Annotated in this window: 423 protein-coding genes, 1 tRNA gene, 4 pseudogenes, 6 riboswitches and 3 other annotated features; of the genes and pseudogenes, 207 read left to right on the top strand and 221 right to left on the bottom strand. The window is 38.0% G+C overall.

Annotated features, from left to right (window positions below; genetic code table 11):
* Positions 1-23: 23 nt before the first annotated feature.
* Positions 24-962 (bottom strand): VanW family protein, encoded by a 939-nt coding sequence (locus AC1VNJ_RS14220; protein WP_482640931.1) that lies wholly within the window; start codon positions 960-962, stop codon positions 24-26.
* Positions 963-1,140: 178 nt separating this feature from the next.
* Between AC1VNJ_RS14220 and AC1VNJ_RS14215 the strand changes: the two genes are divergently transcribed.
* Positions 1,141-1,956: a hypothetical protein gene (locus AC1VNJ_RS14215; protein ID WP_033578922.1), complete on the top strand. Its 816-nt coding sequence runs from the start codon at positions 1,141-1,143 to the stop codon at positions 1,954-1,956.
* 298 nt (positions 1,957-2,254) lie between these two features.
* A complete protein-coding gene (locus tag AC1VNJ_RS14210; protein ID WP_328173385.1) occupies positions 2,255-4,321 on the top strand; it encodes an FUSC family protein in 2,067 nt (688 codons plus the stop codon).
* A 26-nt stretch (positions 4,322-4,347) separates the two neighbouring features.
* On the opposite strand, the gene AC1VNJ_RS14205 is transcribed toward AC1VNJ_RS14210, so the two are convergent.
* From AC1VNJ_RS14205 to AC1VNJ_RS14185, 5 genes are all read right to left on the bottom strand, one after another.
* A complete protein-coding gene (locus AC1VNJ_RS14205; RefSeq protein WP_028413425.1) occupies positions 4,348-4,641 on the bottom strand; it encodes a hypothetical protein in 294 nt (97 codons plus the stop codon).
* A gap of 64 nt (positions 4,642-4,705) precedes the next feature.
* The gene (locus tag AC1VNJ_RS14200) at positions 4,706-5,260 is read right to left on the bottom strand and encodes a DUF3231 family protein (RefSeq protein WP_165636002.1); all 555 of its coding nucleotides are present in this window, start codon (positions 5,258-5,260) and stop codon (positions 4,706-4,708) included.
* Between the two features lie 264 nt (positions 5,261-5,524).
* Positions 5,525-5,791 carry a hypothetical protein gene (locus tag AC1VNJ_RS14195; RefSeq protein ID WP_251440421.1) on the bottom strand — a complete coding sequence of 89 codons (267 nt, stop codon included), beginning with the start codon at positions 5,789-5,791 and terminating at the stop codon, positions 5,525-5,527.
* 111 nt (positions 5,792-5,902) lie between these two features.
* A complete protein-coding gene (locus tag AC1VNJ_RS14190; RefSeq protein WP_115653839.1) occupies positions 5,903-6,229 on the bottom strand; it encodes a YflT domain-containing protein in 327 nt (108 codons plus the stop codon).
* Positions 6,230-6,567: 338 nt separating this feature from the next.
* Positions 6,568-6,987 carry a hypothetical protein gene (locus AC1VNJ_RS14185; RefSeq protein WP_033578925.1) on the bottom strand — a complete coding sequence of 140 codons (420 nt, stop codon included), beginning with the start codon at positions 6,985-6,987 and terminating at the stop codon, positions 6,568-6,570.
* Positions 6,988-7,257: 270 nt separating this feature from the next.
* Between AC1VNJ_RS14185 and recQ the strand changes: the two genes are divergently transcribed.
* The 8 genes from recQ to AC1VNJ_RS14145 all read left to right on the top strand — a co-directional run bounded on the left by recQ (position 7,258) and on the right by AC1VNJ_RS14145 (position 19,361).
* On the top strand, positions 7,258-9,393 hold the full coding sequence (gene recQ, locus AC1VNJ_RS14180) for a DNA helicase RecQ (protein ID WP_482640930.1): 2,136 nt from the start codon (positions 7,258-7,260) through the stop codon (positions 9,391-9,393).
* A 108-nt stretch (positions 9,394-9,501) separates the two neighbouring features.
* Positions 9,502-10,884, top strand: coding sequence for a sigma-54 interaction domain-containing protein (locus tag AC1VNJ_RS14175; RefSeq protein WP_482640929.1), 1,383 nt, complete (start codon positions 9,502-9,504; stop codon positions 10,882-10,884).
* Between the two features lie 217 nt (positions 10,885-11,101).
* A complete protein-coding gene (gene speB, locus AC1VNJ_RS14170; protein ID WP_482640928.1) occupies positions 11,102-12,085 on the top strand; it encodes an agmatinase in 984 nt (327 codons plus the stop codon).
* An 82-nt stretch (positions 12,086-12,167) separates the two neighbouring features.
* A complete protein-coding gene (locus tag AC1VNJ_RS14165) occupies positions 12,168-13,616 on the top strand; it encodes an aldehyde dehydrogenase family protein (protein WP_482640927.1) in 1,449 nt (482 codons plus the stop codon).
* 20 nt (positions 13,617-13,636) lie between these two features.
* Positions 13,637-14,998 carry a purine-cytosine permease family protein gene (locus AC1VNJ_RS14160; protein ID WP_482640926.1) on the top strand — a complete coding sequence of 454 codons (1,362 nt, stop codon included), beginning with the start codon at positions 13,637-13,639 and terminating at the stop codon, positions 14,996-14,998.
* Positions 14,999-15,208: 210 nt separating this feature from the next.
* Entirely contained in the window at positions 15,209-17,821 is a 2,613-nt protein-coding gene (locus AC1VNJ_RS14155) for a helicase-related protein (RefSeq protein WP_482640925.1), read from the top strand.
* Positions 17,822-17,966: 145 nt separating this feature from the next.
* A complete protein-coding gene (locus AC1VNJ_RS14150) occupies positions 17,967-18,182 on the top strand; it encodes a hypothetical protein (protein WP_154988833.1) in 216 nt (71 codons plus the stop codon).
* A 258-nt stretch (positions 18,183-18,440) separates the two neighbouring features.
* The gene (locus AC1VNJ_RS14145; RefSeq protein WP_025752322.1) at positions 18,441-19,361 is read left to right on the top strand and encodes a 1,4-dihydroxy-2-naphthoate polyprenyltransferase; all 921 of its coding nucleotides are present in this window, start codon (positions 18,441-18,443) and stop codon (positions 19,359-19,361) included.
* A 41-nt stretch (positions 19,362-19,402) separates the two neighbouring features.
* Here the strand turns inward: AC1VNJ_RS14145 and AC1VNJ_RS14140 are convergent, their stop codons facing one another.
* Positions 19,403-20,578, bottom strand: a complete 1,176-nt coding sequence (locus AC1VNJ_RS14140) for an alanyl-tRNA editing protein (protein WP_328173392.1) — start codon at positions 20,576-20,578, stop codon at positions 19,403-19,405.
* A 110-nt stretch (positions 20,579-20,688) separates the two neighbouring features.
* Here AC1VNJ_RS14140 and AC1VNJ_RS14135 point away from each other — a divergent pair, with 110 nt between their 5' ends.
* The 4 genes from AC1VNJ_RS14135 to AC1VNJ_RS14120 all read left to right on the top strand — a co-directional run bounded on the left by AC1VNJ_RS14135 (position 20,689) and on the right by AC1VNJ_RS14120 (position 25,023).
* On the top strand, positions 20,689-22,836 hold the full coding sequence (locus AC1VNJ_RS14135; RefSeq protein WP_328173393.1) for a YhgE/Pip domain-containing protein: 2,148 nt from the start codon (positions 20,689-20,691) through the stop codon (positions 22,834-22,836).
* Positions 22,837-22,900: 64 nt separating this feature from the next.
* A complete protein-coding gene (locus AC1VNJ_RS14130; RefSeq protein ID WP_028413413.1) occupies positions 22,901-23,278 on the top strand; it encodes a PH domain-containing protein in 378 nt (125 codons plus the stop codon).
* A 219-nt stretch (positions 23,279-23,497) separates the two neighbouring features.
* Positions 23,498-24,697: an MFS transporter gene (locus tag AC1VNJ_RS14125; protein WP_047751009.1), complete on the top strand. Its 1,200-nt coding sequence runs from the start codon at positions 23,498-23,500 to the stop codon at positions 24,695-24,697.
* A gap of 119 nt (positions 24,698-24,816) precedes the next feature.
* Positions 24,817-25,023 (top strand): hypothetical protein, encoded by a 207-nt coding sequence (locus AC1VNJ_RS14120; RefSeq protein ID WP_482640932.1) that lies wholly within the window; start codon positions 24,817-24,819, stop codon positions 25,021-25,023.
* Between the two features lie 35 nt (positions 25,024-25,058).
* Here the strand turns inward: AC1VNJ_RS14120 and AC1VNJ_RS14115 are convergent, their stop codons facing one another.
* Entirely contained in the window at positions 25,059-25,931 is an 873-nt protein-coding gene (locus AC1VNJ_RS14115) for a selenium metabolism-associated LysR family transcriptional regulator (protein ID WP_047751008.1), read from the bottom strand.
* A gap of 344 nt (positions 25,932-26,275) precedes the next feature.
* On the opposite strand from AC1VNJ_RS14115, the gene AC1VNJ_RS14110 reads away from it, so the two are divergent.
* The 4 genes from AC1VNJ_RS14110 to AC1VNJ_RS14095 are packed head-to-tail and all read left to right on the top strand — an operon-like array spanning position 26,276 to position 30,037.
* Positions 26,276-26,665, top strand: coding sequence for a GntR family transcriptional regulator (locus AC1VNJ_RS14110; protein ID WP_013083081.1), 390 nt, complete (start codon positions 26,276-26,278; stop codon positions 26,663-26,665).
* Positions 26,658-27,557 (top strand): ABC transporter ATP-binding protein, encoded by a 900-nt coding sequence (locus AC1VNJ_RS14105; RefSeq protein ID WP_028413411.1) that lies wholly within the window; start codon positions 26,658-26,660, stop codon positions 27,555-27,557. The genes AC1VNJ_RS14110 and AC1VNJ_RS14105 overlap by 8 nt, the downstream gene beginning before the upstream one ends.
* Positions 27,532-29,541, top strand: a complete 2,010-nt coding sequence (locus AC1VNJ_RS14100; protein WP_034266003.1) for a DUF6449 domain-containing protein — start codon at positions 27,532-27,534, stop codon at positions 29,539-29,541. Before AC1VNJ_RS14105 ends, AC1VNJ_RS14100 begins: the two co-directional genes overlap by 26 nt.
* Before the next feature lie 16 nt (positions 29,542-29,557).
* Entirely contained in the window at positions 29,558-30,037 is a 480-nt protein-coding gene (locus tag AC1VNJ_RS14095) for an RNA polymerase sigma factor (protein WP_028413409.1), read from the top strand.
* Between the two features lie 48 nt (positions 30,038-30,085).
* Here AC1VNJ_RS14095 and AC1VNJ_RS14090 read toward each other — a convergent pair whose 3' ends face one another.
* Positions 30,086-30,664 (bottom strand): DedA family protein, encoded by a 579-nt coding sequence (locus tag AC1VNJ_RS14090; RefSeq protein ID WP_014460178.1) that lies wholly within the window; start codon positions 30,662-30,664, stop codon positions 30,086-30,088.
* A 164-nt stretch (positions 30,665-30,828) separates the two neighbouring features.
* On the opposite strand from AC1VNJ_RS14090, the gene AC1VNJ_RS14085 reads away from it, so the two are divergent.
* On the top strand, positions 30,829-32,037 hold the full coding sequence (locus tag AC1VNJ_RS14085; protein ID WP_047751006.1) for a DNA polymerase IV: 1,209 nt from the start codon (positions 30,829-30,831) through the stop codon (positions 32,035-32,037).
* Positions 32,038-32,193: 156 nt separating this feature from the next.
* Entirely contained in the window at positions 32,194-32,613 is a 420-nt protein-coding gene (locus AC1VNJ_RS14080; protein WP_016764045.1) for an organic hydroperoxide resistance protein, read from the top strand.
* A 63-nt stretch (positions 32,614-32,676) separates the two neighbouring features.
* Here the strand turns inward: AC1VNJ_RS14080 and AC1VNJ_RS14075 are convergent, their stop codons facing one another.
* Positions 32,677-33,126, bottom strand: coding sequence for a MarR family winged helix-turn-helix transcriptional regulator (locus AC1VNJ_RS14075; protein ID WP_014460175.1), 450 nt, complete (start codon positions 33,124-33,126; stop codon positions 32,677-32,679).
* A 144-nt stretch (positions 33,127-33,270) separates the two neighbouring features.
* On the opposite strand from AC1VNJ_RS14075, the gene AC1VNJ_RS14070 reads away from it, so the two are divergent.
* The 4 genes from AC1VNJ_RS14070 to AC1VNJ_RS14055 all read left to right on the top strand — a co-directional run bounded on the left by AC1VNJ_RS14070 (position 33,271) and on the right by AC1VNJ_RS14055 (position 35,443).
* Positions 33,271-33,480, top strand: a complete 210-nt coding sequence (locus AC1VNJ_RS14070) for a cold-inducible protein YdjO-related protein (protein WP_014460174.1) — start codon at positions 33,271-33,273, stop codon at positions 33,478-33,480.
* 290 nt (positions 33,481-33,770) lie between these two features.
* Positions 33,771-34,592: an MBL fold metallo-hydrolase gene (locus AC1VNJ_RS14065; protein WP_028413406.1), complete on the top strand. Its 822-nt coding sequence runs from the start codon at positions 33,771-33,773 to the stop codon at positions 34,590-34,592.
* Between the two features lie 165 nt (positions 34,593-34,757).
* Positions 34,758-34,964 (top strand): zinc ribbon domain-containing protein, encoded by a 207-nt coding sequence (locus AC1VNJ_RS14060; RefSeq protein WP_482640924.1) that lies wholly within the window; start codon positions 34,758-34,760, stop codon positions 34,962-34,964.
* Positions 34,965-34,966: 2 nt separating this feature from the next.
* On the top strand, positions 34,967-35,443 hold the full coding sequence (locus AC1VNJ_RS14055) for a GNAT family N-acetyltransferase (protein WP_257042828.1): 477 nt from the start codon (positions 34,967-34,969) through the stop codon (positions 35,441-35,443).
* 20 nt (positions 35,444-35,463) lie between these two features.
* Here the strand turns inward: AC1VNJ_RS14055 and AC1VNJ_RS14050 are convergent, their stop codons facing one another.
* Entirely contained in the window at positions 35,464-36,501 is a 1,038-nt protein-coding gene (locus AC1VNJ_RS14050) for a LysM peptidoglycan-binding and 3D domain-containing protein (RefSeq protein ID WP_482640923.1), read from the bottom strand.
* A gap of 301 nt (positions 36,502-36,802) precedes the next feature.
* On the opposite strand from AC1VNJ_RS14050, the gene AC1VNJ_RS14045 reads away from it, so the two are divergent.
* The 3 genes from AC1VNJ_RS14045 to AC1VNJ_RS14035 are packed head-to-tail and all read left to right on the top strand — an operon-like array spanning position 36,803 to position 40,655.
* Positions 36,803-39,337 carry an AAA domain-containing protein gene (locus AC1VNJ_RS14045; RefSeq protein ID WP_482640922.1) on the top strand — a complete coding sequence of 845 codons (2,535 nt, stop codon included), beginning with the start codon at positions 36,803-36,805 and terminating at the stop codon, positions 39,335-39,337.
* On the top strand, positions 39,331-40,038 hold the full coding sequence (locus AC1VNJ_RS14040; RefSeq protein ID WP_308012831.1) for a cobalamin B12-binding domain-containing protein: 708 nt from the start codon (positions 39,331-39,333) through the stop codon (positions 40,036-40,038). Before AC1VNJ_RS14045 ends, AC1VNJ_RS14040 begins: the two co-directional genes overlap by 7 nt.
* Positions 40,035-40,655, top strand: a complete 621-nt coding sequence (locus AC1VNJ_RS14035) for a hypothetical protein (RefSeq protein ID WP_033578942.1) — start codon at positions 40,035-40,037, stop codon at positions 40,653-40,655. Before AC1VNJ_RS14040 ends, AC1VNJ_RS14035 begins: the two co-directional genes overlap by 4 nt.
* On the opposite strand, the gene AC1VNJ_RS14030 is transcribed toward AC1VNJ_RS14035, so the two are convergent.
* Positions 40,652-44,212, bottom strand: a complete 3,561-nt coding sequence (locus AC1VNJ_RS14030) for a CheR family methyltransferase (protein ID WP_251440395.1) — start codon at positions 44,210-44,212, stop codon at positions 40,652-40,654. The two genes, AC1VNJ_RS14035 and AC1VNJ_RS14030, sit on opposite strands and share 4 nt — an antisense overlap.
* A 452-nt stretch (positions 44,213-44,664) precedes the next feature.
* Here AC1VNJ_RS14030 and proC point away from each other — a divergent pair, with 452 nt between their 5' ends.
* The 5 genes from proC (at position 44,665) to AC1VNJ_RS14005 (ending at position 49,035) form a co-directional block, all read left to right on the top strand.
* Entirely contained in the window at positions 44,665-45,507 is an 843-nt protein-coding gene (gene proC, locus AC1VNJ_RS14025; protein WP_028413399.1) for a pyrroline-5-carboxylate reductase, read from the top strand.
* An 87-nt stretch (positions 45,508-45,594) separates the two neighbouring features.
* Positions 45,595-46,701, top strand: coding sequence for a glutamate 5-kinase (gene proB, locus AC1VNJ_RS14020; protein ID WP_028413398.1), 1,107 nt, complete (start codon positions 45,595-45,597; stop codon positions 46,699-46,701).
* Between the two features lie 114 nt (positions 46,702-46,815).
* Positions 46,816-48,078, top strand: a complete 1,263-nt coding sequence (locus tag AC1VNJ_RS14015; protein WP_028413397.1) for a glutamate-5-semialdehyde dehydrogenase — start codon at positions 46,816-46,818, stop codon at positions 48,076-48,078.
* Positions 48,079-48,436: 358 nt separating this feature from the next.
* Complete coding sequence (locus AC1VNJ_RS14010; protein WP_013056990.1) at positions 48,437-48,634, top strand: cold-shock protein; 198 nt, start codon at positions 48,437-48,439, stop codon at positions 48,632-48,634.
* Between the two features lie 38 nt (positions 48,635-48,672).
* Positions 48,673-49,035 carry a VOC family protein gene (locus tag AC1VNJ_RS14005; protein ID WP_013056991.1) on the top strand — a complete coding sequence of 121 codons (363 nt, stop codon included), beginning with the start codon at positions 48,673-48,675 and terminating at the stop codon, positions 49,033-49,035.
* 22 nt (positions 49,036-49,057) lie between these two features.
* Here AC1VNJ_RS14005 and AC1VNJ_RS14000 read toward each other — a convergent pair whose 3' ends face one another.
* Positions 49,058-49,663: an RraA family protein gene (locus AC1VNJ_RS14000; RefSeq protein WP_154991362.1), complete on the bottom strand. Its 606-nt coding sequence runs from the start codon at positions 49,661-49,663 to the stop codon at positions 49,058-49,060.
* Positions 49,664-50,216: 553 nt separating this feature from the next.
* Between AC1VNJ_RS14000 and AC1VNJ_RS13995 the strand changes: the two genes are divergently transcribed.
* Together AC1VNJ_RS13995 and AC1VNJ_RS13990 are read left to right on the top strand one after the other, a co-directional pair.
* Positions 50,217-50,672, top strand: a complete 456-nt coding sequence (locus AC1VNJ_RS13995; RefSeq protein ID WP_033578944.1) for a hypothetical protein — start codon at positions 50,217-50,219, stop codon at positions 50,670-50,672.
* Positions 50,660-50,959, top strand: a complete 300-nt coding sequence (locus tag AC1VNJ_RS13990) for a YxcD family protein (RefSeq protein WP_014460159.1) — start codon at positions 50,660-50,662, stop codon at positions 50,957-50,959. The genes AC1VNJ_RS13995 and AC1VNJ_RS13990 overlap by 13 nt, the downstream gene beginning before the upstream one ends.
* Positions 50,960-51,004: 45 nt before the next feature.
* Here AC1VNJ_RS13990 and AC1VNJ_RS13985 read toward each other — a convergent pair whose 3' ends face one another.
* Positions 51,005-53,176, bottom strand: a complete 2,172-nt coding sequence (locus AC1VNJ_RS13985; RefSeq protein ID WP_482640921.1) for an MMPL family transporter — start codon at positions 53,174-53,176, stop codon at positions 51,005-51,007.
* Positions 53,177-53,383: 207 nt separating this feature from the next.
* Between AC1VNJ_RS13985 and AC1VNJ_RS13980 the strand changes: the two genes are divergently transcribed.
* The 3 genes from AC1VNJ_RS13980 (at position 53,384) to AC1VNJ_RS13970 (ending at position 55,614) form a co-directional block, all read left to right on the top strand.
* Positions 53,384-54,244, top strand: a complete 861-nt coding sequence (locus tag AC1VNJ_RS13980) for a dimethylarginine dimethylaminohydrolase family protein (RefSeq protein WP_034266049.1) — start codon at positions 53,384-53,386, stop codon at positions 54,242-54,244.
* 128 nt (positions 54,245-54,372) lie between these two features.
* Positions 54,373-54,576, top strand: coding sequence for an alpha/beta-type small acid-soluble spore protein (locus AC1VNJ_RS13975; protein WP_013056997.1), 204 nt, complete (start codon positions 54,373-54,375; stop codon positions 54,574-54,576).
* Between the two features lie 189 nt (positions 54,577-54,765).
* The gene (locus tag AC1VNJ_RS13970) at positions 54,766-55,614 is read left to right on the top strand and encodes a YihY/virulence factor BrkB family protein (RefSeq protein WP_033578946.1); all 849 of its coding nucleotides are present in this window, start codon (positions 54,766-54,768) and stop codon (positions 55,612-55,614) included.
* A 33-nt stretch (positions 55,615-55,647) separates the two neighbouring features.
* Here the strand turns inward: AC1VNJ_RS13970 and AC1VNJ_RS13965 are convergent, their stop codons facing one another.
* Positions 55,648-55,923 (bottom strand): hypothetical protein, encoded by a 276-nt coding sequence (locus tag AC1VNJ_RS13965; RefSeq protein ID WP_034266052.1) that lies wholly within the window; start codon positions 55,921-55,923, stop codon positions 55,648-55,650.
* Positions 55,924-56,123: 200 nt separating this feature from the next.
* Between AC1VNJ_RS13965 and AC1VNJ_RS13960 the strand changes: the two genes are divergently transcribed.
* Positions 56,124-57,056 carry an alpha/beta hydrolase gene (locus AC1VNJ_RS13960; RefSeq protein ID WP_155008119.1) on the top strand — a complete coding sequence of 311 codons (933 nt, stop codon included), beginning with the start codon at positions 56,124-56,126 and terminating at the stop codon, positions 57,054-57,056.
* A 194-nt stretch (positions 57,057-57,250) separates the two neighbouring features.
* The gene (locus AC1VNJ_RS13955) at positions 57,251-58,144 is read left to right on the top strand and encodes a helix-turn-helix domain-containing protein (RefSeq protein ID WP_028413387.1); all 894 of its coding nucleotides are present in this window, start codon (positions 57,251-57,253) and stop codon (positions 58,142-58,144) included.
* Between the two features lie 368 nt (positions 58,145-58,512).
* On the opposite strand, the gene AC1VNJ_RS13950 is transcribed toward AC1VNJ_RS13955, so the two are convergent.
* Positions 58,513-59,046, bottom strand: coding sequence for a PIN domain-containing protein (locus AC1VNJ_RS13950; protein ID WP_098626401.1), 534 nt, complete (start codon positions 59,044-59,046; stop codon positions 58,513-58,515).
* A 7-nt stretch (positions 59,047-59,053) separates the two neighbouring features.
* Positions 59,054-59,410, bottom strand: a complete 357-nt coding sequence (locus tag AC1VNJ_RS13945) for a hypothetical protein (RefSeq protein WP_098112592.1) — start codon at positions 59,408-59,410, stop codon at positions 59,054-59,056.
* 430 nt (positions 59,411-59,840) lie between these two features.
* Between AC1VNJ_RS13945 and AC1VNJ_RS13940 the strand changes: the two genes are divergently transcribed.
* Positions 59,841-60,818 carry a ring-cleaving dioxygenase gene (locus tag AC1VNJ_RS13940; RefSeq protein ID WP_034266069.1) on the top strand — a complete coding sequence of 326 codons (978 nt, stop codon included), beginning with the start codon at positions 59,841-59,843 and terminating at the stop codon, positions 60,816-60,818.
* A 69-nt stretch (positions 60,819-60,887) separates the two neighbouring features.
* Here the strand turns inward: AC1VNJ_RS13940 and AC1VNJ_RS13935 are convergent, their stop codons facing one another.
* Complete coding sequence (locus AC1VNJ_RS13935) at positions 60,888-61,394, bottom strand: PCYCGC motif-containing (lipo)protein (protein ID WP_482640920.1); 507 nt, start codon at positions 61,392-61,394, stop codon at positions 60,888-60,890.
* A gap of 234 nt (positions 61,395-61,628) precedes the next feature.
* Here AC1VNJ_RS13935 and AC1VNJ_RS13930 point away from each other — a divergent pair, with 234 nt between their 5' ends.
* The 4 genes from AC1VNJ_RS13930 (at position 61,629) to AC1VNJ_RS13915 (ending at position 64,889) form a co-directional block, all read left to right on the top strand.
* On the top strand, positions 61,629-62,483 hold the full coding sequence (locus tag AC1VNJ_RS13930) for an STAS domain-containing protein (protein ID WP_482640919.1): 855 nt from the start codon (positions 61,629-61,631) through the stop codon (positions 62,481-62,483).
* Positions 62,484-62,804: 321 nt separating this feature from the next.
* Positions 62,805-63,005, top strand: coding sequence for a DUF3311 domain-containing protein (locus AC1VNJ_RS13925; RefSeq protein ID WP_033578956.1), 201 nt, complete (start codon positions 62,805-62,807; stop codon positions 63,003-63,005).
* On the top strand, positions 63,002-64,495 hold the full coding sequence (locus tag AC1VNJ_RS13920) for a sodium:solute symporter family protein (RefSeq protein ID WP_482640918.1): 1,494 nt from the start codon (positions 63,002-63,004) through the stop codon (positions 64,493-64,495). The genes AC1VNJ_RS13925 and AC1VNJ_RS13920 overlap by 4 nt, the downstream gene beginning before the upstream one ends.
* A 226-nt stretch (positions 64,496-64,721) precedes the next feature.
* Positions 64,722-64,889 carry a Fur-regulated basic protein FbpA gene (locus tag AC1VNJ_RS13915; protein WP_080754423.1) on the top strand — a complete coding sequence of 56 codons (168 nt, stop codon included), beginning with the start codon at positions 64,722-64,724 and terminating at the stop codon, positions 64,887-64,889.
* Between the two features lie 235 nt (positions 64,890-65,124).
* Here the strand turns inward: AC1VNJ_RS13915 and AC1VNJ_RS13910 are convergent, their stop codons facing one another.
* Positions 65,125-65,718 (bottom strand): exonuclease domain-containing protein, encoded by a 594-nt coding sequence (locus AC1VNJ_RS13910; protein ID WP_028413378.1) that lies wholly within the window; start codon positions 65,716-65,718, stop codon positions 65,125-65,127.
* 233 nt (positions 65,719-65,951) lie between these two features.
* Between AC1VNJ_RS13910 and AC1VNJ_RS13905 the strand changes: the two genes are divergently transcribed.
* The 14 genes and pseudogenes from AC1VNJ_RS13905 (at position 65,952) to AC1VNJ_RS13840 (ending at position 80,149) form a co-directional block, all read left to right on the top strand.
* Positions 65,952-66,248, top strand: coding sequence for a hypothetical protein (locus tag AC1VNJ_RS13905; RefSeq protein ID WP_028413377.1), 297 nt, complete (start codon positions 65,952-65,954; stop codon positions 66,246-66,248).
* A gap of 381 nt (positions 66,249-66,629) precedes the next feature.
* The gene (locus AC1VNJ_RS13900; RefSeq protein ID WP_028413376.1) at positions 66,630-68,981 is read left to right on the top strand and encodes an immune inhibitor A domain-containing protein; all 2,352 of its coding nucleotides are present in this window, start codon (positions 66,630-66,632) and stop codon (positions 68,979-68,981) included.
* 221 nt (positions 68,982-69,202) lie between these two features.
* Entirely contained in the window at positions 69,203-70,582 is a 1,380-nt protein-coding gene (gene fumC / locus AC1VNJ_RS13895) for a class II fumarate hydratase (protein ID WP_034266080.1), read from the top strand.
* A 175-nt stretch (positions 70,583-70,757) separates the two neighbouring features.
* Positions 70,758-70,976, top strand: coding sequence for a hypothetical protein (locus tag AC1VNJ_RS13890; RefSeq protein WP_108674720.1), 219 nt, complete (start codon positions 70,758-70,760; stop codon positions 70,974-70,976).
* A 46-nt stretch (positions 70,977-71,022) separates the two neighbouring features.
* Positions 71,023-71,919, top strand: a complete 897-nt coding sequence (locus AC1VNJ_RS13885) for a GH25 family lysozyme (protein ID WP_482640917.1) — start codon at positions 71,023-71,025, stop codon at positions 71,917-71,919.
* A 61-nt stretch (positions 71,920-71,980) separates the two neighbouring features.
* Positions 71,981-72,247, top strand: a complete 267-nt coding sequence (locus AC1VNJ_RS13880; protein ID WP_028413373.1) for a hypothetical protein — start codon at positions 71,981-71,983, stop codon at positions 72,245-72,247.
* 136 nt (positions 72,248-72,383) lie between these two features.
* Positions 72,384-74,471: a PAS domain S-box protein gene (locus AC1VNJ_RS13875; RefSeq protein WP_028413372.1), complete on the top strand. Its 2,088-nt coding sequence runs from the start codon at positions 72,384-72,386 to the stop codon at positions 74,469-74,471.
* An 89-nt stretch (positions 74,472-74,560) separates the two neighbouring features.
* A complete protein-coding gene (locus AC1VNJ_RS13870; RefSeq protein WP_013083131.1) occupies positions 74,561-74,773 on the top strand; it encodes a hypothetical protein in 213 nt (70 codons plus the stop codon).
* A 260-nt stretch (positions 74,774-75,033) separates the two neighbouring features.
* Positions 75,034-75,165, top strand: a complete 132-nt coding sequence (locus tag AC1VNJ_RS13865; RefSeq protein ID WP_033578960.1) for a YjcZ family sporulation protein — start codon at positions 75,034-75,036, stop codon at positions 75,163-75,165.
* A 606-nt stretch (positions 75,166-75,771) separates the two neighbouring features.
* Positions 75,772-77,370, top strand: a pseudogene (locus AC1VNJ_RS13860) (M4 family metallopeptidase); the annotation flags it as partial.
* A gap of 307 nt (positions 77,371-77,677) precedes the next feature.
* Positions 77,678-78,418 (top strand): metallophosphoesterase family protein, encoded by a 741-nt coding sequence (locus AC1VNJ_RS13855; RefSeq protein ID WP_028413369.1) that lies wholly within the window; start codon positions 77,678-77,680, stop codon positions 78,416-78,418.
* Between the two features lie 276 nt (positions 78,419-78,694).
* Positions 78,695-79,363: a fructose-6-phosphate aldolase gene (fsa, locus tag AC1VNJ_RS13850; protein ID WP_251440620.1), complete on the top strand. Its 669-nt coding sequence runs from the start codon at positions 78,695-78,697 to the stop codon at positions 79,361-79,363.
* 164 nt (positions 79,364-79,527) lie between these two features.
* The gene (locus tag AC1VNJ_RS13845) at positions 79,528-79,746 is read left to right on the top strand and encodes a spore germination protein (RefSeq protein WP_028413367.1); all 219 of its coding nucleotides are present in this window, start codon (positions 79,528-79,530) and stop codon (positions 79,744-79,746) included.
* A 115-nt stretch (positions 79,747-79,861) separates the two neighbouring features.
* A complete protein-coding gene (locus AC1VNJ_RS13840) occupies positions 79,862-80,149 on the top strand; it encodes a hypothetical protein (RefSeq protein WP_028413366.1) in 288 nt (95 codons plus the stop codon).
* 29 nt (positions 80,150-80,178) lie between these two features.
* Here the strand turns inward: AC1VNJ_RS13840 and AC1VNJ_RS13835 are convergent, their stop codons facing one another.
* From AC1VNJ_RS13835 to AC1VNJ_RS13825, 3 genes are all read right to left on the bottom strand, one after another.
* The gene (locus tag AC1VNJ_RS13835) at positions 80,179-80,850 is read right to left on the bottom strand and encodes an NAD(P)H-dependent oxidoreductase (protein WP_047750986.1); all 672 of its coding nucleotides are present in this window, start codon (positions 80,848-80,850) and stop codon (positions 80,179-80,181) included.
* A 299-nt stretch (positions 80,851-81,149) separates the two neighbouring features.
* Positions 81,150-81,290 carry a small, acid-soluble spore protein L gene (gene sspL, locus AC1VNJ_RS13830; RefSeq protein WP_013057030.1) on the bottom strand — a complete coding sequence of 47 codons (141 nt, stop codon included), beginning with the start codon at positions 81,288-81,290 and terminating at the stop codon, positions 81,150-81,152.
* 175 nt (positions 81,291-81,465) lie between these two features.
* Positions 81,466-82,236 carry an SDR family NAD(P)-dependent oxidoreductase gene (locus AC1VNJ_RS13825; protein ID WP_028413364.1) on the bottom strand — a complete coding sequence of 257 codons (771 nt, stop codon included), beginning with the start codon at positions 82,234-82,236 and terminating at the stop codon, positions 81,466-81,468.
* Positions 82,237-82,595: 359 nt separating this feature from the next.
* Between AC1VNJ_RS13825 and AC1VNJ_RS13820 the strand changes: the two genes are divergently transcribed.
* From AC1VNJ_RS13820 to AC1VNJ_RS13810, 3 genes are all read left to right on the top strand, one after another.
* Positions 82,596-84,056 (top strand): sensor histidine kinase, encoded by a 1,461-nt coding sequence (locus AC1VNJ_RS13820; protein WP_328156951.1) that lies wholly within the window; start codon positions 82,596-82,598, stop codon positions 84,054-84,056.
* Positions 84,053-84,760 (top strand): response regulator, encoded by a 708-nt coding sequence (locus tag AC1VNJ_RS13815; protein ID WP_257042968.1) that lies wholly within the window; start codon positions 84,053-84,055, stop codon positions 84,758-84,760. The genes AC1VNJ_RS13820 and AC1VNJ_RS13815 overlap by 4 nt, the downstream gene beginning before the upstream one ends.
* Before the next feature lie 198 nt (positions 84,761-84,958).
* A complete protein-coding gene (locus tag AC1VNJ_RS13810) occupies positions 84,959-86,266 on the top strand; it encodes a CitMHS family transporter (protein ID WP_034266108.1) in 1,308 nt (435 codons plus the stop codon).
* Positions 86,267-86,307: 41 nt separating this feature from the next.
* Here AC1VNJ_RS13810 and AC1VNJ_RS13805 read toward each other — a convergent pair whose 3' ends face one another.
* Positions 86,308-86,907 (bottom strand): DedA family protein, encoded by a 600-nt coding sequence (locus AC1VNJ_RS13805; RefSeq protein WP_014460120.1) that lies wholly within the window; start codon positions 86,905-86,907, stop codon positions 86,308-86,310.
* Between the two features lie 337 nt (positions 86,908-87,244).
* On the opposite strand from AC1VNJ_RS13805, the gene AC1VNJ_RS13800 reads away from it, so the two are divergent.
* The 6 genes from AC1VNJ_RS13800 to AC1VNJ_RS13775 all read left to right on the top strand — a co-directional run bounded on the left by AC1VNJ_RS13800 (position 87,245) and on the right by AC1VNJ_RS13775 (position 93,388).
* A complete protein-coding gene (locus AC1VNJ_RS13800) occupies positions 87,245-88,525 on the top strand; it encodes a GntP family permease (RefSeq protein WP_482640916.1) in 1,281 nt (426 codons plus the stop codon).
* A gap of 19 nt (positions 88,526-88,544) precedes the next feature.
* Positions 88,545-89,321, top strand: coding sequence for a 3-hydroxybutyrate dehydrogenase (locus tag AC1VNJ_RS13795; RefSeq protein WP_028413363.1), 777 nt, complete (start codon positions 88,545-88,547; stop codon positions 89,319-89,321).
* 196 nt (positions 89,322-89,517) lie between these two features.
* Positions 89,518-90,978, top strand: coding sequence for an aminoacyl-histidine dipeptidase (locus AC1VNJ_RS13790; protein WP_482640915.1), 1,461 nt, complete (start codon positions 89,518-89,520; stop codon positions 90,976-90,978).
* Between the two features lie 244 nt (positions 90,979-91,222).
* Entirely contained in the window at positions 91,223-91,696 is a 474-nt protein-coding gene (locus AC1VNJ_RS13785; RefSeq protein ID WP_047750982.1) for a hypothetical protein, read from the top strand.
* A 176-nt stretch (positions 91,697-91,872) separates the two neighbouring features.
* Complete coding sequence (locus AC1VNJ_RS13780) at positions 91,873-92,448, top strand: GNAT family N-acetyltransferase (RefSeq protein ID WP_482640914.1); 576 nt, start codon at positions 91,873-91,875, stop codon at positions 92,446-92,448.
* A 253-nt stretch (positions 92,449-92,701) separates the two neighbouring features.
* A complete protein-coding gene (locus tag AC1VNJ_RS13775; protein ID WP_482640913.1) occupies positions 92,702-93,388 on the top strand; it encodes an O-methyltransferase in 687 nt (228 codons plus the stop codon).
* A gap of 200 nt (positions 93,389-93,588) precedes the next feature.
* Here the strand turns inward: AC1VNJ_RS13775 and AC1VNJ_RS13770 are convergent, their stop codons facing one another.
* The 6 genes from AC1VNJ_RS13770 to AC1VNJ_RS13745 all read right to left on the bottom strand — a co-directional run bounded on the left by AC1VNJ_RS13770 (position 93,589) and on the right by AC1VNJ_RS13745 (position 98,788).
* Positions 93,589-94,500 (bottom strand): LysR family transcriptional regulator, encoded by a 912-nt coding sequence (locus tag AC1VNJ_RS13770; protein ID WP_251440376.1) that lies wholly within the window; start codon positions 94,498-94,500, stop codon positions 93,589-93,591.
* 132 nt (positions 94,501-94,632) lie between these two features.
* Positions 94,633-94,818: a hypothetical protein gene (locus AC1VNJ_RS13765; RefSeq protein ID WP_482640912.1), complete on the bottom strand. Its 186-nt coding sequence runs from the start codon at positions 94,816-94,818 to the stop codon at positions 94,633-94,635.
* 155 nt (positions 94,819-94,973) lie between these two features.
* Positions 94,974-95,108: a hypothetical protein gene (locus AC1VNJ_RS13760; RefSeq protein ID WP_013057043.1), complete on the bottom strand. Its 135-nt coding sequence runs from the start codon at positions 95,106-95,108 to the stop codon at positions 94,974-94,976.
* Positions 95,109-95,246: 138 nt separating this feature from the next.
* Positions 95,247-96,509: a dicarboxylate/amino acid:cation symporter gene (locus AC1VNJ_RS13755; RefSeq protein WP_033578970.1), complete on the bottom strand. Its 1,263-nt coding sequence runs from the start codon at positions 96,507-96,509 to the stop codon at positions 95,247-95,249.
* Positions 96,510-96,559: 50 nt separating this feature from the next.
* On the bottom strand, positions 96,560-97,888 hold the full coding sequence (gene lysA / locus AC1VNJ_RS13750; RefSeq protein WP_014460106.1) for a diaminopimelate decarboxylase: 1,329 nt from the start codon (positions 97,886-97,888) through the stop codon (positions 96,560-96,562).
* A gap of 138 nt (positions 97,889-98,026) precedes the next feature.
* A riboswitch (Lysine riboswitch) is annotated at positions 98,027-98,209 on the bottom strand.
* 66 nt (positions 98,210-98,275) lie between these two features.
* Positions 98,276-98,788 carry a CBO0543 family protein gene (locus tag AC1VNJ_RS13745; RefSeq protein ID WP_028413355.1) on the bottom strand — a complete coding sequence of 171 codons (513 nt, stop codon included), beginning with the start codon at positions 98,786-98,788 and terminating at the stop codon, positions 98,276-98,278.
* Between the two features lie 338 nt (positions 98,789-99,126).
* Here AC1VNJ_RS13745 and AC1VNJ_RS13740 point away from each other — a divergent pair, with 338 nt between their 5' ends.
* The 42 genes from AC1VNJ_RS13740 to thrS all read left to right on the top strand — a co-directional run bounded on the left by AC1VNJ_RS13740 (position 99,127) and on the right by thrS (position 142,573).
* Positions 99,127-100,245 carry an NAD(P)/FAD-dependent oxidoreductase gene (locus AC1VNJ_RS13740; RefSeq protein WP_033578972.1) on the top strand — a complete coding sequence of 373 codons (1,119 nt, stop codon included), beginning with the start codon at positions 99,127-99,129 and terminating at the stop codon, positions 100,243-100,245.
* A gap of 73 nt (positions 100,246-100,318) precedes the next feature.
* Positions 100,319-100,633: a YckD family protein gene (locus AC1VNJ_RS13735; protein WP_028413353.1), complete on the top strand. Its 315-nt coding sequence runs from the start codon at positions 100,319-100,321 to the stop codon at positions 100,631-100,633.
* A gap of 161 nt (positions 100,634-100,794) precedes the next feature.
* Entirely contained in the window at positions 100,795-102,519 is a 1,725-nt protein-coding gene (locus AC1VNJ_RS13730; RefSeq protein ID WP_033578973.1) for a PAS domain-containing sensor histidine kinase, read from the top strand.
* Between the two features lie 86 nt (positions 102,520-102,605).
* Entirely contained in the window at positions 102,606-102,869 is a 264-nt protein-coding gene (locus AC1VNJ_RS13725; RefSeq protein WP_013057050.1) for a DUF1292 domain-containing protein, read from the top strand.
* Positions 102,870-103,022: 153 nt separating this feature from the next.
* Positions 103,023-104,267, top strand: coding sequence for an acyl-CoA dehydrogenase (locus AC1VNJ_RS13720; protein WP_098626425.1), 1,245 nt, complete (start codon positions 103,023-103,025; stop codon positions 104,265-104,267).
* Entirely contained in the window at positions 104,245-105,018 is a 774-nt protein-coding gene (locus tag AC1VNJ_RS13715) for an SDR family oxidoreductase (RefSeq protein ID WP_033578975.1), read from the top strand. The genes AC1VNJ_RS13720 and AC1VNJ_RS13715 overlap by 23 nt, the downstream gene beginning before the upstream one ends.
* Positions 105,019-105,037: 19 nt before the next feature.
* Positions 105,038-106,654, top strand: coding sequence for a long-chain-fatty-acid--CoA ligase (locus tag AC1VNJ_RS13710; protein ID WP_154991344.1), 1,617 nt, complete (start codon positions 105,038-105,040; stop codon positions 106,652-106,654).
* Between the two features lie 90 nt (positions 106,655-106,744).
* The gene (locus AC1VNJ_RS13705; protein WP_028413348.1) at positions 106,745-107,311 is read left to right on the top strand and encodes a TetR/AcrR family transcriptional regulator; all 567 of its coding nucleotides are present in this window, start codon (positions 106,745-106,747) and stop codon (positions 107,309-107,311) included.
* Between the two features lie 80 nt (positions 107,312-107,391).
* The gene (locus AC1VNJ_RS13700; protein WP_482640911.1) at positions 107,392-108,276 is read left to right on the top strand and encodes a 3-hydroxyacyl-CoA dehydrogenase family protein; all 885 of its coding nucleotides are present in this window, start codon (positions 107,392-107,394) and stop codon (positions 108,274-108,276) included.
* Positions 108,273-109,055, top strand: coding sequence for an enoyl-CoA hydratase (locus AC1VNJ_RS13695; RefSeq protein WP_028413346.1), 783 nt, complete (start codon positions 108,273-108,275; stop codon positions 109,053-109,055). Before AC1VNJ_RS13700 ends, AC1VNJ_RS13695 begins: the two co-directional genes overlap by 4 nt.
* Positions 109,056-109,069: 14 nt before the next feature.
* The gene (locus tag AC1VNJ_RS13690; RefSeq protein WP_033578978.1) at positions 109,070-109,471 is read left to right on the top strand and encodes an acyl-CoA thioesterase; all 402 of its coding nucleotides are present in this window, start codon (positions 109,070-109,072) and stop codon (positions 109,469-109,471) included.
* Between the two features lie 25 nt (positions 109,472-109,496).
* Positions 109,497-110,555 carry a phosphotransferase family protein gene (locus AC1VNJ_RS13685; protein ID WP_482640910.1) on the top strand — a complete coding sequence of 353 codons (1,059 nt, stop codon included), beginning with the start codon at positions 109,497-109,499 and terminating at the stop codon, positions 110,553-110,555.
* Entirely contained in the window at positions 110,552-111,295 is a 744-nt protein-coding gene (locus tag AC1VNJ_RS13680; protein WP_311264512.1) for a 2-phosphosulfolactate phosphatase, read from the top strand. The genes AC1VNJ_RS13685 and AC1VNJ_RS13680 overlap by 4 nt, the downstream gene beginning before the upstream one ends.
* Positions 111,283-113,061, top strand: a complete 1,779-nt coding sequence (locus AC1VNJ_RS13675) for an acyl-CoA dehydrogenase family protein (protein WP_325076844.1) — start codon at positions 111,283-111,285, stop codon at positions 113,059-113,061. Before AC1VNJ_RS13680 ends, AC1VNJ_RS13675 begins: the two co-directional genes overlap by 13 nt.
* 14 nt (positions 113,062-113,075) lie before the next feature.
* A complete protein-coding gene (locus tag AC1VNJ_RS13670) occupies positions 113,076-113,837 on the top strand; it encodes an SDR family NAD(P)-dependent oxidoreductase (protein ID WP_033579541.1) in 762 nt (253 codons plus the stop codon).
* Between the two features lie 29 nt (positions 113,838-113,866).
* A complete protein-coding gene (locus tag AC1VNJ_RS13665) occupies positions 113,867-114,640 on the top strand; it encodes an enoyl-CoA hydratase/isomerase family protein (RefSeq protein WP_028413341.1) in 774 nt (257 codons plus the stop codon).
* Positions 114,641-114,656: 16 nt separating this feature from the next.
* Positions 114,657-115,640 carry a quinone oxidoreductase family protein gene (locus AC1VNJ_RS13660; RefSeq protein WP_033578982.1) on the top strand — a complete coding sequence of 328 codons (984 nt, stop codon included), beginning with the start codon at positions 114,657-114,659 and terminating at the stop codon, positions 115,638-115,640.
* A gap of 193 nt (positions 115,641-115,833) precedes the next feature.
* Complete coding sequence (pdxS, locus tag AC1VNJ_RS13655; RefSeq protein WP_482640909.1) at positions 115,834-116,718, top strand: pyridoxal 5'-phosphate synthase lyase subunit PdxS; 885 nt, start codon at positions 115,834-115,836, stop codon at positions 116,716-116,718.
* Positions 116,719-116,755: 37 nt separating this feature from the next.
* The gene (locus tag AC1VNJ_RS13650) at positions 116,756-117,004 is read left to right on the top strand and encodes a ferredoxin (protein ID WP_013057065.1); all 249 of its coding nucleotides are present in this window, start codon (positions 116,756-116,758) and stop codon (positions 117,002-117,004) included.
* 214 nt (positions 117,005-117,218) lie between these two features.
* Positions 117,219-117,548, top strand: a complete 330-nt coding sequence (locus AC1VNJ_RS13645) for a DUF3870 domain-containing protein (RefSeq protein WP_013057066.1) — start codon at positions 117,219-117,221, stop codon at positions 117,546-117,548.
* 179 nt (positions 117,549-117,727) lie between these two features.
* Positions 117,728-118,384: a CoA transferase subunit A gene (locus AC1VNJ_RS13640; RefSeq protein WP_028413338.1), complete on the top strand. Its 657-nt coding sequence runs from the start codon at positions 117,728-117,730 to the stop codon at positions 118,382-118,384.
* A gap of 1 nt (position 118,385) precedes the next feature.
* Positions 118,386-119,048 (top strand): 3-oxoacid CoA-transferase subunit B, encoded by a 663-nt coding sequence (locus AC1VNJ_RS13635; protein WP_482640908.1) that lies wholly within the window; start codon positions 118,386-118,388, stop codon positions 119,046-119,048.
* Positions 119,048-120,229: a thiolase family protein gene (locus tag AC1VNJ_RS13630; protein WP_221817446.1), complete on the top strand. Its 1,182-nt coding sequence runs from the start codon at positions 119,048-119,050 to the stop codon at positions 120,227-120,229. Before AC1VNJ_RS13635 ends, AC1VNJ_RS13630 begins: the two co-directional genes overlap by 1 nt.
* Complete coding sequence (locus AC1VNJ_RS13625) at positions 120,217-121,602, top strand: aminotransferase family protein (RefSeq protein WP_154991339.1); 1,386 nt, start codon at positions 120,217-120,219, stop codon at positions 121,600-121,602. Before AC1VNJ_RS13630 ends, AC1VNJ_RS13625 begins: the two co-directional genes overlap by 13 nt.
* Positions 121,586-122,881, top strand: coding sequence for an aminotransferase class III-fold pyridoxal phosphate-dependent enzyme (locus AC1VNJ_RS13620; protein WP_482640907.1), 1,296 nt, complete (start codon positions 121,586-121,588; stop codon positions 122,879-122,881). The genes AC1VNJ_RS13625 and AC1VNJ_RS13620 overlap by 17 nt, the downstream gene beginning before the upstream one ends.
* Before the next feature lie 28 nt (positions 122,882-122,909).
* The gene (locus tag AC1VNJ_RS13615; protein ID WP_482640906.1) at positions 122,910-124,367 is read left to right on the top strand and encodes an aldehyde dehydrogenase family protein; all 1,458 of its coding nucleotides are present in this window, start codon (positions 122,910-122,912) and stop codon (positions 124,365-124,367) included.
* Between the two features lie 29 nt (positions 124,368-124,396).
* Complete coding sequence (locus tag AC1VNJ_RS13610; RefSeq protein WP_034266173.1) at positions 124,397-125,917, top strand: M81 family metallopeptidase; 1,521 nt, start codon at positions 124,397-124,399, stop codon at positions 125,915-125,917.
* Positions 125,905-126,384, top strand: a complete 480-nt coding sequence (locus AC1VNJ_RS13605; protein ID WP_028413331.1) for a GNAT family N-acetyltransferase — start codon at positions 125,905-125,907, stop codon at positions 126,382-126,384. Before AC1VNJ_RS13610 ends, AC1VNJ_RS13605 begins: the two co-directional genes overlap by 13 nt.
* Positions 126,385-126,426: 42 nt before the next feature.
* Positions 126,427-127,836, top strand: a complete 1,410-nt coding sequence (kamA, locus tag AC1VNJ_RS13600) for a lysine 2,3-aminomutase (RefSeq protein ID WP_482640905.1) — start codon at positions 126,427-126,429, stop codon at positions 127,834-127,836.
* Positions 127,837-127,838: 2 nt separating this feature from the next.
* A complete protein-coding gene (locus AC1VNJ_RS13595) occupies positions 127,839-128,117 on the top strand; it encodes a YokU family protein (protein WP_013057076.1) in 279 nt (92 codons plus the stop codon).
* 101 nt (positions 128,118-128,218) lie between these two features.
* Complete coding sequence (locus tag AC1VNJ_RS13590) at positions 128,219-129,700, top strand: amino acid permease (protein ID WP_482640904.1); 1,482 nt, start codon at positions 128,219-128,221, stop codon at positions 129,698-129,700.
* Between the two features lie 239 nt (positions 129,701-129,939).
* Entirely contained in the window at positions 129,940-130,686 is a 747-nt protein-coding gene (locus tag AC1VNJ_RS13585) for an MBL fold metallo-hydrolase (protein WP_328173415.1), read from the top strand.
* 30 nt (positions 130,687-130,716) lie between these two features.
* Entirely contained in the window at positions 130,717-130,974 is a 258-nt protein-coding gene (locus tag AC1VNJ_RS13580; protein WP_033578994.1) for a SunI/YnzG family protein, read from the top strand.
* A gap of 39 nt (positions 130,975-131,013) precedes the next feature.
* On the top strand, positions 131,014-131,475 hold the full coding sequence (locus AC1VNJ_RS13575) for a GNAT family N-acetyltransferase (RefSeq protein ID WP_033578995.1): 462 nt from the start codon (positions 131,014-131,016) through the stop codon (positions 131,473-131,475).
* A gap of 190 nt (positions 131,476-131,665) precedes the next feature.
* Positions 131,666-132,838, top strand: coding sequence for an iron-containing alcohol dehydrogenase (locus tag AC1VNJ_RS13570; RefSeq protein ID WP_034266185.1), 1,173 nt, complete (start codon positions 131,666-131,668; stop codon positions 132,836-132,838).
* 178 nt (positions 132,839-133,016) lie between these two features.
* Positions 133,017-134,222, top strand: coding sequence for an MFS transporter (locus AC1VNJ_RS13565; protein WP_482640903.1), 1,206 nt, complete (start codon positions 133,017-133,019; stop codon positions 134,220-134,222).
* Positions 134,223-134,365: 143 nt separating this feature from the next.
* Complete coding sequence (locus tag AC1VNJ_RS13560) at positions 134,366-135,214, top strand: AraC family transcriptional regulator (protein ID WP_328173418.1); 849 nt, start codon at positions 134,366-134,368, stop codon at positions 135,212-135,214.
* Between the two features lie 129 nt (positions 135,215-135,343).
* On the top strand, positions 135,344-135,928 hold the full coding sequence (locus AC1VNJ_RS13555) for an NAD(P)H-dependent oxidoreductase (protein ID WP_340843303.1): 585 nt from the start codon (positions 135,344-135,346) through the stop codon (positions 135,926-135,928).
* Positions 135,929-136,237: 309 nt separating this feature from the next.
* Entirely contained in the window at positions 136,238-137,500 is a 1,263-nt protein-coding gene (locus AC1VNJ_RS13550) for an ATP-grasp domain-containing protein (RefSeq protein ID WP_482640902.1), read from the top strand.
* A 200-nt stretch (positions 137,501-137,700) separates the two neighbouring features.
* The gene (locus AC1VNJ_RS13545) at positions 137,701-138,159 is read left to right on the top strand and encodes a cell wall hydrolase (RefSeq protein WP_033579000.1); all 459 of its coding nucleotides are present in this window, start codon (positions 137,701-137,703) and stop codon (positions 138,157-138,159) included.
* Positions 138,160-138,665: 506 nt separating this feature from the next.
* Complete coding sequence (locus AC1VNJ_RS13540; protein ID WP_482640901.1) at positions 138,666-140,408, top strand: sulfatase family protein; 1,743 nt, start codon at positions 138,666-138,668, stop codon at positions 140,406-140,408.
* Positions 140,409-140,807: 399 nt separating this feature from the next.
* Positions 140,808-141,034, top strand: a binding site (T-box leader).
* Positions 141,035-141,073: 39 nt separating this feature from the next.
* Positions 141,074-141,302 (top strand) — a binding site (T-box leader).
* A 53-nt stretch (positions 141,303-141,355) separates the two neighbouring features.
* The gene (gene thrS / locus AC1VNJ_RS13535; RefSeq protein ID WP_098999333.1) at positions 141,356-142,573 is read left to right on the top strand and encodes a threonine--tRNA ligase; all 1,218 of its coding nucleotides are present in this window, start codon (positions 141,356-141,358) and stop codon (positions 142,571-142,573) included.
* Positions 142,574-142,744: 171 nt separating this feature from the next.
* Here the strand turns inward: thrS and AC1VNJ_RS13530 are convergent, their stop codons facing one another.
* Positions 142,745-142,948: a hypothetical protein gene (locus AC1VNJ_RS13530; RefSeq protein ID WP_235918749.1), complete on the bottom strand. Its 204-nt coding sequence runs from the start codon at positions 142,946-142,948 to the stop codon at positions 142,745-142,747.
* A gap of 387 nt (positions 142,949-143,335) precedes the next feature.
* On the opposite strand from AC1VNJ_RS13530, the gene AC1VNJ_RS13525 reads away from it, so the two are divergent.
* Positions 143,336-144,736 carry an amino acid permease gene (locus AC1VNJ_RS13525; protein ID WP_048020877.1) on the top strand — a complete coding sequence of 467 codons (1,401 nt, stop codon included), beginning with the start codon at positions 143,336-143,338 and terminating at the stop codon, positions 144,734-144,736.
* A 66-nt stretch (positions 144,737-144,802) separates the two neighbouring features.
* Here the strand turns inward: AC1VNJ_RS13525 and AC1VNJ_RS13520 are convergent, their stop codons facing one another.
* Positions 144,803-146,011, bottom strand: a complete 1,209-nt coding sequence (locus tag AC1VNJ_RS13520) for an MFS transporter (protein ID WP_165636066.1) — start codon at positions 146,009-146,011, stop codon at positions 144,803-144,805.
* A 255-nt stretch (positions 146,012-146,266) separates the two neighbouring features.
* Here AC1VNJ_RS13520 and AC1VNJ_RS13515 point away from each other — a divergent pair, with 255 nt between their 5' ends.
* The 8 genes from AC1VNJ_RS13515 to AC1VNJ_RS13480 all read left to right on the top strand — a co-directional run bounded on the left by AC1VNJ_RS13515 (position 146,267) and on the right by AC1VNJ_RS13480 (position 153,933).
* On the top strand, positions 146,267-146,728 hold the full coding sequence (locus AC1VNJ_RS13515) for a MarR family winged helix-turn-helix transcriptional regulator (RefSeq protein WP_033579007.1): 462 nt from the start codon (positions 146,267-146,269) through the stop codon (positions 146,726-146,728).
* Positions 146,725-149,391, top strand: a complete 2,667-nt coding sequence (locus AC1VNJ_RS13510) for an MMPL family transporter (protein ID WP_482640900.1) — start codon at positions 146,725-146,727, stop codon at positions 149,389-149,391. Before AC1VNJ_RS13515 ends, AC1VNJ_RS13510 begins: the two co-directional genes overlap by 4 nt.
* 236 nt (positions 149,392-149,627) lie before the next feature.
* The gene (locus tag AC1VNJ_RS13505; protein ID WP_186807034.1) at positions 149,628-149,792 is read left to right on the top strand and encodes a hypothetical protein; all 165 of its coding nucleotides are present in this window, start codon (positions 149,628-149,630) and stop codon (positions 149,790-149,792) included.
* A 200-nt stretch (positions 149,793-149,992) separates the two neighbouring features.
* Complete coding sequence (locus AC1VNJ_RS13500; protein WP_034266230.1) at positions 149,993-151,012, top strand: STAS domain-containing protein; 1,020 nt, start codon at positions 149,993-149,995, stop codon at positions 151,010-151,012.
* Positions 151,013-151,200: 188 nt separating this feature from the next.
* Positions 151,201-151,629: an SRPBCC family protein gene (locus AC1VNJ_RS13495; protein ID WP_028413312.1), complete on the top strand. Its 429-nt coding sequence runs from the start codon at positions 151,201-151,203 to the stop codon at positions 151,627-151,629.
* Positions 151,630-151,965 (top strand): ArsR/SmtB family transcription factor, encoded by a 336-nt coding sequence (locus tag AC1VNJ_RS13490; RefSeq protein ID WP_034266233.1) that lies wholly within the window; start codon positions 151,630-151,632, stop codon positions 151,963-151,965.
* 184 nt (positions 151,966-152,149) lie between these two features.
* Positions 152,150-152,938, top strand: a complete 789-nt coding sequence (locus tag AC1VNJ_RS13485; RefSeq protein ID WP_482640899.1) for an MBL fold metallo-hydrolase — start codon at positions 152,150-152,152, stop codon at positions 152,936-152,938.
* A gap of 125 nt (positions 152,939-153,063) precedes the next feature.
* On the top strand, positions 153,064-153,933 hold the full coding sequence (locus AC1VNJ_RS13480; RefSeq protein ID WP_482640898.1) for a GNAT family N-acetyltransferase: 870 nt from the start codon (positions 153,064-153,066) through the stop codon (positions 153,931-153,933).
* Between the two features lie 165 nt (positions 153,934-154,098).
* On the opposite strand, the gene AC1VNJ_RS13475 is transcribed toward AC1VNJ_RS13480, so the two are convergent.
* Positions 154,099-154,902: an alpha/beta fold hydrolase gene (locus AC1VNJ_RS13475; RefSeq protein ID WP_230683506.1), complete on the bottom strand. Its 804-nt coding sequence runs from the start codon at positions 154,900-154,902 to the stop codon at positions 154,099-154,101.
* 334 nt (positions 154,903-155,236) lie between these two features.
* Between AC1VNJ_RS13475 and trhO the strand changes: the two genes are divergently transcribed.
* From trhO to AC1VNJ_RS13445, 6 genes are all read left to right on the top strand, one after another.
* Positions 155,237-156,205, top strand: coding sequence for an oxygen-dependent tRNA uridine(34) hydroxylase TrhO (gene trhO, locus AC1VNJ_RS13470; protein WP_033579013.1), 969 nt, complete (start codon positions 155,237-155,239; stop codon positions 156,203-156,205).
* 202 nt (positions 156,206-156,407) lie between these two features.
* Complete coding sequence (locus tag AC1VNJ_RS13465) at positions 156,408-157,265, top strand: SMP-30/gluconolactonase/LRE family protein (protein WP_047750939.1); 858 nt, start codon at positions 156,408-156,410, stop codon at positions 157,263-157,265.
* Positions 157,266-157,486: 221 nt separating this feature from the next.
* The gene (locus AC1VNJ_RS13460) at positions 157,487-157,849 is read left to right on the top strand and encodes a group I truncated hemoglobin (protein WP_025751868.1); all 363 of its coding nucleotides are present in this window, start codon (positions 157,487-157,489) and stop codon (positions 157,847-157,849) included.
* 140 nt (positions 157,850-157,989) lie between these two features.
* Positions 157,990-159,426, top strand: a complete 1,437-nt coding sequence (gene hpaB / locus AC1VNJ_RS13455; RefSeq protein WP_328173431.1) for a 4-hydroxyphenylacetate 3-monooxygenase, oxygenase component — start codon at positions 157,990-157,992, stop codon at positions 159,424-159,426.
* Between the two features lie 148 nt (positions 159,427-159,574).
* Positions 159,575-160,381 carry a DUF817 domain-containing protein gene (locus AC1VNJ_RS13450; RefSeq protein ID WP_328173432.1) on the top strand — a complete coding sequence of 269 codons (807 nt, stop codon included), beginning with the start codon at positions 159,575-159,577 and terminating at the stop codon, positions 160,379-160,381.
* A gap of 55 nt (positions 160,382-160,436) precedes the next feature.
* A complete protein-coding gene (locus tag AC1VNJ_RS13445; protein WP_482640897.1) occupies positions 160,437-160,997 on the top strand; it encodes a tubby C-terminal domain-like protein in 561 nt (186 codons plus the stop codon).
* Between the two features lie 30 nt (positions 160,998-161,027).
* On the opposite strand, the gene htpG is transcribed toward AC1VNJ_RS13445, so the two are convergent.
* Positions 161,028-162,905 carry a molecular chaperone HtpG gene (htpG, locus tag AC1VNJ_RS13440; protein WP_033579018.1) on the bottom strand — a complete coding sequence of 626 codons (1,878 nt, stop codon included), beginning with the start codon at positions 162,903-162,905 and terminating at the stop codon, positions 161,028-161,030.
* 210 nt (positions 162,906-163,115) lie between these two features.
* Positions 163,116-163,194, top strand: a riboswitch (ZMP/ZTP riboswitch).
* Between the two features lie 168 nt (positions 163,195-163,362).
* Between htpG and AC1VNJ_RS13435 the strand changes: the two genes are divergently transcribed.
* The 4 genes from AC1VNJ_RS13435 (at position 163,363) to AC1VNJ_RS13420 (ending at position 166,630) form a co-directional block, all read left to right on the top strand.
* Positions 163,363-164,562 (top strand): phosphoglycerate dehydrogenase, encoded by a 1,200-nt coding sequence (locus tag AC1VNJ_RS13435; protein ID WP_013057119.1) that lies wholly within the window; start codon positions 163,363-163,365, stop codon positions 164,560-164,562.
* 133 nt (positions 164,563-164,695) lie between these two features.
* Complete coding sequence (locus AC1VNJ_RS13430; RefSeq protein WP_182029676.1) at positions 164,696-165,148, top strand: hypothetical protein; 453 nt, start codon at positions 164,696-164,698, stop codon at positions 165,146-165,148.
* Positions 165,149-165,422: 274 nt separating this feature from the next.
* Complete coding sequence (locus AC1VNJ_RS13425; RefSeq protein ID WP_482640896.1) at positions 165,423-165,965, top strand: DUF6143 family protein; 543 nt, start codon at positions 165,423-165,425, stop codon at positions 165,963-165,965.
* Between the two features lie 515 nt (positions 165,966-166,480).
* Positions 166,481-166,630, top strand: coding sequence for a hypothetical protein (locus tag AC1VNJ_RS13420; RefSeq protein ID WP_167387320.1), 150 nt, complete (start codon positions 166,481-166,483; stop codon positions 166,628-166,630).
* Positions 166,631-166,747: 117 nt separating this feature from the next.
* On the opposite strand, the gene AC1VNJ_RS13415 is transcribed toward AC1VNJ_RS13420, so the two are convergent.
* Positions 166,748-166,819, bottom strand: a tRNA-Ala gene (locus tag AC1VNJ_RS13415).
* A gap of 106 nt (positions 166,820-166,925) precedes the next feature.
* Positions 166,926-167,474 carry an HD domain-containing protein gene (locus AC1VNJ_RS13410; RefSeq protein ID WP_482640895.1) on the bottom strand — a complete coding sequence of 183 codons (549 nt, stop codon included), beginning with the start codon at positions 167,472-167,474 and terminating at the stop codon, positions 166,926-166,928.
* A 241-nt stretch (positions 167,475-167,715) separates the two neighbouring features.
* Between AC1VNJ_RS13410 and AC1VNJ_RS13405 the strand changes: the two genes are divergently transcribed.
* Positions 167,716-169,017 (top strand): GH25 family lysozyme, encoded by a 1,302-nt coding sequence (locus tag AC1VNJ_RS13405; protein WP_033579022.1) that lies wholly within the window; start codon positions 167,716-167,718, stop codon positions 169,015-169,017.
* Between the two features lie 181 nt (positions 169,018-169,198).
* A complete protein-coding gene (locus AC1VNJ_RS13400; RefSeq protein WP_230624629.1) occupies positions 169,199-169,429 on the top strand; it encodes a hypothetical protein in 231 nt (76 codons plus the stop codon).
* A gap of 152 nt (positions 169,430-169,581) precedes the next feature.
* Here AC1VNJ_RS13400 and AC1VNJ_RS13395 read toward each other — a convergent pair.
* Positions 169,582-170,482 (bottom strand): annotated as a pseudogene (locus tag AC1VNJ_RS13395) (DMT family transporter).
* A gap of 136 nt (positions 170,483-170,618) precedes the next feature.
* On the opposite strand from AC1VNJ_RS13395, the gene pdxR reads away from it, so the two are divergent.
* The 5 genes from pdxR (at position 170,619) to AC1VNJ_RS13370 (ending at position 177,816) form a co-directional block, all read left to right on the top strand.
* Positions 170,619-172,052 carry a MocR-like pyridoxine biosynthesis transcription factor PdxR gene (gene pdxR / locus AC1VNJ_RS13390; protein ID WP_482640894.1) on the top strand — a complete coding sequence of 478 codons (1,434 nt, stop codon included), beginning with the start codon at positions 170,619-170,621 and terminating at the stop codon, positions 172,050-172,052.
* Between the two features lie 514 nt (positions 172,053-172,566).
* Entirely contained in the window at positions 172,567-173,199 is a 633-nt protein-coding gene (locus AC1VNJ_RS13385; RefSeq protein WP_482640893.1) for a hypothetical protein, read from the top strand.
* A gap of 134 nt (positions 173,200-173,333) precedes the next feature.
* Positions 173,334-174,179 (top strand): DUF2971 domain-containing protein, encoded by an 846-nt coding sequence (locus AC1VNJ_RS13380; protein ID WP_482640892.1) that lies wholly within the window; start codon positions 173,334-173,336, stop codon positions 174,177-174,179.
* Between the two features lie 145 nt (positions 174,180-174,324).
* Complete coding sequence (locus AC1VNJ_RS13375) at positions 174,325-175,524, top strand: phospholipase D-like domain-containing protein (RefSeq protein WP_482640891.1); 1,200 nt, start codon at positions 174,325-174,327, stop codon at positions 175,522-175,524.
* Positions 175,525-175,881: 357 nt separating this feature from the next.
* The gene (locus AC1VNJ_RS13370) at positions 175,882-177,816 is read left to right on the top strand and encodes an alkyl/aryl-sulfatase (RefSeq protein ID WP_154988748.1); all 1,935 of its coding nucleotides are present in this window, start codon (positions 175,882-175,884) and stop codon (positions 177,814-177,816) included.
* A gap of 9 nt (positions 177,817-177,825) precedes the next feature.
* On the opposite strand, the gene AC1VNJ_RS13365 is transcribed toward AC1VNJ_RS13370, so the two are convergent.
* Positions 177,826-177,981, bottom strand: coding sequence for a hypothetical protein (locus tag AC1VNJ_RS13365; protein ID WP_162871471.1), 156 nt, complete (start codon positions 177,979-177,981; stop codon positions 177,826-177,828).
* Between the two features lie 198 nt (positions 177,982-178,179).
* Here AC1VNJ_RS13365 and AC1VNJ_RS13360 point away from each other — a divergent pair, with 198 nt between their 5' ends.
* Positions 178,180-179,472, top strand: a complete 1,293-nt coding sequence (locus AC1VNJ_RS13360) for a Glu/Leu/Phe/Val family dehydrogenase (RefSeq protein ID WP_033579029.1) — start codon at positions 178,180-178,182, stop codon at positions 179,470-179,472.
* A gap of 238 nt (positions 179,473-179,710) precedes the next feature.
* Positions 179,711-180,271 carry a nitroreductase family protein gene (locus tag AC1VNJ_RS13355; RefSeq protein ID WP_221833301.1) on the top strand — a complete coding sequence of 187 codons (561 nt, stop codon included), beginning with the start codon at positions 179,711-179,713 and terminating at the stop codon, positions 180,269-180,271.
* Positions 180,272-180,570: 299 nt separating this feature from the next.
* On the opposite strand, the gene AC1VNJ_RS13350 is transcribed toward AC1VNJ_RS13355, so the two are convergent.
* From AC1VNJ_RS13350 to AC1VNJ_RS13340, 3 genes are all read right to left on the bottom strand, one after another.
* The gene (locus AC1VNJ_RS13350; protein WP_063247971.1) at positions 180,571-181,056 is read right to left on the bottom strand and encodes a hypothetical protein; all 486 of its coding nucleotides are present in this window, start codon (positions 181,054-181,056) and stop codon (positions 180,571-180,573) included.
* 21 nt (positions 181,057-181,077) lie between these two features.
* Entirely contained in the window at positions 181,078-181,491 is a 414-nt protein-coding gene (locus AC1VNJ_RS13345) for a thiol-disulfide oxidoreductase DCC family protein (RefSeq protein ID WP_325075415.1), read from the bottom strand.
* 237 nt (positions 181,492-181,728) lie between these two features.
* Positions 181,729-182,229: a hypothetical protein gene (locus tag AC1VNJ_RS13340; protein ID WP_430051020.1), complete on the bottom strand. Its 501-nt coding sequence runs from the start codon at positions 182,227-182,229 to the stop codon at positions 181,729-181,731.
* Between the two features lie 123 nt (positions 182,230-182,352).
* Between AC1VNJ_RS13340 and AC1VNJ_RS13335 the strand changes: the two genes are divergently transcribed.
* The 13 genes from AC1VNJ_RS13335 to AC1VNJ_RS13275 all read left to right on the top strand — a co-directional run bounded on the left by AC1VNJ_RS13335 (position 182,353) and on the right by AC1VNJ_RS13275 (position 190,204).
* Positions 182,353-183,171 (top strand): hypothetical protein, encoded by an 819-nt coding sequence (locus AC1VNJ_RS13335; protein ID WP_482640890.1) that lies wholly within the window; start codon positions 182,353-182,355, stop codon positions 183,169-183,171.
* A gap of 212 nt (positions 183,172-183,383) precedes the next feature.
* Positions 183,384-183,797 (top strand): hypothetical protein, encoded by a 414-nt coding sequence (locus AC1VNJ_RS13330; protein ID WP_482640889.1) that lies wholly within the window; start codon positions 183,384-183,386, stop codon positions 183,795-183,797.
* A 345-nt stretch (positions 183,798-184,142) separates the two neighbouring features.
* Positions 184,143-184,352 carry a hypothetical protein gene (locus AC1VNJ_RS13325; protein ID WP_430051026.1) on the top strand — a complete coding sequence of 70 codons (210 nt, stop codon included), beginning with the start codon at positions 184,143-184,145 and terminating at the stop codon, positions 184,350-184,352.
* Positions 184,353-184,446: 94 nt separating this feature from the next.
* Entirely contained in the window at positions 184,447-184,776 is a 330-nt protein-coding gene (locus tag AC1VNJ_RS13320; protein ID WP_098112639.1) for a hypothetical protein, read from the top strand.
* A 128-nt stretch (positions 184,777-184,904) separates the two neighbouring features.
* Positions 184,905-185,720: a protein-glutamine gamma-glutamyltransferase gene (locus tag AC1VNJ_RS13315; protein WP_033579040.1), complete on the top strand. Its 816-nt coding sequence runs from the start codon at positions 184,905-184,907 to the stop codon at positions 185,718-185,720.
* Between the two features lie 431 nt (positions 185,721-186,151).
* On the top strand, positions 186,152-186,625 hold the full coding sequence (locus AC1VNJ_RS13310; protein WP_033579041.1) for a DinB family protein: 474 nt from the start codon (positions 186,152-186,154) through the stop codon (positions 186,623-186,625).
* 133 nt (positions 186,626-186,758) lie between these two features.
* Entirely contained in the window at positions 186,759-186,974 is a 216-nt protein-coding gene (locus tag AC1VNJ_RS13305) for a DUF378 domain-containing protein (protein WP_013057146.1), read from the top strand.
* 133 nt (positions 186,975-187,107) lie between these two features.
* Positions 187,108-187,293 (top strand): hypothetical protein, encoded by a 186-nt coding sequence (locus tag AC1VNJ_RS13300; RefSeq protein WP_034266296.1) that lies wholly within the window; start codon positions 187,108-187,110, stop codon positions 187,291-187,293.
* A gap of 15 nt (positions 187,294-187,308) precedes the next feature.
* Complete coding sequence (locus tag AC1VNJ_RS13295) at positions 187,309-187,587, top strand: hypothetical protein (RefSeq protein WP_048020820.1); 279 nt, start codon at positions 187,309-187,311, stop codon at positions 187,585-187,587.
* Between the two features lie 100 nt (positions 187,588-187,687).
* Entirely contained in the window at positions 187,688-188,491 is an 804-nt protein-coding gene (locus tag AC1VNJ_RS13290; protein WP_048020818.1) for a cobalamin-binding protein, read from the top strand.
* 18 nt (positions 188,492-188,509) lie between these two features.
* Complete coding sequence (gene fabZ / locus AC1VNJ_RS13285; protein WP_033579045.1) at positions 188,510-188,935, top strand: 3-hydroxyacyl-ACP dehydratase FabZ; 426 nt, start codon at positions 188,510-188,512, stop codon at positions 188,933-188,935.
* A 196-nt stretch (positions 188,936-189,131) separates the two neighbouring features.
* Positions 189,132-189,407 (top strand): hypothetical protein, encoded by a 276-nt coding sequence (locus AC1VNJ_RS13280; protein WP_014459988.1) that lies wholly within the window; start codon positions 189,132-189,134, stop codon positions 189,405-189,407.
* 176 nt (positions 189,408-189,583) lie between these two features.
* Positions 189,584-190,204: an NUDIX hydrolase gene (locus tag AC1VNJ_RS13275; RefSeq protein WP_033579046.1), complete on the top strand. Its 621-nt coding sequence runs from the start codon at positions 189,584-189,586 to the stop codon at positions 190,202-190,204.
* Positions 190,205-190,238: 34 nt separating this feature from the next.
* Here AC1VNJ_RS13275 and AC1VNJ_RS13270 read toward each other — a convergent pair whose 3' ends face one another.
* Entirely contained in the window at positions 190,239-190,883 is a 645-nt protein-coding gene (locus tag AC1VNJ_RS13270; RefSeq protein ID WP_028413280.1) for an SDR family oxidoreductase, read from the bottom strand.
* Between the two features lie 411 nt (positions 190,884-191,294).
* On the opposite strand from AC1VNJ_RS13270, the gene AC1VNJ_RS13265 reads away from it, so the two are divergent.
* Complete coding sequence (locus AC1VNJ_RS13265) at positions 191,295-192,806, top strand: class I adenylate-forming enzyme family protein (protein ID WP_482640888.1); 1,512 nt, start codon at positions 191,295-191,297, stop codon at positions 192,804-192,806.
* A gap of 34 nt (positions 192,807-192,840) precedes the next feature.
* Here the strand turns inward: AC1VNJ_RS13265 and AC1VNJ_RS13260 are convergent, their stop codons facing one another.
* Positions 192,841-193,299 carry a MarR family winged helix-turn-helix transcriptional regulator gene (locus AC1VNJ_RS13260; protein WP_013057155.1) on the bottom strand — a complete coding sequence of 153 codons (459 nt, stop codon included), beginning with the start codon at positions 193,297-193,299 and terminating at the stop codon, positions 192,841-192,843.
* Between the two features lie 400 nt (positions 193,300-193,699).
* Here AC1VNJ_RS13260 and AC1VNJ_RS13255 point away from each other — a divergent pair, with 400 nt between their 5' ends.
* Positions 193,700-194,662, top strand: coding sequence for a VanW family protein (locus AC1VNJ_RS13255; RefSeq protein ID WP_033579048.1), 963 nt, complete (start codon positions 193,700-193,702; stop codon positions 194,660-194,662).
* 43 nt (positions 194,663-194,705) lie between these two features.
* Here AC1VNJ_RS13255 and mbcS read toward each other — a convergent pair whose 3' ends face one another.
* The 7 genes from mbcS to gad form a co-directional block, all read right to left on the bottom strand.
* The gene (gene mbcS, locus AC1VNJ_RS13250; protein ID WP_155008102.1) at positions 194,706-196,286 is read right to left on the bottom strand and encodes an acyl-CoA synthetase MbcS; all 1,581 of its coding nucleotides are present in this window, start codon (positions 196,284-196,286) and stop codon (positions 194,706-194,708) included.
* Positions 196,287-196,442: 156 nt separating this feature from the next.
* Positions 196,443-197,141 carry a hypothetical protein gene (locus tag AC1VNJ_RS13245; RefSeq protein WP_014459981.1) on the bottom strand — a complete coding sequence of 233 codons (699 nt, stop codon included), beginning with the start codon at positions 197,139-197,141 and terminating at the stop codon, positions 196,443-196,445.
* Positions 197,142-198,803: 1,662 nt separating this feature from the next.
* Entirely contained in the window at positions 198,804-199,151 is a 348-nt protein-coding gene (locus tag AC1VNJ_RS13240) for a hypothetical protein (RefSeq protein ID WP_406902043.1), read from the bottom strand.
* Positions 199,152-199,351: 200 nt separating this feature from the next.
* Positions 199,352-199,558 (bottom strand): hypothetical protein, encoded by a 207-nt coding sequence (locus AC1VNJ_RS13235; protein ID WP_482640887.1) that lies wholly within the window; start codon positions 199,556-199,558, stop codon positions 199,352-199,354.
* Positions 199,559-199,730: 172 nt separating this feature from the next.
* Positions 199,731-200,225 carry a cupin domain-containing protein gene (locus AC1VNJ_RS13230; RefSeq protein WP_048020802.1) on the bottom strand — a complete coding sequence of 165 codons (495 nt, stop codon included), beginning with the start codon at positions 200,223-200,225 and terminating at the stop codon, positions 199,731-199,733.
* A gap of 67 nt (positions 200,226-200,292) precedes the next feature.
* Positions 200,293-201,294 carry a hypothetical protein gene (locus AC1VNJ_RS13225; RefSeq protein ID WP_482640886.1) on the bottom strand — a complete coding sequence of 334 codons (1,002 nt, stop codon included), beginning with the start codon at positions 201,292-201,294 and terminating at the stop codon, positions 200,293-200,295.
* A gap of 214 nt (positions 201,295-201,508) precedes the next feature.
* Complete coding sequence (gene gad, locus AC1VNJ_RS13220) at positions 201,509-202,912, bottom strand: glutamate decarboxylase (protein WP_155017271.1); 1,404 nt, start codon at positions 202,910-202,912, stop codon at positions 201,509-201,511.
* A 239-nt stretch (positions 202,913-203,151) separates the two neighbouring features.
* Between gad and AC1VNJ_RS13215 the strand changes: the two genes are divergently transcribed.
* Complete coding sequence (locus AC1VNJ_RS13215; RefSeq protein WP_328172507.1) at positions 203,152-203,673, top strand: LURP-one-related family protein; 522 nt, start codon at positions 203,152-203,154, stop codon at positions 203,671-203,673.
* Positions 203,674-203,743: 70 nt separating this feature from the next.
* Here AC1VNJ_RS13215 and AC1VNJ_RS13210 read toward each other — a convergent pair whose 3' ends face one another.
* The 11 genes from AC1VNJ_RS13210 to AC1VNJ_RS13160 form a co-directional block, all read right to left on the bottom strand.
* A complete protein-coding gene (locus AC1VNJ_RS13210; protein ID WP_482640885.1) occupies positions 203,744-204,055 on the bottom strand; it encodes a hypothetical protein in 312 nt (103 codons plus the stop codon).
* Between the two features lie 112 nt (positions 204,056-204,167).
* Positions 204,168-206,129, bottom strand: a complete 1,962-nt coding sequence (locus tag AC1VNJ_RS13205; RefSeq protein WP_482640884.1) for a GTP-binding protein — start codon at positions 206,127-206,129, stop codon at positions 204,168-204,170.
* 116 nt (positions 206,130-206,245) lie between these two features.
* Complete coding sequence (locus tag AC1VNJ_RS13200; protein WP_034266339.1) at positions 206,246-206,437, bottom strand: hypothetical protein; 192 nt, start codon at positions 206,435-206,437, stop codon at positions 206,246-206,248.
* Positions 206,438-206,732: 295 nt separating this feature from the next.
* Positions 206,733-207,527 carry a formate/nitrite transporter family protein gene (locus AC1VNJ_RS13195; RefSeq protein WP_482640883.1) on the bottom strand — a complete coding sequence of 265 codons (795 nt, stop codon included), beginning with the start codon at positions 207,525-207,527 and terminating at the stop codon, positions 206,733-206,735.
* A gap of 191 nt (positions 207,528-207,718) precedes the next feature.
* Positions 207,719-208,063: a Na-translocating system protein MpsC family protein gene (locus tag AC1VNJ_RS13190; protein ID WP_034266345.1), complete on the bottom strand. Its 345-nt coding sequence runs from the start codon at positions 208,061-208,063 to the stop codon at positions 207,719-207,721.
* 396 nt (positions 208,064-208,459) lie between these two features.
* Positions 208,460-208,651, bottom strand: coding sequence for a hypothetical protein (locus AC1VNJ_RS13185; RefSeq protein WP_033579060.1), 192 nt, complete (start codon positions 208,649-208,651; stop codon positions 208,460-208,462).
* A 118-nt stretch (positions 208,652-208,769) separates the two neighbouring features.
* Positions 208,770-208,961 carry a hypothetical protein gene (locus AC1VNJ_RS13180; RefSeq protein WP_033579061.1) on the bottom strand — a complete coding sequence of 64 codons (192 nt, stop codon included), beginning with the start codon at positions 208,959-208,961 and terminating at the stop codon, positions 208,770-208,772.
* 101 nt (positions 208,962-209,062) lie between these two features.
* Positions 209,063-209,626, bottom strand: a complete 564-nt coding sequence (locus AC1VNJ_RS13175) for an MFS transporter (protein ID WP_033579062.1) — start codon at positions 209,624-209,626, stop codon at positions 209,063-209,065.
* Positions 209,623-211,059 (bottom strand): FAD-binding protein, encoded by a 1,437-nt coding sequence (locus tag AC1VNJ_RS13170; RefSeq protein ID WP_340843313.1) that lies wholly within the window; start codon positions 211,057-211,059, stop codon positions 209,623-209,625. The genes AC1VNJ_RS13175 and AC1VNJ_RS13170 overlap by 4 nt, the downstream gene beginning before the upstream one ends.
* A 197-nt stretch (positions 211,060-211,256) precedes the next feature.
* Positions 211,257-211,394 carry a hypothetical protein gene (locus AC1VNJ_RS13165; RefSeq protein WP_014459963.1) on the bottom strand — a complete coding sequence of 46 codons (138 nt, stop codon included), beginning with the start codon at positions 211,392-211,394 and terminating at the stop codon, positions 211,257-211,259.
* An 81-nt stretch (positions 211,395-211,475) separates the two neighbouring features.
* Positions 211,476-213,458, bottom strand: coding sequence for a methyl-accepting chemotaxis protein (locus tag AC1VNJ_RS13160; RefSeq protein ID WP_482640882.1), 1,983 nt, complete (start codon positions 213,456-213,458; stop codon positions 211,476-211,478).
* A 149-nt stretch (positions 213,459-213,607) separates the two neighbouring features.
* Between AC1VNJ_RS13160 and AC1VNJ_RS13155 the strand changes: the two genes are divergently transcribed.
* Positions 213,608-213,832, top strand: a complete 225-nt coding sequence (locus AC1VNJ_RS13155; protein ID WP_014459961.1) for a hypothetical protein — start codon at positions 213,608-213,610, stop codon at positions 213,830-213,832.
* A gap of 35 nt (positions 213,833-213,867) precedes the next feature.
* On the opposite strand, the gene AC1VNJ_RS13150 is transcribed toward AC1VNJ_RS13155, so the two are convergent.
* Positions 213,868-214,368, bottom strand: coding sequence for a metallophosphoesterase family protein (locus AC1VNJ_RS13150; RefSeq protein ID WP_033579065.1), 501 nt, complete (start codon positions 214,366-214,368; stop codon positions 213,868-213,870).
* A 156-nt stretch (positions 214,369-214,524) separates the two neighbouring features.
* Between AC1VNJ_RS13150 and AC1VNJ_RS13145 the strand changes: the two genes are divergently transcribed.
* Together AC1VNJ_RS13145 and AC1VNJ_RS13140 are read left to right on the top strand one after the other, a co-directional pair.
* Complete coding sequence (locus AC1VNJ_RS13145) at positions 214,525-214,824, top strand: hypothetical protein (protein ID WP_013083290.1); 300 nt, start codon at positions 214,525-214,527, stop codon at positions 214,822-214,824.
* A 147-nt stretch (positions 214,825-214,971) separates the two neighbouring features.
* On the top strand, positions 214,972-216,081 hold the full coding sequence (locus AC1VNJ_RS13140; protein WP_034266356.1) for a metallophosphoesterase: 1,110 nt from the start codon (positions 214,972-214,974) through the stop codon (positions 216,079-216,081).
* Between the two features lie 20 nt (positions 216,082-216,101).
* Here AC1VNJ_RS13140 and mug read toward each other — a convergent pair whose 3' ends face one another.
* The 11 genes from mug to pxpA form a co-directional block, all read right to left on the bottom strand.
* The gene (gene mug, locus AC1VNJ_RS13135; protein WP_034266359.1) at positions 216,102-216,614 is read right to left on the bottom strand and encodes a G/U mismatch-specific DNA glycosylase; all 513 of its coding nucleotides are present in this window, start codon (positions 216,612-216,614) and stop codon (positions 216,102-216,104) included.
* 68 nt (positions 216,615-216,682) lie between these two features.
* On the bottom strand, positions 216,683-218,020 hold the full coding sequence (locus AC1VNJ_RS13130) for a coiled-coil domain-containing protein (RefSeq protein WP_482640881.1): 1,338 nt from the start codon (positions 218,018-218,020) through the stop codon (positions 216,683-216,685).
* Positions 218,021-218,606: 586 nt separating this feature from the next.
* Complete coding sequence (locus AC1VNJ_RS13125; protein WP_033579069.1) at positions 218,607-219,416, bottom strand: uroporphyrinogen-III synthase; 810 nt, start codon at positions 219,414-219,416, stop codon at positions 218,607-218,609.
* 27 nt (positions 219,417-219,443) lie between these two features.
* On the bottom strand, positions 219,444-220,208 hold the full coding sequence (locus AC1VNJ_RS13120; RefSeq protein ID WP_033579070.1) for an IclR family transcriptional regulator: 765 nt from the start codon (positions 220,206-220,208) through the stop codon (positions 219,444-219,446).
* Between the two features lie 131 nt (positions 220,209-220,339).
* Complete coding sequence (gene accC, locus AC1VNJ_RS13115; protein ID WP_033579071.1) at positions 220,340-221,704, bottom strand: acetyl-CoA carboxylase biotin carboxylase subunit; 1,365 nt, start codon at positions 221,702-221,704, stop codon at positions 220,340-220,342.
* Positions 221,705-221,732: 28 nt separating this feature from the next.
* On the bottom strand, positions 221,733-222,194 hold the full coding sequence (gene accB, locus AC1VNJ_RS13110) for an acetyl-CoA carboxylase biotin carboxyl carrier protein (RefSeq protein ID WP_060745553.1): 462 nt from the start codon (positions 222,192-222,194) through the stop codon (positions 221,733-221,735).
* A gap of 22 nt (positions 222,195-222,216) precedes the next feature.
* Positions 222,217-223,212: a 5-oxoprolinase subunit C family protein gene (locus tag AC1VNJ_RS13105; protein WP_034266376.1), complete on the bottom strand. Its 996-nt coding sequence runs from the start codon at positions 223,210-223,212 to the stop codon at positions 222,217-222,219.
* Positions 223,209-223,964 (bottom strand): 5-oxoprolinase subunit PxpB, encoded by a 756-nt coding sequence (gene pxpB / locus AC1VNJ_RS13100; RefSeq protein ID WP_033579074.1) that lies wholly within the window; start codon positions 223,962-223,964, stop codon positions 223,209-223,211. The genes AC1VNJ_RS13105 and pxpB overlap by 4 nt, the downstream gene beginning before the upstream one ends.
* A 17-nt stretch (positions 223,965-223,981) precedes the next feature.
* Positions 223,982-224,773 carry a putative hydro-lyase gene (locus AC1VNJ_RS13095; protein WP_482640880.1) on the bottom strand — a complete coding sequence of 264 codons (792 nt, stop codon included), beginning with the start codon at positions 224,771-224,773 and terminating at the stop codon, positions 223,982-223,984.
* Positions 224,774-224,825: 52 nt separating this feature from the next.
* The gene (locus AC1VNJ_RS13090; protein WP_033579076.1) at positions 224,826-226,064 is read right to left on the bottom strand and encodes an NRAMP family divalent metal transporter; all 1,239 of its coding nucleotides are present in this window, start codon (positions 226,062-226,064) and stop codon (positions 224,826-224,828) included.
* Between the two features lie 24 nt (positions 226,065-226,088).
* On the bottom strand, positions 226,089-226,850 hold the full coding sequence (gene pxpA, locus AC1VNJ_RS13085; protein WP_028413248.1) for a 5-oxoprolinase subunit PxpA: 762 nt from the start codon (positions 226,848-226,850) through the stop codon (positions 226,089-226,091).
* Between the two features lie 393 nt (positions 226,851-227,243).
* On the opposite strand from pxpA, the gene AC1VNJ_RS13080 reads away from it, so the two are divergent.
* Positions 227,244-228,839: an alpha-amylase family glycosyl hydrolase gene (locus tag AC1VNJ_RS13080; protein WP_176344014.1), complete on the top strand. Its 1,596-nt coding sequence runs from the start codon at positions 227,244-227,246 to the stop codon at positions 228,837-228,839.
* Between the two features lie 390 nt (positions 228,840-229,229).
* On the opposite strand, the gene AC1VNJ_RS13075 is transcribed toward AC1VNJ_RS13080, so the two are convergent.
* The 7 genes and pseudogenes from AC1VNJ_RS13075 to AC1VNJ_RS13045 all read right to left on the bottom strand — a co-directional run bounded on the left by AC1VNJ_RS13075 (position 229,230) and on the right by AC1VNJ_RS13045 (position 236,015).
* Positions 229,230-230,798 carry a 2-isopropylmalate synthase gene (locus AC1VNJ_RS13075; RefSeq protein ID WP_482640879.1) on the bottom strand — a complete coding sequence of 523 codons (1,569 nt, stop codon included), beginning with the start codon at positions 230,796-230,798 and terminating at the stop codon, positions 229,230-229,232.
* A gap of 58 nt (positions 230,799-230,856) precedes the next feature.
* Positions 230,857-231,100 (bottom strand) — a binding site (T-box leader).
* A gap of 240 nt (positions 231,101-231,340) precedes the next feature.
* Positions 231,341-231,676, bottom strand: coding sequence for a hypothetical protein (locus AC1VNJ_RS13070; protein WP_430052882.1), 336 nt, complete (start codon positions 231,674-231,676; stop codon positions 231,341-231,343).
* Positions 231,676-231,852: pseudogene (locus AC1VNJ_RS13065) on the bottom strand (EndoU domain-containing protein); the annotation flags it as partial. The pseudogene AC1VNJ_RS13065 and the gene AC1VNJ_RS13070, both read right to left, overlap by 1 nt.
* Positions 231,853-232,272: 420 nt before the next feature.
* Positions 232,273-233,037 carry a phosphorylase family protein gene (locus AC1VNJ_RS13060; RefSeq protein ID WP_482640878.1) on the bottom strand — a complete coding sequence of 255 codons (765 nt, stop codon included), beginning with the start codon at positions 233,035-233,037 and terminating at the stop codon, positions 232,273-232,275.
* 445 nt (positions 233,038-233,482) lie between these two features.
* Entirely contained in the window at positions 233,483-234,028 is a 546-nt protein-coding gene (locus AC1VNJ_RS13055; protein WP_482640877.1) for a YxiF family protein, read from the bottom strand.
* A 108-nt stretch (positions 234,029-234,136) separates the two neighbouring features.
* Positions 234,137-234,595, bottom strand: coding sequence for a GNAT family N-acetyltransferase (locus AC1VNJ_RS13050; RefSeq protein WP_033579085.1), 459 nt, complete (start codon positions 234,593-234,595; stop codon positions 234,137-234,139).
* Positions 234,582-236,015: a class I adenylate-forming enzyme family protein gene (locus tag AC1VNJ_RS13045; RefSeq protein ID WP_328170868.1), complete on the bottom strand. Its 1,434-nt coding sequence runs from the start codon at positions 236,013-236,015 to the stop codon at positions 234,582-234,584. Before AC1VNJ_RS13045 ends, AC1VNJ_RS13050 begins: the two co-directional genes overlap by 14 nt.
* A gap of 153 nt (positions 236,016-236,168) precedes the next feature.
* On the opposite strand from AC1VNJ_RS13045, the gene AC1VNJ_RS13040 reads away from it, so the two are divergent.
* Both AC1VNJ_RS13040 and AC1VNJ_RS13035 read left to right on the top strand, forming a co-directional pair.
* Positions 236,169-236,726 carry a biotin transporter BioY gene (locus tag AC1VNJ_RS13040; protein WP_048019272.1) on the top strand — a complete coding sequence of 186 codons (558 nt, stop codon included), beginning with the start codon at positions 236,169-236,171 and terminating at the stop codon, positions 236,724-236,726.
* Positions 236,727-236,740: 14 nt separating this feature from the next.
* A complete protein-coding gene (locus tag AC1VNJ_RS13035) occupies positions 236,741-237,835 on the top strand; it encodes an acetyl-CoA C-acyltransferase (protein WP_028413204.1) in 1,095 nt (364 codons plus the stop codon).
* Positions 237,836-237,846: 11 nt separating this feature from the next.
* Here AC1VNJ_RS13035 and AC1VNJ_RS13030 read toward each other — a convergent pair whose 3' ends face one another.
* The 6 genes and pseudogenes from AC1VNJ_RS13030 to AC1VNJ_RS13005 form a co-directional block, all read right to left on the bottom strand.
* Positions 237,847-238,503 (bottom strand): MtnX-like HAD-IB family phosphatase, encoded by a 657-nt coding sequence (locus tag AC1VNJ_RS13030; protein ID WP_028413203.1) that lies wholly within the window; start codon positions 238,501-238,503, stop codon positions 237,847-237,849.
* Between the two features lie 17 nt (positions 238,504-238,520).
* Complete coding sequence (locus AC1VNJ_RS13025) at positions 238,521-241,727, bottom strand: DEAD/DEAH box helicase (RefSeq protein ID WP_328173452.1); 3,207 nt, start codon at positions 241,725-241,727, stop codon at positions 238,521-238,523.
* 132 nt (positions 241,728-241,859) lie between these two features.
* Positions 241,860-243,077 carry an MFS transporter gene (locus AC1VNJ_RS13020; RefSeq protein ID WP_482640876.1) on the bottom strand — a complete coding sequence of 406 codons (1,218 nt, stop codon included), beginning with the start codon at positions 243,075-243,077 and terminating at the stop codon, positions 241,860-241,862.
* Positions 243,077-243,616, bottom strand: coding sequence for an NADPH-dependent FMN reductase (locus tag AC1VNJ_RS13015; RefSeq protein ID WP_482640875.1), 540 nt, complete (start codon positions 243,614-243,616; stop codon positions 243,077-243,079). Before AC1VNJ_RS13015 ends, AC1VNJ_RS13020 begins: the two co-directional genes overlap by 1 nt.
* Before the next feature lie 139 nt (positions 243,617-243,755).
* Positions 243,756-244,394: a response regulator gene (locus tag AC1VNJ_RS13010; RefSeq protein WP_033579092.1), complete on the bottom strand. Its 639-nt coding sequence runs from the start codon at positions 244,392-244,394 to the stop codon at positions 243,756-243,758.
* 15 nt (positions 244,395-244,409) lie between these two features.
* Positions 244,410-245,529 (bottom strand): annotated as a pseudogene (locus tag AC1VNJ_RS13005) (GAF domain-containing sensor histidine kinase).
* 341 nt (positions 245,530-245,870) lie between these two features.
* Here AC1VNJ_RS13005 and AC1VNJ_RS13000 point away from each other — a divergent pair.
* Positions 245,871-246,209 (top strand): hypothetical protein, encoded by a 339-nt coding sequence (locus AC1VNJ_RS13000; protein ID WP_033579093.1) that lies wholly within the window; start codon positions 245,871-245,873, stop codon positions 246,207-246,209.
* A 95-nt stretch (positions 246,210-246,304) separates the two neighbouring features.
* Positions 246,305-246,589, top strand: a complete 285-nt coding sequence (locus tag AC1VNJ_RS12995; protein WP_028408390.1) for a hypothetical protein — start codon at positions 246,305-246,307, stop codon at positions 246,587-246,589.
* 44 nt (positions 246,590-246,633) lie between these two features.
* On the opposite strand, the gene AC1VNJ_RS12990 is transcribed toward AC1VNJ_RS12995, so the two are convergent.
* Positions 246,634-247,212: a helix-turn-helix domain-containing protein gene (locus AC1VNJ_RS12990; protein WP_049164793.1), complete on the bottom strand. Its 579-nt coding sequence runs from the start codon at positions 247,210-247,212 to the stop codon at positions 246,634-246,636.
* A gap of 79 nt (positions 247,213-247,291) precedes the next feature.
* Between AC1VNJ_RS12990 and AC1VNJ_RS12985 the strand changes: the two genes are divergently transcribed.
* The gene (locus tag AC1VNJ_RS12985; protein WP_049164797.1) at positions 247,292-248,269 is read left to right on the top strand and encodes a DMT family transporter; all 978 of its coding nucleotides are present in this window, start codon (positions 247,292-247,294) and stop codon (positions 248,267-248,269) included.
* Positions 248,270-248,315: 46 nt separating this feature from the next.
* Here the strand turns inward: AC1VNJ_RS12985 and AC1VNJ_RS12980 are convergent, their stop codons facing one another.
* The gene (locus AC1VNJ_RS12980; RefSeq protein WP_482640874.1) at positions 248,316-249,104 is read right to left on the bottom strand and encodes a DUF4240 domain-containing protein; all 789 of its coding nucleotides are present in this window, start codon (positions 249,102-249,104) and stop codon (positions 248,316-248,318) included.
* A 295-nt stretch (positions 249,105-249,399) separates the two neighbouring features.
* Here AC1VNJ_RS12980 and AC1VNJ_RS12975 point away from each other — a divergent pair, with 295 nt between their 5' ends.
* A complete protein-coding gene (locus tag AC1VNJ_RS12975) occupies positions 249,400-249,828 on the top strand; it encodes a GNAT family N-acetyltransferase (protein ID WP_217599111.1) in 429 nt (142 codons plus the stop codon).
* 67 nt (positions 249,829-249,895) lie between these two features.
* On the opposite strand, the gene ilvD is transcribed toward AC1VNJ_RS12975, so the two are convergent.
* Positions 249,896-251,572 (bottom strand): dihydroxy-acid dehydratase, encoded by a 1,677-nt coding sequence (ilvD, locus tag AC1VNJ_RS12970; RefSeq protein ID WP_013083330.1) that lies wholly within the window; start codon positions 251,570-251,572, stop codon positions 249,896-249,898.
* Between the two features lie 225 nt (positions 251,573-251,797).
* On the opposite strand from ilvD, the gene AC1VNJ_RS12965 reads away from it, so the two are divergent.
* Positions 251,798-252,742 carry a lysophospholipase gene (locus AC1VNJ_RS12965; RefSeq protein WP_482640873.1) on the top strand — a complete coding sequence of 315 codons (945 nt, stop codon included), beginning with the start codon at positions 251,798-251,800 and terminating at the stop codon, positions 252,740-252,742.
* Positions 252,743-252,760: 18 nt separating this feature from the next.
* On the opposite strand, the gene AC1VNJ_RS12960 is transcribed toward AC1VNJ_RS12965, so the two are convergent.
* The 7 genes from AC1VNJ_RS12960 to AC1VNJ_RS12930 form a co-directional block, all read right to left on the bottom strand.
* Positions 252,761-253,687, bottom strand: a complete 927-nt coding sequence (locus AC1VNJ_RS12960) for a manganese-dependent inorganic pyrophosphatase (protein WP_014459925.1) — start codon at positions 253,685-253,687, stop codon at positions 252,761-252,763.
* Positions 253,688-253,942: 255 nt separating this feature from the next.
* A complete protein-coding gene (locus AC1VNJ_RS12955; protein ID WP_034266457.1) occupies positions 253,943-254,401 on the bottom strand; it encodes a hypothetical protein in 459 nt (152 codons plus the stop codon).
* Positions 254,402-254,505: 104 nt separating this feature from the next.
* A complete protein-coding gene (locus AC1VNJ_RS12950; RefSeq protein WP_028413191.1) occupies positions 254,506-254,787 on the bottom strand; it encodes a hypothetical protein in 282 nt (93 codons plus the stop codon).
* Between the two features lie 137 nt (positions 254,788-254,924).
* On the bottom strand, positions 254,925-255,152 hold the full coding sequence (locus tag AC1VNJ_RS12945; protein ID WP_028413190.1) for a hypothetical protein: 228 nt from the start codon (positions 255,150-255,152) through the stop codon (positions 254,925-254,927).
* 235 nt (positions 255,153-255,387) lie between these two features.
* A complete protein-coding gene (locus AC1VNJ_RS12940) occupies positions 255,388-256,461 on the bottom strand; it encodes a branched-chain amino acid aminotransferase (protein ID WP_482640872.1) in 1,074 nt (357 codons plus the stop codon).
* 219 nt (positions 256,462-256,680) lie between these two features.
* Entirely contained in the window at positions 256,681-257,166 is a 486-nt protein-coding gene (locus AC1VNJ_RS12935) for a hypothetical protein (protein WP_482640871.1), read from the bottom strand.
* Positions 257,167-257,186: 20 nt separating this feature from the next.
* The gene (locus AC1VNJ_RS12930) at positions 257,187-257,774 is read right to left on the bottom strand and encodes a lysophospholipid acyltransferase family protein (protein ID WP_482640870.1); all 588 of its coding nucleotides are present in this window, start codon (positions 257,772-257,774) and stop codon (positions 257,187-257,189) included.
* 271 nt (positions 257,775-258,045) lie between these two features.
* Here AC1VNJ_RS12930 and AC1VNJ_RS12925 point away from each other — a divergent pair, with 271 nt between their 5' ends.
* From AC1VNJ_RS12925 to uraH, 3 genes are read left to right on the top strand one after another with little or no spacing between them, the layout of a single operon-like run.
* Positions 258,046-259,368: a nucleobase:cation symporter-2 family protein gene (locus tag AC1VNJ_RS12925; RefSeq protein ID WP_482640869.1), complete on the top strand. Its 1,323-nt coding sequence runs from the start codon at positions 258,046-258,048 to the stop codon at positions 259,366-259,368.
* Between the two features lie 11 nt (positions 259,369-259,379).
* Positions 259,380-259,907 (top strand): 2-oxo-4-hydroxy-4-carboxy-5-ureidoimidazoline decarboxylase, encoded by a 528-nt coding sequence (gene uraD / locus AC1VNJ_RS12920; protein WP_049164821.1) that lies wholly within the window; start codon positions 259,380-259,382, stop codon positions 259,905-259,907.
* A complete protein-coding gene (gene uraH, locus AC1VNJ_RS12915) occupies positions 259,904-260,260 on the top strand; it encodes a hydroxyisourate hydrolase (protein ID WP_482640868.1) in 357 nt (118 codons plus the stop codon). The genes uraD and uraH overlap by 4 nt, the downstream gene beginning before the upstream one ends.
* Before the next feature lie 35 nt (positions 260,261-260,295).
* On the opposite strand, the gene AC1VNJ_RS12910 is transcribed toward uraH, so the two are convergent.
* On the bottom strand, positions 260,296-260,796 hold the full coding sequence (locus tag AC1VNJ_RS12910; protein ID WP_048019258.1) for a GNAT family N-acetyltransferase: 501 nt from the start codon (positions 260,794-260,796) through the stop codon (positions 260,296-260,298).
* A gap of 416 nt (positions 260,797-261,212) precedes the next feature.
* Between AC1VNJ_RS12910 and AC1VNJ_RS12905 the strand changes: the two genes are divergently transcribed.
* The 3 genes from AC1VNJ_RS12905 to AC1VNJ_RS12895 all read left to right on the top strand — a co-directional run bounded on the left by AC1VNJ_RS12905 (position 261,213) and on the right by AC1VNJ_RS12895 (position 264,485).
* Positions 261,213-261,707 carry a hypothetical protein gene (locus AC1VNJ_RS12905; protein ID WP_063247910.1) on the top strand — a complete coding sequence of 165 codons (495 nt, stop codon included), beginning with the start codon at positions 261,213-261,215 and terminating at the stop codon, positions 261,705-261,707.
* A gap of 411 nt (positions 261,708-262,118) precedes the next feature.
* On the top strand, positions 262,119-263,048 hold the full coding sequence (locus AC1VNJ_RS12900) for a PD-(D/E)XK nuclease family protein (protein WP_217599113.1): 930 nt from the start codon (positions 262,119-262,121) through the stop codon (positions 263,046-263,048).
* Between the two features lie 156 nt (positions 263,049-263,204).
* Positions 263,205-264,485 carry an Nramp family divalent metal transporter gene (locus AC1VNJ_RS12895; RefSeq protein WP_029714919.1) on the top strand — a complete coding sequence of 427 codons (1,281 nt, stop codon included), beginning with the start codon at positions 263,205-263,207 and terminating at the stop codon, positions 264,483-264,485.
* Positions 264,486-264,578: 93 nt separating this feature from the next.
* Here AC1VNJ_RS12895 and AC1VNJ_RS12890 read toward each other — a convergent pair whose 3' ends face one another.
* From AC1VNJ_RS12890 to AC1VNJ_RS12880, 3 genes are all read right to left on the bottom strand, one after another.
* Positions 264,579-265,088, bottom strand: coding sequence for a hypothetical protein (locus AC1VNJ_RS12890; protein WP_217599114.1), 510 nt, complete (start codon positions 265,086-265,088; stop codon positions 264,579-264,581).
* A 255-nt stretch (positions 265,089-265,343) separates the two neighbouring features.
* Entirely contained in the window at positions 265,344-265,967 is a 624-nt protein-coding gene (locus tag AC1VNJ_RS12885) for a hypothetical protein (RefSeq protein WP_217599115.1), read from the bottom strand.
* 204 nt (positions 265,968-266,171) lie between these two features.
* Entirely contained in the window at positions 266,172-266,960 is a 789-nt protein-coding gene (locus AC1VNJ_RS12880; protein ID WP_033579103.1) for an HAD family hydrolase, read from the bottom strand.
* 198 nt (positions 266,961-267,158) lie between these two features.
* Here AC1VNJ_RS12880 and AC1VNJ_RS12875 point away from each other — a divergent pair, with 198 nt between their 5' ends.
* Positions 267,159-267,611 (top strand): MarR family winged helix-turn-helix transcriptional regulator, encoded by a 453-nt coding sequence (locus AC1VNJ_RS12875; protein WP_033579104.1) that lies wholly within the window; start codon positions 267,159-267,161, stop codon positions 267,609-267,611.
* A 36-nt stretch (positions 267,612-267,647) separates the two neighbouring features.
* Here AC1VNJ_RS12875 and AC1VNJ_RS12870 read toward each other — a convergent pair whose 3' ends face one another.
* The 9 genes from AC1VNJ_RS12870 to thiT form a co-directional block, all read right to left on the bottom strand.
* The gene (locus tag AC1VNJ_RS12870; RefSeq protein WP_013083346.1) at positions 267,648-268,082 is read right to left on the bottom strand and encodes a hypothetical protein; all 435 of its coding nucleotides are present in this window, start codon (positions 268,080-268,082) and stop codon (positions 267,648-267,650) included.
* 141 nt (positions 268,083-268,223) lie between these two features.
* The gene (locus tag AC1VNJ_RS12865) at positions 268,224-269,306 is read right to left on the bottom strand and encodes a tyrosine-type recombinase/integrase (RefSeq protein ID WP_482640867.1); all 1,083 of its coding nucleotides are present in this window, start codon (positions 269,304-269,306) and stop codon (positions 268,224-268,226) included.
* Between the two features lie 380 nt (positions 269,307-269,686).
* Positions 269,687-270,883, bottom strand: coding sequence for a TcaA NTF2-like domain-containing protein (locus AC1VNJ_RS12860; protein WP_047750877.1), 1,197 nt, complete (start codon positions 270,881-270,883; stop codon positions 269,687-269,689).
* A gap of 47 nt (positions 270,884-270,930) precedes the next feature.
* Positions 270,931-271,860 carry a TcaA NTF2-like domain-containing protein gene (locus AC1VNJ_RS12855; RefSeq protein WP_223546630.1) on the bottom strand — a complete coding sequence of 310 codons (930 nt, stop codon included), beginning with the start codon at positions 271,858-271,860 and terminating at the stop codon, positions 270,931-270,933.
* 142 nt (positions 271,861-272,002) lie between these two features.
* Positions 272,003-273,352, bottom strand: a complete 1,350-nt coding sequence (gene eat, locus AC1VNJ_RS12850) for an ethanolamine permease (protein WP_034266474.1) — start codon at positions 273,350-273,352, stop codon at positions 272,003-272,005.
* Positions 273,353-273,373: 21 nt separating this feature from the next.
* The gene (eutC, locus tag AC1VNJ_RS12845) at positions 273,374-274,087 is read right to left on the bottom strand and encodes an ethanolamine ammonia-lyase subunit EutC (protein ID WP_098626582.1); all 714 of its coding nucleotides are present in this window, start codon (positions 274,085-274,087) and stop codon (positions 273,374-273,376) included.
* Positions 274,088-274,101: 14 nt separating this feature from the next.
* The gene (locus tag AC1VNJ_RS12840; RefSeq protein ID WP_033579109.1) at positions 274,102-275,472 is read right to left on the bottom strand and encodes an ethanolamine ammonia-lyase subunit EutB; all 1,371 of its coding nucleotides are present in this window, start codon (positions 275,470-275,472) and stop codon (positions 274,102-274,104) included.
* A 26-nt stretch (positions 275,473-275,498) separates the two neighbouring features.
* A complete protein-coding gene (locus AC1VNJ_RS12835; protein WP_098626586.1) occupies positions 275,499-276,917 on the bottom strand; it encodes an ethanolamine ammonia-lyase reactivating factor EutA in 1,419 nt (472 codons plus the stop codon).
* Between the two features lie 156 nt (positions 276,918-277,073).
* Positions 277,074-277,682 carry an energy-coupled thiamine transporter ThiT gene (gene thiT, locus AC1VNJ_RS12830; protein WP_047751853.1) on the bottom strand — a complete coding sequence of 203 codons (609 nt, stop codon included), beginning with the start codon at positions 277,680-277,682 and terminating at the stop codon, positions 277,074-277,076.
* Between the two features lie 32 nt (positions 277,683-277,714).
* Positions 277,715-277,815: riboswitch (TPP riboswitch) on the bottom strand.
* 174 nt (positions 277,816-277,989) lie between these two features.
* Positions 277,990-278,174, top strand: a riboswitch (Lysine riboswitch).
* 102 nt (positions 278,175-278,276) lie between these two features.
* Between thiT and AC1VNJ_RS12825 the strand changes: the two genes are divergently transcribed.
* Positions 278,277-279,716, top strand: coding sequence for an amino acid permease (locus tag AC1VNJ_RS12825; RefSeq protein WP_047750873.1), 1,440 nt, complete (start codon positions 278,277-278,279; stop codon positions 279,714-279,716).
* 36 nt (positions 279,717-279,752) lie between these two features.
* Here the strand turns inward: AC1VNJ_RS12825 and AC1VNJ_RS12820 are convergent, their stop codons facing one another.
* From AC1VNJ_RS12820 to AC1VNJ_RS12800, 5 genes are all read right to left on the bottom strand, one after another.
* Positions 279,753-280,121, bottom strand: a complete 369-nt coding sequence (locus tag AC1VNJ_RS12820) for a hypothetical protein (protein WP_033579111.1) — start codon at positions 280,119-280,121, stop codon at positions 279,753-279,755.
* 103 nt (positions 280,122-280,224) lie between these two features.
* Positions 280,225-280,716, bottom strand: a complete 492-nt coding sequence (locus AC1VNJ_RS12815; protein ID WP_033579112.1) for a GNAT family N-acetyltransferase — start codon at positions 280,714-280,716, stop codon at positions 280,225-280,227.
* 94 nt (positions 280,717-280,810) lie between these two features.
* Positions 280,811-281,395: a cysteine hydrolase family protein gene (locus AC1VNJ_RS12810; RefSeq protein WP_033579113.1), complete on the bottom strand. Its 585-nt coding sequence runs from the start codon at positions 281,393-281,395 to the stop codon at positions 280,811-280,813.
* Between the two features lie 21 nt (positions 281,396-281,416).
* The gene (locus AC1VNJ_RS12805) at positions 281,417-281,725 is read right to left on the bottom strand and encodes a cupin domain-containing protein (RefSeq protein ID WP_013057236.1); all 309 of its coding nucleotides are present in this window, start codon (positions 281,723-281,725) and stop codon (positions 281,417-281,419) included.
* Positions 281,700-282,467: a YqcI/YcgG family protein gene (locus AC1VNJ_RS12800; RefSeq protein ID WP_033579114.1), complete on the bottom strand. Its 768-nt coding sequence runs from the start codon at positions 282,465-282,467 to the stop codon at positions 281,700-281,702. The genes AC1VNJ_RS12805 and AC1VNJ_RS12800 overlap by 26 nt, the downstream gene beginning before the upstream one ends.
* 152 nt (positions 282,468-282,619) lie before the next feature.
* On the opposite strand from AC1VNJ_RS12800, the gene AC1VNJ_RS12795 reads away from it, so the two are divergent.
* Complete coding sequence (locus tag AC1VNJ_RS12795; RefSeq protein WP_482640866.1) at positions 282,620-283,261, top strand: LysE family transporter; 642 nt, start codon at positions 282,620-282,622, stop codon at positions 283,259-283,261.
* Here the strand turns inward: AC1VNJ_RS12795 and AC1VNJ_RS12790 are convergent.
* The 4 genes from AC1VNJ_RS12790 to AC1VNJ_RS12775 all read right to left on the bottom strand — a co-directional run bounded on the left by AC1VNJ_RS12790 (position 283,247) and on the right by AC1VNJ_RS12775 (position 289,427).
* Positions 283,247-284,068, bottom strand: a complete 822-nt coding sequence (locus AC1VNJ_RS12790; RefSeq protein WP_048019242.1) for an alpha/beta fold hydrolase — start codon at positions 284,066-284,068, stop codon at positions 283,247-283,249. The two genes, AC1VNJ_RS12795 and AC1VNJ_RS12790, sit on opposite strands and share 15 nt — an antisense overlap.
* Before the next feature lie 212 nt (positions 284,069-284,280).
* Entirely contained in the window at positions 284,281-286,707 is a 2,427-nt protein-coding gene (gene parC, locus AC1VNJ_RS12785) for a DNA topoisomerase IV subunit A (protein ID WP_033579117.1), read from the bottom strand.
* Positions 286,704-288,680, bottom strand: coding sequence for a DNA topoisomerase IV subunit B (parE, locus tag AC1VNJ_RS12780; RefSeq protein ID WP_028413163.1), 1,977 nt, complete (start codon positions 288,678-288,680; stop codon positions 286,704-286,706). The genes parC and parE overlap by 4 nt, the downstream gene beginning before the upstream one ends.
* Before the next feature lie 333 nt (positions 288,681-289,013).
* The gene (locus AC1VNJ_RS12775) at positions 289,014-289,427 is read right to left on the bottom strand and encodes a CoA-binding protein (protein ID WP_048019240.1); all 414 of its coding nucleotides are present in this window, start codon (positions 289,425-289,427) and stop codon (positions 289,014-289,016) included.
* 205 nt (positions 289,428-289,632) lie between these two features.
* Between AC1VNJ_RS12775 and plsY the strand changes: the two genes are divergently transcribed.
* Together plsY and AC1VNJ_RS12765 are read left to right on the top strand one after the other, a co-directional pair.
* Positions 289,633-290,226 carry a glycerol-3-phosphate 1-O-acyltransferase PlsY gene (gene plsY, locus AC1VNJ_RS12770; protein WP_014459891.1) on the top strand — a complete coding sequence of 198 codons (594 nt, stop codon included), beginning with the start codon at positions 289,633-289,635 and terminating at the stop codon, positions 290,224-290,226.
* Between the two features lie 379 nt (positions 290,227-290,605).
* The gene (locus AC1VNJ_RS12765; RefSeq protein ID WP_013057245.1) at positions 290,606-290,896 is read left to right on the top strand and encodes a HesB/YadR/YfhF family protein; all 291 of its coding nucleotides are present in this window, start codon (positions 290,606-290,608) and stop codon (positions 290,894-290,896) included.
* Positions 290,897-290,937: 41 nt separating this feature from the next.
* Here the strand turns inward: AC1VNJ_RS12765 and AC1VNJ_RS12760 are convergent, their stop codons facing one another.
* The 3 genes from AC1VNJ_RS12760 to tlp all read right to left on the bottom strand — a co-directional run bounded on the left by AC1VNJ_RS12760 (position 290,938) and on the right by tlp (position 293,221).
* Positions 290,938-291,360, bottom strand: coding sequence for an acyl-CoA thioesterase (locus AC1VNJ_RS12760; protein WP_028408348.1), 423 nt, complete (start codon positions 291,358-291,360; stop codon positions 290,938-290,940).
* 78 nt (positions 291,361-291,438) lie between these two features.
* Positions 291,439-292,866 carry a phospholipase D family protein gene (locus AC1VNJ_RS12755; RefSeq protein WP_482640865.1) on the bottom strand — a complete coding sequence of 476 codons (1,428 nt, stop codon included), beginning with the start codon at positions 292,864-292,866 and terminating at the stop codon, positions 291,439-291,441.
* A gap of 112 nt (positions 292,867-292,978) precedes the next feature.
* The gene (gene tlp, locus AC1VNJ_RS12750) at positions 292,979-293,221 is read right to left on the bottom strand and encodes a small acid-soluble spore protein Tlp (RefSeq protein ID WP_013057249.1); all 243 of its coding nucleotides are present in this window, start codon (positions 293,219-293,221) and stop codon (positions 292,979-292,981) included.
* 172 nt (positions 293,222-293,393) lie between these two features.
* On the opposite strand from tlp, the gene AC1VNJ_RS12745 reads away from it, so the two are divergent.
* Positions 293,394-294,005, top strand: a complete 612-nt coding sequence (locus AC1VNJ_RS12745) for a hypothetical protein (RefSeq protein WP_034266493.1) — start codon at positions 293,394-293,396, stop codon at positions 294,003-294,005.
* Positions 294,006-294,036: 31 nt separating this feature from the next.
* Here AC1VNJ_RS12745 and AC1VNJ_RS12740 read toward each other — a convergent pair whose 3' ends face one another.
* The 4 genes from AC1VNJ_RS12740 to acnA form a co-directional block, all read right to left on the bottom strand.
* Positions 294,037-294,180 carry an acid-soluble spore protein N gene (locus AC1VNJ_RS12740; protein WP_014459885.1) on the bottom strand — a complete coding sequence of 48 codons (144 nt, stop codon included), beginning with the start codon at positions 294,178-294,180 and terminating at the stop codon, positions 294,037-294,039.
* Between the two features lie 44 nt (positions 294,181-294,224).
* Positions 294,225-294,368: an FbpB family small basic protein gene (locus AC1VNJ_RS12735; protein ID WP_014459884.1), complete on the bottom strand. Its 144-nt coding sequence runs from the start codon at positions 294,366-294,368 to the stop codon at positions 294,225-294,227.
* Between the two features lie 212 nt (positions 294,369-294,580).
* Positions 294,581-295,180 carry a TlpA disulfide reductase family protein gene (locus AC1VNJ_RS12730; RefSeq protein WP_049164862.1) on the bottom strand — a complete coding sequence of 200 codons (600 nt, stop codon included), beginning with the start codon at positions 295,178-295,180 and terminating at the stop codon, positions 294,581-294,583.
* Between the two features lie 195 nt (positions 295,181-295,375).
* Complete coding sequence (gene acnA / locus AC1VNJ_RS12725; protein WP_033579123.1) at positions 295,376-298,096, bottom strand: aconitate hydratase AcnA; 2,721 nt, start codon at positions 298,094-298,096, stop codon at positions 295,376-295,378.
* A 221-nt stretch (positions 298,097-298,317) separates the two neighbouring features.
* Here acnA and sspO point away from each other — a divergent pair, with 221 nt between their 5' ends.
* The 4 genes from sspO (at position 298,318) to ku (ending at position 300,397) form a co-directional block, all read left to right on the top strand.
* Entirely contained in the window at positions 298,318-298,467 is a 150-nt protein-coding gene (sspO, locus tag AC1VNJ_RS12720; RefSeq protein ID WP_013083371.1) for a small acid-soluble spore protein O, read from the top strand.
* A gap of 212 nt (positions 298,468-298,679) precedes the next feature.
* Positions 298,680-298,820, top strand: coding sequence for a small acid-soluble spore protein P (locus AC1VNJ_RS12715; protein ID WP_482640864.1), 141 nt, complete (start codon positions 298,680-298,682; stop codon positions 298,818-298,820).
* Between the two features lie 152 nt (positions 298,821-298,972).
* Positions 298,973-299,413: an Hsp20/alpha crystallin family protein gene (locus AC1VNJ_RS12710; protein WP_034266496.1), complete on the top strand. Its 441-nt coding sequence runs from the start codon at positions 298,973-298,975 to the stop codon at positions 299,411-299,413.
* Between the two features lie 150 nt (positions 299,414-299,563).
* Positions 299,564-300,397 (top strand): non-homologous end joining protein Ku, encoded by an 834-nt coding sequence (gene ku, locus AC1VNJ_RS12705; protein ID WP_482640863.1) that lies wholly within the window; start codon positions 299,564-299,566, stop codon positions 300,395-300,397.
* Between the two features lie 21 nt (positions 300,398-300,418).
* Here ku and AC1VNJ_RS12700 read toward each other — a convergent pair whose 3' ends face one another.
* The 9 genes from AC1VNJ_RS12700 to AC1VNJ_RS12660 form a co-directional block, all read right to left on the bottom strand.
* Complete coding sequence (locus AC1VNJ_RS12700) at positions 300,419-300,817, bottom strand: hypothetical protein (RefSeq protein ID WP_014459877.1); 399 nt, start codon at positions 300,815-300,817, stop codon at positions 300,419-300,421.
* A 187-nt stretch (positions 300,818-301,004) separates the two neighbouring features.
* A complete protein-coding gene (locus tag AC1VNJ_RS12695) occupies positions 301,005-302,717 on the bottom strand; it encodes a DUF2357 domain-containing protein (protein ID WP_482640862.1) in 1,713 nt (570 codons plus the stop codon).
* Complete coding sequence (locus AC1VNJ_RS12690) at positions 302,671-304,305, bottom strand: MrcB family domain-containing protein (protein WP_482640861.1); 1,635 nt, start codon at positions 304,303-304,305, stop codon at positions 302,671-302,673. Before AC1VNJ_RS12690 ends, AC1VNJ_RS12695 begins: the two co-directional genes overlap by 47 nt.
* 420 nt (positions 304,306-304,725) lie before the next feature.
* Positions 304,726-305,178 carry a hypothetical protein gene (locus tag AC1VNJ_RS12685; protein WP_372454456.1) on the bottom strand — a complete coding sequence of 151 codons (453 nt, stop codon included), beginning with the start codon at positions 305,176-305,178 and terminating at the stop codon, positions 304,726-304,728.
* A 71-nt stretch (positions 305,179-305,249) separates the two neighbouring features.
* On the bottom strand, positions 305,250-305,729 hold the full coding sequence (locus AC1VNJ_RS12680) for a (2Fe-2S)-binding protein (protein WP_155008075.1): 480 nt from the start codon (positions 305,727-305,729) through the stop codon (positions 305,250-305,252).
* 1 nt (position 305,730) lies between these two features.
* Complete coding sequence (locus tag AC1VNJ_RS12675) at positions 305,731-306,564, bottom strand: FAD binding domain-containing protein (RefSeq protein WP_155008074.1); 834 nt, start codon at positions 306,562-306,564, stop codon at positions 305,731-305,733.
* Positions 306,551-308,881, bottom strand: coding sequence for a xanthine dehydrogenase family protein molybdopterin-binding subunit (locus tag AC1VNJ_RS12670; protein WP_482640860.1), 2,331 nt, complete (start codon positions 308,879-308,881; stop codon positions 306,551-306,553). The genes AC1VNJ_RS12675 and AC1VNJ_RS12670 overlap by 14 nt, the downstream gene beginning before the upstream one ends.
* Positions 308,882-308,899: 18 nt before the next feature.
* Positions 308,900-309,544 carry an NTP transferase domain-containing protein gene (locus AC1VNJ_RS12665; protein WP_482640859.1) on the bottom strand — a complete coding sequence of 215 codons (645 nt, stop codon included), beginning with the start codon at positions 309,542-309,544 and terminating at the stop codon, positions 308,900-308,902.
* Positions 309,545-309,546: 2 nt separating this feature from the next.
* Complete coding sequence (locus tag AC1VNJ_RS12660) at positions 309,547-310,551, bottom strand: XdhC family protein (RefSeq protein WP_482640858.1); 1,005 nt, start codon at positions 310,549-310,551, stop codon at positions 309,547-309,549.
* A 184-nt stretch (positions 310,552-310,735) separates the two neighbouring features.
* Between AC1VNJ_RS12660 and AC1VNJ_RS12655 the strand changes: the two genes are divergently transcribed.
* Positions 310,736-310,966, top strand: a complete 231-nt coding sequence (locus AC1VNJ_RS12655) for a hypothetical protein (protein ID WP_033579133.1) — start codon at positions 310,736-310,738, stop codon at positions 310,964-310,966.
* Between the two features lie 12 nt (positions 310,967-310,978).
* Positions 310,979-311,212 (top strand): hypothetical protein, encoded by a 234-nt coding sequence (locus tag AC1VNJ_RS12650; RefSeq protein ID WP_013057270.1) that lies wholly within the window; start codon positions 310,979-310,981, stop codon positions 311,210-311,212.
* Positions 311,213-311,337: 125 nt separating this feature from the next.
* Here the strand turns inward: AC1VNJ_RS12650 and AC1VNJ_RS12645 are convergent, their stop codons facing one another.
* The gene (locus AC1VNJ_RS12645; RefSeq protein ID WP_033579134.1) at positions 311,338-311,577 is read right to left on the bottom strand and encodes a hypothetical protein; all 240 of its coding nucleotides are present in this window, start codon (positions 311,575-311,577) and stop codon (positions 311,338-311,340) included.
* 70 nt (positions 311,578-311,647) lie between these two features.
* Here AC1VNJ_RS12645 and AC1VNJ_RS12640 point away from each other — a divergent pair, with 70 nt between their 5' ends.
* The 5 genes from AC1VNJ_RS12640 to AC1VNJ_RS12620 all read left to right on the top strand — a co-directional run bounded on the left by AC1VNJ_RS12640 (position 311,648) and on the right by AC1VNJ_RS12620 (position 314,489).
* Complete coding sequence (locus tag AC1VNJ_RS12640; protein ID WP_155008072.1) at positions 311,648-312,121, top strand: Hsp20/alpha crystallin family protein; 474 nt, start codon at positions 311,648-311,650, stop codon at positions 312,119-312,121.
* 147 nt (positions 312,122-312,268) lie between these two features.
* Entirely contained in the window at positions 312,269-313,165 is an 897-nt protein-coding gene (locus tag AC1VNJ_RS12635) for a dynamitin family protein (RefSeq protein WP_482640857.1), read from the top strand.
* A gap of 92 nt (positions 313,166-313,257) precedes the next feature.
* On the top strand, positions 313,258-313,389 hold the full coding sequence (locus AC1VNJ_RS12630; protein ID WP_013057274.1) for a hypothetical protein: 132 nt from the start codon (positions 313,258-313,260) through the stop codon (positions 313,387-313,389).
* Between the two features lie 78 nt (positions 313,390-313,467).
* Complete coding sequence (locus tag AC1VNJ_RS12625; RefSeq protein ID WP_482640856.1) at positions 313,468-314,022, top strand: PadR family transcriptional regulator; 555 nt, start codon at positions 313,468-313,470, stop codon at positions 314,020-314,022.
* Positions 314,019-314,489 (top strand): DUF4188 domain-containing protein, encoded by a 471-nt coding sequence (locus AC1VNJ_RS12620; RefSeq protein WP_033579138.1) that lies wholly within the window; start codon positions 314,019-314,021, stop codon positions 314,487-314,489. Before AC1VNJ_RS12625 ends, AC1VNJ_RS12620 begins: the two co-directional genes overlap by 4 nt.
* Here AC1VNJ_RS12620 and AC1VNJ_RS12615 read toward each other — a convergent pair.
* The 4 genes from AC1VNJ_RS12615 to AC1VNJ_RS12600 all read right to left on the bottom strand — a co-directional run bounded on the left by AC1VNJ_RS12615 (position 314,486) and on the right by AC1VNJ_RS12600 (position 316,333).
* Positions 314,486-314,686, bottom strand: a complete 201-nt coding sequence (locus AC1VNJ_RS12615; RefSeq protein WP_482640855.1) for a hypothetical protein — start codon at positions 314,684-314,686, stop codon at positions 314,486-314,488. The genes AC1VNJ_RS12620 and AC1VNJ_RS12615 overlap by 4 nt on opposite strands.
* A 142-nt stretch (positions 314,687-314,828) precedes the next feature.
* Positions 314,829-315,524, bottom strand: a complete 696-nt coding sequence (locus tag AC1VNJ_RS12610) for a class I SAM-dependent methyltransferase (protein ID WP_482640854.1) — start codon at positions 315,522-315,524, stop codon at positions 314,829-314,831.
* Between the two features lie 67 nt (positions 315,525-315,591).
* Complete coding sequence (locus AC1VNJ_RS12605) at positions 315,592-315,933, bottom strand: DUF3147 family protein (RefSeq protein WP_325077895.1); 342 nt, start codon at positions 315,931-315,933, stop codon at positions 315,592-315,594.
* Positions 315,926-316,333 (bottom strand): MarR family winged helix-turn-helix transcriptional regulator, encoded by a 408-nt coding sequence (locus AC1VNJ_RS12600; protein WP_033579142.1) that lies wholly within the window; start codon positions 316,331-316,333, stop codon positions 315,926-315,928. The genes AC1VNJ_RS12605 and AC1VNJ_RS12600 overlap by 8 nt, the downstream gene beginning before the upstream one ends.
* Before the next feature lie 170 nt (positions 316,334-316,503).
* Between AC1VNJ_RS12600 and pssA the strand changes: the two genes are divergently transcribed.
* A complete protein-coding gene (gene pssA / locus AC1VNJ_RS12595) occupies positions 316,504-316,995 on the top strand; it encodes a CDP-diacylglycerol--serine O-phosphatidyltransferase (protein ID WP_196299084.1) in 492 nt (163 codons plus the stop codon).
* 32 nt (positions 316,996-317,027) lie between these two features.
* On the opposite strand, the gene AC1VNJ_RS12590 is transcribed toward pssA, so the two are convergent.
* Positions 317,028-317,255 carry a hypothetical protein gene (locus AC1VNJ_RS12590; protein ID WP_074680934.1) on the bottom strand — a complete coding sequence of 76 codons (228 nt, stop codon included), beginning with the start codon at positions 317,253-317,255 and terminating at the stop codon, positions 317,028-317,030.
* Positions 317,256-317,474: 219 nt separating this feature from the next.
* On the opposite strand from AC1VNJ_RS12590, the gene AC1VNJ_RS12585 reads away from it, so the two are divergent.
* From AC1VNJ_RS12585 to AC1VNJ_RS12575, 3 genes are all read left to right on the top strand, one after another.
* A complete protein-coding gene (locus tag AC1VNJ_RS12585) occupies positions 317,475-318,233 on the top strand; it encodes a TrmB family transcriptional regulator (protein WP_033579145.1) in 759 nt (252 codons plus the stop codon).
* A gap of 104 nt (positions 318,234-318,337) precedes the next feature.
* Positions 318,338-319,507: an MFS transporter gene (locus AC1VNJ_RS12580; protein WP_047750855.1), complete on the top strand. Its 1,170-nt coding sequence runs from the start codon at positions 318,338-318,340 to the stop codon at positions 319,505-319,507.
* A gap of 123 nt (positions 319,508-319,630) precedes the next feature.
* Positions 319,631-319,804, top strand: a complete 174-nt coding sequence (locus AC1VNJ_RS12575) for a hypothetical protein (protein ID WP_306460852.1) — start codon at positions 319,631-319,633, stop codon at positions 319,802-319,804.
* 48 nt (positions 319,805-319,852) lie between these two features.
* On the opposite strand, the gene AC1VNJ_RS12570 is transcribed toward AC1VNJ_RS12575, so the two are convergent.
* The 7 genes from AC1VNJ_RS12570 to AC1VNJ_RS12540 all read right to left on the bottom strand — a co-directional run bounded on the left by AC1VNJ_RS12570 (position 319,853) and on the right by AC1VNJ_RS12540 (position 323,791).
* Complete coding sequence (locus tag AC1VNJ_RS12570; protein ID WP_033579147.1) at positions 319,853-320,311, bottom strand: 2-thiouracil desulfurase family protein; 459 nt, start codon at positions 320,309-320,311, stop codon at positions 319,853-319,855.
* An 83-nt stretch (positions 320,312-320,394) separates the two neighbouring features.
* Complete coding sequence (locus tag AC1VNJ_RS12565; protein WP_034269226.1) at positions 320,395-320,835, bottom strand: Asp23/Gls24 family envelope stress response protein; 441 nt, start codon at positions 320,833-320,835, stop codon at positions 320,395-320,397.
* Positions 320,836-320,862: 27 nt separating this feature from the next.
* Positions 320,863-321,072, bottom strand: a complete 210-nt coding sequence (locus AC1VNJ_RS12560) for a DUF2273 domain-containing protein (RefSeq protein ID WP_033579149.1) — start codon at positions 321,070-321,072, stop codon at positions 320,863-320,865.
* A 15-nt stretch (positions 321,073-321,087) separates the two neighbouring features.
* Positions 321,088-321,630 carry an alkaline shock response membrane anchor protein AmaP gene (gene amaP, locus AC1VNJ_RS12555; protein ID WP_034269223.1) on the bottom strand — a complete coding sequence of 181 codons (543 nt, stop codon included), beginning with the start codon at positions 321,628-321,630 and terminating at the stop codon, positions 321,088-321,090.
* Between the two features lie 148 nt (positions 321,631-321,778).
* Entirely contained in the window at positions 321,779-322,609 is an 831-nt protein-coding gene (locus AC1VNJ_RS12550) for a YihY/virulence factor BrkB family protein (protein WP_033579151.1), read from the bottom strand.
* A gap of 281 nt (positions 322,610-322,890) precedes the next feature.
* Positions 322,891-323,253, bottom strand: a complete 363-nt coding sequence (locus AC1VNJ_RS12545) for a YidH family protein (protein WP_033579152.1) — start codon at positions 323,251-323,253, stop codon at positions 322,891-322,893.
* 178 nt (positions 323,254-323,431) lie between these two features.
* A complete protein-coding gene (locus AC1VNJ_RS12540; protein ID WP_261763992.1) occupies positions 323,432-323,791 on the bottom strand; it encodes an alanine:cation symporter family protein in 360 nt (119 codons plus the stop codon).
* Positions 323,792-324,114: 323 nt separating this feature from the next.
* Here AC1VNJ_RS12540 and AC1VNJ_RS12535 point away from each other — a divergent pair, with 323 nt between their 5' ends.
* The gene (locus AC1VNJ_RS12535; protein ID WP_033579550.1) at positions 324,115-325,314 is read left to right on the top strand and encodes a multidrug efflux MFS transporter; all 1,200 of its coding nucleotides are present in this window, start codon (positions 324,115-324,117) and stop codon (positions 325,312-325,314) included.
* Positions 325,315-325,346: 32 nt separating this feature from the next.
* On the opposite strand, the gene AC1VNJ_RS12530 is transcribed toward AC1VNJ_RS12535, so the two are convergent.
* The 4 genes from AC1VNJ_RS12530 to AC1VNJ_RS12515 all read right to left on the bottom strand — a co-directional run bounded on the left by AC1VNJ_RS12530 (position 325,347) and on the right by AC1VNJ_RS12515 (position 328,206).
* Complete coding sequence (locus tag AC1VNJ_RS12530; protein ID WP_016764349.1) at positions 325,347-325,646, bottom strand: TIGR04104 family putative zinc finger protein; 300 nt, start codon at positions 325,644-325,646, stop codon at positions 325,347-325,349.
* 153 nt (positions 325,647-325,799) lie between these two features.
* Positions 325,800-326,972: an MFS transporter gene (locus AC1VNJ_RS12525; protein ID WP_014459848.1), complete on the bottom strand. Its 1,173-nt coding sequence runs from the start codon at positions 326,970-326,972 to the stop codon at positions 325,800-325,802.
* Positions 326,942-327,388 carry a MerR family transcriptional regulator gene (locus AC1VNJ_RS12520; RefSeq protein ID WP_033579154.1) on the bottom strand — a complete coding sequence of 149 codons (447 nt, stop codon included), beginning with the start codon at positions 327,386-327,388 and terminating at the stop codon, positions 326,942-326,944. Before AC1VNJ_RS12520 ends, AC1VNJ_RS12525 begins: the two co-directional genes overlap by 31 nt.
* A 155-nt stretch (positions 327,389-327,543) precedes the next feature.
* Positions 327,544-328,206, bottom strand: a complete 663-nt coding sequence (locus AC1VNJ_RS12515) for a hypothetical protein (RefSeq protein WP_328132930.1) — start codon at positions 328,204-328,206, stop codon at positions 327,544-327,546.
* A 248-nt stretch (positions 328,207-328,454) separates the two neighbouring features.
* Between AC1VNJ_RS12515 and AC1VNJ_RS12510 the strand changes: the two genes are divergently transcribed.
* Positions 328,455-329,042, top strand: a complete 588-nt coding sequence (locus tag AC1VNJ_RS12510; RefSeq protein WP_013057294.1) for a beta-class carbonic anhydrase — start codon at positions 328,455-328,457, stop codon at positions 329,040-329,042.
* A gap of 16 nt (positions 329,043-329,058) precedes the next feature.
* On the top strand, positions 329,059-330,678 hold the full coding sequence (locus AC1VNJ_RS12505) for a SulP family inorganic anion transporter (RefSeq protein ID WP_108674749.1): 1,620 nt from the start codon (positions 329,059-329,061) through the stop codon (positions 330,676-330,678).
* 42 nt (positions 330,679-330,720) lie between these two features.
* Here AC1VNJ_RS12505 and AC1VNJ_RS12500 read toward each other — a convergent pair whose 3' ends face one another.
* Positions 330,721-331,404, bottom strand: a complete 684-nt coding sequence (locus AC1VNJ_RS12500; RefSeq protein WP_013057296.1) for a response regulator transcription factor — start codon at positions 331,402-331,404, stop codon at positions 330,721-330,723.
* Positions 331,382-332,872 carry a sensor histidine kinase gene (locus AC1VNJ_RS12495; RefSeq protein ID WP_033579158.1) on the bottom strand — a complete coding sequence of 497 codons (1,491 nt, stop codon included), beginning with the start codon at positions 332,870-332,872 and terminating at the stop codon, positions 331,382-331,384. The genes AC1VNJ_RS12500 and AC1VNJ_RS12495 overlap by 23 nt, the downstream gene beginning before the upstream one ends.
* Before the next feature lie 270 nt (positions 332,873-333,142).
* Here AC1VNJ_RS12495 and AC1VNJ_RS12490 point away from each other — a divergent pair, with 270 nt between their 5' ends.
* A complete protein-coding gene (locus tag AC1VNJ_RS12490) occupies positions 333,143-333,643 on the top strand; it encodes a GNAT family N-acetyltransferase (protein ID WP_033579159.1) in 501 nt (166 codons plus the stop codon).
* 42 nt (positions 333,644-333,685) lie between these two features.
* Here AC1VNJ_RS12490 and AC1VNJ_RS12485 read toward each other — a convergent pair whose 3' ends face one another.
* Together AC1VNJ_RS12485 and AC1VNJ_RS12480 are read right to left on the bottom strand one after the other, a co-directional pair.
* Positions 333,686-334,225 (bottom strand): SMI1/KNR4 family protein, encoded by a 540-nt coding sequence (locus AC1VNJ_RS12485; protein WP_482640853.1) that lies wholly within the window; start codon positions 334,223-334,225, stop codon positions 333,686-333,688.
* 155 nt (positions 334,226-334,380) lie between these two features.
* On the bottom strand, positions 334,381-335,973 hold the full coding sequence (locus AC1VNJ_RS12480) for an APC family permease (protein WP_013057301.1): 1,593 nt from the start codon (positions 335,971-335,973) through the stop codon (positions 334,381-334,383).
* A 248-nt stretch (positions 335,974-336,221) separates the two neighbouring features.
* Between AC1VNJ_RS12480 and AC1VNJ_RS12475 the strand changes: the two genes are divergently transcribed.
* Together AC1VNJ_RS12475 and spoIIP are read left to right on the top strand one after the other, a co-directional pair.
* Entirely contained in the window at positions 336,222-337,790 is a 1,569-nt protein-coding gene (locus AC1VNJ_RS12475) for an RQC-minor-2 family DNA-binding protein (protein WP_482640852.1), read from the top strand.
* 160 nt (positions 337,791-337,950) lie between these two features.
* A complete protein-coding gene (gene spoIIP / locus AC1VNJ_RS12470; protein ID WP_034269194.1) occupies positions 337,951-339,120 on the top strand; it encodes a stage II sporulation protein P in 1,170 nt (389 codons plus the stop codon).
* Between the two features lie 26 nt (positions 339,121-339,146).
* Here the strand turns inward: spoIIP and cobO are convergent, their stop codons facing one another.
* From cobO to AC1VNJ_RS12385, 17 genes are all read right to left on the bottom strand, one after another.
* Entirely contained in the window at positions 339,147-339,686 is a 540-nt protein-coding gene (gene cobO, locus AC1VNJ_RS12465) for a cob(I)yrinic acid a,c-diamide adenosyltransferase (protein ID WP_034269191.1), read from the bottom strand.
* Between the two features lie 31 nt (positions 339,687-339,717).
* Positions 339,718-340,287, bottom strand: coding sequence for a nitroreductase family protein (locus AC1VNJ_RS12460; RefSeq protein ID WP_033579163.1), 570 nt, complete (start codon positions 340,285-340,287; stop codon positions 339,718-339,720).
* Positions 340,288-340,307: 20 nt separating this feature from the next.
* On the bottom strand, positions 340,308-341,078 hold the full coding sequence (gene cobA, locus AC1VNJ_RS12455; protein WP_013057306.1) for a uroporphyrinogen-III C-methyltransferase: 771 nt from the start codon (positions 341,076-341,078) through the stop codon (positions 340,308-340,310).
* Positions 341,075-342,457 carry a cobyrinic acid a,c-diamide synthase CobB gene (locus AC1VNJ_RS12450; protein ID WP_033579165.1) on the bottom strand — a complete coding sequence of 461 codons (1,383 nt, stop codon included), beginning with the start codon at positions 342,455-342,457 and terminating at the stop codon, positions 341,075-341,077. The genes cobA and AC1VNJ_RS12450 overlap by 4 nt, the downstream gene beginning before the upstream one ends.
* Positions 342,458-342,470: 13 nt before the next feature.
* Positions 342,471-343,595: a cobalt-precorrin 5A hydrolase gene (locus AC1VNJ_RS12445; RefSeq protein ID WP_482640851.1), complete on the bottom strand. Its 1,125-nt coding sequence runs from the start codon at positions 343,593-343,595 to the stop codon at positions 342,471-342,473.
* Positions 343,592-344,368, bottom strand: coding sequence for a precorrin-4 C(11)-methyltransferase (cobM, locus tag AC1VNJ_RS12440; RefSeq protein ID WP_033579167.1), 777 nt, complete (start codon positions 344,366-344,368; stop codon positions 343,592-343,594). The genes AC1VNJ_RS12445 and cobM overlap by 4 nt, the downstream gene beginning before the upstream one ends.
* Positions 344,365-345,066, bottom strand: coding sequence for a precorrin-2 C(20)-methyltransferase (cobI, locus tag AC1VNJ_RS12435; RefSeq protein WP_476248067.1), 702 nt, complete (start codon positions 345,064-345,066; stop codon positions 344,365-344,367). Before cobI ends, cobM begins: the two co-directional genes overlap by 4 nt.
* A 2-nt stretch (positions 345,067-345,068) precedes the next feature.
* The gene (cbiE, locus tag AC1VNJ_RS12430) at positions 345,069-346,265 is read right to left on the bottom strand and encodes a precorrin-6y C5,15-methyltransferase (decarboxylating) subunit CbiE (protein WP_482640850.1); all 1,197 of its coding nucleotides are present in this window, start codon (positions 346,263-346,265) and stop codon (positions 345,069-345,071) included.
* The gene (locus tag AC1VNJ_RS12425; protein WP_028413119.1) at positions 346,255-347,358 is read right to left on the bottom strand and encodes a cobalt-precorrin-5B (C(1))-methyltransferase; all 1,104 of its coding nucleotides are present in this window, start codon (positions 347,356-347,358) and stop codon (positions 346,255-346,257) included. The genes cbiE and AC1VNJ_RS12425 overlap by 11 nt, the downstream gene beginning before the upstream one ends.
* 3 nt (positions 347,359-347,361) lie before the next feature.
* Positions 347,362-348,009 carry a precorrin-8X methylmutase gene (locus AC1VNJ_RS12420; protein WP_013083415.1) on the bottom strand — a complete coding sequence of 216 codons (648 nt, stop codon included), beginning with the start codon at positions 348,007-348,009 and terminating at the stop codon, positions 347,362-347,364.
* Between the two features lie 5 nt (positions 348,010-348,014).
* Complete coding sequence (gene cobK / locus AC1VNJ_RS12415) at positions 348,015-348,782, bottom strand: precorrin-6A reductase (RefSeq protein WP_028413118.1); 768 nt, start codon at positions 348,780-348,782, stop codon at positions 348,015-348,017.
* On the bottom strand, positions 348,779-349,690 hold the full coding sequence (locus AC1VNJ_RS12410) for a sirohydrochlorin chelatase (RefSeq protein WP_028413117.1): 912 nt from the start codon (positions 349,688-349,690) through the stop codon (positions 348,779-348,781). Before AC1VNJ_RS12410 ends, cobK begins: the two co-directional genes overlap by 4 nt.
* Before the next feature lie 18 nt (positions 349,691-349,708).
* Positions 349,709-351,331 carry a precorrin-3B C(17)-methyltransferase gene (cobJ, locus tag AC1VNJ_RS12405; protein ID WP_042992096.1) on the bottom strand — a complete coding sequence of 541 codons (1,623 nt, stop codon included), beginning with the start codon at positions 351,329-351,331 and terminating at the stop codon, positions 349,709-349,711.
* Positions 351,332-351,344: 13 nt separating this feature from the next.
* Positions 351,345-351,725: a (2Fe-2S) ferredoxin domain-containing protein gene (locus tag AC1VNJ_RS12400; protein WP_028413115.1), complete on the bottom strand. Its 381-nt coding sequence runs from the start codon at positions 351,723-351,725 to the stop codon at positions 351,345-351,347.
* 100 nt (positions 351,726-351,825) lie between these two features.
* Positions 351,826-352,005: riboswitch (cobalamin riboswitch) on the bottom strand.
* Between the two features lie 118 nt (positions 352,006-352,123).
* A riboswitch (cobalamin riboswitch) is annotated at positions 352,124-352,302 on the bottom strand.
* Between the two features lie 146 nt (positions 352,303-352,448).
* Positions 352,449-352,607, bottom strand: a complete 159-nt coding sequence (locus AC1VNJ_RS12395) for a hypothetical protein (RefSeq protein ID WP_014459832.1) — start codon at positions 352,605-352,607, stop codon at positions 352,449-352,451.
* A 352-nt stretch (positions 352,608-352,959) separates the two neighbouring features.
* Positions 352,960-353,997, bottom strand: a complete 1,038-nt coding sequence (locus tag AC1VNJ_RS12390; protein ID WP_028413114.1) for a M42 family metallopeptidase — start codon at positions 353,995-353,997, stop codon at positions 352,960-352,962.
* Between the two features lie 107 nt (positions 353,998-354,104).
* Positions 354,105-355,376 carry a cation:dicarboxylate symporter family transporter gene (locus AC1VNJ_RS12385; RefSeq protein ID WP_014459829.1) on the bottom strand — a complete coding sequence of 424 codons (1,272 nt, stop codon included), beginning with the start codon at positions 355,374-355,376 and terminating at the stop codon, positions 354,105-354,107.
* Between the two features lie 386 nt (positions 355,377-355,762).
* On the opposite strand from AC1VNJ_RS12385, the gene brnQ reads away from it, so the two are divergent.
* On the top strand, positions 355,763-357,118 hold the full coding sequence (brnQ, locus tag AC1VNJ_RS12380) for a branched-chain amino acid transport system II carrier protein (RefSeq protein WP_013057321.1): 1,356 nt from the start codon (positions 355,763-355,765) through the stop codon (positions 357,116-357,118).
* Positions 357,119-357,157: 39 nt separating this feature from the next.
* Here the strand turns inward: brnQ and AC1VNJ_RS12375 are convergent, their stop codons facing one another.
* The 4 genes from AC1VNJ_RS12375 to AC1VNJ_RS12360 all read right to left on the bottom strand — a co-directional run bounded on the left by AC1VNJ_RS12375 (position 357,158) and on the right by AC1VNJ_RS12360 (position 359,860).
* Positions 357,158-357,535 carry a hypothetical protein gene (locus AC1VNJ_RS12375; protein WP_028413113.1) on the bottom strand — a complete coding sequence of 126 codons (378 nt, stop codon included), beginning with the start codon at positions 357,533-357,535 and terminating at the stop codon, positions 357,158-357,160.
* 296 nt (positions 357,536-357,831) lie between these two features.
* Positions 357,832-358,029 (bottom strand): IDEAL domain-containing protein, encoded by a 198-nt coding sequence (locus AC1VNJ_RS12370; RefSeq protein WP_013057324.1) that lies wholly within the window; start codon positions 358,027-358,029, stop codon positions 357,832-357,834.
* Positions 358,030-358,163: 134 nt separating this feature from the next.
* A complete protein-coding gene (locus tag AC1VNJ_RS12365; protein WP_028413112.1) occupies positions 358,164-359,447 on the bottom strand; it encodes an ammonium transporter in 1,284 nt (427 codons plus the stop codon).
* Entirely contained in the window at positions 359,444-359,860 is a 417-nt protein-coding gene (locus tag AC1VNJ_RS12360; protein WP_028413111.1) for a hypothetical protein, read from the bottom strand. The genes AC1VNJ_RS12365 and AC1VNJ_RS12360 overlap by 4 nt, the downstream gene beginning before the upstream one ends.
* A 429-nt stretch (positions 359,861-360,289) precedes the next feature.
* On the opposite strand from AC1VNJ_RS12360, the gene AC1VNJ_RS12355 reads away from it, so the two are divergent.
* A complete protein-coding gene (locus tag AC1VNJ_RS12355; protein ID WP_013057327.1) occupies positions 360,290-360,742 on the top strand; it encodes a DUF1641 domain-containing protein in 453 nt (150 codons plus the stop codon).
* Positions 360,743-360,775: 33 nt separating this feature from the next.
* A complete protein-coding gene (locus AC1VNJ_RS12350; RefSeq protein ID WP_013057328.1) occupies positions 360,776-361,954 on the top strand; it encodes an NAD(P)/FAD-dependent oxidoreductase in 1,179 nt (392 codons plus the stop codon).
* Positions 361,955-362,001: 47 nt separating this feature from the next.
* Here AC1VNJ_RS12350 and AC1VNJ_RS12345 read toward each other — a convergent pair whose 3' ends face one another.
* The 4 genes from AC1VNJ_RS12345 to AC1VNJ_RS12330 form a co-directional block, all read right to left on the bottom strand.
* Positions 362,002-362,958 carry an AEC family transporter gene (locus AC1VNJ_RS12345; protein WP_028413110.1) on the bottom strand — a complete coding sequence of 319 codons (957 nt, stop codon included), beginning with the start codon at positions 362,956-362,958 and terminating at the stop codon, positions 362,002-362,004.
* A 12-nt stretch (positions 362,959-362,970) separates the two neighbouring features.
* Positions 362,971-364,674 (bottom strand): NAD-dependent malic enzyme, encoded by a 1,704-nt coding sequence (locus AC1VNJ_RS12340; RefSeq protein ID WP_482640849.1) that lies wholly within the window; start codon positions 364,672-364,674, stop codon positions 362,971-362,973.
* 238 nt (positions 364,675-364,912) lie between these two features.
* Positions 364,913-366,364, bottom strand: a complete 1,452-nt coding sequence (locus tag AC1VNJ_RS12335) for a M20 family metallopeptidase (RefSeq protein WP_482640848.1) — start codon at positions 366,362-366,364, stop codon at positions 364,913-364,915.
* Between the two features lie 23 nt (positions 366,365-366,387).
* Entirely contained in the window at positions 366,388-367,611 is a 1,224-nt protein-coding gene (locus AC1VNJ_RS12330; RefSeq protein ID WP_430052502.1) for an MFS transporter, read from the bottom strand.
* Between the two features lie 170 nt (positions 367,612-367,781).
* Here AC1VNJ_RS12330 and AC1VNJ_RS12325 point away from each other — a divergent pair, with 170 nt between their 5' ends.
* Complete coding sequence (locus AC1VNJ_RS12325; RefSeq protein WP_482640847.1) at positions 367,782-369,860, top strand: helix-turn-helix domain-containing protein; 2,079 nt, start codon at positions 367,782-367,784, stop codon at positions 369,858-369,860.
* 17 nt (positions 369,861-369,877) lie between these two features.
* Here AC1VNJ_RS12325 and AC1VNJ_RS12320 read toward each other — a convergent pair whose 3' ends face one another.
* The 4 genes from AC1VNJ_RS12320 to AC1VNJ_RS12305 are packed head-to-tail and all read right to left on the bottom strand — an operon-like array spanning position 369,878 to position 372,616.
* On the bottom strand, positions 369,878-370,348 hold the full coding sequence (locus AC1VNJ_RS12320) for a hypothetical protein (protein ID WP_482640846.1): 471 nt from the start codon (positions 370,346-370,348) through the stop codon (positions 369,878-369,880).
* Positions 370,349-370,369: 21 nt separating this feature from the next.
* Complete coding sequence (locus AC1VNJ_RS12315; protein ID WP_028413104.1) at positions 370,370-370,594, bottom strand: non-oxidative hydroxyarylic acid decarboxylases subunit D; 225 nt, start codon at positions 370,592-370,594, stop codon at positions 370,370-370,372.
* A 16-nt stretch (positions 370,595-370,610) separates the two neighbouring features.
* Complete coding sequence (locus AC1VNJ_RS12310) at positions 370,611-372,032, bottom strand: non-oxidative hydroxyarylic acid decarboxylases subunit C (RefSeq protein ID WP_028413103.1); 1,422 nt, start codon at positions 372,030-372,032, stop codon at positions 370,611-370,613.
* A gap of 2 nt (positions 372,033-372,034) precedes the next feature.
* On the bottom strand, positions 372,035-372,616 hold the full coding sequence (locus tag AC1VNJ_RS12305; RefSeq protein WP_028413102.1) for a non-oxidative hydroxyarylic acid decarboxylases subunit B: 582 nt from the start codon (positions 372,614-372,616) through the stop codon (positions 372,035-372,037).
* 113 nt (positions 372,617-372,729) lie between these two features.
* Here AC1VNJ_RS12305 and AC1VNJ_RS12300 point away from each other — a divergent pair, with 113 nt between their 5' ends.
* Positions 372,730-373,599, top strand: coding sequence for a LysR family transcriptional regulator (locus AC1VNJ_RS12300; RefSeq protein WP_028413101.1), 870 nt, complete (start codon positions 372,730-372,732; stop codon positions 373,597-373,599).
* Positions 373,600-373,667: 68 nt separating this feature from the next.
* On the opposite strand, the gene AC1VNJ_RS12295 is transcribed toward AC1VNJ_RS12300, so the two are convergent.
* The 4 genes from AC1VNJ_RS12295 to AC1VNJ_RS12280 form a co-directional block, all read right to left on the bottom strand.
* Entirely contained in the window at positions 373,668-374,624 is a 957-nt protein-coding gene (locus AC1VNJ_RS12295; RefSeq protein ID WP_025751675.1) for an AEC family transporter, read from the bottom strand.
* Between the two features lie 706 nt (positions 374,625-375,330).
* A complete protein-coding gene (locus AC1VNJ_RS12290; RefSeq protein ID WP_482640845.1) occupies positions 375,331-375,735 on the bottom strand; it encodes a YkvA family protein in 405 nt (134 codons plus the stop codon).
* A 99-nt stretch (positions 375,736-375,834) separates the two neighbouring features.
* Entirely contained in the window at positions 375,835-376,116 is a 282-nt protein-coding gene (locus tag AC1VNJ_RS12285) for a hypothetical protein (RefSeq protein ID WP_033579186.1), read from the bottom strand.
* A gap of 88 nt (positions 376,117-376,204) precedes the next feature.
* Positions 376,205-376,840, bottom strand: coding sequence for a DUF1796 family putative cysteine peptidase (locus AC1VNJ_RS12280; protein ID WP_033579187.1), 636 nt, complete (start codon positions 376,838-376,840; stop codon positions 376,205-376,207).
* 233 nt (positions 376,841-377,073) lie between these two features.
* On the opposite strand from AC1VNJ_RS12280, the gene AC1VNJ_RS12275 reads away from it, so the two are divergent.
* Entirely contained in the window at positions 377,074-378,078 is a 1,005-nt protein-coding gene (locus AC1VNJ_RS12275; RefSeq protein WP_028413099.1) for an LLM class flavin-dependent oxidoreductase, read from the top strand.
* 27 nt (positions 378,079-378,105) lie between these two features.
* Here AC1VNJ_RS12275 and AC1VNJ_RS12270 read toward each other — a convergent pair whose 3' ends face one another.
* The 14 genes from AC1VNJ_RS12270 to AC1VNJ_RS12205 form a co-directional block, all read right to left on the bottom strand.
* Entirely contained in the window at positions 378,106-379,425 is a 1,320-nt protein-coding gene (locus tag AC1VNJ_RS12270) for a (Fe-S)-binding protein (RefSeq protein ID WP_328141837.1), read from the bottom strand.
* The gene (gene glcD, locus AC1VNJ_RS12265) at positions 379,422-380,834 is read right to left on the bottom strand and encodes a glycolate oxidase subunit GlcD (RefSeq protein WP_482640844.1); all 1,413 of its coding nucleotides are present in this window, start codon (positions 380,832-380,834) and stop codon (positions 379,422-379,424) included. The genes AC1VNJ_RS12270 and glcD overlap by 4 nt, the downstream gene beginning before the upstream one ends.
* Positions 380,835-380,962: 128 nt before the next feature.
* On the bottom strand, positions 380,963-382,075 hold the full coding sequence (locus AC1VNJ_RS12260; RefSeq protein ID WP_482640843.1) for a CdaR family transcriptional regulator: 1,113 nt from the start codon (positions 382,073-382,075) through the stop codon (positions 380,963-380,965).
* A 71-nt stretch (positions 382,076-382,146) separates the two neighbouring features.
* Positions 382,147-382,719 carry a DJ-1/PfpI family protein gene (locus tag AC1VNJ_RS12255; protein ID WP_013057347.1) on the bottom strand — a complete coding sequence of 191 codons (573 nt, stop codon included), beginning with the start codon at positions 382,717-382,719 and terminating at the stop codon, positions 382,147-382,149.
* 118 nt (positions 382,720-382,837) lie between these two features.
* Complete coding sequence (locus AC1VNJ_RS12250; RefSeq protein ID WP_205689613.1) at positions 382,838-383,170, bottom strand: IDEAL domain-containing protein; 333 nt, start codon at positions 383,168-383,170, stop codon at positions 382,838-382,840.
* Positions 383,171-383,377: 207 nt separating this feature from the next.
* Positions 383,378-384,811, bottom strand: a complete 1,434-nt coding sequence (locus tag AC1VNJ_RS12245) for a GntP family permease (RefSeq protein WP_482640842.1) — start codon at positions 384,809-384,811, stop codon at positions 383,378-383,380.
* A 45-nt stretch (positions 384,812-384,856) separates the two neighbouring features.
* On the bottom strand, positions 384,857-386,047 hold the full coding sequence (locus AC1VNJ_RS12240; RefSeq protein ID WP_482640841.1) for an iron-containing alcohol dehydrogenase: 1,191 nt from the start codon (positions 386,045-386,047) through the stop codon (positions 384,857-384,859).
* Between the two features lie 245 nt (positions 386,048-386,292).
* Positions 386,293-387,441, bottom strand: coding sequence for an ABC transporter permease (locus AC1VNJ_RS12235; RefSeq protein WP_154991246.1), 1,149 nt, complete (start codon positions 387,439-387,441; stop codon positions 386,293-386,295).
* A 1-nt stretch (position 387,442) separates the two neighbouring features.
* Positions 387,443-388,549 carry an ABC transporter permease gene (locus tag AC1VNJ_RS12230; protein WP_033579193.1) on the bottom strand — a complete coding sequence of 369 codons (1,107 nt, stop codon included), beginning with the start codon at positions 388,547-388,549 and terminating at the stop codon, positions 387,443-387,445.
* A 19-nt stretch (positions 388,550-388,568) separates the two neighbouring features.
* Positions 388,569-389,507, bottom strand: a complete 939-nt coding sequence (locus AC1VNJ_RS12225; protein ID WP_028413090.1) for an ABC transporter ATP-binding protein — start codon at positions 389,505-389,507, stop codon at positions 388,569-388,571.
* A 101-nt stretch (positions 389,508-389,608) separates the two neighbouring features.
* Positions 389,609-390,727: a sensor histidine kinase gene (locus tag AC1VNJ_RS12220; RefSeq protein ID WP_482640840.1), complete on the bottom strand. Its 1,119-nt coding sequence runs from the start codon at positions 390,725-390,727 to the stop codon at positions 389,609-389,611.
* A 4-nt stretch (positions 390,728-390,731) separates the two neighbouring features.
* The gene (locus AC1VNJ_RS12215) at positions 390,732-391,370 is read right to left on the bottom strand and encodes a response regulator (RefSeq protein WP_028408271.1); all 639 of its coding nucleotides are present in this window, start codon (positions 391,368-391,370) and stop codon (positions 390,732-390,734) included.
* 167 nt (positions 391,371-391,537) lie between these two features.
* On the bottom strand, positions 391,538-392,773 hold the full coding sequence (locus AC1VNJ_RS12210) for a Zn-dependent hydrolase (RefSeq protein ID WP_033579195.1): 1,236 nt from the start codon (positions 392,771-392,773) through the stop codon (positions 391,538-391,540).
* Positions 392,774-393,072: 299 nt separating this feature from the next.
* Entirely contained in the window at positions 393,073-393,195 is a 123-nt protein-coding gene (locus AC1VNJ_RS12205) for a hypothetical protein (RefSeq protein ID WP_013057357.1), read from the bottom strand.
* Between the two features lie 292 nt (positions 393,196-393,487).
* Between AC1VNJ_RS12205 and AC1VNJ_RS12200 the strand changes: the two genes are divergently transcribed.
* On the top strand, positions 393,488-394,024 hold the full coding sequence (locus AC1VNJ_RS12200) for an IseA DL-endopeptidase inhibitor family protein (RefSeq protein ID WP_014459798.1): 537 nt from the start codon (positions 393,488-393,490) through the stop codon (positions 394,022-394,024).
* A gap of 154 nt (positions 394,025-394,178) precedes the next feature.
* Entirely contained in the window at positions 394,179-395,765 is a 1,587-nt protein-coding gene (locus AC1VNJ_RS12195) for an MptA/MptB family glycosyltransferase (RefSeq protein WP_482640839.1), read from the top strand.
* Positions 395,766-395,805: 40 nt separating this feature from the next.
* Here the strand turns inward: AC1VNJ_RS12195 and AC1VNJ_RS12190 are convergent, their stop codons facing one another.
* Positions 395,806-396,225: a GNAT family N-acetyltransferase gene (locus AC1VNJ_RS12190; RefSeq protein WP_243556703.1), complete on the bottom strand. Its 420-nt coding sequence runs from the start codon at positions 396,223-396,225 to the stop codon at positions 395,806-395,808.
* Positions 396,226-396,350: 125 nt separating this feature from the next.
* A complete protein-coding gene (locus AC1VNJ_RS12185; protein ID WP_034269118.1) occupies positions 396,351-396,548 on the bottom strand; it encodes a hypothetical protein in 198 nt (65 codons plus the stop codon).
* A gap of 92 nt (positions 396,549-396,640) precedes the next feature.
* Between AC1VNJ_RS12185 and AC1VNJ_RS12180 the strand changes: the two genes are divergently transcribed.
* Entirely contained in the window at positions 396,641-397,558 is a 918-nt protein-coding gene (locus AC1VNJ_RS12180) for an aminoglycoside phosphotransferase family protein (RefSeq protein ID WP_482640838.1), read from the top strand.
* A gap of 17 nt (positions 397,559-397,575) precedes the next feature.
* On the opposite strand, the gene AC1VNJ_RS12175 is transcribed toward AC1VNJ_RS12180, so the two are convergent.
* The 4 genes from AC1VNJ_RS12175 to AC1VNJ_RS12160 form a co-directional block, all read right to left on the bottom strand.
* Positions 397,576-398,571: an LLM class flavin-dependent oxidoreductase gene (locus tag AC1VNJ_RS12175; RefSeq protein WP_033579198.1), complete on the bottom strand. Its 996-nt coding sequence runs from the start codon at positions 398,569-398,571 to the stop codon at positions 397,576-397,578.
* Positions 398,572-398,585: 14 nt separating this feature from the next.
* Entirely contained in the window at positions 398,586-398,870 is a 285-nt protein-coding gene (locus AC1VNJ_RS12170) for a DUF3219 family protein (protein ID WP_063247850.1), read from the bottom strand.
* A 134-nt stretch (positions 398,871-399,004) separates the two neighbouring features.
* A complete protein-coding gene (gene uptA / locus AC1VNJ_RS12165) occupies positions 399,005-399,598 on the bottom strand; it encodes an undecaprenyl phosphate transporter UptA (protein WP_014459791.1) in 594 nt (197 codons plus the stop codon).
* Positions 399,599-399,692: 94 nt separating this feature from the next.
* Entirely contained in the window at positions 399,693-400,412 is a 720-nt protein-coding gene (locus AC1VNJ_RS12160; protein ID WP_482640837.1) for an endonuclease V, read from the bottom strand.
* Between the two features lie 268 nt (positions 400,413-400,680).
* Between AC1VNJ_RS12160 and AC1VNJ_RS12155 the strand changes: the two genes are divergently transcribed.
* A complete protein-coding gene (locus AC1VNJ_RS12155; RefSeq protein WP_045291777.1) occupies positions 400,681-401,556 on the top strand; it encodes a glycerophosphodiester phosphodiesterase in 876 nt (291 codons plus the stop codon).
* 34 nt (positions 401,557-401,590) lie between these two features.
* Here the strand turns inward: AC1VNJ_RS12155 and AC1VNJ_RS12150 are convergent, their stop codons facing one another.
* From AC1VNJ_RS12150 to AC1VNJ_RS12085, 14 genes are all read right to left on the bottom strand, one after another.
* Complete coding sequence (locus tag AC1VNJ_RS12150) at positions 401,591-402,103, bottom strand: hypothetical protein (protein WP_482640836.1); 513 nt, start codon at positions 402,101-402,103, stop codon at positions 401,591-401,593.
* Positions 402,104-402,130: 27 nt separating this feature from the next.
* A complete protein-coding gene (locus AC1VNJ_RS12145) occupies positions 402,131-402,625 on the bottom strand; it encodes a hypothetical protein (RefSeq protein ID WP_482640835.1) in 495 nt (164 codons plus the stop codon).
* 53 nt (positions 402,626-402,678) lie between these two features.
* A complete protein-coding gene (locus tag AC1VNJ_RS12140) occupies positions 402,679-403,209 on the bottom strand; it encodes an ankyrin repeat domain-containing protein (protein ID WP_482640834.1) in 531 nt (176 codons plus the stop codon).
* A gap of 107 nt (positions 403,210-403,316) precedes the next feature.
* Entirely contained in the window at positions 403,317-403,805 is a 489-nt protein-coding gene (locus AC1VNJ_RS12135; RefSeq protein WP_461673427.1) for an immunity protein YezG family protein, read from the bottom strand.
* A 170-nt stretch (positions 403,806-403,975) separates the two neighbouring features.
* Positions 403,976-404,392, bottom strand: coding sequence for a tetratricopeptide repeat protein (locus tag AC1VNJ_RS12130; RefSeq protein ID WP_116740460.1), 417 nt, complete (start codon positions 404,390-404,392; stop codon positions 403,976-403,978).
* 88 nt (positions 404,393-404,480) lie between these two features.
* Positions 404,481-404,849, bottom strand: coding sequence for a hypothetical protein (locus AC1VNJ_RS12125; RefSeq protein WP_482640833.1), 369 nt, complete (start codon positions 404,847-404,849; stop codon positions 404,481-404,483).
* Positions 404,836-405,393, bottom strand: coding sequence for an immunity protein Imm33 domain-containing protein (locus AC1VNJ_RS12120; protein ID WP_482640832.1), 558 nt, complete (start codon positions 405,391-405,393; stop codon positions 404,836-404,838). The genes AC1VNJ_RS12125 and AC1VNJ_RS12120 overlap by 14 nt, the downstream gene beginning before the upstream one ends.
* A gap of 138 nt (positions 405,394-405,531) precedes the next feature.
* Entirely contained in the window at positions 405,532-406,326 is a 795-nt protein-coding gene (imm47, locus tag AC1VNJ_RS12115; RefSeq protein ID WP_116740456.1) for an Imm47 family immunity protein, read from the bottom strand.
* A 30-nt stretch (positions 406,327-406,356) separates the two neighbouring features.
* Entirely contained in the window at positions 406,357-406,857 is a 501-nt protein-coding gene (locus tag AC1VNJ_RS12110; protein WP_216889691.1) for an ankyrin repeat domain-containing protein, read from the bottom strand.
* A 139-nt stretch (positions 406,858-406,996) separates the two neighbouring features.
* On the bottom strand, positions 406,997-407,374 hold the full coding sequence (cdiI, locus tag AC1VNJ_RS12105) for a ribonuclease toxin immunity protein CdiI (RefSeq protein ID WP_257043060.1): 378 nt from the start codon (positions 407,372-407,374) through the stop codon (positions 406,997-406,999).
* 113 nt (positions 407,375-407,487) lie between these two features.
* A complete protein-coding gene (locus AC1VNJ_RS12100) occupies positions 407,488-407,958 on the bottom strand; it encodes an SMI1/KNR4 family protein (RefSeq protein WP_033579207.1) in 471 nt (156 codons plus the stop codon).
* Positions 407,959-408,048: 90 nt separating this feature from the next.
* On the bottom strand, positions 408,049-408,528 hold the full coding sequence (locus tag AC1VNJ_RS12095; protein WP_154973008.1) for an antitoxin YezG family protein: 480 nt from the start codon (positions 408,526-408,528) through the stop codon (positions 408,049-408,051).
* 53 nt (positions 408,529-408,581) lie between these two features.
* Positions 408,582-409,037: an immunity protein YezG family protein gene (locus AC1VNJ_RS12090; protein WP_033579209.1), complete on the bottom strand. Its 456-nt coding sequence runs from the start codon at positions 409,035-409,037 to the stop codon at positions 408,582-408,584.
* 126 nt (positions 409,038-409,163) lie between these two features.
* On the bottom strand, positions 409,164-409,655 hold the full coding sequence (locus AC1VNJ_RS12085; protein WP_071277046.1) for an immunity protein YezG family protein: 492 nt from the start codon (positions 409,653-409,655) through the stop codon (positions 409,164-409,166).
* Between the last annotated feature and the right edge of the window lie 39 nt (positions 409,656-409,694).

The following is a 409,694-nucleotide window of genomic DNA, read 5'->3' as shown; positions in this document are numbered from 1 at the left end:
CTTACTCCTTGCTTTTTTATGTTTTAATCAGCAATGTCACTATGAACATGTGATTTAGGTTTTTTCTCTTTTGGCAAGGGTTCATTAGAAGCCCAAGGCACGCGGCGAGGCTTATATTCAATCGCATCAGTAGAGTACACGGCCACGCTTACGACTCCCCCGTGTACCTGCGCTCGAATCAACAAAGGATCACTGTACGTATTTTTAAAATGAAAGTCAGGTCCATACCAGCTGACGGTAGCGTCTCGCCCAGGAGGTACGTAGGAAACACTGCGGCTGTGTGAGTAGCGCTGCGTAATCATGACGCCAGCGTTATCGACGGCGTTAAATAAAGTAGAAGAAACTTGGCAAATTCCTCCTCCAACTCCTTCAGAATACTCTCCTTTTACAATGATTGGCGCACGCATATACCCTTTTGCTGCCGTTCTTTTTCCAACGGTTTGATTAAACGAGAAAACTTCCCCAGGAAATATGACGCTGCTGTCTAGTGATTCAGCCGCAAGAGAAATATTGTGAGAACGATTTTTATTATGAGGATTAAATACCGTATGATAATGACCGATTTGCTTAATGCGAATCGTTGCAAGCAGCTCCTTATCCACGCGAGGAGAAACAGGAAGCGTCGGGATTTCTAAGGTTGACGTACCGCCGTTAAAAAAATAAGTATAAAATTTCTCGGCAAAATCTTTATGATATAGTTTGACACCCGCTTGCTCAGGAACAATTTGTCCGCTTTTATCAATGCGGGCATTTATGGGCTCTCTATATGTTTTTTTATCCAATTTTTTTAGAAGAAGATTGTATCGATCATGATCAACCATGGGTACAGGAAGAAGAGGTACTGCTACTTTGTCCCGTTCAATCCGTTCAATTGGTTTACCGTCATGAGTAATAGATAGGTGGTCTTGTGTAGAAAGAGGTTGAATAAGCATTAAAAGTCCAACCATCCAAGTGAAATTCATATCATATACCTCGCTTTCACCTGTTAGTATGAATAAAATGAACCGTTTAATGTATAGGATTCACAAGCTCTTTTTTGTATTATTTTCCATGAGACGAGCGTGTAAAAATTTCTATTTATAATTGTATGTGTACTTTCGCATATTACATAGAGAAACTACAAGGTAATGAGGGTAGACAATGATAAAATTAATGATTTTAGTCTTTATGCTTATTAGTTTTTTTGTGCATCCCCAAAAGATGAAAGCAGAAGAAAACCTTACGTACTTTCCGGTAAGCGACACAGGAAAAGTATTAAAATGGAAACGTGTAGAAACCTTACTGCCGAAGGGGCAAAAATTTAAAGTGATCGATGTAGAAACCGGTTTTTACTTTTATGTGCAGCGAAGAGCAGGTTCTCACCACGCAGATGTTCAGCCGCTTACACGTCAAGATACGAAAGTAATGAAGCACTTATATAATGGAAAATGGAGCTGGAACCGAAGAGCTGTTCTTATTCCATTTAAAGGCCAAATGCTTGCAGCTTCCATGAATGGAATGCCTCATGGAGCCGGTGCGCTTGACAATGGGTTCCCCGGTCATTTTTGCATTCATTTTGCAGGAAGTACGACTCACAAGTCTCAAAATGTAGATCCAGGTCATCAGTTAATGGTATTAAAAGCAGGAGGAAAGCTTGATGAATATGCATTAAAAGCTGAGCCGGCAGAAGTCGTCAATATGTTTTTAACAGGATTAAAGCAAGATGACGATGCCTTAATGCAGCCGGTTTTGCGGGTGAAGCAAGAGCATAAGTTATGGGCAAAGCTGCATAGTATCTCCACCATTTATTATAAAACGGACTTATTTCATGCAAAAAAGTATAAAACAAAAGAGAAAATCTCCGTAGATTGCCTTATTTATTACGAAAATAAAGGGGCTCACAAGACAACGATGGTTTTTACTTTAAAAAGAAATCCGTTAACAAACGGGTGGGAAATTTCTTCTCTTACACTGTAATGAACCATTATTTTTTAAAAACACATCTGACAGAAAACAGATGTGTTTTTAAGCATTTGTTTAGCTCTTTAGCTGTTTGCAATGTTATAGTGAAAAACATACTTACATACGATAGAAAAGAATTAAAAAGGATATAAGTAATAATATTACTCTTTCTACAAAGAACTTTACAGCACGAAAGGAGAGGGTTTTTATTTTTTCATATTGGTTTAGCCGCTTAGTCGCTGCAGATCCTGGACGAAAAAGGTTCAAAACAGCTTCTAAAGCTACGATCAGTGTCATTACAGCTGTCGTTATTATGCTGATTGTATTAAAAGCAGCGGGAAGCTCTCAAATTACCGCTGCTATTTTATCGGGCGTAATCGGCCTGATGGGTATATTGGTTGTAAATGATGAAACAACAAAAGCAAAAAAAGTGACAACAGGATTAGTAGCACTTTCTAGCGCCGTTTCTCTTGGAATTGGCTCGTTTTTATCACGATATGGACAAGCAGAAAATGTTTTTCTCGTTCTGCTAGTGTTTTTGTCTTTTTATTTACAGAAATTTGGTATTCGCTATTTCTCTCTGTCGATGGTAGCCTTTATGTCGTTTTATTTTGCTTCTATTTTACACGTTACATTTTCTCAGCTGCCGTGGCTGTTAGCTGGCGTTGTAGTAGGAGCCTGCTGTGCATTTATCTATAATTTTGTCATCTTTAAAGACCGGCCTGCCAACGTGCTAAGGTCTTCAATGAAATCATTTCATATTCAAGTGAATTTGGTGCTTGATTTAATTATTGAGTTAATTCAAAAGAAAAGGATTGAACCGGCTCAAATTAAACAATACAACCGCAATATTAAAAAACTAGCGGAGTATGCCCGTGTAGCATCAGAAGAGCTTGGAAATACAGATCCTCACGACATATGGCCTGGCGTAACAGCTGAGCAAATGCGCCTTTATGTATTTGATACAGTGATGCTGCTGCAGACATATTCTCCGGCAATCCGAAAACTCAGTGAATTGAAAGCATTTAATCATTTTGATATTCAGCAGGTGCTGTTAAAGCTAGTGGAATCGATTCGCGAAGCAGAGGTATTAAATGAAAATCCTACTCATTCCTTAACAGATGCAGCTCAGCATTTGCAAGAGCTGCGCCAAAAATTAAGCGAACTCGAACCTCAAGACAAAAGGTATAAAGACTGGCTTTACTTAATCCGCCGTATCGAAACGATATCAAATCACGTGATTGATGAAGCCTATGAGCTGCAGCAAGCAATTGTGAAGCAAGAAAAACAGCCTCAAAAAGAAGCGGAAGAACAAGAAGACGAAGAGGATAATGATGAAGAAAAGGGATTAAAACCATCTACAAAAAAGTCTATTCAAGCAGTCATCACTGCTGTTGCGACCTTAATATTTGGTTCGTTTTTATCTCCATCGCACCAATATTGGGCGCTCTTAGCAGGCTATTTAGTGCTTCTCGGTACAGAAACGATAGGAAGTACGTTTGTAAAAGCCGTGCAGCGAAGCGTAGGCACGCTTTTAGGAGCAGCTGTCGGCTTTGTTGTTGCAAGCTACGTTTCCCCTGGAATACTTGAAGTAACGCTGCTTTTTATCTGTGTGTTTATGGCTTTTTATTTCTTTCCCATTACGTATTCGTTTATGAGTTTTTGGATTACGATGATGCTGGCCTTTATGTATGACATGCTTCTTGGCGGAATTTCAGAGAGCTTATTACTGGCTCGCGTGTTAGATACGGTCGTAGGAGTTGGAATTGGTTTAGCCGTATCTGCTCTTGTGTTTCCTAAAAGAACAAGAGATAAAATAACCGACACTTCAGTAGAATACGTAGCGGCTTTAAAAGAATTTGTTCACACCTATTTACATCGTTTTACGAAGCAGTACGCATTTGCCAATTTAGCTGATAAAGGAATGGAATTAGAAAAAAAGCTAAAACAGCTTCATGTCGATTCCGATCCTATTATCAAAGGTTTCGTTGGCCGTTCACGTCTTCAGCAATTTTTGACCGTTTTTACCGCCATTAATTATTACGCCAAGCATTTGGTAGCTTCTTCTACTAGAAACGAAGCTTTTTATAAGGAAGCAGAATTTCATGGCGTAGTAAAGGAAGTGGAAGAGAAAGTGGCAAGCAACTTCACTCAGCTTGAAAAAGCATTACGAGGAGAAAGAGGAACGTATGTATACACGCTTGAAGATGTAAGACAAAAGATTGAACAATCTTTAGATTATTTTGATACGTCCGTTCAATCAAGAAACTTACAGCATCTGCAGCTGCTGCATAACATCTATTACGTATGGAAAATCAATCAATCGGTTGTTCACTTAGCCAAAGATCTAGGAGCAGAAGAAATAAGTAGTGAAAGCTAAAAACCAGCGAATACTTCGCTGGTTTTTTAGTCTGATGAATAAGGAGACGTATCTTTTCTAATCGTTCTCCACGTTGTTTTAAGACCGGCATAGCTTCCAATTGCGGCGTATCCATAAAAATATCCCATAAACAATCCGGCAATAATATGATGAGGGTGACTGATCAATACTGAAAACAGCACGCCGACAGCTAAAGCGATAGTCGGAACAAATTGCTTTTTAGGATGAAAAAGCCATTTGATCAGCTGCGTCACGATTAATACGACAGGAACGCCAATGACTGCGTCCCAAAAGTTTGTATGAATTGTAGGGAAATCCATGTTTAAGCACCTCGTTAAATGTGTTGGATGTAAGGTTATCTATGCTGTTTTACCTAAGAACACTTCAATTAGAGTTATGAGGGGCTCCAGGTGGATAATAATAAGGCGGAATTTTGAGCCATCCTTTTTGCTGCATTAGAATTTTTATTTTTGATCCTAATATGACCTTTTCAGTGTGGAATTTCAACCACATTAATCCAATATCGGTTCTAATAGATTGTCCCATATTCGTGCTGCACATGACGATATTAGAGGCAATTTTTATAGATATTAAGTTAGCGATTTCAGAATCCGTGGCTTTTGCTCCTAATGGAATACTGTTAGGGTCAGATTTCGGTTTGGTAGCCGGTATTTCAGGAAGGGGAATTCCTTCTTTAATCATTAATTTTTTGAGTGTATCAATCTGAGATTCAGCCAGGTTTTTTGAGTCTTGAGCAAGCTTAAGCAGTTCACTGTTAGTTGTTGTATTAAGACAAGTTTCTAAGGCAGGTATTTCTTCTGCTAAAGCAGTGAAATACAGCCAACACCCCATAGTCTCACCGATATGTGGGCGAGGAGGCGTATCATCTGTAGAAGAGTTTTTTATATAATCAATTAGTGTCTCAATGACGTTAATCATAACTTTTCACCCTTTATATAGTTTATGCATTTTCATTATTACCTTCAGCAGAAAAGGATAAACACAGCTAAGAAATGTTACATATAAAATTGATTATGATGAGTGGAAGAAAAAGCATCCCATTCAGCAATTTATAATAGTGATGGTACAAACATCTAAAGGTATAAAAATTGTTGAAATGCTTAATAAATAGGTTGGTGCTAGAAGATAAAGTCAATAGAAAAAAATCTCCTTGCTCATCAAGGAGATTTTTTATCTTGAGTATTATACAGTTTTTCTCCGATACTCTCTCCATAACGAAGTTAGTTCTTCTGACCAATATTTATAATCAAATACCGTTATATTTTTGCTAGGCATAAAAACATTTAACAGCCAATTAACCCTTAATTTGTCTCTGACGCCTATCGTTTTATCATTTTTACAGCAGCCTTCATCACAAGGTTTATCGTGTATCTTGTAAGGAATATTTTTAACGACCAATCCGTCTTTTACACGCTTTGTGTACTCAATTCCTATAATCAAATATATCACTCCTCGCAGTAACTCTTATCTTCATAATCATATGTAGGGATGACTTCTTTAATGAAAGGGGAAAAAGGGCAGAAGACAAAAATAAAAAAGCCCTGCTGTAGGGCTTTTAGATTAAGCAACTTTTGATGCAACCACGATTACTTTGCCGTGATCTAATTCTTCTTCATAGCGTTCAGCTTCAGGCTGTGATAATCCTAATGAACGCATTTTGGCGCGAAGCTCGTCTCCTCGAGAGCGAAACACATTCGCAATTGAATCAAATACACCTTGTTCAGAAAGACCGATAGTGCTTGTGTTTGTTGCAGCTGTTAAATCCTCGGAGCGATCTTGATGGTGTGCAAGTAAATAAACTTCGTCTTTTGTAAATCCTTCACGCAAAAATTGTTCGATTGTATCTTTTGCCTGTACGCCATTTTCAACTACTTTTACATTTACCATTTCAAAAAACCTCCTTGTATGATAGACAACTTTCTCGAATACGTTGAGTAATGAAGAGAAGTTTAAATAACTTGTCCTCTTGCTTTGTGTATACACGTTATTGGAAGAGATAAAACCTATTTCATAAAATTGAGTTAAAAAGTCTAACATAGGAGAAGAGGAAACAGCGCGGTTATCTTTGAGGAGAATCTGGCGGACAATAAGCAGAAGAAGGCTTTAGCCAGCCTTTTTCCTGCATCTTTTTTTTTTGACCTTTTAAGGTACAGTACAAACTGCAAAAAGCCTAGATCTTAAACAGCTAAGATCCAGGCTTTTTGCATACATAAAAATAGAGAAATTTAAGATGAAAGACGTTCTTTTTGTTTTTCATAAACAGAAGTAGACTCGTTCCATGTATATCGACCATCTTGTAATTGAATGGTTGCGCTGAATGGACAGTCTATTGACGTTTCTGCGTCATCTAAACTACTTTCAAGTAAACGTTTTTTAAATCGAAGCAAATCTTCTTTTGAAGCAACTCGAAAAACCATTTCTAACGTAAGATCATCGTCCATCGCATTGTGTAATTGACTAATACTTTTGCGGAATTCTTTATTATATTGAAGCATAATTTTAATATCTGCTACGCAAGCAACACCAAACACATCTTTCACAACAGACTCAACCGTTAACTGAGTTGTGGAAGCATATGTTGAGATATTACGCTGTGGATTTTCTAAATAATAAATCGTTTCTACAGGATGTCTCGTGATAAGCACCTCTTTCCTATTCTTAAGTATACAGGAAAAAAGAATGGAATGGGGAAAGATTTTTAGGAAAGGAGTCCTGACATACATAAAAAGATTGTTTGTGATAGGAAAGAGAGTTATAAATTGATGGCTTTTCGCTTATCATTTTTGCTATATCCTTAAATCAACGAATTCTGTGCAACTTCCCCCAAGATTTGATAAAATAAAACTCTACGTCTTAATTTCTTCTAATGAATCCCTCAACTACTATTTCTACTTATTTTAAAGGAGGACGCTATTTTGCAGTTTGAACAGGCTTTAACACATTTACAGTCCTATTTTGGCTATGATTCGTTTCGAAAAGGACAGGAAGAGTCGATTCGTTATGTTTTAGAAGGGCACAATACCGCTTGTATTATGCCGACAGGAGGAGGGAAATCGCTTTGTTATCAGATTCCTTCATTGTTATTAGAAGGTACGACACTGGTGATTTCTCCGTTGATTTCTCTGATGAAAGACCAAGTGGATACGCTGAACGCAGCTGGTATCCCGGCTACGTATATTAACAGCTCGCTGACGCACACAGAGGTACAGCAGCGCTTAGAAGAAGTAGCGCTCGGGGAATATAAGCTACTTTATGTAGCGCCGGAACGACTGGAGTCTCCGCAGTTTTTAGAGCAGCTTCAAATGCTTCCTATCCCGCTCGTAGCGGTAGATGAAGCGCACTGTATTTCACAGTGGGGGCATGATTTCAGACCGAGTTATTTGCGTATCAATGAACTAATCAGCAAGCTGTCTAATGCGCCGATTGTGATGGGGCTGACGGCTACTGCTACGCCTCAAGTGCGTGAAGATATTTGCCGAGCTCTTCATATTAACGAAGAGTACACAGTGATGACTGGTTTTGAACGTGAAAATTTATCGTTTGCGGTTGTGAAAGGTCAGGATCGAATCAGCTATATCGACCAGTATATCCGTAAAAATGACCAAGAAGCAGGCATCATTTATGCCGCTACGCGTAAAGATGTTGAAGAACTTCACGCTAGATTGCAAAAATCAGGAGTTAACGTGTCAAAATATCATGCTGGTATGAACGCAAACAGCCGTGATGAAGAGCAGAACCGCTTTCTTCAAGATGATGTTCAGGTAATGATAGCCACGTCTGCGTTTGGGATGGGGATCGATAAATCCAATATTCGCTTTGTTCTTCACTATCAGCTTCCGAAAAATATGGAAAGCTATTATCAAGAAGCAGGACGTGCTGGTCGTGACGGACTTCCAAGTGAGTGTATCGTGCTTTATTCACCTCAAGATATTCGCGTGCAGCGCTTTTTGATTGAACAGTCAACGTCGAATCCTAAAAAGCAGATTCAAGATCTTGAAAAGCTGCAAAGTATGGTGAACTACTGTCATACAGAAGGATGCTTGCAGGCGTATATTCTTCATTATTTTGGAGAAAGTGAAGCGCATGAGTGCGGCCGCTGCAGCAACTGTACGGATGATCGCGTGGAAATAGACGTAACGGTCGATACGCAAAAAGTGTTATCTTGTATGATTCGTATGGGCGAACGTTTCGGTAAAATGATGATTGCTCAAGTGTTAACGGGTTCTCGAAATAAAAAAGTAGTTGATTTTGGTTTCGATAAACTGAAAACGTACGGCGTCATGAGCGACCGGTCGGCTAAAGAAGTGAGCGATTTTATCGAGTATTTGATTTCAGAGCAGTTTATTTTAGTAGGACAAGGGTCATTTCCTACTTTATCCGTAGCGGCCAAAGGAAAAGGCGTGCTTCTTGGTACGGAAAAAGTAATGAGAAAAGAACAAATGGAAGTGAAGCAAATTGTCCAAGATGACGAGCTGTTTGCTCATTTGCGCTCCGTTCGAAAGCAGCTAGCAGACGAAGCCGGCGTGCCTCCTTTTGTTATTTTCTCAGACGACACTCTTCATGATATGTGTTCAAAACTTCCGGTAACTCTTGAACAGTTCGCCACTGTAAAAGGAGTGGGAGAACAAAAACAAGAGCGATACGGAGAACGATTCACGACTGAAATCAAACAGTTTTGTGAAGAACATCCAGATCGAAAGCGAGAAGTTTCAGCGCCTGCTCCGAAAAAAGCAAGAGCTTCATCAAAAGAAGGATCTCACTTAATGACGTATGAGCTATTTCAGCAAGGAAAATCGTTAGATGAAATTGCTGAAGAACGTGAACTGAGCCGCATTACCATTGAAAACCATTTGTTTAAATGCGCGGAAGAAGAAAAAGAAATCGACTGGTCACCTTTTCTTTCGGATGAAGACGAACAGCTTATTTTACAAGCTGCTTCGTCAGTAGGCGATGAAAAATTAAAACCAATCAAAGAAGAATTACCTGAAAACATCACTTATTTTATGATAAAAGTAGCACTGTTTAAACAAAAAATGAAGCAGATATCTTGAACAAAAAGCTCCTATTAAAGGAGCTTTTTGTGTTGAGTAAGCGAGTTTACTGATAAAATAATAGGTGTAAATGTTAGAAAAATCAGATTGCATAAAAAGGAGGACTGAATGGAGATGATTGAACGAGAGCTTGAAGCTATTTTGCATGCTTCTCACGACAATATCGTGATCACTGATGAAAAAGGGTGTATTTTACGAGCAAGTCAAAACTGCCGTGATATATATGGATACGATGTGTCAGAGTTGGTCGGACAAACCGTATACGAACTGCAAAAACGCGGGATATTTTCACCTTCCGTTACGATTGAAGTGCTAAAGAAAAAGAAAGAAGTACAGCTGATGCAACAAACAGAAACGGGCAAAGTTGTAATGGCAACCGGTATTCCCGTGTATGATGAACATCAGTGTATGAAAAGAGTCATCAGCTTTTCGCATGATTTAACAGAGCTTCAGCGCTTAAAAGAAGATTATCAGCAGCTCGAAGTGAAAATGAAAACATATCAGCTAGAAGTGGAAGAGCTTCGTGAACAGCAGTCGAATGATATGGTCATACGAAGTGAATCGATGAAAAAGGTATGGTCGATTATTAATCGTGTGGCAGACAGCGATGCAACTGTTGTGCTGCTAGGTGAATCGGGTGTTGGTAAAACGGCTTTTGCCCGCGCTTTACACTATGGAAGTGAACGAAAAGAAGAGCCGTTTATTGAAATCAATTGCGGAGCCATTCCAGCTAGTTTGTTTGAATCTGAAATGTTTGGATACGAAGCAGGCTCTTTTACAGGTGCCAGTACAAAAGGGAAAATAGGAAAGTTTGAATTAGCTCATAACGGTACGCTTTTTTTAGATGAAATAGGAGAGCTGCCTCTTGATATGCAAGTGAAGCTGTTAAAAGTGCTACAAGAAAAAACAGTCACCAAAATTGGAAGTGAACGAGCCAAACACGTAAACTTCAGGCTGATTGTAGCCACAAATCAGCCGCTTGAAAAAATGGTCAAAAAAGGAACGTTTCGTGAAGATTTGTTTTATCGTTTACACGTTATTCCGATTACCATTCCGCCGCTTCGCGAGCGAAAAGAAGACATCGCGGCACTGCTTTATCACGTGTTACATAAACAAAATGAAAAATATAGCATGAAGAGATTTTTTCACGCAGAAGCATTAAATCTGCTTCTTGAACATCCGTGGCCCGGAAATGTGCGCGAACTTGAAAATACAGTTGAACGCCTTGTGTTAACAACGGATGAAAACAGCATCTCGCCTCAAGACCTCCCGTTTTATTCAGAAAATAGCATCAGTGAAAAAGAAGAATGGGAGCCTCTGGACACGTTAACCTCTCAAGGAATGACGCTTCAGCAAGCACTTGCAGAAGTAGAGAAAAACTGGCTAATTCGCGCTCATCGTCAGTGTCAAACAACGTATGAAATGGCAAATGCACTAGGAATCAGTCAGCCTACGGTCGTAAGACGTTTACGAAAGTACAATATAAAATAATGAAATTTTAATTCAAAATGAATTAGCTGATTCAATACTGAATCAGTTTTTTTGTTTTGATTCTATTATGAATTAAAAATCGTCCATAATTGCGCGGAATAAGGCGATAAAAATTGGCATGCATTTTGCATTAATAAAAAGTATCTAAATAAAAAGCGTCAGTATTTAAAATAATGATGCGGCGCTAATGAATGAAACCCACTAGGAGGAATAAATTATGCCAAAATATCAGCCGAAAAATTCATTTGAATCTCCGCGTTTTTGTGGACCTCGAACGTTTATGAGACTTCCGTATGTAGAACAAGTAAATTCAGAGATGGATTTTATTATCACAGGTATTCCATTTGATTCAGGTCAATCTTTTCGAACAGGAGCACGTTTTGGGCCGGAAGCTATTCGAGATTTCTCCATTTTGCTTCGTCCGTATAACCCAGAACAAAAGATTAATATTTTTGATTACATCTCAGGCGTGGACTACGGCGATTTATCAGTGGTTCCCGGGTATATTTTAGAAACGTATAAAAAAATTGAAGAAGGGCTAGCACCGGTTGTGAATGAAGGAATTATTCCTATCTCACTGGGGGGTGATCATTCGATGACCCTTGGTGAACTTCGTGCCATCGCGAAAAAGCACGGACCGGTAGCACTTATCCAGTTTGATGCTCATTCGGATACGTGGGATAGTTATTTTGAACAAAAATACAATCACGGTACGGTATTCAGACGAGCAATTGAAGAAGGGTTAATCGACGTGTCGCGCTCGATTCAAATTGGTATGCGAGGCGGTCTGTACGGCATTGAAGATTTAGAAGATGCAAAGAACTTAGGTCTAGCTCTGTATACGACAAATGAATATAAAAAGCTTGGCGTTGAAAGAATGCTAGACATTATTCATGAGCGTGTAGGGGAAGGACCCGTATTTTTATCGTTTGACATTGACTTTTTAGATCCAGTTTACGCGCCGGGAACAGGAACGCCTGAAGTCTCAGGTGCAAGTATTGACGATGCGCTTCAATTCGTTCGAGGCTTAACAAATATTGATTTTGTCGGTTTTGATTTAGTAGAAGTACTGCCAGCTTATGATCATGGCCAAATTACAGCAGCGGCGGCCGCTAATATCGTCTATGAATTTATTACCCTTATTGCGTTAAGAAAAAAAGCAAAAGAAGAAGAAGCGCTGTTAGTGAAAGCACGCGACTGAATATAAGCAAGACGGTAAAAGTGGGAAGGTACTAGTATCTTCCCATTTTTATATAAGAGTTCTCTATGAGGGGTGTTTGACTATGAACGGGCAAGTAAATGTAAAAATAGATAAGAAACAAGCAAAACCATGTAAAAGAGAAATAATCAACCCAGCGACCAATAAGATTATAGCGGAAGTGTTTGATTCGTCGCTTCAACAAGTAGAGGAAGCGGTAGGTAAAGCAAAACAGGCTTTTGAACAAAGTGAATGGAAGAAAAATAAATCACTGCGTGTAGAGGTGCTTACGAAACTAGCAGACTTATTAGAAAAAGAAGCGAGTATATTCGCTGAAACAGAAACATTAAATACTGGCAAACCGATAAAAGAAGCGCAGTTAGATATCGAAGATACAATTAATTGTTTAAGATATTACGCACATTTAATAGAAGAAAATCAGCCGTGGACAAAGAACATGTTCGACGACACAAGCAGTAAAATCATTCAAGAACCTATTGGCGTATGCGCGCTAATCGTTCCTTGGAATTTTCCTTTGCTGCTTGGCATGTGGAAGCTGGCTCCTGCATTAGCAGCTGGAAATACGGTGGTGTTTAAGCCGTCAGAATTAACGCCGCTTTCTTTTTTAAAGTTAGCTTCACTATATAAAAAAGCTGGTATACCAGAAGGCGTGTTTAATTTACTTACAGGAGACGGTGAAGTGGGAAGTGCCCTTGTTGAACACAATGACGTAGCCAAAGTCTCTTTTACAGGAGGATCAGAAACAGGCAAACGTATTTATCAGCAGTGTGCAAAAGAGATGAAAAGAGTTTCACTTGAACTGGGAGGGAAATCTCCGCTTCTTATTTTTGAAGATAGCGAAATTGATATTGCAGTAGACTGGACAATGTTTGGCTCATTTTTTAACCAAGGACAAGTGTGTGTAGCTTCATCGCGTATACTCGTACACGAATCTATTTATAACTCGTTTCTTTCTGCTCTTACGGAGGCTGTTGCTGCTATAAAAATTGGTAATCCGTTAAGAGAAGAAACGGAGATGGGTCCGGTTATTAGCAAGGAGCATCTGAATAAAATACAGAGTTTTATTAAGCTAGGTCAAGAAGAAGGTGCGAATTTATTAACAGGAGGAACGTTAATTGACTGCGAAGGTGGAAACTATATAACGCCAGCGGTGCTCGTTGACGTGGAGCAGCATATGAAAATCGTCCAAGAAGAAATATTTGGTCCCGTCATTACCGTTCAATCTTTTTCAAGTGAAGAAGAAGCCATAGCACTTGCCAACGGCACGAGATTTGGTTTAGCTGCAGGGGTTTTAACGAATGATTTAATGAAAGCAGAGCGAGTTGCTGAACATCTTCAAGCGGGAACGATTTGGATCAACGGCTACCATACGCCTCATATTGAAACGGCGTGGGGCGGTTTTAAAGAAAGCGGCATTGGCCGGGAGTTAGGCCCATCAGGATTAGCTGCTTTTACTGAAATAAAACATGTGAATACAAATTCCAAGCTAGCTCGAGCCAATTGGTATCAATAAAAGTGAAAGGTGGAAAGGAAATGACAACAAAAAGTGGTCTCGCCCATGATGATGTGCAGCCGATTGCAATGAATAAAAGAAGTATGGGCTTCTTCTCTACATTTTCCATGTGGATAGGAGCCAACGTGGTAGTAACGACCGTTTTTACCGGAATGCTGTTTGTACCCGATATGACCTTTTTAAAGGCATTATTTGTGATTGTGCTTGGCTCTTTAGTTGGTGCTATGCCGCTCGTGCTGATGGGGAATATTGGAACTCGAACCGGTCTTCCAACCATGGTTTTGATGAGACCTGCTTTTGGGCAAAGAGGAGCTATGCTTCCTGCTGCTGTTAATCTTATTACATTAATAGGATGGGCATGGATTCAAGCCTACATGGCAGGGCTAAGTTTAAATCATGCCGTCACCTTTTTGACCGGTTACAGCAATATCAATCTATTTACAATTCTTACTCAAGTACTAGTAGTAGCTATTTCTATATACGGACACAAAGGCATTGAAGCAACGGAAAAATTAGTAGCTACGCTTATGGTCATTTTAGCAACCGTTGTGTTTAGCTATTTGTTTATCGAATTTGATGCAGCAAAATTAATTCAAATGAAAGCAAGCGAAAATCCTGGTATTACAGGAATGTTAGCTTTTGATATTGTAGTAGCTACAGCTTTTACATGGATTCCTATTGTTTGCGATTATAATCGAAACTGTAAATCTGAAAAAACGGGCATTGCGGGAACGTATTTAGGCTATAACGTTGCGACTTTGATTGGGATGGGATTAGGCGCAACGGTTTCCGGCTTTTCAATTCTCGGAAATATGACGCAAACGTATGACCCAGTAAATTTAATTGGCGCATATAGTCCGCTGTTGGGATTAGTAGCAGCCATCGTCATTTTTTTATCGGTGTTGTCAACCAACGTAATGGTACTATATAGCGCAACAATGTCTTATTTGTCTATTTTTCCAAAGCAGCGCTTTTGGATACCGGCACTAACGATGGGAGTTGTCACAGTCCTAGGTTCTTTATTAAAAGAGTGGTTAATGACAAATTTTCAAAGCTTTTTGCTTATGATCGGCGTCTTATTTATTCCTATTATTGCGATTGTTCTTGTTGATTACTATATCATTGGCCGAAAACACTATGACATTTCAGCTATTTTAGATAAGGAAAATAAAATATATTGGTATACAAAAGGATTTAACCTTCATGTGTATCTATCATACGTAGTGGGGGCTATATTTGCCTATTATTTTACGTACGTTCACCCGCTAGCCACAGGAGCAACAATCTTAGCTTTTTTATTTACAGGTGTTTTACACGTATCGTTCACCAAGCTTTCACAGCTCTCCATCACTTACTCAAAGGGAATCGACAAAAATGCTTGATAGATATTTTAAAAAGACTGAATTATCTAAAATATATTAAAAGCTCCTGTTTAAAGGAGCTTTTTGTCTTGAAAATAGGTGAGAAATAAGCAAAAGCATGGGGAAGAGAAGTTCTTAATCCAGCTTCAAATAAAGTGGTAACAATGTATTTGATTCTATAAGGGGTCTTTTCTATAATAAATGTAGGAAAACTTTCCAAAGGAGAATTTTATGCTCGAATTAGAGGCTATTCAAGGCAGGGCCATTGAAAAAACTAAGCATACATTGCTACAGGATATAAAAAGCGTATTAGGTGAACAAGAAGAATGTCCGGATTTAGAGACGTATTTAACAGACAGGCACTCTTTTATTAAAAAAGCCTGGGGGACTGCGTGGAGAAAAATAGCTGTTTCTTCTGTATCTAAGAAAAACAGAAGATCGTATTTAACAGAAAGAGGCTTTGAGATAAAAGGATATAAACCTCAAGCTATCGATAAGTTATTTGCTAAAGAAACGAGAAAAGGTATAGAATTTGATGCTTTTTCTTGGTTAGAAAAGCAGTACGGAAAGGGCAATAAAGCAGAGTGGCTATCTCTATACGGAGAAGCAAGAGTTGAATTTGCCAAAAAAGAAGAAGAAAGAAAAGAGAAAGAAAGACAGCAAAGTATTAATGATCGAAAAGCCAGATATCAATTACAGTTAAATTTAGAAGCAGCTCCTATTTTGGAAGTAAACAAAGAGCTGTATTACCTACATATAAGAGAACAGCTTTCACATCAGCTATCAAAAGACATTGAAACAAACTCAAAGTATATTGAGAACTATGCGCCGCATACTGAGCTTGAAGATGAATTAATAGAAAACGGTGATTTAACACGTCATGATTATGAAACGGTTCATGACTTTTTTCAAGAGCTCACCGGGAACGTAAGCTCAGAATTAGACAGATATTCAACGGTTATCTTGTTTGAAACGTATGAAGATGTATACGAGGTATTTATCACCGATAAAATTTATGAAATCATTCCAACTATGATTATGGATGACCTTCCTGCTTCATTTAAAGAAGAGTATAAATCTTATACAAATGATTCGGTAACACGAATGGATATTATAAAAGCACTCAGAAGTGATTTATCGGATTTGGTCTATGAATATAAAAGAATGCTTGTAGAAGAAAAGCTTTCCGATGTACTGGAAGTTTCAGATCACAATTTAACAATCGAAGAACATCAAGAGAGATACACACAGCAGCTGGAAGAAAGACGATTACAACAAGAACGTGAACGTGAAGAAAAGAACAAGCTGATTGAAGAAGAACAGCGACAGTTAAATTATATTTTTGGTGCAGAATACGAAATGGATCCAAGAAAAGAAACGGAATACATTCTTCATCTCGGTGATACAAACACAGGAAAAACGTATACAGCATTAAAGTCCTTAAAGAAAGCTGCTTCGGGTAGCTACTTAGCGCCGCTTCGCCTGTTAGCTTTAGAAGTCTTTGAAAAGCTGAACAAAGACGGAGTTGCTTGTTCGTTAAAAACAGGTGAAGAAGAAAAGGTTGTTGAAGATGCTCAGCACATGGCCGGCACCGTAGAAATGTTTAGTGAATTAGAACATGGCGATGTAACCGTAATTGATGAAGCACAGATGATTCAAGACCGAGATCGGGGGTTTTCATGGTATAAAGCCATCACCCGAGCTAATGCCAAACAAGTTCATGTGATCGGAAGTTTAAGCATTCGAAGTATGTTAGAAGAGATGTTAGACGGTGTAATCTCAGAAATTCATGAGTACGAAAGAGATATACCTTTAAAAGTAGATCTTCGAAATTTCAAAATTGAACAAGTGAAACCCGCAGATGCTTTAATTGTTTTCTCGCGTAAAAAGGTGCTCCAGACAGCAGCTAAGCTAGAAAAAGATGGTCACAAAGTGAGCGTGATTTATGGAAGTATGCCGCCTGAAACAAGAAGAAAACAAATTGAGCAGTTCATTAATAGAGAAACAACTGTCATTGTGTCTACAGATGCGATCGGAATGGGGTTAAATCTTCCAATTAGACGAATTGTTCTTTTAGAAAACATGAAATTTGATGGGCAAAAACGGAGGTTGCTGACTTCTCAAGAGTTAAAGCAAATTGCAGGTCGTGCTGGAAGAAAGGGTCTCTATAATGTGGGAGAAGTTGCATTCGCTAAAGATGCAAAGCAAATGAGAGAACTGTTATTTTCAGCAGACGAGCAAATTAGCAAATTTTCAATTGCGCCTACTTCAGATATGCTAAGAAGATTTAAAGAATATCATCATGACCTCGGAACGTTTTTTGACATGTGGGCTAAATTTAAAAATCCAAAAGGTACACAAAAATCAAACTTGGCACAAGAACGTGAGCTTTATGAGGAAGTGAAAGACACGCTGATTGAGGCGAAAATGCCAATTGTTGATTTATACGGCTACTTGCAGCTGCCGTTTTCAGCAAAAGAAAGCTCTTTGAAAAAGCAGTGGGTGGCTAGCATGAATGCAATTGTTAACAGAGAAGAGTTACCTGAACCAAGGATAATAGAAGGTTCACTGGAAAAATTAGAGCTGTCTTATAAGGCGATTGGCCTGCATCTTTTATTTTTATATCGAATGGATAGAAGACCGGAAGCTATTTACTGGGAGCGTGTCCGAGAAGAGCTTACAGATAAAATCCATAACGTATTAAGAAAAGATATGAAAAAATTTAAAAGAACGTGCAGTGCTTGTTCTAAAGACCTTCCTTGGAATCATGATCATGCGATATGCGATTCGTGTTTTCATAAAAGGTTCCGCAGAAGACATGGGGACGACGATTTTAATTACTAAGATGTAGTGATAAAAAAAGAGGCTTGTATGAACGTATGTTAGTTAAAGGAAGATCCGACCGAGTTCGATTCTCGATTGAGAATCCAATTCGTTCGGCTTTTTTTATTGTGAAGGTAGCTTTCATGTGTTTCGTTCCTTCTAGCAGTTGATTGGAGGGCAAGGCAAAGACTACTGCGGGAGAAGCGGAACAGGTGAGACCCCGCAGGAGCGTAAGCGACGAGGAGGCTCAGCGGCCGCCCGCGGAAAGCGACGTCTTGCACGGAAATCAGCTGCGGGGTCACAAGCTGTTCAGCTCGTGTATCCCATTTGTGCTTCTTTAGATGGCATTGATGTAGTTATGTCTCAATCTCATTTTTCATAAAGGTTTTGTATCTTTTTCCTATGAATTTCCGTGTCAAAGCAGATTTTTGTAGAAAAAAGCCGGAAATGTATAAGCGGTCATCTTGTAAAAAGAGCAATAAATTATTATGATATAAGATGGAACTTATATTTTAAAGGATTCCGTGATTTTTTTGTTGGGCGGACGTGTATTGTCTTAGAGTAAGTTTGCTATCATTCATTATGTTAAAAGCAGCACTTTTAAATAGAGATACGGTTCGTAATAGAAGGGAAGAGGATGATGACAAGTCATAACAAAGAAAACAAAGCTGCAGTCGAGCAGTACAGTAAAGGGAAAATTTTGTGGCAATTAACCCGTCCTCATACGTTAACGGCATCGTTTGTACCCGTTTTGATTGGAACAGTTCTAGCTATGTTTTATGGCCATGTGAACGTTTGGATGTTCCTAGCGATGCTTTTTTCATGTTTGTGGATTCAAATTGCGACGAACTTATTTAACGAGTACTATGATTTTAAACGCGGGTTAGACACAGAAGACTCCGTAGGAATCGGAGGAGCCATCGTCAGACACGGAATGAAGCCGAAAACGGTATTAAATTTAGCACTGATTTCTTATGGAATTGCTCTTATTTTAGGCGTATATATATGTGCAAACAGCAGCTGGTGGCTTGCTTTAGTTGGATTAGTAGGTATGGCGATTGGTTATTTGTATACAGGCGGACCGCTTCCGATTGCGTATACGCCGTTTGGAGAGTTATTTTCAGGTCTGTGCATGGGCGCGATGTTCGTGTTGATTTCATTTTTTATTCAAACGAATACCGTAACGTCTGAAAGCATCTTTGTATCACTCCCTATTGCGATTTTAGTAGGCGCGATTAATTTGTCTAACAACATTCGTGATATAGAAGAAGATACAAAAGGCGGACGACGTACGCTAGCTATTTTATTAGGTTCTAAAAATGCAATTAGATTTTTAGCTGCTTTGTTTGGCATTGCGTATATTTGGACCGTTGCATTAGTTGTATTTTTCGATATTAGCCCTTGGATTTTCTTAGTGTTTCTTAGTGCACCTAAGCCAATTCAAGCCGTACAAGCATTTGTACGCGGAGAGCTTATTGCAATGAAAGCAACTGCTCAAACAAATACGTTTTTTGGATTTACTTTATCAATTGGGTTATTAATTGGCTATTTAGTAAGCTGATTGTGTTGAAAAAGCCTGTCTTTTTAAAGACAGGCTTTTTGTTATGCTCCAGTTATTTTTTCTTTTACTGCGCTAAGAAATGCGTTCATATTTTCAGAAGATGAAAAGCTGGCTTGAGCTTGTTTTGGTCCACCGCCGCCTTTTCCATCGTAAAGCGGAAGCAGCTCTTTATAAAGCTCTCCGCATTTTACCTCACTGCCGCTGTGAGCCAGTAAGACTTTTTGATCACTTGAAAAAGCAAAAAGAAGCGTTGTATCAGGCGTTTGAAGAAGCTGCTTTGTCAAAGCTTGCACATCTTTTAGTGTGCGATTTTCAAAGTGATGGTACAGAAATGATCCTTCTTTTTTGGCTTCTAATTCACTTGCTAAAAAAGCTGCATTTTCATTTTTTAATTCTTCTAGTTGTTTTTGCAGCTCTTTTTGTTCAGTCTCCAATTTTTTAATGCGTTCTATAACTAATTCACGGCTTGTACTGAATTTGTTGCTAAGTTCTGCTACGATTTCTTGAGACTGCTGATAATCAGCTAATGCACGCATACCGCATTTAAAAAAGAGGCGTGTATTGCCGCGCTGCTTTTCCGTTTTCGTAAGTTTAATAAGGCCAAGCTCTCCAATTTGGTTCACATGAGTACCGCAGCAGGCAGAAACATCAATGCCTTCAATTTCTACGATGCGTACCACTTCGTCTTCTAGCTCGGGCACTTTGCGAAGCGCAAGAGTATGTAAGTCTTCCTTTTTCACTTCGTACGTTTTAATGGGGCGGTTGCTGTAAATAGCATTGTTTACAACTTTTTCAATGTGTAATAGCTGCTCATGAGATAACTGAGGTACATTTAAATCGATAGAGACTGCTTCGCTTCCTAAGTGAAAGCTAACGGTGTGAATATCATATGTATCGATTAATAGAGCCGAAAGTAAGTGCTGTCCGCTATGCTGCTGCATATGATCAAAGCGGCGGTGCCAATCAATTTCACACGTGACGTTCGTTTGTGCAGGCAGTGTATCAACGAGATGATAGACTTCTCCATTTTCTTCGTAAACATCTTTTACGTCGATTCCGGCAATAGTACCGTAGTCAGAAGGCTGTCCGCCGCCTTCTGGATAAAAAACGGTTTGTTTTAACGTTAATGCGTAGCCAGTTGAAAGAGCGCGCGTCTCTGTCACTTCTGTTTCCCACGTTTTTATGTAGGGATTGCTATAATAAAGTCTTTCTGTCATGTTCATCATCCTTTCTACTAAAACCATATCTAACTTTTTCTATAGTATCAGAAATATGTTTCTTCGAACATGGATAAGCTAACTTGTAATAATAAAACTGGGTGGGACATATGAAAAATACTGTTTATATTTATACGCGTGACTTAAAAAGGATTTTTACCAATTGGGCGATGATTATCATTGTGCTGACGCTTATGATTCTGCCGTCTTTTTACGCATGGTTTAATATAAAAGCATCTTGGGATCCATACGGGCGGACTGAAGGTATTGCCATTGCAGTAACGAGCGAAGACGAAGGTTCTACGATAAGAGGGCAGCACGTAAACGTGGGAAAAGATATTATTGCAACGTTAAAGAAAAATAAAACGCTTGGATGGACGTTTGTCTCCAAAGAAAAAGCTGATCACGGAGTAAAGCACGGAGACTATTATGCAAGTATTGTTATTCCAAAAGATTTTTCACAAAAGCTTGGTACCGTTCTTCAAGATCGTTTGGAAAAGCCGGTCATTATTTACAAAGTAAACGAAAAAATAAACGCCGTAGCGCCTAAAATTACAAGCAAAGGAGCCAGCAGCTTAACACAACAGATTAGTGAAAAATTCGTCAAAACAGCGAATGGAGCCATTTTTTCTGTTTTTAACGAACTAGGTATTACCCTGCAGCGGGATTTACCTACCATTCAACAAGTTGAACAACGAATTTTTGAACTTGAAAATCGTCTTCCTGAAATCAAAAAAGTGATTAATGAAGCGAATGACACCACTCAAAAAGCTGGAGCTATTGTATCGAAAGCTCAGGCCGCTCTTCCTGAAGTAGAGAGATTAACAGCTGACGGCGCACAGATGACTCAGCAGCTAAACACTTTTTTAACTAAAAGCGATGAAGTGTTAAAAAACGCTGAGCCAACGATCAGCGAAACGCTGCACCGTGTTCAACAACGAGCTCTCGGAGTTCAAGAATTGAAGAATCAGCTGATGGAAAAAGATATAGCCCCGGCTGAAGTCAGCGCAGCAGCGGAACAGCTAAAAGTGCAGTTAACAAAACAAGTTGCTGACACAGGAGAGATCCTTACGCTTCTTACGGATTTAAATGCGGTGTCTCAAGGGAACGTTCTTTCACCGGTTATTAATCAAATAAAAAGTGTACATACGCTTTTACAGCAGCAGCTGTCGGATGTAAACGACTTGCAGCAGCAAACAAAAAATGGAGATGCACCAGATCCAAGTGTGCTTGAGAAATTCAGTTCTCGCACCGACCAAGCCGTTTCTAAATTAAATACGTTAACGAATTCGTATTCTTCTACGATTGTGCCGGCTATTGAACAAGCTATCAAAGAAGCGAAAGATAAAACAGCAAGCGCAAACGCACTGCTTGATGAAGCCAATAAAAGTATGCCGGATGTTTCGAACGTGCTGTCTAAAACAGCGAGTGGCATTTTGCTCGGACAGCAGGAGCTTGCGAAAATAACAAAAGACTTTCCGCGAATTGAACAAAACGTGCACAATATAGCGGATAAAATACGTGAATTTCAGCGAAAAGAAAACATTGAAGATATTATTAATTTGTTAAAAAACGATGTGCAAAAAGAAAGTGATTTTTTTGCTAAGCCGGTTCTTTTAAAAGAAGAAAGACTTTATCCTATTCCGAACTACGGGTCGGCTATGTCACCGTTTTATACAACGCTTTGCTTGTGGGTCGGGGCTTTGCTGTTAGTTTCAATTTTAAGCGTAGAAGTAGCGGATGAAGAGCGGTTCAAAAGCTATGAAGTCTATCTTGGAAGACTTTTAACGTTTTTGTCTATTGCTCTTGTGCAAGCTTTTATTGTGACGCTAGGCGATTTATTTTTAATCAAAACGTACGTCGTAGACAAAGTGCCTTTTATCTTTTTAGGCTTGCTGTGCAGCTTCGTGTTTATGACAATTGTCTATACGCTTGTAGCGATATTTGGCAATGCAGGAAAAGCGATGGCGATTGTTTTGCTTGTGCTTCAGCTTTCCGCTGCAGGCGGTACATTTCCGATTCAAGTCGTGCCTGCTTTTTTTCAAGCACTCAATCCGTTTTTACCATTTACCTACGCAATAAGCATGATGAGAGAAGTTGTGGGAGGCATGTTAGCGGATATTGTAAGAAAAGACGTTACGGTTCTACTTTGCATTTGGCTTGGCGTGCTGCTCGTTGGCATTTTTCTTCACAAGCCTCTTAGTAAAACGAGTGCAAAATTAACAAAAAAAGCGCGTGAAAGTAAATTAATTCATTAAAAAAACGTTTTGGGTTTCCAGACAGAACAAAATGCGGTAGTGTAGATAGAAAGGAGTGATAAGCATGGGTATATTAGATGGACTATTAGGAAATGCATCAGAAGCAGATATAAGAGGAACTGAAAAAGATTTACAAAACATTTTAATTGCCAACGAGCGAGTGGAACAAGCGTATAAAGTCATTCGCGATTTAATGGTGTTTACGACGAAACGTTTAATTATCGTTGATAAACAAGGAGTGACGGGAAAGAAAACAGATTATCATTCCATTCCTTATAAAACGATTACACATTTTAGCGTAGAAACGGCTGGAACGTTCGATTTAGATGCCGAATTAAATATTTGGGTATCTGGTTCTAGCGCGCCGATTTCAAAAGAATTTCGTAAAGATAAAAGCATTTACGACGTGCAAAAAGTATTAGCATCTTATGTATTGAATTAAAAAGTTGAGCCATGAAAAATTGGCTCGATTTTTTTTGTGTGTAAAGCAAGAAAGCATAACAGTCTTGCATACAGTCGTTTGAAAATACTCCGGTTGTTGTCCATTCCTATTTTCACTTTACTCATTACCGAAATGCATGAAAACGATTTACATAATGAATTATACAGAATAAAAAAACCGTGATATGCTTTTTTTAGAGAAAAAAGGAAGTGACCAACTGTGAGTTATACCGTAATTGGAACGTCGGCTTTTCGCAAAACAAATGTTGCGCTTTTTGCAGCAGGCTTCAACACATTTTCAATTTTATATTGTACACAGGCCATTTTACCTGAATTTTCTAGAGAATTTGGAATATCCCCGGCTTTTGCGAGTTTATCTCTTTCGTTAACGACCATCACGCTTGCGGTTAGTATGCTTTTTTTAGGTTCTTTATCGGAAGTGTGGGGACGAAAGAAACTGATGGGCCTATCGTTAATTTTTGCGTCATTGCTATGCATCATGACAGCATTTAGCTCTACCTTTGAAACGCTGTTAGTTTTTCGCGTTATTCAAGGAATCGTGTTAGCAGGACTGCCTTCTGTGGCCATGGCTTACTTAGGAGAAGAAATTGAACCCGGAAGTTTAGGAAAAGCGATGGGGATTTATATAAGCGGAAACGCCTTTGGAGGCGTAGCGGGAAGGCTTATGACAGGAGTGCTCACGGAGTATTTTAACTGGTCTGTAGCTCTTGATGTTGTAAGCGCAATCAGCTTATTGGCCACATTTGTTTTTTTTATGAACTTGCCTGATTCACAGAACTTTACTTCTCGGTCATTTGAACTTCGTCAGCTTACCGGCTCTCTTCGCAGTCATCTTCAAGATAAAGGGATGCTTTGTCTTTTTGCTATTGGTTTTGCACTGCTTGGAAGTAATGTAGCTTTATACAATTATATTGGATACGCTTTATCTGCTCCTCCGTATTCTTGGAATCATACTCTTGTAAGTTTTATTTTTGTCATTTTCTTTGTAGGAGTATTCAGCTCAGTCTGGATGGGGACGCTGGCGGATCGATACGGTCGGAAAAAGGTGCTGTTATGTACGATTGCTGTTACGCTTATAGGTTCAATCGTTACGCTGCATCCCGTTTTATGGATAAAAATTACCGGGCTTTTGCTGCTGACGTTTGGCTTTTTCGGAAGTCACTCCATCGCCAGCAGCTGGGTAGGAAGAAGAGCAACGCATGACAAAGCGCAGGCTTCGTCTTTATATTTATTTTTTTACTATGCAGGATCGAGCATTGGAGGGACTGCGGCCGGCTTATGCTGGAGCGCGTACGGCTGGAAAGGTGTGATTGCTCTAATTGGTGTGTTTCTTACAACAGCCTTTTTCTTAGCTGTTCGTTTATCAAAAATGCCGGCTCAGCAGACGCACGTTCACTAAGAAAATGTAAAGACATATAGCTATTGATTTAAAAAAGAGGCCGGTACAAAAGGATTTTAGCCCAAGTGAAAAACGAACCATTGATCAACATGTTTGATTAGTGGTTCGTTTTTTTTGTTATGATGAACATAGTTTCATCTGTTTCGTTCCTTCTAGCAACTGATTGGAGGGCAAGACGGAGACTCCTGCGGGAAAGCGGAACAGGTGAGACCCCGCAGGAGCGGAAGCGACGAGGAGGCTCAACGGACGCCCGCGGAAAGCGAAGTCTTGCACGGAAATCAACTGCGGTGTCGCAAGTAATTTATACTAGCTACTTTAGTCTTTAAATTGAAGTAATTTAGTTATGTCTTAATTTCATTCCCTAGTTTAAAAGCTGGATAAAAAGCTCCGCTACTTTTTTATGAGCGCTGTTAGCAGGATAGATATAAGAAAAACGGCGCTTAAAAGGAGCGGTGTTAACATTGAGAATCGACAGGTGCTTTTGTTCTACATCTTCTTTAATAGCACAAAGCGAGAGTACAGACATTCCTAAATCGTGAACAATCGCTTCTTTAATTCCTTGATTGCTGCTGATCGTTAGCATGCTTTTCATTTTTAAACCGTTGGACATTAGAACGTGATCTAAATATTCTCTTGTTCCAGAGCCTTTTTCACGCGCTACCCACCGCTGGTTTTGTAAATCATCAATTTCTACTCTTTTAAGCTGAGCCAAAGGGTGATCCACTGACGCAACGATGGCAAGTTCATCGTCCATAAAGGACTGAATATGTAAATCGGACTCTTCCGTGTGACCTTCAATAAGCCCTACATCCACTTTGAAATGACGAACAAGCTGAGCAATTTCTTTTGTATTACCGATCGTCACTTCTACATCAATATCAGGATATTGTTCACGAAGCTTTGCTAAAAAGGAAGGAAGAATATATTCGCCAATTGTAAAGCTGGCGCCAATCGTTAGCATTCCTTTGACACGGTGATGGTGTTCGTAAATATCTCGTTTCGTATGCTCATATATTTGAATCATTTGTTTAGCACGATCGTATAAAATTTCGCCGCTGGGTGTGATTTTTAACATTTTAGGTGAACGCAGGAACAGGGAAGTTTGAAATTCTTTTTCGAGATTTTTGATGTGTACGCTTACGCTTGGCTGTGAAATCATTAATTTTTCTGCAGCTTTTGTAAAGCTTTGCTCTTCTACAACAGAAACAAACGTCTTTAACGCATCATAGTACATAGAGTATGGCTCCTTTTATATTAAAAAAATTAATTATAAACATTATAAAACATTATTATGGTAATAACTAGAGGCACTTGGTTAAGAAAAGTAAAACAAGGTGCTGACTTAAAGGAGTATGTTAGCTTGCAACGAAGGCAGCCTGCGTAATTTGTTTACAGTTATTTTTATTTCATCTGTAAAGCTATTAAACACTTTTTTGTCATCTATTTGTAACAAAAGTAAAAAAAGTACTTGTTTTTTCCAGAAAACATACTATAATATTAACTGTAATGCGATAAGTAATACAGTTAATACACCTAGTACACACATCATGATTTTGGGTAGATGAAGGGAGGCAGACTATGTTCGATTTAGATATTCGTAGTCGTAAGCCGATATACGAGCAATTAGTAGATAAATTGAAAGAGCTTATTATTCATGAAGTCTTTAAGGCCGATCAAAAGCTTCCATCTGTTCGGCTGTTAGCAAAAGAATTAACGATTAATCCAAATACAATTCAAAAAGCGTATCGTGAACTAGAACATCAAAACTATATTTATTCAGTTCCAGGCAAAGGAAGTTTTGTAACGCCTCAAGTTGATACACTAAATAACGAGAAGGTGAAAAAGATGAAAGAAGAATTAGTAAAGCTGTTGGCAGAAGCTATGTATTTAGGAATGGACAAAGATGAAATTCTATCACTTATTTCACAGGCTGAAAAAGCAGTAAAAGGAGGAAGCGATAGTGATTGAACTGAAGGCGATAAAAAAAGAGTTTGAAGAAATGGAAGCTCTAAGAGACGTCACGCTTTCTATAAAAAAAGGATCTATTTACGGACTGCTTGGCTCCAACGGGGCAGGGAAAACAACGCTATTAAAAATCATTGCAGGTATTTACAAGCAGGATCACGGAAAGATTGCCATAGACGGCGAGGAAGTATTCGAAAACGTTGGTTTAAAAGAACGTATTATTTTTATGCCAGATTCTCTTTATTTTTTCCCTCAAACAACGATTAAGCAATTAGCGTCTTTTTATAGAAGCGTCTATCCGACTTGGAACGAAGAACGGTTCCAAAAATTAAAAGAAGCTTTCCCAATTCAATTACATAAAAAGGTACATAGAATGTCCAAGGGAATGCAGCGTCAAGTAGGATTTTGGTTAGCGCTGTCTGCTATGCCTGATGTACTTATCTTAGATGAGCCGCTCGACGGTTTAGATGCGGTAATGCGTCAAAAAATTAAAAACCTTCTTGTTCAAGACGTGGCAGAACGGGAAATGACGATTTTAATTTCGTCACATAACCTGCGAGAAGTGGAAGATCTGTGTGATCATGTAGGCATCTTACATCACGGTCAATTATTAATTGAAAAAGAGCTGGATGATTTAAAGTCTGATGTGCACAAAATTCAAGTTGCATTCGAAGGAGATGTGCCGCTAGCGCTTTATGACACGCTAGACATTTTATATCAAGAAAAACGAGGAAGCGTCTTGCTTTGTATTGTTCGAGGAAAAGAAAATCACTTAGTAAACAAAGTCCGATCGTATAAGCCTTTAATTTTTGACATCTTGCCACTTACGCTGGAAGAAATCTTTATTTATGAAATGGGGGATGTGGGTTATGCAATCGAAAACATCATCGTTTAACCGCGGCATGTGGATTCAATCCATGAGAAACGTGGGATGGATTGGGCTTGTATACTTGCTAGTACTGCTGTTCGCTTTACCTTTACAACTGATTTTTACTTTCACAGGAAAGGTAGAGCCTTATATAGAAAAACCAGATACGCTATTTAACGTATTGGATGGGCTGGAATTTGTGTTTATGTTTGTTGTACCAGTGTTACTTGGTATTTTTCTATTTAGATATATCCAAACGAAGATTGCGGCTGACTATATTCATAGTTTACCAATTAAGCGTTCTACGCTGTTTCATCAAAATATGCTTCTGGGCGCGTTGGTTTTAGTTGTTCCTATTTTAATTACGGGAGTCGTTACTTTTGCCGTTAAAGGAGTTTTAACCGTTGAGGATGTTTATACAACAGGAGATGTTCTAAGCTGGGTCGGTTACAGTATTTTAATTAACTTATTTGTGCTGACTGGAACTGTTTTAGCGGGAATGTTCACCGGAATGTCTGTCCTCCAAGGAATCTTTTTATATGTTCTATTTCTTCTACCCGGCGGAATCTCTTATTTAGCTATATCTAATGTAAAGTTTTACTGGTACGGTTATGCGTATGACTATTACGTGAACAAAAATGTTGACAGCCTTGTTCCGTTTTCACACGTAGCGCAAATGGTAGCTCATAAAAGCTTTTCTACTAGTGCATTTGTTTATATTGGACTCATTGTCTTATTTTACATCATTGCTTTAATCACCTACCAAAAAAGAAAAGTAGAAGCTGCTACGCAAACCATTTCAGTTAGCTGGTTAAAACCGGTATTCGTATACGGAGTAACCGCTTGTTCACTCATGTTAGGCGGATTTTACTTTATTAGCATGAAAGGTGAATTTTCATGGATGGTCGTGGGCTATATTATTGGTTCATTAATAGGTTATATCGTTGCTCAAATTATCTTAAATAAAACGTGGCGGATCTTTACGAAATGGAAAGGGTATCTAGGCTTTGTTATAGCCGCAGCTATTGTGGGCTTTATCATTCATTTAGATGTATTTGGCTACTCTACTAAAGTACCGGCAGCTTCAGAGATTGAAAGTGTATATTTCGATGAAGATATATATCCATTGACTGATAAACCTGAAAACTATGCAAATGGAATGAATGGCTATTATGAAGCTCCATATTACTATACAAGTAAAGAAACGATTCAGAGTGTTCGTCAGCTGCAAAAACAAATTACAGCATCTAAAGATAAGAAGCTGGATCCTGATAAACAAAGTGAAATAGAAAGCAGAAACGGTAAAATGGCTGTATTTGCTTATAAATTAAAAAATGGAAAACAAATGGTCCGAGAATACTTTATTCCATTTTCAGACTATAAAGCTTTTTATAAAGAAATTGCAGAAACAAAAGAATACAAAGAAAATTTCCATCCGCTTTTACGAACAAAAAACACGGATAAAATTAAAAGCGTGAGTTTTTCTGTTCAAGGAAAGTCAAATTCAATCAACATTACAAATCCAGATAAAGTACAAGAACTTATACACGTAGTCAAACAGTCGATGATGAATGAAACGTTTGATGAAATGTACAGCACAAAAGAAAGCTGGGCTTCAATTGAGTTTATGGATGGAAAAGGACAGTACGTACAAACTGCATCTTGGGATAAGTCTTATAGCGAAGTAGAAGCATGGCTGAAAAAAGAGGGTTTATATGAACGTGCTCGTCTCATGCCAAAGGACGTAGAAAAAACCGAAGTGTTTAAAAATTCTTCTCATCTTAAAAACGATTATCGTCTTCAAGAAGAGTTTACATCTCTAATGAAGGATGAGAAAGCAATTAAAGTAAAAAACAATCAGCAGGTAGAAACACTTCTTCAACATGCGAACTTACGAGACACGGGAGATTATCTTGTTGCTTTTTATTACAAAGACCAAGTAGATACTCCTCAGATTTATATGTTGAATGAAAATGAACTGCCAGCAGAACTAAAAGAAAAACTAAAATAACAAGGGAGAACTTATTATGTGCGGCGAGGAATTACAAGATTATTTAAATCAGGTGCTGGCTTATTTATTAAAAAATGGTGTGAATAGACAAGACGCTGAAGATATTACGCAAGAAGTAGCATTAAAATATTTAGAAAAACAAGAAATGGTCGATCCTGAAAAAATAAAAGCTTGGATGTTTCGCGTCGCATTAAATAAACGCTGTGATTTAGGAAGGCGTAAAATAGTGAAAGACCGCTATACGTCTTCTTACAAAGAAGAACCCGTTATGTATACGCCTATTCAGCAGGTCCTCAGAAATGAAGAAGCGGCTGAATGTCAGGCGATTTTAAATCAATTGAATCCTAAGTATCGCAATTTGCTTCTATTAAAATATGGATTAGGATTTAAATATGAAGAAATTGCCGAGTTATTAAATATGCAGATGACTACGTTAAAATCAGCTCTTTACCGCGCGCGCAAATACTTTGTGAAGGGATATAATGAAGTCATTTAATATAAATGAAACAGCAGCAGTTTGTGAAAAAGAACTTTTTTACACAAACTACTGCTGTTTTTTTCGTATTTTTCTTCTTTGAACGGCATAGATAATCAAACTGATCGCACAAAAAGCTAAAGTGATCTCAATCACATCAGTATAAGAAGATGTCGTATTAAAAAAGGAACCGAAAATAAATAAAGCCAGCGTCCAAATGAAACCAAAAGAAAATGAGACTTTAATGTAATGACGATGCTTCATTCCGCTTGCCCCGAGAAAAAAAGGCATTACATGTCGCATTCCTGGTAAAAAGTAGCTTGCGATGATGGCGTGAGATCCATATTCTTGAATCGTTCGCTCAACTTTCATAACATTCTTTTCCCATCGCGGGCGTTTTAATAGCGCAAGCGCCTGAGCTGAAAAAAGACTGGCTATCAAAAACTTGAGGTATAAGCTAAGCATCATGCCGCTGTAGGTAAGTATAAAAGCTGGAATATACTGAACGGATGGAGACGTAGCCTGGCTGCCTGCAAGCATAATATATACTGGGTCAGGAATAGGAGTAAGGTTGGCTCCGACTAAAATGATAAAAAAGAAATATCCGTAGCCTAATTGGTTAATGGCTCCGATAAGCTGATCAATCACGTTTTCTTCCTCCTTTCTTCATTAGAATACGAGAGAGTGACACACAGTGTTCGCTCAAAATAAAAATAAAGTATAGGTACGCACAACTTAGGAAAAAAGAGTTATAATAAATAAGAATGTACGTTCTTCTTTCGGGGATTAATTATACAGAAAGAGGTGATAGTATGAAAATGATGTACCCTAAAAACGGCAAAGTTATTCTTCATATTGATGCTAATGCTTTTTATGCATCTGTTGAAACCGCACATGATCATACGCTCAAAGATAAGCCTCTTGCTATTGCTGGCAATCCAAAAGAACGAAGAGGAATTGTTGTAACCTGTAACTATATTGCTCGTAAACGCGGAGTGTATGCGCCTATGCCTCTTTGGGAAGCGAAAAGAAAATGCCCCGAGCTGGTTGTTATAAAGCCTAATTTTCCATTATATCGCCAAGTGTCCAAAAACATGTTTGATTATTTAGTAACCATTTCACCTCTTTTAGAGCCCGCTTCAATTGATGAAGGCTATTTGGATATTACAAACTGTGCTGAATTAGGCTCTCCTCTTGACATAGCAAAGTCCATTCAGCAGCATTTAATACAGACGCTGCAAATTCCTGTGTCAATTGGAATCGCACCGAATAAATTTTTAGCCAAAACGGCAAGTGATATGCAAAAACCTTTAGGAATTACCGTTCTTCGAAAAAGAGATGTCCAAACAGTTCTTTGGCCAAAAGCCGTAGAGGAAATGCACGGAATCGGTAAGAAGACAGCTGAAAAGCTAAATGCGATTAAGGTGGTGACGATCGGTGATCTAGCAAATGCCGCTCCCGGTCTTCTTAAACAAACTCTCGGAGTAAAAGGAGAAGTTATGAGAGACCGAGCGTGGGGCCAAGATGATCGACAGGTGAACCCTGATCGCCAATCACAGTTTAAATCAATTGGAAACTCTACGACGCTATCTCAAAATGCAGTAGATGAACATGAAGTTCTGCCTATTTTAAATAAACTATCGCACTCAGTGAGTTCTCGTATGAAAGCGAAAAAAGTTGTAAGCAAAACGATTCAGTTAACGATACGATATAGTGATTTTAAAACCATTACTCGAAGCCAAACTATTTCTAAAGCAATTAGCGAGCCAAACGATCTTTTTCATTACAGTGCGGTATTATTTCAAAAGCATTGGAACGGAGAACCGATTCGTTTATTGGGCGTAGCTGCTCTTCAAGTGAGTCACCAGCTTCAAGAAGAAGAACAGTTGGATTTGTTTACATACGGAGAACAAGCAAAAAAAGAGCCTTTATACAAAGCGGTCGAAAGTTTGCGTGAAAAATATGGAGATAACATTATTCAAAGCGGTTTAAAAAAACAAAGAGGAAAAGAAGAGAGGTAACTCTCTTTTTTTGTATAAAATAATAGGTTTACACTCATTATAGAAGGGGAAGTACATTACTATCACGGTAATCAAAGTGATTACAAAATGAATTTGATTGCGACTTTTTTAATTGTCTGCAATGAAATTACATAAAATAATCTATGAGGTGATCTTATGTCAGACGCACTATTTACATCTAAAGCAACAGCGGTTGGAGGCCGAGATGGTCGAGTTAAATCAGATGATGGTATTATTGATTTAACCCTTGTAAATCCTTCTCCAAATAACAAAAAAGAAGGAACAAATCCCGAGCAGCTGTTTGCAGCAGGATATTCTGCTTGTTTTGACGGCGCTTTAAATTTAATCGCTAAAAAACAAAAAAAAGACATTGATTCGTCTATTACTGCAGAAGTAAGTCTACTAAAAGACCACACTGATGATGGCTTCAAAATTGGCGTGGTGTTAAACGCTCATATTAAAGGCGTTTCACAAGAAGTAGCTGAGAAGCTAGTAGAAGATGCACATCAATTCTGCCCGTATTCTAAAGCAACGCGCGGAAATGTTAACGTAACGTTAAATACAACGGTTGAGTAAATAAAAAAACGCTTGGATTTTTCTGAAATCCAGGCGTTTTTTTTATGTGCAATTTTATATGGTCTATTTTTGATTGTACGTATGCAGTGATTGCAGTAACTCCTGCAGCGTTTCTTTCAGCTTTTCTAATTCTCCCTGTGACTTATTTGTCATGCTAAAAACTTCTTCTGGAATATGACAAGCTTTATCACGTAATTTTTTTCCTTTTTCGGTTAAACTAATAAAAACAACGCGTTCATCTTCATGAGAACGCTCACGAATCACTAATTCTTGATCCTGCATTCTTTTTAGCATAGGAGTAAGGGTGCCTGAATCCAAATACAGAAGTTCGCCCATTTTTTTCACGCTGAGTGTTTCATGTTCCCATAAAACAAGAAGGGCTAAATACTGCGGATAGGTTACTCCTAATTTATCGAGCAGCGGCTTGTACACCTTTGTAATTTCTCGAGACGTGGCGTAAATTGAGAAACAAAGCTGATTTTCTAGCTGCAGCTGCTTATAAAGTTGTTCCATTCATGTTGCCTCCAGTCTATTGCTTTTTATTTAATTATACACAATTAAATAGTGGTGTCCAATAACGCTGGATGAAAAAGTGATCAAGCTGTAAATAAAAAATGGGAATTTTACATATACTAAGAAAAAAAGGGAGCTGTGCACATGTATTTTGCAAAAAAAGCCGTAGAAGAAGAAGTAGATCAAATGATGGATACGACTGTATATGCGTGTCAATCTGAATCATGTAATGGGTGGATGAGAGAAGATTTTGTTACGGTTGATTATAACTGTCCGATGTGCGGAACAGGAATGTCGCAGGAAGTACGCGAGCTGCCGAAAATTAAGTACGACCACCAATTTTATAATAAATAAAAAAGAAGCAGCTGCTTCTTTTTTATTTTTCACTAAAATTTCATTAAGGTGAGCTAGACTAAGAACCAACATATGATGAAGGTGAGGAATATCAGAATGAATCAAGGGAACTTTTTGAAAGGTTTATTTTGGGGAACCTTATTTAGTATTCCTATTTGGATTTCATTGTTTGGCTGGTTCCGCATTTTATCACATCTTGCATAGTTTCGTTTTATAAATCGTCATACGCGCCCTTATCTTTCTATTTCCGCTATAATAAGGGTGATAGAAAAAATAAGGAGCTGTTCTCTATGATTCAATACAAAACGGAGCAAATGACGGTTTTTGAAAGCGCGCTATTTCAAACAACATCTGCAGTGATTGAAACAAAAGACTGTGTGATTGTTGTTGATCCAACATGGCTTCCTCACGAAATTAATGAAATTAAACAGCATGTTCAAGAGATCTTAAATCATCGCAAGCTGTATGTATTTTTTACTCACGGAGATTTTGATCATGTCATTGGGTATGGCGCTTTCTTAGAATTAAATGCCACCTTTATCGGCAGCAAATTTTTAAAAAATCATCCGGACAAAGAAGAAAAAGTTCAAATGATTAAGCAGTTTGATCATGACTATTATATAAAAAGATCTCATGATATTATATTCCCGGAGCTGGATATTGTGGTAACCGAAAATGAACAGCACATTACCTTAGGTGAAACATCTATTACCTGTTATTTTGCAAAAGGTCATACAAACGATGGACTATTTATGATTGTCGATAATTCAATATGGATCGCAGGGGATTATTTATCGGACTTTGAATATCCGTACATATATGAAAGTGTAAACGATTACCGCGACACTCTTGCTACTGCGCGACACATTTTAGCTAAGCACCAAAATCTAACACTAGTTCCCGGACACGGAAAAACGACACATCACCGAGCTGAAATTCAAAGACGAGTGGAGATGGCCAGCTCTTATTTAGATGAACTGCAAGCTGCAGTGAAAGAAGACAGTAAAGAAGCGCTTGATAAGCTAAACGACAAATTGGCATTCCCATCTGATTTCACGGCACAATGTCATCAGAAAAACGTTGAAATTATGAAAAGAGAATTGCTGTTATAGAAATCGAGTGCACAGTCATCCCGTTGATATTAAAAGTAAGAAACCGCATCTTCTGTTGGAGATGCGGTTTCTTACTTTCCTTTATTTATCAATTTAATGAAACTTTTTCCTTTTATATCCGTTTATATAAATAAGAAGTTATTTTATTTGTAAAGGAGTATGGCAATGGGGAAAAACGGTTGTGTAAAATGCCGACATACAGAAGCAAAAACAAAAGAAATTGCTACAACGGGAACGGGGCTGTCTAGATACTTAGACGTTCAGCACAATCAATTTACTGTGGTATATTGCACGAGCTGCGGGTATTCAGAGCTATATAATAAATCATCTTCAAGAGGCAGCAATATTATTGACTTATTTTTTGGAGGATGAAAATGAGTATCGACCTTATTGAAATTGATAAAGACCGGCACGCTTCCTATTTAAACCTGCTATTAATAGGGGATGAAGACGAAAAAGTAGTGAAGTCGTATATAAATGAAGGTTCCTTATTTACCATTGTGTATGAAAAGAAGGAGATAGGAGTTGTGCAGTGCCTCACCGATGAAGAGGAGTCGGCAGTAGAAGTAAAGAATATCGGTTTAAAAGAAGCATACAGAGGAAAAGGAATCGGCAGCAAAGTCATTAAAAAGTTAGAAGTACTGTATGAACGTAACCAATATTCTAAAATGATTGTAGGAACAGCGGACTCCAGTCTTGAAAACATAGCATTTTATAAAAAGGCAGGCTTTTATCAAAGCGGTGTCAAAAAGAATTTCTTTTTGCAGTACGCTCCACCGATTTACGAGAATGGCCTGCAAGCTATCGATATGATTATGTTTGAAAAGAAATTAAAAAGCAGAAGCGACTAACACGCTTCTGCTTTTAATGATTAATCTAAAATTTGAAGTTTTACCGTTTTGCGTCCCCAATTTAAAGCTGAGCTTTGAGATGCCATAAATAAATCAACGCGAGTACCTTTAATGGCACCGCCAGTATCTCCAGCAATTGCTTCTCCGTAACCTTCTACGTATACGCGAGAACCTAATGGAATCACGCGAGGATCAACTGCAATTACTTTTCGATTAGGATTTGACCTTAGGTCGATGCCTGTAGCAGTGATTCCGCTGCAGCCCGCACAGTAAGCAGTATAAGCTGTTGCTTCAACCGTAATCTCTTTCGAAACCGACTTACTTTCTTGCTCTGGAGCAGGTGCCGGCGTTGAAGTCGACGGTGCTGAAGTTGACGGTGTTGAAGGAGCAGCAGGTGATGGCGTTGATGGTTTCGCCTGAGCTGCAGCTTGTCCGCCTACTTGTAGCACTTGATTAATGTAAATCGTATTAGACGATAAGTTATTCCACTGTTTTAATTGAGAAATTGAAATGCCGTGTCGCTGTGCTACGCTCCACATTGTATCTCCAGGCTGAACTTTATAACTTTTACTGTTGCTAGGAGCCGGGGATGCCTGCGTTTCGTTTGTTTTTTCTTGTACAGGTGCTGAAGGTGATGATGAAACTGTTCCTGTTCCGTTTATTTTTAATACTTGATTCACATAAATTAAATGACTAGATAAGTTATTCCACTCTTTTAGCTGCTGTACAGAAGTACCGTTGTTTTTAGCGATACGATAAAGCGTGTCACCTGATTTTACTGTATATGTATGATTTGAAGATGTTGTAGTTGGAGTTGAACTAGATGAAGAGTCAGTAGATGTAGATCCAATTTGTAATGTTTGGTTTGCATAAATTAGTGTGGAAGAAAGACCATTCCACTTTTTTAAGTCTTCAACTGTTACATTATGCTGCTGTGAGATGCTGAATAACGTTTCTCCAGCTTTTACTTTATGCGTGTCTGTGTCAGCCGATGCTGCGTCTGCAATTCCAATTGATACTAAAGCTGTGGCCCCTAATGTAAAAATGTGTTTTTTCATCTAATAATTCTCCTTTATTTCCAATAGTTGTCTCTTATTCTATCAGCAATATGTAACAAACTCATGACAAAATGGTAGGTTTTATATTACAAGTTTGTAACAATACGTCTAAAAATATAGAAAAAACGCAGTTTTTTTACGATTATGATGAAAAAAGTCTTAATTTGTCTGGAGAGATAGACTAGTAAAAAAGGTATTCTGCTTTTATAAAAATGAAGAAGAAAGAAGCTATGCTATATTCAAATGACATGATAGAATAGACAAGTTAGAAATGAACGGATAAAAAGGGAGTTAGACATCTATGGAAAAACGCGCTATCTCTTCATATTTAAAAGCATGGGTGCGCGCACTTTCAATTGAGATTAATTATATGAAGAAACACGGCGGAGAAAAGTATACGGTAGGAAAAGGAGAGTACTTAGGGCAGCAGGGAGATGCGTATCTTTACCGGTTTGAACGCACAGCCGATTTATACCTTTTTGATGGAGCTCAGGTACGCCTTGTCCACCAGCATAAAGAAAATAAAGGAGAAGTTATCGGAACGGAAGGATTTGATTTGTACCTTAAAATAGATGCGTTTATTGGACAAGAAGTAGACGAACTCGATATATATAACGAACCATGGGAATTATTGCAGGCGCTCATTGATAGACTGACGGAAGCAAAAGACTACAAGCAAAAAATAGTAAGAATCAAACGTCTTATGAGAGGCGATAGTCCTGTTCGTCATAAGGAGTATACGTCTAAGAACGCTCTTCATGAAGTGTTGCTGCGAGCGCGTTATAACCGTACTACTTATATTTGGGGGCCTCCTGGAACAGGGAAAACATATACGCTGTCCAAAATCGCGGCAAGCTATTACCGGAAATCAAAGCGGATCCTTTTATTATCTCACAGTAATGCAGCGGTGGACGGTTTGCTGCAAGAAACTGCACGTCAGTTAAAAAAGAAAGAAGCTTGGGAAAAAGGAAAACTCATTCGATACGGAGCAACAAAAAGCAGCGGCTTAGAAAATATAAAAGTAGAAGAAGTCATTGGAGAAGATGATCCGGATTTAGCTCAGGAGATGCGTGATTTGCAAGAAGAACGAGTTTACTTAAGCAGGTATCCCAATAGAGCTCACCAGCTTCAGCAAGTTAATAAAAAGCTAAACGCCCTTCGTAACAAGTGGATTGAAGCGGAGAAAAATGTTTTTGATCAAGCGTATATTGTAGGCACTACTTTATCAAAAGCGGCTATTGACCGATTACTTTATCAAAGTGAATTTGATATGGTTGTGGTAGACGAAATAAGCATGGCATATGCACCGCAAATTGCTTTTGCAGCTACGTTAGGAAAACGAATTGTCGTATGCGGCGATTTTAAACAGCTTCCCCCGGTATCTCAATCTTCTCATGCTGAAGTGAAGAAGTGGCTGCAGCGAGATTTATTTGAGCAGACGGGTCTTGTAGAGCAAGTAGAAAGCGGTGAGATCCACCCGCATCTTTTTATGTTGAAAAAGCAAAGAAGAATGCATAAAGATATCTCAGCTTTTACAAATCGCTATATTTACAGCAATCGAGTAGGGGATCATCCATCTGTCACAACAAGTCGAGAAGTAGTAGCAAGCAGCCGGCCGTTTGCTCATGAAGCAGCGCTTATGCTTAACATTGGTCAGTTGCATTCTTCCGCTATGCGAGATGTCGCTTCCGGTTCACGCTATAATGTGATAACGGCTGTTTTGGCGGTAAGTTTGATACTGCGGGCACGCAAAGCTTCTTCGGCTACTATTGGCTATGTGACCCCTTATAAGTCTCAAACTAAATTGATCAATGCATTTCTTCAAGATATTGAACCAGCCAGCGATATAATCGCAGCAACCGTACACAAATTTCAAGGCGCGGAACGAGATATCATGATTTTTGATACGGTCGATACAAAGCCGCAGTCAAAACCAGGTTTACTTTTAACAAATGAAAATAGCGACCGATTGGTAAATGTAGCGGTGACGCGTTCAAAAGGAAAATTTATGATGCTTTCAGACGAGTCGTTTGTCCAGCAGCGTGTACCAAAGGAGCGAGCGTTATGGAAGTTGGTCAACCACTTTAACGAAAATCAAAAAGTATACCAACCTCAGCAATTTTTAAAAGAAGTCATTCAGCATCGGAAATTGATTTGGTACCATCCATCGAACAGCAGTCAGTTAAAAAAAGATTTATATCAAGCTCGGCAGCAGATTTTATTGTGTATTCCTTATGCTTCGCTTGTTCCTCAAGAAATACGGGAGATGTTACATTCATTTAAAGGTGAAGTGACCGTTCTTACTCGTGAACCAAAAGAAGTTCGAATTGACGGTGCTCACGTCATTTCATCTGCTGTTCCGATGTCACTGCTTATCATCGATGAATCCACTATATGGATCAATATGCCTTACGGCGGAAAAAATGAAGCGTTTATGGCAGCTAGAATTGAGTCAAAGCTAGGCGCTAAACAGCTTATTCGGTCAATTGATTTTACAGAAGATAAAACAAGAAATCAAGAAACAAAAATGCATATAGAAACAAATAAACCACAATATTCTTTGAGTAATTACCTTCGCAGCTGGGATCGCTGTGAATCCTGTCAGCATATGCGAGAAGTAGAGATAACAAAAAAAGGAAAAGTAAGGTTTATTTGCTATTATTGCGGGAAAACAAGTGGGGCAACACGTTTATTAGTGGAAAAATATTTAAACTACGTACATGCTGTATGTAGAGCATGCAAGCAGCCGATGAACGTAGAGTATGATGAAAATAAAGGCGTCTACGCATGTTGTCCATCGTGCAAAAAAGAAGTTTTGCCTAGAGATCTATTGTAACTTTAGGAAAAGGGCGTGATCTTATCGTTTACTCTCGTAGTGTAGCGGCTTTAGCTGATTGTTTGCTAGAAGGAGACGTTCAAAAAAGCTGGCTGCTCATTGCTATATATATAGAAGAAGGCCATTCTTCAACTGACGTATATACGTTTCTGACAGAAGCGATGTATGAGATAGGGAAAAGGTGGCAAGAAAATAAAATTTCAGTCGCGGACGAGCATTTGGCTACTGCAACCTGTGACTATGTGTTAACTCGCTTTCAGCTATCACAGCATCAATTGCTTCAGCGTAATCGAGCACTTCTTTTTTGTATTGAAGGAGAAGAGCATTACTTAGGCATTAAAATGATTGCAGGACTTATGAGCGAACACGGATGGGAAGTTAAAAACTTAGGAGCAAACTTGCCGCTGCCGTTCGCTCTAAAAAGCATTGAAAGATGGGATCCTGATGTAGTATGTTTGTCCGTCTCACAAGTGCATTTGCTGCCTGATTTACAAAAATACATTGCTGAGATTGAAAGCATGTCGCAAAGTCCTCTTGTATTAGTGGGCAGCAGGCTTCTCAGCACGCATGATTTATCGGCTTCAGGATCTTCAAAAACTATATTCATTAATCATATTCAAGCTTTTAAAGACTGGCTTCTAATCAACAATAAAGAAAGTTCGACGCAAGATAAAATGTTAGTAATGGGGGAAGAAATATGATCAGTTTGCCGATTCAACACATTCCGGTTCCAATGTTTTTACTCAATAAAGACAACGAAATAATTGAATTTACACCAAGCGTCACGAAAAATTTCCCGCCTGTTCAGAACTTTTTAGATCTAGTTGATGAAGACAGCCAAGAAAAAGTAAAAAGAGCACTCCAGGGAAAGGAAGAAGTGCAAATCGAAGTAAATATGCGCACGTTTTCCAACCCGGTTGCTCTTTTTGATTTTCATTTTAAGCCTGAAGCGTACCATTCGCTGCATGCTGTTTTCTGCTATCCTATTCATGAGCATATGATGAGTGTTCAATCAACCCTTCAACAGTTTCGCTCTATACTTATGCAAGACTCACCACAAGTGAACCAAGGTTTTTCGGTCAGAGAAACAGATGTAGAAACGGCGAAAAAAATGCAGCTAGTTGATCTTCAGCGTCATTTTCGAGAAATGAAAACAAATGTGCTAACCATTCAAGACCTCCTAAGTATTATCCGCTCCGACGTAATTGAAGCAGGAAAAGGAGAGTATATTGAATTGGTCTCTACACATTTGTTTGACATTCAAGATTTAATTAATCAGGAGCTTGACTGCTTAAGACAGAAGAACAAAGTACATTAAGAAAGCGGCAATCGGATTTCTACCGTTGTTCCTTTGCCTTCTTCACTATCATACGAAATGCTTCCTTTATGATTACTAATGATTTTATGACTCACCATCAATCCTAATCCTGTTCCTTTTTCTTTTGTTGTATAGAAAGGCTCGCCAATTCGTGTTAATCGATCTTTCGGCATGCCTTTTCCTTCATCTATCACTTGGACGACTACTTGATTTGTATCTGGATCAAATTTAGATACCACTAGAATAGACCCGGGGTCATCCATCGCTTCAATAGAATTTTTCACCATGTTGATAAATACTTGTTTCATATCTTTTTCAATACAATGAACAACAGGTAATTTTTCTTCAAAATCCGTTGAAATAGTAATGTTTTTAAGAATGGCCTGTGTATGCAGCAGTGTACATACGTCTTGAAGAATTAAATTTATCTGCTTATTTTCATATTTTACGACTTCGGGTTTGGCTAGAATGAGCAGTTCGCTAATAATCAGCTCTAAGCGATTAAACTCGGACATCATGACATCCATATATTCTTTTTTATACGTTTCTTCTTGCATCATAAGCTGTAAAAAGCCCTTTAATGATGTAAGAGGGTTTCGTATTTCATGGGCAATGCCGGCAGCCAGCTGTCCAAGTGCTGACAGCATCTCTGAATTTTTGAGCATCATTTCCGACTGTTTGCGCTGTGAAATGTCTTCACTTAAACCAATGTAATGGATGATTTCATCTTGATCATTTTTAACAGGCATTAAGGCTAACTGTTCCCAAACGGTTTCTCCGTCTTCTTGAACGTAGGAAATTTCTCCGTTCCATTTTTCTCCTCTGTATACTTCATTCCAAATTTTAGGGAATCTTTTAACGCCTAGCTTTTTTGTATATAAGTCGTAGAGGTGCAGCCCAAATACTTCTTGCGGCGCATGCTTTTGCTCCATGAATTTTTGATTAATGTACTTAATTTTACCTTGATGATCGGTAATAAAAATGCCCGTAGGACTGTGAGCTACTGCAAATGATGTAATAGCCAATTCTTCATTTGATCGTTTAATTTCTGTAATATTAATAAACGTGATAACTACACCGTTAATTAAATTCTCATTCGTACGATAAGGCATCATTTTCATGCTATACCATTGGTTATCGTAGCTTTGAATTTCTTTTTGAAGGGTGTTATTTGTTCTTAAAACGTGCATTGCGTCCTCGATTAGATGGTCATATCTAAAGTTATGCGAAATATGAAAGAAAGGTCTTCCGATATCTTGATGAAGAACGTTGATCACTGTTTTCGTTTCCGGCGTAAATAATTTAATATTCAGCTGCTCGTCTAAAAAGATGGTAGCAATAGTTGTACTGATTAATAAATTATCAATATCGTTGTTTAAGTCCGTTAATTCTTCAATCTTTCGCTCGTACTGGTTGTTAACACTAATTAACTCTTCATTAACAGACTGCAATTCCTCATTTGTGGACTGCAGCTCTTCGTTGGAAGCAATCAGTTCTTCGTTCGTGGACTTTAGCTCCTCATTTGCTGTTTCTAGCTCTTCAATCGTCGTTTGCAAATGCTGCTGAGTGTAATGAAGCTCTTGCTCTAAATCTACTACAAGCTCACTAATAGAGCTTGTTTGATTAAGAAACATGGGCTCTTCCTTATCAATAATGGCACTATCTGTCTGTTCATCAAACATAAGTAAGTAAAGAGAGTGATTTGTTGGAAGGGCAGATATCGTAATATTAAAACGGCGCTGCACGTTGTTTATGACAAATTCAATGTGCTGACAGCATACGCTCATACCTTGCTCTTTTACGCGTTTAATAGCTGCTCCAATGGCTAAAGAGACGTGAACGGGAACCATTTTGAAAATGGTATAATTAATCTTCCCCACAGGAACGTTAATAAGCTGAGTCGCTTCTTTTGAACAAAATATCACTTCGTTGTATTCATTTAATACAAGACAAGGGCTCATAAAATGATCAATCATTGACTGATACATCTCATCCAATTTAAGCGAAGGAAGAGGCTTATAAAGTTGACTTGGCAGCGGTACGCTAGAAAAATCACCTTCATGCAAGCTGGATTTTGAAAGATTAAAAGCTCCTGTAATTTGTCGGCTGGGCTGCCCCGAACGTTTAAATATTTTCCACTTACTGTTGATAGGGCGGAACAAATCAGACAAATTTCCCGTTGTTTCACTAGGGCCTAAAAAAAGTACGCCTTCTTCTGTCAAAGAAAAATGAAAAAGAGACAGAATGCGCTGCTGCAGTTCAGCTTGGAAGTAAATCATCATATTTCGACAGCTGATTAAATCAACGTTTACAAAAGGCGAGTCTTTTCCTATATTATGCGGGGCAAAAACAATCATTTTACGGATTGTTTTTTTAACTTGATAACCACCGTGTTTTGTTTGCTCAAAATATTCATTAATCTGAGCTGCTGAGAAGGAATGAACTTCCGCTTCTTCATAAATGCCTTGACTCGCTCTTTTGATTGCATGACGATCGATGTCCGTAGCAAAGATTCGGACATCGAAATAACGGTTGATTGTTGATAAATAGTCATGAAGCAAAATAGCTAATGTATATGCTTCTTGACCAGTAGAACAACCTGCTACCCAGATGCGGATTTCATCTTCTTGGCTATGAATCTTTCTTTCAACTAATTGAGGGATGACTTGTTCTTCAATAATAGAGAATGCTTCTTTATCTCTAAGAAATTGCGTCACTCCAATCAGCAGGTCTCGCTGCAGTTCGACGATTTCTTCGGCTTCCTTACATAAATAGTCCCGGTACTCTTCCATCGTTTGAGAGGGCGGATCGAGTAAAGCCATTCTTTTTTCAAGTCGTCGCAGCACCGTGTTTTTTTTGTACATAGAGAAGTCGATGCCTGTTTTCTTCTTTATTAATGAATAAATGTATTGCAGCGTTTCTTCATTATATGTAAATTCAGTTTGGCTGACATGCGTTTGCACAAGGTCAGGCATATCAGCAGGAGAAAGAATATAATCAGCAAGGTGTGCATCAATAGCGCTTAGGGGCATATCTCTGTACTTTGCTGTGCTTTCATCTTGTACAAGTACAGTTCCGCCATACTCTCTTATCGTTTTTGCTCCTCCTGTTCCATCATTTCCTTTTCCCGATAAAATAATGGCTGTGCACCGGTGTTTTTTTGCAGCGGCCAGAGAATGAAAAAAGGCGTCAATCGGATACTTTACCTGATCATTTTCTTCATAAGGACGAAGGTGAAGAGTATGATCCACAACGGTCACATAATGATGGGGAGGATTTAAATAAATTGTGTCTTCTTGTAAAGTCATCCCGTCTTGTGTCAGTTTGATATTCATTCCTGTTTTTTTTGCTAAAAGTTCGGGCATAAAACTTTTATATTTAGAGGAAAGGTGCTGTACAATAATAAACGCCATTCCATTTGGTGAAGGCATATTAGCGAAAAACTGCTCAATAGCTTCTAACCCTCCGGCAGAAGCGCCAATTCCCACAACGTGTAAATCCTGTTTCTCTATTCCTTCTGAAGACGATGGAACTGTAGAAAACGAGTTGTTCTTCATAATAGAACCTCCAATAATGTTTCGACACTTCCTAGATTGTATGTCGTTTTGTTTATTTTAATGTCGACAGCACAGCGTGGTTTACATCAAAAGTAAATTTTTCAAAAAAAACCAAGATGCTGGTACATAGGTTCATTTTAGCAAACCTATTATATTGTTCAAATAACGTTTTCAAAATTCCTCTATTTTTCGCAAAAAAATTTTAAAGTCCAAACTATGTAATATGCCCCGATTTTCCTTATATAAACGTATTTTTATAAAAAAAATCGTTTTTTTTTTGCAGAAAAAAATATTTAAAAAAGTTTTGTTTACGCTTACATACGCATAAGGTTATACGCTCAAGGAGGAAAAAAACGGTTAAATTCAACTTGACACTCTTTTTCAGCATGTTACTATAGGAACCGTTGAAAGAAACGAGAACAAAAATACGAACAAATGACAGGGGAGATTTGATGGATCAAAAACAAAAAGTTGCTTTTTTAGGTGCTGGATCAATGGCAGAAGCGATGATTTCTGGTATGGTCAATGCAAAGAAATTACCTGCTGAAAATATTATCGTAACAAATCGCAGCAATGATGCGCGACTGCACGAACTTGAAAATAGATATGGTATCAAAGCAGTAAAGCGCAGCGAGCTGAAAACAGATGACATTGACGTTTTTATTCTAGCGATGAAGCCAAAAGGCGCTGAAGAGGCATTAAACGAATTAAAGCCTCAAATCAACAAAGACCAGCTTGTCCTATCTGTTCTTGCAGGGATTTCATCTTCTTACATGGAAGAGTTATTGCATGATGAACAGCAGGTCATTCGAGTGATGCCGAATACATCAAGTATGATTCAGCAATCAGCAACGGCTATATCTCCAGGTCAATATGCTGCAATGGATGCTGTGCTAACAGCAAAAGAGCTGCTTTCTGCAATCGGAAAAGTGTACGTGATTGATGAGCCTCAAATGGACATTTTCACAGGAATTGCCGGAAGTGGACCCGCTTATTTTTATTTCCTTATGGAGCATATCGAAAAAGCAGCTAAAGAAGAAGGTCTCGATCCTGAGCTAGCACGTGAAATTGGCGCCCAAACCATTTACGGTGCAGCAAGAATGATGATGGAAAGAGATGAAACGCCGACGGAGCTTCGTGAAAATGTGACGTCTCCAAACGGTACAACAGCAGCTGGTTTAGACGCCTTAGCTAAACACGGCGGCGGAGAAGCAATGATGCAAGCAGTCAAAGGAGCATCAAAGCGTTCAAAAGAAATGAGTGCTCAACTACAAAAAGTGGCAAGTACTAATTAATTCGTCACTTATCTTCTTCGTGAATTCCTCACCACAAAAAAATAATCATAAACAAGAAAACATACAGAACACACTAGGAGTGATTTGATGAGTCCCGACAATAAGAAGCGGGTTGTAATTAAAATTGGAAGTAGTTCATTAACAAGTTCACACGGTGAAATCAGCAGACGGAAGCTCGAGCGCCTTGTGGATCAAGTCGTAGACTTAAAAGACAGCGGTCATGAAGTGCTATTGGTTTCATCAGGAGCTGTAGCTGCAGGATACCGCAAGCTTGGCTGCTTAGAGCGACCTAGCTCTTTACCTGAAAAACAAGCAGCTGCCTCAATTGGTCAAGGACTGTTAATGGAGGCTTATTCAGAACTGTTTCTATCACATGGATACGTTGCTTCTCAAATCTTAATTACGAGAGACGATTTTTCAGACGAAAATCGTTACAACAATGCACGAAATACAATTAATGTGCTGTTAGAACGTGGTATCGTACCAATTGTCAATGAAAACGACACGGTAACCATCAATCGATTAAAATTTGGCGACAATGATACACTTTCAGCTAAAGTTGCTGGACTAGTGGATTCCGACCTGCTTATTATTTTATCGGATATCGATGGCTTATACAGCGCAGACCCTCGTCAGGATCCAAATGCAAAATTAGTTCCTCATGTAGGGGAAATCACGCAAGACATCGAAGAATCTGCAGGAGATTCAGGAAGTTCAGTTGGAACAGGCGGTATGCGCTCGAAAATTGACGCGTTCAAAATCGCTATGGCGTCAGGAATTCCAGCATTTTTAGGAAGAGCTGGCGTGCCAAACATTTTAACACAAGCGGTTGACGGGGATGCAACAGGAACGTATTTTGAATCTGAAGATGATTCTGCGAACCTTAATCAGAAAAAGCAGTGGATTGCGTTTAACTCTGGTCCTGAAGGGGAAATAGTAGTCGAAGATGCCGCGAAACGTGCAATTATTGAAGATAAAGAGCCTTTACTTCGCGAGCATGTTAAATATATTAAAGGCCACTTTAGTGAACGAGCAGTTGTACGTATTCTAGATAAAGATGACAATGAGCTGGCTCTTGGCGTGACAAATTATTCATCTGATGAACTTGCACTGAATGAGCCAATTGATCAACCGATTGTTGACAGCGAAGGTCTAGTGTGTCACTTAGAAATTCCAGTACCGGTCGGTTTGTAAGCAAACATGCTGTAAAGAAAAGGAGCCCTTCCTTTTCTTTGCATGATTGCATTTACCTCTTATGCCTCACACTTTAAAATCAAACAAAACTAAAACGAATCCAGGAGTGATTTGGTGTTACAAACAAATGAAACGTATTCAGTAGAAGAACAAGCTATTTCAGCAAAAAAAGCAGCTAAGCAATTAAGTTTACTAACAACAAAGCAAAAGAACGATGCGCTGTTAACGATTGCTTCTACACTTGAAAGCAACACGGAGTATATTTTAAAAGCAAATGAAGTAGACTTAAAAAACGGGAAAGAAAAAGGTTTTGACGAAGCGCTTATGGACCGCCTTGCTCTTTCAGCGGAACGTGTAAAAGAATTTGCAAACGGCCTTCGTGAAGTTGCTGAGCTAGATGATCCAACAGGCGATATTTTATCAAGCTGGACATTGGATAACGGTCTAGATGTAAAGCAAGTACGGGTGCCTCTTGGCGTGATCGGAATGATTTATGAAGCACGTCCAAACGTAACGGTAGATGCAACAGGGCTAGCGTTGAAATCTGGAAATGCTATTGTGTTAAAAGGCGGCTCTTCAGCTATTTCATCTAACCAAGCTATCGTGGACATTATTCATAAAGCTCTTGATGAAACGCCAATTCCTAAAGAAGCGGTACAGTTTATTTCAAGTACAGATCGTGCGGCTACGCAAGAATTATTTACAATGAAAGAGCATATTGACGTGCTGATTCCGCGCGGAGGGGCTTCATTGATTCAAGCGGTCGTCAATAACGCAACCGTTCCCGTGTTAGAAACGGGAGTCGGAAACTGCCATATTTACATCGATGAAAAAGCTGACGTTAAGAAGGCCATTCCGATTTTAATTAATGCAAAAACAGATCGACCAGCGGTGTGTAACGCAGCAGAAACGGTTCTTGTACACAAAAACTGGCTCGATTCTCATAAAGATGAATTGATTCAAGCATTCAACGATCATAGTATTGAAGTATATGGTGACAAAGCGACAGTAGGTGAAATTCCTGGAGCAAAACCAGCGGCTGAAAAAGACTGGGCTGAAGAGTATTTACGCTTAGCAATTGCGATGAAAGTAGTAGAGAGTGTGGATGAAGCGATTGACCATATCGAAACATATGGAACAAAACACTCCGAAGCCATCATTTCAGAAGATGAACAAGCCGTTTCACGCTTTATGTCATTAGTTGATGCAGCCGCACTGTATCATAATGCATCTACGCGCTTTACTGACGGAGGAGCTTTAGGATTTGGAGCTGAAATTGGGATTTCAACTCAAAAGCTTCATGCACGTGGTCCAATGGGACTTCCTGCACTTACGACAATTAAATATATTATGAGTGGAAACGGACAAACTCGATAAGCAATCAAAAGCGAGCCTAATCATGTGCTCGCTTTTTTTTTATGAAAAGCAAAACAAGTAAATGGAAGCTGATTTGTAAAAAAATATAAACTCTGTTATAATAGTAAAATATATAATTTTTGTGATCTTCATTTTTGTTCTTTTCAGACTATCCCGTTGTTTTAAGAAAAGCAACTGCTACCTGCTTTGTTATAACTTCATTTTTATTTTAGTCTTTCAAGACGCCGTATTATTCCTCAAAGATTGATTTACGGATGTATAGTATCACTTTATCTTGCACCATTTACCGCATTTACACGCTAAGTTAATCTTCATTTATTATCCACTTAAAAAGTACTGTTTAAAGGAGACGATGTGTATGTATAATCGTAAAAATTTAGAGCCGGCTGTTATTGAAGAAACAAAAGTTTGGGAATGTACATCAGATACGTGTAATTGTTGGGTTCGAGATAACTTTAAAAGCGGAGATCAGCCAACTTGTCCAATTTGCAAAAGCGAAATGAAGCAAGCTGTAAAAGAGCTGCAGGTTATTCATAATCCTAGAGTCATTGATTAATAACTTTTAGGAAGACGTTTTTTGAAAGGGGTTTGTGGATGTTTCTGGGAATTGATCATGTTCAGCTTCTTGGTCCAGAAGGATGCGAGCAAGAAGCAAGAAATTTTTATGAAAATCTTTTAGGAATGAAAACTGTTCTTAAGCCGGAAAATTTAAGGCACAGAGGCGGCATATGGTTTCAATGTGGGACTCAAGAAGTGCATATCAGTATTCAAGATGACTACATACCTGCTAAAAAAGCGCATCCAGCTTTTGTCGTGGAAGATATCAAGACGCTTAGACGTAAATTGGCACATTCGGGCTGCGTTCTTTCTGAAGAAGAGCCTATTGCAGGGAGAGAGCGTTTTTTTGTCCATGACCCGTTTGGAAATCGATTAGAATTTTTACAATATGACAAATAAAAGACCTCCAAGCGGAGGTCTTTTATTTTAGGGCTTTATCTAAATAGGTATATACCGTTTCTTTGCTAATTAATACTTCGTTCTCTCGGTCTTTATCTTTTTGCCATTTTTCTCGCGCTTTTGCTAATACTTCTTCGGCTTGCTCCTTGGGAATGACAATCACTCCACCGTCATCACCTGCAATAAAGTCTCCAGGACGGATTTTTACGCCCCCGCAGGAAATGATCTCGTTTACCTTTCCTTTTTCTTTTTTGCTGCTTGCTGCGATCGTAGAGCCCTTACAAAATACGGGGAAATCGAGCTTTTCGATGTCTTCTTGATCTCGTATAACCCCATCTAGTACAATACCGCTTATTCCAACAAGCTTCGCCATGGCTACTACGAAATCTCCTGCTAAGGCACGGTTACAGTAGCTTTTACCATCAATAACGAGCACACTTCCCGGCTCCGCTAGTCGAATCGCTTCAAGCACTGAGTAATTATTGCCAGCGGGCGTATCTACGGTAAGAGCCGGCCCGAATAGTTTGTAATGACGCTGCAAGGGCTTAATAGAAAAGTCTAAGTGGTTGGCACCTTCCATTGCATCTGATAAATTTGCTGTTGATAATGGGAACTGTTCATTCAGCATCGTATCTCTCCTTTTTAACTTTAGTCTATCTATACATATTCATATAAGAGAAAGCTCTTATTTATGAAAGGGGGAGTAGATAACATTTGACTACGAATCGACTACAAACGTGCAATATTAAAACTTTTCGTATTCAATTTTTTATGCCATTTACTATATTTTTGAGACGCTGTTTCCTGTATGACATTCGTCATTTAAACTCATATCTCCTTTATTACCAATAGGAGCGAAGGGAGCGTATAAAGGTATTTTTAAAAGAGGGGACTTGCTACAGAACTCTGTGAAAGTAATATGCTGGGCGAAGTGTAAAATAAGCGTTAACGAAGATGAAGAGTCTTTGTTAGTTTTATAAATTTCACTGATGTGTACATAAAAGGGTCTTATATCCATATGAAACGCGTCTAAATGTTTAATCCTGTGAACATTTAATGGAGCTTTATGCATTTTTATATAAAAAAGTGAAACCTTTTGGTATGATGAAACGTAGGAACATATATGGAAATCATATATGAAAAAACATATGTGACGTTAGTCATTTAGTGGAGGGAAAGCAATGGTAAAAAAATTATTGGCCGCATTTATCGCATTAGCGGTTGTGTTTTCACCAGTCGGTGGATCACTTATTCATGACGGTTCAAACGTAGCAAGTGCAAAAGGGTATAAATCAGGAAAGCGCTCTTTTGACAGCGGAAGCAATAACCAATCAAGCTTATTTAAAAACAATAACAGTAATTCGGTTAAGCAAAACAATACGTCTAAAAACTCATCATCTAAAAGTACAGCAGCTGGTTCAAAGCGCGGCGGCTTAATGAAAGGTCTTTTAATGGGAGGAATTGCGGGCTTATTATTTGGAAGCTTATTATCTAGCTTAGGACCATTAGGCCCAATTTTAGGCTTTATGGTAAATATGCTTGTGATTGTAGCTTTAATTCTTCTTGTAGTAAAGTTATTCCAAAGCGTACGTAGCAACAAGCGTAAAAATGAGGAAGTGAAATCTTGGAGACAATAAAAATTTCTGAACAAGATATTATCAATGCGATGTGTTTGTATATCGCAGAAAAAAAACAAGTTCAGCCTCAAGAAGTAGAGATTGAGCTAATGTATGATGATGACTACGGTTTTTCAGCAGAGTCATACGTGCATGATCGTAAACAGGTTCATATTACTTTGAACATTATCGAAGCGCTGCGCTATTGGCTGGATACGGAAATGAACGTAGACCCATACGCAGCAGGACTAGAACTGGAATTAGACGATGAAGAAGGCATTATCGCTTTTGCTAAATTAAGTCGATAAAGAAATCTTCAATGAAAAACCCGCTCACTTGAGCGGGTTTTTTTATCATGATTTTACCTGTTCGTTGGAACTGGACTTATCGCTTTTTTTAGTGAAAAACCACCAGTTGGCATCTCCAAGCAATTTCATAAGAGAAGGGACAAGAAGCATTCTGACAATCGTTGCATCGATAAATATAGCTAAGGCAATTCCTACACCCATTTGTTTAACAGGCGTTACGTCTGTAAAAGCAAAGGCTCCTGTAATGACAATCATGATTAAAGCAGCGCTCGTAATGATTTTACTAGTGGAAGCTAGGCCTTCTACCGTTGCTACATTGTTATCCTTCGTTTGATGATACACTTCGTGAATGCGTGAAATCAAAAAGACTTCGTAGTCCATGCTAAGCCCAAATACAAGGCCGAAAACAAAGACCGGCAGCACTAAAGCAATATTGGATTGGGTAAGACCTAAATGTCCATTTTGAAACAGCCATACAAGTAAACCAAACGTAGCTGCTAAGCTTAAAATATTCATAATGATAGCTTTTAAAGGAATCAGGACGGAACGAAAAGCAATCATTAAAATGACATACGTTGAAAATAAAACAAGAGCCAGGCCATAAGGCGCCTTTTCATAAATTTCATCAAATATTTCTTGTTCGAATTTTGGATAGCCGCCAATATGAACGGTGAAAGGTGAACGTTTCTCTTTCCATTTTCGAACAAAATCTTTTGCTTGATCTGAATTTTGGTCTGTATCTAGCGTAGCTTTTATGAGCATATAATGTTCGTTAATAAACGAATCTACAGCTGGCTTTGTCTGCGCGCTTATCTGCGGGTTGTTCAGCATAGCTTGAAGCTGATCACTGGATTTTACGTTTAAAGCGGTAGAAATAGAATCAACTTGCTTAACTAACGAATCTTCTTTTAATTGTTTTATAAAAGTAAAGGCATTTGTTAAAGGCTTTTCCTTCAGCATATCTTGCTTAGCTTCTAACACAAAATAAACGTCTGCCGTGTTTTTATTTATAAACGTATCGTTATACGTGTCAAAAGCTTGACGAGACTCGTATTTTGTTGGCAGTGCTTCTGAAGATGGTATTTCTAGATGCATGTCTCGAACGGGAATAAGTGCTACTAACAGAATAATAAGAGAAACAATCGTCATAGCTACAGGTTTTTTCATGACAAATGTAGCGAATGAACGCCACCTAGACTGACCGCCTTGTTCACTGACTTTTAGGATGCGTAAACGATTAATGCGTGTACCTAGTATAGCCAGTATGGAAGGAAGCAGCGTAAGAGCTGAAAACACAGCAATAAAAACAACAGCCATTCCTCCAAGAGCGACGTTTTGAAAAATATCAACTTGAATAAACAGCATTCCCGCTAATCCAATAAATACGCATAATCCGGAGAAGATGACCGAGCGTCCCGCTGTTTGAATGGTGATTTTGATTGCTTGTTCTACCGATTTTGTTTGAATTTCTTCTTTAAAGCGATTAATAAATAAAAGGGCAAAGTCAATACTAAGAGCTAATCCAATCATTGGAATCACGTTTAAAATGAAGATGGACAGCTCTGTGTACGGATGAAAGAAATAGACAACGCCCATGGTGGTAACGACGGTTACAATTCCTATCATAAGAGGAATTGCAGCGGCTACCACGCCGCCAAAAGCTAGAAGAAGCACAACTAAAGCAACAGGAATACCAATGGCTTCTGCTTTTGCTAAATCTGCTTGGCTTGCTGTATTCATATCTTTTTCAATAATAGGACCACCGGTTAATTTTACACTAACTTCTTTTTCTTCAGATGAAAGAGTTCTGATCTTTTCTACTCGTTTATCCATCGTTCCATCATCGTGATTAAAGTGGATAATTCCATACGCTGTGCTTCCTTTTATCATCTTGTTAGAAGCCGTTGGTATGTCAACTTTCGACGCGTCTGATTTGTCCTTTGCTTTTTGCATATACTGAGCGATCGTTTGCTGGAATTTCGAGTCAGAAACTCCGTCTTTTTTTTTAAACAAAACGATGATCTGAGCTTCGCTAACATCAAATTTATTAACTAAAAGCTGCTCGGTATCTTTATACATTCCTTTCATTTCAAATCCGTTTCCTCCAAGCACAGAAGGAAGCTTAGCCGCATAAAAGCCAAATCCGACAATTAGGATGACCCACAGTAGTAATAAAATTTTTCTGCCCGCATATAATGCGTTCGCTATTTTATTCATATTAACCTCCAATTTTTTGTACAGTTACTAGACTATTTTATACTAACAGTTATTGTAATTAGAAGAAGTATTGTGTTTTTTTGTTTTTCTTGCCTGAAAAAGCTTTTCAGATACATGCGCAGGGGTGTTTCCTTAGCAAAATCGTGTTTATGTTTCAGGCGATTTAGGGAACACTGTATATAAATGCACGAAGGGGGATTTAAAAAGATGCAAATGAAACAGCCAGCTAAAATGACGAATAGTTATGGATGTAAAAATGAGTATGATACATTAAAACGCGTGGTCGTTTGTCCACCTACATATATGAAAATTGAAGAAATTATTAATGAAACACAAAAGCATTATGCGGACGAAAACATTGATGAGAGCTTAGCTTCAAAGCAGCACCGTCAATTTGTCGAATGTCTTCAAAAAGAAGGGATTGAAGTCATCGGACTATCTGCACAAGAGCCATTTCCAGAACAAGTATTTACACGGGATATTGGCTATACGCTCGGAGATACCGTTATTGTCACGAAAATGGGCAGCGAAATTCGAAGCGGAGAAGAACAAGTGCTAGCCGATTGGCTGCAGCAGCAAGGTATTCCTTTCCATCAGGTACCGGACCACTCCATTGAAGGTGGAGATGTGCTGATTGATGGACAAGCTATTTTTATTGCACTCAGCGACCGTACAAGTAAAGAAGGCGTGGAGCATATCCAAGAGCTGCTTCCAGCGTATGAGGTTGTTCCTATTCCTATTGATCGGTCTTATCTTCATCTTGATTGTGTGTTAAATATTTTATCACCTACAGAAGCGCTTGTATTTTCACCCGCTTTACATGAGAAAGAATTAAATTTACTTCGCATGAAATATGACTTAATTGAAGTAACAAAAGAAGAGCAGTTTACGATGGGAACCAATGTATTATCCATCGGTAATCAACGGGTGATCAGTCTGCCAATAAATACAGAAGTGAATGAAGAGTTAAGGAAACGAGGCTATAAAGTGATTGAAGTTGATATATCTGAAATTATTAAGTCCGGCGGTTCTTTCCGCTGCTGCACAATGCCTCTTGAACGAGTGTAGAAAAGCTTAAAAAGAAAAAAAAGATCTCGGCGATAGCCAGGGATCTTTTTTTTGAAGGATGTTGTATAAAATTTCAAGTGAAAGGAACATTAACCTATATAAGCTGTTGAAGGAAAGGAGTGATAAACATGGCAAATCGTAATCCTATTTTAGTTCAAGGTGCTGAACAGCTTCTTGATCAGTTAAAAACGGAAATCGCGGGAAGACTTAACGTTCAGCTTGGCGCTGAGCAGACGGCTCGCGCAAATGGTTCTGTTGGTGGAGAAATGACGAAGCATCTTGTTGCAATGGCGCAGCAGCAATTAAGCGGTGCACAAGGACACATTCGCTAGTCTGCTCTACATAAACACTTTGATGAAAAGTTCTGGCTCTTTTGAGCCGGAACTTTTTTTGTGTAGGAAACATCATTCTACTTTCTCATGGTCGCTTGATTTGAGATTTTGCTCGAAATTCTCCACTTTCAAGGTTGAAAAGTGCATAAAATGGGAAAAGAACAAAAAAAGAGAAAGTAGAGGTTTATCATGAAAAAGCTATTATCATTCGGAAAAAGTCTTGGTAAAGAAATTCAAGAAGACCAAGCAACGGGACTAGCGGCTGAGCAAGCCTATTATTATATGCTATCATTATTCCCTATGCTTATTTTACTGATATCGATTGTTCCGTATCTATCTATTAAACCGGCAGAGGCAATCGATCTTCTTCAAAGCGTTATGCCGGGAGAAACGGCTGCAATCTTTAAGGATAACGTAGCTCAATTTGTAAGCCAACCAAACGGCGGGTTACTGACTGTAGGGATTTTAGGAACCATTTGGTCCGCTTCAAACGGTATGAACGCCTTTATTCGTGCAATGAACCAAGCCTACGATGTGAAAGAACAGCGCTCGTTTATTAAAGTAAGAGGCTTGTCCATTCTTTTAACAATTGGATTAATTGTAACAATTGTTGTATCGCTTCTTTTACCAGTGTTCGGAGGGGTTTTGTTAAATTGGATAAGCGAATGGTTTTCTCTTCCTTCAGGTACAACAGTGGTTTTAAATATTCTGCGCTGGATTGTTGGTGTCGGCATTATGGTACTTGTTTTATCCGTATTATACAGATTAGCGCCAAACAAAACATTTCCTTTTGCTCACGTATGGCCCGGAGCACTCGCTGCTACGCTGCTATGGCAGCTGACATCTTTAGGGTTCTCATTTTACGTAAGCAACTTTGGCAATTATTCTGCTACTTATGGAAGCTTAGGAGGCGTAATTGTTCTGATGCTTTGGCTATTTTTAACGGGGTTAATTCTCGTCATTGGAGGAGAGATTAATGCTATTTATCACCGAAACAAAACGGCTGCCCCTCCTAAAGATACGTCTCAGGCGATGTAATAAAAAAGGAAACCTTTATAAAGGTTTCCTTTTTTAACGTTTAAAGCTATTCACAAGCTGTTTAAATGAGTTGGCTGTATATTTGACCGAATCTTTTTTGTACTGTATATCCGTTTTAATCGCTGCTTGTGTTACTTTTAAATGGTTTGTTTTTTCTTTAATATGATCAGTTTCGTTTTGAAGATGTTGAGAAGTGGCATTTACAGAGTTCACAGTTGGCTTGATTTTTTTATTAAATGATACGCCTGCGTAAATAAGATACGCAAGTGATGCCAAAACAACAGCTAAGCTTATATAAACAATAATCATCATTGTGCCTCCTTTGTACGTATTTATATTTATATAGGTGAGAATAAAATATATACGAATATCATCCTCTTTATTTAATTGTTATACCCATTTTTAATTAAAACAAACAAAAGCCTGCCGAGAAGACAATATATTGGATTTTTTCTGAAATTTCATTCATCATTACATATAGAGTTACCTTGAAAGGAGAGAGAAGAAGAATGCCGTTAGATCCGCATATTCAAATATTTCTAAATCAATATAACGAAATGCCCCGTCCTTCTTTAGAGGACGTTACACCCCTGCAGCTGAGGGAAATGGAAAAGATGTCTTTAACTCCTTCTAAAGAAGCAGTTAAAAAAGTATATAATGAAGAAATCCAATTAAATGAACGTACCCTCACTATACGAGTGTATGAGCCTGAAGGAACAGGGCCATTTCCCGCTCTTGTTTATTATCACGGAGGAGGCTGGGTATTAGGAAGCCTGGATACTCATGACTCCATATGCAGGTCGTATGCAAATGAAACAAACTGTATTGTAGTGTCTGTTGATTACCGCCTTGCTCCTGAGAGTAAATTTCCCGCTGCGGTGAACGATGCCTATGACGCCTTGGATTGGATTTCAGCTCACGCGTCTCAATTAAATATCGATTCAAACAAAATTGCCGTTGGAGGAGATAGTGCCGGTGGCAACCTTGCTGCGGTTGTAAGCATTTTAGCAAAACAAGGACAAGGTCCATCCATTGTTCATCAGATGCTTATTTATCCGTCTGTAGGATTTAAAAATCAGCATCCTGCCTCTATGAAAGAAAATGCCGAAGGATACCTTCTTTCAAAAGATCTTATGGATTGGTTTCGCCTTCAGTACTTAAATAATAAAGAAGAAGAGCAGCATCCCTATAACGCTCCGGTATTACTAGAAGATTTATCGAGTCTACCAAGCGCTACCATTATTACAGCACAGTACGACCCTCTAAGAGATAGCGGAAAAGACTACGCGGACGCATTAAAAAATCATGGTGTTCCCGTCACCTACGAAAATTATGAAACGATGATTCACGGATTTTTAGGGTTTCATGAATTTGTCCCACTCGCTCAGCAGGCAATCAATAAAAGCGCAGCTCAACTGCGTCAAGTATTTGATTCTATTTAAGGATATATAGTGTCATAAAGCACATAAACTTGAGAAAAACAGCACATTGATGTGCTGTTTTTCTGTGTTGATAGGGAGAAAAGATTGACAAGAGTTTCAAAAAATAGCCCATTATCTCTTTTAAAGTCATTTTATTTGGAGTATAGTAGAAAAGTAGGATAAAAACATTTATTTACATTAAGTAAGGTGATTTTTTGAATGATAAAAAACAAGTAGGTCAGCTGATTCAAGATCTGCGAAAGATTGCGGAAATGACAACTGTCGAGTTATCAGAAGGAATTTGTACAGAAGAAGAGCTACATCGATTTGAACAAGGTGAAATTCATGCAAGCAGTGAAGTTCTCTATCATTTATCGAAACGCTTAGGGGTTCCGATGAATTATTTCTTTGAAGCAGGAGAGCTAACGCCCAACGATTATTCAAAAGAAATTAAATCGACCATTAGGCATTATATACGAAAACGCGATTATGCAACCGTGTTACATATGGTGGATAAAGAAAAAGATAATCCTATGTTTCAAGATCCTTTTCACGCACAATTTTTCCTATGGCACGAAGCCATATGTGATTATTATATTGGAAATAAATTTGAGCAAGCGCTTCGTAAATTGGAAAAAGCGATTGCGTTCACGCGTACGAGCGAACAGTTTTATTCAGAAAAAGAGATTGCTATTTTAAATAGTATTGCCATTATTTACGAAGAAGAAGGTCATTTAAAAAAAGCGTTCAGTACGTTTATGGAAGGATTGCAGCATATTGCTTTGCTTCCTAAGTTAAAAGATCCTCTTGTCAAAATTCGAATTTTATATGGATTATCACATGCGCTTTTGCAAATGGAACGTTATGAAAAGTCGGTTAAATATGCACAAGCAGGACTAGAGCTGTGTATTCAGCATGAGACGCTTTATTTATTAGGAGAACTGCACTATCAAATTGGAGAAGCACTCTGTCAGCTTGGTGAGCTTAAAGAAGGAATAGCTTACCTAGAAAAAGCTATTACTGTTTTTGAAATTGAGCAAAATGAAGCGTTTGTGACCATTATTAAAGAAGAGATGTCTAAATATCAAGAAACAAAAAAGAAGAGCTGACAGCTCTTCTTTTTTATCTCCAATACACTGGGTGTGGGTAAAACGGACGAGGACGAGGGTAAAAGTAAGGGGGGTGGTAATAAATAGGACGTGGGTAAGGGTAAGGATAAAATGGACGTGGGCGAGGATATGGATAATAACCATAAGGGAATCTTTCTTCAGTTTCCTGGGGATTGGAATAATAATCATAGCCATATTGATACTCTTCTAAAGGTTGTTCCGGGTAATATGGGTAATTCACTCTTTTCACCGCCTAAGTTTTTATGCTTTTTACTGTATTCAATATAGAAAGAATTGGAGTATGTACCCATCAAACTTTTAATTTGAAAAAGGCGGGAGACAAGGAGTATTTTGAAAGCAAAAACAAATTAACTTTCCTTCTCGTTTTCTTGTAAGTTATCAGCACCGGGAAGGTTGGGAGGTTCAAAGCTTTTAATAAAAGAAGCGTAAGCAATCGTGTCTTTAATAGGATTTACATAAGATAATGGTTGACCTCGGTAGCTGAAATTAAATGTAATCCAAGCAAAATCTTTATTATTGTTGGAAACCAGTTTTGCATTATGTATAAAAGCAGATGCGGCAATCATCGCATCCGGGCCTTTAATTTTTTTATTTGATTCTATTTTGGCTTTTCTGCGAATTTGAGCTGCTAGCTGTGCAATTTCACTTGTAACGTCTACAATCTTATCGGTCATATCGTAAATATAATGATTTTTTACTGCTTTGACTTGAGGATTTGTTTCTACTTCCCAATGCGACAGAAGTTCCATTTGTACAACGGTAGGCATTAAAAATTCCGTATTATTTGAAATAAGTTCATTAATATATTCCACAACTTCTGGATAATTAAGCGCATGTGAAGCCCAAATGTTTGTATCAATGATTACTTTTTCACCCAACACAAATCGTTCACTCCTCTCTACTAGCCATTCGCACGAGCTCTTCTAACCCAAAAGGTGAGTAAAGAGCCGCGGATTCTGAAAGCTGATTGCTTAATAGAAGCTTTTCGTATTTAGTTAATCTAGTTTTGGCAGATTTTATGAGCCTTTCTTGTGTGCCGTTTACCACTTGATCTTTTTTATCATACGTGCGTAGAACTTTATTTTGAGGTTTATATTTAAGATTTTTTTTATTCACAGGGGGTGAGGAAGGTGGTTGCGGTGAGGGTTTTGTGTAAATTTTTCCATTTACTTTTATTTTGAAGTGCTTCTGAACTTCCTTGCTGTACGTTCCTTTTTTGTCATCTACCAAGCGCTGTGCTTTCATGATATCCCTGCCTTTTATATAAATTTATATAGTATATGTGATGAAGTTTTTTCTTACTATTCCTTTTATATAAAAAGATTAAAAAAGTTAGCTGCTGGGAGTTATTGAATTAATTGATGTTTGCCTGTTGGGTGATGATCTCAGCCAATACCGGACAAAGGTTTAAAAACATGATATCGTGTAAGAGAAATAAATTAGTATAGGTTAGAGAAGGGACTAGGCAACAATACGGTGTTTTATTACCGATTTGGTCCGTCCTCATTTATGAGATTTTGCTAAAATGTAAAAACCTACATATTTCCTTCCGAGATCATCCATACTTTATTGACAAAGGAAAATTAATCATGGTATATTATCTTTAATTAAAGATATTTAAATTAAAGATAAATAACGAATGATAAACTAGACGATTTATCCGGAGGAATGTAGAATGAACCACTTAAAAGGAATACACCACGTAACGGCTATTACGAGCAGCGCAGAAAAGAATTATGAATTTTTCACCTATGTGTTAGGCATGCGCTTAGTAAAAAAAACGGTCAATCAAGATGATATTCAAACGTATCATTTGTTTTTCGCAGATGATAAAGGCAGTGCCGGAACGGACATGACTTTTTTTGATTTTCCAGGAATTCCAAAAGGTTCTCACGGAACAAATGAAATTTCAAAAACATCTTTCCGCGTTCCAAATGATGACGCTTTAGACTATTGGGTAAAGCGCTTTGACCGCTTAGAAGTGAAGCATACGGGGATTCAAGAGCTATTTGGGAAAAAGACGCTTTCGTTTGTTGATTTTGATGATCAGCAGTATCAGTTAATTTCCGATGAAGGAAATCAAGGAGTTGAATCAGGCACTCCTTGGCAAAAAGGTCCTGTACCTCTTCAATACGCTATTACGGGACTCGGTCCTATCTTTATTCGTATCGCCGAGTTTAATTACTTTAAAGAAATGATGGAAAAAGTCCTTTTATTTAAAGAGATTGCTCAAGAAGGAAATCTCCACCTATTTGAAGTAGGAGAAGGAGGAAACGGTGCGCAAGTAGTAGTCGAACACAACGAAAAACTTCCGCAGGCTCAGCAAGGTTTTGGAACGGTTCATCACGTTGCTTTTCGCGTAGAAAATCGACAGGCTCTTGAAGAATGGATTAACCGTATGCCAAGCTTCGGTTTCCATACGTCTGGTTATGTGAATCGTCACTTCTTTGAATCGTTGTATGCAAGAGTGGCTCCGCAAATTTTATTTGAATTTGCGACAGATGGACCAGGATTTATGGGAGATGAACCTTACGAAACGCTCGGAGAAAAATTATCACTTCCTCCATTTTTAGAGCCAAAACGTGCAGAAATTGAGAAGCTCGTGCGTCCGATTGATACAGTAAGAAGTACAAAAGAGTTTGTGAAAGAATAGTACACAAAAAACACTCAAATAGCTATTTGAGTGTTTTTTGATGTTTTCTACTTTAACAATGCCAATGTTCTACAAGGAAGGAGTAGGAGTGGGTTGTGCATAGCCTTCCTTATATTTTTCATCGATGTCTTTGCGAATGTCTTTTATTGATTTGCCTCGGTTATAGTCGAGCATAGCTTTAGCTGCAATCTCTATACACAATCCGCATTTTGTTCCATGATCATCCCAGACAACTGCTCCATTTCTTTTGTTTTTAAAAATAAAGCAGTCATAGCTATTTTTGTGATTCGCTTCCATGCCACATCCACAGTAGCAAGGGATTTTTTCAAGTAGTTCACGATTTTTAGCAACGGATAGATAAACTAGCTTCATGTCTTTAGGCTGGTTCTTCAAAAACTGTGGTAAAACATCTGCTCCTGGAGTCTCTTCGCGAATATCAGCAACTGCAGCTTTATGATGTTCATGTCCTGAATGTGCAGAAGAGTTTGTAGCAGAAGAAGGTGTTGTATTGTTTGAGCAAGCTGATAATCCAATACTTGTAGCCAGAAGCCCCAACAAAATAATTGATTTTTTCAATACAATTAACATCCTTTCATGTAAAAATAAATGATAGTTTCATCATACACGGCAGTTTATCTATGTAGATAATCAAATACCTGCTTGTTTATATCTAATTCTCTATAAGTATGCAGAGCGGTTATCGTGTATGATAGAGATGGACGAGGAAAAAATATGAAGCATGAATTTCTCATAAGGTGCGTTTTGTAAGTGATTGGACAGAAAGAGAAAGTGAACGGAGGTTAAACAGTAGTGAGTGAACAAAATCAACGTCTTTTTGAATATATTTTAGAGAATTCAGCCTCTATCAGTGAAGAATGGCTGCGCCAAAGAAGTAATATTAAAGGATCGATTTACTCAAAGGACGCAGACGCATCAGTTGAGAAAAAGCTGCGCGAGCAGCATCGTTATACGATTGAAACAATTGCGAGCGGCTTTCTTGACAATCAAGAGATTTTTAAACAACGTATGATGAAATGGACGACGGAAGTAGTAAACAGCAGAATTAAATTTGATACGCCGATTTACGAAGTAGTAGAAGCGCTAAGCAAAACAAGAAAAATTATTTGGACATATGTCAAAACATATAGCCTGATACATTCATCTATTACAAAAGAAGATATACTGTCTTGGAGTGAAGTTTATCATACAACATTTGATAAACTCATTAATGAATTTTCCGAACAGTATTATAAAATCACAAGGCAAAAAATAAGTCTTCAGCAAGAGCTAATCGACGAAACGAGTTTTCCTGTTATTCCAATTGTAGACCACATCGCGGTCTTTCCTTTGGTAGGGCTTATTGATGAAATCAAAGGTGATTCTATTATCGAGGTTGTTCCAAAAAGGTGTGCAGAAAAACATATAAGGCATTTAGTCATTGACTTATCGGGTGTAAATTATGTAGATACGTATGTCGCTCACAAATTTTTTGATTTGATTAACATTTTGCAGCTGCTAGGCATCCATGCGATTATGTCAGGAGTGAGTCCTGACATGGCTCAGACGGCTGTTAATGTAGGAATCAGTTTTAATAAAATTGAAACGTTCGGACATTTAAAACAAGCGCTCTCTTCGCTTGGTGTAAAGAAAAAAGAAGAAGAATAAAGTATAGAAATGCTAGATCGAAACGGAACTGTTTGAGACCTTTACTTTCAGTTCCGTTTTTTTGTTTGTCTATATTCTGTATATAAAAATATGAAATAATATTCTGCTGCATTCAAAATTTTGTAAGCATGTCTTACAAACTCCTTTTCATATGGGGACAAATGGAAGATACTAAGGAGCAAACAAACGGCGGTTTTCTATGACAAACGTCTCGTTTAGCTCAAGAATGGAGGTGTAAAGAGAAGAATAAGAGAAGTACATAATGAGATAGTTAAAGCCTTAGATAAGTACTGATAAGCCGTGTGATTAAGGAGGAGTTCTATGAAAATAATTTATCTTCTTTGCCTGCTTCCGTTTGTAGGAATATTAGGTTTATTGCCTTTCGTTAACAAAGTGACTCCGTTTATTTTAGGGATGCCTTTTTTTCTTTTTTGGATTGTTATGTGGGTAATCCTTACATCTTTTATTATGGGTATTGTGTACAAGCTCGATCCTGCTGTTAAAGGAGGAGATAAACAATGAATACCGCACTGATTATTATTTTCGGTTTTTTACTTTTAGCTATTTATCTTGGAATTCGAGCTACGCGGGGCAAAAAAATGGATTTAGAGCAGTGGAGCGTAGGGGGCAGAGGTTTTGGAACCGTTTTTGTCTTCTTTTTGATGGCGGGTGAAATCTATACTACTTTTACGTTTCTAGGTGGAAGCGCTTGGGCATATGGGAAAGGAGGGCCGGCGTTTTATATTTTAGCCTATATTTCTTTAGCGTACGTGTTAGGGTATTGGATTGGTCCGCAAATATGGCGATATGCGAAGCAGCATAAGCTCATGTCTCAGCCGGATTTTTTTGTTTCAAAATACAAAAGTCCGTTTCTTGGTATCGTTGTTTCATGTGCAGGGGTGCTGGCAATTGTTCCTTATATTATTTTACAATTCAAAGGCCTAGGCATTATTGTATCTGAAGCTTCTTATGGCTCTATCTCTTCAACTGCAGCCATTTGGATTGGAGCCATATCATTAACGGTTTACTTAATGATATCAGGCATACATGGTTCCGCTTGGACGGCTATTGTGAAAGATATTATGATTTTTATTGTTGTCTTATTTTTAGGAATATATATGCCGTTTCATTACTACGGAGGCTTACAGCCAATGTTTGAGGCTGTGCATCAAGCAAATCCAACGTTTCTTACTCTTCCCAAGACAGGTCTAAGTATTTCGTGGTTTATTTCTACAGTCATGCTGACCGTATTAGGATTTTACATGTGGCCGCATACGTTTAATGCAACGTATTCAGCTGAAAACGAGAATGTATTTAGAAAGAATTCTATTATAAGTCCTATTTATACGTTAATGCTGCTTTTTGTCTTTTTTGTAGGGTTTACTGCTCTTATGCAGGTACCTGGACTACAAGGCGCAGAAGCGGACTTGTCACTGCTTCGTCTTTCCATTCAAACATTTGACCCGTGGATTGTCGGCTTTATTGGCGCAGCTGGTTTATTAACAGCGCTTGTGCCTGGATCGATGCTCTTGATGGCAGCTTCTACGTCACTATCTAAAAACGTTTACGGCGTGCTTGTTCCCTCTGCGACGGGCAAACAAATTTCGATACTGGCTAAATGCTTCGTACCAGTCATTGCGCTTGTTTCAGTCTATTTTACACTTCATGGAGGAAATACAATTGTAACGCTTTTACTAATGGGCTACAGCATTGTGACGCAGCTGTTTCCTGCTTTTATTTTTAGTTTAATGAAAAACAATATCGTGACTAAATACGGGGCGTGTGCAGGTATTGTTGCCGGCATTACGTCTGTGATGTATATAACGATTACGGAAACAACGCTTGGCACGTTGTTTCCTGCGTTGCCACAAATCATTAAAGATACAAATGTCGGCGTCATTTCTTTATTTATTAATTTAGTTGTATTAATGGTGGTTAGTTTAGCAACAAAAAAAATCGCCTCACAGCCGCATTTTGAAAGCGGGGCAGTAGATGGCAAACAGATTTTATGAAAATCTTTTTCCAATTGCGTTTTAAGAACATCATGAAGGGTATAAAAGTAGTGCATCACCAAAATGTTCAATATGGCTGCAAGACGTAAGCAGCCTTCTCGATAAAATGTAACGATTGCGTTGTTTTTAAACATAGGTAACGAGTGTGAAAAGCAACAAGACGTATGCCACAAGCGGTGTACGTCTTTTCTATGAAAGATATTCACCTAAAAAAGGAGATGATAACATGACATCTGAAAAAGCATTTGAGCAAAAGAAAGATCTTTTAATGAATCAAATTATTGAATCGGGTTACTTTAAAGCAGAAGACGGGAGACATTTGTACGAATTGAATTTAAGTGAACTAGAACAAACGCATCACGACCTTCAAAGCCAAAAGGTAAGAGAAGTATAATTTGAATCTTCTAGATTATTAGCAATTCAGCTGATTTCGTATATGTCTGTAAACACCAGCTGTTCAGTTTGTTCCTCCGCGATTTTTTGGTTTGAAAGCAGGCACTTTTCTTTTTCTTCCAGTGCGTTTACAACCTCGCTGTTTACAACCATATTCCTCAAAGATATAACTCAACACTTAAGAAATAGGCAAATAAAAACAAAAAAAGCGCAGAAGCTGCGCTTTTTTTATTAAGTTAAAAACGAGTGGAAGCCGCTGTTTTTTTAGGTTTGCTCATTGCTTTTTTTAATACTTCAGAAAAATAGGGCTCTCCGCTAGGATTTTGCTGTCTTAGCAAGTCAATGGTTCCTTTCACGTCATCCATAGCTCTGTGAGCGTTCTCTCTCTCAATCTTATGATGGTCAAGAAGTGTTGTTAGTTTTTTATTAGGAAAGCCGTACTCTTTCCATTTGACAGCACGCATAGAGCAGTGCCATTTTTGGTTAAATAAAGATGGATACCGTTTTAAAAGAAAACTGCGATCGAAAGAAGCATTATGAGCGATGATAGCCGAAACGCTAGTTAACAATGATTCCACTTTTTTATCGTCTAATGTTTTATTTTTGACCATCTCATTTGTAATTCCCGTTAAGTTTGTAATGTACGGGAAAATGGGAGTTGAAGGCATATTAAATTCTTCATATTCTTCTACAATGTCGATTATTTCTCCGGTAGAAGAATCATAAGAAACAACAGCAATTGCCAGTTCGATAATATCGCATGTTTGAGCACTTAATCCCGTTGTTTCAACATCTAAAACGGCTGCTAATTTCACTTGTTCAGTTGACAACTCGTCGCCCTCCCTTTCTATTTATCATTCTATTAGCTTATCATTTTTTAACAGAAAACGTTAGTAAAAAAGATGAGCAAGCATGTACACGGGTTTATTTTATACGCCCACGTGGAAAAGGAATTTACTTTTTTAAAGGAGATGACGATAGCAAAGGAGAATAGTAATATTTACTCATCTAAATTAAGTCTTCATTGAAAATAATGAAATGAAGGAAGAAGGGGATCGTTATCATGCAATTGCTGTATATGGTACTTTTTCTTGTCTTAATTTTTTGGGGAATTACATCTTTTATTCATTACAGGAATCAAACTATTAAAGTTCGTTTGAACAAACATTATACGAATGCAGTAGAATGGATTGAAGCTGTTAAACAAGAGCTGGAAAAGCAAGGGAAATCCGTGAGTTATGAAGGGGATTTCTTGTTTAAAATTGATGAAAAACCTTATGAAATCGCAGCGCGCAATATGTCTATTTGGAGCACGTCGCTCTATCATATCTTGCTGCATCGTCAAAAAGAACATTCTTAAATTTACTTGCATACAAAGGTTATCACTTCTCGTCTATCGAGAAGTGATTTTTTTATCTTTCTGTATCCATAATGGGGAATTTTTTGTTTTTATATAATAGTAATACGGAAAAGGTGGTTCTAATTCCCTAAAAAAATACGCTTCATACAGTTTTAGTTGTGGTTATCGATTTGGCATGGAATTTGCATACGCAAGAAGGGTTTATCAGACATTTTAATTGTCAGGCAAAGAAAACTAGTTACATACTATAAAACTATTTTACATTATCTACTAGAATCAAAAAATTTTAATAATATAGTAAAATGTAGTTGACCTTCCTAGTTTTAGAATATAAAATAAATCTTGCTAATAGTTTGAAAATTCTAAAATGGAGGGGTTTACTTGAAAAGCTGGAAAAAGATTTTGGGGACATCTTTTCTTGCCACAACTGTTACATTAAGCGGAGTGGGACCAGTACTTATGAATGGAAGTACTGCTTCAGCTAAAACCGCACAATCGGAGGAACTTCCGAGTTCACCAATTGATATGAATACAGTACCGGAAGAAAGATTGGCTAACGCACTGAAAAACCAAGGAGTTATTTCTCAAAGTGCAACACCGCAAGAAGTGAAGAAAGCCGTTACTTCTTACATAAACAAAAAAGATGCACATAAAGAGAGCATGAAAGGACATAAAGCTAGCAAAATTGATTTGAAAGCGAAAGAAATGCAAACAAAACAAAAAGAAAAGTTTCAACGAGGCGAATTTGCTAACATTAAGTCTCAAGGAAACAATTCGGGGAACGGGGTAAACGTTAAACCTGCAGCTCAGGCAAAATATAACGGACAAGTGAGAAAAGATAAAGTTCTTGTACTTTTAGTCGAATACGCAGACTTTAAGCACAATAATGTCGTTCAAGAACCTGGTTACATGTATGCAAAAGACTTTAACCGAAATCACTATCAGCAATTAATGTTTGGAAAGAAAGACTTTACGCTATTCAACGGAAAGAAAATTAAAACGTTTAAACAATATTATGAAGAACAGTCTGGAGGTAGTTACACAGTAGATGGAACGGTTTCTGACTGGTTAACCGTACCTGGAAACGCAAAAGAATACGGAGCAGACAATCCAGCGGGAGGAAACGATAATGCGCCTGGATCTAAAGGGCCTCGTAACCTTGTAAAAGAAGCGCTTGCTGCAGCAGCAAAAAGCGGCATTAACCTTTCAGATTATGATCAGTTCGATCAATATGATATCGATGGAGATGGCAACCGCAATGAGCCTGACGGCATAGTGGATCACTTAATGGTCATTCATGCTGGAACTGGGCAAGAAGCAGGTGGAGGTAAACTAGGCAACGATGCTATCTGGTCTCACCGCTCTACTTTGGGACAAGTATATAAAGTTCCTGGAACAAACATGGCTGCTTATGATTATACAATCGAACCAGAAGACGGAGCAGTTGGAGTTTTTGCTCATGAATTTGGCCATGATTTAGGTTTGCCGGATGAGTATGATACACAGTATACGGGTCAAGGTGAGCCGGTAGGCGTTTGGTCAATTATGAGCGGAGGGAGCTGGGCTGGTGAAGTAGCTGGAACAGAACCGACAAGTTTCTCCCCGCAAAATAAAGAGTTTTTCCAAGCAAATATGGGTGGAAACTGGGCAAATATTCAACAAATTGACAGCAAAAACATTACAAAATCGGGCTCTGTGAGCGTGGTTGATCAAAGTGTCACAAAATCTAAACGACCAGGTATTGTAAAGATTAATTTACCTAAAAAAGCTGTTCAAGGGATTAAGCCTGAGTTTGGAAGCAACTATTATTACAGTAAACGCGGAGACGATCTGCATACGACGATGACAACGCCAGAGTTTGATTTAACAACGGCCAACACAGCTAAATTCAATTACAAAGCGTTCTATGAAGTAGAGGCAGAATACGATTACTTATATGTAAATGCGATTCTTCCTGACGGTTCAAAAGTTCTGTTAGATACAATTGGTGATAAAGCGAATAATGCAGATGGTTCTGCTGAAACATCTAACGGAAAATGGGAAGATAAAAGTTATGACTTAACGCAGTTTAAAGGTAAAAAAATCAAGCTTCAATTTGAATACGTCACGGACGGCGGACTTGCTCTTCAAGGATTCGCTCTTGATAATGCTAGTTTAGTAGTAGATGGAAAAACGGTATTCACGGACGATGCTGAAGGAGCTCCAAAAGTAACGTTAGATGGATTTGAAAAGACAAACGGCATCAGCTATAAAGATAACTATTATTACCTTGAGTGGAGAAACTATGCAGGCAGTGATAAAGCACTTCAATTCGCGCGCGGTGCAAAATATAATACAGGCATGCTGCTTTGGTACGCAGATGAAAGCTATCTTGATAACTGGGTAGGACAACATCCGGGTGAAGGATTCCTTGGTGTAGTTGATTCACATGCTCATAAAGTTCTTTACTTTAATGTGAATGGTATTAGCACTACAGCAAATTCAAGCCGATATCAAATTGCAGACGCGGCGTTCTCATTTGATAAATCACCTGCTTGGTCATATTCTCATAAAACGTGGGGAACGATTTCATCTAAAGAATCAAATGGTGTTACAAGCTTTAACGATAAAAAATCGTATTTAGATGAAAGAATTAAAGATGCAGGCCGCTTGCTTCCTCAAAACGGATTAAAATTAGACGTAATTGGTGAAGCAAAAGACAATTCAGCTGGTGCTGTATGGATTCATAAGTAAAATTGGACTTATTAAAAAGATCTGAAGAGCGTATTCTTCGGATCTTTTTTTGTATCATAAAATCAAAATAAACTATGAGCTAAATAATCAAATAAGTTAAGCCCGTTTAAAAAATAGAAAAAAGGGAATTTTCAACAGTGAATAATTGTTATTATGTCATGAAATTCATCCATATAATCAATACTAATAGGTAAAGAAAATATTGAAAAGGAGTTCTAACTATGAGCTATCGTATCGAAAGAGATTCAATTGGAGAAATCAAAGTGGCAGAAGATAAACTATGGGGAGCGCAAACGCAAAGAAGTAAAGAAAACTTTCCAATAGGGATTGAAAAAATGCCGATTGAAGTAATACGCGCTTTTGCGGTTCTGAAGAAAAGTGCGGCTATTAGCAATCATAAACTAGGCAAACTATCAGCAGGGAAATCGGAAGCCATCGTGCAAGCTGCTAACGAAATTATTGAAGGGAAATGGAATGAACATTTTCCTTTAGTAGTATGGCAGACAGGAAGCGGAACGCAATCAAACATGAATGTAAATGAAGTGATTTCCCACCGGGGAAACCAGCTAATAAACGGCGACGAAACGCTCCATCCAAATGATGATGTTAATATGTCACAAAGCTCTAACGATACTTTCCCTACAGCTCTTCATATTGCAGCTGTACTAGAAGTCGAAGATCAATTATTGCCTGCTCTAAAAACATTAAAAGAAACGTTTGCTGCGAAGCAAGAGCAGTTTAAAGATATTATTAAAATAGGAAGAACCCATTTACAAGATGCTACACCGCTAACACTAGGACAAGAAATTAGCGGATGGCATCATATGCTCGAAAAAAATGAAGAAATGATTAAACAAAGCGTAGAGTATATGAAGGAGCTAGCTATTGGCGGTACAGCTGTTGGGACGGGGATAAATGCACATCCTGACTTCGGCGATGAAGTAGCGAAAGAAATCAGCAGCACGCTTGGAAAAACATTTATCTCAGCACCTAATAAATTTCATGCATTAACAAGTCACGATCAAGTGGTTTATGCCCATGGTGCACTCAAAGCCTTAGCAGCTGACTTAATGAAAATCGCCAATGACGTACGCTGGCTGGCAAGCGGTCCTCGGAGCGGATTAGGTGAAATCACGATTCCTGCTAACGAACCAGGAAGTTCTATTATGCCTGGAAAAGTAAATCCAACTCAAAGTGAAGCTCTAACAATGGTTTCTGCACAAGTGTTAGGGAATGACGTGACGATTGGAATTGCGGCTAGTCAAGGAAACTTTGAATTAAATGTATTTAAGCCGGTTATTATTTATAATTTTTTACAATCAGTCAGACTGCTGACAGATTCCATGCAGGCTTTTAACGATAAATGCGCAGTAGGAATTGAACCCAACAAAGAGAAAATCCAGCATAATCTAGAAAATTCTCTTATGCTTGTAACAGCGTTAAATCCGCACATAGGGTATGAAAATGCGGCTAAAATCGCCAAGCTGGCTCATCAAGAAGGAACGACATTAAAAGAAGCAGCGGTAAAAACAGGCCTTCTGACAGAAGAACAATTTGAGCAATGGGTAAATCCAGCTAATATGATTCATCCATCAAAATAAAACAAGAAGCCAAGCATTCTGAGCTGCTTGGCTTCTTGTTTTATAATAAAATAAACATTGTTCTAAATAAACACACAAAAAGAGAAAGCGGATTAAAAGAAATTTTACACTACCTTGTACTAGATTCAAGTACATACGATTAGGGTATTTACATCTTTATAAAGGAGGGATTCAAGTGACGTACGAAGTGAAGTTTTATTTTGGAAATGAAAAATCAATCAGTACATTGGTTGAATCAGAAAATGTAAAAGAGCTTGAGGAATCTATTATTCATACGCAAGGATGGTATCGTTATTATGACAAAAAACACGAAGCTTATTTAGCTATTCAAATGAGCAACGTTTTACACATCGTTATAAAAGAATATCAAGATCCGGAAAAACAGGGGTTTTAAAATATTCGTCGTATACATAAGGAAGCTAGCAAAAGAGGTGAAAACTATGCAAAGTCGACATTCAAATAATCCTATTATTCTCGATGTTTCTCATCATCAAGGAATCATTAATTGGAAAGAAATAAAAAACACCTCAGTGAAAGGGGTGTATATAAAATTAACAGAAGGCGGAACTTTTGTAGACCCTAGATCTTATGAAAATTATATAGGTGCTAAAAATGCGGGCTTGAGAGTAGGATTTTATCATTATGCTCACTGTACAAATAGCCCGGAGAAAGAAGCTGCTTTTTTTATTGCTCAGCTTGGACAAATGAAACTAGACCTTCCGCCGTGTTTGGATCTAGAAGAAGACAAGAAAAAATCCAAAGAATTTGTTTCTCGCTTTGCCGTAAGCTGGCTCGAGCATGTTCGCAAAACAACAGGGATTAAGCCTATCGTATATACTAATTATCATTTTGCTAAAACTTTTTTTACAACTGAAATAAGTAAGTATCCTTTGTGGGTAGCAAGATATAGTGCAAACAACAGACAAGGCGGTATGCAGCACCCTGGTGAGCTAAGTCAATGGCAGCGGTGGGCAATGTTTCAGTATACGGATTCTGGCAGAGTAAAAGGAATTTCTACAAATGTGGATATAAATGAAATGGACTGCTCATTTTTTAAAAAAGTCACAACAAATCTCTCTATGACGAATAATACAAAAGGACCATTTGTCTATTCCAAAGGTGATAGAGGGTTAGGAGTCAAACAAATTCAGCAAAACTTACTTACGCTAGGTTTTTCTCTTCCGAAGTTTGGAGCAGACGGTTTCTATGGAGATGAATTAATCGCTGCAGTGAAAAAATTCCAGAATCAGTATGGCCTTTTTTCAGATGGAATAGCAGGAGCGGACACGCTGCAGCGTCTTATTAAAGAAGTGAATAATCTGAATAATCGGGTTTGAGAGAGTACCTGAGAGGGAAAAGTTATTGTAAGATTCAAAAAGGTACAAGGAAGGAGTTATTATGAGAAAACGAAAACAAAAAGCATTGATATCAGGTATTACGCTATCAACGGTAGGAGTCGGCATTACGTCTTATCTATTAAGCGATGCTGCGAAACGCCGAAAAGTAAAAGGACTTGTTCGAAGTGCCAAAGTAAAACTTTCAAGTTTATCTAAAAAACAGCAGGTAAATGCTAGCCTAAATAAAGATGCGCATTCAGATCCTACGTACGTTTCTGAAAGCAATATGATTTCAGAAGGACCTATGTATCAAGATCAGCATAGATAATAAAAAAACTAGTCTTGCCTCGGGCGAGACTAGTTTTTTTTATCAATTTTATAAATAGCAGCGCTTATTCATGTTACACTCTCTATATAAGGGAATTATTTCACGCATATTTACAAGTAAAGGAGGAATAGAAGGAGTGATTAGTAGCGGATTATTTGTTAACTTATGTATTTTTTCGTTTTTTGTCAGCATTATGATTGCGATACGAATATTTTTGCTGCAGCGTCTAGCCCATAAATACAAATGGATGAGTGGTATTTATGCAAGTATTGTTTCTGCTATTCTTATGATATATAGCGTTACGTATCAACAGATTACATATGATTTACGTTTTCTTCCTCTTATTTTGACCGTTCTATACTTTGGTTATAGAGCCGGTGCAGTTGCAGGTATCACTATGGCTGTGTGCAGTATCTATTTAGAAAGTCATTGGTTACTGACTATCTTAATTTTAATCTTTACCTTTTTATTTTCCCTTCCTCTTATTCGATATAGAAAGCAGTTTTCTTTATTAAAACAATCTCTTCTTTGTTTTTTTATTCATTTTATCGTTCATGTCTTACTGACGAATTACTTCTGGAATACACCTATTCAGTCGCCGTTTTATAGCGAAATAGAATATTTAGTGTTCGGAATTCTCGGACTGGGAGTAGCTGTAGCGACGATAGAATTTTATCGTAAATTTTACGCTGTAGCAGAAGAAGCTGCTTATGCTGGATCAGATTCATGTAAGGATGAAGAAGATTCTTTTTTTGTCAGAATAATGAAAAAAGAACTGGAATATACGAAAGAACAGCTGGAGTCTTTTATTAATCATCACATGGATGCGGTGATCATAACTGATTTAGAAGGGCGGATCTTGCGAGTTAATGAAGCCTACGAAAAAGTATATGGCTGGAAAGCCCACGAAGTAGTTGGGAAAACATATTACGAAATAGCAGGGGCTTTTAGTGAGGACGTACATGAGAATATAAAAAAGACGGTTGCTGAAAAAGAGGCAATCAATCGAGTAGAAGTTGTAAGAGCTCGTAAAGACGGAAGTTTAGTAGATCTTCGCATCACTATTTCGCCAATTTTTAATGGGAAAGATGAGTTAATAGGTTTGTCTGGAGTATGTGTGGATATATCTGAGGCTAAAAAAGCGAGAAAAGAGCTTGACTTGCTGCATCGTAAGCTTAAGGAAAGTGAGTTGAAATATCGAACGTTATTTGAATATGCAAACGACGCAATTTATTTACTTGAAATAGGTTCTAATCATTTTCCTTCTCGTTTTATCGAAGTAAATGAAGCTGGATGTAAGCGCTTTGGATATACGAGAGAAGAGCTTTTATCCATGCCATGCCAAGATATTATACCTAGAGATTCTGACATTGTTCGAAAAACGGTTGAAGAAATTCGCCAAGGAAATCTTTCTTTCACGCTGCAATCACAGTTTACATTTAAGTCTGGAGAAGTAAAAAAACTAGAATATAGTGGGAAATTGTTCAATATAGAAAACAAAAAAGTGCTTCTTATTGTTTCAAGAGACAGGACAGAATACCTAGAAACAGAAGAGCTGTTGCAGAAATCTGAGAAATTAGCAGCGGTCGGTCAGCTTGCTACAGCTATTGCTCATGAAATTAGAAATCCTTTAACGGCCATCAAAGGGTTTATGCAGCTATTAACTGAAAAAGCGAGTAAAGAAGAGTTAACCTATATGAACATTATATCCTCTGAAATTGAGCGTATTGAAATGATTACAGATGAATTCATGTCTGTGGCAAAACCACAGGCTGTAACATTTCAGTCGATTGATTTGCAGCTGTTAATTCAACAAGTGATTTTATTGCTGCAGCCTCAAGCAACCATGAAAAACATTTTTATTGAACTTCACTCATATGGAGAATTGCCTCTTGTATATTGTGAAAGCAATCAAATGAAACAGGTGTTTATAAATATTCTTAAAAATGCGATTGAAGCAATGCCTTCCGGAGGCGAAATTAAAGTTGAGCTGAGACAAAAAGACAACAATCACCTTCATATTCAAATTATTGATGAAGGTGTAGGAATTTCAAAAGATCGCATTAAACATTTAGGTGAACCATTTTACAGTATTAAAGAAGACGGTATTGGGTTAGGGTTAATGATCTGCTTTAATATTATCCAGCAGCATAAAGGAACTCTTAGTATTGAAAGTGAAGTAAACAAAGGGACGAATGTGGAAATTTGTTTACCGTTAAAATAAAAGGTAATCAGTTAAAGGCAGAAGAAATTTTGCAACAAGTTGTTTAGTAAAGTTATAATATTCTATGTTGGAGTAAAATAAGCAAAGGAGTGGTTACGATTAAACAGAAAAAGTGGATTAACATATTTCGTATTCTGTATATTATTTTTGCTATTATTGCAATTGGAGCATCTTTTGGAGACTATTCTTTCGGGCTTAATAATCCCCGCATAGTCAGTTTAACGGCTCTCGTTTTGGCGGTTATTTGTATTGTTCCGTATTACATACTTCGCTTTAAAGAACAAGCTTCTAAAAGTAAATAAGTTAATAGTTGTTATCTTAAAAGAGGCTGTGACAAAAGCAGTTTAGTTGAAGGGAAATCCGAACGATGAATCGTTCGGATTTTTTCATTGGTAGGGTGAACGTAGGTTTCATCTATTTAGTTGCTTCTAGCTATTGATTGGAGTGATTTCGTTATGTCTCAATTTCTTTTTTATAGTTATAAAAGGGCGATAAATGGGCGAGCATTTTTTCTAGCCTGTACATATGCTATAGAGTAAACAGGCTACGGAGGTGAAGTGAAATGGGATTTTACAACTGGGGTTACGGCGGTGGTTATGGCTACGGCGGCTACGGTAGTTACGGTGGCGGTTTTGCATTAATCGTTGTACTATTTGTTTTATTAGTTATCGTTGGTTGTGTATGCTTGAAATAAACAGAAAAAGCACGGATTTACAAAGATTTTAGTAGATTCGTGCTTTTTTACGTTCATAAGAAGTACAGTACTATAATAAAATAATGTTGTGCACGTACATAAAAAACATATAAAAAATTTAATTAATAGATTAAAAAAATAAAAAAATGAAGAGGAAGAGTATATCTAAGCCGAAAAAATGGTCTGAAATTTATAATTTTCCTTATAAGTAATTTTTGTAAAATGCTTCATAGAACTGACAGTAAGAACGAATAACGCTACCTATCCTACTAGTTTTTATCAGCTGGCTAGAAGAATTATTTTACTTGTATGAAAATCAACATAAATGATTTTCATATAGTTTAAACAGGTAAAAAAGACTTATTGCAGAGGAATTATTTTTAATTTTCATAATAATAGGAATATTGAAATAATATATAGACGTAGTAATTTTTAGTTGCTATAATGTTGCTAATTATCGCAATTAACAGAAAAATTGAGGTAATTAAATTTACTAGGGATAGGGAGAAAAAAACTATGAAAAAGAAAAAACAGGCTTTAAAGGTATTATTATCAGTTGGTATTCTTTCTTCATCATTTGCTTTTGCACATACGAGTAGTGCTGCGCCAAATAATGTACTTTCAACTGAAAAGTATAACAAAGAAATTAAATCTCCTGAGTTTATTTCCGGAAAGCTCTCGGGCCCGTCATCGCAGAAGGCTCAAGACGTCGTATTTCACTATATGAATACAAATAAAGACAAATATAAATTAGGAAACGAAAATGCTCAAAACTCATTTACAGTGACAGAAGTGGTGAAAGATCCTATTGAACAAGCAACCGTGGTACGCTTGCAGCAAGTATATAATAATATTCCCGTTTGGGGATCTACTCAATTAGCACACGTAGCGAAAGATGGAACCTTAAAAGTTGTATCAGGTACAGTAGCTCCTGATTTAGATAAAAAGGAAAAGCTAAAAGGCCAAAAGCAACTTGACAGCAAAAAGGCGATTCAAGTAGCTGAAAAAGACTTAGGCTTTAAGCCGACGTATGAAAAATCTCCTTCATCTGAACTGTATATTTATCAAAATGGTTCAGACACTACATACGCTTATGTAGTAAATTTAAATTTCTTAAATCCTGAACCAGGCAACTATTATTACTTTGTTGATGCTACTAGCGGTAAAGTACTGGATAAGTACAATACAATTGATTCCGTAGCTGGTCCAAAAGCCGACGTGAAGCAAGCGGCAAAGCCGGCAGCGAAACCTGTAACAGGTACAAATGCTATTGGCTCAGGTAAAGGAGTTCTTGGAGATACTAAATCCTTAAAGACAACGTTATCTAGTTCTACTTACTACTTACAAGATAATACAAGAGGCGCTACAATCTATACGTACGATGCAAAAAATCGTACATCTCTTCCGGGTACGCTATGGGCCGATACCGATAATACGTACAATGCAACTCGCGATGCAGCTGCAGTAGATGCTCACTATTATGCAGGCGTGACATATGATTATTATAAAAACAAATTTAACCGCAACTCCTATGACAATGCAGGAGCTCCGCTAAAATCGACTGTTCATTATAGCAGCGGCTACAACAATGCGTTTTGGAATGGCTCTCAAATGGTATATGGAGATGGAGATGGAACTACTTTTGTTCCGCTATCAGGAGGATTAGATGTTATCGGACATGAATTGACGCATGCGGTGACAGAAAGAAGTTCTAATTTAATCTATCAATATGAATCAGGTGCATTAAACGAAGCGATTTCCGATATTTTCGGAACGTTGGTAGAATACTATGACAACCGAAATCCAGATTGGGAAATTGGAGAGGATATTTATACGCCTGGAACAAGCGGCGATGCACTTCGTTCAATGAGCAACCCAGCGAAATACGGAGATCCGGATCATTATTCAAAGCGCTATACAGGTTCTAGTGACAATGGCGGGGTTCATACAAATAGCGGTATTATCAACAAAGCTGCCTACTTGCTAGCTAACGGAGGAACTCATTACGGAGTTACTGTAACAGGCATCGGCGGAGATAAGCTAGGAAAAATTTATTACCGTGCCAATACGCTATACTTCACTCAGTCTACAACGTTCAGCCAAGCGCGTGCAGGTTTAGTACAAGCTGCTGCTGATCTATACGGTTCAGGCTCTCAAGAAGTAATTTCAGTAGGCAAGTCATTTGACGCAGTTGGTGTTCAATAAGCTATAAACCAAAAGTCGCAAGATAAATGAGGTATCTGGCGACTCTCTATACTACCTAACTACCAATAAAGGAGTACTCGTATAAATATATTACAGTACTCCTTTATTTTATGTTAATAAATAAGGAAGATAGATTTCTTCCCAATCCATAAAAACCCACTTCTTATTCTTCCCTTTTATATCCATTCGAATTATACCGTTGCTTGTTAAATGAAGAGGACCCGTTTTAGTAAACGGTCTTATCATAAAATGTTATAATAAAGAAAAGGCTTGAATACATACATATGAAAAAGGAGTGGAGGAATCAATGGACAAAATTGCTGTTATTTCAGATATCCACGGAAATCTCCCTGCATTAGAAGCAGTTTTAGCTGACATACAACAACGAGATATCCATCGCATCATTTGTCTAGGTGATTTAGTAGGAAAAGGACCGGATTCAAGTAAAGCAATTGATATCATAAAAGAAAAGTGCGAAGTAACAGTAATGGGGAACTGGGATGATTTCATTACAAAGCCTGCGGAATTTGAAGCGTTAAAATGGCATCAAGAGAAGTTAAGTTCAAACCAAGAAGCATACTTAAAGGAACTTCCTTTTTCTGTTGAGTTTATGATGAGCGGGAAATTAATTAGAATGTTTCACGCTTCACCTAGAAGTCTTTATGACCGAATTCAACCCTGGGATTCACTTGAAAAGCGCCTTAGTCTATTTGCTAATACGGAATATACGGAAAATATAAAAGGATCAAGAGAACCGGATGTCATCTGTTACGGAGATGTACATAATGCATTTATTCAACATATTAAAGGGAAAACGCTGTGTAATGTAGGAAGTGTAGGAAACCCGCTTGATTTACCACAAGCTTCCTATCTTATCTTAGAAGGAAAGGATCAAGGCGAAAGTCCTTCAGCATTTTCTATTCAATTTGTGCGTATTCCATACGATATTGAAAAAGCAATCGAATTGGCGAGAGCTGTAGAGATGCCGGACTTTGAACCCTACGTTCAAGAATTAAAAACAGCTCGCTATAGAGGACTAAAAAATTAAGAGTAGAATGTATCTTAACCTTCAGCATAAATGCTGGAGGTTTTTTAGTTGAGTAAATGAGAGGTTTTTCAACATCATTAGTATGATACATACAAATAGAAGTTATTCAGGTGAGTTTAAAGAAGGGAAAACTTGGAGAAAAACATACAGCATTTGAAAGGAAATAAATTTTATTTTATGAAGACAATATGAAGAGGGCAATTCCATTTGAACATAAAGTTATGCAAAAATGCCCCTGAAAAGCTGTTTTTAACATAACGAGTGGAGGAATACATGATGAAATTTTTTATTGATACAGCTAACCTGGAAGATATTAAAAAAGCATATAAAATCGGGGTATTATCAGGTGTTACCACAAACCCTTCGCTAGTAGCTAAAGAAGGCGTAAAGTTTGAAGATCGCATCGAAGAAATTTTAAAAACCGTCCCGGAAGTAGAATCCGTTTCAGCAGAAGTCACCCCCGACACAGTAACAGCAGAAGACATGATTGCGCAAGCAGAAAAGCTTATAAAAATTAACGGAGGAGACAAAAATATAACAATTAAACTTCCTATGACCATTGCTGGATTGGAAGCAACCCGTTATCTAGCTAAAAAAGGCGTAAAAACAAACGTAACGTTAATTTTCACAGTGAATCAAGCGCTTCTAGCAGCTCGTGCCGGTGCCACATACGTATCGCCATTTTTAGGACGCTTAGACGATATTTCAGAAGACGGGGTTTATCTGGTATCTCGAATTGCAGAGCTATTTCGAGTTCAACACATTGACTCACAAATTATAGCAGCGTCAGTAAGACACCCAGATCACGTCACACGAGTAGCTCTTGCTGGGGCGCATATTGCGACCATTCCGTATGCCGTAATTGAACAATTAGTAAAACACCCGTTAACAGAGCAAGGAATTGAAAAATTTGCATCAGACTGGGAAAAAGCCGTAAAAAGTTAAATTGACTTAAGGAGAAGACATCATTTTAGTGTCTTCTCTGCTTAAAGAGTACACGAAGATTCTTTTTTTGTATTTTGCAGAAAACAACTTATCATTAATAGGCGAACATCCTATACATATACACAGAGATGACATACGTTAATAGAAACGAAAGAGGTGTTAAAATGGGCTGTATTATTAACATTGAGAATATCGTGACTAACGGGTTAAAAGACAATTCGAATGTAAGCGTAGGCTGTGTTGTACAAAATAGCCACACAGCAAATACAAAATCGGTAGGAGCTTGTTTTTCGTTTGGAAATGGTTCTCCTGCTATTGCCTCTATGACAAACAGTAATATCGACTTTTGCAAAGATGAAGAAAATAAAGAGCAACAATCTTAAAAACAATTCCAGAAAGAGTATTTCTGGAATTGTTTTTTGGTAAGTGATAGAGTTTTGTTAACGAGATATTTTATGCTCCAAAAGGAAAATATTCATAAAGAAGGGGAGCTGTGCTATGAGCATTATTTCTATGATTCCTTATACATACGTTGAAAGAAAAATAAAACGAACAAAAAAAGTGACGATTCAGCATTCAAAAGACATGTGCTTATATACTGATAATATTGAAACAGAGAATGAGTCCTTTCACATTAACAGCGTATTTGACATCTCTTACAAATGCGTTTCAAAAGAAAGCGGCTTTTTATACTTACATACAAATCAAGGAATGTTCGCTTATACCATACACACCGATCCTGGTGATTTTATAGCAGCATATAAAGATATAAAAAAGAAGAGGTGAGCAACGTCACCTCTTCTTTTTTTGGTTTATTATTTGATCCACTGTACAACTTGATCCATACTTCTTCTTGTTTTTTCGCGTTTAGGTTCGTGAATACGGTAGCCGAACGCAACCATAACAGAAACATCAAACTTGCCGTCTTCTAGTAATCCTTCTTCTTTTAGAATTTCATGTACTTGGTCATAGTTAAACCCTTCAATTGGGCAAGAATCAATGCCAATTTGAGCAGCTGATGTCATCATATTAGCTAGTGCAATATAAGATTGTTTGCTGGCCCAATCAAATAGTGCTCGCTTGCTTTCGAACAAGTGAAAATCATTTTCTTGGAAATCTTTGTAACGAGGCATTAATGTCTCTAATACATCCTCCGGCATTTCTTTTACGTTTTTCTGAAGATTTAACACATATTCAGAGTCATATCTTGCGTCTGTACGAGAAAGAATAATAACAAAATGACTTGCTGTAGGAATTTGGCCTTGTGCTCCCCAAGAAACAGCTTTTAATTTTTCTTTTAAATCTTCATTTTCAACGACTAAAAATTTCCACGGCTCGTAACCTACTGAGCTTGGAGATAAACGCCCCGTTTCTAAAATGAATTGGAAATCTTCATCGGAAATTTTCTTCGCTGGATCAAACTCTTTTGTAGCATGACGAAAGTTAAATGCGTCTAAAATTTCTTGTTTCTTATCTGTATTGTTCATGTGTAAACAACCTTTCTGTAAAAATATTTAATGATGAACTGTTCAGAGTAATCTATACCCTGTATAGCTTACAACTAACAGTCAGTTAACATACAATTTGTCGTAAAATCCGTTTGCAGATTTATCATAAATCATATAATTCATCCTAACAAGTACGCACATTTTTGTTGTATAGTATACTTTTTTATACTATTGATACAGTTTTATAAGAAGCAGAAAGAAGTAAACGACCTGAGGAGTGTATGTAGGAAAGCAGTTAAGAGGGGGAGAAGGGAGAAGAGGAACCTTCTCCTTTTTAGTTAAATTTTTGTATTTGATTTTTTCGCTTTGTTTTCAAGTTCACTTTTCGGTTCTGTTGAAAATTCAACATCTTTTCCGTGCCCTTGAGGGTTAACACCAGGAGCTACTTGACCTCGGTTAGCAGATTTTTTTGTACCCATTTTCGTCACCTCCGTTCGGTTAGTATGTGCAAAAAAGTGAAACAAAAATCAGGAAATAAAGAGTGCAAGTATAAGTCGAGTTTGAACACGACTATCTTTAAGCATTTTCATCACATAAACAAGATACCCATTCAAGAGTCCATAAAAAAACACCCCTAAAAGGGTGCTTTTCTGTTTAAGAATCTGAACTTGTCGCTCTGTCTGCATATGGATAGATAGGATCTTTTAATTGAAATTCGTAAGTCACGCCATCTACAAGTCCTACCGTTTTATTGCTATCATAAAGGTCCAGCATAAAAGCAGCCATTTCTTTTGACGTATGAAACTTAGGTACTCGTCCTTCGTATTCAAAATCACTCATATCCATCGAACGCTGTGCAAATTCTGTTTCAGTAGCCGCTGGAGCTAGAACTTTAGCCTGCATTTTTGATCCTCTTCCTTTCAATTCTTGAGAAAGACCTTCTGTAAATGCACTTACATAGAATTTTGTTGCGCAATAAGTGACTGCATCAGCAACAATGGTGTAGCCGCCTCCAGAAGAGACATTAATAAGCTGTGTACCTTCAACATTTTCATAATCTCTTACAAATAGAGAAGAAAGAATGGTTAAGGCTTCGATATTTAAGTGAAGCATTGTTTCAATTTTAGTTAATTTTTGTTCACCGACAGAAGCAAAGTTTCCAAATCCAGCATTGTTAATCCATGTTTCTAACTCATATTCTTTAAGCGACTCATAAAACGTGTGAGCATTTTCTGCCACGGATAAATCAACCGACTGGATAATAACATTTACATCTTGGTTCAGTTTTTCAATCTTTTCTTTTAACTCATCCAGCTTGTCCTCTCTACGTGCAGCTAATATAAGGTTTTTTCCGCGCGCTGCGAAAGCTAAAGCTGTTTCATATCCAATTCCCGAACTTGCGCCAGTGATTACTGTATATTTCATGTTAATTCCTCCATTTGCGATGTTTTCGAATTGATTATAATTGTTAAAGTATACTTTAAGTCAAGCGTTTATTCGATTTATTTTTCCCTTTATCAGTCTGATTATAAACATTTGAAGTTTGGTGCTAAACTTCCTTTTTTTTATGCTAAACTTAAAACAAAAGACGGTATTTTATTTCATTATTAATTCCTTAAAAGGAGGAATGTATGCGTTCTCTTTACGTGAATAGAAGACTTAGCTTACTTGCCCAAATTACATTACTCATCACTGTAGTTATTCTTGTTAGTACCGTCCTTGTATGCATCTTATTTTCTGCAATGGTAGATGAAATTGTCGAAAAATATGTAGGTAATCAAGCTATGACAGTAGCAAAATTAGCTTCTGAAGATAAAATGATTGTAAAAGCTTTTAAGCAGAAAAATCCTTCTGAGCACATCCAACCTGTTGCTGAAAAAATAAGAAAAACCACAGGGGCAGATTATGTCACCATCGCCAATGATAAAGGAATACGCTATTCTCATCCCAATAGTAGTTACATTGGAAAACATACCAAAACAAGCAATGAAGCTTCTTTAAAGAAGCATCAATCCATTATTTATAAAGGAAAAGGAATTTCAGGATTTGCAATTAAAGCCAAAACCCCCATATGGGATAGCCAAGGAAACGTTATAGGTGTTTCTTCGGTAGGGTTTCTTGTAAGCAATATAGAAAAACAGATTAATGATTATAGAATAAAAATTATTAAATTGTCCTGTATTCCTTTTCTTATTGGAGCATTTGGGGCTTTCTTTATTGCAAGGCGGGTAAAAAGACTAATATTTGGACTGGAACCAGAGGAAATTTCCTTTCTTTTTAAAGAAAAAGAGGCTACCCTTGAATCTATTCGAGATGCTACTGTTACTGTAAATGTCGAAAAATATGTAACGTCGATGAATAGAAGGGCTAGAGAGCTCTTTGATAACCTTCATTTAGCAATAGGAGGAGAGATAAAGAACACCCGTTTAGGACAGCTAATTGATCAAGCAATAGAAGAGCAATGCGTGTATTCTAACCAATCCCTTCTACTAGATGGTCAGCAGTATATTTTAGATTTATCTCCTATTGTAAGAAAAAAAGAAGTGCAAGGTATCGTTCTTACCATAAGAACTTTATCACAAATTGAAGAATTGACTGAAGAGATTTCTAAAATTAAAATGTTCTCTGATAATTTACGCGCTCAAAATCACGAATTTTTAAATAAGCTGAACGTGATTTACGGGTTATTAAGGTTAAAGAAATATGAGCATGTCATGCAAATGATTTCATCAGAGGTAAAGGAACGCCAAGATATTCTTTCTTTTTTAATGTCTTCTGTGAAGGATCCTTTGATTGCTGCCTGCTTACTTGGGAAAATCAATCGTTCGAAAGAATTAGACGTCACTTTAGAAATTGATCAAGATAGTAACTTAACAAGTACTTTAGATATCGAAGAGGCAAAAAACGTTGTTTCCATCTTGGGGAATTTAATTGATAATGCGCTCGAGGCTGTGCGAGAACATAAAGGGAACGTGCTAGTATCTTTTACAGATGTAGGAAACGACCTGATTTTTGAAGTTGAAGACAATGGACAAGGGATATCAAAAGAAGTAGAAAATATGATTTTTATAGATGGTTACACAACGAAAAAAGGTGAAAATCACGGGATTGGATTGACCATTGTTAAAAGATCTGTAGAGTTGCTTAAAGGTGAACTATACATAAGCAAAAGTATGTTACAGGGAGCAAGATTCACATTAGTTATCCCAAAGCTATTAAATAATGAAAAGGAAGAATCGATATGACTGAAAATCAAGTTAATGTCATGATTATAGAAGATGATTCTACAGCTGCACAAATTTATGAACAATTTACTAAGAAACTAGAGCATTTCACTGTTGTTGCGACAGCAGGATCTGGAGAACAGGCTTTAGAATTACTGACAATATTTACACCGCAATTAATTTTATTAGATGTCTTTTTGCCAGATATCAATGGAGTAGAACTGCTATGGGAAATTAGAAAGAAGTATCGAGGAATCGACATTATTTTAATAACGGCAGCCAATGATGTTGAAACAGTAGGAGAAGCAATAAGAGGCGGAGCGTTTGGTTATTTGGTGAAACCTGTAATTATTGATAAATTTTTATCTACTTTAAAACATTATCAGTCTACGAGAATAGAATTAACTGAAAATAAAATGATTAATCAAGACAAAATAGACCATTTATTTAGAACACATCATAGTCGCCGCAATCAATCAGCGGCTGCAGTAACAGCATTTCCTAAAGGTATTGATAAACATACTCTTCGTTTGGTAAGAGATAAAGTTTGCAAAGTTCAGGAAAGCTTGAATGTAGATGAGTTTGCTCAATTAGTCGGTATCAGTTATTCAACAATGAGAAGGTATTTAGAGTATTTAGTATCGTGTAAGGAAATGCAGGTTGAAATAGTGTATGGAAGTGTAGGGAGGCCCGAACGGAAATATCGAGTAACTAATCTTACATAAAAACGAGATAGTGGGTTTTTATCCGCTATCTCGTTTTTATGTAGAAATGATGCATGAAAAAAATGAAAAAAATTACTTTTATAAAAGATATTAAACTTATGTTGGTTATCTATGAACCAGCTTCAACAAGTGATACCTTTTTAGTAACGTGTAGCAAATAAAAATGAAAACGTTATCAAAAAAGGAGGAAAAATATCTGTGCTTTCTTTATTAGGATTTTTAATGGTTGCAGTCTTCATGTATTTAATTATGTCAAAACGACTTACCCCAATGGTTGCTCTTATCATTATCCCCATCATATTTGGTCTAATAGGCGGTTTTGCTAGTGGAATGGGACCTATGATGCTCGAGGGTGTAAAAGACATTGCGCCTACAGCTATTATGATTTTATTTGCTATTTTATATTTTGGGTTGATGATTGATTCAGGATTGTTTGACCCTCTTGTTTCATTCATTTTAAAGGTTGTAAAAGGAGATCCTCTAAAAATCGTTGTAGGAACTGCTGTGCTTTCAATGATGGTTGCTTTAGATGGGGATGGAACTACTACATATATGATAACGGTTTCTTCTTTGCTTCCGCTATATAAACGCTTAGAAATGAATCCACTTATCCTTGCAGGAGTAGCGATGCTATCTATGGGAGTTATGAATATGACTCCGTGGGGAGGTGCTTCTGCTATGGCTATGAGTTCATTAAATTTGGATTCATCTCAGTTGTTTTTGCCTTTGATACCTGTAATGGGTTTTGGGCTTCTATGGGTGCTGTTTGTTTCTGTTGTACTTGGAAGAAGGGAAAGAAAAAGATTAGGAGTTATCAATATTAAACATTCTGCAAATGAAATTGCACACGCACATGAAGTAGAGGGAACAGTGCAATATTCAGACTATCGACGTCCTAAGTTAGTATGGTTTAATTTTCTGCTTACCGTTAGTCTTATGGTGTGCTTAATTATGGACTTCATGTCGCTGATGCTATTGTTCATGGTAGCATTCGCTATTGCATTACTAATAAATTATCCAAACATCAAAGATCAACAGCAGCGAATTTCATCTCATGCAAATAATGCGGTAGCCGTCGTTTCAATTGTTATTGCAGCAGGTATTTTTACAGGAATTATGTCTGGAACAAAGATGATTGATGCTATGGCAAATACACTTGTAGGAATAATTCCAGATGCAATGGGCCCTTTTTTGCCAGTTGTAGTAGCATTTTTAAGTGCTCCTTTTACATTTTTTATGTCTAATAATGCTTTTTATTTTGGCGTATTGCCGATTATTGCTCAAGCTGCCGAAAGTTATGGCATTAGCGCAGCTGAAATTGGAAGAGCTGCTATCTTAGGACAACCTGTTCACGTGATAAGTCCCTTGGTAGCAGCAGCTCACTTATTAATTGGAATGGTAGGAATTGAATTTAGTGATTTGCAACGATTTTTAATTAAGTGGGCGCTAGGAACTACGGCGGTGATGACACTAGCTGCATTAATCTTAGGTGTTATTTCTATTTAATAAAAAAAGACCCCGAGGGGTCTTTTTTTATATTCTTAATCTTAAGTTGAACTAGACTGTTCGCTGCAGCTGCTCTTTTTAAAATAGAACTTATAAATTAAAAATCCGCATACAGCCACTACCGCTGCAATTAGAATATAAGTTTGTGCATCTGAGATAAAAGACTGAATGGACTTAAAGTTTCCGATTTGTCCTAGCCAAAGCATGGCAATATTCAAAGGAAAGATACCAAGAAATGTGAGCAGAGCAAACGGCATAGGTTTTACTTTAGATAGCCCTGAAAGGTAAGAAATGTAGTTGCCGAGCCCTAAAGGACGAGCAATCGCAATACTCCATAATCCGCATTTTTTAAACCATTTTTGCGATTTCTCAAATGCTTTTTTCTTTTTTGATAATTTTTTCTTTACCTTATCTTCTAATTTATAGCCTATCCCATACGGTATAAAGCTAAAAGCTGTATAAACGGCGCTTCCTGCAAGAGCGATTAATAATAATTTCACTATGTGCATGTTTAATAAGTATCCGTAGGTAAGGGTGAGAAGAGAACCAGGAAACGGCAGGGAGGAAGCCTCAATGGCCAGTCCGCTTAAAAGTCCCCAAATTCCAAATTGTTTCAGTAAGTCTGTTATGAAGTGTAGCATAAGATCGCCTCTTTTTCTGTGTCATAACATTCAAATACCCATCTATATGTTCGGAAAAACTTATAAGAGAAAAGAAAATAAAGGAAGAGCGCGGGATATAACAGAAAAAAACTTAGCTTGTACAAGGAAAAAAGAAGGAAGTATATTTTATAGCTTCTACTCAAAGTGAAATTATAGGAAAAAAATAATTGAGTGTGAATTTTTAAATAAACTACGACTTTTATTCATAGTTTTTATTCCTTTTATTCATTTTACTTATAAAACTAACGGGTGTAAACTTGTTGTGTTGTGAAATAATCCATTATGTATATGTATTAAAAGGAAAGGAGGTTACCGTGTGGTTATTATTGTAGGATTGTTATTGCTGATGTTTTTTGCTTATCTAGGATGGTCTATTATCTGGGTGGCACCTGTTGTCGCTACGTTTGTTGCTTATTTTAGCGGTTTAAAAGTACTGCCTACTTATACAGATGTGTATATGGGAGGGTTTGTAGATTTCGCTGCAAAATGGTTCCCCATCTTTTTATTAGGAGCCGTCTTTGGAAAGCTAATGGAAGATACAGGCGCAGCTAAGTCGCTAGCGCAGCGCATTGCTAAATTGTTTGGAAGTAAAAGAGCCATTTTAGGGGTGCTGATTGCTTCAGCCATTTTGACATACGGCGGAGTCAGTTTATTCGTTGTTGTCTTTGCGATTTATCCTTTAGCAATCGCATTATTTCGAGAAGCTAACGTATCGCGAAATTTACTGCCAGCAACCATTGCACTCGGAGCATTTACATTTACAATGACAGCGATTCCAGGTACGCCTCAAATTCAAAATCTGATTCCGACTGCTACATTTAAAACCAATGCAATGTCCGGTTCAATTATTGGAATTGTCTCAGGTCTTATTATGGCAGTGGGAGGCTATTTATGGTTAGCTTATCGCGATAAAAAATTAAAAGCTAAAAATCAAGGGTTTACTGAGCCTAATGAATCATCGGTTGCCGCAAGTGAAGAGCAGGACTCGATGAATGTAATGTTAGCTATTTTACCGCTGATTATCGTTGTCATGACATTAAACGTTTTAAAATGGGAGCCTATCGTATCATTATTAATTGGTATTTTTTCTATTTTACTTATTAATTTCAAACACTATAAGACGTTTATTTCTTCTATAAATGAAGGAGCAAAAGGATCCGTAATGGCTGTTATTAACACGAGTGCAGCAGTAGGCTTTGGCTCGGTTATTACAGCAGTTCCAGAGTTTAAAGATGTCACGCACGTACTACTAAACATTTCGAGTAATCCGCTCGTTTCAGAAGCGTTAAGCGTTCAAGTGCTAGCGATGATCACGGGTTCAGCATCCGGTGGTATGGGTATTGCGCTTCAAGCATTAGGAGATACGTGGTATCACTTGTCTCAAACGACGAATTTAAGCGCAGATGCGCTTCACCGTATTGCAAGCGTTGCGTCAGGTGCATCTATTTTACCGCATAACGGTGCGTTGTTAACGCTATTAGCTGTAACTGGTCTTCGGCATAAAGAAACGTATAAAGACGTATTTGTTGTTGCATTTATCATCCCGACAATCGCTTTATTTGCAGGAGTCGCATTAGCGGCAGCCGGTATTATTTAAAAACAGGAGGAGAATACACATGGTTGAAAATCAAGTAATTGTAATCACAGGAGCAGCAAGAGGAATTGGATTTGAAATAGGTAAACGATTCGCTGAAAACGGCGGGAAAATTGTGTTATCTGATATTGATCAAACTGCCGTAGAAGCTGCAGCACAAAATCTTCGTGAAGCTGGATTCGAAGCACTTGGTGTCAAAGCGGATGTAACAAAAGAAGAAGAAATCAAACATTTAATTGAAACAGCAAACGCACATTTTGGAGCGGTTCATACGTTCATTAACAACGCTGGTTTGCAGCATGTTTCTCCAATCGAAGAGTTTCCAACTGAAAAGTATGAGTTAATGATTAAAATTATGCTAACAGCTCCATTTATGGCGATTAAGCACGCGTTTCCGATTATGAAAAAACAAGGGTTCGGACGTATTATTAACGTTTCTTCTATCAACGGTTTAATCGGTTTTGCAGGCAAAGCAGCTTATAACAGTGCCAAACACGGTGTAATTGGGCTAACAAAAGTAGCTGCTCTTGAAGGTGCAGCACACGGTATTACGGTTAATGCACTTTGTCCTGGTTATGTGGATACACCACTAGTGAGAGGTCAGTTAGATGGTTTAGCTAAAACAAGAAACGTACCATTAGAAAGCGTTCTTGAAGAAGTTATTTATCCTTTAGTCCCTCAAAAAAGATTACTAGACGTGAGCGAAATTGCTGACTACGCTATCTTCTTAGCGAGTGATAAAGCAAAAGGTGTAACTGGTCAAGCGGTAGTAATGGACGGCGGATATACAGCTCAATAAAAATAGAACAAATCATTAAAAGCATAAATGAGTCCAACGGGCTCATTTATGCTTTTTTAGGTTATATCTATTCTATTGAGTTAATCAACGTTAAAATATAACTAGGCGATACATAAAAAAAGCCTCATATGCTATTTCTACTGTCAAGATAAATAGTAGGATAAAAAAAGCGTACAGATTAGAAAGGATGATACATATGGTGCAAACAGTAAATGAATTAATTAAACATCCGGTTTTCTATTTCTTTAACGAAATCTCAGCTATTCCTAGAGAATCTGGAAATGAAAAGAAAATCAGTGACTATTTAGTTTCTTTTGCAAAAGAAAGAAGCCTTGAGGTTATCCAAGACGAAGCTTTAAATGTAATCATTAAAAAGCCGGCAACTAAAGGATATGAACATGCTCCAGCCATCATTTTGCAAGGACATATGGACATGGTATGCGAGTTAAATAAAGGAACTGTCCATGACTTTGAAAAAGATCCGCTTCAACTGCGAATTGTTGAAGATATGCTTTATGCAAATGGTACTACGCTAGGAGCTGATAACGGGATTGCTGTTGCATATGCACTAGCTTTACTAGATGCTCAAAATATAGCGCACCCCTCTCTTGAAGTAGTCATTACCACTGAAGAAGAAACGACTATGGGCGGAGCCATTGCTGTAAATCCAGCTTATTTTGAAGGGAAAATCTTTATTAACCTTGATACAGAAGAGGACGGAAAGCTCCTTGTCAGCAGCGCAGGCGGGGTAAAAGGCGTGCTTCGTATTCCTCTAAACTGGGAGTCGTCTTCCAATAACTCAGAAACATATAGCTTAAGCATCGGAGGACTGCGCGGCGGACATTCCGGAATGGAAATTGACAAAGAAAGAGGAAATGCGAATAAACTGCTAGGGAGAGTTTTATATGATTTACAACAAGAACTTCCCTATTCTTTAAGCAGCATTAGCGGAGGATTAAAATCAAATGCAATTCCCCGTGAATCAGAAGCAATTCTATCAGTTGAGCCTTCTGAGATAGGAAAGCTAGAAAATAAGATTCGTGAGTGGAACGAAATAGTAAAAAATGAATTACAAGCGGCTGATCCGAGCGTATATGTAAAAATAAACAAATTTTCTTCCGTTGAGAAATGTTTTACAAGAGAAACGACAGAACGAATTGTACAAGCTATTATGCTAACACCAAACGGCGTTCAAAGCATGAGTATGAATATTGAAGGATTAGTAGAATCTTCTACCAACTTAGGTGTGATTACGACGACAGAATCTGAGGTTGTTTTTCAAAATGAAATTCGCAGCTCAGTAAAAAGCTTAAAAGAAAAAATAGTAAGTCAAGTGCGCATACTTGCTCAGGTAGTCGGGGGAAGAGTTGAAACAAAAGGTAATTATCCTGAATGGGCGTACAATGGAGATTCAAAAATTCGCGAATTATGTAAAAAGGTTTACAAAGAAAAGTATGGTGAAGAGGCGGAGATCATCGCCATCCATGCTGGAATTGAATGCGGTATTTTCTTAGAAAAAATCCCTGGATTAGATGCCATTTCGCTCGGACCCGATATGTACGACGTTCATACACCTGATGAACACCTGAGCATTCCGTCTACTCTTAAGACATGGGAATACTTATTAGCAGTATTAAAAGAGGCAAATAAGATATAAAGTTATCAGCATCCCTATAACCTTAAAAAGAGAGCTTCTGTAAAGGAGCTCTTTTTCATTCGTCATTTATCAGATAATAAATAGGGTTCCATCAACGCGTCAGGCAATTGAGAACATTTATGTAAGCGTTTTACAAATAAAGGTTTTAAAACGGTCCTAAAAGAGGTAAACAATTACTAAAACGATAGACAAATGAATTCAAAACAAGCTCTGCAACTAATAAATTAGTAGGGAGAGAATGTATATGAATGATAATAGTCTTATCAAAGATCCTTTTTTAGAAAAAGGAGAAATTGAATTTTTAGAATTAAAGAAAGACGAAATACGTTATCTAAAGTTCGGTCGATTTTTAAAAGTGATTAAAGCACTTAATCAACGCAGTGATAAAGGCTACCAGAGTCTTATGCTTTCCGTTGATGGCTTTAAAGGTACTTCAAGAGAATTATATGAGATAGAGGAGTTTCGCAGATATGTAAATTTGTTAATTAATCAAGTTCCTCAAATATTATTTTATATTCATGATAAAAACAAAATGACCAATCAAATTTTAAAAAGTCTATCAAACAATAGCAGCCAGCCGGCCTCTATAGATCCTAAAAGAGCACGTTTAATGATTGATGCCATACAAGAGCAAGTAGCGAAAACAGAGGATAAAGAGATAAAGGAGAATCTTTCTGAATTCGTATGTAAAATCCAGAGCTTTGTGAATCAGTATTAACAGTTCCAAATAGAAAAGCAGAATCCATATTATAAAAAAAGTACGAGAACTTAAAGCTTCTCGTGCTTTTTTTGTTGGGAAAACTGTAGAAAAGGAAAAGGATTATCAACATATATTGATAAATAATAAAAGTAAAGCTTCATATTTGGCAGTGAAATAATCAGGAGGGATGAACATTGAATCATATTGAAATAAGAAGACCAAAAATAGAGGATAGCGCAGAACTCCACGAGCTTTTTAATGAAGTGATCACAGATACCTTTCATAGAGAGGGGCTATCTGACATGGTGAACGATATACAAATAGAAATTGAAAGTAAAGAACAATATTTAAAAAGTGACCTTGATAGCGATGGGAAATGTCGATTCTTTTGGCTCGGAATAGATACGTGCATCAATAAGATTATTGGCTGCATTGAATATGGCCCTGTTAGTGAATTAATTATGGCGTGTACAAAAGGGGAGCTGCAAGGATGGATTGAAATCGGCACAGTTTTTGTTCATCCAAAGTACCAAAGAAAAGGGGTAGGAACACTACTTATACATATTATGCTGCTTACGCTTCAAAGCAGAGAAATTAAAAAAATTTGTTTGGATAGCGGATACAAGAATGCTCAGAAAGTATGGAAAAACATATTTGGAATTCCCGATTACTTAGTAAAAGATTACTGGAGCAAAGGATATCATCACATGATTTGGAAAATAGAAACAGAACGTACACCGATAGTATTTAAGTTCAGTCATAACGGATAATAAGATGTCTTCTAGAAAATAGCCGGTAGAAAGGTACCGGCTATTTTCTACTGATTGAGCTACGATTATTTAAAGATAAAAAAAGACCTCTCTGAAGGTCTTTTTTTTATGGACATATAACAATTCTTTTTAAGAGCGAGCAGGATAGTTTATTAGAGAGCTAGAACACATTCATAATACGAACGATTATGGCAACAAGCTGAATATGAGAAAAACATATTCGTATCTTTGAATAATAAAGCTTTTATCACTTATGTGGAGGAGTATGGAAATGTCTATATATGAAATTTGGAATGAAGTGGATCTTTATATGAATGATAAGCTCATACAACCTGACCCTATTCTTGATGAGGTATTGAAGGCAAATCAAGAGGCTGGATTACCTGCCATCGACGTATCGCCTAGTCAAGGAAAGTTTCTGCATTTGTTATCTTCATTAAAAGGGGCTAAACGCATTTTGGAAATTGGTACTCTTGGAGGGTACAGCACGATTTGGCTAGCCAGAGCTCTTCCGAAAGACGGACAGCTGATTACGCTCGAATTAAGCGCTCAGCATGCAGAAGTAGCACGAGCAAATTTAAAAAGAGCGGGAGTAAGCCACTTAGTAGAAGTCATTGTCGGCCCCGGGCTTGATACATTAGCTGTATTAAAGGATAAGGGAACAGAGCCGTTTGATCTTATCTTTATTGATGCTGACAAGCCGAATAACCCAAATTACTTAAAGTGGGCTCTAGAATTATCGAAACGAGGAAGTACGATTATTTGTGATAATGTTGTTCGTCAAGGGCACGTGGTGAACTCAGAAAGTGAAGATGAAAATGTAAAGGGAATTCGACAATTTATGGATGCTCTGGCTCAAGAAAAACGAATCAGCGCCACGGCTATACAAACCGTTGGAAGCAAAGGCTATGATGGATTCATTGTAGGGATTGTTGAATGATAAAACTCGTGTTACATATAAAGAGGCTGGGACAAAAGTAGTTTTGTTGAAGGGAAATCCGACCGATGAATTCAAATTCTTGATGGAGAATCTCGATTCCTCGGTCGGATTTTTTCATGGTGATAGTGAACGTAAATTTCATGTGTGTAGGCGTATGTGCTTCTAGCTGTGGATTGATTTCGTTATCTCCCAGCCTCTATTTAATTTGCGTCCAACTTATTTGTTATTTGTTTTGCTGTCAGAAAATTAATCAACTCTCTTACAGCGAATGAACTGTAGCGTTCTTTTAACAGAATAATTCCAAGTTCCCACATCATTTCAGGATTTGCAATAGGTACCGTAATAATATTGGAATCTTTCACTTTGGCATAAAGCGATTCGGGTAAAATAGCAATACCTAGTTCTGCTGCTGTTAATTCAATAATTAAATCCCATTGAGAACTTTTATATGCGATAGAAGGCACAAATCCTGATTTTAAAGCATCTTGAATTAACCGGTCGTGCAGCGTAAATTCTTCACTGAACATAATGAATTTTTCATGCTCCAATTCTTTCATCCAGACGGAAGAACGTTTCGCTAAAGGATGGTTTTTATGGGCGTATAAAAGGAATCTCTCCTTAACGAACGGGTATACGTGAAAATGCTCATCATGACCGCTTGTGAGAGGAAGCATAACAATCCCCATATCTACACCAGCCTCTTCCACAAGGGCTTCAATTTTTTTTGCTCCAAATTCAATAAGCTCTAGAGATACTTTAGGGTATTGTTCATTAAATGCTTTTGCAATCTTCGGGAAAAACAAGGTCCCGATGAGCGGAGGGATTCCCATCTTGATTTGCCCTGTTTGCAAGTTCATTAAATCGCCCAACAAGTGAGGCATGTCTTTTAACACCGACAGCGCTTTAGTTGCCTGATGATACACGACTTCTCCTGCATCGGTTAGCTTTAATTCTCTTGTTGAACGGTCAAGAAGCTCAAATCCTAGTTCATTTTCCACTTTTTTGACGGCTTTACTTAAAGCCGTTTGTGACAAATGAACTTGCAGCGCTGCCTTTGTAAAATTTTTATGATTCGCTACCTCTATAAAGTATTCTAAGTCTCTGATTTCCATGTGAAACTCCATTTCTGCAAACTGCTTATACTTTTTTTTTACTCTTTATTTTAACGATTAAATTATTTACTGTAAATGCGCTGATTAAAAAAGGGAGCTATCCAATGAATAAAAACGAGGAAAGGAAATGAACTAAAGTTTCTGTCGAAATTGATTTATAAAACCAATAATCTTTTTATAGAGAAACATAGATTTTGCTACTAGCTGATGAGGAATATAAAGATTTTTGCCTGTACATTCGGGCAAAAATGCAAAACTTATCAAAATAACTGAAAGCCCAAAGGCTGCAGCTGTAATCTCTATCCAAGAAAACACCATATCATTCCTCCTTTTACAAACCTATTAATAGAATATGTAAAAGTTTGAAAGGAGGTTGTACGATAGACCTATAAAGAGCGTCGTCATTAAGCTCTCTCAAAATAAAATGACGTCAAAGAACACAGGGCCTGTGCCAAACGTTCTTTGACGTCATTTTATTTTCGCTCTTCAGCTTGATGCTCTTGTTTGTTTTGCTCAGTGAGACGTTTTTGATGAGCTTTTGTTTCTGCACTTACGTGATTCGCATCATTCGGTTGATTCTTCTTTGAACCTCCTGCAGCGTTACTCATTAGACGACACCTCCAGTCCGGTTATGAAACATACCTATAGAATGTGCGTATTTACAAACTTTATACACGGCTATCGATATTACTGCACACGAAAAAAGCAAAGGGAGAGTCACTAAGACTGTTCCCTTTGCTTTTTTACTAGGCGACTTTATCGGTGGTGATAATTTTATTAATCCAGTCTTTTCCTTCTGTAAACCTTGTAACAAGCATCGCTGTTACTGTATTTCCCGTACTGTTTAAGAGCGTAGCAGGGGCGTCAATAATTGTGGAAATGACCGCAATGATGGGCAGAACTTCTGGCGAAAATCCGTAAATTGTAATGATTAACATTTCGCCAATCATACCGCCTCCAGGAATTGCTCCCATTACGGCTCCAACTAAAAAGGCTACGCCTAATATGCTCAAAATACTCGTAGCAGACGTCATATCTTTGCCGAACAAACTGAATAAGAAAACAATTTTTAGAATACCACCGATAACAGAACCATCTTTATGGGTGTTTGCTCCTAATGGAATCACTGTTTCAGCAATATCCAGCGGCACACCCATTTTCTTTGTTGCGTCTAAATTGACTGGAATAGATGCCGCGGAAGAACAGGTAGCAATAGCAGTGATAGAAGGAGCAGCTGCATTTTTCCAAAACAGCTTAATTCCTGCTTTACCGCCAGCAATCCATGCGTATAGCGTAAAGAAGCCAAAATAGTAAACGATTGCAATTAATAAATAAAGAATAAATGCTCTGGCATACCCTTGCAAGATCTTTGGTCCAAGTTCTCCTACCACAGTAGCAAAATAGCACCCTAAACCAATTGGAGCATAGTACATGACAATTTTAACGACTTTCATCGATACTTCTTGACCCGAAGTCAGAAATTTCGCCATAGGCTGTCCTTTTTCACCAGCCATCGTGGTAGCAATACCGAAGATAACGGCAAAGACAATTAATTGTAAAATATGCTCTTTCGAAAATAACTGAACAAAATCAGGTACAGTAAATGTACTAACAAGCTGATTTAAAAGCGTCATTTTTTCAGCTGTATTTTCACTGTCACCCATTAATTCTTTAATGGCAGAAGTATCTACGTTGTGCAGCGGATTGTAAAGTGATGCGCCTAAAAAGCCTAGAACGGCTGAAACAGCAGCAGTGGCGACAAACACAACGGCGATACCTAGCATAATTTTACCAAGACGTTTCATTTCGTTCATGTTTGCGATCGCCGAAGCCACACTAAAAAAGACAAGGGGAACGATAATCATGAACATTAAATTAAGAAACAAATCACCAAAGGGCTTTACGACTGCCACATCGGGCCCGATAGCATATCCTGCTATCCCGCCAATTAAAATAGCGAGAAGCAGAATAAGCGATGATCTGTACGTTTTAAATACACTTAAAACCATATAGATTTCCTCCAAACAACAATAGCTTCTTTACTACGCAAGAACAGCTATCATTTGCTCATTGCATACGTAGTAACGACTGGCTTTACATCTTTACGCACCAAATCTTCGTATGTTTCTCGCTCTACAGCAAGACGAGCTTCTCCATTTTTCACAAATACAACAGCAGGGCGCGGAATACGGTTGTAATTGCTAGCCATTGAATAGTTGTAGGCACCTGTAGAGGATACTGCTAGTAAATCTCCTTGATTAACGCGCGGTAAATCGATATCCCAAATAAGCATATCTCCTGATTCACAGCATTTCCCTGCAATTGATACTGTTTCATCTTTTTTATCCGTCACTCTATTAGCCAAGACAGCTTCATGTTTTGCATCGTAAAGAGCAGGACGGATATTATCGGTCATACCGCCATCAATTCCTACGTATTTGCGTACACCTGGAATCTCCTTCGTTGAGCCGATTGTATAAAGCGTTGTACCTGCTTCTCCTACGATGCTTCTTCCAGGCTCAATCCAGACTTCCGGAAGGGTATAATTCTGTTCAGTTAACGTGCGGCTTAGCTTTTCTGTCAGTGCATCTACATAATACTCAACTGGAAGTGGAGAGTCGCTTTCGGTATAACGAATACCAAAACCACCACCTACGTTTAAAACTTTTACTTCAAATTCCATTTTATCACGAATACTGAATAAGAAATCAGTTAAAATATCAATGGCGCGAGAAAAACCATCTACTTCAAAAATTTGCGAACCAATATGACAATGAATGCCTAAAAGATCGTAGTAAGGCTTTTCTAATGCAGAACTTACCGCTTTCATAGCCTGGTCATTGGAAAGACCAAATCCAAACTTGGAGTCTTCCTGTCCGGTCATAATATACTCATGTGTGTGGGCTTCAATCCCTGGAGTAACACGCAGAAGAATAGATGCTTTCTGTTTGCGCTCAGCTGCTAAGGCATGTAAAACTTCAAGTTCGGTAAAGTTATCCACAACAAAACAGCCAATATTCGCATCAAGAGCCATTTCAATTTCTTCAATCGTTTTGTTATTTCCGTGAAAATGAATGCGTTCAGCTGGATATCCCGCTTCAAGAGCTGTAAATAATTCGCCTCCTGAGACCACATCTAATGACATATCAAGCTTCGTTAAAAGGCTAGCCATTTCCATACAAAGAAACGCTTTCCCTGCATAGGCGATTTGATATGAAAATCCGCTTCTTTGAAAGGCTGAATGGAAGGCCTTGCATTTCGTCTCAATTAATTCTTGATCGTAGATGTATAGGGGAGTGCCGTATTGTTTTTTCAGTTCGACCGTATCGCACTGCCCAATTTCTAAATGATTGCTGCTGTTAATTTTACTCGTTCCATGTAAGTACATAATCCGTATCCCTCCATTTAAATCATTCAACTATAACTTTGATGGTCAGTAGAAAAACACAAAAAAGACCCGTGAAGTGATGTTCACGCGTCTTGGTTTCATAATAATAAAGTATTATTACATTCTAGGCATCAACATCTCTTCAATAGCTCTCCACAAACCAAGTGGTTTGTGACAGCTCAGCATTTATTCAATACTGAACCAGTATATGAACACAATGGATGTTTATATACTTCGGCACGAAATCCCTTTTACTTATCTTCACAGACTCCATTAGTCTCCAATAAGTGACTCTTGATTTCATGCACCTCTATTCTCAGAGAGGAAAATTATATTTAAATGTAACTCCTATTATATTTCCTTTTCCTCTGTCTAGTCAATGAAAAGTTAAGGCATAGGAATATCAAAGAAGATAAATAAAAAAGCTATGAAGCTTCCAGATAGAATCCAAGCAGCCAGCGCTGTCTTCTGATGAATGATTAAAAGTGAGAACGTGACAATATTGAAGAGAAAAGAACATAGCAGCGACCATCCATAATGATGAGTGATACTGTGATTAACATAAGCAATGAACTCAATCACAGTAAATAAAAGCGCCCATAAAAGAATCCACCACAGCCGGCCGCTTACATGCAGCGGCAGCCTTCCTAAAAAAACCGGTATAACAAACGGATAAATAATTAAGGTTATTCCAAGAGAAACCATTAGGTGATCGGGTAGAAAAAGATGATCAATACCAACAGGGTGAAATACCCATACGCGGTGATGAAACAGCAGCACTTCATAAAGCAAATTCCCCGTGACCCAAAACAGCAAAGTAGGGTAGTATTCTTGATACCTTCGCCACTTGCCAAATAGTAAACCAAGAATGATAAAAAATAATACAAATGAAGATTGCATACGCTCTCCTTAAAATAATGGTTATTTCTTTTTATTTACATATTATAGTGGTTTTATTCTTTCATTTTTTTATTCAGCACCTATAATAGAAAAGCCGTAAGCCACAGCGTTAAAGACGTACTACCACTATTTATGGCTTTCTTCACCCTGTTATAATCTTGGTAAAAGAACTTCTACCGCTCTTGTTTACGAGACGAAAGGAGCTATATGTCAAAGTCAGCAAGGCTTAAAAATAAGCTTAAAATAGCTTCGCCTAGTATGTGACTTCTTTTTTTGCTATGCTAAAATTGCATACATATAGCATGAGAATACTAGAAGAAAGAAAAGGGTGTTTTGGTATGAAAACATACATCGTAGTTGGAGCTGGGGTACTTGGAGCTTCTACGGCATATCATTTAGCAAAAGCAGGAGCAGATGTGACATTGATAGATCGCAAGGATGCTGGTCAAGCTACTGATGCAGCAGCAGGAATTGTTTGTCCATGGCTTTCGCAGCGTCGAAATAAAGCATGGTACCGCTTAGCAAAAGGCGGCGCCAAGTACTATCAAACATTAATTCAGCAATTAGAAGAAGATGGAGAAACGGATACGGGATATAAGCGAGTAGGAGCAATTAGTTTACACACTGATGAACAAAAGCTTAAAAAAATGGAAGAACGAGCATATAAGCGTCGGGAAGAAGCCCCCGAAATAGGCGAGATTACACGTTTATCCGCTAAAGAAACACAGGCTTTGTTTCCGGCTCTTTCGGAAGAATACAGTTCAGTTCATATTAGTGGAGCCGCTCGCGTTAACGGAAGAGCTCTTCGAAACGCACTTGTGAATGCAGCGAAGAAAAACGGTGCAAAAATAATAGAAGGAAACGCAGAACTACTTTATGAAAATAATCAAGTAACGGGCGTTGCCGTAAATGGACAAACCCTTCTAGCAAGTACAACAATCGTGACAGCAGGAGCGTGGGCAAATCAATTACTAGAGCCTCTTGGAGTGAAATTTTTAGCAAGCTTTCAAAAAGCGCAAATTGTCCACTTGCATCTTCCTGATTTAGATACAAAAGACTGGCCCGTTGTAATGCCTCCAAGCGACCAATATATTCTTTCGTTTGAACAAGGTCAAATTGTCATAGGAGCAACACATGAAAACGACACGGGTTATGACTTGAGAGTAACGGCTGGGGGGCTTCATGAAATTTTTTCAAAGGCCTTATTAATTGCTCCTGGCTTAACAGAAAGCACAGTCTTAGAAACAAGGGTAGGGTTTCGACCATTTACTCCAGGCTTCTTGCCAGTCATTGGGGCTCTTCCAGCTTACGAAGGAATACTAGTAGCGAATGGTCTGGGAGCTTCAGGCTTAACGTCGGGTCCTTATCTTGGTTCAGAGCTTGCTAAATTAGCACTTGAAATGGAAATGGAAATTGATCTTAGCGATTATGATGTAAGAGGAGCTATTGAGTCCTAAGCAAATAGAATGAATGAAAACAAATAGAAGTTCGCAAACTATAACTACTATATGATGAAAGGAAGTAGATTGTTTGCGAAAGGTTATGATAAGTGCAGCAGCAGCTTTTTTATTTATGAGCGGGACGCCTGTATTAGCGGAAAACAATCCTCAGCCAGAAACAAAAGACGTGCAGCTGACGTCTCAGCAAAAGCAGGAATTATCCGTTCTGTACAAAGAAATGTTCGAAAAAAAGAAAGAAATACTTTCAAAATATGTGGAGTACGGCGTGCTAAGCAAAACGGAGAGTCAAAACATTTCTTCACATATGGAAAATCGCTATCAGCATATGGAGAAAAATGGGTTTGTTCCGAAGCGGCACTGTCATAAAATGCATCATTCAAAGTAATTCCTATTCACATAAAAAAGCGCCTATACAGGCGCTTTTTTTATGTGAATGAATGGAAAATATCTGCTTCTTTATCTAGTAAATTTTAAACGCCTCATGTAAAATTAAGAGAATGAGAACGATTAGGAAAGATGCTAGTGAGGGGTAGGTAAATATGAACGATGAACGAAAATAAAAAAATAGTCCGATTACATGCAGAAAATCATTCAGCTGAGGCTCTAGGAATCATATTTGCTTACAAACAAAAAGGTGACCACCTTGTTTACAGTATGTATCAAGGAGAAAGCGTTTCTGAGCAAAAAATACCTCTAGAAGAATGGGTCTCGTATGAGCATTTTTTCGAAGCGCTAAATAAAAAGAAAACGCTTATGTACGAGCTTCAAATAAATGATAAACGCTATGTAGTAAACTTAACCCCTTTATCTTACACAGAAAAGCCTGAAATTATGGGACATTGCGTGAATATAACTAGTTATCAAGAGAAAAAAGAACAGATTCAACCTTTTATTTATCATAACGCAGATGCTGTTGCTATCGTTGACTTAGAGGGTAAAACGCTTCAAGTGAACCCTGCGTTTGAGAATACATTTGGCTGGACGTTTGAAGAAATTCATCAAAAGCCTCTTCCGATTATACCTTCGTTTTTAAAGGAGCCCGTGTGCGAACTTCATAAGACTATTCAATCAGGGGAATCGAAAACGGAATTTGAGACGGTCAGACAGCATAAAGACGGGCATTTAATTAATGTAAGCGTCACACTATTCCGCGTTGAAAATATGAATGATTGGCCGTTATGCATTGCGTTTGTCTATCGAGATATAACATCGCGCAAGCAGGATGAGACGGCTTTAAAAGAAAGCGAACAGCGCTACCGAAGTTTGATTGAGTTATCCCCGGAAGCAATTATCGTTCATAGTGAAGGTAAAATTGATTATATCAACCCTGCAGGAGCTAAAGCACTAGGATACAAGAATCCTCAAGATGTATTAGGAGCTTGTGTTTATCAGTTTGTTCACCCTGATTACTATGATGTTGTAAAACAGCGAATTTATCGAATGAAAACAGAAAATAAATCTGTGGATCTGCAGGAAGAAAAGTTTATTCATAAAGACGGTCATACGATTGATGCCGAAACCATTGCCTTTCCTATTCCGTATATGGGAAAGCAGGCCATTCAAGTTTTGTTTCGTGATATTACAGAACGTAAAAAAACTGAAAAATTGCTGCGTGAATCCGCTCAGCTTTCCTTAGTCGGACAGTTAGCAGCGGGTATCGCTCACGAAATCAGAAACCCTCTAACAGCGGTAAAAGGATTTATGCAGTTATTAGAAGAAACGAGCGGTCAGCCTTACTATGTAGAAATGATAAATCATGAGTTAGATAGAATCGAATTGATTGCCGACGAGTTCTTGAGTCTTGCAAAGCCTCAGGCGAAAACCTACAAAGACAAACACGTCCAAGATATCTTAGAGAACACGTTAAAGCTAGCTGAGGTGCAGGGGATTACAGAGAAAATTCACGTAAAAAAAGAGATTGATCTTCATCTTCCTCTCGTATTATGCGAAGAAAACCAGTTAAAACAGGTCTTTAGCAATATATTTAAAAATGCCGTCGAATCTATGCCAAGTGGAGGAACTGTAACGATTCAACTAAAAAGATTTAATCAGGAGAACCTTGTTGTCCGGTTTAGCGACGAGGGGCCAGGCATCACGCAGGAACGAATGCAGCATTTAGGAAAACCTTTTTATAGTACGAAAGAGAAAGGAACGGGGCTTGGACTGATGGTGTGCTATAAGATCATTCGAGAACATAGAGGAGAAATTAACTTTGTAAGTGAACTTGGAAAAGGAACTACCGTAGACATTCTTTTGCCTTTTAAAAAGTAGATTCTACTTTTATAAGCATGAAACCTTTTCTAAAGGGGAATACATGTTAGTGAACGAATAATGAGGTTAAAATAGGAGGGAATACGATGGAACGTATTGAAACGGGAGAGATTTTTACAATTTTAGATGAAAATGATCAAGAGCAAGATATTGAAGTGCTTGGAAAAATGACGATTGAAGGCCACGATTATATTGCCGTTGCGTTTGTGGAAGAAGTTTTAATTGAAACAGAAGAAGAAATTGATGTTTTCTTTTTAAAAATTGAAGATGATGGTGAATGGTCTTCAATTGAAGATGATGATGAGTTTGAAAAAGTATCAGCCGTATTTGAGGAAATGACATCCGCGTAAAAAGAGAGGTTACAACCTCTCTTTTTTTTTATTTCTAAATAATATAATATTTAGAATTTTTCTAAAAATATCTTGCTGAATTATTTTCCTTCATTTATGATGAATATGTAACATACCAACCGGTTAGTAAGTAAATGAAAGCGAGGGACTACCGTGTATTTTTCTTACTCTGACAAAGTAGTGAAGCTGCAAAAAGAATTGAGCTCTTTTATGGAAGAGCATATTTATCCAAATGAACGGCTATACGAACAACAGCTGAATGAACAGCCATCTAGATGGTCAGCTGTTCCTCCAATCATGGAAGAGTTAAAAGAAAAAGCAAAGCGAGCTGGGCTATGGAACTTATTTTTGCCAGAAAGCGAATACGGAGCAGGTCTAACAAATGTAGAATACGCTCCTCTTTGCGAAATTATGGGCCGTTCTATTATTGGACCAGAAGCTTTTAACTGCGGAGCTCCTGACACTGGCAATATGGAAGTGCTGGTTCGATACGGAACGCCTGAACAGAAAGAAAAATGGCTAAAGCCTCTGTTAAATGGAGACATTCGCTCCTGCTTTTCTATGACAGAACCGGATGTAGGTTCTTCTGATGCCACAAACATTCAGTGCAGTATTGTAAGAGAAGGCGATGAATATGTAATCAATGGAAGAAAATGGTGGTCTTCAGGTGCGGGAGATCCTCGCTGCAAAATTGCTATTGTCATGGGAAAAAGCGATTTTAACGCATCTAAATATGAACAGCAGTCTATGATTCTAGTTCCATTAAATACTCCGGGAGTTAAAATTGAACGAATGCTGCCAGTCTTTGGATACGATCACGCTCCTCATGGACATGCTGAAATTCATTATGACAATGTGCGTGTGCCAGCATCCAATATGCTTTTAGGCGAAGGAAAAGGGTTTGCTATTGCTCAAGGTAGATTAGGGCCTGGACGTATTCATCACTGCATGCGTCTAATAGGAGCAGCTGAAAGAGCGCTCGAAGAATTATGTAAGCGTATTCAAATTCGTTCTACATTTAATAAGGTGCTTTCTCAGCAAGGGGTTATTCAAGAATGGGTGGCAGAATCGCGTATTGAAATTGAGCAAGCTCGCTTATTAACATTAAAAGCTGCTTATATGATGGACACAGTTGGAAATAAAAAAGCGCGGAAAGAAATTGCCATGATTAAAGTAATAGCTCCTGCTATGGCTTTAAAAGTCATTGATCGTGCCATTCAAGCATTTGGAGCAGCAGGTGTTTCAGAAGACACGCCGCTTGCGGCACTTTGGGCAAATGCCCGCACTTTGCGCCTTGCCGATGGTCCAGACGAAGTGCACAAAGCACAGCTTGCAAGACTTGAGCTAAAATCCTATCAAGAACAGGAGGCAACCTATGCACATAAAGGATCTATTTGATTTAACTGGAAAAACAGCTATTATTACCGGAGGAGGCAGAGGATTAGGAGAGCAAATGGCAGAAGGGCTTGCAGAGGCAGGGGCAAATATTGTTCTATGCTCAAGAAAAAAAGAAGCATGTCAGCAAGTGGCTGATCGATTGGCCACCATGGGCGTAAAAACCCTCGCTTTAGCATGCGACATCAGTCAGCCTGAAGATATTAAAAATGTCGTGCATCAAACGATTGAAACATTTGGACGCATCGATATTTTAATTAACAACAGCGGAGCTACGTGGGGAGCTTCGGCTGAAGAAATGCCTCTTGAAGCATGGCAAAAAGTGATGAATATTAATGTGACGGGCACGTTTTTAATGTCACAAGAAGCTGGAAAAGAAATGATTAAACAAAAAGCTGGTAAGATTATTAACATTGCTTCAATTGCGGGTCTTGGAGGAACGGACCCTCAGTATATGGATACAATCGGGTACAACACGAGTAAAGGAGCGGTCATTACGTTCACGAAAGATTTAGCTGTCAAATGGGGACAGCATAATATTCAAGTTAATGCAATTGCGCCGGGATTTTTTCCTACTAAAATGTCAGGTGCGATTATGGAACAAGGAAAAGATTATTTTCTAAGTCAAACCCCTTTAAAACGCTTTGGCTCCGAAGCTGATTTAAAAGGAGCGGCTGTTTTTCTTGCTTCTGCAGCGTCTAATTATATTACGGGCGATATTCTGACAGTAGACGGTGGAGTTCATGCTATGTGAATAAGAAAGGAGTTACTCAATGGAAGACGTTAAAAAATGGTTTACACCTTATCCAGAAGCCTACACTCATGACATTCACATCGAAGATATTTCACTATTTGATATGCTGAAAGAAACAGCCGAACGTTATCCTGCTCACACAGCCACGCGCATGTATCAGCATACGTTAACGTACCAGGAGCTGTACCACTCAGTTCGCGTATTTGCAGGAGCACTGCAGAAAAAAGGGATTAAAAAAGGAGATCGTGTAGCAATTATGCTGCCAAATTGTCCGCAATATATAATAAGCTATTTTGGCATTGTAGCAGCGGGCGGCATTGTCACTCAGGTCAACCCCATGCTTGTCGAACAAGAACTAGAGCATATTTTACACGATTCCGGCGCAAAAAAAATAATTCTACTCGATGATTTTTATACGAGACTTCAAGAGATAAGGAATCGTGTTGAGATAGAAGAAGCGATAACCGTCAGCTTGCAAAAACCTTTTGTTCCTACATCACCAGACCTTTCCTTCTTAGATTTTCTAACCATTAAGCATGAATTTAATCAGCCGGTCATCCATCCAGCACACGATATTGCTGTTCTTCAGTATACGGGAGGAACGACTGGACCATCTAAAGGTGCGATGCTTACACATACAAACATTTACACAAACGCAGTTCAATCATACGAAATATTTAAGCATGATATTGAATTAGGAAAAGAAAAATGCTTAACCGTTATTCCATTGTTTCACGTATTTGGCATGACTTCCTGTATGCATTTATCAATTCTTTGCGGAAATGAAATATTGCTATTGCCGCGTTTTGATTTAGAAGAAGTACTAAATACAATCAAAAAAGAGCAGCCTAGTATTTTCCCTGGAGTGCCAACTATGTATGTCGCAATTACCAATCATCCGCGGGCAGAAGAATACAATATCGAAAGTATTCGCATCTGCAACAGCGGCAGTGCGCCAATGCCTGTTGAGCTGATGAAAGAGTTCGAACGAAAAACGGGTGCTAAAGTGTTAGAAGGGTACGGCTTATCAGAAGCGGCCCCCGTTACCCATTGCAACCTGCCGTTTTGTGAACGAAAGCCAGGCACAGTCGGACTTGGCGTTCCGCAAACTGCTTATAAAATTGTAGACGTGGCTACAGGAACAAAAGAACTGCCAAGAGGAGAGCTTGGTGAAATAGTGATTAAAGGCCCTCAAGTTATGAAGGGCTATTGGAATCAGCCTGAAGAAACAGCTCACGCGCTTAGAAACGGCTGGCTGTACACAGGAGATATTGGACAGATAGACGAAGATGGGTATTTATCCATTGTTGATCGCAAAAAAGATATGATTATTGCGAGTGGTTTTAATGTGTATCCTCGAGATATTGAAGAAGTTTTATATGAGCACAGCCACATTAAAGAAGCCGTTGTCATTGGCGTTCCGCATCCTTACAGAGGAGAAACAATTAAAGCGATTTTGGTAGTGAAAGAAGGAAAATCTCTTTCTGAAGAAGAGCTTACTTCTTATTGTCGACATCATCTTGCAGCTTACAAAATTCCGCGAATCTTTGAGTTTCGCGCTGAGCTTCCTAAGACCAATGTAGGAAAAATTTTACGAAGAGCACTGCGAGAAGAAGTGGTGAAAGAAACGATGTAAAGAAGCTGAACATAAACAAACTTTTTCAAAAGCTCCCTCTAAGCCATGGTATAATTTGTGAAAATGAGAAAAGACAGAGAGGGTTTGACGATGAAAGATTTGATGATGGAACGAAGCATTCAGCTTTTTGCTCAAAAAGGTTTCAAAGAAACGTCTATTCAAGATATTGTAAATGAATTAAACGTCACAAAAGGAACGTTTTATTATTATTTTAAAAGCAAGCAAGAGCTTTTAATGGATATTCACCTTCAATATATTGAAAGATTAATAGAAAATCAAGAGACGATTCTTGCAGATAAGACAATATCTTATCCTGAAAAGCTGCACAGCATTATTTTTAAACTTGTTCATGATATTGAGAAAGAAGGTCTTCGAGCTAAAGTGTTTTTTCGAGAGATGCGTCATTTGAGTGAAGAACACTTACAGCAAATCATTCCAAAGCGCGATCGTTTTAAAGAAAACGTACAGGAAATTATTGAAAAAGGAATGGAAGCAGGGCAGTTCCGTTCAGATTTGCCTTCAGATATCGTGACGCTAGGCATATTAGGAATGACAAATTGGAGCTATTTTTGGTTTCAGCCGGATGGTGAAAAGTCAGATCGAGAAGTTGCGGCTATTTTTTATAAGATGTTGATGAAAGGTATTCAGTCACAGTAGCTGCTAGGCTGGACAGTGCTCGTAAAAGGTGGGAAAGTATAAGCTCTTTCTCTCCTTTTATATTAAAAGGAGGCTATAACATGAATAGTAAAGATATACAGCGTATTGCTGTCATTGGCGCAGGACAAATGGGACATCAAATTGGTATGCTTTGTGCACTTGGAGGATATGAAACAATTATTCAAGATATGAATGAACAATCACTCATCGAGGCGAAAAATAAGCTGGAAGCAATTATAGACAAGTGGGTTCACAAAGGCAAAATTTCCTCTGATGCTAAAGAAGACGCATTTCAAAGGTTGTCTTTTACAAGCACATTAAAGGAAGCGGTTTCAAGTGCTGATTTTGTGATTGAAGCTGTTGTAGAAAAGTTAGATGTAAAACAAAGCGTCTTTAAAGAAATAGATGAGTACGCACCAAGTCACGCCATTTTAGCATCGAATAGTTCAACAATTGTTAACTCGCTTATTGCAAGTGCAACAAACCGTCCAGAGCAAATCGTTAACATGCATTTCTTTTTTCCTCCTCTTGTAATGGACTGCGTAGAAGTTGTGATGAGTGAAAAGACAAGTGAACAAACAGCTCAAACGACAATGGAAGTTTGCAAGCAAATTAATCGCACAGCAGTCCTTCTGAAAAAAGAAATCTCAGGTTTTATTGCCAATCGAATTTTAGGAGCGCTGCAAAAAGAAGCCGTTTTCCTTTACGAAAATGGATACGCAGATTTTGAAGACATTGATACGATTTGCAAAAAAGCGCTCAATCACCCGATCGGTCCTTTTGAATTGATGGATCTCTCAGGAATTGACGTCGGATATTTTGTGATGCAGCAGCGCTATAGCGAAACAGGGGACCCTGAGGACAAGCCAGCTGCGTGCATAGAAGAAAAAGTTCAAAAAGGCGAGCTTGGACGCAAAACAGGAAAAGGTTTTTACACATACCACACACAGGGAGTGAAGCAATGATGAAAAAATTTGTACGTATTGAAAAAGAAGAGAAAACAGCTATTGTAACCATTGATAATCCGCCTTTAAATGTAATGAGCCAGGCTGTTGTGCAGCAGCTTGAAGAAACGTATGAAGAGCTTAGTAAAGATCCTGATGTCATTACAATCATTTTAACGGGAGCGGGCGACCGGGCGTTTATGGCTGGAGCTGATATTAAAGAATTTCCACAGCTAATGGGACAAAGCGGTATTAAAGAAGAGTTTATGAAAACCCATCGTGTTTTGCAAAAACTTGAAAACATTGAAAAACCAACAATTGTCGTGTTAAACGGTTTAACATTTGGGGGAGGGTGCGAACTTTCACTAACCGCTGATATACGCATTGCCGAAGAACATGCTCAAATCGGTCTTCCGGAAGTGAAGCTCGGATTGTTTCCCGGAGGCGGCGGAACTCAGCGTCTTCCGCGCGTAATCGGCGCATCTAAAGCTAAAGAATGGATGTTTGCCGGCAGTCCTGTTTCGGCGGAAGAAGCACTTCATGCAGGCTTTGCCAATCATGTAACGCCTAAAGGAAAAGGGCTCGAAAAAGCAAAAGAGCTGGCTAAGAAATTTAACCGTCACTCTCTTCCGTCACTTTCTCGAATTAAGGCAGCGGTAAACGAAGGAATGAATCGTACACTATCTGAAGGTCTTGAACTTGAGGCAGAGCTGTTTGAAGAAGTCTTTCAAACAGAAGATATTAAAGAAGGAGTATCAGCATTTATTGAAAAGCGTCCCGCTGTTTTTTCACATAAGTAAAGGAGGAGAAAACCATGTATGAAACACAGGTCAAAGTGCGTTTTTGCGAAACAGACGCACTCGGTCACATTAACAATACGAGCTATTTCATTTATTTAGAAGAGGCACGCATTGCTTTTTTTGAAGAAATGGGAGCATCCATGCATACAAAAAAGTGGGAGTATATTTTAGCGTCTACTAAATGTGATTTTGTTGCGCAAGGATATTTTAATCAAGTGTTAACGATTAAAACCTTTGTATCTAATGTCGGCAATAAAAGCTTTACAATTGGCCATGAAATTACCGACAGCAAGACGGGATCGCTGATTGCTAAAGGAGAAGCTGTCATCGTGTACTTTGATTTTGATGCACAAAAAAGCGTTTCTATTCCAGCGGACATTAAGCAGTTTTTGATGAATTATAAAGTAGCTGTTTAACTATAAAAAAGCAGGTGGTAAAAGAATGTCACAAATCATTCCTGTACGAAAAGGAGAGGAATTAAACACGGAAAAACTGCATCAGTTTCTCCGTGTTTCGATTCCTGATTTACCTAAAGAGCCTCTTTTAATCAAGCAATTTGGATCGGGTGCGTCCAATTTAACCTACGCTCTTTCAGTCGGAGAGTGGGAGGCGGTGTTGAGACGCCCGCCATTTGGGCCAGTTGCGCCAAAAGCGCATGACATGGAAAGAGAATACAAGATTTTATCTGTTTTATCGAAATCTTTCCCTCTCGCTCCTAGGCCTAATGTGTTTTGTGAAGATGAAACGGTGGTCGGGAAACCCTTTTTTTTAATGGAGCGAAAGCACGGTGTTCTCATCGACACAGCGTTTCCAGAAGAAGTGAAAGAAACGAGCCAACTTTGCCGTCGTATTTCAGAACAAATGGTAGATGTCCTTGTTCAGCTTCATGACGTTCCTTATAAAGGTACGCTCCTTGAAGAAATCAGCAAGCCTGAAGGTTTTTTAGAACGTCAAGTACACGGCTGGATTCATCGTTATGAAAAATCAAAAACAAGTGACATATCGGAAGTAGAAGCACTAAAGAAATGGTTGACCACACACATCCCCACTTCACAGCATTCAACCATTATTCACTATGATTATAAGCTTAACAATACGTTATTTTCACCGGATGGAAATAAAATTGTAGGATTATTTGACTGGGAAATGACAACCGTTGGAGACCCGCTTGCTGATTTGGGAGTGGCGATGAGCTATTGGATGGAAGACAGCGACCCTGAACTTTTAAAAAGAGGATTGGGGAACCCACCTGTTACTGTGCAAAAAAGCTTTTATTCCCGTCGAGATTTTGTGGAAGCGTATGCTAAAAAAAGCGGACGAGATGTGTCACACATTGACTTTTACCTGAAGTTTGCGTACTTCAAACTTGCTGTCATTTGTCAGCAAATTTATTACCGTTATAAAAAAGGCCAAACAAATGACAAACGGTTTTCACAATTTGGAGAGTATGTAAAAACGCTGATTATTCATGCTCTGCATACAGAACGCGGGCATATATGAAAAGAAAAGTTCACGTAATACTCAAAAAAGAAGAGCTTCTTGCCAAAAAGCTAGAAGGAAAAACGGTCGTTATATTTGACGTCTTATTGGCTACTTCAACAATTGCGGCTGCTTTACAACAAGGAGCAATAGAGGTTATTCCCGTAAAAAACGAAGAAGAAGCGCGCAATAAAGCAAAAACGTATAAGCCTGACGAAATTGCGCTTGTAGGCGAATATAGAGGGAAAACGATTGAAGGCTTTTTTGATCCAAGCCCCAGCACGATAAAGCAGCATGTTCAAGATAAAACGGTTATTTTATCCACCACTAATGGAACGGTGGCCATTCATAACGCTGAAAAAGCAAAACATGTCTATGCAGCTTCACTGTTAAACGGAGAAGCGGTTGCCAGTGCTGTTTGTCAACCAAGTCAAGATGAAACTGTTTTATTGGTTTGTTCAGGTTCATCCGATCGCTTCTGTCTAGAAGATTTATATGGAGCGGGGTACTTTATAAGCTGTCTTCTGCAACTAAAAACATTTTATTTAACGGATGCTGCAAAAGCCGCACTGCTTTTGTATAAGGCTTATGAGCATTCATCTATTGAAATATTGAAACACTCAGCCGTAGGAGAAATGCTCACTCAGTATGGCTTTCTAGACGAAATTGGCTTTGTAAGCCGGAAAAACGTCTATTCTGTAGTTCCTAAGGTAGTGAAGAAAAAGCTAGTAAACGGGGAGGAAATGATATGTCTGAAATGAAAACCGAAGCAAAAGGCGGATCATTTTTACTTAAAAAAACATCTGCGCAGCACGTCTATACACCTGAAGACTTAACGGATGAGCATCGTATGATCGCTCAGACAGCAAAGCAGTTTATTGAAAAAGAAGTCGACCCTTACCACAGTGACATTGAGCAGCAAGATTTTGATAAAGTAGTAGAATTGATGCACAAAGCAGGCGAACTCGGACTTCTTGCTCACAGTATTCCAGAAGCATATGGAGGACTAGGTCTTGATAAAGTAAGCAAAGGACTCGTCGGTGAAATCATCGGCCGGACAAGCGGATATGGAGTCGCTCATTCTAATCATACATGCATTGCGACACTTCCTATTACGTATTTTGGTACCAAAAAGCAAAAAGAAAAATACTTGCCCAAATTGGCAAGCGGTGAATATATTGGCGCCTACTGTTTGACAGAGCCAGAAGCTGGTTCTGATGCTCTTGCAGCCCAAACAAAAGCCGTATTAAATCCTGAAAAAACGCATTATGTATTAAATGGAATGAAGCAGTACATTACCAATGCTGCCTTTTCAGATACGTTCATCACATATGCAAAAGTAGACGGAGAACATTTTACCGCTTTTATTGTAGAAAAAGATTTTGAAGGACTGTCTCTCGGGCCAGAAGAAAAGAAAATGGGGATTAAAGGGTCGTCTACTCGCCCGGTTATTTATGAAGATTGTTTAGTACCCGTAGAAAACGTACTTGGACAAGTAGGAAGAGGTCACTTAATTGCGCTGAACGTCTTAAACCTTGGACGTTTTAACTTAGGTTCTGCATGTATGGGCGCAGCGAAATATGCGTTTGAACTTGCTTTAGGTTATACAAAAGAACGCAAGCAGTTTAAAACAGCTATTGCGGAATTTAACGCTTCAAAAGAAAAAATAGCAAAAATGGCGGCTCGTATTTTTGCATCTGAATCTATCCAGTACCGTACAGCTGGTTTACTAGAAGAGGCGCTTGGTGGACTATATGAAAGTGAAAATCATAAGTTAGTAGCTAAACAGCTGGCTGAATTTGCAATGGAATGTTCAGTGTGTAAAGTGTATGGATCGGAAACTCTTGATTTAATTGCCGATGAATCGCTGCAGCTTCATGGCGGAGCAGGATTTATTCAAGAATATAAAATTGAACAAGTATACCGTGACTCACGCATCAATCGTATTTTTGAAGGTACAAATGAAATCAACCGCCTTTTGCTTCCAACTCAGCTTCTAAAAAAAGCAGGCAAAGGAGAAATAGAGCTGAACAAACGAGTAGAACATGCCGTTAGTGAATTGATGAGCGGTCAGTGGGAAATATCTTCAAATGAACTTCTAGCACGAGAAAAGCAGGCTGTTATTACAACAAGACATTTATTTCTTGCATTGTTAGGAACAGCATTCCAAACGTTTCAGACAAATCTAGCGCAAGAACAAGAAACGCTGATGAAACTAGCAGAAATTGCTATTGGGCTATTCGCTATGGAGTCATCTGTGCTGCGCGTGGAAAAAGCTGTAACCAGAAATGGAGAAGAAAAAGAAACGTTAAAAAGCAAGCTCACAGCAACAGTTGTTAGTGAAACGCTCTTTGAAATTGAAAAGCAGGCTCGACAATTAATAAACGGGATGTTAACGGATGAAAAACACCGACAGTACCGCACAATTCTTGGAAAATGGATGAATGATTTGCAAAGTGAAGGAGAGTTCATGCGCAATCGAGACATCGCCCGTGAATTTATCGACAGCGGACGATATGTTGTATAAGGAGGGGGATTATGATGCGTTTTGAAGGGCAAATAGCTGTTATTACAGGAGCTGGAAGCGGCATTGGAGAAGCGACCGCTCAAAGAATGGCGAAAGAAGGCGCTCGCGTCATTCTTGTGGGGCGAACGAAAGAAAAACTAATACAGGCTGCATCCGCTATTGACACACGGTGTGAACGAAAATGTACAGATATTTTCCCAGCTGACGTAACGAAAGAAGAAGACGTCAAAGAGCTTGCTGAGTTTATAAAAGAAAAGTACGGACAAATTCATTTATTAATTAATAACGCAGGCGGATCTGTTAATTCCACAATCAAAGAAACAACGCTTGAACAGTGGAAACAGGTGCAGGACGTCAATTTAACAAGCGTATTTCTTGTAACAAAACATTTGATTCCTTTTTTAACTGAAGAAATAGCAGAAAATCGCTCTATTGTTAACATCGCTTCTCTTTCAGGACATAAAGCAGGTGCGCAAATTCCCCACTATAGCGCTGCTAAAGCTGCTTTAATCAACTTTACAAAAGCAATGGCATTTGAATTAGCACCTCACGGAATCAGAGTAAACTCTGTGTCTCCTGGATTCGTAGAAACACCTTTAACACAGCCTGGACTTGAAAATGAGCGCTTCACTAAGGCAATCGAAAAAAATACGGCTTTAAAACGTGTAGGTAAACCAGATGAAATTGCAAATGTTATTGCTTTTGCAGCGTCTAAAGAGGCATCGTATATGACGGGAAGTGATTTATTAGTAGACGGCGGGTGGCTTATCGTTTAATACAAAGCAAAGAGGAGGAAGTCGAAATTATGAGTGATTTAGTAGTAGAAAAGCAGGGGACTATTTTATCTTTAACGTTAAATCGACCGGATCGTTTAAATGCATTCAGTGAGGAAATGATTGAAAAGTTAACAGCTGAAATAAAACAGGCACAAAGCGATGAGTCTATTAAAGTGGTTATATTAAATGGAGCGGGGCGCTCGTTTTCTGCCGGAGGCGATGTAAAAACGATGGGTCAAGCATCGGGAGCTGATGTTTATGAACATATCGGCCGTTTAAATGAATGTATTTTAGCGATGCAAAATCTAGAGAAGCCAATTATTTCAGCAGTTCATGGGTTTGCAGCAGGAGCTGCTTTTAATTTAGCTCTCGCTTCTGACTTTATCATCGCATCACAAGAAAGCCGATTTGTATTAAGCTTTTCTCAAGTGGGATTGATTTCAGATGGAGGAGGTCTTTACTTTCTCACAAAGGTCGTTGGCCCCCACAAAGCTAAAGAACTGCTATTTTTAGCAGAGCCTCTGGATGCCGATACGGCTTACAAAGCCGGTTTTTTGAACCGTGTAGTGCCGTTAGATCAGTTGAAAGATGAGGTTACGTCTTTTGCAAGCCGTTTATCACAAGGGCCAACGAAAGCGTACGGAAAAATGAAAAAAATCGTCAACGATTCATTCCATTTAACGCTAGAACAAGTGCTTGAACAAGAAAGGCTAACGCAAGTTCTTATGGTAGAAACGAGGGATCATCAAGAAGGAATATCTGCATTTAAAGAAAAAAGAAAGCCACTATTTCAAGGGAAATAAGAGGGGGATATAAAAGATGAAAGCTATTCAATTCACGCAGTATGGAGGGCCTGATGTTCTGCAAGTTATTGATATTGCACGCCCTGTACCTAAAAAGAAAGATGTGCTCATTAAAGTTGCGGCAATTGGCGTTAATTATGCCGACGCTGCGCGCCGTGAAGGAGCATATGTAGTCGAAACGCCGCTGCCTTTTATTCCAGGCTCTGAAGTAGCAGGCGAAGTGGTTGAAGTAGGCGAGGATGTACAAGGGATAAAAGTAGGTACAAAAGTCGTGACACTGCTGGGATCTAATCGAGCAACAGGATACGCTGAGTACACGCTGGCAGATTCAAGAGGCCTTATTCCGTTGCCGGAGAATGTGGATTTAACACAGGCCGTTGCTTTGCCTCTTCAAGGACTAACGGCTTATCATATTTTAAAAACAATGGGTCGCCTTGAAAAAGGAGAAATCGTCATCGTTCATGCAGCAGCAGGCGGCGTCGGAACCCTAGCTGTTCAGCTTGCGAAAATTTTTGGAGCTGGAAAAGTTATTGCTACAGCGAGCTCTAAAGAAAAGCTTGAGCTTGCAAAAAATCTTGGAGCCGACGAAGTGATTAACTATACAGAAACAGGCTGGGAAAAACGGATTTTAGAAGTAACAGAAGGAAAAGGAGCCGATATTATTTTAGAAATGGTAGGAGGGCATATATTCTATGAATCTCTTCAATGTCTTGCACCATTTGGGCGCCTCGTTTTTTACGGAATGGCTAGCGGAAAATCTGTAAAGTTTAACCCTGCTCGCTTGATGGAAAAAAATCAGTCGGTTCTCGGCTTTTTCTTACCTCAAATGATGGCAAAACCAGCACTTTATCAGCAAAGCCTGCATGAGCTATTAAACTACGTGAATTCCGGTCAGTTAAAATTAATGCTGGGCGGTACATTTTCACTTGAAGAAGCAGCACATGTACATCGTCTGCTTCAAGGAAGAAAAACGACCGGAAAATTAGTGTTAGTTCCTTAACAAAACAGCTTCCGTCTCTAATAGGGATGGAAGCTGTTTTAGTTTAAAAAATTGGCTTTTGCCTGCCAAATTTTTAAAAACCGCTTAATAATTTGGCATAAAAATCAGTACTTTTCACTAATTTCTTCTATATTTTAACACTGGCATGGAAGTTGCATAATAAGTGTTTGAACATATAAAGGAGGAATTGAATATGGTGAGAAATGGAACGGACCGCGTGAAGCGGGGAATGGCAGAAATGCAAAAAGGCGGCGTTATCATGGACGTGATCAATGCAGAACAGGCAAAAATTGCAGAGGAAGCAGGCGCTGTTGCCGTTATGGCATTGGAGCGTGTTCCAGCTGATATTCGTGCAGCAGGCGGCGTTTCTCGTATGGCAGACCCAACAATTGTTGAAGAAGTGATGAACGCTGTATCCATTCCAGTTATGGCAAAAGCCCGAATCGGCCATATTGTTGAAGCACGCGTGCTAGACGCAATGGGTGTAGACTACATTGACGAAAGTGAAGTGCTGACTCCAGCGGATGAGGAATATCACCTTAACAAAAGTACATTTACGGTTCCATTTGTATGCGGATGCCGTGATTTAGGGGAAGCAGCAAGACGAATTGGTGAAGGTGCTTCGATGCTTCGTACAAAAGGCGAACCAGGAACAGGAAATATCGTGGAAGCAGTGCGTCATATGCGCCAAGTCAACGCTCAAGTACGTAAAGTGGTAGGCATGGATGAAGACGAGTTAATGACAGAAGCCAAACTATTAGGTGCCCCTTATGAGCTATTACTGCAAATTAAACGTGAAGGCCGCTTACCGGTTGTAAACTTTGCAGCAGGCGGCGTAGCAACACCCGCGGACGCAGCGTTAATGATGCAGCTTGGAGCAGACGGTGTGTTCGTTGGTTCAGGAATCTTTAAATCCGACAACCCTGAAAAATTTGCTCGAGCAATCGTTGAGGCAACAACCCATTATCAAGATTATGAACTCATTGCAAACTTGTCAAAAGGGCTAGGAAGTGCAATGAAAGGAATTGAAATTTCATCATTATTACCAGAAAATCGTATGCAAGAACGCGGCTGGTAATAAGTAATAACTTTTAAACTTAGTTAGGAGAATGATCATGGGGAAATATACAATAGTCGATAAAGAAACGTGTATTGCGTGCGGCGCATGCGGAGCTGCGGCACCTGATATTTATGATTATGATGATGAAGGAATTGCGTTCGTTATCCTTGATGATAATCAAGGCACTGTTGAAGTGCCCCAAGAGTTAGAAGACGATTTAATAGATGCGTTTGAAGGCTGTCCAACAGAGTCCATCCGTATAGCAGATGAAAAGTTTGATGGAGATTCGAATAAATTTCAATAAAGCCGAATAAATAAAAAAATAGAAAGTTTTTTTAAAAGAAAAGAAGGATTTTGTCTAGAAAAGGCGAAATATTAGTTGTGTAAGAACATATCTTTTTAAAAATGAAAGCACTTACATAACTAAAAGCATATGAGTTAGTCTCATTTGACCTTTCAGAATTATTAGTGTAAATGTGCGGAGTAATTAAATAGTTTTTAAAAGGAGATTAAGGGGCATGCAAATACTGAATACAGTCATTGTGACAGGATATGCAAAAGCTCCACAGGGAACTTCCATGTATGAAATGTATAAGCATGCGGGAATTGTACTAGAAGTGGATCTGACAGAGCATAAAATTGTAAATGCTGAGTTTACGTTTATTACGGAGCTGACGCAAAATTTTTTCCGGAAGCTGCTTATTGGTTACTGCCTTGCAGATGGAATTGAACCTCTTATTGAACGTATTCAAAATTATTATTTTGCTCCATCTCAACAGGCGATTATCGTAGCGCTTCAGGCTGCAATCCAACGTTACTGGGATAATGTGAATCAAAAAATTACATAGCGTTTGGTTAGAATAAAGTGAGAAGACAACCTCTTTTCATGGTTTTATTAAAACCAAGCAGACACACACGCTTTACAAAGAATGGGGGACGTCCCTGTTTCTTTGGGGAGTCATTGTGTCCTGCTTGGTTTTTTTCGTGTAAAGCGCTGTGAAATATAAAAAGAAAAGGAGGAAACAAAATGAACAAAATCATCACGCGCGAAGAAGCAGTAGGAAAAATAACTGATGGCGCACGCATTATGGTAGGTGGATTTGGTCTTGTAGGAAGCCCGCTTAGTCTAATTGAGGCGATTGCCAAATCAAACCTTAAAGATTTAGAGATTATTAGTAATAACCTCGGTGAACCTGGAAAAGGATTGGGTATATTGGTTCAAAGAAAACAAGTAAAAAAAGCTATAGGTTCGTATTTCACTTCCAATCCTGAAGTTGTGCATGCCTATCAACAACAAGAACTTCAAGTGGAGCTTATCCCGCAAGGAACAATGTCCGAGGCTATTAGAGCAGGAGGTGCGGGCATTGGAGGATTTTACACGCCTGTGAGCGTAGGGACTCAGCTCGCTGAAGGAAAAGAAGAACGAGTATTAAAAGGAAAGAAATATGTTTTGCAAGAATCGCTGCACGCAGATGTAGCGCTTATAAAAGCTAAAAAAGCAGACCGACTCGGAAATCTTATTTACAGCAAATCAGCAAGAAACTTTAATCCAATGATGGCAACGGCCGCTGATATCGTGATTGCTGAAGTAGAAGAAGTGGTTGAAGTTGGACAAATTTCTCCTGAAGAAATTATCACTCCTCATTTATACGTTACTTATATCGTAGTGAAAGGAGAAAAATAAGATGAACGTCAAACAATATATTGCTGGGCGCGCTGCAAAAGAGCTTTGTCACGGAGATGTAGTGAACTTAGGGATAGGGATTCCTACTTTGGTTGCTAATTATATTTCACCCGATGTTCACGTGTTTTTACATTCGGAAAACGGAATTCTCGGCGTTGGCCCTACTCCTGAAGAAGATTATATAGATCCAGAGCTTGTGAATGCTGGGAAGCTTCCCGTCACGGTCTTGGAAGGTGCCTCATTTTTTAACAGCGCCGATTCTTTTGCCATGATACGCGGAGGTCATGTGAATGTATCGATTCTTGGAGTGCTTCAAGTAGATGAAGCAGGGCGAATTGCGAACTGGGCTGTCCCTGGGAAAAGTGTTCTTGGCGTAGGAGGAGCAATGGATTTATTAGAAGGATCGAAAAAAGTGATTGTGACGACTCTTCATACGAATAGTCAAGGAGAGTCAAAGCTAGTTAGGAATTTAACCTATCCGCTTACTTCAGAGCGACGAGTCGATATGATTATTACGGAATTAGCTGTCTTTTCGGTAACCGATCTTGGTCTTGAACTTCTTGAAACAGCTCCGGGTGTTTCTTTAGAGGAAGTAAAACAAAAAACAGAGGCTTCTTTTCATGTTTCTACATTGTTTAGCAAAGACAATGAGGTGACGGCATAATGGCAGTGATTGTAAATGCATTTCGAACTCCTATTGGAAAGTTTGGCGGTTCGCTTGCAGATACGCTTCCAGAAGAACTAGTCTCTCTTGTGATGAAAAACAATTTGTCTTCAGCCGGATATACATCAGAGATTGTTGATGAAATTATTGTCGGACAAACGAAACAAAGCGCTCATGCTCCTAATATAGCGAGAGTAGCCGGGCTTAAAGCTCAATTCTCTGAACGTATTCCTGCTTATACCGTGCACCGCCAGTGCGGCTCAGGCATGCAGGCTGTGATGAATGGCGCTATGTCCATTTTATCAGGTCAAGCCGAAGCGGTATTAGCTGGAGGAGTGGAAAGCATGTCTCAAGCACCGCACTATACGGTAGGCACTCGTTTTGGTTTTCACGTTGGTGATTTAACACTCTATGACTCTAACACAGAAAGTCAGCCAAAATCACAGCCTGAAACGCTATACGGAACGTTTACAATGGGACAGACGGCAGAGTGGCTTGCTGAAAAGTATAGCATTAGCCGTACGGAGCAGGACGAGTTTGCTTTTTATAGTCAGGAAAAAGCTAGGCGGGCTATAGAACTTGATTTGTTCGAAGAAGAAATTATACCGGTTCCTGTAAAAGAAGGAATGAGGCATTTTGCAACAGATGAATTTCCTCGTCTTACTAGCAAAGAAAAGCTTGGTACGCTTAAGCCCGTTTTTCAAAGAAATGGAACGGTGACAGCCGGAAATTCATCCGGAAGAAACGATGGCGCTTCGATGCTGCTGATGATGTCGGAAGAAAAAGCTGAGCATCTCGGATTAACACCTATGGCAAAGATTGTGTCGTTTGCCGCAGCCGGCGTCTCTCCAAAGGAAATGGGAATTGGCCCCGTTTCTGCTTCGCAAATTGCTTTAACTAAAGCCGGTTTAAGCTTAAATGATATGGACTTAATTGAATTAAACGAAGCATTTGCCGCCCAAAGTATTGCTTGCTTAAGAGAATGGGACATCACATCAGAGAAAGTGAATGTAAACGGAGGAGCAATTGCGCTTGGACATCCTTTAGGCTGCTCCGGGGCAAGAATCATCACAACTCTGTGTCATGAGCTCCACAAGCAAAAAAGACGATACGGCCTTGCTACTATTTGCGTTGCAGGAGGATTAGGAATGGCGATGGTGGTGGAAAGATGGACGAAATAAAAAGAGATTATGTTTTTCATAGAGATTTAACAAAAAAGTACCCTATGATTACGCACGGTCAAGGAAGCTACTTAATAGATGAACAAGGAAAAAAGTATTTAGATGGCTGCTCCGGGGCCGTAGCGGCAAACTTAGGGCACGGCATTGTAAAAATAGCCGAGGCGATGGCTGATCAGGCTAAAAAAGCGGCGTTTGTTCATACATTACGTTTTGAAACAGATGTTTTGCATAAACTTGCAGGAAAAATCGGTAAAATGGCTCCACTCCATTTAAACAAAGTCTATTTTACATCAGGAGGATCAGAAGCCAATGAAAGTGCATTAAAATTAGCAAGGCAATATCACAGAGATGCCGGAAAGACGCAAAAACACATCGTAATCGGAAGGTGGCAGTCCTATCACGGAAATACGATAGGGGCACTATCAGCTGGAGGAGATGTAAAAAGACGATATCCTTACACACCTAATCTTTTACATTTTGCGCACGTTTATTCTCCTTATTGTCATCGCTGTCCGTATAATCGCAATCAAGAAGACTGCGTGGCAAATCAAAACTGGAGCTGCATCACCGATATTGAACGCACCATTTTAGAACTTGGTCCAGAAAATATTTCAGCTTTTATCGCAGAGCCGATTGTAGGAAGTCAGCAAGGAGCTGTCGTGCCTCCGCTTGACTATTTCAAAAAAGTACGTGAGCTCTGCAGCCGCTATGACATTCTTTTGATTGTTGATGAAGTGATGACAGGCTTTGGGAGAACAGGAACTGATTTTGCAGTGGAACAATTCGGAATCGAACCGGATATTCTAACGTTTGGTAAAGGAGTTTCAGCAGGGTACGCTCCTTTAGGAGGAATGGTTGTCCATGACCGTCTGATTCAAGGACTGTTAGAAAATAGCGGCGGAAAATTCCTTCACGGCTATACGTACAGTGGACATCCTGTTTCGATAGCGGCAGGACTTGCTGCTTTGGACATGTATGAAGAAGTAAATATCCTTCAAAATGTAGAAACTCAAGGTGCGTATTTAATGGAATGTTTAGTAGCGCTGCAGCGCAAGCATCCGTATATTTCAGATATTCGCGGCCGCGGACTTTTAATTGGATTAGAACTAATGAAAGACGCCAATCAACAGATATTTTTCGAGCCAGGCGAAGCAGCCAGCGAAAAGCTCAATGAAATTTGTATGGAGCTTGGAGGCGTATTTTATCCAGGGTCCGGATCTGTAGATGGACATAAAGGAGAACATATCATTATTAGTCCTCCTTTAAATATAACGAAATCAGAAGTTGATGAAATAGTGAGATTGCTAGATCATGCGTTTTCTATTTTTCATCAGCACATAAGAAAGGATGAGTCATATGAAAGTGCAAAATAAAACAAAAGAGCTTCAAATCAAAGGCAAAAAACATTTATCACCCGTGATGACAAGAGTAACAGAGCTTGTTATTGAAAAAGCGCACGGTGCGAAATTTTGGACAGCTGATGGCACGGAATACATTGATTTTGTATCAGGAGTAGCTGTCAATGCAGTAGGTCATACACATGAAAAGATGGTAGAAGCGATTAAAAAACAAGCAGATCAGCTGCTTCACCTCGGTTTAAATTACGGATACTATGAAACAGCTGTGAATTTGGCGGAAAAACTTGCGCAAATTACGCCAGGAAACTTAGATACGGTTTTCTTTTCAAACTCAGGCGCAGAAGCTATTGATGGAGCGCTTAAGTTAGCAAAAGCGGCCACTGGCAGACCAGCGATTATTGCTTTTGAAGGTTCTTTTCATGGCCGTACATTAGGAGCTACAGCTATTACGGCTTCAAGCTCCAAGTACCGAAGCTACTACGAGCCGATTTTGGGAGAAGTGTATCACGCGCCTTATCCGTATCCAAGTCAGCTTCCTAATATTGACGAGGAAGAAGCGGAAGCATATTGCTTAAATCAACTGCAAAAGCTGTTTGAACTGCGAGTGGATCCTTCACGCGTAGCGGCGATTGTTATTGAGCCAGTCATGGGCGAAGGAGGCTATTACCCTGCTCCTTCTAGCTTTTTACGCGCACTGAGAGACATAGCGAATGATTATGGCATTCTGCTTATCTTTGATGAAGTGCAAACGGGATTCGGGCGCACTGGAAAAATGTTTGCCGCAGAACATGCTGGAGTCACACCAGATATTTTAGTTTTAGCAAAAGCTCTTTCCGGTGGTATGCCACTAGGAGCGATTGTAGCAAGCCGAGAACTGCATGAGAAATGGCCAACAGCCGGACATGGTTCTACTTTTGGTGGAAATCCAGTATCGTGCGCAGCTGCTTTAGCTAACATTTCAATCATTGAAGAAGAAAAGCTTGTAGAGCGCAGTGAAAAAGTAGGTGCCGATATTGTGAAACGTCTTCAGCATTCTATCGGACATTTACCGGCTATTAAAGAGGTTAGAGGAATTGGCATGATGATTGGCATTGAATTTCATGTTGAAACAGCAGCTGCTTATGTTCCTGCCATTAAATCAAAAGCGCTGGAAAGAAGACTGCTTATCATGAACTGTGGAGTCAAAGGGCAAACCATTCGCTTAATGCTGCCGCTGAATATTGATAAAGACGTGCTGAATCAAGGGCTGTCTTTATTAGAAGAAGTCATCACAGAAGCAGTTTCAATTAATTAGCTTTTTAAATGAAAAGGAGGGTAACGATATGAGTCAAACTAAAACCGAACTGCTGCAAGGAGATTTATATATTAACGGCGAGTGGGTAAGTGAAGAGGAGCAAACCTATTTTAAAAGTATAAACCCTGCAACACAAGAGCTCGTCGGAATGTGCGCAGCCGCTACGGCTAGTCAAGTCGATGCTGCCGTAAACGCGGCTAGTAAAGTCTACAGCCACTGGAAAAATATATCTATTCCTGAACGTGCAGCATTTTTAACAAAAGCAGCTGGGCTTTTTGAAAACAGAAAAGAAGAGCTAGCCCAAGTAATGACAAAAGAGATGGGAAAACCGCTATCAGAATCCATAGGGGAAGTTGGTGTCGTCATTGCAACAGCTCAGTATATGGCGGGAGAAGGAAGACGTTTGTTTGGCGAAATAGTGCCCGCTGGCTTTCCTGACCGAGATATAAAAATGGTTCGCGAACCGCTTGGAGTTGTGGCATGTATTACACCTTGGAACTTTCCTGTTTCTCTCGCTTCTTATAAAATGTTTGCCGCTTTGATTGCTGGCAATACCGTTGTCTGGAAGCCGGCTTCAGAAGTGGCGCTCTCAGCGAAGATTTTTATGGAAGTATTGCACGCTGCGGGGCTTCCAAAAGGAACGATTAACTTGCTTACAGGATCGGGCAGAATCGTTGGACAAAAGCTTGCTACGCACTCTGAAGTGAAAATCATCTCATTTACAGGTTCTACGGAAGTTGGTCAGCAATTAGCAGAAATGAGCAGCAAAACCTTAAAGCGTATTTCTTTAGAGCTAGGAGGAAAAAACGCGGTTATCGTATTAAAAGATGCCAATCTGGATAAAGCAGCAGAGGGAATCGTTAAATCAGCATTCACGACAACGGGTCAGCGCTGTACCGCAGCTAGCAGAGTCATCGTGGAGCGTTCAGTAAAAGAAGAGCTGTTGAAAAAAGTAATAGCTCTTACAGAAGAAATGAAGATTGGAAATGGTCTTGATGAAGGGGTTGCAATAGGACCGCTTGTTAATGAACAGCAGTGCCGTTTAGTAGAAGATTACGTACAAAAAGCGGTAGAAGAAGGCGGGAATATTGCGCTCGGAGGTCGTGCTTTATCAGAGTTAGGAACTTGTTATTACATGCCTACAATCATCGATAACGTCCATTCAAATCACACAATTGCTCAAGAAGAGATTTTTGGTCCCGTGCTTGCTTTTATTGAAGTAGATGGCTACGAAGAAGCAATGAGCGTCAATAATGGAACGGTGTACGGACTTTCCACTTCTATTTATACAAGCAGCTTGCACTATGCCAGCCGAGCTGCCAAAGACGCTGTTAGCGGATTAGTCTATATCAATAACGGAACATCTAATGCTGAAATGGGGGTAGCATTCGGTGGAATGAAAATGTCTGGCAACGGCCACAGGGAAGTTTCTCATCATGCATTTGATGTGATGACAGAATGGAAGTCTGTCTACACCAACTATTAATCTCGCACCTTAGCGAAAAGGAGGAGCACATGTCTTCATATCGCATTGGCATTGCCTTTTTTTATCATGAATCTCACAGCTTTAGTCCATTAAAAACAGAAATAGAACAGTTTGTACAAGAAGGATATTTTGTTGGAACGGAAATATATAAAGCATACTCAGGAACCAAAACAGAAGTAGGGGGATTTTTGGATGTATTAAAGCAAGAGAAGCAAGTAGAAATCGTTCCCCTTGTTTGTGCAGCTGCAATTCCGTCTGGGGTTGTATCTTCGGCAGCTTATTACACAATTGAAAAGCAAATGCTGCATATGCTTACTCACGCCGGCCCGCTAGATGGCTTATTAATCGCCTTGCACGGCGCAATGGTAGCAGAGCATCTTTTCGATCCGGAAGCTCATTTGTTAGGTCAAATAAGAAGCTGTATAGGAAGCGACGTTCCCATTGCTACTACGCTCGATATGCACGCAAATATCAGTGAAGATATGCTTACGTACACGCCGCTACATTTCGGTTTTAAAACATATCCTCATATTGATATGTATGAACAAGGAGTGAACGCAGCGCGAGCGCTTTTAACACAGGTAAAAGAAAGCGCTATCTATTATGCGTCTTTAAAAAAACTGCCCATGCTTTTGCCGTCGATTAATATGCGAACAGCAGAAGGACCTATGAAAAAAATGATTGATCTTGCTAACCAAGCCGAGCAAGAAGAAGACGTATACAATGTTTCCATTTTTGGAGGCTTTCCGTATTCTGATATTCCAATTGCGGGAGCAAGCGTGCTCGTAACAGCTTTGAATCCGGAAACAGCAGAAAAAACAGCAAATAGACTAGCTTCTCAATTTTGGAGTATAAAAGAGGAATTTATGGTAGATTTGCCTACCGTTGAAGAAGGTCTGCAAACAGCGTTAAAACGATCAAACGAACAGCCAATTGTGCTCGCTGATATAGCGGACAATCCTTTAAGCTGCGGAAGCGGTGATACAACAGAGCTTTTAGAATACATGCTGAAGCTAAATATGCCGGGGACACTGTTTGGAGGTCTTTATGACCCTGAATCTATTAAACAATGCGTGCAAGCAGGAGTTGGAAGCTACGTCTCTCTTTCCTTAGGAGGAAAAGTTTCTCCTGAGTTTGGAAAGCCGGTTGAAGTTGAAGCAAAGGTCATTGGCTTATCAGAAGGTGAGTTTTACAATTCGGGACCGTTTAATCAGCATTTAAAAGTAAATGTAAAAGGCGCAGCTCATATTCGAGTAGGAGAATTGGATATTTTGTTGATTGGAAGGCCGGTATCAGCAAACGATCCTGAACTTTTTCGCCATATCGGTATCGAGCCAGCAAGGAAAAAAATCATTGGTTTAAAAGCTAAAAATCATTTCAGAGCCGCTTTTGAACCGCTTGTAGGGTCTATCATCTATGTGGATGCTCCAGGCGTAGCGTCAAATCGCTTAACGACCTTTAATTATCAGCACCTTCCAAGTCCAATATGGCCGCTGCAAGATGCAAAATATGAAAGTGAAAAAAGGAGGAAAGAAAAATGGATGCATTAAAAGAGCAGTATTATATCGAAGTCCCAGAGTCGTTAAGTCCCGCGCAGCAAAAAATGATGATTGAACTTGAAAAAGATGCGTTTCCGGGCATGGGAGCCGTTGATGAACAGACGCTTGTACCTTTAGCGCGCTACGGAAAGCTCATTCAATATTTCCAGGAAAATGACGCAAGGCCAATTGCCATTTGCGAGCTGCTTAGAGATTACAAAGATGTCACAAAAGCTTATATCTTTGGGTTCTACGTCCGCTCTGATAAACAAGGAAGCGGAATTGGACAGCTGTTCTTAGAAGAAATATTTTCGATTCTACAAAAAGATAATTTTGAAAGCGTTTGTTTGACTGTGAATGTAAAAAATGAAGGCGCTGTTAAGCTGTATAAAAAAATGGACTTTACGATTAAAGAAACGCGAGCAGGAGAGTTTGGCGAAGGAGAAGATCGCTATTATATGGTGCGGTCAATTTCTTAGTAGAACATCTATTCAAAAAATGAACCTTGGAGGGAATATAAAATGAAAAATACATTATATAAAGCAAGCAGACATTGGAAAGAAATCGAGCTTTGGAAAGATGTAACGGACGAGCAGTGGAACGACTGGGTATGGCAGCTGACAAACACGATTAAAACATTGGAAGATTTAAAGAAAGTGATCAATTTAACACCTCAAGAAGAAGACGGCGTTAAAATTGCAACTAAAACGATTCCGCTAAACATCACTCCTTATTACGCATGGTTAATGGATGAGAATGATCCGAAATGTCCAATCAGAATGCAGTCCGTTCCTATTTCAGAAGAACTGCATAAAACAAGATATGATTTAGAAGATCCGCTTCATGAAGATGAAGATTCACCGGTTCCTGGCTTAACGCACCGTTATCCCGACCGCGTCCTGTTTTTAGTTACAAATCAGTGCTCCATGTACTGCCGCTATTGTACAAGAAGACGTTTTTCAGGACAAATCGGAATGGGCGTTCCAAAAAAACAGCTGGATACAGCGATTAATTACATTGCAGCCAACCCTCAAATTCGTGATGTATTAATTTCCGGAGGAGACGGCCTATTAATCAATGACAATATTTTAGAATATATTTTGAAAAATTTGCGCGATATTCCGCACGTAGAAATTATTCGTATCGGTACAAGAGCGCCGGTCGTGTTCCCTCAGCGCATTACAGAAAATCTGTGCAACATCTTAAAGAAATATCATCCGGTTTGGCTAAATACGCACTTTAACACATCAATTGAAATTACAGAAGAATCAAAGCGTGCATGTGAAATGCTTGCGAACGTAGGAGTTCCAGTTGGAAACCAAGCGGTTATTTTAGCCGGAATTAACGACAGCGTGCCAATCATGAAGCAACTTATGCATGATTTAGTAAAGATCCGCGTGCGTCCTTACTACATTTATCAATGTGATTTATCAGAAGGAATCGGCCATTTCCGTGCGCCAATCAGCAAAGGGCTAGAAATTATGGAAGGACTTCGCGGCCATACGTCCGGCTATGCAGTTCCTACGTTTATCGTGGATGCTCCTGGAGGAGGCGGTAAAATTCCGCTGCAGCCAAACTATATTATTTCTCAAAGCTCCAATAAAGTGGTGCTTCGAAACTTTGAAGGTGTTATTACGTCTTATCCAGAGCCGCAAAATTACCAAAGTGGAAGCGCAGAAGAATTTTATAAAAAAGTATATCCTGAAGTGTTTGAAAAATTTGAAAGCAACGGTGTTCTTTCGATTATCGATGATACAAAGTTCAACTTAACGCCAGAAGGTCTAAACCGTCTTGACCGCCGGAAAACGTATGATCAAAATCCAGAGCATAGCTCTTTAAAAGACAAGCGTGAAAAGCGCGATCAATTAAAAGAGAAAAAATTTGAAACGCAAATGAAAAAATACGAAACAGCGGGAGCGAAGGAGGAATAATATTGAAGTGCCAATGGTGCGAATCATATGAAGCCAAGGAGACGGATGCAACGGTTTATTGGGAGCTTCCTGACGGTACAAAAGCTATAGAAATTAAAGAGACGCCTTCCATTACATGTTCAGAATGTGGAATTACGTATCAAACAGACGAAACAGTTGGACATATTGAAGATCAACTGTTTTTAATCAACACCTCTGCCTTAGAAAAAAGTGTAACGTACGAACAGCTTATGAGCCTGCCTCGTCTATTAAAACGAAACTACTTTGATTTTTCAAAGTGAGCAATAAAGGATCCATCTCCTACTTTTTATAGGAGATGGATATTCTTATACGCTTTACGTTAAACATGTTCGCATAGTTCTTTTATGAAGGTGGGATAAGTATGGAAGCAGTCGATATAAATCGTAATGAAGAAGAAAAAAAACAGGACGATAAGCATGTAAAACGCCATTTAAAAGCTCGTCATATGACCATGATTGCCATTGGAGGTTCAATAGGAACTGGCTTATTTCTAGCCACGGGATCTTCCATCCAAACTGCTGGACCGGGAGGAGCGCTGATTGCTTACGGGGCTATTGGAATTATGGTTTATTTTCTCATGACTAGCCTTGGAGAAATGGCCACGTTTATGCCGGTATCAGGTTCTTTTTCAACATACGCCAGTCACTATGTAGACCCAGCTCTCGGGTTTGCGCTCGGCTGGAACTACTGGTTTAACTGGGCTGTTACGCTCGCTGTAGAAATAGCTGCTTCTGCTATTATCATGAAGTTTTGGTTCCCTGATGTGCCAAGTATTATCTGGAGCGCTTTGTTTTTAGGCTTAATTTTTTCACTTAATTTCCTATCTGTAAAAAGCTATGGAGAATCTGAATATTGGTTTGCTCTCGTAAAAGTAGTAACCATCATTGTATTTATCGGAGTGGGCCTTCTGACGATCTTTGGCATCTTCGGCGGTGAATATATCGGCTTTAAAAACTTTACATTAGAAGAAGCGCCGGTCAACGGCGGATTTCTGTCCGTACTAAGCATTTTCTTTATCGCGGGATTTTCTTTTCAAGGTACAGAGCTAGTCGGTATTGCGGCAGGGGAAAGTGAAAACCCTCAAAAAAATATACCAAAAGCCATTCGCCAAGTCTTTTGGCGCATCCTTCTATTTTATATTGCAGCCATTGCTGTAATCGGGCTTATCATTCCTTACACCAGTCCATCTCTTCTAGGAGGAGATGTGGATAACATTGCGGTTAGTCCATTTACGCTTGTTTTTGAAAAAGCAGGAATTGCTGCAGCTGCTTCGGTGATGAATGCTGTTATTCTTACATCCGTTTTATCAGCCGGAACATCTGGTTTATATGCTTCTACGCGAATGTTATGGTCAATGGCCAATGAAGGGCAAGCGCCTAAAGCGCTTCGGAAAATTAATCGTCGAGGAATTCCAGTAAATGCGCTTGTTTTAACCACTATTATTGGCGGTCTTGCCTTTTTAACATCCGTTTTTGGTGATCAAATGTATATGTGGCTTTTAAACGCTTCAGGTATGAGCGGATTTATTGCGTGGATTGGTATTGCCGTCAGCCACTATCGTTTCCGAAAAGCATATGTTGCTTCAGGACAGGATCTAAATGATCTAGCCTATAAAGCAAAATGGTTCCCTCTAGGTCCTGTTCTTGCATTTGGAATGTGCCTCATTGTTATTTTAGGACAAAACTATCAAGCGGTACTTTCCGACAAAATTGATTGGTACGGCTTAACGGTCTCCTACATTGGCCTGCCTCTCTTTTTAGCGACGTGGTGGGGATATAAAATAGCAAAGAAAACCAAGGTTGTACCTTTGCATGAGTGCATTCAAAAAGAGGATAAGAAATAAAAAAGCCATAGTGGCTAACGACAAAGAAAAAAGGTGAACCCCGGACAGTGGGGTTCACCTTTTCATTTATAAAAATCGATTATTTTACACTCTGTTATACGAATATCATATCATAAAAAGTGATTTTTTTCCAGTCTGGTTTTTATTTTGTTTATTGATAAAATTCAAGAATAGCACTGCATGCTAAGCAATTGTGGAGGTCGGAAATCTTTGTACTTTAATAAGAAAAGGGGTTCGTAATGAGAATTTCTGCAGGTGTTGAGATGCTACAGTTGACTGCCAGAGCTTTTGACCAAGATATAATACTAAATCCTACGTTAGTTTGGAATAACGATGAAGCTATTCTAATTGATACAGGAATGCCTGGGCAAACCGATCAACTGAAAGAGATCTTGGGTGAATTGAATATATCTATTGAACAGCTAAAAGTAATTCTTCTAACGCATCAAGATCTAGATCATATAGGGTGTGCGACTGATATACGAAAAAAATCAAATAAAAATATCATCGTATATGCTCATGAATTTGATAAGCCGTATATTGAAGGGAAACTTCCGCTTATTAAAACGAATGCTAGTCAAATGAGTAAAGAAGAACTATCAGCTATACCTGATGAAATAAAATATTTATATAAAACCCCTCCAAAAGTTGACGTGGATATAGTATTAAAAGGGAGTCAACTGCTTCCATACTGCGGAGGCATTGAAGTTATTTTTACTCCCGGACATACGCCTGGGCACGTTAGTTTTTATTTAAGAAAATCAAAAACGCTGGTTGCCGGAGATGCTCTAGTATTGGCAAATGGACAGCTAATGGAACCTGTTAAACAAACGACCTTAAATATGGACCAAGCAGTTCAATCACTTGAAAAGTTTTTAAACTATGAGATCGAGCATGTTATTTGTTATCACGGAGGCTATTTTCAAGGCTGTCCGAAAGAAGCGATTTTAAGGATAAAAGAACACGTTGCAGAGAGACAAAGTTAAGATAAATAGAAGCCAAAGGGGATGGACAAAATGTTTACACCAACTATCAGTGTCCGAAAAATAAATGATAATCTCATTATAAAATGGCAGCTTGCACACTTTACGATTCCGTTAGAAGACATTCTTGAAGTAACGGAAGATGACACGTACGGAGGCAAAGAAGCAAACGCCATTCGAATTGGCCCTCCGTACGGAACAACTGACCGAATTTTTATTAAAACGACCAATAAAAACTATCTGTTATTTACCTCAAACGCACCGGCTATATTAAACGAAATAAATTCATAACGACCACTACTAAATATGAGATATATAGGAGAGAAAAAATTGAAGATTAGCCGTACTTTCGATGCTGATACAATTGCCAAGCTTAATCAGTCTGTTCATCAACTGCATGTAGAATTATCCCCCGAGCGCTTTCAAACATATGATTTTCAGAAGATACATGAATTTTTTAAGAAAGTTATGGAAAACGATAGGTTTATCTTTCTTTTAGCAGAAGATGAAGGACAGCATGTAGGATTCGCTTGGGTTGAAATAAAGCAGTATTCAGAAACAGTGTTTAAAAAAGCTTACAAGTCAATTTATGTTCATCAAATAAGTATCGCAGAACTCCACAAAAACAAAGGGTTTGGTTCAAGTTTGATGAAAGAAATTTATAGCATTGCCCGTACTCAAGACATAAATACAATTGAGTTGGATTACTGGAGTGACAATACGGTTGCGGAGAGTTTTTACGAAAAAGAAGGCTTTGTTACGTATAGAAAAATGGTTTATAAAGAGCTTTAAAGAGAGCATTTACTTGCTCTCTTTTTTATGTCTAGGAAGCCATTTTCTTCATTTTAATCACTCAATAAAACAAAGTACGCGATTTGAGAACTTAACTCTTGAAAAATTTTCGTTTTACATTTATACTTACATTCTTGTTCGCGTAATGCGACAACTTACTTTATATTCAACTAGGAGGTATACAGATAGTATGGAAAATTTCATTTATCATAATCCCACAAAATTAATCTTCGGAAAAGATCAGCTTCAAGCATTATCAGAAGAACTCCCGAAATACGGAAAAAATATTTTGCTTGTATATGGTGGAGGAAGCATTAAGAAAAACGGTTTATATGATCAAGTTCTTGCGCTGTTAAAAGAGCTAAACGTAAACATACACGAGTTAGCGGGCGTAGAGCCAAACCCTCGATTATCTACGGTACGAAAAGGAATTGAAATTTGCCGAAATGAAAACATTGATTTCATGCTAGCAGTCGGCGGAGGAAGCGTTATTGACTGTACAAAAGCAATCGCTGCCGGAGCTGAGTATGAAGGAGACGTCTGGGATATTATTAACAAAAAAGTCACGGCTACAAAAGCACTGCCGTTTGGAACGGTATTAACATTGGCAGCAACAGGTTCTGAAATGAATCCTGATTCGGTTATTACGAATTGGGAAACAAATGAAAAATACGTTTGGGGAAGCGCCGTTACGCACCCTGTATTTTCTATACTAGATCCTGTGAACACGATGTCTGTTCCTAGAGATCAAACTATCTACGGCATGGTAGACATGATGAGCCACGTTTTCGAACAATATTTCCATAACGTGAAAAACACGCCTTTACAAGATCGTATGTGCTATTCCGTATTACAAACAGTAATTGAAACAGCACCGAAATTGCTAGAAGATCTGCAAAGCTACGAACACCGCGAAACGATTTTATATTCCGGAACGATCGCATTAAACGGAACACTTCAAATGGGCTACTTTGGCGATTGGGCTTCACATACAATTGAACACGCGGTATCAGCAGTATATGACATTCCTCATGCGGGCGGTTTAGCAATCCTATTCCCAAATTGGATGCGACACGTTGTAGATCAAGATGTCACTCGTATGAAACGCGTCATGACAAGCATGTTTGATATTGAAACTGCAGGTAAAAGTGACAAAGAAATTGCGTTAGAAGGAATCGATAAGCTAAGCGCTTTTTGGTCAAGCCTTGGTGCACCTTCTCGCTTAGCAGATTACGATATCGGAGAAGAGCGACTAGACGAAATTGCTGGAATTGCTGCTCGTGAAATGGAGCACGGAGGTTTCGGTAACTTTAAGAAACTGAATAAAGATGATATTTTAGCTATTTTAAAAGCATCACTATAAGGTGAATAGCAAAAAGAAGGAGACATAGATCTCCTTCTTTTTGTTTTATCTTATAAATGATTGGAACTTAAGTAGCGTATGGAGAAATTTTTTTCTAGGATTTCGGTTAATAATCTAAGAAAAACCTTTATAATTGAGTACAGAAAGAACGCTTTAGAGGATATAAGGGAGTGGGAAGATGAAAAAATTTGCGCTAGCTTCATATGCGCTTTATTTGTTGGGCGGATTAGTCATTACAGCCGTAGGATCCGTCTTACCGCAATTGTTAACACATTACCATGTGTCTTATACAGTTGGCGGGCAGCTTGTATTAGTAGGTTCTTTAGGATTTTTGATAGGAGTTCCGCTATCTTCTTTTCTATTAGGACGCTTCAGCGAAATGAATTTACTTACAATTTCCGCATTAATGATAGCGCTATCACAAATAGGTATGCTTTTATTGCCTCCATTCGAGTGGATTATCGTATTCAATTTCTTAAATGGTATTGGTGTAGCGGCCTTGGAAGTAGTTGTAGCTACTTTAATGATGGAAGTATTTATCGGTAGAAGAGCTATTGTTATGAGTTATTTAGAAGTATCATTTGGCCTGGGTGCGCTGTTGATGCCGTTAATAGCTAGCTTATTGATTTCACAGAACAGCTGGAGGTATTCATTTTTTATAACCAGTATACTAGCTTTACTAATGGTTGTAGTCTGTAAAATGATTCCTTTTAAAAAAGAGACTGTTTCAACTTCAGAAAGCGGTGCTTCAGACGCCAACTCAGAACCTGCGCCTGTGCTTGCTAAAAATCAAAGATGGAAAATACTCGCTCTTTTTAGTGTGATGATTTTTATGTATGCCGGAGTAGAAAGCAGTATGAATAATTTTCTTTCGTCTATTTTTATCACATATCTAGACGTAATTCCCTCACAGGCTACTTTAAGCATAAGCGTTTTTTGGGTGGCTATGCTCATAGGACGAGTGGCTACTGGATGGATTATTCGAATTGTTACATACGAACGTTATCTTTTTGGTAGCATTGGAGGGACAATTGTGAGTTTAGTGCTGTTTATTGTGTTAAAAGAAGCAGTAGCAGGCTATATTTTATTAGGGTTTTTAGGGCTTGCAATGTCAGGTATCTATTCGATAACGATGGTATATGCTAACCATACGTTTACCGGATCTGCCCGTATTGTAACAAGTTTAATTACTGGTTTTTCAGGGCTTGGAGGTGCTGTTTTCCCTGCGCTTATTGGCTTTACTATGGACGCAAGCGGCATTACCTCAGCGCTTTGGTACATAACAGCTTTTGCATGTTTATATCTTCTAGCGCTTTGTATCATTTTTTTCGTTCAGCGTGATGCAAAACAAAAATCTAACGACACTGTACAGCCTATGAAATAAATGCTACGTCAAAAAAAGAAGTGAATTATAAGTTCACTTCTTTTTCTTTTTATTTTCTCTTTCGTTATAGTAATCAAAAAGGGTTCACATAAATTCAAACTAAAAAGTAAAAGATGGATATCTCTATAAAAAAGGAGCGCTATATGAAAGAAGTGAAGTTTAACTCAAATGACGTTTTGAGTCAAAAACAAGAAAATATTCAAATTATAAAAGCAGTAAACGTGCAGCCTCAACAAGCACGTGAAACGTTGGATAAACATTTGCTTCTTCTTCACCGTACCGCTAAGCCTGTTGCAATTCAAGAAACAGTAGCAGACAGCTTTCATGGAGGAGTAGCGTTTAAAAATGATATTAACTTTATTCCTGCGGGAGCTGACAGCACTTGCGAGTGGAAAGAACCGTTATCTTTTTTACGTGTTGAGTTAAATCCTCAAATCGTTAAAGAAATAGCTGATAAAGAAAGCTTATCTTCTAGCCTTGATCTAAGCTATTACCTTAGAAATCAAGATCATAAAATGCAGCAGCTTCTTTTGTGGCTTAATGAAGAGGTCGAACATGGGAATCCTCAAGGAAAACTTTACATTGACTCAGTTACAAATTTAATTATTTATCACATTTTAAAACAGCATAACGATAGTCAATCCAATTTTCTTAGTAAGACGCCGGGACTTGAGCATTTAAAAATAGCGATGGAATACATGCAAGATCACTATGCTGAATCCATTACATTAGATGAGTTAACTCGTTTATCTAATTTAAGTTCCTCTCATTTCATTAACAGCTTTAAACAAACGCTAGGCGTAACGCCCCATCAATACTTGCTTAAGATTCGAATTGAAAGAGCAAAAGAAAAATTACAAAGCTCCAGTTTGCCGCTTAGTGAAATTGCTTATGAATTAGGCTTTACAGATCAAAGCCACTTCTCAAAGCATTTTAAAAAAATAACGGGAATGTCCCCGCTTAAGTGGAAACAAAATTTTATACAAAAATAACCGAATTTTGTACAAGAAAACGACTTGAATATCTCCTAAAATAAACGTGTAAAGGAATTTAAGAGGAGATGTTTAAGTGAAAATCATCTCCGTACTATAAAAATTATACACAATATAGGAGAGATCATAATGAAAGTATTAGTAAATATATTTCACCCTAATTTAGCAGAATCTAACGTTAATAAAGCGTGGATGAAGCGATTAGAAAAGGAAGATGTCACAGTTAATAATATCTATGAGCGCTATCCGAATTGGGAAATTGATGTAGAAAAAGAGCAAGAGCTTTTATTAAAGCATGACCGCATCGTTTTTCAATTTCCTTTTTACTGGTATAGTACGCCTCCGCTAATGAAGAAATGGTTGGACGATGTATTAACTTTCGGCTGGGCATACGGCACGAATGGCACCAAACTGCATGGAAAAGAATTTGTATTGGCAATTTCAGTAGGAGGTCCGCAAAAGTCATATAGAGCAGGAGGTTATAACAACTATACGATTAGTGAGTTAACAAAACCGCTGCAACAAACGGCTAACTTAACGGGCATGAAGTTTCTTACTCACTTTGTTCAATACAATTCGGTTGTTGCTACGGAAAAAGAAATCAGTGAAAGTGCGGAAGGCTTAGTTCAGCATATAACAGATCCTGGATTAAACCCGGACGTCGCTTTAAAAAGAATACTAAATGAGATGGCTGAAAAAGATGTAACTTTATAAATGGTTACTATCTATTTTAATAAAAAACATAAAAAAGAAAGGTTGAACCTAGGTCAACCTTTCTTTTTTTTATAAAAATTCTCATTAATTTTTTTCTAACCATATCTTTATAATTAAATAGCAAAATTTCCGCTTTTAAATGTCCTTTAGTATCCCTTCTATAAACATCTGGCTTCTCAACGTTTTACTGCTATATTAAACATTCTATATATTCCTAATATTATACAGGATTAAATTGACAAATGTACGAAGCTGTCATTAGAATTTAGTCATCAAACAGTGAAAAGCTGTTCGAAATGAGGGAAGTAAATGCCGTTACGAAATAAGCACTTGGCAATCGTGTTACAGAATACATATTTACCGTTTATTTTTGAAGAAGCAGAAGCTCTCGGAATTAAAATGACATTTTTTTATAACCAAGAGGAAGCAGAACCTACACATCTTAAACACGTACAAAAATTTATACCCATTGATCTATTTCAGGCTCCGGAGAAAGCTCTTGAGGTTATTAAAACAGAGCATAACCAAAATTCGTTTGACGGTATTATGACAATATATGAACCGGCGTTAGAGTTTGTCGCTCAATTGGCAAAAGAACTAAACTTGCCGGGCTTATCACCGTTTGTGATTAGTAACTGTCGCAACAAACAGATGATGAGGAAGATTTTAAAAGATAGTAACCTTAATACTCCTTATTTTAAAGAGATTAAAAATGAAGAGGAAGTAAAGGATCTTTTATTAACCTATCCTGTTGTAATAAAACCTTCTAACGGATTTGCGAGTCAAGGAGTGTCAAGAGCGAATAATAAAGAGGAACTGATCGACAGCATAGAAAAAGTGAGACGCGTAAATGAAGAAGATCTAGGTAAGTTCACAAAAAATAAAACAGGTATCGTAATTGAACAATTTATAGACGGACCGGAGTTTGCTATTGAGACGTTTTCTGTAGAAGGAGAAGTTTATGTACTTTCTATAGGCTACAAAGGAAATTCAAAAGGGCCTTTTTTTGAAGAAGGTGTTTATATAGCTCCAGCTCACCTGGAAGAAAACGTTTGGGAATCTATTTCGCAAGAAGCAGCTAAAGCAGCAACCGCTTTAGGGATTGAAAATGGCCCCGCTCATATTGAATTACGCTTGGACCCAGCAGGAAAACCTTATGTGATTGAAATAGGAGCGCGCATCGGAGGGTCTGGTATTTCACATTATATCGTAAAAAAAAGTACAGGTATTAACTATATGGAGCTAGTTTTTTACTATGTATTAGGTTTAAAACCTCCTGCATTAAAAGACAAAGGACAACAAAAGAAAGTAGTAGGCAACTACATTATTCCTGTACAAGGTCACGGAATTTTCAAAGAAATTCAAGGCGTAGAAGACGTGCATAGAGATAGTGAAGTAAAAAGAGTTATTCAGTTCATAACTAAAGGTACAGAAATTTTTCCGTATCCGCACTTTTCAGGGTACCCTGGATTTATTTTGACGACTCATGACTCTTACTCTGACTGTGAGCAGTATTACAGATACCTAGACTATAAAATAAAAGTTGTTTATGACAATAAAGTAAACGCATAGAGGTTATTAAAGGATAAACTGCAGAGTCGTCTGAAAAAAGCTGCTTTAAAACAGAAAGTTGAACAAATTAAAAAATAGTTAAAAAAATACGAGAATATACAATTTCTTTTGGAACTGGATAATTTTTTGCAATGAAAGACTCCTATATTTCTGCTAGCATATGAACCACGTCAAGAAATAGCAAGGAGGCTTTTATTTTTATGATGAAAAAACTAGTAATTGCTATCGCAATGCTTATCCCGAGTTTTGGTGCAGGTTACTCAGCATTTGCAGCAGCACCCGCTCATGAACAGCACATTCAAGTAAATAAAAATGATAAAGAACTATTAGCTCGTCTTGTATCAGCTGAAGCTAAAGGAGAGCCGTACGCAGGCAAAGTAGCCGTGGCAACAGTTGTATTAAATAGAGTCGACAGCAGCAAATTCCCTGACACTGTAAAAGGCGTTATTTATCAAAAAGGTCAGTACAGCCCAGTCAGCAACGGTCAAATTAATAAACCTGCAGACAAAGGTTCAAAAAAAGCTGTAGAAGAAGCAATTAACTTCCAAGGTCAAGGAAAAGGTTCATTATTCTTCTTTAATCCTGATAAAACGGGAGATCAATGGCTGCGCCAAAAACAAGAAACAATTAAAATAGGGCATCATGTATTTGCAAAATAATAAAAAAGCTAATGGCTAGCTACGTGCTATCATTAGCTTTTTTAGTTATGTACATAGCATAAACAGTAGAACAACCTTTAAAATTAGAATTTTATGGTAAAATAAAAGAAGTCATTCGTAATTAAAAATATGAGGTGATAACTTGAAAGAGAATATGATGTTTGCTTGGATAGCTTCATGGTTAGCTCTTGTTGGTCAGCTCATTTTTTTATGGGAGTAGCGCTTGTTACAGGGGATTGGCGCTACATGATGTGGAGTTTTATGATAAGCATAATTGTAGGTATACCTAGTATAATGGGTACCTATAAACGAAATCAGCAGCTAAAAGCATACAAAAAATAAGGAATATCGTATTGAAACGCGTTATGAAAGACTTAGAGAAATCCTCTAAGTCTTTTTTTGTTTGGGTATAAAAAGACATGAACCTTACTCCGTTCTTCTAAAAAAAGTACTTTTTACATAGTTTATCAATACAGAACATTTGATAAACACGCGGAGGAGTAAACATGAAAGAGCAGCCTAATTTTTTGTTGATTATGGTGGACGAAGAACGATTTCCACCCGTATATGAAAGTAAAGAAGTAAAAAAGTGGCGAAAAAAATATTTAAAAGCACATGAATTTTTAAAACAGCATGGAATGGGGTTTACTCGTCACTACGTCGGTTCTACAGCCTGTTCACCGAGTCGAGCTACATTGTTTACAGGGCAGTACCCTTCCTTGCACGGAGTGACCCAAACGCAAGGTATCGCAAAGAAGTCACAAGATCCTGATATGTTTTGGCTGCAGCCTAATACCGTCCCAACGATGGGAGATTATTTTAAGCAGGCTGGGTATCAAACCTTTTATAAAGGAAAATGGCATATTTCTGATGAGAACATCTTAATTCCAGGAACACATAACGTTTTTTCTAGCTACCAGATGCAAACAGGAATACCGGATCCAGAAAAAGAGCGCCTCTATCAACGGGCTAATAAGCTTGAAAAGTTTGGTTTTTCAGGGTGGATTGGTCCAGAGCCGGAAGGGAGAAACCCGCACAATTCTGGTTCATCTGCGGCCATTGGAGTGAGTGGACGAGACGAAATATATGCAGAGGAAATCATAGAGCTTATTCAACGATTAGAATATCAAAAGACTGCGCAGCCTTGGCTCATAGTAGCTTCGTTTGTGAACCCGCATGACATTGCGCTGTTCGGAGCAATCACCAAACACCTTGCTATGTTTCAGTTTTCTATTGATGAGACAATTCCGAACATCGAGCCGCCACCTACTATTAGAGAATCTTTACAAACGAAGCCTAGCGCTCAAAGCAGCTATAAATACATCTACCCAAAAGCGCTGCAGCCGACGCCAAATTCTAGTTTCTACCGGCGCTTATATTATCAGCTTCAAAAAAATGTTGATAAACAAATTTTGAAAGTCCTTCGGACTATAGAACAATCTTCGTTCTATGACAATACCATTATTATTTTCACGTCGGATCACGGTGATTTGCTTGGGGCTCACGGAGGACTACATCAAAAATGGTACAACATGTATGAAGAGTCGATTCACGTGCCGCTTCTCATTCATAACAAGCATTTGTTTCCTAGTTATCAACGTACAGACTTGCTGACTAGTCATGTTGACTTGATCCCGACAATGCTTAGCTTGGCTAATATCGATGTTTCCGCTGTTCAAAAGCAATTGCAAAAAAGTCATACGGAAGTACATCCATTTGTTGGGCGAGACCTCTCAGGAACGTTGCGAGGAGAAACATCGCTCCATCAAGAAAAAGCACCGATTTTCTTTATGACGGATGATGACCCCACAAAAGGACTTCACCAAACAAATTTTTTAGGAGAAAGCTATCCGTCAGTCGTTCAGCCTAATCACATTCAAGCGGTCATTGTGGAGTTTCAATCAGCCGCAGGAAAGGAAATCTGGAAATACGCTCGATACCATGATAATCCGCAATTTCGGTCAGCACCTAACGAAAAAGATGAAGTCATCCACCGAGAGCAATATGAAAGTTACCCGGTAGATCTTACTAACCTTAAAGAAACATCGGTTCCGGATCAAATTGAAATGTACAATTTGACCAAGGATCCGTTAGAAACAGTAAATTTGGCTTACCCGTATTTTTCAACAAATGAAACAAGGAAAATTCAGCGGCAGCTTGATGTTATTCTTAAAGAACAACTCAGGAAAAAACGGATTTTTCCGCAAAGTGGAAGCATGTACCAGGAGCTTCCGTCTAAAGATAGATAAAAAATAGTTTCGACGAGTTCAAGCCTAATATTGGTGTAAGTAGAAAAAGGTATATTTAATATTTTAGTATATAAATAAAAAAACTGATGATACTTGTGCTATGTTACTTATTCTGATTTGAGCAGTACTGGATTTTAATTCGTTAATAATACTTAGATAAAGCAAATAAGTGCTTGTAATATCTTTCTTTTTTGCCTTTATTTTTACACAATAAAGGCAAAAACAAAATAAAATGCAGGTGTTAATATTATAATAAAAAACTTTTTAAGCCCATATATTCTTAAGTAACTTTTCGGGAATTTAAGCATAAATTAACTCTATAATATTAAAAAATAAAAATTATTTCTTGACTTCTGTAAAATTTATACACTATAATCACTTTTAACAACTAACAAACATTATTTGGCAATGAAAAGGACATGAATTAGGTGCCGTTTTCTTCGCAGAGAATAGGGTCAGCGGCTGGGAGCCCTTAAGAAATCATCTAATTTACCACCTTAGAGCTATTGCAGGGAATGTGCATAACTGAAACTGCAATCGGTAAAACCGTTATCTTTTTTGAGCGTAAAATGCATACAGGTATTTTACGGAATTAGGGTGGTACCACGACCGCATTCGTCCCTTCACTAGGGATGAGTGCGGTTTTTTATGTAGAAAAAATGAATATACAAGCATTGAAAAGGACATGAATCATTTTTGGATTTTCTTTACAGAGAGTAGGGTCACTGGCTGAGAACCCTTAGAAAACGAAATGAATTTACCACCTTGGAGCTGCGGCGGGGAATGTGTATACACTGAAACTGCAACCGGTAAAACCGTTATCTTTTTAAGCGTAAAATACGTATAGGTATTTTACGGAATTAGGGTGGTACCACGGCCGCATTCGTCCCTTTATTAGGGATGAGTGCGGTTTTTTTGTTGAATAAAAACATATTGGAGGAATGAACATGTCAAAACAAATGGAAGCAGAAAAACGAAATCATCAAAAATTAGGTCAAGAACTGGAGCTGTTTATGTCGATGGAAGAAGCTCCTGGTATGCCGTTTTTCTTACCTAACGGAATGATTGTTCGAAATGAGTTAGAAAACTACTGGAAACAAAAGCATTACAAAGCAGGCTATCAAGAGATAAAAACACCCATCATGATGAAACAGGAGCTATGGGAACAATCAGGGCATTGGGAGCACTATCATGAAAATATGTATTTTTCAAATGTTGACAAACAAAACTATGCGATTAAACCGATGAATTGTCCGGGAGCCATTTTATTGTTTAACAGCAAGCGAAGAAGCTACCGAGAACTTCCAGTTCGATACGCGGAGCTCGGGTTAGTTCATCGCCACGAGCTTTCTGGCTCTTTAAACGGATTACTAAGAGTTCGGTCATTCACACAGGACGATGCGCATTTATTCGTAGAACTCAGTCAGATCGAAGCTGAGATTAGCCGCATTCTAGCGTTTATCCATGACTTTTATTCACATTTTGGCTTTGATTACAAAGTGGAGCTATCCACACGTCCTGAAAAATTTATGGGAGATATTGAAACATGGAATCAAGCAGAAAAGTCGCTTCAATCGGTGCTAAATGAAAAAGGCTTAGACTATCAGGTAAATGAAGGAGACGGAGCTTTTTACGGGCCGAAAATCGATTTTCATATTTTAGATTCCCTAGGCCGTAGCTGGCAGTGCGGAACAGTTCAGCTTGATTTCTTAATGCCAGAGAAGTTTGACTGTATGTATATTGGAGAAGACAATAAACCGCACCGTCCCGTAATGATTCACCGCGCTATATACGGTTCCGTTGAACGTTTTATGGCCATCTTGATTGAACATTATGAAGGTCAATTTCCTCTTTGGTTAGCTCCAGTTCAATTTAAGCTTTTGCCTATTGCACCGCCGCATGTGGAATATGCGTACAAGGTGAAACACGAGCTGGAGTCACAAGGGTATCGTGTTGAAGTGGATGATCGTATTGAAAAAATAGGTCTGAAAATTAGAGAAGCCGAAATGCTCAAAGTTCCTTATATGGCCGTAATAGGAGATAAAGAAGTAGAAAATAAATCGCTTGCTATGCGAAAGCACGGGAAGAAAAACATTGGAACAGTAAGTGTTGAAGAGGCAGCTGTACACTTGAATAAAGAAATGGATTCAAACAGAGTTTATTGAGGCCATTTACCTTGCTAAATAGAAAAATCCGATTTTTTAAGTCGGATAGTGATTCCCTTCATCTTGTCTTACACCAAAATGAAGGGAATATTGAACTAGAAGGGTATAAGATATTATATATCGGCAGTATAACTTTTGCCTTAGACAAACGCCGGTATTTTGTGAAAAAAATTATCTTATCCCATTCGAATCGTTTGCATTTGATGGAGCTGAATCTCCATTTGACAATTTGTTCATAGGTTGCTGACCTCGCTTCTTTTTAGAAGGAGAATAAAAAAGAAATTTAAACATAAAGTACACTCCTAATGCTAGTAAAATACAGCCAATAAGTAAGTTAAGCATCTCTCTCCGCCCTTCATACGCTTCAGTTTTCATCATTATAACACCCGTTAAGGTAAAACATTCATCGTTCTGTAAATAATCCCTATGTCAGGAATTTATATTTGAAGATAGGTAGCGAAAAAAACTATCTGGAAATAAATCGATTTATTTTTTAGAATATTAATTTTATTCAAACTTATTATACATAATCACAACGATGATTTCTTTATTTAGTTGATAAAGCCAAAATAGAGAGATTAAGAAATCGCTTACAAAAACTCTTGAAATATATATAATGATATTAGTATACTAATAGACAAGTTAGTAATTATTTCTATATAATTACTTCTGTATCTGAAGTAAAAACGCGTAGTCAAATAGGAAAAGACGTCATTTTTAAGTTTTTTAATGGATGAGTGGCAACAGAGAGGAGAGAGTGCAATGGGAAAACTATTTAAAAAGAAGTCAATCGAGCAATTATTAGAACAAAGTCAAAACAAATCTCTAGTCAAAACATTAGGGGCATTCGATTTGACTCTTCTTGGTATTGGAGCCGTAATAGGAACGGGGGTTTTAGTGTTAACAGGCTTAGTAGCTGCTAACGATGCGGGGCCAGCCGTTATTTTTTCTTTTATACTGGCTTCTATTGTATGCGGTTTTGCAGCGCTGTGCTATGCGGAATTTGCTTCAACTATACCTGTATCTGGGAGCGTTTACACCTATACATATGCAACCATCGGCGAAGTGGTAGCACACTTAATGGGATGGACATTGCTTTCCGTCTATTTATTAACGATGTCAGCAGTAGCAAATGGATGGTCTTCTTATTTTAATAATTTTTTAGAAGGCTTTGGTTTTTCACTCCCAAAAGAATTGATTACGATCCCTGCAAATGGAGGCCTGGTGAACCTTCCTGCTATTTGTATTACCCTTCTTATTACATGGCTGCTTTCAAGGGGAACTAAAGAAAGTAAAAAAGTGAATAATTTTATGGTACTTGTTAAATTATTTATTATCCTTCTCTTTATTATTGTAGGGGCTTTTTATGTGAAGCCGTCTAATTGGACTCCTTTTATGCCTTATGGAATTGAAGGGGTTGTGACAGGGGGAGCGGCCGTATTTTTTGCTTTCTTAGGTTTTGATGCTTTATCTACATCAGCAGAAGAAGTAAAGAACCCGCAGCGCAATTTGCCAATTGGAATTATTAGTTCACTCGTGATCTGCACGATTATTTATGTAGCGGTATGCCTTGTTATGACAGGGGTTGTTTCTTACAAGGAACTGAATGTTCCAGAAGCAATGGCCTATGTTCTTCATTCAGTAGGACAAAATGCAGTGGCAGGAGTTATTGCTGCAGGAGCTGTCATTGGAATTATGGCTGTTATTTTCGCCTACATTTATGCAGCAACACGAATTTTATTCTCAATGAGCCGCGACGGCTTGCTACCAAAAGCATTTGCTAAAACAAATGAGAAAACGGGAGTTCCGACTCTCTCCACTTGGCTAGTAGGAATTATCGGAGCGTTAATTTCAGGATTTATCGATTTAAAAGAACTTGCGAATTTAGCAAATATCGGAGCCCTTTTAACTTTCGGTATGGTGGGCGTCAGCATTATCATCTTACGCAAAACGCACCCAACTTTAAAACGTGGATTTACAATGCCGTTTGTCCCGGTTTTACCAATTTTATCTGTATTATCTTGTTTATTTTTAATGATTAATCTTCCTAAAACAACATGGCTATATTTTAGCATATGGATTGTGCTTGGTATATTTGTGTATATAGGTTATTCTCGTAAACACAGTCGATTAACAAGTAAAGAAATGAAAAAAGCGAGTTAGAAGCAAAAAAAGAGCCTTTCATCCAAGAAAGGCTCTTTTTTTGCTTTTTGTTCAGTTGTTAGACAGTTAGGACGATTGTTCACTATGTTTTTTGCGTGTTTCCACAATAAACAGACAAGTGCTAATAACAAAAGCCGTTCCTACAAAAATGGCGCCAACCCAAGGAAGTGAAGTAAGTCCCATATGGTTAATAATTACGCCTCCGAAAAAGGCGCCAAAAGCATTTCCTAAGTTAGCAAATGAGTGATTCGAAGTAGAAGCTAAAGCAGGTGCTTCCTGTGCTAAGTTCATAATTTTCACTTGAATACCAGGCATTACAGCAAATGCTGCTGCTCCCCAGAAAAACAGCGTGATAATCGCTGCTGCTGGGCTTTTGACAGTAAACGTAAAAATAGTCAGCACAATACAAAGAAAAGCAAAGATACCTACAACCGAAGGCATTAACTTCCAATCTGCAAGCTTTCCTCCAACAACATTTCCAAGCGTAACGCCGCATCCGTACAATACAAGTATCCACGTAACGCTGTGTTCACTTACTCCCGTAACGTCTTCAAGAAGCGGTGTAATGTACGTAAATACAGTAAATAAACTACCGCACCCTATTGCACTTAAAAGAAGCATCACAAGAAGTTTTGGTTGGCTAAAAGCAGCAAACTGCTGTTTTAGACCCGTTAATTTTTCTTGACCAAGCTTTGGGATAAACAGAATAATACCGATAAATGCAATGATTCCCATAATGGTAATAGCCCCAAACGAAGCTCTCCAACCTAAGTGTTGGCCAATAAATGTTCCTACAGGAACGCCGATGATATTTGCAATGGTTAAACCTGCCATCATCGTTGCAACAGCACTTGCTCGCTTATGCGGTTGTACGAGCCGTGAAGCAATAACAGCGCCTACTCCAAAGAAAGTACCGTGACATAACGCCGTAACTAAACGAGCTCCCATCAAAATTCCATAGTTAGGTGCAATAATAGCAATCGCATTTCCGAGAATAAATAAAAGCATGAGTAAACAAAGCAGAAGCTTTTGAGGAAGTCGATGAGTGAAAATGGTTAAAATTGGCGCGCCAATCGCTACTCCTAAAGCATAGCTCGTAATTAGCTGACCAGCAGTCGAAATGCTAACATGAAGGTCTTCTGCAACGTTAGGCAGTATCCCCATAATAACGAATTCCGTCATTCCAATAGCAAAAGCTCCAAGAGTCAACGAGATAAGAGCAATTGGAAAGGAATCCTTCTTACTGACCTGCTCATTAGTATGCATTGTATTCATGTGTGATCACCCTTTCTGTGTATAAAATTTATATCTCCTTGAAAAGAAGTCAATTACTAATAATACTTAAGTGATTGAGCTTTGACAACCAAAAAAACTGATGTAAGCGGTATCTTTTGGGATTCCGTTTATCTGTATCATATATGAAGACAGTCAGACATAAATTTATTGACAGAATAAAGTTTAGTCCTATAAACTATTTTTAAAGTTGAATAGTTTATACCTATAAACTAAATGAGCAAAGGAGGGAAAGAAGTGACGAAAAGCAAGTTATATCAAGCTGTAGAACTTTTTGAAGAAGTGCTGTTTGTAGGAACCGAAGTCATTCACAGAGAGCTGAGCCATAACCTCTTCGAACATGTCTCAAGGCAGCAGTTTGATTTGTTAAATAGTTTGATGATTAAAGGCCCATCTTCACCTGGCAGTCTCGCTGTCTTGCAAGGTGTTCATAAAAGTGCCATTTCGAATCGAATTAAAAAACTGCTCGAAAAAGGGCTTGTGGAGTGGGACACTAATGAACTAGAGAGCGATAAACGTTCTAAGCTTATTAAGATTACGGCTGAAGGAGAAAAGGTAATACATGACGGAAATGCCGCGTGTTTTAGTATCATTGAGAATTTGTTTGATGATGTAGAAGAAGAAAAAATAGATACATTCATTGAAATTCTTACAATGGCAAAAGAAAAGTTAACTATAAAAGGGGAAAGCAAAAAATGAAATTTATTGTGAAATTTAAATGGGTGATTGCGGCCTTTATTTTAGCTTTAACGGTCATATTGATGCTAACGGCACCCAATTTAACAAAGCTCGCAAGTGAAAAAGGACAGTCTCAGCTTCCTGATGATGCCGTTTCATCTAGGGCCAGCCAAATTCTCAAAAATGCCGGGGAAGACAGTAACACCATCAGCATGGTGATCAAGCTAGATAACGCATTAGATAAAGATAGTGAGAAACAAATACAGAAAATCATTGATAAGACAGAGAAAATTAAAGGTGTAAAAGATGTTACAACGCCTTTAACAGATGATCAAGATGTTCGTAACCAATTAATGTCTAAAGACAAAAAAACCGTTTTAGTTCCGGTTACTGTCAGTGGATCGGATGAAAAAGTTGAAAAAATAGCGAATCAGATTTATGACAGCGTGCCAAAAGACGTTACGGCATATGTAACAGGTGCATCTCTTATTAATCAGGATTTTGCACACAGTTCAGAAGAAGGGTTAAAGAAAACCGAGTTTATTACTATCTTCTTGATTTTAGGTTTGCTTCTACTCGTTTTCCGTTCAGTCGTGACGCCGTTTATTCCTATTTTAATTGTGGGAATCACATACTTAATCAGTCAATCGTTACTAGGTATTTTAGTTAAAAATGTCGATTTTCCAATCTCAACGTTCACGCAAACGTTCTTAGTAGCTATTTTGTTTGGAATAGGTACGGATTACTGCATTCTTTTACTTAACCGTTTCCGTGAAGAATTGGCTAACGGACATGATAAAGTAGAAGCCACGATCACGGCTTACCGTACAGCAGGAAGAACGTTATTCATCAGCGGAATTGCCGTATTTATTGGTTTTGCAGCCATCGGATTTGCCAAGTTTGCTATTTTCCAATCGGCCGTTGGCGTAGCAGTGGGAGTTGGTGTGCTGCTAGTGATTTTATTTACCTTGCTGCCACTTTTTATGGTTACGCTTGGAGAAAAATTATTTTGGCCGTCTAAAAAAGTGGCTTCTCATAGCGATAATAAGCTGTGGGGGTTTTTAGGAAGAAAGGCAGTAGCGCGACCGTTCGTATTTTTAGTCATTACAGCGATTATTACCGTGCCTTTTATTGTAACGTATGACTCAAAAGTATCGTTTGATTCTACTGCTGAAATAAGCAGTGATTATAAATCTATAAAAGGACTAAATGCTATCAGTGACGCACTGGGAGAAGGAAAAGCATTTCCTGTCAATGTTATTATTAAAGGAGATAAAGAGTTAACAAAGGCGGATATTATTCCGTATTTAGGAAATATAAGCAAAGCAATTGAAAAAGTGAATCACGTGGATTCTGTTATGACGATCACACAGCCTACCGGAGAAAAGATTGATGATTTATATGTTAATTCACAGCTGGGCTCTGTATCAGACGGAATCAAAGATGCTGTTAAAGGAATCGGAGATGTACAAAAAGGATTAAGTGATATTGAAAAAGGGCTAAATCAAATAGCTGACCAAACGGGTTCTGCTTCTAAAGAATCTGGCGGGTCACTTGCACCTGCCGCAGACGGATTAGCTCAAGTTAATCAACAGCTGCAGCTTGTCAGCACTCAGCTCTCTACAACAGGAAATGTGCAGCAAGCGGTTCCTCAGCTTGCAGCACTCAGCAAACAGCTTACTACCATTCAAACCGGTCTTCAACAAGCAAATGAGAATCTTTCAGCTCAGCAAGGCCAAGTCGGAACCCTATCAGACAGTATCAATCAATTAGCAGAAGGTGTTGACAGTGCAAATGATGGGCTAACGAAAATCTCAGATGGCTTAACAAAAGCAACAGGTATGCTTGATAACATGAGTGACAGCTCAACAGTGAGAGATACGGGTATTTATCTTCCAACAGAAGTGATGAAAGATAAAGGGTTTAAACAATCCATCGACAACTATTCTTTTGCAGATGGAAAAGGAGTTAAGCTCAGCGTAGTGCTCGATCAAAATCCATATTCTGAAGAAGCCATTTCAACCGTAAAAAATATTGAAAAAGCGGTGGCAAGCGAAGTCGTTGATACGCCGTTTGAGCATACAGAAATTGTGTATGGAGGGGTATCGAGCTCAAATGCGGATTTAAAAGATTTATCTACAACGGATCTTTCACGCACAATGGTTATTATGATGATTGGATTGTTTATTGTTTTGACCATTTTATTCCGTTCAATGATCATGCCTGTATACATGATTGCTTCACTGTTGCTTACGTATTATACAGCAATGGGAATCTCAGAGCTTCTATTCGTGGATATAATGGGGAATGACGGAATCAGCTGGGCCGTGCCATTCTTTAGTTTTGTTATTTTAGTTGCTCTTGGAATTGACTATTCTATTTTCTTGTTAGACCGTTTTAACGAAGAAGTGAAAAGCGGCGTAGCAGAAGGCATGGTTACGTCTATGAGTAAGATGGGGTCGGTTATTATTACTGCCGCTATTATCCTAGCCGGAACGTTTGGGGCTATGATGCCATCAGGTGTATTAACGCTTGTTCATGTAGCAACAGTTGTTATCATCGGTCTTTTACTTTATGGTCTTGTTATTCTTCCGCTTCTTATGCCAGCGATTGTCGTGACGCTTGGAGAAGGAAACTGGTGGCCGTTTCTTCGAAAAAAAGAAAAATACAAAGTAGAAGGATAACTTATATATGCTGGATTTTATCACCAATCAGATATAACGTTAAGCATTAGATAGAGTAAAAATGAAGGATAGATGAGCGTCATGAGACTGCTTTATCTATCCTTTTTTTGTGCTATTAGAAAACTTGAGCATGATTAAAAGTAAACTTAAGCAGGCGCTGTGATAAATATACCGGGTCGAATAAAAGGCTTCCTACTAGGAAAACCTATAGTCAAAAACATGCGGAGGTCTTTTTAATGAAATTTGTAAATCTTTTAGCTAATCAGCGAGAAAAACGACGCGAACAAATGCGTGAAGCAGGCACATGTCCAGACTGCTTAGGAAAACGTTTTTACCATGTTGGGCTTTATTTTGTGCACGTTTATGAATGTCCGAGCTGTCAGGGGAATGAGGAAAACTAAATAATTCAGCCGAAAAGCTTCTTCATAAAATAGAAGCTTTTTTTATTTCACCACTATTACAAGCTCAGTAGGTTGAAAAGAATTGTTCCTTTAGAGCTAATAATGATAAGATTAAAAAAAGCAGCATCCAAGGTAATTCATACTCACTTTTACGTAAAAACCACTATAGTAGAGAGACTATATAAAAAGGAGATTCCGGCATGGGTGAAAAAAAGAATATTGATATAGGTGGTCTTAGTTTTGCTTGGGATTTAGAAAAAGGAAAATTTAGCTTTGAAGGAGAAGATGCGATTCTTTTTTGGATTTCTTCGGCGATGAAAACATTGTTTGACACAATCGAAGAAATATCTGGAGAAGAGGCAGCTTCGGTAGTACTGGAAACTACTGGTTTTCGACAAGGATTAGTAGTAGGAGAGTACTTTCAAAACATGAAGGGCGTAACGGTTTTTGAAGCGGCTGAGTTAATTACAAATACATACGCTTCGGCTGGATGGGGAAAAACTACTATAAAATATTTAGATCCTGAAAGTAAAACTCTATCTGCTGAATTAAAAGACAGTTGGGAACATAAAATTAACGTGGCCCAAAAGAAAACAAAGGGAGGAAATTTTCTTCCGGCCCATTACGCAGGGATTTTCACAGGACTATTCGGAACAAACATTTGGTACAAGGTGATTCAACATCAAATAGAAGGGCATGAATGCACCACAGTAGAATACTTCCCTTCCAACATTGATATCACTCAAAATATTCATCAATTAGCGAGAAGAAAAGAAGCGCAGAAAATAGAACATTTGCAAAACATTGTAGCAGAAAAAACGGCAGAGTTAAAAGATCTTATTAAAAAGCTTTCTTCTCCTATTATTCCGGTTTTGGAAGGCATAGTCGTCGTTCCTTTGATTGGCAAGTACGACGAGGATCGAACGGAAGATTTGATTGTCAATACATTAAATAACCTCCCAAAACATCAGGCTAATTATCTTGTGCTGGATTTAACCGGATTGGATAAAGAACTTACTGAATATACGGCAAGTCTTATTGAAAAATTAGGTGCAGCAGCGTCCCTGATTGGTACGAAAACAATTTTAGTAGGAATTTCTGCTGACTTAGGCTTAGTTATATCAAAGACTCATATTGATTTATCAAAATATGATTGTTTTCAAACATTGCAGCACGGTATTCACTATGCATTGGCACAAAGCGGACGAAGCATCGTTTAAAAGATATATTTGAAATATAACAAAATGCACTCATTCAACATTATAACAAATTTCTTTATCAAAGAACGGAGATGTATTGAAGGATTTCATTTTTCGAAAGAAGAATTGACATGAAACCAAAAGGTGTTATATTATTTTTATATAAAACCTTTTGGTGTTATTTTCGGAAAAGGAGAATGAAGACAACGATGAATGATAAAAGTGTAGTAGAAGATGTAAAACAGACGATAATATTTAACGCGCCGATTCAAAAAGTTTGGGATAAAGTAGCAACCGCAGAAGGGCTCCAACAATGGTTCATGCCTAATGATTTTCAGCCTCTGGTAGGATATGAATTTCATTTGCAATCGCCTTTTGGACCATCTCCGTGTAAAGTATTAGAAATAGATGCACCAAACTATCTTTCTTTCTCTTGGGATACGGATGGATGGGTCGTTTCGTTTACCTTAAAAGAAATGGGTAATCAAACTGAATTTACGCTTATTCATAGCGGCTGGAAAGAAGCTGAAACACTTCTTGAAAAAGCAAACGAAAAGAGTTCAGTGGTACGAGATAGAATGAGCTACGGGTGGACTAGTCTCGTGAATGAAAAACTTCGAAAGGTTGTTGAAAACTAAATGACTTCATCAGCTGCCAAGCATGATATCTTTCAAGCCATTGCTGATCCTACTCGAAGAAAAGTACTTGAGCTGCTTTCTGAAAAAGAATTGCCTATTTCAGAAATAACGTCCCATTTTTCAATAAGCCGTACCGCTGTTGTCAAGCATCTTCATATACTTTCAGAAGCAGACCTAGTCCATGGACAAAAAAAAGGCAGAGAAAAAGTGTATCATCTTCAGCCAGAGCCTTTGAAAGAGATAAAAGATTGGCTTTCTTACTACGAACAATTTTGGACAAACAAATTATCTATTCTTCAGCATATTGTTGAAAGAGACGAAGAAAGAAAGCAATAGAAAAAGCATAAAAACGTTTTTTATAAGGAATATAGCAAAGCCAGTCGTTAAAAAGACTGGCTGTTTTACATAAAAGCTGGTTTTATTCTAGAAGGACAAATAAAAGAAAGATGCAGAACACCATAGGGCATTTCTTAAAATAAAAAGATAGACCTTTAGAAGAAAAAAAGGGGGAAACAGAGCAATGAACAAGCTTTTATTTTATGGGACGAGCGATGCTCAAGGAGTGCCTCGATTATTATGTGACTGTAAAGTATGCGCGCAAAAAGATCCATTAAATCAGCGCACAAGACCTAGTGCACAGTTCACACTGGACGGTAATGTGTGTTTGATTGATGTATCACCTGATTTTAAACATCAATTTCATTTATACAATAACAAAAAAATCCCTTCTACCGTGTTTATTACTCATCCTCACAATGATCATGTTGCTGGTTTAGGGGATTTAGCCGACTTATGCTACTGGAATAATGTAAGTACAGAAGTCGTAGGAGCGCCTGAAGTCATCAATGAGTTAATCAAAAGATTTCCTTATCTCGCAAAAAGAAAAGGGCTTAACTTTAATGGCACGTTAAAGTGGGAAAGCGGAGAAACGGCCATTACGTTTCATAAAGTAAATCACGGATTTAACGGTTATTCCTACGGTATTGTGGTTCATCAAAAACAAGGCGAACGCTGGGCGTATGTATCCGATTCTTTTAATGTGACAAATGAACAGTGGAAGCCTTTTTACCACTTAGATTTACTGATATTCGGTACATCTTTCTGGAAAGAATATCTTCAAAAAGAAAAAAGATCCGTATATGATGTGACAGAGGCAATGGAGATTAAAGTGAAGCTACAGGCAAAAAACATGGTGTTTACTCATTTATCACATGATATCGATATCAGAAAGCACGCTGAGATGCTTTTAGATAAAAACGTAAGCTTTGCCTATGACGGACGCGAGATTTCATTACCTTATTTGTGTTGAGATTAATTAATATCATATAGAATAATAATTTCAAACTAGGAAGGTAAAAGGGGTTAATAAGCAGGGATAGCTTGAAGTAGGAACGAACACGACACTAAATTGGAGTTAAAGAAGGGGATAGTGTTATGGATGCTATTATAGAAAAAGCAAATAACCTCGGTGAATTATCTCGATTTCTATCAGAAACAAATAGTCAGAAAACATTACATATTGGTTATTGTGGTGAAAAAGAAGAAGAAATCTACCAGACATTAAAAGAAGCTTTTATTAGTGACGAGGGCGATATTAAATTTTTAATCGCTAGAAATGGGACAGGAGAAATTTTAGCGGCTATTGGATTTGATATCGAAGAAACGGTAGCAGAAGTGTGGGGACCTTTTAATAAAACATCTTCTATTGATTTGCAATCTCAATTATGGAAACAGTTAGTTAATGAAAATCCTTTGATTCAAAAATTTCATTTTTTTATCAATGAAGAAAATGAGCTGCAACAAGTATTTATGAATGAAATAAAAGCAAAAAAGACTGGTGAACACTTGATCTTAGAAATTAAAGAACAAAATTTTGATAAAGTTATTGAAATGAAAAGCGAGCCATTTAAACATAGTGATTTTCAAGCATTTGAAATGCTGCATAACGCAATGTTTCAAAATACTTATTATGATGGAAAAACAATTATTGAGAGACTTAACGATAGAAATATGTTAAAGATACTTAAAAATATGTCTAATGAGTTGCAAGGCTATGCGTACTTTGAAGTCGATACTGAAATGCGAGAGGCTTCATTGGAGTATATCAGTGTTTCAAAGAATGCTCAGAGTCAAGGTCTAGGAACGAGGTTGTTAAAGGAAGTTTTAACAGAGATGTTTTCATTTCCACAAATTAATGAAATTAAACTAACCGTTGATAGAGCAAATAGTCAAGCAAATCGAGTATATATGAAAGTTGGTTTTGAACCAAAAGATATTCTTATAAGTTATCGCCTCAAACTGTAAAAGAGTTAAGTTCAATGAGGGCGGAGAACATTAAGTGTAAAAGCGCTCGGATTTTTTTCGAGCGCTTTTACTTACCATTTATATTGCTGATTTGTAGTTCTAACTTACGCTTCTTTCTATCAACCGAATCCGTTAGAAACAAGGCAATTCTTTTTTTGTTGTAAATTAGATACGCTCGATAAAATCACTCACAACTTTGTTAAACCGATCGCTTTCTTCGAGAAAAGGGCAGTGGCAGCTGTTCTCAAAAACTTCAAGTACAGAACCTGAAACCAGCTTTTGAATATGCCTTCCAGCCGCTACAGGAATGAGTTTTTCTTCTTTTCCAAAGCACAGTAAAGTAGGAATTGTAATAAACGGGAGGAATTCTCGATAGTCCACAATGGATTGATCAAACAAAATAGCACTAGCTATCGACTCGGGCATTTTCGTTACTTCTTTCATAATCCAATGTTTATCTTTTTCAGTTAATTCATCCTTAAACATAAGCGGAATAAAACTTTCTAATGTACTTGTTCGATCAAGCTGAATACCTTGCATAAGCGAAATAAGGGCAGGTAAATCAAATGCACCGATTGGAAAGTCTGACCATTTGAAGTCTGAAGCCATTTCATCTACAATAATATTCCCTTTTACATTTTCTTCACCAAATTGTTTCAAATATTCCCACACAACAAAAGCACCCATCGACCAGCCTACTAATATGACGTCTTTTAATCGATTATTATTTATAAACTCATGCACATCGCGAGCATAAGTGGAAATTGTGTGACCATATGGAGTATGACTTGAATTTCCATGTCCTCTTAAATCCAAAAGAATAGTTTGATACTGTTTCGAAAAAAAAGAAAGCTGGTTGTGAAAAAAACGACTGCTCATCCAAACTCCATGAATGAAAATAATAGGTGTTCCTTCCCCTTGTTGTTCATAGTATAAAGTTGCACCGTCTTTTAATGTATAAAAAGGCATCATTTCCACCTCCAATCTCAAAGGTTCATATCTCATCATGTATGCGCAGAAAAGCTCAGGTAGAACGTATCTCCGCAAGAAAATGTTCATAAAAAAACAAATCCTAGAAGTGTTCGCCTTGATATGTTATACTATTACAGGCTTAAATACTGTATGTTTTTGAAACAATCATTCACTGTAATACTTTTTAGATAGAAGCATCCTCATAAAAAGGATGTTGTTTTTGTCGTAATGTACCTTTAAGTAATGAATTGTTACCATCAATTCGGTTCACAATAACCGACCTACATGCATTATATCTTGCAAATATAAACAGATAGGTGGAAGAAGCAACATGACTGAAAGAAAACCATATCAAGTACTACTATATTATTTGTACACTCCAATTGAAAATCCTGAAGAGTTCACAGCTCAGCACTTGGCATTTTGTAAAGAGCTTGAACTAAAAGGACGCATTTTAATTGCGGCTGAAGGGATCAATGGAACAGTATCAGGAACAGTTGAACAAACAGATAAATACATGGAAACGATGAAAAATGATCCTCGTTTTGAAGGTATTGTATTTAAAATAGACGAAGCAGATGAACATGCGTTCAAAAAAATGCACGTGCGTCACCGCAAAGAATTAGTAACTCTTCGATTAGAAGAAGATGTGAATCCTCTTCGCGTAACGGGTAATTACTTAAGCCCAAAAGAATTTTATCAAGCGATGCAAGATGAAAATACGGTCGTAATCGATGCACGAAACGATTATGAATACGATCTAGGCCACTTCCGAGGAGCTGTTCGTCCGGATATTCAAAACTTCCGTGAGCTTCCTGAATGGATTCGCGACAACAAAGATCAGTTTGAAGATAAAAAAATCTTAACGTACTGCACAGGCGGTATTCGCTGTGAAAAATTCTCTGGATGGCTTCTTGAAGAAGGTTTTGAAGATGTAAGCCAGCTTCACGGAGGTATTGTAACATACGGAAAAGATCCAGAAGTACAAGGTGAACTATGGGATGGTCAGTGCTATGTATTTGATGAGCGCATCAGCGTACCAGTTAACCAAAAAGAGCATGTGATCGTCGGGAAGGATCACTTTACCGGCGAGCCTTGCGAACGTTATGTTAACTGCTCAAACCCAGAATGCAATAAGAAAATCTTAGCTTCTGAAGAAAACGAACACAAATATTTACGCGCTTGTTCACATGAATGCCGAGTAAGTCCCCGTAACCGCTATGTAAAAGAACATGGTTTAACAGAAGAAGAATTTGCAGCACGTGTTAAAGAGTTAGAAAACGAACACGTAACTTTATAATAAAAAAACAGCACGCTATATACAGCGTGCTGTTTTTTTATGAAAAGATTCTCTTGTAACCTAGTGTTTAGAGAAGGTTATGCAACGGGTATTTATAAAAAGGAAACATATTCCTGTTTTTTTGTTTTGCATACTTAAAGGAATATTTTTTAGAAAGCGATTAAAAAACGGTTGTACATAAAAACAACAAAGGAGCTTGAAAATGGAAGCGAAAATTGAAAAAAAGTACGATGGACGTTTACTGGAAGGACCCCTATGGGATGAAGAAAATCAAAGATTAGTGCTAGTAGACATTTTAGATAAAAAACTTCTTACGTACGATCCAAAAACGACAACATTAGAAGATATGGATCTTCCTTCAGTTGTTACAAGCGTTTCTACAACCAATCATTCAAAATTGGTCGTCTCCACTCGTAATCAGCTGCTTTTAGTGGATAAAAACAAAAAGAATCATGAAGAGTATATCCGTTTAGATACTCTTGAAAAAAACATGCGTTTTAATGACGGGAAATGTGATCCATATAATCGCTTTTGGATTGGCACGATGAGTGAAGAAGATGAAGAAGGAAAAGCCCAGCTGTACGTAGTAGATGAAAAAGGTGTAATTAAGAGTGCTAAAGAAGGATTAAGCGTGTCAAACGGGCTAGCTTGGAATCGAAGAGGAGACAAATTCTTTCTGGTTGATTCCCCGAAAAATAAAATTATGTCTTATTCATTTTCTAAAGAAACAACAAGGCTCGAAGATGAAAAAGTGGTGATTGACCTTTCAGATATAGACGGGTTTCCTGATGGAATGACAATTGATGAGCACGACCGACTGTGGGTAGCGCTTTGGGGAGGTTCGAAAGTTATTTGTGTAGATCCAGAGAAAGGAGAAATTATAGAATCTATTCATCTTCCTGTTTCCAATGTAACCTGCTGTACATTTGGAGGAGACGATTTACAAACTTTATTTATCACCACAGCTAAGGAAGAAGAAAAATACGAAGAAGCTGCCGGCTCTCTTTTTTCATGCCGAGTAGGAGTAAAAGGCTTACCGGCTTATACTTACGTATATTAGACCAGCACTTATCAAAATGTAATGATTCAGACCAGTAACGATAGATATTAAATGCAGTTTCTACAACTCCTTTGCACTGCGCTCATTCCCTTTACATTTTATTCACTATGAGGAAGAGGAATAAAACATGACGATAACGAATTCCCATAAAGAAGCCTTTCAAAGAATATGAATACTTGTATTGGGTAATAATGGTTAAAGGTACAAAAGGAGGAATTGTTTTGGAACAAACATTGTATGAAAAAGTGGGCGGACAAGAAGCGATTGAAAAAGTAGTAGACTATTTTTATTCTGAGCTTGTTTTAAAAGACGAAACAGTTAGTCACTTTTTCGAGCACACGGATATGGATAAACAACGTCGACATCAAGCTAAGTTTATAAGCTTTGCCTTAGGTGGACCGAATCAATATTCAGGAAAGTCGATGGCCAAAGCGCATGCAAATATGAATATTCAGCCCGAACATTTTAATGCAATTGCTAAGCATCTTCACGATGCACTTGCTCACTTTAATGTTGAAGAGCCTGATATTGACCAAGCATTAAGTAAAGTTGAATCCCTAAGAAATGATATTCAATATAAATAAATCATAAAAAAAGAAGGTTATTGTGACCTTCTTTTTTTATGCGCAAAGCTGTGATGTATGAAGGAAACATGGAAAAGACATCGTAATATGATAAAAATGCAATAGGTGAAAATATTTATTGAAAGTCTGGGAGTGGGAGTATGTCAGCAATTAATGGGAAGCAATACGTAGAGAGAATCAATCAATTAAAAGCAAATGTATGGGTTGATGGCAAACTCGTAACAGGCAATATATCAGAACATCCGGCTTTTAAAGGAGCCATTAACAGTCAAGCTAAACTTTATGATCTTCAGCATGATAAAAAAATTAAAGATATCATGACATATCAATATCAGGATTCCAAGGATTTTTTTGGTACATCTTATTTACAGCCTACAACAAAAGAAGAGTTAAAAAAGAGGCGAGAGATGACTCAGCAGTGGGCTCGCTTAACTCACGGTATGATGGGGAGAAGTCCAGATTATATGAATACTGTATTGATGGCTTTTGCATCCTCTGCAGAACTCCTGAGAGGAGAAGAAAATTGCTTTCCTGAAAACATCATTTCTTATTATGAATATGTGAGAGAGCACGATTTATCGCTCACTCATACATTCATCGATCCTCAAGTCAATCGAATCCAATTTTATTACGAGCAAAACGATGAACCGATAGCAGCAAAAATAGTTGATAAAAACAATGAGGGAATCGTTATCCAAGGTGCGAAACTGCTTGCTACACAGGGTGGCATGACGGATGAGTTGCTCGTACTGTCTTCAGCAGGCATTCAAGGAAAAGAAAAAGGGTTTGCTTTTTCAATTCCAAGTAATACAGAAGGAGTTAAATTTATTTGTAGAGAATCGTTTGCAGGAACAGATTCAACGTTTGATTATCCATTGAGCTCTAGATTTGAAGAAATGGATACCATTGTTGTCTTTGACCATGTATTAGTACCGTGGGACCGCGTGTTTTTTTATGAAAATGTAGATGTATCTAATGCATTCCTGGGCTCTAGTTCCTTCTCGGCTTTTGCTCTGCATCAAGTAACTTCAAGGAGAATTGTCAAAACAGAGTTTGTATTAGGGATTGTACAATCTCTGATTGAAACCATTAACATTGCGGACTATCCGCATGTGCGAGAAAAAGCAACGGAGCTTATTATTGCGCTAGAAACGATGAAAGCTCTCGTAATGAAAGCAGAAGAAGAAGCGGAGATTGATCCATGGGGATACATGCGTCCGAATGAAACTACACTTCGTATTGCCGCAAATATATTTTCAAAAACATATCCTACCTTTACAGAGATTATTCAGCTTTTAGGTGCAAGCGGACTAATGGCAATACCAACGGAAAATACGTGCCGCTCATTGGTTAAAGAAGATATTACACGTTATTTGCAAGCTAAATCTAGAGGTGCAGAAGATCGAATTAAGCTTTTTCGACTAGCGTGGGATTTAACTATGAGTCCGTTTGGCACAAGGGAAACACTGTATGAACGTTTTTTCTTTGGGGAGCCTGTACAATTAACCAGTTATCTGTACTTATCTTACGATAAAGAGCGCTATGTGCAGACAGTAACCGATTTTTTGAAAAGTTAACGGAGAAAACAAATCTCCGCTGGATATGATAGTTTGGTTACAAAAACAGCGGAGATGCTTATTGAATAAATTTGAAAAATCTGCAATAATTTTCAGAGAATCATTTCTGTGAAAATACTAAGGAATACTATAAAGATAGGATGTTACAATGAAGCAATTAATCTATTTTGGTTTAGAACAAGCAAAATCTTGTGTTTTTCCTGTTATTATTTTTCTGACATTAGCTATGACAAAAATAATTGAAGTACCGTTTATTTCTAGATATGACCTTATTTTATTAGCCTGTCTAGGAACTCAAGTTTTAATGGTGATGTTTAAACGGGAAACGCTTGATGAAGTAAAAGTCATTGCAGTATTTCATTTAATTGGACTAACGTTAGAACTCTATAAAGTTCATATGGGCTCATGGAGCTATCCAGAAAAAGCTTTCACTAAAGTCTGGGGAGTTCCCCTGTACAGCGGATTTATGTATGCTAGTGTAGCCAGCTACATGTGCCAAGTGTGGAGAAGGCTTGAATTAAAGCTTACGAATTGGCCTTCTACGTGGATTGTCAGTATACTAAGTATGGCTATTTACCTTAATTTTTTCACGCATCATTTTATTTACGACTTCCGCTGGTTTTTAAAACTTTTTACTTTACTTATTTTTTATCGAACTTTTGTATATTTTACGGTTAACAAACGTACATATCGCATGCCTTTAGTATTGTCTTTTGTACTGATTGGCTTTTTCATTTGGATCGCTGAAAATATCGCAACATTTTTCGGAGCATGGCAGTATCCAGATCAACAGCAGCAGTGGACAATGGTTCATATAAGTAAAATTAGCTCTTGGCTTCTTCTTGTGATTGTTAGTTTCTTGATTGTTGCTTTACTAAAGCATTTAAAAGAAAATCAAAGCCAATTTAAACAAAGTAAGAAATCAAAAGAAACAAACGAAATATATGAAAGATAGAAACATAACTATGTACATGCTGTTAATATAAGGTACAGAATCTTTGGAGGCTTATATGCAAGAATATATTTTTTATCTTCCCTATTTTAAATCAGCGGGAAAGACCGTAGCAGTTACAAATGAAAATGGAGAAAACGTCGGACAGCTTAAGAGAATGCATAAAAATATGTGGACAAAAAGTATTGATTTTTTAACTCGTGATGGACTTCCAGTGTTAGATTCTATTTCTTGGTTTCCTATCTTTTCCTGCGGCTTAAAGGTACATGTACAAGTTCAATGGGAAGGAAGAACGGTGTTTATTGATCACGTGAAAAAACACCGGTGGGTGATAAAAGAAAATGGAAAAACAGTGGGGTATCTATTAGGTAAAGGAATAATTAAAAACGAAGGAGCACAAGAAATTAGATGGGGAAATAACGTCTACATGTTAAGCAGTCATGAAGCCGTAGAGGAAGCGTGTATTTTTAATCAAAAAAGAGAAAAAGTCGCGGAGTTTAAATCAGATCTTTTTCATTTTAAACAAGGCAAACACTCAATAAGAGTAACAGAAGAACTGCCCGTACCCATTTTTATCGCTTCTTACTATATAACTACTTTTATTATGCCATACATATAATCAGGCGCAGAATGATTCTGCGCCTGATTTTTATATCATGATTTTACAAATATCATTTGTGAATTCAACGGGATCACTAATAGATAAGCCTTCAATTAAAAGAGCTTGGTTATATAATAAATTTGTATAAAGGTCTAATTTCTCTTTGTCATTTTCAAATGCATCTTTTAAAGAAGCGAATACATCATGATTTACGTTAATTTCTAACACTTTTTCTGCTTTTACATGCTGATTGTCAGGCATAGCACTTAAAATTTTCTCCATTTCAATCGTTACTTCACCATCAGCTGATAAGCAAACGGGGTGTGTTTTTAAACGTTTAGACGCGCGCACATCTCCTACTTTTCCCGCCAAAGCTTTTTTCATATAGTCAAATAGCTCTTTATTTTCTTTTTCCTCAGACTCATTGAGCTGTTCTTCTTCTGCTTCAATCCCTAAGTCACTGCTTGAAACAGATTTAAATTCTTTTTCTTCGTACGTCATTAACATTTTAATCGCAAATTCATCGATATCTTCTGTAAAATACAGAATTTCGTATCCTTTATCTGCAACCAATTCTGCTTGAGGAAGCTTTTCAATTCGGTCGTATGATTCGCCTGATGCATAATAGATATACTTTTGATCCTCAGGCATGCGGGATACATACTCGTTTAGTGTTACGAGCTTTTTCTCTGTAGAAGAATAGAATAAAAGCAGGTCTTTTAATACATCTTTGTTGCTGCCAAAGTCACTGTAAACGCCGTATTTTAGCTGGCGGCCAAATGATTCATAAAACTTCTCGTACTTTTCACGTTCGTTTTTAAGCAAGCTTTTTAATTCGTTTTTGATTTTCTTGCCGATGTTTTTGGCAATCAGCTGAAGCTGGCGGTCTTGCTGCAAAATTTCACGTGAAATATTAAGAGATAAATCTTCAGAATCTACCATACCTTTTACAAAGCTAAAGTAGTCTGGAAGAAGATCTGCACATTTATTCATAATTAAGACTCCGTTTGAATACAGTTCAAGCCCTTTTTCAAATTCTTTTGAGTAGTAATCAAACGGACTATTTTCTGGAATAAATAAAATGGCATTGTAGCGAATCGTTCCATCCACATTAATATGAAGGTGAGTGAGCGGTTTATCAAATCCGTAGCGCTTTTCTGAATAAAACTGCTCATAGTCTTCTGAAGTCAATTCATTTTTATTTTTCTTCCAGATCGGTACCATACTGTTGATAACTTGTTCTTCTGTATAATCTTCTAGCTCGTTATCAGAACCTTCTTTAGGCCGTTTTTCTGTTATGTCCATTTTAATCGGGTAGCGGATAAAGTCTGAATACTTTTTAATGATCTCTTTTAAACGATACTCTTCTAGATACTCATCATACGTTTCATCTTCTGTATTTTCTTTAATTTTTAAAATGATTTGAGTCCCAACCGTTTCTTTGTCGCAAGGTTCGATTGTATAACCATCAGCACCAGTAGATTCCCATTTATAGGCTTCATCGCTGCCTAACGCTTTACTAATCACCGTTACGACATCTGCCACCATAAATGCTGCGTAAAACCCAACGCCGAATTGGCCAATAATCGTGTGCCCATCCTTTGTTTCATTTTCGTTTTTAAATGCAAGAGAACCGCTTCTCGCAATTGTGCCCAAGCTGCTTTCAAGCTCTTCTTGCGTCATGCCAATTCCAGTATCTGTAATGGTTAAGGTACGGTTAGTTTTATCGGGTGTTACTTTTATGTAATAGCTTTCTTTGTTAAAACGCAAGGAGTCATCTGTTAAAGCTTTGTAATAAATTTTATCGATTGCATCGCTTGAATTTGATAGAAGTTCTCTCAAAAATACTTCTTTTTGAGAATAGATGGAATTAATCATCATCTCTAATAATCGCTTTGATTCGGCTTTAAATTCTTTTTTTGACATAAGAAGTTCTCCTTTCCAAATAGGGCTTACAAAATAATTAGCACTTGAATAGATAGAGTGCTAATCACTCTTTTTATTTAACATGTATTAGGGTATTTGTCAATATATTAGGAGATTCACCAAAGAGATTAAAAATTAGACTGAAAAAAGCAAACTTTTAAAAAAAGGTTGAACGTTCTGAAAGAGTTTGCTAGAATATACTTAATTTCAAAGACTATATGTGACTGGCGAAACGCGGATAACCGTGAGGAAGCATATAGTGACGTAGCCGTTCGCCTGGGCAGAGGTAAGGGATTAATACATATCTCTTACCTCTTTCTGTTTAGGGGGAGAGGATATAGAAGTTATCAGACATGTAGGCTAAAAAACCAGACTTTTAAAAAAATTAAAAATGAAGTTCCTTTATCCAAAGGTAAAAACATGTAAAACTACGATGATAATCAGAGGAGAGTACAAAATGAGCACATTAACATTAGAAAAAGTACAAACAATCAAAACATTAAACAACATTGCACAAAAAGGTCTAAATGTTTTTAATCAAGAAGGTTATCAAATTGACAACGACAGCGAAAATCCAGATGCGATTGTCGTGCGTAGCTTTAACATGCACAGCATGGCATTTGACCAAAATTTAAAAGCTATTGCACGAGCTGGAGCAGGGGTTAACAATATACCGGTGGACGCTTGCACGGAGCAAGGTATCGTTGTATTTAATACGCCAGGAGCTAATGCAAACGCAGTAAAAGAAATGGTTTTAACTACAATTATGGCTTCTTCTCGTAACTTATTTGCTGGAGTTGAATGGACAAAAGGATTAGACGGCCAAGGTGATCAAATTCCTAAGTTAGTTGAAGCAGGTAAAAAACAGTTTGTTGGAAAAGAAATCAAAGGTAAAACATTAGGCGTTATTGGTTTAGGTGCAATTGGTGCTCTTGTAGCAAACGACGCGCTTGATTTAGATATGGACGTAATTGGTTTTGATCCATTCATTTCTGTTAATACAGCTTGGAATTTGTCTCGCAACGTACAGCGTGCAATGTCTCTAGAAGAACTATTTGCAGCATCTGACTATATTACGGTTCACGTTCCATTAACGGACGATACAAAAGGTGTTTTCAATAAAGAGACGTTTAGCATCATGAAACCAGATGTTCATATTTTGAACTTCTCACGCGGTGAGCTTGTAAACGAAGAAGATATGAAAGCTGCTCTTGAAAGTGGAAAAGTTGGTCGATATATTACAGATTTTCCAAATCAAAATGTCTTGAACATGAAAAATGTTGTGCCAATTCCTCATTTAGGGGCATCAACTCAAGAATCAGAAGAAAACTGTGCGGTAATGGCAGCACGTCAAGTGAAAAATTTCTTAGAAACAGGAAACGTTAAAAATTCAGTGAACTTCCCGAATGCATCTCTTCCTTACACTGGGAAAAAACGCGTAGCTGCTTTCCATCACAACGTACCGAATATGGTAGGACAACTTACGCAAGTATTCTCAAACTACAATTTAAACATCGCAGATATGGTGAACAGAAGCCGCGGTGAATATGCGTATACAATGATCGATATTGACAATCAAGTAAGTGACGAGATTGTGCCTGAGCTAGAAGAAAAAATTGGTCAAATTGAAGGAATTATTACAAGTCGCATTATCTAATTTGGTTATCATCCTATTTTAGTGTTTCAGCCCTAACTTTTCTAAGTTAGGGCTGTTTTTACATGGTACTTATCTTCATATCATTTCCTTCATTCCCATAGCATATAGAAATACCTTTAAAGAGGTGAACGTTTTGTCAGGAGAAATGATAGGGATTTTGATAGGGTCACTCATCGCGCTGGCAGGAACTTTCATTACGTCTGTCGTAGCTATAGCGGTGTCGAAAGAGCAATACAAGAAAGAGCTTCGCAAAGCATTTATCCAAAAGAAAGTTGATGCCTATACCCATGTGTGTCAGGTTATTTTAGCTATAAAAAATGATTTACTGACAATAACCGTTTCTTCAGCCGGCTTAAACTGGACGGCTCAATCTATTAACAAACTAGCAGATGTATGTATTACGGAAGGACTGTGGATCGATGAAGAAGACAGCAAAAAGCTGGAGGTTCTGCAAAAGCAGCTTTCAAAGTTTGTATTGGATGAAATAGAACTGTCTAGACATGATATCCTCACAACCTGTTATGAAATTATTGAGTATTGTGAAAAAAAGGTAAGGATTCTTCATTTTATGACTACAAAAGAATAGGTGATTACTACTTTAAGAAGGGATAGTAGACGGATTAAAAAAGCATCGGAATATAAAGTCAAAAAACAATCCGTTTATACACCAGCAGTCGACGAGGGCATTAGTAAGGAAAGGGCCAAGGGGAAATTTTTTGTAAAAACGATAGAAAAAGATAGACTCAGTACCGGGTCTATCTTTTTGCATTTATATAAAGATTAAATATATTTATATATGCATGTGTCCAAGCATTTACAGAAAAAACTCATAAAATATAATACAAAAAGGAGATGACTGTATGTCAAATTACGAGTCGAACAAACCGTATATTAAAGTGGTGAATATACCTAATCCTTTATATCAATCGTTAAAAGGAGACTATTTTGTTGGACAAACTGAGCCTATTCGTTTTGGTGGAAACAGAAACGCTTGGGGCGGATTAGTGAACCCTTCCGGCTCCGGAGTAGATTTATTTGTGAATGCTTTTACTATCACTAACTATTCAAACGAACCTTTTACTGCTGAAATTTGGTTTAATTCTATCCCCCCTGGAAAAGGAACAACTTCAGATAATGTGAGTCCAGCAAATACTACAATACGTTCAAAGCCAAAAGGGAAAATTAAATTTGCAGAAATGGTAAAAGGCGTTCCTGCTAAAGGGGTAAACGTATTTAACCGTGTTGTTCCGCCGAAAAGTACATTAGTAAGCGATGAAGACGGCAAATTTATCTTTCCAAACAACGGTTCATACGTTATTTTCTTAGTTTCTCCAGGAAATAAAGAAATCGAAGCTGAAATTGCCTATGGATGGTTTGAAAAAAAGCGTAAGAAGGACTGTTAACTGAATAACTTTTAACGATGGTACAAAAAAGAACTTTGCAGCAGCATGCAAAGTTCTTTTTTATAGTTTGCATTTTTTCTTTCGATTATGGATAGAACCAAAGAGAAGTAAACACGCTTAACATCTCACGTTAATATCTAACTTCAAATTATCTTAAGCTTCAATTCATACTGGCTTCATATAAATTAATCATACTGAATGTATGAATAATTTATATGAGGTGGAGCAATGTTAAACAAGTTTTTTAAACTATTTACACAAAAAAACGAGATATCTAAAAATCAAGAAATAGAATTACACGAAGAGAACGATTTTGATGAAGTTTGTGATGAGTATTTTATTATAGATGAGTATTAAAAAAACTATAAAGCGCTGCAAAACTTAAAGGATTGATTAAGTATATCCGTGTATCGAGTAAAGGTATACTTTTATGGACCATTAATGTGTATAAATTGCTTTTTAAATGAAACATTGTGTAAAAAATGGGCATCCTAAAAGCAAAAGGAGGGGATAGAATGAGCAAAGAACCAAACGATGAAACAAGTGAAGGACTGAATCAGCTTTTTGAAATCATCAATGCAAAAGGCGACGAGGGCGAACTTAGAGAAATTGTAAGCAGGAGCAGTGAAAAGAATAATTATAAAAATCATGAGGATCAATCGTAAAAAGAAAATAAAAAACCTCTTCATGAAAATCATGAAGAGGTCAGATGAAATAGTATTACACCCATTCCATCCGGCAGAGTTTTAAAGTGTTTTAAACTCTTGATGCGACTGGTTTTATGGAACTGATGGGATTCGAACCCACGACCCCTTGTCTGCCAGACAAGTATTCTCCCACTGAACTACAGTCCCGCTTACGTAGAGTCTTTATTGCCTGTTGACTCTACTATATTTTAATACGTATGACGCACGTTCGCAATAGTTATTTTCAGTGTTTTCTAATTTCTTCATATGAATATTAACTTCTAAAAAAATCATTTACTTCTTGTTTGTACGTATTAAAAAAACTTGGAATTTGGCTTGGTTCCAATCCTTTTTCAGCGTATTTGCTGATGGACTCGTAGTACCATTTCTGTTTTTCGAATCCTCTTTTAAAACTATTCCAAATTGTATCTCCTTGCTGATCGTAGCTTTCTTTTAAAGACCGTAAATTGTCTAATTTATCTGCTACAATTAAAGATTTCACTTCAAGAGAACCAGTTTTCACAATTTGAATTGTATGCTGTTTACGTTCTTCCCAGCTTTTGGATTTGTCTTCTGTATGAGCTTCAACAATCTCCGCTACCTCTAAGCCAAATCTTTGTACAATTTCTTCGAGTGTTACACTTGTATCTTCTACAGCATCATGCAGATAAGCTGCTGCAATTACTTCTTCACTAAAACCCGCTTTTTCTAAAATATTACCTACGTTAATAGGGTGAACAATATAAGGTTTATCAGACAGCTTACGCACTTGGCCGGTATGAGCATGTTCTGCATACCTACGTGCTTCTTTTATTAAAGACATCATATTCCTCCATTTTTTATACAGTATATATTCATATTATTAGTATAAACGAATATAGCTCTCCTAACGTTATGAAATTGCACAAATTCATTTCTTATAATTCTTATAATTATAATAAGGTAAGGCTACCAAAAGCCCTTCTTATTGTACGGTTTTTTATAAAGCCTAATATCTATTTAATAGGCCTGTATCAGTTGCCATTTCCTTTTTTATTCATAGTTTGTATGAAGGAGTGATAGCAATGCAAAACCGTAATAATCAAAATATTAAGGTCATTGATGTTTCTCATCACAACGGAACAATTGATTGGGCAAAAGTGGCGTCGGATGGGGTAAAAGGCGCGTATATTAAATTAACAGAAGGCACAACCTTCTTAGATAAAAAATCATATGATAATTATATAGGAGCAAAAAATGCAGGTCTACGTGTAGGCTTTTATCACTTTGCTCATGCTGATAATGATCCTATTGCAGAAGTTAATTTCTTTTTAAATAAATTAGGCAGCATGAAGGTTGATTTGCCTCATTGCTTAGATTTGGAAGAAAATAAAGGGAAAACAAAAGCGCAGGTCACAGCCTTTGCAGTTAGATGGATGGAATATATTGAAAGGAAAACAAGCATTACGCCTATTCTTTACACCGGGTATAGTTTTATTAAATCCAATTTTACAAGCGCCGTGGCAAGATATCCGCTATGGATAGCTCGTTACAGTGGAAGTAACCGTTCCAAGGGATTTACTAATCCAGGTGATACGGCCATTTGGGATAGATGGTCTATGTTTCAATATACAGATCAAGGTAAAGTAAACGGGATTAAAGGCAATGTTGATATCAATGAAATGGATCTGGATTTCTTTAATAGTATTAACACAGGCGTGACGGTGGTGAAAAATAATCAGTCATCAGCACAATTGCAGCAAGGTGATAGCGGACTAGCTGTAAAAGAACTGCAGCAAAACTTAACTAAATTAGGATTTGAGCTTTCCCAGCAAGGAACCGATGGCCAATACGGAAATGAAACCGTTGCAGCTGTTAAAGCTTTTCAAGAGAAGTATGGATTAACGTCAACTGGAAAAGCTGATGAAAAAACCTTAGCTAAAATGATGGAATTGCTTAAAGGTGTAAGCAATCCTATAGAAGAAGCATTACCTAAGGTTACTTCACTGGGAGATAAATATTCTTTCCAAGTAAAAACGAAGAAGGATATTGGGGTTTACAAGTATGCCAATGTAACAAAAAATTTTAGAACTATAAAAAAAGATACGGTATTTAGCGTATATGGCTATACGTATGCAGCATGGGCTGTTCCGGGTGGATTTGTGCAAATGAAGGACGTGGAACCTATTCCCGTTACAATTAAAACAGGTGGATTAAGTAAAGACATGGAAACGGAGTTCCGTGCTTTCTTAAAAAATGAAGGAATTGACAGTGAATTAAATGTACATGCAATAGGTAATCCGTCAGCCGAACTCACAGTAGCTGGACTTGATTTCGTAAAAGTTAAGCAGTTTTTAGATAAAAAAGGTTGGTACTACAAGCAATAAAACCCTGCTCCGAAGAGCGGGGTTTTGGTTTGGGATTTTATAAAATAAGAATAGCAAACATTAATTAAGTAATTAAAATATGTTCTAAATAACAAAGTAGGTGGTAACAAAAAAGGTTCTATGTATAGTTCACCTCTAACAGTCATATTTTTAGTCAACAGTTCATGGAGGGTGAATGAATATGAAAAATACGCAGATTCGAATTGAAACACTGTCCTATCACTACGAAAACATTATGGTAAACGATGAAGTAGAGCGTGCGATAAAAAGTATTGAAGTGACGTATCGAGCATATAAACATAACCACGTTTTAAACGGACATGTAGTACTTTCAGGAGAAGAGATTTATGACCTTCAGCAGCTGACTCACGCAGTGGCTGGAAAAATAAAAGCAGAATTAGAAACTGCATAAAAAACCGCCTTTCTTTAAATCTCAAACCAAGATTAAAGAAAGGCGGTTTTTTATATTAATTAAACTGCAAAAAGAAGAAATTAAAGTATGTTCTAAATAAAATATATAAATAAAAAACATAGCATCTAAGAGAATTCCCTAAGCCATACGCATTACCTTTGCATTGTGAACTTTGTCTCTTTTATCACTACTTTTCTTTTACTATGTGTAAGCAACACGCCGCATAACGTAATGATGCTTCCAGCAATGGAAGCTGCACTCGGGATATCTTTTAAAAGCAGCCACGCTAAGAAAAAGGACAGCGCAGGAGTTAAGTAAAGAGAGATGGCAGCCTCAGCAGAACCTATACGCGATGTCAGATAAGCGAGTACCATATAGGGAATAACGGTTGGAAATAATCCTAAATATATCACGCTTATTGCTGATCTGACAGAGATATACGCAAGTTCCGTTTCTAACCCAGGTAAAAAAACAAGCATAGAAATTGTAGCTCCCCAAATACTGTACGTCACAAAAGAAAGGAAACCATATTTTTTTAATAAATTTTTTTGACATACTATATAGACGCTTTCTGCAAGGGCAGCTAGCAGAACCAGTAAGATTCCATTAACTGAGTGTACAAAATTCTCTTTGCTGAAGGTTAAAAGTACAATACCCGCAAGGCTTACTGCAGATCCAATCCATTTTCTTTTTCCGAACTCCTCCTGAAAAAGAAAAATAGCTAAAAGCGAAGAAAAAATAGGAGTAGTCGAGATCAGTAAACTCGCAATACCCGCACTTACCGTTTTTTCTCCAATGTTTAAGGCCGTGTGATAGACGGTAAACCCTAAAAAACCGAGCGCTAAAAGAAAGTGGAATATCTTTTATATCAGGCAAGGACATGCGTGTGGCTATTGCAATAACTAACAGCACTACAGAAGCAATACTTAACCGAACAAAAGCGAGGTGCTGAGGAGAAAACGATTCCAGCCCTATTTGAATAACTGGAAATGCTGAAGCCCATAAGCTAATCATCAGTATATGTAAGAACACCAGACTAAACGTTAATTTCATACCTATTCATCTCCATTTTTCATTTTGAATCCAACCAGTATCTATTGTGGTTCCCATGTTAATAAACATTTGATAAAATGTCTTCAACCAGTTTGAAAGCAATTAACCCAACCACTTTAAAAACAGGAGTACGTGTATGAATCAGGAGAGCAGTTCGAGTTATCCAAAATACAAGCAAATCATTGATTTTATGAAAGAGAAAATTGCGCGTGGAGAATGGCCGATTGGAAGTAAAATCCCTAGTCAGCGAAAGCTGGCTGCTATGTTTGATGTTAACCGAAGTACGGTCATCACCGCATTAGAGGAATTAACAGCGGACGGTTTAATTGAAGGTAAGATGGGAAAGGGAACCATCGTTATAAATAATACGTGGACACTTTTGGCTACAACTCCGCCCGATTGGGATGTTCATGTGAAATCAGGCATGCATCATCCGAGTCAAGCAATGGTACAAGATATTAATGAATCCGAATTTAACTCAAACCTTATTCAATTAAGCAAAGGAGAGCTTTCACCTGACATATTTCCTAAAAACAAAATGAAATACGCCGTAGAAAAAGTAGCAGAAAATATGGAGGTTCTAGGATACGAAGAACCAAAGGGGTATTTTCCTTTACGAAAAGAATTAAGTGCATATATGAAAACAATAGGGATTGAATCTTCTCCAGATTCTATTTTAATTGTTTCCGGCGCTCTTCAAGCTCTTCAGCTTATTTCAATTGGACTGCTGCAAAGAAACTCTTCGGTTTTGCTCGAAAAACCTTCTTATCTATATTCCTTACATGTATTTCAATCAGCCGGAATGAAACTCAAAGGCCTTGCTATGGATGAGGAAGGAATAAAAGTAACAGCTATAAAACGCGCCGACCCTCAAGAAGGGCAAGCTATTTTATATACAAATCCATGTTTCCATAACCCAACGGGAACATTAATGTCACAAAATAGGCGTTACGATTTGTTGAAAGAATGTGAGGAACATCAGCTTCCTATTATTGAAGATGATTTATACCGCGAATTATGGCTAGATAAACAGCCTCCGCTGCCATTAAAAGCTTTAGATAAAAATGGACACGTGTTATATGTTAGCAGTCTTTCTAAAACACTAAGCCCGGGATTACGGATCGGATGGATAGTCGGCTCAGAACCAGTCATTGAGCGTTTGGCGGATATTAAAATGCAAACAGATTATGGATCTAGCTCATTATCTCAAAGAGTAGCAGCAGAATGGTTTAAAAATGGCTTATATCAACAGCATATGGAAACTGTACGAACGGAATTGCGAACAAGAAGAAAAGTGATGCTGAATGCTTTGGAAACATACGCAGGAGATATAGCAACATGGACGAATCCTGAAGGAGGCTTTTTTATATGGGTGCATATTCAACCTTCTATTTCAATGAAATCTTTATACTCTCGTGCTTTAAAAAGAGGGATATTGCTTAACTCTGGAAGTATTTATGCACAAGAAACCGGCAGTTATCTTCGGCTTTCTTACGCCTATGCCTCTTTACCAGATATCGATAGAAGCATTGAAATTCTTGCTGAACTGATTCGGGAATTGCAAGTATAGTAAAAAAAGGAATAGTGGATTACCCACTATTCCTTTTTATTTGTATCAAACTATTCTTCTTATAAAAAACATCAAGTAACAACTGACTATATATTACCATCTATAAATACGTGTTATTTTTTATGGAAAAAATAAGTTAATAAAACTTTTAATTGACTTTCTGTACGTTTTACATGTAAATCGTGAATGGTTTTAACTACGTAATCATTATCAAACATTTCCAACACCTCAATTATTGTTAAGTTTCCTGTTCGTTATAGTTTATGAAATCATCAGACGCATATCATCGGCCATCAGCTGTAACTTTACGGTTTATCTTTTACAACTAAAGGCTGAAACGTACGCTCATGATTGAACGCACGAATAACAGGATATGCAAAAAAAATGAAAAGTGTGCACGTTTTGTTTTAAAAAAGCTATATCTTTTAAAAAAGAAAATTGTCACACACGTTTATGAATATGTATCTACTAAGTAAGAAGACTTTTTTAGTTGGTGGGATTGAAGGTGAAAAAGATGGATGAATTATTTAAAGATCTTGATGTGTACAGAACGCAAGAAGAAATGAAGCAGTATTTTGAACATACGCAGCAAATGATTCATCAAAACAAAGAGTATATAAAATTAGCCAGACTTAAAAAAGGGCGTTTCAAAAAGTTTTTTGAAGAGTTTTATCCGCTTTATTGCTTCAGCCAATCTTCTTATTGTCCGAGGAATTCAAAATTGAAGCTTATTATTGGAAGTCAAGGATACGACGGATTAATTATTCAGCCGGATGGTACTGAAAAACGAATTGAAATTACTTCTTACAAAGATGGGAAACTGGAATTTGAAGATGCACAGAGGGTCAATTCAGGAAATTTTGCTCTACCCCGTATCCAGACGGAAGGTTCTGTGGAAGAGTATATAGAAAAAGTGCTAGAGAACATTCAAAAAAAGAGCAAAAAAGATTACAGTGGCGCATCCATTTTATTTGTTGTACACACGTTTCATTATTTTGAAGCCTATGGAAAAAGTTCAGCTGCCTTTATTCGTACCTTAAAAAAAGAAATGAAGAATACAGATTTTCGAGCGGATGAAATTTATTTATTGGAATTAAATCAGCCAGAAAGTGAAAGTGTTAAGCAAAACATTCATTTCATTAAATAAGAAGACACGCTGTAGATGTTGAGGTGTGTCTTCTTTTCTGATAATAGAACTTAATGCAGGTGGATAATTTTGAAAATTACAACAATTAAGTGCTATAATTCAAGTATGAATATGCATTCAGAGGAGGAAAACCAATGGATTTAGCTTATAGAGAGAAAGCGTACGAATATGCCAAAAGATTCGAATCTAGCTATGACGATTATGATGAACGCTATAAGGTGCACAATAATCCGACGGTATGGCGATTTATGCCGCTGTCTGATTTTCAAGATTTACTAGAAACCAATGCGCTTTTTTTCGCAAAACCTGATGCATTTTCAGACCCCCTTGAAGGATGCTCTTCGATGTGGAACATAGAAGAGTTAAGAAAAAAAGGCGAACGTCATAACCGTACCTGTAGAACCTATATAAGAAAAATCCATGAATTTTCTGCTGTTTCATCCTGGCATATCAATGATTACGAAGCCGCTGGAATGTGGGATCTATATTTAAAAGGGAATGATGGCGTAGCTATTAAAACCACCTATGAAAATTTATTATGCAGTATTAAAGATTTACGCTATAAAATCTTCTCTGGAAAAGTGCAGTACATAGACTTCCAAAAAGAAATGATCAGTCACTCTGTATATGACACGTTATTTTACAAGCGCAAATCCTATCAGCATGAAAATGAATTGAGGCTTGTTATTGTAGCAAGTCGTATACACGCTTGGAAGCTGCAAAAGCTATTCGAAATTCAAGGTATTTCCGCAAATCAATGGCAAAAACGAATGGATATCCTCGAAAAAAGATCGTATGAGTTTTCTCACGAGCATGGTAACCTCCTTACATGTAATTTACATCAGCTTATCAACGATATTTACGTATCGCCAAGAAGCGCTCAAAGCTGTGTAGATGAGGTAAAAGCTCTTACTAAGAAACACGGTCTCGCTTATAAAAAGGTTATTCAGTCTGACTTGTATAAGGACTATATTTACTAAATGCTAGCGAAGTACACAAAGGCTTAATCAAAACATGATTAAGCTTTTTGTGTTACACGTTTTATATTTCCATACATTTCCTCATATAAAATAAAACAAACCTCCAAAGCCTATATATACATATTAGACGAATCAGGAGTACAGTATGGTTAAAAAAATGCTGTTTATTTTAGTATGCGGGCTTTGTTTGTGTTTGTTTTTTCAATGGGACGTAAAAAAAGGCTATAACGCTTATGTTCGCGTACATCCGCTTATCGAAACGCCTGTTTACCAAGGCGAGATAGCGCTGTATGCACAAGGAAGTAGTTTATATCCTGCTTTATTTGAGGATATTAAAGAAGCAAAAAAGTACGTGTACATTCAATTTTTTATTATTCGAGCGGACAACATCAGCATGAAGCTATTTGAGCTATTGAAAGAGAAAGCAGCTGAAGGGGTAAAAGTTAAACTTTCTGTAGATCGTTTTGGAGGAAACGATCTCTCCCGAACACTCATAGATGACCTTAAGAAAAATGGAGTTGAGTTTACCTTTAGTCGAAAAGCAAGCAGGCAGCACTTTTTTTATAGCATTAATCATCGAAATCATCGAAAGTTTGTCGTAGTAGATGGTCAAGAAGCCTATCTCGGAGGTTTTAATATAGGAGAAGAATACTTAGGGAAGCATAAAAAATTGGGCTATTGGCGTGATTACCACTTGCGAATTAAAGGAGAAGGTATTTTTGAAATTGAAAAGCAATTTTTGAAAGATTGGGAAGAAGACACGGGACAACATATATCTGCTCAGCGAGTTCCTATCGCTCGCTCTCACGGAGCAAACTATCAGCTATTGTTTTCAACTGGAGAAGAACTTGAGCAAAAGATGATTGATCTAATCAACCGTGCCAAAGTAAAGCTTACCATTGCTACCCCTTATTTTATTCCAAGTGAACATTTAATGAATGCACTTATTTCAGCAAAAGAAAAAGGCGTTTTAATCGATATTATACTTCCGGACAATACCGATGCGTGGTTCACTAAACCGCCTAGTTACCCTAAAACAGAGCAACTATTAAACAAAGGTATTCGAATTTTCTTATATAAAAAGGGGTTTTTTCACGGAAAAGTAATGGTCATCGATCATACGATTGCCAATATTAGCACAGCCAACTGGGATCCCCGAAGTTTTTATTTAAATGATGAAGCGAGCTGTCTTATTTATGATCGCGAGATGATTGCACACATAGAACGAGAAATTAATGAAGATAAAACAAACAGCCGCAGATTAACCAAAACAGTAATAGATGAAATCCCTAAATGGGAACGTTCTCTAAAAAAAACACCGGAATGGATTTATTATTATTTTTGAAAAAATACCCAAATCAAGTTTTAATTATTTTTCCCCGGGTATATATTCTATGTAAGGCCAATACAGGAAAGGAGAGACTGTACACATGCATTGTTTTACAGCGACTTCAAGAAACGTATTGAGCACCTTAGAAGGAAGATTTGCTTTAATTACAAAAGGAACATTGGTAAACAATCGTTATACTAAGTGCTAGGCTGTCTAATTCAGACAGAATACTCGACTATTCTATTCAAACATAACATTCAGTATAAAAAAGAAGATGCGTGCTAAGCGCATCTTCTTTTTTGTTGACTCTATTTTCTCTCTCTTTTGTACTTCGTCTTATTTTTACGCATAAAATATAAAAAGGAGGGGGTTATGCTGTTTGATTATGAACGGGAGTTAACGATTGACCGAAAAGATGCTACTCAAAAGACTGCAGTCACTAATGCTGAGACTTATAAAAAAATAGACTGGGAACAAGTGAAATCAGAACAAAATCTTGCGGATGACCAAGCCCTTGTACGCGTACCTTTTCCGCTGATTTTCAAAAAAAATCAGCTGTATCCTGTATGGGATTTAAGAAAGTACGCTTTTTTATTTGAACAATCTACACCTGCTACTGTCCACCCTAAACTGTGGGAACAAGGAAAATTAAATGTACAAGCCGGTTTATATCAAGTAACTGAAAACATCTTTCAAGTAAGAGGCTTTGATATGGCTAATATTACATTTGTTAAAGGGAAAACGGGGTGGATTGTTATTGATTGCTTAACATCCAAAGAAACGGCAGAAAAAGCGCTTGAACTAGTAAACCAGCAGTGCGGTAAGCGTCCTGTTAGAGCTGTTATCTTCTCTCATTCGCATATAGATCATTACGGCGGAGTTCTAGGGATATTACCTGACTCAACACAAAATAAAACTAGTAAAGTTTATGCTCCTGCTGGATTTATGGATGCGGTTATTGATGAAAACGTCACGGCGGCAACAGCAATGACACGAAGAAGTCAATACATGTACGGTATTCGACTGCGACGCGATGAAAAAGGCCTAATTGACAACGGCATCGGAAAAGAAATTTCATTTGGAACAATCACGCTTATTAAAGGAATAGAAGAAATTCATCCTTCCGAACATCATTCTTATGTAAGTAAGAAAATTGACGGCGCCTCATTTCAGTTTCAGCTTACGCCAGGGACGGAGGCGCCTGCTGAAATGAACATCTATATTCCTAGTGAAAAGGCTCTTTGTATTGCAGAAAACTGTACGGCCACTCAGCACAACCTCTATACCCTTAGAGGAGCAAAAGTAAGAGACGCAGCAGCGTGGGCAAGGTACTTGCAGCAAGCAATCGATTTATTTGGCCAAGAACTAACAACTGTATTTGGGGTACATAATTGGCCAAGGTTCGGAAACGAGTCGTGTATTACCTATATCGAAAATCAACGAGATGTTTATCAATATATTCATGACCAAACATTAAGGCTGGTGAATCAAGGTTATACCATCGACCACGTCGGTCGAATGATGAAGCTACCGGAAACCCTATCTCACGAGTGGTATACAAACGGCTTTTATGGAACGGTTAACCATAACGCAAAAGCGGTTTATCAGCGCTATATGGGCTGGTATAACAGCAATCCTGTAGATTTAAATAAACTGTTTCCTGAAGAGTCAGCTAAGAAATATGTAGAGTATATGGGCGGAGCGGACAACATTGTCCAAAAAGCACAGCGCTGTTTTCAACAAGGCGACTATCAATGGGTAGCTGAAGTGACCAAACAAGTTATTTACGCTGATCCTCACCATGTAAAGGCAAAACTTTTATGCGCAGACGCGCTTGAACAATTAGGGTATATAGCTGAATCTGGTCCTTGGCGAAATGAATATTTAACAGGAGCCAAAGAACTTCGTTTAGGTAATATACCGCTGCCAGTCAACATTATTACAAAAGAAGTATGGGATACACTTCCTTTGAAAAATATTTTAGAACTATTTAGCATTCGCGTAGATGGATTAAAGGCGGGCGCATGTAACTATCGTATATTGTTTGTGATACCCGATCGTAATGAAGTAGCTCTCACAGAACTTAAGCATGGAATCTTTAGGTATCTTGGAGATACGCGAAAGAAAGCTGAGGTGACGGTAACGATGTGGCAAGATACCTTATACCGGCTAACAACTACAAATGATCACTCTTATAGCTCGGTCATATTTGTTCAAGGAGATAAATCAAAATGGGATTTCTTTTTGTCTTGTCAGGATTCTATTGATCCAAACTTTAATATTGTGACACCTGTTTCTAAAAAATAGAGTACCTGATTACAGCTCAGAAAGCACATCGTTGACTTTTTGTTCAAAACAGCTGTCGCATGTGAAGATTTCTTTTTCTTGAAAAGATGTTAGCCTTTCTCCGCAGATGGAACAGCATTCTATATAGTGATTGTTTCGCTCTTGTTCTTTTCTTTCATGTAACATAGCACTTTCCTCCTTTTCAGTATAAATAGTTTGTCTTATTTCTTTAAGTATATACTAATATCAGCCTATGCAGGGAATATAAGGCGTGCTAATGCAGAATATTTATAAAATAAAAGCGTTGTAAAACCGTCGAAATTGGCACAGGAATTGCATATTAAATCATTGAGAAATTTCAATGATTAATATGGGGTGAACAGAATGTCCATTACAAAAACAGCTAGTGAATTAAAAAAAGAACAGCAGCAAGAACAGGAATCACTTAATTTATTTTTATCTACTCAAACTGTTATTCAAGAAGCGCTTCAAAAACTAGGGTATGGTGAAGAAATGTATCATTTGTTGAAAGAACCGCTGCGCATGATGACGGTTCGTATTCCAGTTAAAATGGATAACGGATCGGTAAAAGTATTTACGGGCTACCGCTCTCAGCATAATGATGCTGTAGGGCCTACTAAAGGAGGCGTACGCTTTCATCCTGAAGTAAATGAAGAAGAAGTGAAGGCATTATCCATTTGGATGAGTTTAAAATGCGGGATTGTCGACCTTCCGTACGGCGGAGGTAAAGGCGGAATTGTATGTGACCCAAGAAACATGTCGTTTGGTGAACTAGAGCGACTCAGCCGCGGCTATGTAAGAGCCATCAGTCAAATAGTTGGGCCTACTAAAGATATTCCTGCACCGGATGTCTATACAAATTCTCAAATCATGGCGTGGATGATGGACGAATATAGCCGACTGCGTGAGTTCGATTCTCCTGGTTTTATTACCGGAAAACCTATCGTACTCGGAGGATCTCAAGGACGCGAAACTGCAACGGCTAAAGGAGTAACCATTTGTATAGAAGAAGCTGTTAAAAAGAAAAACCTTAACTTGCAAGAAGCACGGATTATTATTCAAGGCTTCGGAAATGCCGGCAGTTTTCTTGCTAAGTTCATGCATGACGCAGGAGCAAAAGTAATTGGCATTTCAGACGCGTACGGAGCTCTTTATGATCCGCTTGGTCTTGATATTGATTACCTGCTTGATCGACGCGACAGTTTTGGTACCGTAACGAATTTATTTACCAATGTGATGACAAACGAAGAACTATTAGAAAAAGAATGTGATATTTTAGTACCCGCAGCCATTTCGAATCAAATTACGGTTCGTAACGCTCATCGCATTAAAGCTTCTATTGTAGTCGAAGCAGCGAACGGACCGACTACACTTGAGGCTACGCGCATTTTAGACGAAAAAGGCGTGCTTTTAGTGCCAGATATTTTAGCGAGTGCTGGAGGCGTAACGGTTTCATACTTCGAATGGGTGCAAAATAATCAAGGCTACTACTGGTCTGAAGAGGAAGTAGCTTACAAATTACGCAAGGTAATGGTGGATTCATTTGAAACGATCTATCAAATCGCTCAAGAAAATGACGTAGACATGAGACTTGCTGCTTACATGGCAGGAATCAAAAAATCAGCTGAAGCTTCTCGTTTCCGCGGCTGGGTATAAGATAAAAAAACGATTTGGACTACATGTTCCAAATCGTTTTTTATCTACCAGAACTGCCAAATAATTAAAAGAAAACCTGCTAAAAAAACAAACATGCATAAAAAATTGGCATATTTATTTATCGCAACCCGAATGATGGCAAAACAATTGACAGTGAGAATGATTTTCAATTATTCTATATATAAGATATATACATACCTATACTAATAAATTGAATGTAAAAAAGGAGACAGAAAGCATGAGTGTATTAGATATTATTAAAGCCAGAAGAACGATTGGGGCTATGCAAGACAAAGACGTATCAGAAAATGCTATCAACCTTATGTTAGAAGCAGGCACTTGGGCTCCTAACCATAAAAAGACAGAGCCTTGGAAATTCCGAGTGTTTACAGGGGATTCACGCGTTCGTTTAGGAGACGAAATGGAACGTATTATGAAGCAAAAAACTGCTCACTTAAGTGAAGAAGAAGCGTTGAAAAAAACAACAAAAGCAAAAAAAGGACCGCTTCGTGCTCCTGTCATTATCGCTGTAGCAGTAAGTCCTTCAGGAAAAGTGCCTGAAATTGAAGAAATCTCTGCCGTAGCGGCAAGCATACAAAATATGCTATTAGTAGCGGAAGAACAAGGTTTGGCTACAATTTGGAGAACGGGTGACATTGTCTATCAGTCAGAACTGAATGACTTTTTATCTCTAGAAGAAGACGACAAGCTCCTAGGCTTAATTTACGTCGGACATCCTAATAAAGAAGCTTCATCAAAACGTATTCCGTATCAAGATAAAACAATTTGGTATCGTTAAAAGGTTATTTCTGTGTTTCTATAAATAAAAGGCAGCAGCTCATAAGTTGAGCTGCTGCCTTTTTTATTGTTTTTGAAAGTGGCATAAAGAAATTTAATGCCAACATGCAGCGGCATCAATTTGCACTTTTATGGGTTTACCTGCAGCAGTTCTTTTTAGTATCTTATCGCGAACTTCCCTGGTTTCCGTAAATACTAGTCAGAACAAAAAAGGAGTTGTCTGTGTTCAGTCTTCTTTGCGAAGACCAAAATAATAAGTACACGCCAAACCGAAGATAATGGGCGGCAAAAGAAAGACGATCATTTAACGGTCACCTTCCTTTCGGATGATTGAACGTCTACTTTCTGCGTTGGGGTAGCAGTGTTGACAAAGAAGATGCCTTTTAACTTTGAGTATTCCATCAATACTAATAGCAAACTCATCGCAAGAAGCGGAACACACACCACTTTGGCAGGAATGTTGAAACAATAGTTAAGGACGGTGATGTTGGCAATAATGGGGAGAAAAATAATGTTCCCTAGTGTCGCGGTACGCGGTATCACCAATAACAACGCAGCTAATAATTCGCCAGTGGCAATAAAATAGTTGTAGAAATCAGAATACCCAAAGAAATACCACGCCAGTTTCATCGCAGAATCTTTTGTTGAATCAAACACGAAATCGCCTGTTATAAATTGTCCTGGGTAGATTTTGGCCATTCCATAAATAAGAAATGTAATAGCCATGGTCCACCTTAGGGTCGCAAGAATACTTAAACGAAATTTCTCTTTTGTTGATAAACGCATTGTTTTCCTCCATTTGTATGCTTAGTCCAAAAATCGCATTTTGGCTTCAGGGGTTGGCAACATACATGACGTTTGTTTTCCAAACCACTTATACCGATTACGTGCAATAAAACGATAGAACAGGTTTCGAATGAACGCGGGAACCACTTGGAAACACGCCATTAGTTGAATGGGTCCTCGAAGCTGGCGGACAATATGTAGGATAGCCGTAGACTCTGTGTAAAGATTCCCGTTCATAAGAAGAATGACCGAGTGAAGTGGTGGGTGCTCATAGTTATGCTTACGCAGCAAGGTTCCCGCAGTATCAGATTGAAGCGACACAAAACGAAATAGAGCACGTGAATCTCGTTTGATAACAAACTGTACCCATCCGTTGCAAAGATTGCAAACACCATCAAATAGAATAATAGGATGGTGTAATGGATTTGGCGGCATGACGTTCCTCTCCTTCCTTTTTTTATGAATATTTACTAAAATAAGTATAATTGTTTACGTGTGGGACTACAAGACGTAAGGGTAAAAGTGGAAATGTTTTATGTGAGTTCAAGTGAATTTAAGCAAGAAAACAGAGTCAAATACAACACTGTTTTTGTTTGAATTTGAATGTAGCAGCTTATCTCATAAACTTCTACTTTTCTGTGTTTCTTATAAATAACTAAAAACAATTGCTGCTTAATTTCTTGGAACAGGGGAGAGGTAATAATAAATATCATATTCTTTATCAATATGAGGGACTGCTTCAGTATCGGTACGGGTTTCAATTGCCATATTTGATTTTGTTGGGGTACCGGCATAAAAATCGTACTTTACACCTTTTGGAGTCGTTATTTCACTAGTGATATCTGTATTTCCCTTTGATTGTTTAATAATAGCTGGATTCCCATTAAAATACCAACGGATTTTTTGATCCTTTTGAGTTAATGTAGCTGTTCCTATACCTACATTCGATTTTTCTTTAATTGTATAGATAACAATCTTTTCGTTATCTACATATTTGCTTTCACCGATAATATCTTGTATTCCTGTAGACTCTTTTTTTGCATTTTCAAAGGCTTCATCTTCACTAGAATAGAATTCCACGTCTTTTTTACTGTTTACGTTCGTTGCTGAACAAGCCGTTAGTATACTGGCTGACAGTAGAGATGCGAGTAATGCAGAATATAACTTTTTCATACAAACCCCCGTTTTATTAATTCCTTTAATTTTAATCTTAATATAAATAGTTAAAATAATCCATTTATGTGATATAGTTGTTCAGTATGTAAAAGTTAAACAACAAAGAAATGGAGTTTCACAATGAAGAATTCAAGGAAGATAGCAGCAGGAGCAGCTGTTCTAACTGTTGCTTTTAGTTTAATGGGATGTACCTCAAAAGAATCAATTAGCAAAAATACAAAACAAGAAGAAGCCCAAAAAGAAATAAAAATAGAGTTAACGTTTCTCCAAAATGAATGTGATCGTCTTATTAATAAAGATGAGGACATAGAAAAAACGTTTCAAAGTTATAAAAATGATTTTAATTTGTTATCTACGTCCGTTAACAGTACTGCAAAGGTTAATAAAATGAATAATGACGAGTTAGAAATAAGTATCAATAACCTTGAAAAAGATGTTGATAAACTAAATGGAGAAGAGGCTTTAAAAGCTTATACGAAATACACTTCCCCTAAAACAATATATAAAGTGACAATGATGAAAAATATGCATTCGGTTATCGAGGCCACCAGAGGTTGGGATGACGGCAAGGATCTAGGTATATCATTCTTCTACGACCACCTCCATTCTTCTCAAGAAGATATTAATAGAGATATAAAACCTACAGTTAATGACATAACAAACGGACCAGTATACAAACTGCATATAATAAAAGATGAATTACAAAAGCATCGAGATGTTTTTAGTAAGGAACAGCTTGAAGAATTAGAAACAGCAATGAAAGGTTTTGATTATTCCTTGGATACTCAATTAAAAACCATCAGATCATATAAAAACATTGTTAACAATCCGTACACAAGTAATAATTATGACTATGAAGAAGAAGAGAAATATAACGGAGCCCGCACGTACCTTACTGATTTTGAATCGAATTTAGGTGTTGCTAAGCCTGAGTATTAAAAACGTATCCTTCCTATAAAGTTTTTGGAGTTTGAGGGGGATTAACAAAAAGTGCTTGGATATTTAAATATCCAAGCACTTTTTTGCATGAATTATTTTAACTAGAAAGATTAATTAGGTGGCAGATACCTAAAATTTACAAAAAAGTGTAATTATTATAAAATTTAGTTAGGTGTACGTTAAACAGAAGTAATTTCTATAGGGGGGATAGTATGAGTTTAAAAGAGAGAGCAACTAAAGAGTTTAAAGAAAGGGTAGATAGCGACGAAGAAATTAGAGAATCTATTTTAACTTACTATGAATGTGAAAGTGGATTTTCGGGACTTGTAGGTGTACCAAATGGAAATTCTGTACCTATTCGAGGTGTTTTAGCTTATACAGAAAAAAGCCTACTTTTTTACGGAGAAGTTTTCTCTAAGCTGCCTATTGTATTACATATCCTATTTAATAAAATCAGGGAAATAAAAACAGGAAAGCAAATCCTTACAATTTTCAAATCAACTTTTACGATGGTTGTTGTTCATGATGATCAAGAAGTTTTCTCTACACGGGGAAACAAGGAGGAATTTTCTAGGTTGGAGTCGTTTTTTGAAAATGTGAATGAAGAAGTATTTCTTGTTAAATAGGTAGTACCAAGATAAGCCTAGACTTAAAAATTAGGCTTATCTTGGTATGGCGTTCGCTAATAACGTACTTTTAAGAAAGGATTTGGTTGTGTATATAGAAAATACGTTAGACGTTAGGATGCTATTTCAGTTCAGAGAGAGGTGGTAAGTATGCGTAAAAGAGATAAAGGGTTTTGGATAGCTTACCTTGTGTTTGCAATTATTATGCTATTAATCTACAAATATATACCGGCTGAAAACGGGTTTCTCGTTATCGTTTTATTTCCTCTAATTTATTGGTTCATCTACGAATTTATATTAAGACCTAAGAAAAGAAGAAGCAATGGTTAAGGAGGGGCGATTTGCTTGTTTTGGAATTATCTTAACATGTCAACAGGACTTATAATAGCTTTAGCAAACATTTTTAATTCTGCATTCCAAGGAAGTATGCGTTGGATTATGGTTGGGTGTGGTTTGTTAATTTTTATATACAATTTAATAGTAACTTTTGATCAAAAACAAAATGAAGCGATTAATCAAAATACTGTAGGAATTGTATCTAGAAAAAGGCGTTAATTGTTTTAGAAGTTTAAAGTACTTAAATTTACTTTTTTTATAAGTGACGCAACGAAAATTCTGGAGTGAAAATTTTATAAGAAAGAGGGAAGTAATGGACGTTCAAAAGGTAGCAAATTTATTTTTGATTTTTGTCTTAATTGCAGCAGGCATTTCATTGGTAATTGGCTTTGTTGTTGCTGTGAGAAGTACAAACTATAAGAAGGGATATATAAGTACTTTTATATCCAGTGTGGTCTTTTTACTACTGATTGTGAGCTGGTATGATAAAGCATCTTCAAACGTTTTTATGGGGACAATACCTTGGATTTTAAATGTTATTGCCGTCATTATTGTGTTACCACTGTACGTGTTAGTTGCTCGCTTTATATTTAAAAAGGTGACAAAAGGACAAAAAGGAACAAATGAAAAAATTAGCGGTTAACTTACTTTTTTTATCGTTTTTCCTAATCTTCACGATTTTAAATAAATGAAGATACACAAAATAATTTTTTATCAATATCCTGTTAGAGAAGGTGATTGATATCATTTTCTGTAAAGGAGAGAACGTCTATGATTAAAGTTAATCAACAAATTGTGAAAATAAGCGATTTAAATAATAGTTCGTTAACAAAAGAAAAAGCAGACATTTTAAAACAAATGGATGCCTATAGGGAAGTGTATGAGTATGCTACATTTGACCAGCTTGATTTTGATGTATCTGTTAAATTACAAATTATTGAATCGTCTGTGTTGCTGCGCAAAAGCGGCGCTAGGTTTGCTACATTCGCCCGTTCTAGGTGCAACGAAAAGTATTGGAAACGAACCGATAACGGAGGGTTTCAGCTATTGCCTACCGTTTCTCCTCATCAGGCCATCGATGATATTTTTTACAACGGACACGAATACGCGTTTGAGTGCGCGACGGCTGTTATCATCATCTTTTACAAAGCTGTATTAAATAATATTGGAAAAGCAAATTTTAACAGGCTTTTTGCTGATCTTTACTTACACGATTGGCAATACGATGAAGATCTTGAGCTCCATGGTTATAAAGGATCTGACTACTTGCCCGGAGACTGTGCGTATTTTAAAAACCCTGATTATAACCCTGATACTCCCCAGTGGAAAGGTGAAAACACCATTGTATTAGATGAAACTCTATATTTTGGTCATGGAATTGGAATTACGACGCGGGAAAGAATTATTGAAGTGTTAAATTTAAAGAGAAAAGACAACGCAAAGCAATCAGCTTACCTGTCAGATGAAATTGTCAGACTTCACACCGCTCACCTCAGTTATTTGGCGGTTAGATACGAACCTGTTGTTTGGTATGACAGAAACAGCGCTATTATTTCCACTATTGGATCGATTACGTATGTAGCTTGAATGATCAAAGTTTTGATACTTTGGTCTTTTTTTGTAAAAAGGAAAGAATTACATGAAGGTAAATTTGAGAATTCAAAAGGATTTTATGTATAAAAGAAGAATCCATTTAATACGCAGGTCTTAAAACTAAAAGGAAAGGAGGAGATTACTATTAAAAATCGTGATAAAAGACGCAAGAGAAAACGCGGCGCATTAAAAGATTATCTGAAAAATAAGCTTGGTCAGCTAAAACCGAAGCCAAACAAAGGACCTGTCTCAAATTTAAAGTCTTCTGCTTAAAAAATCCCCCTAGTTTTTATATAGGGGGATTTTCTTTTGAATTTTCTTTTATTTTAAGGTTTAAATGTTATGAGTGGCATTTAAGGGGTAATTTGTGCACAATAGACATTGAATAGTTTATCTAATACGACAACGTAAGGAGAGATTAGACGATGGAAAACATGATTTTAAAACATATGGACGTTGTAAGAGGAATTACGATTAGTATCCTTGAAAAAACAACAGAAGAGGCAGCGGACATCACACCAAAAGGGTTCAATAACAATATTCGCTGGAATCTTGGACACATTGCCTTTATTCAAGAAAAGCTTGTGTTTGGCTTAGCTGGTGAACCGATGCAAACGCCAGAGAGTTATGAAAGCTTTTTTGGTGCCGGAACAAAACCTGCTGATTGGAACGAGGCTGCTCCATCTCTTGAAGAAATTGCGAATGTGTTGAAAGACCAAGCACGCCGTATTAAAGAGTTCATGCCGGGGCAGTTTGATAAGCAGTTAATCACACCTTTTACAAATAAAGCGGGTATCAACTTTACAACAGTTGGCGAAACGTTTTTATTCAGTTTCTATCACGAAGCGATGCATGTAGAAACGATTAAGCAAATTGGGAAAGCAGCAGCTGCACAATAAGGAAATAAAAAAGAATAAATCACATATTCTTTATAACTATTTTACATAGCGCCTATGCATATACTGATCTATACAGCGCATAAGATGTAACATGAGCTGCTTTTCCTAATGCAGTTCGCAAGGAGGTGACAACGTGAAATTTCTTTCAGGTTTAACGACTCTTCTTGTGATTTTAGGCGGTTTAAATTGGTTAGCTGTAGCATTAGGCGTGAATGTAGTAGAAGAGCTATTTGGCTCTTGGGATTGGTTAGTAACAACGATTTATTGGTTAGTTGGCCTGTCTGCTCTTTATCAAATTTTTGATAAGTTCTTCGGAACGGGAGCAAGTGTCAAAAGCAAAGCGCTATAATAAATATTATTTTTTATTATCTCTTTAGGGGGTTTGAATGTATATTCAAACCCCCTTTTTCATGGATAAAAGACGTGACATCTTTACAAAATACGGTAAAATAAGGTAATGACCAAAAAGTAGGAGGGATGAGATGGAGCTTTGGGGTGTAGTACCTATCTTAGTGTTTGGAGTTCTTTATATAGGAATCATTGCTGGTATGATAGCTGTTATTGTTATAGTGTTAAAGCGAATGAAAGAGAGAAATCAATATTTACGTGAAATACGGGATGAACTGAGAAATCAAAACAAGATAACTATAGCAGAAAATAAAGAATAGAAGAGGGTTTAATAGATGAATAAAAGTGTACTTCCTATCTTTTTTATCGTAAATCTTTTTTTTATTTACTGTTTATTATTTAATCAAGGATACATCTTTCAGCTAAAGAATCTACCTTACATATGGGCTATTTATTTACTTATTGGCACCCTTTTAGCTTTTTATTATATGCTGCGATACAAACAAAAAAGAGACGGACAGGTGCTGCTTTCAATCGGTATTTTAACTACAAGCATTAGTTCACTTGGTTGTTTGGGTTTCTTTTATTTCTTTTATCGTGCGATGGGTGGATAAGAAAGAGCACTAAAAGCAGAGACTTCAGTGAAAGTCTCTGCTTTTTATATGGAAATCTATTGTATAATAGAAAAAAAGAAATGGATGCAGGAGGAAAAATATGCGAATTGTTTCGCTTTGTCCAAGCAATACAGAACTAATAGCGTATTTAAAATGTGAGCATTTGCTCGTAGCAATTGATGATTATTCCGATTGGCCGCAGTCTATTCAGAGTCTGCCGCGTTTAGGTCCCGATTTATCTATTAATATGGATGCGGTGGAAGAAGCCAAGCCAGATTTAGTCCTAGCTTCACTAAGCGTTCCTGGAATGGAGCGAAATATTGAAGAACTTAAAAAACGAAAGATACCTTACGTCGTATATAATCCTAATTCGCTAGAAGATATCCGTCAAAATCTACAGGATTTAGGCCAGCGATTAAATATTGAAACAAAAGCAGCTGAACTGTTAGAGCGGTATGATCAGTTTCTTTCTACATATAAAGGAATGGCACGTCAAATCGAAAAAACCACTGTATACTGGGAATGGTGGCCAAAACCCGTTTTTACTCCTGGAAAAGCAAACTGGCTGACCGAAATTAGCGCGTTAGCGGGAGGAGAAAATATATTTGCTGATCACAAAGAAGCAAATGTACAGAGTGATTGGGAAGAAGTGCTCAAACGAAATCCACATCACGTGTGTTTGGCTTGGGTAGGCGTACAGACAAACAAAGTAAATCCAACGATTTTACACAAGAGACCGAACTGGTCTGACATGCCGGCCATAAAAGAACATCGTGTATATGTACTAGAAGAATGGCTGTATTGTCGTCCTTCACCCCGATTGCTGTTAGGGTTAAAAAAACTCGCGCCGCTTCTTCATCCAGATACGTTTCCTGCATTTGACGGTAAGGACCCTTTATTATAAGAAAAAGGAGCGATACATATGAAAGATATTGAACAAATAAAACATACCCTTCAACACCGCTATCCTTTTTTACTTGTTGATCGCATCTTAGAGCAAGAAGAAGGAAAGCTTGCTGTAGGAATCAAACAAGTAACAGCAAATGAACCTTTTTTTCAAGGTCACTTCCCGGACTACATGGTAATGCCTGGTGTACTTATTGTGGAGGCTCTTGCTCAGCTCGGCGGATTTGCCATGGCTACGGATGACCACCAAAAAGGAAGACTTGCTTTTTTAGCAGGAATAGATGAATGTCGCTTTAAGCGTCAAGTAAGGCCAGGAGATACACTGCGCTTAGAATTTGAGATCCTTAAGCAGCGCGGAAAGATTGTAAAAGGAAAAGGAAAAGCATTTGTAGGCAGCGAATTAGCTTGTGAAGCGGTCATTACCTTCGCTCTTGATGTATAATACAAACGCCTTTGTGAAAAAAGCAGCTGATGTTAGCAAGATGAAAACGACCGATGTAAAAAAGGAAATAATTCAGGATAAAGCGTAGCGAGAAAACCGCCTTATGTCGTAAAAGCGGTTTTTTATGAATACCTTTTTACCTTTTGATAAAAGAAGAAACGGGGTATAGAAGAAAAAAGGGAGAGGGGAGAATGCAGTGAGAACATTAACGGAAGTTGTTGTATTACTCACACTATTGGGTACGTATATAGGCATCTCACTACTTGTCTACAAACGGAAAAGAACGAATCCGTTTTTCTACAGCATTTACTTTTATTTAGCTACCAGCGTCATTTTGATTTGCTTGGTTATCTTTTGGCTTCAGCTTCGTTTTGGACTCACTGATAAGCAAGTAGGAGGATTGCTTATCAGTGTGGTGGCATTCTTTTTACTTATTTATGGTTTGTTAAAAACAAGACAAAAAGACAGGTAGCCGGTGCTATCTGTTTTTATTTATATTTATGTTATATATTTTTATCAATTGTAGTGTCAATTCAATACATCTCTTCATATAATAAAGATAACAGCTTTCTTTTGCAGGTTAGTTGACATCGCAGCTTATAACTCGCTATTCTTTTGATAATTCATTTTGTGAAAGGAAGTGGACGTATGGATGCATCCCGCATTATAGCTAAGTTAGAAAACCGGATGCCGACAATCCTTGGGATGGAGCAGTTCTCCCGCTTCGGCATTCTTGTTCCGCTTATTGAAAAACAAGGGGAACTACAAGTCTTATTTGAAGTAAGAGCGCTCGATTTACGTAGACAGCCCGGAGAAATTTGTTTTCCAGGAGGGCGTGTTGAAAAGACGGATGCAGATGAAAAAGAAACGGCTATCCGTGAAACCTCTGAAGAGTTAGGGATTACACCCCAATCTATTCAGCACGTACAAGCTTTAGATTATATTGTTTCTCAATTCGGAACAATCATTTATCCTTATGTAGGTTTCATTGATGAGTCGCTTGAACTTCGACCGAATCCTTCGGAAGTAGCAGAAGTATTTACCGTGCCTCTTTCTTTTTTTCAGCGTACCGAACCTGATATACACAATATTAATTTCAGAGTAGAACCCGAACATAATTTTCCTTATGACGCGATTATTGGTGGTGAAAATTATAATTGGCAAACAAGAGAGATGGAAGAACATTTTTATTACTATGAAGATCGAGTCATATGGGGACTGACAGCAAAAGTAATTTATCATTTAATACATGTATTAAATGATAAATAAAAAGCAGCGAATACGCATTCGCTGCTTTTTTATATTAAATAGACTGAATAGCTTCTGTGATAGGTGTATCACCTGAAACTAAATCAAAAGAACGTCCGAATGTATGATCTTCACTTAACGTTTCTACTACCACACGCGCGACATCTTCACGAGGAATGGATCCGCGCTCTTTGTTCTCACCGGCATCTACACGTCCTGTTCCTGGTTCGTTTAACAATCCGCCTGGACGAACAATTGTATATGTTAATCCGCTTGCTTCTAAGATTTTATCTGCATAATGTTTGGCTACATAGTAAGGAATTAGTGAAGTATTCCAGTTTTCACGGTGATGTGCTTGAAGGGCGCTTACCATCACAAATCGTTTAATTCCTAAATCTTCTGCAGCTTCCATCGCTTTTACTGCTCCATCTAAATCAATTAAAAGTGTCTTATCATGACCTGTGCTGCCGCCTGATCCTGCGCTAAAGATAACGGCGTCACAGCCTTTCATCACTTCCTTAATTTCATGCACAGTGCCTTCTAAGCTTGCAAAAGCCGTTTCTACACCTCTTGCTTCAAGCTCTTTTGCTTGTTCTTCTTTACGAACCATCGCACGTACAGTGTGCACATCACTTTCATTCAAAATGTTTACAATATGTTTGCCTACTTGACCATTCGCACCAATTACAAGAACTTTCATGTCTAAATTTGCTCCTTTCAAATCCAAATACTTATATATTATTGTTTCATATTCACCGTTTTCATTCAATGAATGAGCTCAAAATCCGGTGAATAAGGGGAAAGTAAGAAAATATATTAAAAAAATGAAAAACAAGAAATAAAAACTAATTTACAAACAAAAAAAGGAAAAAAATAGTTCATTAAACCCAGTGTCTGAACTGTTTAAATTTTGTAAATTTTTCTCAAACCCTTGGTAATACAACACTTCTTAAAAACAGTATCTCTTTTAACATTTCCCGATACAACCTATATAAACACATTTTGATAATTTTAAACTTTTACTTCGGAAAAATTTTTTGTTATTATGTTTTAGTCATTAAAATATTCACGAACGAAATATTTAGTCCGAGCGGACAAAGGAGAGGATAAAATGAACACATTACAATACTTAGTCGCAGAACGTGCAGAGATTTCTCCTCAACATGAAGCACTAGTTGAACATAATGAACGTTATACATTTAATGAATTTCATGAAAAAGTAAATCAATTGTCTCATTACTTCTTAGAGAAAGGAATTCAAAAAGGAGATCGTATTGGTATTTTAGCTCATACAAGCATTGCTTACCCAGTTGTTACAATGGGGATTTTACAAGTGGGAGCAGTCGTTGTTCCATTAAGTAAGAGCATGACACCTTATGAGCTTGATAGCATTATTACAAGCGGACAGTTAAAAGCGATTATCCACCACAATGAATTTACGTCTGTATTAGAAAAAGCGGAACAAACGGCTGGACTTAGCTTTACGTTAAAAATTGAGGATGCAAAAGAATTTACAACTCAATTCTCAGCGTATAACACAAACACACCAGAAGCACTTCCTGAAGTACTTCCTGAAGATTTAGCATTAATGATGTTTACATCAGGTACAACAGGTAAATCAAAAGGATGTATGATTGCACACGGATCGGTAAGTGCCTTTTTAAACTCTGGCGGACAGGAAGAACGTGCAAATATTGATAAAAGCATGCGCTATTTATTTGTTCATCCATTCTTCCACATGAGTTCGATGAGCATTTTATTTATGTGCATTAACACAGGAAACACAATGGTATGTTCTGAAGAAACAGATCCAGCTAAAGTAATTGAGGTAATCGAAAAAGAAAACATTAAAATGCTGTTTGCACTACCACCAGCATTAAAATACATCGTAGAAGAGCTTGAAAAAGGAAATCACTATGATTTCCCTCTAAAACTTGCTGTGTCAGGCGGAACAAAAGTATCAGAGTCTTTAATCGAACAATATGACCGTAACGGAATGATTTTAGCTCAAGGATACGGAAGCACAGAAGCTTGGATTATCAGTTCATGGCATCCTCAAATGGGATGGAAGAAAGTAAGCTCAGCTGGGAAACCGGCTCCACATGTGGAAGTTAAAATTGTAGACCCAGAAACACGTCACGAAGTTCCAACTGGAGAAAAAGGTGAAGTGCTTGTACGAAGCCCTTATCTATTTAAAGGCTACTGGCAAAACGAAGAAGCAACAAATGCTGTCTTACAAGATGGCTGGTTAGCGATGGGCGATGCAGGTCGATTAGATGAAGACGGATTTCTTTATATTGAAGGACGCTATAAAGATGTAATTGTATATGGAGGAGACAACATCTACCCAGATCAAGTAGAAGAAGTTGTTCTAGCAGCAGACGGTGTGTTAGAAGCGACAGTTGTCGGCATGCCTGATGATGTGTACGGCGAAGTTCCATATGCATTTGTTGTTAAACAAGAAGCATCTGCTTTAACTGAAGAAGACGTAGTGAATTTCTGTAAAGAACGACTAGCACCATATAAAGTACCAACTGTTGTATTTGTTTCATCACTTCCTAAAAACAGTGTAGGAAAAGTGTTGAAAAACGAAGTGAAAAAACAAGCCTTAGCACACGCATAATAAAAAAGCGGCCTTATAGCCGCTTTTTTTATATTTATTGCTGTAATTTTTGAGATATTTTTTTCATAATGTGAAAGTATTGATCTCTTTCTTCTTCTGATAAGTGTGAAAGTAAATCTGACCAAAAATCGACACGAGTAGCTTGCAATATTTCGACAACTTTTTCGCCTTTTTCCGTCAACTCTACCCACACGCTTCGGCGGTTTTGCTTTTTATATATACGATTCACAAGCTCATCATCTTCTAATTGATTTAATACAATGGTGATAGCACCGGGTGAGAGCCCAAGTACTTTTGTGATATCGCTAACAATACAGCTTTTTTTATCGTGAATCGTCTTTAAGATTGCCTCTTTTGTTGAAGTTAAATGGTAGGGAAGCAAATCATATTTCTCACCGATTACGGTGTTTTTATATTTTAAAAGAGCTTCTTTTACATGATCTATACTTTCTAGCTGATGACTAATCTCTTCTTTGCTATAACGTTCAGTCAAGCGTAAATCCTCCTCATAAAACAAATTCCATTTTTACCATTATACCATGTATAATGCCCATAGAAAAATGAACAACACCGCGAAAATTGTCAGAAAAATTTTAAAATAATTACCATAATTCGTTAAAAAATCCTTGTTTTCGTGCTATTATATATAAGAATAGTAATAACAGGAAACGCATATAACATTTGTTTTCTATTGAGTTCATAAGAAAAAATGGGGTCTATGAACATCATTCCGCTTTACCTCATGTGTTGAATAAAGAAAAAAATATAAAAAATGGTGATTATTCACTTTGGCAGATCGTCTTTTATAAGATGTTTGTATAAAATGAATGTATACATATTTTTATAGAAAAAACATATTGAGGTAAAGCCGAGATATGGGGGGATTCAATTACATGAAGAAAGTCTTAGGGGCGCTCTTGCTTGGCGCGACAATTGTTAGTGCGTTTATTGCGTACGGCATGTATACAAATCATTCCGCAAAGCAAACAGCTGCGATCGAACAAAAACAAGCGGCTAAAAAACCAGAAAAAAAGGCTGAGAAAAAGAAAAAGCCAGTCCTTAAAGTCGAAGAACTGACGTATCAGTTAAAAGATTCCCGTACAGGAGAAGTAATGAAAGAATTCAAGCCGGTTCATTACAAGGATAAAGGTGTATATGATCAAGAAATTAAACAGTTAGCGTCTGAGCTGGCAAAAGGGATCGATACACCTATGCAAAACATAAAAATAGATGAAAATGGATCGTTGACTGGCGGATCCAAGCAAATCATCTTAAAAGAAGCAGAACTTGTTAAAAATCTGCAGAACTTAAATACGAAACAATTGGAGGTAAAGGTTCCGATATACGAAACCGCTCCAAATGTCACGGCAGCATCTGCTCAAGGGATCGCCGATGTATCATTAGCTTCGTATTCTACACGTTTTCGTCCAAGTGATACAAGCAGAAACAGAAATGTTCAGCTATCAGCAGAAGCAATTAATAACGTTGTGTTAGGACCAGGAGATTCATTTTCTTATAATCAAACAGTTGGGGAGCGCACAGCAGAAAGAGGCTATCAGCCTGCTCCTGAAATTATCAATAAACAGCTGGTGATGGGAATTGGCGGAGGTATTTGTCAAACATCTTCTACGTTATTTAATGCGATTGACGGCGCTGGTCTTCAAGTGACAGCTAGGTCTCACCATTCAAAACATGTAGGTTATGTACCTGCGGGAAGAGATGCGACCGTATCGTGGGGAGGACCTGATTTTAAGTTCACAAACAACAAAGATTATCCTGTCATCATTAAAGCATATGCAAACGTAAATACAGGTGTTTTAACGGTAGATGTTCGTACTTCACAGCGTGCTATCTAATAAAAAAAGACGTATCCTAACAGATACGTCTTTTTTTCATTTATTATGCTTTTTGTTGCTCTCGTTCACGAAGTTCCACACGTCGAATTTTACCTGAATTAGTTTTTGGTAATTCATCAATAAATTCAATTACGCGAGGATACTTGTAAGGTGCAGTAAGAGTTTTTACGTGATTTTGCAGCTCTTTAATAAACCCTGTATCTGTTGTTTTTACATGATCAACAAGAACAACATACGCTTTTACTACATGGCCGCGATCAGCATCTGGACTAGCTACAACGGCACATTCTTTCACTGCTGGATGCTTAATTAACGCATCTTCAACTTCAAACGGCCCAATTGTATAGCCGGAACTGATAATAATATCATCTCCGCGTCCTTGGAACCAGTAATAGTTCTCTTCATCTTTAGAAGCGCGGTCACCTGTTAAATAGTAGTTTCCTTTATACGTTTTCTCAGTGCGCTCCATGTCTTTATAGTAGTGCTTGAAAAGAGAAGGGAGGTCTCTACGAACGGCAATGTCTCCAACTTCTCCAGGCTCACAAGGCTCGCCGTCTTCATTAATGATTTCTACAAACCCTTCAAGCATCGGTTTACCCATTGAACCAATCTTCGTTTTTACACCTTTTAAGGTACCAATCAAAAGGGTATTTTCCGTTTGGCCGTATCCATCACGTACTTGGATATTAAAATATTTTTTAAACACATTAATTACTTCTTCATTTAGCGGTTCTCCGGCAGATACAGCGCTATGAAGGTGAGACAGGTCAAAACGTTCAAGTTCATCAATTTTAGCCATAAAGCGATACTCTGTTGGCGTGCAGCACAGTACGTTTACTTGTTCATCCTGTAAAATTTCTAAAAACTTTTTAGGTTCAAAACGTCCGTTATAGATAATGCCTGTTGCACCTTGTCCAAGTACAGATAAAAACGGAGTCCAAATCCATTTTTGCCAACCAGGACCTGCTGTTGCCCAGACCGTATCGCCTTTTTTAATATCTAACCATTCAGCAGCAGCGATACGAAGGTGAGCATAAGCCCATCCATGAGTATGAACAACGCCTTTTGGCTGTCCTGTTGTACCAGATGTATAAGGAAGGAATGCCGTATCATCCTTAGTTGTGTTAGCTGCTTGGAACTGTTGTGATGCATCCACTGTAAGTGACTCTAAGCGCGTCCACGACGTAACATCAGCACCAAATGTAATTTTATGTTGTAGAGAAGTAGGGAAGTTTTCAATCTTATCGATCTCATTGCAGAAAGGATGGTAAGAAATAATCGCTTTTGCTTCAGCGTGATGTAAACGATATTGGATATCTTTTGCGCGTAATAGTTCTGAAGAAGGAATTACAATAATACCTGCTTTTAAACATGCTAAGTAAATAGCATACGATTCAATAAGGCGAGGTGCGATAACCAACACGTGATCACCTTTTGTTAATCCTAGCTCCGTTAGCCCGTTTGCCACCTTATTTGCTTTTGCTAACAGCTGGTTATATGTAATTTCCTCACGCACACCGTCAGCGTCCTGCCACTTTAGCGCAAGCTGATCGGATGCATGTTTTTCAATTTCCTCTGTTAAGTTGTAATGTTCACTTGGAACTAAATCTTTTAGTTGAATCATAAAAACGACTCCTTATATTATAGATATCAATGATTTTTTATCATTACTATTATTATATTACTAACTATTAGTACTTGCTACTAATTTGTTTTGGGTTTTAGTAAAAAAGCAAAAAAAGACCCGCTTGTCTTATTACGACAGCGGGTATAACATATGTTATTTAAATAAGCTCCATTTTGTATGAATAGGTACTAGCTCTTCTTCAGACTCGTCCTCTTCGTATAAACCACGTTCTTTTAAGTATTCCACAAAATATAAGTCTGCTTCCTTACGTTCATCATAAGGCTTAATCGATAAAACAAACCCTACTTTATGCTGATCTTCATTTTCAACGCCTGAGAGATACGCTTTTACATTATGCTGCAAGAATAGCTCTTTAGCGGGAATAATTAAGTCCTTGACGAACTTCGACAGTAATTCTAACTCAAAGTCGAAGGTGAACTTAGCAATTTTTTCTAGATCTGCAAATACCACGCCGATAAAACTCGTATTATGTATTTCGTAGTCTTTCGTTTTTTCATCCCATTCAATATGTCCGATTTCCTTTAAGTAATTAATAAAATACCCAATGCCTTCATCGCGGCCAAAAGGTTGTTTAGAAAGAACCAAACCGATCTTTTTGTACTTGGGCAGATACACGCATGAGATAGCGGCTTCAACTTTATGCTGTTGAAATAAGTGCGTTGCCCCTTGAAGCAAAGCATCTAAGACATGATGGGTAATTTTCATTTGTTTGCGAGGAAAGTGATATTCGTTGCGTGCTAATTCATCTGTATCAGCAAACGTTGCTCCAATAAAGCCTGTATTGGATAGGGTAGGAGGGAGCTTCTTTCTTTTTCTTTTTCGTACCGTCATTCAAAAACACTCCTTGTGATCATCAATACGATAAAAAATAAATCGAACATACGTTCTTATCTAATGATACAAAAAATGTGTCGAAAAGTAAAGAGAAGTTAACGGAGAATTTGAAATTTTATAATAAAAGTAGCTAATGATCTTAAAACGCAGCGGTCATTAAAAGGTGGAAAAGAAGAGAGGGAGCAAAAAAATAAAAGGCTGCAGATGAAAAGCATCCACAGCCTTTTATATATTCATTAACGAGCTTCTGTTAAAGCTACCATATCTTCATCATCTAAATCGATATCTACGTGACAATCCATTGTGTGAATTGTTTTATCTTCATGATTTCCATAATAAATTGTAATGTTCATGAGTATCGCTCCTTTAAAACTGGATAATGACATCCAATTTATACCGTCATCTATTTGTTTAATATTATACCCGATGAAAAAGGAAACTACAACTAAAATCACTAAAAAGCTGATAGGAAAGGGGTTTATAGTGATTTTAACAAGGAATTAGGTAGAATAAAAATACTTATAACTGTATTTTATTACAGAAAATACGAGGTTTTTACTTTTGTTGATGAATAAAAATCCATTTAATGCAAACATATGTACTAAATGAAAAATATACGTTCAGTAGCAAATAAATCCTTAAGATATTAATTACAAACAGATTTCATCGTTTTGCAAAAGGTTCATTGAGAATACGATGAGAAAAAATGAATGAGTGTAAAACTTAATTTCTATAAGTAAACTCATTCATTTTTCAAACTCTCTAAATATAATCTAAACATCAATCGAACTGATCAATCCTAAAAATAAACTGGTGAAATTCATATGTATTTCTATAAAATCATATCTGCAATTGTTCAATTAGAACAAATCTTGATGCTAATTAGTTTAGTGAGTTAGATCATATAAATACGAACCCTATCTCATTTTTAAATTCCGTCTCACTATCATAAGTATACTTTTATAATGAGACGGAATTTGTGTTTTATAAATTGGTTCCTAGAATATATATTATGTAAACTAGAAAAAGAAATAAAATCATTGAGGTCTCCCTTACTCTTAGATCCTTGGAATACTTTGCTTTTCCTTTAAAGTGTGTAGGTTCCTTTTAAATCAGCTGTTTTTGCTTTCGGGATTTTAATTTTCGGGTTGTGAACAGAACTCTCAAAGATCGACTGAATGACGCGCTTAAGGGCAAATGAATTAAATTATGTACAAGCTATGGATAGATTGTATCTTAAAAATCGTTAAAATAGCCGCTCACTTAATCGCAATCTCCTGAATACGCCAGTACGTATCATTTTATATGTAATTAAGTAATGCCCTATGGTTTATCCTAGAACTTTACAATTTTGCATCCCAAGTTTAAGGTAGCTATGAATCAGTGTGATAGTAGTTGATTTAATGTAGAAGCGAAAAAAAAGGAAAAAGAACAACTTCTTCCCCTCCATCCGCTTGTCATACAAACTTTTCAAGTTACTAGTTTCAAGGCTTCACTCACTAAGGTATGTTTCCTAATCGTAGTCATGAATTTTATCAAATAGACCAAATTTATTTCTTTTGTAAGTAAACAATGGTGATTCATTAAGAATACAAACTGATTGAACATTAAGTGAAAAATAGCACATGGTGTAACCAGAACACCATGTGCTATTTTTAATTATTTCGTTAATCCGCAAAAACCTGAATCATCCACTTCCTGCATACCATTATCTAGCGCGTACCGAACTTGTGAACACTTCCATAAAGTTCTACTAAATCCAGAAGGGTTTTCCTTCTTTTCCTCTGCCACTTTTTTCTGTGTTTCAGTAGGTAATTTTGGAATAAGATAAGCCGCTGCTTTTTCTTCTTCTACCATGACGGGTGTTACTTTAATGAATAACCCATCTTCGGCAATAGACTTTTCTTCATCTTCGGCACGATCACGTTCACTTTTTTCTTCCGCTTTTCTAGTTCGTTCTTGCTCCTCTTCTGCATGTTTCGCGATAGCTGCTGAATCTTCCCACAATGGTGCTTCTTCTTCAGAGGGAACAGTCTTGTCTTCTCCTTGTAGGGAGGATTCTGAAGAATAATGATCGCTCTTTGATTGTTCCTTTTCTACTGAATTACTTTTAGGGTGTTCTGTTGCGGACCCATGGGCATTACCTGCAGGAATGTTTCCTTCTTTTGATGAAGGTGTCTCTTGTTTATACGTTGGAGACTGCTCCGCTACATGAGTTGAATTAGTTTTATATTAGTTTTATTGTTGGTTGTTTCTTCTTTTTTAACTTTCTCTCTCTCTGTTTGGTCCGATGACGTAATTTCTTTTTTTGCAGTATTTGATTGATTTTCTTGAGATGTTTGCGCACCTTCCCCACAGCCTGCCAAAAATCCTAGTGTTAAAAACGGAAGTGCCAGTAAGCGTTTCATCTTCATAACAAGTTCCTCACCTTCTTATTCATTGGATGATTGACTTCAATGCAGCGAACTACTTAAGTTCGTACCTACCTTTGTTTCGTTTGCTTTATAGGTTGGATCAGGTGTTTTTAGACTTCGCATCTATTTTTTATATAAAGGAAAATCAACTGAAATTCACTTGCATATAAGCTTATTCTAAGATGAATTTATAATTATATTTTTCCGCAACATTAACTAATTGTTGCATCTGCTCTGGAGTTGGACCTTGGAAATCTGGTAGCCCAGAATCTTTTGGAACTTGTAAGCCTAATTCTTTTACAAAGCTGTCAAATTTAGCTGGTGATGCTGTGACAATCATTTCTCCACCGTCAATTCCGGCCTCAAATCGATGTGGAATTCCTTTAGGAGCAAAAACGTACTCATTTTCATTTACCTCAAAGATTTCATCACCTACAAAAAATATAAATCTCCCTTTTTTTATATAAAAAGTTTCATCTTCATTTTCGTGGACATGCAAAGGAGGCCCCATTTTGGGAGGTTCTACAAGGTGAACAACTGAAAAGGCACCATTAGTATCTTCTCCTGAAGCTAATATCGTAATTGTCTCTTGCATAAAATGATACGTATTTTGGTCATTTGGAATTCCGTGTAAAGGTTTGATTACTATATTTTTTAACTCACTCATAAATTATCCCTCATTTGTAATTTAATTTTAAAGGTATTCATCTATCATCTAAAAACCTACTACAGTATTAGTAACCATCTACCGTAACATCAGTAATTGACCCATCACTAGGACTTACTTGATACCAACCTTGTGTAGCTGTATGTTCCTCTCCTGTATCTTCATTATCCACAACATTTTCATAAACATGGATAATATAGTTTCCTGAGTCGTCAAGGTGATCGTATTCTACAAGAAGAGGTGAATCTTCAGATATGCCTTGTTGGTCACGAACTAGCTGGATAGCTTGCTCTTGGGAAACTGTTTGTTCGGCTGGTTCCTCTTCCTCAAGGGTTTCTGTATCTTCTTCTTGCTCTGATTCTGTTTGCGCCTCATCTTCCGAATCAGCCTGAGCTTCTTCCTCCTCCGCTTTTGCCTGAGTTTCCTCTTCCTCCTGCTGTTTCTTCTCTTCTTCTGCTAAACGTTCTTCCTCCGCTTTGCGATCTGCTTCTGCCTGAGCTTCAGCTTCTGCATCAGCCTTGGCCTGCGCCTCTTCTTCTTTTTGTTTGTCTTCTTCTAGCTGCGCGTAGTAATCATCTAATTCTTTTTCCATTTGCTGCTGCTCAAGGTCTGATAATTGCTTTTGTTGTTCTTGTATTTGGTTTTGAAGCAAAGCAATTTGTTCTTCTGAAGCATTATCAACAAAATTGATGTTTTCTACATAATCACCACTGGCGTCAAAATTAACTTCCATCATACAAAAAACATTTTGCTCTTGATTAATCCCGTAGTAAATATACTGATTGTCACCTACTTGGATATACTGATAACCATTCATTACGTTTAATAAGTAATCGCGATCAGCTTCTTTAGAATTAACGGCTTTTTTAATGGTTGATGCTTTTGTTTGTAATGTATTTGGCGATGATTCTTTTACAGCCGTTTTGTTGCCGTTTTCTTTCGTATGAACCGCTGTTGATTTCTCTGCAGACTCTTCTTTTTGCGATACCGTTTCACTGGACTCATCACTACACCCTGCTAGCAATGCGGCTAACAACGGAATACCAAAAGCAACTTTCAACATTTTCATAGACTATTATCCCCTTTTTTTATCTTTTTTTAGGTTTTATATAATTCTAAAGAACTATAAAACCTTAGGGGTTATTATACCAAAATTAAGAAAATATAAGAATATTTTCTTGTTTGATTTATGGTATTTTTTTGAAAAGATTATCTTTTTATGCATAAAAAAACACAAAGCCATGTACTTTTCATAACACGGCTTTGTGTGTTCGTAATCGATGTTAATGATGAAATCCATTGTCGTATTTCGTGTCTTTAAGAACAGGTCTATCCAATGAGTTAAGAAATTCAACGGCTTGTTTGAAATTAACCATAAATAAATGAGCAAGGTCTCTTGAAAATCCATTTCTAACAACAATGCGCATGATTGTGATTTCTTCCATGTCTGCTGGGAGTGGATAAGCAGGCACTTGCCATCCATACGTGCGCAATTGTCTAGACAGGTCATAAAGAGTCCAGTTTGGCGTGTATCCTTCTTTTAGTTTCCAAGCAAGAACCGGGATATCTGAACCATCTGCGATAATTTCGAATGCTTCCATTTCTCCAATTTCTTTGCTGAGAAACAGCGCGTTTTCTTGGGAGGTTTTTTGCACGGCATAATAGCCCTCTTTACCTAAACGTAAGAAATTGTAGTACTGTAAAAGGACTTGTGCTCCTGGTCTAGAGAAGTTAAGTGCAAAAGTTGGCATGTTGCCTCCTAAGTAAGAAACGCGGAAAATAAGATCTTCAGGCAAGTCTTCTTTTTCTCTCCAAATCACCCATCCTAAGCCAGGATAGACTAAACCGTACTTGTGTCCCGATACGTTAATGGACTTTACTCGCGGCAAGCGGAAATCCCAGATAAGGTCTGGTTGAAGAAACGGAGCGATAAAACCTCCAGAAGCAGCGTCTACGTGGATAGGAATATCTAATCCTGTCTTTTCTTGTAACTCATCCAATGCTTTTGCAATAGCAGCAATTGGTTCGTAAACTCCTGTATACGTCACTCCAAGAATCGGTACGACACCAATTGTATTTTCGTCAACCGCATTAATGACGCCTTCTGGATCTAAATAAGGATGATCTGCATTAATGTTCACATAACGAGGCTCTACGTCCCAATAGTTTGCGAACTTCTCCCACACCACTTGAACGGATGAACTAAATACAATGTTCGGCCGGTCTGTTGATAGCCCTTTACTTTTACGCAGTTTCTGCCACCGTCTTTTTAACGCCAGTCCACCAAGCATACAAGCTTCAGATGAACCTGTAGTAGAAACACCCATCGTTGTATCAGGATTAGGTGAATTCCACAAATCCGCTAAAATACGTACACACCTCTCTTCAATAGCCGCTGTCTGCGGATACTCGTCTTTATCAATCATATTTTTATCAAAAGACTCTCCATACAAACGCTTTGCATCAGGCTCCATCCACGTAGTAACAAACGTAGCTAAATTTAAGCGGGCATTTCCGTCTAAAGCAATTTCATCATGAATGATTTGATAAGCTGTTTCGGGAAGCATACCTTGATCACCAATACGCAGCCTTGGAATTGTCACTTCTCCTTGTCGAGAAAAAAGCGGATTAACAGGAAATTCATCAGGTAAATTTTTTTGTTCACGATGTGGATGCCATTGAGGCATAAAATATCATCTCCTTATGTATGGTGCACTTTGAATATCTAAAAATTACTTTACGTTTACCTGGTGCTATAAGAAGCAGGGTCTCCTTTACACATTATGAGCTTTGAAGACTATTTTCATTCTTTTCATTATCTGTAGCACGTAAGGACGAACTTTATTTAATAATACCCATGAAAATGGTCTTACCAAACTCAAAAGGTGTAAAATATGGTAATATATTGTAAAAGGAGGTTTTTTAAATGGAGAAACAAGGGATTATCTTGCAAGATAAGTTTTTCGAGTTAGGCGAATCTCCTATTTATAATGAATCACAAGACGTTATCGGAAATGTCGCATATAAGTTATCTATTGCTAATAAATTTGAGATTTTAAAAAACGAAGAGATCGTGTTTACAGGTAAATCTAAAATGTTTGCCCTTATGCCAAAGATGATTATTTCAGATCACCACGGAAATGAAGTTGGAATGATTCAACGGAAATTCACTTTTTTTAAAAAGAAGTATCTTTATATTAGAAACGACGGCGATACATATGAAATTACGGGGAATATAACAGATCGTAAATTTGACGTTTTGCGTTCCGGCGTTCCTGTCATTCAAGTCCGCACACTTTCTTCGTTTCTGTCATTACGTCCACACACGTTTGCTTTAGAATTTCTCGAACCTGATCTTGATAAGTGGGAAGGAATTGCGGTTGTACAAGGTGTAAGGATGATGGTAAAAGACGAAAACAGCAGTACAGCTACTGCTCCGGCTCAATAGTGGTTATAGAAGGTTATATGATATAAAAAAACGAACAAACTTCAATATAAAGTTTGTTCGTTTTTTTAAATTAAGGGCCAAATACTAACGTACCGATGACATGGTAGCCAATTGGTACAAGAAACAAGATGATATTTAAAATAATCGCCCATAGACAGAGCTTGTCTTTTTTTATAAAAAAACCAATAATTGCAGGGACAATCATGAGCGGAACTAAAAAGATAGGTGCGATAATAGGAAGACCTTGAAGCTTTTCAGCCGCAACAAGTCCTGTAAAAAAGTTAAGGATCAATAAAGTATTAATGATAACATATAAAAGTGAAATTCCTCCAAGAACCCCACCTATTATCCCGCTTTTAGTTGTTTTAACAGTAGCATCCACGTTTCTATCACCTCATTTTTTAGAAATATAAGTAAACTATACTATAATGTGGTTTTTATTGTAAAGGTAAGGTATGGAGAAAAAACACTGTAGCAATTGCTACAGTGTTTTTTTATAAACAGTGCATTTTTTCTTCTGCTTCTTTCCAAGGAACCGTATATCCCTGTCCTTTGGCGCAAAAGACAGAGGATGAGCTGTATTCCGGATCTGCCTCTTTATTGTAGCGGATTCGTTCAATAACTTCTTCTTCATTATGACAACGTTCATACCCTCCGAATAATAGAGACATCGCTCCTTTTCCGTGCGTAAAAGATGCTAGCGTCGAACCGTAGTTCATAAAAGTAGCAACAGGAACTTTCCCTGTAATAATCGCTTTGTTTTCGGTTGTTACAGGAGAATCAAAGCGGCCGTGTGCGCTTTGAACATCAGCTAATACCCTCCCCATTTGATCAATATCCACTTTAATTTTAAAGTCATAATACGGTTCTAGCACAATATTTTTGGCTTTTTCTAACCCTTGTCGTAATGCTCGGTACGTTGCTTCTCTAAAATCTCCTCCGCTTGTATGCTTGTTGTGAGCTCGTCCGGTACACAACGTCACTTTTAGATCAGTAGTAGGCGACCCCGTTAGCAAACCGTGATGCGGCTTTTCAAATATATGCTGACGGACTAGATTTTGATACCCAACGGATAAATCATCGGCGTGACAAGCATTTTCAAAGGTAATTCCGCTGTTTCGTTCCGCTGCTTCTATTTTCAAGTGAACTTCTGCATAGTGTTTCAACGGTTCAAAATGCCCGTAGCCCATCACTGTATTTTCAATGGATTCTTTGTACAAAATTTCTGGTTCTTCAAACTGTACGTTTATATTAAAACGTTCTTTTATCAGTTTTTCGAGAACTTCAAGCTGAATGGCTCCCATCACATGAATATGAAGCTCTTGAGTCCTTTCTTCCCACGTCACATGTAAAGAAGGATCTTCGGCATCTAATAGTTGAAAAAGTTTAATTCCTTCTTTTGGATGAACAGAAGGCTCAAAAACAACTTTTGATTTTAACGTAGGCAAAAGTTCGTAGGAGCGGCTTTCTTTTAACGTTCCAAGACCGTCTCCAACGGATGCTGAAGTCAATCCTGTAACTGCAAAAAGTTCGCCTGCTGAACCTTCATTTACGTTTTTGAATGTGCTTCCGTTATAAGCACGAATTTGAGTGATTTTTTCTTCGTATAGCTCTCCGTTTTTTTCATAAGCCACTTCATCACGCACTTGCAGTGTCCCGCTTAGAGCTTTGATAAACGTGATGCGCATGCCGTTTTCATCGTGCCGAATTTTATATACACGCCCTGAAAATGCTTCTTCCTGCGAGTAGTGAGTTTCTGATAGCAAATCGAGCTTTTCTAAAAAACTTTCAATACCGATGTCTTGCAAAGCTGATCCACAAGCACACGGGAAAATCTGATTGGCTTGAATAAGCTTTTGCATAGCCGCTTTCCAATAAGCTTGATCATTCTTGCCTTCCATAAATGCATCTAAAAACTCTTCATCTTTTTCAGCTGTAAATTCAATAAGTTCCTCACTTAACGAGCCGTCTACAAGCTCTGAAGTTATGTCAAAAACATCAGCGGTTAAGTTATGTTTAATATCGTTTATAACACGTTCAGGATCTGCTCCTACACGATCAATTTTATTGATGAAAAAGAATACGGGCACACGATGTTTTTGAAGCAGCTGCCAAACCGTTTCTGTATGGCCTTCAACTCCTTCTACTGCACTTAAGATAACAATCGCATAGTCCATCACTTGAATAGAACGTTCCATTTCAGGTGAAAAATCGACGTGGCCAGGCGTATCAATTAAATAATAAGTAGAACCGTTATATGAAAAAGTTCCTTGATCAGCAAATACCGTAATGCCCCGTTCTTTCTCAATCGTATGAGTATCAAGAAACGAGTCTTTGTGGTCAACTCTTCCTCGCTGTTTAATACTTTTTGTGTGGTAAAGAAGCTGCTCCGAAAACGTAGTCTTCCCTGCATCCACATGCGCTGCAATACCGATTGTTTTGTTGAATTGTTTCATTGTTAAATACCACCTTACTGCTGTATGTATAGCTGTTATTCTCTATTTTATAATAATCGTAAGAAAAAGTGGACGACAAAGGCCTAGAGCTGCTCACATCAAAAAAGAATGCGTGATTAAACATCGCATTCCTTTTTTGTACGGCGTTTAGTATCTTTTCTGCCTTTTGCTATAAAAATAGCTGCTATAAGGCACCCAATTCCAGCTAAGTGCATGATGTTATTACCTGTCGCCCCTAGACTGTTACTAGTCAAACCAACTAAAATACTACCAAGTATAATCAATAAAACAGCAAGCATGAACTTCATTTTTTCACTCTCCGTTAGCGTTAGTAAGTTATTAAATATGATTTGCATATGAATCATATAAAACAGTAAGTAGTACTAGATATTCAATTGCGAATGTATTAATCAACATCTAGTTAACCATAATATTATTATGAAAATAATAGTGTGGATTCAAACGCTCATGGTACCATATTCTAATCGATTTATATGTTATCATACATAAATTGTTAAAAGTACATTTTTTCACCTTTCACTATCAAAAAAGCAGCCTCTTTACTAAGAGACTGCTTTTTTAATGACAACTGATAAATCCTGATTAAGAAGCTTTTTTTAATCGTTCTTTTTGTTTCTGTTGATAAGAAGAAAAATAAATAAGGCCTACAAATACAGCTCCACCTATCATATTTCCAGTAAAGGTAGGGATAATATTTGTCATAAAATCAATCCATGTAAAATGACCTGCAAAAATAGCGGCGGGTATAATAAACATATTGGCTACAACGTGCTGAAAGCCAATCGCAACAAATGCCATAATCGGAAACCAAATACCAAGAATTTTCCCCGTAACGTCGTCAGCGCCGTATGAAAGCCAAATAGCTAAACATACAAGCCAGTTGCAGCCCACGGCAGAAATAAGCGTTTTTAAAAATGAGTCGTCAATTTTAGCTTGAGCAATTGCTACCGTTTTATCTAAAAAAGGCCCCGTTTCTGTTAACCCGACAATATGTCCAAAGAAATACGCAATAAATACTGCACCTAAAAAGTTAGCAAGCGTGACCCAAAACCAGTTATGAAGCAAGTGACGAAGCGAAATTTTTCTTGCATACAGGGCAATGGAGACAGACATCATATTCCCCGTAATGAGCTCTGCTCCGCCAAGTACTACCAGCATAAGACCTACAGGAAAGACGGCCCCTCCTAAAAGATTTGATAAACTTCCCCATTCAGCTGGTAAATTACCAATGACGCGCACATCTAGTAAAAAACCAAGCGCAATAAATGCGCCTCCTAGAAACCCAAGCATAAGAATAGAAGAAAGGGATAACTTTGTCTTTGAAACCCCCGCTTCTAAAGCAATGTTTAACATTTTATCCGGCTTGTGAAATGCCATAAAACTCCTCCTTAATTAAAAAAGGCAGCACTCAAAAACACCTTTTACACAAGGTTTTTGAATGCTGCCTAATAATCCTGCACTTTCTTTACAGTATATCAGTCATCATTATTTATAATAAAACTAAATAAAAAACAAGCAGATCCTACTTCTCTTTCATTTAATTAAATTATGTATTTTGCGTTGTTCTTCTACTGAATATTGGTTTCAAACACAAATACGGAAACGGCGATATCTTCTTCCACTTTGATATCGGAAAATAAATAGTTCAGCTTAGCTCCTAACAAGTCTTCAAGTCCTTCTGGAGGAGATGAAGCATAAAGGTTTTGAATAAGCTTCGTTCTTGCCATATGTACCGTCTCTTTACCTTCGGTTGTTCTCGCGATAAATTGTTCAGCTGACGTTAAGTTGCCGTACAAAGTTGAAATAGCCATGTTTTGAACGAATACAGTATGAATTCGTTCTGGACCTTTTCCAAAAAGTTTTTTGCGCAGCTTTCGGATAATATCATTAAAATCATGTATTTTTTTAGACACCGGTGTATGCCTCCGCTTATCTCGAGTATGTCTGTCCTGCTCATTCAAGTTTTCAACTAAGAATAAGTTACATTATACATGACGACGTTTACATTGTATACAATGTATCTGTTTTATTCTTATTAATCCAAACAATTGCAAAACTTTTACGGAATGAAAAAAAATCCTTCACTTATTAAAGTGAAGGATTACCTTTATATCTCTACTTAAAGGTTACAAATGAATTCTCAGTTATCAAAGAAATAACTAAGAACTTCGACAAGATAGCATGTCAAAATAGTCAAGTGGTATGTTTGTACCAGTACTTAATGCTATCACGTTAAAGTCATGGAATCCACTTAGTTTACTTTCATAATACTTTATTTAATTTAAATATTCTTTTTTGATAGGTAGCCCTTAATCTTCATCACGATCTGCTCTAAATTCATCATCAGATAATGAATTTAGTTGATGGCTAAGCTTTTCGTAGTTATCTTGTTTTTGATTTTGTTGTACATCATTAGATATAGGAGTTTTACTAGAAACAGTAGATTTTTTTCTAGTCTCTTCGCTTCCGCTAACTCCAAACCCAACATTGTTATCTGTCATCGGATTCACCTCTTTAACTGTTATTATGGAGAATTGCTCTAAAAAAATAACAGGAAACAAAAGGGACTCCCACTTAGCTAATAGCGGTCCAAGCTTCCTTATTTAACCTAAACCGTATTTAAATAAGAAAATGACCCGCTTTAACTCCATAGACAATACCGATAAAAAAACTTGCTATACCTAGTGTTTGACTTTTACATAAATACTTTATAGTTAAGCCTGGAATCAGACCCCATATAATGATGAAAATAGCGAACGATACTATAATAGAAGACCATGCATCTTGCCCTGATATACTTATACCTTGCATAAACGTTTCTCCTTTCAGTACTTATATCGGGAGAACATAAATTTTTTATAGTATCTTACTGTACGAACTAAAAAATTCAGGTGACCTGTCCATATATGCTTTTACAGCGAATGGTGGCGTTCAAGCTCGATTGTTTTTGGTTTTTGCCATATTAATACCCCTGCCGCTACGTACATAAACGAAGTGATGTAAAAAAGGCTTCCGATTGTCAGAAAATCAATGATATACCCTGTTGCAATAACGGCCAAGGCTGCCCATATAGAGGTCCATAAATGATAGTGTCCTACTTGTTTTCCTGTGTGAGCACGATCTGTCTGCCTAGATAACGCTATTTTTTCTGCTGTTTTTTGAAGAGCTCCAAGCAGACCCATTATAATTTGAATGATATACACCTGTGTGATCGTTGTTAAAACGGGAATCACAATCATAACAACGGCCATCCCAAACGTATATAAAAGAAGCAAGCGCTTTTCTCCTACTCTGTCACTCCATGAACCGATCAACGGATGACTCAAAGCTGCGGTTAAAGCAAAAATTCCGTAAGCTAAGCCAAATTGTGAATAGCTATCGCCAAGATTTCGAAGCAGTAAAAGGTAAAAAGGAAACACAATACTGCTTGCGGTAATCATCAGGCTTTGTGAATGTAAGAGTTGTTTGTACGTCATTTTCCATACTCCTTATAAAATAAATTAACGAACGTTTCGTTCCGGTCATATTTTCTTTTCAAATTAAAAAAGGCGGTTGTATGAGGGTAAGCCTCTTCTAACTGCTTCTTGCTTGGGTAGCCGTAGTAAGGCAAGTAATAGCTTCCCTGATGCTGCAGCGTCACATCCACCATTTTTCGGACAACTCTTTGTGTATCAGAGATGCCTTGATTGTCTCTTTTCTGGTTAATAAGTAAAACAAGAGCAAACATATCGTCTTTTGCATAAGACATGACGGCTTTATTATCCTTCTCTACATAGCGAACGGTAATGTTCAATAAATTTAATTCCTCAGTTGATAACACTTGACGTAAATCATCGATGTAAGAAGCAAATTCATCAACTGGAACAAAGTATTCTTGCAAAATTTCCGTCCGGCTAGCACTTTCGTATTCCATAAAATCACTTTCAGAACGCATAACATTATTTCTTGTTTCAAGCCGTCCATTTTGTTTTAAGAAATAAGCCTTTTGTGTTTCCCACAGCATATCTTTGCCCCAGTCGCTATACCGAGACAGCCCTAGCATAAATTTAGGAAGTGCCACTATTTTTTCTGTTTTGAGCGGTTCGTTTGCAGTAGAAGTATTTTGAGAAGATAAACGGTAGTTTGTGACGTACATATCTGTTAGCAATTGATTAGGAGAAACGGAAATACGCGCCATATGCATACGAACGTCAGGATTATGCTGTACGTAGTTTTTAAAATACGCTGTATACTGCCTATAATCTAAGCGAATAATTTCATCTTCGTACCATTCATCGTCCGTCAAACGAAGCGTCACATCTAAAATGACCCCAAATAACCCGTAGCCTCCGTTTACTAAAGAAAACAGCTCGGGGTGTTTCGTCCGGCTAATTTCGATAATAGATCCGTCCGCCTGCAGGAGACGCATAGATTTGACCGTATCCATTAAAGAACCGTATCGAATATCTCTGCCGTGTACGTTCACGCTAATAGAACCTCCAACGGTAAAAATATTTTGTGATTGCATAACTTTAAGAGCAAGACCGTCTTTATGTATATATTGCTGAATATCATTCCACGTTGTCCCGCTTTGAACCGTAATTTCTTTTTGACGGGGCTTGTAATCTATAATTTTATTGTACTGCTTCATATCAAGTAAAATAGCATTAGGATAGTACGTCTGCCCTCCTTGGCTGTGCTGCATGCCTGAAATCGCTATTTTTTCATGATGCTGTGAAGCGGTTTTCACCCAATTTTTCAGCTGTTTTTCAGTGGTTCCATGCTTTATTTCTTTGACTTTTGTAGGAAGAAGCTGCGCAACATCCTCCGTTACAGGACGGGTTTGCTGCTGTTTATAGATATGATATGAGGTATACGAACCTACTAGATAAAAAGATAAAAAAGATCCTAACAACAGGTTTTTCTTCATCACAAACTGTAAGCTCCTTTCTTTATTTCTGTGAAATTATACCATACAAAAAAGTGAAATAACACTAATATAGTGTATTTTTACACTATATTAGTGTTATTTTGAGAAAGTATATGAAAAAAGCTTGTAATTTAATGTATGTTAACCTTATTGAAACAAAAAAAGAAAAGACACTAGGTCTTTTCTTTTTTGTTTTTTTATTTTTCAGCTTCGTATGCAACTAAAGCTACTCTTTTTCCCAACGTTTGTTGAAACTGCTCTTCTAGTTGTTTAAGCTTCGCATGCATATCATCGTTAATTGAAGCTGGCTCAAAGGTCATTTTTGTTTGCTCCATCGGATACTGTCACCTCTTTCATATGTGTATATGTTCTACTTTTTCCAATATAAAAGAGGTCTATGACGATTTGACGAAAGTTTACAAATTAAATTTACTGATGAGCGCTGTTAATTGTTCTGCCATTTGAGACAGAGATTGTGCGGAAACAGCAATTTCCTCCATTGAAGCCAGCTGCTCTTCAGTTGATGCAGCCACTTCTTCAGATGTAGCTGCATTTCCTTTAGCAAGGATTGCCATTTCACCTGCTGTACGAGCCACTTCTTCAACCGCTGCTGAAATTTGCTGAGCAGTCGCAGCCACTTCTTCTACTTGCGGAGTCGTTTCATTCATGCTGCTTAGAATCTGTTCGAACTTTTGAATAGCCGTTTGTGAAATTGTTCGTCCTTCTTCAACTTTGTTTGTAACTTGCTCCATTGTATGTACAGATTCCTGAGTATCTTGTTGAATAGCTTGAATAAGCTCAGAAATTTGAGACGCAGACACTTGTGATTGTTCTGCCAGCTTTCTCACTTCCGCTGCTACAACAGAAAAACCTTTTCCATGTTCCCCAGCTCGTGCCGCTTCGATTGCAGCATTTAAGGCTAGTAAATTTGTTTGAGCAGCAATGCCGCTGATTACTTCTAAAATGGTTCCAACTTCTTTTGAACGTTGAAACAAAGTACGAATCGTTGTATTAGATAGCTCGACGGACTGAGAAATGGATTCCATTTGTTCGACCGTTTCTCTCACGGCTTTTCCACCTTCTACCGCTTCAGACGTTGTGTGATTTGATAGCTGAGAAACAGTTTCTGTACGCTTGGCAATCGTATAAACTCCTTGTACAATCTCATCTAAAGAAGCTGCATTTTGGTCAATAACAGCCGTTTGTTTTTCTGCACTGGAAGCCACTTCTTGTATCGCAACCGATACTTGTTCAGTCGCAGCGCTCGTTTGCTGTGAGCTGGCCGTTAGCTCTTCTGAAGAAGCAGCCACTTGTTCTGCACTCATTTCAACATTTTGAATTAATGTGCGAAGGTTGTTTTGCATCTGACTAAAAGCATACCCTAACTCGCCGATTTCATCCTTTGAACTGACGGTAATCGCTGTTGTCAAATCTCCTTCACTAACGCTCAGAGCCTGATTCTTAAGCTGTTTGAGTGGTTTAATAATTGATTGCAACACTACAAAAATGGTAAGACTACCTATTATCAGACAAGCTACAATAATAAATAGTGTTTTGTAAAAGATAGGCTGTGCTGCTTCACTCACTTCTGATGAATACATAGTGCCTGCAACTTTCCAGTTCGTTGTTTTATTTGTCGTAAAGACCATCTTTTTTTCATCACCGTTAAAGGTATATTCAAAGAATCCGGAGCTCTTTGCATAAAGCTTGTCAAAAAGAGAATCTGTTGCTTTTGTACCTGCTTTTTCCGTAGGGTGAACAATATATTTTCTTTCTCCATCTAAAAGAAATGGATATCCTTTTTCTCCGATTTTCACTTTGCTGACAGCTTTATTGATGCGGCTTATATCTAAATTTAAAGCAATAACCCCTGTGCCATCCGCCGTTGTTTTTGCTACAGTAATAACGGTTTGACCTGTAGAGGCTGAGGGATAAGGTTCAGTGACAACTGTTTTCCCTTTGTTTTGCATGGCTAGCTTGTACCAATCTCGTTTTCTGGGATCATAGCCTGCTTGTGTCACTTTTTTAGGCGCTTGAATAAACTTCCCCTGCTCATTTCCTGTAAAAATGCTGACGGCTTCTGGATGAAGCGAAGCATATAAGTTAAAATCTTTGCTTAAAGTACTCATATCTTTTTCATTGTAGCGCTCGTTGTTTACCACTGATGCAAAAAACTCTACATCATGAATTTTTGGTCCAATGGTATCGTCAATCACCGAATTAATGGACTGTACATTTTGCTGTGCTGTGTTAATAATTTGGTTTTCAATTTCATGTTTCGCTGTTATGTAAGCTGATACACCTATCGTAACAGATGGCACTAATAAGATCGCTGCAAATGCTAGCACCAGCTTTGTCTTAAAGTTATTAAGGGACCTTTTTTTTCTTACTCTCTCCATGCTATGTAGCCTCTCTCTCTGTAGTTAAAAGTGATCGTGCACTTCCTTTCTATCGGCAAGACTTCATATTCCTTTAGTCATCGAGTGTATACATAATTAACAATGGGAGTGAAAAGATAAGAGTACGATAAAAAAAGTAGGTGATTTTAATGGAAGAAAGTAAAAACAGCAAGTCTTTTTCAATGTTTGAAACAGAAAAGGTTCAGCGCGGAGAAGAAAAAGATATTTTTAATATCTATAAAGAAGGAGTAAAAATTGCGGAAGTAAGAGGAACGGATCCTCAAACTCAGCAGGTTATTCCGATGCATGACTTAAACGACTATGAAGAAAATAAGCTTCACGAATATATCGCTCATTTAGACCACACAACGTAAACGTAAAAGTGCTAAAACAAGAGTCCCCTCTTGTTTTAGTCTTTAGAATCATAAAAAACATGTTCAAAGTGCAGCGTGTCTTTTTGTATGTACAGCAGTCCAAACGAAAATTGCTTTTGACGCCGCTTGTCAGTAGCGGAACCTGGATTAAACAATGTAATATCACCAATTTGTTTATGAACAGGAATATGAGAATGACCAAAAATTACTGCATCGACTTGTTGATGTTCAAATGCCAAAAGTGCACGTTTTTCAGTCGTTTTTCCTTTGCCATGACCGTGGACTACGCCAATCGTAACATCATCAAACGGAAGAAGTAATGAAGTTGGAAGTACTTGCTGAAGCTCTTCACTGTCCACATTTCCAATCACGCCGTGTACAGGAGCAAAAACGCGCAGTTCATTGTAGACATCTATCGTTTGAAAATCTCCGGTATGAATAATCGCATCAGCTGTTTTCAGTTCGGCTAGGAGTCTTTTTGGAAAATGTTTCGCTCTTTTGGGGATATGAGTGTCACCTAAAATAACGATCTTCATTTATGATACGCTCCTTTTTCATTCAATATGGTGTAGTGTAGCGTATTATGTTGGAATGAAGCAACTCTATACGGAGCGTCAGGCAAAAAATTTCTCTTTTTCGTTTAAGTTTGCGAAAATACTTTACATACTAAGTTACAGAATGGAGTTTTCGAAATGGAAGTAAAAATTAATCGAAACGCAGCAAAAGTATTAAAAAATGCCTTGGCTAGCCCAGAAGGTCAAGGAAAAATGATCCGTGTATATGTAACTATCGACCACGGTGATCATGCGCATTATGATTGGAAATTCGATACGCCGACTGAACATGATGAAATCGTAAAAACAGATAAAGATATCGATATCGTTTTAGATAAACGCGAGAAATTTTTAGAAGGCGTATGGATTCAATATTTCCACGTTCCAGAGCCTGAATTTGTGATTAGCAGCCTTCACCACGCTCATCACCATCATTAATACAAAAAACACACCTTGTTTTATAGGTGTGTTTTTTCGTTTGTGCAACAGGCAAAAATTTTATTGATGAAAGAAGAGATAAAATTTTGTTGAAGCAATAAAAATGAGCTATAGTGGAATTACGGATGAAAGAAAAGAGGTTAGCGTATGAAAGTAAGTGTGTTAGTAAGGTCTATTTTAGTTGTTATTTTATATAATCTATTCGTTCTGTACATCGGATGGAACGCTTGGGTGTGGCTTCACACAATGTTTGAAGTGGAAAACAAATGGATTCTTACGGTGATCGTTGTGTTTTTTGCTTATTCCTTTATCATCAGTCGCGCGTTTCAACAAGTGAGCATGTTTAAAATTGTAGGATCGTATTGGTTAGGATTTATTCAATATTCAGTTCTTTTGCTTCCTATAAGTAATCTAGCCGTATATATTCTCACTTTTCTAGGCGCTTCGCTTTCTACAGCTATCGATTCAATCGGACTTTTCATGATTGCTGCTTTTTTATTCATTTTTGCTTACGGTACGTATAATGCTTACAGTCCTGTAGTAAGAAAATATACAATTTCGCTTGCTAAAAAGACCAATCGGAAAAACCTTCGCATTGCCGTAGCATCTGATATGCACTTTGGCACATTGTCCGGCAAAAAACATTTACAGCGGCTAATCACTCATGTACAAAAGATACAGCCAGATCTTATTTTACTTCCTGGAGATATTATTGACGATGATCCCCACGTATTCTTTAAAAAAGAAATGGATTATATGATGAAGCAGCTCAAAGCGCCTTTAGGCACATATGGAATTTTGGGAAATCATGAGTATTACGGCGGGAAGATCCCTCAGTTTGTGGAAAGAATGAAAGAAATGAACATTCCTATTTTAATGGATGAAGTGTTAAACATAGGCGATAGCTTGTACTTAATTGGAAGAAAAGATAAGACGGATAAAAATCGAGACAGCTTTTTCGATTTAGCGAGTGAAACGGATCGTTCTCTTCCAGTCATTGCGATGGATCATCAGCCGCTTTCTTTAAAAGAAGCGGAACAAGCAGGCGTAGATTTACTTTTATGCGGTCATACTCACAGAGGACAAATGGCCCCTAATCATTTGATCACAAAGCGGTTATTTGAAATTGATTGGGGCTACAAACAAACTAATCAGCTGCATACCATTGTCTCTTCAGGATTTGGCTTTTGGGGTCCTCCTCTTCGAATCGGAAGCCGGTCAGAAATTATTCAAATTGATATTTCATTTACAAAATAGAGAAAGCCCTAAGGCTTTCTCTATTTTAATGTACGAAGCAACTTCGGAAGTTCTGCGTAAATAGCCACTACTTCATCTATTTTCATCCGAACGAGCCCGCTTGAAGACGGGGCAACAAAATCCATTATTCCTGATACCATCGATTCTTCTTGTTTGCCCCACCTCACTTGCTTGCGTCCGCTGTACTGCTGATAGACACCTTTTCCAACAAAACAAACGATTTTAGGCGTGTATGTAGCGATTTTTTTCTTTAGGATTTCTCTGCCTTCTGCATATTCTTCTTTTGTAATCTCATCAGCTGCCTTTGTAGGACGCTCCACAATATTTGTTAAACCGTATCCTAGCTGTAACAGCGAGTGATCTTCCTCGGGATGGTATTTACGATCTGTTAAACCTGCTTTATGAAGAATCGTCCAGAAACGATTGGTTGGATTAGCAAAATGATGACCCGTTTCACCGGAACGGATGCTTGGGTTAAAACCGACAAATAAAATATCTAAGTTGGGCTGTATATGATCAAAAATAGAGTTCATAGTCATACGCTCCTTACAATGTAAAAAGAAAACATCCAAATTGGATGTTTTCTTTTTACTATACCCTATTAAATACGAACTACGCGTCCGTTGAATTTTTGTTTCCAGTAGCCGCTGCTCATGTTTGCAATTGCAACACCTGTTGAGCTCTGAGCACCGATGAACTTGCCGCCGCCTACATAAATACCAACGTGTCCGTCTTTTTTATATGTATCGAAGAAAACAAGATCTCCAGGCTGCATTTGACTAGAAGACACTTGCGTTCCAGCATGTTTTAATGTTTCTGTACTTACAGATCCAAGAGGCCCAAGGTTAACACCAACTTGAGAATATGCCCAGTGTACAAATGACGAGCAGTCAAATAAACCGTGGTTAATATCAGACTGGCTGCGTCCTCCGCCAAATACGTAAGCAGAGTTTCCAATCCAGCGGTTTCCTACCGTTACAACATTGCTAGCTTTTGGAGCCGGAGCGCTTGTAGGTGCAACATCATTGCTGCTTGCTTTTGGTGCTGCTTTAGGAGAAGGCGAATCAGCTTTTTCAGCTGGTTCCGCCGCTGCTTTTTGAGCTTGTTCGGCTGCTTTCTTAGCTGCCTCTTTAGCTGCTTGTTCAGCTGCTTTTCTTGCTGCTTCTTCCGCCGCTTTTTGATCTTTAATATTTTGTTCAAGCGTAGACTGTTCATTCGCAAGAGAGCTGTCTTTTGATTGTAGAGAAGCTTTTAGTTCTTCATTTTTTGCTTCTTTATCTTTTAGTTCTTTTGCCAACGTATCTTTTTGTTTCTTTTGAGCTGCTAGCTGGACAGTCATTTCATCCAGTTCTGCCTTCATATCTTCTAAGCTAGCAAGCTTAGATTTAACATCTGCTTGTTTTGTTTTTAGTTCGTCTTGCATATTTTTAGTTTCTTTTAAAATACCGCGGTCTGCATCTACAATAGTCGAAACAGCTAGCGCGCGGTCTACAAAATCACCAAAACTTGAAGAACCGAGTAAAACTTGTAAATACTCTACGTTACCGCCGCTTTCTTGCATGGAACGTGCACGATCTTTTAAAATATCATTTCGCTTTTCAAGTTTTTCTTGAAGCAGCTTAATTTCTTTTTCAAGCTGGTCTACTTGTTTAGACGTTTCTTTAATATCCGCTTCTGTTTTTTGGGCTTTTTTATTATTTTCTTCTTCTGCTAATGTTAATCGCTCAAGCTGTGCTTTCATTTGATCTTGTTCTGCTTGAAGGCGTGTTAATTCATCAGAAGCTGCTTTGATGTTAGATTGCACATCTTGGCGTTGATTTTGAATTTGAGATTTTTGTGATTCCATATCCTGAATGGTAGAGGCATACGCTGGAGTTGATAAAACTCCTCCTAGGCCTAATAAAACCGTTGTGTTAAGTAAAAGCATTTTCTTTTTCAATATGAATTCCTCCGCTTTCTCGCTCTGTTAAACTAGTAATTTCTAATTATGTATCAATATGTATAAAAGTCTGACAATTTATGTAAAGTTCACTGTATTTGTCGATAAATAGCTAAATATGCTAATGAAAATCTACGAAAATTATACCACGATAAACGTTCAAAAAAAGAATAACAATATTACAATTATATTTCAGTCATGTAACATTTAACGCTTGTGTATACATTCACTTCTTGCCTGCAAAAATATACCTTTATTTCCCCATGCCAGTGAAAGATCTATCAAGCTTCAAACAGCAGTGCTTTTAGCGTTATAAAGTAGATAATTATTATTGTTTAAGCTGTTTAGATTTAAGATATTTCTAAAAGAAACGTAACAACTCTTTAACATATTCGTCTATTTTTACCCTTTATCTACCATTTTTACAATATTTGAAAATGATTTTCTGGAATAACAATGAATTTATTTCTATTCGATGTTTGAAGAAGTTCAAAAAGAGGACAATAGGCAATTTTCAAACAATATTCGACAACGCTTGGATGAAGCTATACAAAAAACCTTCTCGCCATGAGGCGAGAAGGTTTTTTTAATCACGCTGCTGATAATAGTGTTCTAAAGCTACAATTGCGCTTCCCATTCTTTCTTGGTCAGGAATAACAATACGATCTACTCCTTCTTCTTTTAAAGCAGCAGCGGTTACTTTCCCAACGGCCACAGCTACTACAGAGCTTTCAAAGAGTTCTCGAATGTGATCAGCTTGTCCGTGTTCTCTTGCAAACGAAAATAAAAAGCGGGCTTGGGGAGCGCTTGTGAAATTAACAGCATCGACTTTCCCGCTTGTTAATTCGTTTATAAGCTGTTCCATGACTTCTGCTTTTGGAGGAATATGCTGATACGGTAAAATCTCTTTGAATTGGGCTTTTTGATTCGAAAGAAAATCAATCAATTTTGGTGCAGGATCTCCGTGAAGCTGAAGCGCTACATGCTTTCCTTCAAAAGAAAACGAATGAAGCGCTCTGACTAGTCCCGCTGTACTTCCATCATCATCTCGAACGGTTGGAGTAACACCGAGCTTTTTTAACATATTTACGGTTTTATACCCGCGTGCAGCAATGTTAGCTGCTTGTAAAGAAGAAAGGAATTCATCAGCTAGTCCTAGCTTATCTGCTGTTTTATATAAAATTTCCGTCCCGACGCCTGTCGTAAAAATAAACCAATCATAATTTCCTTTTACCAGTTCTTTAATATCTGCTTCTAAGTGTGTGTCATCTAAAAAGATGGTTCCTTGTGCAGGTCGTACAAGCGGGGTCCCGCCAAGGTTTTCAACAATTTTGCTGATTTCTTCTACTTTACGCTGACCTACGAGTGCGACTGTTTTACCTTCTAATCGTTTCAATGGTTTACCTCCATTTTTCTATGTATGCTACTTTAATGAACCTTGATAACCGAGTTTTTCAGAAATTAGGCTCGCCGCTTCTGTTACTTTTTGAATAATGAACGGTAGTCTGTCTCCTTGAAATCTCGCTTCAATTCCCGCTACGCTAATGCCTGCAACCACTTCATTTTGATGATTTACAATCGGCGCGCTCACGGATGTTGTAAAGTTTTCTAATTCTGAGGTGCTAATGGTATACCCTTTTTCTTTTGCTTCTTTTAATACATTTCTTAGTTTCTTTTGATCTGTAATGGTTCCAATACCTATTGGAGTTAGCTCCGTTTGAGTAATATATGCCTCTTGTTCTTTTTCGGGTAAATGCGCCAAAATAATGCGTGAACAAGCTCCTGCATAAAGAGGTGAACGCCTTCCAATTGATGTATAGAGACGCACGGGATGAAGCGTATCTACTTTTTCAATATACATGGCTTGATCCCCATCTCGTACAATTAGATTAACCGCTTCTTCTACTTCGTCTCGGAGCGTTTCCATTACGGGCTTTGCGATATTTCTAATATCTAAGCGATTAGCCACTAGCTGACCAAATTGCAAGAATAAAAGTCCTAGCGAATAGTATCCTTGCGCGTCTTTTGTTAAAAATCCCATCTCTTCCAGCGAACCAACCATTCGATGTAAAGAAGTTTTCGGAACGCCTGAATATTCCATCATTTCTGTGAAGGTTAGCTTAGGGTGGTTGATAAAAAGCGTGAGAATCTGCATGGATTTAACGACTGTTTTATTGTTAGCTTGCATAAAACCTTCTCCCTTATTTGTGCGAATACATGTATTTGATAGAAGTATAGCTTACTAGCTAATTATATGTTCTTTTTATTATACATGAAGAAAAAAAGGAAAGCACTCCCTTATAAGAGCACTTTCCTTTCTTACACCGTTTCTAGTTCTTTAATTGAAATAGGGTTACTTTCTAGAAATTTGGTTGTAAAATCCCCTTCTTTAAAAGAAGGATGATTCAGTAATTCTAAATGAAAAGGAATAGTTGTGTGAATACCTATAATGATAAATTCTTCGAGCGCACGTTTCATTCGTTGAATCGCTTCATTTCGGTCTTTCCCTGTTACAATTAATTTCGCCACCATTGAATCATAAAATGGAGAAATTTCATAGCCTGGGTAAACCGCGCTGTCTACACGAACGCCGTAGCCGCCAGGAGGTAAATACATCTCGACTTTTCCAGGAGAAGGCATAAAGTTTTTAGCCGGATTTTCTGCGTTGATTCGACATTCAATTGCCCATCCCTTTAACTGAACATCCCGCTGAGCAAATGATAGCGGGTAGCCTGCTGCTACTGAAATTTGTTCTTTAATTAAGTCAATATTTGTTACAAGTTCTGTAACAGGGTGTTCAACTTGAATCCGTGTGTTCATTTCCATAAAGTAAAAATGTCCGTGTTTATCTAACAGAAACTCCACCGTTCCCACACCTGTATAATCGACTGCTTTAGCTGCCGAGACTGCCGCCTTGCCCATTTTCGCACGAAGATTTTCATCTACTGCAGGAGACGGAGCTTCTTCTACTAATTTTTGATGACGTCGCTGAATCGAACAATCTCGTTCACCTAAATGAACTACATTACCTTCCTCATCAGCAATAATTTGAATTTCGATATGTTTCGGTTCTTCTAAATATTTTTCAAGGTATACTCCGCCGTTTCCAAAAGCTGTTTCTGCTTCGTGCTGAGCTTGACGAATCGCTTTTTCTAGCTCCTCTTCGCTATGAGCTAGCCGCATTCCTTTTCCGCCGCCGCCCGCTGTAGCTTTTACAATGATTGGATAGCCTATTTCTCTTGCTACTGGAATAGCGGTGCTGCTATCTTCAATCAGTCCTTCCGTGCCAGGTACAATAGGCACACCGGCTTGTTTCATTGTTTCTCTTGCTACAGCTTTTGCTCCCATTTTACGGATGGCTTCCGCTTTTGGACCAATAAAGGTAATATCATAGGATTCACACATCTCAGCAAAATCAGCATTTTCAGCTAAAAATCCGTAGCCGGGATGAACAGCGTCTGCCTTGGTTACTTGTGCTACGGTAAGCAAATTCCGAATATTTAAGTAGCTTTCTTTAGAAGATGTTTTACCAATACAAAATGACTCATCTGCTAGCTTTACGTGAAGTGCATCTTTGTCTGCTTCTGAATACACGGCCACGGTTGCAATTCCCATCTCTTTACAAGCTCGAATGATACGAACTGCAATCTCACCGCGGTTTGCGATTAACACTTTTTTGAACATAGTGGCTCCTCCTGACAATATGTATACTTTAATATGATTTTACGGTAAATAGAGGCTGTCCAAACTCAACAACATCTCCGTCTTTCACAAGAATTTCAAGCACTTCTCCTTCCATTCCTGCATCTACTTCGTTAAACAGCTTCATCGCTTCAATTACACATACAACATCTTTACGTTCAATAGTTTGTCCTACTTGAACAAACGGATCAGCGTCTGCTTCTGGCTTGGCGTAAAAGGTTCCAACCATTGGTGATAAGATTTGTTTTTCATTATTCTCTGCTGCGTTTACAGACATAGAATCTTGAGGCGTTTGCTCAGCAGCAGCGGCTTTTACTTCCTCTGTTTTTACTTTTGTAACAGCTGTGTCTTCTAAAGGAATTCCCGCTTTATCAATGACAACTTTTGTTCCTTCATGTTCAATATGGAGCTTTTGAATACCAGATTCATTCATTAATGAAACAACTTCTTGCAATTCACGTACGTTTATCATTTCTTGTCACTCCCGTTTTGTGTTATTTAGTTGACGCAAGGTTAATAGCAATCTTCAATTCTTGAAGCATCTGTTCTTTTTCTAAATAGATTTTTTCTGCTTCATGAAGCGAAATGTGAGAAAAATAGATGGATTCTCCGGGCTTTACTTGAGCTAAAAGCGGTAAATCCGCTGTGATGACTTGAGCGATTTTAGGATATCCTCCTGTAGTTTGACGGTCTGCTAACAGGATAATGGGATTTCCATCTGGCGGGACTTGAACAGAACCTTGTGAGACGGCTTCAGACAATAGCTCTTTTTTTTCTTGAAGCTGAAGAGAAGGTCCATCCATTCGATAGCCCATTCGATCTGATTGATTTGATACTTTAAAGGGTTCTTGAGTAAAATGACTTTGGCTTTCAGCTGTAAATAAATCAAATTGACCCCCATTCATAACACGGACACTTGGTTTCTTTGTAAAATGGACAAATTCTTTATAATTTACGGACCATGAAGAAGTATATACTCCGTTTATCAGTTCATTGGAAAGAAAAGCAGGCTTTGAAGCAGCAGGAACAGATAGAGGTAAAACGTCGTCTGTTTGTAATGCTCTTCCTTTATAGCCACCAATTTCCCCCCTCAAATACGTGCTTTTACTATTTAACACTTCATTAATAGAAAATCCTCCAGCTACAGATAGATAGGAACGACAACCAGTTCTACAAGGCCCAAATGATAAAGTGCCTCCTTTTGGAATAAATAAAGGTTTCCACATCGGGACTGGCTTTCCGTTGACCGAAGGAGTTAAATCTCCACCTGTGATCGCTACTAAACAATCACTTTCTATTTCAAGGGTAGGCCCCATTAGCGTAACTTCAAGTCCCGCTTCTTTTTCATCGTTACCAACTAGTAAATTAGCAATTCGAAGAGAATAAGAATCCATTGCACCGCTTACAATTACACCGTGCTGCTGAAATCCTTTTCTTCCCAAATCTTGAATGCTTGTTAATAACCCGGCTTTACTAACTCTTATACTCATTTTTCCCCCTCCTTTGCCTGTAGTTCTTGATACTCTTCTTTAGAGATAGGCTCAAATTTTACAATATCTCCAGCCTGCAGCAAACTTGGAGGATTTTGCTCCGGCAAAAACAGTTTAATCGGCGTTTGACCAATTAGCTGCCATCCTCCGGGAGTGGAAATAGGATACACTCCTGTTTGCATTCCTGCAATACCAACCGAACCTGCAGGAATAGAGGTGCGAGGAGACGAGCGGCGAGGCGTAGCAATTTTTTCAGATAGTCCTCCGAGAAACGGAAATCCAGGAGCAAATCCAATCATGTACGCTAAGTATTCGCCTTCAGAATGAATACTTATTACCTCTTCAGGTGTTAAGTTATGGTGACGAGCGACATATTCAAGATCAGGTCCATACTCTCCTCCGTAGCAAACTGGAATGGAAACCGTACGATGGTCTAACTCTTTTTCTGTCTGTTCGTTCTCTAATTTACTTTGAAGGATAGAAGACACTACTTCAAAAGGAGACACAAATTCTTTTTTCTCCTTCTTTTTCACGGCTGCTACCACTTCAAGAGGGTTATAAAAGATCGTAAGGTTCGTAAATGCCGGCACGCATTCAATAAACCCAGGGAAAGGATTTAATTCTATTGAATCTTTACACGTTTTGATTTGTTTATGAATATCGTACTGAATACTATCTCCAAACGTTATAACAAGCGCTGAGTCGCCAAGCGGAGAAATAACAGCTGGCGCTTTTGTTATGGTTTGATTCATATCTACACCTCTTTCTTTTATAAAACACCTAGTTTTTCATCTCGAATATCTGTAATAAACATATGTCCAGGAGCATGTGTAATCATAATAGAAGGTTTTGTTTCCATTGCTACAGCTTGAGGAGTTACGCCACAAGCCCAGAACACGGGAACTTCGCCTTCTTTGACGGAAACAGCATCGCCAAAATCCGGAGAGTGAAGGTCTTCAATACCTATTGCAGCGGGGTTTCCAATGTGAACAGGTCCTCCGTGCACAGCTGGAAAACGTGAAGTTACTTGCGCTGCCCGCACTACGTCTTGCTGAGGAATTGGGCGCATACTAACGACCGTCGAGCCGTGGAATATTCCCGCTTCAGCGCATGAAATATTTGTTTTATACATAGGAACATTACAGTTTTCTTCAATGTGACGAACAGGTATGCCGTTGTTTAAAAGTGCGTGTTCAAATGTAAAACTGCAGCCGATGAGAAAAGCTACCATATCTTCTGTCCAATAGTCTTTGATATCGGTTACTTCTTTTACCAGTTCCCCATTTTCATAGATTCGATACTTCGGAATGTCTGTACGAATATCTCCGGACGGAGCCGCAAACTTTGGAACAGGAGATCCAAAGTCCGTTACATCTAAAAGAGGACAAGATTTAGGATTACGCTGACAGAACAATAGAAAGTCAAAGGCTTGTTTCTTTGGTAAAATAGCTAAATTAGCTTGAGCATAGCCGTTTGCCATGCCTGCCGTTGGGTGAATAAGCTGGTTGTTACGGATTTGCTGACGAAGTTCAGCTGGAGTTAGATGTGAAAGGTTTGACATGTTTCTATCTCCCATCATTACCCGCACACAACTTGCGTGCGGGCACATTGTTTTATTTAAATAATTGAGGAAGCTGATCCATTAACGTATAACCGCCCATTAAAGCCATTACAATAACGACAAGTACACCAGAAATGGTAAGCCATAAAGGATGCTTATACTCACCAACGATGCTTTTTTTATATGCAGCAACTAGTAATGTTCCAAGGGCAATCGGAAGAATTAATCCATTAATTGCTCCAACTAACAGAAGAACTTTTACAGGTTTTCCAATTAAGACAAACGACAGAGTTGAAATAATAATAAATCCAATAATAATCCAGTTTGAGTTTTTATTAAGTTTTTCACTAAACGTTTGAATAAACGAAACTGATGTATAAGCAGCTCCCACTACAGACGTAATAGCAGCAGACCACATGACAATACCAAAGATTTTATAACCGACGTTTCCTGCTGCGAGCTGAAACACGGATGCTGGAGGATTGGCCGGGTCAATTTGTAACCCTTTAGATACAACGCCAAGTACAGCTAAAAACAAAGCGATTCGCATAACGGAAGTGATAAGAATTCCTGTTACAGAACTTTTAGTGACTTGAGGTAAAGAATCGATGCCTTTTACCCCGGCATCTAAAAGACGATGTCCGCCTGCAAAGGTAATATAACCACCAACAGTACCTCCAACAAGCGTAACGATCGCAATGATGTCGATTTGATCAGGTTTAAAAGATTTCACTACAGCTTCTCCAACGGGAGGTGAAGTAGTAGCTGCTACATATAGCATTAGCCCAATCATGACAAAACCTGCAATTTGCGTGAAGCGATCCATTGCTTTTCCAGCTTCTTTTACAACGAAGATTAGCACGGCAATAACTGCACTAATTGCAGCTCCGGCTGTTGGAGAAATACCGGTAATCGCATTTAATCCAAGACCGGCACCGGCAATATTTCCAATATTAAATGCAAGTCCTCCAATTACAATTAAAATAGCGAGCACGTATCCTAGTCCGGGAAATACCATATTGGCGATTTCTTGTCCGCGTTTTTCAGAAACGGCAATAATCCTCCATACGTTGGTTTGAGCAAAGATATCAAGAATAATTGAAATTAAAATAACGAATCCAAAGCTTGCGGCTAAATTTTGTGTAAATACGGTAGTTTGAGTTAAAAAGCCTGGTCCAATAGCCGATGTGGCCATTAAAAAAGCGGCTCCAAGCATTAACGTCCAGTTTACTTTAGGTGCAGCCGAAAGCTTTTGCTGAGGTGTTGATTTTTTTATTGGCTCCAATATCATCTTCCTCCTGATTGTATGTAGTTTTTATTGTGAAATAGCCTTAACTACCACTTCTGATGCTTGTAAAGAACGGTTGACATGACGAGCAAATTCAAGTGCGTGAGCCCCGTCTCCGTGAATACAAATCGTGTCTGCCTGCAATTCTACATCCTTGCCTTGCTGAGATTTGACTTTCCCTTCTTTCACCATTGTAATAACTTGAGAAACAGCTTCGTTGTCATTTTCAATTAAAGCATTTGGTTCTGTACGAGGCGTAAGAGAACCGTCTAACTGATAGGTACGGTCTGCAAATACTTCGTTGGCCGTTTTCAAACCAATTCTGTTACCGGCTTGAATCAGCTCACTTCCAGATAATCCAAACAAAATCAGCTCAGGATTTACGTTGTAAACAGCTTTTGCTATTGCTTCAGACAACGCTTTATTTTTAGCAGCCATGTTATATAGTGCACCGTGAGGTTTTACATGCTGCATTGATAACCCTTCTGCTTGCAAAAAACCGTTTAATGCACCAATTTGATAGACTACGATATCGTAGGCTTCCTGAGGTGAAATATTGATGTTTCTGCGTCCAAAACCGATAAGGTCCTGTAGACCAGGATGAGCACCAATTTGCACTTTTTTTTCAGCGGCCAATTTTACCGTTTTTCTCATGACGCTTGGATCCCCTGCATGAAATCCACAGGCTACGTTCACAGACGTCACGTGTTCTAAAATGGCTTCATCATTGCCAATGCGATAAGCACCAAAGCTTTCCCCTAAATCACAGTTTAAATCTACTTTATTCAATTCGTTCTTCCCCCTTAAAAACTTCATTGTAAGCGTAATCATTTGCAGATAGTAAATAAAATCCAAGCTGAATTATCTGCATCAATACTTCAAGTTCCGTTTTTCGGAACTTCAGTACCGTTTTTCAGTTATATTTGGATTTTAGCACGAGATGATGAATTGAACAACAACATTATCAGAATATTTGACATAGTCATTATTTTTATTTGGATAATACTCCCTTATTTTATTTGTATTTTCTATCTATAGCCTTAATATAATGCAGCTTCTTAATGCCATTGGACACAGTAAATAACTAGGTTGTCAGAATAATTACTAGTTCAAAATAATCAAAATAAAATTTTCGTTGTAATCGTTTTCAAATAGGTGCTATATTTCAATTGTAGTCAATTTATGCAAACGATTGCAAAAAAAGGGGATGAAACGATGAAAGGGAAAAAATGGACAGCTTTAGCTCTAACACTGCCGCTGGCTGCTAGCTTATCAACAGGCGTTCACGCGGAAACCGTACATAAAGGTAAATCTCCAGCTGCAGATAAAAACGGTGTATTTTATGAGGTGTATGTAAACTCTTTTTACGATGCAAATAAAGATGGACATGGTGATTTAAAAGGTCTTACACAAAAGCTGGACTATTTAAATGATGGCAATTCTCATACAAAGAATGATCTTCAAGTAAACGGGATTTGGATGATGCCGGTCAACCCTTCTCCTAGCTATCATAAATATGATGTAACGGACTATTATAACATTGATCCTCAGTATGGAAATCTGCAAGATTTTCGCAAACTAATGAAAGAAGCAGATAAACGAGATGTAAAAGTTATTATGGACCTCGTTGTGAATCATACGAGCAGTGAACACCCTTGGTTTCAAGCTGCGTTAAAAGATAAAAACAGCAAGTACAGAGATTACTATATTTGGGCTGATAAAGATACCGACTTGAATGAAAAAGGATCTTGGGGGCAGCAAGTATGGCACAAAGCTCCAAACGGAGAGTATTTTTACGGAACGTTCTGGGAAGGAATGCCTGACTTAAATTACGATAACCCTGAAGTAAGAAAAGAAATGATTAACGTCGGAAAGTTTTGGCTAAAGCAAGGCGTTGACGGGTTCCGCTTAGATGCTGCCCTCCATATCTTTAAAGGTCAAACACCTGAAGGCGCTAAGAAAAATCTCCTGTGGTGGAATGAGTTTAGAGATGCAATGAAAAAAGAAAACCCTAACGTATATCTAACGGGTGAAGTATGGGATCAGCCGGAAGTAGTAGCTCCTTATTATCAGTCGCTTGATTCCCTATTTAACTTTGATTTAGCAGGAAAAATTGTCAGCTCTGTAAAAGCAGGAAATGATCAAGGAATCGCTACTGCAGCAGCGGCAACAGATGAACTGTTCAAATCATACAATCCAAATAAAATTGACGGCATTTTCTTAACCAATCATGACCAAAATCGCGTCATGAGTGAGTTAAGCGGAGATGTCAATAAAGCAAAGTCAGCTGCCTCTATCTTACTTACGCTTCCTGGCAACCCGTATATTTATTACGGTGAAGAAATCGGCATGACCGGTGAAAAGCCTGATGAATTAATCCGTGAACCGTTCCGCTGGTACGAAGGAAACGGACTTGGACAAACTAGTTGGGAAACACCTGTATACAATAAAGGCGGCAACGGCGTGTCTGTAGAAGCACAAACCAAACAAAAGGACTCTTTGTTAAATCATTACCGTGAAATGATTCGCGTACGTCAGCAGCACGAAGAGTTAGTAAAAGGAACGCTTCAATCTATTTCAGTAGACAGTAAAGAAGTTGTTGCTTATAGCCGTACGTATAAAGGCAACTCCATTAGTGTGTATCATAATATTTCAAATCAACCTGTAAAAGTATCTGTAGCAGCGAAAGGTAAATTGATTTTTGCTAGTGAAAAAGGTGCTAAGAAAGTCAAGAATCAGCTTGTGATTCCGGCGAATACATCGGTTTTGATAAAATAATTAAAAACACCTTTACGTGATTACCAAGTAATGACGTAAAGGTGTTTTATTCCTGCTATGCTACAACTGTCGTACTCGCGCATCCGCCCTGCCCTCTTTTAAAAATAGTTACATGATTGATATAAGGTCTATTTAGTTAATAAATTAGACCTTTTTGGACGAGCAAAAAGTAATTTACCTTTATAGCCGATATGTCATATTCAATTTTAGTTAAAGTAATTCAGGTTCCCGGAATACAAAGAAAACCTTAGGTGTCTATAGACACCTAAGGTTTTCTTTGTATTCATGTTTCTTTTCATTCGTAATAGTAGCCTAACTTAGTATCCAGCAAATATTGACAAGTCCATACCTTAACAAACTAAGTACATTTCGTTTAATATTGCTTTTTATTTATTCAATCGGAAGTAAAGTATCAACTACAATACTGTTTACAGCATTGATATACGCAAATGCACTTGCTTTCATAACATCCGTATCTGTTGCCTTGGCAATATACTTTTCGCCTTTGTATTCTACTTGAATCTTTACTTTTCCTAATGCTTCCTTACCTCTTGATACACTGCTAATATTATATTCGATCAATTTAATATCTAAATCACTAATTTCTGTAATAGCTGAATACAAGGCATCAATCGGGCCAGAACCGACTGCACTACTTTTCAATATTTGATCACCCTTTTTAATCTTCACACTTGCAGACGGGAAATTTGTATTACTAATCACTTGCAAATCGATTAGTTCATAAAAATGATGACTATAGTGCATTATATCCTGATTATGAATATCATTTTTCGCATAATAATTCTCAACGATGACATATAAGTCATGATTATATACTTCTTTTTTTGCATCTGCCAATGCAAGGAAAGCTTCAAATATCCCTTCAAATTGCATGTTAGTCATCCCATTAAAGCCTAATGATTCAAGGGCATTTTTCACCGCATGACGTCCAGAACGGGCGGTTAAAACAAGTTCCATATCGTCTAAACCGACTTCAATTGGGCTAATGATTTCGTAAGCATCTCTTGCTTTTAATAAGCCGTCTTGATGTATACCTGAAGAATGAGCAAAAGCATTATCACCTGTAATAGCTTTGTTTACTTGTACATCTAATCCCATTAAACTACTTACCAATCTAGATGTATTCATGATTTCTTTTGTATTAATATTTGTGTACGCATTATAAACTGATGAGCGCGTATTAATTGCCATGACGACCTCTTCTAGTGCAGCATTGCCTGCACGCTCACCAATGCCATTTATCGTACACTCGACTTTATCTGCTCCATTCTTAATTGCAGCTAACGTATTCGCAGTTGCCATACCAAGATCATTATGACAATGGACACTTAAAAGCACTTTATCATTCAAATTTTTCAAGCGATTATTTATTTTAAAGATTAGTTCACCAAACTCTTCTGGCTCGGCATAGCCAACTGTATCGGGCACATTAATAATGGTAGCTCCTGCCTTTACAACAGCTTCAATCGTTGCCCATAAATATTCAAAATCGGAGCGAGACGCATCCTCCGTTGAATATTGTACGTCTGGTAGAAGTGTTTTTGCATATTTTACTGCATCAACACCAAGATCTAAAATTTGACTTTTCGATTTTCCAAACTTCTTCTCCACGTGAATGTCTGAAGCGCCTAAAACTATATGGATTAACGGTTTTTCAGCATATTTCACACTATTATAAACAGCATCAATATCAGCCTTTACTGCTCTTGCTAACGCTGTAATGATCGTTTCGTCTGTATTTCCTATTTTCAGAGCAATTTCTTTCACAGCATTAAAATCACCAGCTGAAGATGAAGGAAAACCAGCTTCGATAATATCGACTTTCAGCTTCTTTAGTTGCTGTGCTACTTCTAGTTTTTCATACAGGTTCAGCTTAGCCCCCGGAACTTGCTCGCCATCTCTTAAAGTCGTATCAAACATCCAAATTTTTCTCGTCATTTCAGAAACACTCCTTTGTCATATTAATGTATAAAAAAAAGCCCCGTCTCTATAAAAACATAGAGACGAGGCGTTGCTCGCGGTACCACTCTAATTGATCAATCATTACATAATTAACCCACTCATTTTCGGCAGCTATCACCACCTATCTTCATAACGGTAGAAAACCGACATCCCCTACTTATAATATTCAGGGAGTAGCTCTTGGATGAGTTCAAAGGTAATAACTACCGATTCTCACCAACCATCGGCTCTCTGACAAGTTTATATATCCTTCTACTATTTCCAATCTTTGCTTATTATTATTTGATTACATGCAATATTATATCTATCTACTCATTTTGTCAACGTAGTTTTTTGAATAAAAAAACAATTCTTAATCTAGATCAAAGGCGATTTTATATTATTTTTAAACCTAAACTGACATTGAAAAACGTTCGTTAATTAAGTTTAATTTTCGTTCACAAAGATATTCTTTTTTCTATTCTGAGACCTAGCACAATGGTACCCAAAAAGGAGCTTTTTAAGTTAATTAATTTCTATTATGCGTACTTATTTCTAACAGTATCATCCCACATAAGCAGAATTTGTTTTAGCTCAGCTGTTTCAATTAGACAATACGTCTTTTGATCTTCTTCAGCATATTCATTCACAATTTTTGTTACATCATATTTAATTTCTATAGTACAGGCATTTCCAGTTAATTCTTCATAAGAAGATTGCTTTGAAAGTACTTTATCAATTAAATCTAGCCATAATTTCGATCCATCTTCTTGTACATCACTTAATAATAAATCTATAACTAAAAGAATTTCATCAGGTACATTTATCATAAGCATTCCTTGGTTATCTTCATAGATTTGAACATTATATTTCATTACTGGTTCCCTCCTCTTTTTCTTATTGGAAAAGCAGTATTTATCTTTCCTTCTGAATTTATATACATCCTAATTGTTAAACCCTCAGAAGTCCTTCCTGTATTTAGACCTGACTGACGGTTAATAAGGCGTTTATTTTCATAAGCTTCGTTAATTGCATTAAGAACTTGAGCTCTGTTCCAATCTTCTCATACGGATTATTGGGAAGCTTTCCATGTCTATATCAATCCTACATTAATTATTCAGATGAAATCTCAAACCATTTAAGTATATATTAGTATTTCTTACTAGTACATAAAAGGATACTATCACTGATTAACTTAAGAAATTAGGAAAGAATAAGTCCCTTGAGAAGAACTAGATTTATGAATATCCTATACAAAATTAGTTAACATAAACACTCTTTCCGGAACACATCACAAAAAGGAACCCTTATGGGAGTAAGGGTTCTAACAGAGTCGCTTTTATAGAATATGCACCTTTATATACATCGTTGATTTGTTAGGCTTTTCATTAGGAGGACCAACATATTCAATGCATAAAAAGCGCACATTTTATTCATATGTAAAAATGAAAAAATATATCTTTTAGAAAACTTATTTAGAGTGTCTCCCCTTAAATTTTTCACTTAAATATAAAGCAACATCCCGAATAGCCTTGTCCGTTTCAGCTTCTATCAATTCTCTATCCTTGGTGTATGAGTATAACGTATCTCCATTTATAATATGATCCGATAAATTCAATAAACCAATAGCCCTTTTATTGAATTTATGGGCAATTGCTAAGGTAGTAGCTGTTTCCATATCTACCGCATCATAACCTTTTAAAGCCCACTCTTTTACCATCTCATGCGTTTCAAGAAGCATAGCACTCATGCTAACAACGGTGCCTGTAACGTATCTATAGCCTTTCCTCTTACAATATTCACAAGCAGCTTCCACTAAGTCTTTATTAGACTCTACAACCATCTGTTCCGGCAAGTACCAATGAGAGACACCATCCTTCATTTCTGCAGCTGTAACAATTAGGATGTCCCCATATCTAACCTCTGAAGATAGTCTACCAAAGTAGCCAGTTTGTATAAATATTTCAGTACCACTACAGGCAAACTGATGTGCAATATTAGATGCCATAGGACTTCCATACACATTTGCATATCCTACATTTAGGTTGTTATATTTTCCAACTAACGTGTTCCATTTAGGTACAAAAAGCTCTTCACATAAGATTTCTCTCCATAAGTTTAAGTTATCTTCAAATCCCCATTCTCCATGAATAATAAATGAGCCAGGTACGTTTTCCTTTGGTATACCAAGTACTTTCAACCAATCTTCTTTTTGAAAATCACCATAAAGTTTCATATATTTCTCCTTATTATCTAATTTAAGATTACTTATAAGGAAAATTCTTGCTTGTAAGCTTTAAATCCTTTAGTTTATAAAAAATTCACTTTGCACAATGAATTTTTCCAGAACAACTTAAAAAAGCACCGCCTTGGTTCTCAAGGAAGCGTTCAATAAAGTATAATTTACAAATTATGGATTTATAATTATGGATTTATATAGAAAATCTATCATTTTCACCGTTCGTTTAAGTTTTGAAATATTATACGAACGTTCTCTAAAACACATAAAACTTTGCGAATGTTCTTGTTAGAAAAAAGTGATGGATTCAAATCGAATCTTGATAGTGCGTCAGAACAAAACACCCTTAATCATGTGGAAACCAATAAGTGCAAAAAAACTGCACCTAGATTTAAAATAATCGAAGGTACAGTTTTTATTAAACATTGTAATTTAATCTTCTTTATTCAATTCCCCAATAGAAAATTGAGTCCATTCCATACTCATCTTCACTGATGAAAATGCCAAATTTCTCATCAACATTTATAAGTATGAACCAGAAATAGGCTTCAGAATTATTAGCTTCTGTATAATCTAATACACTTTCTAAGCTTTCGTAAAAATCTTTTAATTTAATTATTAAATTAGGTAATTGTTCATGTTTTCTACCATTGTAAATTACAACTTTTTGATTGAGATAACCCTTTATTTTGTTTTGAAATTCTTCTAATTCAACTTTTATTCTTTGTTCATCATGTTTGAAGAATGCCTTAAGTTTAAGCTTTGACGAATAAATAAACTCTAGTTTGTCCAGGTAAACTTTTTCGTTATTTACCTCAAACGATGAAATATCTGGAATGCATTTTTTGAAATCCTCTTCAGCTCTTTTTAAGTAGTTTTTTCTTTTTAATTCAGCTATTTTTTCTTTTCTTAAATAGTTATCTATTGTTCTTCCCTCGCTTTTTGTATCCTGAACGATTTTCTGGGTCATAGGTGCTTCTTTAATCATATCTACCTTTTTTATAAGGATTTAACCCATCTACCACGTGAAAATGCGGATCTCTTCCATCTGCATTCCAGTACAGTAAAAAATCCGTAGGTAAACCTACGGATTTCTTTACAACTCTTTTTCCAAGCAGTTAACTTGATTATGATGCAGCGGCTTAGTGGCATACTGTGTAAAACCAAGGCGCTCCCAAAACAGCTTGGCTCTAGGATTTTGAGACAGGACACCAAGGCGTAGAACAGAAATTCCTTCTTCTTTTAGCTTGTCTTCGAATGCTAGATACGCTTGCGTTCCGAAACTGAAATTGTGATAGGCGCTATGAATAATAAAAGCTCCAATCCACGGATGATCATCGTTAGGATTTTGCTTCATGTAATCAATAACCCCTACGTATGTATCGTCGGCTTTTATAAAATAACTGTCTGTTTTTTCGTTCACGTATTCTTTAAAAAGCTCTTCTTCCCTCCGCTCTTTCTTGCCGTTTTCTAACACGTTATAAGCTTCGTTTGAATTGATAATCTCTGACACAATATACATCGTGTCAGCTGTAACGGGTTCAAATGAAATCATATGTCTTCCCTTCTTTCTCTGTAAAGTAGCTGTATATCGTTGCTTTGTCAATTTTACCATTTTTCATTCGCGGAAAGGACGTTAAAACTCTCCATACGCGCGGGATTTTATAAGAGGATACTCGTTTTGTCAGCGCTTGTCTTACATCAGAAAGAGAAATGTTCTCTAAGACAATTGCTGCACCTACGACTTCTGAACGTTCAGCATCTGCTACGCTAAAAACGGCTGCTTCGCTAACGCCCGGTATTTGTAGTAGCAGCTCTTCAATTTCTTCAGCATATACTAAGCTTCCGCTGCTTTTGATTACATTTTTGTCTCTTCCTACGATGGTAATGTTTCCGTCTGGAAGCTGAACCGCAATATCATGCGATGTAACATATCCGTTAAAAAATGAGCGGTTCGTTTCTTCGCTGTCCTTAACAAACCCTTCGAATGCTTGAGTTGTTTTCACAAACAGTATTCCTTTGTCTCCTTTTTCTACTTCTTTTCCACGTTCGTTCAGGATTAAAACGTCTACACTGTCAACAGGATAGCCTACTGTATGAGGCAGCGTTTCAGCGGTATCTGGTGAAAGTACCGTAACAAATCCCATTTCAGAAGATCCGTAATATTCATAAAGAGAGGAGTTAGAAAACGCTCGTGAAAATTTCTTTCGAACGGAAGGCGATAATTTATTTCCTACTGAAATCACGGTTTTTGGCAAAAGTCGTTTTTCTTTCGGTCTGCTTTGTATGTACCGAAGCAAAGGAGAAATTAACGCGGGTGTAATAGACATACAGCTAGCTTCCTTGTTAAAAACAGCAGAAGGTGTAAACGCTTCTAGCATGATAGCGTGCATCCCGCTGCAAAGCGCGTGCAAAACCGGATAAAGCTGGGCGGAATACGAAATATGTAAGGGGATAAGTACTTTTTCATGTTTCTGTAAAGAAAATACGTCCGACCATTCTTGAAATGATGAAGACCAAGAATGATGCGATTTTACAAATCCTTTCGGTCTCCCTGTTGACCCAGAGGTAAATCCAAATAAAAATAGATCGGACAGTGCATTCACTTGCCGTATAGGCAGGATTGGTTTTTCTTTTGTTATGTTAGTTAAAGAAGACGTTTTCCATAGCCAATTCGGGGACTGAATAGAAAAATAGGTATCCACTTCAGCCTCTGTTAGCTCATTATGTAAAAGCATCACAATTCCACCAGCTTTTAAAATCGCTAAAAATGACACAACAGCTTCTGCATTGTTTGGCATACTTAACGCAACGAGCTCTCCTTTTTCCATCCCTTTTTCTTTCAGCTGATTTTCGGCTTTGCATACATGATCCCACATTTGACCGTAGCTTAGTTTATTAACAGAATCCGATAGTGCGAGTCTGTCCGGCGTTTGTTGACACTGATTAAAAACTAGTTCTTCAATTCGATTCATTACTCCGTAAGCTCCTTTTTATTTTACTTTTAGTGTACCGTAAATACGGGTTTGAGAAAAGAAAAATGTAAACTTCAACAAAAATTAAGTTGACTAATTTAAGTTTAATAAGATACGATAGTCATGTTTTATCCTACATAGCGGAGGTTTACGATGAAAACAAAAGATATGACGTACGTTGCTTTATTCACGGCTATAATGGGAGCTCTAGGACTCGTCCCTCCTATTTTTTTATCTTTTACACCTGTTCCAATTACTCTTCAGCCTATGGGTGTTATGCTGTCGGGAGGAATTCTTGGCGCTAGATTAGGAGCTTTAAGTCAATTTCTTTTTTTATGTTTGCTAGCAGCTGGCGTTCCTTTACTTGCTGGAGGACGCGGAGGAATTGGGGTATTTTTGAGTCCGAGTGCTGGATATATCATTGGCTATGTGTTTGCCGCTTTCTTTATTGGCTGGACGTTAACAAAGTTAAAAAATGTAACGGTTGCAAAAGTTTTTGCTGTCAATGTGTTATTTGGGATTGTGTTAGTCTATGCCTGTGGTATTCCTGTGCAGGCAATGCAGCTTCACATTCCGTTTCTGAAGTCTCTTCAGCTAAGCTTTGTTTACCTTCCAGGTGACTGTATAAAAGCAGCGGTCGCGGCTTATTTAATTACAAAAGTTCGAAAAGCAGTAGCGGTACCTGGCCGTTCGAACACGGCTTCTATGTAAGGAAGTGATGACTTATCTATCAAGCAGCAATTGTAAAAGCGAAGCGTACGGTCATTGGAAAAGAAAACGGTCTACTGAAAGATTTTCATGTTCAAGAGCTAGCAGCTCCTTTATTAAAACAGCTTAGCGCTGGAATTGAACATGAAATTGATGACGTTATTTTAGGAAATGTTGTAGGTCCAGGAGGAAATGTAGCCAGGTTATCCGCTTTAGAAGCGGACCTCCCTTTTTCTATCCCGGGAATGACCATTGATCGTCAGTGCGGAGCTGGCTTAGAGGCGATTCGAATGGCCAGCTATTTGATAAAAGCAGGTGCAGGAACGTGCTATTTAGCTGGAGGCGTTGAAAGTACAAGTACTTCTCCATTTGAAAAACGAGCACGTTTTTCTCCTGATAAAATTGGTGACCCTGACATGGGAATTGCAGCAGAAAACGTAGCTCAGCGATACAATATATCTAAAGATCAACAGGACAGATATGCTCTTTTAAGTCATAAAAGAAGCTGGGAGGCTTTTGAAAAAAGATGGTTTGAAGAAGAAACGCTTCCTCTTCCAAACGTGATGCACGATGAAGCATTTATGAAAAAACGAAACCTAACAAAGCTGCTGCAAAAAGCCAGCCCCGTCTTTTTAAAAAATGAAGGCACCGTCACCGCAGCCAACAGCTGTGGAATTAACGACGGAGCCTGCATTGCGCTTGTGATGGAAGAGCAAAAAGCACGCGCTTTAGGCTTTCAGCCCGTTTTGCGTTTTATTGACGCTGATATTTCAGGAGTGTCACCTCTTTACCCTGCTATTGCACCAGTTTCTGCGATTAAAAATATCTTGAAGCGAAATTCTCTTACGGTAGATGATATTGATTTATTTGAAATCAATGAAGCATTTGCTGTTAAAGTTGTCGCTTGCATGCAAGAACTGGGAATATCAGAAGAAAAAGTGAATATTCGCGGAGGAGCATTGACCTTAGGACACCCTTACGGAGCATCAGGAGCTATTTTAGCTACGCGTCTTTTTTATGAGAGCAAGCGCCGTGACGTGCGATATGTCATAGCAGCTTTAGGAAGCGGAGGCGGAATAGGAACAGCGGTATTATTTGAAGTAATCAAATAATACCGCTGTTTTTATGCCTTTTTTATTACATTATGTTGCATCAAATATTGCTCAATATCTTTAAATGTCTCAACCGGAACAAATGAAACGTTTTGTTCGCGCAGTAAATCTTGCAAAGAATCTTTCGCAAAGGTAACATCTGCATGTTTTGCGGGATGTGAATCCGGTTCGCTGTCTCCAGCAAAATAAATCGTTTCGTATGCCTCTTTTAGTTCTTGAATAACAACAGATTTATCAATGCCGTAGCGTTCTGAATGCCATCTGTGAGCAGGATCTAGACGCAAGTGAACGTTGTTTTGATGGAAATATCCTTCATTCGAATAAACTTCCACTTTTTCAACACCGTATTTATCTAACAGCGGTTTAATATAGTACGTTGTTCCAGCGCTTAAAATATAAAAATCCCCGCCGTTTTTCTGAACAGCTTTAATAAAAGCGGGCACGTATTTATCAATTGGAATATTCGCTACTTCTTCTAAAATTTTCGGTTCTTCTTGGTGAATGGATTGAAAAACAGTAGATAAAAAATCAATATCTTTCATTTCTCCTGCTTTCCACCGGCGGAAAAGCTCTTCACCTTCTGGAAAATACTTTTCAATCACAATCCAGTAAAAATCTTTTTTTGAAATCGTTCCATCAAAATCTGATACAAACGCCCATTTTTTCATTCCTCACACATCCTTTGCTACATACTAAGCAGTTCTCGGAGCTCTTCTTCTGTCAAACTAGAAAGCATTGTTTCTCCCGGTTGAATAACCTGTTCGATGAGTTCTTTTTTCTTTTGCTGCAAGGCGTAAATTTTTTCTTCGATGGTTCCTTGAGAAATAAGCTTGATGACCTGCACAACATTTTTTTGTCCAATGCGGTGTGCACGGCCTGCCGCTTGTTCTTCAATCGCGGGGTTCCACCATAAGTCGTATAAAATAACCGTATCGGCTCCCGTTAAATTTAAACCCGTGCCTCCGGCTTTTAATGAAATTAAGAAAATGTCTTGTTCTCCATTATTAAACCGATCCGCCATTTCCACTCGTTCTTTTGATGGCGTTTGACCGTCTAAATAAAAGTATGAGAGATTTTCTTTTTGAAGCTCTTCTCGAATAATATGAAGCATGCTTGTAAATTGAGAAAAGATTAACAAGCGTTTTCCGTTGGCAACCGCATTTCTTGTAATCTCAAGCAGCTGCTCTAATTTGCTTGAATACCCTTCGTAATTTTCAACGAATAAAGACGGATGACAGCAAATCTGGCGAAGTCTTGTTAATCCCGCCAAGATCTTCATTCGGTTTTTATTAAAATCTTCACCGGCTAAAGATGATTTTAACTGCTCTAAATAGCCTACATACAACTCTTTTTGTTCTTTAGTTAGCTCAGATAAATGAGTGGTTTCAATTTTATCAGGCAGTTCTTTTAACACATCCTTTTTTACTCGTCGCAGTAAAAATGGTCTTACAATTCGGCCGACTTGCTCCGATGACATGTTTTTAAACTGGCGAAGCCCTGGAAATAAGCCAGGAAGAATGGTCTGGAAAATTGACCAAAGCTCATCAAGTGAGTTTTCAATAGGAGTACCGCTAAGCGCAAAACGTTTTTTAGCTGAAATAGTCCTAACAGCTACTGCTGTCTTCGTTGTATGATTTTTAATACTTTGAGCCTCATCTAGAATTAAAGCATGAAAATGAAGATGCTGATACAAATCAATATCTTGACGCAGCGTTGGATAAGATGTGATCCATACGTCAGCTGTGCGTTTTAGCTTCTCCTCACGCTCACTCGGCGTTCCTGTAATGGTTTGAACCGTTAAATTCGGTGCAAATCTCTCCAATTCGTTGCGCCAGTTATAAATCAAGGAAGCCGGCACAACAATTAAAAAGGCACTGCTGTCTTCATCAAGCTCTTTTTCAGATAAGATATAGGCAATGCTTTGAAGCGTTTTTCCAAGCCCCATATCATCAGCCAGTACGCCTCCTAAAGAGTAGTGAGACAGAGATTTAAACCACTTAAATCCATTACGCTGATAATCACGCAGGGATGCCTGTAAGGATTCCGGTACTTCCCAATCCATTTCCTCTGGAGATTTGAGCTGTGTAAGTAATGTTTTAAATGCTGAGCCAAACTTAGCAGCTGATTTATCACCCGCACTCATAATCTCTTCCACTTGCATTCCTCTGTATAAAGGTACCTGCAATGAGTTATCCTTTAAATCTTTTTCCGTTACGTTCAGCTCCCGAAACAGATTTTGAATATGTTCAAAGCCCTCATTTTCAAGAGGGATAAACGCACCGTTATCTAGACGATGATAGCTTTTCTTTTCTAAGACAGATTTTAAAACATCTTGAACGGTCTGATGATCAATGTCTCCTAAATCAAAATTAATTTCTAATAGCCCATTGCTATTTTGAATGTCAACCGTTGTTACTGGCGCAGAAAAATCCGTATAAGCATAATCTTTCATCTCATCCGTAATATACACATCCGCTATTTCATCAAGCTTTGGAACAATATGAAACAAAAATTCATATAGAGAGTATTCATCTTGATTTAAGTACAGCTGGTTTTTATAAATATTTAAAGGAGCCGTTTCAATTAAGTCCATAACGCGGTCTTCTTTTTCTAAATCTCGTATCAAGATTTTATCGTATTTTTCAGACTGGGGTGAAAATGGATTAATCGAAATCTCTCCGTAGTTGTACCGAAGCGTCACAAACAGCTGTTCATCCTCACGGTCAATAAATACTTTTGCTTTTAGTTCAGGTGCAATAATTTGATGGGATACTTCTTTTGCGATATCCACTTTCCCCACTTTTTTCAGTCCCGGAACGACGTGAGATAAAAAATTGCCCATCTGCTCTTCTGCTATAGGTACGACTGGCTTCAAAGGAGCCGTTTTCCGAAGGCCTTCAAGAAGCATACGCTGATCTTGAGATAGCTCATAAAACGTCCCTTTTAAAAATAGCCAACCGTATCGATCAAAAAATGAAGCTTGATGAAGTTCCGTAAAGTCTAGCTCAAATCCAGCTGCCGAGTGCTTATTTATTTGAAATGAAAAAGGAGCTGAACTTTCAGCAAAGATAATATTTTTATATGAATGCCCTTCATGAATAAATGTAAAGTTCCGATCTTTAAGGAGTTGAAATAACTCTTTGGCTACGATAGATGGAATGATTAGTTCTCTGTTATTTGCAGACGAACGATACATGGAATAAGAATTTTTATAAAATGATTCATTCGTCATAATATCCATCAGCAGCTCAATGATTTTCTTATCTTCTTCTATAAAAAAATGTTCTGCAGGATCATATTCGAAGCGCTTGGTAAATTCGTGAGTTTGGAATTCTTTAGCGTCTGTTAAGAATTCTTGAATGTTTTTTACTACATACGTCCGGTCGACGCCTACTTTCATTTCAAGCGCTACGTACATTCCTTCTGAACGTAAAAATTCTTCTGAGTAAGACTTGCAAATAAATTCTACTTTCAACGGATCTTTATCTGCATATTTCTTATGGTCGCTTATGGTTTGCTGATAGCTCGAAAATAAGTCGATAAAATGATTTACATTTTCGTATTCTTTGCTTTGGCGAAAAGGCTTTGTTTTAATTGGCTGCGGCTTTGCGCGCTCATCGCAAATGGTTAATAAAACAGCTACTTCGTGTTTGCATTCTGAAAACTCGTGATAAGCAGGACAATCGCAGAATGAATAAAAAGAATTTCCTTTTTGTTCAACCATTACTGTATACATTTCCGCTCCTCGAACGGATGCTGTCCACGTAGTGGTCTGTTCATTGTATTCCAAATCAAGCACACGCCCCTGCTTGTAATACGTGTGTCCTCTATAGTACGTTCTGCTTGAGTACGAATCTTTTAATTGTTCTTTGTTTAATGTTTTATTTATCATCGCTTCACAATCTTCCAATCGCATAACAGTCAATGCTGTTGCTGTTTAATTTCTATTCAGAACAAATAATGTCCAACGTCATAAACGTTGAACATTATTTGTCAATTCTTCTATTATAACATGCAACAGACATTATAAAACACTCTTAAGCAGCGCAGACCGTTTTCGCTGTTTTCTTTTGTAAAGTATCCAGCCTGCTCCGGCGGTTGATAATAAAAGCAGGCTAAGTCCTAAAAAAGCAAGTCCTATACGATCATTAGCCGTAACGTACGTAAAGAAGAAAATCAATAAAATACGAATCCCTAACGTGATAAAGCGAAAACAGCTGTCGACTCTTCCCACGATAATATTCGGTATTTTTTGCATCATAAACGTATTTCGAGCTACTCTTGTACCTGCATTTGCAAAAGCAAGAAGAAACACAATAGAAAAGTAAACGGGCAGAAGCTTCATAAAGAAGATGATCGATATTCCAAGTGCAAAAAGGCTTATATTCAGCATAATAGCTAGCTCAGTGCCTGTTCTTTTCATAATAGATACGATCAATATCCCTGCGGTTAATGCTCCGAAACCATATACAGCACTTTCAATCCCGTATGCTGCTGGACTTGCGTTTAATTCTTGAGTCAGATAAATAGGAAACAAATAGTTCGTCATCATCACAGCAATGAAAGGCATAAAAGAAAGCAGTAAAAAAAGAGATACCGAGCGATTTTCTTTTATGAATGCTAATCCCTCTTTCATCGCAGTGTGTTTTTTATCGCTTCGTTCACTACTTCGTTTATATGGAATACTCAATAGAAAAAGGAATGCAGCTATATACGTAGCTGCATCTACTGTTAAAATCCATTGAAGCGACCAACGGGTAATGACTAGACTCGCTGCAGCCCCTGCAAGCATACTCGATAGCTGGCCTTGTATTTCCATAATACTGTTTAATGATTGAAACACATCTTTTGAAAAAACTTCTTGATTTAATGCAAAAATCGTTGGATAAAAAAACGTGTAGTAAAGGTTTCCGGTTCCGTACAAAATGATGTAGTGAATCGTTGAATAATTTGTAACAAAACCAACGATCACAAATAGCATGACCGTGATAAAACCTATCAATTCTACGGTTAACAACATTTTCTTTCGTGACATTCGATCAATAAGAACACCTATATACGGAGTAGCCACAAAGCTAATCACCGTCATAATCAGCATAATCGTGCCAAATAGTTTATTTCCATCTGGAGATGCAACTAACAGTAAAGGAATGGCAAGCATCGTAATACCGGAACCAATAGAGGATAAAACATTCGCAGCAACTACAGCTTGAAAGCGACGGTCCTTATAAAGCGCCTTCATCAAACATTTTGCTTAGCTTCTAAAATTTGCTTAGACACTTGTGTATACAGAGTCAGCTCATTAACTAATTCATGAATTCCGTCAGCGGCGTTTTTTCGTAAATTTCCTTTTTCCACGATGTCTGCAGGGTCTAATACCAACTGCTTAGATAGAACATTCGCATACAAAGCGCGTGTAACGGTTCTAAGGTTGTTTAAAGCATTGATACCTCCTTTTCCTCCTCCTGCTACGGCTACAAGTGCTACGGGCTTATGTGCAAAATACGCACTGTTTAAAAAGTCAAATGCGTTTTTTAATGCTCCGCTCATAGCGCCGTGGTACTCAGGCGTCGCAAGTAAGATACCATCCGCTTTTTCTATTGCTTCAGTCAGCACTTTCACTTCTTCTATTTCATACTGATGAGGTTCACCGGTGAATATAGGAAGTGATAATTGACTTAAATCTAGAAAAGAACTTTGATAGCTTTTGTGAAGTTCTCTCGTTACTTGTGTTGTTCGGCCTGTTTCTCTAGGACTTCCGTTAATAATAAGTATATTCATATTTATCTACCCCTCTGTCGTTTGGTTATATGTATAGTATAGGGATGATTGAACTTTTTTTCGTCATGCTATTGATAGAAAGAAAGCTACCAATATAGACTGAGGTGAACAGAGAAAAACCTACAACTAAAGTCGTAGGTTAGGAAATTCCATGCTGAACAGCATATAGAGCAGCTTGCGTGCGGTCTTGAACCCCAAGCTTCGATAAAATATTAGACACATGTGTTTTTACTGTTTTTTCTGTAATATGTAAGGCAGCACCAATTTCTTTGTTGCTTTTGCCTTTTGCAATTTCTTTTAATACGTCTTTTTCTCGTTTTGTTAAGTGATCAATAAAATTGACTTTCTTTTCGCTGCTTTTGGTTAACCGTGTTAGCAAGTGCGTAGTGACTTTGGGATGAAGCTGATTTTCTCCGTTCATTAGCTTTCGAATAGCCGCTACAAGTTCATCTGGATCGCTTTCTTTTAGCTGATAGCCTGAAGCTCCTGCTTCTAATGCCGGTATCACGTGATCTTGATCTGAAAAGCTTGTTAGAATCATGACTTGTATATGCGGTGCTTGTTTTTTTAGTTCTTTTGTTGCTTCGATTCCATCGAGAACCGGCATCGATAAATCCATTAACACAATATGAGGCTCTAGAGATGTCGCTAACTTTATAGCTTCTTCCCCGTTAGAAGCTTCTCCTACAACTTCTAAATCAGGCTGCGTTTGTAAGAAAAAGACAAGTCCTTTTCGGACAACGTGGTGATCATCTGCAATTAAAATCTTTATTTTCATGTGCGCTCCTTTCCGTTATGAAAGAGGAATAGATACTTCCACAATCGTTCCGTTTCCTATGCTGCTTGTAACAGATAGTTTTCCATTTAATCTTTTTATTCGCTCCTGCATGGTTTTTAGCCCAAGCGTCGGCAATTCTGCTGAAGGGCTATACATAAACCCATTGCCGCTATCCCGGACTTTCATAATTACTTGGTCTTTGCTTATATTTACGTTTAGATGTACCTCTGCCGTACCCGCATGCTTTCGGCAATTATTAAAAGCTTCTTGTCCGACTCTCCACAGTGTCTCTTCAATCACAGCAGGCAAAACGGACACTCCTTTAATTTGTTCTTTTACGTTAAGCCCTAGCATTTGACCATAGCTTTTTAACGCACTGACAATGCCGTTTTCTAATCCTTGAGGACGAAGCTGCCAAATTAAAGCTTTCATTTCCACTTGAGCATGCTGAGCGGTTTCTTGGATTAAGGAAAAAGTCTCTTTTAACTGCACATCTTTTGCTAAGCTGCTTCCGGCTTTGGCCGTGACATTAATTGAAAATAACAGCTGATTAACAGAATCGTGAAGGTCTTTTGCCAGCCTGTTTCTTTCTTCAATAAGTTTTACTTCCTGCTGAGATTGAGTCAGCTTAATCCGCTTGATAGCCGTGCCAATTTGAAGAGCGACGGATCCTAATAAATCAAGCTCTCGCTGTTCAAAATGAATTTTATGAGGGGCAGCTACATTTAATAATCCAAAGCGTTCATCCCCTGCTTGTAAAGGAACCGTTGCATGATGAGTAATGTCATGTGTATCTCCCCACTCATGAATGACGGAATCTTCAAGTCTCTTACACTCCATAATATTAGACGCTTTTTGAAGGCGGCCATCCATATACCGGTCAACACACCAGCAGCTTCCATTACACATAGGCTGAGCGGTTTTATTTAATAAAGCTGGCGGCAAATGCTGAGCGGCAATCATCTCATGCTTTCCATTTTCATCAATAAAAAAGATCCATCCTGTTTGTAAATCTGTGATTTGCAGCAGTTTTAAAAGCGCATCATGAAGCCATGGTATGTAAATTAGTGCCTTCATTTAAAATCTCGGCAATGTCTTTTAAAATCTTCAGCTCTGAAATATGATCTTTTTCCATAGCCTCTCTCCTATATTATATGATGTATTTTCCATTTTTTATTTTATCACAATTAAAGCTGCTTCCGACTCAAAGAACCTTATTTTTAAAGCATTTCCGCTTAAATATGTAAGACCTTTTAACATCAATAATAAAATTTTCAAAAAGTATGTCAGGTAGTTTAACAATTAGCTAGAGTCTTTACGTAAAACGAACTATACTACAGATAATTCAAGTAAGAACAGAAAAAATGAAGGGAAATGAGAAGAAAAAAATATTAAAATTAATACATTGAAAACGCTTCCAAATATGAAGGCATAGTGCTATTATATAATTATTAACAGAATAGGGATGTGAGAAAGATGAATAAATTATTTTTAGAAGAGTTACGATACATTATCTTGTGTGAAGTGCCTATGACAAAGTACCGAGTAGAGCAGCTTCAAGACAAATTTGATCAAAGTCCATACTTAATTAATGAACTTTATCAACTCCTATTCGAAAAGCGTCACATTTTAGCTTTTGTTGATGATATTGAATCATCCCTGTATGACTATATTGTGAATAAAGAAATGATGGATGCTAAAACGTATTACGGAGCTATTGCACATGCAGCAAATCTTTTCGGCGAAACGCCTACATATATAAAATGCAAAATAAAAAAATATAGACAGTCTTCGATTTCAAGTATTAGTGCCTAAAAGTTGTGCACAGCTGATTCAAATAAAAAGCAAAAAAGAAATCCTAGCACAAGGGTTTCTTTTTTGTACCACTAACCTATAGGGAGGAAAATAAGATGAAGACATTTTTTATCACAAATCGCTATTCGTTTCTTGAAACGCAAGTAAATGAATACATGCAATCGTTACTGGTAAAAACGCCTGAACAAGTTATTTTATATTTCGAAAGACAAATTCGAAAGTATAAAGTGTATTTACAGAAAAAACATCATTACCCAGAGTGTATGGTTCAATCTATCCACCGATTAATTGAAGAATATTCATTAAGTATCATTAAAGTAAAAAAATATATTAGCTATCAAAACAAGCTGATGAATAAACAGCTATTAGAGCCGCAGTAAAACGAATCATTTTTTATGGTTCGTTTTACTGCGGCTCTGCCGCTTTACTCCTCATATTTTAGCAGTAAATGCAGAACAGCGGGACGTTCTTCAAGATTTTTGTATGAGTGTACATGACTTCCTTCAAATTTTATAGAGTCAAATTGTTTTAGCTCGTATAGCTCTTCTTCGATTTTCATTTCGATTTTTCCTTCCATTACCGTTGCTACTTCAATTAATCCTTTATGATGAGGTTCGGGACAGTATGTAGCAAGAGGAGAAAGAAAGGCTCGGTACATTTCAATTGTCGAATCTATCTGATTTTGAAAAATAAATTCTACTTTCCAAGTTTCGTCCGGTCCTTTGAGAGAAAAACCTTCTCCACACTTAGATACAGCCACTGAAGGTTCTACTGACACTAATTTAGTTAAAGGGATATTTAAGCCTGTTGTTATTTTCCACATTACTCCTAGGGTTGGATTAGTCTCCCCTCTTTCAATTTTCCCTAACGTGAGTTTGCTGACTCCCGTCCTATCTGCTAATTCATCGAGTGTGAATTCTCGCTGTGTTCTTATTTTTCTAAGCTCGTTGCCTACCTTTTTCATCATTTCTTCTGAATGCATTTTTACCTTCCTTTCTTTTATATATTATGGTACACTTTTTTTGTATCTAAGTATACTATAATATATATTTAGGTATTTTTATTAATTAGGAGGAAAAAGTATGAAAGCAATTTTATGGGGGCTTCTCTCGTCCATGTTCTTTTCTGCTACATTTATTGTGAATCGTGCCATGAATGTATCTGGAACAAGCTGGGCTTGGACAGCATCTCTTCGTTTTTTATTAGCACTACCTATTTTACTCATTTTAGTACTTTTACAAAAGAAGTTTACACCATTATGGATGGAAATGAAAAAGCATCCTTTCGCTTGGTTAGGCTGGGGAACTCTTGCAGGAATTGGATTTTATTCATTATTAAGTTTTTCTTCACTTTTTGGACCATCATGGCTCATAGCTGGAACGTGGCAAGTAACGATCTTGGCAGGTGCGCTCATTTCTCCACTTTTCTATGTAACTATTCAAACTGCAGACGGAAACAAAAAAGTAAGAGGAAGCATCCCACTCAAAACGCTTGGTATTTCAACGTTTATTTTAGCAGGTGTGATTCTCATGCAAGTTAAAGAAGCTGAAAACATCACGCTTTCACAGTTTGTGTTGGGTTTTCTCCCTGTCGTCATGGCTGCTTTTTTATATCCGCTTGGAAATCGAAAAATGATGGAAGTTTGCAAAGGGAAATTAGATACATTTCAACGTGTTTTAGGTATGGCTATCGGCAGTATCCCGCTAAGTATCATCTATGCGATATATGGATTTTATACAACTGGTATGCCAACAGCTCCTCAATTTTCTCAAGCCTTTATCTTAGCAATGAGTTCAGGTGTAATTGCTACGATGACGTTCTTTTACGCAACAGACTTGGCAAAAGAAAATTTAGGTTTGCTTGGAGCGGTTGAAGCAACTCAATCAGGCAGCATGATTTTTACCGTGCTTGGCGAAGTGTTTTTATTAAATGGACGTATGCCAACAGGGATTGCGTTAGCTGGTATGACGATAATCGTAATTGGAATGATTATGAACAGTATGCTAAACAAAAAAACAAAACTGTCTTCGGCCGCCCCGTCACGTACTCTATCAAAATAAAAAAAGAGGAGATGAAAATCTGTTTAAAGGTTTTCATCTCCTCTTTTTAATATTCGAGATGATTGTTCCAATAGCGGCTCCAAAGCACAGGGAATCGCATCTGTAAACCATCCTCATCATCTTCATCCCAATCAAGATCCAAATCTTGCTCATCGTACCACACTGGATCAAACTGGTCATATTTATCATAATAATAGTCGTTATCTAAACCTGTCTTTTCTTCGTAAGCTTCACACGCTACAGAAAGTAATTCTTCTAATTGAGGAGCATAGCCTTCTGCTTCTAATGGTTTAAGTACAGAAATCATCGTCTCAGGAGATTCAACCGCTTTATAATATATGTCTTTTCCCTGATATAAAAGCCACGCTCTAAAATAATCAAAACAATCATCTGAACAACCGCCCATTACAATATAAGCTGCTGCCCACAATGAAGAAGTATAGGATTGATCAAAATGCTGATTTAGTAGCTGATCAAAGCGAAAAATGTCCTTTTCAGAACGCTTCGCTAGCGTGGAGCGGAGCCATTCCATTTGCTCATCGACATCTAATTTTGTCTTCGCCTTTTTTATCAGCTTCCAAAAGAGAGACTCTGACATCGTGCTGTCTTTCATTACTTGCATCGAACAAGTTAAAGGCTTATATCCTTTCTTCAATTTTGCACGAATCAGCTTTTCAGCTTCTGCTTCACAAGCTTCTGCGGAAGCAAACTCTTTCACTTGCATGCGACCGGCTGTATCAACTTTTCCAAAGTGAATGATTAACTTGCTGTCTCTTCTTTCAATTTTCCAAAATTTATTCGATTGCTCATCTTTATACACTAAGGTTATTTGCATGATACATTCCCCTTTTTCATCCCACTACTGTTGTGAATAGTTCTCTTTTTACAATTTATGTAGATTCACAGCGATTCATAATCCATTTTCTTTGCTTTTTTAACATGTTTCAGTTGATTTTACTATTGTTGAGGTCGTTTAAACAGTGAGTAATGACCACAAATTTGTGTAAAATGTTTATTGGTTGCTTTTTGTTGCATTTACAACATTTTATTTTTCCTTTATACTCTTTTTATATCACGTATTTTTATTATACAAAAAAGAAGCCTAAATTCGTAGAAAAGGAAGGATTTTAATGAAAATTGAGCATGTTACAACAAAAGAGCAGCTTGAAGAAGTATTCCGTATACGTAAAACAGTGTTTGTTGAAGAACAAGGCGTGCCCTTAAAAGATGAATTTGATGAGCATGAAGAAACGGCAAAACATATGTTGATTTATTATAACAACGAACCAGCTGCTTCTGGTAGATTCCGCATAGTCGACGATTACGCCAAAATAGAGCGAATATGCGTATTAAAGGAATTTAGAAAATACGGGCTCGGAAAAGAAGTGGTGACCAGCTTAGAAGAAGCAGCGAAAAAAGAAGGCTTAACTCAATCTAAGCTTCACGGTCAAGTTCAAGCTGAACCTTTTTATCATAAATTAGGGTATAAGACTGCTTCTGATGTCTTTATGGAAGACGGTATTCCACACGTTATTATGAAAAAAGAGTTTACGTGTTAAAAAGGCTTCTTTGCACAGTTGCTTTAGTAAAGAAAAAGGCTCTCCGTAGAGAGCCTTTTTTGTGCTATTAGATTTTCATAATTCCGCCTGTGCTTGCAGAAGTTACAAGTTTAGAATATCTTGCAAGATAGCCTTTTTTCACTTTTGGCTCAAAGCCTTTCCAGTTTGCTTTTCGTTCTGCCCAAACATCTGGAGAAACTTGAACATTCATTGAACGATCTTCAATGTCAATCACGATGTGGTCGCCATCTTCGACAAATGCTAGCGGTCCGCCTTCAGCAGCTTCTGGAGATGCGTGGCCGATTGATAATCCACGTGAAGCGCCAGAGAAGCGTCCGTCTGTTAATAGTGCTACTTTTGCACCTAGTCCCATTCCCATAATTTGAGAAGTTGGAGCTAACATTTCAGGCATTCCCGGTCCGCCTTTTGGTCCTTCATAACGAATGACTACGACATGTCCTTCTTTTACTTTTCCGTTAGCAATACCATGCAGCGCCTCGTCTTGAGACTCAAATACAATTGCTGGTCCTTCGTGGCGAGTAATGCCGTCTTGAACACCGCCTGTTTTAATGATCGCGCCGTCTGGAGCTAAGTTACCAAACAATACAGCAAGTCCGCCTTTTTCTGTGAACGGCTTATCGATTGGATGAATAACGTTATAATCTTTTACATCGCATCCTGCAATGTTTTCGCCTAGCGTTTTTCCAGTAACCGTCATCGTATCTAAATGAAGAGCTCCTTCTTTTTTAGATAGCTCGTTTAAAGCAGCCGATACGCCTCCTGCTTCATGTAAGTCTTCAATAAATACATCCGAAGCCGGAGCGAGTTTTGCCAAGTGAGGCACGCGTTCCGCTACTTCATTAATGCGTTCTAACGGATAATCAATTTCAGCTTCATTCGCAAGAGCTAGCGTATGAAGAACTGTATTTGTAGAACCACCTAACGCCATGTCTAAAGCAAATGCGTTGTCGATTGCTTTTTCTGTTACGATATCACGTGGTTTTAAATCTAATTTAATTAATTCCATAAGTTGTTTAGCTGATTTTTTAACAAATTCTCTACGTTCAGGAGCAACTGCTAAGATTGTACCATTGCCAGGTAAAGCAAGTCCTAACGCTTCAGCTAAGCAGTTCATTGAGTTCGCTGTAAACATTCCTGAACAAGATCCGCATGTCGGACAGCCAAATTGTTCTAATTCAAGTAATCCTTTATCATCAAGTTTACCAGCTTGATGAGCTCCTACGCCTTCAAATACTGAAGAAAGAGAAATCTTACGGCCGTCGCTCGTTACGCCAGCCTTCATTGGTCCGCCACTAACAAAAACTGTCGGAATATTCAGACGTAATGAAGCCATTAACATCCCAGGCGTGATTTTATCACAGTTTGGAATACATACCATTCCATCAAACCAGTGAGCAGATACTACCGTTTCAACTGAGTCAGCAATGATTTCACGACTTGGTAATGAATAACGCATACCGATATGTCCCATCGCAATACCGTCATCTACACCGATAGTGTTCATTTCAAAAGGTACGCCACCAGCTTCGCGAATCGCATCTTTTACGATTTTACCAAACTCCTGTAAGTGAACATGACCTGGTACAATATCAATATATGAATTGACAACCGCAATAAACGGTTTGCCGAAATCCTCTTCTTTTACACCAGCTGCACGCAGTAGGCTGCGGTGTGGTGCTCTGTCGAATCCTTTTTTGATCATGTTACTTCTTAATTCTGCCACAATAATTCCCTCCGTATTCATCTAACCTATTAAAAACTAAATCTTTTTAAATTGTTTAATAATTTTTAATATAAATACTAATTTAACAAATCACACAAAGGTTTGTAAAGGTTTATGACAAAATAATCATTTTTTATTTTAAAATAGTAAAATCACCTGCATAAATTAGTATAATATATACATATATCCCTTATTTTACAGGAAAACAGAAGGTGGATGCTGAGCATGAAACAATCCTTTTATTACAGAGGTCATCAAGAAAAAGAAATATTTGCACAAAAATGGAATGTTGAAAACCATTCTGCAAAAGGCGTTGTCCAAATAGCCCATGGGATGGCCGAACATATTGGACGCTACGAATACTTTGCTAATGTATTAACGCAACATGGATATATCGTATATGGGAATGATCACCGAGGTCACGGTCAAACAGCTTTAAAAGATGAAGACAAGCGTTTTTTTGCTGAAGAAAATGGTTTTGATACAGTAGTCTACGACATGATTGCTCTGACTAAGCACATTTCGACGGAACACTCCGACCTACCGATCTTTCTTTTCGGTCACAGCATGGGGTCTTTTCTAACGAGAAGATATATTCAATTGGATACAGAGCACATTCATGGTGTGATACTCTCAGGTACTGGCAGCATTCCTTCCCTTTCACTGCAGAGCGGTATATTACCTGCGCAAATAGAGATAAAGAGAAAAGGGTTACGATCTCCTAGCCCTTTGCTTGATAAACTCTCTTTTGGACAATACAATAAATCATTTCATCCTGCTCGGACACCTTTTGATTGGTTAAGTCAAGATAATGAAGCTGTAGATTTATATGTAAATGACCCTTATTGCGGTGGGGTTTTCACAGCGGGGTTTTTCTATGACTTACTAACAGGAATCAAACAGATCTCTAACTTAGCTAATATAAAGTTAGTTCCATCAAGCCTGCCTATTTATTTGGTATCTGGAGAATATGATCCAGTAGGCAACTATACAAAAGGTGTAGTCAAAGTATATAACGACTTTAAAAAGGCAGGATTACAGGATGTAAGTTACCGTTTTTTTAAAGAGTGCCGTCATGAATTGCTGAATGAATTAAATAAAGATGAAGTGATAGAAGATATACTAAATTGGCTTAACGTGCAAATAGACAAAAAAACGGTTCGTGTGTAGACACGAACCGTTTTTTTATTAAGCAAATACAGATGTTAATACAGGTACTACTTGTTTTTTACGTGATACAACGCCTTCTAAGACAGCTGTATTGTTTTCAAGCGTTACATTGTATGCTTCTTCTACTTTTGAAGCAGCAGAACCTAATGCTAATGCAGTAGAGTTGCTGTTTAAAATATCTGTAACAACTAAAAGGAATAATTGTAATCCTTTTTCTTCGATTGTTTTAGTAATCGCTTCTTCCAATTCAACTTTGCGCACTAAAACGTCGTTTACGTCAATTGCATTCACTTGTGCAATTTCAACTTTGCTTGTGCCCATGCTGAATTCTTTAGCATCTAATGAAATTAATTGTGAAGCTGTTTTATCGCCTAAGTCAGCTCCAGCTTTTAGCATTGCTAATCCGTACTCTTCTGCATCTACGCCTGCAATTTCCGCTAATTCTTTAGCAGCTGCAACGTCTTGGTCTGTGCAAGTTGGTGATTTGAATAATAAAGAATCAGAAATGATAGCTGATAGCATAAGACCTGCGATGTTAGGTTCGATTTCTACGCCGTTTTCTTTATACATCTTGTTTAAGATCGTTGCCGTACATCCAACTGGCTCTGCACGATAGTATAAAGGATCTGCTGTTTCGAAGTTAGCAATACGGTGATGATCAATTACTTCAAGCACACGAACTTGATCAATATCGTTTGCACTTTGCTGGCGTTCGTTGTGGTCCACTAAAATAACTTCATTTGTTTCTTTAGATACTTCATCAACGAAACGTGGTAGTTCAGCGTTGAACTTTTCAAGAGCGAATTGCGTTTCACCGTTAATATCGCCTAATCGAATTGGTTCAGCGTCTACACCTAATTTATTCTTTAAATCAGCGTATGCAATTGCAGAACAGATTGTATCTGTGTCAGGATTTTTATGTCCAAAAATTAACGTCTTTGCCATCTTAAATCTCTCTCCTTCTTACGTATGTAAATAGCATTCTTGCGTAAAGTTAGTTAATTCGTTCACGCAACATTGCCATTTTAACATAAACTTTTACATTATTTTAATTTTTTTGCGAAAAATGATGTTCATCCGCAGATATTTTGCCATTTTGTATCTTTTTCACAGTAAAAACACCTCTATTTCCGATATAAATAGAGGGTTTTATACGTTCATTATATAAAAGTTAACGATAAAACACAACCTGTCTCTCTATCACTTGATAGATAACTTAAACGCAGTATCTTGCCACTTTTGATAAAGAAAAAGTAGAACAGCAATAACCATCATTAGTACAAATAATAAAAAATGATTCATTCCCTTCAGTGTATAAATGTCTAGTTTTTCAAAGATAGGACTCATGACAAATGCCTGAAATAAATCGAACGCTGCATTGATAATCATAAACATCCAAAAGCCAGGATAGGTAAAATAAAAAATAAAAAGCGTTCCTATTATAAATATGCCAAAAGGAAAAGGCGTCATATTAACAAAGAAAAAAAGAGTTTCATTGACTTCCCACCAGTTAAAGCGATCTGCAATTTGAAAAACCACCGTTAACAATACCACTCCGAATAGCGATACAGCCATATACCGCTTTACTCGCTCTTTATCAACTGCAAAAAGCAATAACCAAGGACCGATAAAAAGCACCCACATTACGATTTGCGCCATGAGCTTTCCACCTTTCACTTTCAAAAAGAGAATATATATTATTCTGTCCTTATTTATGTAAAATAACCAAGAAAAGCACCCTTGTTAAAGGATGCTTTTCTTGGTTATCGTCGCAGTGTAAAGTTGAAATGTTCATTTACTATAGCTCCTAGCTCTTCAAGAAACTGCTGAGCAGTCATTTCCTCTACGCTTTGGGTATACCAAGCAAGCTGAGATTTTTTATGAACATTGTTGTAATATACATCTCTTGACCAATATGTTTTTGATCGGTACGTATAATTAAAGTGAATGAATAGTTCACTCCCGTCTGGACACTGCAACAACACGCGGTAATGTGGATTACGACGATTTTTATCTAAACTCATTTCTTTAATCTGCGCTAACATTATTCACCTCTAAAGCCATTACTTAATCATTTAAAGGTAAATGCCACACCACGCTATATCCTAGCTCTGCCATCAACTAGAAAATCATATATTTTCTAAAATTCTACACGATATAGGACAAAAGAGGAAGAGATAATTTATTGGTGGACGTGTAAAGTTTCATATAAATCTTTTAGCTGCTCAGGGTATTGAGACCTTACGTAATAACCTGTAGGACGGTGCTCGATTAAATGAGAAGCAAATAAGTAGCCGATGAGTACGTGCATTTGTTCATCTGAGGTTTCTTGGTTTAATTCCCATTCGAGTCGTTCAGCTAAGTGTGAAGCCAGCTGTTTAATTTTTTCATCATGTGATAAAAAAAGCATTTTGTTCTCCCCCTTATATAACGAATAAGTAATGCTGTGAATTTCAATAATTTCAATAAAGACAACGTATTGTTTTTATAAGGATAATTATATTTTATTTTACAATTAAAGTATATAAATAGTTCTAAATATTCAAAAAATAACTTATTTCTTTTGGACTATTCCACAGCAAACAAAAAAAGAAGCGGGAGCTGTCCCGCTTCTTTTACGTAAAAAGATATTCGATTACCGAAATTTATTCTACTTCCACTGCCCAGCCGAATGGATCTTCCACTGTACCATTTTGAATACCTGTTAGAGTGTCATACAGTTTTTGTGATACTTCTCCTGTGTTTCCACCGTTGATGCCCATTTTCTCGTTATTCCAAAATAGCTCGCCAATCGGAGAAATAACTGCAGCTGTACCTGTTCCAAATGCCTCTTCTAGTTTGCCTTCCGAATAAGCTTGCTTAATTTCTTCCATAGAAATACGGCGCTCAGTTACAGGCATATCCCAGTGTTTTAGCAGCTCAATGATGGATTTACGCGTAATTCCTTCTAAAATGCTTCCGTTCACAGATGGCGTTACTACTTCTCCATCAATTTTGAAGAAAATATTCATGCTTCCTACTTCTTCAATGTACTTGCGTTCAACTCCGTCTAACCACAGTACTTGTGAATAGCCTTTTGAGTCAGAAAGCTGCTGAGCTTTTAAGCTTGAAGCATAGTTTCCGCCTGTTTTAGCAGTCCCTGTCCCTCCGGCTACAGCACGAACAAATTCGCTTTCAACCGCAATTTTTACAGGAGCAATTCCTTCTTTATAATATGAGCCAACTGGAGATAGAATAATGATAAATTGGTAGCGGTCAGATGGCGCTACTCCTAAGTAAGGCTCTGTCGCGATGACAAATGGACGAATGTATAGTGATGTACCTTCAGCAGTAGGAATCCATTCGCGGTCAATTTTAATCAGCTGCTTTAACGCTTCTAATGCTAAGTCTTCATCAACATGAGGAATACAAAGACGATCGTTTGATTTATTTAAACGTTTGAAGTTCTCATTTGGTCTAAATAATAATACTTGCTCTTTTTTTGTTACATATGCTTTTAGTCCTTCAAAAACAGACTGCCCGTAATGAAAGATCATGGATGCCGGATCTAATGTGATAGGTTGATAAGGTACAATACGAGCATCGTGCCATCCTTGGCCTTCTGTATAATCCATAATGAACATATGGTCCGTGAAGATTTTCCCGAATTGCAATTGATCAGATTGCGGCTTTTCTTTTTTTGTTTGACTTAGTGTTACATCGATTGAATAAGTTGTCATAGTTGTTTCTCCTTGCTCTTTATATTTACGGGTTTTTCGCTTAAACCTCTATATAAGTTACATTGTACAACTTTAGGGAAGCGTGTCACAATAGTTAGAGACGAAAAATTCTAAAAATTTTATAAAAATTATAAAGAAATAGCACCTAATCGAATTAAGTGCTGAATTGAAAAGGTTTTCTTTCTAAAAAAACTATTTCTACATTTTATTTACAACCATTTATAAACCAATTTTCACTCGAAGCTTTTCATCTTGTATTGAAAATTGTTTAATTTTCCCTACTGGAATGACCTTTATTTTTTCAATTTCATTGAGATTGATATGAATTTGTTTTTCTTCATACGTAGTAACAGGCGACTTATGAAAAATTCGATAGTTGATCCAATTTTGATTAAGAGGTTTCATTTCATGGATTTTGAATAGAAGCGTACGTTCTTTTGCCTCAAGAGGTTCTAGCACAATGGAAAATGGAATTCTCACCAGAAATTTTTTAATAATTCCATTCACGTGAATATAGGAGTCTTGAAATGAAATAGAAAATTGCTGAATTTGATCTTGCTTTGTCATTTGCTTTTGAAAAATCCGCATGAGCATAGAAGCGGATATAGGAACGGTTACCCCGCTTTCAGCCATCTTTTCTTTCATTTTTGCCTGCACATCATCACTAATTACATCGTTTAGCTTTCTCTGTACCCAATCCTTCATGGTGCACCTCCGCTATGAAGTTATCTTGCTGTTTCCTCTAACGCACGAATTGAAGCTGTTAAATGGTTTGACACGTCCTCAAGGCGATCCTTTGTCAGTTTATCTTCCCCAAGGTAGATAGGTTTTCCAAAGGAGATAACAATAGGATCCTTCGAAAATAGTTCTTTTACATTTGCAGGTCCTTTGTACACTGCGGGTACAATAGGAACCTTTGCCATGCTCGCTATAGTGACTGCCCCTCTTTTCAGAGGAACGTCTTCCCCTGTTCGCGTGCCGCTAGGGAAAATCCCGACGATATGTCCTTGTTTTGCCAATTTAATAGGTGTTTTAATGCTGCTGGGTCCCGGGTTGTTACGATCTACTGGGAATGCGTTAAGTTTTTTTAATACATTACTAGTGAGTATATGATTAAAAAGCTCCTTTTTTGCCATAAAATGAATTTGGTGAGGCAAAATAGCCGCACCAAGCGCTACGACGTCTACCCATCCTTTATGCGAACAAGCGATCACAAAGCCTGTATCCGCTGGCAGATACTCTCTGTTCCTTACCTGAAACTTCCCCCTTCTTTTTAATAAAAATTTACATGTGTGAGCCGCAATATTATACATAAGTGTTTCCTCTTCTCTCTATTAGTTGAAAATATATACAAAAATTATATCACTTGATATTAAGAGTTGGTACCAAAAAAAGGAATGTAACATATTTTTACACGGTAGCTTACCTACTTCTATATATATTGTAAAAAAGGAGATATTGAAACCTCTGTTTTTGGTCAACTTGACTAATGACATCCCTTAAAAAACATTTTACTATTAATGTATCATTCTAAATGTAATATTTATTAACATTACATGTGATATAATTAAAGGAGGTTTTTAGGTGAATAACCAAAATCGACCGTTTCAACTAGCTTCATTGGGATTACAGCACGTACTCGCTATGTATGCGGGTGCCATTCTCGTTCCGCTGATGGTAGGACGCGCATTAAATTTAAATGCACATGACTTAGCCTATCTCGTAGCCATCGATTTACTGACCTGCGGACTAGCTACGCTGCTGCAGGCTTGGACGAACAGGTGGTTTGGGATTGGTCTTCCTGTTGTACTTGGAAGTTCATTTGTAGCGGTGACTCCTATGATTGCGATTGGAACTCAATATGGAATTAGCGCTGTTTACGGAGCGATTATTGCCGGTGGTATTTTCATCGTACTGGCAGCAAGTTTTTTAGGCAAAATTATTAAATTTTTTCCTCCAGTTGTCACAGGAACGGTTGTGACGATGATTGGTTTATCACTTGTACCATCCGCTGTCCGAAATATGGCAGGAGGAGTAGGAAGTAAAGATTTTGGTTCTCTTTCTAATCTTCTTTTATCTTTTGGTGTTCTAGCGCTTATTTTAATTTTAAATCGATTTTTCAGCGGTTTTCTTCGTTCTCTTTCTGTGTTGATTGGAATTGTAGCCGGAACAATAGCCGCTGTATTAATGGGAAAAGTTAATTTCACTAACTTTAATGAAGCTTCTTGGCTGCACATTCCCACTCCTTTTTATTTTGGGATGCCCACTTTTGAAATTGGACCGATTTTAACGATGATTCTCGTATGCTTAGTCATTATTATTGAGTCTACAGGCGTATTTTTAGCGTTAGGAAAACTGTGTGATCAGGAATTAACTGAAAAAGATTTTACAAAAGGCTACCGTGCCGAAGGAATCGCCATTGTTCTTGGAGGGCTATTTAATGCTTTTCCTTACAATACATTCGCTCAGAATGTAGGACTGGTTCAATTATCGAAAGTAAAAACAAAAAATGTAGTGGTAGTAGCCGGCTTTATTCTCGTATTATTGGGACTTGTTCCTAAAATAGCTGCTTTTACAACCATTATTCCTACTCCTGTTTTAGGAGGAGCAATGGTCGTGTTGTTTGGTTTAGTTATTTCATCAGGCATCAAAATGCTAAGTGCTGTCGATTTGGCCAAACAAGAAAATTTGCTGATTATTGCGTGCTCTCTTTCACTTGGCCTTGGTGTAACGGTGGTACCTGATTTATTCGCTCAGCTCCCAAGTGCTTTGCGCGTAATTGTAAGTGATGGAGTTATTACGGGAAGCTTGGCTGCCATTTTATTAAATCTCTTTTTTAACGCATCAATTGAACGAAAAGTACCTTCTGTCTCTTTAGAGAAGACAGATTATTCGGAAATAAAATAAAGAGGTGTAGTATGAATAACGTATCCGTGCAGTATGTAAATCAGCTTAGCAAGAAGCATTTTGTTTCACTAGTTGGTGATATATTTGAACATTCACCTTGGGTTGCAGAAGAGGCTTATTTTAAAGGCCCTTTCTCTTCCGTTGAACAACTTCATGGCATGATGAAAGAAATTGTAGCGCAAGCATCTGTAGAAAAACAGCTAAAGCTGCTGCAAGCTCATCCAAATCTAGGTGAAAATATCGCTATGACATCTGCTTCTACTGAAGAACAAACAAAAGCAGGCTTACAAAACTTAACACAAAATGAGTATGAACAGTTTTCTTCTCTTAATGGAATGTATATGGAAAAGTTTCCTTTCCCTTTTATTTTGGCAGTACGAGGTAAACAAAAAGAAGATATTTACGAGGCAATGCAAAGTCGCTTACAGAATACCAAACAAACGGAGTTTGCTACAGCTTTAGAAGAAGTATATAAAATTGCTTTCTTTCGTTTAACTGATAAAATTACTGAAGATAAGGAGACAAAGAAACGAGCATGACTAAAATTACAACGCATATTTTAGACCTCACTCACGGATGTCCGGCTGCTTTTGTCAAAGTTGATTTCTATCACATCCAGTCAGAAAGTAAACGAATAAAGCTTTCTCGTGGTACTACAAATGAAGACGGAAGATTAGCAAACCCGCTCTTCTCTTCTGAAGCGTTTGAATCAGGAGATTATGAACTTTTGTTCCATATTGGGGAATACTATAAAAAACAAGAAGTCCAAACAACAAATCCGCCCTTTTTAAATCAAGTTTCTGTTCGAGTCGGATTGTCTTCTGAACAAGAACATTATCACATCCCTTTGCTTGTGTCACCATGGGGGTACCAAATTTATAGAGGAAGTTAAAAAAGAAACGGCGTCTTTAAACGTCGTTTCTTTTTTTAGTTGAGCAATTTAGACATATAGTACTCATCAATAAACAAACCGCCAATTCGCAGTGAATGTTTCTTTGTTCCTTCGATTCCAAATCCTACTTTATCATATAAAGAAAGAGCCTTTTCATGCTGTATAGCGACTGTCAGTTCAAGACGATGAATATGGTGTTCTCTCGCCCATTCTTCAAGTGCACCGATTAAAGCCGTCCCAATTCCTTGATTTTGAAACGTCTTTCGAATACCTAATGTCAAAGAAGCGATGTGAGCGTTTCGGTTAGCTTCGCCCCCTGTTGCAGCTATATATCCCACAAGCATCTCGTTTTCTTCTGCTACAATAATCGTAGAGTTTGGCTGCTGCTTAAAGATTTCGATGTTTTTCTCCTGCTGATCTGTACTCAGCTTTCGCTCTCCGCTTTCGAACAGCATAAACTTACTTTCTTCTTCAATCTGTTTAAGCAAATCTACAAAGTTTGCAGCATCATGTAATTCTAGTTCTCTAATTTCCATGCTGATCCCCCTTTTTGTGTGTCCCTTTTGTTTGTATATGTATTGGTTCACCTTTATAAAATATAGCTTTACAGTTTCTTACGAAAAATACGGCTTTTTAAGTAGCTGCAGTAGAACGAAAAACCTACTAATCTCCCTTTTTTTGAAATCCTTTTTTCCTCTGTATAATTTTAAATCACTTATCAACTTCTGTAAATTTTTTAGATTCCCTCTTTTAATTTCCATTTATCTTCCTTTTATATAGGTTTGAATTGGATATAAGGAGACCTTTTATAGAAAACACATGACTATTATCCTGTTTTTTGTGAAGAAAGAAAGCAATAAATGTAATTTCACTTGTAATCGTTTAGAATAGAAAAAGTGGAAATTTTATGTACCTATCCTCCTTAATTATTGGTCTGTGAAAGGAAATTATTATGAAAGTACAACCCGCAAAATGTGGTGTATATGTCTTAAGCGGTCTAGGAGCTGTTACGGTGTTCTTCTTACTTTTACTTAAGAACAGTGCTTTCTTTCTAGAGGAAGAATACGACCAAAACAAACCTGAAGCTGCGCTTGGGGTCAACGAACATACCTATCACCTTCACAAAGGTTCTATTAACTGGTCAAACGGACGTTCAACAACAAAAAAAGAAATAAATGTATATGATTTATATACATACATATCGCAGCAAAAAAGTATCCCTTTAAAGCAGCAACAATTGGTTAAGCTCCATTTTTCCAACCTAGACGGCGCTTATATTCGCGGCGTGAGCGTGCATATATGGAAAAATAACGGTGAAAAAACCAAGCTGTTTGTCAAAAATAATGAATTTAAGATTCCTGAAAATCAAGGTTTTTACGTTGTAGATATCGTGATTAACTCTACAAGAGGAACAATGCAATATGCGGCAAATGTGCAAATACAGTAAGTTTGGCTGCAGTAAATAAAAGGGTCAGAAATTATAGAAGGGATCAAAAAGTTACCACAAAAAAAGAGAGCAATATGCTCTCTTTTTTATAAAATGAAAAAGACGTCCACGCAGGACGTCTTTGATGCGTTTGTGGCGGGGACCGTGTGACCACATTCACACGTTTAGCTCGAAAGCATGTCCTTCGACTTACACAAATTAGCTCATCGCTTTATTAATATAACATCTGCCATAGAAAAAAGCAACCAATTTTTAAATAGTTTTTTCTATTTATACATATTTCGCAAGAATCCACAAAATAATATGCATGCGTAGCTATTCACTCTCTACACTTTTAGTCTATTTTAACTCATATACGAATACACTAATAGACCAACCTATGCGCAGTTTTTGAAAAAGGATGTGAATAGCTTGTTTCAAATCACTGATTTCCCTGAATTTTCATGGTCCTATTCCAGGCATAAAATGATCACACAGTGCAAACGAAAGTATACATATCATTATTATGTCTCACACAACGGATGGCTTGACAGCGCTTCTGCACAGTCTCAAAGCGCTTATCGTTTAAAAAAGGTTTCTACTTTATCTATGTACGCAGGACAAGCCGTCCGTCAGGTGATTACAGAAGCCATTTCTGACTATACATCTACACAGATTGTCCCGGGTGAACAAAATTTAGTTAAGAAAGTACAGCAGCTACTAAATAACGCACTGCGTGATTCTACTGACTATGGAGAGCTTTGGTATCATAAGCCTGCTCAGTATAAGATGCTTTTAGAATTCTACGAAAACGGCTATATTTCTAAAAAAGATCTTAAAGACATGCAAAAGCGGGTACACATTTGTGTGCATAACTTTTTACAAAGTAAATCGTTTTGCGACGTGGTGTCTTCACCTTCTTTAGAAGTAGATTCTCCTCAGTCGTTTCGTTCTATAAATGTGTATGATCATAAAGTATATGCGCCTTTTCATTCCCTTTTTAAAAATCCAGTCACAGACGAATTTACGATTGTTGATTGGAAAACAAGTAAACAAACAAAAGATGATTTGTTTCAACTGGCAATTTACGCTCTCTACGTGCTAGCTGAATATAATATTTCCGTTGATCAGATAAAAGTCCGAAACGAATACTTGCTTTCAGGCAGTGCGCGTACGTATCAGCTTACTCTTCACGAAATTGAAGCTGTTCTTCGGCAAATCGATACAAGCATTGACTATATGAAAACTTTTTTGGAACACTCAGAGGTAAATCAGCCTCTTCCGCTTGAGCATTTCCCTCAAGCAGATACGCCTTCCTCCTGTCACGGGTGTGCATTTAAAGAATTGTGCCAAACGGGATAAAAAACAGCTGAAGATGATTTATATTTTTTGCTAAACTTTTTTATTGTCAAAAGAACCTTTGCTAGCATATAATTTGCATTAAGGAAACATTTTATACTTCATTTAAAAAAATTAGCTTGGGCTATTTATCGTTCATCAAAGAAAGGAGCACTAGACATGAAAGATCAAAACGGCAGTAAAGCATTATCAGCTATGCAGCTAAGTGCTCAAGACGTATTGTCGGGTAAAACAAAAGGAATTAAGCGATTATTACCTTTCTTAGGGCCTGCCTTTATCGCAGCGGTTGCTTATATTGACCCAGGTAATTTTGCTACTAACATCGCAGCAGGCTCTCAATACGGATACATGTTGCTTTGGGTTGTATTAATTTCTAACTTAATGGCTGTCTTAATTCAATCGTTATCAGCTAAATTAGGTATTGCAACAGGCTTGAATTTACCCGAGATAGCACAAGAACACTTCCCGTCCTTCGTTTCTTTTGGGCTTTGGATCCAAGGGGAATTAGTCATTATGGCGACGGATTTAGCAGAATTTATTGGGGCTGCTCTTGGAATTTATTTATTATTTCATATTCCTTTGTTCCCAGCTGCACTCATCGCAGCGGTAGGTTCTTTTGCTATTTTAGAGTTACAAAGACGAGGTGTTCGACTGCTAGAAGCAGCGATTGCGGCAATGGTTTTTATTGTGGTATTAGCTTTTGGGACTCAAATGTTTCTTGCGCATCCAGACGGCGCAAGTGTTGTCCACGGCTTATTTGTCCCTCAGTTTCACGGGACAGACAGCGTGCTGTTAGCTTCTGGGATTTTAGGTGCTACAGTTATGCCGCACGCGATTTATTTGCACTCAGCTCTTACTCAGCGCCGCGTGGTAGGAACTACAGAATCGGAGAAAAAAGCGATTTTCCGCTTTGAATTTATCGATATTGTGATTGCCATGATTATCGCTGGTGCAATTAATGCAAGCATGCTGATTGTCGCAGCCGCTCTATTCTTTAAAAACGGATTAAACGTGCAAGATTTGGACGTGGCTTTTACACAATTTGAACATTTAATTGGTCCTTTTGCAGCTATTGCGTTCGGTGTTGGATTATTATCTTCAGGACTTTCAAGTTCTTCGGTCGGAACAATGTCTGGAGATGTCATCATGCAAGGATTTATTAAACGCAGAATTCCTTTATATCTTCGTCGTTTCATTACAATTATTCCGCCGCTTTTGATTATCGGACTTGGCGTAAATCCAACAAGTGCACTAGTTGTCAGTCAAGTTATTTTATCGTTCGGAATTGCATTTGCGCTCGTTCCTCTTATCATGTTTACAAGCAACAAAAAAATCATGGGCGGATTGGTTAATCATAAAGCTACAACGGCTGTAGCTTGGGTGATAGCAGCATTAGTTATTTGTTTAAATATCTTTTTGATTTACCAAACATTCGCATAGTAAATAAATCAAACTTTCAAGAAAAAACAAAAAAGAGACCCTGAAAAGTTAGATATAGTCTAACAATTGGGTCTCTTTTTTATTATTTTTTTATTAAACGATAGTAAAAATGAAGTAGACGAGAGTTCCAATAATGGCCGACAGTACTAAGCAACCCAGTGGATATAAATAAGAATAGTTTTCTTTACGGATTGAAAGAAGGCGATCCACAATAAAAATAAGAATGACGCCCAACATTCCGAATTCAAACATTAATAACCCAAAAATGGCGTGAAATATGAATGACATGATAAAATCAATTTTTTTACCACGGTCTTTTACAAAAGCGCTGACTAATAAATCAACGATAACCGTGCCTAACGTCCCCATTATTAAAAAGAAGGGTGTAAAAAATAAAAGGTATAAAGGAAATAAATCAATGAAATTCGGACTGGTTTTTTTAATAGAAAAATTAGGAATTGATTCTTTTATACCTGGCATAAAACAAAAAAGTAAAGTAAAAAGAAACGCAGCTATAATGGCGGCTGATAGCTTTCTATTTAAATGTATGTTTATTTTTTTATTACTAAATTCAGTAGTTGTTTTTGTATGTTTATGATTCATATGTCTTTAACGTGATGTACGCACCTTTTCCTTTCTCATAACTTTTTTATTTATATTTTATGTCTATCTTTTGGTACCAGCAGTTACAATGATACACGTTCTTTTTGAACTTGACTACACTAACGCGTTTTATGTCTATTCTCTTTTTCTTTTTATGTCTATCGTTTGCTCTTTCTATGAGAAACAAGATAGTTTTACAAAAAAACGCCTTCTTTTTCTATACAACAAAAGATAGGCGTTTTTTTCTGTATGTAATTAATAATCTTGTTTGGCTTCTTCAAACTTGAATACATCTGCTCGTTCTGATTGCTGTGTAATTAACAGGTTATACGTATGGTTGGCCTTTTTTGGAATTTTAAATGCAACGTCGAGGTTAAGTGGTTCGTCGTCAGATAATGACGGTGATGAAAAAGCTGTCCACAAGGTGTGCGGGGTTTCTGTCGATAAATTTCCTCCATCAGACGGTTCGTAGATTTGATAAGTTGTTGTGTCTTGTAATGTAAACGTTGTGTCGTTTAATACTACAGTCGAATGTTCATTAGGTGTTCGCTGAAACTGAACGGATACGACAACGTACTGAGTGTTTACTTGTTTAGCTCCTTTAACAGGATAAAATTGTGCATCCGTTGTGGAAACATAATATTGACCGTGTTTTGATCGTTCTCCAAACGCTAATCGATCATCGGTTTCATCTTCTGTCGCTACCCGACTTACAGGCGCCATCGTTTCATCTGTTGCTGAAATGGTGTCTGCTCCAGGGGCATGTTTAGGTTGAGGGTTTTTGTAAGTGACGTGCGTATCGCCTTGTTTGTCTTCACAAGCGGCGAGACTTGTGAACAAAACAGCCGCTACAAGGCTTCTGGTAACTATTTTCTTCATGTTATTCCTCCAATGACTAGTCTATATACTATGCTACATGGTATTTATCTGGGAATCAAGGATAAGATTGGTTTACTATGCAGGAAGAAGAAAAAGTGACTGAAGTCAGTGAGATTTGGAACGGATATAGGACTTTCAGAGACTTTTGTACTTGTTTTTACAACAAAAAAAGAGACGATTTACGCCTCTTTTTGTTTGTTCGTATTACGAATTTAGTTCATCTAAAATTGAATGCAGTTCACTTAAATGGGTAATTTCATAAGTAGGAATGACTTCATTTCGCTCTTTATCGTGACGATTAATCCATACAGATTTCATTCCAACGCGAGAAGAACCCAGTATATCTGTCATTAAATTATCTCCAACCATGATCGCTTCATCTTTCTTTAAATCCATAAGTGATAAAGCATGGTCGAAAATAGATGGATCAGGCTTACCCCGGCCAAATGCCCCTGAAATCACAATCTCATCAAAATATGGAACTAGTTCTGATGTAATATCTAATTTGGTATTTTGTAAGTCAGGTGAACCGTTTGTTAACAGCAGCAGCTTGTACTTTCCTTTTAATTGATCAAGCACTTCAAACGTTTCTTCGTATACAAAAGGTGTTTTGCGGCGCTCTAATGGAAAACGTTCAGCTAATTCCGCTCCAAAAGCATCGTCGTGAATTCCTAGAGCACGAAGGCCTCGAGTCCAAGCTTCTTTGCGATAAGTAGGAACAATATCTTTCATTTTTCGGAATTGATCATGATCGTCTAGAAAATTTCCCCATAACCCTTCAAATGGATTAATGCCAATCATTTGCGTAAATTCATAGGTTTCATACGAAGCATATAATTCTCTTGCTTCCTTACGCACCGCTTCTTCTAGTTCTTCAGGTTTTAGATTATATTTTTCACTTGCATATGTACATGTTGCAACGAATGCTTCTTTTACGCTTTTTTGATCCCAAAGTAGCGTGTCATCTAGGTCGAAAAAAACCGCTTTAATCATGGATGTGTGTACCCCCTACTGTTTTTGAAAAAGTTTAACTATTCTTACACTAGATTACAAGGATACACACAATAAGTCTAGTGTATTTGCAATTTATTGTGTAAATTTATTTTTATAAAGGATCACCTTTACAAACAAATTTACAGAAATAAAAACAGCTGATATAATCACAGCAGGTATATATGCAGGAGGTTTTATATGGAATCGTTAGAAGAAATATTCGGCATTCCCACCGTTCGTACAAGTAAGCGCTTAAGCAGAGTCGTTGCCGCACACTTACGTCCTTTTGGGATTACGCCAGAACAATGGACCGTTTTAAAGCGCGTATCAGAAGCTGAATATAGTACACAGAAGCAATTAGCTGAGCGAGCAGATAAAGATCAAGCGACGCTGACTAAAATTTTAGATTTACTAGAAAAACAAAATTGGATTCAGCGTGTTAGAAATCCAGAAGATCGCCGCTCGTTTTTTATTCAAATAACAGAAGACGGCCTGCGTTTAAAAACAGAAGTGACGCCTGCTGTAGAACAGGTATTTTCCGAATTAACGTCCCAGCTAAACGAGCAGCAGGTAAAGATTTATACCGACACTTTACAAAAACTTGAATTCCGCGCCGAACAATTGCTTCAAGACGCAGAAAACCTGCGTTAAATACCCAAAACCCCACAGGTAACATTCTGCGGGGTTTTATACGTAGTTGGCAATACATAATACTTCTTTAATTTTTGAAATCACTTGTTTGGTTTCATCTGTTAAAGAGGTGAATTTAAACGCGATGGATTCTGCATTTGGATTAATGAAGGGTTCTTTATTTGTGTCTTTGCGGTAGTCTTCAATTTGTTCTAAACAATATTTTAAAATAAACGACAAGTTTGCACGTCGAAATCTCAAACTGACGGTAGAAGGCCATCTTTTTTGAAACTGATTGCTCCCTTCATATTGAATCGCTCCGATGTAGCGTTCTCCGGATAAAAAAGATTCTTTACTTCGATATAGCTGAACGGTTTGGGCTGTTCCGCTCCAGTCAATATAAATACCTGCTGTTTCACAAACTTCGTATATGTAATGAAAAAGCTCCGTTACTTCTCCGAAATGGTAGTGAAGCGGATGTTTAGCCGTCATAGGTAGCTCCCTCCTTTATCGACTTTCTACCATTATATTGTAGGAAAAGTAACTTATTCATTTATACAACTTATTTCATACCCATAAGCAGTAAAAATGAAAATATATATTTTTTAGTTTACATAAAAATATTATAAGTGATTAGCGATAGCCCGACTTTCGAAACGCGTCGTATACCGTATCCTCTTGAAGTTTTTCAAGATAAACGTTCGTTGTAGCAATAGAAGAATGCCCTACTACTTGTTTCACAACCGCAAGCGGAACGTCATTAGCTAAACTATTTGTAATAAAGGTATGACGAAACCAATGAGGAGAAATAGACGCGTTTCCTTTTACTTTATAAACAGCTGATTTAATCGTTCGATACAACGTTGTATAGGATAATCGCTTTTTTTCGCTGGTACGATAATACTCTTTAATGGAGTAAAAAAGCGGTTCAGTGTCAAAAGGACTTAGTTCGGTGCTTTCATTTAACGCTTGCCGATAAGTGAAAAGCGTTTCTTTCACATCATCAAACACGGGAATAGTGCGTTCTTTTTTTCCTTTACCAATCACATCTACAACCAAATTTCCGCGGCGGTCTTCGCGGAAGCTTCCCCAATTTAAACTTAGCAGTTCACTTGAACGCATTCCACTCATATACAACAGCATTCCCATTAAGCGATTGCGCGCTTTGAATTCCTTTTCATGCTGGCGAATGCGCACGACGGATTCTAACGCATTTACAATCACCTGGGCTTCGCGATCGGTTAGCTCTCGGTATTCGGTACGATTTTGTTTTTCCTTATCACTGTAATGTCCTTTTGCGATAGATGGTTTTTCAATCCACGTCGTATACAGCGAAGGATAAAAATGAGTAGCGTGTCCAAACTCTAGCATTCTTCTAAAAAATTCTAGTTTTCTTGCAGCAGTGCGATTGGCATATTGATTTATCATTTCTTCATTAAATAATTTGACTTCCATAAATCCAATCGATTTTAATGTAATCTCTCGTTCATAGAAAAAAGACAGAATCGTTTTCATGTCTTGATTGTAAGATCTGATCGTATGAGGAGAAAGTGATTTTTTGATAATACGCATTGAAAAAAAGAGCTGAATAAATTCTTCATCTGAAACGTGCTTTAAATTCAAGTTGTTATCTTCATCTAAGAGCTCTGCCTCTTCCCACTGCTCTTTTAGCTGGCGAAACGAATTTTCCGCAGGCGATAATTCAAATTCTTCCATTTTAACCCTCCTAATTACCACAAACAAATGAATACCTTTTAAATGATCCAAAATTGTATATAACGAATTTTTATCAAACTGCAACAAATACCATTAAAATTTTTCAAAAACCTCTCAAAACTCAATTTAGAAAGCCGTTTTTTTAAGATTTTAATAAAAACATCCATTATATGTAAAATAAATTCTATTTTCTGCTTATTACTCTACTTTATCATATGAACGCTTGATAAGGAAGAGTTATCTTGCGTTAGTATAGTAAAGTATTTTTTAAAATGCTCTTTCTAAAGATTTGCTTTTTATGGTGGAACGTTAAAATCTATCATGATAGGAATTACACAAATTGTGTATACATAAAAACATCACGCAAAGCGTGATGTTTTTTAAAGTGATTCAATTTTTGTCAGATACAACTGTTTGTTGCTGTAAGAAACGGTATACGTTCGGTAATACTCTTTTTCTTGACTTTGACCGTTCGTTGTAATGGAAATAACTTCTTTTGTTTGGATTGTATAGACCGTTTCATCATCATCTTCTTCTTCACTCACAGGTTCAACGTCTAATACTGAATAATCAACGAGTTCTTCTCGAATGTCTCTTTCATACAGCATTTTCACAAGCTGCTTTTGATCATTCCACAAAACACTGTCACGCTGGATATAAGGCTGTACGTGTTCGAATTTATTTGTGTTAATGGACTTTGTTAAATCTCGCAAATAATGTTCAATAAAAATATCTGCTGTTTCTTGATCAACTTTTGGGATATTTTTTAAATTAAACTCTTTTTCTTCCTTCTCTTCTTTTTCTTTTTCATCTTCTTTAAAGTCGTCGATTCGCTGAGAGCTGTTTTTGCTGATGGCATACTTTGTATGGTTCTCTTTGAAAACCATGATTTCTTCCTTTTCCCCTTTTTCATTTGTGCGGGTTGTTTCGCCTTGGTATGAAATATCACTAGAAGGATTAATTGACTTCACGTATTCCATATATTCATCAGCCGTAATGTTGAGGTATTTTTGATGATAGGTAACTTCATCCCATTCATTTAACTTCCATTGCTTATTAACGTATTTAAAATTCATGTAAATGGTCAGTCCGCCGCTTCCTTCTTTACTAATTGGTTCAATGGCTGACACCGAAAATTGCCCGGCGTGATTGTTAATAAGTTCAAATCGAATAAGATGATTAACATCAGGGAAAAAGCTCATATTACATTCTTTACAGTAATAGTTAGTGGAGATACTTTTTAACTTTGTTGCAATTAAAGATGATGTTGCATATGGCGTTAGCGCTTTTTTTAACGTTTCATAATCAGCAGGGTTAGATTCATTATCCCATTCATACTCTTCACCTAATTCTTTATAGGTGCTTGAAATTTTATTCATCGTCTCAACTGCAGTTTTTTCTGCTTTTTTTTCTGATACAAGATCAGGCTTGATAGATGACTTAGCTTGATCTTTTGGGATCACTTCATCTGAGGAAGGTTCGGTTGGTTTGGATAACTTAACTGTTTCTTTTTCTTCACAGGCCGTCAAAACCATTAGCAGCAGTAGAACGAATGCAATCGTCCATTTTTTATGCATAAGGTGTCCTCCTCAATGCCGAATTTAGTCTGTTCTTAAAAGGATCTTTAATTTTCGAACGTATCGAGTACGTAATCACCGCTTGGAATTCCCCATTTTGCCTTTTTATGTTGAACTGTTTTAGCAAGTAACGAAATGGAGTTTTCTTTAAGCGTAATGACAATGGTTCCTTTATTTCCTTGCCCATCATTTTCATATTCAATGGCGGCTTGGTTATTTTCAAAGCGAATATTTTTTTGTTCAACGGTTGACACGCGGATTTTGCTAGGTGGCTGGTACGAATTTATTTTAATCGTCGCTTCCGAGTTGGATGTAGCAAGAAATTGAATGATAGGAGATCCGTTATCATTACCAGTGGTCCATTTTCCATCGTAGTCGTGTAAATCTGTTGTTTGTGTAGTGGGAGTTTCAGTGTGTGTATTTGGTTTAGATGAAAAGTCGAATGGTTCTACACTCGATAGCTTTAACGTATCGTTTTGGTAAACAGCTGTATAAAGGCGGTCACAAACTTTGCTGTAAGGATCTTTGCCGGGCTGTTTTAATAAGCTTTCCTCGTGGGTTTGTATTTTGAACACATGGTTAGGTTCTTCATACCAATTGACAATATGAAACGTTTGCTTCTTCTGCTCGATGCCTTGTCGTGTGAAATTTTCAACAAGAAGGTTCTGCTCTTTATAAAAAGAACTGTCCGCTTTCAAAAAAGCTTTTAGATCATTAAAAGAGTTGTCATCAACTGCTTTTCCGAACGCTGAAAAATAATCAGTCATCCAGGCTGTGATAAATTTTCCGCTCATTGCTTCTTTATTCAAATCAATTGATTGAATGCTTTCTACCTGTGTTTTTGGTTCATTTAGTACTTTTTTTGCATCTTTTTCTACTATCATTGTATTTCCGTCTTTTATTGTCTCTTCTTGCTGACAGGCTGATAACAGAATAGATGAAACAACCGTGATAATGATTGTATTACGTTTGTTCATCATAATTGCCCCTTCTTTATCTAATATAAATGTATGTATATTCTTCCAACAAACAGACCTAGTATATCATTCTACAAAAAAACGCTCAACCCTTTAATTTCACAAGAAAAACGGCTTGCTCTTACAGCAGCCGTTTTTCTTCTTATTTAATAGATGCTTCTTGATATGAATTGGATGCCTCTTTTTTAAGCTGTCTTGAACCATAAAAAACATAGTAAATAATTGAAAGAAGGAAAATGCCAAGAATCACATACATTAAAGGTAGAGAAACACCAAACAGCATTAAACTTGTTGTAAGCACACTGTATTTTATAATGCTGTATAAGCACAGAATCCCTAATACTAAAGCAACGCTTGGCACTACCGGGTAATTTACTTTAAAAGGACGAGACAAGTTAGGTTCTTTTTTGCGTAAAATAAAAAGAGAAACTAAACTGATGCAGTACATCATCATTGCTCCGAATACAGATAAGATAATAAGGGCATTGGCAAACGTGGCAGATCCAGCACAAATCACACCGATTGCTCCCGGAATCAACAAACCGCCGACAGGAACTCCTTTTTTATTCGTTTTAGCAAGAAATTTAGGGAAGTAACCATCTCGTGCAAGCGCATAGGTTTGTCTTGAAAATCCCATGATGATTCCATTTAAACTAGCAATCAATCCGAATAGCCCGATAATAGCAACAACGGTTGAAATGCCGTTTCCGTATACAGAAGACAGTGCCTGCGGAAGTGGATAATCGGCTAGCTTCCCGCTTCCTCCGCCAAGTCCTGCTGTTACAAATAGCGTAAACAACGTTGCGGTTGCAAGAGTAATAATCGCTCCAATAAATCCTTTAGGAATGTTTTTCTTAGGGTTTTCCACTTCTTCCGCTGCCATTGCTCCGCCTTCTATTGCAAGATAGAACCAAACAGCGAATGGAATAGCCGCTAGTACCCCTGTTGGCCCGTTAATAAATGAATGATCGTTAAAAATATTTGATGTTTGTACATGAGGCAAACCAGCTACATAAAAAATAGATAAACCAATTAGTGCAACAATGGTAGCTGTAAGCTCAATCACCGCTACTTCTTTTACCCCGATTAAATTTAGTAAAACAAAGAAAATAAAGGCACCTACCGTTGCATATACAGGGTTAACGGCTGGGATAAGAAAGTGCAGGTATGCTCCTGTTGATACCGCAATAGCAGGAGGAGCAAAAATAAATTCAAGCAAGCATGCAATTCCGGCGATATATCCGCCAAAAGGTCCAAGTGCTCTTCTTGCATAAGCTGAAGGTCCACCAGCTTGCGGGATAGATGTTGAAAGCTCTGCATAGCTGAACATAAACGTTGTGTAAAACACGGTTACAATTAAGGTTGCAATTGCAAGTCCGATAATCCCGCCTTGTTCAAACCCGTAGTTCCACCCAAAGTATTGTCCTGAAATAACCATACCAACTGAAATAGCCCATAAATGAATAGGTTTTAATTGTTTTTGTAACGCCATACGTTCTCCTCCTTTTGATGTTTAGACAATAAGATGTACACCGCTTGTTTGCTGCTTAATCATTTTGTCAATCATGGTACCGATATGTGCGGCTGCCTCAATAGGAGGCGTACCTCTTTTATGAATATTAGAAATAACCATACGATCAGACTCTTTTTTGCCTTTGCTAGGTTCATAGCACATGTAAGCACTCATGGATTCAGCACTGACCAGCCCAGGTCGCTCTCCAATCAATAGCACAAGTGCTTTTGGCTTTATGATTTCACCAATTTCATCCATACATGCAACTCGTCCTCCTTTTACAAAAAACGAAGTCCCGATACGAAGTCCATATGACTCCAGTGAATCAATTAAAGCAGGATACACGTCGCTCATGTTTTCTTCAATTGCCTTAGCGCTCAGTCCATCTGATACCACTACTTGTACATCAGGCTGTGGCACGCAGTTTTTTAAAATCTCTTTCTTAGCGTCATCTGCTAATAACCTCCCTTGATCCGGCCGTTTTAAATAATGTTCTTTTGACTCCGCGCGTGTATTCACAGAAAAAAGGTTAAACTCAGATAGAATATCTTCTGAAACTGAGCCGTATACAGAGTCTACGGCTGCGGCATGATCTGTGCGAAAAGATAAAACGTCTTTTGTTAGCGGCCTTGTTCCCGTACGACCAACACCTATGCGGGCAGGGGTAAATTGTTTAAGTGTTTCAAGCGGATCGCGATTTGACTTTGGTATCATAGTAAGCACCTTCCTTAAATCAAATTCATAAAAATAGTTGGGTCTCCAGCTCTTGATGTGAAGCGTCCGTTTTCCATAATACGCTGATCTTCAAGCCATTTTTGAAATAACGGCGTTGGGGTACGGCCGAGTACATTGCGCACGGTTGCGATATCATGATAACTAAGAGACTGATAGTTTAGCATGCAGTCATCAGCCATGGGCACTCCTATTACAAAGTTCACCCCAGCTGTTCCTAGAAGCATACTTAAATTATCCATATCGTTTTGATCAGCATCCATGTGGTTGGTGTAACATACGTCTACTCCCATAGGCAAGCCGTGCATTTTGCCCATAAAGTGATCTTCTAGCCCAGCTCGCAGGACTTGTTTGCTGTTATATAAATATTCAGGTCCAATAAATCCAACAACCGTGTTAACTAAGAAAGGCTTGTAGTGGCGAGCTAAGCCGTAGCATCTAGCTTCGAGCGTTACTTGATCAATATTATAGTGGGCTTCTGCTGACAGTTCAGAACCTTGTCCTGTTTCAAAATACCAGCGGTTCGGACCTTTTGCTGTCCCTTTTTCATGAATTAACGCTGTCGCTTCATCGAGCATAGACAGTGAAATCCCAAATGAATCATTACCGGCTTCTGTGCCTGCTAAACTTTGGAAAATCAAGTCAGCAGCTGCTCCTTTTTCGATTGCTCTCATTTGACTCGTCACATGTGATAATACACAGTTTTGAGTAGGAATTGACCATTCGTTGATTATATTTTTTGTTTCATTTAAAAGCGCGTAGATATTATCCGTTGTATCAATAACAGGGTTAATTCCGATAACCGCATCTCCAATTCCATAGCTTAACGCTTCGTAGAGAGATGCTCTCATTCCTTTTAAGTTATCTGAAGGATGATTAGGCTGGGCTCTTGAAGCCAATACGCCTTTTTGACCGATAGTCGTTTGACAAGTAGTTTGCACTTCTATCTTGGCAGCTCCTTGAATTAAATCTAAATTGGACATAATTTTAGTAGCTGCCGCAATCATTTCGCTGTTTAATCCTTTGCTAAGCGCAAGAAGGTCTTCTCCGGTATGCTCATCAGATAAGATGTATTCTCTTAACTCCCCTACTGTCCAATTTTTAATAATGTCGTAAACCGATGAATCAATCTGACTTTCGATTAATGCCGAGACGTTGTCTTCATCTGCGCTTAGCAGCGGGTAATTTCGAATATCAGCAAGTGTGATATCAGCTAGCACTTGTTTGGCTGCCATTCGTTCTTTCATTGACTCAGCGCTAACTCCTGCGAGCTGATCTCCAGAACGTTCTTCGTTTGCTTTGGCCATAATTTCTTTCAAGCTATAAAATGAAAATGTTTCTCCTAACAACCGGGTAGTTTTAAACATCGTTTCCTCCTTGTATGTTCAGTTGATTATGATGAAAAAGCGAGTGTTTTAATCGAAACAGAGATTGCCTCTCCAGCTACGGGTAACCCTAGATCGATATAATCTCCGTGGGTAAAGTCAATTTGATCTAAACAAATAATTTCTAATTCTTTCTCCTGTTTGGCTAGTGCTTGTCCTAAAGCTTTAGCAATATCCTGCTCGCATAAAACAACGAGGCACTTAGCTCCTTTAAAACAAGCACCAAATTCAGCGCTTATTACTTTTGCTAATTCTTGCAGCATTATATAGCTGCAGTAAGGGAAATGAGATAAAGCAATAGCAACGGGAGGATCTTCTGCGCTGAAAACAGTTGAAGCCTGCATACATGCCGTTCGAGCTCTTTCTTGAAACAGCTGCGGATTCCACTCCTCCTCTTGCTGTACGGGTATCTCTATAATCGGAATATTTTTTAGTGGCAGCCGCTTTGATTTAATGTATACGGTTGATCCGCTAACTTCTGTATTTTGCATACCAGCTCCAATGACAGTGGCTCGCGTTGTTTCAGCGGCTTGAGATACCTGTATGGCTTGAAACTGATAAGCTAGCAGCGGACCAATGTCTCCGTGTATGGCCACTTCCTTCACTGTTTTTGGTTTCTCCTTCTCTATCATGGCTCCTACTCCTCCCGAGACCATGATTGTCTCTGGCCGAGTAGAAGATCTTGTATGAGGGGAAACGAGCAGCAAAGAGGTTTGCTTCAGTGCGCTCACATAATCCACGGTTTCTTTAGCTAGCAATTTGCAAATAGACGAGAGTTTTTCAAATGTTGCTTTTTCGCCTTCTTGAAGCATCAGAGAATTATTTTTTAAAAATTCAGTTAAATAAGACGAAACGTAGGTAACAATACCATCTTCGTTTAGTCGAATTAATCTTCCGCCTACATGCAGGGTAAACGTTTCAATCACTTTTCCATTTTGACATAAGGCGATGTTAGCAGTGCCTCCACCTACATCAATATTGGCAATCACTTTATTGGTTTCAGCAGAATGTTCGATTGCTCCCGATCCTTTTGCCGCTAACATTCCTTCTAAGTCAGCACCAGCTGTTGCAACAACAAAATTCCCAGCGTGTTCAGCTAGATAGTGAACGATACTCTCTGCATTTTGCTTCCGAGCCGTTTCTCCTGTGATGATCACAGCACCCGCCTCCACTTGATCTAAGGAGATCCCTGCTTTTTTGTACTCTTTTTCTAGTAATAGCGTTAACCTTCGAACATCGATTTCAACCTCGTTTACCATAGGTGTTGTATAGATGGAACTTGCATACGTTACGCGACGATCAATAATTTGACAGCCTGGCAGCGTAAACTGATTTTGTTGATTTGCTATTAACAGTTTGCTTACAATCAGTTTTGTTGTGCTTGTTCCAATATCTAAACCTATGCTCGTGATCCATTTCTGTAGCATACGATCAATCCTTTATCTCGTTTGAATATGTTGACTATCATAAAACAGTTTTTTGAATATTTCACTAACTATGTTATCAAACCTGACACACTTTTGTGTAAACAAAGGTGACAAATAAGAAAAAAGACTAAATCTTGGCAGATTTAGTCTTTTTTCTTATGATGAGTGTGATTTAGTTACAATCATTCTTGATGCCGATGGAATTAACAATGAAAGAATGACTAAGCAGGCTATTAGTGACCCTACCATTGAAATACCGTTCATTGAAAAAGAATACCACAGAGCGGACATACCCTTTGGTGCGTACGATCCCCAGAAAATAATACCAGCAATAAAGTGCCAGAAATAACGTGCGAAGCTGCCGATAATAAGGGATAAAACAATTAAAACAAAAGCTTTTGATCTGTTATTGGTAGCTAAATTTGTTTTAATAGATTGTGAAAAAATACCTCCAAAACCTATAAAAGCAAAAGCTACAATATATTCAATAAATGTTTGTAGCGCTGTTAAAATATAAGCTGTTCCTGTGGCTAACTGCAAAAGCCCCCATAATAGACCAGATAGAGCCCCGCCTTTTACTCCCCAGCGAAAGCACATAATAAAAATGGGCACCATGGAGAACGAAATGCTCACAGCCGTCGCAATTTTAATTGAAGGCAAAAGGTCAAGTAGAAGTGCCAATGCTGCAAAAATAGCTATTTCAATTTTAGCCTGTAAAGGTAATGCTTTATTCACGTTTCTCACTCCTGTTTTTGAATCATTCATATCAAACGGTTTACACAGGAGTAAGCAAATATATGCTACTATTCCCACATTCCTACGCTAGCGTTAACTAACAGGTTCGAAGGGTCTGAACATTTCGTTCACTCTCAGCACGGCGGCTCCCCCTGTGGTACGTTTGGATATTTATGTAGTATAAAGACAATGTTTATTATACCATACGTAACAAAATAGATTCGAGAGATTTCAAAGATGTTTCTATTTTCTGAATCTATTTTTTATAATGACAATCGTTTTAGTATTTGTTATACTTCTTTTATGTCAATTGAATATAAAAAACCCTCATCCTAATCGATGAGGTAGAGGTCGCAGTTTTTAATAGTAAAGTAACGGAAATGCAGAGAACATTGAGGATGTTGCTTGAAAGGAAAAATTGCCGAAGTTTAAATCACTTCTCGGTTGATTTAAGCTGGGGCTGTCTCCGAACAGGAACAGAACTGTCACATCATGCGAGTGATGTGAAGAGCTATCTTCACGGAAGGTTGACGCGGTTTTCAGATTTAAAAGCGCGCACATATACTGCGGGCTTTTTTTATGTTATCCCGTCTCTTTCCGTACATTCGAAAGGAGTATTTATCTATGCAAGAGCAGCAAGAATTAAAACGTGGGTTGAAATCTCGCCACTTAACGATGATTTCATTAGGAGGAGCCATCGGAACCGGCTTATTCCTAGCAAGTGGTGGAGCAATTCACACAGCAGGACCTGGGGGAGCGCTTTTAGCTTACGCTATTATTGGCGTAATGGTTTACTTTTTGATGACCAGCCTAGCAGAGCTAGCAGCTTATATGCCTGAAGCTGGTTCATTTAGTACGTATGCGTCTCGTTTTGTAGATCCATCCTTTGGTTTCGCTCTCGGCTGGAACTACTGGTATAACTGGGCTATTACGATTGCAGCTGAATTATCTGCTGGAGCCCTTATTATGAAATTTTGGTTCCCGAACTCTTCTTCTATTTTATGGAGTGCCCTGTTTTTATTAATTATGTTTGGGCTTAACTACCTTTCTGTAAAAGGATTTGGTGAATCTGAATTTTGGTTTTCTTTAATTAAAGTAGTAACGGTTATTATCTTTTTAGTTATTGGTATTATGATGATTTTTGGTATCTTTAACAATGAAGCACCAGGTTTTAAAAACTTCACGCTTGGTGATGGACCGATTCACGGTGGATTCTTCACTGTACTAGGTATCTTTATGGCAGCTGGTTTTTCATTCCAAGGAACAGAGTTGCTTGGAGTCGCAGCTGGAGAAAGTGAAGATCCGGAAAAAACGGTTCCTCGCGCAGTTAAACAAGTCTTCTGGCGCATCTTGTTATTTTATATTTTAGCTATTTTTGTTATTGGAATGCTTATTCCATACACAGCGAATTCATTAGCAAGTGATGACGTGCGAGTAAGTCCGTTTACTTTGATATTCGAACGAGCAGGTCTGGCGTTTGCAGCATCAGCGATTAATGCCGTTATTTTAACAGCTGTTTTATCTGCTGGTAACTCAGGCATGTATGCTTCTACGCGTATGCTGTGGAACTTAGCGAAAGATGGAAAAGCACCAAGGTTCTTAGCAAAAGTGAATAAACGAGGCGTTCCAGTTAATGCCTTAATCGCAACGGCACTTGTCGGTACACTTGCATTTGGTGCTTCATTTTTTGGAGACGGTGCGGTATATACGTGGTTACTTAACGCTTCTGGTATGTCTGGTTTTATTGCTTGGTTAGGAATTGCGATCAGCCACTATCGTTTTAGAAGAGCATTTGTTGCTCAAGGTCATGATTTGAGTGAACTTCCATATCATGCAAAACTTTTCCCATTTGGCCCTATCTTTGCCTTTATTTTATGTGCCGTTGTTATTTTAGGCCAAAACTATTCGGCGTTTATGGGTGACTCGATTGACTGGTACGGTGTACTTGTTTCTTATATCGGACTTCCTTTATTCTTAATTGTGTGGTTAGGATACAAATGGACGAAAAAATCGAAGCTTATCCCGTTAAAAGAATGTCAAGTAACAGTGAAAAAATACGAATAAAAAAAGCTCTCTATTCTTTTGAATAGAGAGCTTTTTTTATATGAGCTGATCGGCAAAATGAAGAGATATATAAGCGGGTTGGTTTTTCATAACAAGCATATAACCTTTGAGGGGACGGTTATAGTAATCAGCAGCTTCGATATAATAAATACGCTGAATTAACCTGCTTAAATGAGTTGCAAAAGATGGAAGTTGGTGATTAGGAATGGTTTGGATGTAGTCTATGATTTCTTGTTTAGTTTGAAGGCCTGAACGGGTACATTCTAACAGATGAAAAAGCGGATCTGCTGCTATAGTAGATAGTTCAGAATTGTGTTTGATTCTATTCAGCTGGATATGCAGTTCTTTTTGGGACCATCTTTTCGGCACAGCTCTTAGATGTTGATATTGAAAATGTGTACTCATGATAGCTAACACCTTTCGTATTAAAATAATAAAACAACTTATTATTTTAATAACCTTTACACATGAAACTAAAACGTTACAATGTGTAAAGGTGTCATACATCTTATAAAATAAGCTGATAAAAAAGTACATCTTGCCACTGATCAAATTTCCAGCCCACTTCTTTAAACTCTCCGCAAAATGTAAAATTAAATTGCTCATGCATTTTGATACTGATATCATTCCCTTTTGTAATTCCTGAAATGACAACGTGATGGTCGAGCTCTTTAGCTAATTCCAAAATGCGCTTCATAAGCTGTTTCCCAATACCATGCCCTTGTTGATTTTTATCAATATAAATCGATAGCTCTACTGTTTGAATGTACGCTTCTTTATCTCGATACGAGGAAAGCGAAGCATAGCCCGCTACTACTCCATCTTTTTCCGCGACAATAAGTGGAAAAAGTTCATTGCTAATATGATTATTAAACCAGCCCCTTCTTTGTTCTACTGTTACAGGCGTTAAGTCAAAAGTAGCAGCACTTGTTTGAACGGACTGATTATAAATTTCAACAAGCATAGGTAAATCTTCTTCTTTAGCATAACGAATGATCATATGTACAAACTCCTTATAGTATAGAATTATCTTTATTTTACTTCTTTTAAGAAACATAATCTACATAAAAAACCGATGTGCGTATGCACATCGGTTATTGGTTTTGGGCATATTGAAAGGTTTGAAGGACTTGAAGAGTCTCTTTTGTAGAAACGACCGTTGCAAACTCTCCGTGCAAGGAAGACAGTGCGAATGTATGTACATCTTCTGCAAGAAGTCTGGTTTTTCCATCGTAGGACATACAATCAAAACAGGCCGTTGCATCGTTCACAACATACGTCCTATACCCTAGATTTCCAGCCATGCGCGCAGTCGTAGAGACGCAGTGATTAGTAGTTAGTCCTATTAAGATAAGCGTATCATAGCCATTTGCTTTTAAATAGCTATCTAGCTCTGTTCCAATGAAACAGCTGTTCACGTGCTTGCGAATTAAGTATTCGTCTTCTTGTGGACCAAATCCTTCTTTGAACTGAAACCCCTTTGAACTTGGATGTAAAGGAGAGTCTGGATTTTCTGATGCATGCTGCACGTGAATGACAGGATAGTCTTGGCGCCTCCATGCTTGCAGTAGCGTCAGCATATTCTTTTCTGCATCTAAATTGTTTCTTTCTCCCCACTGGGGTGAATAAAACCCTTCTTGTACATCGATAAGTAGCAACACTGGCCGGGAACGTAGCATAAGCATCATCTTCTTTCGTCTTTATTTTAAAATGGAAATAACGTATGTGCATCCATCAGGACCGGCTTTTGAAGAATGAACCGTTTGTTTCGGTAAATGTATCCGATCTCCGGCCTGACATAGAACCGTATCACGTTCAACTGTAAAGTAAATAGATCCTTCAAGGATATGAAGAATTTCATCAGTTGGATGCGTATGAGACGGATGTGTTTGAAAAGCAATATCGTGCTGTACTTCAACGTATCCAGTATACGCCGGAAGCAGCTCTTTAATTACTTCTTCAAACTTTCCGCCAACTCCTTTTTTAATAGAGGCTTTTTTTACGTCCATGCTGCTCACTCCTTTTTAATTTAAATGGACACTGTCCGGTAGTATGGTTATTATCATCGTGTAAAAAATATTGCTTCCACTCTCTGTTTTCCTGCTGTCCATACCAGCCTAACTCAGGGTGAGCTGATACGTCATCATATGTTTTTAACCGATCGCGGACGACTTTTTGTACATGCTTCCCTATTTTTGAATCTCCTGTCATACCTTCAAACACCCACCGCGGCTGAAATGTAATCATAAATCCTCTGCTCTTACGGCTTTTACGTAGAGAATGAGCAGGCGTATTACAGACGACAAAAATAGGTTCTCCGTGAAAACAAAATTCCCATAATGCATCTTTTGGGTCTTTCGGAATATCTTGCGGCCATTTCTTTTGATCAATTTGATGAAGAAACGTCAGCGTATCCCAGAACATCGTTTCGTACTCTTCCATTGACCGTTCTTTATGTTCAGGCTTAAAGAATAACACAAAGGATGTATAGCGACCTATGGTCTTAAATGTATCTATGTATTCTCTAAGTGCCGCCGCTGCATGTTTAATATCTTGATAGTTATAAGGAGTCGTCACAAATGAAAAACGCAGTAAATCTTTTTTAAAGCCTTCTACCCCTAATATACAGGGAAATGGATTTTCTTCTGATAATATATCGCTTTGGAAATATTGAAAAGCATCTTTCCCCCAGAACGGGACATGCGTTGACTCTAAAATCTCATTAGCTCGAAAAAGCATTTTTGATGCCATTAAAACCCTCCTTATGGAACTCAACGTTACATGTGTATTAAAAAAAAGAAAGTTTATGAGTATTTTTAACTAAATCTCGCTTCTAAATTATAAAATTCTAATCTATATATATATAAGCTACTATTGGACAAGTTAGAAAGGAGGCTGTGTTTGTGGAGTGGTTTTTGATTGCTATAAAACAAATAATTCTAGGTATTAGTCTCGCAGCACCGGTAGGTCCAATTAATATAGAGATGATTAAAAGAGGTCTGACAAAAGGATTTTGGGCTTCTTGGCTAGTTGGTTTAGGAGGAATGACAGCCGATATCTTATTTATGCTTCTCATTTTAATAGGGTTAACCCCTTTTGTTCAGATGCAGGCTGTTACGGTTGTCCTGTATGCAACGGGTTTTGTCATGCTCACATTTGTTGGCTTTCAAAGTATGAAACAAGCTGTCTCTCGTTCCTTTTCAGTAGATGTAAATAACCCTTTTGCTAAAAAAGATAAGTCGTTTTTTACAGGTTTTTTTATTGCTCTTATGAACCCTTTAAATATTGTGTTTTGGTTTGGTGTATTTGGATCAAGCTTAAGCGAAAGCCTTCAAAGTCAAACGTGGCTATCCGTCTTTTTTCATAGCTTCTTTATTATTTTTGGCATCATTCTTTGGAATTTAAATATTGCGAGCAGCATTCATTTTACAAGAAAATTTATCACGCCTAAGCTTTTTCGCCTCATTACGTTAGGTGCTGGTTTTTTACTTTTTTTATTTGGCTGCCAATTCGGTTTTAAATGTGTATCCTTACTTATCGGCTGAGCTTTTATTGATGAGTTCAATAAGGGTGTCATTTACTTTCTCACGTTCATCATAAAAAAGACCGTGTCCACTATTTTCAAATGGGATCAGTGTAGAAAATGAAATGTGGCGATTCATTACTTTTGCAAGATCAAATGGACAAATTTGATCTTTTTTTCCGTGTAATATATATGTCTCAGCGAAAATTTGACTCAAATCTTCCCGTAAGTCTTCGTCTCGTAAAGACACCGCAGTTTTAATCGTTCCATGGCCAGATGCCTCTAAACCTAAATCTTGAAACCATCCTCTAAAAGCTGCGCTGACAGGCTGATTAAAAAATTTTTTCCCAAAGTCTTCAAGCATGTTAGGACGATCTCTATACGTATTTTGAATAATTGTATTTACTTCTTCAGAAGGAAGTCCGTATGGAAAATCAGTTTTTTGAATAAAGCTTGGAGCCGCTGCCCCTAATAAAATTAACTTCTTCACGCCATATCCTAAGTGTCTACTCATATATCGAATGGCAATGGCTCCCCCCATAGAAAAGCCTACTAGCGTATAATTTTTAAGTCCTAATTTTTCTACTAACATACGAATATCATCCGCTAATTGATTGTAAGAATAGCCGGTGAAAGGCGTATCTGATTTTCCAAACCCCCGAAGATCAGGAGCAATACACCGAATACCGCAGGCCGGCAGCGTTGTAAATTGGTATTCGTACATTTTAGCGTTAACAGGCCACCCGTGAAGGAAAAGAACGGGTTCCCCTTTTCCAATATCCCGAACAAAAAGTTTAGTCTTAGGAGTTACGTGAATAAAATAGTTCATATATAACACCTCCTAGATGTTCTTATATATATATGTTTTGGACAATTTGAACATTCAAAAGTTTCTTAGAGGCTTGTGTAGGAGATGCATGATGTTTATTTGGAATGAGGAGTAGGAAAATCATTTTATATTGTTTATTTAGAACATAGTTTAATTTAAAAATATTGGGTACAAAAAAGTAGTAAAGCTTTAAAAACTTTACTACTTTTTTGTTATTTTTCTTCCAGCCACATATCAACTAAATTGCCAGCTTCGCTTTGGTCCAATACGAATGAACCGTTGCTGTATCGGTCACTAGCTCGCATTGTAGATGGATCAACCTGCTCGATTTGACCTTTAGATGATTCCACTATCATGTAATGCTCTTTAGAGATTACTTTTACTTTTGCAATTTGATGCGGATTAGATTTTAGTTCTCGGACCATCACTAGCCCTCGTTTTGCTCGTGCTGATTCTTCAAACTCAGCAATTTTTGTCTTTTTCACAGCTCCTCGCTGCGTGGCGATAAATAATTCAGTTGATAGAGCTTCATCTTCATCGAAGATAACGCCGCTTACAACATAATCATCGTCTTTTAAGTTAATTCCTTTTACACCAGAAGCGCGAGTTCCTACAATATTAATTTCTTCTTCCCGGAAACGCAGTCCGTAGCCAGAGCGAGTGGCAATAAACACTTGTTTTTTACCATCCGTTTGATATACGTCCACTACTTCATCATCGCCTTTTAAATTAACGGCGACAAGAGCTTTGGAGTAGCGCTGTGCTTTATATTGAAGTAATTCTGATTTTTTGACCATACCATTTTTCGTAAAGAAAAGCAGATACTGATTTTCTTTAAATTCTTTTACCGGTATCGCTCGTACAATCTGCTCTTCTTTATCAATTGGAACAATGTTCATGATATGCTGACCCATGTCTTTCCACCTGATATCAGGAAGTTCGTGCACTGGCATATATAAATAATTCCCTTTGTTTGTGAAGATGAGCAGCGTTTCGGTTGTATTAATTTCATACTTCGCTAAAATTCGGTCCGTATCTTTCATACCGAAGTCTTGCCCGTTAGACGCGGCGTAAGAACGAAGACTTGTTCGTTTTACATATCCGTCTTTTGTGACTGTTACCATCACTTCTTCAGATGGAACCATCACTTCTAGATTAATTTTAATCTCTTCGATTTCCGCTTCAATTTTTGAGCGGCGTTCTGTACTGTATTGCTTTTTTACACGGCGTAATTCTTTTTTGATTACATTAAAAAGTTTTTTCTCGCTATGTAAGATTTCTTCTAACTCGTTAATTTTAGCACCTAGCTCTTCAGCTTCCGCTTGTAGAGCTGTAATGTCCGTGTTTGTCAAACGGTATAATTGAAGCGACACAATCGCTTCTGCTTGAGGTTCTGTAAATTCATATTTGCCAATTAAATTATTTTTAGCGTCGCGCTTATCTTTAGAAGCTCTAATCGTCGCAATAACTTCATCTAAAATCGACAGTGCCTTAATCAATCCCGCTACAATATGTTCACGTTCACGTGCTTTTTGCAGTTCGTATTTAGAACGATTTGTTACTACTTCTTTTTGATGATCAATATAAGCATCAAGAATGTTAGCCAAACTCATAAGCTTTGGTCGTTTTTTAGCAATGGCAACCATGTTAAAATTATACGGTACTTGCAGATCCGTATTTTTATAAAGGAAGTGAAGTACTCCTTGAGCATTTGCGTCTTTTTTTAATTCTACTACGATGCGCAGACCCGTACGATCCGTTTCATCGCGAACTTCAGCAATACCTTCCACTTTTTTATCTAAACGAAGCTCATCCATTTTCTTCACAAGGTTGGCTTTGTTTACTTCAAACGGAATTTCCGTAATGACAATTTGCTGTTTTCCGCCGCGAATGGACTCCACTTCCGTTTTTCCGCGAATAATAATTTTCCCTTTACCTGTCTCGTAGGCTTTCTTAATCCCGTCTACACCTTGAATGATTCCCCCTGTAGGAAAATCAGGACCTTGGATAGCCGTCATTAATTCTTCAATTGTACACGTTGGTTTATCAATTCGCATGATCGTTGCGTCAATTACTTCACCTAAATGATGAGGAGGAAGTTCTGTAGCATAACCAGCTGAAATACCCGTGGATCCATTCACTAGCAAGTTAGGAAACATAGCTGGTAACACAGTTGGTTCGCTGCTTGTATCATCGAAGTTAGACACAAACTCAACCGTTTGTTTGTCAATATCTCGTAGAAGTTCTGCAGCAATCGATGAAAGGCGAGCTTCTGTATAACGCATTGCTGCTGGGGGATCTCCATCAATACTTCCGTTGTTTCCGTGCATTTCGATTAATACATTTCTAACTTTCCATTCTTGACTCATTCGAACCATGGCATCATATACAGATGAATCACCATGAGGGTGATAGTTACCAATTACGTTCCCTACAGTTTTGGCTGACTTACGAAACCCTTTTTCTGCTGTATTTCCATCTACGTGCATTGCATATAAAATACGACGCTGAACGGGTTTTAACCCGTCTCTTGCATCCGGCAGTGCACGCTCTTGAATAATATATTTACTGTATCGACCAAAACGGTCGCCTAGTACATCCTCAAGAGGTAAATCTAAAAAGCGTTCTGTTTGTGTCATTGTACGTCCTCCTCTGCGACCGTTAATACATTTTCATTATCTAAAATATTTGGATCTTCTTCTAATCCAAACGCTACGTTGCTTTCAATCCATTTTCTGCGTGGTTCTACTTTATCGCCCATCAAAGTGGTCACACGACGATCAGCGCGAGCAGCATCATCAATACGAACACGAATCAGCGTACGCGTCTCTGGGTTCATTGTTGTTTCCCAAAGCTGATCTGCGTTCATTTCACCGAGACCTTTATAGCGTTGAATCATATACCCTCTTCCTACCTTATCGATAGCACCTTGCAACTCTTCGTCACTCCATGAATATTCAACCACTTCTTTTTTACCTGACCCTTTACTTACTTTGTAGAGCGGTGGAAGAGCAATAAACACTTTTCCTGCTTCCACAAGCGGTTTCATATAGCGGTAGAAAAACGTTAGAAGAAGCACTTGAATATGAGCCCCATCCGTATCCGCATCGGTCATGATGACTATTTTATCGTAGTTAATATCATCGATTGTAAAATCTGCGCCTACTCCTCCGCCTATCGCGTGAATGATCGTACTAATTTCTTCGTTTTTAAAAATATCTTGAAGTTTGGCTTTTTCGGTATTGATAACTTTCCCTCGCAGCGGCAGCACAGCTTGAAAGCGGCGATCCCTTCCTTGTTTTGCTGAACCTCCGGCGGAATCCCCTTCGACTAGGTACAGTTCGTTTCGCTGAGGATTTCTTGATTGCGCAGGCGTTAACTTCCCGCTTAGAACAGTTTCTTGACGCTTTCGTTTTTTTCCGTTTCTTGCGTCTTCTCTCGCCTTACGTGCCGCTTCACGCGCTTGAGCAGCTTTGATTGCTTTTTTTACAAGAAGAGAGCTTACGTCTGGATTTTCTTCTAGGAAATAGGCAAGTTTTTCAGAAATAACTGCATCTACCGACGAACGAGCTTCACTTGTACCTAACTTTCCTTTGGTTTGTCCTTCAAACTGAAGCAACTCTTCAGGTATTCTAACGGAAACGATGGCTCCTAATCCTTCTCGTATATCCGTTCCTTCTAAGTTTTTGTCTTTTTCTTTTAGCAGGCTTACTTTACGGGCGTATTCATTAAACGCACGCGTCATAGCGCTTTTTGCACCGGACTCATGCGTTCCCCCGTCTTTGGTACGAACATTATTAACAAATGATAAAATGGTTTCAGAATAACCATCGTTAAATTGAAATGCAAATTCAACTTCAATATTATGATGAATCCCTTCAAAAAAGACGACTGGATGAAGTGAATCTTTTTCTTCATTTAAATATGAAACGAAGGCTTGAATACCTGTTTCATAATGAAAGATATCTTGACGATCATGCCTTTTATCGATTAACTCTATTTTGAATCCTTTTAACAGAAAAGCCGATTCGCGGAGCCGTTCACAAAGCGTATCATAATTGTACACGGTTGTTGAAAAAATCGTGGCATCCGGTTTGAAATGAATCGTTGTTCCCGTTTTTTTTGTTTTCCCTATTTTTTCTAGCGTCGTAACCGGCTTTCCTCCATTTTCAAAACGCTGTTCATAAATAAATCCATCTCTATGAATAGTTACAGTCAACCATTCAGACAGCGCATTTACAACAGATGCACCTACTCCGTGTAAGCCTCCGCTTGTTTTATATCCACCCTGTCCGAATTTACCTCCTGCATGCAAGATGGTTAAAATAACTTCAGGCGTTGGTTTTCCTAGTTTATGCATGCCCGTTGGCATACCTCGACCTTTATCTTGTACAGAAATTGAATTATCTTTGTGAATGGTTACAATAATTTCTTCTCCGTAGCCTGCTAGAGCTTCATCGACAGAGTTGTCGACGATTTCATATACTAAATGATGCAGACCTCGTGTATCCGTACTTCCAATATACATACCAGGACGTTTACGAACGGCATCTAATCCTTCTAGTACTTGAATTGCATCTTCATTATAATTAAATTGTTGTTTCCGAGCCATTCATACTACCCCTTTCATCACAACGAACATTACTACATTATGTATGAAACACAAACGTTTGCGCTTCGTGTCTAAGAATAAATGATCATGTATCCTATCTTTTAATTTTATAGTGTTCGCATCAACAGAACGTATGTTTCTATTTTTGCGTACTTACAAGATTTTAGCACAAATTTCCGTATTATAAAAGCAATATCTTGTGTATTCATGGATTATAAGCCTTATAAAGCTAGCTGTCTAACGTCTATTGTAGCGGAAACTCTCTTACTATTTCAACGCATGGTGAAACCCATGCAAGCAGTGTGCATGGGTTGGTTGTTCTGCTTATAGATCTTACTTTGTTAAAGCATGCTCGACTTTTATACAACGATCCATAACTACAGTATACCCTTTTTTAGCGAGCAGGTCATATGCTTCTTCATTAATTAAACCAGATTGTGCCCAAAATACGTCTGCATCTACTTTTAAAAACTCTTCTGCAACTTCAAGCAAATGCTCAGAGCGACGAAATACATTAACGATATCAATATGCCCTTCAATTTCTTTTAATGAAGATACGGCTTTTACGCCGAGCGCTGAGTTGATTGTTGGGTTCACCGGAATTATCTCGTAACCTTGCTGCTGCATGGCTTCTGAAACCATATAAGACGTTCGATGAGGATTATCTGATAAACCTACTACAGCAATGCGCTTGCTTTTTTTCAATATTTTACCAAGCTCTTGACGGGAAGGAATTTTAATGGACATGTCTATTACCTCTCTTAGCTATATAATATGTACTGAACAACATTCGCGATTTACAGTTGATTTCCTGCATATAGTACCCGTTTTCTCTATTTTTGTAAACGTCTTCTTTTTTAAAAATAATTGTCTCTCACCCAAAACTAACTATGTTTTTTTAAGTATCTCATGGTAAAATAGAAACGATATAGAAATAAAGGAGCTTTCAAACATGAATTATTTATTACCTATTCTTGCCTATATCTTGGGCTCTATTCCTTTTGGACTAGTTGTTGGAAAACTAGGATACGGCATCGATATACGAGAGCATGGAAGTGGCAATTTAGGCGGCACCAACTCATTTCGTACATTGGGTGTAAAAGCCGGAATTATCGTTACGCTTGGAGACATTCTAAAAGGCACCCTAGCAGCTTCTTTACCGCTTTTATTTGATACAAATCAAAACATTCTCTTCATTGGTTTATTTGCTGTCATTGGTCATATTTTTCCTATTTTCGCAAAATTTAAAGGCGGGAAAGCTGTTGCCACATCCGCCGGAGTGATTTTATGTTATGAACCTCTTTTATTTGTTTTCGTGCTATTATGTTTTTTTATCTGCTTATACATAACGAAGTATGTATCACTGTCATCAATGGTTACTGGGGTATTAACCTTTATCTACACGCTATTTAAACAAGACTACATGCTTATTATGATTATTGGTGTAATTGTAGCCTTTGTCATTTACAGACACCGCGCAAATATTACGCGAATTCTTAACAAAACAGAACCGAAAGTCACATTTTTATCAGGTAAAAAGAAATAAGAGGATCTTCCTCTTATTTCTTTTTTTATAACCGCTTTGTAAGCGAATACATTTCTTGTTTATTAGTTATACTGATACTAAAATAAGGAGGTGAATAATGTGAAGAAAAAATGTCCCATTTGCAAACGTAATAAGAAAATGGATTCACAGCTAGAAGGAAGCCGCTACTGCGTTCACTGCTGGGAAACCATTGGAAAACAATATGATTTTAAATGAAAGAATGAAACGATTTAATATAGAAATGAAGCATTCGCCTCTATATTAAATCGTTTTATTTTATTTTATCTTATTCCTTCCTAGCTGGATTCGTATATATTGGTAATTTATCTATCTTTCTACTATAATAAATGTATCCGCAGTATTGGAAGGAGCATAATTAATGAAATTAACAGTAACAGAAGCAGCAGCTACGTGGTACAAAGACGAAATGATGCTAGAAGGAAACGAAACAATTCGCTTTTTTGTTCGCTACGGCGGATGCAGCAACGTTCAAAAAGGTTTTTCTTTAGGTGTAAACACAGATTCTCCTAAAAACGTTGGCGTTGAAACAAAAGTTGACGGTTTAACATTTTTCGTAGAAGATGAAGACCTTTGGTACTTTGATGGTCATGATTTGACCGTAAATTATAATGAAGAAACAAAAGAACCTGACTTTCATTACGAAGCGTAAGAAAAAAAGCATCGATTTATCGATGCTTTTTATTCTTACGCTTAACCCTGCTTTTTGGCGTCTTCATAGGCTTTATGCCATTCCGGATAATTACGGCGAATCGAAATAGGCTTAAAGTTTTCTTTTTTTACACATACGTGTGACGATGTTCCTGTTAACGCAAGTTCTTCATTTGAATTAAAAATTTCGTATCCGTACACAACGCGTAGACCGTCATAGTTCTCAACCCAAGTATGTACCACAGCTGTCTCGCCATAATGAAGCGGCTTTTTATATGATGCCTGTATATCAATAACTGGCGACAGCACACCGTCTCTTTCCATTTGTGCATAGCTAAAACCTAAATCACTGATAAACTGTGTTCGGCCTATTTCCATCCATACTAAATAGTTAGCATGATACACAACGCCCATCTGATCGGTTTCTGCATAGCGCACTTCGATTTCTTTCTTCGATACTAGCATGATTCTACCTCCTCTTGCACTGTTCCTGTTTTATCTTACCATATAAGGAGAATATACTCCTACTAGTTTGGTTATTACTCAATATGTTGTAAGACTAAGCGCATCTTGAATACGATATATCAGTGTTTCCAGCCTCGTCATCTTATTTTCATACCTTTTATAAGGAAGTGTGTATGTGTAGTCTTTATTTGTCCATAGGCGGTCAAAATAAGCGTTTAGTTCCGTCATAACCTTTTTGTTAGGAGGTCCTGATACTTTAATATCCGTTTCTAAGTTCAAATCATCCAAATTTCGTTTTGTGAAATTTGCTGCTCCTGCAATAATCATTGCCTTTCTTTTGTTTCGAATAAATAAAGTTTTAGGATGATACTGCTCTTTTCCCGTATGATACCAGCGAACTTTAATATCGCCTTTAGATTTTTTCACAAGTTCTGCTGCGACTGGACGGTTAGGCAGTCCGAACTTTTTTCTTCCGAACGCATTTTCATTAGGGTCTAAAATTAATCGTACGTTTGCCCCTTGTTCGGAAGCTTTCAAAAGCGCCTTTATTACGCCTCGATCTCCAAGATAAAACATGCCAAGCCACACCTCGTCGCCTTTTTTAGCATGACGTAAATCATTTAATACGTGCTTATAGATTTTGCCTTCTGTTAACAGCTGAACATAGAGGTCTCCCTTTTCTTTTTCTTTCTTCTTATACCGAGGTAAATCTCCTCCGTAAGAAAAATCAGACACGGCTTGTTCGCTTTTTACAACATCTCCAATGATATTCCCTTTTACTTCAAAGGCCATGTTGGAATTATAAAAGCTTGCATCATGAGGATTGGCAGAGGAGATAATAACGCTTTGATCGGTTGCTACTACTTTTCTGTGATTAGCTTTTACATTTAACAACTTAAAATAAGCACGGGCCGTCACGTTAGGCGCATTATTTCCGAAAGGATTCGTGATCCATCCAGTTCCTTTTTCACCAAACCACTGAACAAAAGTTCTCCACACTGAAGAATATAGTGGAATGGAGTCTCTGAGCTTAGATAAATTGGTTTGCACCACTTTGATTCCGTTTAGCCGCAGTGAATCTAACCACTTTGAATCATGTGAGCCGTAGGTTGTATTGATTTCATCTGTAATAAAGACGATTTCGATAGTAGGATGTTTTCGTTTCTTTTCAATCAGCTTACTTGCAAGCGTATCACTAAGGTGAGGAAACGTTTCACCTTGGTTATAGTAGCCATTAAATAGAAACATATCCATAATAATAAAAGCTTTTGCGTCATCAATCGCATTCGTAACTGCTTGAAAAATATGTTGTTCGGAAACCGACGTCTGCTGGTCTTGATACGTTAGGTCCGATAAAAGAAATACATCTTCTACTTTGTGAGGCCTACTTTCGTATGAAACTCCTTTTGGCAAGGGCTTATGCGTGTGATAAGAGCCCACAATAATCAAAACGACAAGTAAACTGACCAAAATCCTTACTATTTTCTTTTTCACGTGCTTTTTCACCTACATAAACCTCTTCGCTAGTTTATATTATTATTCACCTTACTAAAAAAATATAGAAAGAAAGCAGCTAAAACCGTTTATTTTTAGCTGCTTATTGTCGCTGTTTTACTTATTAAATCGTACCTTCGTAACCATTTTGACGAGCTTCTGATTCATCTTTTATTTCGCTGCGCATTGCTTCAATGCTTACTTCGCGATTGTGATTTTTTTGCTGAATGCGCTGACGTTCTTCTTCAGTGCTGCATGCAGCAGCTTCTTCTGCTTCTTCAATGTTTTTCATTGTATTTTGTACCATTGTTTGTAATTTTTCAACGTTATCACTGCGATCGTCTGGATTCGGTTTATTCCATGCCATTGTATCTTCCTCCTCAAAATAACTTTGTTACAATTGTAGTATGCCGGATTTGTTCATCTCTATAAGTGGAAAAAAATGATTTTAGTTTACATAATATAATTATAATTAAGTTAAAATGTATATATAAAACATACATAATATGGTAATATATACATACAAAGGGGGAATCGCTATGACCAAACGAATGATAACATTACTAAGCGTCATCTTTATTGCAGTGCTTGCCGTATTTTTTATGTCGCAAACTTCATTGGCATCAAAATTGACAATAAGTGCCTCTATCAAGCCTCACCATTACTCAAAACATGAAGAAAAAATGTTAGCCGTGACAAACTTAGACTACAAAAGCAATATCATGGCATACGATGTTAAAGCTCCTAATGGAGCAAAAGAAGCTTATGTAAAAGCTACTTATTATGAAAAGGGAAAAGCCAAACAACCTTTATTCTCAGGAGGGTTGACTGTTTCAAAAGAATTTGACATGTTTGCTATTACATATAAAATCGATGATGATACTCACAAAGTAATGTTTAATGTGGGAAGCAACGATACAAACCTAGGGATAGAAGCGGAAAAGCCAAAGAAAATGAACGGCTATTCCTTTACTGGATTAGAGAAAAAACAAAAAGTGAAAATGAATAAACCATATCCAGTTGCTGCTTTATTTGGTGACGATGGCAGTGGCATACGAGTTGCTCCGCTTTCAACCGATGACGGAGAAGTTGTTAAAGAGCTTATTTCGAGCAACCCTTACGTTTATTTATTCACAGTAGAATTCAAATAATAAAAAGTCGCTGAATTCAGCGACTTTTTATTCATTCACCTTTGGTTTGAATAACTTGAGGATGCTTGCCGGATGTATCTTGCATTTGTTTTCCGTTATTTCCACCAGCTTCTCTCGGTTGAGTGCCGATGTGATTCGGAACAAAACTTTTGCTTTGTTTTTTAGGATTTCCCATGCTTATCCCCTCCTCACCGTTACTCTAACCAACTTACTTTAAAGTTATTCAGCTCTTTCAAGCATACGATCTTCTAACCGCTTTTCAATTTCCAATTCAATGCGTTCAATTTCTGACTGATCTTTTAACAGCTGCGTTTTATTTTCTTGCACTAACTCTTCAAATGAACGTTTGCGTAATTTTCTCATGATTCCAACACCTACTTTATGTAATTTTTATGAAAAATCTGAAAAATCAAAAGAAACTGATATCATATAACTATCTATATTGTAACCAATTTGTCAGATAAGTAAACATACTTTTTGAAAAGTTGTAAGAAAGTTTGACATATTTACTGACTTATCTATATATACGATGGTAAAGTAAATAAGTTTCATTTTTAATAAAACAAGCAGCGAAGTTAATTCGCTGCTTGTTGAGCAAAGTTTTCCATTTGTTTAAGCGTCATTGGACCATTCACTCGCTGAACAATTTTCCCTTCTTCATCTATAAAGTAAGATGTCGGAATGGTGGACACCCGGTATTTTTTACTTCCCACAGTATCTTGGTCGTCCAATAATACATGAAACGTAAACTGTTTTTCTCTCAGAAACTTAGATACTGCCTGTTTACTACCTTCTGATGAAGTTAAATTAACCGCAAGCAGCTGTACGTCGTTTCCATATTTCTTATAAAATGCTTGCATATCGGGCATTTCTTTTTGACACGGCGGACACCATGTGGCCCAAAAATTTAAAATAACTTTTTTTCCTTTAAAGTCCGATAATTGAACAGTTTTTCCGTTCGTATCTGAAAGTGTAAACGGAGGTGCTGTATCTTTTGGTTCTAACCCATAAGCTTGACCAGAAGCCTGACGAGCACTATCGCCTTTTTTAATATTTAAATCCTTGTATTCGCTTAAGTTAGAATTATCGGATGCTTCATTTGGAGAAAGCCCTTCCCAAAGTGCGTAGCTAAGAAAGCCTACTAGAAGCAAGACCGCAATTATTTTTTTAACCATATGATCGGCTCCTTTATTTCTTCTAAAAAGTGATAATCTATGTACTAATAGATATGTGCAATATCTACTAAAATAATCCTTTTATCGGGCATTTTCTTTTATAATATAGCATATTTCCCTCTCACTTTTTGTCGAAAACGGTGCGTTTGCATAAAAAAAGAGCGGCTCACGAGAACCGCTCTTTTTCTTTATACCTTACGCATGTGTTTTAGACTGTAATTTATCACGAAGCACCATTTGAAGGATACCACCGTGACGATAGTAATCAATTTCAACTTCACTATCGAAACGAACCAGTACTTCAAATTCTTTTTTGTTTCCAGCTTCATCAGTTGCTGTTACTTTTACAAGATCACGTGGTTTTACTGTTTCATCAACTGCTACTGCAATTGTTTCTTTTCCAGTTAAACCTAATGTATCCGCGCTTTCACCATCTTTAAATTGAAGAGGTAAAACACCCATTAATACTAGGTTTGAACGGTGAATACGCTCAAAGCTTTCAGCGATTACTGTTTTAATACCTAAAAGATTTGTGCCTTTTGCTGCCCAGTCACGAGAACTTCCCATGCCGTAATCTTTACCTGCAAGTACAACAAGACCTGTACCTTGCTCTTTGTATTTCATACAAGCATCATAAATGCTCATTACGTCATTTGTTGGCCAGTACGTTGTCCAGCCGCCTTCTGTACCAGGAGCTACTTGGTTTTTAATGCGGATGTTTGCAAACGTACCGCGCATCATCACTTCATGGTTACCACGACGAGAACCGTATGAGTTAAAGTCTTTTGGTTCTACACCGTTTTCTTGAAGGTAAAGACCTGCAGGTGATGTTTTTGCAATTGAACCCGCTGGTGAAATGTGATCCGTTGTCACTGAGTCACCAAATTTCGCTACTACGCGAAGATCATTTAACGGTTCTACTTCACCTGGCTCTTCTGATAAGCCTTCAAAGAACGGTGGATTTTGAATGTATGTTGAATCATTCTCCCACGTATAAAGAGCATCTTCGCTCGTTTTAATTTCATTCCAGCGCTCATTGTCATCGAATACACGCTCATACTCGTTACGGAATAATTCAGGCGTTACGGTACGGCTAACAACTTCTTTAATTTCATCTTGAGAAGGCCAGATGTCGCTAAAGAATACTTCATTGCCGTCTGTATCAATGCCGATTGGATCTTTTTGTAAATCTACATCTACCGTTCCAGCCAGTGCATATGCTACAACAAGCGGTGGAGAAGCAAGGTAGTTACCCTTTACTAATTGGTGAATACGTCCTTCAAAGTTACGGTTTCCTGAAAGAACAGACGTTACAAGCAAGTCGCTGTCTGCAATCGCTGCTTCAATTTCAGCTTCAAGTGGACCAGAGTTACCGATACAAGTCGTACAGCCATAGCCTACGATGTTAAAGCCGATTTTATCTAAGTATGGAAGCAATCCTGAATTTTGAAGATAAGCCGTTACTACTTTTGAACCTGGTGCTAAAGAAGTTTTCACGTAAGCTGGAACATCCAATCCTTTTTCTACCGCTTTTTTCGCAACTAAACCAGCTGCTACCAATACGTAAGGATTTGATGTGTTCGTACAGCTTGTGATAGCCGCAATAGCGATGGCACCTGTTTTCATTGTTGTTTCTGAACCGTCTGCAAGCTTAAACGTAACTTCTTTATCCACGTCTTTAGCATCAAGTCCGAAGCTTTGATTGCTAACAGGAGCTGTTAAAGCTTTCTTGAATTCTGTTTGCATTTGAGAAAGTGGAATTAAATCTTGCGGACGCTTTGGACCTGAAAGATTTGCTTCAATCTCAGCAAGATTAATCTCAACAACATCAGTGAAAATTGGATCTTCATTTTCTGGTGTAAAGAATAAACCGTTTGCTTTTGTATATTGTTCGACAACCTGAATGTCTTTTTCATCTCTTCCTGTTAAACGCATGTATGCTAATGCCTCTGCGTCAACTGGGAAGAACCCGCATGTTGCACCGTATTCAGGAGCCATATTAGCAATTGTTGCACGGTCAGCTAATGGAAGTTCAGCTACGCCAGGACCGAAGAATTCAACGAATTTTCCGACTACTCCTTTTTGACGAAGCACTTGCGTAACTTTTAACGCTAAGTCTGTAGCTGTAGTACCGTTTGGTAATTCACCAACAAGTTTAACACCGATTACTTCAGGAACTGGGAAATAAGAAGGTTGACCAAGCATGCCCGCTTCCGCTTCAATACCGCCAACACCCCATCCTAAAACACCGATACCATTAATCATCGTTGTATGAGAGTCAGTACCTACTAGAGAATCAGGGAAAGCTACGAATTCGCCATCTTCTTCAACAGCATGAACAACGTTTGCTAAATATTCTAAATTTACTTGATGCACGATACCAGTAGCTGGCGGAACTGCACGATAGTTATTAAATGATTTTTGAGCCCAGCTTAAGAAATTATAGCGCTCTGTATTACGTTGAAACTCAAGGTCCATATTAATTCGTAATGAGTCAGCTGTACCTGCTTTATCAACTTGTACGGAGTGGTCGACAACGAGGTCTACTGGAATTTCTGGATTGATTTTGTCAGGATCTCCTCCTAAATCAGCCATTGCTTTACGAAGTGACGCTAAGTCTACAACCGCTGGAACTCCAGTGAAATCTTGAAGAATAACACGAGATGGTTTGAAAGGAACATCGATATCTTTGATATCTTTTGTTCCCCATTTTGCAAGGTTTTCGACGTGTTCTTTTGTAATAACACGGCCATCTACCTGACGAAGAACAGATTCTAATAATACTTTAATTGAATACGGCAGCTTAGATACGTTACCTAAACCTGCTTCCTCTAAAGCTTGTAAGCGGTAATAATTATATGTGCTGCCATTAAGATCGAATGACGAACGAGCGTTAAAAACGTCTTTTTTAGTCATTGCTTTTACCCCCTTAAAATTCTATGTATAAAGGATTTACTTACCCCATCCTCTATTCCCTTCACCATCTATCTTAATATAATATTATACATAAGTAAATAAAAAGAATGTTATTAATTAACATAAGTTTCACTTATAACCTTCTTCCATCTCCCTTTTATTTTTCTAATAATTCATATTTCATTGATTTTTACGCATGCTAGAAACGGAGGTGATTCAACATGGCTAAACGCAAGTCAAACCACGTCATTCCTGGAGCTAACGCGGCTAGCGCTCAAGGAAAAGGAGCGGGTTATAATGAAGAATTTTCAAATGAACCATTAACCGAACAACAGAAACAAAATAATAAAAAACGCAAAAAAAATCAATAAAACATTCTCTTATTGGATATACTAATCACTAGTTAGAAAAGCAAAATCGTTTAACTCCATGAAATCTAACGAGAAGGCGTCATTATATATGGCGCTTTTTTTCTGTTCCCATTTCCTGTTTTTGCTAAACCTATTTTTAGAAAGGGGAATTTTTCATCGGATAAATTCTCTGTCACTATCCTACCCTAATAAATGAAAGGGAGGGTTTAACTATGAACAAAAACAGCAGCAAAGACATCAGAAGAAATGCGCCAAAAAGCAATTCTGGACAGACCGAACCGCTAAGTGGATCTCATAAAGTAAAGAACCGTAAGCATTCTCGCCAAAAACACAATAGCGGACATGATATGTAAAACAGCGGCAAGCTCTCTACAGAGCTTGCTTTTTTATGCATAGAAAAGGCAGCTAGTACTTCAAGCTTATTCTTTGCACAGGAGTTCACTAAGTACATAAACGCGCATATGATAGTAAAGTGAAACAGTTTAAATAATGGAGGAACGTAGAAATGAAAAACAAGCGTCTGCCAGCAGACCAAATGTTTGTAAAAGGCTTTCAAGAGTTGTTAGAAGTCATGCTTTCAAATCCCTTTATGAGTTATTTAGATTATGATTCCGTTCGTATAGATTTATTTGAAACAGAACAATCATTTATTGTCGAAGCTGAATTATTAGGGTATCACCCTAAGGATATTATCGTTCAGATACAAGCTGACCACTTACAGCTGACAGCCAAGAAATACTGCCTTAGAGAATTTCATGATGAAAAGCAAGGAACGCTTGCAAGAGAACAAATGGAAGAAAGCGTTGAACGTACAATTGACTTTCCATTTTCATTATTGAATAAAAAGATTACCGCTACATTTAGTAACGAAATCCTTGAAATTACGATTTCCAAACATGAGACAAATGAATCTAATCAGCCAATAGTTCCTATTGAGTTCCAATAAAGCTGCAGAGACAACATCTGCAGCTTTATTGGAACTATTTAATTGTTTATTTAGCACATAGTTTTTTTAGAAAGTTTTCCTTTTCAAAACAATTGGATATCTCATTTGTTTTACGGCACACTACTAAAAAAGAGTAAAAGGAGAACATTTATGCTTCATACTGCTTGGAAAGGTAAAATCAGCTTTGGATTAATTGACATCCCTATTAAACTGCACGGAGCAATTGAAGAAAAAGATGTAAAGCTGCGCACACTGCACTCCGTTTGCCATACACCCATTCATCAAGAAAAACATTGCCAAACGTGTGGACGAGAAGTAGAATCCGATGAACTGGTTAAAGGATACGAAACCGCGACCGGTCAGTTTGTTGTGCTTTCGCAACAGGAAATTGACAGTATCAAAGAGCCTTTTTCAGCGAACAAAGCCGTTGAATTGTTACACTTTGTTTCGTTAGATGACATTGATCCCCTGTTTTTTGATAAGCCCTACTATATTTCTCCTGGAGAAACGAGCCTAAAAGCTTATTATACGTTATTAAATGCACTTGAACTAACGAACAAAGTCGGTATTGCCAATGTATTTTTATATTCCAAACAGCAAATCGCCATTATTCGTTCCGTGGGCGGCTCTCTCGTTCTTCACACGATGCATTTTGAAGAAGAACTTCGTTCAGTCACAGATGTGCCTAACTTATCTACTACTTCTTCTGTTAATGAAAGTGATACACAAGTGACGGTGGAATTAATTGATAAGCTATCTACTTCTTTTAATCCATCTATTTACAAAAACAACTACCGAGATGCCTTACAAAACGTCATTCAGCAAAAAATAAATCAAGGCGAAGTTACAAAAGGCAGCGGAAGCGAAGAACGAGATATTCGACATTTAATGGAAATGTTAAAGGTGAGCATAGATCCTTCTACTTTACAGCCGAAAAAATCAACAGCAGAGAAAAAAACGTCATCCTTAAAAAAGAAAGCATAAAAAAGCTAACGAAGAAGTTCGTTAGCTTTCATTTGCAACAGAAGTCTTAGGAACAATAGCTCCATATGACGCCGGTATTTTTAAATATTGCGTTACTTGATCATTTTCCACAAAAACAATAAAGTTATCTTTTTTATCTTTTCCAATACCTTTTGCTTTTGCTTCAGACCAATTGAAGCCCAGCTTTTCATTTACCTCACTGCGGGTCGTTTCCGGTCCAAAAACATATACTTTATCCCATCTAAAATCACATAATTCATTAAAATCAAGGATGGAAGCTTCTTCTTTACTTTGATTTGTTTTTTTAATTTCATTAATTACGGTTTGCTGAAGTTGCGCTTGGTTGCGTTCGCTGTATACCCTGTCAATAAAAAAAGTTGCCAATAGCGCTACTAACGTGAATAGTAGAATCTTTTTCACTTCGTTGTCCTCCTGATACGTTCTCTGCACATGATACGACTTCTTTTCGATACGGTTTTATTCTCTACTATTCTAGAAAATTCAACAGGAAAATACAACTAAAATCTCGAAATGTCATCAAAACATAAAAAACTTAACACTATGTCAACGCATAAAAAAAGGGCTTGTTCACGTTCTACCTATTTACCTAATCAGCGCTGAAAAGATTTGGTTCTTCCGTACAAATAGTTCTAATAAATTCTTCTACTAGCCCTTCCTCTCCCGGCAAAAAAGGCAGCGCACCCACTCCAACGCGTTCAATACTTTTATAAAAATGATGCTGCTTATAGCCTTCTGCTTTCCCTGGAAACAGCACAACCGCTGTTTGTACCGGTTTTATTCCATTTTCCTCTACAATAGCGTCTCGGTAACGGTGCATGGTATTAATATCTTCTTCTCTAGGAGAGGGCGTATCGTGATTTGGTTTGATACGATACTTAGCGTCAAAAAGATATACACTTTTTTTCTCCCCTTGCTTTACTTCAAGCAGCAAGTCCGGCTTTTGGATAACAGTATGAGTATGATGGTATTCTTTTTGATACCATAGCGTTACTTCTGCTTTTCCCACCTGAAAACGATGGTAAGAGGCCTGCACTCTGACATTCAACCCTTGTTCTGTCGTTGTCATGATGTTTTGTTCTATTCGTTTGCCGTAAATTTGCAACTTCTTTAAAAGACTAACATACGTCCAGTATTCATAGAGAGTTGCGATATCTTTTAATGAAAGGTGGTAAAACTCTCCGTTAAGAGCCAACCCTCGCGTTAAGAACATAAAGTATCTGCTTGCTTCCCGGTAGCGGGGTGCCGTACGGAGTGTAGAAGGAAGAGTTGAAACTTGTATGGTCTTCACTCTTTGCCAGAACACATTGTTTAGCAGCCTTTTTAATTCGGTATGATTGGTTTCTAGAGCCGACACCGCTTCTTTTTTTACATATCTATCTTCTATCAATTTGTCAATTAGTGTAGTTAGCTTGTGATACAGCTGCGTCATCATCCATTTAACACTTTGATTTTCCAAATTATCATAGATAGCTACATGTCTTGTGCCAATTGCTTTTGTAGGTACTACTTTTATATGCCGATTAATTTTAATTCCTCTGCTTGAAGATGCAAGATAGGTAGGGTGTGTTCGGACAAATGATATAGCCTGGCTATCTTGTTTTTTTATTTGATCTCCTCTCATGAGCTCATGTTCAACTTTTACCGATTGAAACGGCTGATTCTCAATCTGACGAACAGAATGAAGAAAGGGTTTCATATAGTGAGAGAGCACATGATAAAATTCCGTCCATGTTGCTTGTTTAGACCAAACCGATTTTGCTTCAATATACGTTTTACGGAGCATATCGTATGCCAAATCATGAATGTATCCGTTCACTTCATCAACCATGCGTACATAATCTGTCTTGTAGCTCATCTTTGATGGGAAAATTTCAAGAGTAAAAGACAGCTCTTTTTCTATTTCACTGTAGACATGAAACGTAGAATACCCTACCTCATTTTGAAAGCTTATATTTCCTGTTAAAATGTAGGGAAATCCTACGGTTTGAAAACTTTGTTCAACTGCTTTTGAGTCGTGATTAACAAACAGACTTGTTTCATTTTTTGAAACAACTGTAATTTGATAGGTTTCATTTTCAAAAAATAAAGGCTCAAGCGGCGGTTTGGAAGTCATCATGCCTTTTGTTTGATTTAGTACTTTTACATGTGTGATTCCTTTTCCCGTACAAGAAAAAAACATCACTTCTTCTGCAGATTTTATTTTTTTCTTATTCTTTCCTTTTATAACCACCGTACACGTATCGGTTTCAATTTCAACGTACGGTATTAATCCAAAATGACGTGTATCCGTATACTTCAAAACGTCTCATCATCTCCATTATTTTGCGTGCACTTTTAGGAAATCTCATCCCGTCTGCGTTGACAACAGCTGTCTCAAATTCATCATCGAGCAGCGTATTTGTACAGTAATAATAAAGATTTTTTAATAGGTCAAATGTGTAAGCATCGCTTCCTGAAATACGAGGCAAAACTTTTTGCAATATCTGAAAATCAAACGCCTGATCAAATGTAAACACTCCGCTTTTCACTGCGTAAATTAGATAAAAGCATATTTCGTCGCGTACGCGGTAACCTATTTGCAAATCGACTTCTGTAAGCATCTCGTTGACGGTTAGCAGTTCATTTGTTACTTCGTGAATGAGCTCAGCATGTTCAACATACGCATCTTTTAAGTGAACGTATTGACTTTGAATTTGTACATTTTCAATACTGTGCCGAGATGGATCTCTATCATCTAAAAAATCAAAAGAATCTAGCTGAATCTTATTCAGCTCAATGGTGTTGGTACGATCTAACAACTTTTGACTAAACCCATGAGTTGTTTCATCCATATTAATGGTACCGATAATGAGAAGGTTAGATGGCAAATAAATATCTCGGAACATCTTATGTCCAGGAAATAACGGAGCCGTTTTGATTTTCCCTTTTGACCAGCTTCTGCTTTCCATCACGCTTAAAATATCGCTAAAATAATGTTCAACTCGAGCTAAGTTCATTTCATCCAATATGGCAACATATGTGTAAGCTGGATGCTGAATGGCTTGCTGCATAATTGACAGAAACGATCCTCTGCGAAAATCTCCTCTTAAATCAATATACCCTAATAAATCTGAACTATCGTGCCAATCGGGCCGAACTGGAATAAGCACTTGTCTGCCATTTTCAATCGTGGCACCGATACTATCTGCTAAGAGCTGCGCAAGCTTTGTTTTTCCCGTCCCGCTCATTCCTGATAAAACAATAAAAGGCTTGGTCTTTAAAGCAAAGTAGGCGTTGGCTATATCTTGTCGTTCGTATGTAAATCCAGATTTCTTAATATACTCATGAATGTGGACGATGGCGTCTTTATCGCCAATCATCTCTTTGCTCATTCCGTATGTTTTTATATACTGTTCATGCATACTCAGCAGTAAATGCAAATCATCTTGAAGCTGATCATTATTAGGTAAGTCTGCTATATTGTAAGGAAGGTAAAGAGCTACTCTATCCTCAAAGCTTTTCGCTTCCATGCTTGTACCAATGACAATATGATTATCTTTCAATACGCGGGCATGTTCAGGAGTAAAAAAACGAATGTCTTTCAGATCAGTTCCTTCCCCTGCATCTCCTTTCATCATGACTAAGTAAATGCGCTGACCGTCTTCACTGAATAAATATGCTACTATCACATCACTCTCTATATTCTTATTAGCAAGAGTCACGTAAGGAAATGTTTCAGCGTGGTGGCCCGATATACGCATTTCTTCTCGATTTATATGCTCCAATCGATAAAGAGAAATCGGAAGCCGGCGTGTAAGCATATTTTCTACTTCGTGTTTTACAAGTACGTCTCCACCCATTTGTTTATAATGTTCAGCTACATAAAGCAGCCGATCGCGCAAACTCATCGAATTCTCTCCTTTCTGCCTTCACTGCAGTTTGTAAAAATAAAAAGCATCGTCAGTTGACCACGCAAAAGTTTCGTTTCTTTTATTATAGACGCTTTCTTCGTATCGTAAGCTATTTTATAACGTTAGAAAACACTACATTATTCTTTTCTCTACATATATGTTTATGTTCATTTTAATGAAACATGACCGAAAAGAAAAGCGTTAGGGGCTTAATGAATGAAGAGGTAATGATACGAACAGAAAAATAGGCAGCTTCTGTACACAGTGATACAATCGCCATTATGCTACATGATTATTTGATGTCTGATGCTTTTGGCTGAGTAAAGAAAAAAATAAAAATAATCAGCGGTAGCGCGATAAGAAAAATACTCGTCTCTGAAGGTCTTACTGTAGGTATATCCGTTAATGACATCTTAATCAGTCCTTTGTAAATTTTTCAACTAAGTCAGGATTTACATAAAAATGTTTTGATACGGTACGATGAAAAAACTGAGAGGATTGATTTAGTTCACTTAATGCAGGTTCTGTTTTAGGAACGCCAAAAATAGGTCCACTTACATTAATGGTAAACCTTCCAGAAGAAATAAAGGCGCCCGACACATTGATCTGGTTATTAAGCAGCAACGCCGCAAGAATCACATCAATCATATCAATAATGATATTAATTCCCGCATCTCCGTCTTTTCCTTCTATTCGGCTAGTTCCTGTAATAGGTCCCCCTACTGAAATACGAAAAGCTCCGGGTGTCACAAATACGCCTATAATTGTTATTTGGCCAGTTAATAATAATATAGCTGTTACTACATCCAGATTTCGTTGAATGGCAAAGATCAGTTCCCTTTCTTTGTCAAAGCCGCTTTTCCATTCCACATTCTCCACACCCTTAGCACATACTATTCTAAACACGTGTAAATGTTATTCTATTTTTTCTTTTTCCCGTCTCACTCCCGCTCCGAAAAGTGTAAAACAGATTTTACTGCGTCTTCAATTTCTTTATACCCTGTACATCTGCATATATTGGAAGCAAGCCACTCCTTTATAATATTGTCACTGCCTGAAGGATGGTGTTTGGAAAGCAAATGAGCATTCATGATAAAACCCGATGTGCAATAACCGCACTGAAAAGCAAAGTGTTCAATAAAAGCTTTTTGCATAGGTGAACTCTTCAGCCCTTCTATAGTCATTATTTCTTTCTCTTCTGTTTCTGCCGCTAACATGAGACAAGATTTCATTGGCCGCTGATTTATCCCTACTGTACAAGCCCCACAGTCCCCGTTTAAACAGCCTGGTTTTGCTCCGGTAAGGCCCAGCTTTTCTCTTAATACGTAAAGCAACGTATCTGCTGTTCGGATATCAACCATTTTTTCTTCACCGTTAACCTTTAGCTTAATTGTTATTCTATACCGTTCATCTTTTAGCACGTTACGTTCCTCCCAGCTCTGTGAAAATATCAAACAATAGATTTTTAATCACAAATTTGCGATAGCGATTCGACCCTTCCCCATCATTTAAAATTGGAGCCGGTATATAATCAAGAGCATTTTGAATTCGAGCTTCTAATGGCGTTTCTTTATGATTTAGCACTTCTTCTATTTCTGCTGAGCGAAAAGGAAACGAACATACTCCGCTGAAAGCTACTCGGATGGTTCCTTCTGTTTTTAACGCTGCTATTGTCACTAATGGATATCCTGTATCCCACTGCTGGCGTTCTTTTATACTCATATATGGCAGGGCAGCGTACTTCTTTTCAACAAACACCTGAACAAGAAGTTCTCCGTTTTCCAGCTGCAAACGCCGGTTAAAAAGGTCGTGAATCGAATAGATATTGGTTCCAGCCGGACCTGCCACTGCAAGTTGACTATCTGTTAAAAGCAGCGGCAATACCGCTTCTCGATAAAAAATATGCCCACAAATATTTCCTCCTAGCGTTATTTTATTTCGAGCCGTGTGATCAGCCACTTCGCTAGCAGACTTACTTAATAAAGGAAACAAATTTTTATCTTCCAGTTCAGTTAACGTTACTCCTGCACCAAAAATCATCCAATCTTCATTAGCTTCGGTTTGTTGAAATTCAGGTATATTTTTTATATCAATAACAGCATGGGTAACAAACAAACCCAATCTGCCTAATGTCAGAATTTCGGTACCGCCAGCATAATACCGCGGCTGTTTGCCTTGATTCTCTAACTCTTGAAACAAGGCAACTGCTTCTGAAACAGTTCCAGGTTTGTGATATTCAAAGTCAAATGAAATCATCAGCATTCCCTTCTTTCATTCTCCAAATCAATTCTGGAATAAGCGGAAGTTGGTTTAATTCTGTTTCTGCCGCCACCGTTAAGCTGTTTCCTAAAGAAGCCGGCATACCAAGCAGCCCGTGTTCTCCGACTCCTCTAGCTCCGTACGCCGCATCTAATTGAGGCGTATGAATAAAATCTACTACGTACTCCGGATGCTCTCCGTAGCGAAGAGGACGATATTTCCGAAGCTGAGGATTTAAAATACGGCCATTTGAATCAAACCAAAATGTTTCTCTGCCTGCAAACGATAGCCCCATACTCATCGCACCCATGACTTGCCCGCGTGCCATTTTCTCGTTTAGCACGGTTCCTATATCAATAACAGAGACAGCTTTTACAATACGATATCTATACGTTCTAGGATTATATTCCACTTCAACTCCTTCAGCTGCTACCGTCCATTCAGGCCCCGGACGCCCAGCTCCCGTTTCTTTATCCAAGTAGGTCATCCCTCTTAAAATATAGTTGCCTCTCCCTATAATTTGCCCTCCAATTGCATTTCCGTTCGGATATTTATAGCCATATACAATTTCTTTAAAGGCCAAGGATGTTTCAGGCTCATCCCGTAAAAAAACTTTCTCATTTTTTATTTCGATATCTTCCTCAGAAGCTCGAAATATACAAGAAGCTATCTTTTTTAATTGATTAATCACATCTTCAGCGGCTTCTAAAACCGCTCTTCCTGCCATAAAAGTGCCTCTGCTAGCCACCGTTTTCCAATGTTCAGGAGTCGTTTGAGTATCTACTTCCATTCGCACATGAATGCGTTCCACGCGCATCTGCAATTTTTCAGCCAGTATTTGCGCGAGCACGGTTTTCGTTCCCGTGCCTAATTCAATAACGCCAGACATTAAATTCACGCTTCCATCCGGATTGAATGTGAGAATAACACCGGAACCTGCGTTTGTTTCAATGGTAGAGGTTTTCCAGACGCAGCTAATCCCCTTAGCAGTAATAAGGCCGTTTTCATGCACCGTTCTCTGTCCTTCCTCCCATTTGATCAGCTGCTTCAAGCGACGAATACATTCTGGTAAGTTACCCACGCTGCTAGACGTTAAACGTACTTGCGTAGGCGTAGTATCGCCCGGCAAAATAGCATTTTTTTCTCTAAACTCCAAAGGATCTATACCTGCTTTTTTAGCAAGGATGTCCATCGTGCGCTCGAACGCAAATAATAGTTCTGAGTGGCTGAATCCTCGAAAAGGAGAAGCATAAGGGTGATTTGTATATACACATAATGAATCACAAAAAATATGTTCAAGACGATAAGGTCCTGTACAGTCAGCTGCTGCAGCTTTACTCAGGTCCGTTCCTTTATCTGCATAAGCACCGCTGTCAAACAAATAAAGAATGTCAGCAGCCTGCAAGAGTCCCTCTTTGGAACAACCTAACTTAATTTTGGCATCTAGACCTATGTGAGCAGGCGAAGTGAGCATATCTTCTTCTCTTGTATTTAATATTTTAACCAGTCTTCCACCAACAGCTTTTGAAGCTATATATGCAAGCAACTCCAGCTGGACAGCTGCTTTTCCTCCGTAGCCTCCTCCTACTAGCGGTGTTTCAACGATCACTTTTCCCGCTTCAATTTCAAAGTACTCACTGATTAATTTTTTCACCATAAAAGGAGCTTGAGAAGAAGTGATAATTTTAACTAATCCATTCGGAAGAATTTCAGCAGCGGCACTTCTTGTTTCCATTGCCGCGTGATCTGAAGGAGATAGAGAAAACGTTTCTTCAACTATTAACTCACTTTTTTGCCAACCTTCTTCCATATTGCCTTTTCGTATTTTGACTCTGTTTGCTACGTTGGTGCCGGGCTCTGGATACACCGTTTCATCATGCTTGTAGATGTGCATATGTTCATGCACTAAAGGAGAATCCGGCTCAATAGCGGCGCTAGGAGAATGAACGACAGGTAACGGCTCATATTGAATATGAACAGCACTCGCCGCACGCTCAGCGAGTGCAGGAGTCTCTGCTACTATAAGGACTACGGCTTCTCCGTGATACCGCACTTTTTCAAACGCAAGCGGTCGCCGGTCACGAACTCCCTCTCCGGTTAACGGCAAATGCTCACCCGTCACAACTGCATGAACACCGTGAGTAGCGATCACTGCTTGAATGTCTATTGCTTGAATTCTTGCATGAGCGTAAGGACTGACTACTATTTTGGCGTGAAGGGAACCTTTAAAACTGTAATCATTCGTGTACCGAGCTGTTCCCGTCACTTTTTCTAACGCATCTTTTCGAATCACGCTTTTCCCAATAACATCCACTCTTTTCACCTCCGTCAATCAAACCCGTCTACATTTCTCTTTATATATCTTTTTAATGCGTTCATACGCTTGTTTTGTATCAACATCCATGAAAAGAGAAGCGTCGGTACATTCATAAGACATTCCATCTCCAGGTCCGTTTTGTCTTATGATTTTTCTTGCTCCTTGATCTCCTTGCAGCTTATCCAAGCTTGAAAACATTTGTTTTGAAAATAAAACCGGTGCTCTGGCAATTCCTTGATAAAAAGAAGAAATAAACGGAGCAGAGGAATGGTTCTCAAACAGAGAAACAAATGTATCTATCAGCACGATACTTATAAGAGGCTGATCTGCCAGCAGCACAATAATAGCATCAGCGCTTAATTCTTTTGCTTTTTTTAATCCGCATTTTAAAGACGCAGACTGACCTTTTAAGGCGCTACTACAAGAAGTATGACTCCACTTCTGCTGATATGCTTCTGAAAAAAGAATAGGGTCAATCCACTCAAGAGAATCTCCTTTCTTTGTGACTACTATCGTATGATTTACTTTTGAACAAACCGCTGTTCGTAAAGCTTTACTCCCTAAACATCCATTCCCTAAAGGCAGCAGCAGCTTATTGCTGCCCATCCTTTTACTAGCTCCCGCGGCAAGATAAACAGCAACAATATTTAACCCGGACATTTTCACCCCTTTTTTTCATCATACATTCGGAGGATCTCAATTAATTCAGCAAGAATACTAACCGCAATTTCCTGCGGTCCTACCGCTCCTATAGAAAGTCCCACGGGCGAATGAATATGGGAAGGAATATCGGTATTCAATAATCGAAGCGTTCGCTTTTTAGACCCTAAAACTCCTATATACTTCACAGGACTTGATTTTAATAGCGAGAGAATTTCTTGATCGCGATAAAAATTATGCGTCATAATCACAACAAAATCATCGCTCTGAACGGACAAGTGTTTCTCTACTTCCTCCGGGAATCCAATCTGTATTTCCTCTGCTAGCGGAAAATGTTCCTTATTACATAAAGCCGGTCTCCAGTCGCATAAAGTAACAAAAAACCCCGTATTGGCAGCAAGTGATACTAAATATTTTGCATCAGCACCTGCTCCCCATATAATTAGACGAGGCTTCGGTTTATATAGATGAGCATATGTGAGCAGAGAGCAATTTGAAAGTTGAATGCCGCTCTTTCTCCCATTCCAATCATCTGTTGCAAAAGATGATTCGTCGCTATTTGCACCAAATGTTTGGCCCGTCTTTTCTACATAAAAAGAGGTTGTTTGAACAAAGTCTTTTTCTAATTTTTTAATATGCAAAACAGGATTTCGGTTATCTAAATGGCGTTTTACCCGCAAAAGATCTTGCTTCGTCTTCGCAGTTACAGGCTCTAGGAGAATATAGAGAATTCCATTGCAGCCTGCTCCTTGTCCCCACCCCGCATCACCTCCTTCTTTTAAATTGTACGTAACGGTTAATACGTGCTCAGTGTCGAACAACTCTTTTACGCGCTCAGCAAGATCTGCTTCCACACAACCAGCGCTTAACATCCCAATGTTCTCCCCGTTTTCTTGAAACAGCATGGACGTTCCTTCTTTTAAATAAGAGGATCCTTCTACATGAATAATCGTTGCCAACACGCTTTTTACTGTTGATTTTTCTACAGTATGTAAAATGTCGTGCATTTTTATTATTTCCTCCTTTTACTACTGATTTTTTAAAATCTTTTCACGTTTTGTGGAGAACTAAAATACGCTACAGTAGACTACTTCTACTCTCGGAATGAATCCATGTATTATTCATATTTTCAACGAAGTTACAATAAGCTTTTAAAGACTTAGAAGAACTGTCGTTTGAAAGGAGAATAGTATGCTATTTGACTCAACAAAAATCAACTTAGGAAAATTGAACGTTCGCAGTGCTGATCAAGCAAGCAGTATTTCTATTGGAAATACGTCAAAAGTTACAAGGTATGTCACAGCAAAGAAAAATCAGGCCTTCGGACAGCAGCTCGCTGATCAATGTTTTTCAGCAGGATCTGCTTACAAAACTGTAGATAATGATTATGTGGATGCATTTGCAACAAAAAATGATAAATAAGGAGGAAAACATATGATTTTTTCACCTATGGTCATTAACTTACAAGCCTTCAAAGTGAACGTTCTGGATAATTCATCCGTTTTAAGCATAGGACCTAATCAGCAGCTTGACGTGTTCGTATCTTATAAACGTAATCAAGGACTAGGAGAATCAAACGGAGATTTTTCTCCAAACGTAACTCCGTTCTCATGGATTATAGATTCAGACGTAAACGATTCAAACTCAGTTAAAAACAGCGTAATTTAAGCTTCTACACCGCCTCTAACGAGCATGACTAGCAGCATACCTTCATCTATTCGTCTACTAGTATTCAACCTGATGCCTAATAAATATAACCTGCGTCTGAACTGGCTATATTTATTAGGCTCTTTCTATGAAATGGGTACTTTTTGAAAAGACGATGGGCTATCAATTTGATCACGATCATCAACACAGCTTCTCGTTCCTATAAACCCGCTATCATCACCGAAATTTTGCCCAAACCCCTGTGTTTTTTTATCTGAATTATTCCAGTCTGCTAGTAAATTCTGTCCGATATTTACCGCAGACGCATTTTCAAAGGAATTTATCTTTAGCATTAAAATATTAATATTTATAGATGCACCTGACATTTAAACCACCCCCTTTTCAAACTATATTCAAATTCCATCTTTTTATGATGTGTGGTAAGGAGGAAACCATATGGACTTTGATAAACTTATGCAGTGGATGGAATTCGCTAAAAAATATCAAACAAACGACTTTTGGAACGGTGTTTTTGATCAAACTGCTTTTAACGAATTTATGAAAGAAAATATGGATATGACTGCTCAGGATTCGCATCAGGCTCCTCAACCTCCTAGAAGTAATTTTCCACCTATCGACATTTATGTTACTCCTCACGAGATCATTGTTATCGCTGACCTGCCTGGTTATCTAAAAGAAAACTTGCACGTTTCTGTTTCAGGCAGCCGGCTTCTATTAAAAGGCTCGCCCCACCCTTTCATTACAGGGCAGCCTGTTGTACAAGAACGACCTTCTGGAGATTTCAACCGAATTATCGAATTGCCTGAGCCTACAGATGCGCATCATCTGCGTGCAAAATTTGAAAATGGACTGCTTATTCTTTCTTATCACAGGCAGTTTTTTCAAGAAGAGCGTATTCATATTGAATAAGGTTTAGTAGTTTTACGAATGAAATGTAATGCTGCACATAAGCATTTATAAATGCAAAAAATTTAATATTAACTCCCAAACTGAATCAATATTTATTTATCTAACTGTGATTACAGAGGAAATAAGCCCAAGATGAGGAGAAGCGAAATGTCTATGAAAGGATTTTTTAACCCCAAACAGACTAACCAACATCTTCAAACTGAGCTAGCGGACTTCAAACATCAAATCAAGCGTATTAACACGCTTGAAGTTCACATGAACCGTTTTTTAAAACTCGAACCGCAAATGGGTTCTCTCATAATGTTCAAAAAAAAGCTGGAGGCTCAGCCAGTGCTTTCCAACGATTCTTCATCTTCACAAAGAGATGCTCACAAAAACACTGAACAATCATATACAAAAGACATGCAAGAGACTGCTAGGCAGCTTCATTTTTTAAAAGAAAAAGTAGCGCAATTGGAACAAATCATCTCCACGCAAAATCCTCGCGATAAAAAGAAAGAAGCTGTGCCTTATCCGGATATAGCTAGCTTAGTAGAACAATCTGTAGAGAAACAAATGGCTCCTTATGTCGAAAAAATGACCGAACTAGATAACAGAGTTTCAGCATTAGAGCAAAGCATGTCGCTTTTAACTGAAGTACAGGTGGACATGCTAAAACGTACGTCTTCTCTTCAAGAAGAAGTAAGATTGATTCATCAAAAAGCGGCACTTTTAGAAAATGCTCCTCCGCCTATTCATATTGATAAATTTTTTCTTGATAGATACGAACAAAACAACAATATTGGCCAAGTGGGCATTAAGGAGCTCGGCGGTGCTTTAAACATCGGAGCTACATACGGAAGCGGAGCTATACCAAAGGATTTCACGGACCAAATCCAAAAAGATATGGAAGAGTTAAAAAACGCTAAATCAGATATTTCTTCTGGTAAAACGAAGCCTGCACAAGAGGATAAAGAGAATTCTTCTTCCGCTTTCGAAAAAGAAGAAGCGTATACAGAAGTTCCTATTTTTGATGAAGATGATCCAAAGGAAGAGTCAGTCTAAAAAAGTTATAAAATTATATTTAGTTATAACTAGAATTTTTGCAAGCTATTCTTTACACTATAGGTAATAACTTCAAAAAAGGAGATATGCTGATGCCAAAGCTTTTATGGAGAATAGGTGCTGTCATGTTGTTAATGTGTGGAGGCTTTATCTTTTTATTTATTGCTGCTTCGCAAATGATGGTTCAGCAATACAAACCTTTTTTTAGACGCGAGAGTGCATAACTCTCGCGTTTTTTTATTGAATAATATCCTGTTTATGGTAATATATATATATCAAAAAGATATAGGTGAGGAAAGTAAATGAAGGAAAATCAAACAACATATGCGATTTTAGGACTGCTTACCACTGAATGCAGAACTGGTTATGAAATTAAGCGGTTAATGGATCGAAGTTTAAATCATTTTTGGAAAATTAGCTATGGTCAAATTTATCCCACTTTACAAAAGCTTGTGAATGAAGAACTAGCAACGGTAAATTCCGTTGCTCAAACTGATAAACCGGATAAAAAAGTGTACGCAATAACAACTAAAGGAAAAGAAGTTCTGCAAGATTGGCTGCGTGAACCTATTAAGCAGCTCCCCTCAGAACGAAATGAACTTTTGTTAAAACTATTTTTTAGTAGTCACCAAGAAAAGGACTTTACAATTTCGCAGTTAAAAAACGCTCAGCAGAAACTAACTGAACGCTATCACATGTATTGCGGAATCGAAGACAGCATTTCTAAAAGCCCTTCTCCTGACAGAACGTATTGGCTTATTACCCTAGACTACGGTAAACGAACAACTCGTGCTTCGATAGAATGGTGCAAAGATACGATTAATAAATTATATGATGAGGAGGCCCAGAATTTATGATTCATTCCAATCGTGTAATGGCTAAGCCCGGTCAGGATCTGGTCGTCTTTGTTATAGGAATGCGTATTAATAAATGGACAGCCGTACACAAATGGCTCCCTGTATTTAAAGCAATGCCTCCTATGATTCGAGAGTTGTATGCAAACAAAAATCTTGGCTTTTTATCTTTGCAAGGATCGTTTAATTTAAGAACCATTACGCTGATTCAATATTGGGAGTCAGTTGATCAATTGACCTCCTATGCCAAAGGTCCTCAGCACTTAAAAGCTTGGAATTCTTTTTATAAACAGGCTTCAAAAACGAATGCAGTTGGCATTTATCATGAAACGTACGTCATTCCTGCAGGAAATTATGAATCAGTATATGTGAATATGCCTTCGTTCGGCTTAGCTAAAGCGCTTGGATGTGAAACCATAACGAAGCATACTCAAACTGCTAAAAAACGTTTGAATGTTAAAAGAGGTTAAGACATGACGAAATGAATCCAATCTAAAGACGAACAAATGGGATACATGAGCTGAACCGCTTGTGACGCCGCAGTTGATTTCCATGCAAGGCTTCGCTTTCCGCGGGCGGCCAGTGAGCCTCCTCGTCGCTTCCGCTCCTGCGGGGTCTCACCTGTTCCGCTGTTCCCGCAGGAGTCTTCGCCTTGCCCTCCAATCAACTGCTAAAAGGAATGGCACAGATGAAACATACGTTCACCCTAACAAAAGAAAAAAAACGAACCCTTGATTAACATGTTTGATCAAGGGTTCGTTTTTCACTTGGGCTAAAATACTTTTTCCTCAGCCTCTTCATTACACTTGTTATACATATATTTTCAGCATTTGATTGGCACCTTTTTGAAATTCATACGGGACATCTGCTATTTCTGTTCCTTTTACTAGAGGCGCAATCTCTTCTAAAAGCTGCGGCAAATAGGTAGAAATCTTGCCGCTCAGGTCCGTTAAAGGAAACAAGCGCACTTCCTCTTTTGTAACGCGTATCAGTTCTTTTAAAGCCTCTAAATGAAACGTATAATCTAACCGGTCGCTGTACATAAATAAAAAGTTTGCACAAAGCGTTAAATCAAACTCGTTCTTTTGAAACGGCAAATTAGGAAGCGCTCCGTACTGATAGGCTTCGGGGCTCTTTTTCATATGAGCAATACAATCTTTTAATGCTCTTTTTCGATGTTCAGTTAAATTATCAATAGATGAAAAATATTTCCACACATATTGCTCCTGTACGTGCTGCATTTGATTCATCGTATGAATTAAATCCAGGCTTCCCTTCTTTTCAAGCTCTTCTGCCGTAAATTTATAGGCAATATCACAGCTAGTAGCCTTCGTACCTTGCTGCAAGGCATGAGCAGTAAAAGAACAGGCTCCGCTAGCACAATCTAACACTTTTTTTCCTTTTAAACGCTTGTCATTCAAATTAAACATAGCTCTATACTCTTCAAACGTTCTGCCGATAAAAACAACTCGGTCAATTCCTAACTTTTTCTCTGCTAAACTCAACTCTACTCAGCTCCTATTTTTTACTTAGACCTTTATTTTACAGAAAATTGGATTAAATTCCAATAGTTTATGTAGTAATTAGGTTAATCACCATCTTTTGAAGCACTAAAAACAAGGCCCAACACATAAGTCCTATGGATAAACTCACAAACAAATGAAGGGAGTTTTTTACACAAATATAGACGACAGCAAGTAATAAAATAGTGCCTGGGAGTCCATAAAGAACGCCAAGTGTAAACTGACTGACCACTTCCTTTTTTTCTCCTTGCACTGACAACCATATAATACTTAGTAAGCTCACAATTGGAAGAGCAGCCACGATTCCACCGTATGCCGGAAATCTTTTGGCCATTTCTGTTACCCCTGCAATAATAAGAGCCGACATTAAAATTTTGATGATACTATACATGTTCTGCACGCTCGCTCAATAACTGAAAAGCCTGTTGAATCAGCTGTTTTTCAGATGCTGTCATTTCGCGTAAAATAGCTGATACTTTTTCTTCATCCAAGCTTGAATTCCGTTTTAAGATGTCTTTTCCTGCTTCTGTTAAATGCAGAATTACTTTTCTTTCATCCTGTATATCTCTATTTTTATACACATATCCTTTCTTGATGCTTCTCTTTACATGTTCAGATGCCGTATTATGTGAAATAGTTAAATAATCTGCGATTTCTCTTATTCCAACCGAAGATGATTTGTCGATATGCTGCAAAAGACGTATGGTTTGGTGCGTAATTTTCTCTTGATGCGTATAGTGCAAATGATAATAAATAGACGTCCAATAGCTGTTTAACTCCTCTACTTTCATGATCCTGCTCCTTTATATCGTATTTTTAGTTATTATCGTATTATACGATATATATTACAGAAACGACAGCACGTTTTCAATACTCCTTTCTTTTTATCTTGCATCTCACATAATAATACGATTTAACAGTTACACTAATTGTACACACTGTGAAAGGCGGTTGTATGACATTGATTCTTCGACTGTTAAAATGGGTTCCGAATCTCTTTACGATTGGAAATTTGCTAAGCGGCGTATTTTCCATAGCCTTTAATATGAACAGCTACGAACGCTTAGCTGCTCTTTTTATTTTTTTAGCCGCTTTTTTCGATTTATTTGACGGCAAAATTGCCAGAAAGCTAAAAGTTAACAGTGAGTTTGGTGTAGAGCTAGATTCTTTGGCTGATATTATAAGCTTTGGCGTAGCGCCTGCAATGCTATTTCATACTCTTTCTCCCCACTCTTGGCTAACGGTACTCGCTTTTATGATTTATCCAAGCATGGGTGCATTGAGATTAGCTAAATTTAGCGCAAATCCAACCGTAGGTTATTTTATAGGGCTGCCTATTCCTTTTCCAGCTCTAATTATCGCACTGCTCGGCATGTTTTATTATGTGAATCCTTATCTTATGATTATTTTAGCCATTTTGATGGTGAGTCCTATCCGGATCATGAAAATTTAGATGCCATAAAAGACAGACAAAATGCCTGTCTTTTATAGCGCTGTCCATTCCTCACACAGCATTTTATGCTTGAATTTCAGCTCATGTTCTCTTTTTTCAAGCTGAGCTTGTAAAGACAGCCACTCGCTATTATCAGGTGCTGAGCATAATTTTTCTTCAAGAGACAGTAAGGAATCCAGTACGTCTTCAAGCTGAGCAGCCACTTCTCTTTGCTGTTTCATGTTCATTTTTTTCAACAGTAGTTTTTCATTTTTCTTCATTTTTTTCACCTCTTTCTTTTCTTTACCCGATGATGAGTGTTTTAGTATGAAAAGCACATGATTAAAAATAGTTTTATCGTAGTAAAGACCCTTTAATAGCCTATTTTTTATCTTTTTTGATTATTTAGAACATAGTTTAATAAGATATAGTTACAATTAGTAATACTTTTACAAACCGTGATATACTAAAAAAAAAGAAAGGATGATGAATAGAGAATTATGCTGCAAAAATTTGGTTTTTCTCAGTATGAAAGTCAAGTATATGAAGCGCTGCTTGCGAATGAAGGTCCGCTGGATGCTAGTTCGATTGTCACGTATTCGCATGTTCCAAAAGCAAAGATTTATGAAGTACTTAATCGTTTAATTGATAAAGGCATTGTAGTAAATACATTGTCCGGGAAAAAGAAACTTTATTCAGCGGTAGCCCTTCAAACCGTCATTCAAAAACTTACTGCTGATTTTGAAAATGACATTAATGAATTAAAAACATATAAAATTAAAAGAACGTTTACAGATGATCATGTTTGGAGTTTAAAAGATAAATCCTCTATTTCTGCTCACATTGAACAGTTGATTCAAGAAGCGGAATCTTCTATTATTTTATCGGCTTGGAATGATGAGTTGGAACATTATCGCTCATTGCTAGAAGAAAAAGAGAAACAAGGCGTAAACGTCGAGGTCTTAACCATAGGAAACTTGCAGACTGCCCTCAAACATTTACATACATTAAATCCAATAGACGATCATAAAAACCTTGAGCCGTCGCAGTTGATTATTGTTGACGATGCCTACCTTTTATTTGCCGGCATTGAACATGAGACATGGAAAGCAATAAAAACCATGTCGCAGCCGCTTGTAAAAGTTTTTGCTGATTTCTTTTATCATGATGTCGCACTTACCCATATTACAAAGAAATATCAAGAGCAGCTTCTTCAGGATTCTGAGATCATGGAGCTGCTTACTCGACTGCGATATTAAAAAGGTTACTAATTCATTAGTAACCTTTTTAATATTACCTATTGAAATCCACTCTAAAAAAGGTTACTATTCTAGTTGTAACTTTTTAAAGAGGGGGTTTTTTGATGAATAAAAAAGTTTACATACTTGCGATTGCTTCTTTTGTTGTTGGAACGGTCGAATTAATTCTAGGAGGCATCTTGGACTTAATTGCCGATGCATTTCATGTATCACTAGCAAAAGCAGGTTATTTAATCTCTATTTATTCGTTTGTTTATGCTTTGTCTGCGCCGATTTTACTAAATGTGACGGCTAAGATAGAGCGGAAAAAAGTTTATATGTGGACATTATTTATTTTCTTATTGAGCAATGTATTTTCAGCCTACAGTTCAGGTTATTATATGCTATTAATCGGGCGTATCCTCGCTGCTGCGAGCGGCTCTTTTATTATTGTCCTATCTACCACAATGGCCTCTAGAATGGTAAAGCCTGAATATCAAGGCAGAGCAATTGGCGTTGTGTTTATGGGAATCAGCGGCTCACTTGTTTTGGGTATTCCTCTTGGTATTTTGATTGGAAATGCGCTTGGCTGGCGTCAAGTATTTGTTATGATTGCAATCTTAACTGCTATTATTATGATTACCGTTTGGTTTACAATGGAACGTCTAGCTCCCGCTCCAATTGTACCTTTAAAGACTCAGGTAAAAGCTTTACGCAATAAAAAAATGCTTGCTATTCACCTAGCAACATTGTTTGTACTGGCGGGTCATTTAACGCTTTATGCGTACTTCACGCCATTTTTACAAGAAACGCTAGGATTAAATACAACGATGGTGACCATTATTTATGGTATTTTCGGTCTTGCTGCAGTGGCAGGAGGAGGACTTGGAGGAGCTGTTTCTGATAGATGGAACCCTTCTTCGTCTGTTATCACCATGATTGCTCTCTTTTTTGTTAGCATGATTGCTATGCCTTTTGGCGTTCATTTGCCATTCGTTGTGTTCCTGCTTCTTATGATTATTTGGAGTGCGCTCAGCTGGGCGGTCTCACCGGCTCAAAGCAATTTAATTATTCATAGTGCACGCGACACGTCGGACATTTTAATCAGCACCAATGCAGCGATTTCACACGTAGGAATTGCGATCGGCTCCTATGTCGGAGGAATTGTCGTTAATCAATACTCTGTTATTTATAACGGCTGGGTCGGGTCTATTTTTGTATTGCTTGGTCTTTGCTTCTCTCTTTATGCGGTAACACGAACAGAAAGCACAGCAGATACGCTTCACAGTAAATAAGCTTTTACAAAAAGAGATTGGATAAAAATAATTTCATAAAAGTGAAACACGAACTATCTATCAAAAATGGATAAATAGTTCGTGTTTTTTTATAATCATGGTGAACGCAGGTACTTATAGCTGTTGGTTGGAGGACAAGGTGAAGACTCCTGCGGGAACAGCGAAACAGATGAGACCCCGCAGGAGCGAAGCGACGAGGAGGCTCATCGGCCGCCCGCGGAAAGCGAAGCCTTGCACGGAAATCAACAGCGGTCGAGCAAGCAGTCCAGATCATGCATCCAAATTGTTTGTCTTTGAGTTGGATTCATTTCGTTCTGTCCCATCCTCTTGTCATTGTGATTGCTCTTAATACATTTTAGCTGCAAATTGAGATTCGGATATAACGATAAAACCATGCTTTCTTAACAACGCAGTCGTTACCCCTTCACCGGCTATTTTAACACCTAGAAATGCTCCGTTATATATATGTTCACTTCCGCATGAAGGACTGTTTTCTTTTAGTACAATAACAGTAGCTTTTATTTCTTTTGCGATGTTCAGTGCCTTATAGGCCCCGTCTATGTATATATCTGTCACGTCTTTTCCCGATCGTTCAATAACTCGCGCATTTCCGTTTATTACGTCTATTCCCGTTCCTTTTATAATTTCTGCCGGTTCTCTAGGCGTGTGAAATCCACCTAACAGTTCCGGACATATCATCACCGCTTCTTTATTTTCAACGAGCGCTTCCATTTCCTTAACTAAGGCACTGCTTCCATTATATCTGCAAGCTTGACCTGCTAAGCAAGAACTAACCAATATCACAGAATTCTCCCTCCCATAAAAAAACACTTCTCATTCATCATACAAAGAATATATGACGAATGGAAGTGTTTACCTTTTATATTTTATTCAAGATCACGCTTTGACTCCTGCTCTTTGTCTCGATCCGTTTTTGCTTCAAATTCAGAGCGAGTCATTACGTCCTCTACGTGCATATTTACTTCTACTACTTCTAAGCCCGTCATATCGTGAACTGATTTTTTCACGTTATGAACAGTTTCGGAGAAAATCGCTGGAACATTTTTTCCGTATTCAACAATTACTTTTAAATCAAGAGCAACTTGCTTTTCTCCAACTTCAGCGTTAATCCCTTTTGTGATGTCTTCCGTGCTGCGGAAGCGATCTGTTAACCCGCTCATAAATCCACCGCTCATTGATAAAATCCCTTTAATTTCATTAGCTGCAATTCCAGCAATTTTTTTAATGACTTGATCTTCAAATGTTAATGTATTTTGATGTGTATTTTCCTGAGGTTTTACTGCTGTATTTGTTTCATTAACTGCCATAACGAACATCTCCCTTAAAGTGATTTTCTATCTTCCTCTAGTAAAGAATCCTACCCAGGCATGTATGTCTAAATGACCGTCTCGCCACTTCCCAATTACATAACCAATTCCCATAAAAGCTACGATTAGCAGCGTGGGGCCAAAACCAATTGTTAATAGTAAAATTGCCAACACTAAACCTGCCAGAATACCAAGTACTCGGCCACGGTATGGAATCAATTTATCTGGAGTACCCATTATGTCCCTCCTTCATCACACAACACGTTCTTTCTTTCGTGTTTGTGTATCTGTTAAGTCAATACGAACGGAGTGAACGGGAAGCTCAAGTAAGGCCTCCACGGCGCGTTTTGTTTCAAGCTGCATCTCTTTTCCTAGTGTTGGTAGCCCATCTCGTCCAAACAGCGAACAGTTAATATATAGACTAACTCTTTCTTTGCGAGAATGAATAGATGCTTGGACTTCAGGAGAGCGTATTCCCTGAAAGCCTCTAATTGCTCGCAAAGCTGTAGATTCAATCGTGGCTTTAGAAATGGTTATTTTGCCTTCGCCTGTTACAATTGCTAAATTCTTTTTAGGCGGTCTGCTAAATATGCCTGTTAAAAGAAAAATAATAAAAATAACAGCTAAAAATGCGCTTATTGATAATATCGTGTAGTAAAACCACTCCTGATGCTGCCACTTTTCTACCCAGTTCGAAAGGTGAGGAACCCTATAAACCATCAGTGCTAACATACCGGAACAAATCAGTCCTGCAATTCCAATAACTGCGATTAAAAACCGATTAAAATTATTCAATTTTCCACCTCATCTCAACGTGAACTCCTACTGTTTTTTAGTTATGTGTATAGGAAAGGCAACGAGATATTCAATAGTTACCCGCGATATTTTTTTAATAAACCTTTTAACTGTAAAACTGAATATAAAAAAAAACGACTAGGTTTCCCTAGTCGTTTTCCACGTCTCTATACGTTGTCTTGTGAGCTTTGATGAACTTATTACCGTTTATTAAACCGCCAATTAATAAAATAGCGGCCGTTAAATAAAACCAGACCATTAAAATAATAATACTTCCAAGCTGACCATAGATTTGCGAGTAGCTTCCAAACTGGACATAGTATCCAAATCCGGTAGATACAACTTGCCATCCTAGCGTGGAGAAAACAGCTCCTGGAAGTACATCTTTCCACGTTACTCTTGCGCTTGGCATCAGTTTGTAAAAAAGAATAAAAAAGCCTAATAAAAATAATGTCCCAATTCCCCATCTAATTGTCGTCCAGCTTTGAAACCATATGTCAGGAACATGGACTTTTGTTAGGACCAAATGTCGAATGACCTCTTCAATAATTGGTACAAATAATGAAATAGCTACTACAACCATAAAACCAAAAGTTAAAATTAAATCATTGATTAAACCGCGCAAAAACGTTTGTTTTCTTTGAATATGATACGCGTCATTTAACGAACGAACCAAAGATTGTATAGCCATAGATGCGAGCCAAAAAGTCGCCAATAAACTAAAAGATAAAACTTTTTTCCCGCTATTGTTAACTGTTTCAATTGACCGTTCAATTACGTCGTAGGCGCTTTTAGGTGTAAATGGTTCAATAAATATCAGCAAATTGTTTGTATCAATTGGAAAAAAACTCAGCAGAGAAAAAAGAAAGATAATAAACGGTACAAAAGATAACAAAAAATAGTAGGCTGTTTGAGCAGCCTGATCAAAGAAACGCTCCGTAAAAAAACGAGCGGCAACGGTCTTAGATGTTTGAATCATACAGCGTTCTCCTTTACTTTCGCTTCACCCTACAGTGAAATTCATATTCAATTTTTTATGTTCAACATGGATTGGATAAGTTTCGGCTTATAAAGCTTTCCTTTTCCATTATCCGCGGTTAACAAAGAATTTAACCTGTAAAATTATACAGCCGGTTCATAAAGAAGATATTATTATAATTACATCTGCCATTACCACCATATCAATAGATCTTCTTTTTCTTTCATAAAACCGTAAATTCTTTGGGGGTGTATTCCCTCTTTTCTTACACCTTAAACTTTTTACGCTATGTTAAAAAAGTAAAACATAAGAGCCCCGATCAGCATCAGCATAATCATTGAAACGAAAAGAACCAAAGCGTGAGAAGATTGATACGTTTGGCTGTTAATTTTTTTACGTGTTGAAAAATAATGATAGGTTGAGAAAAGAAGCAAACCTGCACTTGCAGCTAAAGAAAAGATGATAACAGCAATAATAAGAGTATCGGCTGCTTCACTTAATTTTTTTCCGGAATTGAAATGCAGGCCTCCTGCAACAAAACCAATGCCGAGTGTAGCAATAGACGTTCGAATCCACGCTAAATACGTTCGTTCATTTGCTAAGTGCTGCTGAATATAAATAGATTCATTTTCTTTTTTAGTCATGCACATACCACCGTCCTTTTATATGTCTTCTATTATAAATAAATGCTCAAACGAAAATAAATTGAGGACGCTTCATGCCACATTATACCCGAAAAAAACGAATCATTACCATTTTCAAGCGGTCGAAAGAGCTTCTTCACAAACTAAAAAAAGCCAACCCCAGTTGGCTTTTTTTAGTTTATGAAACATTTTCTTTATCTTGATCATGCTGATATTCCTCGTCCCAATAATCAGCGTTTTGAATTCCTAATTTCCCAGGAGAAAAGACAGGATCTATTCCTTGTTTTCTCTGCTCGCGATAATCTTTTAAGGTTATTAAAGCAGGCTTAGCTAAAATCAAAATTGCAATCAAATTGAGCCAAACCATTATTCCAACTCCGATGTCTGCTAATGCCCATGCAGTTTCAGCTGTTCGGATAGACCCGTACAAAGTAGTGGCTAAAAGAGCTGCCTTAAGGATCATGGATACTATTTTATTTTGTTTGCCTTTCATTACGTAAGCTAAGTTCGTTTCCGCAATATAATACTGTGTGGATATAACGTATATTTTAGACAGATTATCTGACGCTTTTTTCAGTGAAGCATAAATTCTTTACATATCCCCTACTGTTACAGCATAAGGTAATGAGTGAACTAAGGGTCACTTTATGTTCTAGGCGGAGTGTAACCGCAGCACATCTTTCTGTTTTCATTTCATGTTAATAGTTCACTAAGTGAATCATTTTATTTTTAAATATTTCTGATATGTGGTATAATTTAAGCTGATAAAAAGATGCTGCATGTACGCTAAAAGAGCAGGCCGTATGGTTTCGCTCTTTTGTTGTTTTTACGCTATGCGGCACAACGAAAGAAGGAAATAGAATGGAATTATGGAAACGAAACTTGTACATTTGCTGGTTCGGTTCTTTTTGCACCACAGCCGGGATGAGTTTAGTTATTCCGTTTTTACCGCTTTATATTGAAAAGCTGGGGGTTCACGATACAAGCTCCATCAGCAGATGGGCTGGTATTGCATTTGGAGCTACCTTTTTAATGGCCGCTATTGTTTCTCCTTTATGGGGAAGTTTGGCCGACAAATACGGTCGAAAGCTGATGCTCCTTCGCGCAAGCTTGGGTATGGCAATTGTTATGACTTCTATTGGTTTTGTACAAAATGTCTATCAGCTTGTCGGACTGCGCTTTTTAATGGGGGCCGTTTCCGGCTTCATCTCTGCAGCCATTACGTTAGTAGCGACTCAAACACCTAAAGAGCACAGCGGTAAAGCATTAGGGACGTTGTCTACAGGGGCTGTATCAGGATCTTTATTAGGACCGCTAGTAGGCGGCTACTTAGGAGATACAATTGGATTGCGTCACGTCTTTTTCGTGACAGGTGCATTTATGTTTTTGTCTTTTTTAATTGTAAATTTAATTCAAGAAGACAAAAAAGAGACGGCGAAAACGACGAAAGAGTCTAACATTGGGTTACTTTCTCTTAAGAATTCAAAGGCCGTGATTGGTGTATTTGTTACAACTTTTTTACTGCAGCTTGCGGTTATGGCTATTCAGCCAATCGTTACACTGTATGTAAAACAACTGTCTACTCATACCGATCATCTTGCCCTTATTTCAGGCTTTGTCGTAGCGGCAACAGGAATTTCAAATATTTTGGCTGCATCCAGACTTGGCAAAATCAGCGATCGCGTGGGTCCTCAAAATGTGCTTCAAATATGCTTGCTTATCGTAGCGGTTATTTGCGGCTTGCAGGCCTTTGTGCATAGTACTTGGCAGCTATTTTTACTACGTTTCTTACTCGGTTTTGCAATGGGAGGATTGTTACCTTCTATTAATTCTTATTTGAAGAAAATTGTGCCGGACTCGATTACAGGTAAAATGTTTGGCTATAATCAAACAGCACAATACTTCGGGAATTTAGCCGGTCCAGTGATTGGCGGACAAATTGCCGGAGCTAAAGGAATTCCTTACGTATTTTTAACAACGAGTGTTCTTCTACTGTTGAATGCTGGGTGGGTGTATTATCAGCGCCATCACAGACAGCAGCTAGACGGTAAAGCCGCATAAAAAACCTTCCGTGTTAACGGAAGGTTTTTTTATTACCACAAGGGTTCTTCTTCGCTGCTTACTTCATAAGAAAGTGGCATCATAACAACCGCTGCTATGAAGAAAATAAGCTCCGCGACAACAATGGATGGAAAGGAAAAGTCAAATAGTGAGAGAATAAGCCAAATAATAAGGGGTGCAAATGAGTAGATTGATAATCGCTTTTGGGATTTTGCAGAGATATACTGTTGTTTGTCACAGTGTGGGCATTCTAAAACGTTTCTAAATGTTAACAGTTGTTTAAAGGTTGTCCTCCAGTTCCATTTATGATTACAATTTTGACAGGTGGCCATGGGCATCACGCTCCTAAAAAGAATTTATGTACATATAAAGTATACGTACAAGTTGGTAAAGAGTTTCATTTTTATGATTAAAAACGTTTTTACTATTATAACATAAAACAAAATAAAAGGCTTTTTACAGGAAAAAGCCTTTTATTTCAACGTTTATTTAGAAACAGCTTCATTCGTTTGAGAAGTTGTTTTTACTTTTATAACCATAATAACAAAAGCGAGCAATCCAAGAATCGCTGCTACAAGAAAAGGAGCTTGAGGCGCTACGGCATTGCCGATAACTCCTGATAATAAAGGAGCAAACGCTGCGCCTAACCATCTTAAGAAATTATATCCTCCAGATGTAATTCCTCGTTCATAAGGAGATACTTCCATTACATGACTCGTAAATAAGGCATTATTAAGTCCTGATACAAGACCTGCTGCCATAATTAAAACAATGCGCAACCATGTTGCATCAAAGGCAAATAAACAAATTAAAATAAGTGAAAAAACAATTAAGCTAACATGTAACACTTGTTTTGGCTGATATCTTTTTTCTAACTGATGTGCTAAAACCGCTGAGCCATAAGCTAAACATAATCCCCATCCAAAGAAAACAAAACCAATTTGAAGAGCTCCGATCGATAGAATAAGCGGCGTATAAGCTAACACTGTAAAAAATCCGTAGTAATAAAGCATGCCTGATACAGCGCCTTGAGTAAATGGTTTTAATTTATAAAGTTTAACCATGTCTTTAAAACCTGCTGCTTTACGAGGTTTAGTGCTTGTAGGCTGTTTAACAATCGTTAATACTAAAATAAAGGCGATAAAAATTAAAGCACTTGTACCGAAAAACGGCAATCTCCAAGAAGCATTTCCTAACACGCCTCCTACAAGCGGTCCTCCGGCCATCCCCAAACCAATTGCAGCTTCATATAATCCTACTGCTTTTTTCACTTCACCTGATAATGCAATAAGCAGCGTCATAGCTGTTGCAAAGAAAAACGAATTACCAAGTCCCCAACCTGCTCGGAAAATGGAAAGCTGAGGAATGTTGTTAGAAAACCCGCATAGGGCTGCAAAAATCGTCACAATGATAAGTCCTGTTACCATTAAGCGCTTGTCTCCTACACGTGACGCTAGGATGCCTGCTGGAATCATCATAATAGCCATCATTAACAAATAGGAAGTAAATAACATTTCTACTTGCCAATGAGAAGCTCCAATTTGCTTAGCAATTTCCGGTAAAATCGGATCTACTACTCCAATTCCCATAAATGCTAAAAAAGTAGCTACTACCGTAATAATTTGACCTAATCGGTTATTTGAATGCTGTCCTTCCACTCTTTCATCTCTCCTTTTGTTTTTGTTTTTTCATGTATTGCCATAGCAGATTCTCGCATTTCTTTTAATTCTGTTTTAAATGCCTGCATTTTTACGACTTTAAAATCAATCATCTTGATTTGATTTTCTAGCAAATCTTCTATTTGCGTGATCTCTTTCAATGACAATCCTTGCCGCTCACTTCTTTCTTCAATCATTCTTTTAAGCGACATAAACTGCTGCAGCTCCTGTAGAGAAAAACCGAGAACTTCTTTTGCTTCTGCTACTTTTCTTAGTTCTTTTACCTCTTCTTCGGAATAAATTCGTGCATTTCCTTTTGTGCGCTGCGGGGGTAAAATGAGTCCAATCTCTTCATAATACCGAAGAGCTCGCTTGGTCAAACCGGTCATTTTCGTCACGTCATCGATTAAATACATATGTTTCACCTCACCTCTCATTAACATTAACGTTAACGTTAATAATTCATATACTCATTATAGATTAACGTTAACGTTAATGTCAATAATATTAAGGTATTTTATGTAAATCTTAAAAATATGTGCACAAAAAAACCTATTGAAAAATCAATAGGTTACATCAATATGTCATATAGCTGCTGTGCTGTTTCTCCTATTACTTTACCGTACACTCCTCTTTTTTTAGAAGTAAGTTCCGCACTATCGGAGGTGAATCGTACATTATATACAGCGCCCTCATAAGTAAGCTGTACATCTGGGTCAAGAGCGACGCTGTAATCAGCTTTTTTCCATTGAATTTGTTTCATAATTGATTCTACAGTTAAAGCATCTTCTGAACTTAACGTTTTATCTCCTGCTTTTATAGGCTTGCCCTCCCTGTTTTTATTAAATTTTAGTTCCGAATGAGAAGATGAAAATTCAAGTTGGTTTTTATCATGCGCTATGAAATCTTGGGGTAGTTCTACATAGCGGACAACCTCTCCTTCGTGTACAAACACAAGCATTTGATCAGCAGCAGATATTTTTTTCATCACTTCTTCACTAACCGGTGCGTTTACAAGTTTTTCTACGTCGGCTTTCTTGCTTTTGTTTGTGAATAAATATCCTTTTTCCCATTTAAAATCACTTAACTTCGATACATCCACTGAGCTTACACCTTTTTTTTCAAATGATTGCTGAATATTCTCTCCCATTTCTTTGTCGTTGGTGACTTGGGCATTAGAACTGCACCCTACTAAACAACAGAAAATAATGCCTATTACTATAAGAACCTTCACTTTTGCCTTCCTCCTCTCTACCATTCTTTTATAAAATTCCAACTTTGTACCATTTTAACATATAATTCCTATTTTTCACGAAAACAAACAAAGAATGCGCTTACATAATTTCACGCATATAATTTCTGTTTATTTATAAGTTTTTTCTGAATATTTTAAGAAAATTTTAATATTTTATTTAGTTCGTTTTTAAACTTTATCTTTAGACTAAAAAATAAGTTAAAAATAAATAACGCAGGAGGAAAACAATGACTTGTCTATCTGAAGTTTTAAAGTTTAATGAAAAATTTGTAACCAATAATCAATTTGAGGCTTTTCAAACATCCAAATTTCCTAACAAAAAAATAGTCATTTTAACTTGTATGGATACACGTTTGTTAGAATTACTTCCTAAAGCTATGGGGCTAAAAAATGGAGATGCAAAAATAGTGAAAAATGCCGGAGCTGTTATCTCCCATCCCTTTGGTAGCGTCATGAGAAGTATCTTAGTTGCCGTCTACGCTTTGCAAGCTGATGAAGTATGTGTCATCGGTCATCATGAATGTGGAATGACGGGCATGAAAGCTGAAGCTATTTTAGCCTCTGCTGAACAAAGAGGGATTAGCACGGAACAGATTCGTAATCTAAAATATGCTGGTATTGATTTAGAATCATGGCTGACTGGGTTTGAATGTGTAGAGGATAGTGTCGAAAACAGTGTGGATATGATTCGAAATCACCCTCTATTACCAAAAGACGTGCTTGTTTCTGGAATGGTTATTCATCCTTCAACAGGAAAACTTGACGTCGTTGTAAACGGCTATTCCCAAGACCGAGCTGAAACCGTAAGCTCATGAAGGAGGATCCTATTGAATGCTAAAAGATAACCGATTTCAAGGCTATTCAGCAGGGCATTTACAAAAAGACATTATCGCCGGTTTGGTTGTTGGGGTCGTTGCTATTCCTTTAGCGATGGCCTTTGCCATCGCTTCTGGTGTAAGACCTGAATATGGGATTTATACAACCATTATCGCAGGGATTATGGTTTCAATATTAGGCGGATCGAAATTTCAAATTGCAGGTCCAACGGGTGCATTTGTTCCGGTGCTGCTTGGAGTTGTCATGCAATATGGTTATGAGAACCTCATTATTGCCGGCTTTATGGCTGGAATTATGATTACGCTTCTCGGAGTATTTAAGCTAGGGAAATTTATAAAGTTTATTCCGCGCCCTGTGACGATTGGATTTACAGCAGGAATTGCGATTATTATTTTCTCAGGTCAGATCGCTAATTTTTTAGGATTAAAAGGAATTGCAAAACATGAGGAATTTCATTTAAATATGATTGAAATCCTACGAAAAATTGCAACGATTAACATTTACAGCGTTATCATAGCCGCTATTTGTTTAGCTATCGTTATTACAACGCCAAAGTTTTTACCTAAAATTCCAGGTGCCCTTCTAGGTCTTCTTGTCTCCACACTTGTAGCCATTACACTGTTCCCAGGAAAAGTTGCAACGATTGGCTCTACTTACGGTGCCATTCCGAGTAAACTACCATCTTTTAGCTTCCCAGATTTAACATGGGATAACATCGTGATGCTATTTCCGGCTGCCTGCGTAATCGCGATGCTTGGAGGTATTGAATCTTTACTATCGGCTGTTGTTGCTGATAATATGGCCAAAACCAAGCATAATAGCAATAAAGAACTTGTCGGTCAAGGAATTGCTAATATTGCTACCTCTCTATTTGGCGGAATTCCAGCAACTGGTGCCATTGCCAGAACAGCTACCAATATTAAAAACGGGGCGGCTTCTCCGTTATCAGGAGTCATACACGGCTTAGTTGTTTTATCGGTCCTTGTGATGCTGGCTCCTTATGCATCAAACATTCCGCTGGCAAGTATGGCACCTATTTTAATGTTTGTGGCTTGGAATATGAGTGAGCGTAAAGAATTTGCGCATATTTTAAAAACCAAGTCAGCTGATTCATTTGTACTTGTAGCTACGTTTTTATTAACAGTTTCAATCGATTTAACAACAGGTGTAGGCGTGGGTCTACTTTTAGCTATTGTCATGTTCGTGAAACGAATGAGCGGATCACTGAAGATTTCAAAGGTTTTAGCGGAAACATCTGAAAACGCTAACAAATCTGAGTTGATGGAATATACCATGCAAGGATCTCTTTTCTTTGGATCGGCTGAAGTACTGGAAGATTCTTTTGATAACATCGTCGAAGCGAAACCGAAAGTTTTATTGCTTCGAATGAGCCAAGTATCCTTTATTGATACATCTGGAGAAGCTTTACTATCAAAGGTGGTCGAACGGTTGAAAGATTCGCATAGCCAAGTCGTTATTTCTGGCTTACAGCACCAGCCGAAAGAAATGTTAAAGTCAACCGGTCTATATGATAAAATCGGTGAAAAAAATATATTTTCTTCCGAACCTCCCGTGAGTAAGATTAAAGCTCGTCATAGAATCGTTACTACGTAATAAAAAAGAGATCCGAACGATTAATCGTTCGGATCTCTTTTTTTAAATATTAAACCGGTACCCTGCTCCCCAAACCGTTTCTAGGTACTGAGGATCTGCTGGGTTTTCTTCTAGCTTTTCTCTTAGTTTTCGAATGTGAACTGTTACGGTTGAAATGTCTCCTGAAGAATCAAATCCCCAAATTTTTTCAAATAGATGTTCTTTACTTAATACTTGATTTGGATGAGAAACGATAAACTTTAGCAAATCGAATTCCTTCGCTGTAAAAAACACTTCTTTGTCATTCACAAATACTCTTCTAGCGAGCGTGTCAATGGCTAAACCATGAATGCGAATCATACGCTTTTCCTGCTTATCAGAGAGTCTTTCATATCTCGCTAAATGCGCTTTGACTCTTGCGACCAGCTCCCCAGGGCTGAATGGCTTGGTAATATAGTCATCTGCACCTAGCCCGAGCCCTCTAATTTTATCGATTTCTTCTTTTTTAGCTGAAACTAAAATGATTGGAATATCTTTTGCAGCTCGAATTTGCTTGCACACTTCAAATCCACTCACTTTAGGGAGCATAATATCCAAAATAACCAAATCAAAATGTTCATTTAACGCTTTTTCTAATCCCTTATCCCCGCTATATTGAACGTCTATTTCAAAATCGTTAATTTCTAAATAATCTCTTTGCAATTCAGCAATACTTACTTCATCTTCAATTAACAATATCTTCTTCATGTGTATCACCATTTTCATTCATTTTTTGCAAAGAAAAGAAAATACTTGTTCCTTCGCCAAGCTTACTTAGTGCCCAGATGTCTCCCCCGTGGCGTTCAACAATTTGTTTTGCGATGGCCAGTCCAAGTCCACTTCCTCCAGTATTGCTATTGCGGGACTGTTCTGCTCGATAAAACCGGTCAAAAATATGCGCTAATGCTTCCGGTGAAATCCCAGAGCCGTTGTCTTTTACTTCAATAATGAGTTCACTTTCGGTAGCAGAAAGAACGATATCGATTCTTCTTTTTTCTTTATCCATAAATTTAATGCTGTTGGTTGTTAAATTTATTAAAACTCTTCGCAGCTGCTCAGCATCTGCCTTTGCATACAGTGTCGTTAGAGAATCATTAGAAAATAAAACATCAATATCATGTTCGCTCATTTCAAACTGAAGCTCTTGCACATAACTTTCCATAAAGGCAGAAATATTAAGTTTTTTAAACACAAATGGAATTTCGTGCAAATCCAATTTAGAAAATAAAAACAGCTCATCAATTAACGCATTCATGTCTTTTGCTTTCGTTGAAATCGTTAACAAATATTTAGAAAGCTTATCTGGCGTATTAGCCACGCCATCTTGAATTCCTTCTACATATCCTACAATGGAAGTAATGGGAGTTCGTAAATCGTGTGAAATACTTGAAAGCAGCTGCTTTCGATTATCTTCATATTGAATTTGCAGTTCAACAGAAGATTTTAGTTTTTGCCTCATTTCTTCAAAAGCTTGCGTTAATTCGCCTATTTCATCCTTTGAATTAGCAGAGATCTCAAAGTGAAGATCACCTTGTTTTATTTTTTCGGCCGCTTCTTTTAATTCACGAATGGGTTTAATAATGCTTCTTGAAACAAGATAGTTTAAAAATCCAATAATCACAATGACTAAAATTAATAGTAGAAAGATTAAAAAAGGGAAAATCCGATTAATAATACCTACATAAGGGCTGATTTTTCGCAAAACGTAAATGCTTCCTTTTTCTTGATTTGAGAAAGGAAAATCAAGGTTGATATATGTAAAATACTGCTTGCCTATGCGCAGCATGTCCTGCTGATACGAATGATTTCCTTTACTTTTTTGATGCTTTGGCAAGTATTTACGAAGGTTTTCTCCTTTAATGGATTCTGAAGCATATACAACCTCTGTGTTTTTTTGAATCACAATATCAATATTTTCAAATTCATATTTTTTAACTGTCTCCGGCCGCAGCAGCTGTTCTGGTTTTTTTTCACTCAATAACTTTAAATCTAAGAATGCATTTTCTTCTTCTGGCGTTAACAATTTATACTCATAGGAGTGGCTGTACAGTTTTCTTACAAAATCGGCGTCTCCAGTAATGGAGAAAAAAATAAGAAAGCCCGATAAAAAAAGCAAAATAATAAAAACAAACACAATACTGATATACGTTAAAACAAAACGCAGCTGAATTGACATGACTTACCCTATGCCCCTTTGGCTTTAACAAAACTATTTGATAGACTAGTAAAGGTGAATAACAAATAGATCGTTAGACATTATACATATAGTAAAAATTAAAACAACAAAACAAATGTATATTCTCACTTTACCGTGATAGAGTGAGAATGAACACCACCTTTTTTACCATTTTATGAATTACTGGAAAATTATGATCTATTTTTCATAATATTCTTAGGCTGAAAGGTATATTATATGCCTTAATATTTTAAAAAAGGAGACTTTTTAATGAAAATTATTAAAGCTACTTCCTCTCACATCCCTTCTGTTGCCCGTCTGTACGTAGACAGCTGGCGCATTACATACAAAGGGTTAGTACCTGATGCTTATTTAAACAACTTGTCTTATAAACAAAGTGCAGAAAAGTGGTCCCTTTTTCTTACCGAGCCTTCTCATTTTATTTTGCTCGCTATCGATGAACGAGAAGAGATTGTCGGCTTTTCAGCAGGTAAACCTCATTTGTCCGCTGCTGAAATATACGCGCTATACGTTTGCAAGGAAGTGCAAAACCAAGGAGTTGGTCGTCTTCTGTTTTCTCATTCAGTAAAAGAATTTACTGATCAGCACTATACGTCTATGATTATTTGGGCCATGAAGAAAAATAAGAAAGCCGTTCAGTTTTATAAAAAATTAGGCGGCAAAAAAAGCTTGAATCGTACAAGTCAATTTGGAGAAACTAAAGTTGAAGACGAAGCATACGGTTGGGAACGTCTTCCTTCTAATAAATAGACGAGCACACTAGTGTGCTCGTTTATTTATTAGAAGATAATATTATTGAGCCGTTGTCTTTTTATCCGTTGAATGAGCTTTATTACAAAGCCTATTCCAGTGCCAAAAACAATTCCCTTGACTCACTATAAAACAATCCAGCCATTTCTGAAAATTCATATGTAATACATGTGCATCTTGAAACGATACGTTCTGCTTTTTTACTATTATATATGCAGGATGCGCTGATTTTTTAGAGTCAATGATAATCTCTTCTTCTCCGACAGACCCAATTGTCATATAAAGACTCTGACTTTTATAAGCTGTTTCTCTTACGTCTTCTAAGCTATAAAGATTCCCTGTTATTTTTTTGTCAGCATCAATGAACAAATTACACCCATTTGTTAGCTGTAAAAACTGCTTGTAGTCTTCAGGAAGTGATACATGCATTTCTTCTTCAAAAACTTGCAGTTGGTTCTTGCTTACTCCATCAAAAAAATTACAAGTGGTTCTGTATACTTCTCCTTCATTTTTACACACTTCTATAACATTATTGTTTTCCCACAGCCGCTTTCGAAGTGAATTTATTATTTTTTCAATCATACTCTTCCTCCAAGCGTTGGATTTAAAACGGTTACATTACATTAATTAAACAATAATGTGCTAATTCCTTCTTTCCTACTCAATTATACGATAAACTTTAGAAATTCATGTTTGCATAACATAGAAAAAAGCAGCGAATGTCGCTGCTTTACAGGTTATACAGGCGCTTTTTCTTCCTGTTCAGGATGGTGATCGTAATCAATAAGCGCTTTTGGAAGGCCCGTATATTTAGCCCAATAATAAATCCCAAGAGATACGACCGCTATGATAATTAAGTCTACAGGCGTATCGATTAAACCTTTCCCTCCGCCGAACGAACCGATATAAGAAATAAAGAGCATGATGATATAATAAGCAACTAGCCACCATGTTGATTTAATCTGCTGACGAAGACTTACTTCATTTTTAGGCACATATTTAGCAAAAATCAAATATATAACAAACATGACCAGTTGAGAAGTTAGCAGCCACGAAATAGTCTTCCATCCTGACCAGTACACAATAAAGGAAGCAAAAATAAAGGATAATGGACCAATTATACTCATTCCTCTTAATTTAAAAGGCTTTTCCAAATCTTTTGCGTTCACCATAAAGGCCGCTGATGAAATTGGTGCAATCGCGTAAGATAGAATAAGCGCAACAGAGCATACGTTTACGAGTGCATTCCACGAAGGAAATGGCAGTGTCCAAAAAATCGAAAGTCCTAATGAAAGCCATAAAGATGATCGTGGAATCCCTGTTTTTTTATCCACATGAGCAAACGTTTTAAATAACGTACCGTTACGAGACCAAGCATAGATAAGTCTAGAGGTTGTATTCATAAAAATATTACCGTTACCACCCGGTGATAAAATAGCGTCTAAAATAACAAGTGTTGCTAGCCAGCCAAGACCAAGAACAACAGCGATGTCTTTAAACGGCAGTGAAAATTTATCTTGAATGCCGGACCAACCGCCTTTAATCATATCAGATGGAATGGCCCCGATAAATAAGACTTGTAGAGCGGTATAAATAAGTGCCGCTAGAATGATACAAATCACAAGAGCAATTGGGATATTACGCTGAGGATTTTTCACCTCTCCAGCTACCGATACAATCGGATGAAGGCCTAAGTAAGCAAACATAACCCCGCCTGTAGCAATGGCGGCCTGTATACCATCAAATCCCCCGGGAGCAAACTCTCCCATCGTAAAGTTTCCTGACTTAAAATAAAATGCCAGCGTTACGATTACAGTAAGCGGTACAAAATATTTAAAAATAGAAATAATAATATTCGATTTGGCAAATGCTTTTACACTCCAGTAATTGAGTAAAAAGAATAAGCAAAGCAACACAAATTGTAGAATCCATCCAGATATCGTCGGTGAATCAGATCCAGATTTTGTTAAACCCGGAAACCAGTAGGCCACATACTGTCTCACTGCTGTTACTTCGATAGCGATTAAACTAGTGTAAGCTACGATCGTAATAAACGAAATCATATAGCCTACAAGATGACCGTGTGAATAAACAGGATATCGAATAATTCCTCCTGTACGAGGCAAGGCAGCCCCTAGCTCAGCGTATACAAGGCCTATTAATAAAATAATAACTCCACCAATAACCCAAGAAAAACTTCCTGCAGGACCTGCTTGCGTAGCGACATTACTAACGGCAAACAGCCAAGCGGAACCAAAAATAGCCCCTAATCCAATCAATGTTAAATCTAATAGGGATATCGTCTTTTTAAACGGACCTTTATTCTCCATAAGCTTCCTCCTTTGGATGAATCATCACTTTTGTTGGTTTTTTTGACAACATTCATATATATTCGATAATATGTGTCAAAATTTTTATTACTATACCCATTCAAAATTACTTTGAATCCCTTTTCTTTATTTCTGCAGATTAATTAACAGAAAATTTTAAAAACTACTCTTGCGTTCAAGACACATTAAAACTTTTTCTTCTTTTCTTTAATGGGTAAAATACTCAATAAATGAAAGGAGTTAGATAAATGACTTTACCAGAGAATTTGCCTGTTGATTTTACTGCTTACAACCACTTAACATTCCTTCCGCTCGGACGTAAGAATAAATCGATTCGATCCGTAGGAAGTAAACATACTAAAGGGCTGCTTGGACGTTTAAATGACTACTTTGAGCGAGCAATGAATCAGTTACCTCAAGAAGATATCATCCTTTTTCAAACATTCTTATATGGAAATCATAGGGGCGGTTTTCCCGTCGCAATTGATAAAAATGAAGACGTTTATCCTTACTTTTGGAAACCAATTTCATTTCTATGGAAAGAATATAATAAGAATTGCGGCATTCCTATTCATCATGATGAGTTTTATTCTCAAGATTTTACGGTTTTGACTAAAAATGAGTTGGAAAATTATCTCGGAAGCATTATGAAAGATTACATGTTTTGCGCTAGAATACATGATTCTTCAAAAGAAGAATGGATTCAACATATTAATAAGTGTTTTTTCAAACATCCCCTCATTTCTCTTTATCACCGAAATGCAGATGTGATTGAAGCAATTGAACAATCAAAAAAATCACCTTTGCTTTTTATTATGAAAAACCCTGAGCAAATTGCTTTTTGGCGCAATCGGATTGAAATCATTATGAGACCTTTTCGCTCTCTTTCTTCCACCGCCTTTGAGAGAGGATTTGCAGATACGGAAGATACGGTATTAACTGTTCACGGAGAAAACGAGATCATTCGCTTAACTTCAGAAAACAGAGGTCTCGCTGTAACATATGATGTCACAAATGATGCTATTTCACTCGGTGATGAGTATAATGTAGTGCTAGCAGCCAAACGATTAGCTACAACTCAGCGGCAGTTCGAAGAGATTATAGATGAAAATGAAGAAGTGATTCAAAAACTGCTTGTCTTTTTTAAGTGGAAAAGTCTTTTAAAGCATCATGAAGTGCACATCAAAGAAATCCAAGACAAATTGTGCAGCCTAACCACTTATCAACTTAATGAAGAACAAGTTTTACGGGAAAATGATCCTTTTCTTTCCTTCATTCAAAACGTATTACAAGTAAAAACACCGAATGCCAATCTCAAAATTGGTTCCATACAATGGTTTTCACAGTGGGATTTTTCAGATGTCACCCTGCTGCAGGAAACAAACAAATTTATATGTTATATGGGTCCAAACGAAATAGAAACGAAGCTGACAGAAATAAGCGCTAAGATAGAAAATGAACTTCATAAGCAGCGTCAGAACCTGCTTTTGACTCCGCTAAAAATCGGTCAAATAACTTTCGATTCAAACCAAATGTTACAGTTATTAACGCTTATAGATACCTTAAAAAACACGGAAACTCAGCAGAGTTACGTACAAATTTTAGAAGGCGTTTCTACTAACAGCATTCGTCAAAAAGAGCTCGATAAAATACCCGCATTTGGATTATTAAATTCCGTAAAGCGCAAGCGCATTGTTACGTATTTACAAGAATTACAAAACTATCAGCTGCTTAAAAAAGAGAAAAAAGGATTCAGCCTCACTCCAAAAGGAGAAGCCATCCGAGGTCTATTTGAAGAAGAATCACGGAGAATATGAGATTGTATCTCACGTGATTCTTCTTTTTTGATTTTGAAGACTACTTTCTCTATTAAATGCTTATCATAATTAGAAAATTCCATTCATATAATTATTACTAGATTAGCAAAGTCCTTCATACCTATTAGCCTGACGCTGACATAGAGAGGAGATTTCGCCATTGAAATCTAGTAATCGCGCCAATTTTGTAGTGTTAACATATAAGATGGTTCTTGTTATTTTATCCGTTGTTTTAATGACATCATCTATCATTGTTCTAGTAAGTTACTCAGCATTTAAAGAACAGTTCAATTCTTCTATTGTCTATCAAACGTTATCAAAGCATAAAGCAGAAAGTCTTTATTATTTAATGAGCCAAGAAAACCATCATTTTTCAACGGCTTTTGATAAAAACTACTCACCTCCCGGTCTTTCTTCTACACTGCTCGAGTTATCAACAAGTATTCGAGCAGAAGACGCGAGAAGCTTGTTTGGTTCCGAACTTCCTGGATTTAGTATTTACGACTCCAATATCATTATCGCCGGTGAAGGCACAAATTTCACAAACTTCCCTAGAGAATCTGCACCGCCGCTAGATGAAACGCTAAAAGAAAGAAATTCTACTACAAAAGTTCAGCAGCCTAAAGAAAACAATGGTACGAACGCTCAAAATAATAATACAACTGGCGGGAAAAAGGTATTTTATATTTATCATACGCACAGCTGGGAATCTTACTTGCCTCTGTTAGGACTTGAAGGTGATCCAGATGCTAATAAAGCAGTGGATAGCAAAACAAATATTAATATTGTTGCAAATATGCTAGGAAAAGATTTAGAGGCTCAGGGAATTGGGGCAGAAGTTGATCAAACCAATATTGGACAGAAATTAAAAGAAAAAGGTTGGAACACCAATCAATCGTACGCCATGTCTCGCACAGTCATTGAAACGGCGATGACTGAAAATAGAGATTTAACTTACTTTATCGATTTGCACCGAGATTCGCTTCGAAAAGATAATACAACCATTAAGATTAACAATAAATCGTATGCAAAAGTTGTGTTTGTTTTAGGAAAAGCGAATCAAAACTTTGAACAAAACTTAAAAATGGCAAAAGCGCTTCATGAAGGACTTGAAAAGAAATATCCCGGATTAAGCCGCGGAGTTATTGGCAAAAACAAATCCAGCGGTAACGGTGTATATAATCAAGATGTTTCCAAAAATGCGATTTTAATCGAAGTGGGTGGAGTTGACAATAACTTTGATGAACTAACCAACACAACAAAAGCACTGTCTGATGTCATTAGCCAATTTTACTGGCAAGCTGAAAAAGTAGATGCCCCTGCTCCATAAAAAAAGCCCTCTTCAGTGAGGGCTTTTTAAAATTCAATTCCTTTTACAGCCGGAATTCCTTCATCGTAATAATGTTTATGAGGCTTCATTTCCGTCACAAGATCTGCTGCTTCCATCACTTCTTTTTTGGCAGAACGTCCGGTAATGACCAAATGCATATGCTCAGGGCGCTTTTGAATAAGGTCAATTACTTCGTGTAGCGGTAGCACATCATCAATAGGAAATTTCTCGATAGCCAGTGCATTATTTAACTCGTCTAAAATAACCACATCATATTCGTTCGAGAAGACTTTGTCCTTCGTGAGCGCCCAGGCTTTTTGCAAAGCTTCACGATGTTCAGGCGGTGTTTTTGTCCACGTAAAGCCGACTCCTGTTTGAATCATTTCAATTCCTATTCTGTCAAACATCAGCTTTTCGCCATATGTACGCTGAGGAGATTTAATAAATTGAATCATTAATACTTTTTGTCCGCGTCCCGTAGCGCGCAACGCAAGACCTAAAGCAGCGGTTGTTTTCCCTTTTCCGTCTCCGGTATAAATTAACGTAAGACCCCGTTTGTCTTTCAATCTAAAAACCTCTTTTTCTTCGAATTTCAGTTTACAGCCATGTTGTTTTTTCTGTAAACGATGTTCTAGCAGGCTCTTTCATTTTTGTAAGAGACTCTTCATTTGGATAGCCTAAAAATACGTTTCCTACCACGACTTTACCTGCAGGCTTTCCGATAAACTCATACAGTCGCTCGTCTCGAACAAGACCAACTCCTCTTGTTCTCCAAACGAATCCAAGCCCTAATTCTTTAGCTGCTAGCCACATGGAATGAATCGCGCACGAAACCGCATATTTGTTATCTTCCGTGGCTTCTTCGTCTCCTTCAACTGTATCAGCTGTTACAACAATATGTACAGGTGTATTTTTCACTGCTTTTAACGAACTTTCTACTAAATGAGGCTTTGTCGGAAAGCGCTCCTTTAGATACGCTTCAGCCAGTTCTTCATACTTCTTTTTTGCTTCTCCTTGAATCACATAAAAGCTCCAGGGCTCTCTCATTCTGTCATTTGGAGCCCACGTCGCTGCTTCAAGCAGCTGTTCGATTTTCTCTTGTTCGACTTCACGCGGTTCATGATCTCGTACCGCTCTTCGTTCTTTTAGCTGTGAAATAATCGTCATATTGTCTCCTCCTTTTAACGTTAAAGCAGAATATTTTCCGCTCTTTCTTCGAACCATTTTATTTTTTCTCTAATTGTCACTACTTCACCTACAAGCACGATGGCAGGATGAGCAATTTCTGCTTTTTTTGCTATTTCTTCGATTGTGGCAAGCGTTCCCGTTACGGTGCGCTGATACTTCGTCGTTCCCCATTGAACAAGCGCTACTGGCGTATGTTTATCTCGTCCATGGTCCATCAACTGCTTGCATATATGAGGTAAATTTCCAACGCCCATATAAAACGCAATTGTATCTATTCCTTGAGCAAGCGCTGACCAGTTTAAATAATCTTTTCCTTTTTCTTCTCTTCCATGCCCCGTTACAATCGCAAAAGAAGTGGCATGATCTCTGTGGGTAACAGGAATTCCTGCATAAGCTGGAGCTGCAATTCCTGACGTGATACCAGGCACGACTTCGTAAGGAATTCCTTGAGTAGCAAGTACTTCAGCTTCCTCTGCTCCGCGGCCAAACACAAAAGGATCGCCTCCTTTTAAGCGCGTCACTACTTTTCCTTGAAGTGCTTTTTCAACAAGCAGTTCGTGAATACGATCTTGGATGACTCCGTGCTTGCCCGGTAATTTCCCGCAAAAAATAAGCTCCGCGTCTTTTTTAGCATAGTTTAATAACTGTTCATTAGCTAAGCGATCATATAAAATGACATCCGCCTCTTGAATACACTCCATTCCATATACGGTTATTAGCTTCGGATCTCCTGGTCCGGCTCCTACTAAATATACTTTTCCAACTGTCACACGGCATCTCTTCTTTCTTTTTTTACCGCTTTACACTGTTCCACCCAGTTTTCTACCATCTTCGTAGAAGAGCCGAAATGAAAGTGCGTATAGCCGGCAATTAAATTATTGTTCATATAGCCTTCTTCTTTCATTCCTCGCATCCCTTTTGTATCATAGGCAGGCGAAAACTCTTTCTCTGAATGAAAGGTTGAATAATGAAATTCATGGCCTTTAGCTTGTATATCGCCTTTAAATAAAAAATTCCCTGGCTTTCCCGTCACTTCTCGGTACCCTAAAGCAGCCAATTTTGTCTGCATTCTTACTTGTCCGGGAATAAGCCCCACCATTTCATGGCATGTATCATCTGTTGTGACAATAGCATCTGTTAAAAACATAAAGCCTCCGCACTCAGCAAGTGTAGGAATCCCTTTTTCGATGGCTGCTCGAACAGAATTTTTAACGTCAATTTGCTGAGCCAGCGTTTCAGCAAATTCTTCTGGAAATCCGCCTCCTATGTAAAGGCCATCAGCATCTTGCGGAACCGTCTCTCCTTTTAAAGGCGAAAATTCTACAAGCTCTGCTCCGTAAGCTTTTAACAATTCGAAATTTTCTTCATAATAAAAGTTAAAAGCGGCATCTCTTGCCACAGCAATTTTCACTTGAGGTACGGACGGCTTTGTAAAGATAGGATCATTAATTTCTATTTTAGGAGCTAAAGCCAGTTCATATACTTTTTCAATATCAATTGTATCATGAACAAGCTGCCCTAACTGTTCAAAAAACGGTGTTAATTCTCCTCGTTCAATCGACGGGATCAGCCCGAGGTGACGTTCAGGAATCGTAAGATCATCGTTTCTTTTCAAGTAGCCTACTACAGGGATATGACATTCCTGCTCAATCGCTGCCTTAACAAGTTTATAATGCCCTTCACTTCCAACTCGGTTAGCAATTACACCGACAATGTTCGCTTCCGGTAAAAATTGCTGAAACCCTTTTACAATTGCCGCTGCACTTCTAGCCATACTAGCACAATTGACAACTAAAAGGACAGGGCTATTGGTGATTAAGCTGATTTCTGCTGTTGTCCCTTCGTTCGTTAACGGATTTTTCCCATCAAAAAATCCCATAACTCCTTCCATGATGGAAATATCAGCGTCTTCACTAGCTCGAGCTACAATTTCCCTAACCATATCGTGTTCAAGCATCCAGCTGTCTATATTACGAGACGCTCGTTCTGTAACAGCCGTATGATACGTTGGATCAATATAATCGGGTCCGCATTTAAACCCTTGAACTCTATAACCAGCTTGTTTTAATGCCGCCATCAGCCCAATTGTAAGTGTTGTTTTCCCTACGCCACTTCCGGTACCGGCAATGACGAGTCTTCTGTTTGACATGTTGTTCTCTCCTTTAGTCATATGGAATAAGCGCCACTGAAATGGTGACATTCCCTGACTTTTTCTTCACAAGTTCAAGCGTATCAGCACCGCTGTATAACATAGCAGCAGGTTCACTAACGCCATATGCACCTGTATATTTAAAGACAGTATCTGAAGGCTGTTGGATACTTATGCTGTTTAGCTCTTGGGGCGAATAATAGACAAACTCCCAGCCGTACTTAGACGCCACTTCTAGCAGCCCTTCTTCATCTTTCTTTAACTCTATTGTACATAATGCTTTTACACTTTTCATTGAAAACTGAAGTTCAGCAAGCGTTTTTTCAATAACGGTTTCAATTTCCGCTGCGCTTGTTCCTCTGTTGCACCCCATCCCAATCGCCAGTACTTTTGGACGGTAAAGAACACCGTTTTCTAAGATCGCTTCTTCTTCTTTTTTTAAATTGCGATGCGTTACGACCAAGGCTGCATGTGGCGATGCTTCGAGAGCTGTCTGAATCGATGAGTACGTTTTAATGTTAGCTGGAACAGGGTGCTCATAGTGCCACCAGCCCTTTTCACCTGATTCTTGAACCACCGCTATTGCTTCTTCGTTTACTACAGAAGCGCTGACAGGGGTTAGCTTTTCTGCTGATTCCCACACCCATCCAAAGCGCTTACCAAATAAATCAACGGGAATCGTTTTTTGAACATCGGATGCTGTTGTAATAACAGGATGGGCCTCAAGTGCTGCCGCAACTTCACGCGTTAGCTCATTTGCTCCTCCGATATGACCTGAAAGCACGCTGATGACATTTTCGCCTTTATCATCAATGACAACAACCGCAGGGTCCGTTTTCTTATCTTTTAAAATAGGGGCAATCATACGTACAACTGCTCCCAGTGAAATAATAATAATAAGTCCTTTATACGATTCAAAAAGAGAAGGCAAGAGCATCCGCACGCTTCCTGAAAACAGCTGAATGTTCTGTTCTCTTTCGTCTCCTTTTTCAAACTTGCTCATGTAATACACATCGGACTGCTGAAAAGTGCGGCCTAGATTTCTTGCAATTTCTACGCCATGCTTCGTGATGGCCACGACAGCATAATCCCCGCGCTGTGTAATGGGAGCTTTTTTTCCTTCTTGGAGTTGAATCATTCCGACTTCACTCCTCTTCGAAAGCCATGGGTAAATGTTTTATCATAAAGTTTTGATCGATAATCTTTGTCATGAATGTGGGGGTCAAGGGCCCAGCCTGCCAAAATCATCGCCTGCTTACGAATGCCGTTTGTTCGCATAGCATCATCCAGGTCTTTTACCGTCGTGCGAACAATTTTTTCATCTGGCCACGTTGCTTTATAGACTACTACAACCGGCGTGTCCTCACTCCAACCGGCGCTTATAAATTCTTTCATTACTTTTTTTGTGAGCGTCGCACTTAAAAATAAAGCAATGGTACATTTATGTTTTGCTAAATCAGTTAATTTTTCAAACTCAGGTACAGGCGTTCTTCCTTCAGCACGAGTTAAAATAACCGTTTGAGTCAAATCTGGAATGGTTAATTCTGCTTCAGCCGCTGCTGCTGCAGCAAATACGGAGCTGACTCCCGGAACAATTTCAATATCAACGCCTTCTCTTTTTAAAAGCACCATTTGTTCCATAATGGCTCCGTACATAGCCGGATCTCCGGTATGAACTCTTACAACCATTTTTCCTTCACGCATGCGATCAAGCATCGTACTGACCATTTCTTCTAAATGCATACCAGCTGTTTTTAACACTTCAGCTCCTGGTTTAGACTTAGCAACTAGCTCTTCACTTACTAGTGAGTCAGCGTATAAAACAACATCTGCCTGCTGAAGTAATTTTAAGCCTTTTACGGTAATTAAATCTGGATCTCCGGGTCCAGCTCCGATTATGTATAACTTCATTTTCGCACCACCATTAGCGTTAAGTATTGTAAATCGGCTCCTTCTAGTTCTGAAGCTTTCCAAATAATTTCTTCATCTGACGTTACTTTTGTTACCACCGATGCTTTTTCAAGCAGATCAAGCTCTTTTAAAAGACCGACCATAAAATCGATGACTTTAGCCACTTTAATAAAAATAACGCAGTCGTTTTCCATTAATACTTTTTTCATTGTTTCATAATCTTCACGAGCAGGAACAATGGCCACATGTTCATCACCGTCTGCTAACGGAATACCTAAACGAGACGCAGCCCCGTTAATAGATGAAATACCAGGAATGACTTGAATCGGAGCTTCAGGGTGACGTTCCTGCATCAGGCGCATCATGTGAATAAACGTACTATAAAGCATAGGATCTCCCTCTGTCACAAATGCTACATCTTTTCCCTCCTGGAGCTTTTCCCATACTCGTTCCACTGTTTCGGTCCATTTTTTCTCTAAAATAGCAGGATCTTTTGTCATTGGAAACACAAGGCCTAGCATGTCTTTTTCATTTGCACTGAAATAGACATCAATAATTTTTTGGGCGTAGCTTTTGCTTCCTTTTTGCTTTTTTGGGTACGCAATAACGGGTGATTCTTTTAATTTACGAAATGCTTTTACTGTAATCAACTCTGGATCTCCTGGTCCAACTCCAAGTCCGTACAATGTTCCAATCATGTTCATTCTCCTCTTTTGGCTGTAATAATATAAATGGGGTTTAAAGCGTCAAATCGTGTTAAGTGTAAAATTGGCTTGCTTCTTGAAACTTGTGCAAGGGTAACAGCAGTCTCAAATCCTCGCTCTTTAAAAGCTTTCATCGCTTCTGCCAAATTTTCAATCGTTACGGCATTTAATACGATGCGCCCTCCTGAATTTAATCGGCTGCAGCACACGTCTAAAATGGTTTCCATGCCTCCTGCTGTCCCTCCAATAAACACCGCATCAGGATCAGCAAACTCACCTAACCCTTCCGGTGCTTTTCCGTGCACAGTATGGGCATCTACTCGAAATTTCGCTAGATTTCCCCTGCAGTTTTCCAAGTCTGCTTCGTTTTTTTCCACAGCAAAAATTTGTCCTTCACGCGCAATTTTAGCTGCTTCAATCGCGACTGAACCCGTACATGTTCCGATATCCCACACCACGCTGTCTCTCTTTAGCTGCAGGGCGCTAATACTAAGTGTACGAACTTCTTTTTTAGTAATAAGTCCCTTGTCCGGCTTGCGTTGAATAAATTCATCGTCCTCTATTCCAAGAGGCCAAACTGGGCTTTTTTCTACCTGCTTTAATATCACGACATTAAGCGGAGAGAAGAGTTGATTCGCCGCCTCTTCTAGCGAAAGCAGCTGACAGAGCTCCGCCTCTCCACCTAGATTCTCTGCCACAAACATCTTGTACTCTGTCATGCCGAATGATAATAAGTAGTTTGCCAGAGCACTAGGAGAATTTTGCTCATCGGTTAAAATCGCCACTGTTTTATAGCCATCAATGCGCTGAGCCAGCCCTTTTATACTTCTGCCGTGTACGCTTGTAAAATAAGCGTCTTGCCATCGCTCTTTTAGACGTGAGAATGCAAGTTGAATAGAACTTAAATAAGGATATATTTCAACGTCTAGCCTCGTAGAAAGATAGCTTCCTATTCCGTAAAATAACGGATCGCCTGAGGCTAACACAACCGCATTTCCTTCTTCGTTTTTTAAACGTTCAACAAGAGAAGAAAGACCTCCTTCAATGGCTACTTTTTCTCCTTCAAAATCTTGAAAAAAGTCAAGATGACGCTTTCCTCCAATTAGCACATTGCTTTCATAAATCCACTGTTCATACATAGGAAGCAAACTTAATTTTCCGTCGTCACCTATTCCAATAATTTTAATTGCCATGTTGCACCGCCTGTCCTAAAAAATCTCCTTTTAATGTGTAAAGAGACGTATCGACATCGATTCCGTCCCCCACTTCCTTTAATGCTGATAAACAGCAGTACTCGCACAGTTTTTCGAAAAACTGATGATGACCGCTTTGCGTCATTAAATCTCCCACTTGAGAAGCTGTGTTTGCGCCTTTTATTTCCTCTACCAGTTCAGCAGAAGCGCCTGACTCAGAAGCTGCTTTTGCTAAAAAATTAAAATCAATAGGTGCACTTTTTGAATGAACCATCATAACGCCTTGCGCGACTTTTGAAAACTTTCCCATCATGCCTACGAGCGACACTTTTTTCATTCCTTGCTTTTTACATTGTTTTAAAGTAAATCCAACAAAATCTCCCATTTCGATAAATGCTTCTTCCGGAAGTTCAGGGAACTGTTTCATTCCATACTTTTCGCTTCGGCCCCCTGTCGTAATGACAACGTGCTCACAATTACTCGCTTTAGCCACGCTGATTGCCTGCACGATGCTTGCTTTATAAGCAGCTGTTGAGAACGGAACAACAATCCCCCGCGTCCCCAGTATCGAAATGCCTCCTAAAATACCTAGACGCGCATTTAATGTCTTTTTCGCCATTTCTTCTCCTTCAGGAACCGAGATGACAATCTTAACGCCTTTTTGTATGTTGTATTCAGCTAAAAGCTGTTCAGCCGTTTCTTTCAGCATCTTTCTTGGCACAGGGTTAATGGCTGCTTCACCGACAGGAACTGGAAGGCCGGGCTTTGTCACACGCCCTACTCCCACTCCTCCATCAATGATAATGTCTGCACCATTACACCACGAAACTTCAGAAATAATCAGCGCTCCGTGCGTGGCATCGGGATCATCTCCAGCATCTTTAATGATGCTGGCTACAGCGCTGCTTGTGCGATACTCGCATTCTTCAAGATGAAACGTAGCAAAGCGGCCGACAGGTAAGTAAATCGTTGACTCATCTTGCACTTCTCCTGAAATTAGCGTAAGCAGAGCTGCTCTCGTAGCTGCCGTTGCACAAGCGCCCGTCGTGTAGCCTTCTCTGAGTTTCTTAGGTTCTTTTGGTACTTCCTTCATGCGTTACACCTGATCTGCAAGAATTGAAATTGCATTTAATGCAGCAACCGTTACCGTACTGCCGCCTTTTCGCCCGATGTTTGTAATAAACGGCACGTCAAGTTTTGCAAGTTCTTCTTTCGATTCAGCTGCTGAAACAAATCCTACCGGCAGACCAATAACAAGCCCAGGCTTCGCTTCTCCTTCTTTAATCAAACGAATTAATTCAAGTAAAGCTGTCGGTGCGTTCCCAATTGCAAAAATTCCGCCGTCTGCTTCTTTAATTGCTTTTCGCATTGAAATAATTGCACGCGTTGTATTTAAGCGCTTTGCTTCTTCCATTACGTCCGGATCTGAAATATAAACTTTGATTTCACCGCCGTGTTTTTCAATTCGCTGCTTGTTTGTTCCTACTTGCACCATTTGTACATCCGCAACCACTTGCTTGCCGCTGCGAATGGCTTTAATTCCTGCTTGAATCGCATCCGGATGAAACAGCATGCTGCGTCCAAGTTCAAAGTCTGCAGACGCATGAATCACACGCTGAACAATTGGGTACTGTTCATCTGTAAACGGGTGAGGCCCAAGCTCTTCTGTAATCATTTCAAAACTTTTTCCTTCAATTTGCTGAGGCTGAACAGTTAACGGTTTAAATTCTGTACGAAAATCCATCTCAATCAACTCCTAGTTTGGTTTGCTAAAGCATGAACCACTTCTTCAAACGTGGAATACACGGTCCCATACTCGATTTTTGGTCGCCCAATCATAATAATATCTAAGCCTAACTCTTTGGCTGCTTCTACTTTTTCATCCACAGATCCAACTTTTCCGCTTTCTTTTGTGACCATGACCGTCACGCCGTATTGCTTATACAGGGCTCGGTCAAACTCTTTTGTAAACGGACCTTGAATAGCAATAATATTTTTTTGCGGAAATCCTAACTGCTGACACTTTTCCATATTATCCAGCCTTGGAAGCATACGAGCAACAAGCCGTACATCTGAAAGAGGAAGGAGCTTTTCTGTAAAAACCTGCAGCGTTTTGCTGCCTGTTGTCAGCATAATAACTCCTTTTTTCTGAGCCGCTACTTCAGCTGCTTCTTCGTACGTGGAAACCATCGTCATATTGTCGTAGGTGAAAGCCTGTGAAGCCCGCTCATAGCGTACGTAAGGAATCGATGTTTCAGCAGCTGCGCCGATAGCGTTTTTAGATGCTTCTTCGGCAAAAGGGTGACTTGCATCCACAATAGCTTTTACACGATGTTCGTTTACAAAATCGATCATATCTTCTTGTGTGAGACGTCCAATTTTCACTTTCACTTCTGCTCGCTGTAATTCGATTGCTGCATTGTCGGTTACAACCGTCGCCGTAACGTCGTAACCTTCTTTTTTCACTTGAACGGCTAATGCACGTGCATCGCTAGTTCCCGCTAACAATAAAATCATTTTAACTCGCCGACCTTATCTTCATGGTGGTGATGGTCATGATGGTGATCGTGGTGATGGTGCCCGTGATCGTGATCATGATCGTGATGATGATGGTGATCAATATGCTCCATAATGCCGAGGCGATATTGACATGTATCGCAGTTCATTTTCACTTCGCCTTCTAATCCTTCTTCAGCACGTTCTTTTAAAATTGTCTGTAGTTTTGGATGAAAGCCGAAATAGCCGGCTAGCTTAAACTCAATGTCTTCATACTGCAATTTATACTGCTTCACCATTTCTTCCAAACGCTTAATTAATACTCCTGTAAATAAGAAATACGGGAGAATAACCACTTTTTTAGCGCCCAGTTTTAAACATCGTTCCACCCCTTCATCAATCAATGGAGCGGTCACGCCCATAAAAGAAGTTTCGACGATTTTGTAGTTTGTTTTTTCCCAAAGAAGGCGCGTAATTTTATATAGATCACTGTTTGCATCAGGATCGCTTCCTCCTCGTCCTAAGACAATAACAGCCGTGTCTTCAGCTGGAGTTTCTAAATTTTCTCCTGATTCTTGTAATCTCGTTTTTAAAATTTCAAGAGCTTCTTCATGAACGCCAATGGGACGTCCGTATACAAAGTTTACGTGTGGATATTTTTCCTTAGCTTCATCTATAGCCGCCGGAATATGTATTTTAGAGTGGCCAGCAGGCAAGAGCATAATTGGAATCACAACTACATCTTGTGCTCCTTTTGCCACACACGTGTCAATTCCTTGACTTACATTCGGACGTTCAAATTCTAGAAAACACGTTTCTACTAAAATAGATGCGTCCCAATCATGCTTCATAGTCGAGATAAACTCGCGAATTTGATCGTTCCCTTCAGAATCTCTGCTTCCATGACCTACAAATAAAACTGATTTCATATAATGCCCTCCCATTTCTTAATCTCCACAAGGAGCTGGTTCTACTTTTATTTTTGGTGTTATATCCTGATAATCGAATCCATAAACGTTCTTCACACGCTTAAAGAATTTGTGAAACCGCTCATTAGGATGACCTTTTTCTTTATATTCACGGACAATGTTATCAACTATTTCAACAATGTCATCGGGCGCTATGCCTTCCGCCACAATTTGACCTGAATGCGCGTTGCGCCCAACCGTTTTAGCTCCTAAAAATAAGTCAAACGCACCTTTTCTATAGACAATGCCGATATCTTCTTGAACAGCACCGTAACAGGCCATACCGCATCCATTAATACCAAGCTTCAGCTCTTTTGGCATGTCCATTCCGCCGAGGCGCTTTTGTAATTCTTCCGTATGTGGGATGGCGTCGCTTTTTTCTCCATCACAAAAATCACACGCTTTAATTGTAAACACGTCTCCGACCGGAGATAATAAAAAGGAAGCTGCTTGAAGTTTTTCAATGATCACATCTGGATGAGCCGTTGGAATTTGCAATTTAATTTGATGATCAGGCGTATACTCCATCGTACCTTTTTCACCAACAACTTCTGCTAGTGTTGTCATTTGAACGGGCGTAAACTTCTTATTCGCAAGCCCTGGACTAACCGCCACTTCAAAAATAGACTCTATTGGCTGATGTACGACCGGAGAAGTAGTTTCACCTAAAATTGCTTGAAGCGCTTCTTCTGCAAGAGCTCGTGAAGCTGTTTTTTCTTCTTTTTTATTCTGAACAGCTTCAATAGCTGAAGCCGTTTGCTGTACAGTCTCCTCTTGATCAAGAGCCCATGGTTCTGCTTCTTTTCGAAGTCGCTGATGCGGTCTTAGCGGCTGTTCCGTTTGATTGAGGGTATATTTCCGCTGATACCCTCGCGGTGTAATCATCAAATCGTCATAAAAGAACGTAGATGAATTCCCAACAACAACGGTAGTCAGCATGCCTATTTCATGGTTTAACATATCTTTTAAGTTCGTCATTACGACTTCTTCACGGTCACGATAAGCGCTTTTTACAAGGCCAACAGGCGTATCAGGAGAACGGTACTTTAATAGAATCCTCTGCGCTTCCACAATTTGTCTTGTTCTTCTTCCGCTTTTCGGATTATAAAAGGCTACTACAAAATCTGCTTGTGCAGCTGCTTCAATTCTTTTTTCAATTAACTCCCAAGGCGTAAGGTGGTCACTCAAACTAATCGTACAGGCATCATGCATCACGGGCGCCCCAAGGAGAGATGCGCATGAATTAATAGCCGAAATGCCAGGAATTACTTCCAGCTCTACGCCCGTTTCTTTTTTCCATCCTTTTTCGATCAACACTTCATACACAAGGCCGGCCATTCCGTATACTCCTGCATCTCCGCTTGAAATGACCGCCACTGTTTTCCCCGCTTCAGCTTGCTTTACAGCTTCTTGTGCACGGCTTACTTCTTCGGTCATTCCTGTACTAATAATTTGTTGATTCGTTAACAGTCCTTGAATTAATTCCACATAGGTTTTATAACCAATGATCATATCACTTTCTTGAATGGCTTCTCTTGCTCGCTGTGTGATATGCTCAAAGCTTCCTGGACCGAATCCAATAACTAGTAGTTTACCTTTCATGCTAGCTCCTCCTTTATGCATTACTTTTTACTTTGTCAATTCCTTCTATGGAGTCACTGTTTTCTGGAGAAACGAAACCATTTTGATCATATTCATAAATAAGCGATTCCTTTATACTGCAGCCCCCTGCTAAATGCTCTTCAACAATTCGATGAGCTACGTTTTCAGTGACCTGCTTGTACCAATCTCCTGAAGGGTACACGATAGCTACAGGAGCATCTTTGCATCTTCCGTTACAGCGCGTGCGGGTTGTATGAACCGCTTCATCTAGATTCAGTTCGGTCACTTTATTTCGAATAGCCTGCGTGGCTTCTTCTCCACCTTTTCTCATACAGCTGCTTCCATTACAAATCAATACGTGATGCTTTGTTGCATTCAAGTTCCAAGTCGTCACACTCATTCTCTCCTTTACTAAAAAAACGCCTCTATCAATGATAGAGGCGCAGAAAATTCAAACTAAGTTTTTGCACTTCCACCTATATCCCGTAGGGTAAGCTTCGCATTAGAAAAAGGCTGGTTTCCTGACTTCGATTCATTACTTGATTGCGCCTTCCCGAATACAGTGGCATATGCAATCAGCTCCTCTTCACAGTGGCGGGTACCGCGCTGGCTTCACACCAGACTTCCCATTTAACGCAATGTGGTCATTGCGCACCTTTTTTGCACGATATGTAGTTTTAGGATATGAGAAAAACCCGCTTCGCTAATATGCGAGCGGGTAAAACGTTAGAATAAGAGTGTACACGAATGCCACTTTAAGCCAACGTTTCCCTTCCCGCTCCCCGGAGAAATAGAAACTTCACAATAAAGACAGGTCTCCTGACTTGTGTATCATTCTACTTGAGAACCTTCCCGTGATTTTTTCACAGTGGTTATACTCGTTCGTCCACACTTACAGTTGCGGGGACAGTACTGGTCTTACACCAGTTTCCCTATTAAGCCTTCTTGGCATCTTTACTGTTGCTGTTTGATATATATGAACCTTTTAAACTATCAGAATAATAGAAGTAACTACCATATCATAGCGTACATTTTTTTTTATTTCAACTTTATTCTTTTCGTAAGATACAAGAAGCTATAAAAAAACAAGAGCATAAAGTCAGCTCTTGTTTTTTCATTATATAGCTACTAACGTTAAATGAGGATCATTATAATACACGACTTCTGAAAGAACTTTACAGCCATTTGTTTTTGCAAAAGCTTCTCTCGCCTGCGTTTCAGTTTCAAATTCAAACATTTTCATTTCTTTTCCAGCATATACCGTCAGTACCCACATGAAAAGATTCGCCTCCGATTATTGTAGTGATCGCTATATCCACATTATGACGAAACCATATCCTTTTGAAAACCCATTCTACAAAACTTGTCACAAGAAACTTTTAAAAATTTAAAAACATTTTAACTTCTGTAAATGAACAAAATGTACAAAAGGTTTAAGCCTTATTATACCTCTTTAAAAAAGGTGCTTTTTTTACCAACTGTTGCTTCATCAGTAAAAAAATATATAGTATTTATTAAAAAAAGAAGCCGGACAGCCGGCTTCTTTTTTAGGAAAGGAAAGTACAGACATCACAGTCCCGTCCTGCTCTTTGTTTTGCATAAAAATACACTAATTAAATATTCCTTTCTTAAAGCAGAACCATGTTCGATTGCACATAGTGGTAAAGAAGCTTGTACGTATGGTTTAATGAATCTTGATGCGTTCTCTCAAACGCATGAGAAGAATCAATTCCTGGACCAATTAAGCCGTGTACGATGTCATGCCCGGCACGAATAGCAGCAGAAGCATCTGATCCGTAAAACGGATAAATATCTAATTTATACTGAATATCATGCTGCTTAGCTAGCTCCACCAAATGCTTTCTCAAACCGTAATGATATGGGCCGCTTGAATCTTTTACACAAATAGACACGGTGTATTCATCAGTAGATTGTCCATCTCCCATGGCACCCATATCAACCGCTAAGTATTCTACCGTTTGAGGCGTAATGTTCGAATTTCCTCCGTATCCAATTTCTTCATTATTTGAAATAAGAAAGTGCGTAGTGTATGGCAGTTCGATCTGCTCTTCTTGAATTGTTTTCACGAGCTGAAGCAATAAAGCTACGCTTGCTTTATCATCGAGATGACGAGATTTAATAAAACCGCTTTTTGTTATTTCTACACGAGGATCAAACGAAACAAAGTCGCCGACTTCAATTCCAAGACTGCGAACATCTTCTGCGCTATGTACTTTTTCATCCAATCGAATTTCTATATTATCTTGATTTCGCTCAGCTTTACCTGCATCTTTATACACATGAACAGATGTTTGATGCATAAGGATGGTCCCTGTAAATACTTCTCCTGCTGACGTTTCGATTTCACAATATTCTCCTTCAATGGAATTGTAGCGGAACCCTCCAATCAAGTCGATTTTCAGACGTCCACTCGGTTTGATTTCTTTTACCATAGCACCTAATGTATCGACATGAGCCGTCAGCATGCGGTGATGATCCGTATCTTTACCGGGAATAGTAGCGACTAAGCCTCCTTTTCGATTGCGATACGTTTGAATATTTAGCTCTTTTACATAGTCTTCGACAAATGAAATCACCTTTTCTGTATTTCCAGAAGGACTGGGAATCGAAACAAGCTTTTTAATTAACTGAACAGTTTCCGTCATTATGACACTTCCTTTGTCTCTCATTTCTTTTATTTTACCATATGTTTCAAAAAAGATAACAGGCAGCTCCAAACAAAAAAGCCAGGCAGCTGCCCGGCTTTTTTGTTTTAAGCTATGTTTGATTTCTTTAATTCATTTGTGTAATTTAATGATTTTTGCTTATCAAATTCGCCTTCAGACTTGGACATTACAATTGCAGCTAGAGCATTTCCTACTACGTTAACTGTGGTACGCATCATATCAAGAATGCGGTCAATTCCTGCAATAAATGCCATGCCTTCAAGAGGGAAGCCCATAGATTCAAGCGTAGCAAGTACAACTACAAACGATGCCCCTGGTACACCAGCCATTCCTTTTGAGGTTAACATTAGCACAAGAAGGAGCTGAATTTGATCCATAATGGAAAGGTCAATGCCGTACATTTGAGCAATAAACAGCGATGCCAGCGCCTGATAAATGGTTGAACCATCTAAGTTAAACGTGTAGCCTGTTGGAATAACAAACGATGTAACCGATTTAGAACAACCGAAGTCTTCCATCTTTTTGATAAGAGATGGTAAAACGGCTTCTGAACTTGCCGTTGTAAAAGCAAGAAGCAGCTCGTCTTTTAACACTTTTATCAGCGTAAACATGCTTGTTCCAGCCATTTTAGCGATAATTCCAAGAACCACAAGCACAAAGAAAATCATGGTGAAGTAAACGGCGAACACTAATTTTCCTAATGGAATAAGTGATCCGACACCAAACTTTATAATATTAACACCAATAAGTGCAAATACACCTACTGGAGCAAATTTCATCACCAAATTAGTTACCCAAAACATTGCATCCAAGACGCCTTCAAAAAAGGCTAAAACAGGTTTTCCTCTCTCTCCAATCGAAGCTACGCCTACACCAAACAGTACGGAAAATAAAATGATTGGTAAAAGATCGCCTTCTGCTACCGACTGAAAGACGTTTGTCGGAACAATATGAAGAAGCTCCTGAGCAATCCCTGTACTTTCAGACGTTTTTGCCGTTGCCTCATATTGAGAAATATCGCTTTTTTCAATATGTCCCATATCAACCCCTGCACCAGGATGGAATAAGTTCGCGGCAATAATCCCCACTACAATCGCAATGGTTGTAACAATTTCAAAATAAAGAATTGTTTTTCCGCCAAGCTTACCTAATTTTTTGATATCGCCTACTCCTGCGACCGCTACGATTAATGCTGAAATCACGATCGGTACGACAATCATCTTAATTAAATGAATAAATATGTCTCCAACCGGCTGTAAAATAGAAATGGCTGTATCGCTTCCGTAAAAGATAGCACCTACAGCTACGCCTAAAATCAGTCCAATTAGAATCTGAGTTGCTAGACCTAACCTTTTCACTTTCTTGCTCCTTTCGCACAGTTGACTTTCATCCATCGAGCATATGCGGTTCCGCGAACCGTGTATAAATATACATCCTTACAGCACCTTATGTAAACAGTTCTTTACTAAAAGGATGTAAGGCCGCACATGCGAATTTTTAAAAGCCACGGTTCTGTTTTATCATATCAAATAATTGTTGTATATTGAGATTTTTTTGCTAAGTATTTTTCTATTTTTGCTATTTCAGCGAATTAATTAAAAAAATAAAATTTTATATTGAAATATGCATTTTAGGTTAGTATAATACGATACATGTTTATTTTTATTATTCGAATATAAAATTCTGAAAATTTTAATTATTCAACACGATAATAAAAAGCATTTATAATTTTGGAGGTTTTAATGTGTCAAACAAAGTTCCTTTTTCATTTATAGTGGTTATTGGCTTCATGCTTTTTGCCCTATTCTTCGGCGCAGGTAATTTAATTTTCCCTGCAATGTTAGGTCAGTCTGCTGGAAGCAATATTTGGTCAGCAAATGCTGGATTTTTAGTAACGGGTGTAGGTCTACCTCTTCTAGGTGTTCTCGCATTTGGTTTTTCCGGAAAAGAGGATCTGCAGTCTTTAGCTAGTCGTGTACACCCAGCTTTCGGTATTATCTTTACTACAATTTTATACTTGGCAATTGGACCGCTTTTTGCAATGCCAAGAACGGGAAGTGTTTCGTTTGAAATTGGCGTTAAGCCTTTTTTATCAGAAAATTCAGGTCACCTTCCCCTTATCATTTTCACGGTAATTTTCTTTACGATTACGTGCTTTTTTTCGCTAAATCCTGCGAAAATTGTCGATTTAGTAGGAAAAGTTTTAACACCTATTAAATTAACGTTTATTGGAATATTGGTAGTTGTAGCCGTTGTGAACCCAATTGGGAAATTTGAAGCACCAAGCGAAGCTTATACAACGCACGCATTCTTTAAAGGCTTCCAAGAAGGTTATTTAACAATGGATACACTAGCATCATTTGTTTTTGGAATTATTATTATTAATGCAATTAAAGAAAAAGGAGCAAAAACCAACCGACAAATCATCACAATTTGTGCAAAAGCTACGGCTATCGCTGCCGTTATTTTGGCTCTTATTTATAGTGCATTGTCTTATATGGGTGCTTCAAGCGTATCAGAGCTTGGACGTCTTGATAACGGAGGTACGGTTTTGGCTGAAGTATCAAATTACTACTTTGGCTCTTACGGAGGAATTCTTTTAGGTCTGATGATTACCGTTGCTTGTTTAACAACAAGTGTAGGCCTTGTAACATCTTGTTCATCTTTCTTCCATAAATTGTTTCCAAGGGTTTCTTATAAGTTGATTGCTGTCATTTTATCAGCATTCAGCGCCGTTGTAGCAAACTTTGGCTTAACGGAATTAATCGCTATTTCGGTTCCAGTCTTAACAGCTATTTATCCGTTAGCTATTGTGTTAATTGCTTTAACATTCTTACATCCTTTATTTAAAGGACGTTCTGAAGTTTACCAAGTAAGCCTTCTGTTCACGTTTATCGTTAGTTTATTTGATGGCTTAAATGCTGCTGGATTCAAAATTGCCGCAGTAAACGATCTGTTTACATCGATTCTACCTATGTATGGAGTGGGTCTCGGCTGGGTAGTTCCTGCTATTGTAGGAGGATTAATCGGTCTTGGCATTACCTTCCTTCGTACAAATGATAATACGAACAGAAACACTTCAAGAAAATTGATTAAATAAAAAGAGGATGCATTTGCATCCTCTTTTTATTGTGGCGTTTTATGAATAAGGAGTTTTTTTCTCCGTTAACTTCACTTCTTCCTTTAACACACGTTTTTCATATAGATATTTATCCGTTCGCTGAAAATGATATTTATCAGCTTTTTCTTTTTCAGATGTGGTCAAAAGCACTCGAACATCAGAAGCAGCTGACACATCAAACGTTTCATTTTGATAAGTAGCATACGGAGCTACAAAAAACACTTCTTCAACAGCCTCTCTAGAAACTTCTTTTGTGAAAGTCGTGTCATTGTATGGAATAAATCCATTTGCTACATCGCCTTTATCATAGCTAATCAGCTTTACACACCCGTTTTCCGTTTCATAACATTCGTAGTCTCGTTCATTATATGCTGCATACAAACCTTTTCGAATCATAAAAAACATTCCTTTACATTGGTTTAGCAACCGCTGATACAAATCGTTTTTCTTCTGCCACATAGGTAGCTAAAAGTACTTCTTCCCCATTTACCACTTGATATAGTTCCGCTCCGTTTGCTGGTGGATAATAGTTATCAAATTTGAACTCTGGAACGGTTTCCCCGTTTCGAGATCCTGTAAACCCATTAAGCGTACATGGAGGTCCATAATTATTACTAATTAATCCCTTTTAGTAGGTCTCAAAAATAAAACACACCATCTAAAATAGATGGTGTGTGAAGTATAGTAAGTAATTAAGAAATTTGTTTAAGTTCTGATGAGAGTTTTAAAAACTCTTCTTTATTTTTCATCAATAGCGTGCGGTCGATTTCTTCTTTTAGCTGTGCTTTACGAAATTCTGCAATCGCCTTGTCTAAAATCATCTCAGCGAATAATGCATCAAGCACCTTTCCGTTGGATTTTTGCGGTGAATTAAGTAAATTCTTTTTCATAAGAAATCAACTCCTTGGCTTTTTTATAATATAACACAAATATTCTGACTTTTCAATCATTTAAACCAAGTATTTTACATCTATTTTTTTCCACATAAAAAGGCCGCCCTTTTGTTATAAGGCGCGGCCTTTTATTACGAATCTGCGGCTTTTTCTTTTACTTCCGCATAGTAGTTTTCATATTCAATAAATTCAGGAGCTTGATGAGCTGCCATGATACCGTGGTAACTGATGTCTAAGCCCACTTCTTCTTCTTCTTCCGTAGATCGAAGCGGAACCACCAAGGAAATAACCTTTAACCCTATCCACGTCGTAACAAATCCCCAAGCGCATAGAGCAATTAATCCGAGAAGTTGAACACCTAATAACGTCCAGTTCCCTCCTGTAAACACTCCGCCGTCTGTAGAAAACAAGCCAACAGCCAACGTGCCCCATATTCCCGAAGCTGCATGTACAGGAAAAGCTCCTACAGGATCGTCGATTTGACGTGCTTCGAGCCAGTTTGTAGCTGCCATCATTAATAAGCCAGATACAGCTCCAATAAAAATAGCAGATGGTGTATTAACAAAAGCGCACCCGGCCGTGATGCCAACAAGTCCGGCAAGCGATCCATTTATCACAGAAGGTGCATCTGAACGATTGTAGCGAAATAAAGTATAAAATAAAGTAGCTGCTCCGCCTGCTGCTGCTGATAACATTGTGACAATAGCAATGTGACCAATTCTAACGTCAGTGGCACTTAGCGTACTTCCTGCATTAAACCCGAACCATCCAAACCATAATAAAAAAGCACCCACTGATGCAAGCGGCAAATTGCTTGGAAGAGAAACAGAACTAATTCCATTTTTCGTGAACTTCCCTTTTCTCGGTCCAATCATTATTGCAGCTGCTAAAGCTGAAAAACCGCCAAGAGCATGGATAACTGCCGAACCGGCAAAATCAAGCATCCCTAACTTACTAATCCATCCGCCTCCCCAAATCCAGTGGCCGGCTATAGGATAAATAAATGTAGTCATTAAAATCGCATATAAAAGATATGCGCGGAAATTAATTCGTTCTGCCACCGCTCCAGAAACGATAGAAATGACCGCAATCACAAACGCACATTGAAACAGCCAAAATGTTTCAAGCCCAATTGGAATGTCAAGGTGCGATAAATTACCTGAGAGCGCAAAACCGCTTTTACCGACGATTCCGCCTAAATCATCTCCGTACATTAATCCAAACCCAATTAAATAGAAACAAAGCGTTCCTATTGTAATATCAGCGAATACTTTCATAATAATATTGACGCTATTTTTATAGCGGACAAAACCTGCCTCTAGCAAGGCAAAGCCGCCTTCCATTAGCAAAATCATCGCCGCTGTTAATACAACCCACGTCGTATTTATACCTAAACTTAGTTCATTAACACTCATATCCCAACGCCTCCACTGCTTTTTAGTCGTTTTATTTCTTGTACAATAGCAGGCGAAAGCGTAATTTCACTTGTTTCTTCATTTTCCGCTTTTATTAATTCAAGAACTTCATGAAGTTCTCGCATTTGTGCTTTAAGGTGATCAATTTTTTTAAAGCGTTCCTTTACGTATACCATATACTCGACCGCTTGATGCTGACTTAAAGGACGCCCGGTAAAAAATTTACGAAACGGTGATAGTGATTGGTACCAAGCTTCTTCAGCACGTTTCTTCTCTTCGTATTTACTAATTTTCGCTTTTATATCTTCTATTTCTTGTGCTTTAGCTTCTTTTAACTTCATTATAAATTCAATTAATTTTAATTGAGGCAATGTAATGACCACATTATGATAAAGTTCATCCACTATAACCATGTTATATCTCCTTACATAAGATGTTATATTTAGATTATATGTAGAACACTATAGTAAGTCAATGTAATTTTTTGAAAACTCTTTAAATAGTAAATGCGCCCTATCTTTTTACTACTTATAGAATATTAAGTTCGTATGTGTTGAAATATGACGTTATTTGTTTTATCGTAGGAAGAGGAATTATGTTAGTTCCCTATTTTAATTTTATTTACCTAGGCAATTATTCGCTTTATTTTTTATAAACTTTTATTAAACAAAGGGTTACGAGGTTCTTCACTTATTTTTTCAACGAAATGAGTTGATTTTATCTCGTATTAAAATTAAAATAGAATTATGTGCAAGATTTCACAACTTCACAATGTAGTTTGAAAGTCTAGCAGATAACTAGGAACTACATATGCAACAGTATCCAGCAAAGGAGGACTTTTCATGTCTCAATCAACTATTCAAAAATCAGCTGCAGAGGAAAATGCTGCTGTACAAACAGAAGCGGCGGTTAACAAAGGTCAAGCGGATGTGTTAGATCAATTGTTAAAGCCTGAAGTACAAGAAGCTCTTACTGTTCTTGTAGATAATTTACCAAAATTATCTGAAATGGTAACGGTGCTTACAAAAACTTACGACGTTGCGCAATCATTATTAACTGACGACGTATTAAAAGAAGATCTACTTGGTGGAGTAAAAGAATTTATCGAGCCAGTAGAAGGAACAGTAAAAGGTCTTGCAGCTACTGCAATCGAAGCAAACGATCGTGCAGAAGCAAATGCTTCTAATTCAATCGGTTTATTCGGTTTATTACGCATGCTTAAAGATCCACAAGCTCAAAAACTATTCCGCTTTGCACAAGCGTATTTAGACATTACAAACGAAAAACAAAAATAATTTTCATTAAAAAGTGTGGACGGAGGATCGACTATGTCAAAACATATTTTAATTTTAGGCGGCGGTTACGGTGGTTTATTAACTGCAATGACAGCTCGCCAACACCTAAGTGCGGATGAAGCAAAAATTACAGTAGTGAACCGTTTTGCTACTCACCAAATCATTACAGAATTACACCGTCTAGCTGTAGGCGGCGTTTCTGAACAAGCGGTAGCTTTACCACTTGATAAATTACTTAAAAACTACAACGTTGATTTAAAAATTGCAACGGTAAAAGAAATTTCACCAGATCAACGTGAAGTATCTCTTGAAGATGGTACAAAATTAAGCTACGACTACCTTGTTACAGCTTTAGGTAGTGAAACTGCTTACTTCGGTATCCCTGGTTTAGAAGAGCACAGCTTCGTTCTTAAATCAGTAAATGATGCAAACCGTTTACGTGCACACGTAGAAGCTTGTATCGCTGAATACAGCAAAACAAAAAATAAAGCTGACGGTACAATCGTAGTTGGCGGTGGCGGATTAACAGGTATCGAACTTGTTGGTGAATACGCTGACTTAATGCCAAGCCTATGCCTAAAACACGGTGTGGATCCAAAAGAAATTTCTCTATACTGTGTAGAAGCAGCTCCTACAGTTCTTCCAGGCTTCCCTGCTGAATTAGTAGAGCGCGCTCAATCAAGCTTAACAAAACGTGGCGTTACATTTGTTACTGGTACACCTGTAACAAAAATGGATGCTACAACTGTTGAACTTAAAGACGGCAGCAAAATTGAAACAAAAACAATGGTATGGACTGGCGGAGTTCAAGGTAACTCTGTAGTTGCTAACTCAGGTATCGAAGTAAACCGCGGTCGTGCACTTGTAAATGAATTCTTACAATCTACATCTCATAAAGATGTATTCCTTGCTGGTGACTCAGCGGTTGTAATGGGTCCAGAAGGTCGCCCTTACCCACCTACTGCTCAATTAGCTTGGCAAATGGGTGAAGTTGTAGGCGTGAACTTAGCAGTAGCTATTCGCGGCGGAGCAATGGAATCATTCGTTCCTGTCTTCTCTGGTACACTAGGAAGTCTTGGACGCAAAGATGCAATTGGTACAATCGGCGGAAACAAAACGCAATTAAAAGGTTTACCAGCATCACTTATGAAAGAAGCAAGTAACGTTCGTTACTTATCTCATATCAAAGGATTATTCGCATTAGCTTATTAATCCGTCTTAAAACGAAAGAGGGAAATTCCTCTTTCGTTTTTTTTTATTTACATAAGCCAAGAAATAAGAAGCGGCAGCGTAACCAGCGATAAAATAGCACTAATAACAAAAGCAGAGGCCGTTTCGTTTTCCATGCTTTCAAACCGCAAAGCAATCATCGCAGCTACAGCAGATCCAGGAAAAGCTACCAGTAAAATAGCTTTTGTCACTTCATCTGAAGACAACCCTATCCATACTGCAATTCCAAGCATAACGATCGGTTGAACCGCTACTTTTAAGACAGCGATCCCGAGCGCGCCTTTACTGAAGTTAATTTTTCCAATTCCAATCGTTACTCCTACCGCAAACAAAGCTGCTCCGGATGTGATACTTCCAATTTGATCAAGCATATCCTGTAACAGTTTAGGTGACTGAAAGCCGCAAAGCGTTAAAATCACTCCAATTAACGGGACGCATGCCAAAGGCTCAGATAGACCATGCAAAATAGAATGAACCGTTACTTTGAATAAACTTGTTTTCTCTTCCCCTTCTTTTCGTCCCCTTTGGCCAACGGTTCCCAAAATCGTTGCCAACGGATCTAAAATCGCGTTCACCACGATTCCTGTGATGGCAATTGGAATCGCTACTGCACCTGCACCAAACAAGCCTCCAAGTACCGGAATGCCCATAAAAGCAAACGTTGGCTGAGCTGAGTTTAGAGCAAACATAGAAGAAGAAGTTAGCGTATGCTTCCCTGCATACTTCACGATGAGCAATATAATGAGATAAAACCCGACGATGCCTAAAATCAGCGCAACTAAAAACGGCCATTCATCTATGAGTGTTTTTCTTGGTGTTGTCGTCACACCTACAAATAAGTGTGCAGGAAGCGCAAACTTCGTTACTAATGTGTTAAGCCCCTTAGACGTTTGCTTGTCAAATTTTTTAAAATGCCCTGCTAAATAACCAAGCAAAATGACAAAAAAGATAGGCGCGAGAATGAGAAAAATTTGACCTATGCTCATTTATCATTCACCTCATTCATTTCTTGGCTTAACAGGTTTATAAACAGGCTGCCATACCGCTTCTTCTACAAGTTCAGCTACATTTTTTTCGGTAACAGTTGCTACGGTATCTTTTACAGCAGCATCGGCAACTGCCACAGCAACCGCCTTTGATACTTTTTGAAGATCTTTAATATTTGGAAGAAGCGTATCTCCTTTTGTATCTGTTTCTGCTATACGCGCTACTGCATTGGCTGCTTCTGCAAACATAGATTCAGTAAACTTTTGAGCGCGAACCACAATTGCACCTAAACCAAGACCTGGAAACACAAATGCATTATTAGCCTGTCCGATTTCGTAAGTGTGCCCGTTATATTCAACGGGTTCAAATGGACTTCCCGTTGCAATAAGGGCTTTTCCTTCCGTCCATTTTATAATATTTTCTGGAACAGCTTCAGCAAGTTTAGTTGGGTTTGAAAGCGGCATAATCACCGGGCGCTCTACATGCTTTGCCATTTCTTTAATAATTTCTTCGGTAAAAGCATCCGTGACGCCTGATGTTCCAATTAAAATCGTTGGCTTCACTTGCTTGACAAGCTCCAACAGTGAAATTTTATTTTCATCGCCCTTTTCCCATTCTTTAATCTCTTCATTTTGGCGAACATATGGCTGTTGAAAAGGAGCTAAATCTTCCATATCTTCCGTTAACAGACCTCTGTAATCATATGCCCAAAAACGATCATATGCTTCTTCTTCAGATAACCCTTCAAGCATCATCGCACTATGAATACGATCAGCATTCCCAATTCCAGCAGATCCCGGTCCAAATACAACAACCCGCTGATCTTTTAAAGGCGTACCTGTAATACGGACGGCTGTTAAAACGGCTGCAAGAGTAATTACTCCCGTTCCTTGAATATCATCATTAAATGTTAAAATTTTATCGCCGTATTCTTTCATAATGTGACGCGCGTTAATATTACCAAGATCCTCCCAATGAAGAAGCGCTTTAGGAAACTTGGCCGTTATTTCTTTTACAAATTGAGCGATAAAACGATTATAGTCTTCTCCTTTTACTCGTTCATGACGATTTCCTAAATACAAAGGATCTTCAAGAAGCTTTTTATTATTGGTCCCCATGTCAAGAACAACAGGCAGTACGCGGCTTGGGTCAATTCCTGCTGCAGCTGTGTAGACCGCTAACTTTCCAACTGCGATATTGATCCCTCCTACTCCCCAGTCCCCAATTCCTAAAATACTTTCTGAATCCGTGACTACAAGCAAATCAATATCTTCGCTGTCGAGCCCTAAGTTTTCAATCGCCTCACTTAATCTGTCCGCTTCATTTACGGATAAATATAAGCCGTCAGGACGATGATATTCATGGCTGTATTCTTGAATAGATTGACCTACAGTAGGCGTGTAAATAATGGGAAGCATTTCACTTAAATGATCGGTTAATAAACGATAAAACAACACAACGTTCCGGTTATGCAGATCATTTAACGAATTATTTTTTTGAAGATCATTTGGTGCTTTTTTGAACTGCTCATATGCTCTTTTTGCCTGCTCTTTTAACGTTAAGACCGTTGGAGGAAGAAGTCCCTGCAGATGAAGCTCTTCTCTTTCTTCTTCAGTAAAAGCAGAGCCTTTATTTAAATAAGAAGTGGATAAAACTGATTTTCCTTTTAGTGAAGTTGAAATTGACCCATCTTTTTCTACTTTATATGCTCTCATGTTTTTACCTCTTTTCGTGAACAATTAGATAGGGTTAGGTTCAGCAAAGAGATATATTTTTAACCATTTATTTTTAATGAAAACAAAAAAAGAGATTGAGGCATAACTACATCAATACAATCTAAAGACGAAAAAACGGGATAAATGAAACCTGTTTTCAACCTAACAATAAAAAAATCCGAACGATTCATCGTCCGGATCTTCCTTACGCCAAAATACGTTTTTCCCGCTTCGTTTTTTATACCACGCTGTAGTCTTCCTCCTCACTTTCTGAGTAATTAGGTGGCTGTATATGTGAAGGCACAAGACATTCATAGCTTTCCCCTTCTAGTCTATCCTCCAGCTCTTGTTTAGCTTGACTAATCAGCTCTTGATTTTCTATCATTTCAATCGCCGTAGCCGCAATGGATTTTCCAGCCAATAACATCGCATCATGGGCATACTCCGTTTTCCCTTGAGCAACAGCTTGCCATGTATGAAACGGCGTAGCATAAGCCCACGTTGCGGTCACGCACTGTGCAGTGGGAACATTCCAGCTAACGTCTGCAACATCAGTTGATCCTGTCATGAAGGAAACATTTTTAGACATAGGAGCAATTTGATTGAAGACTGGATGATTTGCTAAAGCTCTGTCTAGCAGTGAACCCACTTGTTTTTTTGCTGCTTCTTTGTCTTCAGCGGATGTAGACTCGTAAATAGCTTTGGCGAAAGCCATGTCTTCTTGTTTCACTTCAGCCAAATTTATCTGTATCATTTGCTTATGCATCAGCTGCTCCATTGTTTGATTTGGAATTAGATTAGCGCAGGCTCCTTGAATTTCCTGTTCCATTTGTGTTTCAGTCATTAAAGCCGCTCCCTTTGCAATTTTCACAACCCGTTCATAAAGTTCTTTTACTTGAGATGGCTTCGGAGCACGAATTAAGTACATGACTTCCGCTTCTGCTTGAACAACATTAGGAGAAATGCCTCCGCTGTTTGTAATGGCATAGTGTACGCGCGCTTCATCTATCATATGTTCACGCATATAATTCACACCAATATTCATCAACTCTACAGCGTCTAAAGCGCTTCTGCCAAGGTGAGGACTAGCAGCTGCATGACTGCTTCTTCCTTTAAATTTAAAAGTTGCTTGCATAACCGCATTCGATGACGTATGCATGACACCATTAACGGTAGCCGGATGCCACGAAAACGCGATGTCTACATCTTGGAAAAATCCTTCTCGTACCATATACGTCTTTCCGTAGCCACTTTCTTCAGCTGGACATCCATAGTATCGAACGGTTCCCGGAACATTTTTTTCTTTTAAGTATTCTTTGACTGCAAGCGCAGCTGCTAGTGAGCCTACGCCAAGTAGGTTATGTCCACACCCATGGCCATTTCCATTTTTTTTGACTGGATCTGCTACTGCACACTTATCTTTTTGACTCAGCCCGGTAAGCGCATCATATTCACCAAGAATAGCGATGATCGGATAACCGTGCCCGTAACTTCCAATAAAACCTGTTTCAAGGTTAGCAATATGTGTACGAAGCGTAAACTCTTCTTTTTCTAACATGTCGCAAATTAGCTGTGCCGACTTATACTCTTCAAACCTCGTTTCTGCATATTCCCATATTTGATCACTGATTTGAGTTAGCTCGTGTCGCTTTTGTTCAATAAGTTGTTCGACTTTTTTGACAATATCCATGAGACACTCTCCTTTTTCCCTCATTATTTAACAGCATTTTGTGCGTCCACTACCACTTTTTCAGGTCGAATCGAAAATAACGCAATAGCACAGACAAGAGCGCAGATAATTAATAAAGCAAACGCTGCATTATACGACCCGCCAAACGACTGTACTAAAAAACCAATAAGCATTGGTGTTAATACGCCGGCTGCTTGAGCCCCTGTATTTATGAACCCATTGGCTGAACCGACCACTGATTCAGGCAACATTTTTAAAGGAGCTGAAGCGATTAAAATCACATTAAATGAAAACAGTAAAGTTACTGCGCTTTGAAAAACGATAAACATGCCTACGCTAGGTGAAATAGCCATTAAGCAAAGAAAAACGCCCATCAGTAAACCAAAAACCGCTGCTATCGTCTTGTCTTTTCCTTCTGGAAGCTTGTCTAAAATAAAGCCGCTAACAAACATTCCTATAATGCCTACAAATGCTGGGATAGCGGAAAGAAAACCGATGTCTGTTAAATTCAAATGTCTTACTTCGGCTAAATATGTAGGCATCCACGACATGAGCCCCCAGTTAATAGCGTAAATACTGAAATAGGCAATAAATAAATTCCAAATCATCGGGGTTTTGATAATTTCTTTTAATGTCATCTGCTTAGCAGGAATAGCAGAAGCCTCTCTTTTTCCCCCCTGCTGCTTTTCTTTTAGTAAAAAAACAAACAGAACTGTAATAACAAGCCCGATGGCTCCTATGATATAAAAGATACTTCTCCAGCTTATTGTTTGCATCAGCTGCGTCGCCAGAATCGGTGTCACCACGCCCATAATCGTACCTGACGATAACAAAAAAGACATGGCTCTACTGCGTTCTTGCTGAGGAAACCACCCTGCGATTCCTTTTGACGCAGATGGAAAATAGCTCCCTTCCCCTAATCCAAATAAAAAGCGAATGATAATAATAGAAGCAAAAGACCAGGCCATTCCGGTAAAAACCGTAAACAAAGACCATAAAAGCACGGCAATTGTAATGACTTTTTTAAACCCAAAGCGGTCTGCTAGCCACCCACCAGGTATTTGCATCAGTGCGTATCCTGCAAAAAAACTGCTTAAGATGATGCCTGTAGAAGAAGCATTAAGGTGTAGATCTTTCGAGATATCTAAAATAGCGTAATTAATAATAAAACGATCTAAGTTTCCAAGCGACCAGCCTAAAAATAATAAAAATAAAATGATGTATTTCCAGTTCGACCTTGCTAGCATAAACGCACTCATCTCCTTTTTTATTCCATTTAATGTAATGTTTTGTAACAAATCGATTCGTTAAATAAATATTAAAAGATTCTGACTATTTTTTCAATGTGCATTTCTATATAATAAGAACTATAACTATGTATTTTTTTACATTGAGTAGTCTATAAGGGGTTGTTAATATGAGTGATTTATTAGCTAATATGAAAGGTTATCTTACATCTATTATTAAAAACAGTTCTTATCAAATTTGGACAAGTATTGATTCTGCAAATTTTAACATGATTTTTTCCAGTTCTTCATGCTTAGCCCTGACTTACACTCCTCCCACTAGCCTACATAACGGCAGTGATTCCTTTCAAAAGCATATCGCATATGAAGAGTTCGAAGAAATTTACTTATCCTTTCCAAACCGGTATGCGTTTGTTGTTCGCATATTTGCTAAGCATGACTGGACACCACAACAAATAAAGAAGCTATCCGCTAACTTTTCTCCTTATGTGCTGCAAAAAAAGCTAGAGCGGCATGAGCACATTTTGAACGTACTTATGAAAAGCATTAAGGAAATCTCGCTTTTACAAGACTCTGACTATCTATTAACAAGAATTCTAGAAAATGCTCTTTCAGTTATTTCTGTTGCAGATATGGGCGTGCTGTGGATGTTTGATTCTTCCACTGAATTTCTTTTGCCTCGCGCCTGGTCCGGGGGGCCAAACAATGAAATTCAAAACATGAAAATGAAAGTTGGCGAAGGAATTATCGGAAAGACATTTCAGCATAATAAAAGCTATATGTATACGAACTTAGAGGATATAGTACGCGATTCTTCTACTATGACTGACGATAATATTCACTATCTTAATCAGTCCTATACATTTACACACATTCAATCTATTATTTCTGTCCCAATTTGCATGGAAGAACAAACGGTATGCGTACTCATTATTTATCAAAACGGTACAACTCCTCTTTTAAATGAAGAGGATAAAGAATTGTTAGAAAGCTTTTCCGATCAAGTTTCGATTGCTCTCTTAAACTCAGCGCTTTTTGAAGATGTAAAAAAACAAAATGAACTTTTAATACGTCGCGATCAAATTCATCGCACATTCATGAACGTTTCACTTCAAAGTAAAGGAATTGAACCGATACTTACCGAATTACGCCGAATGGTTACATCTCCCGTCACCATTGTAGATTTTGTTGATAATAAGACCTATGGCTTTTTAAAATTTCTTGATGTAGACACAAAAACAGCTGAATTTCACACGCATTTTGTTTTACATACAAAAGCTTGCTTTTATACTATTGAGTCACACAACCAGAAGCACAGCGTCTACATTCAACCGATACACGGCATTGATACGCTCTTAGGGTTAGTTATTCTGCAGACAAATCAAGAAGATCTTTCCTCTCTAGATCAAGTGGCACTCGAACAAAGCAGCTCTGTTATTGCACTAGAAATGCTGAAAAAACAAACGTTAGTCGATTTATTTTACAAGCGAACGCATGAACTATTTAGTGAATACTTATCATGTTATGACACCACTTTACTGTATCAAAAAGCAAATGAGCTAAACATTGATACAAAAAAGCATATTCTAGTCGCTCTTATTACCATTCGTTCACAGGCGGACCTGCAGCTCTTAAACTTACATCTTCATCGCCTTGTATCTGACATCAAATCGGTTTTCAGTTCAAAAGCGCCGGTCGTATACGGATTCGACACGAAAGTAACCATTGTATTCACGCTTGATTCTTATGAAGACCACCATGCTATTATCAAACAATTAGAAGATTCACTCTCAAAATGGCGTTACTACAATGAATGTCATGTAAAAATAGGGATTGGAAGTCGTTATTCTCACTTTACCCAAATAGAAAAAAGTTATAGTGAAGCTGAAAAAGCTGTCTCTTACCTTCTGTCTCAGCAGCAAGATGGATGCATGTTGTATGAGGAAATAGGAATTAACCGGTTATTTATTAATCAATCGAAAGAAGAAGTCAAAACCTTTATTGATGAAGTATTTGTCCCTCTTAAAAACAATCATTTGAATGATGAACCTTTAGAGCAAACGCTAGAAGCGTATTTTGATAACAACCGTTCTGCTTCACTTACAGCTAAGCAGCTTCATATTCACGTTAATACACTCTATCAGCGGTTGAAGAAAATCGAAGATAAAATGAACATATCATTTACAAATAGTGAACATCTATTAAAAGTGCAGCTAGCGTGCTATTTGAAAAAATTTCACTACAGCTAAAAAACCGATTCTTATTTTTAAGAATCGGTTTTTTCAGTAGAAAGAACAGCTGCAATTGATTGCTTCCAGCGGCTTAGTACCTGTTTGGAATCATGAAGCTGAAATTGAATTCCTGATGTTAGAACGGCATATTTTGCGTAATCTTCTTTAACAGCGGCTACTTCTCCTGTAAATAACTCATAGCCTGATAACACAGGAGCTTCTTTTTTCAGCCAAAATTTAATGTAATAAGCTTTCCCTTCAACAACTAATGTAACGGTTGCCTTATGATTCTGTATCATGTTTTTTGCAGAAGTTGTACCCTTCCATACTAACAGCTTGACGCGTGAAGAGCTAATAGCTACCAGCTCTCCTGTGCTAATCATTGCTACATGAGGAAAACCCTCGGATGTCACTGTAGATAGCAACATCGCATCACGCTGTTTTCTTTCTAAGTCTTTTCCATTTAAAAATACGCGCACGGCTTTTGGCAGCTCTGCTTTATTCATTTTACTTGCCACCTTTGCTGATTAAGACCGGGGTGGCACAGGAGGCACGTGCGTTGCCAGCGGTACGTCTTTTGGATTGATTTTAAATGGTCGAGGGTATTTTTCAGGATTGGTGATCGTCTCGGGTTCAGAAGAACGCCAGGTAAACAAACACACGTTGCATAAGTAAATCTCCCAGGCTCCTTCAACTGGTGATTTAGATACTAAGTTCGCTTGTTTGGCTTCACATCTTGGACAAGTATGCATGTCGATTCCTCCTTGTTTATTTTTGCATCATATTCGTTAAGATTTTTTCCCATTTTTCAGTTTCAAGTGGTGTATCTAAAGGCTGCGAGTAGTGGCCTCTTGTTTCTGGTGCAACCGGTGTTGTAGCATCCAAAATCATTTTATCTGTAATACCAGCCGGATCAGATCCTGGATCAAGTGGCAGAACTGAGAGATTAGGCACTGTTATAACATCATGTTTTGGGTGCATTTTTGTCGATAGCGCCCACATGACTTGCGGTAAATTAAACGGATCCACATCTTCGTCTACTAAAATAACTAGCTTGCAATATCCTAATCCATGCGGCGTAGTCAATGCCCTCATACCAACCGCCTTAGCAAATCCTCCGTATCGGCTTTTCGTTGAAATGATAGCAACAAGACCATGAGTATACATCGCGTTCACCGCTTCAATCTCTTCAGGATATGCTTCTTTTAGCTGCTGATATAAAGGAACGCTTGTATTGATTCCAATTAAATAATCTGTTTCTGTCCAAGGCATACCGATATATAGACTTTCAAAAATAGGATCTTTGCGATGGTATACGCGATTGATTTTGATAACAGGCATGCTTCTGCCACCGGAGTAATGACCTGTAAATTCACCAAAAGGACCCTCATACTCACGTTCACCAGCTAAGATTTCTCCCTCTAAAATCACTTCTGCTCCCCAAGGTACATCTAAATCAGAAAGCTGAGACTTCACAATTCTGTACGGCTCACCTTGAATAGCTCCTGCCATTTCATACTCTGATTGATCGTAATGAAGCGGCGTAGCAGCTGCTGTGACAATCGCGGGTTCACATCCTAAAGCAATTGATACAGGGAGGTTTTCACCTTTTTCTTCGGCTTGTTTCAAGTGAATGGCAATATCATGCTGTGGCACGGGCTGAATGCCTAGACGGTCTTTCCCTTTGACCTGCATACGATATATACCTACGTTTTGTTTGCCGAAATGCGCCTTATCATGCTGATCACGAGAAATAACGCACGCTTTATCTAGATAATAGCCTCCGTCTCCTTGATTCAAGCGGAACAATGGCAAAAGGTCGAATAAGTTAATATCATCTTTAATTTCACACTCATGAAATGGCGCTGTTTCTTCTCTTTTCACTTTAACAGGAAATTTTTCATATCTCCGAGCAAATTCAAAGAACTGTTCTTTTACAGGAGTTGATTTAGGCAGTCCCATCATTAACGCGTGATTTGACCAGGAACCCATTACGTTTAGAGCTACCTTTGCGTTGTTATATCCATAAATATTTGTAAATAATAATCCCGGCGTTTGATCTCCTAAATTACTGATGGCTTGACCTGCTGAACCTAAATCCGGATCTGGCTGCACTTCATCTGTAATCGTCAGCAGCTGCCCTTCTTTATGTAGCGTATCAAGGAAATCTCTAAAGTCTTTATAAGCCATGTTTATTTTCCTCCTTGTGATAAATGTTTAATTCCATTCCATCTTTTTGCCTCAGGAAGCTCAATTCCTAATTGATCTAACGTTCGAACAGCAATATGCGTGACAATATCATCAATTGTCTCAGGTTTGTTATAAAAAGCTGGCATAGGAGGCACGAGGATAGCTCCCATTTTTGAGAGATCCAGCATGTTTTCTAAATGAATCGTATTCAAAGGCGTTTCGCGAGGAAGTAGCACCAGTGGCTTTCTTTCTTTTAACATCACATCTGCCGTTCTTGCTATTAAGTTATCTGCTAGTCCCATTCGAATAGATGCTAATGTTTTCATGCTGCAAGGACTTACAATCATTCCGTCTATACGAAATGAACCGCTCGAAATTTTTGCTGCTTGGTCTTGATATGAATAACAATAATCTGCTAGCGCTTCTACTTGCCTAACGCTATACGGTGTTTCCAGCTTAATTGTGGCATGAGCCCAAGACGACATGACTAAATGCGTTTCAACAGAAGCCTTCTTCAAAAGCTCTAAAATTCGAATACCTAGAATAGCTCCTGTGGCTCCTGTTATTCCTACAGCTATTTTCATTTCTTTTCCTCCTCTCTGCTTTGGTTACACATTTAACTTTACACTTATTTTCCATACAATTAAAATATTGATAAAGTATATAATAATACCTTTAAAGTATGGAGTTGAATATAGTGGAATTAAGACAGCTGCATTATTTTATTGTCATAGCTGAAGAATTAAATGTAACTAAAGCAGCCAAGCGTCTGCACATGGCTCAGCCTCCTTTAAGCAGACAGCTAAAGCAGCTCGAAAATGAGCTGGGCCTTTTGCTTTTTGAACGAAACAATAACAAGCGCTTATTGTTAACGGCAGAAGGAGAGCTTTTTTTAAAACGAGCGAAAGAAATTGTGCAAAGGGTCGAAAAATCAGTATTGGAAGTACAGGAATGTAAAAACGTAACAAATGAAAAGCTTGAAGTCGGATGTACAATCTACTGTGCATCAACGGTTCTCGATAAGCTAGCTCTTATTCAAAAACAGTATCCAAACAGTACTTTTAATATCTATGAAAACGAACCAGCTCATTTAAACGAGTTGTTGAAGGATGGAAAGATTGATGTAGCAGTCACCACTACAGACTTACCTTGTCAACAGGTAAAAACAAAAACACTTGCACCAGATGTCTTTGTTGTAGCAGTTCCCAAAGAAAGTAGTTATGCAACAGAAAAGATTTCAGTCGCTGAAATCGCTTCTCTCCCTCTTATTCTTCTTCGTTCAAATCGGGAAATAAGCATATACAATCGCATTATAAAGGAATTTAAAAAGATGGATATAACACCTAACATTTTATGCGAATGCCATGACTCAGCGATGCTTCTTAATTTAGTATGTCGTGGCCTTGGTGCTGCTATTGTTCCTTATTCGATGCTATCTTCTTTTTCACTAGAACATATTAAAATTTTAAGCATAGAAGATAATCCATTTGTAATTGAGCCTTTAGTTACGTGGCGTACCGATAGTTATCTCCCCAAAATCGCTCAAGAATTTTTAAAGCTTTTTTAAGTATAGATGCACAAAAAAGGCTTTGCTAAAATAGCAAAGCCTTTTTTATTTTATATTGATATATGTGACTACATTAACCAAGAAATTAATAGCGGTAATGTAACAAGTGACATAATGGCACTAAGTACGAATGCTGAAGCTGTTTCACCAGCTAGGCTATCAAAGCGCACTGAAATCATCGCTGCTACAGCTGAACCTGGGAACGCTACTAATAACACTAATTTTACGATGTCAGCTGATGATAGACCCATTGCTGTTGCAATTCCTAACATTACAAGCGGCTGAATAGCCACTTTTAAAATCGCAATACCAAATGCTGATGGGCTAAATTGAATTTTACGAATACCAATTGTTACCCCAACTGCGAATAGCGCTGCACCTGACGTAATTGAGCCAATTTGATTTAAACTGCTTGACAATAAATCTGGAGATTGGAACCCACATAGTACTAATACTACTGCGATTAACGGAACACACGCTAACGGTTCAGAAAGACCGTGTAAGATTGATTTAATCGTTACTTTAAATAAGCTTTCTTCAGAATCCCCTTCACTTCTTTCGCGCTGTCCAACCGTACCAATAATAGTTGCTAAAGGATCAAGCATCGCATTTACTACGATACCCGTAATAGCGATTGGAATTGCTACTACATCCGCGCCAAACAAGCTACCTAAAACGGGAATACCCATAAACGCAAACGTTGGCTGCGTAGAGTTTAAAGAGAACATAGACGCGCCTGTTAGTGAGTATTTGAATACATATTTTGCAACGAGTAAGAAAAGAACATAAAATCCAATAATACCAAGAACTAATGCTAATAAAAACGGCCATTTTTCAATAAGCGTTTGTTTTGATGTTGTTGTAATACCAACGAATAAATGTGCAGGTAACGCAAATTTTGTTACAAGCGTATTTAACCCTTTAGATGTTGTTGCATCAAACTTTTTAAAATACCCTGCTAAATAACCTAGCAAAATAACGAAAAAGATTGGGGTTAAAATAATAAAGATTTGACTAATTTCCATTTTTGAACACTCCATTGTTTAGATTAGAATCAATCATATAAATTTGCTTTCTTAGAAAGATAATTATCTTCTAAGGCTTGTCTATGGATATTGTTTACGTCAGGCCATTCATCTCCCTTTTTGCTAAACATCTCTACAAATATGAAGTAACGTATAATGGTTCATGAAAACGCATGGACTTTGTTTTTCTACAATCATTTATTTACTTCGAAGCTGTTCATTTAGTTAAATCAAATCACACAAAACTTGTCATACAATACAGTAACTCTACAACCTTAATAAAAACTTGTCATACAATCATGTTGTTGGCTTACTTAGGCTGAAAAAAAACACCTTCAAATGAAAGATGCTTAATCTTGTGACGAAAGAAAGCTACTTCTGATTGATGAGGAAGAATCTCTAAGAGTTTGAAACTCTCAGTTAAAAATTTCCATAATTTCACAAAGTTTTTACAAACAATCTGACTTATTTGTATATTGCTTTCTGTGACGAATTTATGAACATGTTTTAACTTAACATTTGTAGGGGAATTATTCAATTACATTGCTTAAACTTTTAGTGAAAAAAATATTTTAATCCTGGTTTTTTTACATAAAACGGATTAATATAGCTAAAAAGACCTATATATTATCGATTAAAAAGAAGATGACTCATCTATCACCTTCTTTTGCTTACTTTATTTAATAATTACATGTAGATCATAATGTTACTTTATTTTAGCATCAATAATGGAAAAATTGTGTTCTTCTGAAAACCACGTTTTAATTTTTTCTTTTGCTTTCAGTTTAACACCTTCATCAATGTACATGGCAACTTGAATCAATGCGAGCCCCAGAGCTCCTAAATCATCTGTAAATCCAACTCCTGCTGCAAAGTCCGGAATTAAATCTAAAGGAAGAATAAAATAACCTAACGCTCCTATAATGACTGCTTTTGCTTTTGGAGGAATATCAGGTTTTTGCAACGTGTAGTATAAAAGCAGTACGGCATAAACAACGTTTGCTCCCGCTTTTTTACCAAACTTTTTAAGCTTGTCCCAAAATTTTTCTTCCGAATAATATTTGGCTTTTTCCTCTGTACGAACGGGTACAATTTCTTGTTTCTCTTCCATATCGATCACCCTCTCATCACCATATGTACTTATTATAAACGATAATCTCTACTGAATTCCATTGAGAGCTTAAACTCCATAAACCTGCACAAAGCAGGCTTATGAATTTTTTAATGAGTAATGCTTCATAACGATAGTAACTAAGTCATTCAGCGCCGTTTCACTTTTAGAATGATTTTCAAACTGCTGAATGAGATCCATATGTTCAAGCAGCACTTCGTAATTACCCGTCATCTTTCTCAGAACTTCATATGCGGAACTATTCAAATCCACTTGTATTTTCAAATCCTCCAGCTGTACTAGATACTCATTCCAGCGCTGATCTTGTTCTAGCAGCAGCAACACAATTTCTTTTATCGCCTTCCGCACATTGGACTCCATCTTTTCATCTCCTTTGATACACAGATATAACAAAGTCTATGAAAAAAACGAGCTTTTTCATTCCCGTATTACACAAAAAGAGTTTCTTTTATTTTATAACAAGCCCGCTTAAGAGCTCTTCCCATACTTTATCATCGCGCAGCACGTCCATTGAAAAAATAGGTGCATGTAAAACACATGTATAAGGCAAGTCCCAGTTAGCTTCGGACAAAAGTTCTTTTTCACTGTTTGTCAGCAGCAGTATATAGAAATCGTTTTTGACCATTCCCTTTAAAACATGCTCTAATTCTTTCGCTTCTTCATACGTTCCACCCATACGAATAAACAATATACAAGAACTGGTCTCCATTGACGTTAAAAATCGCTCCGTTCTCCGTTCATATTTTTCTTTGACTTCATTATATGAAAGCCAGTTAGTCTCCGTATTAATAGACGACGGAAAATCATGAGCAGAATCAATTTGATACACCTTATCACGCAGTCTAAGCGTGGAACCATCTCCGAAAGAACTGATATAGGTTAAGTGTTCATATACAAATAAGTCTTTACAGCGATTTTTCAACAGCTGATTGACATGAGAAAGAGAAATGCTAATACACCAATCAATCACCCCGGCTTGTTTTCGCAAAGAATATTTTTTCATATATATCCCTGGAAAACAGTTATAGCCTAAACTGTATATCATATCGTACTGCTTGCTTTTTAGTTCATTTAAAGTAACCATATTCATCCTCCCTTCTTCTATAAAATATGACAGTCTTTTATAGAAAGAGGCGGCTTCTGCCTTATACCGTACAAGCTTTTTGCGTTTTAGGAGCTTGTGTAATAAAAGAGTAAGGAATTAAAAAAAACAACCGAAGCAAAATATTTTGGAACTCGAAAGATTCTTGTTAAAATACTTGTATTCCATTGAAATAACAAGGCCTATGAAGTCTTTAAAGAAAGAAGATGAAATTGATGAGTAAAGCATTAAAAGATATTCCGATTTCCGTGTTAGATCTTTCTCCTGTAGTTGAAGGAGGAACTGTATCTGACTCACTTAGAAATACATTAGATTTAGCTCAGCACGCTGAAAAATGGGGGTATAACCGCTATTGGCTAGCTGAACATCATAATATGACAGGTATCGCAAGCTCCGCTACATCTGTTGTAATTGGTCATGTCGCTGGAGGCACGTCACGCATTCGCGTAGGCTCTGGCGGCATTATGCTTCCTAACCATTCTCCGCTTGTTATTGCTGAGCATTTTGGTACGCTTGAATCACTATTTCCAGGACGTATTGATTTAGGCTTAGGAAGAGCGCCAGGGACAGATCAGCTGACAGCGCAGGCGCTGCGACGCGACCGCAGAAGCGACGGCAGTGACTTCCCAGAACAGCTGGCCGAACTGCAAGAATACTTTAAACCTGCTTCAGAAAGTCAGATGCGTGTTAAAGCTGTTCCCGGTCAAGGTTTAAATATTCCGATTTGGCTCCTTGGCTCAAGCGGTTTTAGCGCACAGCTTTCTGCACAGCTAGGCTTGCCATTTTCATTTGCAAGTCACTTTTCGCCTAATAATACAATGACAGCTCTTAACATGTACCGTCGTTATTTTAAGCCGTCCGACGTGTTAGAGAAACCATATGCAATGTTAGGTGTAAACGTAATCGCTGCTGATACAGATAGAGAAGCTGAACGCTTGGCTACTTCTATGCAACAGCAGTTTCTAAATTTAATTCGAAACACACCGGGTAAACTAAAAGCTCCCGTGGATAATATGGATGAACTATGGACTGACTTTGAAAAAGCTTCTCTTCAACAGCAGCTGGGCTCTTCTATTGTCGGAAGTCCTGAGACGATTAAAGTCAAGCTTGAACAGTTTATTGAAGAAACAGAAGCAGATGAACTGATGATTAACGCTCAAATTTACGATCACAAAGCTCGCCTTCGTTCGTACGAAATTGTTTCTCAGCTGTTCAAATAATAAAAAGGCCGGACACGTCCGGCCTTTTTATTTGCTTTCTACTGCTTCAAGAAGTAAATCTGCAAGATGAACGGCCCTTACACTTTCTTCTACTCCTTCTCTGACTACGCCTAGCTTCATTTGAATGAGACAGCCCGGGTTTGCTGTTACAATTGTATGGGCATGGGCTTCTTTCACTTTTTCCATTTTATAATCTAAAATTTGCATAGACATTTCTTGTTCCGTTAAGTTATAAATACCAGCTGATCCGCAGCAATGAGCCGCATTTTCCATTTCATTAAACACCGTTCCGTTAATCGCTTGGATCAGTTTTCTCGGTGCGCTGGACGTTTTCATCACGTTTCTTAAATGACACGAATCTTGATACGTAATAATTTGACTTGGGAGCGATAACTTTTGTCTTTCTACAAACTGCTGCTGCAATAAAATCTCTGAGAAATCTTTGACTTTTGCAGAAAAGACCGCTGCTCTTTCTTTCCATTCCGGCTCATCTTTTAATAGATGATCGTATTCCACTAACAGCGCACCGCAGCCGCCTGCATTAAGAACAATATCATCCGCTTGAATGGATTCAAACGCCATAATATTTTGTTTTGCTAACCTTTTTGCCTGATCTTTTTCTCCGCCGTGCGCATGCAGGGCGCCACAGCACGTCTGCACTTCTGGTATAACGACCTTACACCCCGCTTTTTGTAAAAGTGCAATCGTCGCGTTGTTTGTTTCCATAAACATCGTGTCCATTAAACACCCTGTAAAAAAAGCAACCGTACGCTCTCTTGTTCCTTCTGCTTCAAATAAAAAAGGACGTTTCTTCATTTCTTTTTTTGTTGGCACAGGCGGAAGCGTTTTTTCCATTTGTGCTAAATTACCGGGCAGGACGTTTAATATATTTGTTTTTTGAACAGCTTTTTGCAAGCCGCTTCTTTGATAGAAAGCAAGGAGAGAATGTACATTTTTTAATCGTTCTTTATGCGGAAAAAGCTGTTCAAACACCATATGCCTGAGCGCTTTTACCGGCCATTTATGTCGTTTTTTCTGCTGAATAATATCACGCGCTTCTTCTAATAAGTGTCCGTACTTCACACCCGAAGGACAAACAGGCTCACACGCTCGGCAGCCAAGGCAAAGGTTCAATTGTTTTTCAACGGATTCATCCGGTTCAATAAGCCCATCTACAACTCCTTTCATCAAAGCAATTCTTCCGCGCGGTGACGCTGCTTCATATTGATTGGTTTGGTCATACGTCGGACAGCTTGGCAAACAAAAACCGCATCTCATACAATTCATTAACTCGTCATAATCTAACCGTTCTTTAAACGCTTGCTGAATGTCTTTTGTTGCCGTCATGAACGAACCACCACTCTTTTTCTCGTGTCTTTAGCAAAAATTTTCCCTGGATTCATAATTCCTTGCGGGTCCAAAGCATACTTAATTGCTTTCATCGCAGCTACTCCTTCTCCGCCCATCTTCAATGCTAAATACGGTGCTTTCATTTCTCCGACTCCGTGTTCACCTGTAATCGTTCCTCCAAGCTCAATGGCTTTATGAAAAATTGCTTCAAAAGCTTGTTCGACTCGGTGAAGCTCCTCTTCGTCACGCGCATCTGTTAAACAAGTCGGATGCAGATTTCCGTCTCCCGCATGACCAAACGTACAGATTTTAACGTTGTATTTTACAGCAATTTCATTAATCGCTTTGACCATTTCACTAATTTTAGACCGCGGGACGGTTGCGTCTTCTAAAATCGTCGTTGGCTTCATTCGTGCTAAAGCAGAAAGAGCTGATCTTCTTGCTGTACTTAACGCTTCTGCTTCTGCTTGCGAAGCCGCTACTTTCACCGATACAGCCTTTCCTTCACTGCAGATGCGTGAAATCATTTCAATATCGCGCTTCACCACTTCTGGCGGGCCATCTTGTTCAATCAATAAGACAGCGTTTACATCAGTTGGAAGCCCAACTTGGGCAAAATCTTCTACTACTTCACACGTCGGCTGATCTAAAAATTCAAGCGTAGCCGGAATAATCTTATTGGCGATAATTGCTGAAACCGTCTTAGCAGCTGCGTCCATGTCTTCAAACAGCGCAAGCAGCGTTTGTTTTGTTTCAGGTATTGGAATGAGCTTTAAAATGGCTTCTGTCACGACGCCAAGCGTTCCCTCAGACCCGACAAACAAGTTCGTTAAATCGTAGCCAGCTACATCTTTAGCCAGCTTGCCTCCTGTCTTAATACAATCGCCGTTTGCAAGAATTACTTCAAGACCAAGAACGTAATCTTTTGTTACGCCGTATTTTAAGCCTCGTAATCCTCCTGAGCATTCATTGATGTTTCCTCCAATGGTTGATATTTTCATAGAGCTTGGATCAGGAGGATAAAATAAACCTTTTGCCTCTACGGCATTAATTAAGTCTAACGTAATAACACCCGGCTGCACGGTAGCGGTTAAATTTTCTTCATCAATTTCCAAAATTTTATTCATTCGGTTAAAGGTAAGAACCATTCCGCCTTGCGTTGGACACGTTCCTGCGCTTAGATTTGTGCCTGAGCCTCTTGGCACAATAGGAACGTGATCTTCGTTGCATATCGTTAAAATTCTTTTCACTTGATCTTTGTTTTCAGGCATAATAACTGCATCAGGAAGCGACTGAAAGTTAGGGGTTGCGTCATAAGAATATACGAGTCTTGCTTCACTGCTATCTTGAAAGTTGGCCGATCCTACAACTTCAATGAGCTTTGCTTTTGTTCGTTCATTAAGCATAACGTTCCTCCTTATATATCTCTTAATCTTATTATAGTTGCAGAAGTCACGAGGGACTATAGATAAAAAACTAAAAAAAAGCGCTTTAAAAACTCATTTTTTGTATGTTTATCTAATGAATAGCGCACTTATTCTAGTAGAGACAGCGCAAGGTAAAAAAGCGTGAGACCCTTTACACTTTTAGGATCAATGTCTGTTAGTTCTTTCATTTGCTTCAAGCGGTAATGAAGCGTATTGATATGAATATGTAAATCAACTGCCGTTTTTTTTAATGATTGATCATTGGATAAATAGCATTTCAACGTTTCGAGAAGCTCTTTTTCTTTTAAAAGAGCGGAAAGCACTCGACTTAAGAATTCCTTTTTTACAGGTTCAGAAACGTCTTCTAAAATCATATCCATCAGCAGTTCCTCATAAAAAACAACGGTTTGACGTTTTGAAGCTACTTTAAGCGCTTTTTTTGCTTCTTCATATGAAGCATGCAAATCAAATTGCTCCGCTGGCTTCCCTACGCCAATAGTGATGATAACTTGGTTGTTTGCTTGAATGTGCTGCTGACATTTTTTTAATTCTTCTTTAAATCCTTGTCTTGCCTTTTCATCTACAGCTTCTTTCAGTAAAAGCAAGCGATCGTATCCCCAATTTGCGATATAATCTCCTTCACCTTCATGACTTTCAAACCAGTAGCGAATTGTTTCTTGTACCTGCTGCTTCTTCTTTTTCGAAAGAGATGAGTCAATTTGAAACAGCGTGCAGCAATAAGGACTGTCTACTTGTACTCCTAAAATATGACCTCGTTCAATAAATTCTGCATCTACCTGCTGGCTATAAATCCATTCACGAAAAAAAGCTTCTACTCCTTTATTTTCCCATTCCTTTGTTTCTATGTAGTATGCTTCGCGAATAATTAACTCTGTTAATCTTCGAATAATATCTGCAAAAGGCTCAACAGCTTCTGGGGTACCTGTAATGCCAATAACGCCAATAATGTCTCCTTGATAACTGATAGGCAAATTAATTCCTGGCTTAACTCCTTTTAAATCTGCTGCTTCTTTTTTGGAAATATATAGTTTTTGCTTTTTTTGCATCACGTTCCACGCGCCTTCATGAAAAAAACCAACCCGCTTTTCTTCTGTAGACGCAATAATAATTCCGCGTGTATCCGTTACAATTACATGTTCTTTCATCACCAGCTGTACTTCTTTTATAATTTTCTTCGACAGTTCAGAAACTAGCTGCACGTTGTTTACACCTCACCTATCATCAATTAAAAGAGCTGAAAGAATGGTTTTCTCTCAGCCCGCTTTTTTTATTATGCGTTCACTTTTTCAGCTTTTTTTAGCACGTTAAAAAACTCTTTCATAAATTTAGGTAAATCCGGCCAAGCTTGTCCAGTTACTAAGTTTCTGTCTACGTGGAGCGTCTGTTCAACAAATACAGCACCCGCCGCTTCTACTTCCGGACGGCAAGCAGGATACGCTGTCACTTCTCTGTCTTGGAGATACTCTCTAACCGTCGTTAACACGAGCTGACCATGACAAATAACGCCTAAAGGTTTGTTTTCTTTTAAAAAATGAGCAGCAATTTCCTGAACTTTTGTGTTCATTCGAATATATTCAGGCGCTCGTCCTCCAGGAATAATAAGTCCGTCAAAATCAGCGGGATCCACTTCATCTACAGAAGCATGAGAATCAATTTTATATCCCGTTTTTTCTGTGAATGTTTCCATTTCTGGAAGAAAATCATGAACAACCGTTTGGAGCTTCTTTTTCACGGGAGAGGCAATGGTACACTGAATATCTTCTTCTAAACAGCGATAATACGGATAAAAAACTTCTAAAGCCTCCACGGCATCTCCTGTTAAAATCAAGACACGTTTACTCATCTTTTATCACCTTTTCTTTTAATGTCGTCATTTACTTCTTCTCGCAAGCTGCTTTCCATTCCTGCTTTTCCCCTAGGAATAATAAAAAAGCAGGGCCTTCATTCCTTTACTAGGAATGTCAGCCTTGCTTTTTATCTTGTACTCTTTTTAATTCAGCTGTTAATTCAATAAACCAAGCTTCGTCTTTTGTTAGCAGCGCAAGATCAATCAATGAAAGAATCTGCTCTTCGTGCGCCGTTTTTTGAAGGGGCAGCTTCTCTATTTTTTCATCCATCATGCCAATGGTTGTGCCGACCATTTTTTCATCATCACTTTTCACTACATTGATTAGTGCGGCTTTTTTAGATGGATTAATCGTTTTTATATATCCGTATATAAGTTCACCGTCGCGAGACTTTCCTTTGACCCAGTCGCCTACTTTTAAATTTCCTTCAAATAGCTTCACAGTCATTCTCCTTTCTTCATAAACATGCTAAGAATTAATGTAACGGCATATAGTATTCTAGAAAGTAGTGTAATCATAATACTTACAGTTTAGAAAGTCAAAGAATCTATTTTAGAGCAAAAGGCTCGATATACAAAATCACTGCAACAATAAAAAAATCCGAACGATTTATCGTTCGGATCTTTCTTCAACTACACTCAGCCTCTTTATTTGTTATACGAGTCCAGTTAAGCTGTAGATTCCAATGATTAAGAAACATGCAAGCGTTTTTATAACAGTGATGGCAAAAATATCTCGGTAAGACTGCTTGTGGGTTAATCCGGTAATAGCAAGCAGGGTAATAACGGCTCCGTTATGAGGAAGCGTATCCATACCGCCTGATGCCATCGCTACAACTCTGTGCATAACTTCAGGAGGAATATTGTATTGATTAATAGCTTCTACATACTTATCTCCCATCGCACTAAGCGCAATTCCCATACCTCCAGAAGCGGATCCTGTAATACCGGCTAAAATGTTTGTCGTAACGGCTCCATTGACAAGCGGATTTGTAAAGGTATGTGAAATACCATCGCGAACGGTTGCAAAGCCAGGAAGAGATGAAATAACGCCTCCAAAGCCATACTCAGCTCCCGTGTTCATCGCAGCGAGAAGCGCTCCGCCAATACTTGCGTTAAGACCCGCTTGGAAACCGGTGGTCACTCTCTTCCAGTCATACGCAATCGTCGTAATAATTCCAATAACAAGTGCTAACTCCACTGACCAAATACCAACAACTGCGGTTAAATCTACTTTTCCGAACGCTTCAAGGCCAATTTTGGCAAAATCAAAACCGTCTGGGTACCACTTTGGAATAGAAACAGTAAAAAATTTGTTTGCAACCCCTACAAGCACGAGCGGAACAAACGCTAAAATCTGTCTTGCTACGCTAGGTTCATATTTAGGTTCTGTAGAAGGTACAGACTCTTTTTCTAGCTCTGCAGCAGTCGCTAGTTCATTATTAAATCCGTAGTAGCCTTCTCCAGCTTTTCTTGCTTTTTTGCTTCGGCTTTCTAAATACCAAAGACCTAAGCTAAAGACAATAACCGATCCGATAATCCCCAGTGTCGGAGCAGCATAGATGTCTGTTTTAAAAAAAGTCGTTGGAATAACATTTTGAATTTGCGGTGTACCCGGAAGTGCATCCATGGTAAACGAAATAGCTCCTAATGCAATCGTTCCCGGTACTAATCGTTTTGGAATATTCGCTTCGCGGAATAAGTTAGCCGCAAACGGATAAACTGCAAACGCAACAACGAATAAACTTACGCCGCTGTAGGTTAAGATTGCTCCCATTAAAACAATCGCCAAGATCGCACGTTTAGCCCCCACGACTTTAACAATTGTTTTCGCAATCGATTCAGCGACTCCAGACATTTCAACCATCTTCCCGAAGACTGCTCCTAATAAAAAGACAGGGAAGTAGTTTTTAATAAATCCAACCATTTTCTCCATAAAAACGTTTGAGAAAAATGGGAGTGCATAGCTTGGTTCCGTTAAAATAACGGCTAGCAGCGCACAAAGTGGAGCAAACAAAATAACTGAAAATCCGCGGTAAGCAACCAGCATCAAAAGCCCCAGAGACAGCAAAATAATCAGCAAATCCATAACGTTTCCCCTTTCATCCCTCATTCAATTTGTCTTGAATTTATCTTATTTCTTATAAAGTGCAGACTCAAACTCATATTCATAGGACGTGTAATACAGCTGGATAATTTCTTCTGCCGTCGGTACAACCGGATGGTTAGCAGGACTTCCGCTTTGAATCGCATCCGCTGCCATTTTTTCAACCGCCGCATAAAATAGCTGACGATCAATGCCCCACGATTGAAGATTAGGAATCTCTAAGTCGATACAAAGCTGCTTGATGGCTTCAATTAACACATCTGCTCCTTCTTTTTTTGTATATGATACGTTCGGAAAAAGAGCTTGTCCTATTTCACCTAAACGATCGATTGAAGCCTCTTTTGTATAGTCCAAAACCGCAGGCAGGAGCATCGCGTTAGAAATACCGTGCGGCACATGGAATAACGCGCCAATAGGTCGTGACATACCGTGCACTAGAGCAACGGATGAATTTGAAAACGCCATCCCCGCAAGCATAGAAGCATAGGCCATTTCGTTTCTTGCTTGAACATTTTCTCCATTTCTGTACACAAGACGAATATTTTTCATAATTAACTCAATTGCTTGAAGCGCAAGTGAATCCGTAAAAGGATGTGCTTTTTTAGACAAATACGCTTCGACCGCATGACTGAGTGCATCAATTCCTGTAGCTGCCGTTACGTGTTTTGGACATGATAGAGTTAATAACGGATCAACAATGGCTGTATCAGGCAATAATTGAGGCCTTGCGAGCATCATTTTTACATCGTACGCCGTGTCTGTAATAACCGTCGCTTTCGTCACTTCTGAGCCCGTTCCGGCAGTCGTAGGCACGGCAACCAAAGGAAGAGGACTACCTTGAAAATCTTGTTGATTTTGAAAATACGTTCGTAGATGCCCTTCATTTGTCATCATAATGGCAACCGCTTTTCCAGTATCGATACAGCTGCCTCCCCCTAAGGCAATAACCACATCGCACTGCTCCGTTTTACATATGGCAAGCGCTTCATCTAGATGAATATCTGTCGGCTCTGAATTTACGCCTGTATACACGGCACAGTCCATGCCAGCCTCTGCTAAGTAACGACGACAAGTTTCTACATTGCCTGCTTTCGCCATAACGTCATCACTTATAAGCAGTGCCTTTGTCCCAAGCAGTGCAGCTTGTTCTCCAATTTTAGAAAATGATCCTTCTCCATATAAAACCGTGCGTGGTACAAATAGTTCATAAATTCCCACTGTTTTTCCCCCTTTGTTATCTCGCTGACAATCTCTCCTTCCGTATTTTCATGCTGACTTATGTAAGCGATTTCATTTATTTGTGCAAAAAACCAACATGAACTTCGTTTTTCTCCCCTATTTATTCTCTTTTTGTATACCCCTTTCCTCTTTCATTCTAAAATTTCATCTTATATTTTTCAATCTTTTTTTGAAACTTTTTAAAAATTACAAAAAAAGCCAGAGGTATTCTCTGACTTTACCATTTAAATAAACTTTTGAACAGTATTATTTCGATTTAATTTATAAATCGATAGCAGGAAAAAAACGAGTGCAAAAGCTAGTAAAATGCTGATATTTAACCATAGGCTGCTTAATGCGACTCCTTGTTGAACACTTTTCAACGTGCTTAATACCCACGTTTGAGGAAGAAAGTCGGCTATTTTCTGCATCACATCCGGCATAAATTCAGGAGGGAAAAAGCACCCTGACAGTAAACAAGTTGGCGTAATAATAAGCGTTTGAAGGCCGTTTGCCGCTTTTGAACTTTCTGTAAAAGCAACGATTACAAGCGACAAGCCGATGGCTACTAGCCCAAACAAAACTAAAATAAAAAACAGCTGCCACACAGGAATGTTCATATCTACGTGAAAAAGAGTCGTAATACAAACAAGTGTAATCATTACTTGCAAAGTTAATAAAATCATATTTGCCAGAACATTAGATATCACGTATTGCCTTGCGCTAACTGGCGAAGCTAGCAGTCTAAAATACGTGCGCTGCTCTTTTTCTTTTGTGATAAGAGCCGATAGATTTACGGCAGAAAAAAGCATAAACATAATTAAATACCCAATTGTCTGCTTGACAATGTTTTGATCGGTTCCTTTGTCTTTGAGTGCATGCGTAGAGACGTGGAATGGCGCTTTTTGATAACTCTCATACATTTGTTTAAACGCAGCGTCATTGCCGCCTGCTGCTTGATTAAGCGCAGAAACATTATCAATATATTGATACAAATAAGACTTAATAAAGCCCGTTACTTCTGCTCCTTTTATCGAAGTAATCGTAATATGATCTGGTTTGTTCGCTTTGACGCTTTCAGAAAACCCTTTTTCAAAAGTAATAACAGCATCAACTTTCTTTGACGTAATCTCATGATCCACTTCTTTGGCCGTGAGCATTTTAACATTTGTTTTATGCAGCCCTTTTAAAAACTGAACGGTGTCTTTTGAGATATCCGTTGAGTCGTGATTGACAACTCCGATATTCACCGAAGTCCCTGCTGTATTTCCATAAATAAGAACGGACATCAAAATACCTGCAATAGGCAAACCAATAACAAGCACAAGTGTCCTTTTGTTTCTAAGCAGCATATTTCTCAGCATATTTGTAACAAGCCACATGATATTTTTCATGTTATAACCCCTCTCTTTTTCTCAAAAGCACAATGGCTGTGCCCAAGAATAAAATAGAGAAGCCTACATTCAACCCGATAACTGAAAGAGAAGCGCCGATATCATTTGTATAAATCAATTTAATAAGTCCATTATTCATCCAGGTTAAAGGTGATACATTGACGAAGCCTTCTCCAGCTCCATTTTGAAAATAGGTTCCTCCCACAATACACGACACTTGAATCACAACCATAATAATTGCTCTTGACGCCGCTTCCGTCTTCGTAAGGTAGCTAACTCCTAGTCCAAAGCTAATGGCAAAAAGAATCTGAGATACTAACATTACAAGTACTAAGAGTAAATGATCTCCCCAATTCGCATCAAAAAAATATTTAGTCGACATAATGACGACTAATACACAAATGGCGTGAACCAAAACAGTGCCTAAAATTTTCCCGACAAAAATTTCAGCGGTTTTAATCGGTGCGGCTACTAATCGAATTGCTGTATTTCGCATACGCTCTCCTCTAATTAAATAACTCGCTGAGATAGATCCGTACAAAACAATCATGGTGGTCATTGAAATAGCGTAGTAATCTATTGAATTTGGCTGTTTTTGAGAATGAAGGGATGTTTCTTGAATATAGTCATGCTTAGACGCACGCAGCAGGTTCTCGACTTGCTGAGGATTTACTTTGGCCACTTCCATAGCCACGTTATACTTATCAACAAATGTACTTAACATACCTTGCACCACGTTAAATTCAATGCTGTTTTCTTCATTTCCGTAGAGATTAATGCCTCCGTCTTTCACTTCTACATAAGCTGTATAATGCTGCTCTTTTACTTCTTTTTTTCCATCCTGATCTTTTTTCAACGCTTTAAAGTGAATGCCCGATTTTTCTGCATGTGCAGCAAACTGCTTAAAAGCGGCAGATTGTTCATTACTTGTGTCCATTTTGTAGAGAACGTAACTGTCGTCTATCGTCATGTCGTTATTAAAGGCTTGAGACAAAGCTGTTCCTAAAATAAGGACAAGAGCTAGCGGAAAAAGAATCATAAAAATAAATGCACGCTTATCTCGCAGATCACTTTTCATTTCTTTCAAAGCAATTGCAATAATATTCATTCGTTATTCCTCCTTTCTTTTATAAATCTCTTAAACTGCGCCCTGTGAGCGTCAGAAAGACCGTCTCTAAATTAGGGGCTTGTTCTTTAACTGCTTTAATTTCGATATGATGCGTCATTAAATAATGAATGACTTTGTTTAAGTTATTCACTTCGGCGCTTGAATTAATTTTAATGATTCCATCTTCATACGTAACGGCTGTTACGCCTGGAATTTCCTTTAGACCGCTGCAATCTATATCGTCTGCTTCTTTTACTTCAATCCAAATATCTTTTGTATCGGTGATAATCGCTTTCAGCTGCTCTTTTGTTCCTTCAGCAATAATTTTGCCGTGATCAATAATTGCAATTTTTGTACATACCTCTTCTACTTCTTCCATATAGTGACTCGTATAAATGATTGTGCTTCCCATTTCATTTAGCTTTTTTACAGATGTTAAAATATAATTTCGCGACTGAGGATCAATGCCAACCGTCGGTTCATCCATAATGATCAGCTTAGGGCGATGAGCAATTGCGCATGCGATATTTAACCTTCTTTTCATTCCTCCTGAAAAGCTTTTCGGATACGCCTTTTGTTTATCTAAAAGCCCTACAAACGCTAAAGCTTCTTCGACTCGTTCGCTAAGAAGTGATCCTCTTAATCCGTAGAGTCCTGCAAAAAACTTCACATTTTCATAGGCTGTCAAATCTTCATAAATCGCTAAGTCCTGCGGAACAATTCCGATGTTCATCTTTGCGAAATTTCGGTGTTTCTTTATATTTTTCCCAAGTACTTCAATATCGCCGCTGTTGCTTTGAAGAAGACTAGCTACCATATGAATCGTTGTGCTTTTTCCTGCTCCGTTTGTTCCTAAAAATCCAAATATATCTCCTTCTTCTACTTGTAAAGATAAATTATCTACCGCAATAAAATCTCCAAATTTCTTTGTTAATTTTTGAATGGATAATACGTTCATCATTTCACCTCTAGTGTGTTGGTATATCCTTATTTTATGAAAAAAAGGCAAACTTACGTCAGTGCATAAGTTCACCTTTTCTCCATGAGAAATCTCATTATTTACGTATGAAGTTTCTCACCTATCGGCAGCAGTGTGGTAACAGAAAATCCGTTTGTACCGTCGACAATCACCGTTCCGTTAATGGAAGCAGCGCGCTCTTCCATTCCTGCTATGCCAAGTCCTTTTTGAAACAAGTGAGCGCCTTTTCCATTGTCTTTGACTTCTACTTTAACCATTTTATTTAGTACGTGAAGCTCAATGGCAATCATCGTTGCTTCTGCATATTTCAAAGCATTCGTAATAGCTTCTGTTATATTTTCATGAATAATTTTCCACTGAAGAGGCGTGATAAGATCTAAATTCCCTTTGTATACAAGAAGCATTGCGATACTATGCTTAGCCTCAAATTCACCAATAAATAATTTAAGACGGCTGATTCCTATTTGCTCAGCGGGAGGCTTTATACTTTTTAACGTTAACCTAATTTCTTCAATGCCTTCTTTCGAAATTGTAATCGCATTTTGAAGAAGAGACAGCGCTTTTTCCTCGTCTTGCTTCATTACGTGCTTTGCTGCCTCCATTTGAATAAGTGCTCCTGTCATTGAATGACCAATCTTATCATGAATTTCCTGCGATAGTCGATTTCGCTCTTCTAATTTTGAAGCATATTGAGACTGTCTCACATACTCTTTATTTTCATTCACGTGCTTTTGCAGCTTTTGCATACTTACTCTCATTTCATCAAGCTTTTGTTCATAATTGTTTGTCCGCTTTTGATAGAGAGCTGCTCCTGTGTAAATAAAAAAAGTAAACGCAGCGACTAACACATACAGAGCTCTAATATCAGAGGGAACTAGCAGCACTGGAAGCAATACAAGCAGCACCATCCATTTTTTTACGACTGATTCTCCAATAAGCTCACAAAGGTTTAGCGGCAAAAGAAGAAAAAACAAAGGATGAAGTTGATACGCACAATATAGAATAAGGACAATTGAAAAAGCAATAAGCATGCGCTTGAACGCGCTCTTTTTCACAATAGACGCGGCGATATTAACACAGCTGTAAAGAAGCAGTGCTAACACAATAGCTGAAATCGAGTGTACATAATTAAACTGAATGTACGTAATAGCCAAAAACAGCATGAGGATGAGCTTGGTCATCATTAATCCGACTTCCATAGTCCTACTTCCCTTTACCGGTTAAATAGTAAATAGCAATTTGAGTACGGTGCTCAAGTCCCGTTTTACTTAAAATCGAACTAATATAGTTTGCTACGGTACCTTCTGAAATAAAAAGCGTTTTAGAAATTTCTTTATTTGAAAGCCCCTTGGCAATCAGCGTCATAATGCTCGTTTCACGCTCGGTAAACTGTGTCATATCCGCTTTGGACTCGCGCTCAGTTGCAGCGTTTAAACTTGATTTAATTTTATCAAGCACAACATCTTGCAGCACCGTATGTCCGTTGAACACACTTTTGATTGCGTCTCGAATGCGCTCTGGCTCTGTATTTTTTAACAAGTAGCCTTTAGCTCCGTTTTTTACAGCATCAATAATATATTCATCGTCATCAAACGTAGTTAAAATTAGCGGCTTTGCTTTCGTTGACTCTGAAATAAGCTTTGTAGCCTCTACACCGTCCATAACAGGCATTCTTACATCTAACAATGCAATATCGACGGAGTGATTCTTGCAATATTGAACGGCTTCTTGACCATCTTTTAAAGTAGCGACAACGTCGAATTCCTCGTATGTATTTAATATAATTTTCATTCCTTCTCGAATAAACGAATTATCATCTGCAATAATAATAGTAATTTTCATTTCTGCAAGTGAGAAGATCTCACTTTTTTTCACATCCTTTTTTCACATCCATCCCGATGCTTCTCATTTATTGTAGCCATAATAAACCAAAAGTTCAATGCGATAGTTTGCAGTCTTTCTAAGCACTAAAAAAGAGCAAACCTCCGCAGGTTTACTCTTTCGTCCTGTTACTTCTGAGCTAACTTAATCACCGTCTCTAAAAGTACGTTTACACCTTTTTCGCATTCTTCCCAAGGAGTGAACTCTTCTTCACAATGACTTTTTCCGTTTACGCTCGGAATAAAAATCATAGCCGTCGGAATATAGCTAGCTAAAAACTGTGCGTCATGTCCAGCTCCGCTGACCATTCGCTTGTAGGAATACCCTAGCGAACGAACCGACTCTTCCACTTCATCACAAACCGTTTTATCAAACCACACGGTATCGCGTCCCCAAAGCTTGGTCACCCGCACTTCGCACCCTTCTAACAGCTCCGCTTGATCAGGCAGTGATTGAATAATTTTTTCCACGGATGCAATGACATCTTCATCCGTATGTCTCGCTTCAAGCGAAAAAATCACTTTATTTGGAATAACGGTATGAATATTAGGCAGTACGTTCATACGCCCCATTGTATAGACTAAATTTGAATCCAATCTGCCGAGCTCATGACGAGCTTCAGCAATCAGGTTATTAGTTGCAAATAGCGCATCTTTCCGCATATCCATCGGCGTCGTACCGGCGTGATCTGACTCCCCCGTAACTTCAATTTCATAGCATACCATTCCGAGCACGCACTCGACTACACCAATTGATTTGGCTTCTCTTTCTAAAATAGGCCCTTGCTCAATATGTAATTCTACAAATGCCGATGCTTCAGTAAGACGGTTACTTCTATCGCCTTCATATCCGCATGATTGAAGGGCTTGCTTAAACGTCACGCCGTCAACATCTGTCTTCTTCATCATAACGTCTTTTTGAAACTTGCCCGATAAAATACCTGAAGCCATCATAGAAGGCTCAAAACGCGCTCCTTCTTCATTCGTAAAGTTAACAATCATAATCGGCACCTTCGGCTTAATATTATGTTCAACCAGCGTCCTTACTAACTCTAACCCTGCAACTACACCGAGGATTCCATCAAACCTTCCGCCTTTTTTTACGCTGTCCATGTGTGAGCCAATCACAACAGGCGGCTTATCTTCTAGTCCTTCAAGCGTGGCGTAAATACATCCAAGGTCATCGATTTTAATATCCATTCCAAGATCCCGGCAGCATGAGCAAAAATAATCTCGTGCTAGGCGATCTTCTTCTGACAGCGCTAGGCGGGTTACACCGTTATTAGGTGTTCGTCCATAATCGGCAAATCGTTCAAGCGTATTTTTTAACCTTTCTCCATTCACTGCTACTTTTTGTCGTTGCAACTCAACCACTCTCCTCATTATTTGGTTATAAAGTGCGTCTAAGATGCTGTGTTAATGAATATCATTCATTATGACATAAAATAGGCGATATCACTTGAAGTCTGTTAGAACCCCTTCCATTGTTTTTGTAATGAAAGTGCGCAGCTTGCCTTATGTATCTATTAGCTTCAAAACGTAAATTTCCTGCTTTTTTCTATGAATAATGCACGCGTTATTTATGCATTTTTATTATAAAAATAGCGATAGGTTTTTTTCAAAGAAAAGAGAATTAGTTATTATACTAACTCTCCTCTACACACTTACTTTTTATTTGCTTTCTTCGCAATCGCAATCATTGTAGCCAAAACACCAACTGTAATAATCACAATAGCAATTACGGCAGTGGTAATAATAATTCCTGATGTCACTTCTGAAACACCCATTAGTTTACGTTCTCCTTTTGTGCCTGACCTATTTATCTAAATCAGCATATTGATCGATTTATTCCTATTATATACGAACTTGTAAAGCGACGAAATATGTGACACATAATTGACATACTGTTTATATGTTTTCTTTTAATTCTACGTTTTATTTAAGAAAATACGGGAATAATTCAAACATATATAAGAAATACTCTTTATTTCTTTAAAGAAGTATTGTAATATAAATGTAACAATTGTAATATTAACAGCATGAATGTTACATATATTTCAACGAATGAGTAGGAGGGAAATGGAAATGAAAAAATTTGGAATAATCTTAGCATCACTTGCTCTTTTCTTTTCACTAAGCACAGGAGTTACAGCTCAAGCAGCATCACAAAATCTATCAACGACTAATGCGGTAAAAATTGCAGCAAACGCAAGCAACCATTTCTGGAATGCACTTCATGGATCTAAAGGTAATTTATGTACTCAAAAAACATTTAATTATAAAGGCACTCAGTACTCATATCTTTGTCAAGATTTTAATACAAAAAGCAAACTAGTAAGCTACTTATCTGAAACGTTTACAAACAGTGCTATTCAAAAAGGATTAACAAATTATCGCTACATCACATATAACGGAAAGCTTGCTCGTCCTGTCGGTGACGGATTCAGCATGCTAGAGTGGAACAAAGCAAAAGCAAAACTAACTTATCAGCGCGCCGATGTTCGCTCTTATCAATTTACGGTTCCAACAGTTGACGGAGGAAGTGTAAAACGCACCGTTACATTTTATAAATCTGGTTCACAGTGGAAAGTAAATAAGTTTGATGCTGTACTATAAGCAATATAAAAAACAAGGTCTTCTAAGGCCTTGTTTTTTTATGCTCTCTCTTCCGCTCTTTATTAAAGAAGTTTCACTTTATTTTCACCAACTCCCCTTATAGTATGGAGACACACTACTACTTATTCGATACATTGTCATCGGAGGATTTTATATGAACATACTACAAAAAAGAACGGCTTTTATCGTAACGGCAGCTTTTCTTTTAGCATTTGTTTTCAGTATCGTTTCACTATCACACTATAAAGGAGAAGAACATTTATTTTCAATTCAAGAAAGTAATCAGTTAAAAAAGATTACGAATGGTATATCTGCTCTTGATAATAACTCAAGAGATCATCGTCTTCCTTCAGGAAACGGTCCTGCTTCACCCAGCAATTCCGGAGAACACGTAACGCCTTTTCATAATCTATCTATGGATAACGGTGCCGGAAGTCAAGGAGCTAATAAAGACTATGAAACGCCGCTAGCTCTTTATACGGTGGGCTTTTTTATAGCAGCAGCTTTCGTTTACGGATTAGTAAAGAAAAAGAAATGGCATCATTCGATAGGGCATTCTCGCGTTATTTTATGGTCATTACTTGGCACTGGTTTATTTATTCGGATTGCACTGATTCCGTGGGTAGGCTCTCATATGGATGCGTCGCTTTTCAAAAACTGGGCATCGGTTGCGGCTAATCATTTTTCAAATTTCTACGCTAAAAGCGGAAGCGATTATCCGCCGTTTTATATTTATATCTTGTTTATCGTTGGGAAAGTTGGCAGTTTACCGGATTTTCAGCAGTATTTTTCGCTGTTGATTAAAATTCCGCCTATTTTAGCAGATGTTGTCACATCTTATTTACTCTATCGTTTAGCTCGTAAATACTTGGCACCTTCTTTTGCATACCTGTTAGCAATTGGGTATTTATTTAATCCGGCCATTTTAGTTAATTCAACGTTTTGGGGACAAGTGGATTCATTTTTCACTTTACTTATTGTCCTAGCCATTGTAATGATTACGGAAAAACGAATTTACGCGTCGGCCGTTATTTTTACAGCAGCGGTCTTAATGAAGCCGCAGGCGATTATTATCCTGCCTATTTTGTTTTTCGAGCTCATTCGCCTGAAGCAAGTGAAGCATTTCTTCGGCATTGCTTTAACGGCGGCTTTCACTGCTGGGGTGATTTTATTGCCTTTTTCAGTCGGAAAAAGTCCAACGTGGATTATTGATTTATTTTCATCCACCATTGGAGAGTACCCGTATGCTTCTGTTAACGCCTACAATTTTTATAGTTTAATAGGCGCAAACTATAAAGACAGCTCTGCAACGCTGCTGTTTTTCAGCTATCATACGTGGGGACTTATTTTTATCGTCGCGACAACTATTTTTTCTTGGCTTATTTATATAAAAGGACGGAGCTTTAAATACGCCGCTCTTGCAGCGCTTATTCAAATTTCAGGGGTATTTACGTTTTCTTCAAGCATGCATGAACGCTACTTATTTCCAGCAGCAGCGCTTGCTTTAGTGGCTTATATTTATTTAAAAGACAAAAACTTGCTTTACTTATTCCTTGGATTTAGCATCAGTATTTTTATGAACACTTTTTTTGTTTTATACGGCGACAGTAATATGCAAAACAGCACGTCATACCCGTTTTCTATGTTTGCTACGTCGATGCTAAACGTTTTGCTTGTTGTTTATTTAGTAAAAGTTGCTTGGAATTTAGTCCAAAAAAGTACGGTTTTAAAAACGGCATAATACAAAAAGCTCAGTGAGTATGATTAATCACTGAGCTTTTTTACATAACAAGCGACATGCCTGGCGCGTCTTCTTCTCTTTCTTGAAATCCTAATTTTTTATAAAAATGATGCTTTCCTTTTGCTGCAAACAGCTGAATCGATTCAATTCCGCTTTCTTGGCATTTCGTCAACAGCTCTTGAATAATTTGCTTTCCAAGCCCTTTGTTTTGATATGTGGGATCAACCATCACGTCGCAAATAAGCGCTTGGTAAATTCCGTCTGAAATCATACGGCCAAATGCAATTAATTGTTCATTATCATAAATACCGACTCTAAACCAGCTGTTGGCTGCCGCTTCAAACAGCTGTTCTTTTGTATAATTGCCTTTTTTACTTTTATGTAATCCGCTCGCTTCATGCAAAGCAGCAAACTGCTCAAATAACGGAACCTCTTTTTTTATTACGTAAGACACGTTCATTCTCCTCTCAATACCGTTGCTTTCTATATTATATTTATACATCAAAAAGAATAATAATTCAACATTTTTATCTAGTTATCTTGTTACCCTTTCTCCAAATAAAAAAACTGCCAAACGGCAGTTTTTTAGGCCTGTGCTGATTTTTTTCGTTTTTTAAGATCAATTCCTGCTATAATAAGCAAAATGATTCCAAGAGCAATCATGATTTTACTCACTGTTTCTACCCATTCCGGTGCACCTTCAGCAAGTAAAAGTGAAAATCCAATGATATAAACCGGAAACCCAACGAGAGCCCAAGGGGATTTCACCTTCTTTGTCTTCATATATAGGATCTCCTCCTTCTTTACAGATTCTATGTAGGCTGTATATGATGAGTTTATCAGAAAAAATTGGAAACGACAAAGGAGATAAACGCATGCATACGTTGCCTCAAACATTTTGTGATACAATTACTTACCTTCACTCTCATAAAGGCCAAAAGTGGCTAACTGACTTTCCTCAGCTGATTCGCTACTGCGAACAGCGATGGCATATCACCATTCACAGTCACTTCCCTCTTTCTTACCACTTTGTTGCTCCTGCGCGCAAAGCAGATGGAAGCGAACTAGTTGTAAAACTCTTTGTAGAGCCTTCAGAGCTGCTTCATGAGCAAGAAGCACTGACAGCAATAGCTGGTGAGAACACGGTAAAAATAGTGGACAGCGATGCTGAAAAAGGCATTCTACTGCTTGAAAAGCTGTCTCCCGGATGCCCGCTTTCCTCTTTATCAACTAAAGAAGAGGCTGCGTTAATCGCTGCTCGGCTCATGAAATCTCTGTGGCGCATGCCTCAATCAGACTCCACTATCGAAGAAACAGCCGTTAAAAGAGAGAAGCAGCTTCGAGAGTATACACAAATGTATCCAAGCGGCATTGATTTTCTTTCTTCCGAAACGCTTCAACACGCGCTAGCCGTTTTCTCTGAATTAAACCGGGCTTCTCAGCAGCTTTTTTTGCTTCACGGAGACTTGCATCATGATAACATCTTACAGTCTGGTGAAGCGTGGAAAATAATTGATCCAAAAGGGTTGATTGGAGAAAAAGAGTACGAAATTATCCCTTTTCTTTTAAATCATCTGCCTAAGACAAACGTAGCAGAGGCAATTGACCATCGAATCAATATATTTGTAAAAGAACTGAACGTAAGTAAAAAACGCATTTTACTGTGGGGATACGCTCATTCTGTATTAGCCACGTGCTGGTTAATAGAAGACCGCCAAGACGCCGCTTCTTTTTTACGTGCTATAGAAGCATTTCAGCACTTATTTGAGTACTATTACGGGCATAAAAAATAAGAGCCGACATTTGGCTCTTATTTTTTGCATTTCTCTGCGACAAGCTCATATGATTTTAATCGGTCAGCCGGATCGTGCGTAATGGTGACAAGCATGAGTTCATCCGCTCCGTAGCGTGCTTGAACTTCTTGAAGACGGACGTGTACTTCTTCCGGGTTTCCGATAATCATAGCTTCTTTCATCTTCTTCATTTTTTTCTCTTCTTCTTCTGTAAGCGGATAGCTGGCCGCTTCTTTAATAGAAGGCACACCTTTTGCTTCCATTTTATCCTGTTGAATTTTCCATACGAGTGAGCTCGTTGCGATGCGATGCGCTTGCTCGGTTGTTTCAGCGCAAATGACCGATACAGTGACAATCGCATAGGGCTGATTCCCGCTCTGTCTTGGCTGAAAAGCCTGCTTGTACTGATCAATAATAGCTGAACCGTCTTGTTCACTCATAAACTGTCCAAACGTATAGGCCATTCCGTTTCTAGCAGCGAGCTCGGCACTTTTTTTACTTGTGCCAAGCAGCCACGGTTCTGGAGAGACAGGCGGAAGCGGCGAAGCTGAAAGCTTGGCGTATTCATGTTCAGCCGGAAATTTATCGTCTAAAAACTGCAGAAGCTCTTCAACAAGTTCAGGCATTTTAAATACTTGCTGCAAGAAGTTATCCGACAGCGCATTTGTTGCTTCAGCCGATCCACCCGGCGCGCGCCCAATCCCTAAATCAACGCGCCCTGGAAACAGCGTTGCGAGCATGTTATACGTTTCCGCTACTTTATACGGCTTGTAGTGAGGCAGCAGCACCGCTCCGGATCCAATTCGAATTCTATTAGTTTGTGCGCCGATATAGCCAAGCATCACTTCAGGAGCCGAACAGGCAAGTCCAGACAAATCATGGTGCTCTGCAATCCAGTAGCGCTCATAGCCAAGCTTGTCACCAGCCTTGGCCAGCTGCATCGATGCTTCTAACGCTTCCGCTGGGGTCTGATGGGATGAAACGGGCGATTGGTCGAGTATACTTACTTTCATCACACATCTGCTCCTTATTCGTTCACTTCAATTAAACTTAATGAGAAATCCCCTACCTGGCCTTTTTCATATAAATTTGTAAAAGACGTAGAGTACTGATGAATCGTTCCTTGGAAATCCAGATCTTCTTCTGGGACATTTACATGAAAAGTACCTTTATATAAAAGTGTAGTAATATCATGATATTCCTCACTTGTTACTTTAAAATCAACTGAAACTTTTGTTTTGCCTTTTACAATTTCTTGTTCATAGCTGTAAATTTGAATAGGCATATCATTTAATACAATTTCTTGTACCACGTTAAATCGTCTCCTTTTTTAGTGCGTATGAAAAATAATAGCACTTGAAGAAGTCATGAGCAAATAAAAGAGCTTCTGGTTGCGCATGCAAAAAAAGCATGGCTTTTCGCCATGCTTGTAGTCCAAAAACGATCTTATACGCGCTTTGTACGCGTGCGTTTGAATACGAAATAAAGAACAATAATCACAAATGCCGCAACTACAAACGGAAGCGTATATTTGCTTGCTACGTCTTCAATGTTCGCCCAGTTCTCGCCTAGCTTTCCGCCTAAGTAAATAAATAAAATCGACCAAGGAATCATCGCTAACACGGTTAAAGACGTAAACTTCCAAAACGGCATTTTAGCAATACCTGCAGGGATCGAAATCGCATGTCGAACAACCGGGACAAAACGAGCGGAGAAAACCACGCCCGCGCCGTATTTATTAAACCAGTTTTCCGCAAGGTCGATATGCTTATCATGAATAAATAAGTACTTGCCGTATTTTTGAAGAAACGGACGTCCTCCGTAGGCTCCAATCCAATATAAAAACCACTGTGCAATCGTTCCGCCAATAATTCCGGCAATGACTGCTCCTGGAAAACTAATCATGCCTTGAGAAATCATATACCCCCCGTAGGCTAGTACAATTTCACTTGGAATGATTTCAATCATTAAGCCGAGCGCAATACCTAAATAGCCAAGGCTCGTTAAAAAATCCAAAATACTCGTAATAAATGAACTCACCTTTAATCACCTTACTCATTCTTTAATAATTTTACACTACTACTATATTCCAACCATCAGTATAAAAGGAAACTATGAACTCATTATGAACAGCTTACTTCCCCGTTGACTGCCGGTACCTTTTCCGCAGCTCATGCGTATGCAGATCCGCTAGGCGGACCGGAATCGGAAGCTTACTTTCTTTTGAAATAAAATGCATCATAAGCTGATATGACATGTCCAAATCAATATAGTTTCCGCACGACAGAAAAATAGGCTTTACCCCTTTGGCTGTCCTTACTACTCTACCATAAACTTCATCATCAATCACAATATCTTCATAAGCGCCCTCTGTATCTTCAGGCATAATGTAATCATGTCCCTTGATCTTTAAATAGCTTTTCCCTATTCCAACGGTAGGTTTATTGAGAAAAAACGAAGCATGTGTGGCTACTCCCATGTGCTCATAGTGCAAATATCCGTTGCCATCAAATAAAAACACGTCAGGCTCTACCTGAAGTTTTTTAACCGCTTCAAGAATTAAAGGAAGCTCTCGAAAAGCTAGAAACCCAGGAAGATAAGGAACCGTTACTTCTCCTACACTGTGCACTTTTTCCACAACGTTTTTCGTCTGATAATCAACCACTACAATGCTGCACGCTCCGTGAGATATGCCGTTTTCTTCCCAGTACGCAACATCAACACCAGCACAGTTATGTATATGCGTCATTTTGACGCGTAATGTTAAATCAATTTGTGCTTTTAGCTTTTGCTGAAGCGTCCGGCACTCCTCTTTCGTTTGCATCGTAAACGCATGTATGTACTGAATATCCATGTTCCATTCCTTTCATTGACTGACTCACCTATTATACAACTATTTTCTAAGAAATTCCTATTCTTTTTTTCACACCTTCTATTATAGCGCTGTTTCCTTAACGTTTGATTAAAATCGCTATTCGTTTACGCATTTTTTGTAAACATCATCATGAAAAAATCCCTATTTTTCTTTACGAAATGTCAACGTTTTCTACACACTTCCTCTATATCAGCATCACATTTTTTCGTTACGCTATTTCTATACCAACGCATAGGAGAGAAATGTGATGAAAAAATATTTAGCTGGTTTAAGCGCCGTCGCCTTATTATGCTGTTCAATCGCCTCTTCTGCTTTTGCACGCACGGAAGAAAAACTCACAAATATCGCGCACCGAGGAGCCTCTGCCTACGCACCTGAAAATACAATGGCTGCTTTTCACCAAGCGTTAGAAATGAATGCGGATTACATTGAACTTGACGTGCAGCAAAGCAAAGACGGTGTACTCGTTATTATGCATGACCGTACCGTAGACCGAACGACAAACGGAAGCGGACACATTCGAGAGTTAACGTACGCGGAGCTTCAGCGCTTGGACGCAGGAAGCTGGAAAGGGGATTCTTTTACGAATGAAAAAATTCCAACTCTTTCGCAAGTATTAGATGAATTTCAAGGAAAAATCGGTATATTAATAGAGTTAAAAGCGCCGGAACTTTATCCTGGAATTGAAAAAAAAGTAGCTTTTGAAATCAACAAGCGACAGCTCGATCACGTTATCATTCAGTCTTTTAACGTTTCATCCATGAAAAAAATGCATGAGCTTCTCCCAAACGTTCCTATAGGGATACTAACTTCTTCACAGCGAGACGCAAGCCCAAATTCAATCCAGCAATTCGCCGCTTTTGCCACTTACTTTAACCCGTCTTATGACATCCTAACGCCTGCTCTTATCCACCAAGTCCATTCTGCCGGAATGAAAATATCACCGTGGTCTGGAACCAAGCGGCTTCCCGCTTCATTTTTGTGGAAAACAAAAAGTGACGGAGTGATTACAAATTATCCTGATGAAGTGAATTGGGTGCAAACATCAAGTGCTATCGGACAACAGCTCGAAAAAGGAAGCGCACGCCGAGTAATTACACTTGCCGTCACAATGTGGCCATAGTTCCTGTAATCTTTTACTAGTAACCTCGTCTTCCTTACTGCCTTTTTAACGCTTCAATACGTTTGATTTCACTGAAATACCGAAAGTTCCCTTTAAAACATCTCTCCATCGTTTTAAAAAACTGCTCCGCTCCTCCTAACACCACCATAAAAAAGTCTTGTTTTGGAAGCACTGCTTTTACGGGAGGAGATGTATGCAAGGTATACAGTACAAACTGTTCAGAAGCCGATTTTAAGGTTAATACTAACGGTTGATCTGGAAAATTCATCTCTCCATATCCGGTCTCTTTTAAACTCTCCATTGCATCCAACAAATAAAGCCATATCCCATCTATAACATCCCATGCAGATATATCAAGAAGCGACTCACCGTAGTATTCGAGCTTAATAGCTCCTTCAAGACAAGTAAAATCAAACTGATTACCGTAACGAATGAGTTCTGCTTCATTTGATATCTCGATAAAATAGGTAGATTCCTTTTCATATAGAGATGATAAATCGGTAATCAAAATACCTGGACGCTTAATGAATGTTTGAACACGAAACAACATTATCCCTCCATGCCCTGTTTACTTTCACAGCTCAAATAAATTTTCTCCGTCCTTATTCACCCAATATTTTTCTGTTTCTGGAATCAAAGCTGTAAAGTCTTTATACGTTCCTTTCCAATCGCTTGGAACATATTCTTCAAATGAAGCCGGCTCAGGAAACAGTGAGTAGAACGTCTTTTGATCAAAATCCACCAAAAACGAAGGGCTAAAATCTAATACGTCTTCTTCATCTTGGCTTTCTATTTTATCTTTAAACAGCTTTAAAAGAGTAGCTGCATCTGCTTTATATGACTCTATACGTTTTAAAAAAAGCTCAGCATTTTCATTGCTAAGAACTTCGATCCCTTTTCGTTCAGGTTCAATGTACTCGTCAACGGCTGAATCACCTTCATTTTCAAAAGCTTGTGCAAACTTTACATAATCCAAATACCATAGCTCTCGATCGGTTACATACCATTGAAACTGCTTTTTATGTACTACTCCGACAATTACGTTTTCAGCATATATGGGTTCTAGCATGAGATGGACCTCCTTGCTTTTATTAGCTTTGTGACCTGTTATATACGATTTAATTAATCTTTAAGCACTCTCTTTTGTACTTTTTCATTCAGCTTTCGCTTTAAATATTCAGCAATTTCTATTTGTCCTCGTTCAATCGCAAATTCACAGGCATCCATATTTTTCATCGTATCCCCTGTATATGTTACAGTAATATCAATACCACTCTGAACAAGGTATTTTACAATATCAAGATGACCACCATAAATCGCTGAAAATAAAGGATTTCTACTCGAATCGCTTACATCTAATATTGCACCTCTATCATATAAGTACTGAACTATGCTAAATTCACCTACACTCGCTGCATGTGCAATTGGCGCTGACTTTGGTACACCTTCATTTGTGTTAATATCCATCCCGTATTCAACTAGGAACTTTACCATGTCAAGACTACCAGCTCTAGCAGCCACGTGTAGCCACGTTCCAAAGGGAGTTATAAACTCAAGCAGCCTTTTATCTGCAATCAGAATCTCTTTTGCTTGTTCTGTATCACCGTTCTTAATGAAATCATAGGTTTTAACTGCTTTTTCCTTATTATCCATAGAAACCTCCTAAGATATTTTTGTTGATGCGACTTCTTCATCAGTTCATAGTATCAGGCAAATTACGATTAGTTCTCTAAAACTCCTTCCAAAATCCATCTAATAATTCAAATAGGATTATGTGGATATTCTTTTAAATAGTGCTCTATTAAACTCTTACCTTTTTCATCTGCTGGTACTTCATTTAAATATTTGTACTTCCAAAGTTTGAGCTGCTCTAAGAAACCATAATCTGTTTGAAACCAATTTGTATAATCAAAGGATACTGAGAATTCCCCTTCTCTATCAAGGCTCATTGTAAAGGAATACCACAAATCCTGATTATGTTCTTCAAACACTTCTCTCACTTTACTGCTAAGATCCAAAAGTTTATCTTCTTGTTCATAGAATTCTAATTCAGAAACAGCAAATCTTTCTGTAATATCTAAGCTATAATGATACGTTTTTTTATTGCCAGGCTGATTATAAAAGAAATACGTTCCTCCTCCATCTTCTGATACCTGTCCATAAAAATAAAATTTCTCCCAGTCTTCTGGAATCATATTGTTAACTGTTTTTGCTATCTCTTCATAAAGCTTCTCCAATTGCTTTTCTATATCCATCATACGGCGTCTCTCCTCCTGTTCATATTTACTTTAGATTCGTTGTCTTACTCTACTTCAACATATTGGTTCACGGCTCTCTTCCTATGCATTAAAACCAAAAATCCTCAATAGCCTGCTCTACTGAGGGTTTTACTCTTCACTTAAACTGTATTTTTCTCTATTTAAATTAACTCTATAATAAGTTTAAAGTATTTATCATCTTCCTGAAAAAAGATTTTATAATCTTCAATTTGATAAGCCTTGTACAAATACGCTTTTGCTTTTTCAAACTCTCCAAGCTCATAAAAACTTTCCCCTAACCGCAACAACAGAAAAGGATTTTCATTTCCGTCCGGACACTTCAAGGCATATTCCAAGCTGCGTATAGCATCTTCGTAGTTTTTTATTAAAAAGTATGTATCACCCAAAGTTCCGTAAATCCACGTAGCCGCTGACCATTTTTCCTTTGGCTCTGGAACTAATTCAAGTGCTCGTTGATAAGAAGCAATCGCTTCACTCATTTGTTTCAGTTCAGCGAATTGATCACCTTCTTCACATAACTTGACAATTTGCTGGTGAAGTTGATCGTTCATTTCCATTACAGCATCTCCCTACTGAAATAATAAGGTTTCATCTTCATGATCCTTTTAGCAGCTTTATATATTTGACATCTTGCCCTTCGAACGATCATCCTTCTGACTTTTTATTAGCAATATCAAAAAATTCTTTTGCGACATTTAATTCGCCCAATTCATAATAAATAGTTCCTGATAAAAATTCACGCTCTCCGTCATCTATTCTTTCAAAATCCGATGTATATAAATGATTTAACCATTGCTTAGCGCTTTTGTAATTCTTTATCACTGTAAATGTATCAATAATATCCCGTACAATATTGTAAGTGTCAGGATATAAACCTTTAGGCTGTGGAATTTCACCCCAAGCTTGTACCAATAAATCTATAGATGTTTCGTAATCATTATTTTCAAAGCATTCATCGCTTTTGGTCTTATATTTCTCAATTCTCACTTGCTTTTCAGGGTCAATTTGTATCATTTCTTCCTCCACTCAAAATATCTTCATCTCTTTCATTTAATACTGCCTTCACTTGATCTCTTTCAAAAATCACCACATATTCATATGGTAAAGCTAAAACTTGAATAAGGGATGGACGAATCTTTAATAATTGATAAACATAAAAAGCCTCAAGCTCTTCTGTATCATCTTCTTCATTTACCGGCCCTATGTACCAGCCAGAATCTCCTCGTTCAGCTCCGCCGCTTCTTTGTAAGTAAATACTATCTACTTCTAGTATATTTTTAGCTACCACGACTTTATCTCTAAAGCTGATACCTTCACCATTTTTCATGTTTAACTTGCGCAAAAAGTGAACTTGTTCCAACTGCACCCATAGAGCAAGCGTTAAATCTTCTGTATAATCCTCAAAGGGATTCCCTGAATAGTCCCGTGAAAGAATGTAATACTCTTCATTCTTTACAGAAACAATAAAGTTCGACCACCCTATTTGTATCGAAAAGCCGTCAGTCCATTTTTCTCTTTCTATCGTTTCAAAGATACGAAATAGACTCTGAACCTGCATTTTTAATTCGTGTTCTGCTTGAACTACGACTACTTTATCCCCTATATTTTAATGAATTTTTCAATTATTCTTCCCTTTCTTTTTTCACTAATTTTGTTGCCAAATATATTGCGTTTGGACAGTACGTAAGGTTGCTTTCTATAGCTTATACCCATAAAAATACTTTTGTCCTTTTTCCCAGTTTTTAATGGAAAGATTATCAATATACTCCATCATTTTTTTATAATAGCTTGCATTCATAATTGTGCGGTAATCTCCAGGCACTTTTTCCCCAGTTAAAATGGATAATAAAGATGGAATCAACTCCATTTTTAATGGTTCTTCGTTATGTACTGCAATCATCGCTCTTTGGACTAATTTTTTTGCTAAGTCTCCGGGAAAAGCTAAATTTTGTTGAAAGTAATAACTTTCTGGATCATTCTCATTGCAATACTCAACATAATAGTCTCCTATTTCCTCGGCAGTCGCCTCTTCTCCAATTTTCGCTTCATAGTCAAGGAAAAAATCAAGCGAATCCCTTATGATAATAGCCGTATCGTCAATTTCGTTCCAGTCTTCAAGTAAACCCAATAAATATGGAACTACTTCAAGAGAAAGTGATGTTATCGCTGCGGATGCAAACGTATCAATTGTTTCTTCAGTACCTTTACTAAGAAATCGCAGGTTGTTTGAATCTCTTAAGTCGTCATGTGTTGCGATAGCGAAAAAGACCCTTATACACAAATTCAAAACCGCTTCATCTTTAGTCCGGTTCATCAATTGAATTAATGACGGCTTTTGAGTAAAATCCCCTATTTTATATAACTCTATTAAATTAAATAAAATGTCCCTTTCTGTATGGCTTTTCAATAGATGTTCTTTTATTTCAGCTTGAGATAAAGTGGTTTTTTCACCAAACCATATACTATTCATAAGGTTTCTTGAGCCTACCATCATTACACCTGCTTTCGCTAAGTAAATTATCTATTTCAACTTTCCCTTTAAATATTCAGCAATTTCTATTTGTCCTCGTTCAATCGCAAATGCGTAAGCATCCATCTCTTTCATATTTTCACCAGAGTATGTAATCGATATATTAATATGATTCTCAACTAACAGTTTAACCATCTCAAAATGACCGTTATATATGGCAGCAAACAGCGGATTTCTATCTGGTTCACTGATATCAATTTCAATATTATGGTTAATAAGATACTTAGCAATATCTATATGTCCTTTTGCAGCCGCTCTTTCTAAGGCATTGGTAGAAAAAGTTCCTCCTTGTGCATTCACATCTATTCCAGCACGAATAAGGTATTGTACGATTTCTAAATGACCATAAGCTGTCGCTACATGTAGCCATGTGCCGAAAGGTGTAATCCATGTTAACATTTCTGGATTTTTCTCCAATAAGTCTCTTACCTTATTTAAGTGACCACCTTTTATAGCGTCTCTAATAGCTTTTGTCATTTGAGTTATTTCCATTTTTCGTTTTCCCTCTACTTTCTACCTTGTCGAATTCTCTCCAAAATATATCGTCTCTCTGCTTGGTGTAATGCGCTGTAGTGTCGGGAGCTTATTGTCTATAGCAAGACTCCATTCGTTGCTTCTTTATATACTCCTACTAGTCTTCATTACTATGATTTTGTTTAATTTTATGTAAAAGAGCCATCACTTTTTCTTTATCATGGGCATGATCTTCAATATATACGTGGCAAATTTTGTGCAAGTAAGTTAAAAACGTTTCATAATCGACAATAACACTTTTGTCAGTGTCACCCGTACCGTCTAGAAATTCAATTCCGTTTTCAACATAACCCTCTTCCCACGGCTCTAAGTCACCTGAAAATGTACAAATGTGGTACTCATTTCCATAACCAGTTTCCTCTGAAAAATAGTGTAAGACTTTTAAAAATTTTTGATCTGATAAAGCGCTATAAAAACTTATCATGGGAGACAACGTACAATCTATATCATGAAATAATTCTACGATCTTCTTCATTCGTATCCCCTTTTTATAATTAATTGAATCAACGTTTACTATTTGATCACGCCTACTTCTATGAGAGCCTCAAAAAATCCACAATTATTTTCATGCCCTACTTTAACTGCGGATTAATGAAGCATAGCTAAAAATTCTTTGAATGTATCTGCAACAGGGTACGTGTTCGGCTCAAGCTCAGCAGAATTTTCATGATCCCATACACAAACGCTAGGGTTATCTCTTGAATTTCTATAATCTAAACACACAAAATCTCCTGCAAATAAAGTCGCGATTGGTAATAAAGCTACTCCTAATAAATCTCCATCATCTGTAAGCCGATCCTCTAATTGAGTCCATGTTACATCAATATCAAACGTACCAGCTTCATTGTTCTCTGGGGCTTCAAGAATACATAAAAACCTTATTAATACATAGCTATGACTCTTCACTTTAAAAGCTTTTGCTTCTGGAGAAGCCCCGTTATTTCTTTTTATCATTTGTTTATAGTCTGGAGGTAATTTCACTCTCCAAAACGCTTCCTTTTCAGCTAGTAAATTATCCGATGGTAATGGATAAATGATTGAATCTTTTTTTATTTCCATTGAATGTACTCCTTCTCTGTAGTATTCTTTCATTCCCTATTGAAATATGTATATTTAACATAATGAATTACACTATAAGCTGTTCATTTTTTATCTATCTTTTACAGCCTCGAGATATCTCTTTAGATGCTTTTGTCCTAGCTTACTTTTTGGCAAGATACCAAGGTATTCATATTTCCATATTGTCTTCCTAGCATGGGAATCTGCGGCTGAAAGATCATCATAATTAAATTGAATCGTAAACGTTTCTTTGTGATTAAAAATTAAAGTGAAGTTGGTCCATGGCTCTTGGTTCTCACTGCAGGTAAACACTTTCCACAATTCTTGGATGCAGTCTAATAATTTGTTCCATTGTTTAACATAGTCTTCTTCACTTACAGCAAAAATTTCAGGAATGTCATGACTGTATATAATTTCATCACTGTTATTAGGATAATAATAGAAGTACGCTGTTTGGGCACCATCAACAACTTCACCATAAAGATAAACTTTAGAACACGCTTCCGGAATGGTCTCTATTACGATATTGCCTATGTCTTGATATAGCTTATTCACTTTTTCTTCGTTCATCTAACATTCCTCCTGCTGCCTTGTTAAATTGCCTAAGAAGCCCTAGCAAAATATTAAAGCCTATTACGTTTCACCTTTTCAAACCACTCATTAGCATTATAACTAGCGGTTTTAACATCATCATTTGTATAAACCAACTCGTAATTGTATTCCGCTGTAAAGTGGCCGCTCTTCACATCATAAATTAATTTCATCTCCGTTGGCATGTCTCTGTTATTTTCTTTACACAGCGCTTCAATTTTTTCAATATCTTCATTTAAAATATCTAATACCATAAATCCTCTTTTCGGAGATGTATCATATCTTTCATCCTCATCCTCTAAGGCGTCGTTCACTTGATGAGATTTTACATATTGATTGTTAATAAGATAAAAAAACTTGCTAGCGATAATGTTTCCTTCACACGAAGCATAGATATACACTTTGTCGGCTCTATCGTTAATATACTCTATACAAATTGATATCATATCAGCTTGGAGTTCACTGAATCGGTCTTCAAATTCTTTCATATGATGTTGCACCTCGCTTATAAACTTTTAATTCTACGCTTGTAAAATGTTCCCTTGATGCAATTCTTTAGGGTTAATTTAGTACCTTCATGAGGTGGGAATTTAACCACAAATACTGGATTTATGCTAAATTGGATTATTGGGATACTCATTTAAATACTTATTGATTAAAGTCTTGCTTTCGCTATCATCTGGTTCTGTTCCTAAATATTTATATTCCCAAATCACTAGCTGGTCATCAAAGCTATAATCCGTGTCAAACCAATTTGTATAATCATAATGCACCTTCAATTTGCCATCGCTATTAACAGATAGTGTAAAAGAGTACCAAAGTTCTTGCTGATTATCTTTAAAAACGTTTCTTAATCTATTACTTAACTCAAATAAAGCTCGATCCTTCATTTTATAAAATTCTTTATCAATATCGTCGTATTCACAAGGAATTTCTAAACTATATTTATAGTTCTTTTCATTCTCAAGGGTATTATAAAAAAAGTAAGTGCCTCCGCCCGTTTCGGATATTTGAGCGTAAAAATAAATCTTTGTCCATTTGGTAGGAATCATTTCATTCACTGTTTCAGAAATTCCCCTATAAATTTGATTTATTTCTGTTTCCATACTCAATATGTTCGACCACCTAACTGTTTTTCCAGTTTA

The organism is Priestia sp. 3CA3, assembly GCF_056836725.1.
The sequence above is the reverse complement of the archived record's forward strand: the minus strand, read 5'-3'. Positions and strand labels throughout refer to the sequence as shown.

What these genes read in the sequence shown, in the direction of transcription:
- AC1VNJ_RS13435 (WP_013057119.1), top strand. Translation starts at nt 163,363, where the DNA reads ATGAGCACATTAACATTAGAAAAAGTACAAACAATCAAAACATTAAAC.
- AC1VNJ_RS13140 (WP_034266356.1), top strand. Translation starts at nt 214,972, where the DNA reads ATGAAAGTAAGTGTGTTAGTAAGGTCTATTTTAGTTGTTATTTTATAT.
- AC1VNJ_RS12875 (WP_033579104.1), top strand. Translation starts at nt 267,159, where the DNA reads ATGGAATCGTTAGAAGAAATATTCGGCATTCCCACCGTTCGTACAAGT.
- AC1VNJ_RS12245 (WP_482640842.1), bottom strand. Translation starts at nt 384,811, where the DNA reads ATGGATTTGCTGATTATTTTGCTGTCTCTGGGGCTTTTGATGCTGGTT.
- AC1VNJ_RS13405 (WP_033579022.1), top strand. Translation starts at nt 167,716, where the DNA reads ATGCAAAACCGTAATAATCAAAATATTAAGGTCATTGATGTTTCTCAT.
- AC1VNJ_RS13230 (WP_048020802.1), bottom strand. Translation starts at nt 200,225, where the DNA reads ATGAGTGAGTTAAAAAATATAGTAATCAAACCTTTACACGGAATTCCA.
- AC1VNJ_RS13565 (WP_482640903.1), top strand. Translation starts at nt 133,017, where the DNA reads ATGAAAAAATTTGCGCTAGCTTCATATGCGCTTTATTTGTTGGGCGGA.
- AC1VNJ_RS13485 (WP_482640899.1), top strand. Translation starts at nt 152,150, where the DNA reads ATGAACAAGCTTTTATTTTATGGGACGAGCGATGCTCAAGGAGTGCCT.
- AC1VNJ_RS13710 (WP_154991344.1), top strand. Translation starts at nt 105,038, where the DNA reads ATGGAAGACGTTAAAAAATGGTTTACACCTTATCCAGAAGCCTACACT.
- AC1VNJ_RS13640 (WP_028413338.1), top strand. Translation starts at nt 117,728, where the DNA reads ATGAACAAAATCATCACGCGCGAAGAAGCAGTAGGAAAAATAACTGAT.
- AC1VNJ_RS13185 (WP_033579060.1), bottom strand. Translation starts at nt 208,651, where the DNA reads ATGACAGATAACAATGTTGGGTTTGGAGTTAGCGGAAGCGAAGAGACT.
- AC1VNJ_RS12665 (WP_482640859.1), bottom strand. Translation starts at nt 309,544, where the DNA reads ATGTCCGGGTTAAATATTGTTGCTGTTTATCTTGCCGCGGGAGCTAGT.
- AC1VNJ_RS14120 (WP_482640932.1), top strand. Translation starts at nt 24,817, where the DNA reads ATGATGAACATAGTTTCATCTGTTTCGTTCCTTCTAGCAACTGATTGG.
- AC1VNJ_RS13400 (WP_230624629.1), top strand. Translation starts at nt 169,199, where the DNA reads ATGAAAAATACGCAGATTCGAATTGAAACACTGTCCTATCACTACGAA.
- AC1VNJ_RS13580 (WP_033578994.1), top strand. Translation starts at nt 130,717, where the DNA reads ATGTTTACACCAACTATCAGTGTCCGAAAAATAAATGATAATCTCATT.
- AC1VNJ_RS12710 (WP_034266496.1), top strand. Translation starts at nt 298,973, where the DNA reads ATGAAAAACAAGCGTCTGCCAGCAGACCAAATGTTTGTAAAAGGCTTT.
- AC1VNJ_RS13270 (WP_028413280.1), bottom strand. Translation starts at nt 190,883, where the DNA reads ATGAAAGTTCTTGTAATTGGTGCGAATGGTCAAGTAGGCAAACATATT.
- AC1VNJ_RS12940 (WP_482640872.1), bottom strand. Translation starts at nt 256,461, where the DNA reads ATGACAACTTATTCAATCGATGTAACACTAAGTCAAACAAAAAAAGAA.
- AC1VNJ_RS14075 (WP_014460175.1), bottom strand. Translation starts at nt 33,126, where the DNA reads ATGGAACAACTTTATAAGCAGCTGCAGCTAGAAAATCAGCTTTGTTTC.
- pdxR (WP_482640894.1), top strand. Translation starts at nt 170,619, where the DNA reads ATGAATCAGGAGAGCAGTTCGAGTTATCCAAAATACAAGCAAATCATT.
- AC1VNJ_RS12565 (WP_034269226.1), bottom strand. Translation starts at nt 320,835, where the DNA reads ATGGCAGTTAATGAAACAAATACAGCAGTAAAACCTCAGGAAAATACA.
- AC1VNJ_RS13925 (WP_033578956.1), top strand. Translation starts at nt 62,805, where the DNA reads ATGAAAATAATTTATCTTCTTTGCCTGCTTCCGTTTGTAGGAATATTA.
- AC1VNJ_RS12220 (WP_482640840.1), bottom strand. Translation starts at nt 390,727, where the DNA reads ATGGAAGTCGGATTAATGATGACCAAGCTCATCCTCATGCTGTTTTTG.
- AC1VNJ_RS13080 (WP_176344014.1), top strand. Translation starts at nt 227,244, where the DNA reads ATGCAAACGATTGCAAAAAAAGGGGATGAAACGATGAAAGGGAAAAAA.
- AC1VNJ_RS13555 (WP_340843303.1), top strand. Translation starts at nt 135,344, where the DNA reads ATGAAAGTATTAGTAAATATATTTCACCCTAATTTAGCAGAATCTAAC.
- AC1VNJ_RS13290 (WP_048020818.1), top strand. Translation starts at nt 187,688, where the DNA reads ATGCGAATTGTTTCGCTTTGTCCAAGCAATACAGAACTAATAGCGTAT.
- AC1VNJ_RS12930 (WP_482640870.1), bottom strand. Translation starts at nt 257,774, where the DNA reads ATGTATAATATTGCGGCTCACACATGTAAATTTTTATTAAAAAGAAGG.
- AC1VNJ_RS13155 (WP_014459961.1), top strand. Translation starts at nt 213,608, where the DNA reads ATGGAAGAAAGTAAAAACAGCAAGTCTTTTTCAATGTTTGAAACAGAA.
- AC1VNJ_RS13960 (WP_155008119.1), top strand. Translation starts at nt 56,124, where the DNA reads ATGCCGTTAGATCCGCATATTCAAATATTTCTAAATCAATATAACGAA.
- AC1VNJ_RS13315 (WP_033579040.1), top strand. Translation starts at nt 184,905, where the DNA reads ATGATTAAAGTTAATCAACAAATTGTGAAAATAAGCGATTTAAATAAT.
- AC1VNJ_RS13855 (WP_028413369.1), top strand. Translation starts at nt 77,678, where the DNA reads ATGGACAAAATTGCTGTTATTTCAGATATCCACGGAAATCTCCCTGCA.
- AC1VNJ_RS13865 (WP_033578960.1), top strand. Translation starts at nt 75,034, where the DNA reads ATGGGATTTTACAACTGGGGTTACGGCGGTGGTTATGGCTACGGCGGC.
- AC1VNJ_RS13025 (WP_328173452.1), bottom strand. Translation starts at nt 241,727, where the DNA reads ATGATAAATAAAACATTAAACAAAGAACAATTAAAAGATTCGTACTCA.
- AC1VNJ_RS13845 (WP_028413367.1), top strand. Translation starts at nt 79,528, where the DNA reads ATGGGCTGTATTATTAACATTGAGAATATCGTGACTAACGGGTTAAAA.
- AC1VNJ_RS13165 (WP_014459963.1), bottom strand. Translation starts at nt 211,394, where the DNA reads ATGGAGCAAACAAAAATGACCTTTGAGCCAGCTTCAATTAACGATGAT.
- AC1VNJ_RS14165 (WP_482640927.1), top strand. Translation starts at nt 12,168, where the DNA reads ATGAACGGGCAAGTAAATGTAAAAATAGATAAGAAACAAGCAAAACCA.
- AC1VNJ_RS13985 (WP_482640921.1), bottom strand. Translation starts at nt 53,176, where the DNA reads ATGAATAAAATAGCGAACGCATTATATGCGGGCAGAAAAATTTTATTA.
- AC1VNJ_RS13745 (WP_028413355.1), bottom strand. Translation starts at nt 98,788, where the DNA reads ATGCAATCTTCATTTGTATTATTTTTTATCATTCTTGGTTTACTATTT.
- AC1VNJ_RS13540 (WP_482640901.1), top strand. Translation starts at nt 138,666, where the DNA reads ATGAAAGAGCAGCCTAATTTTTTGTTGATTATGGTGGACGAAGAACGA.
- AC1VNJ_RS12130 (WP_116740460.1), bottom strand. Translation starts at nt 404,392, where the DNA reads ATGGAAATGAACGATCAACTTCACCAGCAAATTGTCAAGTTATGTGAA.
- AC1VNJ_RS14190 (WP_115653839.1), bottom strand. Translation starts at nt 6,229, where the DNA reads ATGGTAAATGTAAAAGTAGTTGAAAATGGCGTACAGGCAAAAGATACA.
- AC1VNJ_RS13490 (WP_034266233.1), top strand. Translation starts at nt 151,630, where the DNA reads ATGACTTCATCAGCTGCCAAGCATGATATCTTTCAAGCCATTGCTGAT.
- AC1VNJ_RS12810 (WP_033579113.1), bottom strand. Translation starts at nt 281,395, where the DNA reads ATGCTACGTTCCCGGCCAGTGTTGCTACTTATCGATGTACAAGAAGGG.
- AC1VNJ_RS12600 (WP_033579142.1), bottom strand. Translation starts at nt 316,333, where the DNA reads ATGAAAGTAGAGGAGTTAAACAGCTATTGGACGTCTATTTATTATCAT.
- AC1VNJ_RS12815 (WP_033579112.1), bottom strand. Translation starts at nt 280,716, where the DNA reads ATGATCATTCGTTATGCTAAAGAAGAAGATTTACCTATGCTTGTTGAA.
- AC1VNJ_RS13045 (WP_328170868.1), bottom strand. Translation starts at nt 236,015, where the DNA reads ATGAATCGAATTGAAGAACTAGTTTTTAATCAGTGTCAACAAACGCCG.
- AC1VNJ_RS13520 (WP_165636066.1), bottom strand. Translation starts at nt 146,011, where the DNA reads ATGAATACAATGCATACTAATGAGCAGGTCAGTAAGAAGGATTCCTTT.
- AC1VNJ_RS13225 (WP_482640886.1), bottom strand. Translation starts at nt 201,294, where the DNA reads ATGAAAATGTTGAAAGTTGCTTTTGGTATTCCGTTGTTAGCCGCATTG.
- AC1VNJ_RS12280 (WP_033579187.1), bottom strand. Translation starts at nt 376,840, where the DNA reads ATGGTTACTTTAAATGAACTAAAAAGCAAGCAGTACGATATGATATAC.
- AC1VNJ_RS12690 (WP_482640861.1), bottom strand. Translation starts at nt 304,305, where the DNA reads ATGAGTTTGCGCGATCGGCTGCTTTATGTAGCTGAACATTATAAACAA.
- AC1VNJ_RS12520 (WP_033579154.1), bottom strand. Translation starts at nt 327,388, where the DNA reads ATGTATTTAATCGATGACGTGACGAAAATGACCGGTTTGACCAAGCGA.
- AC1VNJ_RS13000 (WP_033579093.1), top strand. Translation starts at nt 245,871, where the DNA reads ATGAATAAATTATTTTTAGAAGAGTTACGATACATTATCTTGTGTGAA.
- AC1VNJ_RS13355 (WP_221833301.1), top strand. Translation starts at nt 179,711, where the DNA reads ATGAGTGTATTAGATATTATTAAAGCCAGAAGAACGATTGGGGCTATG.
- AC1VNJ_RS14095 (WP_028413409.1), top strand. Translation starts at nt 29,558, where the DNA reads ATGTGCGGCGAGGAATTACAAGATTATTTAAATCAGGTGCTGGCTTAT.
- AC1VNJ_RS14065 (WP_028413406.1), top strand. Translation starts at nt 33,771, where the DNA reads ATGATTCAATACAAAACGGAGCAAATGACGGTTTTTGAAAGCGCGCTA.
- AC1VNJ_RS12655 (WP_033579133.1), top strand. Translation starts at nt 310,736, where the DNA reads ATGCTATTTGACTCAACAAAAATCAACTTAGGAAAATTGAACGTTCGC.
- AC1VNJ_RS12880 (WP_033579103.1), bottom strand. Translation starts at nt 266,960, where the DNA reads ATGATTAAAGCGGTTTTTTTCGACCTAGATGACACGCTACTTTGGGAT.
- AC1VNJ_RS12480 (WP_013057301.1), bottom strand. Translation starts at nt 335,973, where the DNA reads ATGGAGAATAAAGGTCCGTTTAAAAAGACGATATCCCTATTAGATTTA.
- AC1VNJ_RS14060 (WP_482640924.1), top strand. Translation starts at nt 34,758, where the DNA reads ATGGGGAAAAACGGTTGTGTAAAATGCCGACATACAGAAGCAAAAACA.
- AC1VNJ_RS12635 (WP_482640857.1), top strand. Translation starts at nt 312,269, where the DNA reads ATGTCTATGAAAGGATTTTTTAACCCCAAACAGACTAACCAACATCTT.
- AC1VNJ_RS13690 (WP_033578978.1), top strand. Translation starts at nt 109,070, where the DNA reads ATGTATGAAACACAGGTCAAAGTGCGTTTTTGCGAAACAGACGCACTC.
- AC1VNJ_RS13180 (WP_033579061.1), bottom strand. Translation starts at nt 208,961, where the DNA reads ATGCAAGGTATAAGTATATCAGGGCAAGATGCATGGTCTTCTATTATA.
- cdiI (WP_257043060.1), bottom strand. Translation starts at nt 407,374, where the DNA reads ATGAAGAAGATCGTAGAATTATTTCATGATATAGATTGTACGTTGTCT.
- AC1VNJ_RS13255 (WP_033579048.1), top strand. Translation starts at nt 193,700, where the DNA reads ATGAAGAAAGTCTTAGGGGCGCTCTTGCTTGGCGCGACAATTGTTAGT.
- AC1VNJ_RS12625 (WP_482640856.1), top strand. Translation starts at nt 313,468, where the DNA reads ATGAAGGAAAATCAAACAACATATGCGATTTTAGGACTGCTTACCACT.
- AC1VNJ_RS12760 (WP_028408348.1), bottom strand. Translation starts at nt 291,360, where the DNA reads ATGCTAGTATCGAAGAAAGAAATCGAAGTGCGCTATGCAGAAACCGAT.
- tlp (WP_013057249.1), bottom strand. Translation starts at nt 293,221, where the DNA reads ATGGCATGGAATAAACCGAATCCAGACGATCGCAGTGATAACGTTGAA.
- cobI (WP_476248067.1), bottom strand. Translation starts at nt 345,066, where the DNA reads ATGATTGGAACATTGTACGGACTTGGAGTTGGACCAGGAGATCCAGAG.
- AC1VNJ_RS14115 (WP_047751008.1), bottom strand. Translation starts at nt 25,931, where the DNA reads ATGTACTATGATGCGTTAAAGACGTTTGTTTCTGTTGTAGAAGAGCAA.
- AC1VNJ_RS12390 (WP_028413114.1), bottom strand. Translation starts at nt 353,997, where the DNA reads ATGACGGAAACTGTTCAGTTAATTAAAAAGCTTGTTTCGATTCCCAGT.
- AC1VNJ_RS12460 (WP_033579163.1), bottom strand. Translation starts at nt 340,287, where the DNA reads ATGACGATTATTTCACAGCTAAAAGAACGAAGAGCGGTACGAGATCAT.
- AC1VNJ_RS12960 (WP_014459925.1), bottom strand. Translation starts at nt 253,687, where the DNA reads ATGGCAAAGACGTTAATTTTTGGACATAAAAATCCTGACACAGATACA.
- AC1VNJ_RS13380 (WP_482640892.1), top strand. Translation starts at nt 173,334, where the DNA reads ATGGATTTAGCTTATAGAGAGAAAGCGTACGAATATGCCAAAAGATTC.
- AC1VNJ_RS12310 (WP_028413103.1), bottom strand. Translation starts at nt 372,032, where the DNA reads ATGGCTTATAAAGACTTTAGAGATTTCCTTGATACGCTACATAAAGAA.
- AC1VNJ_RS13010 (WP_033579092.1), bottom strand. Translation starts at nt 244,394, where the DNA reads ATGAAAATAAAGATTTTAATTGCAGATGATCACCACGTTGTCCGAAAA.
- AC1VNJ_RS12820 (WP_033579111.1), bottom strand. Translation starts at nt 280,121, where the DNA reads ATGAGTACACATTTTCAATATCAACATCTAAGAGCTGTGCCGAAAAGA.
- AC1VNJ_RS13120 (WP_033579070.1), bottom strand. Translation starts at nt 220,208, where the DNA reads ATGCAAGCTAACAATAAAACAGTCGTTAAATCCATGCAGATTCTCACG.
- htpG (WP_033579018.1), bottom strand. Translation starts at nt 162,905, where the DNA reads ATGTCAAAAAAAGAATTTAAAGCCGAATCAAAGCGATTATTAGAGATG.
- AC1VNJ_RS14010 (WP_013056990.1), top strand. Translation starts at nt 48,437, where the DNA reads ATGTATAATCGTAAAAATTTAGAGCCGGCTGTTATTGAAGAAACAAAA.
- eutC (WP_098626582.1), bottom strand. Translation starts at nt 274,087, where the DNA reads ATGATACCAAAGTCAAATCGCGATCCGCTTGAAACACTTAAACAATTT.
- AC1VNJ_RS13475 (WP_230683506.1), bottom strand. Translation starts at nt 154,902, where the DNA reads ATGCCTTTTTATACATTAAAAGACGGTGCAACTTTATACTATGAACAA.
- cobK (WP_028413118.1), bottom strand. Translation starts at nt 348,782, where the DNA reads ATGATTTTATTGTTAGCGGGAACTAGCGATGCACGTGCATTAGCCGTT.
- AC1VNJ_RS13525 (WP_048020877.1), top strand. Translation starts at nt 143,336, where the DNA reads ATGGGAAAACTATTTAAAAAGAAGTCAATCGAGCAATTATTAGAACAA.
- AC1VNJ_RS12860 (WP_047750877.1), bottom strand. Translation starts at nt 270,883, where the DNA reads ATGCATAAAAAATGGACGATTGCATTCGTTCTACTGCTGCTAATGGTT.
- imm47 (WP_116740456.1), bottom strand. Translation starts at nt 406,326, where the DNA reads ATGGTAGGCTCAAGAAACCTTATGAATAGTATATGGTTTGGTGAAAAA.
- AC1VNJ_RS13730 (WP_033578973.1), top strand. Translation starts at nt 100,795, where the DNA reads ATGAACGAAAATAAAAAAATAGTCCGATTACATGCAGAAAATCATTCA.
- AC1VNJ_RS13915 (WP_080754423.1), top strand. Translation starts at nt 64,722, where the DNA reads ATGACATCTGAAAAAGCATTTGAGCAAAAGAAAGATCTTTTAATGAAT.
- AC1VNJ_RS13740 (WP_033578972.1), top strand. Translation starts at nt 99,127, where the DNA reads ATGAAAACATACATCGTAGTTGGAGCTGGGGTACTTGGAGCTTCTACG.
- AC1VNJ_RS13095 (WP_482640880.1), bottom strand. Translation starts at nt 224,773, where the DNA reads ATGTCAAACCTTTCACATCTAACTCCAGCTGAACTTCGTCAGCAAATC.
- AC1VNJ_RS13605 (WP_028413331.1), top strand. Translation starts at nt 125,905, where the DNA reads ATGGATGCATTAAAAGAGCAGTATTATATCGAAGTCCCAGAGTCGTTA.
- AC1VNJ_RS13375 (WP_482640891.1), top strand. Translation starts at nt 174,325, where the DNA reads ATGGTTAAAAAAATGCTGTTTATTTTAGTATGCGGGCTTTGTTTGTGT.
- AC1VNJ_RS12885 (WP_217599115.1), bottom strand. Translation starts at nt 265,967, where the DNA reads ATGAAGAAAATAGTTACCAGAAGCCTTGTAGCGGCTGTTTTGTTCACA.
- AC1VNJ_RS12800 (WP_033579114.1), bottom strand. Translation starts at nt 282,467, where the DNA reads ATGGCATCAAAAATGCTTTTTCGAGCTAATGAGATTTTAGAGTCAACG.
- fsa (WP_251440620.1), top strand. Translation starts at nt 78,695, where the DNA reads ATGAAATTTTTTATTGATACAGCTAACCTGGAAGATATTAAAAAAGCA.
- AC1VNJ_RS12420 (WP_013083415.1), bottom strand. Translation starts at nt 348,009, where the DNA reads ATGGATTTTCGTACAGAATTTAAACCGTTAACTGTTCAGCCTCAGCAA.
- AC1VNJ_RS12410 (WP_028413117.1), bottom strand. Translation starts at nt 349,690, where the DNA reads ATGAAATCAGTTTTATTTGTAGGTCATGGAAGCAGAGATTCTGAAGGG.
- AC1VNJ_RS13175 (WP_033579062.1), bottom strand. Translation starts at nt 209,626, where the DNA reads ATGACGTACAAACAACTCTTACATTCACAAAGCCTGATGATTACCGCA.
- AC1VNJ_RS12505 (WP_108674749.1), top strand. Translation starts at nt 329,059, where the DNA reads ATGCTAAAAGATAACCGATTTCAAGGCTATTCAGCAGGGCATTTACAA.
- AC1VNJ_RS13040 (WP_048019272.1), top strand. Translation starts at nt 236,169, where the DNA reads ATGAAAACAAAAGATATGACGTACGTTGCTTTATTCACGGCTATAATG.
- AC1VNJ_RS12660 (WP_482640858.1), bottom strand. Translation starts at nt 310,551, where the DNA reads ATGCACGACATTTTACATACTGTAGAAAAATCAACAGTAAAAAGCGTG.
- AC1VNJ_RS14160 (WP_482640926.1), top strand. Translation starts at nt 13,637, where the DNA reads ATGACAACAAAAAGTGGTCTCGCCCATGATGATGTGCAGCCGATTGCA.
- AC1VNJ_RS12935 (WP_482640871.1), bottom strand. Translation starts at nt 257,166, where the DNA reads ATGAAGGATTGGGTACAGAGAAAGCTAAACGATGTAATTAGTGATGAT.
- AC1VNJ_RS12355 (WP_013057327.1), top strand. Translation starts at nt 360,290, where the DNA reads ATGTCTCAATCAACTATTCAAAAATCAGCTGCAGAGGAAAATGCTGCT.
- AC1VNJ_RS13235 (WP_482640887.1), bottom strand. Translation starts at nt 199,558, where the DNA reads ATGAAGATGAAACGCTTACTGGCACTTCCGTTTTTAACACTAGGATTT.
- AC1VNJ_RS14055 (WP_257042828.1), top strand. Translation starts at nt 34,967, where the DNA reads ATGAGTATCGACCTTATTGAAATTGATAAAGACCGGCACGCTTCCTAT.
- plsY (WP_014459891.1), top strand. Translation starts at nt 289,633, where the DNA reads ATGAATTATTTATTACCTATTCTTGCCTATATCTTGGGCTCTATTCCT.
- AC1VNJ_RS13975 (WP_013056997.1), top strand. Translation starts at nt 54,373, where the DNA reads ATGGCAAATCGTAATCCTATTTTAGTTCAAGGTGCTGAACAGCTTCTT.
- AC1VNJ_RS13940 (WP_034266069.1), top strand. Translation starts at nt 59,841, where the DNA reads ATGAACCACTTAAAAGGAATACACCACGTAACGGCTATTACGAGCAGC.
- AC1VNJ_RS12500 (WP_013057296.1), bottom strand. Translation starts at nt 331,404, where the DNA reads ATGAAGAAGATATTGTTAATTGAAGATGAAGTAAGTATTGCTGAATTG.
- AC1VNJ_RS13775 (WP_482640913.1), top strand. Translation starts at nt 92,702, where the DNA reads ATGTGGAGGAGTATGGAAATGTCTATATATGAAATTTGGAATGAAGTG.
- AC1VNJ_RS13090 (WP_033579076.1), bottom strand. Translation starts at nt 226,064, where the DNA reads ATGATATTGGAGCCAATAAAAAAATCAACACCTCAGCAAAAGCTTTCG.
- AC1VNJ_RS13450 (WP_328173432.1), top strand. Translation starts at nt 159,575, where the DNA reads ATGAAGCAATTAATCTATTTTGGTTTAGAACAAGCAAAATCTTGTGTT.
- lysA (WP_014460106.1), bottom strand. Translation starts at nt 97,888, where the DNA reads ATGTACTTACATGGAACGAGTAAAATTAACAGCAGCAATCATTTAGAA.
- AC1VNJ_RS12085 (WP_071277046.1), bottom strand. Translation starts at nt 409,655, where the DNA reads ATGGAAACAGAAATAAATCAAATTTATAGGGGAATTTCTGAAACAGTG.
- AC1VNJ_RS13945 (WP_098112592.1), bottom strand. Translation starts at nt 59,410, where the DNA reads ATGAAAGCACAGCGCTTGGTAGATGACAAAAAAGGAACGTACAGCAAG.
- AC1VNJ_RS14200 (WP_165636002.1), bottom strand. Translation starts at nt 5,260, where the DNA reads ATGATTAACGTCATTGAGACACTAATTGATTATATAAAAAACTCTTCT.
- AC1VNJ_RS12605 (WP_325077895.1), bottom strand. Translation starts at nt 315,933, where the DNA reads ATGTATAGTATCATCAAAATTTTAATGTCGGCTCTTATTATTGCAGGG.
- AC1VNJ_RS13970 (WP_033578946.1), top strand. Translation starts at nt 54,766, where the DNA reads ATGAAAAAGCTATTATCATTCGGAAAAAGTCTTGGTAAAGAAATTCAA.
- AC1VNJ_RS13815 (WP_257042968.1), top strand. Translation starts at nt 84,053, where the DNA reads ATGACTGAAAATCAAGTTAATGTCATGATTATAGAAGATGATTCTACA.
- AC1VNJ_RS13635 (WP_482640908.1), top strand. Translation starts at nt 118,386, where the DNA reads ATGAACGTCAAACAATATATTGCTGGGCGCGCTGCAAAAGAGCTTTGT.
- AC1VNJ_RS12980 (WP_482640874.1), bottom strand. Translation starts at nt 249,104, where the DNA reads ATGCAAATAACCTTAGTGTATAAAGATGAGCAATCGAATAAATTTTGG.
- AC1VNJ_RS12890 (WP_217599114.1), bottom strand. Translation starts at nt 265,088, where the DNA reads ATGAATCATAAACATACAAAAACAACTACTGAATTTAGTAATAAAAAA.
- AC1VNJ_RS12095 (WP_154973008.1), bottom strand. Translation starts at nt 408,528, where the DNA reads ATGAACGAAGAAAAAGTGAATAAGCTATATCAAGACATAGGCAATATC.
- AC1VNJ_RS12335 (WP_482640848.1), bottom strand. Translation starts at nt 366,364, where the DNA reads ATGGATATTGTCAAAAAAGTCGAACAACTTATTGAACAAAAGCGACAC.
- AC1VNJ_RS13615 (WP_482640906.1), top strand. Translation starts at nt 122,910, where the DNA reads ATGAGTCAAACTAAAACCGAACTGCTGCAAGGAGATTTATATATTAAC.
- pxpB (WP_033579074.1), bottom strand. Translation starts at nt 223,964, where the DNA reads ATGAATCAAACCATAACAAAAGCGCCAGCTGTTATTTCTCCGCTTGGC.
- acnA (WP_033579123.1), bottom strand. Translation starts at nt 298,096, where the DNA reads ATGACTAAAAAAGACGTTTTTAACGCTCGTTCGTCATTCGATCTTAAT.
- AC1VNJ_RS13695 (WP_028413346.1), top strand. Translation starts at nt 108,273, where the DNA reads ATGATGAAAAAATTTGTACGTATTGAAAAAGAAGAGAAAACAGCTATT.
- AC1VNJ_RS13265 (WP_482640888.1), top strand. Translation starts at nt 191,295, where the DNA reads ATGAACACATTACAATACTTAGTCGCAGAACGTGCAGAGATTTCTCCT.
- AC1VNJ_RS13685 (WP_482640910.1), top strand. Translation starts at nt 109,497, where the DNA reads ATGTCACAAATCATTCCTGTACGAAAAGGAGAGGAATTAAACACGGAA.
- AC1VNJ_RS12160 (WP_482640837.1), bottom strand. Translation starts at nt 400,412, where the DNA reads ATGGATATTCAGTACATACATGCGTTTACGATGCAAACGAAAGAGGAG.
- AC1VNJ_RS12235 (WP_154991246.1), bottom strand. Translation starts at nt 387,441, where the DNA reads ATGAAAAATATCATGTGGCTTGTTACAAATATGCTGAGAAATATGCTG.
- AC1VNJ_RS12945 (WP_028413190.1), bottom strand. Translation starts at nt 255,152, where the DNA reads ATGCTTTTTTTATCACATGATGAAAAAATTAAACAGCTGGCTTCACAC.
- AC1VNJ_RS12185 (WP_034269118.1), bottom strand. Translation starts at nt 396,548, where the DNA reads ATGAAGACAAAGAAGGTGAAATCCCCTTGGGCTCTCGTTGGGTTTCCG.
- AC1VNJ_RS13965 (WP_034266052.1), bottom strand. Translation starts at nt 55,923, where the DNA reads ATGATTATTGTTTATATAAGCTTAGCTGTTGTTTTGGCATCACTTGCG.
- AC1VNJ_RS12120 (WP_482640832.1), bottom strand. Translation starts at nt 405,393, where the DNA reads ATGCAGGTTCAGAGTCTATTTCGTATCTTTGAAACGATAGAAAGAGAA.
- AC1VNJ_RS12450 (WP_033579165.1), bottom strand. Translation starts at nt 342,457, where the DNA reads ATGTCAAACAGAAGACTCGTCATTGCCGGTACCGGAAGTGGCGTAGGG.
- AC1VNJ_RS12305 (WP_028413102.1), bottom strand. Translation starts at nt 372,616, where the DNA reads ATGAAAATAGCTGTAGGAATAACAGGAGCCACAGGAGCTATTCTAGGT.
- sspO (WP_013083371.1), top strand. Translation starts at nt 298,318, where the DNA reads ATGGCTAAACGCAAGTCAAACCACGTCATTCCTGGAGCTAACGCGGCT.
- fumC (WP_034266080.1), top strand. Translation starts at nt 69,203, where the DNA reads ATGAGCTATCGTATCGAAAGAGATTCAATTGGAGAAATCAAAGTGGCA.
- AC1VNJ_RS12215 (WP_028408271.1), bottom strand. Translation starts at nt 391,370, where the DNA reads ATGAAAATTACTATTATTATTGCAGATGATAATTCGTTTATTCGAGAA.
- AC1VNJ_RS13505 (WP_186807034.1), top strand. Translation starts at nt 149,628, where the DNA reads ATGAAATTTGTAAATCTTTTAGCTAATCAGCGAGAAAAACGACGCGAA.
- AC1VNJ_RS14215 (WP_033578922.1), top strand. Translation starts at nt 1,141, where the DNA reads ATGATAAAATTAATGATTTTAGTCTTTATGCTTATTAGTTTTTTTGTG.
- AC1VNJ_RS12840 (WP_033579109.1), bottom strand. Translation starts at nt 275,472, where the DNA reads ATGTTTAAAACTACCCGGTTGTTAGGAGAAACATTTTCATTTTATAGC.
- AC1VNJ_RS13215 (WP_328172507.1), top strand. Translation starts at nt 203,152, where the DNA reads ATGGAGAAACAAGGGATTATCTTGCAAGATAAGTTTTTCGAGTTAGGC.
- AC1VNJ_RS13370 (WP_154988748.1), top strand. Translation starts at nt 175,882, where the DNA reads ATGCTGTTTGATTATGAACGGGAGTTAACGATTGACCGAAAAGATGCT.
- AC1VNJ_RS13295 (WP_048020820.1), top strand. Translation starts at nt 187,309, where the DNA reads ATGAATAAAAGTGTACTTCCTATCTTTTTTATCGTAAATCTTTTTTTT.
- mug (WP_034266359.1), bottom strand. Translation starts at nt 216,614, where the DNA reads ATGAACTCTATTTTTGATCATATACAGCCCAACTTAGATATTTTATTT.
- AC1VNJ_RS12580 (WP_047750855.1), top strand. Translation starts at nt 318,338, where the DNA reads ATGAATAAAAAAGTTTACATACTTGCGATTGCTTCTTTTGTTGTTGGA.
- AC1VNJ_RS14045 (WP_482640922.1), top strand. Translation starts at nt 36,803, where the DNA reads ATGGAAAAACGCGCTATCTCTTCATATTTAAAAGCATGGGTGCGCGCA.
- AC1VNJ_RS13725 (WP_013057050.1), top strand. Translation starts at nt 102,606, where the DNA reads ATGGAACGTATTGAAACGGGAGAGATTTTTACAATTTTAGATGAAAAT.
- AC1VNJ_RS12975 (WP_217599111.1), top strand. Translation starts at nt 249,400, where the DNA reads ATGAAAATTGAGCATGTTACAACAAAAGAGCAGCTTGAAGAAGTATTC.
- AC1VNJ_RS12195 (WP_482640839.1), top strand. Translation starts at nt 394,179, where the DNA reads ATGAACATACTACAAAAAAGAACGGCTTTTATCGTAACGGCAGCTTTT.
- AC1VNJ_RS12445 (WP_482640851.1), bottom strand. Translation starts at nt 343,595, where the DNA reads ATGATTCAACTCCAAGAAGGAAAAAAAGCTCCCATTACACAGCGCGGG.
- AC1VNJ_RS12740 (WP_014459885.1), bottom strand. Translation starts at nt 294,180, where the DNA reads ATGGGAAATCCTAAAAAACAAAGCAAAAGTTTTGTTCCGAATCACATC.
- AC1VNJ_RS13660 (WP_033578982.1), top strand. Translation starts at nt 114,657, where the DNA reads ATGAAAGCTATTCAATTCACGCAGTATGGAGGGCCTGATGTTCTGCAA.
- AC1VNJ_RS13645 (WP_013057066.1), top strand. Translation starts at nt 117,219, where the DNA reads ATGCAAATACTGAATACAGTCATTGTGACAGGATATGCAAAAGCTCCA.
- AC1VNJ_RS14205 (WP_028413425.1), bottom strand. Translation starts at nt 4,641, where the DNA reads ATGGATTTCCCTACAATTCATACAAACTTTTGGGACGCAGTCATTGGC.
- AC1VNJ_RS12340 (WP_482640849.1), bottom strand. Translation starts at nt 364,674, where the DNA reads ATGAGAGCATATAAAGTAGAAAAAGATGGGTCAATTTCAACTTCACTA.
- AC1VNJ_RS13500 (WP_034266230.1), top strand. Translation starts at nt 149,993, where the DNA reads ATGGGTGAAAAAAAGAATATTGATATAGGTGGTCTTAGTTTTGCTTGG.
- AC1VNJ_RS13790 (WP_482640915.1), top strand. Translation starts at nt 89,518, where the DNA reads ATGGTGCAAACAGTAAATGAATTAATTAAACATCCGGTTTTCTATTTC.
- AC1VNJ_RS13070 (WP_430052882.1), bottom strand. Translation starts at nt 231,676, where the DNA reads ATGAAATATAATGTTCAAATCTATGAAGATAACCAAGGAATGCTTATG.
- AC1VNJ_RS14145 (WP_025752322.1), top strand. Translation starts at nt 18,441, where the DNA reads ATGACAAGTCATAACAAAGAAAACAAAGCTGCAGTCGAGCAGTACAGT.
- AC1VNJ_RS12295 (WP_025751675.1), bottom strand. Translation starts at nt 374,624, where the DNA reads ATGGAAATTAGTCAAATCTTTATTATTTTAACCCCAATCTTTTTCGTT.
- uraD (WP_049164821.1), top strand. Translation starts at nt 259,380, where the DNA reads ATGAATAACGTATCCGTGCAGTATGTAAATCAGCTTAGCAAGAAGCAT.
- AC1VNJ_RS12775 (WP_048019240.1), bottom strand. Translation starts at nt 289,427, where the DNA reads ATGTCCATTAAAATTCCTTCCCGTCAAGAGCTTGGTAAAATATTGAAA.
- uraH (WP_482640868.1), top strand. Translation starts at nt 259,904, where the DNA reads ATGACTAAAATTACAACGCATATTTTAGACCTCACTCACGGATGTCCG.
- AC1VNJ_RS12965 (WP_482640873.1), top strand. Translation starts at nt 251,798, where the DNA reads ATGAAACAATCCTTTTATTACAGAGGTCATCAAGAAAAAGAAATATTT.
- AC1VNJ_RS13785 (WP_047750982.1), top strand. Translation starts at nt 91,223, where the DNA reads ATGAATGATAATAGTCTTATCAAAGATCCTTTTTTAGAAAAAGGAGAA.
- AC1VNJ_RS13625 (WP_154991339.1), top strand. Translation starts at nt 120,217, where the DNA reads ATGGACGAAATAAAAAGAGATTATGTTTTTCATAGAGATTTAACAAAA.
- AC1VNJ_RS12145 (WP_482640835.1), bottom strand. Translation starts at nt 402,625, where the DNA reads ATGCTAGAACCCATATATGCTGAAAACGTAATTGTCGGAGTAGTACAT.
- AC1VNJ_RS12640 (WP_155008072.1), top strand. Translation starts at nt 311,648, where the DNA reads ATGGACTTTGATAAACTTATGCAGTGGATGGAATTCGCTAAAAAATAT.
- AC1VNJ_RS12485 (WP_482640853.1), bottom strand. Translation starts at nt 334,225, where the DNA reads ATGATTGAAAAAATAATAAATTCACTTCGAAAGCGGCTGTGGGAAAAC.
- gad (WP_155017271.1), bottom strand. Translation starts at nt 202,912, where the DNA reads ATGCCTCAATGGCATCCACATCGTGAACAAAAAAATTTACCTGATGAA.
- AC1VNJ_RS12855 (WP_223546630.1), bottom strand. Translation starts at nt 271,860, where the DNA reads ATGAACAAACGTAATACAATCATTATCACGGTTGTTTCATCTATTCTG.
- AC1VNJ_RS12315 (WP_028413104.1), bottom strand. Translation starts at nt 370,594, where the DNA reads ATGCATACTTGTCCAAGATGTGAAGCCAAACAAGCGAACTTAGTATCT.
- AC1VNJ_RS13050 (WP_033579085.1), bottom strand. Translation starts at nt 234,595, where the DNA reads ATGATTTCATTTGAACCCGTTACAGCTGACACGATGTATATTGTGTCA.
- AC1VNJ_RS13350 (WP_063247971.1), bottom strand. Translation starts at nt 181,056, where the DNA reads ATGCGTTTATCAACAAAAGAGAAATTTCGTTTAAGTATTCTTGCGACC.
- AC1VNJ_RS14035 (WP_033578942.1), top strand. Translation starts at nt 40,035, where the DNA reads ATGATCAGTTTGCCGATTCAACACATTCCGGTTCCAATGTTTTTACTC.
- sspL (WP_013057030.1), bottom strand. Translation starts at nt 81,290, where the DNA reads ATGGGTACAAAAAAATCTGCTAACCGAGGTCAAGTAGCTCCTGGTGTT.
- AC1VNJ_RS12375 (WP_028413113.1), bottom strand. Translation starts at nt 357,535, where the DNA reads ATGATTCGAAAAGGTTTGTATGCAGCATATAATGAACGAGACTACGAA.
- AC1VNJ_RS12835 (WP_098626586.1), bottom strand. Translation starts at nt 276,917, where the DNA reads ATGCTACAGAAATGGATCACGAGCATAGGTTTAGATATTGGAACAAGC.
- AC1VNJ_RS12805 (WP_013057236.1), bottom strand. Translation starts at nt 281,725, where the DNA reads ATGGACGTAAAAAAAGCCTCTATTAAAAAAGGAGTTGGCGGAAAGTTT.
- AC1VNJ_RS12330 (WP_430052502.1), bottom strand. Translation starts at nt 367,611, where the DNA reads ATGCTAGCAAGGTCGAACTGGAAATACATCATTTTATTTTTATTATTT.
- AC1VNJ_RS14085 (WP_047751006.1), top strand. Translation starts at nt 30,829, where the DNA reads ATGAAAATGATGTACCCTAAAAACGGCAAAGTTATTCTTCATATTGAT.
- cobM (WP_033579167.1), bottom strand. Translation starts at nt 344,368, where the DNA reads ATGAAGTTATACATAATCGGAGCTGGACCCGGAGATCCAGATTTAATT.
- AC1VNJ_RS13205 (WP_482640884.1), bottom strand. Translation starts at nt 206,129, where the DNA reads ATGAAACAATTCAACAAAACAATCGGTATTGCAGCGCATGTGGATGCA.
- AC1VNJ_RS12230 (WP_033579193.1), bottom strand. Translation starts at nt 388,549, where the DNA reads ATGAATATTATTGCAATTGCTTTGAAAGAAATGAAAAGTGATCTGCGA.
- AC1VNJ_RS12320 (WP_482640846.1), bottom strand. Translation starts at nt 370,348, where the DNA reads ATGAATAAAGCAGAGCTGCCAAAAGCCGTGCGCGTATTTTTAAATGGA.
- AC1VNJ_RS13320 (WP_098112639.1), top strand. Translation starts at nt 184,447, where the DNA reads ATGGACGTTCAAAAGGTAGCAAATTTATTTTTGATTTTTGTCTTAATT.
- thiT (WP_047751853.1), bottom strand. Translation starts at nt 277,682, where the DNA reads ATGAATGATTCAAAAACAGGAGTGAGAAACGTGAATAAAGCATTACCT.
- AC1VNJ_RS12735 (WP_014459884.1), bottom strand. Translation starts at nt 294,368, where the DNA reads ATGAGAAAATTACGCAAACGTTCATTTGAAGAGTTAGTGCAAGAAAAT.
- AC1VNJ_RS13760 (WP_013057043.1), bottom strand. Translation starts at nt 95,108, where the DNA reads ATGAGTAACGCTGCAGGAGGTTCAAAGAAGAATCAACCGAATGATGCG.
- AC1VNJ_RS13585 (WP_328173415.1), top strand. Translation starts at nt 129,940, where the DNA reads ATGAGAATTTCTGCAGGTGTTGAGATGCTACAGTTGACTGCCAGAGCT.
- AC1VNJ_RS12365 (WP_028413112.1), bottom strand. Translation starts at nt 359,447, where the DNA reads ATGAGTGTTAATGAACTAAGTTTAGGTATAAATACGACGTGGGTTGTA.
- AC1VNJ_RS13880 (WP_028413373.1), top strand. Translation starts at nt 71,981, where the DNA reads ATGAGAAAACGAAAACAAAAAGCATTGATATCAGGTATTACGCTATCA.
- AC1VNJ_RS12250 (WP_205689613.1), bottom strand. Translation starts at nt 383,170, where the DNA reads ATGACTGTGAAGCTATTTGAAGGAAATTTAAAAGTAGGCGACTGGGTC.
- AC1VNJ_RS12100 (WP_033579207.1), bottom strand. Translation starts at nt 407,958, where the DNA reads ATGGAAATAAAAAAAGATTCAATCATTTATCCATTACCATCGGATAAT.
- AC1VNJ_RS13665 (WP_028413341.1), top strand. Translation starts at nt 113,867, where the DNA reads ATGAGTGATTTAGTAGTAGAAAAGCAGGGGACTATTTTATCTTTAACG.
- AC1VNJ_RS13820 (WP_328156951.1), top strand. Translation starts at nt 82,596, where the DNA reads ATGACAGTAGCAAAATTAGCTTCTGAAGATAAAATGATTGTAAAAGCT.
- AC1VNJ_RS13055 (WP_482640877.1), bottom strand. Translation starts at nt 234,028, where the DNA reads ATGATTAAAGAAGCACCTATGACCCAGAAAATCGTTCAGGATACAAAA.
- AC1VNJ_RS13705 (WP_028413348.1), top strand. Translation starts at nt 106,745, where the DNA reads ATGAAAGATTTGATGATGGAACGAAGCATTCAGCTTTTTGCTCAAAAA.
- AC1VNJ_RS12490 (WP_033579159.1), top strand. Translation starts at nt 333,143, where the DNA reads ATGAAAATTATTAAAGCTACTTCCTCTCACATCCCTTCTGTTGCCCGT.
- AC1VNJ_RS13195 (WP_482640883.1), bottom strand. Translation starts at nt 207,527, where the DNA reads ATGGCATTTCACAAGCCGGATAAAATGTTAAACATTGCTTTAGAAGCG.
- fabZ (WP_033579045.1), top strand. Translation starts at nt 188,510, where the DNA reads ATGAAAGATATTGAACAAATAAAACATACCCTTCAACACCGCTATCCT.
- AC1VNJ_RS12870 (WP_013083346.1), bottom strand. Translation starts at nt 268,082, where the DNA reads ATGACGGCTAAACATCCGCTTCACTACCATTTCGGAGAAGTAACGGAG.
- AC1VNJ_RS14140 (WP_328173392.1), bottom strand. Translation starts at nt 20,578, where the DNA reads ATGACAGAAAGACTTTATTATAGCAATCCCTACATAAAAACGTGGGAA.
- thrS (WP_098999333.1), top strand. Translation starts at nt 141,356, where the DNA reads ATGTCAAAACAAATGGAAGCAGAAAAACGAAATCATCAAAAATTAGGT.
- AC1VNJ_RS13495 (WP_028413312.1), top strand. Translation starts at nt 151,201, where the DNA reads ATGAATGATAAAAGTGTAGTAGAAGATGTAAAACAGACGATAATATTT.
- AC1VNJ_RS13060 (WP_482640878.1), bottom strand. Translation starts at nt 233,037, where the DNA reads ATGAAACTTTATGGTGATTTTCAAAAAGAAGATTGGTTGAAAGTACTT.
- AC1VNJ_RS12985 (WP_049164797.1), top strand. Translation starts at nt 247,292, where the DNA reads ATGAAAGCAATTTTATGGGGGCTTCTCTCGTCCATGTTCTTTTCTGCT.
- speB (WP_482640928.1), top strand. Translation starts at nt 11,102, where the DNA reads ATGCCAAAATATCAGCCGAAAAATTCATTTGAATCTCCGCGTTTTTGT.
- AC1VNJ_RS13425 (WP_482640896.1), top strand. Translation starts at nt 165,423, where the DNA reads ATGTCAAATTACGAGTCGAACAAACCGTATATTAAAGTGGTGAATATA.
- AC1VNJ_RS13310 (WP_033579041.1), top strand. Translation starts at nt 186,152, where the DNA reads ATGGAAAACATGATTTTAAAACATATGGACGTTGTAAGAGGAATTACG.
- AC1VNJ_RS13510 (WP_482640900.1), top strand. Translation starts at nt 146,725, where the DNA reads ATGAAATTTATTGTGAAATTTAAATGGGTGATTGCGGCCTTTATTTTA.
- AC1VNJ_RS13410 (WP_482640895.1), bottom strand. Translation starts at nt 167,474, where the DNA reads ATGTCTTTAATAAAAGAAGCACGTAGGTATGCAGAACATGCTCATACC.
- mbcS (WP_155008102.1), bottom strand. Translation starts at nt 196,286, where the DNA reads ATGATTCAACTAAAAGATTTAGTTCCAAGTGAACATTACAACTTAACA.
- AC1VNJ_RS13765 (WP_482640912.1), bottom strand. Translation starts at nt 94,818, where the DNA reads ATGGTGTTTTCTTGGATAGAGATTACAGCTGCAGCCTTTGGGCTTTCA.
- AC1VNJ_RS13670 (WP_033579541.1), top strand. Translation starts at nt 113,076, where the DNA reads ATGCGTTTTGAAGGGCAAATAGCTGTTATTACAGGAGCTGGAAGCGGC.
- accC (WP_033579071.1), bottom strand. Translation starts at nt 221,704, where the DNA reads ATGTTCAAAAAAGTGTTAATCGCAAACCGCGGTGAGATTGCAGTTCGT.
- AC1VNJ_RS14220 (WP_482640931.1), bottom strand. Translation starts at nt 962, where the DNA reads ATGAATTTCACTTGGATGGTTGGACTTTTAATGCTTATTCAACCTCTT.
- AC1VNJ_RS12675 (WP_155008074.1), bottom strand. Translation starts at nt 306,564, where the DNA reads ATGATTTCATTTGACTTTGAATATCACAAACCTGGAACTGTTTCAGAA.
- AC1VNJ_RS12825 (WP_047750873.1), top strand. Translation starts at nt 278,277, where the DNA reads ATGCAAGAGCAGCAAGAATTAAAACGTGGGTTGAAATCTCGCCACTTA.
- AC1VNJ_RS12175 (WP_033579198.1), bottom strand. Translation starts at nt 398,571, where the DNA reads ATGAAAGTAAGTATACTCGACCAATCGCCCGTTTCATCCCATCAGACC.
- AC1VNJ_RS12905 (WP_063247910.1), top strand. Translation starts at nt 261,213, where the DNA reads ATGAAAGTACAACCCGCAAAATGTGGTGTATATGTCTTAAGCGGTCTA.
- AC1VNJ_RS12190 (WP_243556703.1), bottom strand. Translation starts at nt 396,225, where the DNA reads ATGAACGTGTCTTACGTAATAAAAAAAGAGGTTCCGTTATTTGAGCAG.
- AC1VNJ_RS12650 (WP_013057270.1), top strand. Translation starts at nt 310,979, where the DNA reads ATGATTTTTTCACCTATGGTCATTAACTTACAAGCCTTCAAAGTGAAC.
- AC1VNJ_RS13365 (WP_162871471.1), bottom strand. Translation starts at nt 177,981, where the DNA reads ATGTTACATGAAAGAAAAGAACAAGAGCGAAACAATCACTATATAGAA.
- AC1VNJ_RS12745 (WP_034266493.1), top strand. Translation starts at nt 293,394, where the DNA reads ATGACCAAACGAATGATAACATTACTAAGCGTCATCTTTATTGCAGTG.
- pdxS (WP_482640909.1), top strand. Translation starts at nt 115,834, where the DNA reads ATGGTGAGAAATGGAACGGACCGCGTGAAGCGGGGAATGGCAGAAATG.
- AC1VNJ_RS13015 (WP_482640875.1), bottom strand. Translation starts at nt 243,616, where the DNA reads ATGAATATACTTATTATTAACGGAAGTCCTAGAGAAACAGGCCGAACA.
- AC1VNJ_RS14030 (WP_251440395.1), bottom strand. Translation starts at nt 44,212, where the DNA reads ATGAAGAACAACTCGTTTTCTACAGTTCCATCGTCTTCAGAAGGAATA.
- AC1VNJ_RS13275 (WP_033579046.1), top strand. Translation starts at nt 189,584, where the DNA reads ATGGATGCATCCCGCATTATAGCTAAGTTAGAAAACCGGATGCCGACA.
- AC1VNJ_RS12285 (WP_033579186.1), bottom strand. Translation starts at nt 376,116, where the DNA reads ATGGAGTCCAATGTGCGGAAGGCGATAAAAGAAATTGTGTTGCTGCTG.
- AC1VNJ_RS14110 (WP_013083081.1), top strand. Translation starts at nt 26,276, where the DNA reads ATGTTCGATTTAGATATTCGTAGTCGTAAGCCGATATACGAGCAATTA.
- AC1VNJ_RS12910 (WP_048019258.1), bottom strand. Translation starts at nt 260,796, where the DNA reads ATGGAAATTAGAGAACTAGAATTACATGATGCTGCAAACTTTGTAGAT.
- AC1VNJ_RS12995 (WP_028408390.1), top strand. Translation starts at nt 246,305, where the DNA reads ATGAAGACATTTTTTATCACAAATCGCTATTCGTTTCTTGAAACGCAA.
- AC1VNJ_RS13840 (WP_028413366.1), top strand. Translation starts at nt 79,862, where the DNA reads ATGAGCATTATTTCTATGATTCCTTATACATACGTTGAAAGAAAAATA.
- AC1VNJ_RS13345 (WP_325075415.1), bottom strand. Translation starts at nt 181,491, where the DNA reads ATGCCGCCAAATCCATTACACCATCCTATTATTCTATTTGATGGTGTT.
- AC1VNJ_RS12585 (WP_033579145.1), top strand. Translation starts at nt 317,475, where the DNA reads ATGCTGCAAAAATTTGGTTTTTCTCAGTATGAAAGTCAAGTATATGAA.
- AC1VNJ_RS12395 (WP_014459832.1), bottom strand. Translation starts at nt 352,607, where the DNA reads ATGTGGGTACTGACGGTATATGCTGGAAAAGAAATGAAAATGTTTGAA.
- proC (WP_028413399.1), top strand. Translation starts at nt 44,665, where the DNA reads ATGGATCAAAAACAAAAAGTTGCTTTTTTAGGTGCTGGATCAATGGCA.
- AC1VNJ_RS12495 (WP_033579158.1), bottom strand. Translation starts at nt 332,872, where the DNA reads ATGTCAATTCAGCTGCGTTTTGTTTTAACGTATATCAGTATTGTGTTT.
- AC1VNJ_RS14080 (WP_016764045.1), top strand. Translation starts at nt 32,194, where the DNA reads ATGTCAGACGCACTATTTACATCTAAAGCAACAGCGGTTGGAGGCCGA.
- AC1VNJ_RS13770 (WP_251440376.1), bottom strand. Translation starts at nt 94,500, where the DNA reads ATGGAAATCAGAGACTTAGAATACTTTATAGAGGTAGCGAATCATAAA.
- glcD (WP_482640844.1), bottom strand. Translation starts at nt 380,834, where the DNA reads ATGCTTAATGAACGAACAAAAGCAAAGCTCATTGAAGTTGTAGGATCG.
- AC1VNJ_RS12550 (WP_033579151.1), bottom strand. Translation starts at nt 322,609, where the DNA reads ATGATTCAAACATCTAAGACCGTTGCCGCTCGTTTTTTTACGGAGCGT.
- AC1VNJ_RS13360 (WP_033579029.1), top strand. Translation starts at nt 178,180, where the DNA reads ATGTCCATTACAAAAACAGCTAGTGAATTAAAAAAAGAACAGCAGCAA.
- accB (WP_060745553.1), bottom strand. Translation starts at nt 222,194, where the DNA reads ATGATAAACGTACGTGAATTGCAAGAAGTTGTTTCATTAATGAATGAA.
- AC1VNJ_RS13560 (WP_328173418.1), top strand. Translation starts at nt 134,366, where the DNA reads ATGAAAGAAGTGAAGTTTAACTCAAATGACGTTTTGAGTCAAAAACAA.
- AC1VNJ_RS12275 (WP_028413099.1), top strand. Translation starts at nt 377,074, where the DNA reads ATGAGTAAAGCATTAAAAGATATTCCGATTTCCGTGTTAGATCTTTCT.
- AC1VNJ_RS12200 (WP_014459798.1), top strand. Translation starts at nt 393,488, where the DNA reads ATGGAAATGAAAAAATTTGGAATAATCTTAGCATCACTTGCTCTTTTC.
- AC1VNJ_RS13465 (WP_047750939.1), top strand. Translation starts at nt 156,408, where the DNA reads ATGGAAGCGAAAATTGAAAAAAAGTACGATGGACGTTTACTGGAAGGA.
- AC1VNJ_RS14175 (WP_482640929.1), top strand. Translation starts at nt 9,502, where the DNA reads ATGGAGATGATTGAACGAGAGCTTGAAGCTATTTTGCATGCTTCTCAC.
- AC1VNJ_RS13995 (WP_033578944.1), top strand. Translation starts at nt 50,217, where the DNA reads ATGGTAAAAAAATTATTGGCCGCATTTATCGCATTAGCGGTTGTGTTT.
- AC1VNJ_RS13700 (WP_482640911.1), top strand. Translation starts at nt 107,392, where the DNA reads ATGAATAGTAAAGATATACAGCGTATTGCTGTCATTGGCGCAGGACAA.
- AC1VNJ_RS12715 (WP_482640864.1), top strand. Translation starts at nt 298,680, where the DNA reads ATGAACAAAAACAGCAGCAAAGACATCAGAAGAAATGCGCCAAAAAGC.
- AC1VNJ_RS12350 (WP_013057328.1), top strand. Translation starts at nt 360,776, where the DNA reads ATGTCAAAACATATTTTAATTTTAGGCGGCGGTTACGGTGGTTTATTA.
- AC1VNJ_RS13620 (WP_482640907.1), top strand. Translation starts at nt 121,586, where the DNA reads ATGAAAGTGCAAAATAAAACAAAAGAGCTTCAAATCAAAGGCAAAAAA.
- AC1VNJ_RS12475 (WP_482640852.1), top strand. Translation starts at nt 336,222, where the DNA reads ATGACTTTACCAGAGAATTTGCCTGTTGATTTTACTGCTTACAACCAC.
- AC1VNJ_RS13075 (WP_482640879.1), bottom strand. Translation starts at nt 230,798, where the DNA reads ATGACGAGAAAAATTTGGATGTTTGATACGACTTTAAGAGATGGCGAG.
- AC1VNJ_RS13755 (WP_033578970.1), bottom strand. Translation starts at nt 96,509, where the DNA reads ATGGTTTTAAGTGTATTTAAAACGTACAGATCATCGCTTATTCTGCTT.
- AC1VNJ_RS12180 (WP_482640838.1), top strand. Translation starts at nt 396,641, where the DNA reads ATGCATACGTTGCCTCAAACATTTTGTGATACAATTACTTACCTTCAC.
- AC1VNJ_RS13825 (WP_028413364.1), bottom strand. Translation starts at nt 82,236, where the DNA reads ATGAAATATACAGTAATCACTGGCGCAAGTTCGGGAATTGGATATGAA.
- AC1VNJ_RS14005 (WP_013056991.1), top strand. Translation starts at nt 48,673, where the DNA reads ATGTTTCTGGGAATTGATCATGTTCAGCTTCTTGGTCCAGAAGGATGC.
- AC1VNJ_RS13680 (WP_311264512.1), top strand. Translation starts at nt 110,552, where the DNA reads ATGAAAAGAAAAGTTCACGTAATACTCAAAAAAGAAGAGCTTCTTGCC.
- AC1VNJ_RS13835 (WP_047750986.1), bottom strand. Translation starts at nt 80,850, where the DNA reads ATGAACAATACAGATAAGAAACAAGAAATTTTAGACGCATTTAACTTT.
- AC1VNJ_RS13905 (WP_028413377.1), top strand. Translation starts at nt 65,952, where the DNA reads ATGCAATTGCTGTATATGGTACTTTTTCTTGTCTTAATTTTTTGGGGA.
- AC1VNJ_RS13300 (WP_034266296.1), top strand. Translation starts at nt 187,108, where the DNA reads ATGGAGCTTTGGGGTGTAGTACCTATCTTAGTGTTTGGAGTTCTTTAT.
- AC1VNJ_RS12290 (WP_482640845.1), bottom strand. Translation starts at nt 375,735, where the DNA reads ATGGAAGAGAAACAAGAAATTGTACCCGTTCGTACAGAGGAAAAAGCC.
- AC1VNJ_RS12895 (WP_029714919.1), top strand. Translation starts at nt 263,205, where the DNA reads ATGAAAGATCAAAACGGCAGTAAAGCATTATCAGCTATGCAGCTAAGT.
- AC1VNJ_RS12140 (WP_482640834.1), bottom strand. Translation starts at nt 403,209, where the DNA reads ATGGATAATAAGGAAAAAGCAGTTAAAACCTATGATTTCATTAAGAAC.
- AC1VNJ_RS12955 (WP_034266457.1), bottom strand. Translation starts at nt 254,401, where the DNA reads ATGGCGCAAATCGTAATGTGGGTGCTTTTTATCGGTCCTTGGTTATTG.
- AC1VNJ_RS12425 (WP_028413119.1), bottom strand. Translation starts at nt 347,358, where the DNA reads ATGAAGGAAGTACCAAAAGAACCTAAGAAACTCAGAGAAGGCTACACG.
- AC1VNJ_RS13170 (WP_340843313.1), bottom strand. Translation starts at nt 211,059, where the DNA reads ATGAAGAAAAACCTGTTGTTAGGATCTTTTTTATCTTTTTATCTAGTA.
- AC1VNJ_RS13420 (WP_167387320.1), top strand. Translation starts at nt 166,481, where the DNA reads ATGAGCAAAGAACCAAACGATGAAACAAGTGAAGGACTGAATCAGCTT.
- AC1VNJ_RS12090 (WP_033579209.1), bottom strand. Translation starts at nt 409,037, where the DNA reads ATGAAAGAATTTGAAGACCGATTCAGTGAACTCCAAGCTGATATGATA.
- trhO (WP_033579013.1), top strand. Translation starts at nt 155,237, where the DNA reads ATGACTGAAAGAAAACCATATCAAGTACTACTATATTATTTGTACACT.
- AC1VNJ_RS12620 (WP_033579138.1), top strand. Translation starts at nt 314,019, where the DNA reads ATGATTCATTCCAATCGTGTAATGGCTAAGCCCGGTCAGGATCTGGTC.
- parE (WP_028413163.1), bottom strand. Translation starts at nt 288,680, where the DNA reads ATGGCTCGGAAACAACAATTTAATTATAATGAAGATGCAATTCAAGTA.
- AC1VNJ_RS12530 (WP_016764349.1), bottom strand. Translation starts at nt 325,646, where the DNA reads ATGGCCACCTGTCAAAATTGTAATCATAAATGGAACTGGAGGACAACC.
- AC1VNJ_RS12590 (WP_074680934.1), bottom strand. Translation starts at nt 317,255, where the DNA reads ATGAAGAAAAATGAAAAACTACTGTTGAAAAAAATGAACATGAAACAG.
- AC1VNJ_RS12325 (WP_482640847.1), top strand. Translation starts at nt 367,782, where the DNA reads ATGAGTGATTTATTAGCTAATATGAAAGGTTATCTTACATCTATTATT.
- AC1VNJ_RS13445 (WP_482640897.1), top strand. Translation starts at nt 160,437, where the DNA reads ATGCAAGAATATATTTTTTATCTTCCCTATTTTAAATCAGCGGGAAAG.
- AC1VNJ_RS12370 (WP_013057324.1), bottom strand. Translation starts at nt 358,029, where the DNA reads ATGAAAAAGAATTTACTTAATTCACCGCAAAAATCCAACGGAAAGGTG.
- eat (WP_034266474.1), bottom strand. Translation starts at nt 273,352, where the DNA reads ATGGCGTTACAAAAACAATTAAAACCTATTCATTTATGGGCTATTTCA.
- AC1VNJ_RS12950 (WP_028413191.1), bottom strand. Translation starts at nt 254,787, where the DNA reads ATGTTAGCGCAGATTAAAGAAATGAGTTTAGATAAAAATCGTCGTAAT.
- AC1VNJ_RS12360 (WP_028413111.1), bottom strand. Translation starts at nt 359,860, where the DNA reads ATGGTTATAGTGGATGAACTTTATCATAATGTGGTCATTACATTGCCT.
- AC1VNJ_RS12630 (WP_013057274.1), top strand. Translation starts at nt 313,258, where the DNA reads ATGCCAAAGCTTTTATGGAGAATAGGTGCTGTCATGTTGTTAATGTGT.
- AC1VNJ_RS12645 (WP_033579134.1), bottom strand. Translation starts at nt 311,577, where the DNA reads ATGTCAGGTGCATCTATAAATATTAATATTTTAATGCTAAAGATAAAT.
- AC1VNJ_RS13200 (WP_034266339.1), bottom strand. Translation starts at nt 206,437, where the DNA reads ATGAAGTTCATGCTTGCTGTTTTATTGATTATACTTGGTAGTATTTTA.
- AC1VNJ_RS13650 (WP_013057065.1), top strand. Translation starts at nt 116,756, where the DNA reads ATGGGGAAATATACAATAGTCGATAAAGAAACGTGTATTGCGTGCGGC.
- AC1VNJ_RS13590 (WP_482640904.1), top strand. Translation starts at nt 128,219, where the DNA reads ATGGAAGCAGTCGATATAAATCGTAATGAAGAAGAAAAAAAACAGGAC.
- AC1VNJ_RS14130 (WP_028413413.1), top strand. Translation starts at nt 22,901, where the DNA reads ATGGGTATATTAGATGGACTATTAGGAAATGCATCAGAAGCAGATATA.
- ku (WP_482640863.1), top strand. Translation starts at nt 299,564, where the DNA reads ATGCTTCATACTGCTTGGAAAGGTAAAATCAGCTTTGGATTAATTGAC.
- AC1VNJ_RS14100 (WP_034266003.1), top strand. Translation starts at nt 27,532, where the DNA reads ATGCAATCGAAAACATCATCGTTTAACCGCGGCATGTGGATTCAATCC.
- AC1VNJ_RS13160 (WP_482640882.1), bottom strand. Translation starts at nt 213,458, where the DNA reads ATGGAGAGAGTAAGAAAAAAAAGGTCCCTTAATAACTTTAAGACAAAG.
- AC1VNJ_RS12205 (WP_013057357.1), bottom strand. Translation starts at nt 393,195, where the DNA reads ATGGGTGTTTCAGAAGTGACATCAGGAATTATTATTACCACTGCCGTA.
- AC1VNJ_RS13570 (WP_034266185.1), top strand. Translation starts at nt 131,666, where the DNA reads ATGGAAAATTTCATTTATCATAATCCCACAAAATTAATCTTCGGAAAA.
- AC1VNJ_RS13020 (WP_482640876.1), bottom strand. Translation starts at nt 243,077, where the DNA reads ATGAAGGCGCTTTATAAGGACCGTCGCTTTCAAGCTGTAGTTGCTGCG.
- AC1VNJ_RS13630 (WP_221817446.1), top strand. Translation starts at nt 119,048, where the DNA reads ATGGCAGTGATTGTAAATGCATTTCGAACTCCTATTGGAAAGTTTGGC.
- kamA (WP_482640905.1), top strand. Translation starts at nt 126,427, where the DNA reads ATGAAAAATACATTATATAAAGCAAGCAGACATTGGAAAGAAATCGAG.
- cbiE (WP_482640850.1), bottom strand. Translation starts at nt 346,265, where the DNA reads ATGGCAATTAAAATTATTGGAATAGGTGACGACGGAAAATTAAGTTTG.
- AC1VNJ_RS13105 (WP_034266376.1), bottom strand. Translation starts at nt 223,212, where the DNA reads ATGAGTATAAGAGTTAGTAAAGCCGGGTTATTAACAAGCATTCAAGAT.
- AC1VNJ_RS12345 (WP_028413110.1), bottom strand. Translation starts at nt 362,958, where the DNA reads ATGAGCATAGGTCAAATTTTTCTCATTCTCGCGCCTATCTTTTTTGTC.
- AC1VNJ_RS13545 (WP_033579000.1), top strand. Translation starts at nt 137,701, where the DNA reads ATGATGAAAAAACTAGTAATTGCTATCGCAATGCTTATCCCGAGTTTT.
- AC1VNJ_RS13480 (WP_482640898.1), top strand. Translation starts at nt 153,064, where the DNA reads ATGGATGCTATTATAGAAAAAGCAAATAACCTCGGTGAATTATCTCGA.
- parC (WP_033579117.1), bottom strand. Translation starts at nt 286,707, where the DNA reads ATGACACAAACAGAACGCTTTTTAGATTTACCTCTTGAGGATGTACTA.
- AC1VNJ_RS14070 (WP_014460174.1), top strand. Translation starts at nt 33,271, where the DNA reads ATGTATTTTGCAAAAAAAGCCGTAGAAGAAGAAGTAGATCAAATGATG.
- AC1VNJ_RS13550 (WP_482640902.1), top strand. Translation starts at nt 136,238, where the DNA reads ATGCCGTTACGAAATAAGCACTTGGCAATCGTGTTACAGAATACATAT.
- AC1VNJ_RS12110 (WP_216889691.1), bottom strand. Translation starts at nt 406,857, where the DNA reads ATGGAAATAACTCAAATGACAAAAGCTATTAGAGACGCTATAAAAGGT.
- AC1VNJ_RS12865 (WP_482640867.1), bottom strand. Translation starts at nt 269,306, where the DNA reads ATGGAAGAATTTGAATTATCGCCTGCGGAAAATTCGTTTCGCCAGCTA.
- cobJ (WP_042992096.1), bottom strand. Translation starts at nt 351,331, where the DNA reads ATGAAAGGTAAACTACTAGTTATTGGATTCGGTCCAGGAAGCTTTGAG.
- AC1VNJ_RS12560 (WP_033579149.1), bottom strand. Translation starts at nt 321,072, where the DNA reads ATGGGTACTCCAGATAAATTGATTCCATACCGTGGCCGAGTACTTGGT.
- AC1VNJ_RS12730 (WP_049164862.1), bottom strand. Translation starts at nt 295,180, where the DNA reads ATGGTTAAAAAAATAATTGCGGTCTTGCTTCTAGTAGGCTTTCTTAGC.
- AC1VNJ_RS13610 (WP_034266173.1), top strand. Translation starts at nt 124,397, where the DNA reads ATGTCTTCATATCGCATTGGCATTGCCTTTTTTTATCATGAATCTCAC.
- AC1VNJ_RS13330 (WP_482640889.1), top strand. Translation starts at nt 183,384, where the DNA reads ATGAGTTTAAAAGAGAGAGCAACTAAAGAGTTTAAAGAAAGGGTAGAT.
- AC1VNJ_RS12790 (WP_048019242.1), bottom strand. Translation starts at nt 284,068, where the DNA reads ATGAACTATTTTATTCACGTAACTCCTAAGACTAAACTTTTTGTTCGG.
- AC1VNJ_RS13885 (WP_482640917.1), top strand. Translation starts at nt 71,023, where the DNA reads ATGCAAAGTCGACATTCAAATAATCCTATTATTCTCGATGTTTCTCAT.
- AC1VNJ_RS13385 (WP_482640893.1), top strand. Translation starts at nt 172,567, where the DNA reads ATGGATGAATTATTTAAAGATCTTGATGTGTACAGAACGCAAGAAGAA.
- AC1VNJ_RS13030 (WP_028413203.1), bottom strand. Translation starts at nt 238,503, where the DNA reads ATGAAAAAATGGGCGTTTGTATCAGATTTTGATGGAACGATTTCAAAA.
- AC1VNJ_RS13145 (WP_013083290.1), top strand. Translation starts at nt 214,525, where the DNA reads ATGGAAGTAAAAATTAATCGAAACGCAGCAAAAGTATTAAAAAATGCC.
- AC1VNJ_RS14135 (WP_328173393.1), top strand. Translation starts at nt 20,689, where the DNA reads ATGAAAAATACTGTTTATATTTATACGCGTGACTTAAAAAGGATTTTT.
- AC1VNJ_RS14210 (WP_328173385.1), top strand. Translation starts at nt 2,255, where the DNA reads ATGCTGATTGTATTAAAAGCAGCGGGAAGCTCTCAAATTACCGCTGCT.
- AC1VNJ_RS13150 (WP_033579065.1), bottom strand. Translation starts at nt 214,368, where the DNA reads ATGAAGATCGTTATTTTAGGTGACACTCATATCCCCAAAAGAGCGAAA.
- AC1VNJ_RS12765 (WP_013057245.1), top strand. Translation starts at nt 290,606, where the DNA reads ATGAAATTAACAGTAACAGAAGCAGCAGCTACGTGGTACAAAGACGAA.
- AC1VNJ_RS13795 (WP_028413363.1), top strand. Translation starts at nt 88,545, where the DNA reads ATGGTTGAAAATCAAGTAATTGTAATCACAGGAGCAGCAAGAGGAATT.
- AC1VNJ_RS13340 (WP_430051020.1), bottom strand. Translation starts at nt 182,229, where the DNA reads ATGAAAAAGTTATATTCTGCATTACTCGCATCTCTACTGTCAGCCAGT.
- AC1VNJ_RS13980 (WP_034266049.1), top strand. Translation starts at nt 53,384, where the DNA reads ATGCAAATGAAACAGCCAGCTAAAATGACGAATAGTTATGGATGTAAA.
- AC1VNJ_RS12535 (WP_033579550.1), top strand. Translation starts at nt 324,115, where the DNA reads ATGGAATTATGGAAACGAAACTTGTACATTTGCTGGTTCGGTTCTTTT.
- AC1VNJ_RS12510 (WP_013057294.1), top strand. Translation starts at nt 328,455, where the DNA reads ATGACTTGTCTATCTGAAGTTTTAAAGTTTAATGAAAAATTTGTAACC.
- AC1VNJ_RS14155 (WP_482640925.1), top strand. Translation starts at nt 15,209, where the DNA reads ATGCTCGAATTAGAGGCTATTCAAGGCAGGGCCATTGAAAAAACTAAG.
- proB (WP_028413398.1), top strand. Translation starts at nt 45,595, where the DNA reads ATGAGTCCCGACAATAAGAAGCGGGTTGTAATTAAAATTGGAAGTAGT.
- AC1VNJ_RS13715 (WP_033578975.1), top strand. Translation starts at nt 104,245, where the DNA reads ATGCACATAAAGGATCTATTTGATTTAACTGGAAAAACAGCTATTATT.
- AC1VNJ_RS12255 (WP_013057347.1), bottom strand. Translation starts at nt 382,719, where the DNA reads ATGAGTAAACGTGTCTTGATTTTAACAGGAGATGCCGTGGAGGCTTTA.
- AC1VNJ_RS14000 (WP_154991362.1), bottom strand. Translation starts at nt 49,663, where the DNA reads ATGCTGAATGAACAGTTCCCATTATCAACAGCAAATTTATCAGATGCA.
- AC1VNJ_RS12270 (WP_328141837.1), bottom strand. Translation starts at nt 379,425, where the DNA reads ATGACGGCAACAAAAGACATTCAGCAAGCGTTTAAAGAACGGTTAGAT.
- AC1VNJ_RS13530 (WP_235918749.1), bottom strand. Translation starts at nt 142,948, where the DNA reads ATGAAAACTGAAGCGTATGAAGGGCGGAGAGAGATGCTTAACTTACTT.
- AC1VNJ_RS14050 (WP_482640923.1), bottom strand. Translation starts at nt 36,501, where the DNA reads ATGAAAAAACACATTTTTACATTAGGGGCCACAGCTTTAGTATCAATT.
- AC1VNJ_RS13675 (WP_325076844.1), top strand. Translation starts at nt 111,283, where the DNA reads ATGTCTGAAATGAAAACCGAAGCAAAAGGCGGATCATTTTTACTTAAA.
- hpaB (WP_328173431.1), top strand. Translation starts at nt 157,990, where the DNA reads ATGTCAGCAATTAATGGGAAGCAATACGTAGAGAGAATCAATCAATTA.
- AC1VNJ_RS12125 (WP_482640833.1), bottom strand. Translation starts at nt 404,849, where the DNA reads ATGATACAAATTGACCCTGAAAAGCAAGTGAGAATTGAGAAATATAAG.
- AC1VNJ_RS13920 (WP_482640918.1), top strand. Translation starts at nt 63,002, where the DNA reads ATGAATACCGCACTGATTATTATTTTCGGTTTTTTACTTTTAGCTATT.
- AC1VNJ_RS13805 (WP_014460120.1), bottom strand. Translation starts at nt 86,907, where the DNA reads ATGCTACACTTCATAACAGACTTACTGAAACAATTTGGAATTTGGGGA.
- AC1VNJ_RS12545 (WP_033579152.1), bottom strand. Translation starts at nt 323,253, where the DNA reads ATGACTAAAAAAGAAAATGAATCTATTTATATTCAGCAGCACTTAGCA.
- AC1VNJ_RS13335 (WP_482640890.1), top strand. Translation starts at nt 182,353, where the DNA reads ATGAAGAATTCAAGGAAGATAGCAGCAGGAGCAGCTGTTCTAACTGTT.
- AC1VNJ_RS12155 (WP_045291777.1), top strand. Translation starts at nt 400,681, where the DNA reads ATGAAAAAATATTTAGCTGGTTTAAGCGCCGTCGCCTTATTATGCTGT.
- AC1VNJ_RS12225 (WP_028413090.1), bottom strand. Translation starts at nt 389,507, where the DNA reads ATGAACGTATTATCCATTCAAAAATTAACAAAGAAATTTGGAGATTTT.
- AC1VNJ_RS13245 (WP_014459981.1), bottom strand. Translation starts at nt 197,141, where the DNA reads ATGACGGTACGAAAAAGAAAAAGAAAGAAGCTCCCTCCTACCCTATCC.